Consider the following 461,373-nt stretch of genomic DNA (forward strand, 5'->3'; position numbering starts at 1 on the left):
ATCAGAACCGTATGATGATGAACCAAACCAGTACGGGGAAGCAATGTACAGTCAAGAAGCACTGATAGAAATTGTAAATGATGTTAGAGACCATGGGATGCCAATTGCAGTACATACAATTGGTGATAGGGCTTTGGAAAATGTCCTTAATGTCCTGGACCGTTTCCAAACTTCTAACTATCGGGATCGGTTAATCCATGTATCCGTCCTACGGGAGGATTTGGTTAAGCGCTTAGCGTCCCGTAGCCGAATTGCAGACATCCAGCCAAGATTTCTCGTGGGAGACTATCCATGGGTAATAGAAAGACTCGGTGAGAAGCGGGAACAATATTTATATGCATGGAAAACGCTGCTTTCATCGGGTGTTTTATGTGCGGGAGGATCCGATGCACCGGTGGAACCCGTCGATCCACTGCTTGGAATTCACGCAGCTGTAACGCGAAGTGCTCCCGGTCAAACACACGAAGGCTGGAATAAAAAAGAGAAATTATCGATGCTGGAAGCCATTAAGTTGTTTACAATTGGTGGCGCCTACGCCACAAACGAAGAGCACATAAAAGGAACGATAACAAGGGGTAAGTTAGCGGATATGACGGTTTTTTCGAAAAATCTCTTTGAAATGGAAGTCTCGGATGAATTATTACGAACCAATATAAACATGACGATTATTGATGGAGTAATACAATAGAAGTAAAGAAATTTCCAGTACAAAAAAGGATAGATGAAGGCAGGTAAGTAAGGATGAAACTATCCTTTTTCTATAGTATAAATTAAGGACGAATTCGAAATGGATTTCGTCCTCTTATTTTTATTAAAATATCATTAAATTTTACATTTAGTATAAATATAGCAAAAAATGAGTTGACCGAATAAAGAATTAATAATAAAATAAGGAAAATTTTAAATATTGCGTAAACAAAATGAATAAAGTAGTAAGGGATGTTTATTTTTTAGAAAGCGATCAATTACGGAAAGATTCATCAAAGAAAAAGGACCAATAGTTTTCATTATACCTTCTATCAATAAAAGGTTACCCGGTAAAAGTGGGAAGAAATGAGCTTAAGGGAGAGATGGAATAATGTTTATTGAAAGTATTTGTCCTAAATGCGGAGAGATTAATAACGTTGAACATAAAGGAGAAGACATACTTATCGTAACATGTAAGAATCACCATATGTATGACCATATCGTTATCCCTTATTCCAGAACCGGCCGAATTAAGGATGATAAACGTGTAAAGTTAGAGGAAATGATTGTTGAAAAAAAATTTCACCGCATGAGTGATAAATCTACCATTTGTCTTCTGATTTTTGAAAATGGTTATGAAATTGAAGGACGTTCAACGGTTAGAGATATGGCAGATTTCCGATCAGTTATTGGCAAGGATAAAGCATATGAACAAGCATTAAAGAAAGCGATGGTAGCATTAGGCGCATTTTTAGTATAATTTTTAGGACTATCAGAGAAAATTTACTATAATTCATCAAATCCAATCTAGTGGGGAGCAATTCAACAATCTCTATCTTGTTGAATTGTCTCCTCGTTTTGTTTTATTCCTTAATTTAGTTACTCCTCTTTTAAACTCTTACCCAATCCTTTTAGGAAGTGAATGCCGAATCCAATTGCCCGATTGATGTCAGGATCATTATTGTATTGGATTTGGAGGAACAGATTCAAATCAAGGTCTATATTGGTGAATTTCCTTAAAAAAAGGACCGAAATGGTCCTTGGTAAGTTTTATCTTGGTGTTACCGATTTTACAGAAATAGCGGGGGAGTAAGTTGTTATTAGGCAGCCTTCCAAGTGCTTATCAGTTAATAATCCCAGATTAAGAGCCGACTTGATTTTAAGATCGTCCGGCTTTTTTAATACCTGAATAAGATCATTCATTCGTAGTTCCTCTAACCTCTTAATGGTTATTTCTTCATTATATTTTTCCTGTTTTCTCACTTGTCTTTGCAGTTTAAAACCATTGATCGTAATTTCACCTTTATCGTACGATCCAATTAATTTTTCAAAATAATGATGGAAAACATCCTTTAATTCATTCATTTCCAGCTCAATTTCTTTTTTCTTCTTATTAAGTTCGTAATATCTGCTCAACATTTCTCCTGTAATCAAAGAATCATTGTTTTTCAACAAAATCCTCTCCTTTTTACGAACGTATATTCTATTTTATGATGCCTTCAGGAAAATATTACCGATTTATATAAAATAGATTGTGTAATTGCGATTCAGTTAAGACTAGAAAAGATAAATCAAACCTCATCTACAAGTAAGGATGATTTACATTGGATGAACGGAAAATGTGAAAAGCTAAATTGAAGGAGATTCGTGAATGACAAAGCAAGAGGTTATCAAACTATTGGTGTTAATTGAAACAGTTTATTCATTCTGCGTGACGAAAGATGAGACAGTAAGCAATTGGTTTGAATTTTGTTCCGAGTTGGAATACGAAACAGTGATGAAAAAATTCCGAAATCATATTCGGAAAAATCCCTATCCACCAGTTTTTAGAGAACTAGCCGAAAGTATCAATGATAAAAATGAATCTTTTAAAAAATGGTTCATGGTATCTGGTGAGAAAACAGAAAGGATTTACAATAACAGCAAACAATCAGCTTGGATGGATGAGTACTCTCCAAGAAATTCTGCCAGAGAGTGAAAGTTTGTAATAATTTGATAGGGTTAAGTGCAAAAAACGTTTCACCTTTTGTAAATGTTCTGTATAATAATAAAAAACTTGAAGAATTGAGGAAGAAAAGTGATAGGTTTTATTGAAGAACAAATTAAAAAATATCAAGAACAAAATCAAAATAGGGGACGTCTATTAATTAATTGTCCCGATGCCCCTGGTATTGTAGCGGCGGTTTCCCGTTTTTTATATGAACACGGTGCGAATATAATTGAGTCAAGTCAATATTCGACAAATCCTCAGGGAGGAACTTTTTTTATTAGGATTGTTTTTGAATGCCCTGATCTAAGACAAAAGTCAGCTGATATGGAGAGACAGTTTGAAGAAATTGCCCAGTCCTTTTCTATGGAGTGGTCTTTTACTTATGCATATGAAATCAAAAAGACAGCAATCTTTGTATCAAAGGAACTCCATTGTTTACGTGAGCTTTTATGGGAATGGCAAAGCGGCGACTTATTAACCGATGTGGCTTTAATTATCAGTAACCATGAAGATGCTCGAGTGGAAGCTGAAAGATTAGAGATTCCATTCTATTACATACCTGCAACTAAAGATAATCGAATGGAAGCAGAAGAAAAGCATCAGCAGCTCTTAGCAGAGTACGATATCGATTTAATTGTTCTAGCTCGTTATATGCAGATTTTAACGCCAAACTTTGTAAAACAATTTCCGAATCAAATTATTAATATCCATCATTCATTCCTGCCGGCATTCGTGGGAGCGAAACCATATGAGCGCGCTTATCATCGCGGGGTGAAATTAATTGGAGCCACTTCTCATTATGTAACCAACGATCTCGATGAGGGGCCAATTATTGAACAGGATATTCATCGTGTTGACCATCGGGACAATGTGGAGGAATTAAAGAAAATCGGCCGTACCGTTGAGCGGAGCGTTCTTGGCCGGGCTGTAAAATGGCATCTAGAGGATCGAATAATCGTTCATGGAAATAAAACGATTGTATTTTAAAAAGGTTCTTTTCGTAAACTTTGTTGCTTTTGAAGATTAATAAAGTTCATTTACTAAGTTTCTAGGCAATTTTCGCAAATGTTCTTTCGAAAAGATGCCACGAAGCTTCTAATTATACGGGTTGATAAACTTATACGAAAAAACAACTATCTATGCGAAAATAGCCTTTAAAAAAAACTAAAAAACGAAGGAGATCAGTCTCCTTCGTTTTATACTGACTTTTTTCGGGATTGATGCTTAAATTGATAGATCATTTGCTCTGAAATTGCCGAATACCCCGCCGAATTTGGATGGACTCCATCAGGGGATAAGTTTTGCGGTTTGTCACCGTTAATTACCATTGTAGTTTCTACTACGATGGAGGATGAATATTGATCGGCAACCTGATATATTTTTAGATTCCAATTTGGCAGCAATTTATTTGCTATGGAATACAATTGATCGGATGAAGATAATGGATTATACAATTCTAAAAAAACGAGGGTGGCTTTCGGATTTAGTTCTTTTATTCTTGACGAAATTTCTGAAAGACTTTTTGAAAAGCCGGCTTGTACTTGATCAAATGTTTGGAAAACATTATGGAAGTTCCGTCCATTTGCAACCCGAAGAATATCATTGCCGCCAACATTAATCGTTACAATGTCCGCCTTTTTGATTTCCTCATCAAACCTACCTTGTTGAACCAAGGCCCTTAATTCACCGCTTGTAATTCCATTTATTCCTTCATTTTGGAATAGGACTTTTTTATGTGTTTGACCTTCTAATTTGTTTGAAAACTGATGTACCAGATCTTCATTTTGCCCTGCTCCGACCCCGCGAATGACAGAATCCCCTAATGCCAGAAGATCAATTTGTGTTACATTTGAATTTCGAAAAAAATTGATATAAGATACTTTGGCTGTTTCAGTACTTACCTCAACAGTGCGTTTTTTCATTTTATAAATTTGATATTGAGGATAGTAAATCCATACAGAAATTCCAATGGCAATGCTTATTAAACAGATAAAAAGGTATTTAATATGTTTCATATTTCCACTCCTATTAATCTCTTATTATAACAAGCGAAACAAAAGAAATATTTAGGAGTTGATTTCCAATTGGATTAAAGTTATTGTTCAAATTATAAAAAAAGTTGAATTTAATCATTGAAATTCCTATCTAAATAAATTTTTATAAAGGTATTTTAAAAAATTCGAAGAATATTAGTGTATGTATGTGTTAGAAAAAGGATCCATTTCGTCCTTTTTTCTATTTTGCTGCATTAAACGTAGGAATTGAACTAAAATGAAAAAGGAGTGTTGTATTAATGGGAACTTGGGGTACAGGGATTTTTGACGATGATACTACTTTTGATGTTCGAGAGGATTTTATTAAATACCTGGAAGATGGTTTATCAGCCGAGGATGCAACACAAATCATTTTAGAAGAATATATTGATGATTTAAATTTAGAGGAAGATTTGGAAGAAATATCGTTAGTTTTCATCGGGTTGGCTGCCATACAGCTAGAAAAGAATTGCCTCCAGGAACAAGTTCGGACAAATGCAATCGAATTAATTAAGCTTGGAGCGGATCTTGAATTGTGGGAAGAAGCTGAACAAGAAGAATTTGAAGAAAGAATAAACGTTTTGACAGAATTTAAACAAAAGCTGCTTAATCATGAAATGAAGTTAAACTAACAATTATTTTTTGAATGTAGGAGCTGTCGTTAAGGCAGCTTTTTGTTATTAATCATTACAAATCCTTTTATATTTATTTATAAGAAGATTAAAGGAGGTAAGAAACTATGCAAGATTAATTCATGTTAATAAAAAAAGGAGCTTGTTATCAGGCTCCTTTACGAATAAATTATTTTTTTATCTGTTTTAAAATAACACTTTCAATCATTTTCCACGGCATGATTTTTTTTAGAATAAGATTCTTTTTAACTCCCTTACCAATTGGATATCTTAGGTCGGGGCTTTTTGTTTGTGTAGCGATTTGAGCAACCAATTTTGCGACATCCAGAGGATCACCATGTGCTGTTTTTCCGGATTCAATTTCATTTAAGATGGCTGTCATATAGGACCGGTAAGGAGACTCCTGATCAATATTTAAGGAGTCAATGCTCGACCAAATATTTGTTGCATAAGAGCCCGGCTCCACCAACATGACATCAATGCAAAATGGTTTTAGCTCCAACCTTAAGCTTTCGCTGAATCCTTCAAGAGCATATTTTGAGGAAGTATAGGCAGATAAACCGGGGAATCCCATTTGCCCGCTTATACTGCTCATATTGATAATTTTTCCTCTGCCATAACCCCTCATGAATGGTAGTACCATCTGAGTAACGGCAATAACTCCGAAAAAATTGGTCTCAAATTGTGCCCGATATTCCTCAATGGAAAGCTCCTCACAAAAACCTCCGACAGCCAGTCCTGCATTATTGACCAGAACATCGATTGATTTCAATTCAAACAAATATTTTTTTAGGTCATGGATAGATTTTGTTGAAGTGACATCAAGTTGCCGGACATCTATTAATTCCATTAAATTATGTTCCTTTGCCGTCTTAAAGAGGGTTTCAGCTTTATTCACGTTTCTCATTGTGCCGATGACCTGAAAGCCATTCTTTGCCAGTTCAATCGCACACAATAGACCAAAGCCACTAGAGGATCCAGTAACAATTGCCGTTTTTCTGCTCATATTTTTCTCCCTCAAACTCTCGTTTATTATTTTAACTTATTCTTAGAATGCAGCATATTTTCAGATTAATCAAAATGAAAAATACTTAAAAATCGGAAAAAATAATCTAAATAGGGGTAATAGTGTAAAAAAACAGAGACTTACGTTGTCTCTGCTAGTTTTTCAAATAATATACGTTTTCCTTTTTAACCTTACTATCTACCTTAAAAGGTTGTGAATTCGTTTTATATTTTTTTTCGTAATTAACAAACATGGATACATTAACTAAAATACCCACAGCAATTGCTAATTGTATTATTGAAGATCCACCGTAACTGACAAATGGTAACGGCACACCGGCAAGCGGGAGGATACCGGAAACCCCGGAAAGATTAACAAAGGCTTGAATTCCTATCATACTTGAAATACCAATGGCTAGTAAGCTTCCAAATGGGTCCTTGCATCGTGTTGCAATAATAAACCCTCTTAATACGATGAAGGCTAGCAAAATAATGACAAAACCAACACCCCATATTCCTAACTCTTCTGCAATAACAGCCATTATGAAATCAGTATGTGGTTCTGGTAAATAACCTAATTTTTCAATCCCTTTACCTAGGCCCAAGCCATTGATACCACCTGAACCAATTGCTATGTATGAATTTACAAGGTGATAACCAGATGTTTTCGCAGCAGCAAATGGATCCTTTAGGACTGCAAATCGATCCATCCGCTTTGATGTAAAAACTTTATTATGAAAAATAAGAATGATGGGGATTATGACAACTGAACCCATCATAATAAGTTTTAAAATATTTTTAAAACTTATACCTGATGAGAGAATTATGGAACTTGAAAATAATAAAATCAGCTCAACAGTACCAAAGTCAGGTTGACTTGCGATCAATAAACAGACCAGCCCTAAATAGATTAAGGGAGGGAAAGTTCCTTTATTAAATTCATTTATATATGCTTGCTTTTTGGCGTAAACAGCAGATAAATAAATGATGACACAAAGCTTAACAAATTCAGATGGTTCAATACTTAACGGGCCAAGTCTAATCCAACTTTGTGCGCCTCCTGCCACATGGCCGAAGAGAGATAGTGTAAATAAAAGAAACAATGATCCAAAAACCATAATTCCCAGTATTTTATTGTTTTTTAAGGCCTTGTAAGGAAATAAGGCGGTAAGTAGAAATACAAAAAATGCTACAATCAGAAAGAGCTTTTGTTTTTGATAAAAATAATCACTAGAAACGCCGTATCTTTGAATTGCCATAGCCATGCTCGCACTATAGACCATAATTAAACCAAAGACAGCTAAAAAGACCGCAGCAATAGCTAAAGAATAATCATAGGATTTTAGTATTTTTCTATACATAATTTTTTTCCTCTTTTAAAAAATACAATCCCTCATTCAGTCAAAGACGTTGTGAGTCGCTGAAGAAGAGGGATTAATTTTATTTGGTCTATTTTACAAATTTAAATAGAATTGGAAGCTGTTTTTGTTAATGCGGGATAACTACCCAAGCATCCGGCAGATAACGCATTCCAACATCCGTATTGGTCGCAGGTTTTAATTGGAGCGTCCCATCCTTAATCATTGTAGTAGAACCGCCTCCATCCATTGCAATTGCATTAGTTACATTATATTTTTCAAATAAATGAGCCATATCTGACATTGAAGCGCCGCGATGGGTTTTATCCCAATAAAAACGACCATCGGTAATAATCAGTACAATACTTCCATTTTTTTCTTGACCGATAGCTGTTCGTGGTGCCCAGCCCCATGCACCATTAACAGTTGGAGTAACTCGATTTACTCCATTAACGATAAGTTGGGGGCCAAAACTTACAGCATCTTTCACTCCTAAATTTAATAATTGATTGGTCGAATAATTTCCGGTAATAAATTGACCATCTTTTAAAAATCCACCTACAAGTGATGGTACGTTTTTGCCACCCTTTGGAACCGAAAGGATGTTTCCGTTACTTATAACAATTCCTATCATTTCACCACCGGTTCCATTTCCTCTTGGGTCAAAAAATCCTCCTGCGTTTATCCCGGCGATTCCATTATTTTCTTTAATTAAATCAGAAAGAGGTTGACCTTTGTCTGAAAACTTTGTTCCCACAATGTGAACTGTTGTTGGATCGGGAATGACCATTATTTTTGCCGTGTAATTGGGAGCATTTACCGTATCCACTTGGATGTTCTCGGATGAACTTTTCTTAAAAGTAGATTGCTTATCCGGTTGCGCTTTTGCAATCGTTGATTGTATAACTTGCGGATGATTCCTTGCATTATATAATGCATCGATTTCCGATTGTGGTAATAAAAGTCTTAAATATTTTTCGTATTGTGGATGGTAAGTTGAAAATACTGTCCCTAATAGCATTCTACGCATTTGCAGTCCTTGGTTTGTTCCGTATAAAAACCCACCTCCACCTAATACGAGGATTAAACATATTGTAAAAAATACTCGCCAAATACGTTTTAATTTTCGTTTTTGTTTTGGATTTCGGTTTGTGCGCGTAGCACTGACTGAATTTGTTGTTTGTAATTCCATGATGCATCTCCTTTTACATTTGGTAAATGAATTCACCATAAATCCTATTAAACTGACAAGTTTGAATCCATATTCATAACAAAGGGCGAGAGTGGCTTCTATTGAAGCAGTTTCATTGTCCATAGAAGAATGAATGTATAGGCAAAACTATTAAAAAGCCTTTGGCTCGAATAGAGAAAATATATGATTTTATTGACAAAATGTCAACAAAAATGTGGTATTATTCAACATAATTATTTCTCTAGTTAGAAAAATATTGGAAAATTTATAAAATAATTGTGAATTATTGACGTAATGTCAACGGTGATATATATTTTTAGAGAACACTTGCAACAATTAATATAGAGCCATTTACTATAAAAATAGATAAAGAAAGGAAACAAGATTATGCCTGAAGTCAATAAGTTTAGTAGAATTGGTTTGCTACTAAAGGAATTATTGAAGGAGCAGTCTTTATCAATGAGGAAGCTTAGTGAGCTTACTGAAATTGATACAGCTACAATCTCACGGATAATTAACGGTAAACGAAAAGCAAATCCAGAACACTTACAAAAATTTGCTAGATGTCTTGGAGTGCCTATTGCTGATTTATTTGAGGCTGCAGGTTATCCGATCGAACAGAATACTGAAATGCAGCTAACTGATGATTTTCATTCGTCCATCGAAAACATTCAAAAAATACTTGAAAACTCAAATATGTATGACAAAAAATTTTCGATTAAAAGTGTCGAACAACAATTAGAAAATTATAAACAATACGCACAGACAGATGAGGGGAAAGATACTATTTTAAAGGGCTTTGAGGAAAAACTTAAAAAAGTAGGCAGCATAGGCCCATTTATTAACAATTTGAAAGAAATGTTTGTGAAATTTAGTAAGATGAAGGGGACCCCAGTTCAACTCGCCCTTATGGGAAGTGCACTATTATACTTCATTTTACCTGTAGATGTAATTCCGGATTACATTTTTCCAATCGGGTATTTAGATGATGCAATCGCTTTACAGCTTATACTAGGTTCATTAACCGTAAAAGGATGAGTAGAATTTATATAGTATCTTGAGTCAATCACAAAATATGTATTAAGGTGAAAATATGAAATATTTGTTTACCGGCAGCCGGTACCGGAATTGTGTTCCAATATTTTATTGCCATCGCGAGCATGCTATATTTATCTGCAATTGAAAAGGTGGGTTGCTGATTGGATCATTATTTTTCCTGTTAATTGACAGAATTATTATAATCGGGGATACATCAGAGCCCCTTTTTGGGTACATATATTTGCGCCGGATTCGCATTTAGTTTAACAGTCCCAATTTTTTAAAATATCGGGATGGCTGTTGGGATAAGCCTGTTAAAGGAATTTAATTTCACATTTAAAGATATATGGTTAAAACTTAATCACCTAACAAAGCTTTTATTTGTAGAAGGAATGAGAACAATGGATAAAAGGAAGATTTTTTATGTGAAGCCTGAAATTAAAGACGATGCCTCAATTATTCAAGGTTTTGATATTGAAATTAATAAAAATGATGCACAACGCATTGATCGATTAGTGGATAACTACGAAAGCAGCATAATGACTCATCTTGACGAAGAATATGTAAAACGAACAACGAAAGCAGACCGACTTGCAGACAAAATTGCTAAATTCGGCGGTAGTTGGAAATTTATTATTTGGTTTGGAGTATTTCTTACCGTTTGGATAGTCTGGAATACGATTGCGTTTACCAAGCATATTCATTTCGATGAACCACCCTTTATCTTATTGAATTTATGCTTATCCTTTATTGCTGCCTTTCAAGCCCCTGTCATCATGATGAGTCAGAATAGGCAGGCTTCCCGTGATAAACACGAATCCATTATTGATTTTGCAATAAATTATAAAGCTGAACAGGAAATTGATGATATGCAGAGTCACCTTCATCGAATCGAAGGGGAATTAATTCAAATAAAACAACTTTTAACCTCGTTACATCAATGTGGTGTTTTTGAACCGGACGAATCAAAAAAATAAAGCATTCTATAGGAAAAAACGCCCATATTTAAAATTAAAACTTTCAAAATAATGAACACTATGTTATTATCAAACCTAAAGTTACATAATTAAATTCAATAGCTCTACTAGGGGGGTCCGATGGCTCGGACTGAGAAAAGAATGCGTAAAATTCTTTGACCCTTTGAACCTGATCTGGATGATACCAGCGTAGGGAAGTAGTTTCGAAGGCGTCGTCTTAATTTTGTGAACACGCCACTACTTTTTGACGATTAATCAGGTTCTGTGTAAACAGAACCTTTTTTTTATTGTCATTCATTTACACGTTTGTCCGAAAGGCTGCTTGTAATGAACTATGCTGTTACTTTCCTGATCGAAAAATCTACCCATTTTAAGGAGGAAGTTTCATGCAAAAGCAAGCAGAAGTGAACATTGAGTTAAAATCACAATTTACGGGAAGTAAAAAAGTTTATGTTGAGGGATCACGATCAGATATTAAGGTTCCAATGAGAGAAATTGAGTTAAGTCGAACAGAAACTAGTTTTGGAGAAGAAGAAAATGCACCAATCCGGGTCTACGATACAAGCGGCCCATACACAGATTCAAATTACCATATCGATATTAGAAAAGGACTTCCAGCGTTACGGAAGAAATGGATTCTCGAACGTAATGATGTTGAGACGTATGAAGGCAGAGAAATAAAACCTAAAGATAACGGATACCTTGAAGGTGATGAACGTGCAAACCTTGAATGGTTTCCTAATCTTAATAAAACACCTCTACGTGCAAAAGAAGGAAAAAATGTCACGCAAATGCACTATGCTAAAAAAGGCATTATTACTCCTGAAATGGAGTACATCGCGATTCGTGAAAATATCGATCCCGAGATTGTTCGTGACGAGGTTGCCCGAGGCAGAGCAATTATACCGGCAAATATAAACCATCCTGAAAGTGAACCAATGATAATTGGACGCAAATTTCATGTGAAAATTAATGCGAACATTGGGAATTCAGCTGTTACTTCCTCCATTGAGCAAGAGGTTGAAAAGATGACATGGGCAACTCGATGGGGTGCCGATAACATCATGGATTTATCAACTGGGAAAAATATTCATACGACAAGAGAATGGATCATCCGCAATTCCCCTGTTCCGGTTGGAACTGTGCCAATCTATCAGGCACTTGAAAAGGTGAATGGAATTGCCGAGAATTTAACCTGGGAAGTTTATCGTGATACGCTAATTGAACAGGCGGAACAAGGGGTCGATTACTTTACGATACATGCCGGTGTTTTATTACGATATATTCCATTAACAGCCAAACGAACAACGGGAATTGTCTCCAGAGGCGGCTCGATTTTGGCACAATGGTGCTTAGCTCATCATCAAGAGAACTTCCTTTATACTCACTTTGAAGAAATTTGTAAAATTCTGAAGCAATATGATATTTCTGTTTCACTAGGGGATGGATTGCGTCCCGGAAGCATAGCTGATGCCAATGATGAAGCGCAGTTTGCTGAACTTGAAACATTGGGCGAATTAACTGAAATTGCTTGGAAGCATGATGTTCAAGTAATGATCGAAGGTCCCGGGCATGTGCCGATGCATATGATTAAAGAAAACGTTGATAAGCAAATGGAGATTTGCAAAGAAGCACCTTTTTACACATTAGGACCATTAACAACCGATATTGCTCCAGGATATGATCATATTACATCAGCCATTGGTGCTGCAATGATCGGCTGGTTCGGAACAGCTATGCTATGTTATGTTACACCAAAAGAACATTTAGGCCTTCCAAATAAGGATGATGTCCGCGATGGTGTTATTGCCTATAAAATTGCCGCTCATGCAGCTGATTTAGCCAAAGGACACCCAGGTGCACAAGTTCGTGACAATGCCTTATCGAAAGCTCGCTTCGAATTCAGATGGGAGGACCAATTCAATCTCTCATTAGACCCGGAACGGGCAAGAGAATACCATGATGAAACTCTTCCGGCTGAAGGAGCAAAAACTGCTCATTTTTGTTCGATGTGCGGACCAAAGTTTTGTTCAATGAGAATTTCTCATGATATTCGCGGAATGGCAAATGGAGATCAACCAGGTGAGGAATTAGCCATTGAAGAGGGAATGAAACAAAAGGCAGAGGAATTTGTAAATGATGGATCAAAGATTTATCGATAATAGTAATTTCAATGAGATAAAGAAATTAAAGGAAGAAGTAGAAATCTTACATCAGAAGATCCATCACTTACAAAGAAAAATTAACAATATCCAACATCATTGTAAACATATATTTCTAGAATCATCAGGAATGAGGAAATGCCAAAAATGTGGTTTCGGTGAGAGTACTTATTATTGATTATTTAATAAACCCCTAAGTTTAGGGGTTTATTACTTTTTAAGCGGTATATCTATATTTAGGAATATAACTGTTTCCTTTAAATGTCCCATTCTTTCCATTTCTGTTATTTCTACAGTGATAACTGTACTATAACAAATCTAGATAATAGGTAGTATTTTTAAGTATAGATATGGTAAAATTTAATTATATTTAGAAAATTAAAATTTTATCAGGGGTGAATAACAATGAATGTACCATTAGTGCTGCCCGAATTTTTGGATCGAGCCGTAGCATTATACGGAGATAAACAGGCTGTTTTTTGTGATGACAGGGTGTATACATACAGAGAATTAAACAACAGAGTCAATCAGCTTTCAGATGGTCTAAGGAACCTGGGTGTTGTCAAAGGGGATAGAATTGCATATTTGGCGCCGAATACGATTGAAATGCTAGAAGGCTTTTATGGGGTTTTTCAGCTTGGGGCGGTCATGGTGCCTCTGAACGTTCGTTTAACACCACAAGACTACCTGTTTATTTTGAATCACAGTGAATCAAAGGTCCTTTTCGTTGACCAGGATCTTTATCATTTAATTGAGCCAATAAAAAATAAACTTGAAACGGTCGAGCACAGGATTGTTCATTATAAAAATCAGGAAACAAATGAAACCGATTACAACCGTTGGTTAGCAGGAAATTCTACCTCTTCCTTCAAGCGAGCTGACCTTGATGAAAATGACGTTTGCAGTTTGTTATATACGAGCGGCACTACCGGTAATCCAAAGGGTGTCATGCTAACACACCGCAATAATTATCTTCACGCCCTAAGCACTATGCATCACTTGCGCGTCAGCGACCGTGACGTTTACCTCCATGTCCTCCCGATGTTCCATGTAAATGGCTGGGGATCACCTTTTTATTACACAGCGAATGGTTCCACACATATTTGCCTCAAGAAAGCCACACCGGAGTCCATCTTTAATGCAATACAAAAACATAAAGTATCTGTACTTCACATGGCACCAACCATGTTAAATTCACTTTTACAGTTTTATGAAAAGAATAAACCTAAGATCGAACAGGATGTTCGTGTTGTCATAGCAGGCTCAGCGCCACCGCCTGCTTTTGTCAGCAGGGTTGAAAAGGAACTAAGCTGGGAATTTATCCAAGTTTATGGTATGACTGAATCTACTCCTCTCAGCTTGGTTTCTACGATCCGTTCCGAGCTTCAGCACCTTTCACCTGAAGAAAAGTCGAGAATAAAAGCAAAAGCAGGGTACCCAATGATCGGCTGTGATGTGCGAGTCATCAATGAAAAGGGTGATGAAGTGGCACATACCGGAAAAGAAATTGGTGAGGTTGTGACAAGAAGTCATGGAGTTATGATGGGATATTGGAAAAATCCAGAAGCAACGATGGAAGTAATTCGAAACGGCTGGCTGCATACAGGTGACATGGGAACAGTTGACGAATATGGCCATATCGATATTGTTGATCGTAAAAAGGATATTATCATTAGCGGAGGAGAAAACATTTCTTCGATTGAAGTTGAAGGGGCTTTATATGAGCATCCGGCAATACTTGAAGCTGCAGTCATTGCCATTCCGCATGAAAAATGGGGAGAAACACCGCATGCATATGTGGTGTTAAGAGAAAACCAACTGGTAAGCGAAGAGGAAATCATTGCATTCTCCAGAAAGAGATTAGCCCATTTTAAAGCCATCACAGGTGTCACGTTCGTCGAGGAGCTTCCAAAAACAGCATCAGGGAAAATTCAAAAAGTTCACCTTCGGGATGAATACTGGGATGCCCAAGGGAAGTCCGATCGATTTGTAAATTAAAATTCAAAAAAATAAAAAGCTGGTTTGAGCCAGCTTTTTATTTTTATAGATACGATGTATAAATTTTTGACTTTGAGAATTGTCTAGCTTCGGCGCCTTAGGGACTAGTGTACTTCGCTAAAAGGGCGTTTTCGGTTTTCTTATATAATGCTATTTTTGACCGAATTGCTATCACATAAATCTGCATCTAATACGTAGGAGATAGGAATAATGATCGGTACGATATCACCGTTTTGTTCCCCAAAACCTTGGTTTCGTTTATAGGAAATAAACTGGTCAATCCATTGGTTTGGACCAAAATTCATTAATGAAGAATGATCGAGAACATTAAGCTTTAAACCCAAAAAATTAACCACCATTGGTGCGAACATCATACTAACCCCCTCGAATAAAAATTGGAATCAACACGATTCAAGTCGATATGATTAAATAATACTGTTTTTTGCCGAATTGCTATCCGTCACATCCGGATCAACAACCCATGAAATCGGAATGTAAATTGGCGAGATATCGCCATTTTGCTCGCCGACTCCTTGATTCCTTTTATAACTAAGAAATTGGTCTAAATATTGATTAGGGCCAAAATTAAGATTCGAGGTATTATCAATTGTATTTACTTTAAAACCCAGAAGGTTGATTGCATATGCTCCCACTAGCAAATAAATCACTCCTATAGTGTTTTTTAATCTTATAATGGTATTTTAATCAGACCGTTCAATGTTACTGGATCGGATAATTTAATTGCTATCAGTTATATAACATAATGCTACATAAAGATAGCTAAATGCTAGTAGTTTGATAAAATCTAATTATTATACGAAAGGGTGTCTTTTTTCGAAGAGCTGTCAATGTTATCGTCATCGAAAATAATTGAAATGGGAAGAACTGCACCAGTAAAATCAGCCATTTGTTGGCCAAAGCCTTGATTCTTTTTACCGGCAACCCGAATACCTACTGAAAAATTAGAACCAAACGATACTGCACTCCCATGATCAGGACTGTTGACCTTAATGCCGCCAATATTAACAACTGTTGGGATAAAAAACATGTTTATTTCTCCCTTCTTAATCCCTAAAACACAATCTAATGCAATTCTTTTATATTCCTAAAGTTTATTCGTTTAATCAAGAAAAATGAGCGAATTTATATAATGCCGACATGAAAACTTGGAACAATTGGAAATTTTTTATTTTTTCGTTTAAATCTGCTAAAGTGAAATGTAGGAAATAATTGATTAAGTGACTGTGGGGTCAGGAAGGAAAAATGATTGATTATTAAGGGGATCACTCGATTAGATTTTTATGAACCAAGGTATAAACAATGTTGGAAAATTATTTTCTATCAGAAGAACAAATTAAATTTACCTCACATCCTTTAGATGCAATCACGAAATGTGAGGATGAGGATGATCCTATTCCAATTATGATTTTTCATAATGATGTGCCTGCAGGCTTTTTCGTTCTTCATGGATGGAATGGAGTACAGGAATACAGCGATAATGAAAGAGCCCTTCTGTTGCGGGCATATTCCATTGATTCTAAATACCAAGGAAAGGGAATAGCTAAAGAGTCGTTAAGATTATTACCATCCTTTATTTCTGAGCATTTCATTAATAAAAATGAAATCATATTAGCAGTAAACCATAAGAATTTTGTGGCACAGCACGTATATACAACTTGCGGATTCGTAGATAAAGGAATTCGTACTATGGGATCTAAAGGTGAATTGTTCATCATGCATTTGAATCTTTAATATGAAAATTTATTTCAGTATAAGTTTAATGGATAATTTACAAACTATAAGTTATGAAAAAATGGGGATGGTGTATAGGTATGATTAAACTTTTTACTGACATCGATTTAGATGGTCTCGGCTGCGGGGTCATTGCAAAATTAGCCTTTGGAGAGAACGCTAGTGTGGATTATTGTTCATATCGGATTTTAAACCAAAGAGTAGAGGCGTTTATTGAAAACCCGGATCACGTTCAGGATGAAATGTATATAACTGATCTTGCAGTGAATGATTCTGTTGAAAAAAAATTAGACAAGCGTTTTCGTGATGGAAAACACGTAAGGATGCTCGACCATCATGTAACAGCATTGCATTTTAATGATTATAAATGGGCTTTAGTCAAGCCTGAATATGATACTGGCAAGAAGTCCTGTGCAACCTCATTATTTTATGATTATATTACTGAACATAAAATGATGGAGCGGAGTAAAGGGCTTGAGGAATTCGTTGATTTGGTTCGCCAATACGATACATGGGAGTGGCAGGAAAATAATAATGTCACATCAAAACGACTAAACGATCTATTCTATATTTTAGGGCGAGAAAAATTTGAAGAAGAAATGTTAAAAAGATTGGCTTCGAATCAGGAATCATTTTCATTATCGGAAATGGAAAACCTCATCCTTGATATTGAAGAGACTAAAATCGATCGATATATTCATTCAAAAAACAGGCAGTTAGTCCAAACGTTTGTGGATGACTTTTGTGTAGGAATTGTTCATGCCGAACAATATTTATCAGAGCTTGGCAATGCTTTGAATCAACTGAATCCCCATTTGGACATGATTGCCCTTTTAAATGTAGGCAGCAAAAAAATGGGGTTTCGAACGATACATGATGATATCGATGTTTCTGCTTATGCAAAAAAGTATGGAGGAGGAGGACATCCAAAAGCATCGGGATGCGGATTGACAGAGGAAGCATTTAAAAAATATGTCATTAATGTCTTTGAAATCCCTCCATTGAAACCGGAACCTGACCGTAATGAATTGAATATAAAAGGGGCAGGCTACGGAACCTCCTTTCAAAACGGCAAAGGGGAGATTTCTTTTATTTATCCTGAGACAGATGGAAAGTATGTTATTATCCATAGTGGAAAAAAACTGACACAGCTTTTTCCTTCGTTTGACGAAGCAGAACTGTATCTCAAAAGAAATTACGCCTCATGGCTCCGTTATGATCAGGATTGTATTAAGGAGCTTGCCAGTTCTAATAATATGCCGATCGAGGATATTAAGAAAAATTATCCGGATTTGATGACCGGGATTCTTAATGAAGTGTAAAAAGGATGTTTCTTCAAAAATAAAAAACAGAGAATCGAAACAAGTTATGAATAGAGAGGTTTGACAAGACTATTTTTCTTTAATAAAGATGATGGTAAGCTACAACAATTTTTTTATTTTACATATAATAAACAAGGGAGCAGGCATATTTCTTACTGCCTTCTTCCTTTTTATAAAAATAATCCATATCGTCCATTCTTTTTTGTTGACTTTTCAAACTGTAAGCAATAAAATTACAGTAATCTTCTTGAGGAGGTGATTGCAGTGAATAGTGAATTTACAATAGCCGTTCATAGTTTAGTTTATTTAGCTTACTTACCGGAACATATGGCAAGCAGCGATACGATTGCTGCAAATGTTTCAACAAATCCGGCTAGGATTCGTAAGATCATGAGCTGCTTACGAAAAAAAGGGCTGGTTAAGACGAAAGAGGGAATCGGCGGAGGCTATATTCTGGACTGTAATCCTCAAGAGACAACTTTAGCAGATATTTACCGTACAATATCACATGGAACTTTAAAACCAAATTGGTGTACAGGTGATCCCGAACATAAATGTGTGGTATCGTCTAATACCCAGGTGGTAATGGATGAAATATTCCATGAAGCAGAATTGTATTTTGAAAAATATTTAGAAAAAATAACTATTAGTTCTGTTTTAGAAAAAATTAAATTATGTCCCTAACACGGATTTAATTTTTTCACTCTATTCATACTGTAATTTTTTTAATTACAGATAAAACAAGAAATAGACTGCAGGTTCTTTTTTTGTATTAAACTGTAACTATTTTGATAACATTTTTGGAGGTGTTCTTAGAATGAGTAATAATTATAGATTTGTAAATGGAGATTGGGTTCAGGGAAGATCCAGAGAGGGTGAATTAATTCACGGCTATGTTGAAACCGTTGACTCGACAAAAGAAATTGTGAAAGTAAACGTGGTTGAAAGTGACAATGAAAAAGCTATTGGAAAATCACTATGGCTTCCAAAGAAATGGACTGAGAAATTACCGGATTTAACAGTAATTAGTGAAAGTCAGCTTTTATCATTAATCGATTTAGCATTAGTAACAAACGATGAACAATGGTTTATGGAGTTGACTGACAAATTAATATCGGCTAAGAAACAACCTGAAGTTAAGAAGAAAAAACAGAAATTTTTAGTTAGGGGAAATCGAATTGGGAACTCAAATTAAACGGGAAACCAATAAATAAGTTTTAGGAGGAAAATAAAATGGCAATTTCACATGTAACTGATCAAACTTTTTCGGCAAATATCAACGAAGGGCTCGTATTAGTAGATTTTTGGGCACCATGGTGTGGACCGTGTAAAATGATCACACCTGTGTTGGAGGAAATCGATAGCGAAATTGGAAATAAAGTAAAAATAATTAAGCTTGATACAGATGAAAACCCGGAAACAACAAGTGGCTACGGAGTGATGAGTATTCCGACATTGATTCTTTTCAAAAACGGGGAACCGGTGGAGAAGGTTATTGGTTATCAACCTAAAGATGCCCTAACAGACTTAATTTCCAAGCACATGTCATTGTAATTCTAAATTTGCTACCGCTAACTAAATTTAATGTTTTAATTTGATAATCTATACTGATCTTATGTAAATGGAAAATGAAGGAGGATATAAAAATGAACAACAAATATGCACCGTTGTTTGAAAAATTTTCCTTTTCAAAGGGAATTCAATTAAAAAATAGAATAGTGATGGCACCAATGACAAATTTTTCATCCAATGCAGATGGTACTGTTTCTGATGCAGAACTGAAATATTATATGCGACGTTCAAGTGGTGTCGGAATGGTCATTACTGCATGTACATTTGTAACAGTAAACGGTAAAGGTTTCCATGGTGAATTTGCCGGAGACCGGGATGAAATGGTACCTAGTTTACGACAATTGGCAACAGCAATTAAAGCTCAAGGTGCTAAGGCTATCTTGCAAATTTTCCATGGCGGCCGCCAAGTCCCACCGGAATTAGTGCCCAATGGAGATGTGGTCAGCGCGAGTGCCGTTCCAGCTGAAGGACCTGGAAAGCCAGTCCCACGGGAGTTAACTGAAGCCGAAATCGAATCAATTATCCGCGATTTTGGGGAAACAACTCGCCGAGCGATTGAGGCGGGGTACGACGGTGTGGAAATTCATGGTGCGAATGGCTATTTGATTCAGCAATTCTTTTCCCCTCATTCCAACCGCAGGGAAGACCGTTGGGGCGGCAGTCTAGAAAGACGAATGGCGTTTCCGCTAGCTGTTGTAGATGAGGTAAAGAGGGTAGCTGAAGCACATTCGAACGTTCCGTTCCTTGTTGGATATCGTTTTTCCCCGGAGGAGCCTGAAACTCCCGGTATCACTATGGCAGACACATTGGTGTTAATAGACGCATTAGTTGAAAAAAATCTTGATTATCTGCATGTTTCACTACAAGATTTCTGGTCAACGCCAAGAAGGGGAGTAGAGGATTCCCGTCCACGAATTGAAATTATCCAGGAACGAGTTGGGAATCATGTGCCTGTCATCGGCGTTGGTTCGATTTATACTGCTGATGAAGCAGTTAACGCCCTTCAAACTGGAGTGCCGCTGGTTGCATTAGCACGTGAGCTTATCATCGATCCTGACTGGGTACAAAAAGTGGAGCAAGGCAGAGAAGACCAAATCGTAACTAAAATTGATAAAAATAAACAAACAGAGCTTGTCGTTCCAGATCCGCTCTGGCAAGCCATCATAAATCGTCCGGGGTGGTTTCCTGGTATTGAATAATTTTTGAAAAGGGTATTCAAAGAAGCATATGGTTTTCATTTTTGAAAACCTGCGCATTTTTTAAAGGCTATGTTAAAGCGCATTGTTGATTTGCTCACTATGTTGATTGGGGCGGAATTCAACAGGCAAGTTTAACAGAGCCTTTTTAAAAAAAAGAGACCTGGAAATTTCCAGGTCTAAAAAATATATTTTAAAAGGGGTTCATTCATGTAGCTTATTATAAAGCACGTACCTTAACAAATTCTTAAATTCTTCTTTGCACTTGATAGGATTGCAAGCTTATCGCTAATAATGCCAATTTCAACTTTGTGACGAAAAAAACATCTCCATTTGCTTCACTTATTCCCAAAATAGCAGGTTACTTCTTTTTTATCTATTATAGATGGGCTGCTGCCTACGCCATTTTCCTTCATTAACATAGTCTAGACTGAAACCTATACAAAGGAGAGATCAGAGATATGTTTCATGGAGGATTTGGAGGTATGGGAGGTTTCCCAGGCCAAGGTGGATTTGGAGGCATGGGTGGATTCCCTGGCGGCATGACCGGTATGGGTGGATTTCCCGGCGGCATGACCGGTATGGGTGGATTTCCCGGCGGCATGAGCGGCATGGGTGGATTCCCCGGCGGCATGAGCGGCATGGGTGGATTTCCCGGCGGCATGAGCGGCATGGGTGGATTTCCCGGCGGCATGAGCGGCATGGGTGGATTTCCCGGCGGCATGAGCGGCATGGGTGGATTTCCCGGCGGCATGAGCGGCATGGGTGGATTTCCCGGCGGCATGAGCGGCATGGGTGGATTCCCTGGCGGCATGAGCGGCATGGGTGGATTCCCTGGCGGCATGAGCGGCATGGGTGGATTCCCTGGCGGCATGAGCGGCATGGGTGGATTCCCCGGTGGCATGACTGGCATGGGTGGATTTCCCGGCGGCATGAGCGGCATGGGTGGATTCCCCGGCCAAAGTGGTATGACCGGTATGGGTGGATTCCCCGGCCAAAGTGGTATGACCGGTATGGGTGGATTCCCCGGCCAAAGTGGTATGGCCGGTATGGGTGGATTCCCGGGTCAAGCTGGAATGACAAGCACGGGTGGATCCCCTGGGCAAAGCGGCATGACAGGTATGAGTGGATTCCCAGGTATGTAAAGGCATAGAAGGGTATCCTGTTTGTCATTTATTGGGACAGTAAGACTTTAGCAAATTCAAAATTATATATATAGGTTATTATTTGTATAAGTGTGGATTAAATTTTAATAAAATAGAACTTCGGGATTTATTTAATCACGGAGTTTTTTGTATTGTTATGAATTACTAAACAAGAAAAAGAAAGTGGCGGCAACCACTTTCTAAAGAAGGAAAATTCACGGGTTAATACAACATATGAAGCGGCTTGTACGTGCGTATAGTGAACTTGTCCCGAGTAGAAAAAATTTTTTCATAATTACGCAAAATTATTTAGTAAGAAATGGGGAGACCCAGCCACGATAAACGTGTTAACAAATCTTTTCGATGATTTCGATTGTGTTGTTCTTTGGCGAGTTGACGAGTGAGGAGACCTTGTATGCTTCCATTTGTTTTTCATCAAATGGATGTAAAAGTTGATTTAGAAAACTTGTATCAGAAATGGATGGATCTAACCATTTTTTCTCATCTTCTTTCTTCAAAATGGCAGGCATTCGATCATGAATGTCTTTCATCAATTCATTAAATTTTGTTGTAATAACAGAGCAAGAATAGACTGAGTTTCCTTCAGGGGATTTCCAATTTCCCCATATTCCTGCCATGGCAAAGAGTTCATCTGTTTTAAGTTTAATCCGCATTGGTGTTTTCGTTTTATCATCTTCTCGTTTCCATTCAAAAAAACTATCAGCGACGATTATGCAGCGTTTCTTTTCGAATGCTTGTCGAAAGCTTGGTTTTTCGGATAAGGTTTCGGCCCGTGCATTGATCATTTTATAGCCAATCGACATGTCTTTTGCCCACGGAGGAATAAATCCCCATTTTAAAAAGCCCATTCGATTTGCTCGCCCGTCATTAATTACTGCTAAAACAGAATGTGATGGAGCAATATTATAGCTTGGGGAAAAATTCTCTTCATCCAGGAAGGATTGTATATCAAAACGGTCCATAATTTGCTCGATAGAAGCAGTTAATGTAAATCGGCCGCACATAAAAAAACACCACTCCCAATAACTTTATATATATGTCAATTGTAAAGGATACTATCAATAGAGTACAATAATATATGAACATAATAAACTTATGTTTGACATTCAAGAACTTCATTAATTGAATGTCCACTTATTCAAAATAATTGTATAAATCCAGGATTTATTGATTGCCATAAAAACTTGCTTTATGCGGTCAATAGTCTTCAATACTCATTATTCCCTTAGTACTATAGATTTAATTTTCGCTTTAGCACTTTAAACTATTGAAAGAAAATTTAGAAAATGGTAATATAAAGATGTTTAAATTCTTCTGAGTTTAGACCTCCTAAAGTGAAAGCTTAGCTTAGACCACTAAGCTTTCTTTGAACCTTTGACTCTATAGATCAAAGGTTATTTTTTTGTCTATTTGTACATTTTCCTCTGTTAAAACGATTAATTTTCTTATCCATTAATTCGCTTGTCCAACCCCAAAAAACATTGCGAAAAAGTGAAATTTTATGATAGAAAAATAATAAGGGGAATAGGTCGATTTGGAGGAAATGATAATGAAGCTTATAACCATTGATCAATGGGACGAAGAAAATTGGCAAAAGGCAAGCCCTGTTTATCAACAAGCTTTTGGGGAAAAGGGGGCAAAACCGGAAAAAATCATTCGTAATATGTTTAGGAAGCGAATTTGTTTTCTTCATTTGGCGAAAATCGGTGAACAAGTAATAGGAATGGCTTTGACAGGCAAACTGAAAGGCTCTAGTGCCGTTATAATTGATTATCTGGCTGTCCACAAAGATTGGCGTAATAAAGGCCTCGGTCTAAAAATTATCGACTTATTAAAAGACTGGGCAGGTATAGAAGGGAACTTTGACAGCTTGATCATTGAAGTAGAATCAGACAAGCTACCGGAAAATTCAGCTAGAATTCTTTTTTGGGAAAAATGCGGGTTTACATTAACGGATTACATTCATCAATACATTTGGGTCCCGGAACCTTATCAAGCCATGTATTTAAAGCTTCACCCTAATGCCTCATTGCCAATGGATGGTAAGGTATTGTTTAAATACATAGGGGAATTTCACAAGGCATCCCATCAGGCATATTTTGGTGACACATAATTTGGTGACAGGCACCGTTCGTGGACAATCCTATCATATTGTCCACGTGGAGAAGACAGGGGATTATTCTACTCTCAGTCTTTTTTCATATTTAAACTTAATTTCTCCTTTTATTCTAAGAATCTTTTCTTCCAAACCTGTGAAGGGAGCATACAGCTCTCTTTTTTTCCAAACCATTTGTATCGATTCGCAGCAATTACATCATAAAGGAAGTCCCTGATAAAAGGAGGGATGATACAGAAAATGGATAACAACTTCCAGGGACCTTTTAGGTTTCTGCAAACACGTAAAGCCGCATCTGATTTAATGAAAATCCTTTCATTTTCAATCAAAACAAAACTGTTTATCTCATTATTAAAGTCATACTTTTTTAAGAGTGATTTCGCAGTTTCACCTTGGAGAGAAGCAAATTTAAATAGACCATTTGGATCTCTTTTTAAAATAAATTGCACGCTTTGGTTGCAAAAATTACATATGCCATCAAATAAAATAATTCGTTCCATGTATTCACCAACTTAATCGTCGATATGATTTTAGCATAGCATAAATTATCGTAATGTTCATCCATACGCCACCAACTATGTTAAAATTAACTATTATGTAATATATCGCCAGTAGGTGTGGAGATATCTGATAGTGTTTAGTATTCTACTACCCTACCAAACAGAGATTAGCTAGTTTTCACTTTCTGCATAACGTCCACTGCACGCGGACAAAATGAGTTATCTGTCCACAAAGGGTGCCTGTCACCTTCATGGGAATAAATGGAATACTTCGGGTATTGTCTGTTTTGATCGATATAGCATTTCTGATACTGTTATACATTTATAGCCGCTCTTGTTAAAATATTGAAGTATATTTTCTAGTGCTTTAACTGTTTGTGAGCGGTCTCCACCGGAATCATGGAGAAGGATTATATCTCCCGGTCTCGCATTTGAAATGACTTGGTTCGTTATATTATTAATTCCTGGTTTGCTCCAGTCTTTTGTATCTTGGTGCCAAGACCACATAATGACACGATAGTCATTATTTATAGCCGTATTAACAATAATATCATTATAGAATCCCCCGACAGGTCGGAAAAGTGTTGGCTTATATCCTGTAATTCGTTGGATAACATTTGAACTATGGTCTAATTCATCCTTAAATTCCTCTTCATTTATATTTTTATTGTAATTATGAGTATAAGAGTGAGCCGCTACTTCGTGGCCTTCTTTTACTTCTCGTTTTATGATAGCAGGGCATTTTTCGGCTTGTTTCCCAACAACAAAAAAGGTTGCTTTTGCATGATATTTAGCTAATATGTCTAATATTTCGGTAGTATAAAGTTCATTTGGACCATCATCAAATGTAATTGCCACTATTTTTTCTTTTGTTCTGGTTTCCCAAATCACGTTTCCTGTTTTTTCGTACTCAGCTCGATTTCCTGAGAGAGCTTGAACAGGTTGAAAGGAACACAAACACCAAATTATAGAGACAAAAGTGGTGAAAAAAGATTTTCTCATGGCAACTACTCCTAAAAAGAAATGTATTCTCTACACACACTGGAACCAAATACTTAGGTTTAAAATATCCAAGAAATTCAACCATTTATAAGATAAGTATTTCTCAAACGATTGAAAATATAACCATGCCCAAAAACCGTCAAAATAGTATAAGAAGAAAGTGGTGGAAATCATGTGGAAAAAATATTTAACTAAGCTCCTAAATGTTAAATACCCAATTATTCAAGCTCCTATGGCTGGCGGACCCACGTCAACTGCGCTAGTTGCGGCTGTTTCTAATGCCGGAGGACTCGGAATGATAGGAGCAGGTTATATGACCCCCGTTCAAATACGGGAGCAAATAAGAGACGTTAAACAAATGACGAATCATGCATTTGGTATTAATTTATTTGTTCCCGTAAAATACTCCCTTGACGAAAAAAAGTTGACGGCTGCAAAAACCTTTTTGGAGCCGATCATGGAAGAATTAAGTGTAGACAGACCCACTGTCCTTCCTAATTATGAACAGGATCTGAAAGTTTTCTATCAACAGATAAATGTAATACTTGAAGAAAAAGTACCGGTTTGTACGTTTACCTTTGGTATTCCTTCACCCGAAATCATAACCAAATTAAAGGAAAATAAAATTACACCTATCGGTACCGCGACAACCGTACAGGAAGCAATCTTGAATGAACAAGCCGGGATGGAAGCAGTCGTAGTACAAGGTGCAGAAGCCGGTGGACATCGTGGAACATTTTATGGTGATGCCGAGCAAAGTTTAATTGGGTTGATGTCCTTTGTTCCCCAAGCGGCCGACTGTATTAGGATTCCAATCATTGCCGCAGGAGGAATAATGGACGGAAGGGGAGTAATGGCAGTAAAATGTCTCGGCGCATCAGGTGTACAAATGGGAACAGCTTTTCTGGTTTGTGAAGAAAGCGGCGCTAATCCAACACATAAAAACGAAATTTTCAAAGCAACAGAAGAACAAGTCATATTGACAAGATCGTTTTCAGGTAAAATGGCGAGGGGCATTAAGAATTCTTTTATAGAAAAAATGAAAGTGAATGAGGAAGAAGTCCCTGATTATCCAATACAAAATGAATTAACAAAAGGGATAAGAAAAGCTTCAGCAACGAAAGGCAATCCGGCATACCTATCACTTTGGGCAGGTCAGAGCCCGAGATTGGCCAAAAATCAGACTGTACAAGAACTTATGAATAAAATAAAAAACGAGACAGAAAAAATTCGGGAAAAAGAGTTACTTTAAAATAAAACCCAAAAATGTTAAAGTTTAACAGTAACGAAAAAAAATTACGGTTGTTAGTACAAATTTCTTTTTCCGTATGGATAAAGTTAAAGCTGGTTCAAAGGTATCGAACCTAGAACCAGCTTTTTTAATAAATTAATAACTTAATTGAAAAAACCAGCATGAACTGGATTATGGTAAAGACAGCAGTTTGACAATTTTTTGCCAAGGAGAAAAAACAAGTGCATGGCAACCTGGGGAGGGAACAATTCTTGAAAAATCAATTGATAAAAAAAGCAGCTTATTTGCTTTTTTTGTTTTGTCATTCCGCTATGTGCGATCATCTATGAAAAATTAAATCATCATACTCAAAATGCTCTAGATATTTCTACGTCACTTGACCACACTATTCCTTTCCTACCCGTTTTCATTATTCCATATGGACTTTGGTATGAATATTTATTTTTTTATTTAGTAAACTTTTGTTTTAAGGATACAAAAATATATCTTAAAACATTATCGATCATTGTGGTGGGGGAAATTATTTGCTTCAGACGACCGTTCCGAGACCAACAGTTGCAGCTGACCGGCTTTAAAACAAATTTGTCCTTATGGTGTATGCCTATGATCGGCCATATAATTGTTTTCCGAGTATTCATGTTTTAACGTGCTGTGCCTTAATGCTTGGCTCTCTTCAAATTAAAAACAAACATCTAGCTATTACGTTATGTACCCATATCGGAGGGGGCTTAGTCATCATTTCTACCCTATTTGTAAAGCAGCACGTTATTTTTGATGTGATGGGATCTCTTTTATTAGTTACCTTGCTATATGGAATTTGGTTTGAAGTTATATCATTTCGTATTCCAAATAAATCCAAAACTATGTATCTTGGAAATGATTGATATCTATAAGTATTGAGGGCGGACAGCAAACGTTCCCTTTTTTGTATTGGGGCATGGCCGAGCTTACTTTTCATAAAAAGAGTGCCGTTAGACACTCTGATGGTGGTGAAGCTTGTTTACTTAGTAAGCAAACAATTATTAATAGTATTTATGTCATGTGAACGGTTTTTATATGCTGAAGATTTATATACACCGGATTTTCTTTTGCTCCGATTAATTCAACGAAATTGTTCTTAATTCCTTGAATTTTCCCAAACATTTTTTCATTCTCACCGATATTAAAAACGATCAATTCACCGGTTAATTTTTCAATTTGGACTTCAAATGACCTTGCAAATGTTATGTTAGTGGGATTGACTGGTAAATTAGAGTTGCTTAATCCGTACGGCCTTTGATTGTTTGTGTAGGGTATTAACCATTTAAGGTGGTTTAGGGAAATAAACATCGTCTTATAAATAGGGGAGTAAAAAACAAAGTAATTATTCATAATGCTAATAATATACCCATGTAATGCTTGTTTATTTGTTACAAAAATCTCAGTAAAAATACCTTTGGCAGAGGTAAGGGTTTTCCTGAGGGAAATTTCTTCATTATGATTATAAATTGGTGTCGGCTCGTTCGTAATAATAATCTCATCAATTTCATCTTGTTTTAAGAATTCCCAGTTTTGTATATGGATTGTTGGAATGTATAGATAATCATAGCCATTGAAAATGACCCATAAATCACTGCCAATGTCAATTAATATTCCACTTAAATACTTCTTACCTGCAATCTCCAGTTTAATATATTTTCCGAGATGTTCTTTTAAATTCATTTAATCACATCCTTTCCTGACGATTCCAATTTACAAAAAAGAGAAGGGGAGAGTTGATCTCTTATTATAAAAAAATCAATAGTAAAAGTTGTTGTTTACCCAACTCATCTTTGTAAAAAGTTTTTAGGATGTTAATAGGCTCTGTGAAATTGCTATTATTTGAGATATAATTCATGATTATTATCAATAATTCATTGTTTTTTCATTTAAAATAGCGATTTATTTCGTCTATTTGGATTTGGCCATCCTGAAAAGATAGACGATTTTTCAATTTCACGAGAAGCTACTGGCTCACCTGCAAAACGGAAAGCTCTTGTTGGTTGTTCCTTTTGTCTTGCATCTTCTTTTTGATTTTGAGGGACGGTCTTTTTATCACTTGCTTGTTGCACTGGTGCGGCAGTTGGTTTAATATCCTTTATTTTATTAACTGGATTAATTACCTCTTGTTTTTGAGATACTTTAACATCTTTTGTTCCTTTATTTTCCTTCACTTGGTTTTTTTGTTTTTCCCCGACTTGTCGTGAGGTACTATTTTCGATTACAGTTGTTTGTTTACGGTAAATATCCTTTTGTTTTTCAATTTTCTTGCTATGCTGTTGGGATTCATTCGCATTTTGCTTTTTCATTTCATTAATACTTTTTTGAGGAGCAGCTTCTTTTAGTTTTTCTTTTCCTTCTCTGATGGATTGGGACCAAACTTTTGTTTGTTTATCATTATCATTGTTAATGACTTTGATTGAAGCCTCCACAATTTCATCTTTTTCATTTTTAATCACTTTGATCGAAGTTTTAGAAATTTCATCTTTTTTGTTTTTAACCTCATTGGTCGGAGCTTCAGAAATTTCATCGGTTTCGTTTTTAACCACATTGATCGGAGCTTCATAAATTTCATTGGTTTCGTTTTTAACCACATTGATCGGAGCTTCATAAATTTCATTGGTTTCGTTTTTAACCACATTGTTCGAAGCTTCATAAATTTCACCGGTTTCGTTTTTAACCACATTGTTCGAAGCTTCATAAATTTCATCGGTTTCGTTTTTAACTACATTGTTCGAAGCTTCATAAATTTCATCGGTTTCGTTTTTCATCACTTGTTTATCAGAAAGATAATCCTCTCCAACTTCATTATTGACTGTTTCAATTAAAGTCTCCGGGTATCTATATGCTTCACTCAGCACTTGTGTTGAAGCAGCCTCTTGTTTTTCGTCATCCTTACTTTCTTCTTCATTTTCTTTTTCTTTGATATACCCTTTTAAAATATTGGAAATATGGGTAAGTTTGATTAAAATTCTTTCTTCCCCATTAATTAATGTGGCAAAATCTTCATCGACTTCACTTAAAACCCCATTAAATTTTTGTTTATTTAAACATAAAATGGTTACCCAAGATTGTTTAAATGAGTTTAATACCTCTACTAAGCTTTGAGTTTTTAAGAAACTGGAGGTTGTTCCCTCCCCCTGAAACTGCTTCGTATTCTTTGTGATGGCTTGAATTTGATCAATGCTATAATAAAAAATGTAATTATTTTCATTTTCGAGAATAATATGATCAGCCTCTACACCAATTAATTTGCCTTTATATTCTTCTTCACCTACATATAGATTTACGATATATCCTTTTAATAAATCTAATGTAGTTGCGAATTTATTTAATCCCATTAGTAATCCTCCTTTAGGGATAATGTTGTCGCTTCTCCTTCGAGAAGCGACAAGTAATTATTTTTCCTTATTTTGCATATTGATTATTTTCCATTTGAACAACTCGTTGACGAGTGGCTTGCTTATCATTTTGTGACATTTTTTCTTGAGAACCTTGGTTTTTGTCTTCAGATTTTTCATCATTAGCCTTTTCAATCTTTAATCCATAGCTAATATTGCGAATGTGGAACATGGATAGACGAACGATTTCTTCTTTATTAATCAATGAAACAAAATTTTTATTGACATCGCTGAGGACACCTTCTAATTTCTCCGGACCTCCACGATTAATTTTGACCCATTGAAATTTTAGGGAATCTAACAGACTCTCGAAATTAGTAGCTGTTTTATACTGGAAATCTTCAGGAATTTCAATATTAAATTCCAACTGTTCCTTGGCATTCTCCGTCACACTTTTTATATGATGAATGTTATAGTAAACGACCCCATCATCTTCAGTGAGAAGGATTAGATGATCTTCATGAACATCCATTAACTTTCCAATCCTTGATTCAGGACCTCCCCGATCTATTTTAATTATTTTACCAACCAAAGACTTCATAATATCTTTATCCATAAAACCCATTTCCTCCTTTTATTTAAATAAACATTTACACTGCATCTATATGTATCATGGTGTGATGTTGTACTAATAAAGTAGCCTTTTTTCTTAGTTAATTAGAAAAATAGGCAAAAAACGAGCATAGGATTTATCCATATACTCGTTTTATTAAAGGAGTTTGTTCAATTGTTGGTTGAGATAAGCGTTTCTTTTTTGAATAAACTTTATAATGACTGCTTTTTCTTTTTCAAATACTTCTTCACTTGATTTTAAATAAGGATCTAGACTGATATAAGGGGTTAATGATTGGAATAGCTCATCAATTATTGGCTCTTGGACTGAGACGGTAAATTCATCTTTCAAAGTATTCGAAAGTATCTCCAAATAAATCTTTTTGAAATTTGAAAAATTAAGGAGTCTACCGGTAAGGGTGTTATATCCGGTAATTGGAATGAAATCGTACTCAAGCGGTCGGCCATGAAGGTCTCTTCCCCATGTTCCGTCATAATCCCAAGGCGAAATTTCAATTAAATTTGTTGCTCCATTTTGGTAAAGAGCGTAATTATGGATAAATCCATCAAAATTCTGGGTACATACTACACCAGTAAGCCACCTGAAATATTGACCAATATCAAGAACTTGAACTATTTCTTTTTCAAACTCCTCATTGCTAAGGGAATTGATCATGGCGATTAAAATTTCTATTTGTGATAGAAATTTTTTATCACCATATTTTAATGTGTACCCCTCAGTTAAACGGGTTTTAACTTTGTTTTCCGGGGTTAATAATGAGAAATTTGCGTGATAATTAGTGGCATATATTATTGGGCCATTTGGTAAGTTTCTCTTTTGAAGAAGGTATTGATCAAATGATTCAAGCTCTAAGTATGTCCCTTTACATACTCCATTGATATAAAGCAGGACATGTTTTGAGTGTGGGGAAATTACACCAATTGAATCAAAAAAGTCAAGCGAAAGCTTATTCCGAATTAGCGATACATCTGCATATTCTGCATTTAAATGAATTTCATGTGCTCCATTTACAGTAGAAGGTTTTTTAAAAACAATCGTATACGATTTCTTTTTATGATCTCTAATTACATTTCCCCTTAAGGCTAAGGCAATTGAATAGCGATTTTCATCAATCTTTAAGACAGCTGGCACATGGTCTTCAAACCAGTTATCTTTCTCCAATTTTTTAAGTAATTTTGGATTAATAATAATCTCATATTTTTGCAATTTGGATACCCCTAAACAGATTTTTTTTAAATTTTATGCGCACGGGTCAATTAATGTGCAATTTCTATAGATTAAGGGTAATTTTCTAAAAATATATATTTGTCTATGTCAAGGTACACGAATTTACCATAACTTAGTATAGAAAAAAATAATTATGAAAGTGGTGTAAAAATGGTGAAAAGGATCGACATAGATGGTTTGCTTTTTGAAGCGCAGCAAAATGGTCTAATGGCATTTATGGATAATAATCCTGTTGATAAAGTTTGCGCTCAAAGAAGAGGCAGCCGAGGGTCTCATGGTTCTCGGGGATCTAGAGGTAGTCGCGGTTCCCGTGGTTCTCGGGGATCTAGAGGTAGTCGCGGTCGTCACACAAGTATCAGCCCAGGATCCAGAGGCAGCCGTGGTTCTCGTGGTTCGAGAGGCAGCAGAGGCAGCCGTGGTTCTCGCGGTTCCAGAGGCAGCCGCGGCTCCCATGGTTCGAGAGGCAGCAGAGGCAGCCGTGGTTCTCGCGGTTCCAGAGGCAGTCGCGGTTCCCGTGGATCTAGAGGCAGCCGTGGTTCTCGCGGTTCCAGAGGCAGTCGCGGTTCCCGTGGATCTAGAGGGCGCGGTTCTCGCGGTTCCAGAGGCAGTCGCGGTTCCCGTGGATCTAGAGGCAGCCGCGGTTCTCGCGGTTCCAGAGGCAGTCGCGGTTCCCGTGGATCTAGAGGGCGTGGTTCTCGCGGTTCCAGAGGCAGTCGCGGTTCCCGTGGATCTAGAGGGCGCGGTTCTCGCGGTTCCAGAGGCAGTCGCGGTTCCCGTGGATCTAGAGGCCGTGGTTCCCGCGGTTCCAGAGGCAGTCGCGGTTCCCGTGGATCTAGAGGGCGCGGTTCCCGCGGTTCCAGAGGCAGTCGCGGTTCCCGTGGATCTAGAGGCAGTCGTGGTTCCCGTGGATCTAGAGGCAGCCGTGGTTCCCGTGGATCTAGAGGCAGCCGTGGTTCCCGTGGATCTAGAGGCAGCCGTGGTTCCCGTGGATCTAGAGGGCGCGGTTCCCGCGGTTCCAGAGGCAGTCGCGGTTCCCGTGGATCTAGAGGCAGCCGCGGTTCCCGCGGTTCCAGAGGCAGTCGCGGTTCCCGTGGATCTAGAGGGCGTGGTTCCCGCGGTTCCAGAGGCAGTCGCGGTTCCCGTGGATCTAGGGGCCGTGGTTCTCGCGGTTCCCGTGGATCTAGAGGCAGCCGCGGTTCTCGCGGTTCCAGAGGCAGCCGCGGTTCCCGTGGACGCAGGTAGAATAAATCTATAAATACTCAACCTTTAGGATAAGTGCAGGACAAAAAACCGAAACTTTTAAGTTTCGGTTTTTTGTTTTGGGTTGCTGGATATTATCCATTTTGAAATTGTGGAAATTCTACATTTCTTCATTTTTTACATAATCCCCCTAATAAATTAAACTGAATATTCGTCACATACGGTACATTAACCTATTAATTTCAATAAATGATACCCGCCTAGATCCAAAATCATAGGTATTAATCTATTAAATATTTTTAAACATTTTATAGATATTTGCTGATTTATTAAGATACGGGATACTCGTTTAGTTCAAGCTTTATTTTGAAAACGTATGATAAAGCAAAGGACAAGAGGGCAGTAAAAACCGAAACTTGAAACATATATGTATTCTTAGAAGGGAGTAAATTAATTTATATGTATCAACTATCGACGGTAATCATCACCATCTTTGCATTTGTTCTAACGATGATCATGATCTTTATCCGTCCAAAAAATATGAATGAGGCAATTCCTGCTGCAATAGGTGCCATTCTCGTTTTTTTAAGTGGTAGCGTATCGACTGGGGATATAGTAGATATTAGTTCAAAAGTAACGGGAGCTGCCATAACGATCATAGCCACAATCGTAATGGCTATTGTACTGGAAAGCTTTGGGTTTTTCAGTTGGACTGCAGCTCTTATGTTGAAATTATCAAAAGGGTCAGGTATTCGTTTATTTTGGTATACACTATTACTCTGCTTTTTAATGACACTCTTCTTTAACAATGATGGAAGTATTTTGATTACAACTCCGATATTAATTTTAATATTAAATAATTTAGGGTTGAAGAAGCGTCAAAAGATTCCGTATCTTTTAAGTGGAGCCTTAGTCGCAACTGCATCAAGTGCCCCCATTGGTGTTAGCAACATCGTTAATCTAATTGCTTTAAAAATTATTGGGATGGACCTTTATCTCCAAACTGAAATGATGTTTGTGCCTGGGGTGATTGGGTTATTATTTTTATCCCTATTACTATATCGTGTGTTTAAAAAGGATATTCCAAAAGAAATCCACTTCCATTCCTACTCTATTCCACTACAAAAAAGCCGGCCATACCACCCGCTACGGAAAGATTCCGAAAATTTATTTGATCAACAAAAAAAACTTATGATTTACATGCTCATCTTTGTATTTATGGTGAGGGTCAGCCTATTTATCGCATCATTTATAGGTGTTTCAGTATCATTGGTTGCTGTACTAGGCTCAATTATCCTATTAATATGGAGATGGATTTACCTAAAGAAAAATCCAAAAGATGTAGTCACGAAAATTCCATGGCACATTCTAATTTTTGCTTTCAGTATGTATGTCATCATTTTTGGCTTACACAATATAGGCTTAACCAAATTTTTATTAATCCATCTTAGAGCATTGGTACATGATAGTTTGTTCCATGCTAGCTTAACAATGGGAATTATAACTGCAATGATGGCCAACATATTCAATAACCACCCGGCATTAATGGTTTCTACCTTAACTTTAACAGAAATGGGCTTAAGTCCGCTTTTGTTAAAAACAGTATACTTATCAAATATCATTGGCAGTGATATTGGTTCACTCATACTTCCCATCGGAACACTTGCAACCTTAATATGGATGCACATCCTTAAGAAAAATAACATTAAAATTACTTGGGCGGAATATTTAAAGGTTACAATTATCGTAATTCCGTTGACGCTGATTTTTACCTTACTCTGCTTATACCTATGGCTCTTGCTTGTATTTGTCTAAAACTAAAAAATGACGGACGCTCCCAATTGTATGAGGGGCCTTTTATTAAACCGGTAATATTCATTACTTTATGGTTTGATCAATATTAAGAAATGTATTTTTAATTGAAAATATAAAACCGGAAATCCTATTACTGCATATTTTGATTAATAACAAAAAGAAATTCGCCATGTGAACCTTTGTCAAAAAGGTGGAAAGGGGATATGCTGTGATGGATAACAATAAATATGATACAATGCTCAATCAATATTTAGAAGAAGCAACACAATTAATAACAACCTATGATAATACTAAAGAAAGTATCATAGTGAAATATGAAGTTATGAAAAAGGTTTTTAATGAGGTTGAGGAACGATTTAAACGTATTCATGAAGGTTTTATTGCCGGGAAAGTTGCACAAAGTGCTTATGATAAAGTGAAAAAAGACCACAAACTGGCGAATGAATCGGTAAAAGAACTTGGTAAAAAGGTTGAAGAACTTGATCAATACATGTATGCAAAGTTTAATGGGGCCTTTGGAGAGCTCAACAATATAAAACAAAATTACATTGAGGAAGTTAATACGGAAATAAATAAATTAAAATTACAGTTAATGAATGCAAAATATGAATTTATGAATGCTAAATATGAATTTATGAATGCTAAATATGAATTTCTAATTAACTTGACACAAATTCGAAATGCATATCAGAAGCTTAGTAGTGAAGAATACCAGCTTCAGGAGTTAAGTAGGGAATTAGGACTGCAATGGAGCATTGATGTTCCAGATGCCTTTCAAGTATTATCTTCAGTTGTCATGGAGGAAGGCGGAGTTGCTATAACTAGCCAGGAGATATATGAAGCTCTGTACTCCGGACAAATATCTGCAGAATTAGAGAAAGAGATAAATGAAGCAAAAGAACAAGGATTCCTTTAAAATGGAAATTCATTTAAAAGATATTTTGTTTTTATGCAAACTTTCTTTTTTCATTATCATCAATAAAGGGGGATGAAAATGGAGAAACGATTAGCTGAAATCAATCAAAGAGTTAAAAAAGAACATAAAGATTTAGTGAAATTTGTTAAACACGTTTTTGACGCGTTGGATCAAAAAGCAAATGAGCACCGTAGATTGGCTGCTTCCAATGCATTGGCAGGAATAAAAATTAATGGACATGAAGAAAAAATTTATTATGATACAATTACGGAAACAAAAAAACTATTATTAGATGTGTTGGAAAAAACCACTAAAGATTTTGAACATCTTGGAGATAAAAGCTGGGATAAATTTTACAAGGATGGGGTTAAGGAATAATCAGTGAAGATATAAAGATAAAATGTTCAGTAGGGAAGTCGATGCTAAGCAAACGACTTTCTTTTTTTTATGCTTGGTTCTAAACATACTACTTGAGATTATTTAAATAATTCTGCAGATCTAATTAAATTAATGATTTTAAAATAAATCATTGCCATTTCTTCAGGGGAATGGCTCATATCATTTTCTAACCATTGCTCAATAATGCCAAAATTTAAAGATGTTCCAATGGCAGGCAAATATTCTTGTGCAATTGAAACATTCTGAAGAATATTAACTGGATTCTTAACCAATTTTTCATAAATATTATTTCTTATTAAATCTTTCATTTTCTTGGGAAAGGCGGGATCTCCTTTTGGACCTAATAATACTTTAAGGATTCTTCCATGCCCTTTTAGATACTCAAAAATTTGCACTACTATTGGGTAAGGAGCGTTTTGAGAGAAATATTTCATTGCCTCAAAAGGATTTAGTTGAAGGATAATTTGCAGGAATCCATGAAGAATATCTCCTTGAAGCTTTTCCATTAAGTCATATTTATCCCGATAATGAAGATAGAATGTTCCTCGATTAATCCCTGCTTTTGCTGTTAAATCTCTAATTGTAATTCCATCAAACCCTTTTTCTTCAATCAACTCAATTAGCGCATCATTTATTAATTTTCGAGTCTGAAGGACCTTCTGATCATGAACAGTTTTAATCATATTACTTTCTCCTCGTCCCAAAATTAAAAAGCCCCTACACATTAAAAAATCAACACTTTTCATATTATTGTTGATTGTAATATCTACACTAGCATTGTAATCTAAACTTATTACAACGGTCAACACAGTGTTCATTTTATAAAGATGTACACTCAAAGGAGGTTTTTTAGATGAATCCTACCATTAAAGTCGAGCAAGTAAGTAAAAGCTTTGGTAAAAAAATAGTTTTGAATAATGTAAACCTAACAATACCAAAAGGCCAATTATTCGGGTTAATTGGGCCGTCAGGAGCAGGAAAGACCACTCTGGTAAAAATGATTGTTGGCATGGATAAAGCTGATACCGGAACTATTCATGTGTTAAATGAAATGATGCCAAACCTAGCGTTACTCCAGGATATTGGTTATATGGCTCAATCAGATGCCTTGTATGTAGAACTGACAGGTGAAGAGAATCTTAAATTTTTTGCGTCTCTTTACAAACTAAAAAAGGAAGAACAAAAAAGACGTATAGCATACGCTGCAAACTTGGTGAACTTGACTCCTGAATTAAAGAAACGGGTATCCGCATATTCAGGAGGAATGAAACGGCGGCTATCACTTGCGATTGCGTTAATTCAAAATCCTAAAATTCTTATTTTAGATGAACCGACCGTAGGAATTGATCCTGAATTGAAGCTGTCAATTTGGAATGAATTATTACGGTTGAAAAACGAAGAGGATAAAACGATTATTGTGACCACACATGTTATGGACGAAGCTGAAAGATGCGATTTTGTTGCAATGGTTCGGGATGGCCGTATTTTAACAAGTGGGTCCCCAAAAGAATTAAAGGCTTTATTTCATACCGATAATTTTGATGAGGTATTCTTAAAAGCGGGGGTGAAGCAATCATGAGAACCTTCGCATTAATTAAAAGAATTTGTCGGCAAATGCTCCGTGATAAAAGAACATTAGCCTTGTTATTTGTTGCTCCATTATTAATATTAACCCTTATGTACTTTTTGTTTAACGGTAATACAGTTGAACCAAAAATAGGTTTAGTAAACATTGACAATAGTATTAATAAAGTATTAAAGGATTCCAAGGTAAACGTTATCCTTTATGATAAAGTGACGGATAAAACGGTTGTAAATGATGACCTCGATGGCTTGCTGCAAGTAGAAAATGGAAAAATAAAATTAACACTCCAAAATGACGATCCATCTAAAGCTAAAGAACTGCAAATTAAGGTAAACCAAGCGGTTGCTTCCCAGGTTCAAGCCAACCTATTGAAAAAAATCGCTGCCCCGGTAAATATAACGAAAAATAGTATTGAAACAAATTATGTATATGGTAATAAAGATACTGTCTTTTTTGATGTATTGAGTCCCATTTTAGTTGGATATTTTGTCTTCTTTTTTGTATTTATCATTTCCGGGATTGGTTTATTACGAGAGCGAACAACAGGAACGTTAGAACGGTTATTGTCTACTCCTATTCGAAGAACAGAAATTGTAACGGCGTATTTGATAGGTTACGGAATATTTGCCGTGACTCAGACGATTATCGTCGTGATATATTCAATAAATGTATTAGACTTGGTACTTATGGGTTCCATTTGGAATGTGATCTTAATCAATTTACTGCTGGCTTTAGTCGCTCTATCATTAGGAATTCTGTTATCAACTTTTGCGGCTTCTGAATTTCAAATGATGCAATTTATCCCTATCGCAGTCATTCCACAGGTGTTTTTTGCAGGGATTTTCCCACTTGAAGGGATGGCTAATTGGCTGCAGGCTTTTGCAAAAATCATGCCAATGTACTATGCGGGTGACGCATTACGGGGCGTCATGTATAAAGGTTTTAGTTTAAGCGAAATAAGCGGAGATATCTTTGCTTTAATTATTTTTGCAGCCATTTTTATTATCCTTAATATCTTTGCCTTGAAAAAATATCGAAAATTATAATCTTAAAAGACATAACCCCTCAGGTTGTGTCTTTTCTATATTTTTGGGAAAACTTATAAAGTATATTTTCCTACCAATGAAGGGAGTGAAATTTATGAATTTATTATCATATACGGAAATTTTTTTAGGATACATAAAGGAGTATTTACTCTTAAGGATGGTCCTCATGGCTTTGTCGTTATTGACCATTTCCATTATTATCAATCGAACAGTGGACTGGTTCTTTAAAAAGTCACATTTTTTGGAAAAAGAAGTGGAACAAACAATCCAAGGTGTCATTCGGTCGGCATTAAAATATACAACGGCTACGATTCTTATTATTTATCTAATAGGTCAATTCATTAATATAAAGGGCATTCTTGCAGGCGCAGGGATTGTCGGTGTTATTGTCGGTCTTGCGGCACAACAAGTATTAAAAGATATTTTATTAGGGTTGGTCAGATTATCGGATCATGAGTTCCGGGTCGGTAACTTTATCACTTTCAATGGGACCAGTTCCGGGACAATCGAGGAAATCGGCATTCGCTTTATGCAAATTCGCGAATGGTCGGGAAAACTCCTGACGATTCCACACGGGGAAGTTAGGACCATCCAAAATTTTAACAAAGGTAGAATGCGTGTAATCGAACGGATTACTGTAAGCTATCGGGAGGACCCACATAGAATGAAAGAATTGTTAGAGGCAGTATGTACTGTTTGTAATGAAAAATACGGTCAAAGTTTATTAAGACTGGAAGACGGGACACCTGAACAAGACTTTCGATATATTGGCATAACGGACTTAAATCCAAACTTAAAATATGTTGGTTACGAGCTTTGTATTGTTGGATTAGTTAAACCGGAATACTATTTTGAGACTTCGCGCAACGTTAGGTACCAAATAATGACTATATTCCATGAAAATCAAGTACATATGCCTGCGGCGAATTTGTTCTTTCATACAGAGACCGGGAATTTTCAACGTTCGAAAATTTAAAAACATGGATAGTAGGATTACTAGTCAAGGAAGGGCATCAAATAAGTGAAAAATTAAATTAGTATCAGTTAATTTATAATAGTATCATCAAATTTCCATATTATTGTTAAAAGGGTAGTCCATTTTATAAAATGGCTTTTCAAGGGGACTATAAGTAAAAAGCCGGCAAGGAAGTGATGAAATGTCTGATACAGATATGTCAAAATACGAGAAGAAAATTGTTGTTCGTAACACACGGATGGAAGACATTGATGAAATAATTGCTTTAGGGAGAAAATGCTTTCCTAACATGGAGTCTTGGAAGCGGGAACAATTGGTAAGTCACATTCGTATTTTCGCTGAAGGTCAGTTTTGTGTGGAATATGAGGGTAAAATTGTGGGTTCATGCTCGAGTCTAATTGTTAATTTTGATGAATATGAAGATCAGCACACTTGGAATACAATTACTGACAACGGGTATATCACCAATCACGACCCTGATGGATTTAATCTATATGGAATTGAAGTGATGGTGGAACCAGAATACCGCAGGATGAAACTCGGGCACCGTCTTTACGAGGCGCGTAAGGAACTGGCCCGTGAGTTAAACCTTCAAAGCATTATCATTGGAGGAAGGATTCCGAATTACCACAAATACAAAGCGGAAATGACAGCTCGTGAATATGTTACAGCAGTTGAAAAGCACAGTATTTATGACCCGGTGTTGTCGTTCCAACTCCTTCAAGGGTTTACCATTAAACGGATTAATACAAGGTACCTCCCTGATGACAAAGCATCAGATTCTTTTGCGACCCTGATGGAATGGAATAACATTGATTATCGTCCGAAGTCGCGGCGTGTCTATCGTGCATCATTCCCTGTGAGGATTTGCGCCATCCAATATATGATGAAAAAAATTGATTGCTTCACAGAGTTTACTCGCCAGGTCGAGTACTATGTAGATATCGCTGCAGATTTCGGTTCAGATTTTGCAGTATTTCCTGAGTTATTTACTACCCAATTGATGTCATTTCTAGAAGAAAAACGGCCGGACCGGGCAGTCCGTCTTCTAGCAACCTTTACAGACCAGTATATAGAACTGTTTACAGAACTGGCTGTACGTTATAATGTCAATATCGTCGGTGGATCACATTTTGAGGAAGAGAACGGGGATATATACAATGTCGCATATCTATTCCGTCGTGACGGTACGATTGAAAAACAGTCTAAGCTTCATATTACGCCAAATGAACGAAAGTGGTGGGGGATTTCAGAAGGGAATGCCTTTAATGTGTTTGATACAGATTGCGGAAAAATTGCAATTCTAATATGTTATGACATTGAGTTTCCGGAACTAGCCCGGATTGCCGTTGATAAAGGTGCAAATATGATTTTTGTCCCATTCTGTACTGAAGATCGACAAGGATATTTAAGAGTTCGTTATTGTGCACAGGCGCGGGCGATTGAGAACCAAGTATATACCTGTATTGCAGGCACTGTGGGCAACTTGACACATGTAGAGAACATGGATATTCAATACGCACAGTCAGGTATTTTCAGCCCCTCAGATTTTGAGTTTGCAAGAGATGGGATTGTTGGGGAATGTGATGCTAATGTTGACACAGTTGTCGTTGGTGATGTTGACCTTGAGAAGATAAGGCGTACACGAAAATCCGGTTCGGTCCGCCAATTACAGGATCGCCGACATGATTTATACCGAATTGAATTGAAAGACCTGAAAACCGGTATATGAAAACGATTAACTACTATAGATGAAAAAAGACGGCACAGACCGTCTTTTTATTCTATCTCCTTAGCCAGTGCCCGACCTGCCTGCCTTCCTGTGAAAAGGCATCCCCCGACAAAGGTTCCTTCCAATGAGCGATAGCCATGAACTCCACCGCCGCCAAATCCTGAAACTTCACCCGCAGCATAGAGACCCGGTACAGGGCTTCCGGAAAACTTGAGGACCCTTCCGGACAAATCAGTTTGCAGTCCGCCCAGTGTCTTCCGGCTGACAATATTTAATCGGACTGCAATTAATGGTCCGTTTTTTGGATCGAGAATTTTATGAGGCGGGGCGACTCTTATAAGTTTGTCACCAAGATATTTACGAGCACCACGCAATGCAGTGATTTGTAGGTCTTTGGTAAATTGATTATCCATTTCCCGATCTCTTGCTTGAATTTGTCTCTCAATGTCAGCAATGTTTAGTAAATTGTCACCAGTAAGCTTATTCATACCTGCAACCAGTTCAGGAAGTGTTTTCGCGATAACAAAATCCTCACCTTTGTCCATAAATGCTTTTACCGGTGCAGTAGGTCCGGGGAGAACTCGAGATAGGACTTTTCTAATACTCTTGCCTGTTAAATCAGGATTTTGCTCAGATCCCGATAAGGCAAACTCCTTCTCAATGATTTTCTGTGTTAAAATAAACCACGAATAATCGTACCCCGTAGCTTGTATGGCTTCAAGAGTACCTAAAGTGTCAAATCCGGGGAAATTCGGTGCAGGAAAACGCTGTCCTTTTGCATCTAACCAAAGGGAAGAAGGACCTGGGAGAATTCTGATCCCGTGATTTGGCCAGACTGGGTCCCAGTTTTTTATGCCTTCCGTATAATGCCACATCCGATCTCGATTGACAATTCGACCTCCTGCTTTCTCCGTAATGGCTAGCATACGTCCATCCACATGCTCAGGCACACCTGATATCATCTTTTTTGGTGGCTTGCCGAGCCGAGTGGGCCAATTTTTCCTAATTAATTCGTGGTTGCCGCCGATCCCGCCACTGGTAACCATTACCGCTTTCGAGTGAAACACAAAATCTCCAATCATTTCACGTGAACTTGCTTCCCCACGCAAAGAAGAGCTTGGAACAAGAATATCACCCCGTACTCCTATAACGGCACCATTATCTGTTATTAATTCATTAACACGGTGACGGGGGCGATAATTAACAAGTCCCTTTGGAATGGCTTTCCGTACTCTATCTTCAAAAGGTTTTATAATACCGGGGCCGGTACCCCATACGATATGAAACCTTGGCACTGAGTTGCCATGGCCTTCAGCAAGATAGCCTCCACGCTCTGCCCAGCCCACCACAGGGAAAAAGCGTACACCCATTGCATAAAGCCATTCCCGCTTTTCTCCTGCTGCGAAGTCAACGTAGGCCTCAGCCCATTTCTTACCCCAGTAATCTTCATCATCTTCTCGATCGAAGCCAGCCGCACCTAACCAGTCTTGCCAGGCAAGTTCCCGGGAATCCTTAATACCCATTCGCCGCTGTTCTGGAGAATCAACAAGAAATAGTCCGCCAAAGGACCACCATGCCTGACCGCCGAGATTGGATTCAGGTTCTTGATCTAAAAGCAGAACTTTCTTACCGGCATCTGCGAGTTCTGCAGTTGCAACTAGGCCAGCTAGTCCCGCCCCAACAACAATCACATCAAAATTCAAATTTCTTTCCTCCTTTGTTTAAAAAGACCTCCTATTATTATTTGCAATTTTACAAAAATTTCGCCCATTATTACTACAATTAATATTACTTCCTTACTTATCACTAAATCACAGTTTGTTTTATTTTTTAGAATAGTAGGGAAGTGGGGGTTTGTCTCTAACAAAAAATTTCTTTTCGAATACTATTATTATAAAAGGCAGGTGAGTTAAATGTACTTGGTTGGTTTTTATTCGCCAAAAGCAAAATCAGGTGTAACTGAATTGTGTTTGTCGATTTATTATTGGCTTAAAATGAACACAACCTTATCTGCTGCCTATATTTCCTATGGGACGTTAGAAAAAGAAGAGATTTCAGATGAAATCATTCATGAATTCTCCAAATTATCATTAACAGAGCAAAAACGAAAGGTTAAAAAGTTAAAGAAAGAATACGATATTATCATCTACGATGCATCCAGTCAGCTTTCTGAAGGGGTATTAAAACTATTACCAATAGTTGACAGGTTGTTTGTGATTGGTGAAGAACATAAAGATTTTGCTGTAAAACTCCAAGAAATCATTCAGTTTGACAAAATTTTTGATAAAAGCGTAAAAAATTTTATTACCCATTTACAAGGTAATAAAACGTTTATTATCCGTGAAAAAAAAGAGGATCATGTAATTGGCTTTAATTATTCAAAAAAAGAAACAACTGATATTGGGCAAATGATTTATACAGACTATGTAACACATTATTTAAATGAAAAATTTATTGAAAAAAATGTAAGAGTGTATAAGAAAGTTAAACAAATTCCTAAGGATGAGTTGTTTCAAGGCTTATATGATTTAGGTATTGATTTTGAAAAAGCGATGCTATTTCATAAATATGTTATTTTGCGAGAAATATTAGGACAGAAATCAAATGATGCAGTAGAATCCCTTTTTCCAATATTAATTAATTCCTCATACGAAGAACTTTTAGAAAAGTTTCAAAATGAATTATTTTTTATTACAAAACTTAAAATATAATCAATTCCATCTCCTGAATAATAGGCAAGAATCTATTCCTCTTTGAATATGGACACATACACTATTTTGCAACTAGATGAGGAGGAGATTAGAATGGAAGGACAATTCCTAAGAAATATTGATGCTTACACTGATTTTGACTATTCCTATGGGGAAGACAGTTACTACTCTGGGGAGGACTTTCACCATGGTCACAGCGGTTATTATCCCGGTTATGGCTATCACCATGGTCACGGCGGCTATTACCCTGATCATGGCTATCACCATGGTCACGGCGGTTATTATCCCGGTTATGGCTATCATCATGGTCACGGCGGTTATTATCCCGGTTATGGCTACCATCACGGACATAGCGGTTATTATCCCGGTTATGGCTACTATCACGGACATATGTAAAATACCTTCATTAAACAAAAGCTGCCTTGGCAGCTTTTGTTTATTTAATCTACAATCAAGCTTGTGAGATTTAATTTGTTAAACATTTTACGATAGAATGTAATTGAATAAAAATGGTAAAATTTAATAATATTCAATGGAGGAAGGAGAACAAAATGGAAATAGGTAAAATATTAAACAAAACAAGAATCTACATATCCATACTGATTTTACTCGTCCTTGTTATCGGTTCAAAGGTTTATTTTATTGAGCATGCAAATGGACAAGGGGTCAAAAATTTGAATCTCAAATATGGTGAAAACGCTAAGCAAACATTAGATCTTTATGCTCCGAATGTTAAAAGCGGTGAAAAGCTGCCTGTGATTATATATGTACATGGCGGGGGATGGTCGGGAGGAGATAAAGATAACGTTGCAGAAAAGCCGTCCTTTTTTACAAATAAAGGGTATGTATTTGTTTCTCTCAATTATCGTCTTTCGCCAAAAGTAACCTATGAAGAAATGGCAAAGGATGTTTCTTTAGCTGTTAAATGGATTTATGACAGCGCGGGCGAGTATCATATCGATAACAACAAAATCAATCTGATGGGGCATTCTGCAGGCGGGCATTTAGTGATGCTTATCGGAATTAATCCTAAGTATTTAAACATTGTCGGTCTATCACAAAAATCGTTGAATTCCATCGTCAACCTGGATGGCCCTCTTGATTTGACAGACTTTATCCAAAGATTTAATACCTACAAAAAAGTTTTTGGAAATGATCAGAAGATCTGGGCTGAAGCATCCCCTATTAGCTATGCAGCTAATAAAAATCTTCCTCCCATGTTCATAGTTACCCGACGGAAAGATTCCATTTCCACATTTATTCAAACTACAACAAATGTTGGAAATACTGTCGATTTTTTTGAAGGTAAGGCTCTTTCTCATAGCGGAGTTACAAAATTTCTTGGAGCAGCCAATTCATCAGAGGAAGCAAAGAATATGACAAATGAGATAGTAACGTTTCTGAAAAAATATAATCGGTGATGGATTCTAAGAAAAAAATGACCATCTGCTCTTTTACTTTAATACTGTAAGGTTTTGAGTTATCACTGTAAAAAAAGTTGAAGTTTTTTTGTATTTATTTAAATCAACTTTCAAAAAGTCAACAAATCGTTGACTTTTTCTTTTTCCAAGGTAAATTTGTATCATGTTTGGATTTTTCGCAAGAAATAGGTACAATTTATGACATGGAAGATTTTCCGACAAAATGATAATGATTGGGGAAAGGGACAATGATTGCAAAGACAGAAGAGGATTTTAATGGTTTGAAGGAAATTGGCAAAATTGTTGCAGCCATTAGAGATGAATTGGTAGAAAGAACGGTTCCCGGAATAACGACTAAAGAGCTTGATGATATAGCCGGAAAGCTTTTTGAGAAGGCGGGAGCAATTTCAGCTCCAAAGGGGGAATACGATTTTCCCGGATATACATGTATTAGTGTTAATGAAGAAGTGGCACATGGCATTCCGGGTCATCGGGTTATTGAAGAAGGGGACCTGGTTAATATAGATGTTTCAGGCTCCAAGAACGGTTATTTCGCTGATACAGGAATTTCGTTTGTAGTAGGCGAAGGAAATGAATTATTAACTAAAATATGCGACGTTGCTAAAGAGGCATTTGAAGCAGGACTTAAGAAAGCTAAACCCGGTTCCAAAATAAGCGGTATGGGGAAAGCAGTATTCCAAACGGCAAGACAGCATGGATTAACGGTTATCAAAAACCTTACAGGGCATGGGATTGGACAAAAAATCCACGAGGCACCTGAGTATATTTTTAATTATTACGAGCCTTCTTACGATAAATTGCTAAGGGAAGGGATGGTTATCGCTTTCGAGCCATTTATCTCCACCCGTGAAGAGGAAGTATTTGAACTGGAGGATGGTTGGACCTTTGTTACAGAAAACAGCTATGTTGCTCAGTTCGAACATACAATAATCATAACTAAAAATGGGCCGATAATTTTAACACTTTAATTATGTTTATAAGCAGTGAATTTTATTGTAAATCTACTGCTTTCAAACATTGAAACTTCATTTACTTATCGTATCATAGTAGACTCAAGAAAAGATTGATAGCCTTGGTTATCAATCTTTTTAATTTACATTAACTTTACAAGAAACCGATTGAATTTAAACTAAAAGTGATATATTTTATCATTCAACACCTTCCAACTCAAGATTTTCGATTAAAGGAATTAGAAGAGCAAGGATTACACATTTCCTGCTGCGAATAAGCATCCAAGGGGATTAGAAAAGAATGAATAAAAAGTTAATAAGTGAATTTTTGGGAACTTATTTTTTAGTCTTTGCCGGGACGGGTGCAGTAGTAATAGATGAAATTACTAAAAGCTTAACCCATGTAGGGATCGCCCTTACATTTGGCCTTGTCGTAATGGCATTAATTTTCACTTTTGGTCACCTCTCCGGAGCACACTTTAACCCGGCTGTTACCATTGGATTTTTAATCCATGGTGACATTAACAAAAAGGAATCAGTGTATTATATTGTTATTCAAATCATGGCAGGTATTGCAGCGAGTGCGACGTTGTTCTGTTTATTTGGAAACGTTGCATCATTAGGGGCTACTTTACCAAGAGGTTCATGGTCACAATCATTTGTATTGGAATTTATCCTAACGTTTTTCCTGATGATGGTTATTTTCGGTTCTGCGGTTCATGGAAAAGCTGTAAAATCCTTCGCAGGAATTGCTATCGGTGCAACAGTAGGGTTAGAAGCCATGTTTGCAGGTCCAATCTGTGGTGCTTCGATGAATCCCGCAAGATCCATAGGCCCGGCCATCGTATCAGGTGCAACTCAATATTTATGGGTGTATATTGCCGCAACAATTTTAGGAGCAAGCTGTGCAGCATTGATTTATAAATTACTACACGAAAAAGAAAGGTGAATATATCATGTCTAAAAAAAGGATCTATTTCTTATGTACGGGTAACTCATGCCGCAGCCAAATGGCAGAGGGCTGGGCAAAAAAGCATTTAAGCGATGAATGGATCGTCCAAAGCGCCGGTTTAGAAGCACATGGACTTAACCCAAATGCGGTTAAAGCGATGAGGGAAGCTGGCATTGATATATCAAAACAAACCTCAGATGTTATTGACCCTGAAATTTTAAATAATGCAGATTTAGTTGTTACATTATGTGGACATGCAGCAGATCACTGCCCGGTTACACCACCACATGTGAAACGTGTCCACTGGGGATTTGACGATCCGGCGAAAGCAGAGGGAAATGAAGAAGAAAAATGGGCATTCTTCCAGCGTGTCCGTGACGAAATAGGCGATCGCATAAAACATTTTGCTGAAACGAGTCAATAAGGTAAAAACAGCCAAGATATCTATTTTCCGTGGCTGTTTTTTTATTTAATTGCTTTATATTAATCAAATGTTAATTGATATATTAATCAAAAAAATTGATTTTTAAACGAAAAAAATTAGCTACGGGTTGGCTTGACTGACATATTTTAAAAGGTATGTGAATAAAAATTTAGTATCACTCAATTAAAATTAAATTGATAGGATGGTATGATATTGAATTCAGAAGAAGTGCTGTACAAAGGAAACCTTTACACCATTATTTATAAATATACTTCAGGCTATTGTGAATTAAGAGAAGTGGAAAACAAATTAAATGTGGTATTAGTTCATGAATCAGAAGTTCATTGGGTCCATGAAAGGCCGTTAACAAGGTAGGGGAATCGTCTATGTTTCTATTCATCATAAAATAAGAATCTAGTTCTAGCAACTATCGTAAAGGCACCTTCATAAAGGAGGTGCCTTTTATTTTTGTATACACTTAGTTTATTAACCGTATAGCATGTTTTATATAAATGGAATATCTCATAGTATAAAAAATATGATGAATATAGATTAAACAAAACATGGAGGTGTTCTTGATGTTAAATAAAAAAATGGTTGGTCCTCTCTTACTTGCGGGGATGCTCACTACAAGTGTGTTAGCCGGATGTGCCACTAGTTCTTCTTCATCTAAGCCCCAGTCACCTACGCAACAGACGATCAAAGTGGCTGCTGACACAACTTTTCCTCCATTCGAATCCGAAAAGGATGGGAAAGTTCAAGGGTTTGACATTGACATGATTAACGCTATTGCTAAGCAGGAAAATCTTAAAGTAGAGCTTTCGACCATGCAGTTTACCGGACTTATTCCGGCTCTTCAAGCTCAGTCGGTGGATGTGGCTGTTGCAGGAATCACGATTAAGAAAAGCCGATTAAATGCAGTCGATTTCTCCAATGCTTACTATAAATCGGGTCTATCGGTTCTAACAAAAACCAATTCCCTGATTCAAAGTATAGATGATCTCAAGACCAAACTCGTAGCAACAAAAAAAGGAACGTCATCTGTCGATTTGTTGAAATCTAAAGGGATTCCGGAAAAAAATATTAAACAATTTGATAATATCAATGATGCATACAGTTCACTGGCAAGCGGGGGGGCCGATGCTGTTGTTTTTGATAACCCAGTCAATTTGGATTATGCCAACAGCAATAAAGATGTCCATGTAGTCGGAGGTTTGTTAACTGGCGAGTATTATGGAATTGCTGTAGTTAAGAATAATCCGGAATTGCTGAAAAAAATCAATGATGGGTTGAAAATAATCAAAGCAAATGGAGAATATAAGAAGCTGTTTGACCATTACTTTGGCGGGGATCAAAGCGGAGCGATTCAGGAAGAGCTTGCCCCGGCTAGTGTTGCCTTGGATGATTCCAAAAAATAAACATCAGGCGTAGCTCTCTTTGCTACGCCTTTGTTTTCATAAGGGGGGATTTCACTTGAACTCTTGGAGTATTATGGTACATGCCTTTCCTCAATTACTACATGGTTTAGGGCGTACCGTTGAATTTTCACTTGTCGCTATTTTTCTTGCAAGCCTCATTGGACTAATTGCCGCGTTGTGTAAACTTTCCCGTTTTCCATTGTTAAGAGGATTAAGTTGGCTATATGTTGAGGTGTTCCGCGGAACCCCTCTGTTAGTTCAACTCCTTTTTATCGCCTTGGGTTTACCTACGATTATTCCATTAAATAAATGGTTTGGAGCAGACGTGTACCCCTTTATCGCGGCTGGAATCGGATTAGCCTTAAACGAAGGAGCATATATTACAGAAATTATTCGTGCCGGAATTCTGGGTGTGGACCGAGGTCAAAGCGAAGCCGCTCATAGCATAGGGATGACTCGAATGCAGACGATGGTCTATATAATATTACCGCAAGCCTTTAAACGAATGATTCCTCCTTTGGTCAACCAATTTGCACAAACAATTAAGGATACGTCGCTGTTAGCTCCTATTGCAATCGTCGAACTCCTATACACAGGCCAAATCATCATAGCTGAAAACTTTGAAGGTTTTCAAATTTATGGAGAAGTCGCGATTTTATACCTCGTCATCATTTTCACTCTTACTCGCATAGCAGGTTATCTGGAGAGGAGGCTGCAAATTGATAAGCGTTGAACATTTGAAAAAATCCTTTGGTTCATTGGATGTATTAAAAGATATCAATGTTCAGATTCATCTAAAAGAAGTAGTTGTGGTTATCGGTCCCTCCGGAAGTGGCAAAAGCACTTTTCTTCGGTGCTTAAATGGGTTAGAGAAAGCAACGGGTGGGACGATTTCGATTTTTGGCACAGAAATCACCAATCCGAAGACAAATATCCATCAACTTTGTCAAAAAGTCGGCATGGTATTTCAACGATTCAACCTGTTTCAGCATTTAACTGTCCTTGAAAATATTACGATTGGAACCCGGAAAGTCCTAAAGATGTCTAAGGAAGATAGCGAAGTGCTGGCACGGCAGCTACTTCAAAAAGTGGGATTATCTCAAAAAGAAAGCAGCTATCCCGATGAATTGTCAGGAGGTCAACAACAACGGGTCGCCATCGCTCGCGCCCTGGCGATGAAACCGGAGGTCATGTTGTTTGATGAACCGACGTCAGCTCTTGATCCTGAAATGGTAGGCGAAGTGTTGAAAGTGATGAAAGATTTGGCAAAAGAAGGAATGACCATGATTGTAGTTACGCATGAAATGGGATTTGCGAAAGAAGTGGGAGATCGAGTGTTATTTATGGACGAGGGTACGATTATCGAAGAAGGCAAACCAGAGGACATATTTTATTACCCTAAGAATGAGAGGACCAAAAGTTTTCTGAGCAAAATTTTACATTAATTAAGGCTATTTTCGCATAGATTGTTGTTTTTCGTATAAGTTTATCAACCGGTATAATTAGAAGCTTCGTGGCATCTTTTCGTAAGAACATTTGCGAAAATTGCCTAGAACCTAGTAAATGAACTTTATTAAGTTTCTAAAGCAACAAAGTTTACGAAAAGAGCCTTAATTAAATAGCCACTTAATCACAAAAAGGACAATCTCCTACTTTGCAGGGTATTGTCCTCAGGCTGTCGAAAAACCCTCGGCAGCCTCTTATTTTATTCAATTACTTTAACAATTCACCGCGTTAATTTGTTATAATATTATTAGTATATTGGTTTTAACATATCTGTTGATTGGCGCTCCAGGCACTTCGCTTTCCGCGGGCGTGCAGGGAAGCCTCCTCGTCGCTTCGCTCCTGCGGGGTCTCCCCTGCCCCGTACTCCCGCAGGAGTCTTCGTGCCTTCCGCGCCAATCAACGAGTGTTTTCAATAAAGACCTTCAGTTCAACTAATAAATAAAAAAATAAGTGGAGAATTCAATGTTTAAGCCAAAAGAGTCTAGCCAAAGTGAATATGAATTTGTTTCTATTGATGAATTGGTACCTGATGGCCATCTTCTTCGTTTGATTGATAAATATATTAATTTTTCGTTTCTTCTTGAAAAGGTCCGTCCTTATTACAGCGATGATAATGGGCGCCCTACGATCCTCTTATTCTTTTTAAAATGATGTTTATTGGTTATATTTACGGCATTCGTTCTGAACGTCAACTAGAAAGGGAAATTAGAACAAACGTTGCTACCGCTGGTTTTAGGTCTAAAATTCAAGGATCCAGTACCTCATCACTCTACGATTAGCCGGAATCGTCAACACCGTTTTAAGGATACAAATATTTTTCAGGAGATTTTTGATGAGATTGTTCTTCTTGCAATGAATCACAAGATGGTGGTCGGTCGTGTTTTATTTACGGATTTAACTCATTTAAAGGCAAATGCAAATAAAAATAAGTATACAAAACAAGAAGTGGAAGCGGATACTCGAGAATATTTTGAAGACTTAAACAAGGCAATAGAAGAGGATAGAATTAAACACGGAAAAAAGCCATTAAAAGAAAAAAGATTGCAATACACTAAGCAAGGTTAGAAAAAGTGTGTTGCAATACTTTAGGTTGATTTGCCTTCCTGTTGATTGGAGCGGAGGGCACTCGACTCCTGAGGGATAGAGAGGTCACTGGAGACCCCGCAGGCGCCAAAAGCGCCGAGGAGGCTCCAGGACCTCCCCGCGGAAAGCGAGTGCCCGGAGCGGAAATCAACAGGCACATTAGCAGGGAGAATCAATAAATTTGGTATTTAGATTCTGACAAAATAAAAAATTGCAGAGAAAAATACCCTTTCTCGACAATCTGAGGAGAATCTCCTACTTTGTAGGGTATTGTCCTTTTTTGTGAATGAAAACAAATAGTGAAAGCAAAAAAAAATTATAGTGCTGATCGAAAATGTTTGATTGGCTATTTTCACCTATATTCCTCCTGTCATTGAATAATATTGAACATAAATTATTTTATAAATATAAGAGGATAATGTTAATTAAATTAGGCAATTGTATTATTATCAAAAATAAATCCTTTGGGAAGGATGTTTTTTATATGGAGAAAAAAATGTTAAACGGCCTTTTTGTTTTGTGCCTTGCTTCCTTGCCCTTTTTATTTAAGGGATCAAAAATGAGAGAAAATCTAGTTATTTTCTTCTCAAAAGGTGTTTTGGCAACACTAGTAGACGCTTATGTTGTTGGTTCCAAAAGAGTCGAATATCCTGCCCGTCCTTTTCCTAAAATTTTCAAAACAAACATTATTTATGACATGTTGTTTTTTCCGCTATTAAGTGTCCTCTGGGTTAAACAAACCTATAATGATAATTTAGGAAAAATTCTGTTGAAAAGTTTGACATGGAGTATCCCCATGAGTGTCGGTCAATGGTATTTTGAAAAAAATTCCAGATTATTCAGATGGAAAAAATGGTCGCCATTCCATACTTTTGGAAGTGTAAGTTTTACTTTATTTACGATAAGAGGATTTATTGCATTGTTAAAAAGATTGGATAAACTCAAGAATGCATAGGTATAGTAAAATAATCAGATAAAAAAAGACTCTCCAAGGGTAAAAGATAATGTAAAAATTTTGTAATACAATGTCAGAATTAGTTGCATTTTGCGCTTTCCCAGAAAATAGAGTATATTTTTATTATTCTGATTATTTTGATAGAAGTCTATTAGAAAGTGTTTATTAAAGGTTTTTTTCGCATCAATTGTTTTTTTCGTACATAGATTAAACCACGTTTTTATCTATTGTTTTGTGCTTTTTTCCTCATTATTATGTTTTTTAAAATCAGAAATTTCATGAAAGCCCTAACAAGGGCTTTTTTCTTTTCCATTTTTTGTACATGTGTCCAAACCCCGGCACAAAACCAATCATAATTTATCTAAAAGAAAAAGAAAGAAAGTAGGAAGAAGTCATTGGTGGAGAATATTAACGAACAGAAACCGAATGGAGAAACTGACCGGTTCTCAAGATTTATGTTTGGAAACAATAAGCACAGAGAAACCTACAAAGAAGGCGTAAATAATTCACAAAAATTGCCCGATCAAAAAGAACAATCATCCTTCGATAACAGATCGAATCGGACCGATGATTGGTTTCTGGGCTTTAGGAGAAAAGAACCTGCGACCAGCACTCAAATCACTCAAAATCAGATAGAAAACCTTCTTAATAATGTAGATTTTGAATTGCTTATGGAAACTATCGATATGCTTGTTACTTCATCGAAACAATTAAAACCACTATTTAAAGAACTCACCCCTCTATTGGATCGATTTAGTAAAAAGTTTAAATCCAAAGAAAATGAATAGATGCTAATTTTATATGTATCTATTAAATTCCTCTCTTTTAAGAGTGTCGATGTAGAGAAGATAAATAAGTAGTAAACAACATTCTAATATACCTCAACGTTAAATAGGCACTCGAATCAGTAACAACCACCTAAAAGGAATCATAATTTGTTGAAGAGAGTACACGTCATATCTGTTGATTTCAATGACAAAGAACTGAAAAATCACCTTCATTCCACTCTCTTTTCAGGTGTCAGTTTAACCTGATGATTAAATACAAAGGGGAGGAAAAAATGCAGAATTTTCAAAATGATATCCAAACACTGGGAATGGGTAATTTCCAAGTTGGTGAGTTTATTCCAATGGATCCTCAAAGCCAAGATCCGCGCCAGTTTGGCGGTATGCGTTGCGGTGGCGGTATGATGTGCGGCGGTATGCGTTGCGGCGGTATGATGTGCGGCGGTATGCGTTGTGGTGGCTTTCATCGCTGCGGGGGCTTTCATTGTGGAGGTTTCCGTTGTTTTAGCTGCTTCAGTTGTTTCAGCTGTTTCAGCTGTTCAAACTGTTGGGGCGGTTGGTAATCGCAAAAAATATGGTCATTTTATAAAAAAGAAGTGCCCGTGCATCACCTTCCGCTGGGGCACTTCTTTTTTGTTTAATCATATTGGACAAATAAAAGTACATAAACTGATAGTGCATAATTAGGAACGATTCGAAATAAGGAGGAGCTGAATGACAAAACTGAACTCAACCTCACGTCTCAAGGTGAAAAGGGATACATTTTATCTGCCTGATCCTCAAGGTGGTGTGTATTTTAGAAATAACGTAAGCTCATTCCGTTTGGAAGGCGGTACAATCTATCAGTGGATTGAAAAACTGATGCCGATGTTCAATGGGGAGCAAACATTGGGAGATTTGACAAAGGGATTAACGGCCCCTTATCGGAACAGGGTATATGAGATTGGAGAATTGTTGTACAAGAATGGCTTTGTTCGCGATACAAGTCAAGATAATCCGCACCAATTAAAAGCAATCGTTCTTGAAAAGTATGCTTCGCAAGTTGAATTTATCGAGAATTTTACGGATTCCGGTGCATACCGCTTTCAAGAATACCGTCAGTCTAAAGTTCTTGCTGTCGGATCCGGCACCTTCATGGTTTCCTTGGCTTCTGCATTAATCGAATCAGGGCTTCCCAAATTCCATTTCATGATCACAGATTCACTTCCTACAAATCGCCTCCGGATTAATGATCTGGTGAAGAATGCCAACAAGGCTGACTCCGAGGTGGAGGTAAAGGAGGTTCCATTTGTAAGAGAGAAGGGCAGAAGTTTTTGGAAGGAAGCTTTACAGCCCTATGATTGGATACTTTATGTCTCCCAGGATGGAAATGTAAAAGAACTTAGGGATTTAAATCTGGTTTGTAAAGAGGATAGAAAGGTATTTCTTCCCGCCATATGTTTAGACCAAGTGGGGCTTGCAGGTCCATTAGTTCATCCGGAATCAGATGGATGCTGGGACTCTGCTTGGCGCCGTATCCATCAATCCGCGTTGCAAGCAGATCGTCCGCTGCAAACTTTCTCTTCAACAGCGGGATCAATCCTGGCGAATGTCACGGTATTCGAATTTTTCAAGAGGGCTGCAGGAATTGCAGGTTCAAATCAGAGTAATCAAATTTACCTACTTGATCTTGAAACACTTGAAGGTGACTGGATTTCCTTTATAACACATCCATTGGTTACGGATAAAAGTGTTTCACCTAAACTGGTGGAGGACCTTGATGTAATTCTTAAGCAAGAAAGGAGTAAAAAGGAACCTTCGGATAATCTCTTGGAATATTTTAGTCTATTAACTTCAGATATAACAGGGATTTTCCATACCTGGGAGGAACGAAACTTGAAACAGCTTCCTCTTTCGCAATGCTATGTTCAAGCAGTAAATCCAGTGTCAGAGGGACCGGCAGATCTTCTGCAGGAGATTGTCTGTTCGGGTTTTACACATGAGGAGGCAAAAAGGGAAGCCGGACTGACTGGTATTGAAATGTATGTTTCACAAATGATCAGGGGACTCAGAGATCAGAAAAGCAAAGCCGGTGTGAACATACCGGGAGGATTTATCGGAATCGGTGCAGGGGAAACAATCGAAGAAGCTGTTTGTCGGGGCTTACAAGCCATTTTAGAGGAGGAATTGAGAAACAGAAAGATCGATCACCTAAATACTATTTTTCGTGTACAACCGGGAAAGATAGAAGATCAACGCTGCAGATATTATTTAAATGCTCTGACTACCTTAAATGGTGCACCGGCAATCGGTTTTGAAAATGAAATTCTTGGCTTTCCCGTGATATGGGTAAGGTCGCATGGCCGTCGGTACACTAGCACAGGTTTAAATACAACCTTAGCCTTACGGAGAGTATTGCAACAAGCAATTGTGGATACTCAGAGCCAGGTGAAATCCATAATGAGGCAAGAGATGGAGTCAGCGGTTTTTCTTGAAAAAAAGGAATCCCAACTCGAAATCCCCTCTTGTAACGATATGACACAATTGGAGCTTTTACAATCTTCCATCCAGGTCTTGAATCAAAACAAAAGACGACTAGCAGTCTACGATCTTGCGTTCGAACCTTTTTTAAAACAGGAACTGGCAGGGGTGGTTGGTGTGCAGTTACGTGAGGGGGAATCGTAATGGCTGCCCATATTCTAATTGACGGAGAGGGTTTATTAGCGGATTATGTTTATGATCAATTGTCCGGCAACTATCTCGTAAAGCGTCAAAGCATTTTAGAAGAGGTTCCCGAAGAAACTGAATTAGCTCTGGTACTGCACGATGCCTGGCATCCATCGGTGCATCAAAAAGCGGAAGAAAGGTTCAGGGCCGCAGGTATCCCGTGGCTACGAGGTTTCGTTTCGTTTGGGGAGGGATTCATTGGTCCATTTGTACGCCCCGATACACCTGGATGTTCTCGTTGTGCTGACATACGGCGAATGATCGCAGGCCCCGATCGTCAAGAGATGTGGGAACTTCAGTTGAGAATGGCAGAAAGTGCAGGGATACAGCGCGATGCATGGGCAACACGAACAGGACTATTGCAGATGGCATTGTTGATAAGTAACGAAGTGCAGAAGGTCCTTCAAGGAGAACGGGCCTACTTAGAAGAAAGAGTGTTCATAACGAATCTGAGAACCTTTACGAACTCCAGTCACTTTTTCTTGCCTGATCCTTTGTGTTGGGCATGCAGTCCATTACCAGATGACACTTCGGAATCAGCTCAAATTAAGTTAGAATCTAGTCCTAAAATAAATGGTTCCGGTTATCGCTGCCGTTCGATGGATGAATTAAAAACAGTGCTGGTCAAAGATTATTTGGATTATCGTACAGGGGTCATGAACGGGAAATTGCAGGATTTTACGCTGCCGTTTGCTGATGTTTTAATAAACATGCCGCTGTTTGGAGCAGACGAGGGAGTGGCAGGAAGGTCTAATTCGTATGAAATGAGCGAGCTAACGGCCATTTTGGAAGGTTTGGAGCGATACTGCGGGATCGAGCCACGGGGCAAAAGGCGGGTGGTTCGTGATAGTTATCGCAATTTGAAGAATATGGCACTTCATCCTGCCAGTGTAGGTTTTCATGAAAAGGAACAATATGCAAAGCCTAATTTTCCATTTAAGCCCTTTCATCCTGATGACCCAATGAATTGGGTCTGGGGCTATTCGTTTTTACAAGAACGTCCAATTCTGGTTCCGGAGTTACTCGCCTATTACAGTTTGGGCTACGAAGAGGGCTTTGTTTATGAAACCTCCAACGGATGTGCATTAGGGGGAAGGTTAGAGGAGGCTATATTCCATGCCATCATGGAGGTCGTCGAGCGAGATTCATTCTTGTTAACCTGGTATGCCAGGCTCCCCCTTCCGCGTCTTGACATTCATTCTGCTAACGATAAAGAATTGCAGCTAATGGTCGACCGTATCCGTGAGGTAGCGGGATATGACCTCTATTTTTACAATTCGACGATGGAACATGAGATTCCAAGCATATGGGCCGTAGCCAAAAACACAAGATCCAATAGAGTAAACCTCATTTGTGCAGCAGGAGCAAATCCCGATCCTGTTAGGGCAGTAAAAAGTTCGATTTACGAGCTTGCAGGAATGATGTATAGGCATGAAGAAAAATTGGAGAAAAACCGACAGAAATACGAAAGGATGTTACACGATCCTTTCGCAGTACAGACCATGGAGGACCATGGCATGCTGTACGGTCTGCCCGAAGCGGAGGAACGCCTGAAATTTTTACTTGATGATCATCGTCCGTTACAGTCGTTTGATAAGGAATTCAAACAGCCGCCGAATACGAAAGACTTGAAGGATGATCTCCAGGAAATTCTTCAGAAGTTTCGTAGGTTAAACCTCGAGGTTATTGTCGTGGATCAGTCAACACCTATAACAAAACGGAACGGATTATTTTGTGTAAAGGTATTGATTCCGGGAATGCTGCCGATGACATTTGGGCATCACCTTACCCGTGTGAGGGGGCTGGAGAGGGTACTCACGGTACCGATGAAACTTGGATTTAGGAAGCAGCCAATATTGTTTGAGCAGCTTAATCCGCATCCCCATCCGTTTCCATAATTGAATAGTAGGAGGCAGAAGGTTGAAGTTAGAAACATTTCTACACAATCTGCATTTTGACACGGATAAAATCTTTCCGCCTGATTGGCAAGTGGATTGGGAAGATGCACCACTTGCCTATAAACTGTATCGTGACCTGCCGGAGATTTCGCTTCCTGCAGATGTACCGTTAACATTCAAAGGACGGGAAGCTCAAGGTAAACCCACCCTGGAAGAACTAGGTCATTTCCTATGGTATGTATATGGCCTTACTCAATACTCTCAATCCGCTTATCCCGTAGGGACCACGGAAAAAACAGTGAGCTTTGCGCAGTCTTTACGGCGATTTGTTCCTTCCGGCGGGGCTTTGTATCCTAATGAATTATACGTGTATTTAAAACTGGAGGACTTATCAGAGGGAATTTACCATTACGATGTGGCACATCACCGCCTTATATTGCTGCGAGAAGGAAATTACGACTCCTACTTATCTAGAAGTCTTGGAAATGGTTGTGATATTTCAGACTGTTTTGCTGCCGTTTTTGTCTCAACAATGTTTTGGAAAAATTTCTATAAATACAATAATTTTTCCTACCGTCTTCAAGGACTTGATACAGGTGTATTAATTGGGCAATCAGTGGAATTAGCGAACCGTATGGGGTTTTCCTCAAGGATTTGCTTCCAATTTCTTGATCGCTCGATTAATCATTTGCTTGGCCTATCTGAACAAGATGAAAGTGTATATGCGGTTATCCCCTTATCAATTAATCAATCGATCTATTGTGTTGACAATGATCATAATCAAGAAGAAATTGTTTCTGCGACTGAATTGTGCCGGGAAGTACCATTGTTGAAGCATGTTTATTATAACCGATCAAAGAGAGTCATTGATTATCCGCTGCTAAGAACACTTAATGAAGCATCGATGTTTGAAACAACTCAGTCATTTGTGAAGTTAAAGAGAGATAATAGTGTGGATGGGCCCTTAGGCATGGAAACGATTATGCTCCCATATACAGAATGCTTAACGTATGATCTTGCAGCCGTTTGCAGAAAGCGGTATTCACCTGATTTCGATTTTATGATAGGAAAAGTAAGTCATAAACATATATCCACATTGTTAAAAGAGACATTTTCCTTCCCGTATCAGAATGACCTTGAGGACACATATGGGAATGTTGAGCCCCGTGTTTCTTTGTACGGCAGTTTTTATAACGTGGAGGGGGTTCCAAATGGTGCTTATTCTTATGACAGAAGTGCTCATGCACTGCGGAGAATAACCCAGGGGGATTACCGGCAGTTTTTACAATATGGATTAACAATGAACAATGTGAATCTGTTGCAAGTTCCTCTCTGCCTGCATGTCATTGGCGACAGAGATCACCTCAAAGAGAAATTGGGTTACAGAGGATATCGCATTCAACAGATGGAAGCAGGCATTCTCGTTCAACGACTGCTCTTGGTGACGTGTGCCTTAGGGATGGGGGGGCATCCACTGCTTGGATTCGATGCGAATCAATGTGATGAACTTTACAGGTTCGATTCAAAAGAAAAAACCAGCTTGATCCAAGTCCCGGTCGGTCCATACCGTCCCCGAGCCTGGTTAAAAGGGGCTTTGCTTAGCTAGGCGAGACAAGAGGCTGGAAGTCCATGTCTCTATAGTAAGATATCGAGCGATAGAAGGGGGTAAAAATAATCTGAAAGACTAAATGGAATTCACGAATAGTAAAGATTGATAACTTTTTACTTCAGAGGTATAACTAATATAAAGCAAGGCAAAGCACCCGAAATTTTACTAAGGAAATTTCGGGTACTTTTTTATTGTTAGGAAATTATAAAATAATTTGGTATGGATAACTTGAAAAAGTTAACTGAATCCAGCTCCAGCGCCCAGCGGCTAGTGGACTTCGCTCTTCTCCCTACGATAAGTCAACATCGGATCGCTATCGCTCTCCGTGTTTCCTTTATCTCAGTCGAAGCGCTCCAGTCCATACGCCGCTAACTGGGCGCTTGCGCCTTTTGTTCTTGGAAAAGAAAGATTTAATTCTGCCTTAGAGAACCTATTATTCCTAGATTGTTAGGAAATCATCCTATATTCTGTTAGGAGGTAGGAAGGAGTGAATAGATGGAAGAAAAGAAAGTAACGTGGTTAGAGCTCTTTTATGATTTGCTAATTGTGGCAGCTGTTACGACTGTGACCCGTATTTTACTACATGTAGAAGAAGGGTATATTCCTTTAGAATATTTGTTGAAGTTTGTTTTAATTTTTATCCCTATTTGGTGGGCATGGGTTGGACAAACTATGTTTTATAATCGATTTGGCCAAGACTTATTGTATCAACGTATATTTACGATTCTGCAAATGTTTTTTGTTCTTATTATGACTGCCAGCTTATCTGTTGATTTTGATCGTTACTATCTCCCATTTTTTATTGGCTATATCGGATTAAGGATACTGACCGCGATCCAATATCTTGTTGCCGGGCGTTCAGAAGAAGGTTATCGAAGAAAAACAGCTCATTATTTGGGTACGCGTTTTTGGATCGGTGTTATTCTCTCATCTTTCTCTCTCTTTTTTGATTCGTGGATCAGATATGCAGTTTTATATGCAGGTATTTTTGTCGATATTCTTGTGCCAATTTTCGGGCGAAAGTATTTGGTAAAAGCTCCGACAAATACAGCTCATTTATTAGAACGATTTGCCTTATTGACATTAATCTTGTTTGGAGAATCTGTTGTCAGCATTCTTTCTGTATTACAACCACAAAAAGGCGATTGGGAGCTAATATTATTTTCAATCATTTCATTTGTCCTTATCATATCGATGTGGTGGCAGTATTTCGATAATATGGAAAAGAAGGTAGACAAATTAATCCAAACAGCCGGACAAACGATTATTTACGGCCATCTGTTTATTTTAATGTCTTTGAGTATGATCGCAGCATCGATTAAACTGTTGTGTTTACATGAGGTACATTATTCATTTATTCGTTATTTTGTTTTTGGTTCTGTCTTGCTCTATTTCCTTGCAACTACTTTAGTTTTCCACCAATATAGACATGAGCACCATCGGTTGAAAATCTATCATTTGGGATTATTTTTAGGTATTTTATCAGTCTTTTTTATTATTAATTTAATTATGGTTGTTTCAAACATTGTTATTATGGGTGAATTAACCCTGTTTTTTATCATTTATGCTAAATTAACAACCACTTAATTTGCTACTTAGGGCAGATTGTGGTTGTATGACAACAACGAAGATGGACGTAAATAGATTATTTTTCTAAAGTATCATGGAAATTAATTAAAGATTAAACTGTAAGTCTTTCCGTCAATAAATTAGTTCATTCAGATTTCTGTTGAATAGAATTATGTAAAAAAAGGGTAGATTGGTATTATTAATTAGCCTGTAAAAACAAAATATAGTGAGGCGATTTATGATGATTCAACCAATATTAAAACAAGAAGAAGAATGTCCGGCATGTAACGGCGAAGGGGAGATTTGGTTTAACACAATAATAGGTGCTGACAGCAAGCCTTGCAATACTTGCAACGGAACGGGTAAGTTGTAAAGATAACTTCAAGTAATGAAAAATATTTCTTGAAATAAAGCGATTTAAGAAAAACAAAAATGAGACAATTATTTGTGATAAACTTAAAAATGATTTATTAAACGTCTACATTAAATTTTCAGATTCAAAATGATAATTATAAAAATAAGCCCTTTGTGATATTCTAAAAAAATCACAAAGGGCTTGTCTTTAGAAAATGCCTACTTCTCTTGCTGCTTCAATACTGTTCCTAGCAAACTCAAAAGGATCCCCAACATTCTCCCAATGCATATACATTAACCGTGGTTCTTCAAAAAGCCAATGGTTATGGACAGCTGTAACCGTAATTCCCCTTCTTCGTAATGCTGATAGGAAAGGATTAATTTCTCTTTGAAGGATAACGGTTTCACCTAGATTAAGAGTTTTTCCATTTATATTGTTTTCAAACGAAAGGGCAAATGGAAGGGCTAGTGGGGAACGGGTACGGCGACCTAAAATAGTTGCTTTAATATTTCGAAGGCGCTGAACAACGCAGACAGGGGTTGCTGTGATAACAATGCCACCGATAATATCAGCTAGTCGTTGGCAGGTTGATGTATTGGTTACATCAACATTTGGATTGTTTCGATTTGAACTTCTTAAGAAATTTTGATTTCCCAAGTTATCAAATTCTCTTCTGCTCACTTAAAATCATCTCCTTGTCCATTTTCTCACTAAACAGTTTATTCATAAATTTTAGACAGGACTAGGCATATTACCAAGGACTAAAACGTTTTTTGTAGAATATTTGTTATACATAATGATTAATGTCATTGCGAAAAACTTGTCCCAAAAGCCCCACTTTTTTCCTTTATTAAATGGTTAGCAATGGTATAGTTAAAAATAATTTTATAGTCATTTATATTATTAGATTAGGAAAGGAAGTTGTGAAATTTTGACTAATTATATTTGTGAGACTTGTGGAGTTCAGTATGAAAGTTCAATTGAAGTACCGGAACAATGTACCATCTGCACAGAAGAGAGACAATATGTAAATCCAAATGGGCAGTCCTGGACAACATTAGAAAAAATGAAAAAAGGCGGGTACAAAAATACCATTAATTTAGAAGAAAAAGGCTTATATAGTATAAAAACAACTCCGGACTTTGGAATTGGTCAAACTGCCTATCTTATCAAAAGTGAAGGCTTTCATTTATTATGGGACTGTTTAACTTACATTGACGAGAAGACGATTAAAGAGATCAATGAATTGGGAGGAATTAACGCCATTGCATTATCACACCCTCATTATTATTCCAGCCAAGTTGAATGGGCTGAAGTGTTCAATGTGCCAATTTATATCCACGAAGATGATAAAGAGTGGGTTATGAGACCAAGTGATAAAATTGTTTTTTGGTCAAATGAATCCCTTGAATTACAAAAGGACGTTGTTCTTCATCGTTTAGGAGGGCATTTTAAAGGTGGGGCTGTTTTAGAATGCAATGATGTAAATGAGAAAAAAGGAATTTTGCTAACAGGTGATATTATCCAAGTTGTAGCCGACACTCAATGGGTTAGCTTTATGTATAGTTATCCAAATCTTATCCCGCTGCCTGCATCAAAAGTACAAGAGATTGCAGATATCGTAAAAGAATTGAGGTTTGATCGTTTGTATAATGCTTTTCATCGCATCGTAAAAAAAGATGCAAAAATGGCTGTACAGAAGTCAGCAATAAGGTATATTGAAGCATTAAATGGAACATTGTTTACTACATAGAGAAACCATTTCAAATGCATGAATGGACCTATTTAAATTAAATAAAACTTTATTTTTTGGCGCTGTTAAAGCTCATTGTTGATTTAACTCACTCTGTTGATTGGAGCGAAAGGCGCGAGACTCCTGCGGGAAAAGCAGGTCAAGGGAGACCCCGCAGGCTTAATGCTTGAGGAGGCTTCCGACCGCCCGCGGAAAGCGAGCGCCTGGAGCGGAAATCAACAGGCAAGTTTAACAGAGCCTATTTTTAAAAAGTAAGGGGGATAATACCTAACTTTAAATCCCCCTTAACTTAATTTCCCATAAAAGTTTCCCTTGACTAAAAAACTTTATATTATACAATTTTAATAAGCAACAATTCAATGCTCCTTCATATAATTAAATTACGAGGGTAAGAGATTTTTTTTACTCAAAAAGTTTCCTTAATACAAAATATTTAGCACGTACCAATAATGAGGTGATACTAAAATGAGCGAAAATGTAAAAGAACTGCCTATGGCAGTTGAAGAGGGTTGGAGAAATAAACGAACACAGCCTTCCTTACCAGAAGTTTATAGAAGTATTCGTATTCCAAAGGCGGGTTCGTGGGTAAAAAAATTCTTAGCTTTTGCCGGACCGGGCTACTTAGTTGCCGTTGGCTATATGGATCCGGGTAATTGGGCAACAGATATTGCAGGTGGCTCGTTATTTGGATACACTTTACTTTCCGTTATTTTATTGTCTAATTTAATGGCCATCCTACTTCAAGCACTTGCCGGTAAATTGGGAATTGTTACGGGAAGAGATTTAGCTCAAGCCTGCCGTGAACATTATAATAAACCAGTCGCAATGAGTTTATGGATTTTATGTGAATTAGCGATAGCTGCATGTGACTTAGCAGAAGTAATCGGGTCGGCAATTGCTTTAAATCTATTGTTTGGAATCCCTTTGATTTATGGTGTTATCATTACAGCTTTAGATGTACTAGTGGTACTGCTTTTACAAAATAAAGGTTTTCGTTATATTGAAACGCTGGTTATTGTTCTAATTGTTACAATTGGAGGTTGTTTTGCAACTGAAATCTTTCTTTCTAAGCCTGATGTAGGTGGGATTTTAAAAGGGTTTGTACCGAGTACAACGATTATTAGTAACCCAACAATGCTTTATATTGCGATCGGTATTTTAGGTGCAACGGTCATGCCTCATAACCTGTACCTTCACTCTTCCATTGTTCAAACTAGAAAGTATCAACAAACAAGTTTGGGAAAACGTCAGGCGATTAAATACGCAACATGGGATTCAACCATTGCCCTATTTTTTGCCCTATTTATCAATGCCGCAATCCTGATCGTTTCGTCTGCTACATTCCATCAAGCAGGAATGACAGGGGTTGCAGAAATTAATGATGCTTATCAATTACTTACTCCACTTCTAGGAACTACGCTAGGAAGCATCTTGTTTGGCGTTGCCTTACTTGCTTCCGGTCAAAACTCAACATTAACAGGAACATTGGCAGGTCAAATAGTGATGGAAGGCTTTTTAAATATCCGTATTCCTGCTTGGCTAAGAAGACTTATTACACGACTAATTGCCATTGTACCTGCTGTTATTGTAACGGCTCTTTATGGCGAAAATGGAACGGCTCAACTACTCATATTAAGTCAGGTGATACTATCTTTACAGCTTTCATTTGCAGTAGTGCCGCTTATTAAATTTACGAGCGATAAAAAGAAAATGGGTGAGTTCGTTAATCCCTTATGGCTTAAAATTTTGGCTTGGATTGTAGCGTTTATTATTATAAGTTTAAATATATATTTACTATTTCGAACGTTTTTCGGTTAGGCGGGTTAATAAGGTATAGGTCAATCCTATGCCTTTTTGTTTTTATTGATTTGAATTTCAAAATTAAATAAGTTTTGGAAAAACTTCCCTATGCTCGTTTCATTTTTAACTTTTGTCTTGCATACTAATAGGGAGGAGATGCGGAAAAAAAGGAGAAAATGAAAATGCTGGTTTTTTTCAAAGTGTTCTTCATAAATCTTGTGAGTGACATTGATAACATGCTTATCTTAGGAACCATTTTACGGGAATATTCTTATCTGAAGTTAACTTTTCCTGCAGTCATAGTTCTAACCTTTACAAGAACCGTTTATATCGTTTTAATTAATGGCCTTTCAAATGTCCCAATGCTTCATTTATTGATGGGGATCATTTTATTTTTTATTGCCTTTAAACTCGTAAGAAGGTCAACAAGAGAGGAATATCTTAGACCTTCAAATTACTCTCCAAAATTAAAAGCAAAGGCTTTATTAATACTTGCGGCAACAGATTTTCTAATATGTTTAGACAGTGTGATTATCATTTCGGGAATTTCTCAAAATGTTAAAGCCATAACATTGGGAATTTTCTTCAGTCTTTTAATCTCGCTTCTTTTTCTGCCCCTTATTGTAAGGCTAGCGGTAAACTATTTCTGGATTAATATCATTGCGGGAGGCTTTATAGCTCAACATGCTGTCGTTGGTATATTAAACGATCCAATGGTTTCTAACTGGATCTACACCATTAATAAAAGTCTCCCTGAAGCTAATATTGTAAACATTGTAGCTAACGGGACCATCATCATTTTTGTCGTGATAGGGTTATATTCATATATCAAGCACCATCGCATTTATAGATAATTTTCGATGATGGTTTAATTTTTGGTTTGGAAACCTTAATTGGAAAACTTATTGAAGTTCTTCAAAAATAACGCAATTCAATACCGTATTGAAGAATATTTTAAAATAAATGCGAAGAAGTAGGTAATGGTCCAGCCCTTTTTCATTTACTAAACATATTAAAAATATAAAAGATCTAATGTAATAAGGGGAGTTACCAAGTGGAACTTGATAAAATAATGGGAGTAGATGAAGCATCTGAACTATGGAAATTATCACCGGGATTCATTAAGGATCTCTGTGAAGAAGGTAAGATCAAATGCAGAAAGATTGGAGAAACCTGGATTATTGATAAAGAACAACCTAATCCATCACGTGAAGCAGACGAGAGCGAAGTGATTAAGCAAAAATATTTGGAATTCGTCCAGTCATACCTTTCTGAAGAGCCAGAAACAGAAAAAACAGAATTGCTTCCTAATTTATGGATTGTAACCAACAAGAACCACAATTTTTATGCAACAATCGAGTGTAAATATAGAATAATTGATAGTATAACCTTGGATAAAGTGTGCTTTGCAGCTGTAACTCAGCTCGATAATGAAGGTGTTGAAATAGATAAAGTCAATTACTTATTAAAAATTAAAGAGGATGATCTAAAGGAAAACATTTTCAACCTTACTGATGAACAGTATGAAATGTTTATCGAAACTCATAACTTCCATATGCAATCAATGAATACTGCAGATAAAAAGAAATATGCATTAGAAAACGTGAAAAAGGTCGAATGGGATTATCAAGAAGATTGTATAAAGGTTTCCTATGATGATAAATGGTGGTATTACGATCAAAGCTGCAGCTGGTACTGACCAAAATAGCGATTACTACAAATGAATCTGCATCCTATAAATAACTTGATAAAGCACTCGAAATTTCACTTAGGAAATTTCGGGTGCTTTTATAGTTTTCAAGTACATAACGGATTTTACGGAAGGATATAAAACATTTATGGTAAAATTATAAAATGAAGTCGGAATTTTAGATTCTTAAGGACTCAGGAATGAAAGAAAACAAGGAGTGGAGCGGACATTGGGGAAGGTTAACCCTGAAAATTTAAACGCGTTGGTAGAGAAATATCCGTTAGTTAAAAAGCTTGCTTCATTAGAAGAACTTTTTTGGCTTAATCCTCATATGGATAAATTCGAAAGAGGAATAGAAAAAGCCACCATTACTGAAAAAGATGTTCTGGATGCAGAGGAAAGATTAAAGCGGTTTGGACCATATATCGCCAAGGCTTTCCCTGAAACAAACACCACGAATGGGATTATCGAATCTCCCTTGGTAAGAATTTCTTCGATGAAAAAACATTTGGAACAGCAAGTACAACAACCGATATTAGGTGATTTATTATTAAAGTGTGATAGCCATCTTCCAATCTCAGGTTCTATAAAGGCAAGGGGAGGAATCTACGAAATACTTAAACACGCAGAAAAGTTAGCAATTCAACACCAATTGTTATCCCTTCATGATGACTATTCGATTTTCACAAGTGATCGGTTTCAAGATTTTTTCTCAAACTATTCCATCGCAGTAGGGTCAACAGGAAATTTAGGGCTTAGTATTGGTATTATCAGTTCAAAATTAGGTTTTCAGGTAACCGTTCATATGTCGGCTGATGCAAAGCAATGGAAAAAAGACCTGCTTCGGAGCAAAAATGTCCAAGTAATAGAATATGAGGCCGATTACAGTAAAGCCGTGGAGGAGGGTCGAAAACAAGCCGCGGCAGATTCTAACTGTTATTTCGTAGATGATGAAAATTCTCACGATCTTTTTCTAGGGTACGCTGTAGCAGCGTACCGGTTGAAAAAACAATTAGAAGAGCTTGGTATTATCATAGATGAAAATCATCCGTTATTTGTTTATCTTCCATGCGGGGTTGGGGGCGGTCCAGGAGGAGTTGCTTTTGGCTTAAAATTAATATTTAAGGACCATGTTCACTGTTTTTTTGCAGAACCTACTCATTCTCCATGTATGCTGCTCGGATTAATGACCGGATTTCATGACCAAATTTCAGTTCAGGATGTAGGGATCGATAATCTAACGGATGCAGATGGACTTGCCGTTGGCCGGCCATCGGGATTTGTCGGGAAAACGATTGAGCCATTTTTAAGCGGAAGTTACACTGTAGGTGATGGACAATTGTATCAGCACTTGAAAGCATTGGTGGATACAGAGGGGATTCTGTTAGAACCTTCCGCATTAGCCGGTATGATTGGTCCAATTAAACTATTGAAAGAGGGGGCCGATTATTTATTGAGGCATGATTTAACTAAAAAAATGAAAAATGCTACGCAGATTGTTTGGGGCACTGGCGGCAGCATGGTACCTCAAGAAATCATGGCGAAATATTATCAAAAGGGATCTGAGTTTGAAAAGAATTCCTATTGAGAATGAATAACTTTTAAAAATAATGTTCACTGAAATTTCCAAGGGCTATTTTCTAATGCCAACTAAGGATTAATAATATAAAAGTGCTTTCCGTTTGGAAAGCACTTAGATTGTCAAGAAAGGGTATTTTTCTCTGCAATTTTTTATTTTGTCAGAATCTAAATACCAAATTTATTGATTCTCCCTGCTAATGTGCCTGTTGAAACTGATATACTAATAATATTATAGCAAGTTAACGCGGTGGATTGTTAAAGTAATTGAATAAAATAAGAGGCTGCCGAGGGTTTTTCGACAGCCTGAGTGCTTTCCGTTTGGAAAGCACTTTTATATTATTAAATTCTGTGAGTTTAGACAGGACTAATCTTATTTTCGAGGATAAAAAACCCTTATATTTTAGAACGCTAATTTTATATTATCTTAAAAGTAATATCTAAAAACTTGCTTGAGTATCATCGCTATTTTCCTGTATTAAACGTTTTGCAATGGTATATCCGATTAGGTAGGCAGAGGCGGAGGTGTTGCCATCAACAGTAAAGGGTATGATTTGTGCATCCGCAACAACTAAATTATTGACTCCATATACCCTTCCATAACGATCCACTACGCCCCCCTTATTTAAAGGAGCCATTCGAAGTGAACTTTGTTGATGGTGATTATGACCGAAATTCTCCTTAATAAAGTTTTCAAGTTGATCCCATTATCAATTGTTTCCATTGTTGGATTGATAAGCTGATACCGTGGATCAATTTTTGAAAGCTTTACCGCAATATTTTTAATATAAGTCTTATATATCTCTTTAATTGATTCCAGGTCATAGCTATTATCAAGAAATCCTTCGTTCGCAAGCACAATTTTCAAGGGATCATTACTTTGAATTTTGATTGATCCGCGACTTTTAGGTTGAAAAAATAAAATAGCAATATTTAATTTTTCCTCTGAAACAATACCAACAAGTTGAACAGCACGGTGTTGATCAAGATTCCCAGTCAGAGGATGAGGTAAAAAGGCCCCCCCTGAATAAAGAGAATATGGGTCGTTTTGAAGCTCAGGAAGATGCCTTTGATTAACAGTAAATGTAGCAGTATTTAACGTATGATTCGTTAAATATTTGCCTACATTTGGATTATCAAAAACGACTGGAATACCGACCCGGCTTAGGTCTTTTGAAGAACCGATTCCAGATAACATTAAAAGATGGGCGCTGTTTATGCCTGCTGAAATAATTACTTTTTTTCGGGCAAATGCTTTTACTTTTTTCCCTTCTTTAAGAAATTCAAGACCAATCGCGATTTTTCCCTTAAATAAGATGCGAAGAGCAGTTGATTTATAAACAACCCTTAATTTTCGGCCATTTACCCCAATTCCATCGGGAGTCACAATGTCTGAAGACAAAAAGGCAGTGGAAGAACTTTCACGCTCACCATTCGGTTTTTGAAATAATTGCCATCGCGTAAAGGGACCAAGGGGAGTTCTGGGGTCATTATAATCAAGTATTTGATTAAAACCTGTTGCGTGTTCCATAGCTGAAACCAATTTTTTCGTCATACTGGGTGGATTGTTAGGAGCTTGTCTGATGTTTAGGCGACCACTGAAGCCATGAATTTCCGGATTATTCGTTTTGCCATGATAATTCTCTAACTGTTTAAAGTTATGAATCGCTTGTTCAGGTGACCACATTGATCCTAAAAGCCTTTCCCATTCTTTTAAAACAGCAGGTGTAGGTCTAACATACTGTTCTCCGTTGATGGAAGATCCCCCTCCGGAAAGCCGACCTGTTGTCCATTCAAAGGTTCTTTCATCTACACCTGGTTGTGGGATGCCTTCTCCTTGCCAAAAATATTCCGGGAAAAATTTTTCTTCTAGTTCAGGAGCAAATCTGGAATCTCTAATCGGCTTATCCTTGTCATTATTTTCCCCTGCTTCTAATACCAGAACTGAAGTTTTATTATCATCTGTCAGTGTCTTAGAAATAACTGCACCGGCAGGTCCAGTCCCTACAACAATATAATCAAAGAGATTTTTTGACTGACTTATATCCATTTTCATTCCCTTTTATTCAATTTATTTATCTTATGAAAAAAAGAAGGGGGATAAGTGGGTGAAGATAACAGATGTTAACAAAATCATATAATTATCAACCAACTCAGGTAATGAATTAAAAATCAATTAAAGTCATTATAAAATTATTGACATTAAATAATATTTAATGATAAAATGATTAATTTTGTTAAATTAGAAGTTATGTGGTACAATTAGGAAGGTTTAAAATTCGGAGGTGATTTAGTTGTTTCAAGTTGGTGATTACATTGTTTATCCAATGCAGGGTGCCGGAGTCATTGAAGCGATAGAAGAAAAAGAAATTCTTGGTGAGAAACAACAGTATTATGTAATAAAAATGCCAATCAGTAAAATGCAAGTAATGATTCCTATTAGTAAAGTAAAAAAATCACGGATTCGCTTAGTAACCGATATGCTTACACTTGAAAACGCATTGCACATTTTTCGTCATGGACAAACTGATACAACCCTTTCAATGAAAGAAAGATACAAGATAAATACGGAAAAATTAAGAACGGGTAATATTCAAGATGGAGCTGAAGTTGTACGTGATTTAATGCGTATAAACAAAAATAAAGCATTAAATTCTTCTGAAAAGCAAATGCTGGAGAGTGCTCGGAGAATTTTCATCAGTGAACTCGGTTTAATTAGAGGGATTACTGAAAATCAGGCAACAGATTTTTTAAACAACAAGGTCGGCTAAGTGCTTAATTTCAAAGTTGACCTCAGCACGAAAGACCACCGTGCGTTTTTTAAGTATTAATAACTTCCTAAAACATATTTCATCATGGACCTCTTTATTTCCTCACATTATTAGAATATTTTTAATTACTCTCGTACAATTCTTTTTTACAGTAATGAAACAAAAACACTACTATATTTTTAATATTATGGTCTTTGATTTAAATGTACCTTATGTAACTAATCACTTTTCGAAGTATTTTTTTACTGGAATATAAACGGTGTCAGGCACGTTTTAATGGATAACAAGGTGTCAGACACCGTTAATTGGTTCGGATTATTTTCAAAACTATAAAATATTCCGCTTAAAAAAGGCGAGTTCAATTGCCTGAAAGTCCTTCTTATCGCAAGGTTCTTTTTGGAACTAAGTATAATTTTGTATCCTTTTTCTTACTCTCCGTATCAGTAACTTCATCCATTAAGCTAATAGACATTCCAAACATTAAAGTAATTAAAGAAGCAATGACAACACCTATACCGGTCGCGGTATAAAAATAACCTCCATTGGTAGCGCTTACAAAAAAACTTGAAACAAAAATAATGATACCAATACCTACCCCATAAATGGACGCTTTAAAAATTTTTAAATATTTATAATGCATTGTCATCATCTCCTTTACTGAATATTCTATCAATTGTCACAAAATTGTCAAACTTTTTTTGAAAGATAAATCTGACAAATCAAATTATTTGCAAATTAAAATTTTTCAAAAGAGTAAGGGATTTTTATAAGTGGAACTAAAAAAATCCTAAACTTTGAATTTAGGATTTTTTTAACTGCTTTGAAAGCATATAATACTTTGAATTCCAACAAGCAAGGACAATATTGAAACATGTACTAGAACTGCTCCCAAACTCAAATGAGTATATATCAAAAGAGCACCACTTAATCCTTGAAGGAGAATGAAGATAAAACCAATTAAACTGAAGCGATAGATGTCCGGCCGAACATGGCGATATTTTTTGGCCATCCGAATTAATAAGAATAAAAGAACGATTAAACCGAGTGCAAACAAACGATGGATGACGTCGACCCAAAAGGCATTACCGACAGATGAAAGGTGTTCAGCTGGTAATGGAAAACCGCGAAAGGCTTCACCCGATCCCGATTTGGCAACATATCCTCCAAAATAAATGGCGGCATATAAAAATACAAAAGTAAACCAAGAAAAAAATCTAAAAGAAGAAGGCATTTTTTCCAAATGGTGAATGTCTCTTTCTTCGAGATAAATAACATATGCAATATTGACTACAGCCGAAAACGATATAAGGGCAATGCCTAGATGTGCCGCGAGAAGCATTGGAGAAAGTGAAATCATTACTGTCAAGGCACCTAGAGTTGATTCCCCAAGGATTCCTAAAATGGCAAAGAGAACTAGCCATTTAATCTTCCGAGATCTATAGCGGAACCAAGCAACTGCCGATACAATGAATAATAAAATACTCGCTAATCCAACAACCACTCGGTGAGTGTATTCAATAACAGAATGATAGTCGGAAAAGGTAGGAAAGAGTCTTCCGTTACACAGAGGATACCCATGCCCACACCCCATGGCAGAATGGGTCATCGTATCAACAAAACCTATAATGTTCACTAAAAAAAGTGTTGCAGCCGCAATAAAAGAGAGCCAAAAATATCGCATCATCCCGCCTCCTAAAAGATTCCGATTACCATGGTCGAAAACATGGCTAAAATATAGAATATGGAGCAAATAAACGTTCGTTTTGCCCAGATAAATTGATGGTCTTCCTCTTTCCGCATTTTCCATGTGCAATAAAGAAGAAAGCTATTAAAAATGATGGCACCAGCGAGATAAAAATAATTAAAGTTCCCATAGGCAAACAGAACTAAGGAACAAATAAATAAAAGAACCATATATACTAGACTTTGAATTTTGGTTGAACCTGGGCCTTTTACCACCGGCATCATCGGAATCCCAGCTTTAGTGTATTCTTCGTTTTTATATAAAGCAAGCGCCCAAGAATGGGGAGGAGTCCATAGGAAGACAATCAAAAACATTAACCAAGCCGTGATGTTTAGACTCCCTGTTACGGAAGCCCAGCCAATCAAAATAGGAAACGCTCCAGCTCCGCCACCAATGACAATATTTTGAGGTGTGCGGCGTTTTAACCACATCGTGTATACAACAGCGTAATAGAAGTAGCCTGCGGCATTTAAAAAAGCTGTGAGAGGGTTCACAAAGATAAACGCAACAACCACAGATATAATACCTAAAAATATACCGAAGCGAAAAACAGATGAGGGAGCGATCAACCCAGCAGGAATGGGACGTTTAGCGGTCCGTTCCATCATTACGTCAATATCCCGATCAAACCACATATTTATTGCTGCTGAACCACCTGCGGAAGAAGAAGCACTTAAAAGCATAGCAAATATGACAGAAATTGTAGGAACACCTCTTTGTGCAACCAATGCGGCACAAAGCGAAGTAAAAGTTAGCATGACCAATATTTTTGGTTTCGTTACCTCTATATATGTAGAAATAACCTGAGTAAACTGATGCAATCGAGAGGGTGATTCCTGTCGAATTTCATTTAAAACTGACACAGAGCTCTCACTCCTTTTTATTTAGCTCAAGCGCCCAGCGACTGAGTTACTTCGCTGGGCGCTTGCACTTTTGTTTGTATAATCAAAAATTTATCTTTGAACTTCAATAACGGTCTAGCTCCTACGCCCAGCGGCTAGAGTACTTCGCATTATAACCACATTAATAATAGTAAAAAGCTATACAAATATATCAAAAGTAATAAAATTTGAGAATGGTATTTTTGATAAATTAGATAAATGTCACAAAAAGTTCATTTTTGAATGTAAGATAATTCCTTTCAAGTAAAAGATTTGTTTTAAATACAGAAAATTCTATTTTCTAAATACATTAATAATAGTTTTTTTAAGGTAAACTTGCAGGTATCTTGTAAAACAAAAATAGGTCTCCTCATTTAGGAAGACCTAGCAACATATCCATCTTGTTTTAAAGTTTTAAAAGATTTCACTTTTTCTTCAGCGGCTCGTGCTCCTCGGACATTTCCATTCCATAAGCTAGCCTATCAAGAGCTGCACTGCTATTTCGGCTTTCTTCCAGTTTGGAACCAAGAAGTAATCGGTGAACGAAATATTCCCCAACTGTTATCAACACCGCAGAGATAATACTTCCCCAGGCGATTTGTAAATAGTTGTGGAGTAGTACACTGCCAAAAATCCAAACAACCATATAAGATAGAAGAAAATCAGCAATAAGGGCATTCTTATTTCCAATCCGTGATAGCAAAATCCTGTCTCCCGCAAGATAAGAGACAACGGTCAACAATACACTGAACAAAACAATATCCGTCCAGGTAGCATTGAAAAATAGGTCAAGACCTACTGTATATGCAACTAAACAAATTGCAAATTTCATAAATAAAGCCAAAATTTTGTTCATTGTTCCTACCTCCTCACCCTTCATTTTAGACAATACTAAATTAATCCATTCATCTACCGAATTTAAATAAATAGAAAAGGAGAACTCAGTTATGAAAGAAATGCAACCAGGATTAAGTAAAAGGGAATATCCTCATTAATATCGCTAAAAGATGGCTTAAAAGTCCCCATTAAACATAACCATCACCAATCGGTATATCTCTTAAAAATCAACATAAAAAAGGCCTTCCCAAAAGGGGAAAGACCTGTGTGGATATTCCATTACATATTTTCTTTAGCCTTCACAATATAGGTTTCCTGAGTTACATTACCTTTTCGTTTTAGTTTATTCCAACCAACAGTTACTCCCTTTATTGCCGAGAACATGGATTTTATCACGACATAAGTCATAAGCTGCTTGTACAATATTCGTTGGAGAAATAAGGAACCCAACGGTTTAGGACTTTCATTCTCCAATCGAAACGCATATAAAGAAGTAACGAAATCCAGCAAGTAAAACAGGATAAATCCAATGGCTGCTTTTGCAGGGTGCGCGCCAAAAAGGGCCATAATGAACAATATATCCGCAATTGGGGATATTGTTTGATAAATATATTGGAAAAGCCACATGTTTGGAAGACCGATATATCCTAATGAGTTATGTTTTTTATTAAATAAAGCCTCCCGATGTTTCCATAAGCATTGTAAAGTACCATAAACCCATCGGTAACGCTGTTTTGCCAGACTTTTGATATCTTCCGGCACTTCTGTAAAGGCATAAGCCTTTTCTTCAAATTCAATCTTTTTTCCCTGTCGTAATAGAGTAAGAGTAATATCAGTATCCTCTGCCAGTGTATCCTCTTTAAAATATCCTGCTTCTTCAACCGCTATCTTTCTCCATGCACCGATCGCACCCGGTACAACCGTAATGCAATTGAGAGCGGCAAAGGCCCTTCTCTCCAGGTTAAAGCCTGTGACATATTCGATATGCTGCCAGTTTGTAAGGAGGTTCCCCTTATTGCCGACCTTAACATTACCTGAAACAGCAGCCACATTTTCATTTTTAAAATGGTTGACAAGCAGTGAGATGGCATTTTCAGCAATGAGTGTATCAGCGTCAAGAGCCACCACGATTTCGCCTTTTGCTTCTTGAAAACCAAGATTAACAGCGGAAGATTTTCCCCCATTCGTTTTTTTAATTAATCTGACGAGAGGATGATTTGCATAAACTTCTTGAACAACACTAGAAGTATTGTCCTTGGATCCATCGTCGACAATCAGCACCTCAAAAGCAGGGTAATCGCTGGATAATATAGAATCAATCGTTTTGCAAATTACTTTTTCCTCGTTATAGGCAGCAATCACGACACTTACAAAAGGAGTAAAGCCAGGATCAATCCGGGTCGCTTTGTACCTCTTTACCTGCTTCCTGGAAAGGAAAACGAAAATAGCCAGGCGTAAGATTCCTAAAAGGATAGCTGAGTAGAACAGGATACTTAATCCTAAACGCCATCCTTGTATCACCTTAAATACCGCCTTGTCATAGACCAAATAAGGGCTTGAAGCAGGAGGCATAATTTGACTATCACTTTTTCCTAAAAGACTCGCAATAGTGGTAAATGTGTAGCCGCGCTTTTTAAGTTCTTTAATTATCATTGGTAAGGCCTTTACAGTGTTGGAGCGATCACCACCGGCATCGTGCAGCAAAATCACATTTCCTTTTGGAAGCTGGTCGATTACCCGTTTTACAATTTCACTACTAGAAGGTCTTTGCCAATCGTTCGTGTCAATTAATTCACCCACCATGGTATAACCCATTTCCTGTGCCCGTAAAACAGGCAGCAGTTCGCTCCTTGTGCTCGGTTCTGCATCGGCCACATAGGGCGGGCGGAAAAGGTTCATCGAATGACCCGTAATTTCCTCAAAAAGTCTTTGATTGGCATTTAGCTCCATTTTCGTTTGAAATGGTGTGGTGGATGCAACATCAGGGTGGGTAAAGGTATGGCTGCCAATTTCATGGCCTTCCTTATACATCCTGTTAATCAGTTCCGGATGCAGCTCAGCATTCTCTCCAACGATAAAGAATGCCCCTTTTATATGATTCTTGTCCAAAATGTCCAATAATTGCGGCGTATAGGTCGGATCCGGTCCATCATCAAAGGAAAGGACAACCTCTTTCGTTTTGGGTTTACCGTAACGAACTACCTCAAAAGGCTTTGGTAATGCATTATAGGTTTCCTCTTGAATCATGCCATGTGAATCGGTTTTAATCGTTCTTTTACCATTTTCTGATTGAGAAACAATTTTTAAAATCTCTCCAGCACCCGTATAGTGAACAGGTTCAGGACTGACCAAGGTTTTAAGGGCATTCGATGGATTTTGTATATCCTTTGGTTTATTAATGAAATTCCAGATAGAAGGATCTTCAGAACCGAGACGCCAAACCGCTATTCCTTTTGAACCACTATCAGCCGCTTGCTTCATTTGGTTATAAAAGGAAGCAGCATCTAAATACCAGACAATATGGTTCTCTCCATTTTTTTTGTAGCGTAAATAAGGGTTGCCTGCTTGATTATTCCACTGAATTAGAAGGTTCGTACCAATTCCCAGATCCATGATATCCCCGAACGTCATCATATCTGCAGGCTGATTGGACTTTTCTTCCCAGTCGTAACCGTAGCTCCCCAAACTCACAATCAATTTTTGGGAAGGAATAGGGAGCTGGTTTAAGCTCTCTTTTACCCAATCAGATGGTGCAACAGGTCCAGGTTTACTCATGGAGTTGTGCTGATCGTATAACATGACAATCATTCGATCAACGTCAGCTGATAAAGAAGCATAGTTATAACTAGTGTTGTTTGGCGGGACATCCATTGTTACCATGAGACCCTGTTGATGAAATTGCTTTGATACCTTAGACATAAATTCTGTTAAATGAGCTTTGTCACTTTGATTGATTTCTTCAAAATCTATATTGATACCGGCAAAGTCATTTGTTCTCACATAAGCCAACAAATTTTTAATAAAAAGATCTTCAGCTCCGGGAGTAGTTAATAACCGGTGAAGAATTTCTTTATCCCATTTATTACTAATAAAATTATTTACTAATGGGAGAACCTTAATATGATGTGCTTGTCCTTCTGCGGCAATAGACGAATCAGTACTGGTTTTAAGGCTAAGACCGGGAGTAAGCTGCAGCCACTCCGGGATTATGGTTGTTATAGAATTGATATTTTTTTTAAAAGAAGTTTTGCTGTTTTCATCCCAATTGACGTAAAAACCATAAACTTCTTGTTTGCTCACCATTTGCTTCTTATTCACTAGGTAATTATTTTTTTGAATAAGAGGGGAAGGATTCGTTTTTTGAAGCTGTGAAGCAAGCTGTTCTTCACTGAAACTTTGATTAATCGGTTCAATCCCGCTCGTTGCTGCTTGTTTTTTCAATTGGAAGTCAGGAAACAACGGGTCAGTATTAAGGCTTTCGATAAAAATAACTGAAACTAAAACCATTAATATAGTAAAGCCTACACTCATTCGTTTAATAATCGACCAGCGTCTTTTTGCAGGATCAAGAAAAACATGTTCTTGATTTTTCACCCTTTTTTTCAGCCCTAAATTGTAAAACCAATGGAAGAAAAAAAAGCAGACAAGACCAATCAAGCCTCCCAGAATCCCTGTTATGATGGATTGTGAAAGTTGTATTTTATGTTTTAAGGTAGCGAATAACCAGTCATTAATTCTATTCGGTGTTAAAAAGGAACCCTCCAATACACGTAAATTTAGGAAAGGTAAATGACGAATGATCGGAATAAAGATGGGAATCAACGTTCCAAGGAATAAAGCAACAATATTAAGACGAAACAAGAGTGAAAAAGCAATCATTAATGGAATTCTTGCACTATATAAAGGCAGGAACCCCAGGAAAAAACCAACTGTACTCGCAACCGCACCTCCAATTCCAGTGACAGGTGAAAACAATGATCTAACAATCCACCTAAAAATTCTATTCACAATGACCCTCCTTACATTTTGGTGACAGGCACCGCTTGTGGACAGTATATCCAGAATGTCCGCATCCAGCGGACAGATTTTTCGACAAAATATGACTAATAATAAAAGGTTAGGTAGTCATTTTAGGATTTTGGGGGTAGGCTGAAAATGTTTATTTATTTTTTATTGGTATTGGAGCATATTTTTGGTTTAAAAAAGTGACCAATCATAATACCCCCATAAACCATTTAGGGTTGGACGAATTCTTTTGATGCGAGTGCGCACAAAAAGATAAGAGGGGAAAAACATGAATAAACTAACTAAAGGAGCCCTTGCCATGGTGTTAGTGGGATCCGTTACGTTTTCTGTCACCAACGCCTTGTTAGCCGATCATTCTTCTAAACGATTAGCGCAAGCAAATGGTTTAACCATTTCCGGAGACCACAAAAAAGTAGATAACAGCAACCAAGCAGAAAAAACGGTGAAAGATCAAACACCGACAACGAATGTAAAAGACGTGCAAAGCACGCCTTCTCATAATATTGCTCCTCCTGTAGCAGTTTTAATAAATGAAAAAAAGAGTGATAAAGTTATAGCCGTGATTCAAACGAATACGACGAAAATTAGTGCTACGTCAACGACTACCATTAAAACCGCACCTGTTACTAACACTTCGACCAATTCGAATATCACCGCCACGGGAACGACTAGTATGAAATCAGCTGCCACGACTGCACCGTCTACGAATTCGAATACCATTGCAACGGGGACGACTAGCACAAAACCAGCTACCACAACTGCAACAACGACCTCAACAACAACCGCGACAACCAACCACGGTAAACAAGTTTCTCAAGCCGCAAAAGAAAAAGCTGCGAGCCATCAGAATAAAAAAGTAAACAACTGAAAGAAAAAACTAATTCTTTGAAAAAGGATCGCCAAAAGAAGGCGATCTTTTTTTAAATAAATCGAAAGGGGGTTTCATTGATACGGTTGACTTCATTTCACCTATAAGATGCACCTGGTCCTTCAGAAAATTTCTCTCAACAACAATTTTTTTGTTTTAGCAAAATGGGAAATTTATTGAATATTTTACGCTTTTGAGAAAGACGATAGCGTCTTCGTAAAGAAATTTTTAATCCCTGAATAACATTTTGGGTAAGGTTATATACTTCTTAAATTTACTACCAATAAGTATAATGGGTTTGAAATAACAATAGAAAATGGTGATGTTATGTTAACCCATATTATTATAGGAGTCATTTTTGGTATTATCATTTGGAAACTCTTGAAAATAACCTTTAAATCAATACTTTGGCTTTTGCTTATTGGCATTGTGGTCGCGCTGGTTTTTCCAAAGATGTTGTTTTTTGTCGGTGGAATTGGTTTCTTAGTTATAAGTGCTCTAGGTGCACTATTAGTTCTAAGTATTGTAGGACTATTCTTCTTTGAAAATTAGTTACTTTTATAGGATTTAATTTCACCGATTTTTTTCAACTTACCATTAATTATCGAGGAACAATCATCTTTCATAAGTTATATCCATTAAAAAGACACTAGCATATTAAGTGTCTTTTCTGTTTTTTAGGGTAAACTTTATGGGGAGTACCGGCAGATACATAATGGATTTAATCCGGCTTTCAAAATTTACAAAATAATTACGATATTTATCATAACGTGCTCATAAATAAGAAAAGAACACCACTTATGAATAAATTTATTTGGAGATTTCCTGTTTTTTAAAAGATTTTAGTACACGTGAAGGTGGAAGATAAATGAAATGCCCGCATTGTGTTTATTCCAACCCTGAAGAGGTAAAGTTTTGCTTAAATTGTGGCCATAAATTTTTTCGTGATAACATCCATCAGGAACCAAACAGCCTATTTTACGAGTTTGCACATTTTGTCGATATGGTTCCGAGGCACGAACGTTCAGTTGAACCTAAATTTCGAAATATATTCTCGCGAGTGTTCCGGAGGCATAGTGATCTTGAAGCTGAAAGGCTTTTTATCGTAGGTACAGCGCTTACCACGCCTAAAATCGAGGAAGTTAAGGAAACGTGGCCGAAACCTTGGCTTTTTGCGAGGATATTCCTCATCGCTTCAATCGCATACTTAGGATTGTACTTGGGTGTAATTTTGTTCGGAAATATAAACTTTATACCGGGTCTTATCATAGTTGGAGCCTTTGCCGTTCCATTTACGACTCTGATTTTCTTCTGGGAAATGAACGCCCCTCAGAATATTGCTATTTACAAAATCGTTTATGTGGTACTTATCGGAGGGATTCTCTCAATTTTAGTGGCTTTGGTGTTTTATGATATCCTTAGAAATAACATTAATCCAATCACGATTGGGATCGTTGAAGAACTTGCAAAAGTAATAACAGTAGTCTATTTCGTGCGAAGCCTTAAATATAGGTATGTCCTGAATGGGCTTTTGTTGGGCGCCGCAGTAGGAGCCGGTTTCGCAGCCTTTGAAACCGCAGGCTATGCTTTAAGGGCACTCCTTTCCGGTAGCTTCCACTCGCTTTTATTTACAATCCTGTTGCGCAGTATTTTCGCTCCCGGCGGACATGTCGCTTGGGCGGCTTTGACAGGGGCCGCAATCTGCATGGTACAAAGGGACAAGAAATTTGAGATAAATTTGATACTAAAACCTAAATTCGCCCGTATATTTGTACTTGTCGTTTTCATGCATGCCCTATGGGATTCACCCTTACAAGGTATTTTTCCAGTAGGCCAAATCTTTCTGATGGCCGCTTCTTGGATTTTGGTATTTCGAATGATCCGTAGCGGATTAAAGGAAATCGCGGATAAGAAATGGGAATTGGCCTTATATCATTAAGAGTCAACAACACTTAGAAAATTAGTTCAAAGCTCCCGTTTAAAGTGAACATGGGGCTAATGTTGGGACTATACCATTTTAGTTAAGATAAGGTTAAAATTTTCTTCTAGTATCGTGATTTAATAAAGCAATCATATACACGCTTAAAGGATGAAATCGTATTGATTTCATCCTTTAAATTTATTAATTTTTTATGCTTTTATCTTATTCACAATTTATTTACATAGTAACAAAACTTAAGCCCCCATAAGAAATAGGCACCTAAATCAGTGACAGTGACCTAATTTGAATCATACTTTGTTGAAGAGAGTTCTTTAGGTTACCTGGTGGTTATAGCTATCTAGACCAAAACATGACCTTAGTTATTCTCTGTTTATATATCAGTTTTCATTTTTAAAATCAAAGGGGAGGTACGTATGCAAGGTTTTCAAAATGAATTGCAAATGTTGGGTATGGATAATTACCATGTGGGTGAGGTAATTCCAATGGATCCTCAAAGCCAGCTATATCAACAAGATGCTCGGCGTTGCGGCGGATTTCGTTGCGGAGGGTTTGGTTGCGGCGGATTCCGATGTGGAGGTTTCCGATGCGGAGGTTTCCGTTGTGGTGGTTGTTTCGGCTGTTTTAGCTGCTTTAGCTGCTTTGGATGTGCCGGCTGTTTTGGAGGATTTGGATTTGGAAGTTGTTTCGGAATTGGTATCGGTTTTATATAAAAGAAAATGCTCCAGTAGAAGTGCCAAACGGGCACTTCTTTTTTAGTTATACCATAATGGACAAATAAAAAATACATAAAATGATAGTGCAAAAATAATAAAGAATTTTGGAATAAGGAGGAGCCGAATGACGAAACTGACCTCGTCCTCACGGGTAAAAGTAAAAAGGGATACATTTTTTCTCCCGAATTAATCAAAGCAAATTAAACTATTGAATTAATCCTTATAATAAAAAAGCTGTCGGAATTCCGACAGCTTTTTTAATGATCACTATAATCCCAATATCTTAACGTATCTGTTTTCGAAGTAGGTACGCTTTTTGTTACATTTCCATCTTTGTCCATATAAATCTCATATTCTTGGTATGTTTCAACGATATAACCATCCATTCTTTCACGTTTTTTTAATTTTTCCACTAACTGAGGCACGTCTGTTGGCGGGGATGTATCAACAGGCTGAGCTACAGCCGGCTCACTTACTGCTGCTGAATAGGAATAATCAATATTTATAATTGAGTAAGGCGAATCCAAATAGGCTACTAAGGCTATTGTGAATAAAAGGAATAAACCCATTGTGAAGGTTTTCGTTTTCATGATTACCTGCTCCTTATTTCAATAATACCTACGTAACCCATTTTATGCATGTCCTTAAAACATATGACATTAAGATTAATGCTGGATATTTGTTGATTTGCTTGTTTTTACCTTAGGGCGATAAATTTGAAATAGGATAAATGCCAAAATCGAGATAATGGAACCTGATAGATAGGGAAGGCCAATCGCCAAAGAAAATAACCATCCCCCTAATGGCGGTCCAATGATTCTCCCTAACGAATCAAACGAAGACAGCACTCCTGTTGCACTGCCGTGACCTGCAGTGGAAGTTTTGGTAATCAAGGATGAAACACTTGGGCGGATTACACCATTACCAATTCCAAAAATTGTTAAATAAATGGCTACGGTTGTAAAACTATCAACAAGCAGGATTAAGCCGAATCCGATGGCCGATACGATGATTCCTCCTTGGATGACCGAACTTTCTCCATATTTCTTCGTTAATCTGCCTACTAAACCACCTTGAACCATTGCCCCTGCAAACCCCATAATCATGAAAATATATCCAAGCTGAGTGGAATCCAAACCTGCTTTTTGGGATGCAAAATACGCAAATGTTGCTTCCAATCCTGAAAGGGACAAGGAAATTAATAATTGAACAAAAAATAGAACGGATCCCGTACCTGTAAACGCCTGCCACATAGGCTGCTTTTTCGCTTTGTGCTTTTTCATCGAACACTCTTTCAATAACAGAAATACTAATATCAACGTAATAACGGAAGAACCACTTGCAAGATAAAAGGGCATACTTAAGCTGATTTTTGAAAAAATACCGCCAATCGCCGGACCGAAAACAAAACCAAGTCCAATTGCCGCGCCGATGATTCCCATTCCTTTCCCGCGGTTTTCTTCTGTTGTAATATCTGCCACATACGCCATCACTGCGGGCATATTTGCTGAAGAAAGAAGCCCACCGAAAAATCTCGCTGCAAAAAGCATCCATAACTGTGTTGAGATAGCTTGGATAAAAAAAGAAATCGCCAATCCTGTTATTCCAATCAGCATAACGGGCTTTCGTCCAATCCGATCGGATAACCTTCCCCACATAGGAGCAAATATCAACTGCATGAACGAATATACTGCCATTAACAGTCCAAGTTCGGTAGGGCTTGCCCCAACTTGTTCTGCATAAAAGGGAAGAACGGGAATGATAATTCCGAATCCTACCATCACCAAAAACATTACTAAAAATAGTATTAACAAAGCACTTTTTGTTTTCAACGCCATTTCACTCCTTAAAGGATATGAATCAGTTCAATCTGGATATTGTATATTCGTATCACAAACCTCATGTTATTTTTTTCCTTAAAGTCCATTATACAAGTGAATTTTTATAAATGGAAAATTATAAAAGATATAGGGAAAAAATAACAATTATACCGATGGAGAAATAGTAGTCAGAAAAGTTCAGCAGCCTTATGATTTGAACAAAAAGCCAAGCTGATACAGAATTATAGCAAAATGCTAGTTGAAAGATATAAAAATATAGCAATATTATATCAAGCAGCAGCATAACTCTAGTGTTATTTTCTCTAGGAAATGCAAATTTTAGGATTAAAAATGAATCATTAAATAAAAAGAACACATCTTCTAAAAAGAAGTGTGTTCTCAGATTGTCGAGAAAGGGTATTTTTCTCTGCAATTTTTTATTTTGTCAGAATCTAAATACAAAATTTATTGATTCTCCCTGCTAAAGTGCCTGTTGATTTCCGCTCCGGGCACTCGCTTTCCGCGGGGAGGTCCTGGAGCCTCCTCGGCGCTTTGGCGCCTGTGGGGTCTCCAGTGACCTCTCTATCCCGCAGGAGTACCCTTCGCTCCAATCAACAGGAGGCAAATTAACTTAAAATATTGCAACACACTTTTTCTAACCTAAGTGTGTTGCAATCTTTTTTATATTTTGGCAGACTGCAGTAAGAAGAGCATGTTCACTTGCATTCTTCAATCCCCGTAACCGGCAGTAGCGAAGCCCGTGCAGCTCTTTTGAGTCTGCGAAGCTTCGCTCAATTTTTCCTTTCTAAATTTATAAAGCATTTTTCCCGATTTAGATAAGCGATTTAACCTTACCTTTTCCTTGTACTCCTCCCATACATGGCGTGTTACATTGTGATAGTAGGGCGTCCACTATCATCGCTGTAATAAGGACGGACCTTTTCAAGAAGAAACGAAAAATCAATATATTTATCAATCAAACGAAGAAGATGGTTATCAGGTACCAATTCATCAATAGATACAAATTCATATTCACTTTGGCTAGACTCTTTTGGCTTATACATTGCTATCATCACATATTTTTATTAGTTGAGTTGAAGGTCTTTATTTAAAACACTCTGTTGATTGGAGCGGAAGGCACGAAGACTCCTGCGGGAGTACGGGGCAGGGGAGACCCCGCAGGAGCGAAGCGACGAGGAGGCTTCCCGGCACGCCCGCAAAAAGCGAAGTGCCTGGAGCGCCAATCAACAGACATGTTGAAACCGATATACTAATAATATTATAATAAATTAACGCGGTGAATCGTTAAAGTAATTGAATAAAATAATTGGCTGCCGAGGGTTTTTCGACAGCCTGAGAACACATCTTCTAAAAAGAAGTGTGTTCTTTTTCTATTTCGCGGCTTTTCTCGTACTTTCCGATGCAAAGTCGGCAAGAATGACAAGAATTATATAGCAAAGTAATAGCAGGGTGATATCTGTATATTGAAAATAACTCATGCTCAGCTTAAACTGCATGCCCAGACCGCCGGCACCAACAAAACCGACAACAATGGTGGTTCTCATGATGACTTCCCAGCGATAAAGAATATAGGTAAGAAATCTAGGCATAACTGTAGGAAGGATTCCGTAAAAAAGCGTCTGTCCTTTGGTAGCACCTGCAGTGGCTAAATTTCGGATCGGACGCGGGTCCATGTTTTCAATAACCTCAGCCCAAAGCTTACCAAGTATTCCGAAGTTATGGAGGGCAAGGGCTATCGCACCCGGCAGAAGACCAGGTTTAAAGATAAAAATAATTATCATTGCCCAAACTAATTCCGGAACCGAACGGGAAAAAATATAAAGGATACGGACGATGCCAAAAAGAACCCAATTATACCACTTCTTCGACAAAGTCAAATTGCCATTGGCAATATTTCTTGCTGCAGGAATGACTGTAATAAATGCAGCAATCACAGCAAAACCAATGGCCATAATACTCATTTCTAATGTTTCCAGTGTTAACTTCATTGCAGAAGACCAGCTGCTTGCATCAAGGAAGGCAGGATGTTTTTCGTTTACACCGAACATTCCGTAAAAAAACTTTTTCGCATAGGCAAGATTTCGATCAGAAAGTAATGAAACTAAATTGGCGTTCTCCCTCGTAGTGATATAAACCCATGAACAAGTAATTAGAAGAATTGCAAAGAGAGAAGAGTACCACCCGGACCTAAGTATCTTCCTTCTATTTTGGTCTGACATGCCTTTTCGGACCAAATTACTCCATATGTCCACAAATAGTACCAGTCCAATGAGAAAAAATACAAAGGACCAAACTTGATCATATTTCAAGTCAGCGAGGGATAATTGTATTTGGTAACCAAGGCCGCCGAGTCCAACAAAACTCATAATCGCGGAAGAACGGATTGCACACTCAAATCGGTACATTGTATAACTGACCATGTCGGCACGAACTAACGGAAAGTATCCATAGAAAAGAATTTGCAGGCGGGATGCTCCAGCTGATTTTAATGCTTCGATCGGTTGTTTCGATACATCATTCAACATATCCGCAAATATCCGTCCGAGGATCCCGCCATACGGAATGGCAATAGCGAGGATAGCCGCGTATGGGGATAATCCAACAGCAGCTACAAACAGCCAAGCCCAAACGAGCTCATGTATGGAGCGGGTAAATCCCAATACTCCTCTAAAAAAAACTTTAGAGATTAAATACGTAGTTTTGCTTGATGTTAATGTTCCAGAAGCCAGTATCCCAACAACAAAAGCATAAATTATTGCCAGTGACATTCCGGCAACCGCATATGCCAATGTTATCCATACAGATTGAAAGCCAAGAATCAATAGCTCCCGAGACAAATCAGGATGGAGGATGCCTTTTATAATTTGCAGCATTGTCGGTATTCCACCGGCATGAAATAGGCTCATGTTCCATTTGATTGGAAATAAACTCCAAACGAAAACAGCCATTAACAGCAAAGTCAGTACGAATCGTTTCGGCAATGTAAAAAACGGCAAACTGTTTTTCATCCTATTTCTGCTCCTTTAGCTGATAGAGCTCGGCAAGGAGCGCGTCTGTTACTTTCTCGGTTGGCAAATCAAAGAACAGTTCTCCATTTTTCAGAGAGATGATTCTCGTAAAATATTGGCGGGCACACTCCACGGAATGCAGACTTGCAATCAATGTTTGTTTTTCCTCGGTAACAATTTGTGTCAACATCGCCAGGACATCATTGGCTCTGGCAGGGTCAAGTGACGCAACCGGTTCATCTGCTAAGATAATTTCAGGTGCTTGAACCATTAACCGTGCCATCGCAACACGTTGTTGCTCACCGCCGGATAGGTTCGATGTAAGCTCATATGATTTTTCTGACAGTCCAACCCTTTCAAGTGCTTGGATCGCTAATGCTTTGTCTTGAGGGATGAGCAAAGAAAGGAGTGATTTCAAAAATCCCCAGTCAGCCAATTTTCCCGCTAACACATTATGAATAACCGCAAGCGGTCCGATTAAATCAAATTGCTGGCGGATAACGCCAACTTTTTTTGCAAATGCTTTGCCTTTTTTATAATTTTCCACGGGCTTCCCGTCAATTAAAAGGGCACCTTTATGGAGAGGAACCAACCCGGCAATCGTATTTAACAACGTGGTTTTGCCGGCACCGCTTGGTCCAATCAATGCAACGAGTTCCCCTTGTTTAATGGTAAAAGAAAGGGAAGATAGGGCTATCTTCCGCTCATACTGTTTCGTTATTCTGTTTGCTTCAATCATCGTCTTTGAAGACATCTTTACTACACCTACTACTTAATAATCTTTAATTCTTTTGCAACCTTTTGGATCTTATCATAATTTGAATTTTTTGTTTCGACAAACTTATCTGTTTGGAAAAAGTCAGTAATCTCTTTTTGTTGTGTTGTGATGGAAAGAAGGGCATCTTTTACTTTTTTCTTTGTTCCTTTACCAAATACATCTTCAACATTGCTATTAATTGTCCAGTTATAATCATAAAAAGCAGGAGTAGTATAGAAGACTCTTACTTTATTCGTATCTACTTTTCCATCCTTAACAGCTGCCTGCCAGACTGCCTCATTTAATGCCCCTGCTTTAAATGCTCCTGATTCAACAAGTTTGTAGGTTGTATCATGAGAACCGGAAAAATTCGGCTTGCCGTCAAAATCCTTATTGGCATCAATACCTGCTTCCATTAAATAATAACGGGGCATTAAATGTCCGGAAGTAGAGCTTTCGCTGCCAAAGGTAAATGATTTTCCTTTTAAATCTGTCAATTTGTTAATATCAGAAGATTTTTGGGTAATAAATACAGAATGGAACTGGGCATCACGTGGTCTTTGTACGATTGAATCGGCATCAGGAACAAGGGCTCTAGCTTGTACGCTTGTTAAACCGCCAAACCAGGCAAGATGAATTTCTCCGCGTTGAAATGCTGTTACGAGTGCAGCATAATCAACTGAAGGAACGAATTCAACCTTCATGCCTGTTTTTTCACTTAGATATTTTGCGACCGCTCCCATACCTTTACCTAGGTCTGCTGCGTTCTGGTCAGGAATTGCGCCAATTTTAAATACTTCTTTCGTAGTTGTTTCTTTTTTTGCATTATGTGCTTTATTATCCTTTTGTCCGCATGCTGCTAAGGCAAATACGAGAACAACAAGCATAATCACAGAAAACCATTTTTTTATCACGAACTACACCTCATTTTTTTTTGATTACTGAATTATCTTACAAGATTCGTGCTTATTTTCAACGAACTTAACAATTTTAACATAATTTTTAATGAAATTTTTGCTTAAAAGCTCTAAAACTTAACATTTCCTTTAACAAAGGCTATTTTCGCATAGATTGTTGTTTTTCGTATAAGTTTATCAACACGTATACTTAGAAGCTTCGTGGCATCTTTTCGTAAGAACATTTGCGAAAATTGCCTAGAAACTTAGTAAATGAACTTTATTAAGCTTCAAAAGCAACAAAGTTTACGAAAAGAGCCTTAACAAACAACAAAAACCCTGCCAAAAGGCAGGGAATGTTTTATAAAAATTTTAAACTGTTTGCTGTGACCATTCTTCCACATTCCAAACCTTTGTTACCCAATCTTCATAAAAATCTGGTTCGTGACAGACGAGGACAACAGTACCTTTGTACTCTTTTAATGCCCGTTTTAATTCTTCTTTTGCCGTGATATCAAGATGGTTTGTCGGCTCATCGAATAAAATCCAGTTGCTTTCATTCATCATTAGCTTACAAAGACGAACTTTTGCTTGTTCGCCACCGCTAAGCTGGTTCATCGGACGAGAGATGTGCTCGTTTTTTAAACCGCAGCGGGCAAGTGCCGCACGGACTTGATGCTGATCCATGGAAGGGAAGGCATTCCAAACATCATCAATCGGTGTAATTCCTCCAGCTTTAACTTCTTGTTCAAAATATGATGGGAAGAGGAAGTCACCGCGTTCCACTTTTCCTTTCAAAGGATCAATTTTACCAAGCATGGTCTTAAGAAGGGTTGATTTCCCAACACCGTTGCAGCCAATGATCGCCACTTTTTCGCCGCGTTCGATGGTTACATTCATTTTTGGTAAAAGTGCATGCGAATAACCAATTTCTAAATCCTTCGCTTCAAACACATAACGGCTGCTGCTGCGGGATTCTTTAAAGCCGAAGGTTGGCTTCATTGCGGTTTCAGGGCGGTCAATCCGTTCGATTCGATCCAGTTGCTTTTGACGGCTCTTCGCACGACCGGTCGTGGAGTAACGCGCTTTATTCTTTGCAATAAAGTCTTCTTGTTTTTTGATGAATTCCTGTTGCTTTTCATATGCGTTAATATGTTGATTCTTATTAATTTCCGCTAATTCAAGGAACTTTTCATAGCTGGCTGTGTAGCGTGTTAGTTTTGAAAATTCCAATTGAAAAATAACATTGGATACCGGGTTCATAAATTCAGTATCATGGCTGATCAAAATAAACGCATATGGATATTCTTTTAAATAAGAAGTCAACCAGCGAATATGCTCAACATCCAAATAGTTGGTCGGCTCGTCAAGTAATAGTACTTTCGGTTGTTCTAAAAGCAGTTTAGCTAGAAGGACCTTTGTTCGCTGTCCGCCGCTAAGTGCTGAAACATCACGGTCAAGACCGATCGCATCAAGTCCTAATCCTCTTGCAGCTTCTTCAATCTTAATATCTAAAGAATAGAAGCCGCCTGCATCAAGTGCGTCTTGAATTTCACCCATTTTTTCTAAAAGAACTTCCAGTTCTTCAGGTGAAGCATCCGCCATTTTTGCGGTTATTTCATTCAATTCTCTTTCTTTTTCAAAAAGAGGAAGGAAGGCATCACGTAACACATCACGCATTGTTTTACCCTGTGTTAGGACGGTATGCTGATCCAAATAGCCATAATGGACACCGGGTGTCCATTCTACACGTCCGCTGTCGTGAATCAATTGACCTGTAATAATATTCATTAAAGTGGACTTACCAACGCCATTTGCACCGACGAGCCCAACATGATCTTCAGCTAATAAACGAAAGGAAACATCTTTAAATAAAGTACGATCTCCAAATGTATGAGATAAATTATCGACAGTAAGTAAGCTCATTATTTCGTAATCCTCGCTTTGTTCAAGAATCAATACATTACTACATGATACTAAATTTTCGAGGATTCGACTAGATTTTTAATAAGAATATTAATTGGAAATATCGTTTTGTACTGTTTTTCCTTTGTAAAATAATTTATCCAATTGAATTGGGTTTTCTTTAGCAGTCATTTCCTTAGCCTCAATTTTATAAATTGCCGTTCTGCTGCCAAGAGAAGAACGGTATTTGTCAACATGCGACTTCGACAGTGATGTATCGTAATACCCTGGCACATATTTATCCAGCATTTTTTGCATAACTTGAACTGCCTCATCGAGATTATTCACTATTTCTGCCTCACCAAAAATCATTACACTCATATAGGCCGTATCCGTTTTAGCCGGGACGGGGTTCGTTATTGTTCCATGATCTTCACTAACCGTAAAACAGGCATTTGCGTTTTCTTCAATGATCCTTACTTTCTTTCCTTCAGATGCACCGTGAAAATAAATGGCGTTATTCATCCAAACAAAATTAAGAGGAATGACATAGGGCAGGGAACCACTGGATAGCCCTACAAATCCTGTTTTCGCTGTTTGTAAAAATTCATTGATCTTTGATTGATCGGTACATGCTAATTTTTGTTGTCTGATTGGTAACATAAAACTATCTCCCTTCAAAATGAAATGTTACACTTATTTTAAGAATCAATTGCCCTTATTAAAAGTGACAGAATTGGATAATTTCACAGGGACAGATGGGAGCATTTTGTGGAACTAACACCTTTTATCAAAAAAGATGGAGTCATTCCGATTTATTTGCAGTTATATCATTTTTTTCGTGAAGAAATTGAAAATCATAGATTAAAAGAAGGCACAAAACTACCTTCAATAAGACAACTTTCCCAAAGCTTGAATGTAAGTAGAAATACTGTCGAATCCGCTTTTCAACAGCTGGTGGCTGAAGGGTATATAGAAAGTAAAGTAAAAAGTGGATTATTTGTTTTGAAGGTAGAGGATTTTCATATAGATCAAAACAACGTTAATAAGGAGAGCCCTATAATAACAAGAAGTTCAAATCATCGAAACGGTATTGATTTTCAATATGGTGATATCGAACTTGATCGTTTTCCTCAAAAAGTATGGAAAAAATGTTTGGTTGATGCGATGGAAAATCCTGATCATGAGGTATTTTCATATGGAGATAAGAAAGGCCATTTTGGTCTAAGAAGTGAAATTGCCGGATATCTTCAACAAGCAAGGGGGGTTCGCTGTAATCCTGACCAAATCGTGCTTTGTGCAGGAACCCAAACAGCGATTGGCTTGATTTGTCAGTTACTCGCCTTACCAAATAAAAAAGTAGCAATGGAGAATCCGGGATACGATGGTGTCCGTTTTGTTTTTGAAAGTTATCAATGCCAACTAGTCCCCATTTCGCTTGAAGCGGATGGGATCAACATTGATGAGTTGGAATGCAGCTCTGCAAAATGTGCGTATGTAACCCCATCCCACCAGTTTCCAATGGGAATGATTCTGCCGATCCAAAAACGGCTAAAATTGCTGCACTGGGCAAGTAGAAATCAAAAATACATCATTGAAGATGATTATGATGGGGAGTTTCGTTATCAAGGTCAGCCGATTCCATCATTAAAATCGCTGGATGCCCATGATAATGTTATTTATTTAGGCACGTTTTCCAAGGCGTTTCTTCCTGCCGCAAGAGTTAGTTATATGGTATTACCGGAGCTGTTGGCCGAGCGCCATCAAGCAGAATTATCCTTTTATAATCAAACGGTTTCACCACTGATTCAAGAGGCATTGTTTCGCTTTATGAAAGAAGGTTATTTTGGAAGGCATATCCGGAAAATGAGGAAAATCTATCAGGGGAAACAAAGGGCGTTACTGGAGGCGATCGAATTATTTTTGGGTGACCGCGTAAGGGTAATCGGACAAAAGGCGGGACTCCATATCCTTGTTGAAATTAAAGGGATTGATTTGAGAGAATTGATGGGACAAGCAGAAAAATTGGGTGTGAAAATTTATTTAACGGATAAGTACTGGATGAATAAATCTCCAGGGTCTACTCAGCCAATAATTCTTGGATATGGCGGGCTAAAGGAAAATGATATTCATTTAGGAATAGAGAAATTAGCTCATGCAATTGATGAATGCAGAGGAATTCCAGTTTCCTTAAATGAATAGGAATCAGAGTTTAATTTTTTAAAAGTCCACAAAATTGATTCTTCTCCATATTAGTTAAGATGCTTGAACAAGCATCAAGCCTGTACATATTATAGTAGAAACACTTGTAAAGGAGGAGAATTTTTGGCGGTTAAGCATGATGGAATTACTATTGGTACGATTTCCGGCGGTATTGTAAACTTTGGTGGGGCGGTATGTATTTCGCCAATTTCAGTTACGAAATCAACTTCAGGTTCTGGCGGGGATAATACGGCTGCTCAAGTCACAACGACAAGTTCCAGTTTGAATACCATTAACCAACAAAGTGTGAAAGATTTAATCGAATTAATAAGACGGAGCTTGGAATAGCTCCGTCTTTTTCATGAAATCTTATGAAACTTTTTTAGCTTTGAGATCAAGTTTGAATTTGCTCGCTTAATGTAGCACTAAAACCAGGCAGATTTATTTACGGGCATTTCCATATTTTGTGCATCATAATTTAACCATCATTTCAGTATACTCTAACATTTAATAAAGGAGGGCTAGTTGAAAGTGTGTGTCTTTTATGCAAAGGGAAATTGCAAAGAACAGTACGGCTATATCCAACTAATCAACTGGAAATAAAAGCATGATTTTTATATAAGTTATTTCCATTTATACAATATACTTCCATTTAATTGGATTTATGCTTATCAAAATTATTTTGAAACTGTGCTATAAAGATACCCGGGTTAACTGCTATGCACTAACCATGTGTGGGCCTTTAAAGATAAAAAAACTAATCATCATCTTTCAAAATTACAATCATTGAACGCTTCTATCATAACGTTTTCTTAAGAATATTCGTTTGAAGTCCTAATTCGAAAAATGGATTGAAAATAATTTATTTCTATCTCCGGAGGAATCTTATATGCTTCAACACATGGGAGAACGTATTCGCATCCTACGAACACAAAAAGGTATCGGATTAAATGTATTTGCCGCACAACTTAATATTTCAGCTTCCTATTTAAGTAATTTAGAGACAGGGAAAACAGATACGATTCAGCTTTCTCTTCTTGAAAAACTTCAGGATGAGCTTTCACTTCTTCCTATTGAGAACTTCCATTTCTATGACCAGGAACTGGATATTCGCCTTCAACAAGCAGTAATAAAATTAAAAGAACTGGAAAAATCACATCCTGATGTAATCCAATATTTGCTTACTATATTAGAACATGGTCTAGAGTTTTTCCAAAATAAAAAATAATCCTAGTAAATTTCATATCGTTTTATTAAATTTAAAAAGGATTATCACCTATTATTGTAGAATTCTGAAAAGTAACAATATTAGTTAGGAGTGAAGAAGGTTGAAAATTAAGGTTGTAATGGATAGTGGAAAAGAATACGTTGTATGTGAAAAAAATTATTCATTAAATGACTTCACTCGTTCTTTTTTTAATGATTTAGCAACTGGTGCAAAAGTAATGAAAAATAATTTTGTTTATTTAGATGGTGATGAAAAAATTGTGGTTAATCCTACACATATTTCATCTATAGAAGTAATTGAAAAGTAAAAGAAAGAAAAGCATCCGGATGTTTGAGTGCTTTTTATTGTAACCAAAGACAGTTGTAAGATATTTATACATTGAGAAACGGGAAAGATATTTTTAGTTTTGAATCCTTGCATACCTTCATAAAATTTATTGGAGGTGTTTATATTGGAAAAGAAAGTAAGTGAAATCGAGTGTCTTGTATGCAATGGAATTCATTTTCGAAAAGGGTATCTTGAAGCGGAATATGAAAAATATGATGAGGTTTTTAAATTTAATGAAAATGCTGGAGCAGATATAAAATTCTATTTGGAATCTGAAGAGGAAAATCCATTACAAAAAATTCCGGAACAATCCAATCTCTATTTTTATATGTGTGAAGAATGCGGCTTTATCATGAATTTTAATAAGGAAAAACGAGTGGAAAGTAAAAAAGAAGAACGGGTAAGAAAGCAAAAAGAAAAAATGTATGATTGGACTAAATTTAAAAAATAATAACTTGGCGTTTAGCACTCAAACAAAATGAGTGTTTTTCTTTTTGTATAGAAAGAGGGGGAGGGGATTTACATATGAAGGAAAAACAAGGACTCCCTTTTCGGGAGTCCGATACATGTATTAACAGCAACGGTTAAATGCGGACTTTACTTAGGTCTACTCATCACGGTCCGTGGCGCGATCACTGGTATCATCAGCACCTTCGCCTACCTTGTTGCCCATTGCACCGCCGGCAATAGCACCTGCAACTGTGCCAAGTGGACCCAAAACTGAACCCACTGCAGCACCCGCAACAGCACCGACTCCTGTTCCCACAGCTTCACCGGCGTCTCTACGATCAACATTGCGTTCGTTGTTATCAGTCATCCATCTCACTCCCTAGTTATTATGGACAGCGCTTATGTATTGCCAGCACAGTCCCATAATCTATTTTGCCCAATAGAGACAGATTTACGCTTAGTGATTAAAATGAATAGGCTCGATACTCTTCCACCTATTAATTCGTTTAAATATCTACATGAAAATGAAAGGACTTCCATTAAAAAATTGGAAGTCCAAATCTGTAGCAATTTTCTAAGGGGGTCACTTAGGAAATTTAATTATAATTTTTAAAATTAATACCGAAAAGAGGAAAAAGTACCATATTACACCATTTTTCCAAATTAAATAAAAGGCACTGATAAGGTGCCTTTTAGAAGCAAGTCGTTGGAAGGACTTATTTAATTCTATATTATGTCAGTGTTTTAATTTATGTTGCTTGGTTCAATAAAAAAGTGCAAGGCAAAGATATAATTCTATTTAAACAACACTCTGACTGTTAGTGTGCCCTTTTTGTTTGGAAGAATAAAAATGATACCCCTTATAAGGGGTTAAGAAAAAATTAATGTTTATTATTCGAGGGAAGTCCATAAAATTTAGTGAACAACCACTAATGAAAGGAAGGATGAGAAATGTCAGAACAAACAAATGACGAGCAAAACGATGTATTAAAAAATGATATCAAAACAGAAATTAAAGCTGAATTAAAAGCTGAATTAGCCCGGGAATTGGCTTCTGTTCTTCGCAAGAAACTTTACAGAAGGATTCTTTATCCAGTCATTACATTTATTGCCGGACTTGGAATCGGATTGTGTGCAAGTCATATCGGACACCATGGCAGTGTATATGAGCATTATTATGGGTATGGTGTCCATCATTATGACAGTGAAAATCATAGCGAAAAACAACAAGACCAAAAAAGCAAACGATAATGAAGATTGAGAAACTACGAGATTAATATAAATCGATTTTTTTAACCGTTAAGAAATTTTTAATTCCGTTATCGGCAGAACTTAATTTTTCTTTAATGTACCCTTTTGGATCGTTTGTATCAATATTTCCTTCTAACTGTTGTTCAATCATATTGCATAGCATACATGAGATTCTGCAAAACTGATCAATAACATTAAGCAATTGAAGTTCAGTTAAACCTGCGTTTGATGTAGTTTCCCAATGTGTGGCTTGATAAAAAATGTGATTAATTTTTGATGTTAATTCTGAAATGTCATCAACGGTAAATTTATCTTTTAGGTTAGCCATATCACAAGATACCTCCTAAGAATATTTACAGTTTAAGCTTATCAGTTGGTATGGTGAATATGGAATACATTGGTAGGATTCTTAACAAGGACTTAAAGGTAATTTAACAATCTTGAGAGGAGTGAAAAACCAATTAAAATATATCTTTTCATGTAAATGATTAAATTGAACCAAGATTAAGAAAATTTTAAGAAAAGCTTAATATAAAAGATTAGCAATAAACCCTTTGAAGTCTTATAATTATTATGTTTTTGAAAAAAGACTTGACGGGTGATATTTTATGTTTAAAGATAAAAACAATTTTTTTATAATCCTTGGATTAATAATAACTATTATTATTTGCTCAGGTACTAATTTATCAAAAGTAAATTCTGAAAATAATCCTATTCATTTATTAGAGTTTCATAAAATAGAATTATTTACAGATTTTAAAACGGAATCCTCCATATTCTCCAGTCAAAGTGGAGAAGCAACAGTTAGTGACTGGGACAGATTATTGGATAAATTTAGATATTGATAGTTAAGTAATCAAGAGCAGTCCTTTCGGCGATTACTCTTTTATTTATTGTAAAAATAATTTAATGATATAATCCTTCTTAGGAACGTTTGTTTGTATTGTGCTTGTCCTTGGGAGGTGCTTTAATGGATCGTAACGATTAAAGAAGAGTGACTGTTTGTCTTCTCCTGCCAAATTAAATTTTAATAAGCACTTGTCCAAACACTTTTACTTTGAGTGCATATGTTAATACTACCTCCGTGCCAGTAACATTGATAAGTCACGTTTGAAGAGACGTTTGCATATAATGCGGACGTTCTTTTATTTTTAGCAATATTTATAAGTAAATTGCTGATTTTATTAAAACTATGATGATTGTCCAATCGATTCTTGTCCTAAGAAATATATATAAATAGAGGAAAGTATTCTTTCTTTAGTAATTCCGATAGGTGGTGGTAAATATGTGCTGGGGATATGGAGGCTACGGAGGCTACGGCTACGGATTTGGCGGCGGTTCTACATTTGTTTTAATCGTTGTATTGTTCATCCTATTAATCATTGTTGGTACTTCTATTATCTAATTAGTTGTACGGAAAAAGGGGCAGATTAAGTTGATCTGTCCCTTTTGTGTGTAAACTGTCTGAAATCCTAATTCTATTTAGACAACACTCTGATTGTTAGTATGCGATTCCGTTTGATTTTGCTCTGTTGGCTTTAAAACGTTAAAGATAATATTTAAGAAAATGGCGGTTAAGCTTCCAGCTACAATGCCGTTATTGGTTAGAATCTTAATGCTTTCCGGAAGATGATCGAACAAATTGGGTACAGCAGTTACTCCAAGTCCCATACCAACTGAACAAGCAATAATTAATAAATTTTCCTGTGAAGCAAATTCTACTTTACTTAGCATTTTGATGCCGTACGCAATAACCATGCCGAACATAGCAACCATTGCACCACCAAGAACAGGTGTTGGAATAACAGTGGTCAATGCACCGATTTTAGGAATAAATCCAAGGGCCACAAGAATCCCGCCCATGGTATAGATCACATTCTTATCTTTTACACCTGAGAGCTGGACGAGTCCAACATTTTGAGAATATGTGGTATACGGAAAAGAATTAAACAAAGAACCGAGAATACTAGCAAGACCTTCTGCACGATAGCCTTTAGCTAAATCTTTTTCCGTTAGTTTTTTTCCTGTGATATCACTTAGAGCAAAATAAACACCTGTTGACTCCACAAGACTAACAATTGCTACAAGTGTCATTGTAATAATAGGCGTTAATGAAAAAGAAGGTGTGCCAAAATAAAAAGGTCTAACCATATGGAACCATGATGCATCAGTTACAGCTGTAAAATTCACCTTGCCCATTAAAGAAGCAACAATTGTACCCGCAACTAATCCTAAAAGAATCGAAATTGAACGAATAAATCCATTTGTAAAACGATAAAGAAGAAGGATAAAAAGCAAGGTTCCGAATGCTAAGCTAATATTTGAAATGCTGCCGAAGTCAGGGCTTCCTTGTCCTCCGGCGATGTTATTCATCGCAACAGGGATAAGTGTAATACCGATAATTGTAACAACTGATCCAGTAACCACAGGAGGGAAGAACTTAATCAATTTACCGAAAAATTGGGAAATAAGGATAACAACTAGACCTGAGATAAGAATTGAACCGTAAATGGCTGAGACTCCATATTGTCCGCCGATGGCAATCATCGGGCCGACAGCGGTAAAGGTGCAGCCTAGGACAATTGGCAACCCGATTCCAAAGAAGCGGTTCTGCCAAACCTGTAAAATCGTTGCGATTCCACACATTAAAATATCGATGGACACTAAATAAGTTAATTGTTGACCGGGAAATTTAAGTGCTCCGCCAACAATTAAAGGTACAATTACCGCACCTGCATACATGGCTAACACATGCTGAATTCCTAAAGAGGCTACTTTAATAGGATTCCGTTTCATTAAATTAATTCCTCCACTTTTTCATTGATAAATATGACTGCACCATTGGATAGGGATTCAATTCTTGCTAAGGATTCAAGTCTTAAACCAAGGTCTTTCAATTTCTGCGCACCTGGCTGGAAGGACTTTTCAATCACAATGCCAATCCCTGCTACCTTTGCATTTGCCTGTTGTACCAAATCCACTAAACCAAGTGCCGCCTCGCCATTAGCAAGAAAATCATCGATAATGAGGATCTTATCGTTTTCATCTAAATATTTTTTTGAAATGGAAATGTCGTTTGTCTCTTTTTTGGTATATGAATGGACGGTTGTTGTGAGTAAGCTTTCGTAAAGGGTTAACGATTTTCTCTTTCTTGCAAAAATTACCGGAACATTCATATGCAAACCGGCCATTACAGCGGGAGCAATTCCTGAAGATTCAATCGTGACGATTTTTGTAATTTCTTCAGAGGCAAATAATTTGGCAAACTCTTTACCAATCTCAAGCATTAGCTCAGGATCAATTTGGTGATTCAAAAATGAATCCACTTTTAAAACATCCTTTGAAATGACCTTACCATCCTTCTTGATTTTTTCCTCTAGTAATCTCATGTTTGTATTTCCCCCTTATAAAAGTAAAAAGCCCAAAGACATTCCTCACGTCAAAAATTGAGTGAGGTAATGACCTTTGGGCTTTTTTGTCCGAAAGGAATAAAAAGAAGTACGCCGGAAAAATGCAGCGTTATTCTCATTACCCACTCATAGTCAGATTGTTTACGGCAATCCGGTAGAAACTTGCAGGCCATATCCCTGCGATTATATGAGTGAAACCTTATGAATTTATTCACATTATAGCATGGTAAAAAGGGAATTCAACCCTTTTTTCATAAAAAAACGAATAATAATTTAAAAAATTTTTATATCGTTCGTGTTTTGGAAGCGTTTGAAAAGAATAGATTATTTGCGATTACTCAAAGATTGAATAACCATTCAGTTTAAGGTACTATTAAAGTGAAGTTCTTGTTCAGAAAATTCTAAAATAAGGGTGAGCTAAATGAAAAAAACGATTCCTGATCACTGGTGGAATCAATTGAAACTACCTGTGATTTCGGCGCCAATGTTCTTAGTTTCCGGTCCGGAGTTAGTAAAAAATTGTTGCTTAAATGGAGTAATCGGTTCATTTCCAGCCCCAAATGCCCGGCCAATTGAAGTACTTGACAGTTGGATGGGGCAATTAAATGAAGAGCTAGAAGCTGCCCGTTCAAAAGAACCAAATCAAAAAATAGCTCCTTGGGCAATGAATATGGTAGTTCATAGCTCTTACAGCCGCCTTCAGAACGAACTTGATTTGATCCAAAAGCATAAGCCGCAGCTCGTAATCACTTCATTAGGCAGTCCGAAACAAGTGGTAGAGATTGTTCATCAATATGGCGGTCTGGTCTTTTCCGATGTTAGCGATTTAAAATTTGCAAAGAAAGCTGCGGAAGCAGGAGTTGATGGCTTAATTTTAGTTGCCAGCGGTGCCGGTGGTCACGCAGGACAAATTAATGGCTTCGCTTTTGTCGATATGGTACGCACTTTCTGGGATGGCATTATTATACTTGCCGGCGCAATTTCAACAGGGAAAGGCATTTTAGCCGCCCAAGCAGCCGGTGCCGACCTTGCCTATATGGGTACAAGATTCATAGTTGCAACGGAAAGTATGGCTCATGACGACTATCGCAAAATGCTAGTAGAGGCCACACAGGAGGATATCATTCTTACGGATGCATTCTCCGGTGTAAAAGCAAATATGCTGAAGCCGAGTATCATCAATGCCGGTCTTGATCCGGATCAATTGGTGAAGAAAGACAAAGTAGATTTTGATCAAATGCAAAGGGGAGCTAGGACAAAAGCATGGCGCGATATTTGGTCCGCCGGTCATGGCGTCGGAGCTATTGATAGAATTGAAACAACAGCTGAAATTGTTGCCCGTTTAGAAATTGAGTACCGGGAAGCTTTACAATCTATTAATAGTAAAGCGGATAAGTTAAATTTGTTAAAAGTTAATTAAGCATTTGTATAACATGAAGTAGACAGGCATATATTTTTGAAAAGGCTTCCAATGTGAAGTAAGTTCGGAAAAAGCTCTTATTACTTCGGTTGCTCATTTAAACGGACATGTTACCGGAGTTATTGCCAACCAGCCAAACCTCACGGCTGAAGGGAATATAGAAAAATTTATACAAAAAACCTATCCAATGTCAGGATAGGTTTTTTATTTACTCTTCTTTTTAACAATATTGACAACCTTATAACCAGGCTTTAATTTTACCTTTTTTGTTCCATTGTTTGTTTCCACTTTATATAAAGTGAATTTGCGAGGTTGATGCTCAAGCAAATCGATTTTTTTTATCGTTTCTTTACGAAAATGCTTATAGATTTTACGCTCTTGTTTTTCCTTTTTCTCTCCATATAAAAAATCGTAAGCGAAAATAAACAAGTATACAAAAACGCCGCCTATAATGACCGTATATAACAGGGAATACAAAAATGACACGGTGCGACATCCTTTCTATTAATCCGATTAGTAATGAATCTATTATACCGTCTTTTTCCTTTTTGATAAGTTATTCTATTTTTGAAATTTTTCTGATAATACACCACGAAATCAATTTGAAAATATCCTTATTTTAATTTGGTTATTCTAATAAAGGCAGAAAAAATTTTTTCAACTTATGTCCTCTAGGTATGAACAATTTTCAAAAAATGTGATAAAGTATAATACAGAAATCCTTTTGAAATGGTAATTAACAAGGATTTATATGTCCGCTCACAACGGACAATTGTTTTCTAGATAGTGACACATTGAGGTTCACGATAAATGAGGGGGAATTGGATTTGTCTAGTCATATTTTAGAGCAATTTTTAAATGAAAACCTTGATACACTTAAAAGTAAAGGTCTTTATAATGTCATTGACCCGCTTGAAAGCCCGAATGGTCCTATGATCACCATTAATGGAAAAGAATTGGTCAATCTTTCTTCCAACAATTATCTAGGATTAGCAACCGATGAACGATTGAAAAAAGCTGCTACAGAAGCGATTGAAAAGTATGGCGTTGGCGCAGGTGCTGTTCGTACCATCAATGGAACATTAAAACTCCATGTTGAATTAGAAGAAAAATTAGCTGAATTTAAGCATACTGAAGCAGCTATTGCTTACCAATCCGGCTTTAATTGTAATATGGCGGCAATTTCCGCTGTTATGGACAAAAATGATGCCATTTTATCGGACGAATTAAACCATGCATCGATCATCGATGGCTGCCGCCTTTCAAAAGCAAAAATTATCCGAGTAAATCATTCCGATATGGAAGATCTACGTGCAAAAGCTAAAGAAGCTAAGGAATCCGGTCAATATAATAAAATCATGGTGATTACCGACGGTGTGTTCTCAATGGATGGGGACGTTGCTTTATTACCGGAGATCGTAAAAATTGCTGAGGAATTCGATCTGATTACATATGTAGACGATGCCCATGGCTCAGGGGTTCTCGGCGATGGTGCAGGGACTGTTAAGCATTTTGGTCTATCCGATAAAATTGATTTCCAAATTGGTACCTTATCAAAGGCTATTGGTGTTGTTGGCGGTTATGTTGCCGGGAAAAAGAACTTAATTGACTGGTTGAAAGTTCGCAGCCGTCCGTTCTTATTTTCCACTTCTCTTACACCTGCAGACGTAGCAGCAAGTAAAAAATCAATTGAAATTTTAATGGAAAGCACGGAACTTAACCAAAAACTCTGGGAAAATGGCAATTACCTTAAAAAGGGCTTAAAAGAATTAGGCTTCAATATTGGTAACAGTGAAACACCAATCACTCCTTGTATTATTGGTGACGAAACCCTAACACAAAAATTTAGCAAACGTTTAAATGAAGAAGGCGTTTATGCAAAGGCAATTGTTTTCCCGACTGTTCCACAAGGTACCGGGCGCGTACGCAATATGCCAACAGCTGCCCATACAAAAGAGATGCTGGATAAAGCCATTTCTATATACGAAAAAGTCGGCAAGGAAATGGGCATTATCTAAGAATAGAAAAAAGCAAACATGTAGAGGACGGAGAAGAAATGAAACGGATTTTAATTACTGGAGCATTGGGGCAAATTGGATCTGAACTAACAATGAAATTGCGGGAAACGTACGGTTCTGATAATGTCATTGCAACTGATATTAAAATGAATGATAGTGATGCAGCAACAAGCGGCCCTTTTGAAATTGTTAATGTTACTGATGTAAAAAATATGATAGAAGTCGCAAAAAAATATAAGGTTGATACAGTAATGCATTTAGCTGCATTGTTATCAGCAACTGCGGAGGCAAAGCCCGTTTTTGCCTGGAATTTAAATATGGGCGGTTTGATGAATGCGCTTGAAACCGCAAGAGAGCTTAATGCCCAATTTTTCACGCCAAGCTCCATCGGTGCTTTTGGGCCAACAACACCAAAAGATCATACACCACAGGATACGATTATGCGTCCAACCACTATGTACGGAGTAAATAAGGTAGCAGGCGAGTTATTATCCGATTACTATTTCCAAAAGTTTGGTGTCGACACACGCGGCTTACGTTTCCCGGGGTTAATTTCATACGTAGCTCTTCCAGGTGGCGGAACAACGGACTATGCAGTAGAAATCTACTATGAAGCAGTTAAAAATGGCAAATATACCTCCTATATTGATAAAGGCACTTACATGGACATGATGTATATGCCTGATGCTTTGAATGCAATCGTTGATCTAATGGAAGCAGACCCGGCTAAATTAATTCACAGGAATGCTTTCAATGTAACAGCAATGAGCTTTGATCCGGAAGAAATTGCTGCCGAAATCGCCAAGCAAATTCCAGGCTTTGAAATGACTTACGATGTGGACCCTGTCCGCCAGCAAATTGCTGATAGCTGGCCAAATTCAATTGATGCTACTGCAGCAAAAGAAGAGTGGGGCTTTAAAACAGAGTATACTCTAGCTAAAATGACGAAGGACATGATTAAAAAATTACAGCATAAACTATAAGTGAGTGAATCCCGGACCGGAATTGGGTTCGGGAATTTTTTATCTTTTAGGAAACTATAAAATAATTTGGTTTGGATAACTTGAAAAAGTATCTGAATCCAGCTCCAGCGCCTTTTGTTCTTCCGGATTTTTTAAGTGCAGCGCCCACTTAATTGCAATTTGTCGATATCTCGGTTGAAATTAGTTGATATCCGTTTGAAATTTGTTGATATAGTTAAAAAATTGGGGATTTCCCTTTCAAATTTGTAGATATATAAAAGTAAAGATCAAAAACAAGGGGTGATACAATGGATTCTCCTGCAGGAATGTCTAAAAAAAGCTTATTTAGATTGAATCCTGTTATTCTTGTACTGGGGTTTGTCAGTTTGTTTACAGACCTTTCAAGTAATATGATCATTCCGATTCTGCCACTCTATCTAACGACAGTTTTACATGTATCAGTGGGCTCAATCGGTATCATTGAAGGTATAGCAGAGAGTACAGCTAGCATTTTAAAATTATTTTCCGGCTGGATCACGGACCGCCTTGGGAAATATAAACTTCTTATGTTAATTGGCTACGGTCTTTCCAATTTAACAAAGCCATTTTTCGCATTAAGTGCTTCTTGGAGCCAAGTTCTAATCATTCGTTTTTCCGACAGATTTGGTAAAGGAATAAGGACCTCACCCCGTGATGTACTTGTTGCAAATTCCACATCGAAAGAGGAACGCGGCAAAGCCTTTGGGTTTCGCCGGGCCATGGATGCCCTTGGTGCAGCTCTTGGTCCACTAACTGCTTTTGGAATACTTGCGGTTTACCAAGGAAATTACCGGCTTGTTTTTTGGTTGTCAGTGGTTCCAGGGGTCCTTGCTGTTTTGCTCATCATCTTTTTTTTAAAAGAAAAGAATCGAAGCGAAACTATCCTTCAGGCAAGCCTTCCGAAACTCGGCTTTAAAAATTTAAATCGCCGCTTTATTTTATTTTCAGTAATAGCTACTCTGTTTACAATCGGCAATTTTTCTGACGCCTTTTTAGCTTTAAGGGCACAGAACATTGGGATGGGCCCCGCTCTTATTCCACTTGCATTTTTTGCACTTAATCTAAGCAGCAGTCTCTTTTCGATGCCTATCGGGGTGTTATCAGATCGGATTGGCCGCCGTCCTGTCCTCATTTCAGGATTTTTTATTTTTGCAGCCATTTATTTTGGATTCGGAATTACCAACACCATCTCATGGATGTGGGTTTTATTTGTTTTATATGGCCTTTATTATGCTTTTACAGAAGGGATTCAAAAAGCTTATATTGCTGATATTGTCGATGAGAGGCAAAGGGGAATCGCAATGGGAACCTTCAATGCCATGACTGGGCTGGCGGCATTGCCGGCGAGCATTTTAGCAGGATTATTATGGCAGACATACGGCCCATTAGCAGCATTTAGTACCAGCAGTGTGATTGCAGTCATCGCCGCATTATTAATGATCATCTTGAGAGTTTAGTGTGATTTTTAAACTAAGGCTATTTTCGCAAAGATTGTTGTTTTTCGTATAAGTTTATCAACCCGTATAATTAAAAGCTTCGTGGCATCTTTTCGTATGAACATTTGCGAAAATTGCCTGGAAACTTAGTAAATGAACTTTATTAAGCTTCAAAAGCAACAAAGTTTACGAAAAGAGCCTAAACTAAAAAAACAGCGAAGGAACCATGCTTCGCTGTTATCTATTTACATAAATAAGCTTATCTTTTTTTACCGTTACCAATCCAATAATCGATGCATGGACTAATCCACTGCTTTTGAGTTCATCAATACATTTGTTCGCATCCTCTTCACTTAAAGAAACAAGAAGACCACCTGAGGTAATAGCATCACATAGGACTAGTTGTTCTTCAGGAAGGATATCCTCGTAACTGACATCATCACTTAACCATGTATGATTGGATTTTGATCCCCCTGGAACAACGCCGCTTCTTGCTAATTCGATGGCTCCTTCAAGGTAAGGTACTTGTGAGAACGATATTTCAAAACTAACATTACTGCCACGTGCCATTTCACTGCTATGGCCTAAAAGTCCAAAGCCGGTAACGTCCGTAACCGCATGAGGGTCAAAGCCCGTTAAAATCTCTGCAGCTGTTTTATTCAGCATAGCCATTGTTTCTGTTACGATTTGTTCCTGCTGCGATGTTACGGCGTTTCTTTTTATCCCGGTCGTCAAAATGCCGACCCCGATTGGCTTTGTCAACACAAGAACATCACCCGGCATAGCACCAACATTTTTCCAAACCTTTTTTGGGTGTACAATACCCGTGACAGAAAGGCCGAACTTTGGTTCTTGATCATCAATTGAATGACCACCGACTGTAATCGCACCGGCTTCTTTCACTTTATCTGCGGCACCGCGGAGTATGTCAGAAAGCATGTCAGCACCAAGCTTTTTAATCGGGTAACCGACAATGTTCATTACGGTTTTAGGTACACCGCCCATTGCGTAAACGTCACTTAAGGCATTTGCTGCCGCAATTTGTCCAAACATATATGGATCATCCACGATAGGTGTGAAATAATCTAACGTCTGTATTAGCGCTATAGAGTCAGTAAGGCGATACACACCGGCATCATCAGATGTTTCATGACCAACCAGCAATTCCGGTACAGGGTCTTGTTTTGGTAATAAGCGCAAAACTTGCGCCAGGTCCTCAGGACCGATCTTGCAGCCTCAACCAGCTTTAGTTGATAAAGAGGTTAGGCGAATTTTTTCTTGTTCACTCATCAGGTCCACCTCCATTTTTTTAGTATAACTCTTTCATTTTAAAACCGCACTAATAGAGGCGGAACATTTGCGGAAGAATAGGGAATGTTTTAAAATTAATTTGCTTTAACACTATAGATAGATTGTTTTTAGGAGGTCAAAAAATGAAAAAATACCATGTGAATGTCGAATTTTGCATGCAATGAAACTATGCACCGAAAGCCGCGAGTTTCGCGGAAGAACTGTTTAACCATTTTTTCCGAAACATTGAAAAAATGGAACTAATCCCTAGTTCCGGTGGAGCTTTTGAAGTAACCGTCAATGGGGTAAAGATTTACTCGAAACTGGATACAGGTATTTTTCCTGATACTGATGAAATAATTAAAAAAATGGAGTCCATTTAAAAAGAAGCCTCATTTCTGTAAAAGAAATGAGGTGTTTTATTGTCAATAATAAAATTATGTAAACTCTATATAAAAAAATTAAGTCTTGTAAAGACTTAAGGAAGGGCAATATATCGATTTTTTCCGGATTCCAATTCTGTCTTTGAAATTTGAACCTCTAAAATCCCATTTGTAAATACTGCAGTAACTTTCTGTTTATTGATCTGAAAAGGGAAGTCAATTACACGACTGCGTTTTTGATTTTTGGGAGAGGAATGTTTTAAAGCTGAAATAATTAGCCTTTTGTCTTCTATAAAAACCGTAATTTCCGATGATTCAAAATCACTTAAAATGGCTTCGACAATCCATTCCTTCTCCGTCTCGTACAAATCGATTCGAAATTGGGTCTGGTCAAAGTATGAAGTCAGTGGGTCAAGGAAATAATTCTTTAGCCACATTTCTACCTGGTCATAATCAACATAATGCTCATCCTTCTTAGGCTTCATTTTCAACCCTCCCTTGCTTGTTTATTTTATTCAAACAGTTTGAAAACGTGAAAAATGATATAATGGGACAAGATAGAATATAAAGGAGTTTTTATGGTGAAAGAATGGCTGCGCTCAATTCCGGCTGTCCATGAACTGCAAAATCATGGCAAGTTTATCACTCTCCTTGAAGAGAGTCACCTGGATATTACCCAATTAACCAAACTGTTAAAAGAAGTAATAGATCAGATAAGAAATTCAATCATAACCGATAACTGGTCAGGTGCCAGACCAGGAACAAACCTGTTTATGGAAGATGTATTTGGAATACTTGAGGGCAAGATGCAGCAGCAATTTTCCTATACATTGGAAAAAGTAATCAATGCGACCGGCACTATTTTACATACAAATCTGGGAAGGGCAAGATTAAGCGATCATGCGATTGAGCATGTTGTTGAAACCGCTCGCAATTATTCAAATCTTGAATACAATCTCCTAGAAGGTGAACGCGGCTCTAGACACAGCCATGTAGAAGCACTCCTTAAAGAAATAACGGGTGCAGAAGCCGCTATGGTGGTAAACAATAATGCTGCAGCTGTTTATCTTGTTTTAAGAGCACTCGCTGAAAATAAAGAAGTTATCGTTTCAAGAGGACAGCTTGTTGAAATCGGTGGTTCTTTTCGCATTTCGTCCATCATGGAGGAGAGCGGTGCAAAACTAGTGGAAGTAGGGACAACGAATAAGACCCACCTTTATGATTATGAAAAAGCAGTGACTTCTGAAACGGCAATTGTTATGAAGGTACATACAAGTAATTTTAAAGTTGTTGGTTTTACGAAGACAGTAGAGACATCAGATTTAGTTACTTTTACCAAAGGGTTGAAAGATGTTATTTTTTATGAAGACCTTGGAAGCGGCGCACTGTTTGACTTTAGAAAACATGGTATTGGGGATGAACCGGTTGTAAAAGAGGTAATTGAGATGGGTGTGGATCTTGTTACCTTTAGTGGAGATAAGCTTCTTGGCGGTCCACAGGCTGGAATTATCGCTGGAAAAAAAGAAATCATTGATCGCTTAAAAAAACATCAGCTAGCCAGAGTTGTTCGGGTTGATAAAATGACCTTAGCGGCCCTTGAGGGAACATTAATTGATTATGCAAAGGGAGAAAAAGGGCTTCGAAATATCCCGACAATTCGTGATCTTCTTGTTTCTGTTAATGAAATAGACGATAGATCCCAATTTTTTGTTACAAACTTATTACAACAGACAAGAAATTATCAGTCAAAAATCTTGCGGTCTACAAGTCAGGTAGGTGGCGGAACAATGCCGGATGTCGAGTTGCCAACGATGGTTGTTGCGTTAAAACATCGGACTTTGACTGCTGAACAACTTGGAAGAAAGCTGCGAACAGGTTCCAAACCTGCAATAATTGCCCGGATCCAAAAAGATGAAGTTCTTATTGATTTAAGGACGGTTTCAACAGAAGAAGAACAGTTATTGATTGAAGCATTGGTTAAGGTAAAGGCTGACTTATAAGAGTCAGCCTTTTTTTATAAGAATATGCCGGTATAACGGTACTTCATACCTTGAGGATAAGCTCGCGGGATAAATTATAAATCTCGCGGGATTATGAGAAAATTCTGCGGGGTTATGCCTGAATTTCTCGGTAATTATGATGAAATCCCCGAAATAAACCAGAAGTACTTTTCTACTTACATATCATGGTGCGAATTATGTTTTGCGCGGGTATGCTGGCGATTCTTCACCTTGTGAGACCCGCTCATTGGTTCCGGCTGACCTGATTGCTTCGGAGCATTTTTACGCATATCTTTCCCATCGTTTTTGTTCATTTTCATCCCTCCTAATGGATAGGATGCAGCGTTGCTGTATATTTATGTACTGAATATTTTCTGCAATTTAAGTGCAATTTAAGTTGTAACAAAATGAAGGAGTGAGATTAGAGACATGCAAAAATATCCTTATCATAAGGACAAACAACAGGCTTTCCAAGCAGCACAGCAAGGATATGAAAATGCCCAAGGGCTTTTTTTTGACATTGTCAGCGATAGCGCCAGTTATGGCCATCAGTTGAAGCATTTAAAGGATGAAGTGAATGAAGCCTACCAGCAAATTGCAAATGCAATGGAAGTAGCATCAGAACATCAAAAGGCTCAATTAGAGCGCTTTCAGCAGGATTTGCAAGGTATGGTTTCTGAAGTAAACCATACCGAATAAAAACTTCAAACCATAGATAAAAAGCGGGGAGAACCCGCTTTTTTTATTGTCTAGCTCCAGTGCTCAGCGGCTAGTGTACTTCGCTAAACGGGCGCTTCCGTTTTCTTATTGATTTTTCTTCCGTTTTTTGTTGTTCATTCTTTCTTTAACTGTTAACGGTTCATTCGCCATTTCTTCATTAAAGCCGGCGCCCATTCCTTGGGCTTTGGCTGCATTTGCACCTGGTATCACATGGTTTGCTTTTTGTTTCGACAATCCATTCACCTCCTAATACAGTTAATATTTCCTCTTTAGCTTGAAAAATGACAAAGAAAAGTTTTTTTGACATAATAATAAGGAAAACAACGAATTCCCACTAATGAAATTGATGTAAGGCACTCATGTATTTTCAAAATATTTCGAACAATTTCTATTAAAAACATAAGTAAAACTTATCATTCACAATAACTTTCTTGTTATTTACTTATGTTGAAGGTTGTATTAATATTGGAATTGTGAGAAAAGTAAGAGTGGATGGGAATATTCAAACTTTTCGACTTTTCATTTATTTTGGTTAATTATGACGAATGAGGGGGTTTTTACACATGGTAAAAAATGATGTATTTAATGCACATTCTTCGTTTGATGTAAACGGCAAACGCTACCATTATTATCGTTTAAATGCACTTGAAGAGGCTGGTATTGGTAAAGTTTCTAAACTGCCATACTCTGTAAAAGTATTACTTGAATCCGTACTTCGCCAATTAGATGGCCGTGTAATCACAAAAGAGCATGTTGAAAACTTAGCAAAATGGGGAACTGATGAGCTTAAAGAAGTTGATGTACCATTCAAGCCATCTCGTGTAATCCTACAAGACTTTACAGGTGTTCCGGCAGTTGTTGACCTTGCTTCATTAAGAAAAGCAATGGCTGACCTCGGCGGGGATCCGGATAAAATCAATCCCGAGAAAACAGTAGACCTTGTTATCGACCACTCTGTACAGGTTGATGCTTATGGAACTGCTGATTCCTTAAGAGTCAACATGGATTTAGAATTTGAACGAAATGCTGAACGTTATCAGTTTTTGAGCTGGGCTCAAAAATCATTTAATAATTACCGTGCAGTACCGCCTGCAACAGGTATTGTTCATCAAGTTAACCTTGAGTACTTGGCAGATGTGGTTTACGTTGCTGAAAATGCTGACGGTGAACTTGAAGCATATCCTGATACATTAGTAGGTACCGACTCACATACAACTATGATCAACGGTCTTGGCGTACTTGGCTGGGGTGTAGGCGGTATCGAGGCAGAAGCTGGAATGCTTGGACAGCCATCATACTTCCCGGTTCCTGAGGTTGTTGGGGTTAAATTAACAGGTGAGCTTCCAAACGGTGCAACTGCAACAGACCTGGCTTTAAAAGTAACGCAAGTTCTTCGCGGCCAAGGTGTTGTTGGTAAATTCGTTGAATTCTTCGGCCCTGGTGTATCTGTTCTTCCACTTGCAGACCGTGCAACGATTGCAAACATGGCTCCTGAATATGGAGCAACTTGCGGATTCTTCCCGATTGATGGTGAATCAATTGAGTACATGCGTTTAACAGGCCGTGATGAAGAGCATATCAAGGTAGTTGAACAGTATTGCAAAGAAAACGGCTTATTCTTCGATCCTTCATTTGAGCCTGTTTATACTAATGTAGTAGAAATCGACTTATCTGTAATTGAGGCAAATCTTTCCGGTCCTAAACGTCCACAGGATTTGATTCCTCTTTCAAAAATGAAACAAGAATTCGTTAAAGCTGTTTCTGCTCCACAAGGAAACCAAGGCTTTGGCTTACAGGCTGACGAACTTGAAAAGTCCGCAACAGTTAAATTCAAAAACGGCGACGAAACTGCGATTAAAACTGGTGCGGTTGCAATTGCCTCTATCACAAGCTGTACGAACACTTCTAACCCATATGTTCTAGTGGGTGCCGGACTTGTTGCGAAAAAAGCTGTTGAATTAGGAATGGAAGTTCCGAAATTCGTTAAAACTTCTTTAGCACCTGGTTCAAAAGTAGTTACCGGATACCTTCGTGATTCAGGGTTGCTTCCATACCTTGAACAAATCGGCTTTAACCTTGTTGGCTACGGCTGTACAACATGTATCGGGAACTCCGGTCCATTAAAAGAAGAAATTGAAAAAACAATTGCGGAAAATGACCTATTAGTTACATCTGTTCTTTCAGGTAACCGTAACTTTGAAGGCCGTATCCATCCGCTTGTAAAAGCAAACTACCTTGCTTCACCGCCATTAGTTGTGGCATATGCACTTGCCGGAACTGTGAACATTGATTTCGCTAACGAAGCAATCGGTAAAGATAAAGATGGTAATGATGTATTCTTCAAGGATATTTGGCCATCAACTGCCGAAGTAAATGATGTTGTTAAACGTACTGTTACACCTGAACTATTCCGTAGAGAATATGAGAACGTGTTCGGTGACAATGAACGTTGGAACGAAATCAAAACAAGCAATGAGCCATTATATACTTGGGATGAAGATTCCACTTATATTGCAAATCCACCGTTCTTTGAGGGCTTATCACCGGAACCGGGTGAAGTTGAACCTATAACAGGACTACGTGTAGTTGGTAAGTTTGGAGACTCTGTAACAACAGACCATATTTCTCCAGCAGGAGCAATCGGTAAAAATACTCCGGCCGGAAAATACCTATTAGAAAAAGGCGTTCAGCCTCGTGACTTTAACTCTTACGGCTCCCGCCGCGGTAACCACGAAGTCATGATGCGCGGAACTTTTGCAAACATTCGTATTCGCAACCAAATCGCACCTGGTACAGAAGGCGGCTTCACTACTTATTGGCCAACAGGCGAAGTAACGTCAATCTACGATGCTTGCATGAAGTACAAAGAAAACGGCACTGGCCTCATTGTACTTGCCGGTAAAGATTACGGAATGGGCTCTTCACGTGACTGGGCTGCTAAAGGAACGAACCTTTTAGGCATTAAAACAGTTCTTGCTGAAAGCTTTGAACGTATCCACCGTTCAAACCTTGTATTAATGGGTGTTCTCCCACTTCAATTCAAAGAAGGCGAAAATGCTGAAACACTTGGTTTAACTGGTAAGGAAACAATTGATGTTCAAGTCGATGAAAATGTAAAACCACGTGACTTGCTAAAAGTTACAGCTACTGCTGAAGACGGTAGCAAGAAAGAATTTGAAGTTCTTGTTCGTTTCGACTCTGAAGTTGAAATTGATTACTATCGTCACGGCGGTATTCTTCAAATGGTATTACGTGAAAAATTACAAGCGTAATCTTTATATTGAAAAACACCATGCGGATTTGCATGGTGTTTTTTTGAAAATAATTGACAATCTAAGCTTGTTTTCAATAAAATAGAATTAATAAACGAAAAGGAATGATAAAAAGGCATGAAGTTATAATCTTATTTTTCATCTCATTATTCGAATTATCGAAAATAATGAACCTGAAGAATAGGATTCGTCTGTCCTTTTTATGTCCTGATCGTATAAACCATTTCCAAACCTATATAGGTTTATTTGTTGACCAAATTAAATGGTGATCATTACATATTACTCTCTTCAGGTTCGTTTGAAGGGGGTTTTTTTATGCCAAATAATCAAACTGTATTAAAAGTAAAAGGGTTAGAAAAGAGCTTTGATTTAAAAAAAATATTAACAAACGTCCAATTTGAGATAAAAAATGGCGAAAGGATCGGCCTTGTCGGCTATAATGGCACAGGTAAAACCACACTTGCCAATTTACTATTTGGCAAGTTCAACCCTGATAAGGGAATCATTGAAAAAGGAACTAATTGTAAAATTGGCTACTTAACACAATCGATCGATTATGAATTCAATCAATTCCAGGAGTCACTGACTAGTGAAAATGATTTGTTGAAGCACGCAAGACAGCTCGGTCTTAATAAAGTTTTCAAATGGGATGATGTACGATTAAACCATTTAAGCGGAGGTGAAAAATTAAAGCTGGCACTTTCAATGGTGTGGGCGACTAAACCTGATTTTTTAATCCTAGACGAACCAACGAACCATTTAGATATGCAGGGACTCACTTGGCTCATTTCTGAGTTGGATAAATTCCAAGGCCCTGTTCTTATTATTTCACACGACCGACATTTCTTAGATAAAACCGTAACGCGTATATTTGAATTGGAAAATGGGAAAATCAATTTTTTTAATGGAAATTATAGTGACTATCAGTCAGAGAAACTGAAAAGATCAGCAAATCAGTTTCATCAATATGAAGTACAGCAAAAACAAAAAGAAAAAATAGAAATGCAAATGGAACAATTAAAGACTTGGTCTGAGAAAGCCCATCGCGATTCCACAAAAAAGGGAAGCGGTCCATCAAAAAGACAAAATGGATTTAAGGAATATCATCGCGTAAAGGCCAAAAAGCTAGATAACCAAGTAAAATCTAAAATGAAAAGGCTGCAGTCTGAGCTCGAAAAAAATAAAGTTGAAAAACCCACTGAAGATGTGAAAGTACAATTTCAGTTTGATAGCCATGGGAAAAGAGGAAAACGTGTCATTGAAGCAAATAAGCTTGCTAAATCCTTTGGTGACAGGATTCTTTTTCATCGATCACAATTTTATATTAATCACGGTGAACATATCGGATTGTTAGGTGAAAACGGCTGTGGAAAAAGTACGTTAATTAAGATGATTCTCGGCAAAGAGGTAGTTACAGAGGGAGAACTTTGGAAGAGTGAATCGATGAAGATTGCTTACTTAAGCCAGGATGTTCTAGATCTTCCCAAAGAGAAAAGTGCGATTGAAGCTTTAAATTTAACGGATAACCAAGAAATTTTCCATGCAAGAACACTACTTGCCAATCTTGGTTTAAAAGAACAGCTTATTACAAACCCGATAGGGACACTAAGCCTTGGAGAAAGAACAAGAATAAAGCTAGTTGATATGTTAATGAAGGAATATGACGTTCTCATTTTAGACGAACCGACCAATCATCTTGATTTACCCAGCAGGGAACAGCTAGAGCGTACATTATGCGAATTTACTGGCACGCTGATTACTGTTTCACATGACTATTATTTTGTAAATAAACTTTGCGATCGTTTGTTAGTGTTTGAAAATCAAACCATTAAACGTTTCGAAATGACTCCTGAAGAATACTTTAACAAAGATAATAAGACTGAAAATCTTATAAAAGAGGAATTAATGGTCATTGAAAATAAAATTGCCACAGTCCTTGGTGAACTTTCATTAATCGATAAGAAGGACAGTAAATATCAACAGCTTGATAAGGAATTTCATGAGCTACTATTAGAAAAGAGAAAGCTTATGGGTTAAAACAAGAAGAGAGTAGAATATCGCTCAATAAGATCCATCAACTAGGCTAGGACGGTAACCATAAGAGCTCCATGATGACCGTTTTCCCTAAAACTAGACTAGGACGGTAACCATAAGAGCTCCATGATGACCGTTTTCCCTAAAACTAGACTAGGACGGTAACCATAAGAGCTCCATGATGACCGTTTTCCTTAAAACTAGACTAGGACGGTAACCATAAGAGCTCCATGATGACCGTTTTCCCTAAAACTAGGCTAGGACGGTAACCATAGAAGCTCCATGATGACCGTTTTCGTAAAACTAGGCTAGGACGGTAACTTAATTTTTCTAAACGAAAAGAGAAAAACCTAAGGATTTTTCTCCTCTCTTCATGTTTAGCTATAACAGCTTAAGAAGTTCGGTTTCCCTCTTCAGCAAACCTGATTTCCATTCGTCCTCAGCCATTAAGCTTTTAGGAGGATTCAAAAAATTAAAAGTATTGCATATGCCATGAATATTGTTAAAATTACAATGGTAGAATGTGAAAAATAACGAAAACAATATACTTGTTCTGATAGAGGAGATGAACCCAAAATGACCACATCATTTATGCAATCCGTTTCATACGAAAACGGGATCTTAAAAATATTAGATCAAACTAAAATTCCAAATGTAACCGAATTCCTTGAAATCACCAAAATTGAAGATGCTTGGGATGCCATTAAACAATTAAAGGTTCGCGGTGCACCGGCAATTGGTATTGCGGCCGCCTATGGATTGCTGCTTGGAATCAAAAATGGACCTGAATCTTCATTTGAAGATTTTTATCCGGTATTTAAAAAGCAATCAGACTATTTAGCGACTTCCCGCCCGACCGCAGTAAATTTATTTTGGGCACTGAAGCGGATGGATAATCGAGTGTTGAGAGATAAAGAACTTTCGGTCTCAAAACTTAAAGAAGCACTCGAAAATGAAGCACACTTAATTCGTAGTGAAGATGAAGAAGTATGCCGAACAATAGGTGAACATGCACTCACGTTATTAAAAGATGGCATGGGAATTCTTACGCATTGTAATGCGGGAGGTATCGCTACTGCTCGTTATGGTACCGCATTAGCACCTCTTTATTTAGCGAAGGAAAAGGGATGGGATATCAAAGTATTTGCTGATGAAACGCGACCGCTTTTGCAAGGAGCCCGATTGACTGCATGGGAACTGATGCAGTCAGGTATTGATGTTACCCTTATCACTGATAATATGGCTGCCATGGTCATGCAAAAGGGATGGGTACAAGCAGTAATTGTCGGCTGTGATCGCGTGGCAGCAAATGGAGATGTGGCCAATAAAATCGGAACATACGGTGTCGCCCTGCTCGCCAAAGCCCATAATATTCCTTTTTATGTTGCAGCACCGATGTCGACCATTGATTTAGAAACCAAAACGGGTGCTGATATTCCCATCGAGGAAAGAGAGGCAGCTGAAATTACCGAAGGATTTGGAAAAAGAACGGCCCCTGAAGGTGTGAAAGTATTTAACCCTGCATTCGATGTTACACCACATGAGTACATTACCGCTATTATTACAGAAAAGGGTATACTATCAGGTAATTTCCAGGAAGAGCTTCCTAAACTTTTTAAATAATAGGGATGGAAAGCGGAGTGGCTATGACTACTGAAATCAATTTAAAAAAACAATTATGTGAAATTGGTAAACGAATTTATGATAAAGGGTTAGTCGCTGCCAATGATGGCAATCTGTCAATTCGGCTTAAGGAAAATGAATTTTTAATTACGCCAACCGGTGTAAGCAAGGGGTTTATGACCCCCGAGATGATTTTGAAGGTAGATGCGCATGGCAATGTACTGGAAGGGGAATGGAAGCCAACCTCTGAAATGAAAATGCATCTGTTAGTTTATAGGGAGCGTCCGGATATCCAAGCAGTTGTTCATGTTCATCCTCCATATGCAACAGCCTTTGCGATAGCAGGAATTCCATTAGATCAAGCCATTATGCCGGAGTCAGTCGTTTTTTTAGGAACGATTCCGGTTGCAGAATATGGGACACCGTCAACTGAAGAAATTCCCGATGCCGTAAAAAAATATGTTCTTGACCATCAGGGGGTCCTATTAGAAAATCATGGCGCCTTAACATGGGGCAAAAGTCTTGAACATGCCTTTTATTTAATGGAATCATTAGAATTTAATGCAAAAATCAATTGGATTGCCAAACAAATTAATGGAGACAGAGAGCTTTCCCAAAGGAAGGTTGCTGAACTGAAAACCATTAAAACAAAAATGGGCATCAGCGGTGCTTCACCATTGGGGGTTGAAACGCTAGAAGGAATCCACTCTAAGAAAAAGACCCCTACATTAGAACGGTCTTTATCCGAAAAAGATATAAACAATATAGTCGAGAGGGTCACAAAGAATATTCTTGATGCTTTGAATAACAGGAGTTAAAAGCAAGCGGAACAGCTTGCTTTTTTCCTATTTTGAAAGAACTGTTCCAGAAATGTTCACATTATTGGCTTACACAAGCTTTATTTTAACTGACTTTATAGTGTAAAATCAATATAGCACAAAATGAATGAAAGAGGGTTCAGTGTATGGTAAAAAAAGTTATTGCTGCTGTTGTATTAATAACCCTACTTACTGTAGCAATTGTACAGGCAATGGATAAAAAGGCGGAACCCCGGAATGCATCCAGCCAAGTAACATCCAAAACAGAAAGTCTTCAAATCGGGTCAAAGGCACCTGATTTTGAATTAAAAACATTGACTGGTGAAACGGTAAAGCTTTCTTCTTTAAAAGGTAAAAAAGTCATGCTAAACTTCTGGGCAACATGGTGTCCTCCTTGTAAAGCGGAAATGCCTGCGATGGAGCAATTTTCCAAACAAATCGGAAAAGATGTCGTTATTCTAGCTGTTAATATTGATCCACAACTAGATGTCAAAGGATTTGTAGATAAAAATGGAATCACTTTTCCCGTACTTCTCGATACGGATGATAAGGTAAATGAAATGTATCAAATCATTTCTATTCCAACCACTTATTTTATTGACAGTAATGGGATTATTCAAAATAAATATACGGGTGCTATGCAGCATGCTGTAATGAAGCAGTTTACCGAAAATCTTAAATAAGCAAAAAGATGTTGGCTTTGGCCAATATCTTTTTTTATTTATAAAAAATCCAAAATTGAAATACGATTAAATTTTCAAAAAGTTGTAATAATTGCAACCGTTTGCGGGCATAATAACTGTTACAATAGGTACTAAGGAAGGTGATACGAATGAGAAAACCTAGAAAACGTTCCTTTGCAGAACTTGTATCAGAAAATAAAAGTCAACTACTGAAAGATCGAGCTGCAATGGAAAAAATTGAAGAACGCTTAGAAGAAAAACGCCTTGGTAAAGCTGAGTAGTAATCACATTGATTACCATTCATGATCTTCTCAAATTTGGACAAAATGTAAATAAGGAGGGATCATGACATGGGAAATCCAAAAAAAGATAGTAAACACTTTGCACCAAACCATATAGGAACTCAACCGCGTGGATTTGGAGGAAATAAAGGTAAATCAATGCAGGATACTTCCGGAAAGCAAGCACAAGTAATACAAACTAAAGGTGAATAATATTATGACTGTTAAAGACCTGTAGGCTTAGTGCCGCGGGTCTTTTTTGTTTGAAAAAAACATCCTTTTTTTTGTGATATTTTTGCTTCTTCGTAACAAACTATATCTGTATCATCAAGATCTTATGGAGGTATTACAATGGAATATAACAACAAACCAAAACCAGATGACCGTAGTGATAATGTAGAAAAATTGCAGTCCATGATTCAAAACACGGAAGAAAATATTCGAAAAGCAGAAGAATCGCTTCAGTTTACGGACAGTGAACAGCAGCGGCAGCAAATTGAAGCGAAAAATGAACGGAGAGAGGAAAGTTTAAATTCCTTCCGTTCAGAGGTTCAAGACGAAGCCCATGCAAACCGAAATCGAACCGAATAGAATTAAAAGACCTGTTTCTTTGAGACAGGTCTTTTCAATTGTTCTTGCAAAACCTCTTATTTAGTCAGTTTACGTTTGGTGTGGTAAGATAAAAAGGAAATTTTGATAAAGAAGTGATTATTATGAATCAACAAATTGTATTAAACAATCAATTAATTAACTGGGAAAAAGAACTGCACGAAAAAGGATTTATTACAGATGAAAATACATTAATTAATGCTTTATCTTTCGAAACCAATCCTGTGATTTTATCACAATTACTCGTATTAGCTGCATATTCACGGATTGGACAAAAAAAAGGGGATTCTTTAGCACAGGTTTGGATGGAAAAAGCAATTGAACTTGATCCCTCGAACAAAAAAGCAAAAGAATTCTTGATACAGGATGATTGGAAGAAGAAGCAGGACATACTCGGCATTTTAACGTTTCCATCGATAAGAGAAACGGATAATCGTACAGCAAAGAAGAAAATTGCCGAACAATACATAGAAATTTGTCAAACTTTTTTAGCGGATGCTGACGATCATTTACATGATTTATCGGCTATTTTGGATCAAGTATCTCCATCAGTAAATAACGACCTTTATGCTCAAATTAAAAGGCTTACTGACCTTCTTGCTTCTGCTATCGAGACAACGGTTAACCTTTTAAAAGCAGCAGAGGAATATGAACAGTCCATTACAGGCGTTTTCCATACCTCTACCTATTACGAAGATTTAAAAAACCATTTGACCAGTTTAGAAAAAATAAAACTGGAATGGCAGCAGCTTTTTCAAAAAGAAGAGGCGGTGGAAAAAACAACAGAAAATGCTCTTGATCAATTGAATGAAATGATCGGAATGGATTTGGTTAAGAAGCGGGTAAATGATTTTTACCGATTCTTAAAATACCAAAAACAGCGGAAAGAGCTGGGCTTTCATATCAAAGATGAACTGAGCTTAAATATGATTTTAACGGGTAATCCAGGAACCGGGAAAACAACCATTGCCCGGTTATTAGCAAAAATCTATCACGAGCTTGGGGTGCTGCCCCGTGCCGAAGTGGTTGAGACAGATCGCTCCCAATTAATTGGTGCGTTTGTCGGACAAACGGAAGAAAACGTTCGCGCAATCGTCGAACGCTCAATTGGCGGGGTTTTATTTATTGATGAAGCTTATAGTCTTAAGCGAGAGGGTCAAACAGGGAATGATTACGGACAAACTGCAATCGATACACTTGTTTCGCTAATGACAGGGAAAGAGTACGGTGGAAAATTTGCCGTTATAATGGCTGGGTATCCGGAAGAAATGCGCTCCTTTATTAATGCAAATCCGGGATTAAGAAGCCGTTTTCCTCAGTCAAATTTTATTCATTTACCGAACTATTCAAATGAAGAGTTAATCCTGATTGCAGAACAAATAGCAGCAGGGAATGATTATATCCTGACTAATGAGGCTAAAATCGAGCTGAACCATCGACTTGATCAAGAAAGAGTGGACGATTCCTTTGGAAACGCCAGAACTGCTCGGAATCTTGTAATGGATGCCATTTTTAAAAAAGGCTCATGTATACGGGTAAAAGACCAAGACATTTTGCAATTTACCTTATTAAATAAAATTGACTTCGTTATTGAAAAAAAAGAAAAAAACGATTCGGCAAACGAACAACTTAACCGTTTAATCGGACTTGATTCAATAAAAGAAGAAATGAAGTCGCTTGCTTCGTTCGTCACCATGCAGCAATTTCGAAGAAAAAAAGGACTTCCAACTGTTCCAATTCAGTTACATGCTGTTTTTACAGGAAACCCTGGTACAGGAAAAACGACGGTCGCTAAAATTTATGCCGAGCTGCTTCGGGAATGCGGTATCTTGAAAAGAGGCCATTTAATTGTGGCAAGCAGGGCCGATTTTGTAGCGGGATATGTAGGGCAAACCGCAGGAAAGACAAAGAAAAAGATTAGAGAGGCACTAGGAGGTGTCCTTTTTATTGATGAAGCCTACTCGCTTCTCGGACAAACCTCCGGTGATTTTGGAAAAGAGGTCATAGATACCCTCGTCGATGAGATGACAAAACATAATGAAAACCTGGTTGTGGTTTTAGCCGGGTATCCGGAAGAGATGGACAATCTTTTAGAAAGCAATCCAGGTCTTCGATCGCGATTTAAGAAATTTTTTCTTTTCCCTGATTATTCGTCAGAGGAGCTACTTTCCATTATGGATACATATGCACAAAGCTATCAATATGAATTAACAGAAGCTGCAAGCAATTTATTGCTGCGAACAATGAAAGAATTCGTGTTCAATGGGAATGGCCGATTTGCCACTAATCTGGTCGATGAAATGATTCAAGCACAAGCAATGAGGTTAATGACGGGTGAAGAAACAGACGATCTAGTTGAAAAGTCAAGTTTTATTGAAGAAGAAGATGTCAATAAAGCTTTAAAAAAACTGAAATAACCTACCACAAAAATGGGCTTTGAAAGGAAAAGTTGAAAATGGATAATTTATTTGTTTCAATTCGCGAAATTCAGCTTTATTATGCAGATACGGATATGATGGGTGTTATCTATCATGCGAATTACTTAAAGTACTTTGAGCTGGGCAGAAGCGGTCTGATTGAGGACATTGGGTATTCGTATGTTGCTATGGAAGAGGCAGGATACTATGCACCGGTTTACGATGTTCAGGTTACCTATAAAAAACCTTTACGTTATGGGGATAAGGCCTTTGTAAAAACTTGGATTGATTACAGCGATGGTATTAAGACCATTTATGCCTATTCTGTTGAAAATGGTGATAGAGATATATGTGTGGTAGGATCAACAACACATATCATTGTAAGGAAGGATAACTTTAAACCTGCTGCCTTTAAGAAAGTTTTCCCCGAGTGGTTTTTAAAGTACGAAGAAATTAAGAAAAAATAGTGATGCGGAGTGGTTTGGTTGGCATTTGGAATAAAAAAAAGCGAACTAATCGCCTGGAAACAGAAGATTGATCGTGGAGAAATTGCCTTTTTAACCCATTATTGGCTGGATGACAGATTTCCAGGCTCTAAAACGGTAACGAAAGTAGGATGTAATGATCTTGATAAACTAGCTGAGTGGGGCAAAAAATATGGATTAAAAAAAGAATGGATTCACATCAGACGAGATGGATACTCCCATTTCGATCTTATCGGAGATAGACAAAAAGACATTCTGGTGAAGGAAGGTCTTTTTGGCCATATTTTGGATACTTGATGTAGCTTTCAAATGGAGGTTAGTGTATTTTAAAGCTTGGAATCATTGGATTGGGTGATATTGCGTAGAAGGTCTATTTTCCCGGTATTAGCAGTATGAACGACATGGAATTACACCTATTTACAAGAAACGAAGAAAAACTTGAAGAAATTAGCCAAAGGTACCGATTTTCTAATATCCATTCAAGTTTAAAATTATTGATTAAAATACCTTTCCATCCGTATCTCACTAGAAATTCTTTACTCACACATGAAATATATGAAAAAATTGTTCGCGACTTAGAAAAAATATAATAAAAGCACACTGGGAAGTTTGTTCCGAGTGTGCTTTTTTAGATATTTGAACTCTGAAGTGTTCCATTAGCTTATACGTTTTTTTGATAATGGAAAACAGGTTCCTCGTATTCCGGCTGTAATTCAATGACTAGGTCATGTTCATCAAAGTACCATGCATCTTTTTCTTCAATATAAAAGGTAATACCGTCCTGTTCTGTTTTAACACTTAAATCAATAGGATCTTCATTGGTGATTCCGAGTGAAAAACCACTCTGTACCGTGCTGCAGCCACCATAACGAACAAAGAAACGAACAAAATCTCCGTTTACTAGACCAAGTTCATTTTTATACCAATCTGCTGCCTCATTAGTAATTTTAATATTCATGTGAATCTCCTTTCTTAGAGGTCTATATTTTTATTATATAAGAAGAATCTATCTTAATCGAGTGTTTCAACTTTATTATTTTTAATATAGCCCCGAATTAACGAAGCCATTGAAACATATGATCTTGAATTTCTTTGAATTTTGCACCTGGATTTGGAAGACCAAACGCACCGGCATTTTCTAATGGAACAACCCGGTAATTTTTAAACTTTTGACTCGAAACATACGTTGGATAAAAAGCAGGATTTGATAATTCTACCGAATCGCCTTTTTCCGATATATGCTTAGTGATGTCAACCGTTGCTAAGCCACCGATATCTTTATCGTCATTGGTTTGACCTGAAATAAAATTGCCTAATGAATAGACGACGAAAGTCTTCCTGCCATCCTTCGATTTAATCCATTCCATCGGCTCCAGAACGTGCGGATGAGATCCAAAAATGACGTCAACCCCTTCACCGGCAAGAAAGTTAGCTAAGTCTTTTTGATCATTATTCGGAATTCGTTGGTATTCAACACCCCAATGAATGCTCATAACAACCACATCAGCCTCTTTTTTGGCCCTATGGATTTCTTCTTTCATTCGATCAAGATTTATCAGATTTACAAGAAAATCTTTTCCATTTGGAATAGGGATCCCATTGGTCCCATACGTGTAGGAAAGAAAGGCAATTTTAATTCCATTTTTATCAATGATTCTTAATCGTTGCCTATCTTTTTCATCTGTAAAACTACCAACATGCGGCAAGCCAATTTTATTCAGATAGGAACTTTCGGAATCAATCCCTATTTCACCTCTATCCAATGAATGATTATTAGCTGTTGATACGATATCAACTCCCGAATGTACGAGAGCATCCGCGACTTCGTGGGGACTGTTAAACTTAGGATAAGTGGAAAGCCCCAGTTCGATTCCTCCCAGAAGACTTTCTTGGTTGGCTGTGAGAATATCCGGTTTTTGCAAAAGACTTTTCACATTTTCAAAAATTGGATCAAAATTAAACTGTTTACCATTAAATGCATCTTGATATACAACATCATGTATAAGCACATCTCCAATAGCACCAATCGTGATTTTTTCAGTTAAACCTCTTCCCATGTCAGATTGTTGTCTTAACGCATGCAGCTTCATTGGAGGGAAGGTCTCTAATACCTCTTTATTTTGTTGCTGTTGAATGAAAAGAGAAACCGCTAAGGCAATGCAAACCATAATAATTAATAATGACGGAATGATAACTTTTTTTTTCATACCTTCTCCTAACTATTAACGATAGTGAAACAAATACTTTTTTAGGATACTAAAAATAGTATAATATATTAATGTGTGATTTTTTCGATTTTTTCAAGCTTTTTTTAACCGGGAGGAAATAAATGTTTAAGATAACAGGCAGTGTGCACAAATTACTACAGGAATCAGTTAATAAGCTAAAACATACAGAAGATGAGGAGCTTTACTTACGATTGAGCATGGGGATTGGCTGAGGGGGGCAAAAGTTAAATCTGTCTCTGGAAGAGCGGACTATAAAAGGTGACCTAATTTTTGAGTTTGAAGAACTTAAAATAATTATCCACGAAAGAGATTTTGTCTATTTTGACCACACTAATCTTGATTATGTCAAAGATGTAGCAGGAAGAGGGTATTTTCGATTACTTAAAATATAAAGCGGCTGACTTTGGTCAGCCGCTTTTTTCCATATTTTCAGATTAATCTTCCATCGCTTCAAAAAAATCAATTAATTCATCAAAATTATGTGTTATTTTAATTGGCTGAAATACATTTTGTTCACTTATTTCACAAGAAAAAAATTCAATTACAAAGTCATTTTCTTGGGTTTTCTCGGAAACTAGGGTTGAAAAAATGTAATCTTGTTGAGGACTTAACATTTGAACCGCTCCTTTATAAGCTGGCTTTTATACTTTTATTGTAATAGAAAAATAGATGAATGAACGATGGTGAAATTGAATATTTCATGAATAAAAAATGGCTATAAAGAACCGTAGCGGTCCTTTATAGCCATTTAATTTTAGGTTCAGTTTTATTAATAATTCTTTTAATGTTGGCACGATGTCGATAGATCACAAATGCTGCCATAAAAGAAACCACAATCAATAAGGGGATGTCCCCAATGAAAATTGCATAAATAACAGCGCATATCCCTGCAAGCATGGAGGAGAGAGAAACAAATTTTGTTATGTATAAACTAATAAAAAAGACTAAAAGAACAGTTAAAAACATTAAGGGAGCATAATACAAAACCACACCGCCTGAGGTTGCAACCGCCTTACCACCGCGGAAACCGGCAAAAATTGGGTAAGTATGTCCTAAAACAGCAAACACTCCGACAATCAATGGGTTAATATCCAAATGAAAAAAATGGGTTAGAGATGCTGCAAGGGTCCCCTTTAAAATGTCGGCCATTGTTACGGCTAAACCAGCCTTGATACCAAGAACACGGAAGGTATTGGTTCCACCTAAATTGCCGCTACCATGCTGTCGTATGTCTGTGTTGTAAAAAACTTTTCCAATAATTAATCCGGAAGGGATCGAACCTAGCAAATATGCGAGGATCATGACTAAAATAATTTGAACCATTAATGATTTCTCCTTCTATAAAAAGATCCAGTCCTTTTATTTTACCATGTATTTACGAAAACACCATCTTTGCTTTTCGATAGAAGCCAAGTTAATCATTTCCCTAGACATTATGAATACAGTTCCAACCATAACAAAAAAATAGACCAGTGCCGGTCTATTTTTTTGTTTCAAAAGTTCGAACAATAAAAGGCTATTTTATTACAAAAATATGGAGAATTTTCAAATCATATGATAATTCATTGAATGAGTATTTTTGTAACTCTATAATTTAGGTAACGATTTTTTAGGGGGCTTGTGAGCTATGGAAAAACTGAATAAAAATGAAGAAAGCTATCGGGCTCTTGCAGAAAAGTATGAGGCAGTGATTTGCATTTTAGAAAAAAGAATACAGGAAGAGATGGCCAAAAATAAGCAAAAAGACCAAATCTTAATTAAACAATCAAAGCTTGCTGCTATGGGAGAAATGATTGCAACTATTGGTCACCAATGGCGCCAGCCGCTTACGAGTTTATCTATTTTAATACAAGATGTGAAAGAAACCTCTGAATTCGGAGAGATTAACAATCAATATATTGACCGATTTACTAGGGAATGTATGATTCAAATTAATCATATGTCAAATACCATCAATGATTTTCGGAAATTTTACCGCCCCAATAAAGAAAGGACTTCCTTTCCCCTAGCTGAATCGATTGAAGATGCCCTTTCAATCTTCTCTTCAAGCTTAAAAAACCATGATATCCAAGTGGAGTTTGAATACAGGGGGAGGCAAATGGCTTATGGTTTTCCAAATGAATATAGCCAGGTAGTTCTAAATATTCTAACCAATGCCAGAGATGCTTTTGTTAACCGTGAGATTAAAAATCGAAAAATACGAATCAAAATCACTGAAACAGAAGAGTATATAATTGCAGAATTTATCGATAATGCGGGTGGAATTGAAAAAGAAATCATCAACATGGTTTTTGACCCTTACTTTACAACAAGAGCTCATGGAACAGGGCTTGGGCTTTATATGACCAAAATGATTTTAGAAAATATGAACGGTCGTGTCAAGGTGGATAATACGGATGATGGTGCAAGTTTCAGTCTATTTGTTCCGAAAGCGACCTCAGTAATTATACCGGAACTTGCATCTGCTTTATAGGATATTACAATAAAAGCTTAGCTGCGTCCCAGCCCTTTCATATTCGAAGAGGTTTCATTATGTTTTTTTAGAAGAAAAAGGTAAAATAAAGAAAAATCTTTAAGGAGTGAATAGTATGGGCTTCGAAAATCCAAGCCGTGAAGAAATTGGAGCTATTTTAAAAAAAGCAAAAAAAATAGCCGTTGTTGGTTTAAGTGATAAACCTACCCGCACTTCCTATCAAGTAACCGAAGTAATGAAAAAAGCGGGCTATGAAATTATACCTGTTAATCCTACTGTAGATGAGGTGCTCGGTGTAAAAGCAGTTAAGTCTCTGAAGGATATTAAGGGTCATGTCGATATTGTAAATGTTTTCCGCCGTTCAGAGGAATTGTTTGATGTTGCCAAAGAGTTTGCTCAAATTGATGCCGATGTATTTTGGGCACAGCTTGGACTTTTCAATGAAGAAGCATATGAATTTCTAAAAGATAAGGGCTATACGGTTGTGATGGACCGCTGTATTAAAGTTGAACATGCTTTAACAAAATAGAAAAAACAAAAAACTGCCGAAATAAAATAAGGCAGTTTTTTCGTTTTTTTACCAATTCTAGATGATAAATTTTATTACAAAAATATGTTGTTTCGAAGAACGTATTTGCCAAATCGAAATAAATCGCTACAATTAAGCATAGACGCGTAAAGAACATGTGGTAAAATAGTAACGACAAACATTTGTTCTAATTAAAAATTCTTAAAGGATTATCGAATCTTTTAAACGAAAGATTTATGAACTATTTTTTTAAGCAATCAGAAGGATGTTTTCTTTTTGTAAGGAATGAAAGGGGTATTTTAGTGGCAAGAAATCAGCAAGCCTTTGATTATAATGATGATGCCATACAGGTGCTTGAAGGTCTTGAGGCCGTTCGAAAGCGTCCGGGAATGTATATTGGCAGTACCGATTCACGCGGTCTGCACCATCTTGTATATGAGATTGTGGACAATGCGGTTGATGAAGCCCTTGGCGGTTTTGGAGATCACATTATTGTTCGCATACACAAAGATAATTCCATTAGCGTCGTTGATAGAGGACGCGGAATGCCAACAGGAATGCATAAAATGGGGAAACCAACTCCTGAAGTTATTTTAACTGTTCTCCATGCGGGTGGAAAATTTGGCCAAGGCGGCTATAAAACCAGCGGCGGTTTACACGGAGTCGGTGCATCTGTTGTAAATGCATTGTCTGAATTGTTAACTGTTACCATCAAGCGAGATGGGTTCGTCTATGAACAACGCTTTGAAAATGGCGGCAAACCGGTTACAACTTTAGAAAAAATCGGCAAAACGAATCAAACAGGAACAACCATACATTTTAAGCCGGATCCAACCATTTTTTCGACTACTACTTATAATTTTGAAACATTATGTGAGAGGTTAAGAGAATCAGCATTCTTGTTAAAAGGATTAAAAATCGAGATTATCGATGACCGGAATGATTTTCATGAAGTCTTTCATTATGAAAATGGGATTGAAGCTTTTGTTGAGTATTTAAACGAAGAAAAAGACGTCCTCCACCCAGTTGTCAGCTTTGAAGGAACACAAAACAGCATCGAAGTGGAGTTTGCTTTCCAATTTAATGATGGTTATTCGGAAAATGTTCTATCCTTCGTCAATAATGTTCGGACAAAGGATGGCGGAACACATGAAGCCGGATCGAAAACAGCAATGACAAGAGTATTCAATGATTATGCCCGAAAGGTTTCTTTGTTAAAAGAAAAAGACAAAAACCTTGATGGTGCAGATATTCGCGAAGGCCTATCCGCAATCATTTCCGTTAGAATTCCTGAAGAACTGCTACAATTTGAAGGACAAACAAAGGGTAAATTAGGAACAAGCGAAGCCCGATCTGCAGTAGATGCAGTTGTTTCAGAACATCTTTCCTATTTCCTCGAAGAAAACCCTGATATTAGCTCCTTGCTTATAAAAAAATCGATTAAAGCCTATCAAGCCCGTGAAGCGGCAAGAAAAGCCCGTGAAGATGCCAGAAGCGGGAAAAAACGCAAACGTTCAGAGGCTGTATTATCAGGTAAGCTGACACCGGCACAATCACGTAATCCTCAAAAAAATGAGCTTTATTTGGTTGAGGGTGATTCCGCGGGAGGATCGGCAAAACAAGGACGTGACCGCCGATTTCAGGCTGTTCTTCCTTTACGGGGTAAAGTTATTAATACTGAAAAAGCTAAATTGGCCGATATCTTTAAAAATGAAGAAATCAATACGATTATTCATGCTATCGGTGCCGGTGTAGGTGCAGATTTTAATGTGGAAGATATTAATTACGATAAAATTATCATTATGACAGATGCCGATACGGACGGAGCACATATTCAAGTTTTATTGCTAACCTTCTTTTACCGTTATATGAAGCCGCTTATTGAAGCAGGTAAAGTATTTATCGCCCTTCCGCCTTTATATAAAGTGAGTAAAGGAACAGGGAAAAAAGAAGTGATAGAGTATGCCTGGAATGAGGATGAGCTTCAGGATGCGTTGAAAAAGGTTGGCAGAGGCTATATTATTCAACGTTATAAAGGTCTTGGTGAAATGAATGCCGACCAGCTTTGGGATACAACAATGGATCCGGAGACCAGGACACTCATCCGAGTAAAAATTGATGATATTGCTAGAGCAGAACGCCGTGTCACAACGCTTATGGGCGACAAGGTAGAACCGCGCCGTAAATGGATTGAAGGTAATGTAGCATTTGGTTTAGAAGAAGAAGACACCATTCTGGAAAATGAAAATATAACGATCGTTGAGGAGGACATTGAAGAATGAGTGCAAGTGAAAAATTCCGTGACTTACCTCTTGAAGATGTACTTGGCGATCGGTTTGGCAGATACAGTAAGTACATTATTCAAGAACGTGCTTTGCCGGATGCACGTGATGGCTTAAAACCCGTGCAACGAAGAATTCTGTTCGCAATGCACGTGGAAGGCAATACCTACGATAAAGGTTTCCGTAAATCAGCGAAAACAGTCGGGAACGTAATCGGTAACTACCACCCACATGGTGATTCCTCCGTTTATGAAGCAATGGTACGGATGAGCCAGGACTGGAAAGTTAGAAATGTCTTGGTCCAAATGCATGGAAACAACGGCAGTGTCGATGGTGACCCTCCTGCAGCGATGCGTTATACCGAGGCTCGGCTTTCAGCAATTGCTGCTGAACTCTTACGTGATATTGAAAAACAAACCGTTGAATTTATCCCAAACTTTGATGATACCTCAAAAGAACCAACCGTCTTACCGGCCATGTTTCCAAACCTGCTGGTGAACGGCTCTACAGGGATTTCTGCGGGTTATGCAACTGAAATTCCTCCACATCATCTTGGAGAAGTCATTGACGGCGTGATCATGAGAATGGATCAGCCTGATGTTTCTGTTGATGAGCTGATGACAATTATTAAAGGGCCTGATTTCCCGACAGGAGGCATCATTCAAGGTTTAGATGGGATTAAGAAAGCCTATGAAACTGGTAAGGGGAAAATCATTGTCCGCGGAAAAGCAGAGATTGAAGAAATTCGCGGCGGTAAGCAGCAAATTGTTGTGACAGAGATTCCATATGAAGTCAATAAAGCAAATCTCGTCAAAAAAATGGATGAGTTCCGCCTCGACAGAAAAGTAGAGGGTATTTCTGAAATTCGTGATGAAACAGACCGTACTGGTCTCCGTATTGTCATTGAATTAAAAAAAGATGCCGATGCTGAAGGTGTTTTAAACTTTTTATATAAAAATAGTGATCTTCAAGTTACCTATAATTTTAATATGGTCGCCATCCATAAAAAGCGGCCAAAATTAATGGGGCTCAGAGAATTACTTGACGCCTATATTGAACATCAAAAAGAAGTCGTCACAAGAAGAACACAATTTGAACTGAATAAGGCAAAAGAACGGCAGCATATTGTTGAAGGATTAATGAAGGCTTTATCAATCCTCGATGAAGTGATTGCCACCATCCGTGCTTCAAAGGATAAACGTGATGCGAAGGACAACTTAATTGCAAAATATGGTTTTACAGAACTACAGGCTGAAGCAATTGTCTCTTTACAGCTTTACCGCTTAACAAACACAGACATTACCGCGTTAAGAAATGAAGCGGAAGAATTAGCGAAAAAAATCGAAGAATTTACCGGCATTTTAGCAAGTGAGAAAAAACTATTCTCCGTTATCAAAAAAGAATTAAAAGACGTGAAAAAACGCTTTGCCGATGAGCGCCGTTCCAAAATTGAAGCAGAAATCGAAGAGATTAAAATTAATCTTGAAGTCATGGTCCCTAGTGAAGACGTAATTGTCACAGTTACTAAACAAGGTTATGTAAAACGTACAAGCGGGCGATCGTATGCAGCTTCAAACGGGCAAGATTTTGCAATGAAGGATTCAGATCGTCTGTTAGAACAGCTCGATTTGAATACAAAAGACGTTTTACTTCTATTCACTAATAAAGGTAATTACTTATTCTGCCCAGTCCATGAACTTCCTGATATTCGTTGGAAAGATCTTGGTCAACATATCGCCAATATCATTCCAATTGAACGTGACGAAGAAATCATCCAAGCCATTCCAGTAAAAGATTTTGAGACAGAAGCCTTCATCGTTTTTATCACAAAAAATGGAATGGTCAAGAAAACAGAATTAAAACAATACAAAGCGCAGCGATACTCTAAACCACTTGTCGGTATTAATTTGAAGGATGATGATCAGGTCATTGATGTTCATCTTACAGATGGGTCAAAGGAAGTTTTCCTCATTACGCAATTCGGTTATGCATTATGGTTCCATGAAGAGGAAATTAGTATCGTGGGTGTACGTGCTGCCGGTGTAAAAGGAATTAACTTAAAAGATGGGGACACGGTGGTAGGCGGCAAAATCCTTACCCCTGAAAGCGATCAAACCATTGTTATTTCTACACAGCGCGGGGCCGTGAAGCGAATGAAATTGAAAGAATTTGAGAAAACTTCACGTGCGAAGCGTGGGGTTGTTATCCTACGCGAACTTAAAGCAAATCCTCATCGCGTAATGGGCTTTGTTGTTGCCCATAATCAAGACATTATTTTTATTCAGACAGAAAAAGGACACATTGAATCGATAAAAGCGGAAGAAATTCGTTTTAGTGACCGCTACTCAAATGGATCCTTTATCTTGGATGAAGGGGATCATGGTAAAGTTACAACTGTTTGGAAAGTAGAAGCAGAGGAAAAACCTGTAGAATAATATTTGAGTTGAGGTTGACTTCATTAAGTCAACCTTTTTTTTCATTTTTTTTCCTAAATTGGGCATGATAGAAACTATCAGATTTTGGAGGGGATCATGATGAAAAAAGAGATATTAATAATTGCTGCTTCGTTCTTTCTCACATTACTTTCTACGATAACAGGTGTTTATGCAATTGAGGAAAAATCCAAAACACTCACCATTATAAAAAAAGAAACAGACATTACGGGTGATGGACAAAATGAGATTATCTCTCTAAAGGGTGTTCCCTATCAGGATAAAGATTCTTTTTTGAAAAAGATTTATATTGATATATCCGCTTCCAACGGTAAAACGTTTCATTTTCCTTTGGAGAGTGGTTCGAAAGCTTCACTCCAGCTGGTTGATCTAAACCATGACGGCGTAAAAGATATATTTGCCAATGTCCTAACAGGAGGAAGCGGTAAAATTACCATTAACTATGTATACTCTCTTAAGGATTTTATCCTTACCAATTTGACTGTTCCTGAACCCTTAGAAGTGGAAAGTCGATATGTTGATGGCTATAAGGCAACAATAAATTTAACGGAAACAGGGAAAACGTATATGTTTGACTTAATGGATCGAAAAAAATATTATGAAAAGCTCGGCGTTTACCATTATGGAAAATTAAATGAACCGACTGAATTAACAGTGAATCCGTACAGCACCTTAATACCTGTTCACATCAAAGGGGAAGAAATGGGGTTAAAAGGGATCCAAAAAATAACTGGAATTGCAAACGCTGATACGATTGCCTATGTTGAAACCTTTTGGTCTAACGATAACGGCAAGTGGACACTAGTGAATGCGGATGTACAAAAAGAAGCGGCACAAAAATAGGCTTGGATATGCAGATTCCGCTGCTTATTGAGAACTTTATTTAAATTCTTAAACACAGGATTTCCTGTGTTTATTTGTTTTTCTACTCTTAAAAAACCTCTTTGAACAAACTTTTCTCTTTACATATTCAAAATTGACGGATAAAAAAATGGGTAATATACTTAGGTATGTAAATATATTAGTAACCTAACTATTTGTATTAGAAATGAAAATCGAGGTGGTAAAAATGGCTGATTTGGAGAGTGCCACAGCTCAAAAACTTTTAAAAGCGTTTATGCAATTCAGAAAGACGGGATGGCATGAAAAGAAAATAGCCGGTTATAATCCGAGCGAATTTAAGGTTCTTGTGACGATTAAGCATGGAACAGAGGAAAAAAGCGATATGAAGATTTCTGAAATTAGTCAAAAATTGCATGTGACTCCACCAACTGTGACGCAAATCATAAATGTCCTAGAAAAAGATGGTTTGGTTGAACGTTCGACCGATACAGAAGACAGACGTGCTGTTAAAATTAAACTCACGCAAGCGGGTATGGCAGTCACAGAACAAGCAAAAAAGGCGTTTTCTGAAACCTTTTCAGGATTAATTGATTATTTGGGGGAAGAAGAAAGTGAACAGCTGGCTAATTTATTATTTAAAGTTCAGCACTATTTTAATCAACTGAGTAACCATTAAGAATGGAGTTGAAGAAACTTGATTAAATTAAGCAAATTTTTAAAGCCCTTTGGATTATCGATTGTGGTTGTTCTCGTCCTTGTCCTTTTGCAATCCTTATCTGAACTTTATTTACCAACGTTAATGTCAGATATCGTCGATAAAGGTGTAGTCACTGGTGATACCCATTATATTTGGAAAATTGGCGGTTTTATGCTGTTAGTTGCAGCAGTTGGAATGGTGTGCTCCATCACTGCTAGTTTCTTTTCAGCAAAAGTTGCTTCCGGTTTCGGAAAATCGCTTCGAACTAAAATTTTTTCACATGTTGGTGATTTTTCCCTACAAGAATTCGATAAGATCGGAACAGCATCACTCATAACACGAACCACTAATGATATTACTCAAGTACAGCAAGTATTAGTAATGATGCTAAGAATGATGGCGATGGCCCCAATGATGTGTATCGGCGGGATTATTATGGCTTTCTCTAAAGATGCGAAGCTAACGTTAGTTCTTGCAGTTGCTATCCCCATTTTAATATTAGCAATTGTTATTATTGCAAGAAGCGGGATCCCTCTTTTCAAAGTAATTCAAATCAAACTTGACAATCTGAATCGTGTCTTAAGGGAGAATTTAACGGGCATTCGCGTTATTCGCTCTTTTAATAGGGTGGAACATGAGAAAAAACGCTTTAATGAAGCAAATTTTGATTTAACTTCAACTGCTATTAAGGTAAATAAAATCATGGCCGCAATGATGCCAATCATGATGGTCGTCCTTAATCTTACAACGGTAGCGATAATTTGGTTTGGCGGAATTCGAATTAGCAACGGTCACATGCAGGTGGGTGATATGATGGCATTTATTCAATATGCTATGCAAATCATGTTCTCGTTCATCATGTTGTCAATGATGTTCGTCATGATCCCGCGTGCTTCCGTTTCCGGGGTAAGAATTAACGAAGTACTTGAAACAACAGCGGATATTAAGAATCCGGCTGTATCTGCCAAAGGGGAAGGTAAAAAAGGGCTAGTCGAATTTCAAAATGTTACTTTTAGCTACCCAGGTGCTGAGATGCCGGCGATTTCAAATATCTCTTTCTCGATGAAACCGGGGGAAGTGACAGCCATTATTGGCGGAACGGGCTCGGGGAAATCTACGCTAATTAATTTAATCCCGCGTTTTTATGATGTTGATAGTGGCAAAGTTCTTGTTGACGGTGTCGATGTTCGGGTAATGACACAAGAGAGCTTACGAGAAAAAATTGGCTTCGTGCCGCAAATGGCGGTTCTTTTTACCGGAACGATTTCAGAAAATATTCGCTTTGGGAAAGAAAATGCAACCGACGATGAAATACTACATGCTGCAAAAATTGCGCAAGCATCTGAATTTATTTTAAACATGCCGGATGGATTTGATGCAGTTATTGCTCAAGGGGGAACAAATGTTTCGGGCGGACAAAAGCAGCGTTTATCGATTGCGAGAGCCCTTGTCAGAAGGCCGGAAATCTATATTTTTGATGACAGCTTTTCCGCTTTGGATTTTAAAACTGATGCCAAGCTCCGTGCTGCTTTAAAAGAAGAAACTCTTGATTCGACCGTATTAATAGTGGCACAACGGGTAAGCACAATAATGGATGCTGACCAAATCATTGTCTTGGACAATGGAGAAATTGCCGGTATCGGTAAACATCGTGAACTTATGGAAACAAGTGCGGTATATCGTGAAATTGTGATGTCACAGCTTTCAGAGGAGGAAATCGCATGAGCAAAGAGTCCAATAGTTTTAGACAAGGACCGGAACAAAGAAGACCGGGAGGTCCAGGTGGTGGATTCGGTTTTGGTGGCGGAGGCATGATGCCTGTCCAAAAAGCAAAAGATTTTAAAGGAACGTTAAAAAGATTAATTAGCTACTTAAAACCTCATTCATTACAACTATTAGCTGTTTTATTAACTGCAATTATCAGTACCGTGTTCTCCATAGTCAGCCCTAAGATTATGGGGAAAGCTACAACCAAGCTATTTGAAGGATTAATGTTGAAGTTTAAAGGTGTACCAGGTGCAAAAATCGACTTCGATTATATCGGGCAGATAATCCTACTTTTAATCGGACTCTATATATTAAGTGCAATCTTTGCCTATATCCAACAATATATAATGGCAGGGGTAGCGCAAAAAACGGTATTCAATTTGCGCAAAGAAGTGGATGAAAAACTTAACCGTTTACCTCTAAAATATTTTGATTCCCGTACGCATGGGGAAATCCTTAGTCGTGCCGTGAACGATGTTGATAATATTAGCACTACTTTGCAGCAAAGCATGACTCAGCTTATCACTTCGGTCGTTACGATTATCGGCGTTATCATCATGATGCTTTCAATTAGTCCATTAATGACCCTTATTGTAGTGGTGACTCTGCCGTTAAGCTTTGTAGCTACTGCAAGTATTGCCAAAAAATCGCAACAATTTTTTAAAGGACAACAAAAGGCTCTAGGCCAATTAAACGGACATGTGGAAGAAATGTATACAGGTCACAAAGTTGTTAAGGTTTTTGGACATGAGAGGAAATCAATCGAACAATTTGAAAAAATCAACGAGACCCTTTATCAATCAGGTTGGAAAGCACAATTCGTCTCTGGATTGATCATGCCGTTAATGTCGTTTGTTAATAATATTGGCTATGTGCTCGTATCGGTAGCAGGTGGTATACTCGTTACCAAAAGGTCTATTGAAATAGGGGATATTCAAGCCTTTATTCAATATGCTAGACAATTTGCTCAGCCAATTACACAAACAGCGATGATTGCAAATGTAATCCAATCCACAATAGCTAGTGCAGAACGTGTGTTTGAGATTTTAGACGAATTAGAGGAAGTTCCCGAGGCCGTTAATGCAAAAGAGATTCCTAATCCAAACGGTGAAGTAATGTTCAAACATGTTTCCTTCGGTTATGAGGAAAAAGAAATGTTAATTGAGGACATGAATATTGATGTAAAACCAGGTCAGACCGTTGCCATCGTTGGACCGACGGGAGCCGGAAAGACGACGCTCATTAATTTATTGATGCGCTTTTATGAAATCAACTCGGGGACGATTTTTATCGACGGGATTGATATTCGGGATTTAAAACGGGAGCACTTACGTAATTTATTCGGAATGGTCCTACAGGATACATGGCTATTTAATAGCACAATTCGCAACAATATTGCTTATGGAAAAGAAGGATCTACAGAAGCGGAAATCATCGAAGCGGCTCAAGCAGCAAATGCAGATCACTTTATTCGAACACTTCCGGATGGGTATGATACAATTCTAAATGAAGAAGCTTCTAATATTTCGCAAGGTCAAAAGCAATTATTAACGATTGCTAGGGCTATTCTTGCTGACCCGGCCATCCTTATCCTTGATGAAGCAACGAGCAGTGTTGATACACGTACGGAAGTGCAAATACAGAAAGCAATGAAACATTTAATGCATGGCCGCACGAGCTTTATCATTGCACACCGGCTTTCCACCATTCGTGATGCAGATTTGATCCTCGTTATGAATAATGGAAGTGTAATTGAAAAAGGAAATCATATTGAACTTCTTGAAAAAGGCGGATTTTACGCTGATTTATATAACAGTCAGTTTGCTGGTCGGGACCAGGTTAAAGATGCAGGTTAATGAATGATGGTTAGGCGTTCGGAAAGTCTTCAGGCTTTCTGAACGCTTTTTTTAAAACCTTTTGATCGGGACATTCTATCTTTGAAATCTGTTTTCAATAAAAATCCTACCAAGTAGGGGTAGTACCAGCGAAGCTGTCACCACCCGCAATAAGGAAATGTCAAGATTACAGTATGTTGTTAAAGTTTAATACTTTCACACGCATTCCCCCGTCCTGTTTTGGATGGAGGTAACATAAAGTTGTTAACGTTAAAACTACGCCTTAGTACACTACATATAAGCCTCCTTTAATGGAATTTGACATGGATATCTTTTTTGTAAATGTAACGATTTATTTGTAATTAAGTAGCCCCTTAAATTCAATATCATTTTAAATGAAAATTCTTCAGTGGACTCATAACCACAAAAGCAACTGACCATTCTTATCTACTTCAAATGTATAGCAAAGCCTGGGATTCGTTTTCAATCAGCCAATACTAATGTAGCTGAAACCCTTTAAATCCCCTTATTTTAGTTTACCAAATTTCAGATTTAACCGGTTAGCTGTAATTACTTTAAGCAAATCAATAGAAAACAGGGTTACCATGAACGGTGGTTTATAGTTAAAATTGAGGTGAAACGAATGACTCAGTAACATCCGGAAAAAAGATGGAATCTAAATATTGACAAGGGGTACCATAATAAAGTACTTGATTATATTGTAGATAGATGGATTCGAATTTGATAAAGATGGAGGAATCCAACAACTGAGGAAAACACCCGAAAAATTTGCGGCCACCATAAAAGATGGCTGTTAAGGCAAGTTTAGCTTCACGTTCGAAAATCAAGAAGCGTTTTTTAGAGGAATGTTCATCAAATTCTTCTCCACTTATGTGAAATAATCCATTGATTGAACTATAGACTTGTTGGATTGCTTCTTCACCGGCTTTCGTCCATCTGCTTTTATCATAGATATAACCGTCATTATCCAATGGTGTTTGAAATTGATCAAGCCCTGTCGTACCGGATATGAATGAGTTTTCATCATGATCTAGTCCAATATTAACAACATGCTTAATGACAAAAGGGGTTCCAAACTGAATCAATGCACTGGGATGATCTAAAGCCCCATCCAAAACATAAATGGGGACTCTCAGGTAAATAGACTCTCCTCATCACGCCATAACAATGCGTCGAATTTCCCTTGGTCATAATCAAAATTACTGCAAAAACTACATCCATGAGAATGAAAGATATCTCGAACTGCCCCAAAGTACGCTCTTTTTCCTTCAATTTCTGTTTGTAATTGAATCATCTTTACTTCACTCCTGTATAAAAGGTCAGATACTATTCTTAATCAGAAAAAGAATAAAATACCCAGTTTTCAATGAGGAATTGGAAAATGTTATTTTCGCTATTTTTATATGCTTCGAATAACTTCAGGGAAGTAACAAATCCTAATGAGCAAAGGAGGTGCTTATATTGTCAAACCAGCAACGTACTAATGGCGAGAAACAAAGAGGGCAACCGGGGTCAGGATCGAAGTACCATGAGGTTCATGCAGGAAAGGTTACCGGTTACGGACAACCTGATACAAACAATGAAAGGCTTACAAATATAGCGGATAAGCCTTCAATATAATTTATTATTTCGCGCCCTTAGCGGCGTTTTTTCTGTTATAAAAATAAGGACATTTAAAGGATAGTGAAAGGAATGGAAGTAAATTCTGACTATACCTCCTATAATCCAGGAGATGTTGTCTACGTCTTTTATCGAAATCCGCATACACAGGACGTTGCAAATGTTCAAGAAGCGGCAGTTGTGAATAATCCGGAGAATCCTGGTGAATTGGCGATATTTCTGTATGAAACATATTATCCTCTAACAAATGAAATGGCTGTTTACGCAAGTGAGGATGATGCGTTGCAGGCCTATGAACAGTATTTTGGATATGAATAGAATGGAGATTATCACATGAATAAACCATTTACGCCACAGCTCGTTTACTTTGAACCAGCTGCATTGGAATATCCACTTGGTAAGAAACTGAAGGACAAATTTGAAAAAATGGATGTGGAAATACGCTACACCACTTCACATAACCAAGTCAGAAACCTACCGGGTGATACTGATTTTAAAAGGTATAGGATTGCAAAATCTACATTAGTGGTTGGGGTAAGAAAAACACTTAAGTTTGATACATCTAAGCCTTCGGCAGAATATGCAATTCCTTTTGCAACAGGATGTATGGGTCATTGCCATTATTGTTATTTGCAAACGACAATGGGGTCAAAGCCTTACATTCGTACATATGTAAATGTGGAAGATATTTTAGATACTGCTGATCGGTATATGGAAGAACGAGCACCGGAAATCACACGATTTGAAGCATCTTGTACATCTGACATTGTTGGACTCGATCATCTTACACATACATTAAAGCGAGCTATTGAGCATTTTGGGAAATCGGAGTATGGCAAGCTGCGTTTTGTGACAAAGTTTCATTATGTTGATCATTTACTGGATGCTAAACATAATGGAAAAACAAGATTTCGTTTTAGTGTCAACTCAGATTATGTGATAAAAAATTTCGAGCCTGGCACCTCTTCATTAGCGAAACGGATTGAGGCAGCAGGAAAAGTAGCAAGAGCCGGATACCCATTAGGGTTCATCGTGGCACCTATCTACCTTCATGAAGGATGGGAGAATGGATACTATCATTTGTTTGAACGGCTAGATGCCGAGTTACCGAAGGATGCAAGGGACGATATTACTTTTGAATTTATTCAACATAGGTTCACTAAACCTGCAAAGAAAGTGATTGAAAAGAACTACCCAATGACTAAATTAGAGCTGGATGAGTCATCGAGAAGATATAAATGGGGAAAATATGGCATTGGCAAATATATTTATCAAAAGGAAGAAGAAGAGGATATAAAAAGTCACCTTTATTCTTATATGGAAAAGTTTTTTCCAAATGCTAAATTGGAATACTTCACCTAACAATCATATTAATTTATGTTAAGACACAAGCGTTTCCGAAATGTTGGCGGTATCCCCTAATAAAAACAGCTTCGAGGGAAGTAATCAGTAAAGAAATGTTACAAAAGAATAGGCTCGGAAGACATTCGAAGAGAAATTAATGAAGGCCTCAATGTTGTAGAGAATTGGAACTCCGCCAACGGCTTTATTTTTTACGGAAAAGGTGGAGAAATTTCAACAAATAGATTGGAAGACCAAGAGGTTGCCGTTCTTTCACTGCATTTATTACATTGTCTCGTGTTTATTAATACATTAATGATTCAATCTGTTTTATCGGAAAAGAAGTGGCTGGATATGATGACACCTGAAGATTTGAGAGCGTTAAGTCCCCTTATCTATAGCCATGTAAATCCCAATGGCATCTTTAAATTGGATATGATGGAACGAATTCCAATCGAAGAAAGGTAATCAGAAATAGGGAACCCTTTACATTTTTAATTTTCTTCTTTATTGAGGGTAGTAACAGCTGCTGGTACTACCCCAAGTCATGCTGATTTAAAATGAGTCCCAGCAGTATCATCAGCGGGGAATTGGATTTTGATTGGATTTTGACCGGATTTTTCCAAAAAAGTGAAGAGAGGTTCTGCAAATAGCTGCAAGAAAAAAATCCTAAAACATCGCTTAATTTGCAGCGAAAGTATTAAAAAAAGGAACTATCAAACATAATAATGTTATGTAAACTAATCAGGTTAAGAAATTGTAAAATCAGGAACAAACAGCAAAATAATTTGGTTATTGACCATAAAATACAATTAAAAACAAATAATCAAAAACCCGACGCAAAAACTGCTGTAAAGTGATTTAATGATTTTGGAATTCTCTAATCCATAATTGATCAAATCCAACTGGCATCACCAAAATGAAAGAACATCAAATATTAACTAAACAACTTTAGTTATAATAACTCAAAATTTAAATTCTGTCTCATTATCTTAAGTATACTTGCCTAATGAGACAGTTTTAGTTTCCCGGCGTTTAACTTCCTAGAATTTATATTATGTTAACTGAGAAAAAATCCAAGCGTACCAATAACTTATCCCCTCAAGTTCATATAATATTTAATATTTTAATATAATTATTCGTTCCGTTCCGATAACTTCTATGGACGTCTCAATAAGTTCCATGTACGTCCCATAATTTACGGGTACGTCCTCATAAATGAAATTTTGGAGGTCTTTAACGGATGAATTTTACTGAAGCAGCCGATGATTTTCTCATGTATTTGGAAGTGGAAAAAAATTACTCAAAAAACACGCTTCTATTTATTACCTAAAAATCAAAAAATCCTCTGTAAAAAAACACCAGCGACTCAACCGTACTGATGTTTTTTTGACATTTTATTAAAGTAATTTTCCTAAATAATACGGCATTTGACATCGCCACCAAACCCAATCATGCGAAACATCTTCGCCCCACTCATCAAACCATGCTTGAATTTGTTTTTCTTCAAAGGCTTCTTTTAATGTAAAGTATGAAGGCAGCCCATCCTGTTCCCAATCACCCAGCCCGGTACAAATAATGATATCTGCTGAACGATATCGATCAATAAACCAGCCGTTATTTTGATTCCATATGTAATCACTCGGTGAATTTTCGTATACAAGAGGATCATTTCCGTAATCCCCAAGAAAGAAACGCACATCGTAAACACCGCTAAGTGCAACGGTTGTTTGGAAGACATCCGGATGTCTCAAGAAAAAGTTCAACGCATGATATGCCCCCATACTACACCCCGTTGTCATCATTGGATCAAACCAACCTGTTTTATGTTTAATAAATGGAATAGCTTCTGAAATCACATAACGGTTATATGCATCATGAGCTAATGCACGGTCATGCGCCGGTTTTGAGTCGTGCAGCCAACTTTCGCTATCTATACTAGCCAAAGTAAAAAACTGAACTTTTCCGGATTCAATAAAGTCATGACACACATCAATCATTCCAAAATCATAGTATTCAAAATGCGTCCCTCCAGATGAAGGAAAAACTAAGATTGGCATGCCACTGTGTCCATATCTGTTCAACGGCATTTCACGCCCTAATTCGCCACTCCAATGGTTTAAATGTTCTATATGCATAGAAAAATCTCCTATCCCTATACGTTTACAATGCTGCAATTTTTTCGTTCATGTACAAAACGGATAATGTCATCGACTTCTTCCTGCGAATCTGCATTAATCGCATAAAATTGATTTCCTTGGAGTTCCGCAAACGCATCTGGCATGCGCTGTTCAAACTTCACACGGTCGCCAAATCGTTCATAAATAGCATTCGTATCATGTTTATACTCATACGCATCACGCTGTGTTACACCAACACAAAACTGGTTTTCGGCATCGGACTCCTTAAATTCTCCTCCTGTCACAAGAGAAGCATATTGAGCAAATAAATCAATGGAGTACGCGAAATTGTACATATCAATCGTGTATCCGCCAGCCAAGCGGTTATTATATTCAAGTGCAACATAATCCCCATCTTCTAATTTAAAAAACTCAATATGGAAAAAGCGTTCTTTCATGCCAAAAACTTTCACAATCGCCTTTCCATAAGTTTCGAGCTTTGGATCAATTTCTTTTTGAATCACATAAGCTAAATCCAACTGACCCTTAACGAGTTCCAGAGTCGGCACATTATATGTAAAGCTTGTTTGGAAAACAATGTTCCCTTTCTGATCCACTAAACCATCAAATGTACAAAGCACGCCTCCTTCGACATATGGTTCTAAGAAGTACACTTGTGCTTCTCCCCATTCTTCTTCAAAATGACGTACAGCCTCTTCTGAACTTAATTTAAAGGTTGCAGCTGATCCCACTCCATTATCTGGTTTAGCGATAACTGGCAGTCCTAATTCATCAATGGTTTTAGATAACTCCTTTTTAGTTTTAACGATTCTTCCATCTACAACAGGCACATCTGCTTTTTTAAACAGCTTCTTCATTTCAGATTTATATTTAACTTTTTTCAAGTCATTCGTTTTATTGCCGTACACGTTAAATTGCTCACGCAACTGCGCATCAAGTTCTAACCAGTATTCGTTATTGGATTCAATGCGCTCAATTGGACCATGTTTATAAAATAAAAATGCAACAGCACGTTTCACTTCATCTACATCTTCTAAATTATTCACACGATAATATTCTGTTAAAGCGTTTTGTAATTCGGAACTTAATTGGTCATATGGCTCTTCGCCAATTCCTAAAACATTGACACCTGCGTCTTTTAAACGATGAGCAAATGACTGAAAATTACCTGGATAATATGGTGATATCAAAATATAATTCATAAAAAAGCTCCTTTCTCAAAATCAAAAAATTCATTATTTTCACAACTAAGGTACAATTATTTCAATTTAAAATCAATCTAAACTTCCAAAAATATCTAAAAAAGTGATAGATTCCTCCCATGATCTAATTCAGTCAAATATAATTATTCAGTTCATTCAAGACCACTTCTCACTTAAGAAACGTAAACATTCTGGCAGGTGTTTTGCCCAAGCTTTTTCATCATGTTTTTCATCCGCAAAAATATTTAAACGAATGCTATCAATTGGAATAGAGCCTTTTATCAGTTGTTTATAATACTTAAGCGAGCAATCGATATATGCCTGCTTCATATTACCATACATCAATTGTCGATCGGCATCATCGCCTTCCTGAGTCCCAACTTGAATGTACACGCGTTGTTCAGGATCCAACTCTTCTCTAGCAATATAACTGTCAAAGGCTTTATTTGTAATCCAATTGGCTAAAGAAAAAATGCCTAAACCACCAATTTGATTTTTATATTCAATACCCATAAAAGCCGAAATATTTCCTCCAAGTGAACTGCCAATCATCGCTGTATGATATTTATCCGATTTAGTTCGGTAATGCTTATCGATAAACGGCTTCACGACAGTCATGACAAACTTAGCAAACTCCACGCCTCTTCCGCCTAGTTCATTATCTTCAGGAAGTGGGCTTTCAGTAATTTTCCAAGGCGTATATTCATTAATTCGATCTTGTTTAGCGTTATCTATCCCAACAACAATCATCTTCGGTAAAAAGGGGTTTAGTTTAATTGCCGGAATAACTTTCCATGAATACCCGCTATAAGCTTCACTACTGTAGAAAACATTTTGTCCATCATGCATATAGACAACTGGATAATTTTTAGCCTCATCTTTATCATAATTTTTTGGCAATAAAACACGCACTCGACGTTTTTCATTTTTATAAGACATATGTAATTGATGTGTTTCTAGTTTTAAATAAAAATAGGATTGATTCATTTTACCTTCCTCGCTACTTTGATATTACATTAAATATTGGAAGTTCTACTTTAGAAAAATCCAACTGCTGAAGTTCTTCTAATGAATAAGTGTTTGATAAATATAAATCCCACTGGGCAGATATATCTTCAATAACTTTATATACCTCGCTGTTATAAAAATTATAATCATCCATATATTTCATATAATATTTATCACACCAATTACAAATTTGTTGATGTGAAAATTTGTTACTGCTATTTACTACACCCAACAATAATTCAACTAAATTTCTTTATTTAACTCTAAGTCAATCTCAATAAACTTTGATTCTGACCAACTGCCTACATATTTGTTCTTGCCCACCAGTTACCACCTCGGTCTGTAAATGCAATTTGTAATTAATTCAACATAAATAAATTAGATTCCTTCTTCAACAAACTTTTGCTTCTTCGAAAATGTATTCTGACATATTAACACCTACTAAGAAAATTTCTTAACAAGACGACTCAGTATTTAAATTCGCTTTATTAAAGAGAAATCCTTCTTGCACTAAACTCCCACGTTAGGACAATAAGAAAAAAAGACCGCCGCAGCGATCATCACCTTTAGCTAAGGCACCCGTTTGTTGAATAAGGAATTTTATTCGTGACTTAAACTTTCAAGTTTTGCAATTGCCCTTTTGTCAGTATTTCTAATCCAAATTACTTCGTGATTAACAAATACTATAGGCGATTGTAATCGCAGTTTTCCAAACTAATTATTCTTATAATCGAAAGCATCTTTAAAAATAGACAAAAGATTGAGTAACTTATGCCCTTTAATTAAGTCACGTTTAGCTTCTTCTAACATACGAGCCATTCCTTCTTTGTCTTCGCCTTCAGGGTCAAAAGTAAACGGTTTTCCAGTATGTGGGCGTTTGAATGTAAACTTCTCACCTGTATCACAAGACTCAAATGCCTTAGTAAAAAAGGATACACGCCACTCCGCACTTTCTACATCTTCTAAGGCAAAGTTATATTGTTCTTGAAGGAATAGAACAAACTCTAAGAACTTCTCATTAGATAACCCTCTAAAGATTCCTATCAAAGAATCACGTTTAGTCATATAAACTCACCACCGAAGAGGCTATAACCCACCCAGGTTTCCAGTAAAGCGTATCCAAATGATATACATCGATATTTAGGTATTCTCCAAGCCTTCTGGCAAAAGTGGATTTTCCGATACCAGCGGACACTCCAATAACCAATATACGTTTCATCGATACGCCATCCCTCTAAGATTAATGATGAAAGTGTTGCTTTTACATTCCATTCTTTTGCTCTCTGGAATCCAATGTTAATCGCTTCTTTTAGCGTTATTTCACCATCTGAAGCAATTGCTTCATGACCAATCAAATTTACAAAAACTAAAAAAATAACTAACAAACAAGAGATTTTTTTTAAAATACTCAAAATTACCACCATCCCATCAATAAATAAGCACATTAATCCTATGATTAATGTGCCTAATAGGATGGAGTAAATACTTCGTTATACCCATTTAGATTCCAATATAACAAACAAAGTACTCCTTTTATTTAGAGAATCCTTCTTCAAGTAAACTCCCGTTAGCCATCCATGAAGCGCAAAATCAGCGCTTCACCACAGAGAATGAAAATGGTAAGGAAGTGTCAATACTGATACTGACCTTAATCCAGTCAACCAATTCATAGACTTATTAATTAACGCTCTCCTCTTTTTTTTAACGATTGAGCAGGGTCTTCTTAAGTATTGTCATTTTACTAATCTTGAGGAAACTTATTTTCATGGTAGTGGAACAAGAAAAAGAGCCGCAGCTACGACTCTTTGATTCACTCAAGCCTTCGTTGAATAAGAAAGCTAATTTTCGTGTATTATCAACCCAGTATTATTTACTTTTTCAAAATTGTAAATTGTCTCTCCAAAAGGTGGACCCTTAATCAATTATCAGTGCTTTTCTCAGTTAAGCACTCTTCTTCCGGCTTAATGTTAACCTGTTTCCACTCTTCATTGATTACTTTCCGAAATTGAGCAATTTTTACATCAGTTCCATTCGTCAATGTAACAAAAATAACACAATAATCAGCTCCGTCAGTACCATTAAAATAAATATTTTTAAAGTATCCATTTTTCACAGTTGGGTAAATTTGTTGTATCAATTTGCACCATCCCCCATATTTCACTTCTACGACAGCTTCCCCGTCATGGTCCCAACCATGATATGGTGCACATAAAAAATCCTCTTCAAATTTACTCAAATCTGAAATTCGATAACCCTCTTTTTCATAAACAAGCTGGATAAATCCATAGGAATAACCAAAATACTCAGCTCGCTTACCTTTAAACCCCTCAATCGTTTCAATTTCATAAAAAAACTTTAATCCTTTTTTTCCATCAGGTACGTGAAAAAGCTTTATTAAACTCGTATGCCCTATCCCAGCAAACGAATTAAAATATTCATCATAGCTTAATTTATTTTGATACTCTTTAGACAGAAAGTTATAAGCAATTGGAAATGGAGTACGTGCCTGACCAACCGTACCGCAACTCCTCCCTCCCATATTTTCAGCTTCACGCAGGACGCTAAAATAGTTATGAAGGGTATTTTCGGGGGTTCTAGTCAATTCAGAAGGTAATTTGATTTGGTCAGGAGGCTTTTCAGAAAAAAGTGAATAGAACTCCCAACCGAATCTTAAATTTAAAGCTTTCAAGCAAGATGGACGAAAATATTTTTGATGAATAGAAGTTATGTCCATCTGGTTCCGTTTTTGCATATTCATCACCCTGATTCCAGTTTATGGGTGTTTTAAGGATAGGTGAAAGACCTGTATTTCCTTCGCATATTGTCTTTTTCCATCTCTTTAGTTTAGTTTGTTTAGCGGAGTTAAACCTTGTATAGACATTGTTATTCCATTTACAAACCTTGTTTACAGGATTTCAAACTGCGGCAGCTCCCGATTACGTGTCATATTATTGTTCATCCATCAATACGATGGACTTAGCTTAAATGCTGTTATTTAATATTCGACTTCAAATAAAAATAACCGTTCTTAAAGTAAACTGCTTACGTTAGCTTAAGTACAATCCTTCATAATCTCCTCGATAAATACCCAATTTTAAAAATGATCCTCCGCAATATGGCCCTTTAATGGAATTTAATAACTAGAATTTTTGAACATCATTTTTTGTAAATGTAACGATTTTATTTGTAATTAAACATTTTGGAAATCGTCATCAGTTTAAATTGTTTCGTAAACTTCTATATGAATGATATAACGATTACAGCATGCAGCATTTCCTGTATTTCGTTAAAATTTATATTATACGAATAATTGAAAACTTCTTTAACTACTTTTATATGGAGCCCTTATAATTTGCAAAGAATGTGTTTCGGCAATCGAGAATTTATTTTAGTATAAATTGTACATAGGTTTTTATTTCAATTATTCAATCAAAGTACAGTTATGTGGAATTTACACGAGACCCAAAGAAAGACAGAATCAATTCGTGATCCTGCCCTTCTTTTCTACTTATTAATAGACGATATGAACACTTCCATCTTCCATTTTCTTGATAGCTGCCCATGAATTTGATGGCATCCGTCATAATTCCTTTTGACTAGATTTCTTTCTTGCCAGCTTCAAATACTTTGCGGTCTAAAATTAAGTAGTAAAAATAACAAATTTGATCATCAATCATTTCATAGGAAGTTAATATGAAACTATAACCGAAATTTTTCTTTAAACCATTCTCTCGCTTCTTTGTGATCGTTGAAAAAAGGAAGTTTTGATTCTTTTTCACGAGTGAAATGTTTTTATATTCTCATTAAAGAACTGTTATAGATTAAATAATCTCGATACCTAATTCCATATACTTATTTAAATTATGACTTAGTGGACCGTCTTCCGTAATTAAGTAATCAAGTTCTGAAACTGGACCAACCAAGTAATTGGAAATGGTATTAAGTTTACTTCTTGTTACCAGGGTTGCGATTTTATTTGAACTTTTAATCATCTGACGTTTAACATGAGACTCTTCTATATGAGGGATGCTGATTCCAAAGTCAGGGTGTAGTGAATAAACTCCTAAAAAACAGAGATCTGCTCTAATATTTTTAAGCACTTCAATGACTTCAAATCCTACAGTCACAAAAGATTCCTTGAAGAAGGTTCCGCCTAGAAGGATAATATCTGTATTTGGATGTTTTGATAATGCCAAACTAATAGATGGACTATTCGTAATAATGGTCCCTTTAAACTCGATAGGAATTTCTTGAGTCAGAAAAAGATTTGTAGTACTTCCATCTAATAAAAGAACTTGTCCATCTTTAATAAGCTTCACAGCTTTTAAAGCCAATTCTTTTTTTGCATCTATATTTTCTTCCGTTCTTTCAGAAAAGGTTAAAGCGCTTGCAGAAGCGGGAAATGCCCCACCGTGTACTCTTTTGAGAAGACCCAATGAATCCATTTCTCTTAAATCTCTTCTGATTGTATCCTCGGAAACATCCCATTTCATGCTTAATTCTTTAGCAACGACTTTCCCTTCTTTTTCAAGTATTTGTAAAATTTTGCTTTGTCGTTCTTTTCTTAGCATAACAATGATCAGCCTCCGTGTTTTTGCATGTTTATTCTTAATTATATTATTTTTACTTGAATTCGCCAATTTTTAAGAAAAATTTTGCAATATTCTTCTTGTTTTTTCTTGTTTATAAAGATAAAATATTCTCAAATACGGAAAAACTCGCTTTAAGATGCAAAAACAAGAAATTCTTCGAGGCAAGAAACCTAAAACTGACATTTTGTACTAATTTAAACATTACATGAATAAAGAGGAGGAAAAAAAGATGAAACAAAGTATTGAAACACTAGCTGTAAATACGATTCGCACCTTATCAATTGACGCGATCAATAGTGCTAATTCCGGTCATCCTGGCCTTCCTATGGGGGCTGCTCCAATGGCATATGCACTCTGGGCGCATCATCTAAATCATAATTCTGCAAATGCAAAATGGTTTAATCGAGATCGATTCATTCTTTCTGCCGGACATGGCTCTAGTTTGTTGTATAGTTTACTTCATTTAGCTGGGTACAATGTATCTTTAGAAGATTTGAAAAAATTTCGAAAGCTTAATAGCAAAACACCTGGTCATCCGGAATTTGGTCACACAGAAGGTGTTGAAGCTACAACTGGGCCTTTAGGGCAAGGAATTGCAAATGCAGTAGGAATGGCAATGGCTGAAGCCCATTTAGATGCAAAATTTAATCGGGATGGATACCCTGTAATTGATCATTATACATTTGCTTTGGTTGGCGATGGAGATTTAATGGAAGGCATTTCTTATGAGGCCATGTCTATGGCCGGTCATATGAAACTAGGAAAATTAATTGCTTTATATGACTCAAATGATATTTCTTTGGACGGTGCATTAAACCTTTCATTTTCAGAGGACATTCAAAAACGAACCGAATCTGCTCATTGGCAATATTTACGAGTAGAAGATGGAAATGATGTAGCAGAAATCTCAAAAGCTATTACATTAGCAAAACAAAATACAAACCAACCAACCTTGATCGAAATTAAAACCACTATCGGTTATGGTAGTCCTAAAGTTGCAGGAACAAACAAGGCACATGGAAATCCCCTTGGGGCAGAAGAAGCTCGTGCAACAAAACAGGTATATGGCTGGCATTATGAAGAGGATTTCTTCGTACCGGAAGAAGTTAAAGACCATTTTGAAGAGCTAAAACAAAGAGGCATTGGTCAAGAACAACAATGGAATTCATTATTCCAATCTTATCAAAAGGCATATCCTGAATTAGCGAAGGAACTGGAAGATGCCATATTGGGGGAAGTTCTAATCAATGCGGAAAACATTCTGACATTTGAGACAGGTAAAACAATTTCAACTCGTGTAGCCAGCGGAGAAGCCATTAACCATTTTGTCAAATCAGTTCCTTCTATTTTTGGAGGAAGTGCGGATCTTTCTCACTCGACAATGACAGATATGAAGGAAGACGCAGCTTTCGCAGTAGATTCATTTAGTGGACGAAATATCTACTTTGGTGTTCGAGAACACGCAATGGGAGCAGCTGGCAATGGTTTAGCTCTTCATGGCGGGGTAAAGCCTTTTGTTAGTACATTCTTTGTTTTCAATGATTATCTCAGACCGTCCATTCGCCTGGCCGCCTTGCAAAAGCTTCCAGTCACTTATGTATTTACTCATGATTCGATCGCGGTTGGTGAAGATGGTCCAACCCATGAGCCGATTGAACAGCTAGCTTCTCTTCGTGCGATCCCAGGGCTCACCGTGATTCGCCCATCAGATGCAAACGAAACGGCAAGTGCTTGGGCTTATGCACTAAAACAAACCGATGGACCTGTTGCCTTGGTGCTGAGCCGTCAAAACTTGCCTGTGTTCCAAGAAACAAAAGCAAATATAGATAAACTTTCTAAAGGAGCATACGTGTTAACACAGACAGATGAAAAGCCTGGTGTTATTTTGATCGCTACAGGCTCAGAAGTGTCTTTGGCTGTTAAAGCAAAAGCCGAGCTGGAAAAAGAGCATGTTTCTGTTCGTGTTGTTGCCATGCCAAGCTGGGAACTGTTCGATCGCCAGCCGAAAGAGTACAAAGAGCTTGTTCTGCCTGCTTCTGTTACGGAGCGTGTGGCACTGGAAATGGGTATCTCCCTTGGCTGGGACCGCTTCGTCGGACCAGAAGGGAAAATAGTATCTATTGAAACATTCGGTGCTTCAGGAACAGGGGATGAAGTAATGGAGCTATTCGGATTTTCCACAGAAAATGTTGTTCGAACTGCAAAAAGCCTACTACAATCTTAAAATGGAGGAAATATACGATGAAATTATTTATTGATACTGCAAATCTTGTTGATATTAAAAAGGCATATAAAATCGGCGTTTTATCTGGTGTTACAACGAATCCTTCCTTAGTTGCGAAAGAAGGCGTAAAATTCGAAGACCGAATTGCAGAAATCTGCCAGGCAGTTCCACGGGTAGAATCTGTTTCCGCTGAAGTAACTCCAGATGCCATTACAGCTGATGAAATGATTGCTCAAGCTGAAGAGCTTATTAAAATTAACGGTGGAGATGAAAAAATTACAATCAAGCTTCCGATGACTTTAGATGGTTTAGAGGCTTGCCGTTATCTTGCCGATAAAGGTGTTAAAACAAACGTCACACTTATTTTTACAGTAAACCAAGCACTATTGGCAGCCCGTGCAGGTGCAACTTATGTATCTCCATTTTTAGGTCGCTTAGATGATATTTCCGAAGACGGAGTCCAATTAGTATCAAAAGTAGCTGAATTGTTCAGTATTCATAATTTCGAGACACAAATTATTGCAGCATCTGTTCGTCATCCGGATCATGTAACCCGTGTAGCAATGGCAGGTGCTCATATTGCAACGATTCCGTTTTCAGTCATTGAGCAAATTTCTAAACATCCACTTACTAATCAAGGAATCGAAAAATTTGCTGCTGATTGGGAAAATACTCTAAAAAACTAAGTTAAACAAAAACACGACAGGAGACCCTCCCCTGTCGTGTTTTTAATTCCTTATCAGTTTTTAAGATTTGCAATTGCCGCTCTTTCCATTGCAAGCCCTTTAGTATAACGTTTCATAAATTACTCAAAGCCTTCTACATCCTTAGAATCAGGGGACATAGTCTCACCAACTTTTTCTGCAAATACCTTCTGACTTAGATACGCTACATCTGTTGCCGTCACAAAATGATCTGGCTTTATATGTAAATCATTCATAAAAATAAGGATACCATTCTGATAGGAAATAATTGTTTTTGGGGACTTGTCCTGTTTTTCAAGACTGGTAATATATTCTACTAGCACTCTTTCCATCTCTTAACTTATATGACGAGTTTTATGTCTAAAAATCATATTAAATCTGTTACTTGCAGAAATATTTGATATGAATTGGCATTAATATTTGAGGCCATATTTGAAGTGATAAATGAAATAACTAGGTCAAGGAGCTGACACTATGAAACCCCCAATAGACTGTACCAATGCAGAGCACATACAAAAAAGCCTCTTCCACTTTATGAAGAAGGCTTTGGAGTGAACTCTATGATTAATTTGAGTTAGCTGGAATAACAGGCAAGATTACATGTGAAGGATATTGCGCATTATGTAAAATCGTTTGTCTTGCTTTAACAGTCTGTTTGCTATCAATCAATGACTTCCCGGTATTTGGATTCGGCAAAAAGTGAGGAAAGCTGCTGGATGAAATTTCGAGCGTGATCTGATGCCCTGGCAAAAACACGTTGCTTGTTGCCCAAAGATCAATTCCATATTCGACGATTTCTCCATCCAAATCTTTTTCATGCTGATAGTCATTCCGATAACTTGCATTCACAATTCCTTCTGCCAAAATGATCGCTTTCCCATCGGGATTGGTATCAACAAGTTTGGCTGTAAAATCCGTATCCCTGGCATCAGAGGAGGCCCACAGCTTTACCCTCACAGGTCCCGTCACTTCGACGGCTTCGGTTAATGGCTGTGTTGAATAAACCAGCACATCTTCTCTTTCTTCGATTGTCCGTTGATCAAACGGACCCATTGTTAACGGTCCTGCAAACAAAGTCCTACCGCCTTTTGTCGGCACAGGGTTTTGTGGGTCATATATAAAGGTATCCGCTTCCTCATTATTAGGATAATGGATGGAAAGATGACCATCGCCAAATTTCGTATTTGCTTTTCCGTTGCTGTGCAAATAAAAATTTGTAAATATCGTCCGTTCAAGGGGCCATTCCCATTCATCACGCCATTCATTAATCCCCATCACGAAAACTTTGACAGGCGGTTCTGTTTCTAAACCGGTGGCCAATCCTTTTAACCAATGATTAAACCAGCGTATATGGAGATCTGTGATGTTTTCCTCTAAATCAATCCAATCTCCTGATGCATGCACGCCAAAAGAGCATTCGCCCTGTACAGAAGAAAAATAGCCATGTCCCCATGGACCGACAAGCAGCTTTTGATGATTATCAGTGTGCACGTTTGCTTTCGCCATTTCCAGATAATTTGTTAATGTCGGACCAATAAAACAATCATACCAGCCGCCTATATGAAATGCCGGCAGCTGTAAATCTTCATATTTGTCCACGATACTTGATTCCCGCCAGTAGGCCTCATCATCAATAGGATAGGACAACTCCTCAAAAAAATAAGCGGCAATATCCAGTTCCATTAAAGGTGGCCACTGATTGATTGGGGCAAAATGGTATAGTTCTTCTATTTTATTAAGATGATTTGCAAGTTTTCGCAATACGTCTGTTCTTTCTTTCGGATTTTCATATTTTCGCTTCAATAGATTAGGCGCAATGGATTCGAGTGTCCAGGTTTCAGTAAAACCAGGCTGGTATACTCCATTACGAAATCCCGCACCATTCCGTTGGTCATTCAACGTCATGGCTGGAAAAATTGCAGCTAAATGGGGCGGCTTTTTTGTTGCGGCTAAAAGCTGTGTGTATCCATAATAAGACATGCCGAACATTCCTACTTTTCCCGTTGAGTACGGGAGTGTGGCCGCCCACTCAATCGTATCGTAACCATCTTCCGCTTCCTGTCTGAATGATCGGAAATCCCCTTCTGACTGAAATCTTCCCCGCACATCTTGTATAATGACAACAAAACCGTTTTCAACAAGTTGATTGGTATCTAAATAACGATGAGAATAATGGGGCAAATCTTTACTATATGGAAGCCTGGTTAACAGAATGGGAAATACCCCCTTCTCATGAGGACGATAAACATCTGAATAAAGAATGACGCCGTCCCTCATCTCGCAAGGCACATTTTTTTCAACAACAATCCGAAATTGCTTCATTTTAACACCACATTTTCTGCTTAATTTATTTTCAACTCTTGTTTTAGAATTCAAAAAATACTATCCCACGATCACAGACTACATGGGATAGTATGATGTTCTTATTACAATTTGGCTACCAACCTTTTGTGAATTAATTAAGAAAGAAAGATAAGGCACTCAGGTTAATGATTGACAATTTTTGCGGCATGGATGTTCTCAATTTCTTGAAGTTCACCTGTCGCAGTCAATTTTGCCTTCATCGCGTAGTAGTAGATGACGGCTGGTAAGATTAAGGCAACGGACCATGAAATGTCTGCGTGACCGAGTGTCTTTGAAATGGGGCCTTCATATATGCCCTCTACATTCATGAAGGGTATTTGTGCAACGATGCTGATAAGGTATGCGCCAATACAAGTCCAGTTGAATTTTCCGTATTTGCCGTTCACATCAAAAATATCTTTAATACTATAATTTCCACGACGAAGCAGGTAGTAATCGACTAGGTTGATTGCACTCCACGGCACCATGATGTATTGAAGCAATAACATGAAATCATTCATGATGGTCACAAGGTTGCCTTGACCAACGATGCCAAGGATTGTTGCAATAATCGTGCAAATCGCCATGATGCCAAACCGTTTGGTTGGTGTCACTTTTATTTTCGTGAACGGTTCAATTGACGTAACTGTCGCCATGAAGGCGCAGTAGAGATTCAACACGTTAACGCCAAGGATCCCTAGCACGATGACGATATAGATGATCGGTGCCAAACTGTGACCGACCATGTTTGCAAGAAATCCAGTCGGATCGCTCCCGAATTTGGAGGAAGATGCGATAAGGATGACGCCTAGTGCCATTGTCCAGCCTGTCCCGAGAACACCACCAGCATATGTCCAGCCAAACGTTGCCCGTGGCGAGGTGTTGCGTGGTAAGTACCGAGAGTAATCGGCGACGTATGGTGCGTATGTCAGGAGCCAAGTGGTGCAAACACTTAGTGCCATCAAAAACGGCCCAACTTTAAAACTTGAAACCGCCCAACTATGTGCCGGCAATGGAAGTCGAAGGGCTTCAACCGTGATCACGATGAAAACGATTGCAAAAACAACCGCAAAATATTTCTCAATTTTATGGATGAGGTCATACCCATAGGTGGTGACAATCAAAGTGACACCGTTAAGTACGACCATTGCAAGCCATACGGGAATTGAAGGGAAAGCGCTATGGATGGCCTGTGCACCTAGTAAACCACTGTAGTATACAGATCCGATGTACATGATCATGACGAGAATCAATGGCAAGATAGCGCCGATGACACCAAATTGTGCTCTGCTTTGAATCATTTGAGGTATGCCAAGCTTTGGGCCTTGGGCAGAGTGTGTCGCCATAAACAAACCGCCAATCAAGTTGCCGAGAATCACCGCAGTGAGTGCCCAGAATACGTTCAGACCAAGTGATATGGTAACAGCTCCGGTAATAACCGGTGTAAGCTGCATGTTACCACTAAACCAGATATTAAATAGATCCCGTGCTTTGCCATGCCGTTCCGAATCTGGGATATAATCAATACTACGTTGTTCTACTTTCACTTGCTTTTCCTCCTTTGATTTTGAAATTTCAGATTTTAACGTTTAGATTGTATCCTTTAATTGTCAAGCTTCCTCATTATCTGATAATTCATCTTGGAAAAGTCCCCCTTCTTTTAATTGAACAACCAAAAAGAAGGGGATAAATCGATAATTGGTGTTATATTTTTCTTCCAAAAAAAGAACATTAAGCCTTTACTGACGAAAGCGATTGAATAATCTTAACAGCACGATCCCCGACTTCGGAAGTGGTGGCTTTTCCCTTCATATCAGGTGTTAAAATCCTTCCTTCCACAAGCAGTTCCTCGATTGCCTCCAGCACGAGTTTCCCGTAATGTTCATATCCTAAAAAGTCGAGAAGCTGGCTGGCAGACCAAATCGCCGCCAAAGGATTGGCCAGGCCTTTTCCCGAAATATCAGGGGCAGATCCGTGAATCGGTTCAAACATCGACGGATATTTTTTTTCCGGATTGATATTGGCCCCCGCCGCAAGCCCAATCCCCCCGGCCAAGGCCGCACCTAAATCGGTTAAAATATCCCCAAATAAATTTGAAGTAACCACGACTTCAAATCGCTGCGGATTGGTAATCATTAACATCGCTGCTGCATCTACGAGGTAAGATGTTGTTTTCACATCCGCGTACTCCCTGCTCACATTAGCAAAGATTTGATCCCAGAAAACCATTGAATAGTTCAAGGCGTTTCCTTTACTGATGCTCGTTAGAGATTTACCTTCCCTTTTAGCCGTTTCAAACGCATAGCGGATGACCCGTTCCGTTCCTTTTCGGGAAAAGACACCTGTTTGCAGGACAACTTCGTTCTCCTGACCTTTAAATAACCAATCTCCAGCACCTGCATATTCACCTTCACTATTTTCACGGATAAACAGCATGTCCACATCTTCCCTTTTCACGTCTTTCAAGGGACACGCGGCGCCTTTCACTAACTTAATCGGACGAATATTAATATATTGGTCAAAACTTTTTCTGATTTTTAAAAGTAAATCCCATAATGAGATATGGTCCGGTACGCCGGGATAACCGACAGCCCCTAGTAAAATGGCATCGAAGTTTTTTAATTTTTCAATTCCATCTTCATCCATCATTACGCCATGCTTGGTGTAATACTCACAGCCCCATGGGAAATAGGTGTATTCAAACTGGAGAGAAGAATCCAATTCTGAGATTTTATTTAGAACTTTGATTCCCTCTTGTAGTACTTCAGGGCCGATCCCGTCACCAGGAATCACCGCAATTTTATAAATGCTCATTACATTTCGCCTCTGTTCCATACAACAAGTTTTAATTCTGTCATTTCTTCTACTGCATATTTTATCCCTTCACGGCCAGTTCCGCTCTCTTTTACACCGCCGTAAGGCATATGATCAACGCGAAATGTTGGAATATCATTAATCATAACAGCCCCAACTTCAAGCACTTCACTCGCGTATAAGGCTTTATCGATATTTTTCGTATAAATACCGGCTTGCAGTCCGTATCTTGAATTATTTACATATCCAATCGCTTCTTCTACAGAACTTACTTTATTGATAATTACGATAGGAGCAAATACTTCTTGGCAGGATACTTTTAACAATGGATCGACATTAACGATCACTGTTGGTTCTAAAATTCCATCCGTTAATTTTCCTCCTGCTACAACAGCTGCTTCGTTTTGTTTTGCTTCTTCAATCCAGCTTAACGCACGTTCGGTTTCCTTTTCCGATATTAAAGAAGAAATATATGTGTCAGGTGATAATGGGTCTCCCACCTTTAACTGCTTCGCCGCAGCTACAAACTTCTCAACAAATAGATCGTACACCTCTTCGTGGGCATAAATGCGCTGCAAGGAAATACATACTTGTCCTTGATTTGAAAAAGCACCTAAAATACAACGGTCAATTACTTGATCAATATTCGTACCTTTATCTAAAATCACTGCAGCATTTGATCCAAGCTCTAAGGTGGTTTTCTTTAAACCAGCTTTATTCCGTATCCCAATCCCGACAGCTGGACTTCCAGTAAACGTAATCATTTGCACACGATCATCTTTTATCATTGCCTCTCCTACAACCGAGCCTGATCCTGTCACAACATTTAATACACCATCCGGCAGGCCTGCTTCTTTGAAAAGCTCTGCAATAAATAAAGCAGATAACGGGGTTTGCGAAGCAGGTTTTAATACGATTGAATTACCTGAGGCGATTGCAGGCCCTACCTTATGTGCAACTAGATTCATAGGAAAGTTGAACGGCGTAATCGCCCCTATCACCCCAATTGGCTTACGGACGGTATAACCAATTCTTCCGACCCCGCCTGGCGCTGCATCAAGAGGAATCGTTTCACCGTGGATTCTTTTTGCTTCTTCTGCAGCAAATTTATAGGTTTCGATCGTTCTCGAAACTTCACCTTTCGCAAATGAAATCGGCTTGGCTGACTCTCGTGCGATGACTTCTGCCGCTTGGTCAGCCCTTTCTTTCAATAATTCTACCACTTTTTCTAAAATTGCAGAGCGCTCAAATGATGGCATTTTAGAAATCACCTGAAATGCTTCCTGTGCTGAACGAATAGCTTCTTTCGTCAATTTTTCATCCGCCACTGCAATCTCAGCAATTGCTTCCCCTTTGTATGGAGAGTAAAGAGTTGAATAGGTTAAAGTCTCAACATCTCGACCATTAATAAATAAATGTTTTTTCTCTACAACACCTACATTTGTCATCGACCTAACGCCTCCAATACCATTTCGTGGAATTGAGCAATTGCTTTTTCAGATTTTGAATATACCCCTTTGTTAAAGGCACGGGAACGGAACCCAATTTGCTCTAATTCTACTAATTCAACATCTTCTTGCCTTACTTGTTCAGCAAATGTCACTAAATCTTTTTCTTCTTGTGATAAATTTTCATCCCTAAAATAATAGGTGTAAACTCCTAATGTTGTTTCATGATCAATAGGGATCATTTGAATCGTCGCCATATTTCCCGGCCCTGGATAAATCGTTACCATTAAGTTTGGCCATAACCAATAGAATTCTCCACCCTGCATCTCTGCTTCATTTAAATCGGTAGTCCCCATTGTTTTATCAGGTTTTACAACCGATCCTTGAACAGAATAATTTTCACAGGTAACGATTTGATAATTTTTCATATCCAAAGTGGCAACAAAGCTAGGATGTGCCACATGACAGTGATCACACTCTAAATAGTTATCAATGAACGCTTTCCAGTTCGCCTTAATGACGCGTGTTTTCTGATTAACTCTTTTCAGCTCTCCTAAAAAAGGAAACTTTCCTAATCGATCAAAGAAATCACCGTATGTCTCACTTAAAGACTTGCAATCATCATCAAGGTTAACAAAAATTAATGATTCTAAAATTTCCATTCTGACAGGTCTTAAACAGCGGTCGCTGACACAGGAGGCATCTTCCCCAGTAAAGTTAGGTGCTTTATTTAAATCTCCATTTAAATGGAATGTCCAGCCATGGTAGCCACATTGAAGAATTTTCTTTTGACCTGATTCATTTTTCTCCAGTTTTGTCGCACGGTGCGGACATACATTATAAAACGCCCGAATCACTTCGTCCATTCCACGAGTGATGATAATGGGTTCACCCGCTACATCTATAGTAAAAAATTGTCCTGGTTTTTCTAACTGACTTACATGACCAACAACTTGCCAAGATTTCGCGAAAATATCCTTCATTTCTTGCTCATAAACTTTCGGATCTGTATATAAATCATAAGTTAATGTTCTTTCAAATGTTCGATTTGTTTTATTTTCCACTTCATTATAAGCCATTTTTATTTCCTCCTAAATTTTCTTCAATGTTTTTAATCAATGATTCACTTATCTCGTTCAACATTTGCTTTCTCTGTGAACATCATCTCCCCCTTCAATAAGGTCATACTTTCCATTTAATAATTGAGTCAAAAACAATTCACCTCATAAATTCCTAAATTTAAAGTGATAATAGTAAAAAATTATGCGTTTACAAGGTATTGAAAATTTTGTTTAATAAATTCAACGAGATCTCTCGTGTCTGACTACCGACACTCACTTTTAATTAATGCAATTATTGTGCCAAAATTAAAAATTATGAAATTTCCTTTAAAACCGGTGATTGTCATTTAAAATTTGTTCAATTTTCGTTCAATTTTGAGTTGATATCAACTCACGTGAATTAAAATCAACTCAAATTTGCAGGGGGGCAGTTTCAAATGGTTTCCGAAACACAAAGTCCGTTAGAAATTACAGTAGAAACATTAAAAAAAATTCTTGATTATTCATCGGATGAAATTTTTGTCCTCGACGCACAACAGCGTGTCATTTTTGTTAATAGCATCTGTGAAAAACACTACGGGTTAAAACCGGAAGATGTAGTGGGAAAATATAACTCAGACCTATTTGAAAAAGGCTATTGGAAGCCCTCGATTGTACCAATCGTGTTTAAAGAAAAAAAAACAGTCACCATCAAGCAGACCACATATCTTGGAGCAGAGTTATTAACGACAGCAGTCCCGATTTTAAATTGTAAAAATGAAATAGAATTTGTTGTGACTACCTCACAAGAACTGCAAAACTATAAAAGTATTACATCCGAAAAAGAAAAAGAATTACCTTCTGACAACCATAACAGTGCAACACCGATTACAAATTGTGAAAAAATGAAGAACATCTTAAAGGTTTGCGAAAAAACCGCCAAGGTCGATTCAACTATTTTAATCCAAGGAGAATCGGGAACAGGAAAAGGAGTATTAGCTCATTACATCCATCAAATTAGTAAGCGAAGTGACGAAACGTTTTTAAAAATTAACTGTGCGGCCTTACCTGGGGATTTACTTGAATCGGAGCTTTTTGGATATATGGAAGGTGCCTTTACGGGAGCAAGTAAACATGGAAAAAAGGGATTGCTTGAAATTGCCGACCAAGGCACATTATTCCTAGATGAAATTGGCGAATTGCCTTTATCACTTCAAGCAAAGCTGCTGCAAGTCATTCAAGAAAAACAGTTTCTTTCGGTTGGTGGACACGAATTGAAAAAAGTAGATGTCCGTATTATCGCAGCAACAAACCGTGATTTGGTTGAAATGGTGCGAAATAATCAGTTTCGTGAAGACTTATTTTACCGCCTGAACATTATTGATATCCAACTGCCTGCGCTAAGGGAACGCAGGGAAGATATCATTCCGCTAACCTATAATTTTTTATATAAATTTAATAAAAAATATGAAATGAATAAAATTATCTCTCAAGAATGCCTCAACTTATTTTACTGGTATTCATGGCCCGGGAACATCCGTCAGCTTGAAAATGTCATGGAGAGACTTGTCGTCACCTGTGATTCAATCATCCAGCAAGGTGACTTACCTGATTTAATCTTAAAAAATATTAAACCGCAAACTCAGTACGCCCTCCCTTCTGAACTTGATCATGCGATTGAACATGTGAAGAAAATGCTGGTGATCCAGTCCTATAAAAAACATAAAAGCTCGAGAAAGGTTTCTATGGATTTAAATATAAGTCAAACGAGGGCAGTCAAACTAATCAACCAGTATTGCGGAGATTTAGAGGAATCAAAAAGGCCTATTCCTGATATTATCCCCTTTAAGTAAACAGTGTAAAAAGACCATGATTTCGACTGTCTAGTCTTTAACAGAGAGATGTGACCATCCTCAATTTTAACTAGAAACATTTCGCATAACTATTCTGCTTCGATAGTTGAATAATCTCTCCGTTTCAATTTCGTGGATCAAGTCAATAATTCCTCTAAAAAGATTTTAGGGAGAGATGTATTACCGAAAGGTATCCCCATCGAGTGAGTATTGCTCAAATGAGACACATTATAAAACGGATTTCAAATCGAGCACAGATTAATAAAACGATACATCCACACCAACTATGGCATAGCTATGCCACTCACTTATTGAATAATGGTGCTCCTCTTGAAGTGATTCAGAGTTTATTTGGTCATGAAAAAAATGAGACGACTAGGATTTATGTACAGTTAAGTGGCAGTCTAAGGCAAGAACTGTATCGAAAGTATTTTTAAAATGATTATCGACTACGACAAAAAGCAACGCAAAGGCGTTGCTTTTCTAATGCTCTTGCACCCGTTTGTTTAAGTACATTCTTTCACAATCAAATTGTCTATATATGATTTAATATCTTGTTTACTCTTTAAAGTAATAACTACATTTTGGGGGTCTAAGGCTAGAAAGGACTGAAATCGTTTATTCATTTTATTTTTTCGAGGATAGTAGGTAGTATATATAAACTTAATGAAATCCCAATCTAATTTTTCCTTACATCCCTCTCCCATATCAGGACGTGTTTTCCCGATGTTCCTTAGCCACCTTTTAACTACACGAAATAAACAAACATAGAGTGGTAGTTCCAAATAGATTATTGTATCTGCATGTTTTGCACGAAATTCAAAAGTATTACTATAATTTCCTTCAATTATCCATTCACCTTTTTTTACAATATCCTGCTGTGCTTCTGAAAACTCTTCTAAGGTTGCTTCCACCCAGTTTGGCTTCCAATATAAAGAATCTAAATGATAAACATTTATATTTAGGGCTTTCCCTAATTTTTGTGCAAAAGTTGACTTCCCTACACCTGCCGAAACTCCAATTACCATAATTCGTTTCATCTTATGCCACCTTCTTTTACCAGACTTCGTAATCTATGACGATAAAATATATGTTTACTTTGTTAAACTAACCTGCTCGTTAATTCAATAAGTTCAACAAAAATAAGCGTTAATCCTTCTTGGATCAACGCACCCCGTTACTTTAAGTGTAATGTTTTACAATCATACTTAAAAAAGAAAATCGGACTATCTCTTTAAGGTTGCAACATAAAAACTTTGCACTGCAACTAAAATTATAAATACTGATAAGATAAAGAAAGAAAAAGTGCTATTTTGCGCATTAACTTTTATAGCTTTGGATTAATGATTGATCAAATTAATGATAGTAACCTTGATAAACGAACAAAAAGCGACCGATTCGAAGATGAGGGATTACTATGGAATTAAATACCATTTAAACAATATTTGATACGCTTTAAAGACTTTGAAAATCACCTTATCAATAGGGTGTTGCTTATTGATAAAAAATAGACTGAACGGTAATAACCGATCCGCCCATAAATATTATCTTACTTCAGTAAAGCCTCCTTCAATGGAGGAACATGACTGGCGTTTTTAAACAGCTTTATAGTTAATCAATACTACAGACTCAATTTCACAGCTAATACGATAAAAATGGTTTTAGTCCCTGTTTAATATTAAAAAATAATCGTTGAAAGCCTATTGATATATCCATCTTAAAGACTTATGTTTGTTTACGGACTTTATTACGGATAGTCTTCAATTATTTTTCATGTGTGTTAATTAATTTTATAAGGATACGGATAAACATCACCACTGAACAACCGCACTTAATCTAAATCAATATGGTCAATATTCCGAATAGCTAACACAACAATACCAAGAGCAATTAATGCAAATGAAAGCGGAATATAAATAATACTGGCTAATGAGAAATTCGGACCAATTGATTGGCATGTCACACTAACGATTAAAAGGGAAGAAATTATCGTTGCTGGTGTCGAATATTTTCTCATTCCAAAATATAGCGGTACGAGTGCTGCCACTGCAGTTGTCAGGCTAAACATGATGATTTTTATGATCGCCTCCAAAACATCGCTTGAAGTTAGACTTATTGAAGAAGTCAAATGAAATATTTTATTCAATCCAATAAAACCACTAATCATCACTGTATGTGAAATTGTCATTGCAATGAATGTCATCCAAACGATCAGAATCAATTTTGCACTCAGGATTTTTTTACGATTGATTGGATAGGAAAACATGATGAGGATCGTTCGATTCTTAAACTCTTGAATAATCATTTTTGAAATAAGTACAGCGGCAAATACGATAAAAACACCTCTAACACATGCTCCACTTATCGTAAAAATTCCTGTCACATCTTTAAACATTTCGGTACCTTCACTTCTTTCAACGACAGGAATGATACATAAAAAACTCAAAATGATTATATTTGCAAGAATAGCACCTTTGACGAACCAACCTAATTTAAACTTTTTTGATTCGAGTCTTATTAAATGAAACAATATGATCGCCTCCTTGACTTTTAAAATATTACTCCGTCCACTATTCGCTTCGTCCGAAAATTAACTTACGATCTGGTCTAACTCAACTTTTTTTATAAAATACTCTTCCAATGTTGTTCGTTTTCTATCAATAAACTCAATATCGATATCTTCCAATATTAATGTCTTAGAAATGGTCGATTGAGGTACTTCTATGGCATAGATGCGAATAGTTTGATCATCGACCACTTTAAAGTTATTAATACCTAATTTATCATGCAGCACCATAGCCGCTTTTCTTTGATTGCTGGTTACCAATTCTATGTACTCTGTATTTCTCGCTTTTATCGCAGCCATTGAAGCCTCTTCAATCAGTTTTCCGCCTTTAATAACACCGATTGTGTCTGCAATCTGCTCAATTTCACCAATGATGTGGCTAGAAATTAAAAGAGTCATACCGTATTCATGATTAAGCATTTTGAATAACTTTCTCATAGCCTTAATCCCGGCCGGATCCAGTCCATTAATGGGCTCATCTAGAATCAAGAATTCCGGCTTTGTGATAATCGCTCTGGCAACACAAAGACGCTGTCTCATCCCTAGTGAAAAGTCATTTGGTAGCTTATTCTCAACATTTTCAAGCCCCACCCGCTCCAAGGCCTCACGAATTGCCTGCTTGCTACGGTATCCCATATAAGCACAATGCAGTTCTAAATTTTCCATTGTAGTCATTTTCTCATAGAAAATGGGATATTCGATCATACTGCCTATTCTCTTCAAGTAATCGAAAGAATTATGTTTGAGAGGTTCTCCGAAAATGGTGATCTCGCCATGTGAAGGCTTAATCATATTGGTTAGCAACTTCATAATTGTTGACTTACCTGCACCATTCGGTCCAAGAAATCCGTAAATCTCACCTTGTTTAATGTTCATTGATACATGGGACACAACATCATGCCCTTGGAAAGTTTTTGTTAAATTTCTTGTCTGTACAACATAGTCCATGATGACCCTCCTCGTTTTCTAATTGTTTTCATTCTAGCAAGCGACCCTTGCTTTTTTCTGTCTTAATTCTTACAAAAATCTTAAGAAAACAGTGAGCTACTTATTGAGACGTTTCAATGAAAATGTAAATAACGTTTTTTCAAATGGAATGGATTGTATTGAAATGTCTCCTTGCATTTCTTCAACCAGTCTTTTTGTAATGGTTAGACCCAGACCACTTCCCTGGAAGGCTTTATTTCTCGATTCTTCAAGTGTGAACATACGTTCAAATACACGCTCCTGTTCGGTTTCATTAATTCCTTTTCCTTTATCGGAAACTTCGACATAGACCCTCGTTTCATCATAAATTACCTTTAAACCGATCATCTTACCATCAGCACCATACCGAAGACCATTTGAAATCAAGTTATATAATACACGGTTTATTGCTTCTTCATTACCAAGAGCAAAAACGGGCTTTTCTGGTATCTCAATGACCACATCTAACCCTTTGATTTGGATCCATTCATAGAACAAAAGAATATTATTTTTACAGATCTCAGTTAAATTAACTTTTTCAAGAGGAATATCCGTATCACCGGATTCTAACTTAGTCAAGTCAAAAAATGTATTCATTAACGTAATAAGTTCTAATGTTTTACTATGTACTTGTTTTAGCAAACGCACTCTTTCTTGTTCATCAATTTTAGGTTGATTTTGAAGCATTTCAATATATCCTGCGATCACTGTAAGCGGCGTTTTAAGATCATGAGAGACATTCGCCAACATCCGTTTCATCGAGGCTTTCATTTTTTTATAGTGACGTACATTTTCTTGATAGTCATCGACAATTTGATTAAAATGATCTAACATTTCAATGAGTTGCTTATCATCAGTTACGATTAGAATTCGCTCACTTGATTGTGAGGCTTTGATCTGTTTTAGTTTATCTGCTATATAAGTAAGATTCTTTTTTCTTCTATTATTTGATTGATATTGATAGATTATACAAATAAGAAGGACAATTATGATACAGCTTAATATAGTAATCATTTAAAATTCTCCCAACTTGTAGCCGATCCCCCATATTGTTTTGATATAGGATGGTTTCGATGGAGTATCCTCGATTTTTTCTCTCAGTCGACTCATGTGAACGTTTATAATATTTTCATCACCATAGTAATCTTCGCCCCAGACAGAACGATAAATCTGTTCTTTTGTAAAAACCTTCTTTTGGTTTTCAAAAAACAAACAAAGAATCTTCCATTCCTTTGATGTTAGGTTAATCTGAATGCCATTCTTTGTCGCACTAAGATTCTCTGTATCCAATTCAATCTCATGTACTTTGATTATTGATGTATTTCGTTCTATTTGAGTAACTATGTACTGTGTGGATCTTCTTATGGCCGCTTTCACTCTTGCCGTAAGTTCAACCATTGAAAATGGTTTAGTGATATAATCATCTGCTCCTAGACCAAGTCCTAATGCTTTATCCACTTCGCTATCTTTTGCTGAGATAATAATTACGGGAATGTAACTCCTAGTCCGCACCATTTGAAGAAAGTTCATACCATTTAACTTTGGCAACATTAAGTCTAACAAAACCAGATCGTAATGATCATGCTTAAATGCATTCACTGCTTCCTCGCCATCAAAAACACATTTAACATTATAGGCCTCATTATTTAAATATGTTTTTACCATATTACTAATATCCGGATCATCTTCGACAAGTAAAATAGTTTTCTGCATCATAAACAACGCCTCCCCTATAAACCTTTTATATAATTGATTCTTTAACCCACCTTTGGAAGCTTAAGTATTGTAGGTATTTCACCTTTAGATCAAAACTGATCACCTAAATATCAGCTGCAAACTACTTAGATTCCTCATCAAATTGTCCTTCATTTGACAGCCACGTTTTTTTTGAACCTACCCCTTTAGTGCAATAAGAAAAGCTGCCAAAATGACAGCTTGATCTGCAACTCTAGCAGCCTATAAAGGAATAATTCTGTAGTTTCTATTGGCTAGTTTGGTTTAATAAACAAAAAGCTGATAACCCACCATTTATTTCATTTAGTTAAAGTAGAAACATGACAATATTCTTAAAATAACCTGAAGCATCAACAAAATATTACGGTTGTTCTAATAATGCATATCATCTTTCTATAATATCGCCGATTGCAGAACAAACAAAATATACTACGATTGATTTATTTTCTACAACACTATTACACACCTAACATTATTTATTTAATACTTCCGCAAAAGCTCGAACAGGAAAGGTTCCAAATCCCTTAATTTTAGGAGAGATGGCATAAAATAAGAAGTCCTTATTTGAGAGCCCCTTTAAATTACACAAGTGTTCAACAATTAGTATTTCTTGTCTTAGTAAAACCGTATGTACGGGGCGAGCTTTTCCTGACGTGTCGTCTATATTTACAGAATCAATTCCAACTAATGCAGCTTGTTTATTTGCTAAATATTTGGCTGCTTTTTCGGTTAAATAGGGATGGTTTTCAAAATACTGATTTGTATTCCAATATTTGTCCCAACCTGTATGAATTAAAACAGCTTTTCCTTCAATATCAAGATCATTAAATAATTCTTCATCAATTTCTTTGTTGTTTTCATCAACATGAACAATAATTCCTTCTAAACCAGCCATTTTATCAATGGTCATTTCTGAAAGATCTTTCCCATCAGGATATCTATGGAATGGAACATCAACATAAGTTCCTGTATTAGAGACCATTTCTATTTTTCCAATTTGAAATTCTGTACCTTTTTCATAATGTTTTCGAGATTCTTCCCGACTTAGATAATCACAGATTATTGGAGCAGGTAACCCTTTATAAGTTATAAGACCATCTTCTATAGTATGACTTAAATCAATAAAAGCTTTATTCCTCATATTATATTTCCACACTCCCTTTTCACTATTATTCAAAAATGGTACAAGGAAATTTTAACATATTACCCAATTTTTCTTTGTATTAAAATAAATGTATAAAGTATACATTCTAGATAGGACCGGAAGTTCCCCATACAAAACCCCTCAGGCTACAATAAGTTCTTCTGGCATAATTTATTGTTTTTTGCACAGATTTAAACATTTTAATAAATTAATCCTGAGAGTCCTAAAACATACTGTTTATATAAGCAGGGTTTATGGCAACCTCTTATTCAATTATATCGCCGAATACATAAAGAAGGACGCTTTCTTGTTAAGAAAATGTGCCCTTTAATGGGATAACTAAAATAGGTTTAGTCCTAAAATCGCTCATAGCTTGTTGAACTAACGTACCAGTTATCACAATAAGGAAAAATAATTTTAAAGGAATTTGAGATGATGTAATAAGTGAGTTTTTCCATTCCATTCGATTATACATTGCTCTATACCGAAAACTACCGTTTCTGGCTTCGAGGTTTGATTATGGTCCAATTCTTAACTTCAGGCTTATGGCGTAGGGAAGTAAACTGTAGGTTTTTTTAAAACTTCCCAAAATTGTGAACATGTTTAAGCAAACGTTATGTTCTTAATAATCAACACAATAGATAATATTAAACAGATCGTTGCAGGAATGATCATTACAATTGATTGATGGGCTCGAAAAATATGAGAATGTATGGCTCCTAACATGAGAAGTACAAATAATGCACTTGATCCAACAGTTAAGTAGCTAATCCAGATACCACTAATCATACCTATTGCTCCAATAATTTCAATCAATCCAATTACAGACATGAACCATAATGGATATTGATAATGCCGCCAATGTTCAACCTGAAACGGCATACGTAAAAGTTTTATGAATCCTCCTACTAAAATAAATACCGCTAAAATTACTTGTATGACAATAGTTATCATATATATCTTTACTCCTTTTATTGATATTATTTAGGGGAATTCTGTCCAATGATTATATAGATATATATTCCATATAATATTCTATCATTAATAAAATCATTATGAAGTTAAAATTTCACCTAACCTGCTCCTTTAGCTCAATAAAAAAAGGCTGACTAAGCGACATTTCCTTCTTGAATTCAAGCACCAGTCAGTTTAAGTAAAACTCTTCACAAATATCTGGAAGGAAGTTGCATGTTTGAACTTCAAGTTTAGGCAGTGGATGCCCTATGTAAGGTATTCTGCCATCTTCAAGGAATGACATTGTGATAACCTCCACTTGAATTTGCTCTATATTATTCTACATAGACATATTTGTATATTGTCCTGCGATCATTTTCCATTTTCGAACCCGCTGCGAGGGCCACCCCTGTATTAGTTTAGGCTCCAATTTTTGATTATTGGTTTTGTTTTTATAATGGCACTTGAAATCCAGGATCGTTTCCAGTCTTTTATATCTAAGAATCGATGTATCTAAAAGTTGTAAGTTTTGTACACTACGAAAATATAAGTTTTTTTCTTTCTTGTTTTCCATCTAAAAGTTAGTCTATAAAAAATGTACAGAAAGTTATATATATTTTAGACGGGAATGAGCAAAGTTGAGTGAACTTGTTGGATATGCAAAGGTAAGTACCTTAGATCAGGATTATTCCTTACAAGTTGAACAGTTAGAAAAGTATAGATGCACTAAGATTTTTCACGAAAAGAAAAGTGGTAAGAACACTGGCAGGCCCGAACAAAGCCATGGAGTATTATGAGCAGGAGACAAATTAGTCGTTTATAAGATTGACCGTTTGGCCAGATCAACAAGAGACTTACATAATATTGTTCATGAATTACAAGAGAAAAACATCGGCGTTGTATTCATCAAGGAACAGATCGACTTTTCAACTCCGGCTGGAAAGCTCATGTTTACTATGCTGGGGGCTATTGCTGAATTCGAGCACGATCTCATCAATGAACGGGCGAAAGCACAAGGGAAAACTTAGGAAGAAAAGGACAGGACACAAAGGAAATCAAAAGGGCATTAAAGCTGTTTGCAGAACGAGAGAAAAATGGATTAAGCGTAAATGACATTTCTAAACAAAAAGGCGTGCTACGTTCAACCATATACGCAAAAGCGAAGGGGGCAAAATAATGGCAGTAGACGATCACGCAATAAACAGTTTAAAGGTTTGGTTTGATATTGAATATGAGGAACTAAAAAAGGTATGGAAGAGCAATGAATACGAAAAGCTTTCTGATTGTCCATCCTTTAAAACAGCCTATACCTATCGAGAAGCTTTAAATGTTTTAATTAAAGGTCCTAAATATGTGGATGAAACACAGTTAAAAAGAATGATTGAAGAGGAATTGGAGATTGAAGAGCATTGGGAGAATCGGAAGTAAAACAAATGTGTGCTTACTAAGCAAAGTGGTTTCCCCAAACGGAAATGAAGCAGCTTCCAGGTGGCGAGTATGGTAATTGGTATTGTAAAAGTGTTTTCCAGAAGTGTTGAGAGAACATTGGAAATTGCCTTGGAATCGAAAATAGGAGGGGCACAAAATGAAATGTGAATTTAAGGATAGCTCCCCTCACCTCTCCAGAAATGAGCCCGAATATGGATGATCTTATTGATAATTGACTTTACCTATTGCTTGTGGGGTCATTTTCATAATCCGTTTTTTTTACCTATACTTATATAAGGTTTTGCACTCTTTTTTTGTTTGCACTAGCTTGCCTTTCTTGTCTGCTCCTCTCCCTGTTCCACCTTTTCCTTTAGCTTTACTCATAAAATCACCCCATTATTATTCTAGGTTGAGTTACCTATATGGTTAGTTTTAGTCATTTTACTGGGTTATTAACCAAGCATATTGCAATAAATAACATCCTTAAGGTCACCCATACAATTGTGTAGAAACAATAAACTATATCGACTTCACGGAATTTCCTTTTTCACTAAACTGGCTTAATAAGGCATAAATGAACTAATAAAGAGTGACCATTAGAAGTCAATCTATCTAAAAAAATTAGGAGATTCCCTTATTGTGTGCTACACTTTGCTTACCATTTGATTTACTGTTTTCATATTCCCTACTCATTTATGAGTGGGGTTTTTTGTTTTTTAAGAAAAATAAAAAACAGACTCTAATATAAGGGCCTGTTTAAAGGATTCTATAATTAAGCTTTGTGCACGTTAGTTGCTTGAGGTCCACGTTGACCCTTTTCAACTTCAAAAGTCACTTCTTGACCTTCTTCTAATGTTTTGTACCCTTCGCCTTGAATCGCTGAGAAATGAACGAAAACGTCTTCTCCACCTTCACGTTCGATGAATCCGAAGCCTTTTTCGCCGTTAAACCATTTTACTTTACCTTTTTCCATTTTTGTTGCCTCCTAGTGTGTAAATACACACAATGTATTACTATCCTTGCTCTCAGTGATCATCAAGACGAAAAGTTGAAACTTATAATCCTTTACACCGAACAAAAATAATTCAATATTTATAATAACATTTTTTGTAAGTATTTGCAAGGAACCCTAATTCTTTAACTATAGCACCCGTTCGTGGAACAAGAAAAAGGGATCACCGTAGCGGTCACTTCTTTAACTTTTGCACCCGATTGTTTAAGTGAAATCATTCACAAAAAAAGATAAATAAAAAGCACTGAAGCAGTGCTTTAATTTGCCAGCTTATTATATCCTCTGTCTCCATAAGGTTGCAATTTCTCCATCCAAAGCTTTTCCATTTGCTTAAGATGCCAGCGTTTGTCTATATCTTCCTCAACTTCCTTCTTCTCTAGTACCTCGTAGACGAATGCATCTGCCCCTAATTGACTCCAATCTTTTTGCAACTGGGAATTTGCGAATCTCCCCGTTTCAAGTTGCATTTTCAGTGTTAGCCACTTGTTTTTTAAGTTAGGACAGCTATCAACATAAATTTTTCCGTTAACTTTGTTTTTTATTTGATATATGCCCATATAGGTCTTAATTTGCTTAAATTCCTCTTTTAATTCTTTACGCCTGCTCTTATCCACCGTTCTCTCTCCCTTCGGGGTCTATTGCTTAATATCCCATCTCTTTTAAGATTCTTGATAGAACACGCAATCGTTCACCAATAAGCTCATCATCATCACTTATTTTCTATGCATCACATTAAGGTCTTTTCAAGATAAATCTTGGTGGAGGTCCATAATCCTGTTCAGCTTCAAAAAAAGCAAGTTTTCCTTGAATACAAGAAACGATTGACGGCATTCCGTATCCAACAGCTTTTTCTAATGCGGTTAATAAGGGAAGCTCTTTCCCATCAATTTCTTCACTATCCGATATTGAGTAACAAGACTCTCCAGCACCGTGATTTTTCAATATTTCAGCTATTTTTTCAAAGTTAGAATTAGGTTTAGGAATCTCAATCATATATTCATTACGAAGAGTGTCATAGTAATGGTGACATAATCCTCTTAATGCGTTCCATCGTTTTTTCGGTGAAGATAATTCAAATAATACCCTTTGTTGAATCTTTTTATTAGAGAAAGATTTAATAATAATCTCTTCAATTTCTTTATTCATCCCAACCCCTCCCATAACTAACTTAATTTTACCATAAAACACCATATATTCAGGGTATTCTTGTTGAACTAAACTCCATTTAGTTCAATAAGAAAAGCTGCCAAATGGCAGCCAGATCTTCAACTCTTGCACCCGATAGTTTAATACAACACTTCACAATCAGGGGCGGAGAAAAAATCGAAATTTTCTATTGAGAAGCCACTCCCATTAATAACTAATAAACAAAAACACCTTAAATCCATCTAAGGTGTTTTTGTTTATTACTGTTCTTCCATTAAACTCGAATAATATACATCAATAGGACGTAGCCAATTGTTTCGTGCGATGCTGGAAGCAGTCTCTTTATCCTGAGATTCAAAGGCTTGAAGAATAGCTTCATGTTCTTTAACTGAATCAATCGTAAGAATAATGGACTTATGGAAAAAGAGTCTACGTACATGAGCCTGAAGCATAGAGATTGTGTTGCTGATATATGGATTCTGTGCCAATTCAACAATAACTTTATGGAAATGTTCATCCAACTTTAATGCTGAATAGTAATTACCTTCCTTAACAGCTTGGGCAAATTCAGTGTTAATATGACGTAATGAATCGATGTTCGGCTGTTCAATAACAGGTGTCGCAAGTTCGGCGGATAAAGCCTGTAATACTGCTAATGGGGGTAAAATTTTAGATATATCTTCTTTATTTACCGCTGTAACTTGTGTAGACACTCCGGGATGCATTTCCACAAAACCCTGAACATTAAGTAATTGCAAAGCTTCCCGAATTGGAGTTCGACTTACTCCCAATGCTTCTGCCAGTTCAGCATCATTCAATTTTTCTTCGGGTTGAAGAGTACCATCAATTATCCACTCTTGTATTTGTTTAAATGCCCGTTCTTTTGCAGATAATCGATTTGGAGTTGAGAAATCTCTAGGTATTGGCATTATCGTTCACCTTTACATATTAAATCTTATTTATTGTAGTATATTCAATTGTTAGGCGTAATGCAATATATTGCATTTATGCCAAAAAGGCGTTATTATCGTTATGTGTAATATATTGCATATATATATAAGGGAGGTATCTATGGAAAACTTATTTATGTACATCTTAATAACATCGATGATGGTTATGTTACCAGGGGTAGATACTATTTTAGTAACGAAAAATACATTATCTCATGGAACAAGAGCAGGTCAGTTTACTATACTTGGTATTGCAGCAGGTCTTACAATTTGGACAATTGTAGCAGTGCTTGGTCTTGCAGCGATTGTTGCCAAATCCATAGTGATATTTACTTTAATTAAATACATGGGAGCAGCTTATCTAATCTTCCTTGGGATTAAATCTTTTAAGGCTAAGGATACTTTCTCGTTTGAAATGAATAGCTTAGAAGATAAAGTTAAATCGAGGAACTCATCCATTGGTCAATTTAAGAAATGTTTTTTACAAGGGTTTTTAAGTGATGCCCTTAATCCAAAAACGGTTGTTGTTTATATGACACTAATGCCCCAATTTATTAATACACACCAAAACGTATTAATACAGCTGGTCATATTAGGGATTATTCTTATTTTTGAAGCAATATTGTGGTTTTTAATCGTTGTCCATATTTTGAAATTCATTCGTGCTTGGTTTAAGAAACCAAAAGTCCAGAATATCTTTAATAAAGTAACAGGAATTATGTTAGTTTCACTTGCATTTAAACTTGGCTTAGAGAAGAGATAGTATTATAAGTTGCATACGATATTAAAGGCAGCCCTCTAGGGTTGCCTTTAGTGTTTTTCAATTAACAACCTGCCCTTTAGTCGATAAAGCTTTATATACTAGTCCGGCATCTTTGTGAAGGCCCGCACTATGGCCTACAATTTCCCGATTATAAAGATCGACAAATAAACATATGTAATGCCAACGATTTTCGACTCTTACGTATGTTAAATCACATAATACAACTGTTAATTCATTTTGTTGATCAAATTCCCTATTCAACACATTTTTAACTTTAGATTCATTACATTTATCCACATGAGGCTTAAACTGAGCAACTGTATATTTCGATACTAGCCCATTCTCTTTTATAATTCTGCCGATACGGCGTCTAGATGCAACCATACCTAGTTTTTTTAACTCATGTTTAATTTTACGAGTGCCATAGTTCTGGCGGTTTTTATGAAATATTCCGATGATGGCAGTCGTAAGTTCATCCTCTGATTTGGATTGCTCTTTTGCTTTATAATAATAGGTACTTCTCGGGAATTGTAGGACGTCGCACATTGCTGATATCGAGTATTTGTTTCGATTATTATTGATCACATTTACTTTCGTCTTATTATCAACGCTGCTTGTATAAAATATCATTCTCCATCAATAAACGTTGGTTTTCTTTACGAAGTTTAATCAGCTCTGCTTCTTCTCGTGTTCTATTATCCTTCTCTTTAAATGAACCTGATAGTTGACTTTGTTTCACCCATTTATCTAATTCGGAAGGGGTTAGACCGTATTCGCTAATAATGTCTTTTCTAGGCTTACCATTTTCAAATAGCTTGACCATTTGAGCTTTAAATTCTTGTGTAAATGTCCTTCTAGCCTTTGTCATATTGGCGCTCCTCCATAACTGAATAAGATATAGTAGACTTCCAAATTTTAGTGGGCAACCACCGCAACTTGACAAAGAGCCTCTACGGGCATGCATTCCCAGCCAAGAAACCAGATGGTGAAGACATCTGGCTTGCCAACCAGGCTAGCATACCCGCCTCTCCAAGTAAAATTGCTTGTATGGATCTCTCATGTTAGTAAGCAATATACCCTAACTGAGTTGTTAGTCTACTTGACCTTACTTTATTTGTCAGTTAAGTGTAGCCGATTCAGTTGTCTCCACACGTTCCACTTGGTTGCTAAGTAATTCTTTGATTTCCCCCTAGTGTAACTAAGGTGGCAATAGTATAGTGGACCACCACGTTTTATCCCTTTTCACAATTTTGGAGTATACCCTAAATTAAAAGCCAAGTTGCCCGTAATGCCCCGCAATTAGCAGATTATCGCTATCGAGCATGAAGGAGCTAAAAGTCGTAAAGGCGCTGATAAATCCCGTTCCGATGCCTAAAATCAGCTTTTCGTGCACATTTTTCGTCACCAAAAAATGCTTAATCAAAAACGTAAACAAATAACAGCCAACCAAATTAATCAACAGTGTCGAAAGCGGAAACGTCCCAACTTTCGGCAGATAAGTATTGATTTCTAGCGCGAAAGTCCGCCCAAAATCCCAATAATAAGACAATAATAACGTTCATTTCTGAACCCTTCTAAAAAATTTTAGCGGATCAAATGCCGCAATAACACAAAATGAAAAACAAGCAACGGCAACAAAATCGTCCCAGCTCCGACCAGCAGTCGATCCAGCCATTTCGTCCCCACAAGTGGACTGAACAGCGCGTAGATCAGTAAGCCCACAGCGCCACCTGCAGTGTTCGTCAGCAAGTCTGTAATGTCACTTGCGCCAATCCCGAAAATGTACTGAAGCGTCTCTGCAGTAAGGCTCGAAAGGAAAATTAACAACAATTTTTTTCCAAAAGACCACTTCTTTACCACCATGTCCAAAAGCAAACCAAACGGCACGAAAACCAAGAGATTCAGGACAATTTCGCCTCGACCGCTCGATGCTGCAAAAGGCACCAGATTGAGACTGCGCGAATGCACCTCTAGAAATAGCGTGCGATAAATGTGAAATTTGAACAACACCAGCCACGTCAAAACGAGCAAATAAGCAGTAAATAAGAATTTAGACCATGTTTTCATCTTTTTTCTCAACTTTCAAGTTTTTTTAGTTTTGTCAGTGCTGACAGCCTCTTGTTTTAAACAAAATTCATGGCTTTCAAATTTGACAGGCTTTGTCAGCACTGACAAAAACGTGTTCCTACTTTTCCCGTTTAAAATCCAAGTCCACCTCGAACAAATCGCCGGTAATCCGAATTTCAAACTCCGCATTCATCAGCTCAACGAGGCTTTTTGCGATGTACAGCCCAAGCCCGCTGCCCTCGGTCTGGCGCGCTTTATCTCCGCGGATAAACTGCTCCGTGAGCTGCGCACCTGTCAGTTCTATCGGTGTTTTTGACGTGTTCACAAATTGTAATTTTGCGCTGTCAGAGCTGGCAGAAAGTGTGGCAAACACGCGCGTCCCTATCAGCGTGTATTTCAGTGCATTGCCGAGCAGATTTTCAAGCACGCGGTAGAGATGCTCCACGTCGGCTTGGATATTCACGGCTTCATCAGGCTGGCGATAGACTAACGTCAGATTTTTTGCGGTGAAATCTTCGTCAAATTCGCCCAAGATTTGACCGAGCATTTCGGTGAGATTGACCGTTTGCAAATGCATAGAAACATTGCCCGTCCCAACTTTTGAAGCTTCCAATAGGTCTGCAATTAAGCGTTTCAGGCGCAAGGATTTTTTCTCCAAAATCCCGACATAATCTGAAAATTGCTCCTGCTCAATCGGTAAATTTTTAAGCAAATCGACATAGTTGATGATAGATGTGTCCCATTTTAAGGATTCACTTCAGCAAGGTTGGTGTTTTTTTTGTGATCCAGCAATTTCATTTAATAGGCACATTGCACATCACTAGATGAATAAGTTAAGACCGGCGTCTTCTGTGTAACTCAAGTATGTTGCAACGCCTGCAAAATCTATTCCTTCAATCAATTCTTCTTTTTTGATTCCCATCACATCCATGCTCATTGTACATGCGACAAGTTTCACGCCTGCTTTTTGGGCGGTTCGAATCAAAGATTTTAGTGTATCGACGTTTTTCTTTTCCATAACGCTTTTCATCATTTTAGTTCCCATACCACCCATATTCATTTTAGAAAGTGGTAGTTCGCTAGGCCCCTTTGGCATCATCATCCCAAACATTCTCTCCATAGAGTCCTTTTCCACACGCGGCGCATCTTCTCTGCGGAGAATATTCAATCCCCAAAATGTGAAGAACATCGTTACCTTCTTTCCCATTGCTGCAGCACCATTCGCGATGATAAAAGATGCCATCGCTTTATCTAAATCTCCGCTGAAAACAACCATGGTAGCTCCGTTTTTTGTTTCAGAAGCAGCTGATCTTACAGCGTAACTATTTGCATTTCCTTTTTGGATTACAGCTTTTACCACTTTGTTTTCAAAGGAAGAAGAAACTAGTGTATGTCCTGTACGTTTGCTCCAGGCTTCTATATCGCTGGCAAAGCCGGGATCAGAAGCAGATACCTCCAGTATATCCCCCTCATTCAACTTCTCCAGTTGTTCTTTCACTCGCAGAATGGGCCCCGGGCATTGCAGGCCACAAGCATCCACCGTTACCGTTTTTACTGAATCCATATTCTCTGCCTCCTTCACAGCATAGGTTTCTTTATCTTCTGATAGGCGATGTTCTGGCTGGCTGTTTTCCTGCACCGCTTTATATGTCTTATATCCGCCATCTAAATTCTTTACATGAAATCCGTGTTGTTTCAAAATCCGGGCTGCCAAATAACCGCGCAATCCGACTTGGCAGGATACAAATATCGTTTTGTCTTTCGGCAATTCGTTTAGGTGCTTCCTTACATCGTTTAATGGGATATTGAAGGAACCTGGAATATACCCCATTTCTCTTTCAACCGGTTCTCGAACATCGATGAGAAGTCCCCCATTTTGTACAAGTGTATCAATCTCATGCCATTGCACTGTCTCTACCATACCGTCGATGATGTTAGATGCCACATAACCCGCCATATTTACAGGGTCTTTCGCAGATGAATAGGGAGGAGCATAGGAAAGTTCTAGATCCGGTAAATCATGCACTGTCATTTTCCCTTTTATGGCAGTCGCTATCACATCAATTCGTTTATCCGCGCCATCGGTTCCGATTGCCTGCGCACCATATATCATTCCGTTTGTTGGATGGAACAATAATTTAAGAGAAATTGGAGCTGCGCCAGGATAATATCCCGCATGAGAGTTAGGATGGATATGGATTGATTCATATGGCAATTCTAGCCGCTTCAATGTCTTTTCGTTATTCCCTGTAGCAGCTACTGTTAGGTCAAACACTTTGGCTATAGATGTCCCCATGGTGCCGTTATAACGAACGTCCATTCCTGCTATATGATCTGCAGCCAAACGTCCTTGACGGTTTGCAGGCCATGCAAGAGGGATCATTGTAGGATTTCCATTCACAAAATCCACCACTTCAATCGCATCCCCGATTGCATATATAGAAGGATCTTCTGTTTGAAGTGTTGGTTCGACTTTAATCGTGTTCTTTACCCCAAGCGCTAAACCAGCTTCTTTTACCAATATGCTTTCCGGAGCAACCCCGATAGAGAAAATGATCATGTCAGCATCCAGAATATCACCGCTATTCAACACGACTTTTTTTCCGTTGTTTTCAAAGGCTTTTACCCCATCCTCTAAAATAAGACGTACTCCCTTTTCCTTTAGATGACTATGCAACATAGTTGCCATCTCATAATCTACAGGAGCCATAATTTGATTTCCTGCCTCTACCAAAGACACATGGATACCAAGTTCCCATAAATTTTCTGCCATCTCAACGCCTATGAATCCTCCGCCGATAACAACTGCTTGATGCACCTTGTTTGACTCAACGTAGCTTTTGATTTTATCTGTATCCGGAATATTGCGTAACGTAAATAAGTTGTCAGCATTTTGGATTCCAGGAATCTCTGGTTTTATCGGTTTTGCTCCAGGAGATAAAATTAAAACATCATAAGTTTCTTCATATACTTCTCCAGTCTGCACGTTTCTCACTGTAATCGTCTTATTGCTGCGATTTATTTTTGTCACTTCACTAAAGTTGCGAATATCCATATTGAACCGATTTGACATTCCCTCTACAGTTTGCAGCAATAACTTTTCGCGTGAGTCAATACTTCCGCCAATGTAATAAGGCAATCCGCAGTTGGCAAAGGAAATAAATTCTCCTCTTTCAAACATGACAATCTCAACGTTTTCATCCAATCGGCGTAATCTGGCAGCTGCTGTTGCTCCCCCTGCAACTCCTCCAACAATAACAACCTTTTTGCTTTTCCCCATTTTAAGCACATCCTTCTCCTCTAGTTTAAAAAATCCGAATTAATAATGTTATTGAATTGACACTTGAACGCATAAATCTTATATGCGCCTTTTCTACATATCGATGTTTTTATATAACTCTTAAGTTGTTCGTGTAAATCAGCAAAAGCCTTCTTATTTACCCCATGGGGTATATTACATCGTAAAAAAAGCCTTTTTGCTGTAAATTACCTGCTTTTCACTAACAGCTCAACAGCTTCTTTCACAAGGTCCCTATCACCGTATTTCCCTGTTTCTATCTGATCACGTAAACATTGTTCCAGATTCTCCGCTACAATTAGACCTATAGTGCGGTCGATCGCTGAACGTGATGCGGACAACTGGGTTACAACTTCCCTACAATCTTTATCCTCTTCCAACATACGGAGTACACCGCGGATTTGACCTTCAATCCGTTTCAATCTATTTTTTGTCCCTTGCGTATATTCCAACCTTAACTCCTCCTTATTAATAAGACTATGCCGTCCTTTTTTTCATTTAAACTATGGACAAAGCTCATCTATCTATACCTATATGGGTATACATATCTTACACTTAATATATACCATCAGGGGTATTAAAACAATTGTTTAGATTTGGAAGTTTGCTTTTGAAGAAGCTTGGATGTTGCATAAAAAAATTGGTGTTTTTTTCAAACTCTAACTCAATTAAATGGCCCTTAACATAAAGAAAGAGTACAATTCTTGTTGCAGAATCGCGCCCGATTACTAAAGATCAGAACTACAAAATTGTTATAAGAAATAGGATTAGTCCTTCTTCAACAAACGCCTCCTATAGCCAACCATGAAGCGTAAAAACCGGCGCTTCACCACAGAGAATGAAAATGAATTGTTATAGTCAATACTGATTCGACGGCTGGGCCAGGTACAGTTTTGTAAAAGTTTGTATTGCGTTCCTCATAGGATAAAGTTAAAATTCCCAATCCAAATCGTTCAGATTCTCACAGCAATTCTTTTACCAATTTAACTCCAATTCCTAGTTTTTGATGCTCCGGATGAACGATAATATCTTCTATATATCCGTGTTCCAAACCCATACCGCAAACATACCCAAATACTATAAGTGTATTATTCTCATTCCTGACCCCAGCCCAGAAATTACAACGTTCAAACGAAACAGGATAATCTTTATCACGTCTTCCCCATCCCACAATCTCTCTTATATCTGGTACCTCGTTACCGGATATTGAAAGGTTTATTAGAGCTTTATAATCCATGTATATCTTCCTTTTCCTTCTAATCTTTTTTAATTTATTTATTATTTCAATGCGATAAAGTCCTATTCCTTCTTCAACTTAACTGCCATTAGACACTAAACAATTTGTAATTATCATGATAAACTAATATCGGAATTCGATAACAAAATACGAAAAAAGGAGAGTAATATAGAGGAACGTGTCCTAAGAAAGTTGTTTCTTGGATTTATTCACATCCATATCCTGTATCACGCAAAGATAGAACCTATTATGGTATGTGGATGTTGGAGGAACTTGCGGAGCATAGTTACAACATGAGTGCTGGTACACTGTGTCCCATGGTACATAACATGGAAAAGGAAGATCTTTTACATAGAGAAGTTCGACTTGTGGAAGGTAAAGTTAGAAAATATTACACCACAGCATCGCTCGGAGCAAAATCCTTGATGAAGCTAGAAAAAGGCATACGAACTGTTCAAAGAGATTAAAGATTAGGAGGGGAAGTTAGTTTGAGTCGCATTCTGGAGGTTTTAAAGGTTTCGACCCGTTTAGGACTCACATCATTTGGAGGTCCAATTGCTCACTTAGGATATTTTCATGAGGAATATGTGAAGCGGCGAAAATGGCTAGATGAAAAAAATTATGCTGATTTAGTCGCACTTTGTCAGTTCCTCCCTGGACCAGCAAGCAGTCAAGTCGGTATTGCCATTGGTATTCAAAGAGCTGGATTGATTGGTGGACTAATGGCATGGCTTGGATTTACGCTTCCCTCTGCCTTTGCACTCATGGTCTTTGCTAGGGTTCTTCAAGGAAATATCCTACATGCGGGTTGGTTACACGGGTTGATGATTGTAGCTGTGGCTGTTGTGGCTCAAGCGGTCTGGGGGATGGCAAGTAAGCTTGCAACAGGGAAAATGCGTGGTACAATTGCAATAATTTCTGCTGTCGCGACTCTATTGGTTCCTACATCAATGGTTCAAGTGCTCATAATTATTGTATCAGGGCTCATTGGATGGAGATTCTTCAAAAAAAATGCTGCACAGGAAATCCAACCGATGCAAATACCAATCAGCAGAAAAACAGGCATTACCTTTCTCACGTTATTTTTTGTCTTTCTGGGTGTTCTACCTCTCTTAAGGCTTGGTATTCATAATCAGGGGCTCGCAATGTTTGATAGTTTCTATCGTGCAGGAGCATTAGTTTTTGGTGGCGGTCACGTAGTTCTGCCGTTGCTACAGCGAGTTGTGGTACCAACAGGATGGATGACAAATGCACAATTCCTAGCTGGTTATGGAGCTGCACAAGCGGTTCCAGGTCCTTTGTTCACCTTTTCCTCCTACCTTGGTTTTGTATCAAATCCGTACCCTAACGGGATAATCGGAAGTATACTTGCACTGATTGCTATTTTCCTACCTGCATTTTTTCTTGTTGCAGGTGCACTCCCATTCTGGAATATCCTTCGTTCTCGTCCAGGATTCCAATCAGCACTTTCTGGGATTAATGCATCTGTTGTTGGGATATTGATTGCTGCTTTGTACAATCCTGTTTGGACGAGTTCCATTAAAACGCCTTATGACTTTTGCCTAGCAATTATTGCTTTTGCTTTACTCATGATTTGGAAGCTTCCACCTTGGATTGTTGTAATTATATCAGCACTCGGTGGAATCGTCATATCCGTTTTTACTTAGTAGAATAACGTCATCGATGGTGGATTTGTTTTTTGGGTAAAACAATGCTACCTATTCACGCATATAAAATCTGAACCACGGGTAAAAACTCTGTGGTTTTTTATCAATTTCAATAAATTACCATTTGAACATAACCTGCCACTTTAGTTGAAGAAAGAAAAGAAGAATCGCTGCAGAAATCCCATCCTGAAGTAAAGCACTCCGTTGAACAAACTCCTTTAGTCTATTGAATTATATCATCGTGAAATGCAATTAAAACATCTCAACTTGCAAAATAACCATAAACTCCACCACCTTCCTATTGAAGTCATTTATTTAAAAACTGTATTAACCTATTTATATTAAAAAAGTAACTAAATTACCTGAAAATCATACTTTATAATAAAAACTATTTGAAAGAAGTGTGACAATTGACTCAATATATTCATACTGGTAAACATCCAGGACATCCTGGAGCTTGTATTGCACATTATAACCACGTTACTTTTAGCCACTCTGTCCATCATCACTCTAACCATCACAATCCCAATCACAATCATATAATGCCAAGTTTTCAGCATCCATTTACAGTTCATGGTTATTATGGGAATCCTTCTTGGGGACAAGCAGGTGCTTCCTTTCCTTCTTTATATTAAAATTTATATGAGCTGTTTGAGTACAAAGTTTTTTTAACAATCAGACAGCTCTTTTCTTTCATTTTTTCACACTCATACATATCGTAAAATAATCGAATATGCAACTTTGATAGGGTGCTGTAATTCCTTTTTTTCCATTAATAAGCTTCCATATCATAATAAAAAAAACCACCAATTTGTTAAATGGATTATTTATGTATTGTTCTTTATCTAACCTGCCACGTTAGTGGAACAACAAACAGGCTCTACTTCTCTTTGAAGTAAAGCCCCCTTTCGTAAAGAAGGTATTAATTAGAATTCTATTATTCCGCCGCTAAAGCCTGTGCTTTAGTTAAATGAACCGTACCAAATGGATGTTGTGGAGGAGCATATATAGAATAAAGTTTTAAAGGGGTATTACCTGTATTGGTTACATTATGCCAGGTGCCAGCAGGTATCATAATGGCAAAATCATCATAAACTTTGTGAACAAAGTTTAAATTATCTTTTCTCTTGCCCATTTGCACAACCCCTTGCCCTTGTTCAATCCGTAAGAATTGGTCAACGTTAGGGTGAATTTCTAAACCGATGTCTTCACCAACAGTAAGACTCATCAATGTAACTTGCAAATGATTTCCTGTCCACAAAGCTGTACGATAGGTATTGTTATGCCTCGCAGCCTCATTAATATTGACTACAAATGGTTTCCGCCCATAATCTTTTACCTTATTTCTTGCGTCATCATAAATATTCCAGTAATCAGGCTGTCTTATATAATTATTATACATTGGGACATTAGCACAATAAACATTAGGTTGATATGGGTATGGATACATCCAAGGGGTATAGTACATCTTATTCAATCCCTTCACAGATTTATACAAATTATCTTATGCACTATTTTATGGGAATGTACTTATGTGCAGGGCGAACTTAGCCCAAAACAGTTGGTCAATTTAATGGAACTATTGAACAAAAGTTAAACACACTCTTCAACTCCACGTCAGTTTAAGTTCGACCATTCACAACCTCACCTGTATTTTGACATAAATATCCAGTTTTCTTTTAAATTACAACGAACCGACAGGTATTCCACATCAAAAAACGGCAGCTTTAAACTGGATGGAATCTTTCGGCATTCACACGGACCAAGAGCATTTAGCAATCGTTTACGGTGCCCAAAATGCATTGGCAATTACCTTAGCGGTTTTGTTTGAGCCTGGCAATAGGATTGCAACCGACGTTTACACGTATTCAAATTTTATCGAGTTGGCAAAAATGTTCCATATTCAGTTAGTCCCTATTCTTGGAGACCAGTTTGGGATGTTGCCAGACGCACTTGAAAAGCAGTGCAGCCAAATAAATATTCACGGTATTTTCCTCATGCCCTCCTGCTGTAATCCTACTACCGTTATGATTCCGGATTTTCGAAAGCAAGAATTAGCGGAGGTCATTCATAAGCATCGTTTAATATTGATTGAGGAAGATATACATGCATTTTTGACGGCAGGTATGATCTCCGATTACCAGCAGCCAATGTTCAATTTACTTCCGGAACAGAGCGTTTATATTTGTGGCACCTCTAAGTCAATATGTTCCGGATTAAGAGTTGCCTATATGGTTTAAGGGGATGCATTACGTGAAAAAATTTTGCAGGCTATCTTTAACATCAATGTAAAAACCTCTTCCTTTGTTGCAGAGGTTATCACAGAGCTTATCTTATCAGGGAAGGCTCATGAAATTGTTTCTCAAAAAAAACAGCTTGCACAGTCTGCGAATGATATTTATTCGGAATATTTTCCTTTAAGTAAGAATGTTGGACATCCTTTTAGTTTTTATCGTTGGCTTCCAATTCTAGGACATAACGATGCATTACAGTTGGACACGGATTTGAAAAGGCATGGCATTCGGGTTTTTCATTCTGATCGTTTTCTAAGCGGACAAACCACCCCTGATAAGTATTTGCGAATTGCACTTGCTTCTACAAACTCATTAGATGAGTTGAAAATAGGATTAAAAATATTAAAACAGTATCTCAATTAATCCCGAAAAAATAAAAAGCTTGATTCTTCAAGCTTTTTATTTTGGGAAATTTTGTCGCTACAGACTGATGTTAGCGAACGTTTTCTTTCATTACAGGAATGCTACCTGTTAGCACAATAACAAAAAGGCTGCCTTTTTACAGCAGCCGGATCTTTTACATAATAATTAATTTTAAAGAAACAGGACTTTTTCAATGAAAATCTCCTTTTCTTATTCACTAATTTTAAGAGAGGTGTTTTCATAACAGTTTAATTATACAATCCTTTCTAAAAGTTCCCCTACTTTTTCTGCCATTTCCAGCGGTGGATAAGGCATGCCATTTTTTAGCCACCATTCCACTACACCAACGTAAGCATTTGCAACAAATTCAACAACTACATCTTGGTTTTGACCGAGATTTTTGCCTTTTGTTATATCCACGTCTTTTTTGAATTCTTCGATATTATGTTGAACAAACCGGCTGCGAAAATAAGGAGCTCCTTCACTCGCCAACATCGTCGAAAAAAATAAATAATTACTTTCAAGATATTCCATGCAGTGTACAGTCGATTCAATCCAATCCATTTCAGCTTCCAACTCACAAAAATTAGCCATGTTATGGATATGTTCTTCCATGATCTTATCCAACAGATCAAATTTATCCAAGTAATGAAGATAAACAGTTGCACGGTTAATATTTGCCCTGTCAGAAATATCCTGAATGGTAATGCTATCGAAATTTTTCTCAGACATCAATTCAAGGAATGCTTTTTTTATTGCTTCTTGAGTTCTAGCAACCCTTCTATCTACTTTTGTCATGTTAAAAACACCCTACTTTCTTAAAATAATCAACAATTTTTATCGATTTGATGTGTAAACAACAAACCCGATTAAATTAACGAGTTTCATGTCTTGTTTTGTTTATAGTTATATTATAAATTATTTACAGATGTCGAGTAAACATCAAATGTAATTTATATTTACCATGAAGGGGTGTTATTTAATATGTCAAACTATATTTTTGAGTTAAGCGATAAGGTAACAAGAAAATCAGTTTCATATAATACCAGGTTTGGAATCAAAATTGCGGCAGATCTCTACTTGCCAAAAGACTTTGATGCGTCAAAGAAGTACGCAGCCGTTATTTTAGGTGCGCCCTATGGCGGTGTTAAAGAGCAGGGTTCCGGTATCTATGCTCAAAACATGGCAGAGCGTGGTTTTGTGGCTCTTGCATTTGACCCATCGTTCAACGGATACAGTAGCGGAGAGCCACGTCACCTTTCTTCGCCTGATTTATTCGTTGAAGATTTCAGCGCAGCCGTTGATTATGTAGGTACGCGTCCATTTGTAGATAGGAATCAAATTGGTGCAATTGGTTTATGCGGTAGCGGTAGTTTTGCGATCAGTGCAGCGCAGGTTGACAGGCGCATCAAAGCTGTCGCCACGGTCAGCATGTACGATATATCGCGGGCTCAACGCAACGGCTTTAAGGACTCGTTAACCGAAGAAGATCGCAACAGAATACTCGATGCAATTGCCGAGCAACGCTACGCGGAGTTTGATGGCAACCCTCCAGCGCTGACTGATCGTGGAGCACCTATTGGATTTGATCATAAAACAGACCCTATCGGTCGCGAGTTTGGCGAGTTCTATTCTACACCTCGCGGGTACCACCCAAACTCAATTACTCAATTTACCGTGACAAGCAGCATGTCATTTATGAACTTCCCTCTGCTTACGCACATTAAATCGATTTCGCCGCGACCAATTTTGTTCATCATGGGCGAGCACGCTCACTCACGATACTTTAGTGAAGATGCTTACGAATTGGCGGCAGAACCAAAAGAGCTGTACATCGTTCCAAATGCAGGACACGTTGATTTATACGACAAGACGGATGTGATTCCATTCGACAAGTTAGAAGCATTCTTTACCGAGAATTTGAAGTAACAATCGCTTCAAAGTAAAAGTAAGGAACAGTAAGTGAAAGCTTTGGTGGATCCAGCAAAGTCAGAATTTGGCAGGGTTGATGTAATTTTCTTAAATGCTGGTATTATGCCAAATTCACCACTTTCAGCATTGAAAGTTGATGAATGGAATAGCATGATTGATATTTATATCAAAGGTGTGTTAAATGGGATTGCTGCCGTACTACCCACCTTTATAGAACAAAAATCAGGACATGTGATAACAACTTCTTCGGTTGCTGGTCTTAAATCTTATCCTGGTGTTGGGGTCTACGGTGCAACTAAATGGGCTGTCCGTGAATTAATGGAAGTTTTGCGTATGGAATCAGCACAAGAAGGTTCTAATATCCGTACAGCAACTCTTTATCCGGCTGCAATTAATACAGAGTTGCTTGAATCAATTACAGATCCAGATACTTTAACAGGTGCAACAACACTTTATGAACAACACGGAATCACACCAGATAGAATTGCAAATGTTGTGGATTTCGCAATTGATTCTATCTACTTTCATTATTCGTCCTACAAGCTAATAGCTATAAATTCTAAAATAAAAAATGCCCCTAGCATGTATGGTGGCATTTTTTACTAATGTCAATTTCGTGATAATCTCGTTTATCTATGCAATGTACGATGTCGCGCCTGAAAAAGAGCGTGGAGAAAGCTGGTGCCTGATTACACATAAATAAAGATAGGAGTTGTTTTTTTTGGCTAAACGAAATAATTTATTGATTTTCATATTGACCATAGGAGTTTTCGGCATCTTAAATACCGAAATGGGGGTTATTGGGTTATTGCCTTCCATTGCTGATCACTTTAATGTCAGCATATCAAAAGCAGGATGGCTGGTGAGTCTTTTTGCTCTTACTATTGCTGTATCTGGACCAACGATGCCGTTATTGTTTTCCAGGATAAATCGTAAGAAGGTCATGTTACTTGTATTAGGAGTTTTCGTTTTGTGTAACATTGTATCCATATTTACATCTAACTTTACCATTCTATTAATTTCCCGTATCATTCCAGCCTTTTTTCATCCCATTTATTGTTCTTTGGCATTTACAGTAGCTGCTTCCTCAGTAAATAAAGAAGAAGCTCCAAAAGCTGTTTCTAAAGTATTTATAGGAGTATCTGCTGGTATGGTAGCCGGTGTACCGATCGCAAGTTTTATTGAAAGTGCCGTTTCGTATGAAATGGCGATGGCATTCTTTGCTATTGTTAATTCTATTGTATTCATTGCTACATTGATTTTTGTACCATCTATGCCTGTTGAAGTAAGACTTTCTTATGGTACACAACTTTCCGTATTAAAAAAACCCGTTATATGGATTTCCATCGTGACGGTCATTTTATTAAACTCAGCTATATTTGGGGTTTATAGTTATCTTGCTGAATATCTGAAAACAGTAACGAATATGTCTCAGAATACAATAAGTTTAACGTTATTCATCTTCGGTGGAGCCAATATTATTGGAAACATTGTCGCAGGAAAGTTACTTACTCATAGTGCCACAAAATCTGTCGTATCTTTTCCTTTATTATTGGGTGCTGTTTACATCATTTTATACTTCACAGGACAGTTTACCGTACCTATGGCAAGTATTACTTTCATTTGGGGAATATTGGCTGGGGGAATAATGGCAAATATTAATCAATATTTGATTGCGTCTTCAGCTCCCGAAGCGCCTGATTTTACCAATGGATTATTTATATCATCCTGTAACGTAGGAACAACATTGGGTGCAGCTGTAGGCGGGTTATTTATATCAGAAATGGGTACACAATACGTCGTATTGGTCGGAATCCTATCATTGTTACTAAGTTTGGTAACTATTTTACTTAGAAACTACTTGTTTACTCCTACACAACAACTTTCTAGATAAGGAATAAATTCAAATATGTAATTATTTTTATATTCAAATTCCTATCAGCTCAGAAATATCGCATCTCGAAGATGCCGTTGGTGCTCTATCGATTCAGTTAACACTTGAAGAAATTGCGTTGCTAGAAGAGCCGTATGTACCACACCGAATAGTTGGTCATAATTAATTTTATTAGTAAATATACGAACTGAGTCCAGTAATAGATATGGACTCAGTTTATTTAATTTCTTTTAGAAACGTTTGTTAAATTATTCAAAATTCCTATCTAACAATGCCCCTGTTTGTTCTGCCATAACACGAGCCGGTAAAGGCTTTCCATTCTTGAACCACCATTCCACTGCACCTACGATCGCTGAAGCAAAAAATTGAAGAATAACATCATCATTTAATCCCTGATTTTTTCTTTCGGTTGTATCCACTTCAGGCTTATACTCTTGGATTACTAACTCAAGAAACCGATGACGAAAATAAGGGGCACCTTTACTCGCTAACATCGTTGAAAAGAATAAATAATTACGCTCAAAGTATTCGAACCAGACATAATTACCTTCTTGAAAAGTCATCTCAGATGCCGATTGGCAAAGTTCCCGGAGATTGTTTATATGTTCTTCAATCATCTTATCCAATAGATCATATTTATCCGTGTAATGAAGATAGATGGTTCCTCGATTAACATCTGCTCTGTCAGCAATATCCTGAATGGTAATGTCATCAAAACTTTTTTCGGACATTAGTTCAGTTACTGCTTTTTTAATAGCTACTTGGCTTTTGGCTATTCTTCTATCTAATTTAGACATTTTAATTCACCAATCTTTCTAAAGATAATCAACAATTTTAATTGATTTGTTGAGTAATCAACGAATTGCGTTGTTTTAACCATTGAATGAATCCTGTATCTTTTTATAATTATAAACAGATGTTGATTAATCAATCAATATTCATTATTGAAGCTGGAGGTTTAAGTATGAACCGTGTTGAAAAGAGCAAGGAAAAGCACAAACAGCTATTTGGCATTGGGGTACCTGCCTCATATATTACGGATCCCGATTTTCAGGACATTCTGAGTCGCTTCATTTTTGGGGAAGTTTTCTATCAAGGTAATTTGGATGACAAGCAACGTGAACTTATCACCATTGTAGTGCTTACTACCAATCAGACTCTGCCTCAACTTAAGGCACATGTTGGTGCCGCATTGAACGTTGGACTGACACCATTAGAAATCAAAGAGGCAGTTTACCAATGTGCTCCGTATATTGGATTTCCCAGAACACTGAATGCCATCACAGAGATAAATGAGGTTTTCAAGTCCAAGAATATTACGTTACCGATTGAAAGCCAAAAGCAGGTTGAAGAAGATAATCGTTTTGAAAAGGGCCTTGCAGGACAAGTAGAGATTTTCGGTGAAGTCATTGCAAAAATGCGGGAGGGTGCCCCATCAAATCAAAAGCATATACAGGATTATCTTTCCGCTTTTTGTTTTGGAGACTTCTATACCCGTGGCGGACTGGATTTGAAAACACGGGAAATGTTGACACTCTGCATCATAAGTGCGTTGGGCGGTGCTGAAGGCCAAGTCAAGGCACATGTACAAGGAAACTTAAATGTGGGCAATGACAAGGAAACAATGATTACCGTGATCACTCATTGTCTTCCTTATATGGGCTTTCCAAGAACACTGAACGCATTAAATTGCGTAAATGAAGTTATTCCTGAAAATTAAGAAAGGGTGTTATTAACTAATGTATGTAGTCATTAATAAAGCCAGTCACTACAACCAAAAGCCGATTTTCCGTTTTGGAAAATCAGCTTTTCTTCAATTAAAGGTGAACTGCTTTTTCTAAATCTAAAATTTTAACATTTTTGACTTTGAATTAAGCCTAGAGGAAAGAAAGCCTGTTCTTTTTACATAGGCCCCTGAAACAGTTAAACTGCCGGTAACGTGAAACAAGCTTACAGCTAACTTTAAGCCAAAAACTGATAGAGACTTCTTATCTAAACAAATTTTCCTTCAGCCTCAAACGTTAAAAAAGAAGGGTGTAAACATACTACATCCTTCTTAACCTTCTTCATCACGAGTTTGTAAGTCTTACTTCCATTTACCAGTTAATACCTCTGTTCGATCCGTTGCAGGTGAAGGTGTCCTTGATAAATTGGTAATCTCTGCGTACATTTCTTCTGCCATTTTAAAATCGGCAGCAGCTAAGGAATCTTCCAACTGGTTTATATTTCGTGCACCAATAATTGGGGCAGTAACAGCGGGATTCGCTTTTACCCAAGCAACTGCTAAAGTTGCAGGTTTCACATTATGTTCTTGTGCATATTTAGTAAACTGTTCGGCCGTGATAAAATCTTCATTGGTACCGTAACGGTCACCATAGCGGGCATTCTGTACAAGGCGGCCCTGCTCAGGACGTTTATTCACTCCATATTTTCCTGAAAGGAGTCCAGCACCAAGTGGGCTGTAAGTAATGACTCCAATTTGTTCGGAAGCGGCCATTGGTAAAATTTCAACCTCTGCTTGGCGTTTAACAAGGTTATACATAGGTTGGATCAATTCAAAACGAGTAAGTTGCTCTTTTGCAGAAATTCCTAAAGCTTTTGTGAATTGCCATGCTGCCCAATTGCTTACTGCTGGGTAAAGAATCTTTCCTTGACGCTGTAAGTCATCGAGTGTCCGTAGTGTTTCCTCCATTGGAGTTTGGTCATCAAAATCATGGACGAAATAAAAATCAATATAATCCGTCTTTAAGCGACGTAGGCTATTTTCAATACCTTGTATCATATGTTTTCGGGACAAACCTCTAGCATTCACATCTGCACCCGTGTTCCAGAACACTTTTGACGTTAAAACGATTTCGTCTCTTTCATGTGCGATACACTCTCCTAGTATTTCCTCAGAACGCCCATAAACATCGGCGGTATCGAAGAAGTTGATACCAGCTTCCCGACAACGTTTATACATGGCTTTAGATGTTTCTTCGTCAGCGTCTCCGCCAAAAGACATTGCACCAAAACATAAATTTGAAACTTGAATTCCTGTTTTTCCTACTGTACGATATTCCATAATGTACCTCCATAATTTATTCGTTCTTTTGTTAAATGAAGACTAATCACGTTTTGTTACATACCTCATCCATAGCCCGCCATCGTCCAGTTTTTCTATGTCCTTTAAGAAGAAATTGACTGGTTGTGTTTTTTTAAAATAAGAACTTGTTTCAAATAGCGTCACAGAGTTAGATGCACCATCTGCAATTGGGACTAAAACCATGCTCAACTCATCAATTAATCCTTCATTCAAAAAGGAGCCATTTAAAAAGCCCCCACCTTCTAGCATTAATTCATCGATTGAAAATAGATTTTTTAGCTTTTCCACTACGACAGTAAAATTTAATCGTTCTTTTCCACCGAAAATATAAGATATACCTATTTTTTTCAGATGAGTTAAGTAAGCATCAGATACTTGCTCTGAAAGTACCTCTACTATATGGTCCTTCGTTCTATTATCGTTCCATTTTGAAATATAATTTTTTGTCCATCCTAGTTTTCCAGAAGGGTCTACTGCTATGACGTAACTTTTAGCATCCTTATTTGCTACATAATCAATTCTAGGGATAGTCGGGATGTTATCTTGTTTTAAATCTAATTTATGTCCGAAAGTAAAGTGTTCCTCCATGGTAATCCTGCCGCACATCCATGCTTTACATCCGTAACGTCCATGAATTTTTTCGTATTCGTCTGTAAAATAAGCTGCTCGTTCTACTTTCAAATAATCTCCAATGATTTTCCCATCCAATGAAGTTAGCATGTGACAAATTATATATGGTCTTTCCAATGTTATTACCCCTTTAATCCATAAAGTGACAAAGCACCTTTGATATGTACATCAATCATCTGATCCCATTCATCAACTTTCTTTTTAATAAGTGAAATCTCCAACTGAAGGTTCACAGGCTGATGGTGCATCTTCTTTAGATAATCTCTTTGGCAGATTACTAATTTTTTCGGTTCCTGCATAATCTTTGAAAGTTTATGTTAATGGAAGTAATGTTAAAAAATCCCTGCTTGTTGGATTATCATACATTTTTACCATTACTTCCTTGTTGTTAAAAGTCAATTTTATTCTGACATCATTTGTATTTCTACACACAGTACCACACTCCATTAAATGGCTTTCTCGTACTTTGCGACTTTACTATTAAGACTAATTGAGACCGCAGCAATAATAACAGCAATTGCAACTGATGCAGCCCCAATCCAACTGACCGCTAATACCGATGTGCTTTTTACGGCAATACCCCCAATTCCAGCCGCCGCAGCTATGCCTAATTGTATGAAGGAGCCATATAAGCTAAGCATGATTCCTGTAGCTTCTGGAGCAAGCCAAACCAGGTTATACTGTAAACCCGGGCCAGACGACCATGCCGAGAAGGACCATAGCATAAGCAATGGAATTGCTACAAAGGTTGATCTGGCAATAGTGGCTAACAACACTAGAGCTATAACGTGGACAACCAAACCGCCGACAAGAGTTCGGGGGTTACCAATCCGATCCGTCATGAATCCACCGAACTTGGATCCTATTAAGGTAGCAACGCCGAAGGCAAACAGGGCACCACTCACTTCACGTCCGCTCATGGATGTAACGGTTAGCAGGAAAGGAGCAATATACGAATACATCACCCCATATCCTAACTGCCAAAAAAACGTTACACCAAGACCCATTAAGATTTTCGGATTCTTTAAATAAGAGAGCTGCTTCCCCAGAGGTACGACTGCTTCGTTATTTACGGCAGGAATTGTTCGCATGATAAAGAAGATTGCTAGTAAACTAAGAACACCGATCCCCACGAAGATAAGCTTCCATTCGTATGCTGTGGCTACAACACGACCAATTGGTACACCGATGATGATGGCGGCACTAAACCCAATTATAATTGTGCCAATTGCCCCTGCTTGTTTTTCGGGCGACGCTAATTTTGCTGCGGCAGTTTTGGCAGCAATGGCAAAAACTCCACTTCCTAGAGCAAGTATGATGCGAGAGACAATAAGTAAACCGAATCCTGGAAGGGTGATAGTCATAACGCTACCGAGCACCATTAAAACAAGCGAAAGCATTAACAACTTACGCTGATTCATTTTTGTTGTCGCCATTACCACAAGTGGAGAACCGATCGCATTAGCAAGAGCAAATACGGTGATTAGTTGTCCTGCCACCGATACCGTAACATTATTCGAGGCAGCAACTTTATCCAAAATACCTGCAATAACGTACTCAGATGTACTAACCATGAAAGTAATCAAAGCCAGCATGTAAATTTTCCAAGCATTTCTCATGATTTTTACGATTCACCCCTTAACAGACTTAAATGTTGACCTCAACTCCACCATTTCCTACGTGTAATAATTCAAAATGATGTCTCTTTTAAACTATTTTTTCAATTTTAACTGTAAAATCGCTATTCATACTTGCAAGTTTTTCTACTCCAGATTCGATTTTACCTAATTTGATCAATCCTTTTGAAAACCTATGATTTCCATAAAATACAGTGATATTCCCCCATTGGGAAAAATAAGCAAAATCTCCAACTGAAGGATCCCTGCCAGATCTTGCGTCTTTAGTAGATAATCCTTTTTCTAGGACACTAATTTTTTCTAAACTTACATAATATTTAAATTATTCCGATTTTTAGATTCATCATTAGTAACTACTTGTTTAGCATTGGAATTAGAATTGTCTAGTTGGTACTGATAACTACCAGTGTGATCAGCTCACATTGCTTATCATCCAGATTACCTTGATAAAAAACTTCCCCGGAAATGAAGCGACTCAGGATGTCCTGAAAATCCGGATCAATAGAATATGTCGCAGGTACTCCATCGCCAAATAGCTGTTTGTATTTTTCCTTGCTCTTTTCAACACGGTCCATAATTAAACCTCCTGCTTGAATTTCCGAAGATGTTAAATTAAATCCCTATAAAAAATCAATATTGATTGATTAATCAACATCTGTTTATAATTATAAATAGATGTATTTTCATTTCAATCGTTAAATCAACGCAATTCGTTGATTACTCAACAAATAAATAAAAATTGTTGATTATCTTTAAGAAAGTCTGGTGATGAAACAATGCCGAAAGTAGATAGAAGAGTACTCAAAACTCAGGGAGCGATAAAACAAGCATTTCTTGAACTTATGAGTGAAAAAAATTTTGATAACATTACCATTCAGGATATTTCTGACAGGGCAAATGTGAACCGAAGTACTGTATATCTTCATTACCTGGATAAATACGATCTACTAGATAAGATGATAGAAGAACATATAAACGAGCTTAAGGAAACAAGTGAATGGGCATGTCAAGAGGAATGGATAGATGCGATCCAGATCTTTTTCGAATACTTTGAGAATAATTATTTATTCTTTTCGACGATGTTATCGAGCAAAGAAGCAGCCCCTTCTTTTCGTAGTAAGTTCCTAGAGTATGTTATCGAAGGGTACAAGGACGAGTTGCACAAAACAATCGGAAAAAATGAAGGTCTAAGCGAAGATGTTATTATTAAATTTGCTGCAAATGCTTACGTAGGGGTTTTGGAATCATGGTTAAAGGATGGAATGCCTTGTCCTCCTAAGTCAATAGCAAAAGAGTTGGGGATTTTGCTAGAGAGGATTTTATAGTATCTCTAAAAATGCCATTTAGATAAAATTAATCAAGTAAAAAGGCCAGGTAGCATACCTGGCCAATTTTTGATACATAAATTTCTCACCTAGAAAGTTGTTGTGTAGGAGTAAACTTGTAGTTCCTTAGTAAAATAGAGTCACGTTTTCCGTTAAAAATATTGACCTAAACTAAGGGACCAACTACGGGGTGCGGTACATATGGTTCCTCAAGTGATGTTTTTTCTTCTGGTGTTAACTTGATTGAAAGTGCTGGTACTGCATCCTCAAGATGTAATTTTTTTGTAGCTCCAATAATAGGTGCTGTTACCGGTTCCTTTTGCAGCAACCAAGCGAGTGCAATTTGGGCGCGGGGTACACCGCGCTTTTCGGCAATTGTAGCAACCTGCTTCGCGATTAATCTGTCCGTAACAGCAGTAGCATCATATTTAGACTTCTGCACTTGGTCGGTTTCGGAACGATGCGTTGTTTCAGCCCAATCACGCGTCAATCTTCCTGATGCTAGCGGACTATACGGAATCACACCAATTTTTTCTTCCTTACATAACGGCAGCATTTCCCGTTCCTCTTCACGATACAAAAGGTTTAAATGATTTTGCATCGATACAAACCGGGTCCACCCATTTTTTTCGGCAACATGATTTGCTTTTAGGAACTGCCATGCAAACATTGCAGACGCACCAATGTATCTTACCTTGCCAGCTTTCACAACATCATGTAATGCTTCCATTGTCTCTTCGATAGGAGTATTATTATCCCAACGGTGAATTTGGTATAGATCAACATAATCTGTTCCGAGGCGCTTAAGACTCTTGTCAATTTCACTCATAATATGCTTTCGTGAAAGACCTTTACCATTTGGACCTTCATGCATAGGGAAATAAACCTTCGTTGCGATGACAATTTCATCCCGATTGGCAAAATCCTTTAGAGCCCGCCCAACAATTTCTTCGCTTGTTCCGTCTGAATACACATTTGCTGTGTCAAAAAAATTGATGCCTAACTTAAGGGCTTTCATAATAATTGGACGACTGCGCTCTTCATCAATAACCCATGGATGGACCCATCGGTCTGCGACACCAAAACCCATACAGCCAAGGCAAAGCCGAGATACATCCAATCCTGTATTTCCAAGTTTTACATATTCCATTTGATTGTCCTCGCTTTCTTAAATTACATAATTAACTATTTCCTATTATAAACAGAACAAAAACACTCTCAATTGTTAAAATAACGCAATTTGTGTATTACTGAACAGAAAGATTAAAATTGTTCATTATCTTTAAAAGTTGTAAGGGTCAACCAATTTAAGTGAAACATCAGCCACCGCATCTTCAATATGAGATATTTCAGTCGTACCGACAACTGGAGCTGCTACTGGTTCCTTCTGGAGCAATCATTCAAGTGCGATTTAAAGGGTGAAGTCAATTTTACAAAAGGAAAAAATCACGGAATAAATGAAGAGGTTATTCTTCGATTTATTGCGGGGGCTTATGTAGAGATTGTGGAATGGTGGTTCACAAATGAAATGTCCTAATCCGCCTCAAGTCATGGCGAAACAAGTGGGTATTTTGATTGAGAGGATTGTATAAAAGAAGCTAGGTAGTATATCTAGCTTCTTTTATTATCAATTATTAAAAGCATTAAGAAGCACTTAAAACGTTTCCTTTCCTCTTTTTTCTTTCTTTATTCAAACTAACACCTACCAATCCTGTCAAAGAAAATAGAGCAGGGAGTACCCCGACTGCCCTTTTTATATAAGGAAATCAGGGTTTTTGCTTTTAAAAAGCTATTGTTCAACCCCTCTTTGCTAAAATTACTTTTATTTCAACCCCATATATGTCGCTCCTCTCTTTGTAACTTTAAAAAAAACAATATATTAATGGTATAAAAAATATTTAAAAAAATAATATAAATAGAGAATTACAGCTAAATTGGCCAATCCTGGTTCGACTAGTTTACTGATCTTACGGAACATTTGGAACGCGTCAACATTAAAAACTGTCAATTTAACTACATTTTAAAAAAAATGCTAAACGTAGAAATAAATTTTGGTGGATTTTATTAGGCAATACGTTTAGTTTTTATAAATTTAGTGAATAATGAGGATAAAATTTACGAAAATATCTTAAAAACCACATCCTATTGTGGTTTTTAGTCTACTCTCAGGAAAAAAGTTTTTTATATAGGCTGTTTTCGTAAACATTGTTGTTAATTACTCACAATAGAGTCATGTTAAAAATTACACTTTAGTATTGATTCAAAACTATTTATCAGCGATTTTAAGAGTTTTATCAGCAAATCAAAAAAGCAACAATCTTTGAGAAGTGAGAATTTATATAAGAATGACTGATAAGAAAGTATAGGAGGTTTTATGCATGTCTTTAAATCAAGTTCTACAAAAACACATAATTTTTCACCAATATAAAAATTGGTATGTGTTGGATGATGAATTTTATTGGGACATTAAAACATTATCCAATACTGTTTTTAAATACTTAGACTCAAATTTTACTATTCCGGTTATTTTTTGTTCTATTAGTCAAGCGAATAAAATCATTCATGACTTAGGTGATGAAGAAGATGAATATTTACGATTCGCATCAGGTATTTATTGGAGAGAATTAGAGATTATCTTTATTTTTCGCTTTAATGAATATATCCCATTAATTGAGACTCTTTTTCATGAATTTCGTCATGTAATGCAAGACTCCAATCCTGATTTTAGACATCATTTCGAATCTGATAAAAAATTACCATATCTAGAACGAATTACTGAAATTGATGCCTTTCAATTTGCAAAAGAAAAAACAAAAGAATATCTAACATCCGGATCATATAAATACGTTGACTTATGATCATTTCAAAAAACGAACAATCCTCTCATGGAAGATTAATCCTTTTCTTGTTGTTACCCTGGCTAATTCATATTTTTTATAGGTGTCCCGACGAAAATCAATTTTGAATTCAGCTATAATCATTTTATACTCCCTATTAGGGAGGTTTTTTATTTTACGTTGTGAAAGTGCCCCTGTTAGTACAATATTTTATACAAATGACATATTCGTAATAATGATGTAATATAATTTATCAATCACATTGAAAGGGGGAGGAACCAATGGATAATCGGATTTTCTTATTCCTTGCTACGATTTTATCTGGTTTTGCACTTATTAAAGTTCCTTTAGCTGATTCTTTTCTTGAAAGCGTTTCACCGGTTACTAATATTCTTGGCATACTAACTGTCCTAGTCTTTTCACTCGTTTTAATTTATAAGGGAGTAAAAAGTTTGTTCAGTAAATGAAAAGGATAAATAAGGAAAGCACTCTATATGGGTGCTTTTTTTATTTTCAAAAAAATTGGTTTTGTGAAAGCTGATATTCCTGAAACCGTCTTGTTATTATGGTCAATACAGTACCGGCAAACACTAAACCCGTTAATTCCTAAGAATTCCTTGTTAGAATTAAATTAGAAAATATTTTTGTTACTTCATTGTGATACACAAGCTGAAAAGAATGTACATTTTCATATTTTTATATGTAAACTCTCTATCTAGCGTTTTAAATGTAAACAATGTTAGACCATTATTACTTATTGACGTTAGCACAAAAAGAAAAAGGGATAGCCGAAGCAACCCTTTTTTCAACTTTACAAAAAAGTGTCTTTTTTAATACCAACACTTTTATTCTTTTTATTTAACGCTTACCATTGTGCTGGTACTATTTCCAAGAATTGTTGTTGGATTCACACCGTTCCATTTCTGTACTTTATTGTATTCTACCAACTCAGGTGTTAGAGATTTTGATAATGCCTCATTCGCTGCAGCTTCGCCCTCCGCTTTAATCTTGGCTGCTTGTGCATCTGCTTGAGCATTTAGGATTTTGGTCTGATTATCAATCTTCGCTTTTTCTTGATCCGCTTGTGCCTTTTTGACGTTTAATTCGGAAGTGGCAAGTGATTGCTGGGACTGCTCCATTCCTTTTGGAGAACCTACATGGGTGAACCCAAAGGTACCGATTTCAATCCCTATTTTACCTAGTTCCGTTCCTAAGTCTTTGTTGATAAGTGCTGTCACATCTGCTTGTCCTGCACCCTTTATATCATTCCAAGTATATTTGTGGGTAATTTTGTTGACCACATTTTTCATAGTGGGTTTCACGATCGAATCTGAGATATATTGAATGTCTTTTCCTCCAACTGCCTGGTAAAGCGCGGTGGCATTTTTGGTGTTAATTTTCCATGTAAGAGAAGTATTGACAGGCAGTTCCTGTTGGTCACTTGTACCCACGGACCATTGCTGATTATCGTTTCCACCTTCCTTTGGATTATCCGAAAGGACTAGCGACTGCATATAAGTAGGATACTCTTGGACGGCAACCCCCCAGCCAACCCAATGGATTCCTTGGTTTAGTTCTGTGACTTCTCCATCCATGTGCTTAACAATCCCTACATTTCCGACGCTAATCCATGAGATTCCTGTAAAACTTGCAACTAATACTAAAAGCAGCACTACCGCAAAGATAAATGCCCCAAGCTTAAATTTTGTTATTTTCATGTTCCTCATTCCCCTTATCATTTTCCTTTTTGATTTTTTCACTTGTTTTTTCTACTTTGTTTCCAATTTTATAAAATAGTTTCCAAGAAAGACAGAATACAATTACCGCGAGAATAACCGCCATTACCACAAGCTGAAAAACAATTTCAACCAATTTCATCCCCCATTTCTCTCTAAATAGGCATAATAAAAAGACCTACTTTTTTAGCTCAGGCTGCTAATTTGCTGATAAACAAAAAAGCACCCTGAATTAGGTGGTCATAGCCCCCCCCCGCTTTAGCCGACGAAGTTAGCTGACGGGTAGGATGGCGAAAGAGCAGCTCTCATCCCTTCTGATTATCCAGAATTAACCCCAAAAAATTGGTTCCTCCGCTCCTGAGTTTCCTCAGGATTAAGCCGATCTATTAAATTACTAATTTATGAAGTAATTGTAATCCTGTGTATCTAACTTGTAAAAGGCTAAACTTGGTTAAATCTACTCTTAATCTAAGATATTTCCAAATAAATCCTTGATTTTATCTTATTTTCTAACCCATACTCATTTTTTTATTCTTTATTGAACATTAAAAAAGGTACTATTACCTCTTGCACCATTAAGGACCAGTTTTAAATAGTAGTTCAATATCTACTCTAAAATTTATCCAATTAGTGCCTTTTTTGAGCCTCTTTTTGTGTTTTTTATAAACAAAGGTCAAGCTTACGCATACCATAATGTTGAACAACCATTGACAGGGGGTGAATTTCTATGAGTCATCATTGTCATTGCAATTGTCATGGTCACTGTAATTGTCATGGTCACTGTAGCATTTTTGGAATTTTCCTTGGATTTTTAACAGGTGTAATATGGTTGCTACTATCATTATTCGGAATAATTTCCAAATTCTTTGGATTAATCGGCCTGGGGGACCTTGGTAATATATTAAACATTTTTATTGCGTTAATTGGCTTTCTCGCTTTCTTTTTCTTTGGATTATGTATATTCAAAAAAGTGTGGCGCTATTGTAAGTAGGTAAATGTTAATGGATAATTTAGTATTGACAGCAACTATTTTGTTGAGGAATCAAATAGTTACTATACTTGCCGACAGTCTCTTTATTAGAGGCTGTTTTTTAGGCTTATTAACTTGATTAGTTGAAGTATTTGATATTTCGCTTCTTAAAATAACCTTTTCAATGACCAATAGTACACAAAACAACACATATTCCTAGGAAAAAATACGAAAGAAAAATCCATAACTATTGGTATTAATTAATAAAGCTAGGCCTCCATCCAATCCTATTTAGGTGAACGCTCATAGTCTACTGTGACTATAAGTGAAAGGATGATATTTATGTATCACTACATAATTATTTATCACTACAATCCGTGGAATAGACCGATAGCAGTCCCAATAATTCCTCCACCACCAATACCTCCTGTTATCAACCGGAATTTGTTGGATGGATTATGGTACACAGCGCGCTAAGTAGTATTGCAGTCGAGGACATACGCAAAATTAAAATTCTTTTCGTATGGTAAGGTGTAAATGCGTCTGTGCAATCTCTTTTTTTCTATAGGCTTTAATAAACAATTTGATATTTTCTTCAAAAAACTCGCCGTAACCCACTTTTCAGCTTAATGCAACGTGCTTCGACTTGTTTAGTACCTAAAATAATAATGGAACCAATTTTCATTTATTCAAATGTTCGCCAGATATTGGCAATACTTTTATATTTTACGTTCCGAATTAGGTTGTTATAATGGTGGTTATGAAATAGTTAGGAGGATGCCGCAATGACCACATTTGAAAAGTTAAAGCCTATTATTGCAGACCAACTGGGTGTCAAAATGGAGAATATCAAACCGGAAGCATCATTCAAAGATGACTTCGAAGCTGATTCGCTTGATATGGTGAACCTGACGATGGAAATTGAAGATGAATTCGCGATCGAAATTAGTGACAAAGTTGCAGCGACGCTTCAAACTGTCGGTGATGTCGTAAACTATATTGAAAACCGTTAACAAATAGGGAAGGCGGATAGCCCAATGTAGGCGGACACTTGAACACGGGTGAACGTATCACAGAAGGAATCCGCTAATCCGTATAACAGAAATGCTCTTTTGACCGCAGCAATCCCGTCCTCAATTAAAGCCCCCAGTTAAACAAGGAAGTAACATTAGTTGAAAAGTTTTATCGGCATAAATACTCACTAACTGATTTGTTTTTTTTGTTTATATTACCAAAAAAAATAGATTTATTAATTCAACTGCTAAAATCCCAATTCCCATCGCTTTAAACATATAAATATTATCTGAATTGATGGATAAGTTACCTTTCCTCAAATAGGCGAACAAACCACCGATTAAAGAAGCAACTAAAAGCCATAACAAGTTTTTTATTCTTTTCAAAAAATACGTTTTCATTTACTTTCTCCTCGCTTCTGCTAAAGCCCCCACCTTTAAATTTGGAATAAAAAATACAAATTACATAATTTTACATAAAGAGTGGACAAGGGGAGATGTAATTTGCTGAAATTATTATTAATTGCATTCTTAATACTTTTAATAATTACCTTACTCTTCATAATATGGTTAAAAAATAAGCGACAGGTTATTCAAACTTTCTCAATCCCAAATTTTATGGGACATAGTTCTTATGAATTTGATGAAGAACAAAATGAAAAAAAGAAATCTTTAATAGAAACAATTAATGATTTCTTCAATGATAATGACGATGAGGTTATTGATGACGGGAATGGAGACATAGGTGATGGTGGTGATGACGATGGAGAATAGGAAACAATCAAGACAAATTATTAAAATACTAATTATAGAAAATCCTGTACTATATGATAAATAGTTTATTATCGTTACAGGATTTTTTTATAGAACTAACGCTACCTGATCGTTCAAGAAGAACTAGCTTAATTAATCAAAAGCCAGTTATGACTGGGAGCTTTTGTCCTGCCCGATTAAATCCGCATTCGGACTATCATAAGCAATTTTCTACTTGTCCTATCCGAATAAGCCTTAGATTCGCTTTGTAAATATCTGCATTATGTTCAAATACTCGGTTACATTGATACCTTAAATCACGCCAAATTCACATCCTGTCCAATAATTTTTTTTAGCCTTTAGAATTACACTGTGAATTCCTATGCGAAAATGGCACAAAAGCGTATAGAAACCTTACGATAACAACAAAAGATCACACGATATTTCCTATGTGAAAATGCCGTGTGATTCTCCTTGTGATTTTAATGTTTGCACATCTGATGTGAAACCGTTACAAATTGTGTTTTTTTTTACCAACTATATGCACTAGGACATTCTTTCGGCTCATAATAACAATGCTGTTTATATTGCCCTGCAATTGGTTGATCGTACCATGTTGGTGGACATGGAGCATGGGGATTAAAATACCATAAAGAATGTTTAGCCGGGAAATTCCTCCAGTAATCCAAATTTTGTTTTGCTAATCTTTTCTCTGCACTTCTCGGAGCTTGGTAAAACACATTACCCTTTTGAACAGCTTCAAAAGAATAATTTCCTCCTTGTACTTGAAAAATTACTTGTGGAATTGTCCTTAGTCCTTTAAAGTCTAAACAATCTGCTTTTAGACGATTAACTATTACATTCCCTACAAGCAACATTCCCATTTTTCCTTCACCTTCAGCTTCTGCTCTCAACATCCTTGCCATCAGACCAACATCCGATGATCTATATTTTGCTCTCGGCACACTTTTCACCTCCGATTTAAATGTATGATAAAAAGCATCCATTATGTTAACGGGTTCTGTTTTGAAGTGAAAAATGTTAATCAACAGGAAAAATCACAATATTGCTACAAAAGGTGTTGTTCACTAACTGCTCACTTGCCTTCTTTAATCCCCCTAATCGTCAATAGTGAAGCCCAAGCGGCACTTTTGAATCTGCGAAGCTTTGCTCAATTTTTTCCTTTCTGAATTTATAATGCATTCTTCCTGATTTAGAAAGCCTTTTTAATCTTCCTTTTTCCTTATGCTCTACCCGGGACATGACGTGTCACTACTTTTACTTTATTTTTGGACCGTATTTGATATATATTTTAACAAATTAACGCGGTGAATTACTGAATAAAATAAGCGAAATAAAAGGCTGTCGAGTGTTTCTCGACAGCCTGAGGACATCCTATTTTCCTTTTTATGAAGCTGGTTCAACTTTTGTTGCTTTATAGCTTGAGCCATCCCATTGGAGATACACACGATATTTTTGCGAGCCTTTTGCTTTTGCTGATACAGTCCCGACTGAGCCGCCTGGGTTGCTTTTGTCACTCCCTAAAAACCATACAGTCATATTGCTTTGATCTATTCCAGCAGCAGAAGAGATTGTCTGTAGCATCTCCTGCCAATCTTGAGAACTTGAATCATAGCTTGTAACATGCTGCTGACCGGTTTGTGCCGGTGTTTCCGGTGCTGGTGATGTTGTGGAACTTGACTGCAGGCTACCCGAAGAAGATGAGGATGAATTGCCTGCTGATACTGTACCACTATTCGTTTGATCATTTTGAGTTTGATCTTGGGACGATAAGTTGTCATTTGTTTGATTACTTGTTGAACTCTTTTTCGCAGCTGTATTATCCTTCTTTATGTTGTGGACCGATTGTTTTTCGGCTGAGGCTTGAACACTTTTTTGGGATGCTGCATTATTATCTCCCGACGAAAAAATCGAATACGAAACAAATGCAATAAGTATAAGTACGATTACAATTGATCCGTTTAAAATGAAATTGGTTTTTTTTCTTTTTACTCTGGACGTTGCACGTGAATTGCCTTGAAAATTATTCAAAATAACCACTCTCCCAAAACTGAGGCTGTCAACATTCTACCATGTGTGTTGAAAAACTTGAAGTATTTTATCACAATATTCCACATTTTGGTACCTTATCTCTATTTACGATACCTTTCATAAAGCATTTTAACCATTTCGGAAAACAACTGATAAGCCCCTTTTTCATTGCCAGTTACACCCTTATTAACCGTAACTAGTGCATATTTGAGTTGATGGTAAGAAAAGTAGCCGGCAAACCATTTATTATGCAGCTGCTGCCGCTGCCCATTTATTCCAATTTCCTTTTTAAACTAAAGAAGCAGTTATATACAGTATCATCCTAAAAAGATTGATAGAATGCACCTTTTATCTTTGTTTACATGTAAGCATAGATAAGTGGTTAAGGACTTGACTTGGAGCCTCTGTGGGTACGATTTGTCTTGAAGGATGAAGCCAAGGTTTCATCAGGCAAACAAGCCTATTAAGGTATGAAATAATTATTGGAATAGCGTGTGATTTTAGATGCAAAAAAAATCAAGCAATAAATGGTATAATAGATATTCATAAAGGCAGAGGAGGAATTTATATGAATCTAATAGAAACCATCCTTATTTCAGTTATTGGAATTATGGCAGCGATAGGAATTAGAGTGAATTTGGAATAAACAGCAAAAGACCGCTGAATTGCTGTCTTTTGAATGGAGAGACAAAGTACGTTTTTGTATATCAATCACTATGTCAAACTAAGTGTCATTTTGGCTTTAAATTTGAGAAAAGCACCTCAAAACGGAACCCTCTACTCAATGAGAAGGGGGTTTTTGCTTCAATTCCAGTTATGTCCATTTGAATAAGGAAACGAAGGGGCACTATTCGAGAAACACGCCCGATAGTTTAAGTGTAATTCTTCACTAAGTATGTTTAAAATGTTCTTTCTTTTTAGGTCTGATTTGCTTTATGTTCTAATTTAGAAATAGCTTTCAAAACCACATCTCTATTTTTAGAAGATTTCATCCAAAAAGGCAATCTGCTTTCCACACTTAGATAATAAGTTCTATTTTCTCTTAGTTCAGCTTCAACGTAATTTTTTTTATATACTCTAAATGTTCGAGGTTATATGCCCATAATGTATGACCACAACAGGCTAATTGCAAATATAAAGGATAGCCAAAATACCAATCAAATGCACCTCCTATATTTATGTAGCCCTCTTTCCACTTACTCCCGTACGAAATTAATGATTTGTTAAAGCAGTTATTTTTTGGTACAAATTCTTTGGTCATTCCACAGTGTAACCAGAGACACCTATTTGTAATTCCTATTCTATAAGGGGATTGTTCTCTCAATGAAATAATCTTTGTTTTACGCTTACAATTGGGACAAACCACCAGAAATTCATCACCGAAACTTTCTAACATTCTATGCTGATTTTTAAAATTGTTTTTTCATTTAATATGACACACACCTTAACTGTGATATAGATATTTTAATAATTCTTCACCAATAATATTAATTTCTTCTTGAACCTGACCTTTAGTCGAACAAGAAAAAAGGATCGCCGTCGTCGCAATCCTCATTGAACGAATGTTTCCTTATTCTTTTTAATAGTACACACATATTGCTTAAAATAAGCCGGTTAATTTGATAGATGAAAATACTCTTTAATTTGAGCTATTAAATTTATTATTGATTTCATAATGAACTTTACAGAATTGATTCAGTAGATTATCTAAATCTTGACTGCATTTGATTGTTTTAGAGTGGGGGAATCCGTATTGCTTAGAAACATTAAAAAGTTCCTTTCTCTTGTTCTCAATGTCTTGCAAAACCTGCTTTATCAGTGAATTCTTACTCATAAATATCCCTTTCATATAAAAATATCTTAAAGTCAGTTGAATTCCGCCATCTTCCACGTTTTGCTCACTCATTTTTTTTAGTCTCTTTTATTTTGTTGTTTCCATCTCACTAAGGAGTCAATAAGTTCATGTAGAAACGCGTGGCAAGCATATGCATTTGCAACTCGTTCAAATTCTCTTTCATTTAGTCTATCAAGCTCATTCTCTACTTGTTTAAAATTTTTAATTGATAATTGTAATATTTGAATGAAATCCTGTATGATAGTCCTCCACCTACCAATTGTTTAAAATTTAATAAAATTTTCCAAAGGTAATTTTTTCACGTTTTAATGCCGAATCCTGTAACAATACAGGAGCAATATTTGAGCTCTACTCCACCAGTATTAACCAGTTCCAGCTTTTATAAAAAATGGAGAAGGCAATCGCTGATCCAATTGCTTCTCCATAGGGAACATCCGTAAAACCGATTACCATTTGTTCAACATAAAAATCTCTTCTACAGATTGAAATTCCCAAGACGAAACTAAATCTACGTTCAATTTCAGATAGAAAACTACATACTTATTCTTGCAATATCAAAACTTTGTTACATCGACCGGTTTGGTTCCAGTTGATTGGCAATATTGTTGGTACATTTCCAAGGCACTCAGCCAGTTTAGAATAAAAAGGGTGTTACCATTATCATCCAAAAATTGTAAAGCTCCATCCAAAATATTTAAAGCAACAACGTCTTCATTTTTGCCATCTTTGTTGACCATGATTGGTCTGTGAATGGATCCGGCAGGTTCATAAATCACATCCCCTGGCCCTGCAATCCAATCTTCACCCTCATATGTCCAATATCCTTGTATGGTATGGACCAATACTGTTCCATGATGAGCGTGATTAGGCATAACTGTATCTGCAGTTGCCTTTAATAATGCAATAAATTGTCCTGTGATTGGATTAGCCTTGAGTAATTTAATTTCGTTCCCTCTACAAATGGAACCCAAGGCAAAGAATCAGGGTTAATATAACTGGTTTCCAATGGCTGTGATAAAAGTTGAACAGTATTCATTTGAAATCCCACCTTTATTTTTTGGCCGAGTAATTTTCTTGGACTTGTCTCTATCATAAACATGAGTTCTTACTAATTTCTTACTAACACATCGAAAGAAGTTTCAAAACTAATTAAAATATCAATTTCTTTTATAATAAATAGTGACAGAATATCGTAGAGTGCTATGTCTGACGGTGTATTTTTTATCGAAATATCATTTTTTTCATCTAATAACTTCAACAAAAAAGGCGTTAATCCTTCCTGGAATAACGCACCCTTAAGTCGAGCATTTTTTTATTTATTTTTTTAACTTAAAAAGGGGTAGTACCAGCGAAACTGACACTAGATGTAATTAAATGGGGAATTATTGACCTCGTTATATCCCTGCTGGGCATCGGTGATTTCAAGCTTTGAATAGACCTCCAAGGACTTGCGGCCATGCCCCTGCCCGCTCCTTCCAACCAACTCCGCGTCACGTCATGGTTCTGTCCCAATAAGGTCGATGAAATTCACCGGCCTTTTTTTAAACGAACGACGAACCGCGGGCTCGGTGTCAGTCTTCGATTGCTTGGTAGACCATGGTCCAGAAGTCGTGGATAAGCCGCGTTGAATCCGGAGTGGACGCCCCGACCTGGGTGAGCAGGATTCCGGTGAGCCGTTTGTCCGGGTCAGCGTACGTCGCGGTGCCGCTTCCCCCGTCCCAGCCGAACTGGCCGATGGACGCGTAGTCACCACGGTAGGTGCGCACCGCCATCCCGAAGCCCCAGCCGCCGTGCTGCCCTTGGCCGAATGACACATGGACGTTGTTGCGGGCCATGGCGTTTCGGGCGGCTTGTTGCTCGGGAGTGAGGCGGTTAGTGGTCATCAGCTGGACGGCGGGCCGGGATAGGATCCGTTCGGTTCCGTGCATCCCGTGATTCAGCAGCATCCGGAAATAGGCGTGGTAGTCGTCGACGGTGGAGACCAGACCGCCGCCGCCGCCCTGGAACGCCGGAGGCTGGCTGTGGCGTCCCCCCTTGGCCTCGTCCCACACTATGAACTCTCCGGTCTGCGGGTCGGGGGCGTAGAGGGTTGGCAGCCGGTCGATCTTGTCGGCGGGCACGTGGAAACCGGTGTCCTTCATGCCCAAGGGGTCGAAGATGCGTTCGCGCAGGAACGTCTCAAACGACTGGCCCGTGACCCTGGCGACGAGCACGCCGAGTAGATCGTTGCTGATGTGGTACTGCCAGCGCTCTCCGGGATGGTGCATCAGCGGAAGCGCGCCAAGGCGGCGCATCCACTCATCCGGCTCGGGCACCGGCTCCGGTAGATTGGGCGTGAGCCCCTGCTCGAAGATCGCATTCATGATCGGAGTGCCCAGCGACGTCATATCCATGCCGAGCCCGAACGTGGAGGTCAGCAGGTCCCGTACGGTGATCGGCCGTCGCGCCGGCACGGTATCGTCCAACGGGCCGTCGATCCGCTTCAGCACCCGCCGGTCGGCGAGTTCCGGCAGCCACTGCTCTACCAGGTCATCCAGCCGCAGCCTGCACTCGTCGAGCAGGACCATCACCGCCGCAATCGTAACCGGCTTGGACGTCGAGGCCATCCGGAAGATCGTGTCTCGGCGCATCGGCGCACCACCGTCATGGCGCATCGTCCCGATCGCTTCGACGTGCATCTCATCGTACCGGCTGACCAGGGCGACGAGCCCAGGAATCTTCCCGGACTCGACATGCCGTGCCAGCACGTCGCGCATTCTGCGCAGCCCAGTTTCGGAGAAGCCGCTGTTGCTTTGTACCGTTGTAATTTTTTTCATTTGGTTTCCCTCTCTTTACTTTTTTATCAGCCCTATGGATATGTCCTGCGCTTAGAATAGAGCCAATTGTTCATCGGACGTTTATTCTCGGTTTCATCAAATTCAAAGTCACCTTTATTCAGTAAGTAATCTTCTTTGACAACCGTTGTCTTGCCCGCACCATTGGAGCCGAGCAGGGTGAAAATACTGTCCTTATCCATTTAAGCTCCCACCTTCACATTACCTAATTATGTATATTCTGTAAGTAAATACATATTCCTTCTTCAACTCTTGCCCCTTTAGCCATCCATGAAGCGCAAAAATCAACGCTTCACCACAGAGAATGAAAATGGTCACGAACCGTCAATACTGATTCTACGGCTGGAAGAGGAAGGTCGCTGAACTATGGTGCGTGAGAGCCCATCCTTTAGTCTGACTCCACCGACCACGGTGCACCACTGACTGTCGCTCCCTTACGGGAAGCACACATGGTAGATTAATCCTATTCTGGTTGTTGCACCAGCCTCTAATCATAATGATCGCCGTAGAAAGGATGTTTTCAATGGATGTAGTCATTGAAAGAGCATGCGGTATGGATGTCCATAAGGACAATATTACTGCCTGTATTTTGACACCTGAAGGAAAGGAGATTCAAACGTTCTCTACTAAAACTGTATTTCTATTACAGTTGGTTGACTGGATTAAACATCATAATTGTACCCATGTCGCCATGGAGAGCACGAGTGTTTATTGGAAGCCGATTGTGAATTTACTTGAAGCTGAGGATATTGAGTTTTTAGTTGTGAATGCCCAACATATGAAGGCAGTTCCAGGACGCAAAACGGATGTAAAGGATGCAGAATGGATTGCCAAGCTTCTTCGGCACGGGCTGCTCAAAGCAAGTTATATTCCAGATAGAAATCAACGTGAACTGCGTGAGCTAGTTCGCTATCGTCGAAGTATAATCGAAGAGCGAGCCAGGCAACATAACCGAATCCAAAAGGTGTTAGAAGGAGCGAACATTAAATTGGGATCTGTTGTTTCAGATGTTTTGGGTGTTTCGGCTCGGGATATGCTTGATGCCATTGCCGATGGTGAGGAGGATCCTGAAAAACTAGCAAACTTTGCCCGGCGCACTATGAAAAAGAAGAAAGAAGAACTGGAACTCGCCCTAAAAGGCTATATCAATTCACATCAACGCCTTATGTTAAAAACCATTTTAGGTCATATTGATTTTCTGACTGAGCAAATCGAGATGCTGGATAAGGAAGTTTCCGACAGAGTCAGCTCTCATCAAGAAGATGTGGCACGATTGGATTCCATTCCTGGTATAGCAACCAGAATGGCCGAACAAATCCTATCTGAAAGTGGGACTGATGTGAAGAAACAATTCCCCACTGCAGCTCATATGTGTTCTTGGGCAGGATTAGTTCCTGGGCAAAATGAAAGTGCTGGAAAAAGAAAATCAGCCAAAACTAAAAAAGGAAATAAGTATTTAAGATCGGGGTTAACCGAAGCAGCTCATTCAGTAAGGGGATCCAAAAACTATCTTGGTGCACTGTATAGGCGTACAGCATCCCGAAAGGGTAAAAAACGTGCTGGAATTGTAGTCGCTCACGCAATGTTACGTATCTCTTATTATCTATTAACCCGAAAAGAAATGTATGTAGACTTAGGTGAAGACTACTTTGATAAGCAGAGACAACAATCAATTGTTCGGCATTCATTAAGACGACTTGAAAGTTTAGGATACATCGTTACGCTGGAAGAACCTAAAGCCTCTTAATCCAGTTCACTTAATTACCATAGATCTATGAAATTGGCGCTCTCCCCTTTTTTAAAAAACGAATGAGCTGCGTCTTCTTTAGTATTGCCATTTTCTCAAAGTTACAGAAGTTTATTTTCATGGTAGACACTCATGTCGCTTTCGCGACACCATCAAATGAATGAAAATGTTTTTATACTAGTCTAGTTCCCTCTCCTCCTGTCAATCCTGTTAATACGGCTGGCGAAGGAAGGTCGTTAAACTATGGTGCTTTTGAGCCCGCATGGTAGACTGATTCATTACGACCAGGTGCACCACAAATTGTTGCTCTCTGTTGAGAAGCACGCAGGATAGATTAATCTTATATGGTTGTTGCACCAGCCCTAATTTACTTCAGCCTAGGAAGGGTTTTTATAATGGATGTTGTATATAATCGCTGTTGTGGACTTGATGTCCACAAAAAAAGTATTACTGCTTGCGCAATTACACAAAAAGGGAAAGAAATCGAAACCTTCGGCACTATGACACATGATCTTTTCGAATTGGTAGATTGGATTAAAAGTAAACGATGTACTCACGTTGCGATGGAAAGTACAGGCGTATATTGGAAACCCATTTACAATCTATTAGAACTAGAGGAAATACAACCGATGGTTGTAAATGCTGCTCATATTAAGGCTGTACCAGGTCGTAAAACCGATGTTAAAGATGCAGAATGGATTGCGAAATTGCTACGCCATGGTCTACTTCAACACAGTTATATTCCTAATCGAGAGCAAAGAGAGTTGCGTGAGTTAGTTCGATACAGACGAAGTCTCATTGAAGAAAGGGCTAGGGAGATTAGTAGAATCCAAAAGGTGTTAGAAGGTGCCAATATCAAACTTTCTTCGGTTGCGACTGACATTATGGGTGTATCAGGTCGAGCAATAATTGAAGCGATTATTAATGGTGTCAATAATCCAGAGACGTTATCAAACTTAGCTAAAGCAAGATTGAAGAAAAAAAAGGATGATTTAGAACGTGCTTTAGTAGGATCCGTTGGACCCCATCAAAAAATGATGTTAAAAACCCAACTTTCACACATTGATTTTATGGATCAACAAATTGAATTGTTGAGCGAAGAAGTAACGAAACGAATGCAACCTTATGAAGAAGATATTGAACTACTTGATTCTATTCCTGGAATAGGTCGAGGCACGCTGAACAGCTCATGGCTGAGATTGGTATTGGCATAGATATTTCAAAGCAATTTCCTTCAGCTCCTCATTTATGTTCATGGGCTGGAATGGTTCCAGGTAACAATGAAAGTGCTGGAAAAAAAGTCTGGAAAAACGAGAAAAGGAAATAAAAAATTACGAGCAGCACTTGTTGAAGCAGCACATTCAGCTGCAAGGACAAAAAATACCTATCTTTCATCCCAATACCAACGTTTATCAGCAAGAGTTGGGAAAAAACGGGCAGCAGTTGCGGTTGGACATACCATTTTAACCATTGCTTATCACATGTTAAACAAAAGAGTTCCATATATTGAGTTGGGAGCGGATTACTTCGACAGACGAAAGAAAGAAATCGTGATTAAACAATCAATAAGGCGATTAGAGACTCTTGGCTGTAAGGTTACAATTGAAGCTATTGCGTAATTATAGTTGAAAAATATAGTTAGTTACCCCATCCAGATCTTTTAAAAAAATTGGATTTTACTGGGGTCTAGTTTCCTATTGTCTAAAACACTCTTTTCCCATTTTTTATTTTCAGGATAGGATAGTTCAATAAGAAAAGGCTGCCGGAAGCAGCCCCGTACCTGAACTCTAGCGTCATACTTTAAGAAGATCCTTTGACTAGTTTTTTTGTAGTTATTAGTTTTAAAAAACATGGAAAAAAGAACCTATAGATTATAAAGTAAACAGGTAACCCATACCATGTTTCCCAGTTTTTATTTTTCATGTATCCAACTTTAACTAAGCCTAATTCTAAGAAAAAAGACAATAACGTAAAGACTAATGCAAAAATCCATCTTTTTTGAGAGTTATAAAAATTAACATAAATTACCGATATACAAGCAGGAACAAAGCTAAGTAAAAAGGAATCGCTAAGCTCGGTAGTATTACTCTTTGCAAGGTCAAATAAATCAAATATAGACCCTGCTATAGAATCAGCAATCCAAGTCAAATGTCCAGCTACACCAAGAGTAATGAATATCCCTGCCCATGTTAGATTTTTTTTAGGCATAAATATCACAATTAATATTGAAATAAGGAATAACATCCAAACATACCATTCACCTTGATACTTCATAAATTCCATAGAAAAATCACCTTATCCCATTTGCCCCAAATAAATTTTATTTCATCATAATTATCTTTTGTATATTGGTTTTAAAATATTCCCAGTCCTTATTGAACTCCCTCAGTTTAATACGATTTTCTCCCGAATACTCGCTTATTCGCAGGATTTCATAACCATTGATATAAGAATAACAAATAAATGGAATGAGATCAGATTATTATGGCTACGTGAAGGCATAATTAAATAGAGGAGTAATGTTCAACTCCACAATTTACCATATAATGTACTTGCTCCACGCCGCCCCTGGAGGCTTTCCCTCCCATGTCTCAACGGGTCATTTGCCCTATCATTCCTTCGTCATGCCTTTCCAAGGGGTGGAGGCCAGTTATGCTAACCTGATGGGTCGGTGCCCTTTTGTTCAATCTGGTACTCCGTACATATTTGAAATCCTACGAATAAGCCTACATTCGGTCAATATAGATAGTCTGCAATATTAATAAGTTCGAGGGGAAAAATCTTCAATTCTGTAATTTATTAGGCCGCCATCTGTGATAATGGTTTGACCTTATCTGGACAATAGGATTCATTTCGTCTAGATATACCTACAAAAATTCTAGCCAGCTTGCCAATTAACTTCATTATTGATTTCATTTTCTTCATCTTTTTTATCTTAACATTATAAGAATGTAATGCTTGAAATTCTGGGTTATTCATCACAAGGCTAACGTTGCTAAGTAAAGGAATCGTCGCAGTCTTGATCTTCCACGTTTAGAAATGACAATTTGGCCTTTCCACTTTCCTGAACTTGCCTCAGCTAGATGCAAACCTGCATGCCTTAGTAGAGAATTACCGTGGGAGAAACCACTTAAATCTCCTGCCTCACCTAATATGCCCGCCAAAGATATTTCACTAATTCCTTTGATGGTAAACAATTTCTTGGCAAAAGGGATTTCAATTAATGCTTCGGTAACCAGTTGCTCAACTCTTTCGAGTTGTGTTACTGCTAAATCATATTCCTCTAATAACTGCTCTAAATGGAATTTATAAGCATCAAGTGCGGCTTAGTACCCACAGATTTCTTAGCTAATTGAAGAAGTAATAGGCCCTTTTTTAATCCAGGCTGTCTCTTCATTATAGATTTCCAACCTGCAATAACCTCATGAGGCTGCATAGTCTCTAAGTCCATTGGGGAAGGAAATAAACGGAGGGTTGCTATCGCCCCCTTAGCCTTAATATCTTTGAACACCTGTCGGAGTTCAGGAAAAACAATATCTACCCAACGATTTAATTGATTGATCGAACTAACAAGACGTTTAACTACTACATCACGGTTAGACATTAGAACCCTAAGTTTTTCGAATGGTTCTGATGTGTACCTAACCTCTGAGTAGTAACCGTTCTTCACCATATCAGCTATAACTAAAGCATCCTTTTTATCGCTTTTTGACTGGGTATTATCACGGTTTTCTTTATTCCTTTTTACTAAATGAGGGTTTACTGTTACAACCTCAATATCTTGTTTAGAAAGCAATTTTGAAAGATTGATCCAGTAGTGTCCAGTTGGCTCCATCCCAACAATAGCTTCATCTAGGTTGTTTAATCTTTGAAGATTTTTAATCCATTTTAGGAAACTAGCAAATCCTTCTTCATTATTTTTGAGTGTAAGTGGATCGCCAACTACAATTCCACGGAAATTTACGGCTCTGGCCACGTGAAATTGTTGGGCAATATCCACACCAACAACAAGATGTTTAACGGAAATTCTTTCTATCAGTTGATTTTGTTTGGTTTGCATTTTAAACTTCATAGTAGGGTTCCTCCTAAAGTTGTGAGTTAGAGTGGTGTCTATACTCATATCTTACTGAGGAGCCCTATTTTTTTCAAAGTCGAAAAATAACGATCTACAGGAATGCTAACGTACCAGTTATCACAATAAGGAAAAATAATTTTAAAGGAATTTGAGATGATGTAATAAGTGAGTTTTTCCATTCCATTCGATTATACATTGCTCTATACCGAAAACTACCGTTTCTGGCTTCGAGGTTTGATTATGGTCCAATTCTTAACTTCAGGCTTATGGCGTAGGGAAGTAAACTGTAGGTTTTTTTTAAACTTCCCAAAATTGTGAACATGTTTAAGCAAACGTTATGTTCTTAATAATCAATACAATAGATAATATTAAACAGATCGTCGCAGGAATGATCATTACAATTGATTGATGGGCTCGAAAAAATATGAGAATGTATGGCTCCTAACATGAGAAGTACAAATAATGCACTTGATCCAACAGTTAAGTAGCTAATCCAGATACCACTAATCATACCTATTGCTCCAATAATTTCAAACAATCCAATTACAGACATGAACCATAATGGATATTGATAATGCCGCCAATGTTCAACCTGAAACGGCATACGTAAAAGTTTTATGAATCCTCCTACTAAAATAAATACCGCTAAAATTACTTGTATGACAATAGTTATCATATATATCTTTACTCCTTTTATTGATATTATTTAGGGAAATTCTGTCCAATGATTATATGGATATATATTCCATGTAATATTCTATCATTAATAAAATCATTATGAAGTTAAAATTTCACCTAACCTGCTGCTCCTTTAGCTCCATAAAAAAAGGCTGCCTAAGCGACATTTCCTTCTTGAATTCAAGCACCCGTTAGTTTAAGTGAAATTCTTCACAAAATATCTGGAAGGAAGTTGCATAATTCCTAAATAATATCAAATAAGCCCTTTCTGTTTATATGCAGAAGGACTTGAATATGGATTATAATTGATTCTATTTTCCTATTAATCCATCACGATCGGTTGCCATAGGGGGCTGTTCCATCCAGCCATTTTTTATCATGATATTCGCTCCATCCTCAGAATACAATTGAACCTCTAAGGATAGCCTGTTATGCATTGAAGTAAGATCCCCTCTGGGACTTTGACTGACAGCTGTACCATAATATCCAATACTCATGGAAATCAAACCAGATGTAACGTACATCATGAGTTTTTCAGAAAATGTTTGTGTGGTACTGTTTGTTATTTCGGCATCCCACCCCATCGGTACAGGGAGTTTACTTTCCTCTAACTTCCCTCTAAATAATTTAATGTGTTTATTTCCAATTTCTAAATCTTGTAAAAAGAATTGTTTTACATCCTTATCGTGCAACTTGGCCAAATCCAGTAAGAAGAGCTACTCCGAGAGCATTTCTTTGCAGATTCGCAAATAAATTATCGACTTCCGCAGCAACTAACGGTCTATTTTTCTCCAAAAACATCTAATATAAACCATTGCTTTTTCACAAATTCAACCTTATCTAAATTAGGCAGGTTCGGAGATCTAATAAACAATCCTTTGGATAATAATAATTCCGTTGAACGTTTATTTAATTCCATTGTTTCCGTAAGGCAGTTTATGTAATAAGTTTTTATGTGATTTAGATAACTATAGAGCATATTCAATAATAGGTTTAATTTCATCATCCTCCGCTTTTTCTAAGAAATATGTGAGGACACAGTTGCTTGAACTATCATTTAAGTATTGCACCCAAAGCTGAGCAATCTCACCCGCAGTTAACCTTATCTGGGTTTCCTTTTCCTCCACAAGTTACCTCCAAAATAGAAATACTATAAATACCATCCCCATAAATTACTTCTATTATGTATTGGTTGGTTAATGCTCTGAAAACAATGAGCTCAGCAATAGCTAAATCAATGTTGTCCATACGATAAGACTTATAATGATATGAACCGTTGCATGGGCAATCATGGCCACTTCTAACCCTTTTTTCCAGAAAAGCCAACCAAATAGAACACCAGCTATTCCATTTAAAATAATCATACGAACAAAAACAACAAGTGTAAGAGGAGCCAGAAGTACTGTGGTGCCCAAATGCCCCATCGCAAACAAAAGCGAAGTGAGTAAGATAGAAATCCAAATGACTCCTAGTGAAGGTTGACTTTTGTCTCGCTGAAATAAACGCCACCCTATCCAGATAAATAGGGACATTAACCCCCATCGAAGTAAGATTTCTTCTACGATTCCACCATAAAAAATACCACCTAAAGTGTTTAATAAGCTGCGAGAGTCTGCATCAAGCTTTAAGCTATCTGGTAACCATGGTTGAAAAGCTAATTCAAGCAAATAATGAATGCATCCAAGCAGAAGTCCATAACCCATCCCCTTTAAAATATTGGGCTTGAGAGAAGACCAGAAAGGATTATTCTCTGCTACTCTCTGAACAATATAAGACTTCAAACCCACCCTGGGAGCTAGTAAATTTCCAACAATAATTGCAATGATTAAAAGAAAAAGTGGGGACATCAATGAGACAATGGCCAAAATCAATGGAGGTAAATCAGGTACATTTGGAATATCCTGCAATTGCACTTCTATGATAGAAATGACAGAAGGTATCATTGTAAACAAACCAAATATGCCTAATACTAAAAAAATAATGAATGACTGCCAAAAATAACGAGCTTTCATGATATTATCTCCTTCTTTTTTAATTCAATTGAAATTGAAATTGATTAAAAATCATAAGTCCAACCACTAAAACTAATAAACCTACAATAGTTACGAACAATTGTGCAAACAACATACTTCTTCGTGATAACCAAACTGCTCCTATGTTAAAGGTACTGTGTACAAAAAGGATAGAGAAGGTTAATGACGGTGAGTAAGCTATTATCAGAGTAGCGCCAATATGAAATAAGCTAGCAAAAAGCCGTTCAGAAAGACCCCAAAAAGGGCTTAAACGAGAAGTTCCTTGAGACTCTAATATCCTTTTTACTTCGAGGGATTTTTCATCATTTTTACGAAAAATTTTAACTAGTATTAGACCGTTTATGATGGTATACAACACCTCGATTGCAGCCCATCCTTGCCCAATCGATAGAGCCCAAGAGAAAGAGGTGCCAGTAAGCAAAAGAAGTACTAGGCGAACACCTTCTTCAAGAGGCCCTGAAGATAGGCCAACTAGAAGCATAGCAGACTTTTTTGATAGATTTTGTACTAATAAACTTATAGGTCCTCTCAACATTAGCGCAACAATCCACCCAAGGGCCCCTAGGCCAAATGCTATCCAAATAAAATCAGCTCCAAGTTTTTTTTGAAAGAAAAACCATATAAGAAGTGGAACAACGAGATATAAAGGAATGGAAAAGTAAAACATACGCGCTTCTTTCCGATGAAAATCCGACGATACTTCATTTTCATTCTGAACAAGTTGGTTCATAAAAGCAGATCTCCTTTTGAATAGATGCAATTATTTTGGGTCAGGAATGATAATTGTTGAGAGAGTCCGGCGACGACGTTCATCAGTAGGAGCATTTTTTGCAACCTCTAAAATGACCGAGGCCATTTTTTTAGTAAACACTGAAAATTCCTCATCACTTAAAAATAATGGTACCTGACGATAGCCTACTCCATCAGCCTCCAAATCTAATTCCTCTTGTTGGAGATATCGATCAAAACTTGATTGAATAGTGGCTAAAAAAGCTAAGAAATACTGCATATGATCCTCTTTCTTTGAGTCAGTTAGATCTTTTGCCGATAAGCTAGCTCCATTCTCTACCATAGTAAATACTTTTTCTTTTGTTCCACGCACTTGTCGCTCCTCGACAACCTTAATAATCCCTCCCTCAAGTAGTTTATTTAACTGTCGATATAACGTAGCCTGTGGAATATCAGGTAACAACTCCATGATCTGCTGTGTAGTGATATGGTTCTTACCTATTATTGTTTGGACAATACGAAAACGAACGGGATGAAGTAATAAATCTGCTTTTGTATTTTTCATAATTAACATCCTTATATTATCATTCTTAATAATGATAATATAATTAAAAATTACCTATGTCAATAGTATGGCAAGTTAAATACTAAATTTGTTGTTAAAAAGCAGATCACATTTCCAGCTTCTATCCCCACTGCTGATGTAGCCTGTAGATAAATAGGTGTTATCAATTAAAATACGTCCTTTATCAGAACGTATTTTAATTGATAACAAAATTCTACCTACCAAAGAAAAAATGGGTGACTAGTAGAATTATTATCAAAATGAAAAATACAACATTTAACACAAAGCAATTTGGTTCTTTACCCATTTTTATATTTATCACCTCATTTATAGGTTGATATAGTATATGGAAAAAAGTTTATATCCGTATGGACAAACATAAGAAAATAAAAAAAGCGTCCTAAAGACGCTAAAAAATTTGTGGTGTAAAAAGGATATAAAATTAGGATTATATTATTTTATGAACATGATTTTGATAGATAAATCTATCTTTTTCTCAAAACGAATTAAGAGATAAAATTCGCAGGATTTTTATAAAATTTGCAGGTGTAACTCACTTTTAATACCAAAAGGAGTGGTTTACACCCACGCTTTTTTAATAGATTAGTTTAAAATAGGCATTGATTGAGAACCAATCTAATCTTCGTACGTTATTGGAATCTATCCCAAGAAGCCTGCTGCAGCAAACCTTTGTTCAATGCAAGTTACCCACTATTTTAAGATTATAAAACTTTTGGTCAGCCTTTTTCCTCTAATTTATTTCACCAATTTTAATATCGTTTTAAAATGTGGATGGTCTGCTGTTTGCAGTAGCTCATATAAAATCATTTCTGTGCTTGTTGGTAATATACCAAGTGCCTGCATTTTTGTTAATCCGATATCCCTATTCACCTTTGTGCGTGAAGAAACCGCATCAGCAACGACCTCAACTTCAACTCCCTGCTCCTTTAGCTGTCTAGCAGTTTGATAGACACAAATATGAGTTTCAATTCCTGTAAGGATAAATTGCGTACGACCACTTGCTTTTACAGCCTCTTTAAATGCCTCATCATTGTATGCACTAAATGCCTTTTTGGCAATCGGCTGACCTTGCATATGCTGGGAAATTTCCAGTGATGTTCCTCCTAAAAGACTTGGAATCTGTTCAAGCCATAGAACAGGTACTTCTAGTGCCTTCATTGCTTGTACGAGCTTTGCAATATTTTGAATCAATGCTTCACTCTCATCAACAATTTTCGCTAACTTCCCCTGTACATCTATAACAACAAGACAAGCATTTTCTACTGTAAACATATAAACCCCCTTTATTAGTATTTAAAGTTAATTATTCGTATTTTTCTATGATATATATACAAACATAAAGTTAATCATCTTTCCTAACATAACATAAACATCATCATTATTCATTTTATCGAATTTATTTCCTTTCATTAAAAGCACCTCTTTTTTTATAATGCCCCCAATATTGAATATAATATTTATTTTTAACTGCTCCTTTAGTTGAATAAGAAAAGCCAACAAGAATAGCAGCTGATTGTTCAACTCAAGCACCAATTCTTTACGAATTAATGTTGGATTAGATAGGAAACATACTTTCGTTATAAAACGACCAAGGAGTTAAATCCCAGTAGATATTTTCTAAAGGAGTCGTTTAAAGTCATGAAAAAAATATTATCAATTTTCGTTGTAACAATTCTTTTGATACCCATAATGATATTTTCCGCTAAACATGTTAATGGGGAGAGTAAAGAACTCGTCTATATTCAAGTAAATTTATGGTCAAACGAACTTCGCGTAATAAAGAATAACAAAATCTATGCACTTATACCATTTCCCCAGGGACTGATAAATCCCCTACTCCTATCGGAACCTTTAAAATAATGAAAAAAAGCTGATCATGGGGAGGTGGATTTGGTTCAAGATGGTTAGGATTAAATGTTCCTTGGGGACAATATGGTATTCACGGAACAAATAAACCCATGCTTATAGGAAAAAATGTAAGCCATGGATGTATTCGCATGCGTAACAAAGATGTAGAAGCATTGTTTGAAATGATACCAGAAGGAACTACTGTTTATATTAAAGGTCCAATAACAGGAAAAGGTAAAGGAGTATTTGAATATTTGTCAGTGGGATCAAAGGGTAACTTAGTACAGCTTGTTCAAGAGAGATTAAAATTCACAGGGCTGTATAATGGAAAAGTAGATGGAATTTACGGATTAAACACTGAAATTGCAGTAAAAAAATTGCGAAAAAATAATCACTTGTCTGTAACTGGTGTTGTAAGTGAGTATGAATATAGATTGTTAGGATTATTGGAATGAAATATAATTGGAGTGCTAGTTTCCCAGATATTGTTAACCTAACCTTTAGCTCAATAATAAAAAGAGCTGCCGAAGCAACCCATTGTCAAACCTTTGCACACGTTAGCTGATAAGAAGAAATCAATTACTTTTCAAGTATGCTATTCCTGTTATGCTTATTTGGATGGAACATAAATGATTGGATAATAATTGCAATCCTTTTTTATTGTGATTTTTCACTAGTTCTAATACATTTCCCTTTAATGAATCAGTTTATAAATCAATCCATCTACCATATTCCGATACCCATTCCAATAGTTCTTCCTGTAATTTATCTGATATAGGGAACTCCTCTAAATCAAGATTCCAGCCACATTCGTTGCACCAAATAGGTCAGCCATAAAATCCGCTTCTAGTTTAAATGAATTAGTAAATTCGCATTTACAAACATCTTTTAACATCAAAAAGTCATCTTCCAAAAATACAATTTCCCCCAACAGGTTATTTAACTGTCCAGTTTGTGAAAAAGCGACTACTCTTATTGAACAATCGCACCCGTTACTTTAAGTACAGTATTTCACAATCTATATCTTCAAATTGAATTTATATTAAGTCAATTCACTTTAATTTTGTTTTTGAAAAACACCTTTATTTGAATTCAAGATACCATTTAGAAGATTTTTGAAACCTTTTATAAACATCATCTATCCATCCTGTACTTTGTTCTCTCTCCAAATGATTATTGGTTAAAATCCAATTAATAATCTCAATTAATTCTTCTTCTGAAAGTTTTCCCTGAATCGTTGCCATCTTGTCTAGCCACGACTTTTTAGGAGAACCACCCACAGCGTTATCTAACCAATTAATGCAATCTTTTTTTAATTCAAATGTATTAAAGTTTTTAACGTCACTTAAGATGTAATTTATAGCTTGGTAACACCCTTGATTGTTCACTACTTTATAATTACAAAGGTAAATTATAATATCCAAATTATCTGGTTTTATAACTGCTATAATTTTTTTGAAATCTTTTATGTTATGGTGAAACCCTCTTAGAGCATTTAATTCTAGAAGATATTTAAGGACTTTATTACGCATTAGAGAATCAGCCTTAATAAAAAATTTGCTTTGTTTTTCCATTTTCCAAATATAATCAAAGATGTCGGAGTTAGGACTAACTGATGTTCCTTTCAAATATGCCAAAAAAGATAAAAACTCTATCGGTTGAAATAAGGAGTTTGAAGTAAATACCTCATCAATATAACTTTTTATCTTCATATTTGAAGCATTTGTAACTGATGAAAATACACCTCCCCACATTAAGTCATACGTCTTAATAATACGACCTAAAAGGTATTTTGAAGTATTTCCATCTATATTACATATTATCTTTTTTAGGGACTTGTACACGATTTTAAATTCATCAATTTGTTCGTTCTCCATATCCATTTTTATATTAAGTTCAACCCAAGATTTCACCCAGTTATCAATAACGTCACGATTTACTTTTTCAAGTTCAAGGCTAGTAGCAAATTCGTATGCTTGTTCAATTTCCTTTTCCAAGTAACTTTTCAAGTCAATAAAAGACATATATTCACCTTCAAACTATTACTTTTTTATAATATAAAAATTCCCTATTTCTCTATCCTGCCCCGTCATTTGAATAAGAAAAATCGATCCTTTTTTATTGAAGAATCGCACCCGTTAGTTGAATAAGAAAAAAATTATACCAGTTGTTAATTTTCCATACATTTATCCCAATTAAAAGGCTTTAGTTGATACCTAACTGATTGCTTTTCATTTTCCGACATTACAACCCAAACTTTACCCATTTTATGCAATTCCTTTAGTACATTGTTTCCATCGATTCTTTTATAAAGGAAATATCCCTTTGTGCCTTCTAAACCATTTTCTAAGAATAATCTCCTTGAACCAATACTTGAGCCTACAAAAAAATGTTGTAATGATATTTTGTCAGAATGCTCGTCAAGGTTATCCCCTACTTTTAAATTTAAGTCATCGTGCGTAAATTCTTGATAACCTGATAAATCTAGATTATAGCTCTTAACAATATTCTTTAACACTTTTTTATCGAGCTCTTTACTCTTCTTTTCAAATTCTTGTATACATACACTTTTAGAAGGCTTTACTTTTCCTTTTGAATTGGCAAATACAGTTACGTTGTTTGTTCCAAAAATCATGATACTGAAAATAAGCAATAAAGAGAAAACCTTTTGGTTCATTTTTACTTCTCCCTAAAATAATATTTAAGGGTATTTTACCCGAAGCATTTACAACTATCCTTATTCAAGTAACCTGCCCCTTTAGTTTAAGTGAAGCACTTCACAAATAATCTTGGATAAGTAAATTACCGTAACAAAAACGACCGTTTTTGTTACGGTAGTTTAGCGATAAACTTTTGTTATTAACTGTTTTATGATAATAAAGTTAAAAACTCCAATCATCCTATTCCACAATTGTGCCAGATTGTTGAATAGGGGTTTACAAGAATAGCAAAATACCCTTCGAATAATAAGCCTTTGAGAGAGGCGATGGTTAGCTGAACATGATACAATGAATTTGAAAACCTTGTTAAAAAAAGACAAAATTACTAATTTAAGGAGGGGGTGGAATGTTTACATCAGTAAATGATTTCTTAAACGAATGGAAACAAGAAGCAGCTGTTACCCAAAAAGTGCTGGATGTGCTGACGGATGAATCGTTGAATCAGGAGGTTTCTCCAGGATTATACAGCATTGGAAGCCTGGCTTGGCACATTACTGGAGCAGCTTACTACTTTCCTTCACAGGTTGGATTAAAATTTGAGATTCCTGATCTTCAAAAAGAAGCACCGACATCAGCTGCTGAAATCAGCGAGACCTACAAAACAGTAAGTCAGCGGTTAACACAAGCATTTTCTGAACAGGTTTCAGAGGAAAAAATGAACAAAATGGTGAATTTATTTGGAATGGACATGCCAGTTCAAGCTGTTTTCCGTCTGCTAATTCAACATCAGGCTCATCATCGCGGACAATTGACTGTCCTTATGAGACAAGCCGACTTGAAAGTTCCTGGCGTATATGGTCCTAGCAAAGAAGAATGGGAAGCAATGAATGCTCAAAAGAGCTGATATCGTTGATATAAAAAAAGCCGGGGCCTGCCGGTTTTTTGTACAATAATTTCCACAGGAGGTAATAAAAAATGGCATTCACATCCAAAAATATCTTTATCAATTTATCAGTAAAAGACGTGAACAAGTCCACCAATTTTTTTAAGGAGCTAGGTTTTGAGTTCAACCCACAATTCTCCGATGAGACCACATCTTGTATGATCATCAGTGACAACATCTTTGCTATGATAATGATTGAAGAACGTTTCAAAGGATTTAGTAAGAAGGAAATTGTGGATACTACTACTTCTGCCGAAGCAATTCTCAGCTTTTCAGCTGAAAGTCGGGATCAAGTGGATGAGATAGTAAATAAGGCATTGTCATCTGGTGGTAAATCTTTTAGTGAGCCTCAAGATCATGGATTTATGTATATATGGGGGTTTCAGGATTTAGACGGTCATTTATGGGAAGTTGCTTATATAGATGAAAGTGCAATTAATCAAGAATAAACTTTAAGGTTTAAAGTCCAATCAAGTTTAATATTCTAAGGGATGATGCCTTAAAAGGTATCATCTTTTTATTTATTTTTTATCAGATTAGAATATGTGAAGTAATCCAAAACAGGATGGGGGTATGCATGTTAGAAGTATTAAACTTAAATATTGTAATCTTGACATTTCCTTATTGCGGGTGGTGACAGCTTCGCTGGTACTACCCCACTTTAGTGCAATAAGAAAAGCTACCAAAATGACAACTTGATCTGCAACTCTTGCACCCGTTACTTTAAGTGTAATGTTTCACAATCCTAATAAAAAAAGAAATTCGGACTATCTCTTTAAGGTTGCAACATAAAAACTTTGCACTGCAACTAAAATTATAAATACTAATAAGATAAAGAAAGAAATTGACCTCACTTTCTTTTTTAAAATATATTGTTCTATTCCATTTAAAAACATAGATATTGCAAGAATAATTCCTATAAATCCAGAGTAGAAAAAATTCACGGGATATGTCGTAAAAGAAAAAAATACGATAATTAACATTGGGATTGCCAATATTAACTGGGTAATTACAATAGGCTTTACTCTGTTCTTAAAAAAACGGTCACTTAATTTCATATCAGTAGTCTCCAATAAGTAAAAAATTTTAATAATTCCTCTTTATAGAGAATCTTATCATGAACTGTAACTGTAATCTTCATGAAAAATTCCCCAAAGGTTATTACACTAAACTGCCCCTTTAGCACAATAAGAAAACGGGACCGCCGCAGCCATCCCATCCTTAACATAAGCACCCTTTACTTTAAGTGAAATTGTTCACAAGGCATCTTATACTTCACACACCTATTCCTGCGAGGTACATTTTGATTTACAAAAAGTTACTTTACTTATTTTTCGGTGATTTTAGTAATAATAAACTTGACCTTTTCCAGTAATTGTATTAGAATTTTCAACAATAATAATTCACATATCTATTTAAGCAATGAAAAGGACATGAATCATTCTTCGTTTTTTCTTATCAGAGAACAGGGTCATTGGCTGAGAGCCCTGAAGAATAAAGGAATGGTTTACCACCTTGGAGCTATTATAGGGAAAATCAAAGTATCTATAATCGGTAAATCCGTTATCTTTTTGAGCATAAAGCATGCTTGGCAGTATGTTTTATGGAATTAGGGTGGCACCACGACCGCACTCGTCCCTTTTGTTGGGATGGGTGCGTTTTTTATTTTATACAAATTTATATTTAAGCGTTGAAAAGGACATGAATCATTCTTTGTTTTTTCTTATCAGAGAACAGGGTCATTGGCTGAAAGCCCTGAAGAAAAGTGAATGGTTTACCACCTTGGAGCTATTATGGGGAAAATCAAAGTATCTATAATCGGTAAATCCGTTATCTTTTTGAGCATAAGCATGCTTGGCAGTATGTTTTATGGAATTAGGGTGGCACCACGACCGCACTCGTCCCTTTTGTTGGGATGGGTGCGTTTTTTATTTTATACAAATTTATATTTAAGCGTTGAAAAGGACATGAATCATTCTTCGTTTTTTCTTATCAGAGAACAGGGTCATTGGCTGAAAGCCCTGAAGAAAAGTGAATGGTTTACCACCTTGGAGCTATTATGGGGAAAATCAAAGTATCTATAATCGGTAAATCCGTTATCTTTTTGAGCATAAAGCATGCTTGGCAGTATGTTTTATGGAATTAGGGTGGCACCACGACCGCACTCGTCCCTTTTGTTGGGATGGGTGCGGTCTTTTTTTATACAAATTAAAATCAGGAGGAATTAAAATGTCTAATCAATTGGAAGCCGAAAAAAGAAATCATAGAAAGTTAGGTCAAGAATTAGAACTGTTCACTTCATTAGAGGAGGCTCCAGGAATGCCCTTTTTCTTACCAAATGGAATGGTGATTCGCAATGAACTTGAAAATCTATGGAGAAAAAAACACAAAATGGCAGGGTATCAGGAAATTAAAACACCCATTATGATGAAACAGGAACTATGGGAACAATCCGGTCATTGGGATCATTATCATGAAAATATGTACTTCTCCAATGTGGATGAACAAAATTATGCGATTAAGCCAATGAATTGTCCTGGTGCTATATTAATTTTCAACAGTAAACGAAGAAGTTATCGAGAATTACCTATCCGTTTTGCAGAGCTTGGTTTAGTTCACAGGCATGAACTTTCTGGTTCTTTAAATGGACTTTTAAGAGTTCGTTCCTTTACGCAAGACGATGCACATCTATTTGTTCGAGTCGATCAGATTGAATCAGAAATTGATAAAGTTCTTGAGTTAGTTGATGAGTTTTACTCTCACTTTGGTTTTGACTATAAGGTAGAGCTTTCTACTCGACCAGAAGAATATATGGGTTCAGAAGAAATCTGGGATAAGGCTGAATTAGCGTTGGAATCTGTTTTGAAGAATAAAGGGGTTAACTACCAGATTAATCCTGGCGATGGGGCTTTTTATGGTCCGAAAATTGACTTTCATATTTTAGATTCACTCGGAAGAAGCTGGCAATGTGGTACTGTCCAATTGGATTTTCAAATGCCACAAAAGTTTAATTGTGCCTATGTAGGTGAAGATAATAAACTTCATCTTCCTGTTATGATTCATAGAGCCATATTTGGTTCAGTCGAGCGTTTTATGGCAATTTTAATTGAACATTTTGCTGGGGAATTCCCCCTATGGCTGTCACCTGTTCAAGCAAAAATTATACCTATTTCGGAATCACATGTTATTTATGCAAATGAAGTGAAATCGCAGATGCAAGCAGCAGGAATTCGTGTAGAAGTCGATTACAGGTCTGAGAAGATGGGATTGAAGATTAGAGAGGCTGAAACACAAAAGATTCCTTACATGCTTGTTATCGGGGATAAAGAAATAGAAAATCAATCCTTGGCATTAAGAAAGCGAAAAAAAGGAAACATTGGAGTTATGAGTATACAAGAAATTATTGAACGTTTCATTAATGAAATTAACCTAAGTAGATAATTACATTAAAAAAGCCCAAAAGGATTAAATTCCTTTTGGGCTCTCCTTTAAAATCTATCCTTGTTGAACTGACCGTTAAAGAGCAATCAAATTACTCTTCTGTTAATACTCTATCACCTTTATTGGTAGGTTGAGAAATTACCAAAAATTCAACATCCTTATTTGAGTCATTAATCATTTGGTGTGGTGTTAAAGGTGCTATTTCAACTCCCTCTTGAGGGTTCAAAATTACACGTTCACCATTGACTTCTAACGTGGCAGTGCCAGATAAAACAAAGAAAAATTGACGCGCTTGGTTGTGAAAATGCCTTACTTCTGAAGTGTTAACCGGCATCCGTTCGTGAATGACACTTAATTCTTTATTTTTTACTAGATGCCATCCATCACAAATATCTCCCCATATGTAATGTTCTGCGTTTTGTTTACTTATCTTCATACAAAATAACTCCTCTTGTTCTTTTTAATAAATTTTAAATCTCCAGGATATTTAGTACAATTAAATAACCTTATTGAATTAAACTCCACGTTAGCACAAGAAAAAAGCCACCAAGAATGGCAGCTGGATTTTCAACTCTCGCACCCGTTAGCTTAATAACTTTGATTTTGCGACTTGTCTTATGTAGTCCGTACCCCAAATACCTAAAGTAGGATATTTCCCCCATTCCTCTTTTGTTATAGGTCTTATTTCTTCCAACCCTTGCATTAATTTACAATATTCAGGTTGATAGCCTGTTTGTGAACGAAAATAATTAGGTTCAATAAAGTCTAATTCCAATGGACGGTACCCCATTAGCATTCCGTCTAACCCAGTTTCGTAAATTCAATTAATGTGTGCTACTCCTTGAATTAAAGTCTTCGTTCCTGCAATTGCTTTTGAAGTAGGAGGTACATTGTCTGACCAGTCCATCAAACCTGCGAGGAAAGTTTTTGTTGGATCTGCCATATATTTTCCAGTTACTTGAACAACTCTTCCACAAGCAAACTTGCCATTAAGTAAAGGAATTGCCCAAAATTGTCCAGGTATCAATTTTTTATTTGTCTTTGGTTTAAAAGGATATTTAATTCCCATATTTTTACTTCAATATCTATTTTTATTACATTATGTCACGCTTCTTCTTCAACAAACCTGCTTCGTTAGTGGAAGAACGTGTTTTTATATTTCATCACAAAAGCTAACGTCTATTTCAGAACATTGTTCTATTTCGTTATCATAAAAGATATATCCTAATCCTGAAAAAAACTTGTTACTTTTAACCTTGGCAATAACTGTCAATATATCCCCATTGTTAATCTTCTTGTTTGAAATTATTGTCTCAAAATTCTCCCCTATATCATCAACAATGTAATCAAATCCATATGTGCCTTTTACTTTCACATTTTTAGGGTTTTGATAAATTTCTAAAATCATATTTCACACCACCAAATAAATCTTGATTATTGAACTATCCTGCATCCGTTACTTGAATAAGAAAAAGGCTTTACCCCTTCTTGAAGTAAAGCACCCGTTGAGGAAGAAATTGGGAGAGATTAAATCATTTCTTTTCTAAACGTGGTATTTCTATTCCGAACACCGATGCTGCTCTTCTGACTTTCGCTCTATAACTACCAAACTCAGAGGTGTTGTGTAGATTCAAAAAAACTTCCTTTGACTTATTTAGATTCCCTGAATCAGCAAGTAAAGCAGCATAAGCAAAGTTACTTAATATCTCGTGATTTTTTTTCCTTTCGGACATTACACAATTTAAATCTTGGTACTTATGGAAAAACGGCAATATATAAAGTTCAATATGATGGTCTATTTCTAGCATTAATTGTTCCACCGATGTTTGGTGGTTTAAAACATACCAGGGATCTGTTCTTAAGCCTCTTAATTCTGAAATTCTTTTTCTAATAGCACAATCCACTTCTTTAGGGAAAGAGGGAGAGGGTTTATTCCAATCCAGTTCATAGGAAAGTGGGATGAATATTCCTGCGTTAAGGGTAAATTCAACATTCTCTTTTGTATTCCATTTATCTGATTGAACCTCTAAACACCATCCTAATCGATTCAGCGGTTTATAAAAATTTTTACCCTGTTTTTTAAATCCTTCGAGCTTTAATTTCTTATGAATAACTCCTGTAACTATTTCTTTTAACACTTCCTGCATTATCATCTTCTTGAAATCACCTTTTTCAATAAACTCTTATACAATTTTTTCTCTCCTGCAACGTTAAATAAGAAAAAACTGCTGTAAATGGCAGCAGTAATATCTTTAACTATTGCAACACGTTAGTTGAAGAACATCTCATCAATATCAAGTAATTGAAGAATGTCTCTCTCCAATGACAAAGCATCAAAATCTTTTTTTGCTTTCTTTCCCAATGACCTCACACAATCAATTATATTTTTAATTACCAATAATTTCTGTGTATTACTGTCACTATTGATAAATTTTTCGTAATCAATTCTTAGTCTATAATCCGCATCTTTTTCTTTCCTCTTGAATAGCTTTCTTTCCTTAAAAAAACCTGCTTCCTCAAGTTCTGGAGTTACAATGATTGGAATGACACTAATACTGGTTAATTCACTTCCATAATCTTTATTTCTTAGGGGTTTAAGCTTTTCTTCAATATCATTGCGAATCTCACGATATATTTCATCAATATCACCTTGAATTTCTCCACTCATAAAAATATCCATTTTTAACACCTCAAAAGTTTGTTAATTAAACATTTCTTTATTGGGTTTACTGAATCCTTCTTCCACTAACCTCCCTCTATATAGAAAGGAAAATCTCACGATTTCTCTTGTTTTCTCCAAATTTCGTAGTAGTTTGTTTTAAAGTCCATTTGAATATTGGAATTATAGTGTACTAAAGGATAATTTTGGGGACAAAGTGAAAAAGAAACTTATAGTTAACCAAACCAACCTTATCCAAAAGTTGGATAACTAGATAAAGTATGGTCGCACTGGTAGATCTCCACATTTCTCATGGAGGTCAACCCTCCCATTTCTCACAGAGTCCAAGCTCCAAAATTCCTTCGTCCAACCTTTCCATGAGGTGGATGTCAGTCATGCTGCCAGACAGGGTCCTTGCCCGTATTTTAGTTGATTTACTGACTAATCCGTGCTTCAAATGTCTAAAACAATAAAACTACTACTTAATGAATTTCACTAAAAGAAATTTAAGCTGCTATCTGTAATTCCGCCATATGAGGAATGTCCCTTAACATACGTTCTTCACTAAATTCACACTGCTTTTTACCGATGGTAAACAGAATTCGTATAAGCTTGTTACATATTGCAATCAACGATTGCATCTTTTTTAATGGATTATTTGGGCGTTTTGTAAAATACTCATGTAATGCTTTAAAAGCTTTATTTTTAGCGACCAAAGGCATTGCCACCCGAAAGAGGAGTGCTCTTAAAGTCTTCCTTCCTCTCTTGGTAATTTTGGTTTGTCCTTTGTGCTTTCCAGATGTATTTTCCTTCAGGCTCAGCCCAGCCAATTTGATAATCTGTCTAGGGTGGGTGTAGTTGCCTAAGTCTCCAACCTCCGCATAAAAGCCTGCAACCGTGTCTTTCCCTATTCCCTTAATCGCCAACATTTGTTCAACACCAGGAATTTGTTCAAGAAGTTTATCTATTTTAGATTCCAGTTCTTCGAACTTTTCCTTTATAAGCTCATATTTGTCTATTAACGTGCTTAGCTCTAATTTAGCCATACCCGAACCTTCACGAATGCCGATAGAATCAGTGGCAACCTGCTTTAGTTCTTTTATTCTACCGATTCCAACTGCACGTTTAACAGCTTTTCGAAGATGTATTAATATTTCTTGTTCCGAAAGGTTCACTAACTCATGAGGCAATAAATTTAGTTTTAATAATTGGATCGCCGACTTACCTTCCCAATCTTTAAATACCGTAAGGAATTCTGGAAAGTAGCGGTCTATCCAATTATGGACTTGCCCCTGAACTGCTTGAAGATCAACAGCTAGGAGATTACGTATTTTTCGAGCCACTCGAAGTTCTGCATAAACTCCATGCGGAATATTCGGTTCAGCATATCTCCCGTCTTTGACCAACTGTGCAATAACTCTTGCATCCTTTACATCATTTTTCGTTGGAGAATTATCATCCAGCTCTTTACTCTTCTTTACATGCATAGGATTTACAACTACAAATTTAATATTTTTTTCTTTAAGAAAGTGAGCTAAATTAAGCCAATAGTGACCTGTCGGCTCCATTCCTACAATCACTTTTTCCATTTTGTTTTGATCCATTAAATTTTTAATCCATTCTATGAAACAGTTAAAGCTAGAATTTGAATTTTCAAAGTAATAGGGTGCCGAAAATTCTAAACCTCTAAAGTCTTGAGCTCTTGCCACATGCTTGTATTTAGCAATATCAACACCTATAATTAATGTTTGAGAAGTAATTTGAGCAATCTTTTCATTTTGGTTATAATTCATTTAAATAGCCTCCTGGTAATTTGTTTGTGTCCTTTTTGCCGCCAAGCTTTGGACACTCATATCTTACCAAGGGGCTTTTTTATATTCAAACCTCATATTTCTTCATTACAGGAATGCTGCCATTTAGTTGAATAAAGAAAAAGCCGCCAGTAATAATGGCAGCTGATTGTTTAACTCAAGCACCCGTTAGCTGAATATACAAAGGTGTATTTCACTGCTCGTTGTAGAATAGCATTATTCCTCATCTACAAAGTCAATCATCACTCCAACAACCTTTTTTGAAATGTTATATTTTACTTTCACCTCGTACATTCCGTCACCATAACCAGACATTGAAACCGCACCATCTGAGACAACTCCCCTCTGTGCATCTGAAGCAACTACCTCATCAAACTGGATGGCTTCGTTTCTACCAAATGTTTTAAAATCAAAAATTCCTGCTTGTGCAGAGTCAACCCCAATCTGTTTATCGCAAACATGCCATTTTCCACTTGGTTTCTTTTCCCCATAAAATACATATAAGTTTTTAACAACTTCATCAGGAGTATAAGAAATGGAAGCTGTCCAGTTACCATTTTTCACATTTAAAAGTACGATTTGCAATTCAGCTTCTTCATCCACTTTATAGTACGGGTCAGTAACAATTAGCTTTCCACTTTCAACCATAAAAGTGCCAAGTATATTAGGCTTATTAGTATTCACTTTCGGCACATGCCAATCAATAAATTCACTTAATGATAAAGACGCATATTTGCCTAACCCAGTTTTGTCATTCCAAGTATAAATTAGTTCCTGCATAAATCTTTTCCTAATTCGATAGCAAAGTTTGTCACCACTCATTTTTTCACCAATACAAACCAAATCACTCGGTAGATTTTTGGGTCTGTTCTGATTTTGTTTTACTATATCAATTGTTAATGCCGATTGTTCATTAGTTTGAATAGGGAACAAAGTCCAATCGCCAAATTTTGCTCCATTCGTTTCTAAAAAAAGTTCCTTGTATTCATCTGGAAAAATAGCACCAAGTGCTTTTTCTGTTCTTTTCAATTCAACTAACGACACGCCAGCCACTTTCGAACTTGGATTAATCATGTTTATTACTTTCTTCATCTCTTCCTCCATGTTACTAACGGATTACTTTGTCATACTACATTTAAATTAACTATGAATTTTTTCGATATTTATTATAAAAAACCCTCTATTTATTCAATAAAATAAAGGATTTCTTCTTCAACTAAGCTGCCCCGTTACTTGAAAAAGAAAAAAGCGATTGCTCTTATTGAACAATCGCACCCGTTACTTTAAGTACATTCCTTTACAATCTTGCTTATTTCTTTTTTCGCCTAAAAAGAGAAAAAGCTACCATTATTAATCCAATTATTATAGCTGGCGTTGCATTCAAAAAATCAACTCCAATCGTCTCTTTAAATGTCAGATGATTTTTGAGTAAAGTACCTGTTCGTAATAATGAAAAATCACAATTGACCAAAAATGCTAAGAATCAGAATTAATAAGTAAAAAATTCCTATAAATATTACACATCCAACAACAAAGTTATTTCGCTTTTTAATTGGATTAAAATGTTCTTTTAAATCCTTGATTGGGTGTTCTTCTTTTTTCAAAGTATCTGAACTTGCAGAACGTACAAATCCTAAGATAGCAAAAATGAAACCAATTGTCCCTAAAGTAATGCTACTTATAGTATGAGTTAGACGCAAAATAATGGCTACCAACGCTATTAATGGTACTAGAACAAGAAAAAAATATTCTTTTATTTTCATTATGTATCACCAAATTTTTTATAAATTTTAACAAACATTAGTCTAGTGAATAATTGAATTTTACATTACCAAATGGTTTTTACAACTGGAAATTGAACCCTTAATTTAAATTGCTTATTGAACAATCCTGCCACGCTACTTCAATAAAAAAAGCCGCCGAGAATGGCAGCTGATCTTTATCTCTTGCACCCGTTAGTTGAACAAGAACGCTTCTTTTCTACCAATAATTTTACTCCAACATTTAAAATAACAATTACTTACTGTAAAATGTTCTTACTAAGACTCACAAAAAGGTGGCTACTTACAATGAGTTCAGTTAAAAGTGAATTTAAATTCCATGAAAATTTAAATTGTATTGAGATTGAAGAAAATAGATTAGATGAATATGTAGAATATATAAATAATAATAGAATCGACAAAATATTGATAAGTTCTGAATTATACCGCTTGAATCATGTGAACTTTTTAAAGGATTGTCCATCTCTTGAGCATGTTCATTTTCTTTATACAAGAATCAGTGATTTTTCTGGGTTATACCATTTAAGCAATTTAAAGTATCTGTATGCTGACGAGCCAGAAGGAATTTTAGACGTTTCTTATTTTAAGAATCTGGAGGATTTACAGGTAAACGACTCAAAATTTTTGGTCGGAGTTGACAAATGCTATAATCTAAAAAAACTTTATTTAACAAAATATAAACCTAAAACCAAGAACCTAATTGAACTGAGTGAGCTAACCTCTTTAGAAGAAATAATTTTATGTTTGCCTAATATTGTATCATTAAACGGGATAAAGCATTTACAAAAATTAAACTACCTTGAACTATATAGAGCATCAAAGCTTGAAAGTATTGAAGAACTAGATGGCATTAAGAATTGTCTTATTGATTTAAGGTTTGAAACCTGTAAAAAAATACAAAACCCTGATGCAGTATCTTGTCTTCAAAAACTAGAAACCCTAAAGTTTATTAATTGTGGTGAAATCGATAATATTCGTTTTATTATGCAAATGCCAAATTTAAAGCAATTTATGTTTAGAGACACTAACATTGTAGACGGAGACCTTTCACCTTGTATAGGACTCGAATACTCTGGTTTTTTTGATAAAAAACATTATAGTCATACTTTTAAAGAATTAAATGATGAAAAGTATTGGTAATCGGAGCTTAGATTTCTCTAGCTCCTTTTTTTGTCAGAAAAGTAATGCCTTTATTCCACTAAATGCCACGTTAGTTGAAGAAGAAAATAAAATCTTTATTTTATAAATAAAAAAGAGAGCCTTAGCTCTCCAACAATCGGTTAACTTTCTGAATCTCCCCTTCAAATAACCTCATGTCCAACTCGTAATCATCATGACCATCAAATGAATCCAACATATCTTTTTCTTGATGTAATGTTATCAAATACTGCTCCAATGAAAACCCACCACTTTGGATTGTATTTTCAAACACAACTTTAAATCTGCTCATTTATTTCACCTCGACAGATAGTATTTCCAATACAATAAATGAAATTCGTATTTTATTACCAAATATAAAAAGGACCATTTAGGTCCTTATGGCTTCTTCAACTAAAGCACACGTTAGTTCAAGAAGGAAGTTAGTTTCTTTTCCTATTTAATAGCTTTTTGACTTCTTTCTCTATGGTTACAATTAAAGCAACCTTACTTAAGTTTGAAATATTATCTCCATATCGAAAATCATCTATCATTTCACTAATGTTGTACCATTCTTCTAGACCATCGCAATTATCAAGTTCACGAACTATTTCATAAATCTTATAAGCTAAATCAATTGCACTATTTTCTTCTTCAAGTATCCTTTTTGCTAACTTCTGAATGTAATATTCAGCACACTCTTCAAAAGTAGGTTCTTGCATTTTTAATTCCCTTAACGCCCTTTTAAAATAATCTTCTACCTCAAAAATATTGAGTGGTTCACTTAGAGATGAAAGTATGTTCAAAGAAAACGAATCAAAATTATTTTCCAACATCTTTAACGCCCAATTTATATAATCAATAGGGTCAACTTCATCTTGATGTATTTTATAAAACAAAATTGGAGTTTCCATATTTTCATCTCTTTCTTAACTATCATTAATAAGAAGCTAATAGTCCTCATCGTTCCTGTTAAATATTTCGGCAGTTAGAATCAACAATCCTTCTTCAAGTAACCTGCCTGCCACTTTAGCACAATAAAAAACAGGAAAGCAGCAGCCATCCCGTTATCACGAATCATTTTTCTTTCTTTTTATATTTATTACTTTGTAATGCAAGGAAAAGCCAAATTAGAACGAGAGTAGTTACATTAGTAGTTTTATACTCAATGAGGTGCCCAATAATCACAGAAACAATATCTGTACCTACGTTTACTAAAATCGATAGGATAACCATAAGTAGAATTAAGTGAAGAAACAACTTGGCAAACCTAATATTTGAATTTTTTAGGAAGAAGTTAGCCATAAAAACCTCCAAACACAACGAAGATATAAACAATTTTACTATAATAGCCTGTTCTTACATATGGAAATATAAGACTTTATTATCCCCGTACTTCTTAAAAAACCTGCCCCTTTAGTGCAATAAGAAAAGCTGCCAAAATGACAGCTTTATATGCAACTCTTGCACCCGTTAGCTTAATAAGAATTTGTACTTACCGAGTAAAATGTTCTTTAAAAATCTGTTTAAAATAAGGCTTAAAATCAATTTCAATCATTTGTTGAGAGTCCTCATTAACAACTGTTAATAGCACGCTTGAATGATCTTTCTTATCTGCTGTAATTTCAAATTTATCAACCCGTTTTAGGTCCAAAAGTGATAACAATCTATTTGAAGCACGCTGAGTTACTTGTATTTTCACTTCACCATAAGAGGGAGAAAGTGTAACAATAAAATCTTCTTCTCCATTAGAAAATCGGTATGTTGCTTTATTATAATAAAATGGCAAGTCTTTCGAAGTGCTATCTAATAACGTTGGTTCACATTCAAATAACGAAAGAAAGTCGTTTTCTTCTGGAAATATAGCCATTTTCCCATCACCTTTTTTATCACTATTTTAACAGGTTCTTGTTCAACAAAAATGACAGTTTGATCTGCAACTCTTGCACCCGTTAGTTGAGTAAGGACTTTTTTCTATATCTACTCACAAAAGCTAACATCAATTTCAGAACATTGTTCTATTTCATAATCATAAAAGATATATCCAAATCCTGAAATAAACTTTTTACTTTTTACCTTTGCAATAACTGTCAATATATCACCAGTGTTAATCTTTTTGTTAGAGATTATTGCTTCAAAATTCTCACCTATATCATCAACAATGTAATCAAAACGATAAGTACCATTTACTTTTACATTTTTGGGGTTTTGATATATTTCTACAATCATATTTCAAACCACCTAATAAATATCTTTACGTTTTGGTTATTAAACTATTCTCCCTCTATATAGAAAGGAAAATCTCACGATTTCTCTTGTTTTCTCCAAATTTCGTAGTAGTTTGTTTTAAAGTCCATTTGAATATTGGAATTATAGTGTACTAAAGGATAATTTTGGGGACAAAGTGAAAAAGAAACTTATAGTTAACCAAACCAACCTTATCCAAAAGTTGGATAACTAGATAAAGTATGGTCGCACTGGTAGATCTCCACATTTCTCATGGAGGTCAACCCTCCCATTTCTCACAGAGTCCAAGCTCCAAAATTCCTTCGTCCAACCTTTCCATGAGGTGGATGTCAGTCATGCTGCCAGACAGGGTCCTTGCCCGTATTTTAGTTGATTTACTGACTAATCCGTGCTTCAAATGTCTAAAACAATAAAACTACTACTTAATGAATTTCACTAAAAGAAATTTAAGCTGCTATCTGTAATTCCGCCATATGAGGAATGTCCCTTAACATACGTTCTTCACTAAATTCACACTGCTTTTTACCGATGGTAAACAGAATTCGTATAAGCTTGTTACATATTGCAATCAACGATTGCATCTTTTTTAATGGATTATTTGGGCGTTTTGTAAAATACTCATGTAATGCTTTAAAAGCTTTATTTTTAGCGACCAAAGGCATTGCCACCCGAAAGAGGAGTGCTCTTAAAGTCTTCCTTCCTCTCTTGGTAATTTTGGTTTGTCCTTTGTGCTTTCCAGATGTATTTTCCTTCAGGCTCAGCCCAGCCAATTTGATAATCTGTCTAGGGTGGGTGTAGTTGCCTAAGTCTCCAACCTCCGCATAAAAGCCTGCAACCGTGTCTTTCCCTATTCCCTTAATCGCCAACATTTGTTCAACACCAGGAATTTGTTCAAGAAGTTTATCTATTTTAGATTCCAGTTCTTCGAACTTTTCCTTTATAAGCTCATATTTGTCTATTAACGTGCTTAGCTCTAATTTAGCCATACCCGAACCTTCACGAATGCCGATAGAATCAGTGGCAACCTGCTTTAGTTCTTTTATTCTACCGATTCCAACTGCACGTTTAACAGCTTTTCGAAGATGTATTAATATTTCTTGTTCCGAAAGGTTCACTAACTCATGAGGCAATAAATTTAGTTTTAATAATTGGATCGCCGACTTACCTTCCCAATCTTTAAATACCGTAAGGAATTCTGGAAAGTAGCGGTCTATCCAATTATGGACTTGCCCCTGAACTGCTTGAAGATCAACAGCTAGGAGATTACGTATTTTTCGAGCCACTCGAAGTTCTGCATAAACTCCATGCGGAATATTCGGTTCAGCATATCTCCCGTCTTTGACCAACTGTGCAATAACTCTTGCATCCTTTACATCATTTTTCGTTGGAGAATTATCATCCAGCTCTTTACTCTTCTTTACATGCATAGGATTTACAACTACAAATTTAATATTTTTTTCTTTAAGAAAGTGAGCTAAATTAAGCCAATAGTGACCTGTCGGCTCCATTCCTACAATCACTTTTTCCATTTTGTTTTGATCCATTAAATTTTTAATCCATTCTATGAAACAGTTAAAGCTAGAATTTGAATTTTCAAAGTAATAGGGTGCCGAAAATTCTAAACCTCTAAAGTCTTGAGCTCTTGCCACATGCTTGTATTTAGCAATATCAACACCTATAATTAATGTTTGAGAAGTAATTTGAGCAATCTTTTCATTTTGGTTATAATTCATTTAAATAGCCTCCTGGTAATTTGTTTGTGTCCTTTTTGCCGCCAAGCTTTGGACACTCATATCTTACCAAGGGGCTTTTTTATATTCAAACCTCATATTTCTTCATTACAGGAATGCTGCCAGTTAATTCAACAAGAAAATGACCGCCGCAGCGATCATCATCTTTAACAAAAGCACTCGTTTGTTGAAGATGACTAAATCAAATAATGTGTTTCTTGTACAGAAATCACTTCAACTTCCGAACAGTAAAAATTGAGTGTGCTATTTTCATAATCGGTTACTTCATAATTCTTATTTTCCCAACCTAAATCTCTAATATCGTGAATATCAAGGTATATTTGGTGAAATCGACCACCACTCTCAAAGTTAATACTCTCAGGATTAGAAAAGCGAAATCGGGTAATATATTGTTTTCCGTAACCTCAATAATAAAATCAATATCCAGTGAGGAAGTACCTTCTAAAAATTCACTTTTAAAACTTAAAAAGAATCCAACAATAAACTTTATATCTTGAAGCGTAAAATCTTTCGCTTGTTCCATTATAAGTTCAATATTTTTAATCAATTTAATCACCTCGCACAAGCAATTACTTTATAATTCCACGAAGAAACCGCTTTTCCTTCTTCAGCTAAACTGCTTCGTTTGTTGAATAAGAAATGGGATTGCCGCAGCAACCCCACTGTTAAACTCAAGCACCACGTTCAACAAGATATTATCAATGAATAAGTTTTATCATTCAGTCCTTCTTTTTAAGAATTAAGACAATTAATAAAAAAAGTACCGGCCATGGTAATGCCCCAACAAATATATTATCATCTAGAATGTAAATGCCATTGGCACGAAGAATTGAACGAATAACAATAGAAAAAATCATAGCAATAAATACAGAAATCATGGTTTTTTTTAAGGTCATAAAGTTAGCCCCCCGATATTTAAGTAAAGCAGCCGTTCAATAAGGGATTATGGTTTTTGCTTTGTTTTTCTAAATAACAAATAAGTAAATAACGGCATTGCTATGACCATGAATTCATCATTTTTCATGAACAAACGATACAATCCATATCCCCAAAGTAAAACAAGAAAAATAATATCATATATAATAACGGATTTTTTATATTTCATTTGGATTTCTTTTCCCCCTTAATAAACCTGCCACGTTTGTTGAATAAGAAATGGGATTGTCGCAGCAACCCCACTGTTAAACTCAAGCACCCGTTTGTTGAAGAAGGAATAATTATTTTTCGGCTAATGGTTTCCAATTTATATCTCTTGCTTCTTCCATAGTAGGTTTTCTTACATTTTTTATAAATCTTTCTTCAACTGCCCCGAACTTCAAAAAATTCTTTTGACTATCTCTTAATGATAAGTCATTTGCACCACCCCAAAAATCAACATCTTTTGCTTGAACATAATCATCGTGCCAAAAACATACTTTACATATAATGTCTGTCCCAGGAGGTTCCTCATCTAAAGTCTTATAACCGCAACAAGGGCAGGGATACTTTTTCATTTATCTTCACCTCTTCAATACTAATCGTTAATTAATATTATCATAGCTTTTTCACAGAACTGCTTCCGTTTGCACAATAAGAAAAAGCTGTCGTAACGACAGCCCTGTTCTTCAACTCTTGCACCCAGTTAGTGCAATAAGACATTTCCTTTAGTTATTAATCAATTTAACTAAATACGGTTCTAATGCAATAAAATGTGGCATCCAGCAGTCTGAATTTTCTGTTCCAATTTCGTGGTTATTGATGCAAACCCTGTTTATACCATCTAAGCCGTCATAACCACAACAACCATTTAGTCTGCTTTCATCTGGGTGATAGTTTGAATTAATTAAATCCTTTAGATTTATAATAATGGTCCCTTTTGTTCCAATATCTTCTTCACCTTCATCAACTATAAAAAATCCTTCAGGGATATAAGCTTCACCATCATTATTGTTAAGTAATGATAAGTCATCCAATTCCGTAACTGGTTTTGAAATTTCTACATTACACTTTTGGCAAATTATCTTCATCAATAAGGACACCCCGATAACTAGACATTTAATTTAAATATAACACAATTCCAAATGTTCCTTGTTTAACTAATCTGAAACGTTACTTCAATAAGAAAAATGCGTCTCCACTTATTGTAGAAACGCACCCGGTAGCTGAATAAGGTTACTGTATTTTTATTGCTTTAGAAATACAAGTTATTTCGTCTCCAGACTGCAACAATATTTCAGTTCTTATCTGTTTATCTGAGTGCTTTTTAAATTCAATTGAATAAACAGAATGGCTTCTTCCCCACGGTTCAACCATTGGAACGTGAAATTTAGATGCTTCAATAAAGAACAACCAAATTTCTTTTGGGTTAGCATCTTGAGTTCCTACTTTTATTAAGTGTATTAGTATTTCTTTATTCTTATAATTAACGACTATATTTTGAAGTACATCATCGTGAAAATTTAGGTTTTTTAATTCCTCAAAATTAGTTATTGAATAAATTTCCACTTGGCCCCCCCTTTATTTATCAATTTCCATTATAAAAATGATAGCACATTTTACCATTTCCTTCTTCAACTAACCTGCCCTTTAGTTGAAGTAGAAAAAAGACCGCCGCAGCGATCTTCATCTTCAACTCTTGCTACCCGTTAGCTGAATAAGGCAATATCATTTTTCCTTATTACTAAAACGATAAATCCAACCATCCTCCGTGTGCAATTCACCTGTGAGTCCGTCACTTATCTCGGCAATGTTTTCTTTTTTGTTTCCGTCATATACCATAAGTTCCAATGCTTCATCTTGTTCTAATGTCCACAATAAATGGTGTAGTGTGGTATCAACAATTTTAGGCACAATCTTCCTTATCAGTTCTTTTTCGTTATCAGATAATGAATTATAATTTCTTTCGCTTTCTTCATCTTTCATTTTTCCATCAATAATTCTTTCCCAGTCGTCAATAGCTTCATCACGCACTTTGTTCATTAAAATTTCGCCAAAAAAATCAAGGCTTTTTTCGCCCATTAAAATCGTCCCTTTCTAACCTCTTAATACCTTAAATTATAACATTCCTTGTTAAACTATCCTGACCATTAGTGGAACAAGAAAAAAAAGCCACAGCAGCGACTCTTTTGTTTAACTCAAGCACCCGTTAACCCGTTAGTTGAAGAACAAATTTGATATTAATTCTTTTAAAATATGTAAAAATAATACAAAAAAATAACAATTACCCAAATTAATATCATCAGTAACGAATTATAAAGTTTCTTTTTATCCCCTGTTTTAATTGAGAGGATTGAACGAAAAATCCCTATGAAAATTCCAATAATAGCCATAAGTAACAACATCGTTTACCGCCTAATTCTTTCATTTTGAAATAACATTCTTTAACTCTTGCACCCGATAGTTTAAGTGCAATATTTCACAATCTTGATTTAGAAATAAGAAAAATGGCGACTCTCTTCTTGATAAATTAAATTTTCATTTGCTAACCATTTCTGTTTTAAAAAGTTTAATTTTTTTTACTTTTTCTTGGCGTTTTTTTGAGCTTTTCATTTCTATTTTTGTTTGCCTTGAACATCCAAGAAATAATATCAACAAATCTCTCAATTACATATTCAAATGCCGACATGGTATTTACCTCCGTGCTGGTTTTATGGTTTTTTTACACGAACATTATCAAAATACCCCAAAAATGTAAATAATTCCATTTTACTTATTATTTTTAAACAGTTGAAGAACAGAAAAATAGGAATAGCCATAGCCATTCCGTCTTAAACATAAGCACCCTTTACTTTAAGTGTAATACTTCACAATCTACTTCGTAAGCCATTTAGCCATTTTTACTCTTTCTTCTAAATATACGGTATACCTGTCAAAAAAAAATCAAAGTTAAAAATAAGATTGGATAACACAATGCAGAATACCACAATTTCCAGCCATTATAATAAAAAGTCTTGTTCCATATGAAAAGGAGTTCAAATATCAACGAAAATAAAGTCCATATACAAGTATATAAACACTGTTAAGCTGTATTAATACCTTACCTGAAGGGCAAGTTAATTCAAAAAAAGGAAAAATTTATGATAGGTCTAATTACCGCAATAATCATTTTTAATTTCATTGCATTTAAAACCAATAAAAGACTCACCACTAATCAAATATATCACATTTGGACATTTACAGTTGCATTTCAGGTGCTTTTTGATGTTTTCGTTGATGCCAAATATCTTGGATATTGGTATTTCACAAAAGATATTGATTGGGCATCACTTCCTGCTTATATTGTGTTGATACCACCAGTAAATATGATGTTTTTAAATTGGTATCCATTTAGAACTAAATTAATAAAACAAACTTTTTACCTTATCATTTGGGTAATAGGGATTTTACTTTATGAAATGATTACTACACTCCCTAAACCATGGGGTTACTTCCATTATGGTTGGTGGAAGTTGCGTTACTCTGCTATTATTGACCCGATACTTTTTCTATTCTTATTAGGATATTACAAATTGATTTGTAAGGCAGAAAAGAAGCTGAAGCTTGGTTAATACTATAAAAAAGGACTGTCCCATTATCTTGGGGGAATCCTTACGTTGTTTAGTCACCGCTACACTTGGCAGGAAATATTATTTTGATAAATATTAAAGGGAGGCTATGAATTTTAGAAGCCTCTTTATTTATGTAGATAACGGGTCCTTATTCAATTAAACTGCCCGTTCGTTAAGTACAATCGTTCACAATCAGGCTCTAAAATGAAAAAAGAGCGCATTTCCTTGTTCCAGGATAGCGCCCGATAATGGAATAACGAAATATTTAAAAACAGCTTACATTGTCTCATCTTCTTCAGCTAAGCTCTCTAGCTTAACAATCTTACAGGAACTTAGAGTCCCTTGTCTCCTATAGGTCGTATCCTGATATGTTTAACCCCAGCTAGTCAATGACCTTCCACATTACCCGTCTGCGATATCAGAGTTATGCGATATTAGCAAAATAAACTATTATCTACTGATAAATTTTTTCACCTTTTTCAAGCATCATTATGAATTGTTGAATTCGTTTCATTCGAGTTTCTTGTTTCTTGGCACTCTTGATTCTAAACAATATTGCATATCGATTCCGGCTATCAAGAGTTTCAAAAAATGCTTTTGCTATAGAATTCTTAATAAGTTCATTTTCAAAATCCTCTGGTACGGTGGCACTGCTCTGCGGCTCATAAGCCCTATCCCATTGTCCGTTTTGTTTAGCAATTTCAATTGCCTTCATTCCTGAAGGCTTCATTCTACCATTTTTGATAAAAAGTTCTGCTTTTTCTTTATTCACTTTTGACCAGATGCTCTTAGCGCCTCGTGGTGTAAATCGTTGAAGCCAAGTCTTTTCATCAAAGGTTTCCTTCTGGCTATCAATCCATCCGTAACATAAAGCACTCTCTAACGCTTCTTCATAGGATAAAGAAACTACTCCAGATTTCTTTTTCGCAATTTGCAGCCTATACCCGATGAAATTTCATGATTTTTCTCAAGCCAATTCTCCCATGATTCTTGGTCTTCAAAGAACTGAATAGAGTATTCACTCGAATTTTTTACCACTTCATTCACCTCCTGAGTTGTTTCATTTATTCAACCCAATTCGAACTCCATGCCAATGATTAGAGTATTCTACAACGGAAAGTTCAATACCTCTATTCCTTATTCAACTGACCCTAAACTCGAAATAGACGCGATCATTTTTAGATAATCGCGCCCGAATGCGGAATATCGTTATTGAAGTATAGCACCCGTTAGCCATCCATGAAGCGCAAAATCAGTGCTTCACCACAGAGAATGAAAATGGTAAGGAAGTGTCAATACTGATACTGACCTTAATCCAGTCAACCAATTCATAGACTTATTAATTAACGCTCTCCTCTTTTTTTTACGATTGAGCAGGGTCTTCTTAAGTATTGTCATTTTACTAATCTTGAGGAAACTTATTTTCATGGTAGACACTCATGCCGCTTTCGCGGCACCATCAAATGAATGAAAATGTTTTTATGCTAGTCTAGTTCCCTCTCCTCCTGTCAATCCTGTTAATATGGCTAGCGAAGGAAGGTCGATCAACTATGGTGCTTTTGAGCCCGCATGGTAGACTGATTCACTACGACCAGGTGCACCACAAATTGTTGCTCTCTGTTGAGAAGCACGCAGGATAGATTAATCTTATATGGTTGTTGCACCAGCCTTAATTTACTTCAGCCTAGGAAGGATTTTTATAATGGATGTTGTATATAATCGCTGTTGTGGACTTGATGTCCACAAAAAAAGTATTACTGCTTGTGCAATTACACAAAAAGGAAAAGAAATCGAAACCTTCGGTACTATGACACATGATCTTTTCAAATTGGTAGATTGGATTAAAGGTAAACGTTGTACTCACGTTGCGATGGAAAGTACAGGCGTATATTGGAAACCCATTTACAATCTATTAGAACTAGAGGAAATAAAACCGATGGTTGTAAATGCTGCTCATATTAAAGCTGTACCTGGTCGTAAAACCGATGTTAAAGATGCAGAATGGATTGCGAAATTGCTGCGCCACGGTCTACTTCAACACAGTTATATTCCTAATCGAGAGCAAAGAGAGTTGCGTGAGTTAGTTCGATACAGACGAAGTCTCATTGAAGAAAGGGCTAGGGAGATTAGTAGAATCCAAAAGGTGTTAGAAGGTGCCAATATCAAACTTTCTTCGGTTGCGACTGACATTATGGGTGTATCAGGTCGAGCAATAATTGAAGCGATTATTAATGGTGTCAACAATCCAGAGACGTTATCAAGCTTAGCTAAAGCAAGATTGAAGAAAAAAAAGGATGATTTAGAACGTGCTTTAATTGGATCCGTTGGACCCCATCAAAAAATGATGTTAAAAACTCAACTTTCACACATTGACTTTATGGACCAACAGATTGAAAGGTTAAGCGAAGAAGTCAAACAACGTATGCAACCTTATGAAGAAGATATTGAACTACTTGATTCTATTCCTGGAATAGGTCGAGGTCACGCTGAACAGCTCTTGGCTGAGATTGGTATTGGCATGGATATTTCAAAACAATTTCCTTCAGCTCCGCATTTATGTTCGTGGGCTGGAATGGTTCCAGGTAACAATGAAAGTGCTGGGAAAAAAATCCCGGAAAAACGAGAAAAGGTAATAAAAAATTAAGAGCAGCACTTGTTGAAGCAGCACATTCAGCAGCAAAGACAAAAAACACCTATCTTTCATCCCAATACCACCGTTTATCAGCAAGAGTTGGGAAAAAACGGGCAGCAGTTGCGGTTGGACATACCATTTTAACCATTGCTTATCACATGTTAAACAAAAGAGTACCCTATGTAGAGTTGGGCGCAGATTACTTTGACAGACGAAAGAAAGAAATCGTGATTAAACAATCAATAAGGCGATTAGAGAATCTTGGCTGTAAGGTTACAATTGAAGCTATTGCGTAATTATAGTTAAAAAAATATAGTTAGTTACCCCTCCCAGATCTTTAAAAAAATTGGATTTTACTGGGGGCTAGTTTCCTAAAAACACGCTTTTACCATATTTTATTTTCAGGATAGTGTAAGTACAATATTTCACAAACTAATTTTGAAATTTAGAAATCTTTATCGAATATTTGAATAAATTCAATGTTATCAAAGAAGATTGTACAACCTTCAAGCGTTCTGGTTGCCAAAAAGCTATTTGGAAACCTATCCCATTTTGATGCAGTGCCTTCTAAAAACTTTCTTAATTGTTCATCTGTTGGTTCGGTTCCGCTAATTTCTATTTGAAAGCTATCATCAAATTTCCAATAAGGTTCAAAATTTGTCACCGTAAATTTTAAATTTAATGTTTCTGCCAAACTTAATAAATTTTTTAAGCAGCCCTCAGCTTCTTTTCTCGTCCCAGCTTGAATAAAAGTTCTTATTAACAAATTTTTAGCCCCTTAAAAAGATTTTTATCGTTAGCATAGAACTATTTTTCTATGAGCCCATTTAGTGAATGAATAGCTTAGATTAGTGTTAGAATTAATGACTCAGTCCTTTCGAGAGGACACATATTTAATTTAACAACCTACCTTTTCCATATTTGTACGAAAAAAGGCATGATTCTTAAGATAGAGCCATGCCTTTTTGCAATCTTTATTAAAATGTGTTCTTAATAGTAATTTGATCCAGAGAAAGACGGCCGGACGGTCTTGCCGGCGATGCAGCAAGGCCAACGGTGATTAGCATCACGGGTACATAACGGGCAGGAACATTAAACGCTTCTACAAATTTGACCGCGTCATAACCACCCATCGGACAAGTATCGTAACCCATTGCTTTCGCAGCAATCATAAGTTGCATAGAAGCCAAGGAGCCATTACGGATCGCTTCATCCCGTGCAACTTGCGGATATTGGTATGCTCCATTAATTTGATTAACTAAAGTGTCCATCACTTCTTTTGACATAAATCCGCCTTCTACAGCAGGACCAAAAACAAGTTCTGCATTTTTGTTCGCTTCAAGATCACCCAAAACAGCGATCACGACGGAGCTTTCCACGATTTGCTTTTGTCCGTAAGCAATTGGAAGCAGTCTTTCTTTCTGGGCTTGATCTTCGATAACAAGGAACTTCCAGTGCTGAAGGTTCCAAGAAGATGGCGTTTCGGAAGCGGATTTCAGCAATTGCTCAAGATCCTCTTTCGGCATTCGGTGGCTGACTTTATATTGTTTCACAGCACGACGGTCGCTCAACACTTTTAAAACTTCTGATTGTACAGTTTGTTGAATCATTACAGATTTCCTCCGATATAAAAATGGATTCAGTATAGTTTGTTACAGAGTTGAGAGAGTAAACAGTCGATTGTTTGGAAAATGCCTCCATCATAAACTGCAACCCAATCAGTAACCATTAACTGTAATCATAAATGTTATAGTTATAAGTGTCAAACTTCTTTCTCAAACTGTCGGAATATGTCGGATAATTGCAGTGGCGTATGAATGTGCACAGTTTGACCCGCTTCCAGCTCTCCTTCGGTAAACAAAGCTTTCTAAGTAGCATCCTACCACCCTTGATCGAGGCTGCATCCTCCAATGTGTGTACCTTATTGATAAAAAAAGGCTGAACGGTCAATCAGCTGTGACCGTCTAGTTAAATAACACAGTTTTTGCTCATTTAAGTGAAACACTTAAATGGAAATTAGATTAAAACTAATGTCCTTTGACATGGAGCCTTTACGAACATGATTCTCTCATAAAATGAAGTCAAACTGTTTTTAGCAAACAAAAAGGCAGTATGTTTTATGAATATAAAAAGAGCCTAAATAACAAGTAGTGTATAAAAACTTGCATAATTGAGGCTCTTTTTAATTTATTATTTGTTTCAGTAAAGCACCCGTTACTTGAATAAGAACGTTATAATTTCTCAAGAGAAAATACTAAATCAGTAAAGTCAGTTTCAAAACCATAATCATTACATTTATAAATTAAAATACCATCGTTCTGTTCATCAATTAACATACCCGATGTATATCCTTGTGACTGGCTTCCATTGCCCTTATCCCAAATATTATAAACGCTTAAATTACCGTCTGTACTAAAGCATTTACAAATTACTTCTCTCGGTGCAGTATCTTCCCAAAGCGTGACACTCGGAATTATTTCATCACTTAATTCTGGGATTACAATTCCTTCGTCTGTACGCAGCCATAATCCTTGTCTATGTTGCGAACTTTTGCTAATAAATTTTACTCTTATTAGTTGCCCATCCTTGATATTTTGTACATCCCAAAGGACTACATTATTCAAACCTTTTTCAGCAAATGCATCATTATATAATTTCTTTTGTCCTATTTCCATAATTACCTCTATTTTATCTTTTTACAATAAATATATCATCTATGCTTATTCAACTATACTGCCAATCACTTGAATAAGAAAAAGGCTTTACTCCTGTTGAAGTAAAGCACCCGTTAGTGAAACAAACTCCATATAATTGCAAAACCAATAAGTACAGCCCCAAGGGACAATATTAAACCGAAACTAATAAAACTAGTGGGGCTAGACAAACCAGATGAAAAATCAAGGATTTCCAGAATTAAAAAAAAGAATTTTTTTAATGGGTTAGATTCATCTTTCTTGAACTCTTTATAGGCATGCCTAATAAGAATTACAGAAGAAACCAGACCTATTAAAATGAGAATGATACCAACTAACACTAACATAAACAATCTTCCCCTTCGTTCTCTTTTCTTCGATTAACCAGCACTTTAGTTAAATAATTATAATGAAAAAGGACTGCCGAAAGCCCGTTGATTGTGAAACTAAAGCACCCGTTAGCTTAAGTACAATTCTTCACAATCTTCCTTTTAGGTTCTACGTCAGGAAGTCGGATGGGACCTCCGTGTGAAGATTATTTGTCCAGGACAGATACAATATGAGTTGGGAACCAATATAACCAATTCTGATTTGGATAAAAATATGTTTTGCTATCAAAGTTTTATGTCACCTAATGCAATTGCTCGTGCAATCGCGTTTTTTATTGAGCAGCCAAGCAACGTGGATGTTAGTGAGATGATTGTAAGACCAGCAGGTGGATTTTAAAGTAAGTATGATGCTTCAGAACTAATAATGTATTGATAGTTAGTGTAAATAAAATACGATTTAACTAACAGAACACGATAGTTAAGAATCGTTATATTACAACGGGGTAGCAAAGGTGTACAAAAATACCTATATTGAAATCAAATAATACTGTAAAAGAGAGCTGTCTTAGACTGGAATACATTATATTTGCTACACTTAAGGTAATTGATCCTCTGAAGTTGTAAAATTGATATCTGCGGTTTTTTAAGTGATGACAAACTAAAATCTAAGATGCAGCATTCTCATACCAACTCAAAACTATTTTCTTTATTTTTCAAAATATTTTTAACTGCAAAAATACCTATCCACCGTAGCGAACAGGTCAGTTAAAATTACACAGATAAAGTGAATGTGTTTGTTCTTACCAAATGGTCTAAATATTCGATTGGTATAAATATGATTGAATTCAGATCTGATTTTGCTGAAATACCGTTTTCGAATTTACCGGTGATCTCAATGACTTTGGCACCATTTAAAATAGGCTTGTCGTTATCTTTAGCGTACACAAATTTTTGACCTACTTTATACAAATTTTTCACCTCTATTTAATAATTTAGTAAGAAAACAAGCATATAAATATCTTCAACGTTCATTGAACAAACTAACTTCAATCATAAAAAATAAAGCAGATGTAACCTACTGATCAAACCAGAGTTTGTCTTATGTTTAATTATGACATAAAAAAAGAACCTTGGATATCCCAGTCTCTTTTGTGTTTTATAATATATATCTTTTTTATTGTTTACATCAATATACTTTTTCATCTGGAAATTGATCATTAATGCTTGCATTCGAGATTTAATAGCATTGTCTCTTGCACTAATTGGAGGAACCATATCGCAGGGGGGAATTCAAGTTCCTATCTTCGGCTTTATGCTTGGTAGTTTCCTGGGTTCGATAGTAGTAGGTAACTTTGCATATGAAACAAGCAAGAATCCTGGCTTGGGTTAGATTAGGGTGGTTTCATTGGTGGACACCAATGGATTTTCTTTATTTTTATTTCCCTAACTGCGACTTCTAATAAACGTTTTGTTGATAAATTAAAAGCCCAAATGGATGTTGGTGGGTTTATCAACTTTCCAAAAGATTTCCATTGCTTCCGGGATAAAGATTCTTATTTAATAGCGCACCCGTTACTTGAATAAGAATTGTAAAAAGACCATAAGAAAAATGTTTTAAAACATTAAATCAATGTGAGAAGTTTTTCCTTTCTTTGAAGGATAGATTCCTAAAGAATCTGAAATTATTTGCGTTGAACGGTAGAGCAATTCAGATACTGTTACACATTTATAACCATTTTTGTCTAAAAAACCTAAAATGGTATCTAATGCTTTAACAGTAGAACAAGTTTGAGTATATTCACTACCATGCCAATCATGAAATAAGATGATATTGCCTGGCTTTACTCCTTTTTTTATATAACTGCAAATTTGACTTGCTGGAGGATCTGCCCAATCACGAGAATCTTGATCCCATGACCATAATACGACCTCTTTCCCATTTTTTATAGCTGTATTAATGATTACATCATTATGAAAACCTCCCACGGGACGATAGAGAGATGGCTTTAAACCTGTGAATTTCTTAATAATTTTATCTGTTTCTTTTAATTCAGATGAAAGTTTTGCGGAGGTAATATTCCCATAAATATGGTGGAAAGTATGATTGGCAATTTCATGTCCTTCTTTCACTTCTCTTTTTAAAAGATCTGGAAATCTGACCACTTTATTACCAGCTACAAAAAAGGTAGCTTTAGCATCATGTTTTGCTAATATATCGAGAATTTGTGGTGTGAAAACAGGGTGAGGCCCATCATCAAAAGTAAGGGCAACTAACTTTTCCTTTGTGTTTACTTCCCAAATAACACGCCCTGTTTTTTCATATGCTTCTCGACTTTTAGTGGATGCATTCGAATTTACTTGAAAACAGAATAAAGTAATCAATAAAATAACGGTAATAAACAAAATTTTTTCATTGAATACGCTCCTCTTTTATGATGTACTTATTTTTTGAAGTTTCATTAAAAATATTTATTGGAAACAGGTTATGCAATGGCTGCAGGATCAAGTTTTACAGTACGGAACTATTGTGTTTATTGAAGGAAACTGCCACGTACTTGAAGAAGAAAAAGCATTACCGTTTTCCAGTAATGCTCCTGTTAATTAATAAATGTGGTAAATCCCACTAATAATTATTAGAGAAAAAATTGCTACCCAAAATAATATAGGTACAATATGCCATATTACTTTGAACAAAGGTAATTCCTCATTTCTTTGGTTGTTACGCTATAGTTATTAGGAAAGATATTAAGTATTATTCTCTTTCCTTTGTTCAACTAACTCCCACTTTAGTTCAATAAGAAAAAGGCTGTCGAAACAGCCTTTTTTTATAAATAGTCAAATTTTACAAAAAATAAATTTTTGATGGTTTTGGCTATTGTAAATGGAGTAATTCTGAAACACTTACAAACTGAAATCCTTGTTGTTTAAGGGAAGGAAGAATCGATTTTAGAGCTTGAATGGTTTGACTTCGGTCCCCACCGCCATCATGGAAAAGTACAATATCCCCATTTCTTGCATGGCGAATAATATGATCAGCTATTACTTGTGCTCCTGGTAACGAATAATCTTTTGTATCCTGGTGATAAGACCAAAGTACAACTTTATATCCAAGCTGTTTCGCTTCTTGTAGTAAGGATGTGTCTATATATCCACCAGGTGGTCGAAATAACTTAAGATGATTGGGCTGATATTTTTGGATAATTTTATCAGCTTTAATAATGTCTAAGCCCATATATTGAACTCCAGCTTTATTTTCATACTGGTGTGTCATCGAATGATTACCTAATTCATGACCAGCTTGCACTACTTGTTGGACAATTTTCGGATATTGCTCCATTCTGTATCCAATTTCAAAAAAGGTAGCATGTGCCCATATTGCTTTAAGAGTTCAAGCACTTGTGGTGTATATTTAGGATTAGGTCCATCATCAAACGTTAAAGCGATTACCTTTTTCGATGTATGAACTTCCCAAACTACTTGTCCGGTTGGTTCAATTTCATTTCTCCTTATCATTTCAGCAGAGGCATTGATATAGGTAATAAAACAGGAACAGATAAGTGTAACTAGCAAACATACTCCTTTCATAACCTTATATGCCTCCATTTCTTTATCATGTTATATTAATTTACTCGATTAATCGAGGTTATATGTGGTAATTGGCATAGTGCAGTTAAAACCCATTAAAAACCCTAATTTGCATATATTAACCACTTGCATGATTTCCTTATTCAAGTATCCTGCCATTTAGTTCAATAAGAAAAGCTGCCAAATGACAGCCTGATCTGCAACTATTGCACCCGTTTGTTTAAGTACAATCTTTCACAAAGTTAAAGAAAAAAGCCGAATTCCTCGTGGAAAATCGGCTTTTTATATACACTAATTCAATTATAAATTATTATACCATTCATCATCGACTGGATCTAACCATTCAGTTTCACCTGGTGTCATTGCTAAGTGAACAAAAAAACTGTCTTTTGTGGCACCATGCCAATGTTTTACTTTCGGCGAAATGTTGACCACATCACCCGTTTTAAGTAGTTGAGCTGGTTTACCCTCTTCTTGATACCAACCTTCACCACCAGTAACTAACAAAACTTGTCCAACTTTGTGTGAGTGCCAGTTATTGCGGGCTCCTGGAGCAAAGGTAACATTCCCGATTGATGTATTGAGTGGCGTTGGATCGGTAAACACCATTTGTAAGTAAGCATCGCCGATAAAGTTTGCTTCAACTTTTTGCCCCAATGGAAAGATTGTGCTATTACTCAATTGTTCATTTTTCATTTTTTTCCTACTTTCTTATATTTTTTGGCCCAAATCCTTATTATTTCTGTTTTTATTTACTGGTTGCTATAGCTTTTATTGGATACCAATTGTCTCCATGCTTCTCAAAATGCATTTCCATATTCATACTCCAAGTGTTTCTGAAACCATAAATTCTAGCATCAATTTTTGTATGACAAATGAGAATAGCGGTATTACCATCTATTGTGATTGTTGTTTTTTGGGGCATGGTTTTGAAGTATTTCATTTGTTCATTTTCTATTTGTTCAAGCCATTCCTGCTTAGATTGAGGATAACCAGTCATGTGTACTAATACATAATCGTCATCAAGGATGTTATCCAATACTATAGTGTCTTTATTAACCATTGCTTCATCAATTCTTTGATAAACTGCTAGAATTTTTTGTTTATCTTCACTCATTTTTTTTACTCTCAACCCTCCTCATAAGGGATTTTAATCCCGTTTCGTTACATACTTGATCCATAAACCACCATCGTCTAGTTTTTCTATATCCTTTAAAAAGAAATTTACTGGTTGTGTATTATTTAGATAAGAACTTGTTTCAAATAGCGTCACAGAATTAGATGCACCATCTGCAATTGGAACTAAGACGAGGCTCAATTCATCAATTAACCCTTCATTTAAAAAAGAGCCGTTTAGAAATCCTCCGCCCTCTAACATTAACTTATCGATGGAAAATAACTTTTTTAGCTTTTCTACTACTAGACTAAAGTTTAATCGTTCTTTTCCGCCGAAAATATAAGAAATACCTATCTTTTTCAGATGAGCCAAGTATGCATCGGATACTTGCTTTGTAAGGACTTCTACTATGTGGTCCTCCGTTCTGTGCTCATTCCATGGTGCTAGTGAATTTTCTGTCCATCCTAATTTCCCAGTTGGATCTACTGCTGTGACATATGTTTTAGCATCTTTATTTGCTACGTAATCAATTCTAGGGATTGTTTCTATGTTTTCTTGTTCAAAATCTAATTTATTTCCGAAAGTAAAGTGTTCCTCCATGGTAACCCTGCCACACATCCATGCTTTACATCCGTACCATCCATGAATTTTTTCGTATTCGTCTGTAAAATATGCTGCTCGTTCCACTTTCAAGTAATCACCAATGATTTTTCCGTCCAATGAAGTTAGCATGTGACAGATTATATATGGTCTTTCCAATGTCATTACCCCTTCTTCAGCTTTCCAACTTTTCTAATTAGGCAGCATTTTGAGATTCCTTTCATTATTCTGCTGGTTTTAGTGGTCCGTAAAAATAGGAAGCCGTCGCTCCACCAGCAATAAGGAAATCAGCCCCTGTGATGAAAGCTCCCTGCGGCATCATCAGCAGCTCAGCCACATTTGCAACCTCATCAGCTGTTCCTGGTCGTCGGGCAGGGCACTTGGCAAACATATTCTTATAGAACTCTCCTCTTGGACCATTGAACTCGTCTATAGCGAGTGGCGTTACGATAATCCCAGGAGAAATGGAATTGATACGAGCGTCTTTTTCTCCCCAGCGTATAGATTCAAACATAACACGCTTTACATTGCACCGTTTCGCCATTTGATAAGCGTGCAACGTATCCTTGATATTTTCTGGCCGAAGGATTTCCAAACTAAGGAGTTCTTCAGTTGGTGTCGTTGCTAGTTGTTCATCAATTTCAACTCCCAATTGAGGCATTCTATGTCCAGACTGACTAGATATTGTTACTCCAACTCCTCCAGGAGCTATAACCTTTCCTACTTCCTCCAGCAATACTGCAGTTCCGTACAAATCCACCTTCAAAATGGTTTCAATAGGTGCCTGACTAGGTGACACGCCAGCTGCATTGATAAGAGCAGTGATTTCCCCATACTTCTGACCTTCTGTAATTAAATTTAAAATAGATTCTCTGGAAGAAATGTCCGTTTCCACAGGTACCACATCAAATCCCGCTTCTTTCATAATTTTTGCAATAGCCTTGGCATTATCTAGGTTCTTATCACCAACAATAATTTTCTTACCAAAACCGATTCTTCTAGCTATCGCCATGCCAATCTGTCCAGCACCAGTCCAAAGTACAACTTCTTTCATTGTATGTCCTCCTTACTTTTATTCTAGTTACTTTATAATGGTCTTACCGTTCCTGTGAGGTTGGACGGATAATCATTTCATTAATCGCTACATCAGCTGGCTGTTCAATAGCAAAAGCAATGGCTCGGGCTATTGAATCAGAATCAATCGCACCTTCATAAATTTTATCGATAACTGGTTTCAGGTCCATATCTGTGATTGAATTTGTTAATTCAGTCGCAACTGCTCCTGGTGAGATAATGGTGGAACGAATATTATTTGCAGCTTCTTCTTTACGAAGGCCTACCGAAATTGCACGTACAGCATGCTTCGTTCCAGCATAGACAGTACTCCCAGCTCCTACAGCGTGTCCTGCTACAGAAGAAACGTTAATAATATGACCTGATTTTTGTTCCCTCATCGTGGGAAGAACTGCAGCAATCCCATAAAGCACTCCCTTGATATTTACATCTATCATCTTGTTCCAATCATCCACTTTTTTCTTATAAAGAAATGAATGTGGCATGACTCCTGCATTGTTTATTAACACATCAATTTTCCCAAACTCTTTAAGTGCCAATTCGGCCAGTTCTTCCATTTGTTCATGAGAAGTCACATCGGTTACTTTATAGATTGTTTGCCCGCCATTATTTTGAATCTCTTCTTGCAATTTATTTAATCTATCTTCACGACGAGCTGCTAAAACCAATTTCGCACCTTAGATGCAAGTTCCTTTGCAGTAGCCTCGCCAATCCCACTAGAAGCACCCGTGAATATGACAACTTTTTCTTGAATATTAGACATACCAAGACAATCCTTTCTTTAATACAAAGTGTTTACCTTTATCATTCCGAAGGTAATTTACTTTGATGCTAGTATAAAAAATTAATATTGATACATAATTGAACATCTGTCTATAATTATAAACAGATATAAGATGCCTACAATTGTTAATTCAACGCAATTTGTTTAGTTTTGAACAAATCAATTAAAATTGTTCATTATCTTTTAAGAAAGTTTGGTGAACCTTAAAATGCCTAAAGTAGATAGAAGAATAGCCAAAAGCCAAGAAGCCATAAAAAAAGCCTTGATTGAGCTAATGGCTGAAAAAAATTTCGATGACATTACCATTCAGGACATTTCCGATCAAGCAAATGTTAGCCGAGGAACCATCTATCTTCATTACGTGGATAAGTTTGATCTGCTGGATAAGCTGATTGAAGAACATATTAACGAAATGGGAGAAATCTGCGAAGCAACCTCCGCTGCAGAATATAAAGATGCAAATCTGCCTTGGTTCGAATACCTTGAAAGTCACTTTTTATTCTTTTCAACGATGTTAAAGAGTAAGGGAGCTCCTTCTTTTCGTAGTCAGTTCCGTGAGTTTCTCGTCGAAGAGTTCAAGGATGAAGTCAATACATCACAAGGAAAGAACCATGAATTAAATGAAGATGTTCTTCTTCAATTTATTGTCACTTCATATGTTGGAATTGTGGAATGGTGGATCACGAATGGGATGCCTTATCCACCTGAAGTCATGGCCGAACAAGTGGGGATTTTGCTAGAGAGGAATCTATAATAAATTTTATACAATGAAGAATAAAAAACTTTACAAAAAAGGCTAGGAAATGTGAATACCTAGCCTTTTTCTAATACTTTTCATTTACACTGAGAGCAATTAATCCAACTTCATTCCTTCAGATGAAGACACAGTTTTGCCGTTTTTAATGAGTACTAAGTTAATGAAAACGGACAACAAACTGGTTGCAAAAATAATGATTCCTAGTGGTAGGGCAGAATATTCACCAGCTATGCCAACTAGTGGCGAAGTAATGGATCCTAATAAAAATGGCATAATCCCTAACAGTGCCGAAGCACTCCCTGCAATGTGCCCTTGCGATTCTATTGCTAATGTAAAAGAAATCGGACCTACAATTCCTAAAGATACATTGGAAAAGAAAAGTGAGATAACTAGTGCCACTAACGGTCCGTGAGACAAAACCACAATAAGAACTAAAAGACTAAAAATAAAAGAAGATGACAGTCCAATCAGAAAAATATTATGCGGAGTCATCCTTCCTGCTAGTCGTTTTACTAACTGAGCTCCTAACATTAAACTAATTCCATTCAAAGCGAATAGTAGTGAAAATATTTGAGGGGAAACACCGTAAATCTTTTGATAAATAAAAGGACTTCCTGAAATGTAAGCAAAACAGCCAGCAAATAAAAAGCCAGATGCAAGACCATAACCCATGAATTTTCTATCTTGAATCAAGGTTTTATAGTTTTTCAATAACTCTTTAAAATTACTTGAGACACGCTGCTCTTCTGGTAATGTTTCTTTCACTTTCCAGATTGTCATGGTGGTTAAGTATATTCCTACAATCCCTGTAAGGATAAACACACCGACCCATGAAGTGAAAGAAATGACGGCACTTCCTGCAAGTGGTGAAAGTAATGGGGTAACACTGGTAATCGTCGTAAGAAGTGCAAAAAACTTAGTTAATTCAACTCCATTATATAAATCACGAATAATCGCACGGGCTATAACAAGTCCTGCTGATGCTGAAAATCCTTGTACGAAACGTAAACCAATAAAAATTTCTACATTCGGGGAAGAAGCACAGCCGAAAGAAGAAATAAGAAATAGAATCATAGAAAATAGCAAAGGTTTGCGTCGACCGTGAACATCACTTAAAGGACCTATTACAATCTGCCCTAAGCTTAATCCCAATAAGGCAGATGTTAAACTTGCTTGTACCATGGATGCGTTTGTTTCAAAAAACCTCATAATTTGGGGGAATGATGAAAGATACATGTCAACAGTGAATGGCCCTAATGCACAAAAAACAGCTAACAGTAAGGCAAATCTTAGAGGATTTTTATTAATCTTATTATCCATTTATCAATATCTCCTTCTTTAGTAATCTTTGAGATCTCCACATTTTTCATGCACATTGATGGAACATCTTTATTCCAAGTAATAAGCTGCCATTTGTTAGGCAGCTTATTTTAATTTCCTTTTTATATTTAAATATTACTGATTTAATTCCCGTCTTTCATTCCATACAAAATTGGATGTTCTTTTAGCAATCAACCATTGCCCGTTTTCATAAACGTATTCATCCTTATAAGAAACTGCCGAAGAATTATTTATTTTTTTTCCATTTTCGGAACTAATAAGGTCTACTCGACAATAGAGAGTTCCTTCCGCTTTATTCCCGTTTATCGACACCACATGTTGACCATTACTGTGATAAACGGTTTCGAAATTTGCAAGGAAAGCTTCAAAAGCATTTCCTATTTCTTGGGTCCCCTTTAAACTTGAAGTTAACTTTCCGTTTACATAAGATTCTACAGTTGCATCTTTAGTAAAAAGTTCTGTTTGCTTCCAGACTTCTTTCACGTCCGCCAATATTGAGAAATTATCAACAAGTTCTCTAAGGGCTCTTACGTTTTCTAATTCTTCAATTCGCTTCTCTAAATTTGCTTGTGTCATGTTTCTTCCTCCTTAATTTATAGGCATTTGCCTATTTTCATTTGGTTTTGTTTTAGTAAAAGAATTAAATATCATATTTAATGTTATTGAGCATCTTTGCTCGGTCAATATCGTTGACTGTATGGTACAAGCCTTTTTTCGTATCTATCGTAGCAATCGTCTTCATATCCTCACTGCTTAATTCAAAGTCAAAGATATTGAAGTTCTCGATGATTCGTTCCTTTCGAATAGACTTGGGAATTGCCACGACTCCTCTTTGTGTCAACCAACGTAAAATTACTTGAGCAACCGTTTTATTATGCTTTTCAGCAAGGGACACTAGAATCTCATTCTGGAAAATGTTATTTTTGGCTTCAGCAAGAGGTCCCCAGGACTCTATTTGAACATTGTACTCTTTCATCAATTCAGCACTTTCGATTTGCTGGAAGAAAGGATGGACTTCAACCTGATTTACAGCAGGAACAACTTCATTATTTATCATTAAATCTAATAGACGATCCATCTGGAAGTTGCTAACTCCGATTGCTCTAATTTTCCCCTCACGGTACAATTCCTCCATAGCACGCCAAGAACCATATACATCGTTATACGGTTGATGAATTAAATACAAATCCAAATAATCTAATTGGAGTCTTTGCAGTGATTTTGCGAATGCCTTCTTAGTGTTTTCATAACCAGCATCTTGAATCCAAAGTTTTGTAGTAACAAATATCTCTTCTCTTGGAATGCCACTTCGTTTGATTGCTCTACCGACCGCTTCTTCATTTTGATAAGCAGCGGCCGTATCAATCAGACGATAACCAGCCATAAGTGCGTCGTAAACCGCTTGTTCACATTCTTTTGCATCTTTAATTTGAAAAACACCAAAGCCAAGTATTGGCATTTCAACACCATTGTTTAAAATTACCTTTTGCATGTGTATTCCTCCCCCGACATTTGTTTTTATTTACTCGTTGCTTTTGAAGAATTTACTGGATACCAATTGTCTCCACGTTTCTCAAAATGCATTTCAACTCTCATACTCCAAGTGTTTCTAGTGCCATAAATTCTAGCATCAATTTTTGTTTCACGAATGAGAATAGCTGTATTACCATCTACTGTGATTGTTGTTTTTTGAGGCATGGTTTTGTAGTATCGCATTTCTTTATTCTCTATTTGTTTAAGCCATTCTTGTTTACTTTGTTGATAACCGCTCATGTGCACAAATTTATAATCGTCATCGAAGATGTTATCTAATGCTTTAGTATCTTTATTAACCATTGCATCATCAATCCGTTGATAAACTGCTAGGATTTTTTGTTTATCATCACTCATATTGGTACTTACAACCTCCTTTTCATAATACGTAGCCCTTTAAAATATTCGCATTGATGTAGTTATTCACATCTGTGTATAATATAAAATGAAAATGAATTGCATTCAATTGTCAAATAATCAAGTTTCGTGAATTAATGCACAAATTTACGCAAATTGTTCATTAACTTTAAAGAAATTTGATTCTTTTATAGCATGAAGTTTTTTTCTTTTTATATTTCAAATTCCTTTTGGCGTTAATAGTCAATTCAACATGATTCGTGAATTAATACACGAATTCAAAGAAACTGTGTAATATTAAAAAAACCTGGAGGACAACAAGATGACTAAAGTGGATAGAAGAATAGCCAAATCTCAAGAAGCAATAAAAAATGCTCTTATTGAACTAATGAATGAGAAACACTTCGACCAAATTACGCTCCAAGATATTGCAGATAAGGCCAATGTGAGCAGGAGAACAATCTACCTTCACTACATGGATAAATTCGATCTGCTTGATAAACTTATCGAAGAACACATTAACAAACTGGAAGAAATGTTCGAAGAGTTGTCTGATATGGACATTATCATTGCAGGACAGGAAATATTTGAATATTTTGAAGAAAATTATTTATTCTTTTCAACGATGTTGGTAGGCGGAGGAGCCAATAATTTTCGTGCCCAATACCTTGAGTTTTCAGTCGAACTATTAAAGCGTGAGGTGAATACAGAAGAAGGCAAAAATAAGGGATTAAGTGAAGAAATAATTCGTCGATTTGTCGCAGCTGCTTACGTAGAAGTTGTGGAATGGTGGTTTAAGAATGAAATGCCTTATCCGCCTCGTGTTATGGCTGAACAAGTGGGTTTACTGGTAGAAAGAATTTTATAATTTTCTCCTTCTGTCTTAGCCGTCAACATATGTTAATATGAACATAAAACCCCCGATTTTCCGTATAAGGAAATCGGGGGTTTGTTTGTTGCATAATAGTATTAATGTTCAAATTTAAAGCTACTGAGCCCTTTCACCATTTCTGGGTCTCTATGCGAAAAGAACAAGCTTTCTTTAGTATCTAATTTAGCAATCGTCTCCATATCCTCATGGCTTAATTCAAAGTCAAAAATATTGAAGTTTTCGATAATTCTTTCCTTATGAACCGACTTCGGAATCACAACGATTTCTCTTTGGGTTAACCAACGTAAGACTACCTGAGCAACGGATTTATTATACCATTAAAGATTTTAATAAGCATGAACCTAAAATGGATGTAGCAACTACAAAAACGATGGATCAATCTAAAAATAATAATTTAGAAAATAATATCCAGCCAAATAATGGTAAAAATCCAACAAAAAAAAATATCAGGGAAAGTTCCTCTTCAGATAATATTTTGCCTGATAGTGATAAGAGGGCTCTGAGTGAAGAAGACATTGCTACTCTTACAAAAGGGCAGCTGCGTTTAGCTAGAAATGAAATCTACGCACGTCATGGGTATGTATTTAAATCTGCGGGTTTGCAAAAATATTTTTCAAGTAAATCATGGTATGTTGCAGACCCTTCCTATAATAGCTCTTTAAATGAAATAGAAAAAGAGAATTTAAAGCTCTTAAAGGCGAGAGAGGATCGTCTTTAATGGGCATCTTTTTTTAAAGATTTGGCTCTATCTTTTTTCATCCTTTAGATGTTTTAATCGTATTAGTTTATTTTACCGGGGGTGAAAGAAAAGGACTGCCAGCTAGAGCGAAAAAACATTCAAAAATCTAATCATCGAGAAAAAACTTCAATTTGTGATAATAAGATTCCTGTTAAAAAAAGGAAATGCCATCACAACTCATAACAGCAAAGCCTAAAAGGAAATTGCCCGTTATCTAGATGAGGTGGTGCCAGCAATACACGGAAACATTAGATAAGGCATATTTTGTAGACACACATAGAAATAAACACATCTTCTCAATAATCACAAGGTCTTTTGTTTATTGTTTCCCTTCATATCCATGAATACTGCTTTTGTAGTGTCTAATAATGGAACCTCATTGGAAGAAAATTTCTTTAATACTCTAAACGATTTGAAAATACCTACATAATAGATTCTAAGATCCTTCTGATTTCTCACAATAGTTATTAAAATATATGACGAAATATATGTCATATTATTTAATATACTATTTCTTATCATATTGGATATCAACAATTTTATTGATCCAATCATCAATATTATTAAATTATACATTTAAATATATTGGCTACTGAAAAAAATTTACTTTATCGTTGGCTTAAGCCAAATTGTTATTCGGTCACAGGATAAGCGGAAATTATCTGTCTACTTCTTGTAATTTTTAGATAATTTACGTACAACGAATTTAAATGATTAGCTATACATAAAAGAAAAAGTAATTTCGTTAAAATGCGTATCTCAGACATCCTAAAATAAGGAATGATTACGTTTTAACATATTGGTTGAAATATATTTTAAAAACATTATCAATAGTTTTGGGAAGGAGAAGACATGTCCTCGTACTGTTCATGAGATATTTATCTATTTAAGAGGTCTCAGAGATTTCAGCGGGTACCCTTCTTGAAATCACATCAGGAAAGACAAAAAAAGAAAATCATTTATCTTTAAATCAAGAGGTGATTGCTTCTTTATTAAACTGCTTATTACATTCTGCATCCTCACATTTTTTTCTCACTTATCAAATTGTTTAAAATCAAAAAACAAATAAGTTTATAAATTATATTTCTCCTCTTCGATACCTTCCTTATACTATCAATACATCAATTGAATAAGAAAAAGACTTTACAGGATGCCCTTCCAAGGGATCAGCTTTGTACTCTATTTTGTTATATGCTCTGTTATTAAATGAATGGAATTGTATTAGAAATAAAACTTAATTTCGTTTGAGAGCGAATCTCAGACATTACCAACACTTCAATTTCTTACAACTGTTCTTTTTGAATATATTTTAAATAAAATCCGGAAGGCAGAATATAGATAGAACAAATATTCTGTGTTAAAATAAAAGTAAAGATAAGTAGGTGTTATCTTTACTATACATAACATAATTATTTTAAACTAATCCTTAGGAGGTCAAAAAAGTGAATTACTTGACTCTTCTTAATCAGAATGTGACGGATGAACAATACTTAGCATATTTACAGGATCACCTTAAAGACCGACAGTTACTTGACAAAAATAGAAACCTAACTCTTGAAAATAGATCCGAACAGGATTTTCTGGAATTGTTTTTTCTCGAGAAAGTATTTCCACAAGATAAGCGGCTTTCTCCACATACGGTTAAAGCCTATCGTTCAGATGCCAAAACGCTGCTTACTTTTTTAACCCATCACTCCCTTTCTTTTCGGGATATTGGTTTTCCGGAAGTAAAAACTTATAACAAATTTATTAAAGAAAAATATGCGACTAAATCTGCCATACGGAAATTGGAGTTTTTCAGAAGGCTATTGGACTTTGGCTATGAGACACAATTTTATAAAGCTCACCTTTCCACTTGGATTTCCAAACCGGTATCTAAAAAAGGACACTATATAATAGAAGAAACTCGTCACGAAGAGGAACAAACCCGAGTGCAAGTGAGGGAATTGAATCAAAAGGATGCGGAATTTCTTATTTCCTTCTTTCCTAAAATTGTGAAAGCAGCAAGGAATCGCGAACAATTGGAGAAGAGAAATTTGCTAATTGGCTATTTACTCTATACCACTGGGCTACGGGCAAGTGAACTTTTGAGTTTAAATTGGGGTAGTTTTCGTTACAATCGTAAAGGTTTTTTATTTGCAGATGTGATTGGAAAAGGAAATAAGCCGAGGTCGATCCCTATAAGGGAAGAAACCAAAAATATTCTATTTAGCTATCGAAAAAGTATGGGCGAATCAGTTGAGATAAACATAGAAGATACGAGCCCCCTTTTTTTTGCTATATATAATAAAAATGTTCCTATTGTAAATAAAAAACGATTAACATACCCTGCCTTATATAAAATTGTAAAAGAAGCGGTTCATCTGGCAGGAAAAAATTTAAAAGTAACTCCTCACTGGTTCCGTCATACATTTGTCACTCTTCTACTAGAGAATGATGTTCCCCTTGCGGTTGTTAAAGATTGGGCAGGCCATTCGGATATATCCACAACGAATATTTACTTAGAACGAGTCAACCAAGATAATTCCTACCTTCATTTAAATAAAGTTAACTTGTTTTAATCGACTGGTTATTTATATAAGGCCATTATTTGTTGTTTAAACCTCCTTCAATTGAAAATATTGTGATTTTGACCTCTAAATGGTAGGAAGTGCGATAAAAGTTTATTGCCATTTTTTAAATTTATTATTGATTTATAGCTTGTATTCATTTAAGATAGTGTGTTATTCCTTAGTTGCTGGTTTTCAACAATTTTCAATTTATTAGGGTACATTTGTACCCCTTTACTTAAATAATGGTATTTCCTTTTGGTTTATCTTCTTTTTAATAAATAAATGGAGATGAAAAAGATGCCTTATGGATTTATAAGACATATAGAGGACAAAGGATACAGTTCAGAGACAGTAAAAAGTTATGAGAAAGTTGTTTATCAATTTTTTAAGTATTTAGTAAAATCTTATCCTTTTAATAAAGAACCTTTTCAAATTTCTCCAATTGACATTAGAAATTACTTGGAAGAACAACTTGAAAGGGATAAAAGCATTTCAACGGTTAACAAAGAATTAGCAATCATAAAGACATTTTTCAATTACCTTTGGGAGATTAACAAAGTACACATTGATCCAACTGTAAAAATTAAACGTTTTAAAGTGATAAAAGAGCTTAAAATAGTCATTACGTATGATGAAATGCTTTCAATTTTGGAGAAGGTGTTATCCAACCAAGATTATTCTAAATTGAGAAAAGCTGTATTCCTTTTATCGGTTAAGGGATTAAAGACAGCAGATTTTCGTTTTAAAAAGGAAGATGTTTTAGATGTTTTCGAAGAAAATTCTATTACCATTCAACTTAAGAGTCGTTCTATTTCTTTACGAGGTAAAGAAGCCGCATGCTTTCGAGAGCACTATCGTGAAACGATTATGTATAGTGAAAGTGAATATGTTTTTACCACTACACCACATAGTGATCAATGTGAAGGACCCATTCAGGTAATGTCTATTCTTAACCATTTAAGAGCGATAACTTCAGATTATCTAGGGGAAGACTCTCCAGGATTGACTCTAATATCAATACGTAGAGCGATGGCCCTAAATCTTTATTTAAAAAAATATTCCCTACAAGAAATTGCTAAGGAAATGGGGGTAGAGGAAATTACAGCTTCTAATTATTTAAAGCACATTATACAAGGAAACATTGGGTCAGAATCCTAATATTAAGTGGTTCATAGAGTATAATTAAATAGTGTTTAGAATGTATTTTCAATATTTTTATAAACAAATTCATTATTTAATTCATATTTCCCTTTATTTTGTGTGTTGGAGATTTGCATTGTAACGCATTTATCTTTCTCTTTGCGTATAACCATTCATCTAATTTCGTTGTAGAATAATTATTTGAAAATTCAGAGCGTAGATATGCAAATATTAGCCTTATCTTTTAAAAAAACAATTACTCATTAGAGATCCTTGACGTTAACCTTATACTCTACCGTCGAACTTAGCTATTTATTAATGCTTATTTAATACCAATGATGATATAGAAAACAATTATAAAGATAAATTATATCATAAGAAATATGATATAAAATCATATGACATATATGTTGATATATGTTTTAATGTTATTATTAAAATATTGAGTAGAAAAAGTCAGTCCCCACGTGTCAAAGCTGTACGTACATATAAGGAAAACAACGTTTAGTAAAAATCCGTCACAAATACTAAAAGTCTCGAAATTATCCTGATTATAATTTATTTTCTATTTTTATAGTCAAATCTTATTAATTTAAACTGCCATTTTGTTGAATAAACAAACAGCTGGCTAAGGTAGCCAGACTGTTCAAGTAATGCGCCCTATTGCGGAAGACTTCCTTATTATTATTTTGCGAATTCCTTTTCAGGCAACCCCAATATGTCTGTATTTTTAGGTATATGGCCAAGTAAACGTAGCATAGTTACAATTTGCCCTTTATGATGTGATTCATGAGTAATTGAATGGATTAGTAATTGATGTGGCGTTTTTCTTATAAACCCACTACCTGCTCTCCAAGAAGGCTCTTTTTCGATAAACTCATCAAATTTGTTTTTGAATTGTTCAAATACACTCTCTACATATTCATCAGCTTGTTTATAATAGCGTTGAATATCATCTACCTTCATATTATTAATTACTTCCTTCGTTAATAATGGAGATGATGTTTCTGATAGCACAAAAGAACCTAACCATGCATGATAGCAACCTGCCACATGGACTAAAGAATCTCTAATGCTCTGAAAACCAAATTCAAACTCTTTAGTAAATTCATCTTCATTCAATTCTCTACACTGATCTAATAAAATTTGACGTGTTTGTTTTACCCATTCATATTCTATCTTTTCCATAGCATCCTCCCACCCCTTAGATATAAAGGAAAATTTTTCTTTTTACTATACACCAATTTACTTTATCATTACACCTAATTTGTTTTTTATTGAGCAACCCTAAAGGTTATTAACACGCCTTTAAAAACCCTTTCTACTTTAGCAAAATATTCATCATCCGTTATGAGACAATCTGGCCCTTTCATGCAAAAAAGGGCGCTATTCCTTATTCCGGATATGCGCCCTTAAATTGAATAAGACATATAAAAAAGTAATTACATTTCAAAAAAGTTTTGTCTTTCGACTTTACTCACTCGGAGGGCGAAATTTTGGTACCAAATTGATTTCCCTTTTTCTTGTGCTACTTTATGAGCAGCGTTTTCTTTCCACTTCTTAATGGATTCTAAAGAATCCCAGTAGGAAATGGTAATTCCTAATCTTTCATCACGAGCACTTTCCACCCCTAAAAACCCCTTTTGCTTAGATGCTAACTCAACCATTTTATCCGCCATTTCCCCATAACCGTTGTCACCTTCAGTACGCTGTGAAGAAAATATCACTGCATAATAAGGTGGTTCGGGAGTTTTTGCATAACCACTCATATTTCGTTACCCCCCAATTTATTTAATTCAGTAAATTTTCACTTTTACACTTTAAATTATATTAAAGGATTTTTCATATTCTTTTTTTCACTAACCTGCCATTTAACTGATTAAAGACCAAGATAAATGGACTGCTCAAACAGTCAATCGTTGTTCAATTTTTGCGCCCATTGTGTAAGAAAAAGTGATGAAAATGCTTAGTTATTATTAAATAAATCTTCTTCAAACTTTTTATAGGCATCTTCTATTCCCATAATAACGTTTTTAATCTTCATATGCCCTTCTGTATATACAGGATGATCTCTTAATTCTTCCCACATATAATGATACTTTTGAACATTATTTGTTTCACAAAAAATAATATCTGTGTAATCTTTTCCAGGTAAGGCTTCTGCATCAAAGAAACGCACCTGTACTTCAGGGTATTTTAAGATAACTTCTTTTAGCTCATTAGCCCTTTTTCCTCTTTCTTCACGAGTCATGGCAAGCCAAGATGGATAAAACTCCACTAAAACGATAAAAACATAATTCATTCTTATTCACCTCCATAACTAATTTCACCTTCTATATACAGTCTAATAAAAGCTATAGCTTTCTTCCATTAAATGGCTCAATACATAAAGAACGAGCACAATTCTTGTTACAGAAATGCGCCCGATTGCAGAATAAGAGCTCATATCCAAAACCACTTTATTTCAAAGATATAAAATAAAAAAAGAACAGTGATGTATTAGGACCACTGTTCTTCATTTATTGAGTAAATTTTCCCGGGTTTCACTGAAAACCGGGATCGCTTTTATTATTCTAGTGCCTCGACAACTTGAGAATCAAGAGTCATTGTCGTAAACCAGTTTGGATACAACGGTACAGGACGTGTCAATTTCTCCAGCACCTCGATTTCTTCCGATGTCAGGTTCAGCTCGACAGCGGTTAAATTGGCTTCTAATTGGGAAGCTTTGCTCGAACCTACAAGCACGCTATTTACATTAGTCTGTGCCAGTAGCCAAGCGAGTGACACTTGTGCCGGAGTTGCGCCATGATCTTGTGCGAATTCTCGAATCTTATCCAAGATTGTAAAGCCCCATTCCTTGTCATGCGGAAGGAAATCAAATCCGCTCAGCCGATTATTCGGATCATTCAGATTATTGCGGGTATACTTACCGCTTAAGAAACCGCCAGCTAGAGGACTCCACACCGTTAATCCAACATTGTTGTTTTTCATGAAAGGAATTGTATCGTGCTCAATATCCCGACCAACTAATGAATAGTACATTTGCCCATTAATAAAGGTGGCCCACCCGCGTTCACGTTGCATCTGAAGAGCTTGAGCAGCCATCCAAGCTGGCCAGTTAGAATAGCCGAGATATCGAACTTTGCCTTGCCGAACCAGATCATTAAGCGCCTCAAAAACTTTATTAAACTTTTCTTGTAGCTCCAACTTATCTTTAATAACTTGTAATTTTTTAAGAATTAGATCAGAAGCTTCAATCTTCTGTTAAGATTTTAACTTTTCATCGTAAGGCGAGTCATACTTTATCCAACTTATTCCGTTTTTTTTTAATATCTCTTAATGCATCTAGCTTCCCTTTAATATACACTCTCTTATGATCTGTATTTTCTTCTAATAAAACATTCATATAGTAATCTTTCATTGCAGCAATGTAGTCTGATAATTCTTCTAACTTTTCCTCAGCGTTCATTGTCCTTTCCTCCTTACTGTTTTACAAACAACATACTCATTTTCGTTTCAGTTAAATTGATCCAGCAGAAAACAAGGTTAAAATAGATCATACAGGTTTAGTTGGCCTAGTCACAGGGTTGCTGTTATGTACCGCAAAGTAGCAGATAAGTAAAGAGATGATATGAGGAAACAGGAGCAAATTGAATGCTCCTTAAGTTGTTCCTAGGGTCCGTTTTTGAATAGATCTTTATAAAGAGCTTTGTGAAATACCAGTGCCTTTCTATAATTTCTTTTACATCGTTGCTATCGAAGGAAGTATAACATTCCAATTTGTAATGTTACTTCAATGAGATGTGTCACATTTCCATTTTTTAATGCATGCGGTTGAAGATATTTGGATAGCTTCCGAATATTGGTGTTTTCCCCTTCTTTACTACTCAAGCACTTTGTTTGTACACTTCCTCAACGGAATAGTTACGACCCGTCCGAGCAACTTTGTTCCACCCTTCTTTATTGACGAAATAAGCTGCACTTCCAACCAAGATATAAAATAAATTGATAAAACGGAAGATAAATAAATCTAAGAAAATCGTACCGATAATGGCGAATAAATTTCGTTTTGAATATCCGAATCCATACTGATTCGAAATAATTAAGCTAATGAGAATATAAAACATGTTAACTACAAGTGATCCGATTACATAAAACTGAATCACTTGCCAGGAGATTTCAGGGATAAAAACCATCAAGCTTATCAGAAAAAATCCTGTGAAATACGAAGCGACGACACCGACTAAAAAAGAATCGACTAAGAAGAAAAAGGAAATGCGATTGGTAACCATACTCTTGATGAATGTCATGAAATACAAGACAAAGCAATCCATGAACGCTTTTTGCCAGCGTATTCGTTGATTGTATAAATCTTTCCATGATTCAGGAACTTCGGTAAAACAAATTGCTTCAGGTACAAATAAAACGCGCGTTCCTTTATGGTTCATGGCATATTGCTGCACCTTTAATGTGACATCAATATCTTCTCCAATTGTTTGTCGATATCCGCCAACCTCTAATAATACATTTCGTTTGAAGGCTCCAAAGGCTCCTGAAATAATCGACAAGGCATTGGATTTGGCTAATGACGCTTTTAAAATGTAAAATCCTCGCAAGTATTCTAAAATCTGAAAGCGTACAATTTGTTTCATATTGCGAAGTGATGGCACAAAACCATTTCGAGTTTGTTCAAGTCCTTGTAAAATATGGACATTCCCCCCTGCAGCAATCACAGAGGAATCATCAAAAACTTGATTTAAAATAGATAAGGCTTTTGCATCTAAAACGCTATCTGCGTCTAATGTAATTACAATGTCATTTGTGGCATATGTTATTCCTGCATTTAAACTATCGGCTTTTCCACCATTTTCTTTATCAATCACTAGCACATTCTTATATTGACTAGAAAGATAAATTTGTCGAATGGGCATGAAGTCTAAAGCGTAAGCAGGCTTTTTTAATTCTTGTGGAATTAATTGCAGCTCTCTGATTAATGCTTTCATGGTCTCATCAGTAGAACCATCGTTGATGAAAATCAGTTCATAGTTATGATAATGAAGTTGCTTCATTCCTTGAATGGTAGTAGACAAAATGGAAGCTTCATTGTAACAAGGAATCAAAATACTCATTCCAACTTCTTTGTCAGGTGTTACTTTCAAATAACTAGGGGTTTTCTTTGAAGCTTTTAAAGCATTGAAAGTATGAAACAACGGAAATAGTATACATAACATAAATAAAATGAACGAAACTGTATACAAATTTTATACCCCATTTTTTAATTTTTGGTTTATCTTGTTGCGATTGGATAACGAATTCAATTTATTAAAAAAATCATATTGATTCGTGACAAAATAAAAAAAGCAATTATAATTGCTTTAAGAATGTGAATGCTCTTTCCTTCACGCATAACTTGCTTACATTCAATTGAACAGCAGGTTATCTTTAAAAGAATTAATTAGCGCGGTAAATATATAAAGAAAATGCCGATATTTTATCGACATTTTCTTTCACCCTGAATTTTGCTTTACGGTATCCGGGACAATCTTAACGTGAAAAATTATTTGTTGTTATTGCCAACTGTTAATTGTCCTTGCTCAAGGATGCTGTTTGGTACAACAGATGTTTTTGATCCTTGAATATTAAGCAAAAAGCTTGGCGCAAAAGTAGATTGATGGTCTGTATAGAAACCTCTATTCGTCATATAACTTGTGATTACCACATTATTACCTTCAGCTTGCGGTACAGCAAAGTGAGAGTAAGTAAATGTATGGTCTGCAGGATCAAGATTCATGTTCAATACAAGTCCGGTTCCATTTAACGGTTTGAATGGACCATTTAAGGAATCGGCTACGAAACCTAACATGTAAACATCTTTGTCACCAATGCCATCAATCGTCATTTTGGATCCTCTTGAATCCGTGAATAGATACCATTTATTATTCATTTTAAATATATTGGCACGTTCGATTTCATCTGTTACGGTGTTTGATGCAATTAAGGGTTTCATAACACTTTTCACTGTATAGTCATCGTTTAATTCAACAATGCCCAATGCACCATTCGCTAAAGAAGCAATTTGTTTTTTAGGACTTTGTAACAGATTATTTTTTTCATTTTGGAAGAAGACGTCACTTCCGCCATAATATGCTTTATTATTGAAAGATTGATCGCCTTGATAACCATCTGAAGTCCCAGTATTGGCTTCAAAGACAAGATATTTATGACCATTATCTTCAACATAGTGAGGGTCTCTTAAAGTATGGTTATCCCCTGAATTCCATTTACCTTCATCGATAAATTGCTGAATATTTTGATAAAGTGTACCGTCTCCGCCATCAAAGACAGATTTTTGATCTGATACTCCATCAACTTTAAGTGTAGCTGCATCTGTCTGAGATAAATTGGCTTGAGCAGTTGTTATAATTTGGTTACCGGCACCGGTTCCGCCATCTTCAGGAGTACCTGAGTAATCTGTGTAAAATAAACGGACTTGGCCATCTTTGGTTAAAGTAGCAGAACCTGACCACTCCTGTGTTTGATATTTAAGATACGGGTCATTGGGAACAAATTTATCACTATCTTTAAATACTCTTCCGGCATTTTTCCAGCTATTAATCGATGTATCACCGACCTTTTGATAGAATAAATAAATGGAAGTATCATTACTGTTTTTTGGGTCACCTGCTAAAGCGAAAACGATATGATATCCTTTATAATTTGCCGCAGTACCATCAGCGTTTTGCAGTGGCCAGCTATCCCATACATCTAAATCTATTAAGTTTCCTGACTTATCATACCCTTTTGCCGAAGCAATGTTTTGTATTTTTGATGCATCAAATTGAGGCACTTTAAATTGAGGACTGTTTTGTTGTCCCGGGATTTTTAGCATGTTATCTCGTGTGATATGAGAAATTCCATAGTTGTCATTGTAATTCTGACTGTTGTTTTCTGCAGCAAAAGTTGTAATTCCCCCACCTATTAGAAATGCTGTGGTTAAAGTTAACGCTGTTGTTTGTTTTAAAACCTTTTTTAAATTTATTTTTTTGTTATTCATACATTCTTTCCCCTCTTTTTCTACAATTTACTAATGCTTGAATTTTGAAATATTTATCTGTTGATTTAGCGTTTAATAAAACAAAATAAGGTTTCGCTAAAATTAGAACCGGTTCCAACAAAGATTACTTTGATAAGCCGTTTCCGTCAAACAGGTAAAATGTACTGATTTTAATCACATTTACGGTAATAGGTATATTAAACCAGGATAATAGCCGCGCTTCGTTCTTTTTCATTTACATTTTTAGATTTTTAACATTAGGAGATAACATTCTTTTAAGTCTCTAGTTTATTATCAAAGTTTAAAAGAATCCTAATCCGGCATTGAGGAACATATGTATGCCCTTTCCTAATTAAAATATTTATTTCTATCTGGAAACCTTTACATAAAATATGTATCAAAGTATTTTAAAACAACGTTATAAAAGTCAATTTTTTTCTTGTAAAATTATTTTTTAAAAATATAGTTCAAAAGAATGTTAATAAAAAATGAAAAATACTCCCTTCTTCATACTAAAATCTCCAAAATTGTTAAATGGATTTATTTGCAGAGGGAGGAACTTTTAAGTTATTTTCCCCAAAAATTAACTTTTATTCTATAATAATAGAAGAAATTTTAAATCCAAACTTAATCTTTTACTGAGTTTTTTTGAGGAATTTTTCCCCATATCTTTTAGGTTATGGGCAAAGCAATAAGATCCCCATTCGTTGTATTTTTGGATAACCTCCTAAAAGGAAAATGGTTGAACCCCTAATTGTATTTAATCTGGGTGGATTAAGTATAGGTATATACTATATCCGTAGTCACAATAATAAAAGTAGGCATTTTTTTATGCCTTTCTGAACAAGAATCAAATGAATCACTTATTGTTTGACGTGTGACAATGTTCTTCTAGGAAACCGGGGATGGTTGCCGAAAATGATATTAGTATTTCTGATGAGATTGAACAACAGGCAGAAAGGCTTGAATGGGGTACCACCACATGCCCATCAAGCTAAGACAAATCATTACCCCCATAACGAAAAAAACGCTATTCTTTCTGTAATATCATGGAAAGGATGGTGTTTTTTATGTGTAGCGAGGTTTTAAATGAATTGACTTTGTTTTCTCAGGAATTGCAACGATCTTTGTCCCCACAATCTCTGCAACAGCTGGCTAGAAAAGTGGGCTTTGTTCAAAGGACAAGTAAGTATCAAGCTAAAGATTTAATAGCGTTATGCGTGTGGCTAAGTCAAAAAGTAGCGAGCACTTCCTTGACTCAGTTATGTAGTTCTTTAGAATCTTCAACGGGTGTCTTGATCAGTCCTGAAGGACTCAACCAACGATTTAATCCATCGGCTGTTAGGCTTCTACAACATGTATTCACTTCCTTGCTTACTCAAAAGCTATATACCTCTCAGGCTATACCTCATCGTTATGTTGCTCAGTTTCAACGTATACGAATCTTGGATTCTACTACCTTTCAACTTCCAGATATGTTTGCCTCAACTTATCAAGGATCTGGAGGGAGTAGTCATACAGCTGGCGTAAAGATTCAATTAGAATATGATCTTCTCAGTGGTCAATTCATGCATGTTCACTCGGGACCAGGTAAACAAAATGATCGAACCTACGGTTCTACTTGCTTACAAACCGTACAAACTGGTGATTTATGCATACGTGATTTAGGTTACTTTGACCTGAAAGATCTCCATCAAATGGATGAGAATGGAGCTTATTATATCTCTCGCTTAAAATTAAACAATCGGATTTATTTAAGGAATCCTGAACCGGAATACTTTAAAAACGGAACAATCAAAAAGCAAACTGAATATATTCAACTGGATTTAGAAGAGATCATGAGTCAATTAAAACCGGGGCAAACCTTTGAAATCACTGACGTTTACATTGGCCAGTATCAAAAGTTGACGGCTCGAGTTATTTTCCACCGACTGACCGAAGAACAAACCCGAAAACGATGGAAAAATCAAGCGTTAAAGGAGAAAAAGAAAGGGATTGTCATGAAGGAACGGAGTAAACGATTGAGTGCGATGAATGTATACATCACCAATGCACCACCCAAAGATGTTCCAACGGAACACGTTCACGATCTTTACTCATTACGTTGGCAAATCGAATTACTCTTTAAAACATGGAAATCCTTCTTTGAAATCGATCATTGTAAAGAGATCAAAAAAGAGCGATTAGAATGTCATCTCTATGGTCAACTAATTGCTATCCTCCTTTGTTCATCTACCATGTTTCAAATGCGGCAGCTACTCCTCACCAAGAAAAAACAAGAAATTAGCGAATATAAAACCATTTATATCATCAAAGATTATTTTTTATTACTGTTTCAATCGATACAAAAAAGCACCCAAGAGCTATCAAAGGTCCTGTTTCGCCTGTTTGCCCTCCTACAGAAAAACGGGCGAAAGTCTCATCGATACGAGAAAAAGACAGTCTTTGATATTTTGGGTGTTGTCTATCAGTATACCATGGGTCAAAAGAAAGCAGCATAATTTAAAAAAATAGCCTGTTCCAGGCTTATTTTGGCATGTCTCTCTTTAGAAGTATAGACATCACTTTACAGAAACGTCTCTATTCTACGCATTTATTAATATTAGCTTGATGGGCATGGGGTACCACCAGCAAAACGCGAATTTACAACGTTAAGGAAATTCCAAAATAAAAAGCCCAATTTCTACAGCATTAAAATTGAGAAATTGGACTTTTTTCGTTACTCCAGAAAAGCGCCCGATTGTTGAAGATCCAAGGCTGTTGAAGCTGGCTGGCACTTATTGAAGTCTAGCACCCGTTAGTATAAGTAGAATAATTCACAAACTTTCAATATGGCAATGAATAAGTAATCATTTGATTAAACGTTATCAAAGTAAATTTAGTATTGGGGAAAGGATTTGTAACAATATTTGTTTTAAAGATAGTGCCATTGAATGAGTAGAAAAATCATTTTTATTCAAAGGCTGGACAGATAAAACTGCAATATTCCCGTCCGTGTAATACCAATCTCCGCCACCATTGAATCCAAAAAGGTTAGGTTGATCAAACGATACAACAAGTGTAGATTTCATAAATGGTTTTAAATCTTGGACAACCCTTTTTCTCTCTTCGTCCACAGAAGGTGAAATATGATGAGTGGGCAGATGCGACCTACCACTAAGTTCAATCCCGTGATCATAGGTAGCTGAACCCAACCACACTTCCTCATCATTGATTGTTGAATGGGTTTTCCAAAGTCGAATGTGGTCTCTAATTTGTACGCTATTGGTTGGTTTTTCAAAAGCTAAATCTTGCTTTCGATGATATAGGTAAAGGTTACTTACAGGAGCAGTGGGATACGGTAAATTACCCAAAGAAGCTACCGCTATTTTTACACTCGTTTTATCAGTTATTGGATCTGGGATCTTCCACCCAGCTTCTTTAAAATATTTGTTGATTTTCTGTTTAGACCCCAAAATGAGGACATTAATTGGATCACCAGGTTTTCCAGATTTGGTTGTAGTCTTTAAAGGATAGTCCATTTTTGATAATAATGGACTCTTCCCAAACGGATAAAATTGTATAAAAAGAGTAACTCCAACACAAAAAACTAAGATAATTACCACAGACAAAGATAGCCGTATGAGATATTTACGAAATACCTTATTTGAACGTGTCATTCTAATTAATTACACCCTTGACAACTAAAATAAATGACCCCATCACTCATACTTCCTTTCGTTAAATGATTCAAGGTTTTATAACCTAACACATAATAAATTTTAACACAGTATATTGCATAAATAACCACACTCTTCCACTAAACTGCCATTGAGGAAGCAAATTAAAAAAGAGTTGCGTCAGCAACCCCTTGTTTAACTCTTGCACCCGTTACTTTAAGTGAAATAATTCACAATGAGCATTAATGATGTAATAACTAATCATCCATTGAGCTTCGCTTATTAAAGTCCAATTTGTTATAAAAGGAGCGTAGGGACAAGCGAACGATTGTTCCTAAAATGGAAATTCCTAATACTAAAACATACTCTTAAATCTGAGAACAACTTTTGGAGGTCCATCGTTTACATACTGCATGTATTAAGGAAGCCAATTATTAGAACAATAGGAATCACTCGCCAATTATGGTGGGTTTTTTCACGTTTTTTACGAAGTTTTCAATAAGAAAATAAGAGGAATTAAACGATAAGGTGTGGTTTATTATGAAAACTAAGCTAGTCGTGATACCCCTTCTTTTTTTATTGATTAGCGGATGTTCCAATAAAGAAAATATCACATCAAACAATATTGATAATGTACCCATAAAGGATATGTCAACATCTCCAAATAATGATTATGCTTTTAAAAATTACTTAGTCAATAAATATAAAAATCAAACACCTAAACTTTGGGGTGAAGAGGTCCCTGGTGTATATAGACATGAAGAAACAAATAATAAGGTTATCGCCTTAACCTTTGATGCATGCGGAGGTCCGAAAGGAAGCGGTTATGATAAGGAGTTAATTAATTATTTACGACAAATGAAAATCCCAGCTACCTTTTTTATCAATAGCCGATGGATCGATGCAAACTATTGGACATTTTGGGCATTAAACCGAATACCACAATTTGAAATTGAAAACCATGGCTACCTTCATAAACCACTTTCTGTAAATGGTAAATCTGCATGGGGTATTAAAGGAACCCAAAATGTTGGTGAGGTTGTAGATGAAGTCCTGCTTAATCATCGGAAGCTGCAACAATTAACCGGCAAAACTCCAAAATTTTTTCGATCAGGAACCGCTTATTATGATGAAGTTGCAGTAAAGATTTTAGATGAAATTGGCGAAAGACCTGTAGGCTATAGTGTTTTAGGTGATGCAGGAGCAACATACAATCGGGAGCAAGTGAAGAATGCCCTCCTATCTGCTAAGCCGGGATCCATTGTCATCATGCATATGAATCATCCTGAAGGGCAAACCTTTGAAGGCGTAAAAGATGCCATCCCTTTACTTATACAACGCGGATACCGTTTTGTAAAATTAACAGAATTTCCTTTACAATAACTTGTCTACTTTTTATAATTCGTTTTAGCTAAGTAGGTTTTTTATTGTATGAAGAGTTGGAACATCATTGAAATGGAACATCATTGAGGTCTAGAACGATTGAAAGCTAACGAGACTCAAATCCCGACCCAAGTGAAGATTATTCACCTGGGTCTTTTCTCGATTGTCGCATTGTTTCATTGCAAAAAGGACAGACGACTTCCACTTCTTCATCTTCTTTTAAATCAAAATGAAACTCTTCCACCACATATTCAGGAACCTCGTCTTCTTTACCGCAATCTAAACACTTAAAAATCAACATTTTTATTTCTTCATTTAAACCAAATGGATCGTCCCTATCTAACCGCATTTAAACGTCAATTAACTTTAATTCTCCAGTAAGAATTAGAACACCTTTTTTAACTAACCTGCCATATTTCAACTTATTTCTCATAATCAGAGTCCTTTGTATTTTCTATTCACCTATGAACTGTTGTTTTATTTTCACTTACTTTTAACTTTCTTCTGGTGGACAAACTTCATTTTAACTATCTGCGTAAATCGTCCTCGGTTGGGCAAAATATGTTCTGGGATGTGCTGTCAATGAATTAGCGCTTCCCAAAACAAAACTAGGGAGTGAGATGGATGACTGACAATAATGAACGCAATCGTGATGATAACAACGCTGGTGAAGCTGTAGGAACTAGCGCCGGTGCTGTTGCGGGTGCTGCTGTGGGTTCTGTTCTTGGTCCCATTGGTACCGTTGCAGGTGCTATTGCTGGTGGAGCGATGGGAAATAAGGCGGGCGATAGTGTCGATGCTGCTAACAGTCGTACCACGAACCGAGACGAGTAGAATTTCAATAATCAAACGAAAGAGGGACTTTTAAATGACAGTTGGAACACAGGTAAAACAAGCTTTAGCAGGTTTAAAAAGTGCTTAGGCAAGCTTTGAATCTTTTGCGTTAGCTACCGAAAATCAAAATGCAAAACAGCTTTATCAACAAGCCGCGCAGCAAACAAAATCCGTGCTTGACAGCCTTGAACCTCGTCTTCAAGAAATTCAAGGTGAAGAACCTCAGTACAATCAGTAAAAAATTATAACCGTTATTCTTAAATATGATAAACCATCCCAGAAATAATTTATCGCGATCAGAATATGATATTTTATGAAAAAATCTAGTCCATTTTCCTGAACCATCCTTTATAGGGTGGTTTTGTACAATCTGGTCCATTTCATTAAGAAGAGTGCATTTCTTGTTCTAGAAATGCGCCCGATTGCTGAATATGGAAAATGTGAAAAAGCTGTATATTGTTTTCTCATCTTTAAAGCAACAAAATTGAAAATTACGATGGAAGCAAAAAATAAGACCATACATAGATTCCCCAATTTAAATGGTATAATTACATCTTAGTTTAGACTACAAATAGGGAAATAATTCTTTATGCTTTTTTTCTTCTTATTGAAGTAAACGCACCCGTTTGTTGAAGAAGAAAATTTGTTGTTTTATCAACTATTATGTTTTTCAAACCTACGTATATCAAAGGACTTCTATCTAACTTAAAGTAGTAAAAGCATTTCTTTTGGACAGCTTGTCAGCCACTAAATAAATTGCAATATAAATCGGAAAAGAGTAGAAATATTTCCAAAAAACAGGGTCATAAATATCCATTAAACGAAAAAAAGGTTCTGCTACTAATGATGCAAAAAGAGCAAAAAATACTGCCTTATAAGAAGGGTTTATTTTTGGTTTTACTTGAATTAAAATCATGATAGAAACAGGCAATAAGCAGAGATCAAACGGTAAATAAGCAGGGATAACTGGAAACATCGGATATATGTAATGCCACGCTTTTAACTGCATACCGATTGCGTCAAAGCTAACTGAAACAAGCATAATAAACAAACCTGAATAAAAAAGTCGATCAGTACTATTGCGTCTTCTTATTAAGAACCAAACTATCCAACTTAATAATGATAAACCTATTCCAAACCACCAACGCCAAGAAAACAGTACCTCTTCTTGCCATATTTTAAACCTTGTTTCATAACCTTGATTGATTAAATTTATTCCTTTATACATTTCGTAATGTAATCTATCCAAAAACATCACCCATAATAAAAAGATGATTATAAAATTCCCTATTATTATTAAACTAAACCACTTTAGTGCAATAAAAAAAGCTGCCATAATGAGAGACTGATCTTCAACTCTTGCACCCGTTAGGTTAAGTACAATATTTCACAATCTTGCATAAAAACTATTACTAAAAGTTTTATTTTGTGTAAATATTCTAAATATGTAAAAAAGCTTACTCAAAGAGTAAGCTTAACCGCTATAAATACTATCACAAAATCCAGGTTTTGGTTCATAAAAACAATGTTCTTTAAATTGACCAGATTGAGGTTGACCATACCATGTTGGAGGGCATGGAGCATGTGGATTAAAATACCAAAGAGCAAATTTCGCTGGGGGGTCTCTCCAATAATCCAAATTCTGTTTTGCTAATCTTCTTTCAGAAGTTCTTGCTCTTTGATAAAATACATTCCCTTTTTGAACTGCTTCAAAGGAAAAATTTCCTCCTTGTACTTGAAAAATAACTTGGTTAATTGTTCTTAAACCTTTAAAGTCTGTACAATTTGCTACAAGACGATTCACAATTACATTTCCAACATATAACATTCCCTGTTTTCCTTCACCTTCGGCTTCTGCTCTCATCATCCTTGCCATTAAGTCAACGTCTGAACTTCGGTAACTTACTCTAGGCATTTTTCCACCCCCAAAATATAGTATGAAAAAAAGGCTACATTCATGTGATTGTTTATATATAAGAATGCTTAGTTTTTAAGTAAAATGAAAACTATTGCATTCTTTTTATACCTTTATTCAACTATACTCCCTCAATAAAGAAAGCGAAATCTCCCGATTTCTCCGTTTTTCTTAGATTTTCATAGTGGTTTACATTGGGTTAATCGCTTAATAGTAGGGTGTAAATTACTGAAAAGGATAAATCTGGACCCTTTGAGAAAAAAGACTTATAGCCCACTAACCAATAACTTACAGAAATTGGTGGATGAGTTAAAATATGATCGCACTGGTGGATGTCCACATTTCTCATGGAGGTCAACCCTCCCATGCCTCACAGAGTCTTCGCTCTCAAATTCCTTCGTCCAACCTTTCCATGAGGTGGATGTCAGCCATGCTGCCCCACAGGGTCCTTTGCCCGTAATTTAGTTGCTTTGCCGACTAATCCGTGCTTCAAATATACCCAAAGCTATAAAACTCGTCGTAGCTACTATTGAATCAAATCTAAAACAGAATCAAGCGACCATTTCTACCTTCTTTGATACTGACAAATGAGGAATATCCTTTAACATCTTTTCTTCACTAAATTCAAATTGCTTTTTACCTATGCTAAAGAAAATACGGATCAGTTTATTACATAAAGCAATAATAGACTGCATTTTCTTTAATGGATTATCAGAACGTTGTGTATAGTAAGCGTGTAATGCTTTAAAAGCTGAATTTTTTGCGACTAGAATCATACAAACTCTAAACAACAGAGCCCTTAGTTTCTTCCGGCCCCTCTTTGTAATTGTCGTTTTTCCTTTGTGCTTACCGGATGTATTTTCTTTTAAACTTAAGCCAGCCAGCTTAATAATTTGTCGGGGATGAAAATAATCATTTAGATCACCTACTTCCGCAAAGAAACCGGCGACCGTATCCCTTCCAACCCCTTTAATGGCCAACATTTGTGGTACACCTGGTATTTCATCAAGTAAAATATCTATTTTTGCATCTAATTCTTCGAATTTAATCTGGATTAATTCATATTTATCAAGTAATGTTTTCAGCTCCAATTTAGCCATATCAGAGCCCTGCCGAAGTCCGATGGACTTACTGGCTGCTTGCTTTAACTCTCGAATCTTATTAAGCCCCACACTCCGGGTAACGGCTTTTCTCAGGTGGGTGAGCAGTTCTTGTTCAGAAAAATTTATTATTTCATGCGGTAAGGCATATAGTTTCAAGAATTGTATTGCCGTCTTGCCTTCCCACTTCTTAAAGACTGTAAGAAATTCTGGAAAGTACCGATCAATCCAGTTATGAACTTGGCCTTGAACCGTCTGGAGGTCATCCGTTAAAAGATCACGTATTTTCTTAGCCACCCGGAGTTCGGCATAAACTCCTTGTGGTATTGTAGGTTCGGCGTATCTTCCGTCTTTGACCAGCTGGGCAATTACTTTGGCATCTTTCACATCATTTTTAGTTGGTGAATTATCATCAAGTTCCTTGCTTTTCTTAACGTGCAAGGGATTTACCACTACAAACTTAATCTCATTTTCTTTCAAAATGTGAGCCAGGTTGAACCAATAATGGCCTGTCGGCTCCATCCCAACCACCACTTTATCCATGCATTGTTCTTTCTTTGTTTCTGAAATCCACTTAAGAAAATGACAGAATCCGTCTTTTGTGTTTTCAAAATAACAAGGGGATCCGAACTCAATTCCTCTAAAGTCCTGGGCACGTGCCACATGCTTGAATTTAGCGATGTCGACTCCTATAATAAGTGTTTGAGAAGTAATTTGAGCAATTTTCTTATTTTGGTTATAATTCATTTTAGGCCTCCTGGTATTTGAGTGTTGTCCTTTTCGCTGGCCAGCTTCGGGACTCTCTCATTCTACCAAGAGGTTATTTTTTTGTTCAAACTCCATTTTCCTTCATTACAGGAATGCTGCTTCGTTAGCTGAACAAGCAAAAAGACCGCCGCAGCGATCTCAACTTTAACTATTGCACCCGTTAGTTGAGTAAAGTCATTATTAAAAGTTAAATTCGCTAATCAATTACCATTTTTCTTATATTTGCTTACTGCTTTTATTTCTAGCTGGCTTATCCATTTATAAAATCCTAATAATATCAATAGAAGTATCGGGTCTACGATTGCCGAGTACCCAAGCGTCCACCATCCATTATGAAAGTATCCCCAAGGATTCGGTAATTTAGCTATTGCTTCGTAAATTACTATTGATAATACAAAAGTTACAAGGTACGCAAATTGTTTAGTAATTTTCTTTTTAAAAGGAAACCAATTTAAAAAAATTATATTAACTGGTGGGACTAATAGTAAATGTGGAATAATTCCTTGCCAATCAATGGCTTTAGTAAAATACCAGTAACCGTGATATTTATAATCAACAATAACATCAAATATTATCTGAAACGCAACGGTAAATGTCCAAATTTGTATAATTTTATTACCTGATAGGTTCTTATTTGTCTTAAAGGCGATAAAATTATAAACGATAATTGCTATAATAAGTCCTATCACGTAATCACCTCTATTTTATATAATTACCATTTTTTTGAGGGATACGCTTATTATTCGGTAATTACAAAATTCAACGTAAAAATAATATTTCTTCAACTAAACTGCATCCTTTAGTTCAATAAAAAAGAAGGCTGCCGCAGCAACCCTTTGTTCCACTAAAGAATTACTATAAACCATTAAAAAACCTGTATTGATTTATAAATCGATGCAGGTTTTTTAATAATGTTTATTGTCAATTTGATTTCCTATTATTTTTTTCTTCCGTTAGAATATATTTTATAAAGGACTTTTTTTTTGAAAATATTCCAAAAAATTTTGTAAAAATATTTAACTCAGACGAAAGGTGATGATATGTTTTTCATTCTTACATTTCCAAACCCAATTTTGTTTCAAAAAGCAATGAATGTTGAACACATTTATAGTGTAACTCCACTTTTGAATGAAATGAAAACGTTCGTGGAAAATTCGCCACATGTATTAGGAATTTCATTACCGCAAGTCGGCGTATCAAAACGGGCTTTTGTTGCTCGATTTACAACAGGAACAGAAATTTTAATCAATCCAAGTTTTGATATACTTGATCCAACACCCAACTCATTACCATCTGGCGAAGGATGTATCTCTCTCCCAGGGATTATAGGGATTGTTCAGCGCTACCTCATGATAAGGATTTCCTATTTATCAATCTTTGGTGAAAGGATATTCCGTGAGATGGGAGGTATGGATTCGATTATATTCCAGCATGAATTTGATCATTTGGAAGGAATTCTTTTTACAAGCAAAACTTTGCAGGCATTTTAAAAAGGCAACGGATTTTGGGGCTGTTGACAAAAATAATAGGATTTTCTAAAACCTGAATAGAATTTTTTCTATACAGGTTTTTTATTGGGGGAATTTTTTATGATGGGTCGTAAAGATGAATATCAAAGTAAACTTGAATTTATTGATTTAAATGTGTTTGTTCCTTCAAATCATATTCTTCGTCAAATTAATGAAAAAATAGATTTCTGCCACGGTAGTGGAACAAGAAAAAATGCTGCCGCAGCAACCTGGTCTTATTCAATTCTAGCTACCCGTTAGTTGAACAAGAAAAAGAGTCGCCGCTACGACTCTTGGTTAAACTCAAGCCCCCTTTCGAATCAGTTACTTCCTTATAGTTGGGTTCTATTTAAATTATCGATGGGCATAGTAAAAATGAGGTGAATAATGAAAATCCCCTAAATTTTCACAAGTTATTCTTTAAGCCGATACGTTCACGAATGACATTCGTTTTATGATAAGTATTAAAACAGGTGCTTTCGTCTAAATGAAGACTGCACCTGTTTTCATTAGGATGGATTTTTATCGGCTACTATTTGTTTAGATAATCTTTTATCTATAACTCCAACAAGGAAAATAAGAAATAATGCTAAACAAATATAGTAAATTTGGTCCCACCACACGAGACTATGAAGAATTCCAATCTTTTCAAGAACTTGATTCACAGTATAAATAAATAAACCTGTTAAAATATATTTGATCCATTTCGGTTTCCAATTGATTTTAATCATAAGACAATAAAAAAGACTTACGCATAAATAGTAAATTGCTGAGAATGCAATGGAATCTTTCCCTACATTCCCAAACCATCTAGGGCGATAAAATCTATTCAAGAAAAAGAGCATCGGAAGAATATGGGCACTTGCAGATATGGAACCCGTGATTAAATAGAGCATCAAATTGTGTTTGAATCCCCTTGAAGGGTGTAAAATCCATTTATAGAAAATCTTAGCTAAAGCAAAATATAAAGGGAGACCCAATCCCGTATATGCTAATTTCCACCAGTGCTGTGTATAGATATGAAGCTTTAAAAATAACCATTCAATCCCTACAAAGAATCCAGAAAAAAAGATGATCCAAAGCCAATTTAAGTGGAAAGTTGCTATCAAGGTTGCTGTGACCGGTAAAGATAATGCGTTTGAGAAAAACGCTCCCAATTCACTGTCATAAAATGAATTACGCTTGATAATATTGGGGTTATAATCATAGCTTCCTAAGAAATTAAATATAGTGGTCTCGATGATATAACCAAATCCAACCATTGTTAAATAAAGAAACAGGGATCGAGTGTTTCTTTTTTTTAATAAAATAAAACAAAACAGTATCGTGCTTGAAATGAGTAATGCAAAAAACCAATAACTACTATGCACACGGTTCACTCCGGTACTAAAAGAATTCCTAAAGTTTATCCTCTTAATTTTTTTATTATTAGAGATTCTCTAATTTCTATACTTCATATTGATTCATTACGGTGAAACGTATCATAAATACGGTACATTAAAAATCATTTTTGTTGGCGGTACCTCGTAAAAAGGTGGCTTCCCCATCCCCATCTTAAGAGACGAAGTTAATGTTACCGTAGGCAAAAATAAAGGATTAAACGAAGATATCATTATTCGATTTGTTTCCGCTGCATACGTTGAACTGGTGGAATGGTGGCTTAAAGAAGGAATACCTTATCCGCCACGCGTTATGGCAGAGCAAGTCGGAGAATTAGTAGAGAGAATATTATAATTACTAAAAAATATTAAAGCGCGGAAGTTCAACAGCCAGGTATGAACATGGCTGTTTTGTTCGCAGCAATAAATAATAAACTTTGTTCAAATCATTCAATATAATGGGTACTTAATTGATTTAGTATTTACACAATTTTAGAAATGCCTTTAATTTAGTTTGGTGACACCAGACAAATATAAAAAAAACGATTTTACTAACAAAGAAAGAATACTTTTTTCTTAATATTGTGAAGAAATACACTTAAACTAAACTGCTTCGTTAGCTTAAGTACATTTCTTCACAATCTTTTCTCTATTTTAACATAAATATCCATTTCTGTTTTTACAAAAAAAGTACCACAAACGAACGTTTTAGGGAAAAACTTTCCCCATCTATAATTCACATGCTTTTTTTTGTTTTCTAATACCTAAACCCTTCCCTTTATCATCTTCCCTTAAATTGACAGTTAAATAAAGGAGACACAGCAAACTCCATATTTTACCATATGTTGAACGTTCTCCACGCCGCCCCCTAGAGGCTTCCCCTCCTATGTCTCAACGGGTCAATTGCCCTTTTGTTCAATAAATCTGGTAATCCGTACATATTTGAAATCCTCCGAAATTTGTGAGATTTTAATTCAAGAAGAAAAGCTATCTAACGACCGCTTCTCAACCAATAAGCCTAAAGCTTATATACAAGTATGTACCTTATTGGACCTTTTGGCATCAAAAGGTAGTTTTATCTTCAGTCTAAAAGGTTATATTAATTTTAGTCCTAAATACGAACAATATGCTATTACGATTTTAAGAACGTACTACAACTTTTATATGCCATATAAAGCTTATGGAAAATTGGCTACACCGGTACAAAGAATTGGAATTATAGATAAAATCTTTGTTTGGAAAGATCTCATCTATTTTAGATAATTAAAACCTTACTTTAACATCATATAAAAAACTCGTCAAAAGACGAGTTTTTTTGTGTTTTTAATGCACCAAATCAATTGTCTTATAACACTGTAATTTGAGAAAGGCACCCCAAATCGGAACCCTTTACCAAAATTGAATCAGCTTTTTTGATTATTATTCCTTTTTTTTAGAAAGACACCGATCACATTCCATTAAATAGGATTCAGCTTGTTCCTCCAAATGCTGACCACATTCCGGACATTCCTTTTTAGGCAGATTACGAAAAAATTCAACTGGACTCATTAACATAATACCACTCCTTTTTTAATACAGTTTATTTTTAATCAACCTGTTGTAGAACAGTATAAACAAAAAAAAGTAAATTGTATAGCCTTTTTTAAAAAATTTTGATTTTTTTAAGTCTACCCAAAGTGAGATTGAATTTATCCATAAATTAGTTAAAGTAGCATCATAATTCATAGAGGAAAAGGATATTGAGGTTCTATATAACAAATCATATTTGAGCCAGAACCCTTTTTTACAGATAACGAAGAATTATTTGTGAAAAATCTTACTAAATGGTTGAAAAAAGGTCTTGAATCATTTGCATTGGTTTTGCAGCTTTGGATAGAAAAGAACAAGGATAGCAAACACCCGTCCCGTTGTGACCATAAAGATAAAGACTACTTTCTCTTTTTTTTGATTCGGTTCATCCTAGGCCACCCAATTAAAATATTTTTGTGCGCTTCCCACTCCTGTTCTCTTCACGTTAGAATGAATATGAAAGGTCACTCCAACTTCAGTAAAGATGTCGTTCATCTATCCTTTGCTTTATTCCACTTTTTCTGCTATTTTTGCTCAAAGTCTTCTGCAAATCCAAAAATATCTACTATCACTTCTTTTTGAACTTCATTAAGCGTTTTTTGTAAACGTTGTTCAATTCCCTTTTCTACTACTTTTTCCAGCTGTTGACTTGTTTACCACTTCATACTCAGATATGGCATCTTTTTTTGTTTAAAAAATCTCGCCAAATATATTTTTTTCATTTTTAAATAAATTTTGATTGTAGTAGCGAGAAGCTCTGTAATGAAATGAATGGGCAATTGTATTAGAAAAGAAAATTAATTTCGTCTGAGAGCGAATCTCAGACAGTACCCACACTTTAATTTTATAATATGTTTTTTGTATTTTTTAATCAAAGACTTGGCGGAAGAACATAGATAGAACAAGCATTCTTCTTTACTTTACATAATATAATTATTTATAAAAAATCCTTAGGAGGTCAATAATGAATTACTTGACTCTTCTTCAAAATATGAATGGTGAACAGTACTTAGTCCATTTACAGGAGAATCTAAAAGCTCGCCATCTACTTGACGAAAATCGGAACCTCACACTTGAAAATAGTTCCGAACAGGATTTTCTTGAAATGTTTTTTTTAGAGAAATTGTTTCCTCAAGATAAAAAACTTTCTTCCCCCACTATTAAAGCCTACCGATCGGATGCGAAAACGCTGCTTACTTTTCTGACGTACCATTCCCTTTCCTTTCGGAATATCGGTTTCCCAGAAGTAAAGGCTTATAACCAATTTATTAATGAAAAGTATGCAGCTAAATCTTCAATACGAAAATTGGAGTTTTTCAGAAGGTTATTGGACTTTGGTTATGAAACGCAATTTTACAAAGCACACCTTTCCACTTGGATCTCCAAACCGGTGTCTAAAAAAGGACACTATATAATAGAAGAAACTCGTCATGAAGAAGCACAAACTCGTGTGCAAGTCAGGGAATTGAATCAAAGAGAAGCTGAATTTCTTATTTCCTTCTTTCCTAAAATAGTAAGGGCAACACGAAATCGAGAACAATTGGAGAAGAGGAATTTGCTGATTGGATACCTCCTCTATACTACAGGCCTTCGAGCAAATGAGCTTTTGAGCTTGAATTGGGGAAGTTTTCGATATAACCGTAAAGGATTTTTATTTGTAGATGTCATTGGAAAAGGGAATAAACCTCGATCAATTCCTATAAGGGCTGAAACCAAAGATATTTTATTTAGGTATCGAAAAAGTATGGGAGAAACCATTGAAATAAATATGCAGGATACTAGCCCTCTCTTTTACGCTTTATACAATAAAAATGAGCCCATAGTTAATAAAAAACGGTTGTCCTACCCTGCCCTGTATAAAATTGTGAAAGAAGCTGTACAACTTGCAGGAAAAAATTTAAGCGTAACCCCTCACTGGTTCCGTCATACATTTGTTACTCTTTTGCTTGAGAGCGACGTTCCTCTCGCGGTCGTTAAGGATTGGGCTGGCCATTCGGATATTTCTACAACCAATATATACCTAGAACGCATCAACCAAGATAACTCATATATTTATTTAAATAAAGTTAACTTGTTTTAAAGGCTAATTTTATAAAAATATGCAGCACAGGGGTAATATCCTTTTGTCTTCATCTCACTATTTGCAACAGCAATCTTCAAAAACAGCTTGTGAAAAGTAATCCAATGAAATTGATCTATTTATAAAAGTAATCTCTAATACATTATTAAAAAAGTCTCGAAAATAATATTTCGAGATCTTTTAGATTTGAATTCCTGCGGATTACAGACTTACTATGCATTTTCAGAGTATATAAAAACCCTTAAAAAATATATTTTAATATATATGATGAAATATACTTTAAATATATGTTATTTTTAATATTAATAACATTATAATCATTGATTTTAAATATATATTTGTTTTATAAGAGTCCTTTTTTGCTAGTGTCCTGATGTACCCTCCTTTTTACCTAAATCAATTATTTTTAAGAAGCTTTCCATTTTTCCTCCATAAACATGTTTCTTGGTTGAATTTTTCGACAATTATCACAGGATAAAATTAGTTGGGTGATTGTACATCAAGGAAAAGATAATTTCGTTTAAATTCAAATTCCCAACACACTAAAAATTGGTAATCACAAATTATTCAAGATGGTCTTGCATTGTTTTTATAACGTAACCCTGCTTGCAGGTAACGATCAACCATCTCCCTGGTTTTATGGCCAGTTTGTTTCATAATCGCTATTTCTGTCATTCCCATCATGGCAGCGCTTGTAGATAGTCCACTTCTTAAACTATGTGCCGCAAAGTCGTTTACATCCATACCCAGTTCCCCGATATATTTCTTTATTATGAGTGCTACGGATTTATCACTTAACCTTTCCTTGATATTTCCATGTCGATCAATTGAACGAAACAACGCTCCAGTAGTGATTTTACTTATTTTAATCCATTCTTTAGTTGCTTTAATTGGACAAAATTCATTGTACGTATAAACAACACCTTTTATAAGATCATCATTTTTCGTTTTAGTTTCACGAACCCTTACGTCCATCCCAAGGTCGTTAATTTCTAAATCTTCTATATTAATAGCCACCAGTTCTGAACGTCGGCTCGCCAGGGCAAAACCCAAAAAAAGAATGGCTTTATCACGTACACCAATTAGAGTCGAGGTGTCAATCTTATCGATTAAGGCCGGAAGGACCTGTAGCATCAATGCTTTTTTCGGTTCTTGCCGAGTACCGATTTCTCTTTTAATTCCTTCCAATAAGGCTTGAACTCCAACTTGTTTGGAAGGTGGAAGATGATGTTTGTATTTATGCGCCATATTAATAGAAGAAACTCGTCTTCGAATGGTTGAATATTTATGTGTCGTTGCTAATTCCGATAAATAAAGGCAGATCGTGCCAGCAGATGCCGGTAACGGATCCCGACCATTCAACTCACACCACTCTGTGAAATGCTTCCAGTCCGAGGCGTAACTTCTTTGGGTGTTCTTACTTTTGGAGTTTTGGATGTAGAATTTTATTTTTTCCAGTTTTTCTTTATCAATCTGAAGAAATTTCCCACTTTCAGTTAACATAATATCGAACCTCCTTAACGGCTGGTTTTTCCGGTTTTAAGTTCCGATAACTATATATTATCGGAACTAAGAGTTTGCGTAAACAAAATAGTGTAAAATCCATAATTAAATTCACAGACTAGCAGTGAATCATTTTAAAGGTAACATCTAATGACCACTTTAATTAATAGTCCAGGACTATAATGAAATTTAAAAATAAAGCAAATATTTATAAAAGAAACTCGTCACGAAGAAGAACAAATACGTTTGCACGTCAGGGAATTGAATTTTAGGTATGCTGAAATTCTTATCTACCATAGAGGAAAATTCAGCCTCTAATTATTTAAAATACATTACACAAAGTACTCTAGGGCAAAATTAATAATTTAATAAAAAAAGGTAAAAGTCCTAATATAAAATTTTTCCCAATGTTTTTAAGATGGTTGCGAATTGAAACATAAAATTCCCTTAATTTAGGATGTCTGAGATTTTCATTCTAACGCATTTATCTTTTCTTTTACGTATAACCTTTCATCTAATTTCGTTGTATATTAATTAACGGGAAATTCTGATAATTTGAACATAAATATTAGTCTTATCTTTTATAAAGATCAAGTACTCGTTAAAGATGCTTTCCTCTATCTTTTTAACACTACAGGTGAACATTAATAATAAAAATTATACTTAATAATAATGATGATATAGAAAACAATAATAAATAAATCATATATATATATGTTAAAAAATAATATGCTATATATGCTTAAATATATAGCATATTATTTTAATTGGTGCTCACGAATTGTCTTCTCAATAAGATGAAATTTCTCGGATGATGTTAATACCGTTTTTTCTTCAGAGCCTGCCTTTCCAACTCTTTGAGCTTTTTAAAAATTTCTTTTGCAAGAAATAAAAAAGCCGAATACAAGACACTTTTTATGGTTCTGGTGCAAAGATAAAATAAAAGAGAATAAAGCGCATATATTCTTAGCGAATCGTATCTTAATCTGTAAGCCCAAACAATTGATGGATGAATTCTTTTTGAATTTGGATAGACTGATCCCGTAAATCAATCTGTTCTTTTTTGATCATATGCATGGCTTCTACTCCCGAAAGAATGGATATAGCTGTATCAAAAGACTTGAACCCTAACATAGGAAGGACTCGTCTCTTGATTAACCGATGATCCTGTTCCACGATGTTGTTAAGATATTTCACTTGCCTTATTTGGATGCCTTCTGGCATCTTTTTTTCTTTTTTTAACTCCTCAACTGCTACTGGATAAGCTGGATTCTTATCTACAGTAATGACACGAGGAGTGGATACATGCGAAAAAGCCAAGGCTTTTTTGAAAAAGCGCTTGGCTGATTTGGAATTTTTATTTTTACTTAAGCAAAAATCAATGGTATTCCCTTCTGAATCGACCGCACGATACAAATACATCCATTGTCCTTTTACTTTTATGTAAGTTTCATCTACTCTCTCACGAGTCATTGGTCTGCTTAAGATGACGCCGGATTCTCTTATCCAACTCAGGACCATATTGATGGACCCAACGCATAATCGTTGTGTGAGCTATCGACAGGCCTCGCTCTTCCCAGCACTTCCACACCGCCTCGTACAGCGAAGGCACAAGAAGTCTCCGTAAACCCTGATGAGAGATGAATTAAAAACAGTAAATAGAATAAGTAGAAAAAACCAACGTTTTTCCCGGGATTGTGCCTAGAATATGTACACTGTACTGGATAAGCGTCTCCTTCGGATAGAGCCTGCTCAATTGATATATAATACAAAGAATTAGAAAACCTGTTAGGGAAGCCCAAATCGGCGACAGCCACATTATTCCGGTCCGCTGCTTTCGCTGTAATGGCTCCGGTTGCGATTATAGCCGTATACGTAATCATTCCCATCTGGAAGGCTGAAATTTTCCCTTTCTCCAGCATCTATTCACCCCATTCCATTTTTCTGTTATTATTCCACGAAATATTTAGAAAAAACTCTAAATCAACAAAATGCTGTATATGTTATGGATTTATAGGCGTAGGATTTTTTTCTTTCCGATTCTTTTTCCGTATGCTTGCGATGAGTAGCAGCACTATCGGGATGAACGTAAAAATAGATGATTCCAAAAAAGGAATGATGGTTTCAATAAATTTGGACAGTTCCTGCATGTTGGGAGATGCCCATATGCCGAATAAAATCATCAATAAACCGATTGGAAATACAAGGGGGCGGTAATCAGATAGATGTAACCATTGGGCCGTTCCCAGAACAAGCACATAATAAAATATTGAAAGTTTAATGAACACTCCCATCACCCAAATCACGATCACGACTGACTCAAGATGTTCAAAAAAAGTAGCGACGCTAATGTATCGGAAAGCAGTAAACACCGGATGGGTATAAGTGGTTACTGATTCTCCAAACAACAAAAGGTTAACGATATTGATATAAATCATAGCTAACATACTGAAAAACACCGAAATCATACTCCATTTCCTTCCTTTTTCACGATCTGTCAAAAAAGGGAGCAGCATGGAGGTAAGAAAAACTTGGCCGAACCAAAGCGATGGCTGAATTGCTCCTCTGATCGAAGGTGTTATACCATGCTCCATGATAGGAAACATATTCTCCAGCTTTAAGTCAGGAAGGAGCAGTAAAAATAGTACCAGTGTCAGCAACATATAGATTGGAACGAATATTTGGGCGGCTCTTCCCAGCACATCCACACCGCCTCGTACTGCGAAGGCACAAATAAGAACCATGCTTCCAATGACTACGATCATCGGGGTTTTGGGGAGAAAAGAAGTCATAATGAAATCTGCATATTCCCTGTCAATCAAGCTGGAAACATACAGGAAATAAAACAAGAAGACAAATCCCAGTGCTTTTCCTATAATCCGCCCCGCAATGTGCCGGCTGTATTGAATGATAGTTTCATTTGGGTACATTTTATGTAACTGATATACAACAAACGCTGTAAAAAATCCATTAAAGGACGCCCAAATTGGCGAAATCCACATATCACGAAGGGCATGCTTGCCTGTTACAGTCGGAATGGTAAGAATAGCGGTTGATATCATCGGTGGTAATATAAGAAATGCCATCTGGAATGCAGAAATTTTACCTTTTTCAATCATTTCCTTTTTACCTCATTCTATTTTCTTTTATTATCCCGAAGAAATATTTTGAAAACACTCTTAAATCGGCAAAATACTTTGTATGTGTTATTACTTTATAAGCGTATGATTTCTTTTTCTTATCCGCTTCTTTTTTCGCACAATAGCGGTAATTAGTAGTACCATGGGAATGAACGTCATAATAGATGGTATATAAAAAGGATCAATCGTGCCTAAAAATTGGCCCATTTCCTGTACATTGGGAGCTGCCCATATACCGAATAGTATCACAATAAAACCAAGTGGAAATACAATGGAGCGGTAGTCAGACAAATGCAGCCATTGGGCCGTTCCTAGAACAAGTGCATAATAGAACACGGAAAGTTTGATGAACAACCCCAGCACCCAAATAGTGATCACGACTGACTCAAGATGTTCAAAAAAAGTAGCAACGCTCATGTATCGGAAAGCCATAAACACTGGATAGGTATAAGTGGTTACTGATTCTCCAAATAAGAGAAGGCCAACTATATTGCCAAGAATTAGGGCTACCATAGCGACAGCCACTGAGATCATCCCCCATTTCCTCCCTTTTTCACGATCTGTTACAAAAGGAAGCAGCATAGAGATAAGAGAGACTTCACTGAACCAAGCCTGGGGTACAGCTGATCCAAGGATTGAGGGCATCATACCGTGCCCCATAATCGGAAACATATTCGTTAGTTCTAAGTCAGGCAGGAGCAGAATGAACAGGAACGGTGGAAGCATAAATATCGGAACTAACAGTTGGGCGGCTCTTCCCAATACTTCCACACCGCCTCGTACAGCAAAGGTACAGACTAGAACCATGCTACCGATGATTACGATCATCGGGGTTTTAGGAAAAAAAGAAGTAATAATGAACTCTGCATACTGCCTAGCTATTAGGCCACATGCATGCAATAAAAAGAATAGATAGACAAACCCAACGATTTTTCCTGGAATCTGGCCGATAATATGTCCACTGTATTGGATAATCGATTCCTTCGGGTAGTGCTTATGTAATTGATACACGATAAACACGGTAAAAAATCCAGTGAGGGCACCCCAAATTGGCGAAATCCACATATCACGTTCTGCGTACCTGCCCGTAATGGCTGGAACGACTAGAACGGCGGTTGCGATAATCGTTGGTACAATCATAAGCGTCATCTGAAATGCAGAAATTTTCCCTTTTTCGATCATTTTCTTTTCTCCTTCTTTTTGTTTATTGCCTATGATCCTATTTTTTCTCAAGCATCTTACCAAGCGGTTTGAAAAGTTTTTCAATCAGCTGTGTAGGACCTGGCATGTCCGGAAAGAAAAGAAGGAGGATAGCAAGAAGCCACCCCATTGCCGTTATGGTTACAAAGGTTGCTTTCTCCTTTTTCTGATTTTGATTCATTTTTGGCCATTCATATAATGTGATAATAACCACAACTACAGTTATTGCTAAAACAGTCCATATCATTTCTTTTCTACCTCATTTTCCGGAACACCCGCCGGTGTGGTAGTCAAACCAGGGCGTCTTATACGCGTTTTAATAGCTATTTTTACGTCCACCTGCGGAAGGACCTTATCCCAATGATCTTTGACTTTCTCCCATTCTTTAGGGTATTTACGGTGAAACGCATCTCCAAAACCGAACGCATCAATATTCATCTCTTTCTTCACTTGTTTTAGGGATAGGTTCATGCGTTGTTTGATGTCTTTTTCTAAGTCTTTTTCTATCCTCTTCACAATGTTTGGGCTCATAATGTCAAGATTGCTCCCATTTTGTACAATCGTACCTTCCGATTTTACCTTCACTAGGATCTTCCACTTTTCATTCTTGATGGAAGGGATGAGCTTCGTCTCTTCACGAATGGGATCTAACGATATCGTTTCTCCTTTTTTGGGTTTTACCGTCACCGCAGTCACTTCGACTTCATTGCGTAACCACAACAGTCCTCTGGTTACTTTGATATCAATTTGCCCGACCATTTTATCTTTCTTAAAAATAGTAGTCCCGACGATATCAGCTATCGTTTCTTGTTCGTTTCCAGTCAATGGTGGTAACTTTTTAATCAAAGGCAGGAATGCCGCCTCTGCATCACCTGTTAACATTTGTTCAAAATCTTTCACTGTAATACGCGTACCAACACGCATATCAGCCAGCTTTCGGAGAGCATCTCCCACGTATAGCTCTAAAGGTGGCTGTAATTCTAGAATATTTGCTGCTTTCCCAACACTAACAAACAAATCAGCACGTTCCCGAGGTTCTGGGTGGCGAAGTAAAAAGTCAATTTGCTCATGAATACCTCCTGCTTTTGCGAGCTTCTCCCCGAAAATGTACGCTTTACAGTGCCCCCAAAAGATTTTACGCGGAAATTCTGTCTGAAGCTTTGATGCAGCATCTGCCATATTTTCTCCTATCGCCGATCTCACCAAGACCTGAGGGCCTCCTCCTCCACCTCCCCCCGCTCCCTGCCGCCCGCTGCTCACAGCCCGAGGAATCAAAATTTGAATTGTAAGCCTAATGTTTTTCCCTTTTTCTTTGTCAATGGCAGCCCCTAATACCAGCGCCGTATCTTGCACTTCCCTTCTGTCCCAGCAACCGGTAAGCAGGAAACTAACCGATAACAAGAGAAGGACGAGGAACAACTTTGTAATGTTTTGAGACTGAAAGAGTTTCATCCATACTCACATCCTTCTCGTTTTATCTTTGCTCTACGATTCGCCTCCTTTGCCCGGATTCGGTTTTTGCCCGGGGGCCTGTCGATATGGATTAAATTCACCAGTTAAATGGGGGCGTTTATTCAACATCCACCACGGTCCTCGAATCAAGGTATCTTTTAATTCATGCCCTTTCATCGGAGCGATTGGAGAAAGGTATGGCACCCCAAAAGATCGCAACCCACATAAGTGAATGACGATGGCTATTACTCCAAGCATAATCCCAAGCAAGCCCAGGGATCCAGCAAGCAGGATAATCGGAAAGCGAAGCATTCGCAATGAAATCCCTTGCGTATAGTGCGGGACCATAAAAGATGAAACTCCTGTAATCGCAACAATAATGACCATCGGAGCGGAAACAAGTCCAGCTTGAACGGCTGCTTGACCAATGACTAAAGCGCCGACAATACTAACAGCAGCCCCGACCTGTTTTGGAAGCCGAACCCCTGCTTCCCGCAGGGCTTCAAAGGTTATTTCCATCATTAATGCTTCCACCAGCGCCGGAAAAGGGACAGTTTCCCGTGAAGATGCTACACTAATCAGCAAGGCTGTCGGCACCATCTCCATATGGTAGGTAAGAACAGCTACATAGAGAGAAGGCAAAAGAAGAGACATCACCATAAACACGAAGCGCAGTAAGCGGATGGCTGAACTAATTAGGTAACGCTGATAATAGTCTTCCGGTGACTGAAGTAAGGAAAAAAAACTAATCGGTGCAATTAAGACAAACGGTGTACCGTCTACTAAAATTACCACACGCCCCTCCAGGAGATCCGCAGCTGCTACATCCGGCCTCTCTGTATTGATGAGTTGAGGAAAAGGTGAATAGGGATTGTCTTCAATCAGTTCCTCGATATACCCACTCTCCAATACACTGTCAATGTCGATACGCTGCAACCTGTTTTCGACTTCCTCAATGAGGGTTTGATCAGCAAGTCCTTTCATGTAAGCAATGACAACATGAGTATCAGTATAGCGCCCAATTTTCATCGATTTCATTTTGAGGTCAGGACTTTTGATTTTACGTCGGAGTAGGGAGGTATTGACTGCCAAAGTTTCTACAAAACCTTCCCGTGGCCCACGCACGACACTCTCAGCCTGTGGTTCTTCAATCGATCGTTTTTCCCATTTGCATAGCCCCAAAGCAAGTCCGACCATTTCTTGTTGTACTAAAAGCACGGGGAACCCGATAGAGATATACTCTTTACACTCTGCGAACGTTTTGACCTCTTTCATTTTTGAAATATGTATCTTTTTCTCTAACAATTCACGCGGACTACGAACCCTGCCTTCTGTTTCTGTTACAAGTGGGGCAAGTACATTATCATCAACCTCTTCAAGATTAGATAATCCGTCTATAAATATAAGAACGGCTCTTGTTCGTCCACCAATCAAAAATGTCCGAAAGACTACATCCATGCAATCGTCATACATGGAGTGAAGCACCTGTAAGTTTTCATCTAAGTCTGGAGAAAGCTGTACTTGTTCCATGGTACCCTGTTGTTGTGTATGAAATTGTTTTTGCTGATGGAACCTTTTTCGATTTTTTCGAAAAAACATGGACAGCGCCTTCCTTTTGTTCAATGTGTTATGGAAAATCGTGGTGAAACTTATCTTTATCTTGTGATATATCTAGTAAATTAATCCTATTTAATTGGAAGTTTATTCAACCTTTTCAATATAACGTTGATTTTATGTTTTCTTGTGTACATGAGGAGAACTGCTTTATCTGTTTTTCTATCCATTGTTTCACCTTATATAATCGTTGATCAAACGCCATTTGATACAATCCTGTCATTCGATAGATGGTAAAATGTTTTCGAAACAATCGTTGAAGGTCTTCTTGATATGAAGAAAACCCTATTTTTTGAAAAAGGAACCATTCCATCGCCCACATCACATTTTCTTTATTTTTCCAAAAATTCATAGGGACAGTTGAGAATTCCCTTGTTTGAAATTGATTCGGATAGTTAGCTTGTATCACTTGATAAGGAGAATCCTCAAATATATCAAAAACGCTAGCAAGCCCATTCTGTTTAAAAAAATGATGGTTGATTTTCAGAGGAATTTCTTGAAAAGGAATGTTATATTATTCTTCAATGACTTAACGTACGGCTTCTATCGCTCTTTTCCCTCCCTCTTCCCCCTGCCAGTAACCATACGAAACCTGTTTAAATTCTAAAGGGTGAAATGTTTCAGGATACGCGTTTTGAACCGAAAAAGTTCCATCCATGCATCTGAGCCGGAAAACGTAATCGATAATCCCATAATGTTTTTGCGGTAACGTAATGAGGAATTTGTTTGTAGGGATACCTAAATACTCTTCATCAAGTAACGTGTGATGTAGGCCAAGTATTTCTTTCCTTGATCCCCTACAAAAAAATGGTTAGGAAATCGAGTTCTTTTCCCCTCTAATATGTCTCGATACAGTTGAATCACCTTTTCCTTTTCTGTCACATATAAGTCCCCCTTACTAGTTAACATGTTTATATTTTCCAATTTCATATGATTCATACCAATTAATTCCCGTACAAATAAAGCCTGATACCAATAGTGAAGAACCTAAAAAGGATACAGAGGGGGCAATTGAAACTTCAATACCGTCCTTAAAAGTACATCCTAAACAGAAATATTTGGACGTATTGGAACAAAATCTATAAAGGTATACCTCTATGGACGCACTTTCGATAATACGATATTAATTAATACAATTTATAGTAAAATAAATAATCTCATCTTGTCTTTGTCCTTATATTATTAACTAGACTTGAGTAGATCTAGATTAAAGAACAAACTGTAAATTCACCAAGATAACGTCCTGGATTTGATCCATCATATCCGATTGAAACAGGTAGTTGGCAATACTGTACGTATTACAGTAGATGCGACAATGACCGCTTGAAAATACTTCTATTCTATATAACCCTATCAAAAACCATGGTTTTTGGGGCCAAATAAAAAAGAGGTATAAATTCACCTCTTTTGTGTGCTTTTTTCTATCAAAACTTATCGCAAAATCATACCATCATAAACGGATGTTTTTGACTGTTTATAATCGGTATTATGGTATATAAATGTAAAACCGACTTTTTTCCCTTGCATTTAGGGTTTTATATATTTCTTCTTCAACTAAAGCGCCCGATTGTTGAAGATTAATGCCTAAATCTTATTCGAGATAATCATCCTTTAGTTGAAAAACCTTACTTAAACACCAATCTTCTTACTTCTTCTTTCTAACAAAATCGTATCACGCCACATTCCATCCATTTGACCAATTCGTTCCCGCCTTCCAACTTCTCGAAATTCATACTTTTTATGTAAATTTAGACTTGGAACATTTTCAGGGAATATTCCAGATTGCAGCGTCCAGTAACCGTTCTGTTCACTGGATTCAATTAAAACTTTTAACAGTTTACTTCCGATTCCTTTTCCTTTACTGCTTTGACTAACATAAATACTTACTTCGGCAACACCAGCATATACACTTCGACTTGAGACAGGGCTTAACGCAGCCCATCCTAAAATACTATCTTCTAATCGGGCAACAATACGGCAGTCCATATTATGATTCTTATCCCACTCTTCCCAAGAAGGAGCCTCTTTCTGAAAGGTCGCATTTCCAGTAGTAATACCTTCTAAATAAATTTCCCGTACCCTCTCCCAATCTTCAACGAGCATTTTATCAATTAGTATTGAATTTACCAAAAGACCACCAACTTTATCTTTTTGTAATGTCTTATTATAAAAACTTAATTACTTTACTTCAAGTAATGCTACCAGTTAGTACAGTAATGTCAGAAAACCCGGAACTACATAATTACTCTTTTACACGGTACCAGTATTGATAACTTTCTTGAAACCCTAATTTTGAATAGAGTTTTAATGCAGGTCCGTTGTTCAGCATCACTTGGAGATAAGCATATTCCGCACCGTTTTCTTTTCCCCATTTCAGTAAGTTCAGCATTAACTGCTCTCCAAACCCACGGTTTCTATAATGCACATCCGTAACAATGTCGAAAATTCCCAAGTAACCTCTCTCTAAAACCCCTAACCCACATGCAACGACAGTCTCATTATCATAAAGCGAAATGAAGCATGTTTTTGGAAGAATCAATGAAAGCATTTGCTTCATAGTTGCTTTATTTGTTTCTTTTTGATTGTTGAGTTTACAGAACTGATTTAGCCATTCGTCATTTAATCTCTCGTCTATTTTAACCGTATGTATTAATGGCTCCCTTATCTTCGATAACAACAATAATTGAACGCTTGTATGGTCAATTGCAATGTAGCCATGACCTTCTAGAACTATGTCCAACGTTTCTGGATATACGGACTCTGACATTTTAAAAACAGGTTTCAAGTTTCGAGTGTCAAAAATATTCTCGCAGTAATGAATTTTCTTATCTAGGTCCTCTGTTGACTTATAAATCGGATTGACCGAATTGGCACGCTTCGTATAACCATTGGAAAATCTTATCAACCAACCGTCATAAAGCATTGTCTGTAATGCAGTCCAGGCGTTAAGCGATAACTCTTCAATATTATGAATCATTTCTTATCCCCTCTTTTTTCAGATGAATATAAACAAAATTGTATTTTTATTCAATAGGGTTATGAATATATTTTTAGCTAAATTGCTCTCGTTAATTGAATAATTTATAGTTCGATTACTTACGAATAATTCCTTCTCTTATTCAAGAATATGGCCCGATTGTTGAATACAAATAGCCTATGCTCCCGATGGTATAGGCTATTTTTTTACGAGTTTCTTCTATTATATATTTGTACTTTTCAATTTAATGTCGTATTGCTTAACTAACTTAGATCATCTTCTTAATTAAAATTTCGGCATAGCTTCCACAGCATCCGCCAAGTCACTATGGGAATCTTTTAATATCGTGACTTAAATACGGTTTTTTTCTTCTTATTAAGATGTAACTTCTACCTGTTGTAGTGACGATTCGTTTTAAAAATGGTAGTAGTAAATCTGTGTAAGCTAGATTTTCCCCTCCAGATATAATCCGCAGAAAAAACAATTAGCACATAAAGTCAGAGGAACATCCCGCCCGCTACAGTTTCAAATATATTGGTAGGATATACTGATAAACATAGATTTCAACTTAAGCAGCTTATCGGGGGCAATAATAGTATGGGGGAGTAAAAAAAGAAAAAATTCTTCCGGTCTTATACCCTAAATATTTACAAATAAACTTTCACAGGAATTTGGTTCATTGAAAAATTTTTAAGCCAGTTGAATTCATTTCAACAACTTGCCATTGGAAATGGTAACTTACAATTTCTAATAAATAATACTAATATGTTATTAATTTTGTTTATTCTTTTCCAAACGATTTTTAGATTCAATGGATGTTGCCTCTTTTCTGGTATCGTGATGAGAATTTTGTAGTTTTTCTATAATTTCTTGTTTCCACAACTGATCATTTATACTTTTTGCATAAAGATACAAATCTAAATAATCATTTATCCACATTTTTACCTCAATATAGTTCATAAAAATGCCCCTTTCAGATACTCTTTTTTTAAGCCCATTTAATGACTAAATGTACTTTCCAAAAGTCCGCCTTTTTTTCATTCACGTTTTTCTATATATCCATTGTATTGACCCAAAGTCATCATGTGGATGACTTTGTGAAAGAAATTTTCTATATTCATTTTTCAGTTCTTTTAGTGTTAATTCATTCAAAAATGTCTTATCAACTTTCTTATATCCATTAAAAGCAATTAGTTTATCCACTAATATCTTCCGCCTAGCTTCAACACCTTTCCGATAATCCATTCCCACCAGAATCTCACCTTTTTCTTAATTTATTTACATGAATGCCTTCTAAAACAAAGAGGCTCCCTATTTAGGATTACAAATCATCCTAAATAAAGAGCCTCTAGTAGACCAGCCGGCATTTACTGAATATTCTAAGTAATTATCCATATTATAAAACACATTAATCCTATAAATCAAGTAGGAATTTGAAAAAATAAAATAAACGAGACTATATTGTTTCTTTTAAGGACTCAATAAGTGTATTAACTGGCCGTTTTAATCCGAGATTCTCCCTTAATGTGTTGCCTGTATATTCTTTACGGAACAATCCGCGTTGTTGTAGTACTGGAATAACCAAATTAACGAAATCCTCCAGACTCCCAGGCAAATAAGGGGGGCATGACATTGAATTTGTCCGCTGCTCCATTTTCAAACCATTCTTGCATTTGATCCGCAATTTGTTCAGGTGTACCCTTGATCTCCCGATGTCCGCGGGCATCAGCTATCCGTTGATACAACTTGCGAATCGCCAATCCCTCACGATCTGCAAGATCCTTTTATAATTGGAAACGACTTTTCCCACCATTTATCTGATTCAATTCAGGCAAATCAGGGAGTGGTCCATCCACCGGATATCCTGATAAATCAACACTTATCATGCCAGACAAAATAGATATCCCCGCTTCTTCCGGTATAAGATCCTCAAGCTGCATCTTATTTTCTTCTGCTTCTTCCTCCGTTCTTCCAATAACAGGGAAAATTCCAGGCATAATTTTCAGTTCCTCTGGTGAGCGACCGTATTTCCCCATTCTTCCTTTTACATCGGCATAAAATACTTGTGCCTCTTCTCAAGGGTTTGCCAAGCTGTAAAAATAACCTCTGCAGTCCGCGCTGCAAGCTCCTTCCCTGCATAGGAAGAACCAATCTGAATATAATGTATTGGGTTCAGCTGCACAGATAGCCACTTTGTAAGATGTAAATTTATACTGTTCAAAGTGATACATTATAGCAGTCATCAAAAGCAATGCTTCTGGTAAAACCTAATCCCAGCAGGTAACTATTAAGGGATTTGTTTTATTTTGGAAGGTGAATGGCAGCCTTTCCTTTTTTTGTGCGACCAATTCGGTTTTCGCTCATTTATCCATGTTTATTCCTGCATGTTTATTATTCTCTGAAAATTATTGACTATTAAATTGAAGTTTGCTACTATAATCTTACTAATTCGATCGGATTACATAAAATTAACCTACCAGGCAACTGGAGGCTCCTATATCGTTAATGAGATTAAAAACCTGCCAGGCAGCTGGAGGCTATCTCATTAATGAGGGAGCCTTTTTTATTTATAAGGAGGAGGGAATTTGCAAGATAAATTTTTTCAAAAAAGTAGGAATTTGAAAGTCAAAGGTATTTCGTTGGTAACTATTGCGATTATATTCATCATTTGGTTCACTGTTTCAAATTTAGATCGGGTAGATCCTTTTTTTATCCCTAAACCGCAAGCGGTTTGGTCCGCATTTATTATTTTAATAACAGAGGGGTATAAAGGAATTCCTTTACTAACTCATTTTTCCAGTAGTATGTATCGGCTGTTCACAGCCCTGTTGTTTGCTTTTATAACAGCGGTACCGTTAGGACTATTATGTGGAAATTCAAAAGTTATTCGCTCTATTTTCGATCCGATCATTGAATTTTACAGGCCCCTTCCTCCACTTGCTTATTATGCATTGTTGGTTTTATGGCTTGGTATTGGTTGAGCCAACTCCCCCTTATTTGCTGAAGTATTACAGCCAGCTAGTAGCAAGAATGGTAAAGATAGTGCTAACATTGGTTTTATTATATTTCTTTTCACTTTATTCCCCCCTATTTTAGTGGACAGTCAGAGTCTCTTTATTGTTGAACCATTCACTGAAATGTTCACAGGGTATGTACCAGGAGCTGTTCTAGTACCAACTTTCCATGACCATGTGATGGTAGTTGTTGTCTTTGGTTATAAGCTTTCGTTCGATGATACCCTTTGTTTGAAGTTGAAGAAGAGCTTACGTAGGAAATTCCTGTCCCTGGTATTCCCACACTGGTTGTCCTCCATCCTCTGCAGTTGATTGTATACCTCATACCCCTTCCACCGAAAGAAATGCTTGAGCTATTACTACCAACATTTAATCGCACCCCTGGGGCAATCTTAAAGCTTTTCCGATACCGAAATCCACTATTGAATCCCCCTCTTTTATCCTATAATCTATTATGTTACCGATTGCCATTTGCTGTCAATTGGGTGAAATAATAGGAGGAAAGAATTATAAAAGGTTGAGAGGATGAAACAAAAAGCCTTAAGGCTTATAACAACTGGATTAAGTGATCCTCAGTCATCTGTTGTTTCAGCTCATCCTTGATGAACAAATGCAAACTCATCAAACAAAGACTTAGGTTTAATCAATCATGGGTCCTAGAACTCTTTATCAGAGGACAATAACATGCAACAATTTGAACAACAATTTTTTCTTTAATTCAGGATGCCAGAAATTTACATTCTAACGCATTTATCTTTTCTTTCATGTAATCTAATTTCCTTGTAGATTAATTATCTGAAAATCAAAGTGTCGGTATGCTAAAATGATCCTTATCTTTTAAAAAGATAAATCAAACGTTAAAGATGCTTTCCGCTTACCTTAAAACTCTACCGTCAAACTTCTATTTTTATATAATTTATATTTAATAGAGATGACAACATAGAATACAATAATAAAGATGTCATATATGATAAGACATATAAAATGTAAAAATATGGTATATATGTTGAAATATAATATAAAGTTATTATTAAAATATTAAGATAATAATGATAGTTCCATTTTTATAAGACGAAGGTATTTTTTTATATTATGGGCTAAAGTTTTAATAACAAAAGCCCCCTTAATTAGTATTAAGAGAGCTAAGAGCAGACAATTTTAATGATAAATCCCACACTTTATTGTATTAGAGCCCAAAATGGTTTTTCGGAAAACTGACTGAATACCACAATGAGATCCACTAAGGATAAAGGTTACCAAAGGCCGATTATCAGCAGAAAACCTCGTTGTTATGAACTTTGATAGCAGAACTTATGGGGAATCGAACCCATAAGACCTGTAACGTAGACTACGGATAGGAAAAAGAACATACTTTTTTTAGATGCAAGATCATGAGGTATGCACCCGTTCAGTTGAAAAAGAATTTGTGTATAAACCTTCTAATAGATTATTCTAGAAGAGGAATCAGCGGAATGATCAGTGCATTTAATCATTGTATGATAGCTTTATATAAAAATAACAAATGGCTCTAGTCCTTTTAACCAACCTTGGACTGGGACCCAACCTGTTTTCAGATCCAAAAAAGCAAAAAAGCTGCATCTAAACCACCTAGGAAATGGATAATTCTTTTATTTTACCAATCCAATCCTTGAAGTCTCCAAAGTCACTTGAATCTAATCCAAAATACTTCTTTATTAAGCGGACAGATTCTCTCTCTTGATCATGAAAAACTCCATCTGAAAAGATCAGTTGAAAGATTTCAGTCAAGACAATATTTTGGGAGCGTTCATTTTTGAAAATCCTTAAAATATCATCGATGGCGAGACCCTTTATTTTATAATCCTCAAGATCCATTTCTTTTTGATACTTGTTAAGTATTGAACTTTCGTAAATAGATAAATTCCCGTCAATTTCGGAAATCAGTGCAGCTAGTTCAAGAAACGCAATTTTCTCCTCTGGCTGAAGTTCTGCTAGGAACAATACCTCTCAACTCCTTTAATCATTATTATATTTATACGAACAATGTATGATTAAGTTTCATATTATCGGAAACTAGGGTGGCGAAAAGTGCTTAGCAGATAAATATAGTTAAAAATAGAGCTTTCAAAGCCTCTTACTTAACGAGGAATGAAAGTTCATTTTTATTTAGGAGCCTTTATTTCTTTTAACCGAGGTATTTCATCAATTCGCCTTCATACTACCTAACTATCATTATCTAGCTCCATTTCAATCTCTCAAAGCCTTTTATCCTTCCTATCAAGTTTTTCTTTTAAACCCTCTTTTTAAGAGACTGATTCTCGAACCCTTTCAAAATACATATTATAAATACATCAAAATTCAATATTCAATAGGTTAAATGATACAAAAAGCTATGTTTCGAATTTTATGTAGGGGCACCTTTATTTTACTCCCCCAGTATACATTTTTATTTCATGTTAAATTCCACATTGAATAAGAATCTCCTTCTTCAAGTAATGGAGGTTAGTTGAAGAATAATTTGTTCCACAACTCTTGGGTTGTGACACCTGCATTTTCCTGACGGTATCCCAAAGAAAAACAATATGTAGAATGTTATACGTACTAATAGCCAATTTGTATGTAACTTATTTTTCATAAAGGAACATACCATACGATCAAAAGACAAGTTTAGTATTTTAAGGGAAACCGAATGTAACATAATATCCATTATGTTACTTTCGTTTTTTTCAATTGAACACACAAAAAAAGCTGCATACGCAGCTGATACTTTTTAAACTGTAACACACCGTTTGTTCAATTAAATTTTCTCCATACACCACCTGAACATGGGGTAAAACCACAAGTTTGATAAAAGTTTGTATGTTTATGCTCAAAAGTCAGAGTAACAATTTAAATGTTGTTCTGAAGCAAAAGGCTCTATAGCAAGAAACAAAGACCTATTCAGTAATTTGATTAGGTCTTTGTTTTTAATTGTTATTTTGATAAAAAGAGAATCGATTAGTATTAGACAATACTTTCTATGATTAATAATCATTTCTAACCTGGATGGATGCTATAAATCTTTCCTTTTCAGAAAAGGATAAATTAACGAGTAAACTATCCGGAACGAACTGATGATAGTCTTGCAAATATACTGCAACAGCATCAATAACGTCCTGTTCATTTTATCGCACTGTGCGTCCATAGACTAAAGCGGAAGCAGTAAAACCAAAAGAAGGATTAAACTCTAGGTCCACTTCTACTTGTTCAGGTCTTACGTTTTCCCTCTTGCGGTGAATACACAAACACTATCGATAAGATCTTGTTCATTAAATAGTAATTCCATGGCGTTCTCCTTAATATCTTCTTCTGGTGAAGATCATTTTAATTACCCAAATGATGATTACAATAACAAGTATATCAACGAGAAACCCCAAAAAGGAAAAACCGTATGAACCACTATATCCATTTGCTCCATAATAATTTCCTCCAAATGGATGGAACATATGACCCAAAAATGCTCCAGCTCCAAAAGCCGCAGCATGGGTCAAAAAGCTTTTTGTTCGTGAAGGCTGCGACTGGTTATATGTTGTATGAAATTGAGAATTTGATGGTGTTTTTGTGACACTGCTAGATGGAGATTTATATCCAGAATGATACGTTCCGCTAGAAAGAGTACTGCTAGAATGAGAACTAAACGACGAACTATGACCTCCGCTAAATCCTTTTGCTTCAGCAAAGCTTGGCAAAACGAATGCAAACATAATCAATAAAACCAAAATCAATTTTTTCATAATCAAAACTCCTTTCTATAAGAGAGAGTTATTACTATTATACTTTATCCATTGATTGAAGTAATTGAAAATGAAGGTAGTTTTTCGTATATTCCTTAGTAAATGAAATTTGACCTTTAAAAAATAGGCTCTGTTAAACAATTATGTTGGTATTTGAACAAAACGAACTAATGTTCTATAATAATATAATATTATAATGACAAAAGTGAGTGGTTTCGAATGGCATTAACGAACATTATAAAGGAGATTCAAAAACTCAGCACCGCAGACCAACAACGTTTAAAAGAGTTTTTTATCAAATCTCTTGCGTCAATACTGCAAGTGAACCGATTTTTAAAGAGGTATCCGAGCAGAAACATAAAGATGGATACACTTGCACTCACTGCCTATAATACTAGAAAATCAAGACTAGTTAAATGCATCATTGTCAGGTTTTTGGGGTAGTACCAGCGAAACTGTCACTACCCACAATAAGGAAATGTCAAGATTATAATAAGTTATTTAAGTTTAATGCTTCTAACATGCATACCCCCGTCCTGTTTTGGATGGGGGTAAAATAAAGTTGTTAAATTTTTATAAAGGATGCTTTAGCAATAAAGTCGTTTAAAAATCTAAGTTTTATTCCACAATCGTGCCCGATTGCGGAATATGAAAGCATATTTATTTTTCTGCCAATTTTACAATATCGTAGTTATTCCATAGATGAAATAAAAAGGGCTCTTTCAACAAAGAATGTACTTCTACAGCAAGGCAAAAACTCAGTCATCCAAACGCTTGTCACATAAAATGGAGAGAATAATTCCTTGTTCATGATCTTGTTTTTAAAACAAAGATAACGATTTATGAACGTTTAAATCACAAAAGTAGTAAACCTATCTATGCACGGAATAAGATAATTCGGCGGTTTCCTAGAAAGGATGCATGTATCTTGTCTTTTCCTAACATCCCCAATATTACACCCACTATTTCTATTACGACTGCACAGACGATTATAAAAAAAGAGCACAATTCTTATTGAAGAATTGCGCCCGATTGCTGAAGATTGTTAAGATTATTTTTTCCTCCATTGGCATTTTGGTCTCCTCGAATCGATTAACGGGTGGTGATAAGAACGTGTCTTAAGGTGTTCTTTTCCATCAAGGTTAGACGGTTTTCCTTGGAAAGAACTGTCTAAAAGGAAGCATCAATCCCAGGAGAGATATAACAATGAAAACAACTTGATGGATATGATCCTTCCCTGGCGGAAGTCCGCCCACCAAATGTAATGTCCAGAAGATGGGGTAATACCAGAGGGTAAGCCACGCCCATCTTTCTTTTCTTCTGTACAACGTAAGAGTGATCACGGTACCAAAAAACCCCATTCCTGTCGTAGCAACGCCAAGCGCTCGCAGCAATCCCAAATCAAAAGGACCTATAATCCGTGGATACGTGACAACTAATATTCCAAAGCTCAGGATCCCAACTCCGGTAAAAAGAAGGAACATCCAGCTGATTCTTAGAAGCATAGTCTGCTCTTTGAATTTTGCCAAATCCGAACACCCTTTGCTCGTTTACTAGGATTTACTATACTAATTCGCAATGAAAGGGGTATATCCCTGTTTCGTCAGACAGACTCCAAGCCCTTTATTATGGTTAACATTTTTAGTTCTTTAATTTTTAACATTGTCGCTAATAGAGTCTACTACGTCTAATTACCTTTTAATCTTTTTAGTCCTTTTTACCTTATTTCACGAAACTGCCATTTAACTGATTAAAGACCAAGAAAAAGTGGACTGCTGAAACAGTCAATCGTTGTTCAATTTTTGCGCCCATTGTGTAAGAAAGAGTGATGAAAATGCTTAGTTATTATTAAATAAATCTTCTTCAAACTTTTTATAGGCTTCTTCTATTCCCATAATAACGTTTTTAATCTTCATATGCCCTTCTGTATATACAGGATGATCTCTTAATTCTTCCCACATATAATGATACTTTTGAACATTATTTGTTTCACAAAAAATAATATCTGTGTAATCTTTTCCAGGTAAGGCTTCTGCATCAAAGAAACGCACCTGTACTTCAGGGTATTTTAAGATAACTTCTTTTAGCTCATTAGCCCTTTTTCCTCTTTCTTCACGAGTCATGGCAAGCCAAGATGGATAAAACTCCACTAAAACGATAAAAACATAATTCATTCTTATTCACCTCCATAACTAATTTCACCTTCTATATACAGTCTAATAAAAGCTATAGCTTTCTTCCATTAAATGGCTCAACACATAAAGAACGAGCACAATTCTTGTTACAGAATTGCGCCCGATTGCAGAATAAGAGCTCATATCCAAAACCACTTTATTTCAAAGATATAAAATAAAAAAAGAACAGTGATGTATTAAGACCACTGTTCTTCATTTATTGAGTAAATTTTCCCGGGTTTCACTGAAAACCGGGATCGCTTTTATTATTCTAGTGCCTCGACAACTTGAGAATCAAGAGTCATTGTCGTAAACCAGTTTGGATACAACGGTACAGGACGTGTCAATTTCTCCAGCACCTCGATTTCTTCCGATGTCAGGTTCAGCTCGACAGCGGTTAAATTGGCTTCTAATTGGGAAGCTTTGCTCGAACCTACAAGCACGCTATTTACATTAGTCTGTGCCAGTAGCCAAGCGAGTGACACTTGTGCTGGAGTTGCGCCATGATCTTGTGCGAATTCTCGAATCTTATCCAAGATTGTAAAGCCCCATTCCTTGTCATGCGGAAGGAAATCAAATCCGCTCAGCCGATTATTCGGATCATTCAGATTATTGCGGGTATACTTACCGCTTAAGAAACCGCCAGCTAGAGGACTCCACACCGTTAATCCAACATTGTTGTTTTTCATGAAAGGAATTGTATCGTGCTCAATATCCCGACCAACTAATGAATAGTACATTTGCCCATTAATAAAGGTGGCCCACCCGCGTTCACGTTGCATCTGAAGAGCTTGAGCAGCCATCCAAGCTGGCCAGTTAGAATAGCCGAGATATCGAACTTTGCCTTGCCGAACCAGATCATTAAGCGCCTCAAGCGTCTCTTCGAGCGGGGTGAACGGATCGGTCTTATGGACAATATAAAGATCTATATAATCGGTATTTAATCGAGCTAGGCTCGCTTCGCACGCAGTGAATAAATGTTTACGGGATAGTCCAGTTTGGACAAGGCCTGAACCCACCCTATTACCAGCTTTAGTGGCAATGATAATTTCTTTTCTGCGAGTCCCCAGCAACCGACCCAATATTTCTTCACTTTGCCCATCTGCGTAAGCGTCCGCTGTATCGAAGAAATTGATGCCAGCATCCAGCGCTTTGTCTACTAGCTCCTTGGCTTGACCTTCCCCGACTTTGTATACACTTGGAATATTCCCTGATCCAAAAGTCATCGCCCCAAACGCAAGTTTCGATACAATCAATCCAGATTTCCCCAATCGGACATACTTCATATTTTGCTCAGCCTCCTCATAATGATTGGTAACATAATTTCAAATTCTTCATTTTAAAAAGAATCTTTGTACTAATTCTGCAAAAATAGTGGTAGTACCTTCTAAATATTTACATTTTTCAACTTCTCAACAATCTTGCCCTTAACATAAAGAAAGAGCACAATTCTACTGCAGAATTGCGCCCGATTGCTGAAGATCTTAATATAAAAAAATCAATACTTCACCACTATTTCTTATTGTGCTCCCTTTAGCTGAATAAGTAAAATTTATATGTTAGCCCCTATTTTAATAAAATTAAATTAGTGTTGCCTGCGGCTAACCATTTTAGTCAGTTCCGCCTCAAGTCGATCAAAGTTCTGTTCATTGGCTTCGTAACAAAAACTTCTCATTTTTTCGCATTCATTAACTGATTTGAAGAGCATTTGCCATATAAGTTCGGTTTTGCCTTCTTTCTCACCAAATGTAATGGTTAATAAAAATTCATGTATTGTCTCCAGATGGTGGATAACAATCTTTTCAGGTTCCATTATTTCTGAAAAGACGGATTTATTCTCATAATCTACACCATTGGGTCCATGCATAATGAAACGCCAAATACCGTTCGGTCGCATATCGAACTCATGAAAAGTATTAGTAAATCCCTCGGGTCCCCACCATTTTACCAAATGATTTGGGTCACTAAATGCTTTGAAAATGATTTCACGTGGCACATTGAAGATACGTATGTTGACAATCTCACGATCAGAGATTGGCTCAGGAGAGTTAATAATCTTCGATACCCCAGAGGATACTCTTAACTCTTGATTATTTTTCAACTGTTCACCAAGCTGATCCAGCAAAATACTTGTCCCGTGCTCACGAACTGCAGCTGTATCATGGCCGTCTAGGAATGCGCCTTGCTCGGTAAAAATCAGGTGTGTTCCTTCATCAATTTGTTTAAACTCGACCGTTGCTACAGAAACGGAAATCCGCGTTTCATCGAGATCCATGGTGTAAGAATAGACAATACGGTGGTCAGGAATGATCTCCTGATAGTGAGCCTTAAATGTGTAAACAGGACCTCCTGGAGGGCCGCCATGATTTATCTCTTGTCCACCCACTCGAAAATCAAACTCTTCCGCCTCAGTGAACCATTTTGCTTTAAGCTCTGGGTCCGCCCATTCAGCGAATACCACTTCAGGTGTGAAATTATACACCTTTTCAATAACAAAGGTATCGTGTGTTGCAAAGTGTTTTTTCATTTTCACTTCCTCCTTTTTTGGTGAGACGGATGATTAGAAAGGAATTCGCCAAGTCGATCAAATTGGCGCTCCATATTCTTTTGGCGCCCGTAAAAATAATTTTCATGACTTTTTTTCATCATTCCAATTGAATTTGTAAAATCTTGAACCGTTAATGTCTCTTTCGTTTGCAAAATTTCAGATACATTTTGCAAATCTTTTAACAGCTTCTGTTGAACTCTAATATTTTCTCTTAAACGTTCTATTTGAAGAGTCACCACTTCAATAGGGTTATACGTATCGTCGGCCAGGATCGATTTAATTTCCTCGAGCGTTAACCCTAAATCTTTTAGACTAAGAATTTGCTGCAATCGCGAAAGATCTTTTGCGTTATATAGGCGATATCCTGCTTCTGAATAGTCTGATGGTGAGAATAGTTCAATTTGGTCATAGTAGCGCAAGGTCCGAATCGTTAAACCTGTTAACTTTGCAAGTTCTCCTGTCTTCCATTTCTTCTTACCTGAAACTAAAATAACCATCCCCTTATTTTTGCGCGAATTTTTACCGGTATCTTCACTATAAACCGTTACGTCACGTAAGAGTCAAGGGAAAATAAATTTTTTTGAATCATGAGAAAATCTATATCCTGCCTCGTTAACTTAAGTGTAACTTTTCACAAACAATGTTTACTGTTCATGATTCCGCAACATTCTGGCCCTTTAAATAAATAAAGAGCGCAATTCTTATGCCGGAATTGCGCCCGATTGGGGAAGATTCATTAGGATGGAGAAGCATCCACTAAAGTTAGATCCGCCTTCAGTCAGTATAAATTTCTGTCCTGACAGATTTGTTACCGCCAGATGTTATAGATTTTTACTAATCAAATAAGAAGAGCCTACTTTTGTAAAACAGGTCTGCTCTCCTTGTTTTTGATAGAGCTTTATTGCGAAATATATTTTAGTTTACTATTTGCGGATTTACTGTTCTTCAAAAATAACTTCTTTCAATGGTTTTCTGGTGCTCGGAATCTCACGATCCTGCAAATTCGCATCGAGGGTTTCTTTTTCGCCACGATAGCCAATAGTAATAACCGCATGGAGATCAAAATCATGTTGAACATTTAGCAAGCTACGGGCTTTTTCTTTATCGAATCCCCCAATTGCATGTGTGCTAAGTCCCAGTAAAGTAGCCTGAATGGCTAAGTGACCCCAAGCTGTGCCTGCATCAAACGTATGTGCACCATTTGGATCACCATTTTCTCTCTTTTTACTTGATGCTATTAGGACAAGAACAGGAGCCTTTTCTGCCCAAGCTCGATTGAAAGGATTTAAGAATTCATGAAAGGTTTTCAATTGTGCTTCTGTTTTAGCTACAATAAAGCGCCAAGGCTGATCATTGAAGGATGAAGGAGCCCAATGTGCTGCTTCAAGAACACTATACAAATCTTCATCGGAAATCTTTCTGTCGGTATAGGCACGAGGGGACCAACGATTTAAAAATAAGGGATTAACAGAATGCTCAGCTTTACGATATTCTTTAACCTCACTTGTTAGCTGCTCAACAGGATTAACATTTAAACTCATTATATATACCTCATTTCCTATAGAAATAATTTCATTTATGATCATAACATATTCTGAGTTAATTTTATAAATTTGGGGAATCATTAATCAATAAGTAGTATATGGGGTACCGTCAGGAAAATGCGGTAATCTTTACTATGAAAATCAGTAGTATTTAAAGTATTCTAAGAAGAAAAGTTAAGTGGAAAATTACCTTGAATACTTGATATCTGAATTCAGTAAACAAAGTATTCAACGTATTCAATGTAGTGATGTCTTGTCAATGAGAAGACATCGAATATCCATGCTTTGGTAAACCGTACAATTTTATGCATGTCCGGGTAGAACTAAGGCATTTACTACTTATAGAGAACGCCTTAAGGCGTTGTTTTAGTTGCCTTCAGTCTACAAATGATTGTAGAATTTAAAGCTGCGTGGTTCGTTATCAAGACAATTACGTCGTGTTTATGTCTTCAATGTAAAATCCTTATTAAATCAAGTTTTTTTTCTCTTTGGTATAGATAAGCGCGTATTTACAACGTTCAGGAAATTCCAAATTAAAAAGCCCAATTTCTCTGCAAATTAGAATAGAGAAAATGGGCTTTTCCGTTACTTTATTAAAGCGCCCTATAATGGAACAACTTCTAATAGCCTAGTTTAGTGAACAACACATTATTCATATGGTTGAAATTCAATTGATTTTGCTTGATACATTTTGTCTCGATATTCATAGACAATCACAATTTCCCCAATATAGTGTGGAGGAGAAACCTGACCCGCAATCCTGGCAACAAGCTGATTGTTTTCTACTGCATACTTAACAATGCTGCCAAAACCTACTTCATCAAATACGTTTTCAGGCTTAATATTTACTGAACCTATATCTACACGATGATGCTTGTCTTTAATAGTTACTATAGCTTCCTTAGGAGTTAAGGTAGTCTGGACATTTTTTGCAATGATTGCTAACGGATTATCAACAAGTACCCCAATCAATCCACCATCATATCTATAAACATAAACTTCTTCATCTCTAGCACCCGTACCATAACCTTTGTTTAAGATTATGATTAATTCTTTCTTTTCATCTTTATTGATGTCTTCGTAATATATTTGTGGGGCGTAAGAAGGGTTAGTAACGTTCATCCAAAAGGGTCTTGAGTAAAGTTCTCCTTTAAAATGAATTTTGAAGTCTTGATATAACCCATCCATTTTCTTAGCATACAAGGATATATTCTCTTTACTTGACTTTGCAACAATATTATAACCTTTAATTGTTGCCCCTGCTTTATTAGTGGCAATAACAAAAAGAAATGCCATTATTATAATAATGTATCTTTTCATTAGTTCAACACCTCATTTTAGTGTTCCCTAAGATGCAGGAGGGTATTGGTCCAGAGCAGAGCTTTTCTTCTAATTGTTCCCATTTATCTCGGTTCATGGACAATCCCCTTTTTTAAAAAAATGAGATAAAACTGTTACCAAATTGTTCCTTGCAATTAACTAAACTGTAAACAAGCAATGATATATTAAATGCGTTTACTTGAACTGTACCTAGCAGTTCCAAACATAATTTCCCTTTAGCACGATAACATGAAGCCCGGTCAGAACAGCCGGGCTTCCACCTATTTAAATATAGGGGTAGCGTCAGGAAATATGGTTTTACAACGTTAAGCGAAATTCCAATATTAAAAAACCCAATTCCTCACAAAAATTGAGAAATTGGGCTTTTTTCGTTACTCCATAAACGCGCCCGATTGCGGAATAAGAAAAACTATTAATTCAACGTATGTACATTTACATTAAATGTAGTTAAAAAGAAAATAATAACAATAATGGACAATCCCCATGCTAATAATGGATGCTTATGATGAATAGGGAGCATAGTAAAAAGAATGATGTCAAGCAAAAATGACCACCACATGTTCCAACCATTAAAGTGTTCTATTAGCCCGAACACATGAAGACCAAGAAGCTCCGCAAGAACATATATAATCGCCCAAAATATAATAAAAGAAATTTGTTTGATTTTCTTCTTAGGAAAGTGAAACAAATATATAATAACCGTTGCAGGATATACCGTTATCATAATCCATAAATTTACTAATGTATGATTAGGGAAAATCCAATATTTGTTATAGCTCCACATTGGGTGATTATACGTTAACACGTTATAAAGTAAATCTCCCATAATCAAGAATAGAATAGTTGGATAGTATTTTCTTAAATTTCTCCAGTCTCCAAATCTCCATCCTATAAATAAAAACATTATCCCGAAAGCAACAATCATTTTGACCAAGATCCTTCCAATTTTGTATATACGCACTTATTAAAATGCGTTATTCAACTAAGAATAAATTATACAAAATTGTAAACGGTTACCATTTGATTTTAACAAAAATGTAATAATATAATTTTCACCAATTAGAAACAGCGTCAGGAAAATACAAAAAATTACAACGTTAAGGATATTACAGTATTAAAAGTCCCAATCTCTCAGTGTGACAAATAAGAAATTAGGATTTATTTACTCAACAATGGCACCCGATTGTGGAAGATTATTGCTTAAATCCTATTAAGTCAAGCCCCCTTTCCTTAAATCCATTACTTCACATATTCTAATCTGATAAAAAATAAATAAAAAGATGATACCTTTTAAGGCATCATCCCTTAGAATATTAAACTTGATTCGACTTTAAACCTTAAAGTTTATTCTTGATTAATTGCACTTTCATCCATATAAGCAACTTCCCATAAATGACCGTCTAAATCCTGAAATCCCCATATATACATAAATCCATGATCTTGAGGCTCACTAAAAGATTTACCACCAGATGACAATGCCTTATTTACTATCTCATCCACTTGATCCCGACTTTCAGCTGAAAAGCTGAGAATTGCTTCGGCAGAAGTAGTAGTATCCACAATTTCCTTCTTACTAAATCCTTTGAAACGTTCTTCAATCATTATCATAGCAAAGATGTTGTCACTGATGATCATACAAGATGTGGTCTCATCGGAGAATTGTGGGTTGAACTCAAAACCTAGCTCCTTGAAAAAATTGGTGGACTTGTTCACGTCTTTTACTGATAAATTGATAAAGATATTTTTGGATGTGAATGCCATTTTTTATTACCTCCTGTGGAAATTATTGTACAAAAAACCGGCAGGCGCCGGCTTTTTTTATATCAACGATATCAGCTCTTTTGAGCATTCATTGCTTCCCATTCTTCTTTGCTAGGACCATATACGCCAGGAACTTTCAAGTCGGCTTGTCTCATAAGGACAGACAATTGTCCGCGATGATGAGCCTGATGTTGAATTAGCAGACGGAAAACAGCTTGAACTGGCATGTCCATTCCAAATACATTGACCATTTTGTTCATTTTTTCATCTGAAACCTGTTCAGAAAATGCTTGTGTTAACCGCTGACTTACTGTTTTGTAGGTCTCGCTGATTTCAGCAGCTGATGTCGGTGCCTCTTTTTGAAGATCAGGAATCTCAAATTTTAATCCAACCTGTGAAGGAAAGTAGTAAGCTGCTCCAGTAATGTGCCAAGCCAAGCTTCCAATGCTGTATAATCCTGGAGAAACGACCTGATTCAACGATTCATCCGTAAGCACATCCAGCACTTTTTGGGTAACAGCTGCTTCTTGTTTCCATTCGTTTAAGAAATCATTTACTGATGTAAACATTCCATCCCCTCCTTAAATTAGTAATTTTGTCTTTTTTTAACAAGGTTTTCAAATTCATTGTATCATGTTCAGCTAACCATCGCCTCTCTCAAAGGCTTATTATTCGAAGGGTATTTTGCTATTCTTGTAAACCCTTATTCAACAATCTGGCCCGATTGTTGAATAACACTTGGTAGTTAATTTGGATGTTTATGTTAAAAAATGGAGATTGTGAAGGGATGTACTTAAAGTAACGGAGGAGTTGAGGAAAAAACATAATAGACTTTAATTATAGAAATCCTTTTTTACTTAATTCGATTAAGATGTCTAGGTTTATCTAATCTCAAACCTCTTTTTTTGCTTTCATTTAATAAAAATTCAATACAGTAATTACCTAGTTTTTGTTCAACCGCTTTTCTATAAAATCGACCAATATAACTAGAAAAAAGCGGGGCGACCCGCTTCTTTTTTCTCCCAACTTTTCCCTATATTAAAGATTAAAAACGAATCATTACTTTTTATTACATTCGACTCTTTATATGAATCTTCTACATAATATTACAAATATATTACATTTTTCATAGTTTCGTTCTTTTTAGTCAATTTCAATTTAAACTATTATTAAGCCCAAATAATTTTAGGCAAGAAAAGGTGATTATGTTATGAAAAGGAAAACATTAAAATATTCGGTATCGGTTGCCGTTTTAACCGCTATGATACAAGCAACCCCTACTTTTGCAAGTCCAATAGATTCACCCGTTACACAAGGACAAATTAATGCCATAAAAGGACAAATCAATGCGACACAAGGACAAATTGATATCCTTGAAACAAAGACTCAACAATTAGACAACCAAATTATCATCGGAATGGATAAAAGCCAAAAACTAATCGATGGTATTAAAGCACAACAAGGACAAATTGAAGGAACAAAGGCTGAAATTGAAAAAGCCAAAAAAGACTTAGAAACTCGCAAACAGTTCTATTCTTCACGAATAAGAAGTATTCAGGAACAAGGACAACCGCCCATTATCACTTACTCGGAACTTTTGCTTTCGTCAAAAGACATATCCGAGTTTTTAACTCGCTCTACTGCTATTATGGAAATTCTTCAAAGTGATTCAGACATAATGACTACTTTAAATGAAAAAGAACAAACGTTAAAAGACGCAGAGCAACAATTACATAACGAATTAGACAAGTTAAAAAAGAATCAGGATGAATTAGCTTCTGAACAAAAAAAGATTGAAGCAGATAAACAAGAAGTTGAAAAAGAATTGGCAGATTCGAAAAACACTTTACAGCAACAACAGGGTCAATTGACTCAACAACAAGCACAGCAATTGGCTCAACAACAAGCAGAGCAACTAGCACAACAATTGGCTCAACAACAAGCAGAGCAACTAGCACAACAATTGGCTCAACAAAAGGCACAGCAACAAGTACAACAACAGGCTCAACAACAAGCACAGCAACAAGCACAAAAGCAGGCACAACAACAGGTTCAACAAAAGGTTCAACAAAAGGTTCAACAACAAGCTCAACAATCTTCAGGAAATAGTTCATCAGGAAATAGCACGTCAACTTCATCGATTGACAGTAACACTGCATCTTTTTCAACATCTGCTAGTGCAAGTCAGGTTATTGCGTATGCTGAACAGTTTTTAGGTGTTCCATACGTTTGGGGTGGTACAAGCCCTAGCGGATTTGATTGCTCGGGGTTAATGCAATATGTATTCCTACATTCTGCAGGAATACAGCTTCCAAGGCTGGCACAAGACCAACAAAATGTTGGAACAAGAATTTCTCCCTACGATGTACAAGCAGGAGATTTAGTATTTATGGGTGACCCTGCTTACCATGTCGGTATGTACATTGGAAATGGGCAATGGATAGAAGCCCCTGAAACGGGAGAAGTGGTCAAGATTGCGAATTATAATCCTGCACATTTTTCAAGTGCCTCAAGAATATTGCGTTAGGGGTAATCAATTTTTTTGTAGGGCAAAATCAAATAGAGAAAGACCAAGCACAGAAATTTCAAAAAATACATGAGGGAAATCTAAATTTATTTGAGTGATGGTACGGTAATGAAGATGATGAGAGATGTTAGTATATTAAGGGTAAGGTGCTATCTCCTTACTTTTACTTTTCCTTCCGATTCTTTCCTAGGTGAAAAGAGTACTGATATGAACGAAACTGTCAAGGCCCCCCTACAAGATCTTCAACAATCGCGCCCGATTGTTGAATGCGATAACTGGAGTTTTTAACTTTATTATCATAAAACAGTTAATATCAAAAATTAATCTCTACTTTTTATAAAGTAGACTTTTCTATGCAATTATCGTAACAAAAACGTTCGTTTTTCAAAGGCCCGTTAGTTGCCTTGATTACAACTTCGATTTTTAACTATTTTTCCAGAACTAATTTTTTAAATATGAAAGCAGTTTGTCAGCAGGGGCAAGAGGTCCAAATGATTTCATCTTAATGTGATTACTAATGGATGAACTTCTTGACAATATTTGAACTGAAAGATAAGATTAATGTAACAGAACCCCACACGCCTCTTAACAATGCGGACCAAGTGGGGTCATTTTATTTCAAGGAGAAAATTAAATTGGAATCCGAAAATAATCACCCCAATATGAAGCCTCCTACTACTTTTAAAGAACAAGTAGCATTATATAAAAGTAGAAAATCGCACGTTGAGAATTCTGAAAATGCAGAAAAGACTTTACAAAGAATAAATTATTATCGTTTATCTGCTTATGGCCTCACTTTTAAAGATCATTTTAATAAAGATGAATTTATTAGTGGTTCATCGTTTAATCAAATGCTTTCGTTATATGAATTTGACAGACGGCTTAGACTGCTCCTTATGGGTGTATTAGAGACCATTGAAATAGCCTTCCGAACACATATCTCCTATGAAATAGCACATAAATATGGGCCACTTGGCTATAAAGATAAAGAAAATTTCAAAGATGAAAAGTTTCACCAGGAATCTCTAAATGAACTGGAATCATTGATTAGTAAAAGTCGCAAAGGCGAATTGTTTATCGAACACCATTTTCAAAAGTATGGTGGTAAAATTCCAGTATGGGCAGCAATAGAAGTTACTTCTTTTGGATTCCTTTCTAAGTTTTATCGGAATCTTAAAGAGGATGTTAAAAGGAAAATAGCTAAAACTTATTATAATGTACCGTATTTTTATTTAGAAAGTTGGCTTCAAACATTATCAAATGTCCGAAATGTTTGTCCCATTATGGTCGGTTGTACAACAAAAAACTTACGTTTAAACCTCGATTATTTAAAGAAGAAGTAAATCAATTTGATAATTGGCATATTTTTGCTGCCATTTATATTACTCAAAGATTGTTAACCAAAACTGAAGGAACCAGATTTATTACCGACCTAGAAGCACTTATTTTGGAATATGAAGACTGCATAGATTTTTCTCATATTGGTTTAACTTCCAATTGGATAGAACTATTATCTAAATTAAATAGTAAAAAAATATAGAGATTTAGCAAACTCTCTATTCAGTTTATTGACAAAAGGCATTCCGAATTAGCCTATTCAGGTGTCTTTTATCTTTTTATACTCTATTTTTCTTTTAAGCCGACCTCTCCGAGGTCGTTTTTTATACCATTTCTGGCCTACACCATGTCCAGTTGGCTATTTTCCTTAAGGATTGTCCATCGCATACTATGCTCCGTTTTTGATTTAATATATAGATAACCAGAATTGATGATTCCTAGAATCTCTGTAGCTAATAAAATTCCCTCTACCACATTTATATGATGAATAATCCACCCCATTGTTTGAGTTGCATATGGATTTGATGGCCCTGTAGATGCAAAAACTGGAACAGGAATACCAACTAATAATAAAGCCCTAAATAGCTAATTTTTTTCATTTACATCGCTACTTATAAAAAAGGTAAATATTCTGTTCTTTTTATACTTTAAAAGAGTCAAATTAGAAGTAAAAAAAGAGGTAGTTCCTCTTTTAAGATAGAAAGTTATGTATTCTTTTGATATTAATATTAATCAATTTTTTATTATATTTTATTGATTAAGTCCCGAAAAGTACTTATAGAGACTTTTTCACTGCCAAGTATATAATAAGATATTTGATATGTTTAACCAGCAACAGGGTCCTCAAAGTTTCAATGGACTTCACAATTTGAACTTTGGGAATCCTATTGTAAATCTATAAAAATTAGACTTCTACCCATTAAAACAGTCAAATTACATAAAGATTAATATTTCCTATTAATAAAGAAATAAAAGCCTGTAAACAATAATAGTTGTTTACAAGCTATTGTGAAAAGCCATCTTAAAATTATTATCTATTCTAATTTTCAAAAGGTCGGTTTTTCTTCAAACACTTTAGGTGTATATGTCCTATTCTTTTTCATCGTTAAAATAATTCCCTGTGTATTTATATACCGCAGCTACCTCCAATGTTAAGCTCAAGCCCTCGCTAGTTTAACAAGAATTATATCCAATCTAAAGTTAAATAATTGATGAGCGATTAGGGTTACATAAGAATTCAGGACCCATATCTTACTCCATCCATAAATCAATAAAACAACTAAAGTTTTCATTTTTTTGAATAAATTCTTTTTCAGATGGATGAATTGGTAATAACCATAATAACTCTGTCTTTTGCTTTTCAAAAAAATCCAGCAATCGAGTTGAATCGGCAGCTTCAATTATGGGAGGACATACTAAAAGAGTGTTCATTCTGAAAGCAGAAACAGGTTCAGAATTAGAAGTCGTATGTCCATAATCATATGGAATATCTTCGATAAAAGGGTATTGTGTTAGCCCCACCATTACATCTAGTATTTCCTTATTTTTCTCCTCATTTAACCATATTAGTTCTACTTTTATACCATTAACCATTGTTTTGCTCGACATTCCCAAAGTGATATAGGTCCAGACAGGTCTTTCATTCTGTGGTGGGAATTGCAAAACATAAAAACCATTCTTTTTTGTCTGGATTTTCTCCGGCTGCACCTGTTGTATTGTTTCTCCAAACCAATTACATTCATAAATCTTATCTGGTTGTCCAAAGCTTTCAATATAGTAACCTAATGTTGTTTGTGGATCATATTTTTTTAAACGTCCCCAAAAGACCATATAAGCTTCCCTTTCCTACGATACTTAGTAAATATTATATCTTAAAAAAGCCCCTATTTCTTGTTCAACTAACCTGCTTCGTTAGTTCAAGTGAAACATTTCACAAAGTACTTTCCGCTAGTCGTTTTTTAGGTTTTATAAAATAAGTTAAATGATTGTGGAATAACTCTGGTCAAAACCAACATTTACCATTTTGATGAAAAACATTGGCAAAAACATAATAATACCACAATAAATAATAATGTCACTAATAACAGTTTTTTGTTTTAATTTTCTCCATTCCAACTCCATCAATTTAATCACTTTTACCACCTCCATGGATTTGATCATAAAAATAGTCTTCCAATGTGCTTGAATGTTTTTGTATTTCTTCTATATCAATATCATGAAGAATTAATACTTTTGAAATCTCACTTTGAGATAGGGTTAAATCATAAATCCGAATTCTCTTGTCTTGTACAATCTTCATATTGAAAATATGGAGTTCATGTTGGAGATTCCTCATAAAATAAAGTACTATTAAATTAATATTGTTTTTCAAAAATTTATCATGTTGCTACCAAGTGGCTCGTTTTTTGGTAAAAACCCATCATACAGTTTTGTGAAATTTAGATCAGAGGAAGAATTAAGAGTAATTTAAAATTATTATTCCCACAGATCTATTAGAAGGAGGATATTATGAGCGAAAATATTAAAACTTATGGAGCTGAAGGTATCAAAATATCTTGGAAACCCAATATTTGCAAACATGCAGCAGAATGTGTAAAGGGATTGCCAAGTGTATTCAATACCCAGAAAAGTCCTTGGGTATCACCACAGAATGCAACAGCTAAAAAAATCATGGAAGTGATTGATCGTTGTCCAAGCAGAGCACTTACTTATGAGCAAAAATAAACAGAACTAAAAAAGTTAGGAGAATGAGGAAATGACTGAAATTAAAATGGGCAAGAATGAATTCTATATTGAGGAATCTAATGAAATTATTGCAAGAATTCAATTTATCCCAAGCGGAAAAGATGTAAATGGAAGAAATTTAATTATTGTAAACCATACAGTTGTATATGAGGGACATAATGGTCGTGGATTAGCCAAAGAATTAGTAAACAAGATAGCTGAATATGCAAGAGATGAAAACTTATATATTATTCCTGTATGTCCTTACGCAAAAAGTGTTCTTGAAAGTAAGGAAGAGTATCAAGGTGTACTAGCAAATTGATGCCATTTTATTATATATGCGTTGAATCAACTACACTTAACTGGACAAAAAAATAAGGTCAAGCTTAGACTAATCACTAAATCAGGGCATACTGCTAATTAGTATAAGAGATCCAGTGAAGAAGCTACGATAACGAGACAACCATTTTTTTAAAATGCCTAGAGATTAAATAAAAACACCGACATTCAAATCGGTGTTTTTATTGATTTATTTATAATTGGACATTAAACAATTGTCTTAACCTACTGGTGCCTTCGTATACCATTGCAGCATCCCAAAAACGCATCTTTCCTTGATAGCCGTGCAGATAATAAGAGTACTCAATAAACTCCTCATTAACTCTAACAGGATCTGCTACTTTTATTCTTAATTCCTTCATTTTTGATTTTAAATCAACCAATTGCCTTCGTAATTCCTTTAATTTGGACTCAATTAAATGCTGATATGCTTCGGGAATTTTAAATTTCAATGTTAAAGCTGCTTGATAGTCGTTTTCAAGAATTTGAATGAGATAGGTCGTGTAAATGTAATTCAAAAAGTGTTTTCAAGAAGTATTGAGAGAACATTGGAAATTGCCTTGGAATCGAAAAAAGGAGGGGCCACAATATAATTTAGGCCCTCGATTGAGGGCTAATTTTTTCTTTAACCCCCTAAGGAGCATAGATTATCTTAATCTTACTCCACTAAAGCACCATTTTGCTTAAGTACATTTTTTCACAATCTAAATCATTTATTTTATAAATTATTGGTAGCATGTCTGAGGCATACAAAGAAACTAATGGTCTAGTGCCATAAATTATCATTTGATAAATTAACGTAATTGTAATAACGATTTTATTACCATGCACTAATCAAGCTCCTAAAAATATTCAAAGAATGGAATCAAGCAAAGGGTGGATTCTACCGGATTTTATTTAAATTATTAATGTTTTTTTTGGGGGGTGCCAATCATAGGTGAACCCTATTTTTCTATTCTTCTTAAACTAAAGATGAAGGACCATTAAATACCTGGAACTTCGGGTGAGTTCAAGCTGAGAATGCTATTAAAACAATAATACATTAACGAGAATAGGTGTTAAAACTGCCCATACAATAATTTTAAAAATTGTTTTTTTATCAATTTTCATCAAAATGTACCCTTTTTTTTGTTTCGACAAAAGGATGCATTTTCCTTCCTATTTAAAAAGCACCCTCGAAAGGATGCTAAAAATTTATTAATCCTAATTCAAATAATTTTTGTTTTGGAATACAAATAACTTCATTTTTATCAGATACTTTCACAAATACATTTTCTATTCCTAAACTATTAATTATTTTCCCTTCAATTTCTCTCATGATATCAGGGTCTAATTCAGATATTTTATCCCCAATTCTCCATTTATCAATAGTTCGTATATGCTCAAGCATAACAACTGAATCATCTTCAAGATTATATTTATGTTTATCTAAATAAACATGTGTTGGAAATCCTTTTTTCTTAAACTTTGATGTTATTATTGCTACAATCACTGTACTGGAATATTTATTCCCAATATCATTTTGAATTACTAATGATGGCCTGTACCCTAATTGTTCATGACCAATTCCCGGAGAAAACTCCGTCCAATAAATCTCACCACGTTTTATGTCATTCAACTTTCTTCCTCTCCCTTCATTTACTCACATCGACAAAAGGAGATAATTTCCTTCCATGTAGAGTTTTCAATGAATGTTGTCATTGATATGTTGATATTAATCTCTAAAAATCAATCTAAAATTTATATTGGTCTAATCTCATTTTTATATATATAATAAAAACAAGAAAACAAAGAAAGCGTTTACATAGTGTAGCCACATCGCTACTTATCATATAAAAGGGATGATTTAAGATGAGCCGAATGGAAAGAGATTTCAAAGTAAAGCATTTATTAGAAAAACAAAAATTCAATGAGAAAGAAATTGCCGTGATGACAGATTCACAGATTGAATATTATCACTGGCTCTATTTTGAAGATTCTGTTTATGATTATATGTAAGTAGATTAACTAACAAAAATCTCTAAAACCTCTGTTGAAGTATTGTCTTCATTTTTGATGGGGGTTTTTCGTTGTCAAAATACCGAAATATCGAATTATTTCCTTTTTCCTATTCTCTCTAAGGAGTACCACCAGCAAAACGCGAATTTACAACGTTAAGGAAATACCAAAAATAAAAAGGCCAATTCTCATTAAAATTGAGAAATTGGCCTTTTTCATTAACTACATAAAAGCGCCCTTTAATGGAATAACTAAAATATGTCTCAATCCTAAAATCACTTAATTGTTCTTTCACTAACGCACCCTATAGTTTAAGTACAAAACTTCACAATCTTAATAGTCCAGAGCAGATATTCTCTTTTTATTATGGTCTTGGAATTCTTAACAGTTTGTTGCCTAATAACATTTCTCAATTATTTTTTCTTAATAAATTCTTTCCAAGATGATATAACAACTGGTATTCCGAATATAAACACAGTTGCTAAGCCAATAATCTTTATAAAAACAATAATATGTTAATAATTTCTCTGAAAAAATCAATTATAGCAAAAGGGATTAGTTCTAAATCGGGTTATTTGAAGAGCTTACTATAAATTCAGAAGTTGATGTAGATATTGAAAAAAGTAACCAACCAGCTAATGCAGCTATGTTTTAACTTATCTTCAATACTTATTTGAGATTGAGAAGTTAAATCAAGAACCGACTCAAACTGGGCTTCCTTCACAACAAATCCGCATTTTCCTGCCCATCTTTTAGATTCAGGATTGTTTTCATTTACGATTGTCTGTATCCCCTTAGGTTTGGCATCTATTACTGAATTCCAAAGAACCGATTCGATAATTCTGCCAAACCCTTGCCTCTGATATTGCACATCTACAAAGATTTTTTCAAAAAGGAAACCTAGGGGAATGTTGAAGGTACTCTGCAACAAAAAATACTTGAATCAATTTAAATATGTAAAAAAATCCAGCTAAAATTTACTGGATTTTTTTGTCTATATTTTAATTCGTATTATCTGTTCCTTCGGCATAATCCCAAGTTACATAATTTAATTCAATTTCTCTACCTTGAATTGCACTTACATCTGCTGTCATTGTAAACTTTTGACCAATTCCAATATGTTCAGTATAAACCATAGTTGATTTAGCAATTTTAACTCCATTTTTATCATAAATAAAATAATCAATATATAAATCCTTTAATGCTTTACCACTGGTATTTATCATTGTATAACTTTTTTTGAAGGTTGTTTCATTTTTTATTACATCAATTTTTGCATTATTAACCATATCCCAAAGTTTATCTCCAAATTCCATATCTTCTACTTTTTGTTTAATTTCTGCTATTTCTTTTTTTTGTGCTTTTATTTCTGCTTTTGCTTTTACTTCTTTTATTGCTTTTTCTTCTAAGCTTGAAGCTAATTTGTGATTTTTAATTCCTAATTTGTGAATTTTAATTCCTTGATAAATCCCAATACTTAACAGAAAAATTGAAATAATAACAAGTATAATACTAAAAATATTCTTTTTCAAAAATCATTCCCCTTTTTAATATTTTAAATATTCTGATAATAACATTTAAAATTAATGTTTGAAGGTCTCTAAATTTATGGGTTTAATATTAAATTGATTTATTATTTGCAATACACACGGCGAATCTTCTTTCATAACCATATCACGAATTACCATTTCCATAGCATTCCCCCATACTTTTAAGATTTAACTTATTATTATTTGTAATGGAAAGACAAAAGACCTATTTAATCCAATAAATTTGCTAATAACCCTTTCTGGAATTAAAAAATATTTCATTTAATTAACAACTTATTGTTAAACTAAACTCCCTCAATAAAGAAAGCGAAATCTCCCGATTTCTCCGTTTTTCTTAGATTTTCATAGTGGTTTACATTGGGTTAATCGCTTAATAGTAGGGTGTAAATTACTGAAAAGGATAAATCTGGACCCTTTGAGAAAAAAGACTTATAGCCCACTAACCAATAACTTACAGAAATTGGTGGATGAGTTAAAATATGATCGCACTGGTGGATGTCCACATTTCTCATGGAGGTCAACCCTCCCATGCCTCACAGAGTCTTCGCTCTCAAATTCCTTCGTCCAACCTTTCCATGAGGTGGATGTCAGCCATGCTGCCCCACAGGGTCCTTTGCCCGTAATTTAGTTGCTTTGCCGACTAATCCGTGCTTCAAATATACCCAAAGCTATAAAACTCGTCGTAGCTACTATTGAATCAAATCTAAAACAGAATCAAGCGACCATTTCTACCTTCTTTGATACTGACAAATGAGGAATATCCTTTAACATCTTTTCTTCACTAAATTCAAATTGCTTTTTACCTATGCTAAAGAAAATACGGATCAGTTTATTACATAAAGCAATAATAGACTGCATTTTCTTTAATGGATTATCAGAACGTTGTGTATAGTAAGCGTGTAATGCTTTAAAAGCTGAATTTTTTGCGACTAGAATCATACAAACTCTAAACAACAGAGCCCTTAGTTTCTTCCGGCCCCTCTTTGTAATTGTCGTTTTTCCTTTGTGCTTACCGGATGTATTTTCTTTTAAACTTAAGCCAGCCAGCTTAATAATTTGTCGGGGATGAAAATAATCATTTAGATCACCTACTTCCGCAAAGAAACCGGCGACCGTATCCCTTCCAACCCCTTTAATGGCCAACATTTGTGGTACACCTGGTATTTCATCAAGTAAAATATCTATTTTTGCATCTAATTCTTCGAATTTAATCTGGATTAATTCATATTTATCAAGTAATGTTTTCAGCTCCAATTTAGCCATATCAGAGCCCTGCCGAAGTCCGATGGACTTACTGGCTGCTTGCTTTAACTCTCGAATCTTATTAAGCCCCACACTCCGGGTAACGGCTTTTCTCAGGTGGGTGAGCAGTTCTTGTTCAGAAAAATTTATTATTTCATGCGGTAAGGCATATAGTTTCAAGAATTGTATTGCCGTCTTGCCTTCCCACTTCTTAAAGACTGTAAGAAATTCTGGAAAGTACCGATCAATCCAGTTATGAACTTGGCCTTGAACCGTCTGGAGGTCATCCGTTAAAAGATCACGTATTTTCTTAGCCACCCGGAGTTCGGCATAAACTCCTTGTGGTATTGTAGGTTCGGCGTATCTTCCGTCTTTGACCAGCTGGGCAATTACTTTGGCATCTTTCACATCATTTTTAGTTGGTGAATTATCATCAAGTTCCTTGCTTTTCTTAACGTGCAAGGGATTTACCACTACAAACTTAATCTCATTTTCTTTCAAAATGTGAGCCAGGTTGAACCAATAATGGCCTGTCGGCTCCATCCCAACCACCACTTTATCCATGCATTGTTCTTTCTTTGTTTCTGAAATCCACTTAAGAAAATGACAGAATCCGTCTTTTGTGTTTTCAAAATAACAAGGGGATCCGAACTCAATTCCTCTAAAGTCCTGGGCACGTGCCACATGCTTGAATTTAGCGATGTCGACTCCTATAATAAGTGTTTGAGAAGTAATTTGAGCAATTCTCTTATTTTGGTTATAATTCATTTTAGGCCTCCTGGTATTTGAGTGTTGTCCTTTTCGCTGGCCAGCTTCGGGACTCTCTCATTCTACCAAGAGGTTATTTTTTTGTTCAAACTCCATTTTCCTTCATTACAGGAATGCTGCCCCTTTAGCTGAATAAGAAAAAGCCACCAAATTGGCAGCTTAATGTTTAACTCTTGCACCCGTTAGTTCAAGAAGGTGTCATAATAAATTCTTCTTCATAACGATCATATTCTCATTTATTGAGTAGTCATTTTTTAGATAAAACGCTTCCGCAAGCCCTCCATTTGCAGTTAATAAATAAAGACTCTGAATATCTCTTTTCTTTAGTTCATCTTCTAAACAAAGAAGCAGTTTTGAACCATAACCTTTGCCTTGAATTTGATTATTTACACAGAGTTCAGCCAAATAAAAAGTTAATCCTGTATACGATTTTTTACTATTTCCTGCAATGAATCCAATTAAATTGCCATTATCGTATAATAAAAAGCTAAGGAATTTAGGTGTATTTAGTAAATCAGTGAGTCTTTCTTTAGCAGTTTGATATGTCCAAGTTTCATTCCAAGGTTCACTATTAAAAACGTTAATATAGAGTTCAATACATTGTTCCATTTTATCAATTGTAATTGGTACTATTGTTTCTGCCACAATTAAACGCCCCTTTTAGAATCTCTCCTTCATAATTCTAGAAATCATTATGAAATCCTTCCTTATTGCTTCTTACACTAACCTGCCCCGTTAGAATTCCTGTAGAAAGCTAATTATCAACTTTGAAAAAAATTAGGTCCCTCAGTAAGATATGAGTATAGACACCACTCTAACTCAAAACCTTAAGGAGGAACCCTAATATGAAGTTTAAGATGCAAGACAAACAAAATCAACTAATTGAAAGAATTTCAGATAAACACCTTGTGGTCGGTGTGGATATCGCCCAAGAATTACACGTAGCTAGAGCTGTAAATTTCCGTGGAATAATCATAGGTGATCCTCTTACATTTGAAAATAACGAAGAGGGATTTGTTAGATTACTACAATGGATTAACCAGTTAAAAACCTTAAAAGGATTTACTTCTACAATAATCGGCATGGAACCTACAGGACATTACTGGCTTAATCTATCAAAATGGCTATATGACCAAGATATTGAGGCAGTAACTGTTAACCCACATCTCGTAAAAAAGAATAAGGAAAACCGAGATAATAGCCGTTCGAAAAGTGACAAAAAAGATGCTCTTGTTATCGCTGATATGGTCAAGAATGGTTACTATTCCTTTATTCGTCCACTTCAGAGGTCTTTGAAAAACTAAGAGTTTTAATGTCTAACCGTGACATGACGGTTAAACGACTTGTCAGTGCGGTCAATCAAATCAACCGTTGGGTCGATATTGTTTTCCCCGAGCTTCGGCAGGTATTTAAAGATGTTAAAGGCAAAGGGGCAATGGCAACTCTACGATTATTCCCTACACCACTTGAACTTCGTTCAATGAAGGCAACAGATATCGTTGTAGGGTGGAAAAACCAAATGAAGAGACAACCAGGGTTAAGAAAAGCACAATTCTTAATTGAATTAGCTATGCATTCAGTCGGAACTCGACAAGCACATGGTGCTTATAAACTACACCTGGAACAATTGATTGAAGAGTTTGATTTAGCAACCACTCAACTCGAGCGAGTTGAAAAGGAAGTCACGGAAGTCCTTAAACAAATACCTTTCGCAAGAAAGTTACTTGCAATTAAAGGGATTAGCGAAATTGCCCTCGCTGGCATTTTAGGGGAATCAGGAGATCTAAGTGGATTTGCACACGGCAATTCATTATTGCGTCATGCTGGGTTGCACCTTGCAGAGGCTAGTTCAGGTAAATGGAAAGGTCAAATTGTCCTCTCCAAACGTGGAAGATCTCGTTTACGGCGCTTCTTGTATCTAGCGACTATGAGTCTTGTCATGAACAACCCTGATTTTAAAGAGCTACACGCTAATAATGTTAAAGTTAAAAAGATGAAGAAAATGAAATCAATTATGAAACTAATTCATAAACTCGCAAGAGTATTAGTAGGAATGGCTAGAAAGAATGATTACTATCGTCCTGAGAAGGTACAACCTATAATTTCAATAGCTGCCTAATATTATATTGATAAAAAAATAAGTTCTTTAAGTTTAATGCCTTTCGAGTATTGGCTTATTCGTAGGATTTCAAAGAAAGTACGAGTACCGGATTTGTTGAGCAAAAGGGCTCAGACCCATTCCGTTAGAAAGACCGGCCTCTACCACTTGGATAGGTGTAACGAAGGAATGAGAGGGTATTGACCCGTTGAGACATGGGAGTGAAAACCTCCAGGGGTAGCGTGGAGAATACGTACATTATATGGAAAATATTGGAGTCGTTAATACCTCCTTTATTTAAGTACGCCTTCATGTGCCAAAATAATCTAAACTCATTCAATCAATCCCCTACTATTCTTTCAAGTGATTTGAAATCCTGCGAATAAGTGAGTATTCGAGAGAAAATCGTATCTAACTGAGGGAGCTCAATAAATAATGACTGCCCTTTTATGGCAGCCAATTGTTTAAGGAAAGCACCCGTTTGTTTAAGTGTAATTCTTCACAACCAACACCATTGTATTGATGAAATTAATTATGCATATCAAAAAATTTTTATTTAGGTTTACAAAACGATACACATTTCTAGAGGGGTAATTATTTGTTCCAATATGCTTTTGCTTCCTCCTCAAGAACTTTTAATCTTTTATAATAATCAGGAAACTCGTTAAGATGAGCCAATGCAATTTTCCCAGTAATTAGAGGGTCATCCCCAGTAACATTAGTTTGGCTTGATTGTTTTCCGTGTTCAAGTTCAGTATTTACTCCCATCCAAAACTCATCTAAATTAAACTTACTTTTAGTAAAGTCAATACCTAAAAGTAAAGCTATTGCTGCTGCTTCCTCTTTAGAAAAGCTACTTCTGACCCTATTTAAACTATTCGATGCAATATTATTAGTTGTAAACCTAGTTGGATATTTGTTAAGTAAATTTCTATTTGATAAATGAGTAAAATCCATACAATAGTTAGAACAATTAATGAAGTGATTCATATACGGAAAATAATTATAGTAGTACACATAATTCACTCCTAAAACAGTAGTTACCAATAACATATGTTAATTACTGGTTTATGAGCAAGTAATCCTAAAAACTAAACAAACAATGAATTCACAAAAAATACGACTTGGCTTATTAAACTAAACTGCCTTAGTGGAACAAGAAAAAGAGCCGCAGCTACGACTCTTTGTTAAACTCAAGCACCCGTTAGCTTAACAAGGTATGTATAGATTATTTTTCAACTTTAATGTATGTTCATTCGAATATAGGACGCATAAAGCTTCTCTCATAACTTAAAATACATTTAGTCTCTTCTGCAAATTTATATGCTTCTTGACATTCTGCATCCAATGCCATTTTTACTCGGTACTCTTCATATGCTGCTAAACTTGGGAAAGTGAATAATGCATAAGCAATATTATTAGCACCCTCATGTGGAAGGAAATAACCCTGATGTGTACCGCCTAATTTATTAACTAATCGAATCCACATCTTACCGTATTCCTCGAACTCATTTAATTTATATGGGTCAATAACATATTTCAAATAGCATGTAACCATTTTAATCCCCCAAAAAAATCTATTTTTTTCCATCATAACATATAATTCGACTAACCTGCCCCGTTAGCAGTTTATTCTGCCTTCTCGAATTGAATGTGCCAGCTTTCCATGACTTTCCCGGCCGGGCTGATCTCTGAAACAAGCCTGTGCTTCACCGGCGTGCTGGCCGTCCATATGATCGGTCAGTACCTGTTCGGTCCCGGATGGGTTGATGGACAGAAGCATTAGCTGAAATATTTGCCGAATTAGCCATCAGTGCGCCTCCTCGATCATCCATCCTGCAAGATCGGACGGACCGGACGGCTTCTTATTGTTGGCGGAGCCGTCGCGTGGACGAAGCATGCCACCGACGAGACGAAGTCCCTGTTTCCTCGTCATGAATCGTCCGATCTGCGTACCTATATAATTCTGTGTACCCGGAACGACATACAGCTTCCCGTCCTTCAATGCCCGAAGCGCAACTTCCACGACTCGCTCCGGTGTGTCTTTCTTTCCGACGGCGGCTTCTTCCGTGCCTACGACGTTGAAGAAGCCGGTGTCCGTCGCTCCGGGACAAAGCGTGAGAAATTGGACGCCACTGTTGCGGTTTTCCCACCACAAGGCTTGGGTAAACGACAAGACGAAGGCTTTCGTTGCTCCGTATACGGCCATATAGGGAAGGGGCTGAAATCCGGCGGTCGATGCGACATTGATAACGGCCCCGGAGTTTCTACACAACATATCCGGCAAGAACAAGTGCGTCATATCTACAACAGCGGCAACATTGAGCATGACTTCCTCATGCTGGCGCACGCCTGACACTTGTTCAAACAAACCGTGCGTGGCAAAGCCTGCGTTGTTGACCAGCAGTTCGATCTCTAAATTCAGAAGTTGACATTGCCGATATAACTCGCCTGGCGCGCCCTCTTTGCCAAGATCGGTAGGAATCACCTCGACCTTGACGCCGTGCTTCTTTCTAAGCTCCGATGCCAGGTTCTCCAGCTTGTTTTTCGATCGGGCTACGAGTACAAGGTCGCCACCCTCTTTGGCCAATTGTCGGGCGAATTGCTCTCCGATGCCGGATGAAGCTCCCGTGACAAGCGCCCAATTTCCTTTTATGTTCATTGTGCAACTCTCCTATCTAATTTTTTATAATTAGGAAACAGTGTTACTTTGTCCTTAAAAATAATTCCTGACTCTCATAAGAGTCAAGAATTGTGATGTGTTCCGGTAACAATGTTTCTAATTGAAATCATTGTAACTAAGCTTTTTAAGAAAGTCAACATCGTTTTTTGAATCGTTGGTTTTTGGCATCCCTCGCAACATTGACAACGGTCCGACAATTATATTAAAATTCCTGTTAAGAGCTGGAAACATTGTTTCTTATCAAAAATGTATTAATTGAGGGTGATAGCGATGACAGACCAAAATAATTCCTTCGATGCAAATACGCAAAAGTTGGAAACGTATCAGGAAGCTCGCTTGAAAAATATTGAAAATCTTCGAAAGCTCGTCGTCGATGCTGCGGCAATGATTTTGTACGATGAGGGTCCTGAAGCTGTGACGGTGCGTAAAGTTGCGCAGAAGATGAATTGCTCTACCAAAATCATATACAACCTGTTTGTCAATAAAGATGGACTGGCTCAGCAGCTTTATCTCGACGGCTGCAAGCTTCTCGCCAACGAATTCGAAGGAACGCCGCGCGCTGACGATCCGATGCAGCAGCTGTTTAATTTAGGCGAAACCTTCTGGCAATTCGGACAGCGTTACTCCGGTTATTACAAGCTGATGTTCGGAGGAGCCTTCGCGGATTTCAAACCAGACGAGGAGAGCATACACGGCACCGTAACAGCTATGCGGCAATTGTTGACGGTAATTGGTAATGCGCAAGAGCAGGGACTGATTACCGGTCAGTATGACACGGAAACCGTCGTCCGTATCTTCTGGGCGTCGCTCCACGGTGTTATCCATCTTTACATGTGCGGACATTTTGGAGATGTGCAGTCCGCACATGCCGTTTACAAGCAAACGTTGTCTTTGGTTGTCGGTTCGTTATTTTCGAGTTGAGGCTTCTGGAGAGGAAAAAAAGCACCTTATGGTGTCTTTTCTTTATTTTTTTAAAACGTCGCAACTTTATTTCAAAACGACACGAGGGTATTTTTTTAATACAAGCAACCTTGATAAATGAATAAATAGAAAGGGCATGTTTTGAAAAAGATTAATCAAAACATGCCCTTATACTATTTAATTGGATTATTCTTTTATAAAAAAGATTGAACATTTTTATGTTCCTTAATGAACTAACGCACCCGTTGAACAACACATTATTCATATGGTTGAAATTCAATTGATTTTGCTTGATACATTTTGTCACGATATTCATACACAATAACAATTTCACCAACAAAACTTGCAGGAGATATTTGTCCACTGACTCTCACGATCAGTTGATTGTCTTCTACTTCGTATTTAGTAATACTGCCAAAGGCTATATCATTAAATAAGTTTGTAGGTTTTATTTCTAAAGGGGTTATATCGACGGTGTATACCTTGTCACCAACACTGACTTCGGCTTTTCAGTCGATAACTTTGTTTTTACGTTTTTATATATTATTGCAATAGGATTATCAACAAGTACCTCGCCAAATTGATTATAATCTGTATCAAAAACATAAACATCTTCTAATGCAACACCTGTACCATAACCTTTGTTTAAAATTATGATTAATTCTTTCTTTTCATCTCTGTTGATGTCTTCGCAGATAATTTTTGGAGCATAAGTAGGGTTATTAGCAACACTTATCCAAAAAGGTCTTGAGTAACTTGTCCCCTTGAAATCAAGTTTGAAATTATAATATAAACCATTCATTTCTTTAGCATATAAGGTTATATTCTCTTTACTTGACTTTGCAACAATATTATATCCTACAATTACTGCTCCTGCTTTATTAGGGACAATAACAAGCAGAAATGCCATTATAAAAATAATGTATATTTTCATTAGTTCACACCTCATTTTAGTGTTCCCTAAGATGTTTTCTTATTCAACTAAACTGCCACGTTAGTGCAATAAGAAAGGGATCGCCGCAGCCATCCCAATCTTTAACTATTGCACCCGTTACTTGAAGTGAAATCCTTCACATTTTTTATAAAGGTTGTTATTTTAATATAAAAATAAATTTAATCCTTTTAGTTTAAACAGTTTGGTTGTTTAATCTCTCAAGCTCCTCTTCAATCCTTACTGGGTCAATTCGTTCAAACAATGGTTCCACTTTTGACAAACGCTGCGATTTAACCAAAAATGCTCTCCATCCAGTTGCTGTTGTGTTTATCATCTCCTTGACTTTTCCGCTTGAAAAAGGAAGGAACGGAGTAAGGATATGGGCTAAATTCGCAATTAGATAAACGCAATCCGCCAGAGTTTGTTTGCAAGACTCGGTATCATCCTTTACTTGTTTCCAAGGTTGTTGTTCATCAAAGTATTTGTTCGAAAATCTAACAAGTTCAAATACTTTTTCCAGTCCTTGTTTGAAGACAGCAGTTTCAATGCAACTACCTACTTCGTTGTATAAGTGATTAACTTTATCCTGAATATTCGAAGTTATGTCCTTTTCAGGAATAACACCATCAAATGACTTTTCAATAAATTTTAAAGTCCGATTAACTAAATTTCCATAAGCCCCCAATAACTCACTATTATGGCTATAAATGAACTCTTTCCAAGAAAAATCAGCATCTCGGTTCTCTGGTGCATTGATTGTTAAAAAATATCGGATGGAATCTGGTTCGTACCTTTCTAAAATATCTGGGACCCAAACAGCCCAATTTTTACTTGTAGATAATTTTTTCTTTTCTAAGGTCAAATACTCGTTTGATACAATATGCGTTGGAAGTGGCTCTTTTTCAAGACCAGCAAGAATTCCTGCCCAAATAATCGAATGGAATGGGATATTATCTTTCCCGTGAACGTAAAAAGATTTAGCTGAAGAACTCCAGAACGTTGAATCATCATTATTTGTCTCCTTCGCCCAGAGCTTACTTGCTGTGTAGTATCCTGAGACAGCCTCAATCCAAACATAGATTTTTTTATCTTCATATCCAGGAACAGGAACACTTACCCCAATAGGCAAATCTCTCGAAACTGCCCTATCTTGCAAACCTTCCTTTAAGTACCGTTTCGTTAGAGAAATGGCATTTTCCCTCCACAGATTTTTGTCTTCAGCTTCCTGTGTATAGTTTTCCAAAAATTTTTGGAATGAGCTTAAGGAAAAGTAAAAATGCTCTGTGAACCTTGTAGTAGGTTCGTTTCCGCATATTTTACATTTTCTATCAAGTAATTCAAGTGGTTCTAACACGCTTGAACAAGCATCGCATTGGTCTCCACGAGCATTTGCACCACAATGAGGACAAATACCCTCAACATAACGATCAGGTAAAAATTGCTGATCATGTTCACAATACGTTTGTTCGATTTCCTTTTTATAGATGTATCCTTTTTCAAGCAACTCTAAAAATATCTCTTGAACGATTTTATGGTGATGTGGCATATCCGTTCTTGTATATGTATCGTATGTGAATCCTAATCTAGAAAAACAATTTGCAAATTCCTGGTGATAACGGTCCGCAATCTCTTTTGGCGATACACCCTCTTGTTTTGCCCGAATCGTAATAGGTGTTCCATTACAATCACTTCCTGAAACATATAAAACTTTTTCACCTGTTAAACGATAATATCTTGCAAGAATGTCCCCAGGTAATAAACTTGAAATATGCCCTAAATGTAATGAGCCGTTAGCGTAAGCCCATGCTCCTCCAATAAAAATACTCATAGATAATACCTCCTAATATTAAAATTAATTTTAAAAACAAAAAACCCCGCCCTAACTGTAATAGTTAAGGACGAGGTTTGAATTCCACGTGATACCACCTTATTTCGCAAATGGTTCACACCATCTGCCTCAGCAAGTACGGAGTTAAAATTGATACTCTTATACTGTGACATTGATAACGAGTGCCAAAACTCGTCGTATCCTACTAATACAAAAAGTACGTTCAGTACGAAGCTCAGAGACCATTGTTCAAATGAATGTTTTTGCTTCTTTTCAGCTACCGAAGCTCTCTGGTGAAAAACAATATCATTTTACTTTTTCTCTTCATTGCTTTTGTTTCATAATTACCAATAGTTTATTCAATATTTTTCCTGAAGTCAACATTAATATTTCAAAATATTTTTATTTTAGAAAATACTTTGGGATGCTCCTTAAACTAATCTGCCCAGTTACTTCAATAAGAAAAAGCATTACCGTTGTTCCAGTAATGCACCCGTTACTTTAAGTACAATTCTTCACAATCTCCTTCGTTAATGGGCGATGCTTTTTATAGCATCACACCGATAATAAAAAATTTTGTTGTTATTCTTTAGAATTAATAACTTTCGCCAACCCTAACGCTAAATTCCGTGTGAGTATATCTGAAACTAATTTTTCATCCTTCAGCTGACAATTAATAATTAGTATAACTTCTCCATGTTTTTCATTCCGTACCAGTTTAATTTGCTTTTTTTTATTCTTCCATTTATACAATATTATTTCGATTACTAAACCAATAATAATGCCGCTGACTGCACCAATTAGTCCCCAGTATATAGGTCCCCATTCTAATTCAAATCCCTTGCTGGCTAAAATAGTTGATAATACAACTGCTAAAGCAAAACCCTTATCTAAAAACGAACGACCGTCAGAATGATTAAGGGAGTCAATGATTGAAGCTCTAACATTTACTTTCTTTAATGGAACTGCAAAAATATCCGTTATGCCATTCTCCTGTAACTCTGTTATCCCAAGCTCAAGATACTTTGTATGTTCAAAGGTCGCAAAAATTTGCATTTATTCCACCAGTCCTCCCTTATGAATGTGGAAATTCGAAGGCTGGAAATTTTCCTCTAAAAAGCGTGCTTGTTCTTTTGCAAACAATTTATTTAGTTCAATAGTATCTGTATAAGATTGATACAATGTGAAGAAATAAAAAGACGGTATAAATAGCAACCATTGCATATTTAATACTTGTGTGGATTTTTGTATATCTCCCTGTATTAAATAAATTATTGCTTCAGCGAAGTGCGAGTAAAATACAAAGATAGCTGCCCAAAAAAGTGTAAAAAAACTTGCTAAGATTCTTTGTTGATAAAATTGACCTAGACTTGGAATGAAAATTGCCCAAATAAGAGCTAGGATAGGATTTCTCTTATCCAGATAATTAACACCCGCTGCGTTCATAGCATATTTCTTGATGGGAGAGTTGGCACTTTCGCTAAGTTTATACTCTTTGTTCAAATCAACTGCTCCACGGTAACTGTCCCATATACCGAATAAATATATAGGTATATATAAAAGCAATAATCTGGTATTTAATATACCTTTAGCTGATGGTATATCGCCTATAAAAGAATACACCATAGCAGCGTTTAGATTTGAATATGAATTAATACAAATTTCCCAAATAATTAGACCAGTACCACGAAAAAAATGTCCTAGTAGAATATGACCAAGTCCAGGGAAAGCTACTGACCACCAGGCAATTATTGAAGGTTTTCTTAAATGAAGTATGGTTGTATCAAAAATTCCTAAAACGTTTCTAGGAAGACTTTCTCTTCTCATAACCCTACTCATATAAAATGCTCCTTTGATCCAAGTTTGTAATTTCTGTGTACAGGTTAAATTCAGTTATATAATCCTTTTTCCTTAATCTCTCCAAAAAATTTTTTAAATAAAAATAATATCAATAATTAAGTTTTCTTTCTTATGATAACCTGCCAGTTTGCTCAACAACAAAAAGGAACCGTGGCATCGGTCCTCAATCTTAACCGTACACTTAAAAAATTTAAAATTAATTCGAATATAATGTTTTGTTCATATTTTGTTAATCAGTTTTATCTAAAATAGAATTACTAGGACAAAGCAAAAGCCTAATCAACCCCCCTTTTAAATAAAAGTGCCAGGTACCTTCCACCAAAGGGTATGCCTGGCACTTTTTGTATTATCTCTGTCAGAAGTAATACCTAAATCATAGAGAACAACTATTTTGATTTATTAGCACAAAAACGGTTCGCCGTTTTGTTCCCGTTGTTGAACTAACCGCCCCCATTACTTTAAGTATATTTATTCACAAACTTATCAGTGTAAGCAAACTATTTTCAAATGGAAAAAGATTCATGTATTTTCTTACAATGGAGAAAACTTAGACCGTTGGCTAAGCCAATATGCACTCATAAAAAGAAGAAACTGAATTGGGACCGAATAACTATAACGCCAGGCATTCGGCTCATAAATGCCCAGACAGTCAAAAAATGGCTCTCCAATATAGGAAGTTAAAAGAGCGAAAAATATCGCTTTTAACCACGGATTTATTTTTGGGAAGAATTGTAGGAGAATCATTACCGATACAGGCATTAGCGTGACATCCCACGGGAAATAGGTAGGAAGTGTTGGGATTACATGAAACCGATAATGCCAAATGCCTATTTGGTCTCCTAAAATATCAAGTAGGGTTGAAATTGCCATAACATAAAAGCCCACGTACATCATTCGATCTGTACTTTGTTTTTTTCTAATAAGAAACCAGATAATCCACGGGATGATTGAGAGGGCAACTCCAAGCCACCATAAGCCAGAAAAAAGAACATATTCCTGCCAAATTTCTATCTTTTGGTCAATTAATTCTTCAGTCTTATAAAAATTTTTATCCTGCATCGAGATGAGACTTTCTTTACTTGCCAAATTATCACCCGCTTCAATCCAAGAGAATTCCTTATAGGTTTAGATACATTATAAAAAATATACATTAAATTAGCCGTAAGGTTGAGAAATAGCTACAATATCCCTATTAGGATCGCCACAGCAATCCTCATACTTCAACTATTGCACCCTTTAGCCATCCATGAAGCGCAAAAATCAACGCTTCACCACAGAGAATGAAAATGGTCACGAACCGTCAATACTGATTCTACGGCTGGGAGAGGAAGGTCGCTGAACTATGGTGCGTGAGAGCCCATCCTTTAGTCTGACTCCACCGACCACGGTGCACCACTGACTGTCGCTCCCTTACGGGAAGCACACATGGTAGATTAATCCTATTCTGGTTGTTGCACCAGCCTCTAATCATAATGATCGCCGTAGAAAGGATGTTTTCAATGGATGTAGTCATTGAAAGAGCATGCGGTATGGATGTCCATAAGGACAATATTACTGCCTGTATTTTGACACCTGAAGGAAAGGAGATTCAAACGTTCTCTACTAAAACTGTATTTCTATTACAGTTGGTTGACTGGATTAAACATCATAATTGTACCCATGTCGACATGGAGAGCACGAGTGTTTATTGGAAGCCGATTGTGAATTTACTTGAAGCTGAGGATATTGAGTTTTTAGTTGTGAATGCCCAACATATGAAGGCAGTTCCAGGACGCAAAACGGATGTAAAGGATGCAGAATGGATTGCCAAGCTTCTTCGGCACGGGCTGCTCAAAGCAAGTTATATTCCAGATAGAAATCAACGTGAACTGCGTGAGCTAGTTCGCTATCGTCGAAGTATAATCGAAGAGCGAGCCAGGCAACATAACCGAATCCAAAAGGTGTTAGAAGGAGCGAACATTAAATTGGGATCTGTTGTTTCAGATGTTTTGGGTGTTTCGGCTCGGGATATGCTTGATGCCATTGCCGATGGTGAGGAGGATCCTGAAAAACTAGCAAACTTTGCCCGGCGCACTATGAAAAAGAAGAAAGAAGAACTGGAACTCGCCCTAAAAGGCTATATCAATTCACATCAACGCCTTATGTTAAAAACCATTTTAGGTCATATTGATTTTCTGACTGAGCAAATCGAGATGCTGGATAAGGAAGTTTCCGACAGAGTCAGCTCTCATCAAGAAGATGTGGCACGATTGGATTCCATTCCTGGTATAGCAACCAGAATGGCCGAACAAATCCTATCTGAAAGTGGGACTGATGTGAAGAAACAATTCCCCACTGCAGCTCATATGTGTTCTTGGGCAGGATTAGTTCCTGGGCAAAATGAAAGTGCTGGAAAAAGAAAATCAGCCAAAACTAAAAAAGGAAATAAGTATTTAAGATCGGGGTTAACCGAAGCAGCTCATTCAGTAAGGGGATCCAAAAACTATCTTGGTGCACTGTATAGGCGTACAGCATCCCGAAAGGGTAAAAAACGTGCTGGAATTGTAGTCGCTCACGCAATGTTACGTATCTCTTATTATCTATTAACCCGAAAAGAAATGTATGTAGACTTAGGTGAAGACTACTTTGATAAGCAGAGACAACAATCAATTGTTCGGCATTCATTAAGACGACTTGAAAGTTTAGGATACATCGTTACGCTGGAAGAACCTAAAGCCTCTTAATCCAGTTCACTTAATTACCATAGATCTATGAAATTGGCGCTCTCCCCTTTTTTAAAAAACGAATGAGCTGCGTCTTCTTTAGTATTGCCATTTTCTCAAAGTTACAGAAGTTTATTTTCATGGTAGTTGAAGAAGAAATTCAGATGTTATTCTTACTAACTATTTGGATGACGGTCATGAGCAATTCGTGGCTTTTCCATCCATTCGTATTTTGCGGGACCACAAATTATGGAAGAAATTCTGTCTTTTCATATGAGACCCATAGTGCAGCACCATCAAATGAATGGTTTTATCAAACTAAACTTACTCATTAGCGTAAAAGTTAATGGAAAAGCACTTGTGAAAAATTTCGAACACAAGTGCTTAGGACTTTTTATTCTTTAATTATTGCCTTTCGTTCTTCCATCTGAGGCGGTTCTTCCATCCATCCATTCTTAATCATTATCTTTGCACCTTTATGGGCATATTCGAAAATATCTTTCGTGAAAACAGTCATTTTTGCTGCCAAGTCATTCCGTAAACTAAAAGCAGTTCCTACGGCATTGCCCCCCATAGAAAAACTGCAAAGCATACTGGTACAATACATCATGAGCTTATCAGAAAACGGAGCAACTGTTGAACGCGTCGCATTTCCGCCCGAAGAAGCAGGTACTTGAATACCATCTTCGATAAATGTTTCACTCATCTCTTTAATAATACTTTTGGAGAGTTCTACTCCTTCTGCAAAAAATTTCTTTACTTCAGAATTATTGGCACATTGGGCAAAACCAGTAATCATTTGTAACCCAATAAAATTTACTTCGATTCCATGGTAAACATAAGCAACTTCTATTGTATTTAATGTTCTTTTGTTACCTATTTTAGTAAATGGATTCATTCCAGCTAAATAGTCTGTGTTTTTTACAAATTCAGTCGATTTGGGCATAGAAACATAAGGAGAGCGAGCAATCATCCCTTTTTCTATCAAATACTGTGTGCAAGCATTGTAATATGCTTGGGTAATGGCGGTAAGTTCTTTGAAAAGCATGACAATATCTTCACGATATGTCATATTTATATTTAGCGTATGTAATCCCATACTAATTTCTTTTAGCAAGCGAACAAACATGATGTCAAAACCATTATCATATAGCTTTGGAACATCTTTATTTACATCTTCAGAAGTAAACCCGATTGGGATTACAGCCCCTTCACTTTTGAAAATGTTTGTAATTTTGCCAACATAAATGTCTATTTCAGTGTATAAATCAGTCATGATTTTTTTTGCTTTTTCGTCGTCAGCTTTTTCAATAAAGTATTCTAACATTCGCAAAATCATCGTTTTCTCTTGGTATGTAAGCCATAGAACACCAAGCTCGGATGAAGTTATAGCAGGTCTCTCAGGCATAATGCATTCCTCCTACTGTTTTTCTTCTTTATTTTGCTCTAAAAATAATACAATATCCTAAAAAAATTTCCGTATTTTACCTCGTTAATGAATGATAGAAAATAATATTTTTTCCTTTAGCTAGAATATTTCAATTCTGTATTAAGGAAACTAAACTTATCTGAAAAATTAGATGAAGAAAATTGATAGAAGTGAATACTAATGATGACAAAAGATGAGCTTGAGAAAATCCTTTGGAGTATTGCTTTGCCTGGGTTTGCCCAAATTCTGAACGGGAAATTTCTCAAGGGATTACTTCTAATTGGATTAGAAATATTGATTAATGTTCAATCCAATTTTAATAATGTAATTATTCTGAGCTTTCATTGGGAAATTGAAAAAGCCATTGAACAAACGAATTATCAATGGTTGATGTTTTATCCTTGTCTTTATTTTTTTGCGATTTGGGATGCTTACAGTGATGCAAACGGTAAAAAGGCAGCATTAGCGTTTCTTCCGTTTGTGTTTTCAGCTTATTTAGTTACAGTAGGGCTTATTTACTCAGCAACATTTGAAGTAAACGGAATGTTACTCGGACCTATGTGGTTACCAATGTTGTCATTACCCATCGGAATACTGATTGGGATTTTTTTGAGATATATGCTTTTGCAATTTATATATGGTGCCGAGGAAACTTAGGTACACTAGCTCAAAGAAATTAGTGAGTCTTCAATAAAAATAAACGCCACTGGAACCCTTTGGCGTTTATTTTTATTGAATTAACCTGCCCCGTTAGCTGAATAAGATTTAGGCTATTTCGTCAAACGCATCTATAATTTAAATGACAAATTTGTGAATTTGGCGAAAAACTCTTTTTATTTTCAGTTTTAATTGATATAATTCCTATTATTAAGGTAGGAATAGTAGGTGTTTTTTATAATGTCTTTGTATGAAAGATTACCAAGTGATTTTTTAATTGAATTTTATAATGAAGTAAAGAAAATGATTTCAAAAGGTTTAGTTTCTAAACATATGTACTATGAGTTAGGATTAATGATTGCAGTTGCATCAAATAGAGGGATACTATTGGACAAGCCAAATGATTTTGAACAAAACATTGTCCACGAATTATTACTGGAATTAAGTAACTATAATACTCTGCCGTCATTGGATAAATAGTTAATCGTAAGGGTCCTCCATTAAACCAATATAAAAAGCCACTGATTTTATTAGTGGCTTTCTTCAACTATCGCACCCGTTACTTTAAGTACATTTCTTCACAAACTTTTATCTTAAAAGAAAAAGTTGCCTTTAGAACGATTTCTCGTCCCACAACTTTTGCTTTATCCACATTTAATTTTTCATTTCTGTGAGCTAACGATGGATGTGACCACTTTTGTTTAGTCTGCTTGCTCCCCAAACTTCTTTCCGAACGCTTCCATCAGATCAATAATAGGAATGAATTCTTTCCCTTTTGAGGTTAATGAATACTCTACACGAGGAGGAACCTCTGGATAAACATTGCGATTAATTAAGCCATCTCTTTCTAGTTCTCGAAGTTGCTTTGTAAGAGAACCTTGTGAAATATCCCATAAAAAAGCTTTGATTTCACTATAACGACGTTCTTTGGACTTTAAAAACCAAAGAATGAGATATTTCCAACGCCCTGAGAGTATGTTTTGGGTATAGGCAATGCCATAAACTTCTCTTTGTTCCTTTATACACTCTTTGTCAAATCCATCCTTACATATCCTAGACACCTTTTCACCTGCTTTCTACTGTTAAGTACAAAAAAATGTACTACGTCAATTTTTATTGCCTACTTCAAAAAGATGAGAAATCATTTTATTCTAGTATATGTAACAGAAATACTCAATACGTTTTTAATAACTAATGAGTATATGTTTACCGTTTGATAAACATATGATTGTGTAACTTTAAACAGAATAATTCTTTTATATACAAATTCTTTAGGAGGAACAATAATGAGATTTGGAATTATAGGTGCAGGACCAATTGGGTCAATTATTTCTAAAAAATTAGTTAAGATTGGATATGATGTCAAAATTGCAGATGCACGAGGAATTGAACGTTTGGAAGGAAAAGAGTTTGCTGGAACACCCGTGCGTGTAGAGGATGCAATTAAAAATATTGAAGTTCTTATAATATCTCTCCCTATAAAAGCACTGCCCAGCATTCGGGACATTATCAATCAAGTCGGGGAGGAAGTAATCATTGTAGATACTTCAAATTATTATCCTTATAGAGACGGCAAAATTGAAGAAATCGAGAACGGGATGGTTGAAAGTGTTTGGGTTTCAAATCAATTAGGCAGACCTATCATTAAATCTTTCAACAACTTATTAGCCTATACTTTAGAAAATGAAGGAACATCCGAGGTTTCTAATGGACGAATTGCGATGGCAGTTGCTGGTAATGACCCATCACAAAAACAAGTAGTCATGGACGTAGTAAACGAGCTAGGCTTCGACGCAGTAGATAGTGGTTCTTTAAGTGACTCTTGGAGACAACAGCCAGGAACTCCTGCTTACTGCACAGAGCTAACAAAAGATGAGCTCATGAAAGCGTTGAAAAAGGCAAATAAAGAAAAAGCACCATTACTACGGGACAAAGTGATGGAAAGGTTCGCAGAGCTCCTTGCTGAAAAAAAAGAAGTTGAAATTTCACATAAAGATATTGTGAATTTAAACAGAGAAATATACAATTCATAAAACAAAAGGTGCACTCGTTAGAGGCACCTGTTTGTATATCAATATATCCCCATAAAGTTGTAAAGGTATGTCTTACCTTTTGCAGCCAAACAATCCTAAATAATGTTAGTAATTCTGAGAGCTTACAAAGGTCCTTCCAGGACGATCTCAATTTTTTCAAAAAACAGAATCTAAGTATGTTTGTGTTTAAAATCCCTCTACCACTAAACTGCTTCTTTAGTTCAATAACGATTAATGAAAAAAGGACTGCCGAAACAGTCCATTTGTTGTTGAATTAAAGCACCCGTTACTTCAATAAGGATTTTGTTGCTTGCTTTATCCAATCTTTTATATCCTCTTCATTGTGTAAATACGAAGTGGGCGAATCTAATATATCTATACCACTAATTATTTTTAACAAATCCCAAACAATTTCGTCATTAATAGTGGGGGCATCAGCCATCACGTAGTACGAAGCCCAATCAGATACTTCTTCCCTTGTCATTTCGCCATTTAGAACGGATTTCAATCTATCTATTATATCGCTTACAGTTGGTTGATTCATTTTACATCCACCCGACTTTCCTTAACTAAAGCACCCGTTACCGTAAGTACATTTCTTCACAAATTCTTAAGACAGGTTAGGAGTTATTAATTAAAGGTAATAATTGACTGGAAATAATACTTTCAACATTGATTCCATCTTCATTAATACCATCCGTCCAATCAAAAACTTCCACAAAGCCAACCTTAGACCACTTTCTTATTAAATCGTCAAAATTTATAGCCACTAATAGACCGTGAACATTTGGACCCCCATCAACTACATCGTGTTCAAGAAAAATGATGGTTTCATTTCTCTTATCGATACAAAAGGCATCTCCATTACGAAAGGTTATAATGGGTATCCAAAAACTCCAATCATTCACTAAAGCTTCCCAACCCTCGTCTAAGCAATCGTTTAATCGTGTTCTGCCATCATCAACCATTTCTTTCATATCAATATATAACTCTACTATTTGAAAAGGAGAAATTAAATTTATACCACCGTATTTGCATTCTTCGCCAAGAGGAAACTCTCTATCACTAAGTATTTCCCAGTAGAATTGAAGGGAAGAGGATTGATTTAAAAAAAATTGACGCAGAGTGTCGGGAAATCTAAAAGACAATTTTGTTTCAACATTTAACAAAGATTCTTCGCTAATTGGGTCGTCGATTTTAATTTCCGAAATTTTTACAGATTGAAGATCGTATAGCTTTTGAATCACTGAGTCGATCACTTTTCTTAATTCCATTAAGGTATGTCTCCTGATATTTATTATTTGGTAAAATATTTTGTTCTTTAATTCAACAAAAAGAAGCACTTCCACTTCTTGGAGAAACGCACCCGATAGTTTAAGTGCAATTGTTCACAATTTCTTTTACATTTAAAATGACTCCAAATATAGGGTTAACTCTTGAATATAAATTTTTTTAGCAACAATCCTAATGTAATACCAAAAATGATGGCACTGAAAATATGAGAATAATAATCATTGATGGGTCTAATATCGATATACTTACCTTCTATTAATGATGTGAAAAATAGTTCACATACTAACCAGGCAAATAAACTGCCCACGGTCGTTTTTATAACTAAATGGCATGAACCAAACTTTTCAAATATAAAGTAAAGTAAGACTGCATAAACACTGCTAACTAAAAAATCTACAATTAATCCTATGATAAATACAGGTCTGTTAAATGTAATAATAAGACTTGCTAATTCATAAATACCAAACTTTCCAAAGCCAAAATGTGCAAATATCCTCGAAGCAATCTCTCCTGGTATTGTTGAAAGTACACCTAATATACCTATTCTTAACATCCTATCTTGGATCATATCATCATTCCTTAATCTTAATTAATTATTTCAATTCTGCGTATCCATTTATAATAAACCAACAAAATTAATAGCAAAACAGGGTCAAGTATTACTGAATAAATAAATTTCCACCAATCGTAGTGAAAGAATTCCCAAGGTTGTTGTAATGTTAATATTTCATATGCCGAAATAAAAATAACCCAAATAACGATATAACAAAATTTACTTAACCAAGCCTGATTGAAGGGAAACCAGTTTAAAAATATAACACATACAGGTGGAATTAGTACCGTATACACCAATACATTAGTCCAATCAATTCCTTTCCAAAAATACCAATACCCATTTGTTTTTTCATCGATAAAAATATCAAAGATAATTTGTAATATCATTGTAAATGTCCAAATGTGAACAATTTGATTTTTAGTAAGTTGTTTTCTCATCTTTAAAGCAACAAAATTGTAAATTACGGTGGAAGCAACAAAATAAGACCATACATAGATTCCCCAATTTAAATGGTATAATTACATCTTAGTTTAGACTACAAATAGGGAAATAATTCTTTATGCTTTTTTTCTTCTTATTGAAGTAAACTGCTACCGTTAATACAACAAAAAAAGGATCGTCGCAGCAACCCATCTTCAACTCTTGCCTCTGTTAGCGTAAGAACAAAATATGACAAACTATTGTGAACTAAAGCTGTTTATTTATTATTAATCTTCATCTTTATTTCTTTGTTCCGACCAATCCCAATAGGCATCATAAACCTCATCGTGGAGAAATCCCTCGTTCTCTTCTTCTTCTTCTTCATTAGGCTCGCTAAGTGTTAATCCAAGCCAAGTATCATCAAACTCAACAACTTCTGGGTCTCTTACAGCGTCCAATAAGGAAAAAGCATCGTGAAATGCCCCAAGAATAGTATCTCTAACTGTTTTTTCAATAGCTGATAAGGCTACATCATCAAATTTATATTTTTTTAATGCAGCTACTTCTACTTCGCTCAATTTAAACTCATCCCATACAACGTTATCTTCGGATGGGCTCACTAAATGATTTCGTATCTCTTCTGAACTATTTTTAATTATCTCGTGTAGTTCAATTAAAAATATTTTTCTTGGGTCCATTGTCGACTACAACCTCCGTTTGTTTGAGCTTTTTAAGTATTCTTCGCCATTGTATAACTATAATCCTTCTTGAAGTAAAGCACCCGATAGTTTAAGAAGAAATCTTTAACGTTGGAGATCTAAATTATTTAAAGTCCCTTTCAATATTTATCTGATTTTCTCCGCCAACTCTAAAATAATTCCCTCTGGACCACGAACGTAGCATAACTTATAACTTTCTTCATATTGCTGTATCTCACTAAAGATTTCCGTTCCCTTCTTTTTCAATTTTGCAACAATAGCTTCAATATCTTCAACAGCAAAGCAAATATGTCGGATACCCAGCGTATTTGCAAAAGGTTGTTGAATATCTTTTTCATCTGACGGCGTATAAAATTTGACTAGCTCTATCCATGCCTGACCATCTGGCATCCCCAATCCTACACATGCCGTTTTAACATCAGTAAGCCCAACTATTCTGTCCAACTGTTCTCCATCCAATTCCCATTCCGCTTGCACTTCAAGTCCTAAATCAAGAAAAAACGCTTTAGCCTCTGAAAGATCATTTACGTTTATACTCACATGATCTATTCTATTGATCTTCAAATCTCATACCTCCTATGTTCCTGTTATTTTCAATACCTGTATTCGTGTAAGGTTTGTTTGAAATTCTAATTCGCTTAAAACGGGAAAATATCCTTCTTCAACAAATCTCCCCCCGTTACTTCAATAAGAAAAAAAGACCGCCATAGCGATCATTAGCTTTACATACGTATTTCGTTACATTTTAACTAAGGCTTCCCGATAACAGGAAAAGCAGCTAAAATATCATCCAATTCTTTTATTAACTCATTTAAAAACGATTGGTCTGATTCAAATTCAAATTTAAGAACAGCCCCATAACCCGCAGGATAGCACGTTTCAGCAGTCCACATAATTTTACCTAATTTGTCCATTTCACAATCAAATTGTAAATAACCATCTAAATTTTTTAAGCACGCTTTTCCTTTTAAAAGTTTACTCATTATTTTTATCTGATTAGTAAAGTCCCTTATTTCATCTGTTCTTAAATCTGCGTTAAAATTAACAAGGAAACCTGGGATTTTGATATTTACTTTAGATGTTACCCAATTACGATCCCAATAATCTGAACTATTAGGATAATTTCGATACAATACATCGATTTCTATTTTTGTTTCCTCTCCCAAAAGATGAAACTTCAACATAATCACCTCAGTTATTTAGGTTTGGGTGGATGGTCAACTCAGCACCAATTAGATGAATAAGAATCACTTAACAACTGCCGAATGTAGAGCACGTATTGCATCAACAGCGTGACTGCCCCAATGTATTTCAAAACCAAATTTCCATTCCCAAATAGCCTCTAAATGATCATATTTCTCGAATAAAAGTATCCCTTTTTTAACATCTTTATAAATATCTAATATGTCATCAGATAAACTTGCCCCTACAGGTTCCTCTAAGTCGTAAGGATTGAAAACCTCCCAATAATGATCGTATTGACCAATATTAATTTGTGGTGTAAGAACGTCAATGTCTGTTACTCCATCCTGTTCTATCTCAACATCGGGCAAGTGTAGAGCTTTCGAATATAAATCTAATAGTGAAAGAAGAAGAATCTTTAATTTCTTATTGTCGAAGTTCTCAATTAGGCTGCAATATGAGACAGCGGATTGATAAAACTCGTTTATTCCTTGATTTGTCATTTTATCTCCACCTGTTTTTTTCTATTTTATTTCTACAAATTTTAAACCAACGCCTCTTTATTCAACAAAAAAAAAGTGCCACCGAAACAACCCATCTTTTACATAAGCATCCCATTATATTTTTATTAATCCTCGTCATTTAAAAACAACTCTTCTAAGTACCTTTCCTTTCTATTTAGAAATCCCTTTGTTATTTGATAATGTTCTGTGTCTTCATATCTGACGCTTTCAATTACATTGGAATCAAAACTAAAGATCTTTGCGTTTGGATACCCCAGCAAAATAGGCGAATGTGTGGCGATGATAAATTGAGAACTTCCACTACTCACCAATTGATAAATAACCCTCATAAATGCTAATAGGCGAGCTGGCGATAATGCTGCCTCGGGTTCATCTAATATATAAATACCCTTATCCGAAAAACGATTAAAAAATAATGATAAAAAGGATTCTCCGTGAGACTGGTGGTGAAATGACCTGCCTCCATATCCTTGATATTTAAAAGTCGGATCTTCCTTGGCTAGTTGGTCCAAATGAGAAGCAAAATGATAAAAACTTTCAGCCCTTAAAAAGAAGCCTTGACTGATTTTTGGTAACCAAGACAAACGAATGTAATTTCCTAAATCAGCGTGGGATGAATCTACGTCATATATATTGTTTCTTCCTCCACCTGCGGTATTAAACCCACACTTGTCCGCAATAGCCTCAAGCAAAGTAGATTTTCCAGAACCATTTTCCCCTACAAAAAATGTTACTTCACTATCTAAGTCCAATGTATCCATTCCTCTTATAGCAGGAACAGTGAATGGGTACGTATTAAAATCGTTAACTTCTTCTCTCAAAAGAGCAATTCTACGTAAAAACAACATTAGTTACACTCCTGCTTTTTTATTTATATTATAAGGGAATTGTGAGATTTTGAGATAATTCTTATTGAAGTAATCTGCCCAAATAGTTGAAAAGTCTATTCCGTTTCAATTTCGAGAAACAAGTCTATAATTCCTCTAAAAAGAAAATTTTAGGGAGAGAAGTAAATTGTTATTATCAAAAGCATGGGATATGTATGAATCGGATAAACGCATAGAAGGATTTTCGCCACAAACATTAAAAGCATATAAACTCCAAGCCACATTACTTATTAGATATTTTAAAGATGTTAAACTTGATACAATTTCCACTGGTCAACTTAAAGAATACCTTGCAAAGTCAAGCGAAACCTTAAAACCTTCAAGTTTAGCTCACCGAATACGTTTTATGAAATCATTTTTTCGCTGGTCACATGAGGAAGCTCATATTTCAAAAAATTCCGCCGCCAAAATAAAGGAACCTAAAGCAGGAAAACGAATTCCAAAATTTTTAACAGAATTTGAAATCGAACATTTACGGGAAGCATGCTCCACCCCAATGGAAAAGTCTTTGTTTGAATTCATGTTTTCCACTGGATGTCGTATTGGGGAAATTGTTTCTTTAGAAAAAAATCGTATTAATTGGTCAAACCGATCCGCCATTGTAAGAGGGAAAGGGGATAAAGAAAGGGAAGTTTATTTTAATATCCGCTGCGAAATATGGCTTAAACGATACCTCGATCACCGCCTGGATGCAGACCCAGCCATTTTTGTTACCGAAAGGTATCCCCATCGAATGAGTATTGCTCAAATGAGATACATAATAAAACGTATTTCAAACCGAGCACAGATTAATAAAACGATTCATCCACACCAACTAAGGCATAGCTATGCCACTCACTTATTGAATAATGGTGCCCCTCTTGAAGTGATTCAGAGTTTATTAGGTCATGAAAAAAGTGAGACGACTAGGATTATGCACAGTTAAGTGGCAGTTTAAGGCAAGAACTATACCGTAAGTATTTTTGATAATGATTAACGACAACGACAAAAAGCAACGCAATAGGCGTTGCTCTTCTTATGCTCTTGCACCCTATAGTTTAAGTACATTTCTTCACAAAGCAAGATACAAATAGATGTCGTTTAAATGCGCAGTATCGTTGTACTATGCAGCAAATCACTTTGTTTTGTTAGATATTCTTCTTAAACATAAGCCCCCTTTCGCTAAGGTGAAAAATACATAGGCATTATACACATGTTTAAAATGGCAGCATACATTAATAAGGAATAATAAGAGAGGTGTGAATGTTATCGTGGGAAGTTTTTATTTTAGACAAACTGGTCCTAATTTTATTACACAACCACAACCTTATTACTTTAATCCATTTTATACATCCCAACCTAATCATAATATTGGTCCTAACTCACCTTTATCGCAGAATCCTACTTACCCAGTCTATCCTTATGTTCCAACTCAGTTTAACCCAAATATTGTTCGAAGCCCATCATTATCGCCAAGTCAAACTTACCAAACCTCTCCTTATGATCCAAATCCGGGTCCTCATCAAAATTGGATTTATACACCAAGCAATACTTATTTTTTCCTGGGAGACCAAAACGCCAGCTACTACATTTTTCCGTATGAGGTTGATCCCAAAACCGAAATTGTGATAAGAGGGCGATATCCCTATGCAAGATATTTTACCTATAATATAGCTAGTATTCCATCTCATCGTTTAGTTAATGCAGTAGTGGGGCGTGAGTTAATTCCTGATCCAGGAAGTACGAACCCCTTTTTGCCTGGTGCTAATTGGGATGCAACAAACCGCAACTATACCTTGAAAATCCGTTTTACTGCCCCTCCAGAGGGATCTAATCATTTTGTTCCTGGAGCGGGTAATAATGTGATTTACGCGGGAACTTTTGAAAATGGGGAACCAAATAGATTTGGGATGATTATATTAAGAATTTACGTTCCGAGTATAGGCTATGATAAAACAGGAGGTGTCGATCTTCCCTTTATCACTTATTGTCCAGCAAAAAATGATAAAGGACCTCGAAGCCATTGCAAGTTTGAAAGTAGTAGTCTTTTTTCTGCAGCATTTCAAAACACAAACCAGCAGAACAACAATGAACAGAATCAGATGGATTTTGATGACTATATTAATTTAAATTATTTTGCCAATAGTAATAAAAAAAATAACATAAAGATGGATTTTAGACAGAGTTTCGATTTAACTTGGAAGCGATTTGCACCAGGATTTCTTCAACCTGAAGGCAATACGGTCTATACCATTTCCAATCTAATTGACAGGGACCCTGGTAAGTTGTTGTTTATTCGCTGGAAAGCTCCTACGTTCCCGGATACGTATCATAATTTCGGAATCGTAGGCGATGAAGATATGCAATATTGGAGTATGAGTTTTATAACACCAATTGGTCTATTGGGACTCTATACAATCTCAGATTATCAGGCAATTATTGATAAAAAGGGTTATGTAAATCTTGTTATAAGCTTTGGAGCCCCACGTCCATCATCTGTCACCTCCGAAAATGGATTTACTTGGGTTGACGCTAGCCAACTTCCTTTAGTCCCTCTTTTCCTTTTTTACAGAAATAATCAAATATCCCAGAACTTTCTGCATCATACAGCGGCGGATGTTCCTAAAAACGAAATAGTTACACCTCAAGACATGGGAAAATATTATCCATCCGGTAAATATGTAGATACTATGTATTTTGAACAGATATAATAAAGAGTGTTGGCACAAGCTATGCCAGCACTCTTTTTAGTTACTAATTTTATTTTCCAGTATAGAACTTTATTTTTTAGTATACGACTTTATTTTTCACGAACATTATAATTGTTTTATTATTGCTTTGGTAATTTCTCACCTTCATACTCATTTTTTTCTTACCTTCAATGGTACCTGTTTGGTTGTTAATGGTCCCAATATTCTTGGAAATTTGCTGCTAAACGTTGCCTTTTTTAAATAAAACCTCCGTTTGCTATCACCGACTTAAGAGTAGCCATTATATACATTCAGAATAGTCATATTCCAAATTTTTTATATACAAGGCTTTCTAGGAGTACCGAAAACTCTCCAAAGGAGTGGTCCTAGAATTTGAGATTTATCTACAAAAAATTCAACAAAGTGAAAATCAATTAAAATCAAATCCTTGTCATTTTCAAGCTCTGCTCCAGCGCCACCTGACAAAACAAAATCGATGCCTTTTCCAGTAGTAACCGTCCCATTGCTGTCTTTCATAATATATTGTTCGTCATATGCATGGACATGGCTAACCAGAACTTTTTTTACGTGGTGCTGCTGAATTAAGTCAAAAAATCTTTGACTGTCAGGTGTATTTACTGGAAACCCATCCAGACCTGTCCACCTACCAACTTCAGGTTCTGCATGCATAGCTACAACAGTGTTTCGGGGATTATTTTGCAAATGTTTCTGTAAAATAAAGAGTTCTTGGTCCGTAAATCCATATTTTTGTGGACCTGTTAGACTTAATACATTATTCACTGCTATGCATCGAAAATTTTCATTAGGGATATTAATCACCCAATGCACCTCTCCGATGATGGACTTGAAATTTTCAAGGTTGATTGGATTAGAATTTGGTACATCATGATTTCCAACACAAACAAATACTGGTATGTCTCGTGCAATTTTTTCGACCACGCGGACAAAGTCCTGCAAGTAGGAAATCTCACCTGTAAAAACAGTGTCCCCACCATGAACAATAAACAACGGGTCTAATTCAACCGCCTGTTTTAAAACCAGTTCAAATTCCCCACTCATGGTAAAACATCCATCTTTTTTCCCCAACCCTCTGCTGTCCCCCAGGAATACAAAGTTAAATTTATCTTTAAACCTTTGGCGCTGAATTCTTTTTTTCAATAGTTGCATCGAACGTTCATGAAGTGTCATAGACATCTTCTTCACTCCATATATGAAGATATAACTCAACAAGTTATTCTGTATATATGTATGAGGGCGTGATCTGTAAGGCTTGGACAAATTAACTTTATTTAAGTGATCCTACAAGATTTTTCTTAATCTTCTTCCACAATATTTTCTTTTAATTGACGAGAGCTCGATAGTTAGGGCTTTATCCAGGATATGGCTACATGCAGCTCGCCAGTAGCCTTTTCTTGTGTTTGCTCATTCCCATGCCTTCTTTGACCATTTCTTGAGCCAATAAAGTCGTGTACGAACCCTTTTCCAACGTTCCCAAGTTACCATGCGCATGCGTCCTCAAGTCCATTTTGTCCAATTTTAACAGACCACTATTCTTTAACTTTGTGAAGAAATGCACTTAAACTAAACTCCCTCAATAAAGAAAGCGAAATCTCCCGATTTCTCCGTTTTTCTTAGATTTTCATAGTGGTTTACATTGGGTTAATCGCTTAATAGTAGGGTGTAAATTACTGAAAAGGATAAATCTGGACCCTTTGAGAAAAAAGACTTATAGCCCACTAACCAATAACTTACAGTAATTGGTGGATGAGTTAAAATATGATCGCACTGGTGGATGTCCACATTTCCTCCCATGCCTCACAGAGTCTTCGCTCTCAAATTCCTTCGTCCAACCTTTCCATGAGGTGGATGTCAGCCATGCTGCCCCACAGGGTCCTTTGCCCGTAATTTAGTTGCTTTGCCGACTAATCCGTGCTTCAAATATACCCAAAGCTATAAAACTCGTCGTAGCTACTATTGAATCAAATCTAAAACAGAATCAAGCGACCATTTCTACCTTCTTTGATACTGACAAATGAGGAATATCCTTTAACATCTTTTCTTCACTAAATTCAAATTGCTTTTTACCTATGCTAAAGAAAATACGGATCAGTTTATTACATAAAGCAATAATAGACTGCATTTTCTTTAATGGATTATCAGAACGTTGTGTATAGTAAGCGTGTAATGCTTTAAAAGCTGAATTTTTTGCGACTAGAATCATACAAACTCTAAACAACAGAGCCCTTAGTTTCTTCCGGCCCCTCTTTGTAATTGTCGTTTTTCCTTTGTGCTTACCGGATGTATTTTCTTTTAAACTTAAGCCAGCCAGCTTAATAATTTGTCGGGGATGAAAATAATCATTTAGATCACCTACTTCCGCAAAGAAACCGGCGACCGTATCCCTTCCAACCCCTTTAATGGCCAACATTTGTGGTACACCTGGTATTTCATCAAGTAAAATATCTATTTTTGCATCTAATTCTTCGAATTTAATCTGGATTAATTCATATTTATCAAGTAATGTTTTCAGCTCCAATTTAGCCATATCAGAGCCCTGCCGAAGTCCGATGGACTTACTGGCTGCTTGCTTTAACTCTCGAATCTTATTAAGCCCCACACTCCGGGTATCGGCTTTTCTCAGGTGGGTGAGCAGTTCTTGTTCAGAAAAATTTATTATTTCATGCGGTAAGGCATATAGTTTCAAGAATTGTATTGCCGTCTTGCCTTCCCACTTCTTAAAGACTGTAAGAAATTCTGGAAAGTACCGATCAATCCAGTTATGAACTTGGCCTTGAACCGTCTGGAGGTCATCCGTTAAAAGATCACGTATTTTCTTAGCCACCCGGAGTTCGGCATAAACTCCTTGTGGTATTGTAGGTTCGGCGTATCTTCCGTCTTTGACCAGCTGGGCAATTACTTTGGCATCTTTCACATCATTTTTAGTTGGTGAATTATCATCAAGTTCCTTGCTTTTCTTAACGTGCAAGGGATTTACCACTACGAACTTAATCTCATTTTCTTTCAAAATGTGAGCCAGGTTGAACCAATAATGGCCTGTCGGCTCCATCCCAACCACCACTTTATCCATGCATTGTTCTTTCTTTGTTTCTGAAATCCACTTAAGAAAATGACAGAATCCGTCTTTTGTGTTTTCAAAATAACAAGGGGATCCGAACTCAATTCCTCTAAAGTCCTGGGCACGTGCCACATGCTTGAATTTAGCGATGTCGACTCCTATAATAAGTGTTTGAGAAGTAATTTGAGCAATTTTCTTATTTTGGTTATAATTCATTTTAGGCCTCCTGGTATTTGAGTGTTGTCCTTTTCGCTGGCCAGCTTCGGGACTCTCTCATTCTACCAAGAGGTTATTTTTTTGTTCAAACTCCATTTTCCTTCATTACAGGAATGCTGCCCCGTTAGCTTAATAAGAATAAGGAAAAAACACCCACTGAATCGTATTTAAACAATATGATTCAGTGGGTGTTTTTCTATTTGAAAACCCCTCAGATTTAAGAGAAAGGGGTTTGTTTACCGATATTAAAAAAGAAGTAGTGTTAGTCCTGATTTTTATATTCATTTCGCTTTTCTATCCGCTTTTCAATTTGTTCTATTGCTTGCTTAACATTAATTATTTCCTTTTTGTTTTCTTTCATTAGTTCTTCAAGTGATTAAGTATTGCGACGCATACTAACACAACTTTCTTGTAGCTCTATGATGGAATTACTTAGTAAAGGTGAATTTTAAAAAATAAAACCTCCTTTAAAGATTACAACAATTTTTATTCTATTTCAACTCAGTGTATAGGAAAGGTTGAAAACCTAATTCAACATAGTTTATAAGGAGGGGAATAGCGACAAATACACTGACGGTGGTTTACAGTCTGATATGCTTTCAAACCTATCCGTCACGGAACTGCCTCGAACTAAACGCGTACGTTCGATTATTAAACCTAGTGCATAGTTAAATTAACAGGTTTACTTGTGAGTTGCATCACAGGTTGAAGAAGTACATTATGTCGCAATATATCCCTCGTGTTCAAGGTATCCATAAACGTTGATATAACAACATTTGTAAGCATTTATGGAGATTTGTATTTAATATTGTGCATTAAAATTTGCCCTTAAAAAGGCTTTTTTTCTTTATCCCAAAGTGTAAAAATATTTTTCAGCTAACTTGCATAAATTAATATTTAGGGACTCCCTCCTTCCTCGTTGAAATACATCCGTAGTTCGAACAATCATCTACGGATATATTTTTAAAAAACAACGTGAAATTAGCCCAATCAATAAAAACTGAAGGTGCATAATATTTTAGTGGGTATTAGTCAATATCTGAACCTCTATGAATCTCTATTGAACCGCACTTGTGGCGGTTTTTTCAAGCATAAAAAAGCACCCAAATTATGAGTGCTTTTTCCGTAATTCTTCTAACATTTTCTCTTCTTTGATAAAGTTCTTCATTTGCTGATTAACCCACTTGAAAATTGCGTAATAAACATTTCTTGTTCAACTAAACTGCCTTTTGATAAATAACGATAAATGAAAAAGGACTGCCGAAACAGTCCATTTGTTGTGAAACTAAAGCACCCTATAATTTAATAAGCTTTTGAATTAAGCCAATGGATTTTGAATTAATTTTAAGCAAACTATTTGCTTGGAATTAAGTTTAAACGCCAATTATTACATCGCATAAAACTCCCTGGAGGGTATTCGAATTCGCATTCAGAGATAAGTTGGAAGTCAATCTTCCGACAAATTGCATTTGAAGCAGGATTATCAATTGAAGGGAAAGCGTGAATGTATTTATATTTGTTCTCGGCAGATGCTTCTTCTATTGCTAACTTCACTGCAATTGTAGCTATTCCTTTCCCTTGATAAGAGGGTAGGATGCTCCATCCAGTTTCGTATACACTTTCATCGTTCCAAGTAGTTTGCCAGTAACCAACAGAACCGACTGGTTCTAACTCTGGTAACAATATAATGCTGAACATACATCCCCTACTACCAAGCTCAAGATATCGTTTGTGTCGTTTCAAAATCTGCTCTTTACTCTCTGGACCTCCAAGATGCTGCATCATCTCTGGAGCGTTTATACGAAAAAGTAAGTCAAGGTCCTTATCTTCCCAATGCTTAATCTGAATGATTTGGTTGCTACGTTCTAAAATCTTTTTCATCCCCTCACATTTTCTTTATTTACTCTTTCTTTATTGAAAACTAAATTCCTTTATTTAATGATACAAATTGTTCAACTAACCTCCCTCTATATAGAAAGGAAAATCTCACGATTTCTCTTGTTTTCTCCAAATTTCGTAGTAGTTTGTTTTAAAGTCCATTTGAATATTGGAATTATAGTGTACTAAAGGATAATTTTGGGGACAAAGTGAAAAAGAAACTTATAGTTAACCAAACCAACCTTATCCAAAAGTTGGATAACTAGATAAAGTATGGTCGCACTGGTAGATCTCCACATTTCTCATGGAGGTCAACCCTCCCATTTCTCACAGAGTCCAGGCTCCAAAATTCCTTCGTCCAACCTTTCCATGAGGTGGATGTCAGTCATGCTGCCAGACAGGGTCCTTGCCCGTATTTTAGTTGATTTACTGACTAATCCGTGCTTCAAATGTCTAAAACAATAAAACTACTACTTAATGAATTTCACTAAAAGAAATTTAAGCTGCTATCTGTAATTCCGCCATATGAGGAATGTCCCTTAACATACGTTCTTCACTAAATTCACACTGCTTTTTACCGATGGTAAACAGAATTCGTATAAGCTTGTTACATATTGCAATCAACGATTGCATCTTTTTTAATGGATTATTTGGGCGTTTTGTAAAATACTCATGTAATGCTTTAAAAGCTTTATTTTTAGCGACCAAAGGCATTGCCACCCGAAAGAGGAGTGCTCTTAAAGTCTTCCTTCCTCTCTTGGTAATTTTGGTTTGTCCTTTGTGCTTTCCAGATGTATTTTCCTTCAGGCTCAGCCCAGCCAATTTGATAATCTGTCTAGGGTGGGTGTAGTTGCCTAAGTCTCCAACCTCCGCATAAAAGCCTGCAACCGTGTCTTTCCCTATTCCCTTAATCGCCAACATTTGTTCAACACCAGGAATTTGTTCAAGAAGTTTATCTATTTTAGATTCCAGTTCTTCGAACTTTTCCTTTATAAGCTCATATTTGTCTATTAACGTGCTTAGCTCTAATTTAGCCATACCCGAACCTTCACGAATGCCGATAGAATCAGTGGCAACCTGCTTTAGTTCTTTTATTCTACCGATTCCAACTGCACGTTTAACAGCTTTTCGAAGATGTATTAATATTTCTTGTTCCGAAAGGTTCACTAACTCATGAGGCAATAAATTTAGTTTTAATAATTGGATCGCCGACTTACCTTCCCAATCTTTAAATACCGTAAGGAATTCTGGAAAGTAGCGGTCTATCCAATTATGGACTTGCCCCTGAACTGCTTGAAGATCAACAGCTAGGAGATTACGTATTTTTCGAGCCACTCGAAGTTCTGCATAAACTCCATGCGGAATATTCGGTTCAGCATATCTCCCGTCTTTGACCAACTGTGCAATAACTCTTGCATCCTTTACATCATTTTTCGTTGGAGAATTATCATCCAGCTCTTTACTCTTCTTTACATGCATAGGATTTACAACTACAAATTTAATATTTTTTTCTTTAAGAAAGTGAGCTAAATTAAGCCAATAGTGACCTGTCGGCTCCATTCCTACAATCACTTTTTCCATTTTGTTTTGATCCATTAAATTTTTAATCCATTCTATGAAACAGTTAAAGCTAGAATTTGAATTTTCAAAGTAATAGGGTGCCGAAAATTCTAAACCTCTAAAGTCTTGAGCTCTTGCCACATGCTTGTATTTAGCAATATCAACACCTATAATTAATGTTTGAGAAGTAATTTGAGCAATCTTTTCATTTTGGTTATAATTCATTTAAATAGCCTCCTGGTAATTTGTTTGTGTCCTTTTTGCCGCCAAGCTTTGGACACTCATATCTTACCAAGGGGCTTTTTTATATTCAAACCTCATATTTCTTCATTACAGGAATGCTGCCAGTTAGTCGAAAAAGAAAAAGGCTGCCGCAACAGCCCAACCTTACTTTCTGGGACTCAAACTCACCAAAAGGCATCGTCTTTTATTAAAGCAATGCCCCCATTGGTTACCTGAAGTAAGGCTAGCAGGTAAATTCATCAGTAATAATTCTAGGACGATGTTTACGGATGAATTAGGAGCTGGACGAGAATAATAAAAAGCAAAAAAGAAAAAGGCTGATTTGAATGTTCAATATTCTAGTGACAGTAATAGATGTTTTTGTAGCTTGGCGTTGGGGTGATTGGCGTAACTGGACGAAATATCAAGCAACCATTTTATATACGATTGTATTTGATTTACTATATAACTTTCTTACATACAACCACTCTCTATGGAAGTACGAGCCTACAACACTATTCCCAAACCACACTACAATGAGCTTGTTGGTAATGTTTGTTGCTTATCCAAGCGTATTGCTCGTTTATTTAGGGCGTTATCCCTTTGGTTGGATTAAACAGATTCTTTGGATCGGCTTCTGGGTGTTCTTATGGTCTGCACTCGAGTTTGTAAGTCTAAGTCTAGGGCAATTTTCTTACTATAATGGATGGAACTTTATGTGGTCTGTATTATTTGATATTACATTCTTTTCTATGGCACGCCTCCACTACAAAAAGCCATTATTATGTTTTGCCCTATCTGTAGTAGCACCAGTGATATTGTTGTGGCTGTTCAAAGTACCAATCAGTAATATGAAATAAACACCTAATCTATTAGTTCTGACATTTCCATTGTCTCTATTCAAACATTACTGCCTCTTATCATATAAGAAAAATGAGGTTCCCTTACAATTCCTTTGTTTAACTCTTCCACCTTTTATTGCAACAAGTACTTTTTCTTATAATGCATAGTATCTTCGAAATGCGTAAGATACTTAATTCATAATTTTCCAAATGTTGGTTACAAATAAGATGATTACTTTGATAAAGGGGTCTACTTTATTTTTCTAGGATTGAAGAAAAAACTTGGAATAATCTTTTTTATTGCTATTTAAGCTGGTTTACTCACCACCATTTACAGTACTTTTTTATTATGTTTACAAAATTGACAAAAAAGTTAATAAGCTAAATAATCGCTAGATAGATAATTCCTAGCTTTTTTTATTTGTTGCACTGTTGTTGACAAGGAATTTTCATTCTTCTTCTTTCACTAACCTGCTTCGTTACTTCAATAAGAAAAAGCATTACGGTTGTTCCAGTAATGCACCTGTTAGTTGAACAGGGTCGATTCAAACAAGGTGCTACCAATTAAAGGCAACACCTTTTCCCTTTACTTATGTTCGTAATCTAATACTTCTACCTTAAAGCCATGACTACATCCAATCTTAGGACTATCACAAGATGGAGATACCCTTACTTTAACCAAGTCTTCTGCATATTCAAATGGATTATTGTTACTGTCGGGAACTTGAATTCTTAAGGAAATATCATAAGAATGATTGTTGTTATAAACAATATTAACAATCCTCCGTTGCTGCCAGCCAAAACCAGAAGCTTCTTTTCCTCCATACTCTTTTATTATCCTTTTATCAATAACTGGAAATATAATATCTCGGACAATATCTTCTGGTGTAACATACCAGTCTTCTGCATACGGTTTAATTTCCTTTGGCTCTGGAGGTTTAGCATTAACCAAGTTATCTGTGGCAAACATTAATAAAAATATTAAGAGGACAATCATTTTCTTCACGATGCTCACTCCAATAAATTTTTACAGATAGATTTTGCATCTTCAATTAATATTATCCACCACAACCAACCCACATCTCCAAACTAAGCTGTTTCGCATGTTCAAATGAGCATTAATAAACCAATTTAATGTTCAACTAACCTGCTTCTTTAGTTAAATAACGATAATGAAAAAGGACTGCCGAAACAGTCCATTTGTTGTGAAACTAAAGCACCCATTTAGTTGAAGAGTATTTGTGTTCATTTTTTTACTATGTAATGTAATTCAACAAATTGATTAAAGGCTCTAGTACCTTTTAGAGAAAGGTCTAGCTGATAATCTCCTACTTTAAATAAAGGAATTCCCTCTCCGATGATAGTTGGTGCAACTGTCAAAATCAGTTCATCGACTAATTTTTCTTTTAAAAACGTATGTAATAAGTCTCCACCGCCAACTATCCAAATATTTTTTCCTTCTTCTTTTTTCAAGTTATGAGTAAAGTTAACAATGTCTTCACTTACAAATTTAACATCGTTCGTATCGTCTAATTGTGACCTAGAAAAAACGTAACAATCTTTATTTTGATACGGGAATTGACCTTTTTCGTGTTTCATTATCCAATCATATGTTCTTTTGCCAATTAAGATTGTGTCTATCGTTTCAAAAAATTCCGAATAGCCATTATCTCCTTCACCCTCAACCTTAAATAACCAATCTAAAGAGTCTCCTTTTGTTGCGATATACCCATCCAAGCTTTGAGCAATAAACAATACTATCTTCCGTTGGTTCTTCATCATACGCCTCCTATTTATAATCAATATAAGAATATATGTTCCCTAATATTTTAACAAAGATGCTATCTTTATTGAATTAACCTGCCACTTTAGCTTAAGAGGGCTTTAATAAAAGTTAATATAAGTATAAAACTTCCCACGCCGGTATAGAGGTAGCCCATTTCCTTGGGTTGGTTTCTAAATTTAGAAATTTCCCAACCATTAAGAATAAATAAAACTGACATTAATGTAAAAACTAATGGGAGTAAATTTGTACTAATGAAAAAGCTGAATATTGAAATGATAAAACAAACTACTGCAATAAAAAGACGTAACCAAAATAGTCTTTTAAACTTCATAATCCTCTCTCCTTTATTTTCTTTAAATAGGACAAAAGGTTTACAATCGAAAATCCTTATATTTGAATCTGTAACTATTTTATCATTTATTATATTTTTCAATATACATTTTATTTCAAATTATTAACATTTCCTTTTTTCACTAACCTGCTTACGTTAGTTTAAGTGAAAATCTTCACAATCTCTTCCTTCTTTCCAATTTTTCTTTAAAAGTGATGTTAAACAATCTGGCCCGATTCTTGAGTAAAGTACTGCATATTCTTCTCGTACTACGAATCAACTAAATGTACTATTTCAGCTAAAATTTCTCCTAATTATAAATTCCCTAAATGTAAAATATTAGTGAAAATATTCATCTACCTTTATAATAAAATTATATTAATGCAAAGGGGTTGTGCCTTATGATGAAAACGAGGAAACTAGGAAATAGTGATTTAGTTGTTTCTTCTATATGGTTTAGGTTTGATGGGAATGTCAGGGAGTTATGGTCAAACGGATGACGAACAGTCTATTAAAACCATACATCGTGCTCTGGAATTAGGCATTACGTTACTTGATACCGCCGATATTTATGGCAATGGTCATAATGAGGAATTGCTTGGGAAAGCTCTCAAAGGCCGTAGGAGTCAAGCGATCATTGCTACAAAGTTTGCTTTCCTTCCTAATTTTGAAGGAATTAATGGTCATCCAGATTATGTAAAGAAAGCAGTGGATGAAAGCCTTCGTCGATTAGGGATTGAATATATTGATCTGTATTACCAACATCGGGTAGATCCGAATGTTCCCATTGAAGAAACAGTAGGAGCAATGGCTGATCTAGTTCAAGCAGGAAAAGTTCGTTATCTTGGCCTTTCAGAAGCCTCTGCATCTGACATTCGTCGTGCACATACGGTACATCCCATATCAGCTTTGCAAACCGAATATTCCCTTTGGAGTCGGGAAATCGAAGATGAAATACTGCCAACTGTAAGGGAATTGGGAATTACTCATGTAGCCTACAGTCCACTAAGCAGGGGATTTATATCTGGTGAACTTCGCAAATTTGAAGATCTGGAAGAGAATGATGTACGTAGGTATATTTCACGTTTCCAAAAGGAGAACTTCCAAAAAAATGTGGACCTTGTGGACAAAATTAAAGAAATCGCGGAAGAAAAGAGCTGTACTCCTTCCCAATTGGCATTAGCATGGACGATGGAAAAAGGCGCTTTGCCAATACCGGGAACCAAACGGATCAAATATTTGGAGGAGAATGCAGCTTCTGTTAATGTTGAACTAACACCTGATGATTTAGCTCGTATAGAATCTGTTAGTCCAAAAAATGTAGCACATGGTGGTCGTCATATTGACAGCGAAAAATTTCGGAGACATTTGAAGAAGGCGAATGACTAATGATGTAATGACCACATTAGATAGATAGGGTCAACGTGTATACATCGTTTTTAATTGAGGTTTCTTAAGTAACCAATAAAAATAGCCTAAAAAAGCTCCCCTTTCATAATGGGGTAGAGGTATGGTACTGATTTAAAAAATGAGGGGCCATATAGGAAATATATCTATTGTTCTGCTTTTGGACTTAACTGGGTTAAAATAGCTGTCCCTTAGCTGTCAAAAACGTCCAAGGGACTTTTACTGATATAAAACTTTAGAGAGGGAATCGACGAGCATTGAAAATCTGTTTTCCTTCATGAACACTTCAGATCTGGTTTAAATACAATTCTAACTTCTCAATACCTTTAACATAAATATCCAATTCCTTTAAAAAGAGTTCTTTCACAATCGGGCCCGTTTGTTGAAGATAACAAAGACTTAACCAACTAATCCTCACAAAGCTAGATTCAGTGCGTAAAAATATTTCTTTCCATTGATAAATAGCCTTTATTCCTGGTGAGTAAAGGCTATTTTGACGAGTTTCTTCTATTATATATTGGTACTTTTCAATTTAATTTCGTATTCCTTAATTAATTTATAAAAAGTTGTCTTTTTAACACCTGTTTCTTTCATCGCTTTCACAGCCGTCATTTCTCCTGATTTCCATCGATGATAAGCTTGTTTAAATTCTTCCGTAATAATAGATTTCGGCCTGCCTAAAGCTACACCGTTTTTCAAAGCCACATCTATACCTTCACGCTGTCTTTTTCGAATTCGATTGCGTTCGTCTTCTGCCATCCAAGAAAGAATTTGTAGAATCAGATCGGCAATAAAAGTACCTGGACTATCTTTAAATTGCGTGGTATCCAATAAGGGCATATCTAATACCACAATGTCGGCCTGGATGTTTTTCGTAATGTCATTCCACTCCTGTAAAATCTCTTCTTTGTTTCGTCCAAAGCGATCGAGAGAATGAATAAAGAGAACGTCCCCTTTTCGTAAAATACGCTTGAGTAATTGATATTGAACTCGTTTAACATAAATGTGTGTTAAAAACAGAGAACGTTTATAAATTAATTTTTATGTTTTACGGACGTGAAAAATGGCTGTTTTTGATCAAAAAAAAACCGTTCGGAAAAGTGTACTTTTTTGAACAGGATATTCTTATTGCATAAATATCTGAATTGCCATATAAGCTAATTCACCTGCAATATGAAAACGACCATCCATGAGACTTATTAAAATTTCTGTCCGAGACGAGTTGGCTAAAAGAAAGGCTATTTCGGTAATATGAGGGTTCTCGTCCATAGTTCATTCACTCCTTAAATTCCATATTTCGATGATACTTGATATGATTATGTCTTACAATAAACTTATACAGGAATGAAAAGTGGTGAAAGTTACTTGGAAAAGGAGAGATACTTTATGAGTGACCTAAATCGATCTATAAAATTCCATACATTTCAGCAGCTTCATAGCCAATCAACTACTTTTGTACTGCCAAATGCTTGGGATGTCAGTAGTGCCAGAATTTTTCAAGAAAGTGGATTTAAAGCGATTGGTACAACCAGTGCAGGTATGGCAATTTCGTTAGGATATTCAGATGGTGAAAACCTTCCATTTGAAAAATTGGTGGAGGCTCTTAAAATGATTGTCAATTCTGTGAATGTTCCTATAAGCGCCGATATTGAAGCTGGCTATGGAACGTCTATTGAAGAAGTCGTAGAAAACGTTAGACAGATTATTTTAACTGGAGCAGTTGGAATTAACCTTGAAGATGGGACAGGAAATCCGGAGGATCCGATTTTTGATGTTTCATTACAAGCCGAAAAAATAACTGCAATCAAAGAACTGTCTCAATCGTTGAATATGCCTTTATTTATCAATGCACGTACTGATCTGTATTGGCTAAATATTGGTGACTCTGTGTTTCGGCTTCAGTCTGCCATTAATCGGGCAAAAGCTTATCAAAAAGCAGGGGCAGACTGTATTTTTATTCCTGGTGTAAAAAATATTGATACCATTGAAAAGCTGAGACAGGAAATTTCTTGTCCAATTAACTTGTTAACTGGGTCAGATACGCCTTCTCTGAATCAGCTTTCTGAAACTGGAATTGAGAGAGTTAGCTGTGGGTCTGCACCTTTTAGAGCCACGATAACATTATTAAGAAAAATTAGTGAAGATATTATCAATCATGGAAATTTTCAGCGAATGATTGACAATGTTATCACTTATAAGGATGTGGCTGAATTGATAAAGCCAAGCACAGATATGTAAAAGAAAAATAAAAAGTTAGCAGAATGGATATTTTTAGATTAGGGATCTAACCACATGCCCATCAAATTTAAAATTTCTTAAACTCCCAAATCGAAGAAAAAATCCTTGCATAGCATTTAAAGCTTATTTTTTAGGCACAATCCTTATTCTTAAGCTGTCGAGATGCGACGTTCTCTTATTTAGCAAAGTAACAAACCCTCAGTACTAAGAAGCCGATGTTGTACATAGGTATCTTCTTACCATCAGTAAAATAATATCAGGCTGATAATGCTTCCTTTTTTTATAAATTGGTTTTTCATACTGATCACACACCTTTTTTAGAATAGTAGCATCAACATGTCGAAAATTTATAGATTACTTGCAAATTTGTTGAAGTTTTTTATACCAGAACAAACAAAGCCACATTGCATATGCAATGTGGCTTTGTTTGCTTAATCTTCAAGCTTCAAGAGATATTACTAGCCAATAATACAAAAGAACTAAGTATGTGAAAATGTGTAATATATTCAATCAGTTCCACTAGTTACTTCATTATTAACTTGTTGATTTTTTTGAAATAATGTCGTTTTAATTCCAATTAGAGATACTATGACCGTAAGAAGGCCAGCTAAAATGAATATTACTTCTACATTTACATATTCTGCAAATATACCTGATAGCATTCCACCGAAAGGTAAAGCTAAAAAAGCTAACATGCGCGTTGAGCTAATAACACGTCCAAGTAAAGCAGATGGAACTACTTCTTGTCGTAAAGTAAACCAATTAATTGCTAATAAAGTAACTGAACCTACAATTATTATTCTACATGCTACTAATATTATTAACAGTCCTTGAGACATTGTTAATGCTGTTTGCCCTAACCCTATTAAGATTCCAGCTAAAATGATTACATTCCCTCTAGGTAATTTGTTTAACTTATTGGCGAAATAAATTGCCAAAAATGATCCTAGTGTCTGTAAAGAAAATACTATTCCTATATATTGAGAAGATAGATTTAACGTATCTTTTAGGTAAAACATGAATAAAGATTCCATTGCTCCATATCCTAAATTAACTAAAAATATAAAAATAGTACCTATTAATATTTTTTTAGTCTTAACAACGTAATTAATACCTTCTTTAATAGAAACAATAATTGATGTATTGACGTTATTTTTATTTTGATATTTATTAGCTATAAAACCAATAAACATCGCTGAAAAAAAATAAGTGACAAAATTAAGATATAAAAGGTTATATGTTCCAATTACAGCTATTAAAATACCCGCTATAGATGGCCCTATAAACATAGTTATAGTTTCAGATAATTTTAATAAAGAATTTCCTTGAATTAGGTTTTTTCCTTGCATGGTTTCTGGAACTATAGATTCAAAGCTAGGATGATAAAATGCACTAACAGAAGATAGTAAGAATGCTATAACATAAATAACCCAAACTTCTAAATGATTCATTAGTGCTGAGATAGGAATAACAATAACTAAAATCGCCGAGATAATATCTCCTATCAGTAAGATGTTCTTTTTGCTGATTCTATCTGCAAATGCTCCTCCTATCAAACTAAATAAAACTTGAGGAGTTATTTCTAACACAAAAGTAAAAGCCATTAAACTTGGTGATTTTGTTAGTTCATAAACTAATAAAGGTAATGCAACTTGAAAAAAAGAAGTGCCCAATTTACTAGTTGTAGCACTAAGAAATAAAAATAAAAAGTCTTTGTTTCTTAATACTTGATAAGATTTCATACTTACCCCTTTTTATAATATATTTATTGAGTTAATGTAACAGGTATTGAATTACAAACCGGGCATTTTTCTTGTCTTTCCCATTCTGAAATAGAATATGTTTGATATGTCGAAAAGTTTAATTCCATCATCTTACCTAATGACTTTGGTTCACTAATACCAGTAACTAATCCTAAAAATTCATTAACAATAGCTCCAGCTAACATAGCTACATTAGGACTAATTGCGGCATTATTTCTCTGGAAGTTTACATGATTCATACTATTAAGTTGATCGTCAATAGCTGCATCACTGTCTATTACAGTCTGTTTATGGCATTCTACACAACCAGTTTCCCCAGGTATTATAGAATAAAAACGCCCCCTTGTATTTAATACTCCACCAGAAACTAAAGGTTTTCTTAACTTAACAACAGCCTCATTTACCCAGTCTTGAATATACAATGTTGGTTTATCAGCTACACAGATGACATATTCACTATTTTGAATATGGTTCATTACATCTTCTGAACATTCTATCCGTTTGTTTGTAATATTTAGGTTTACATTAGGATTAAACTTTGAAATTCTCTTTTTAGCAAGTTCCGTCTTTAATTCATTGATGTTCTCTTCAGAATATAACAACTGTCGATTAAAATTACTTAACTCTAAAGTATCAAAATCTAATGCATTTATGTTATGAAATCCTAATGCTGCTAGATGGTATAGTATCTGGCTACCTAAACCTCCAATACCTAATAACGCAATATTAGTATTCATAATTTTTTCTTGAATCTCAAACTTACTTTCTTCTAAAGATGTAAAAAGTGAAAAAAAGTTTAAATTTGCCTTATATCGTTCTTTCTCATATTCACCCATTACTTTAGGACTGATAGAGCTGTCTTCTAAATATTTTTCTTCATCTAATGATTTAATGGCTTGACGTACTTCTTGAGAAGTAATATTTGGATATTTTAGTATTACTTTCTCGGTAATATCATCAATAGTATTTTCCCCATCGATTAACGAAATTAAATACTTAATACTACCATTAGGATCTTCAATGATTCCTGCCACTCCATCCTCTTCACCTATATGTATTTCATTATTTACAAAAAACACAGGGATTGTTTCTTTAAATTTAGGTTTGATCATTAAAAACCCTCCTTTTTTACAATTTACTTAAATAGGGAACTATCTGACGATAGTTCCCTATTCTAAACTCTCAAAGTTTAAACATTTATCAATTTTTAACCTGGGAAGCTATATAAAACTGCAGCTTTTTTGCTAATTTTTTGAACTTTAACTGTCATGTTTAACACCCCCGTTTATGTAATATTAGATTAATAATTATTAACCTGGGAAACTGTATAAAACTGCAGCTTTTTTACTAGTTTTTTGAACTTTAACAATCATACTTAACACCTCCAATCCTTTTAGATAGTTTTCATAATATTACCAATAAGACAAAAATTCAATAAAATTATTATAATTTATGGTAAAACAGGGAAAAAATACTAAATATCGAAACGATTTATGGGTAAGATTAACTCATCTTTATGTCATAAGACCTTATTAGCAAAAATGAGTGGATTTTGTTTTAATTTATACAAAAATATTTATTGTGAAATGAAACATTTGTTCCAACCACCCTCTTATAAAACGAATATTTGTCAATATATCCAAATAAAAGAACGAGAACCTTTGCATTTTATTCAAAGACTCTAGTAAACTTAAATTATATGGTTGAATAGGAGGAGGAAATATAATTGAACACTATTGATTTCTTAGTATTAAACCTAAAAGAAACTAGAAGACGTAGTATCACTGTATGGCAAGTAATTCCTAGTGACAAATTAAATTGGAAACCAGATGAGAAGGCTATGACATGTTTAGAAATGGTTCGTCACGTATTAGAATCTGAGTATTATTATTATCTAGCTATTGAAAATAGGGGAAGTGTGAAGGATTTCCATTCTCCATTTGAAAAAAGACCGTATATATCAATTGAAGATGAATTAGATTTTGCAGAGATTTATCACAAACAATTTTTACGAACCGTTCATTCCTTTTCTAATGGAGATCTTAATACAATTAAAATTAATCGCTCTGATGTAGGGTATATTCGTTCATTAGGAGATATGTTAATGCGTATCGCATATCATGAAGCAGTGCATACAGGGCAACTCTTAGATTATTTAAGAACAATGGAAGTTGATCGCCCTAATATTTGGGATTAATACTAAACTTCCTGTTATAGATAGTTACCAACGATGAGACGTTTGTATACATTGCAGACGCTCTTTCTATTTTTAGAAATTGTTTAAGCAAATAGCTGATTTTGCCCTAACACTATGATGATTGTCCAATCGAACCTTGTCTAAAAAAATATTATAAATAGAGAGTGTGTTCTCTTCGGATAATCTAATAGGTGGTGATAAATATGGGCTTTGGATATGGATTTGGATGCGGCGGTTATGGATATGGTGGTGGCTTCTATGGTGGCAGTGTTTTTGTATTAATCGTGGTATTGTTCATTCTTCTTATCATTGTAGGAACTTCTTTTATAGGCTAATAAATCGTACGGCACAAAAGGCAGGTTTAGTTAATCTGTCCTATTGTTATTTATTTATTCCCTTGCTTAATTCACTTTAAATCAGCACTTGTCCACTCAATTTTATTTTTAGGTCATATGTTATTACTACACCAGCATCCAACCTTTATAGATTTCACCTCCACGAGACGTTTGCATAATTGCAAACGTTTCTTTGCGTTTTTGGGCAAATCGTTGATTTTGTCCTATATTATGATGAACTTTTATCTGTCCGTCTTTCCGATATGAGACATAAACTTATCATATTGATATCGAAAAGATTTCTTTCAAAACACTTCACATAGGTTCTTTAATTAGTATACTTACTTTTTCTGTTTCCTCCACAATCTGGCCCTTTTCTGGAACAATTTTATTGACATTATACATCTCTAATTTTTGGATTTTGGTTTTATTTTCCATAGAGGCCCCTGAAATATTGGATCGTTTCCGTACCCCTTGAAGTCATCGGAAGGTCCAATTTAAAAGGAAAAGAAATTTAGGCAAAATAAAAAGAAGACATCTGAAAAATGTCTTCATTTATCAAAAGAATATGAAATTTTCACCCTATCTCTTTGGAAGTCATTTTCTCGACCTCTCTCCAATGTCGACCATACATTTGTGCATGCCCTATGGTTAGAAACGAATTATCATACGGCTGATAACGGTCCGTTGAAGGCTCTAGCATTCGAACAAGGAAAGCTGGGTGCCTTCTTTTTTCGAAATTCAATGGAAACTATCTACTATACGCTTTTCCCACAATTCTAACTAGAAATACTATTTGTCCAAACTTCAATTTGTTCCTAAACTAGTCTCTTACATAAACGTAAGAAGCGTTTCTTTGAATAAGTTTATATTCCCTACTGGGTATCTACTTACATACCTTCTACTTATCAAGGTGAACGCCAACCTACTTATTCAAGAAAATATATAAAATGATCGTGCAGAGCTGAAAGGGGGATAAAACTGTAAATTCGTTCTAAATAAAGCGAAAACCACCCTGCACGATTAAGCGGGGTGGTTTCCAGGGGCAGCCTCCTTTATCTACAGCTGCATGTCATGGTTGATGCCTTGATCCTTTTGGTTTTTGTCTTTCATCCGGCTGTAAATATTAGCGAGAACGGAACCGGATAGATTATGCCAGACGCTGAAAATAGCACTTGGTACAGCCGCTAAAGGCGAGAAATGGGCGGTGGCGATAGCCACTCCCAAACCAGAATTCTGCATGCCAACTTCCATCGATACAGCCTTCTGTTTTGCCAGGTCCATTCCACATAAACGAGCAAAGAAAAATCCAAGCAAAAATCCAAGCAGATTATGAAGGATCACGACTCCAAAAATAAGCAGACCTGTTTGCGCAATTTTGGCTGCGCTACCCGCTACGACAGCCGATACGATTAACACAATGGCAATAACTGAAACGAGTGGTAAGGCTTTTGCACTAGCCCTTGCCTGCTTTCCAAAAAGCTTTTTAATGATAAAGCCAACTACTAATGGAATAATGATTACTTGTGCAATCGAAAGGAATAAGGACAAAACGCTTATATTGACCCACTTGCTTGCAAACAGCAGAATGAGCAGCGGTGTGACAATCGGTGCAAGAATCGTCGAAACAGAAGCAATCGCAACTGCCAGCGCCACATTTCCTCTTGCTAGAAATACCATGACATTGGAAGCTGTTCCGCTTGGGCAGCATCCTACTAAAATTACGCCGACTGCTACATCCTTAGGTAAATGCAGTCCGACAGCCAGTAAAAAGGCGATCAGAGGCATGATGATAAAGTGACCGATGACCCCAAGCGACACTTCTTTTGGTCTTCTGAGCACTTCTTTAAAATCCGATAACTCGAGTGTCAGGCCCATTCCAAACATAACAATCCCTAATAGAGGAACAATATAGCCTCCCAACCACTTAAAGTGATCAGGCGAAAGATAAGCAATAACCGCAAAGATCAAAACCCATAACGTAAATGTTTTCCCAGCAAAGTTGCTGATTTTCTCGATAATCCTCAAAATAAAACCCCCAAATAAAACTAATTATTCAATTTTCTAACATATTAATTTATTTTAATAGAATAAATTAAATATTTTTAAAAATCAATATGATCTTTCAAGACGATGTCACACTCCGAATAAACTTGGGAGACTTTATCCCTACTAGTGCCTATATATCAATTGTATATATTTGTTATCTCTGAATGATGATTCCACCTTAATCAAGGCTCTTCAGGTCAATCGGCCTCGCCATTCCGTAGGAGGGTGTATAAAAGGTATATAAGGTGAAAGGTCTATGAGTGTATTTATATCGCGCATTTGATTCCGAAGGTAGTACCTTTGATTATTTTCTAAAAAAATTAAGGGATCAAAAGGCTGTAAAGCGTTTCTTAAAGAAAGCTTTGCGGTCTTTTTATTTTTCTCAACATTTAATATGTAAATATGCTTTTGTTAATTTTAAATTTGATATATCACTGAAATTAAAGATAACTTATACAATTAGATATAAGATAAAATTAACATATATATTAAAGTATATATCAAAAAATAACATTAATATTGGGAATAAGAATACATGCAAGTCATAATAGTCGAGGTATTTATCACACAACATTTAAAAAAAGTTATATTGCCCCCTTCCCTGTCAAGGAAGGACAGCAGTATTTTTAAGTGTTAGTCTGTCCGTAAAACTAAAACCCTGCTTAAATCTGAGTTTTATATTATAAAGTATCATTATATTCTGTTAATTATTAAAGGCTAAAGTTACCTTTAGCCCTCCAAGACTCTCTACGAGCGAATGGCTAGTTCTTACTCGACGGGAATCCCACCCGCTATATGATACTACCTAAGCTCGGCCGCACAAGCACCTTCACTTTTGTTGCACATGATCGTTGTTTACAATCCCGCTTGTCTGTCATATTTCAACATTTTTCTCATAATCATAAAGTAATCTTTCATAAACTCTTCAACATGTTTTGTTTCAAATTGATGCGTCAATCTGACGCCTTTTTTTTGTTATAAAAGCATCCATTATAATTCTAAAATAGTTACTTTCCCTTAACGGTAGATTTTATTAAATTTCAAAAATTGTATTTTATTTCCCAATTTGAACAATTTAAATAATAAAGAGCAAGGCTCGACACCCTTCATATAGAAATTTCACAATTTTGCCTTGCTCTTTTTATTAATCAAGGCATAAAATGGATTAAATCATCTTCAAACAACATGCTTCTAAAAGACACCTAATCAGTGTCTTTTAATTCGTAAAGAACTAAGGTGTGATATTATCTATTTTTCCTCTTTAAAATTTCTAAGTGACCCCCTTAGAATAATTACTACATGCATCGGACTCCCAAAAGGGAGTCCTTTGTATTTTCTATTCACCTATGAACTGTTGTTTTCTTTTCACTTACTTTTAACATTCTTCTGGTGTACAACTCATTTTAACTCTCTGCGTAAATCGTCCTCGGTTGGGCAAAATATGTTATGGGAATGTGGAGTCATGAATTACCGCTTCCCATAACAATCCAAAGAGTGAGATCGATGACTGATAACAAAGAAACTAATCGTGCTGATAACAACGCTAGTGAGGCTGTAGGAACCGGAGTCGGTGCTGTTGCGGGTGCTGCCGTGGGTCCAGTTGGCACAGTTGCTGGTGCCATTGATGAAGGTGCAGTGGGCAACAAAGTGGGCGAAGTGCTAATGTTGCCATCAATAACGCCACAAACCGAGAAAAGTAGATTTTCAATAATCAAACGAAAGAGGGACTTTTAATATACCCTTTAACCCTTAGTTACGCTAGAACGCGGTACCAAGGGTTGAGTGTTGAATAGGATTTTTTGCGATTCACCAAGATCCTTTACGATAATTTCCCCGCACCTAAATTCTCTATGTTCGAACCCTCATACGAGGATTCTTCCATTCTTTCCATTGAATCATTCTCAATCAATGCTTAGATGTAAAAAAATGATATGGGCAATTTTTACCCATATCATATTAATAATTCGGATTACATATTCTCATATATCTTTAGATAAGGCTATACTATATTTTCTTCTTTTAAATTTGTAATCTGTTTATCTACATTTTTAAATTTAAAGATGGAAATCGCGACCAACACAGCTAAAACAACGAGACAAGTAATAATACTTACTCGATTCTGTTCATTTAGCACAAATATGACGGAAATAATACATAACGTAACTACTGTAAAAGCTGTTACATATGGGAACCCCCATAATTTAAAGCTCGGATCTTTTGGATAGGAATTACGAAGTTTTAACTGTGCTAAACAAATGCTGATCCATACCAATGATACGACAAACCCAGGAACCGCCATTAATAACATAAATACCTTATCCTGTGCAATAAATGCAATCATAGAACCTCCGATTAATACAACTGCAGTTAACATTAAACTATACAATGGAACACCGTTTTTTGATACATAAGAGAAAGACTTTGGAGCTTCCCCTTCCACCGATAAAGAATGCAGCATCCGCGTACAACCATATATACCAGAGTTAGCTGCTGATAAGACAGCTGTAATTAAAATAAAATTCATAATGTGAGCTGATCCTTGCAAGCCGGCCATCGATAACACCTGGACAAACGGACTTGCCTGGTGGCTAAGTTCATTCCAAGGAATTAAACCGCAGATTACAAGAATTGGCAGCGTGTAAAACAAAATAATTCTCCAAATAAAACTTTTAATAACCTTGGGTAAAATACGTTCTGCACCTTTTACTTCCGGTACTGTTAGTCCAATTAGTTCAGAACCTCCATAAGAAAACATAACAATTAAAAGCGCTGTAAATATCGACATCCACCCATTTGGGAAAAACCCTCCATGATGAGTAAAATTTTGCAGATAGTTGGATTCATGGCTTGGGATGAAACCAAATAATATACTAGCTCCTAAGACGATAAATACCATAATCATTGCGATTTTAATGCCGGCGAACCAAAATTCAAATTCCCCATAATTTTTAACATTCATCATGTTAATTCCAATGACTAAAGCTGCACAGCCTAAACTTAATTCCCATAGCGGAATGGATGGAAACCAATATTGCAAGAAGCTTCCCGCAACGACTACCTCAATGACACTTACCGCCAACCACATGAAACAATACATCCAGCCCATAACAAAGGAGGCGCGCTTGCCGAATGCTTTCTGAACAAATCCCTTCATGTTTGTGTTCGGATAGACGATTGCCATTTCAGCAATAGCTCCCATAACAACAAGAAGCAATAGCCCTGCAAACACATAAGAAAAGATAACCCCCGGTCCTGCTAATGATACGGTTTCAGCACTTCCTTTAAAAATCCCGGTACCTATTGCTCCTCCCATTGCCATCAAACTTATATGTCGAGGCAACAACTTCTTTTGCAGTGGTGCAGATTTCATTACTTATTCCTCCTAAACTCTATTAATAAATACACAAGATTTTCGAGATCAAAATGAACTTTCCCTGGGCTACCTGTGCAATAACGAACATTGCCCACCTGGAAAATTCCTCTAATCCTGAACATACACATTTACTGATGCTCTTTTTTTATGGCTTTTTTCGTAAAAATTGTTGCTTTTTCAAGTATCTAATCTGTCGTATTTGCGAGGAAACGAGGTTTAGTTTCAGATCCAAATGATTTACTTACGAAAATAACCATAGGGAGTCATTCACCAATTTCTTTATAAGTGTGCTACTTACAAAATTCGATTTTCTTTTTTGGATGTTCTGGGGCAATAAGTCTGCAAGGGATTTAATTTTTGTAATTGATTCCAAGGTATTAATAATAGCATAAAGTAGGCAGCAGATTGCACAAAGCGGAAGTTAGAGCAGAAACAATCTGCTGCTTAATATTAAAAACTGAATAGCAGGTATTTACATAAACATACTTTTATATCATGAATTAGAAATGGTCATGTATTTGAATTACGTTGATTTATATATTACTATGTTAGTTCAATAGGCCATAACTTTGGGTTTTCAATCAATTGTTTAAATCGATTAGTAAAGGCAACGGCTGTAGCACCGTCTGCAACACGGTGGTCAAACGCCATCGACATTGTCATTATGGAGCGAATAGCAATCTCATCGTTTTCCATAACAACAGGCATTTTCTTCGTCTTATGAAACGCAATTAACCCGGTTTCCGGATGATTAATAATCGGAGTTGCGCCGATGCTTCCTAAAGGACCAACGTTGCTGATTGTAAATGTGCTGCCTCTCATATCAGTCGGTGTTAATTTGTCCTCTTGCGCTTTTTTAGTTAACTCTTTAAGTTTTTCATGAATTTGGCGAACGGACAATTTATCAGCATGATGAATGACAGGCACAATTAGGCCGTCTTCTGTATCAGTAGCTATTCCAATGTTATATTCTTTTTCTAGCCGAATCACTTCGTTTTCTTCATCAAGTTTCGCGTTGAATACAGGGAATTGTTTTAATGCCACCACGATCGCTTTAATAAAGAAGGCAACAGCCGAAACATTAATATTCATTTCTTTTAAATCATTTCGATATGTAAGCAGCTCGGTTAAATCCGCCTCTTCAAAATGTGTCACATGAGGAATCGTATATAGTGATTGGGCCATTTTCTTCGCAATTTGCTTGCGGCGTCCTCTAAAAGGAATCACTACTGCTTCTTCATTTGTTTCTTTTACATTCTGTACCTTCTGCTTTTGAATCTCTTGTTTTGGTTCTGTTTTTTCTTCGGTCACTTCAACGGAAACCGCTTTCATTTCTTCAGAAGACTGGAACTTATCTCGTTTTTTAACAAAGTTATATAAATCTTCTACTGTGATGCGCCCAAATGCGCCTGTACCTGTTACTTCGTTAATATCTACACGAAACTCGCGCGCTATTTTTCTCGTATAAGGCGCAGCAATGATGAATCTTTTTTCACCTTTTTCTTCAACTGGAGCTGTTTGCTGCGGTTGTATTGTTAAGGCCTCGGACTTTTTAGGAGCGGCTTCTTCGAGATTCATTTCCATTGCTGCTTCTACCAATTTTCCCGCTTCTGTTTCCAGCACAAGGAGCGTAGTACCGACGGATACCGTGGTACCACTATCAACAATAATGTTCTTAACTTTTCCTGAGGCTGGAGAAGGAAGCTCCGCCACCATTTTATCTGTTTGTACTTCTACAAGAGGCTGGTCCACCTTAACCGCATCCCCCACCTTGACGAAATAATGAATAATTTCTCCCTCTGTCATTCCTTCACCGATATCATGAAGTTTTACTTCAACCAATGTTTTCCCCTCCTAGAAATGAACAACTTTTTCGATTGCCTTTAATACTCGCTGAGGTGTTGGTAAATAATGTTCTTCCAGTGCAAACAATGGAACCGGAACATCAAAACCAGTTACACGCTCAATCGGAGCTTTCATGTACAGAAATGATGTATCATTAATAATCGAAACAATATCATTACCAACTCCGCCTGTTTCATGGGCTTCATGAACAATAACAGCACGTCCTGTTTTTTGAAAGGATTCTGCAATGATGTCCTTATCAATTGGATAAAGGGTACGTAAATCAATGACATCACATGTTATGCCGTTTTTTTCAGCCTGTTCAGCTGCTTTCATTGCTACTGGTACCATCGCTCCCCAAGCGATAACCGTAACGTCATCTCCGTCTTTGAGCCTTTTCCCTTTTCCGATTTCTACCAGGTATTTGCCTTCCGGGACCTCTTCACGGTTGGCACGGTAGATTCTCATGGACTCTAAAAATAAGACTGGATCCGGATCTTCAATTGCTGCGATTAGCAGACCTTTTGCATCATAAGCAGAAGACGGGCATACAACTTTAATTCCGGGCATATGAGTGAACAATGCTTCCACACTGTCTGAGTGAACTTCCGGAGCACTGATGCCTGCACCGTATGGAGCGCGTATAACCATTGGAACTGTGTAGGTCCCCATCGTACGCATACGAATGCGTGATACGTGTGTCATGATCTGCTCATACGCAGGATAGATAAATCCAAAAAACTGCATTTCCGCTACAGGTTTGAATCCATTGACCGCCATTCCGATAGAAGCTCCGATAATCCCTGCTTCACTCAGCGGCGTATCAATAACACGATCTTCCCCAAATTGTTCTTGCAAGCCCTCTGTAGCCCGGAATACTCCCCCGTTTTTACCGATATCTTCTCCAAGCAAAAGGACTTGCTCATCCTCTTTTAACATCGTACGCAACCCATCTGTTACAGCCTGGACAAGTGTTAGCTGATTCGTTTTTGCGTTATGATTTTCTAACGGTCTCTCCATAGTTACAATCATCAAGATTCCCTCCCGATTAATTGAAGATATTGTTCTTTTTGTTTGGCAATGGTCCAGGTCGGCTTTTCAAATACATAATCGAATAAATCATTGACATTCGGTTTTGGAAAGCTCTCCATGTCTTTTACCGCCTGTTCCACTTCGCTTGCGGTTTCTTCTTTGATTTTTGTCACCCATTCTTCGTCCCATAAGCCGTTTGACTTCATATAGCGCTCCACTCGAAGAAGAGGATCCCGAAATTCCCGAATTGTGTCGCTGTCTGACTGATTGCGATATTTAGTCGGGTCATCCGCCGTCGTATGGGCACCATATCTCCATGTTATTGCTTCAATTAAAGTTGGGCCTTCTCCTTTACGAGCGCGGTCAAGCCTTTCCTTTGTTTGAAAATACACGGCAAATATATCGTTTCCATCAACACGGACACCTGGCATATCATAGGCGAGTGCTTTTTGTGCAATCGTTTCGGAATTCATTTGCTTTTCAATCGGCACAGAAATGGCGAACCCGTTATTTTGATTAAAGAAGATAACAGGAGCTTGAAACACACTGGCAAAGTTCAACCCTTCATGGAAATCGCCCTCTGAAGTGGCTCCATCGCCAAAATAAGCAATCGCTGCATTTTTCGTTCCCTTTCTTTTTTCCGCCATCGCAGCCCCTGCGGCATGCGGGATTTGAGTAGCAATTGGAACTGCAGGAGGAAATATCTTTTTCCCCTTTTCAGGAACACATCCCTCAACACGGCCTTTCCAATATAAATACGTACGATCCATGCTGGCACCAAATGTTAAAGTGGCACCGTGGTCACGATACGTTGGGAACACCCAGTCATCTTTTTGAAGAGCCAGTGCACTTCCGACTTGAGAAGCTTCCTGACCCTCAAACGGTGCGTATGTCCCAAGTCTTCCTTGACGCTGCAAACTAATAGCTTTTCGATCAAAGGTACGAATGCGCACCATATTATAGTAGAATTTTTTGACAAGTTCTTCTGTTATTACATCCTTGTACTGTTCATTTATTAATTGTCCGCTTTCATCGACGATTTGAAATATTGGAAATTTTGAAGTCATTTCATCACCTCATTAGTAGAAATTTCATTATTATTTACGAATATCCCATTTAGGACGCTTTGTATGTGTGAAAAAGCTATTTTGCTTTTTGCGGTCTTCCATACGTTTTTCACAAAGACGGTTAGCCGCTTGAAGTGTCGTGATATCATCTAGCCCTGCTTGTCTGTACACTTCCAATAACGATGTGTAAATAGATCTTGTTTTCGTTAACACTCGCTCTTTATTGTAGCTGTATAGTTCATCTGCTACTTGAATTAAACCTCCAGCATTTACGATGTAATCGGGAGCATATAAAATTCCTTTTTGTTTCAGAACTTCTCCGTGTTTTTCCAAAAGAAGTTGATTGTTAGCTGATCCAACCACTGCTTTTACTTTTAACTGTTCGATTGTTTCATCGTTAATAATTCCGCCGAAAGCACATGGAACAAATACATCCGCATCTGCAGAATACACCTCATCTTTACTTATATGGCGTGCGATGCTTCCTAATTGTTTCGCACGTACTTGAATGTCCTTAAGTGCATCTTCATTAATATCGCTTACATATAAATCGGCGCCAGCTTCAAGCAATTGTTCTGCTACTTTGTAACCTACTTTCCCAAGACCTTGGATTATGTATGTTTTACCAGAAAGATCTTCTGTACCAAAAACGACTTTATTCGTTGCTTTTAAGCCATAAATGACTCCTAGAGCAGTCGGAACAGATGAATCACCGCCCCCTCCGTACGCTTCAGGGATTCCTACGATGCAGTTCGTTTCTTTTGAAGCATGGATGAAATCATCAGTTGAAGTCCCCATATCAGTGCCTGTATAAAAACGGCCGTTTAAAGAATCGACAAACTGACCGAAGGCTCTAAACAAAGCCGGTGTTTTATCCGTTGCTGGATCACCGATGATCACCGCTTTTCCTCCTCCGAAGTCTACATCGGCAGCTGCACATTTATATGTCATCCCTTTTGATAATCGTAATACATCTTCCAATGCTTCATCCATCGTACGATACGGGCGCATTCGGCAGCCTCCCAATGCAGGGCCGAGTGTTGTATTGTGGATGGCGATAATTGCTTTTAGACCTGTTGACGGGTCATTGCAAAATACGATTTGCTCATGTTCATGCATTTTTTCAATAACTGTTTCCGTTGTTTGTGGAGCTTGTTTCATCACATTCATCTACTTTTCCCCCATTATCACTATGAATATATTAGAAAACGCTTACAAAAAAAGAGAAAAAACAAAGTCTTTCTACTGTTAATGGATCGACTGACGAAGTTTCTTTTCGATTTCCCTTTTCGGTAAAATGACTTGTTTGACTTCTCCCACTCCAATGACCATCTCTTCGTTTCGCGACTCCACTTTGGTAACGATTACATTATTTTGAATGTTCGATACAGTAGCAGTAACAGTTACGATTGAACCTTCTGCGGTCGGTGCGACATGTTTGACGGATACGGCTCCACCGATTCCTTCTTCCTCTTCCTCTAAATACGGTAAAATAATTTTCCTGGATGCCCATTCCATATGATAAACCATGGAAACTGTTGAATAAGCTGGATGGACGACTTTCCCCTCAAACCGGGCAAACATTTCAGGTGTTACCACTATCATTACAGCTGCAGTATCTCCCACTTGCATCCCACTTTTCATTTCCTTCCTCCTTTGAAAAGATAAAAAAAGATAGTAATAAAGTTTTCATATAAATTCATAATGTGCCAGTTATCTTAATCTTTGTTTGTCAACATGATCTTTCTCTTATTTAATTATTGGGAAAATTTTGTCTGCATTAATAATGATAAGGTATAATTAAATCTATTAATATATCAAATTGCATAAATTTCAAGCACTAAGCATTATATTTTGCATAAGTTTTTTGTGTTTTAACTTCATTTTAAAAGGAGAGCATTATATGGATCAATTAGATATTCGTCTTCTTGAAATTCTTCAAATGGACGGACGTATTTCAATAAGTGATTTATCGAAGAAATTATCCCTTAGTCGTCCCAGTATTACGGAGCGTTTAAAACGTCTGCAAGAGAAGGGGATTATAGAAGGATTCAATGCACGTGTATCTCCCAAAGCAATTGGACTGGATGTAATTGTTTATATTCAGGTAAGTGAAATCAAGATATTTTCTTATGTAGAATTCGAGAAATGGATTATGGGAGACCCAGATATCATCGAGTGTCATCGGTTAACCGGTTCTGTTAGCTATTTGCTTAAGGCTGCGGTTACCGGGATGGATCATCTAAGTAAACTTATAGATCGGTTAACCCCTTATGGAAATCTTAATACATCTATTGTTTTATCATCACCGGTCTCTTTTCGTTGCATTACTCCCCATGCCATTAAAGAAAAATAAAAGTAAAGACGCGCTAAAAGAGTTTAAAATAATATATTTATCCAAGCACAATAAATTTAATTTTATCGATTGTTTTCACCGGAAGTTTCGAAACATGAATAGCAGCCAAAGCTTTTTAAATTAGCTCTTGGCTGCTTTTTTTCCTTAGATTTACCGGAATAAAAATCAATGGAATTCTCTTTTGAAACAACGCCACAGTATAAACAGTAACAACCACTTAAATTTTGCGCTCTTTAAAATTGGTGAGGTTCGTCCAAAACAGCAAAGAATGAATGTTGTTTCTCCTTCATCCCTTAAAGTCATCGCAAGGACCAATTTAAAAGAAAAAGAAATTTAGGCAAAATAAAAGAAGACACCTGAAAACATCTTCTTTTATCAAAAGAATATGAAATTTTTACCCTATCTCTTTGGAAGTCATTTTCTCGACATCACTCCAATGTCGACCATATATTTGTGCATGCCGTTTGGTTAGAAACGAATTATCATACGGCTTAAAGACAATAAACGTACCTGCTCCTCGATTTTCTTTCTCCATCAACTGGCAGGTCATGAATGTTTTCAGTGTGATCCAGTGCATCAAAGTCTTGACGGCAATCTCGGATAATTTTCTGTTTGGAACCCGAACTATAACAACCTTTCCTTCTTCCATCCATTTTTCAAAATTCAATTCTGGGATCGGAGGCTGACCCGAAAATATCAAACAGATTATCATCACCAAAGAATTCATCCAATCTGTTGATAATGCTATCTACCTTATTCCCTAGATCAGCATTGGTTCCCCATTTTTCAAGTTCTCCAGCTAACCGTAATTGCCCTTCTGCTTTTAATTCATGGATACGAATTTCACAGAATTCCTCATCTTCAATCATCATTTTCGTTAAAAATAAACTTCCACCACTTGCTTTTGCAGCTTCACGCAGATATTTTCGGCTCCTGGCCATGTTTTCCAGGTCACCGAAAATGCTGATCATTTCGCTTGCAAAACGGTTGCTTCCGTCTTTACCTAATTTTTTTACAACTTCACTTAGATCAAGGGGAATCCGATATTCGCTTGTTAAATCAAGATCAATGATTTTTTCCGGTGGAAGACTATCCCGGATTCCATCTGCCATCCCTCGATGACCACTCTCACAAATGGCATCAGGGACGATAAAACTAAGGTTATGATGTAAGCAGCCTTCTACGACGAAATTTTTAACGACTGTGCCTTTTCCTTTTCTCATGGATCCCTGATAGATGTACCCTTTAAATAGCTCATCCGGGTTGTCGGTTGGAATTAAAATCGGGATTTGTTCTCCTTTGTCTTCTGCATGACCAATCAAAAATCCACCTTTGGTGAAGACTTTCGGAATCGTAACCTCGACATTGCGATTTGTTTCCAGCTCTTCAGAAAATTCCCGTTGAACATCTGCTGTTGGAAGCTGCGTAAGTTTGCTCATTTCATAATGAGAGAAGATATTCGCGTCTAAATCGCTTTTGCTATAGGGTCGGAGAGTGAATGAATTGATTTCTTTTAGGCTTTCGATTTGTTCTTTCTTCGTTAGAGGATTGGCTTGTAAGGAGTTATTATCAGATAATTGGTCGTATGCAGTCACTAGGGCGCGTTTAGTCATTTCTCTTCGAACTTCATTTTCTGAATGAACAGCAATCCGGATATGCGTTTAAGGCGTTGCTTTTCTAATGCTCTTGCACCCGTTAGCTGAAGAAGTAAACCTTATAATTGGGTCTTTGCAAGATTAATTAATCGGTTTTCAATAGTCTCCAATTATTCCAAGTGGGTTAGGGATTTTCTTGAAGTCTTCTTCACGGATTTCTTCGTAATCTCCAATTTCTAAATTACTATTCCCGACACTTTTAAAGAACTTACCCATAAATTTTATTGCATATTCTATATTGCCTATCTCGGTAGTATTCATTATTTGTTCAGAGTAATTACCAACCGACTTCCAACGGTAATTAAGTAAAGAAGCAAGACCAGAGTTAGCAATAAATTTCAAAATATTTATGCTTTATTTGTTCGTATATATTTGTTACGCTTAATGATTCATTGGTAAACGTGTTAAGATCGGCTAACTATTGATATGGCTAATCCCATAATGGTGTGCTTACCCTAACTGGCGTTTAAATGCTTTACTGGCGAAGAAGTAAGCGATGACCATGATGCCGACGCACCAGGCAAGCGCGAACCAGATATCGTTGCCAACAGCCCCTTCATATAAGAGGGCACGAATCGCATTCACGATTGAAGTCACGGGCTGGTTCTCAGCGAACGCACGGACAATTTTAGGCATGGTTTCGGTGGGGACAAAGGCCGAACTGATAAAAGGCAGGAAAATCAGCGGGTACGAGTAGGCTGTTGCCCCTTCCATAGACCCCGCTGTCAATCCGGGAATGACCGCCAGCCATGTCAGCGCCAGCGTAAACAGCCCTAGTATCCCAGCTACCGCGAGCCAATCCAGGATATCAGCGCTGGAACGGAAGCCCATCAAGAGCGCGACGAGGATAACCACCACGACAGTAAGCGCATTGGAAACAAGCGAGGTCAACACGTGAGCCCACAATACCGACGAGCGCTTGATGGGCATGGTAATGAAACGCGCCATCAGCCCGCTCTTTACATCCGTAAACAGCCGCACGGAAGTGTAAGCGACGCCGGATGCGATAGCCATCAGCAAGATTCCCGGCAATAAATAATTGACGTAGTTGTCCGTGCCTGTCTCTATGGCGCCGCCAAATACGTAGACAAACAGCAGCATCATCATAATCGGCATAATCGCCACCGTGATAATCGTATCAGGGCTGCGCATGATGTTGCGCATTAAACGCCCTAGTAATACCCCTGTTTTGCTTTTCATTTACATCTCCTCCTTTTTGCCGATGATCGCGAGGAAAATTTCCTCCAATGTCGGCTGCTTCTCGATGTACTCCACTTTCGCTGGCGGGAACATCTCTTTGAGTTCGGTAAGGGTACCGGTGGTGATGATTTTTCCGCCATGCAGGATGGCGATACGGTCCGCCAGTTGTTCGGCTTCCTCCAGGTACTGGGTCGTCAGCAAGATGGTCGTGCCGCCGCCAGCAAGCTCCTTGACGGTATCCCAGACTTCAATCCGGGCTTCGGGGTCAAGCCCTGTCGTCGGTTCGTCGAGAAAAATGACTGCTGGCGTCCCGCTCAGGCTCATGGCGATGTCAAGCCGGCGCTTCATCCCGCCGGAATATTTGTCCGCCCGGCGGTTGGCCGCATCGGTCAGGCTGAATCTTGCAAGCAGATTGTCGGCGACTTGAGCGGGATTGGAAACTCCCCGTAACTTGGCGATCATCATCAGGTTTTCCCGCCCGGTGAGCATGCCGTCTAAAGCTGCGAACTGTCCTGTCAGGCTGATGCTCTGGCGAACATGATCCGGTTGACGCTGGACGTCAAAGCCGCAAATCCCTACTTCGCCGTCATCGGGCTTCATCAGCGTCGAGAGGATGTTGACCATCGTCGTCTTGCCCGCTCCATTTGAGCCCAGCAGTGCGAAAATTTCGCCACGCCGCACCTCAAAATCCACCCCCTTTAAGACTTCCTTGTCTTTAAAGGATTTTTTTAACCCTTTTACAGAAATCGCTGCATTGCTCATACTTTTTTCCTCCTTATAAAAAGCGCAGCAAGGCGCTAAATTGCCTATACTTCTCTACTCAGTCTGACTGATATTCTGTATTACTTACTACCTGGTTAAAAATATAACTGAATAGTGAAGGTGACACATTACATTTGTAACCAGCTATTCAGTAGGAATTATCTATTGAATTTACTTTTTTCCCAATCGCTTCATGATACTCTGATTCAAATCTTCACGAAACTTGTCGACATAGATTTTAGCGTTTGCCACTAGTTCATCGGCAAAGGAAGCCAAGTCGTTCCCAGAGACGGTTTGCGTCGTTAGTGTCGATGCTAGGCGAAAATCCACTAGGATTTCTCCGTTAGCCACGACCAATCGTATCGTTCAACTTCGTGCGATATTTGTCCCTCCAAGTTTTCTCATCCTTCACTAGATCGTCGCAGAAAGCGGCCACGTCCTCGCCGGTGAGGTCGGTGACTTTCTTGCCTTCCGCTGCACCTTCCTCGAGGAGGTCGAGAATGCCGCCAAAGATACGGCTGCAGTCCTTCCAGTCTGAGGGACCACCAGCTGTCCACATATATTTTTGGATAGCTTTGTAAGCGTTGCGGTACTCACTTGGAAGTGCCTTCGCACGCGCCTCCATCGCCTTCCATTCCCGCTTGTCATCCAGACTTCCGATAATTTTTTCAAAAATATTCATTTTACTTCTCTCCTTTTGATTTTATTAGTTTTTAGTTCGTTAATTTTGCTTGAGACAAAATCCCACTTTTTCCAAAAAATTTCAAGTTGTTCTTGACCTGCTACGTTGAGTGTGTAAAATTTTCTCGGCGGTCCTATAGTGGATGGCTTTTTCTCGATGTCCACCAGATTATTTTTCTCAAGCCGCATGGTAATCGTATAAACTGTGCCTTCAACCACATCAGTGAAGCCAAGTTCTCGCAGCTGTTGCGTGATTTCATAGCCGTAAGTTTCTCCACGGCTGATGATCTCAAGTACACAACCCTCAAGCACCCCTTTCAGCATTTCTGTGATATTTTCCAAATTCTTTCCTCCATTTGTATTTCACTTATTTTTTTCCATACACTGTATCACAGGTATTTTGTGTTACTGATATTTAGTAATACTGACTACTAGTATATAGTATTACCAAATAGCATCATTTGTCAATAAAACTTTTCGACAAGAAGGCACGTTATTACGGGCTTCATAGGCCTAGTCACAGGGTTACTGCTCTAGTCCGTCAGATAAGATCAGTATTTTCAACAAACTGAATGTAACTTAATAGAGGTTTTGTTACATTGGGGGTACCACTATATTAAAAAAACTTTTATATCAATTATTTTATTCGTCTATTTTTTGTCGTTTCAGCATGTCCCCATTTTTCATAGAATATAGTACCAAATTTGAAAGGGGTGAAATAATATGTCAGTACCCGTTGTAACAATTTCAGATAGTACTATTCAAATTACTGGAGACCAAGACATTCCAGGAGGAGCAACAAAGACTATTTTTAGAACCAAAAGATGAGGGGAAAACAGTATCATTAACGATAACAAATACTGGACCTTCAGGTACTTTTTTGTTGGTTACTTTAGAACAAGAAAAGGCAAACTTAATGAACAAGTAGAAGCAGGCGATACAATAAGTATTCCTAAGGGTAAAGCAATTGAAATAGAGATTAAAAACAGTGGAACATTTGTAGGGTCAGTTCACTACACACTTGTCTATTCACTTCCAACTCCTCCAAAAAAGTCCTAACCTTTGATGGCTTAATGTTGATGGAACAATTTGGCATACATATCCATCTTCTTTCCTCGTTTTCTACATCATAGCCGATAGAATGATTTCATGAATATAACCAAAACTTTTATACGAATTACTAATGTATCAAAATACATAAAGAGTAACATTCCGGGCTTCTTCAGAAGCAGAAAACGTTGATTTATCCACGCTGTATAAAATCCTGCATAAACAATAAAAATAAGAATGACCACTAAAAAAAAAGCGAATCCCTTTTGCCCCAAGGGATTCGTTTTTTTATGCTTCGTCTTCCAACTTCCGAAAGGTTGTTTTATGTAAATTAGGTTTGTATAGATATACAATAAAGTGATTTGTTAACTAAAAATAAAATAAAGTTTACATATATAAGAGATATTCCTATAATTAATTATTAAAGAGAGAGGATTTAAAAGGGGGAGTATCTGCTTGTTAGAGAAATTAGAAAAAGGATCCGTTGTATTATATGAAGGAAAACTATATAAAATAATGTACATATATAGCTCAGGTTACTGTGAAATTGTAAACCAGGACTCAAAAAAGGTCGAACTAGTTAACTTAAAAGAATTACAAACTTTTAATCAAACAATAGCATAAGAATGTGAAAACAATATACTGCCTCAAAGGAATTTTATGTCAACCTGATTGAAAAAAGCGCACAAAACAACAGTAAGCGACCTCGATCATCCACTTAGGAATCACAAGGTCGCTTACACTATTTCTTCATTCATTATCTTTTACAAACCCTTTCAGCTTATTTTAACAGGAGATTAACGCTCGATTTAGAAAAAAAGGTTTACATTGGAAAAGTGTGATCTCTTGGAAAAACGTAATCGTGTTAATACCCAGCGTATGTATAACACGCTTTCGCCTAACTCACTTCATTGGAATCACCTTCTTTCTTCTGGTCTAATCTGTTATCTCCTTTCTTTGTATTGTGGGATTGCTTGTCATTATCATACATAATAATCTCTTTATTGTAAATATTCTAAAAATTCAATTTTATATTTATTTTCGGTGTTTTTCTCTTTCTTTCTCTCTTTTTCTTCAAATTTCACATATTTTAAAAAAACTTTGTAAAATTAAGAAAGACAATGCTAATAAAATATAATGCCTATTATGTTATAAAACCCTTGGATTTCTCGTTAAATCCAAGGGTTTTTACCTCTTATAATGTATATTATGCTACATTCGGATCCGCTAAAAATGGCGTTTTAATAGGCTTCTTTAGCATGCTACTTTTCTATCACTTGCTAGTTTTATAACAAAGATTATTTCATACATAGTAATTTAGGTTGTTAGCTTGATGGGGATGTGGCGGTACCCCTATAAGTACATCCAATGCTCCTGTCACTTTTATTCAACAGGAACAAAATAATGGTTTTTACGATAAACCAATGCTTCCATTGAAGCTAAAAGTTCGCCTTCACTTTCCACTCGAATTTTATACCATGCCGTACGATTATTGCGTTTCTCTTCTACAGCTATGGCCTTTAAACGTGATCCGTTTCGGCCTGGAGCCATAAAATTAATATTTGTTGATAATCCGACAGAAGTTTTTCCATAGGAATTACTGGCTGCTGCAAAGACATAATCAGCTAAAGAAAAGATGATTGCTCCATGGACAGTACCATGTGAGTTTAACATATGATCCTTTATATCTAATTCCGCAGTTGCAGTACCTTCTCCCATCTCAATTAATTTCATACCAAGAAATTGGGCAAAAGGCTCTTGTTCGAACTTATCAAAGATTTCCTTGTAATACCTTTGATGGACTCCCTGTTCAGTCATATTTGATTTCATGTCGAACCCTCCTGCTTTTTATTAAGATGTGAAAGCTTCAAAATCTTTTGTCGATCTACTCATTTGTATTTTGGCTTCCTCAATCATACTGTCCAACAGCTCTTTCACACTGGGAACACACGAAATCAATCCTGCTACCTGCCCACTATTAATAAATCCATTTTCTAGGTCCCCTAAAACAGCTCCCATTACGTGCTGCTTTTCAGAAGTCATCTCATTATATTCATCTAAAGTCATCCCGCGGCCTTCTATTTTAAGCAGTTTCTGCGCGTATGGGGTCTTAAACACCCTTCGAACACGCCCGACAGAACGCCCGACAATAACCGTATCGGTATCACTTGCATGAATCAAATTTTGTTTATATGTGTCATGAAATGGGGCTTCCTTTGTAGCAATCAGGCGTGTACCTATTTGTACACCACTGGCTCCCAGCATCAATGCGGCTGCCAGCCCTTTTCCATCACCAACTCCCCCTGCAGCAATCACCGGCACTTTTACTCTCTTTACAATTTGTGGAATGAGCGTGAAAGTGGTAAGTTCGAGGCTGGAATTAATCCCTGCTGCCTCAAATCCTTCTGCCACCAATAGATCAGCCCCTGCTTCTTCTGCTTTTATGGCATGTTTTACAGAAGCTATTACTGCAATCACTGTTATACCATGTTCATGAAGCATCGGAATAAGGGGAGCAGGATTCCCCGCAGATAATGATACGATCGGAATCTTATATTTTATAACAAGATTGATCATACCCGTTAAAAAAGGTGTTACATTAATAGGAATGTTTATAGCAAATGGCTTGTTGGTTCTCTTTTTAGTTTCTAGAATAATTTTCTCTACTTCATCCGGTGTCATGGTACCACATCCAACCGTTCCCAAGCCTCCAGCTTCTGATACAGCCGCTGTAAGAGCCGCATTGCTGATGTTTCCCATACCTCCCTGAATAATGGGATATTTAATATGTAATTGTTTAGATACATGTTTCATTTTTTCGCCTCCCCTTATAAATAATGTTATAATAGAATTAAAATAAAAACAATTATGAAAATGAAAAGGGGGATTTAAATGCTTATTTCTCACAAAGGAAATCAGCCTCGTATTCACGAGACTGTTTTTATCGCACCTGGTGCCTTTTTAATTGGGGATGTAACAGTAGGAAAGAACTCGACCATTTGGTTTAATGCTGTTCTGCGCGCAGATGAAGGCGCTATCACAATTGGAGAAAGATGCAGCATTCAAGATAACTCTACTGTCCACTTATACGAAGGCTGCCCGGTTGTTATTAAAGATGAGGTGACAGTAGGCCACAATGTTATCCTGCATGGTTGTGAAATTGGAAAACGATCAATTATTGGAATGGGCTCCACTATTTTAGACGGGGTCGAAATCGGTGAAGAATGTATCATAGGCGCCAATACACTTATTCCTTCCGGAAAGAAGATTCCTCCTCGTTCTCTCGTTATGGGATCCCCTGGTAAAGTAGTACGGGAAATCAACGACAAAGACTTGGATCTAATTCAACTTTCCATTGATACTTACGTACAGAAAGGATATGAATTTAAAGATATCATTAGTAAATAAAAAGATTCCTAGGAGCATATCTCCTAGGAATTTTCACTGATTAAAGGATGGTCGGAAGCATTATAGGATTGGTCTTTATTCCGCAGATCATTATCTTCCTGAAAGACGTCCTCAAAGAAACGATTAGCCGGCTCAGCTAACATTTTGTAATATTGATTGAATAACAAAGCCGCATGATTGCCGCTCCAGCGTGAAGGCAGCAACTCTTTCGGCAATCCGGGATCGATGAATAAAAATTTCCGATACTCATGGACGATAATGGTTCTTTCCACAAAACATTCCGCATCGGTCATCTCTCCTCTTTGCATAATGCTTTGATTTACGATATATTTCTGGCTGTAAATCGAGATAAATTGCTCGTACTTTTCTTTAATATCCGTTAATGACCAGCTTTTCTCTACAAGTGATTGACTTTCTTTTGGGCCCTTATATTCCGATAGAAAGAAATCGACATATGGCTTAATATCGTACTTGTCGATTAGGAGTTCAACTTCCTTTTCTAAGTTGTTAGGAGATATCCAGCAGCCGCTAGTAAAACTTCCAAAACCGCTCCAATGCAACTCTTTTCTAAATTCATCACGAATTTGTCTCTTTTCTTCCGGAATGGTGTACATTAAAATTCTCCACTTTCCATCCCATTCATGTGGATTCAATTTAAAAATTCTTCGGGCCGCCTCTTCCATGCGATTGACACCGCGGGTGGTCAGGAAATAATAGCTTTTATTTCCTTTTTTCTCTGACTGAATCCACCCTTGTTTCAGCATTCGCGAAACAGCTACACGAACAGCCTGTTCGTTATGCCCAAACTCTTTTAACAGACGTATTAGACTTCCAATCCAAATTTTATTCCCATAATGACGTATATAATCGCCATAAATAGTAAAAATCATTGATTGCGTGTTGGTGCTCATTGATATCTCACTCTTTCTTTTTACACAGCCCGTTAATGTTTTACTGTGAAGCACTAAGGAACTTATTACTATCATATCTGATATTTCTTAATTTTTGCATCACTATTTCCCCGTAAAATTAGGAGTCCTACGCTCACTAAAAGCCCTTAAAGCCTCTAGACGGTCTTCTGTAGGTATCGTTAACTCATAGGCCTTTGACTCGATAGCTAGGCCGGTTTGCAAATCTGCGTTCATTCCTTGATTAATAGCATACTTCGCTTGCCTTAAAGCAACAGGGCCATTGTTCATCATTTCTGTCGCAAACTGTTCACAAGACCTCATTAACTCTTCTTTCTTTACAACTCTTGTAAGTATTCCCCATTCATAAGCTATTGTAGTAGAGATCTTTCTTGCTGTAAAAATTAGTTCTTTAGCTTTTGCTTCACCAATTAGTCGCGGTAAGCGCTGCGTACCGCCTGCCCCCGGAATTATGGCCCAGCTTGTCTCTGTAAGGCCCAACATCGCTTCCTCTACAGCAACAGAAAAATCACATGCCAGCATGAGCTCAAAACCTCCACCAAATGCATAACCGTTTACCGCTGCAATCGTTGGCTGTGGAAGTGAGGCAATACTGTTAAATACATCTCGTATCGCCTTTACGTTTCTTCTTACTTGAGTTTCTGTTAGAGTTTTACGTTCTTTTAAATCAGCACCTGCACTAAAAGCTTTCTCACCCGCGCCTGTAAAAATTACTACTCTCACTTCCGGGTCTAATTCAATAGAATCTATCACTTCCTGCAGCTGCTTTAATGTTTCAAAATCGAAACAATTTAATACATCAGGCCGATTGATTGTTACATACGCTATATTATTTTCTATTTTATATAAAATACGGGACACTTTCTACACTCCTTTTTATGAATAAGAAACCCTTACCCGGCATTTTGCCAAATAAGGGCATTCATTTTATTCTTTTACGTTTTCTACAATGGCTGCTATACCTTGACCAACACCAATACACATGGTAGCTAGGCCATATTGAACATTACGCTTTTTCATTTCGTAAATCAAGGTCGTTAAAATCCGCGCCCCGCTCGCTCCCAGCGGATGCCCAAACGCAATAGCTCCCCCATTAACGTTTACTTTCTCTTGATCCAATTCTAATTGACGAATACACTCCAATGATTGGGAAGCAAACGCTTCATTTAACTCGATTAACCCGATATCTTCCACTGTCAAATTCGCTCGTTGCAATGCTTTTCTTGTGGCAAAAATCGGTCCAAGTCCCATTATGGCAGGCTCTAATCCAGCCGTTGCTCCAACTACATATTTCACAAGAGGCTTCAATCCTAATTCCTTTGCTTTTTCGGAACTCATAATTAATAATACTGAAGCTCCATCGTTGACGCCTGAAGCATTACCCGCTGTAACAGTACCACCCTCAAAAAGAGGTTTTAACTTTCCTAACTTTTCTAACGTTGTATCTGGACGCGGGTGCTCATCAGTATCTACAACAATTTCATTTCCCTTGCGGTCTTTATATACGACCGGCACAATCTCTTCTGCAAAACGATTCTCTTCAATCGCTTTTTTAGCCTTCTGCTGGCTCTCAAAGGAAAACTGATCCTGATCGTTGCGTGAAACGTTAAAGCGCTGTGCCACGTTTTCAGCAGTTTGAGGCATAGAATCTACTCCATACATTTCCTCTAATTTCTTATTAGTGAAGCGCCAGCCGATCGTTGTATCCTGCAGTTCCATGGTGCCGCGTGGGAATTCCTTATCAGGTTTGGCCATAACAAAAGGCGCACGTGTCATACTTTCAGTACCACCTGCGATATAAATATCACCTTCGCCGATCGCAATGGCTCTGGCTGCATACATCACAGCATCCAGTCCGGACCCGCATAATCGGTTGATCGTTGTACCTGCGACACTAACAGGGAGACCTGCTAATAAGGTGGACATTCTTGCCACGTTACGATTATCTTCACCAGCCTGGTTAGCATTGCCTAAAATTACTTCTTCAATTTGATCTACAGGAAGATTCGGGTTGCGATCCACAAGTGCCTTTATGACGACCGCTCCTAAATCATCGGGGCGTACATTTTTTAAAGTTCCCATATACCGGCCTATCGGTGTTCGAACAGCATCTACAATGACAACTTCTCTCATTTTTTAACCGCCTCTTTTTCTTTGTTAGTATAATCATATACTCCTTTGCCTGACTTACGTCCTAAACGCCCTGCCTTTACATATTGCTCTAATAATGGAGCAGGACGATATTTTTCACCTAGCTTTTCATGTAAATACTTTAAGTTATTTAAACGTGCATCCAATCCGACGAGATCAACAAGTTCAAATGGTCCCATTGGATAATTAAGCCCTAATTTAATCGCTTTATCTATATCCTCTGGCGAACCCAGTCCTTCTTGCAGCATATAAAAAGCTTCGTTACCGACTAATGCGCTAATGCGGCTTGTTACAAACCCTGGAAATTCATTAATCAAAACCGTTTCTTTCCCCATTTGTTCCGCAACTTCCTTAATAACTTGCGCTGTTTCATCACTTGTTTCCAAACCAAGAACGATTTCAACAAGCGGCATTTTATGTACAGGGTTAAAAAAATGCATCGCAATTGTTTTTTCCGGGCGTTTTGCGTACGCCGCAATTTCCGTCGGACTCATAGTTGAAGTATTTGTAGCAAAGTAACAATGCTCGGGTGCATATTCCTCAAGTATTTCAAAAACTTGCTTTTTAATCTCTGCTTTCTCAGGAACAGCCTCAATCACCAAGTCTGCTCCACTCGCTGCTTCTTGTAAATTAGTAGAATAGTAAAGGTTATTTTTCGAAGATTCTACTGTTTCGGCAGATATTTTACCGCGTGTCAATCCTTTTTCAAAGATACTGTTAATTTCCTTGCGGGCATTTTCTAAAGCCGATTCAGTCACATCGACTAATGTAACATCGTATCCTCCAACAGCTCCTACGTATGCAATGCCTCTTCCCATTACACCTGAACCTACTACCACAAGATTATTTATCATGGATCTTCTCCCCTTTTTCACTTATGCAAATAAGTACGAATAAAACTCATAAGGAGCTGTACTCGTACTCATCATTGAATTACATTACAAGCCAAATGGATTTAATGGACGGCTGCCATAGTAAGAAATGATACTTTTTGTTTCAGTATATAAATCAAGTGTTTCAATGCAAAGTTCACGGCCATAGCCAGATTGTTTATAGCCGCCAAATGGTGTACCAGGGAACGCCGAGAACGGGCAGTTTACCATCACAATACCCGCTTGGATTTGATTAGCAATACGAGTAGCACGAGCTCCATCTTTCGTCCACACAGCGGAACCTAATCCAAATTCAGTATTATTCGCAAGCTTAACCGCTTCTTTTTCATCTTTAAACTTCATAATGACAACAACCGGACCAAAGATTTCTTCATTGACTACTTTCATGTCATGGTTAACATTTGCGATGACGGTTGGTTCATACCAGAAGCCATTTTCAAATCCTTCTATCTTTGCTGGTTTACCGCCGGCTAAGATGTCAGCGCCATCCTCAATGGCAGATTTCACGTAGCTGTCAATCACATCCAATTGGTTTTGATCAATAATAGCACCAACGTGTGTTTCTTTATCAAAAGGATTTCCTAATTTTAATTTCTTTGTTTTTTCAACAAATTTGCTTACAAATTCTTCATAAATATCTTCATGCACATATAAGCGGGAACGCGCCTCACAAGACTGACCTGTGTTATAAAAAATACCGAATAAAGAACCATCCACTGCCGCATCAAGATCAGCATCGTCAAACACGATGTTAGGAGATTTACCGCCCAGTTCTAACGTTACACGCTTTAATGTTTGAGATGCTTTTTCCATGATATTTTTCCCGATTGGAGTAGAACCGGTGAAAGCTACTTTATCTACTTGCTTATGTTCTACCAAGTAGTTTCCAACTTCTGAACCTGAACCTGGAACAATGTTTACCACACCTTCAGGTACTCCTGCTTCAAGGCAGATTTCTCCAAGAATGATAGCTGTAAGCGGTGTTAATGTAGCAGGTTTTACAACAACTGAGCATCCTGTAGCAATAGCAGGAGCGATTTTCCATGCAGCCATCATTAATGGGTAATTCCATGGAATAATTTGCGCACAAACTCCTACCGGTTCTTTCTCTGTATAGTTATGGAATTGACCTGGAACCGGGTTTACATCCCCGCGGTGGCCTACAATTGCACCTGCATAAAATTCAAAGTCTTCAATCGCCTGCATCACTTGACCTTGTGCTGCATGAAGAGATTTTCCTGTATCCAAAATCTCCAATTCTACTAATTCATTGAACCTAGAGCGCATAATAGAAGCAATCTTATTTAATACACGAGATCGCTTATTAATTGGTTGCTTTTTCCATTTGCCGTGATCAAATGCATTACGGGCAGCTTGAATCGCTTTTTCTGTATCTTCTTTTGTCGCTTTTGCCACTTCAGCAATTACTTCACCAGTAGCAGGATTATATGTTTTGAATGTAATACCGTTACTGCTTTCTACTTTTTCTCCATTGATGATTAGATGATAGTATTCACGTTTCATTGAAAGTTTTTCTGTTTTGACTTCTTGAACTGTTGACATGTATCCCACTCCTTTATTTTCCTGTAAAAGTTGGTTTTCTTTTCTCTAAAAAAGAAGTTACGCCTTCTCTGTGGTCTGATGTTAATCCTGCAATACGCTGACCTTCCGCTTCTCTTTCAAGAAATGATTCAAAAGGAAGGTCGTTGGCTAGAGTTAAATAACGTTTAATTAAACCGATTGCTTTTGTCGGCATGTTAGCCAGATGTACAGCAAATTTTTCGATTTCTGTTTCCCATGATTCAAATGAAATCACTTTCGTCACTAGCCCCATTTGGAGAGCTTGCTCGGCTGAAACCTTATCCCCTAAAATAGAAATCTCTGCTGCTTTTGCATGACCGACCACTTTAGGAAGAAAGTAAAGGTTGCCTGAGTCCGGAATTAACCCCACATGAATAAAAGCGTTTACAAAACTGGCTTTTTCTGAGGCTAATCTAAAGTCACAAGCGAGTGCCAGGCTAAATCCAGCCCCTGCCGCTACACCATTTACTGCAGCTATAATCGGTTTTTCGCATTTCATAATTTGTTTCATCATCGGTCCGTAATGAGCTCTAAGAACATGTCCATGATCCATGTCCTCATTAACTTCCGATAAATCCTGACCAGAACAAAAAGCACGGCCCTCTCCAGTAATCACAATACAGCGAACATTTTCATCAAAAGAAGCCTCTTTTACCGCTTCTTTAATTTCACGATTCATCTGAGCGATAAAAGCGTTTAGCTTGTCGGGCCTATTTAATCGCAGCCACGCTACGCCATCTTGAACATTGTAACGAATGGTTTCAAACATTTTTTCTAAAGCCCCCTTATCTTCCTTTGAACTCTGGTTTCCTTCTTTCCATGAAAGCCTGCATTCCTTCTTTTTGATCTTCTGAAGAAAACAGCAGATAAAAATTCTTGCGCTCGTATTGCATTCCTTCATATAAAGAATAATCCACTGCTTTATTCACTGAATCTTTAATGAAGCGCAGAGATAAAGGAGGTTGTTTAGCCAACTTTTGAGCAAACTTCATTGCTTCTTCCATTAACAATTCATGGGAGACAATCCGATTGACGATTCCTTGCTCCTGTGCTTTTTCAACTGGAATTCTGTCTCCGGTCCACAGCCATTCCAATGCTTTTGTTCTTCCAACGAGCTTCGTCAGGCGCTGTGTTCCGCCCGCTCCCGGCATAACCCCGATGTTTACTTCAGGAAATGAAAATTCAGTGCCGCTTGCTGCAATTAAAATATCGCAGCATAGTGCTAACTCAAATCCTCCGCCAAATACAAACCCTTTTACAGCACCTATAATAGGCTTTTTGATCGATGAGAGTCGATCCCAATCCGCAAACTGATTTAATAATTCCAGATGAATCGAATCATCATTGGCCATTTCGTCAATATCAGCACCGGCTGAAAAAGCGTTGCCTCTTCCGGTAACCAATATCGTGATTATTTGGTCCTGTTTATCAAATGATTCCATCGCTTCTACAATTTCTCTTACCATTGTGCGATTTAACGCATTGTATTGCTTAGGTCGGTTTAACTCAATTAATCCTACCCCATCTACAACAGAAGTTTCGATGAATTGGAAGTTACTCATTTTACTTCTTCACCAATCATTAATGTTACAAGCTCACCAGCAAAGCCCATTAAATCTTTACCGGACGCTTTGCCCTCTGCAGAACGCATGCCTTGTTTAAGAGCCTCATGGTCGTCGTAAAACATTTCACACATTATGTAATACTCTCCCTCTCCACCCATTGGAGATCCAATAATTTTTGTTACTTCCATTTTGCGAAGGCCGGGAATTTTTTCTGTAATTGGGCCATGCACATTGAAGTAATGCTCATCAAACGCCTCTTTATTTTCAGGATGCTTATATAATGCAATCATTTTTACCATGTTTTTATCCTCACTTTACATTAGATTTGAAATAGGTTTCATTGCTTCAAAGGGATTTTTGCAGCTTTTACAGTACAAGATGCTTCTGCATGCTGTCGGTCCGAAAATATTTTCCATTGTCACATAAGCAGAACCGCAGTACGGACAGTCAATATGCCAAGATCCGTCTTCCTTCATATGCTTTGGAGGAGGGGCTATGCCAAATGCTTTTAAACCTTGCAGTCCGTTTTCTTTAATGCGATCAGATGTCCATGGCGGGGATTGAATAAACTCGACCGAAACTTCTGCTACATCAGGATGTTCCTTTACGGCCCGAATGATATTATTTCTGATAATCTCTAAAGCCGGACATCCCAAAAATGTGGGCAAGATTTTAATAGATACATGATGATTCTTGACTGTAACTGCTTCTACCATCCCTAAATCAATAATACTTACCGTATCAATCTCGGGATCTTTCACATCCTCTAATAGTAGTAACACTTCTTCCTGTGTTAACTGCAAGGGTGCTATCATTGTTCACACCTCTTTTTCTAATTGATTACCAAGTAGCAGCAGGATCAAGGTTGTATACTTCCGCCAGGGTTGAAAGAGCATCATGTAATTCTTCCGTGTGTTCTCCAATTCTCCCGTCTTGGATTTGAGACCTTGCTTTTCTAGGAATCTCTAAACCTAGTGATTCCATTACAGGAGACAAAGCAGCAACCCATTTGTCTTCTAAAACGCTTTTTTCTTCCATTAAGCCAAACTGAATTATTTGCTGTACATGTGCCCCTTGAGAGAATACATCTCCGAAATCGTTCATTACTTTGTCAATTGCTTGGAGCATCCGTTGCTTTGCTTCTTCCGTTGTACTTAAAAGCTGTACAAACCAAGTTTTCCAATGAAGAAGATGATAATACAATTCCATATTAATTTTAACGGCAACTTCTGCGAGCGGTCTGTACGTACTTTGTTTTAAAGAATCCATTTTGACTTTCTTAGCCTGTACATAGAAGTAATTTCGTACTACCGCATAGGCCCAATCATACTTCGCATCTTCCATATAGCGTCCAGGGCCGTTAACACGTTCTACTAAAATACTGTTCTTTCTTTCATGAGCTGGACGGCTATGAGCTAAATCATCTCCTTTACCCAATCCTAAATCTTCTAAAAGGTTATAGAACATCGCTGCATGCCCCATGCTGTCCTGGCTAATGGAAGAGGAAGCCACATCCTCTTCAATATGCGGAGCAAGCCCCAGCCATTCGGAACCGCGGTATGCAAATAGGAAATCATCATCTGCCAGCTGCAGCAACAGCTCAACCAATGCTTCTTTATATTCCGGGCTTAACGTTTTTGCCGGTTCACTCATTTGCTTTTTCCTCCTGCCCATGACAAAATTTCTTTCTCATCCAGCATTTGCTGTTCATAATGACGCCATTTTTTCTTTAAATAGCCGTACCCTTTTGTTGTACGGTACTCTTTATTATCCAAGCGGTTTAACGTTTGTTTCTCCTCAGGTGCAAGCGCCCGTATATCTAACCGGTTCACAACCCAAATGTCTGCAACCGGTTCACGTCGCATGAAATTCTCTTGCGCCATGATCATGGCCATATCCGCATTCGGAGCGAGCAGACTGAACTGATGCTGAAACGAAGAGCTAGGTGTACGCTTGCTAAACACCTCATACTCTTGATAAAATGTTGTATTGTTATTTTCCATTTTTTAGTTCCCCCCTTCTTTTCATCTTATCGCTGCACTTAACGCTTCTCGAACCCATGCATTATTTTCATAAGATTTTCTCCGAAGGTTTAGGCGGGCTTGAGAACGCGGACCTTGGTTTTTAATAATTTTTTTGAACTCATTCCAATCCGGTTGCCTATACACCCATTGCTGTTGCTCCTCATCATAACGGAGAGTAGGATCCGGGATTGTTAGCCCGAGTGATAAGATACGAGGAATATATTTACTAAAGAAGTCCTGACGCAGTTCTTCATTTGTTTTCGGGCGAATTTTGTACTTAATGGTAACGTCTTGTTTAGATGTACCCATCGTATCGCTGCTGGCAGGACCAAAGAACATAAGCAAGGCATCCCACCAACGATTTAAAGCATCTTGAATCATCGCTTTTTGCTCTTCTGTCCCTTCAGTCAAGGCCATTATAATCGCTTCACCATGCTGGGCATGGAACACTTCTTCGGCACAAATGCGATGTAGTGCTCTTGCATATGGTCCATAAGAAGCATTTAGCATGTTGGTTTGTGTAATAATAGCTGCACCGTCCACAAGCCAACCAATTAACCCTGCATCTCCCCACGTTTTTGTTTCCATATGAAACACATTATGAAACTTAAGATCACCTTTAAATAAGTCTTCCATCAAATCGCCTCTGTTTTTCCCGTAAGGCTTTAACAAATCCTCTGCTACACGGAGCAATATTTGACCGTGTCCCATTTCATCCTGTACTTTTGCCATAATACCCAGTTTCCGGTGAAGGGAAGGAGCTTTCGGTACCCACTCTTTTTCTGGAAGCGCACCCATTATTTCACTAATGCCGTGCATGGAAATTAGCTTAATAAGAGCTGTTCTATATTCTTCGGGCATCCAATCATCTGCTTCGATTTTCTCACCCTCTTCGATACGTTGCATAAACCGTTCTAACTTTTCTGCCTCGGTTAATGGTTCCGTGAGATTAGACATTGTCTATCCCCTCCCTCTCTTTATAACACTTTTATAACGATATTATAAAATACTGTTATATTAAAAATCAAATATATTCTAAAAATTATATTTTGTTAGATTGTTGCAAATGCCCCTCTTTCGTCAAAAATCCTGATTGCTTTCCCTTCGGACCTAGGAATACTTCTTGGAGACAACACTTTTACCTTCATGCTTACTAGACAGTTATTTTTCATAGAGTGTTGGACTTTTTTCATTATGAAATGTATATCCTCATGCTCCATGTTGCCGTTCACCAATTGATGAACTTCCTCATTTATTTCAACATGCAATTCAACAACATCCAATGAACCGTCACGACGTAGCCGAACTTGATAATGTGGTGCAATCTCTTCGATTTGAATTAAGTAATGCTCAATCTCAGACGGGAACACGTTTACTCCCCGTATAATGAGCATGTCATCGATACGTCCCTTCACACGTGACATTCTTGTCGTTGTCCTGCCGCATTTACATGTCTCTCTGGTAATAGAAGAAATATCACCTGTGCGATAACGGATAACTGGGAATGCTTCTTTCGTTAAGCTAGTAAACACCAATTCACCTTCTTCACCATCGGCTACTGGTTCAAGTGTTTTCGGATTAATTACTTCCACGATAAAATGATCATCTGCAATATGCAATCCATCTTGAGCTTCGTGACACTCCATGGATACCCCAGGCCCCATGACTTCACTCAACCCATATATATCACAGGCTTTAATATCAAACTTGTCTTCTAGCACCTTACGCATTTCTTCGGACCAAGGCTCCGCGCCAAAAATACCGAACTTTACAGAGCTGTTTCTCGGATTTTTACCCATCGCTTCCAATTCTTCAGCCACTTTTAATATATATGAAGGTGTTCCCGCAATTACGGTTGGCTTAAAGTCTTCAATGATGGTAATTTGACGGTCTGTATTTCCTCCTGAGATAGGAACAGTCGCCATGCCAAGTCTTTCCCCTCCATAATGAAGACCTAAGCCACCTGTAAATAATCCATATCCGTAAGCATTGTGGAATACCCCACCGGGCTCTCCTCCTGCAAGGGCAATTGCACGTGCAACCATATCGGCCCAATTTTCAATGTCATTCTTCGTATAGCCAACAACAGTCGGTTTTCCACTTGTACCGGAAGAGGCATGGATACGAATTACCTCTTTCATTTCAGCTGCAAATAGATTGAACGGATAGTTGTCACGCAGATCGGTTTTCTTCGTAAATGGCAAATTACGTATGTCTTCTAAAGACTGAATATCCGCCACTTTTATATCAAGTTCATTAAACTTTTCTTGATAAAAAGGTACTTTAGTATAGACTCGGCCTAATGTTTCCTTTAAGCGGTCGAGTTGTAGCGCTTTCATTTTCTCTCGCGAATACGTTTCAACCTCATGAATTATCATTGCTCCATCTCCTTTGTTAGATTCAATCCATGTTAAACGCTTACAAAAATATCTTCGTAAAATCATTTATAACTAAATATTGTTTATAGTGTGATATTTGTTACACTTTATATTTCTAACGTATCACATATCAAAACTGTTGTAAATATATTCAGATATTTCATTTATTTTTTTAAAACCTATGTATATTATTTAATTAATATAGTTAAATTGTCATTTTTTATCTAAAACAATAGCAAACTATGAAAAACTTATTTTCTTCAAATAATAAATCGAACCATTTACTGGCCTTAACAATGTACACTTATCTGTTTTATTAACCCGGTTTTAGTATAAATATTGAATTTCTAATCATTAATGTGGATATAAAATGATGAGCGTGAACAAATATAACACAATGATTGTTTTTTATAACATTTCGTTATGTTAGAAAATCAGAATAATTGAAAAAAATAATTATCAATGTTTAATTTTTGGTTCTTTCTTTCATCCTATAGGAGTATTTTTATACCGCTTAAAAGGGGAGTAAAAAGACCAAGAAGAACTTTCCACATCTGACTGCGGCTCCTAACCGTTCGAAGCCATACTTGGACAGTCGACTTGTTTTTTTATAAGAACCAAGTTCATCGTTAAGTCCCTTAAAGATTGGCCGTCGGATTGGAAAAGTAGTCCAACAAAACACGTCCGGTTGGGTCAGCCACAGCTTTGAAAACGTTACTATACCAGTGGGGATTGAAAAATAAGACCCCAGTTTAGTACCGAGATCACCTTCTAGCATCATTGGCTCTTTGTTTAAACTGTCCATATTTTAGGTTACAGTTCAAAATAGGTGGTATTTTCAATGCAATCATGCTACATAGTTTGTGTCGTTAGTAAAAAATCTAGCTGTTTCATAATTGATCCCCATCTCTAAATCTTGAAAATGTCCAAGTCATTTAAGACAACCTTAATGTTTTATTCATACTTTGTTCATTTTTAGAGGTTAAGATTAACACATGAAATGGACATGATCTTTTTCATAACCCCCTTTTAAATATAAATTTTTTATCCGGCATTCCGCTGGATATTTTTTTGTACATTTTCGGTCAAAATGCGACTTTCCCTTACTAATCTGCTTCATTAGCTGAATAAAGAAAAGGACCTATGACGGTCCGAACTTATTGTATTAATAACTCTCGTTTTTCTTGTTAAAAATTAAATACACGTTCTTATTTATTTACCGGTGCATGCTGGTCCACACCTTGTATATGGTGTCGATGATTAAACTGTCCATATTTTAGGTTACAGTTCAAACTTTGGAGTCCCCTTTTTTTATTAAGCAATTCTTTCTCAATACTTTCAAAGCTGGACTGTTCCAGGGATCAGGCCAATTTTTTTACTGCTGATCATAATGGCCAAGCCTAATATAGTTGGACAATGGGGATTGAAGAAGAACACGATTTTAAAGTGGATTTAGTAAACCATAAATATTCTTTTAAAGAGATTGTCTTTATCACTAGAGGACACACAATTAAAAAATTTAATGCCATTCGCTTCTTATAGAGAAACGAATGGCATTTTTTAGTTCCTATCAAAACAGAATTAAGATTGAAGAAAAGTACGTTAACTTTTTAATAATATATTTTGTTGTTACATATATAATTTAATACAATAATAACATGAACAACAAAATTAAAGATAAGTTATATAATGATAAATAAGACAAAAATAACATATATATTAAAATATGTTTTATCAATAATAATAATGGTATAAAAGGCATATGCACAAAATGGGGTACCACCAGCAAAACGCGAATTTACAATGTTAAGGAAATTCCAAAATAAAAAGCCCAATTTCTCAGCATTAAAATTGAGAAATTGGACTTTTTTCGTTACTCCAGAAAAGCGCCCTTTAATGGAATAAGTAAAATATGGAATCAGTCCTAAGATCACTCAATTATCAATTCTGCTTATACTAACGGTTAGTTGAACAAGCACCGATCTACATTTGACTATCATCTTCGAACTATTACATAGCAAAATATGTAAAAAAACGTTACTTTCGAACCTATTTTAAAAATTTTCGTCAAAACTATATCAATTGTTACAAAATTATTACATAATTGTAACATAAAAACTAAAAAGTAATTTACTTTCCTCTTTCAATTAATAATAGAAAGGAAAATTAATGTGAAGGAATTTACAGTTTGCTATACATTTGATAATGATATAGTAACCGAAAAAATGATAAAAGAATTAGATGTTAAAAAAGAAGATGTTGAACAAGAAGTATTTGAAAAGATGGATCGTAACAAATACTTTATTGTGAACAATGAACAAGGTAATTTTATGATAAATTCATATTTAGTACGTTATGTACGGATAGTTAGTGAAAAGATATTAGTCAAATAGCAATATCGAGGAAAAACCGTTCTTAACTTCAGAACTAATAATGTATTGATAGTTTGTGTGTAAATAAAATACGATTTAACTAACAGAACACGATAGTTAAGAATCGTTATATCACAACGGGGTAGCAAAGGTGTACAAAAATACCTATCCACCGTAGCGAACAGGTCAGTTTAACATTACACAGATAAAGTGAATGTGTGTGTTCTTACCAAATGGTCTAAATATTCGATTGGTATAAATATGGTTGAATTCAGATCTGATTTTGCCGAAAAACCGTTTTCGAATCTACCAGTGATCTCAATGACTTTGGCACCATTTAAAATAGGCTTGTCGTTATCTTTAGCGTACACAAATTTTTGACCTACTTTATACAAATTTTTCACCTCTATTTAATGATTTAGTAAGAAACAAGCATATAAATATCTTCACATTATGAATAAACTAGCAGGAACTTCAATCATAAAAAATAAAACAGATGTAACCTTCTGATTAAACTAGAGTTTGTCTTATGTTTAATTATGACATAAAAAAAGAACCTTGGATATCCCACTCTAGCCTTTGACTAGGGCTTTTTTATTGTGACACCCCCAAAACTAGAGACCATAGTTTATCTGAATGCTCTGTTATCCCCCTTATAGCCTGTTCAATCAAATCGCTCTCACACAAATATTATCCCTCCTTAAATTCCTTACTATTTATTACCACAATTGTATCAATAGGTTCATTTTCATTAAAAAGCTTGGCAAAAAATTGCCAAGCTATTTCACTTTTATTAATTTTCACACCTTTATTTTACCATGTCTTGTTCCACTATCTGGCCCGATACACAAAAAAAGGCGCAATCCTTGCTACGGATAAGCGCCCGATTGTGGAAGATCATTGTTTAAATCTTGTTCAAGATAAACACCCTGTTAGCTCAATAAAAAAACGCTGCCGCAGCAACGCCTTAAGACGATTCTTATTGAAGTAAATTTAGATATTTAGTCTTTACAAAAAAGACACCTTGTCCATTTTGTTGTTGTAAAAAACCAAATGGAATTGGTGATTCCTCCACCATTTTTTGGTCTTCTGCTGTTACAGTTATAGTAGCATCCCTTTTGGAAACAATCGGTACGAAACCTTTTTTGGTTTAGTTAGTGGTGTAAAATTAATTATTAAGTAAACCCAAATTTAGCCAATATTTATAAAATTATCTATGGACAAAATTGAAGTGAGAGATTACAACTGTAATACCCAAATGTGATTACAAACGTAATATTAAGGAGGGATAAAAAAGTATGAATGACCTGCCTAAAATTTCGGAAGCAGAGTTAGAGGTTATGAAAATCTTGTGGACTAGATCGCCTCTAACAGCAAATAAAGTTATTCAAGAACTTGAGAAACAGACAAATTGGAAACCCAAAACCGTTCGAACATTACTTAACAGACTGGTTCAGAAAGAGGCTATCGCAATTCAACAAGAGGAAGGTAAAGTCTATGCATACTATCCGATTGTCTTACGGGACGCATAACTACAAGTAGAAACAAAATCCTTCTTACAGCGTCTATACGGCGGCGCATTCAAACCGTTGTTGGTGAATTTTTTGCGGGAAAAAAATTGTCCCGTGAGGAAATTGATGAGCTGAAACGGATTCTTGATGATCAGGATACCAGCAAATGAAAGGAAACATGATGATGATTAACATATACAATTATCTTCAGCTTTTTTTTCATTGGGTGATTGAGACATCTCTTGTGTGTAGCGTGTTAGTGGGATTGATTTTGCTCATCAAGATAATAATTCAGGGCAAGTTACCTGCAAGGTGGCATTATATCCTATGGCTAACGCTATTGTTTAGATTGATGCTGCCACCGCTGCCTGAAGGTTGGTACAACAAACATAATGTCCTACATACAAATCATCTAACTGCTATTTTTACACAGCCAATACCGATTCATCAAGAATTTATCAATTCCTCAGCTTCATCCCAAGTTGTTGCGCATGAAGTTTCGATACAAAAAAAGGAGCCGATAACCCATTCTTTTTCGTTTGATCAAATTGCTTTATTTGTTTGGCTGCAAGGAGCAATTTTTATTGGTTTGTTGACAGTGATTGCAAATGCACGGGTGTATCTCTACATTAAACGTCAGCCACTTGTTTTGGATTCAAAAGTCAACGATGTTTTTGAATATTGTAAAAAAAGGATGTCTGTCAAAACGCGCATTCCCTTAGTCGTATCTGGGAAACTTTCAAGTCCCACCGTTTTGGGGCTTATCCGACCACGTATTTTATTGTCTCAAACCCAAATTGAGATATTAACGGATCATCAATTAAAGTTTATTTTCTATCACGAGCTTGCCCATATGAAGCGGAAAGATGTTGTTGTGAATTGTGTAATGAATGGACTACTGATCCTACATTGGTTTAATCCTATCCTTTGGTTTGCTTATTCTCGCATGCGTCAGGACCAAGAAATTGGATGTGATGCGCTCGCTCTTTCTTATGTTGATGCAGGACAAAAAGTGGAATATGGTCACACGATTATTCAATTATTAGACGTATTTGCAAAACAGCATCCGATTTCTAGTGTAGCTAACATGGCTGGAGGAAAACGGGCAATTAAAAGGAGAATTCTTATGATTAAAAAATTCCAAAAAAAATCGTATCGATGGTCTGTATTAGGAGTAGCTTCTGTTATTGCGCTTTCGGCATTTTCATTTGCGTATGTTAGCAATTTTTCAAATAACAAGCAGGATTTGAAGGTGGAGGCAGCTACAACTACCAAACAAGTAGCCACTCAACCAGTACATAAAGTAAGCCAAACTGAACTAGATAAAGCAGCAAAAGACTTTTATGAAATTGAGAGTAATGTGAAGGGTGATGACATCTTTTACTACGGAATGATAACGATGGCTCTTCAGAAGTTAGAGTTCAAGGGAGAAGAAAACTACAGTATCCCAAATACTCCTGATAGTATCAAAAGAATCCAGTTTGATCGTGCTAACCTTCAATATTTGAAAAACAAGGCAGTTGAACTAAAAGCATCCGAACCTTATCCAAGCATCTTAGATAAATGGTTAAAAGGAGACTTTTCTAATTTCAATGGTGATTTTCTGACAATTAGGAACCTAAAAGGTGCAGTACCACCGAGTGAAAGTCCAGTATTGAAAGTAAGAACTGCTGAAGAGGAACAGAAATACATCGAGCACTTCTTTGGCGACGAGGGATTACAAATTAATAAAAGAGATTGGCAATAACCATACAGATAGGCTCTGGGTCCTCCCAGGGCTTATTTTGTGCCTTCATATCATAAAATCAATATTGTATTAATCAAATAACAAAAAAAGAACCTTATCGGTCCTGAACATTTTTTAAACAAACGCACCCGTTACTTTAAGTGCGATATTTCACAATATTAATGATTTCATGCGCAATCTTTATTAATTTGGGGAAGTGTTATATATTTTCCTCTTTTTTTACTTTGTTCTACTACTACCCATTTAAATGTTCCTAGTTTTAATTTTAGAAGTACATTTGTTCCATCTGTTTCTTTATAAAATAAATAACCCGTTATAGAATTATTCCATTTTTCGCTATAATTATCACCTATTATCAATAAATGTCTTTCCCCAATTGAAGTTCCACTAAATAACTCAATCAATGAATTTAAATGAGAGTCATCCTTTCCAATTGGGACCTTCATTTTAATTAAATCAAGATATTTATAATTAAAGCCTTCGCCCGTTTCCACTAGGCCTTTTATTTCTGGAAAACTTGACAAAATATCTTCTTGAACTTTTTTGTTTAAAAGTTCCCTACAATTATCAAGTGCTTCTGAATTAGCCAAAACATTGTGAGAATGAAAAGATAATAAAATTATCATTACAGAAGATAACAATATTCTAAGCATTTGGACACACCTTTTCACTTTACTTATTGTTATCTTTCCAATTTCTTATTGAATTAAACTGCCGTTTAAGTGAAAACCTTCACAATCTTCACTCTATATTTCAACATAAATATCCAATTTTATTGAAAACGTTCCTAAACAATCTGGCCCTATACATAAAGAAAGAGCACAATTCTTGTTGCAGAATCGCGCCCTTTTGTTGAATAAAGTAAGGTTGAATAGTGTGGCTTTCGCGACTGGTCTAGACATGAAAAATCTTCTTCTCTTTTTTCAGTATTTTTCGCAGTATTAGATAACATAAAAATCCAAGAGGGCCGAACATTACGATAAGGAATAAGATAATTGATTGGACCGGAATGGGTAAATATCGGTGTTCCATGTTATCTTTAAAAACATAATGGCCGATAGTCTGATCGAAACAAAGTATATGAAGCCAGACAAGTATATCGAAGTTCGGTTGGGACAACAATTTAGTGACACCTTCAACAGAACCAAAATTATGAACGAATCCAAAGCCAGATCCTGCAATCGTTATGATTATTCCAATAACATAAAGTGCGGCAAGATAGATAGGAAAAACAGCTATATTCGCTAGAAATCGTGTAACTCGCCACTTCGGAACCACTATTAAGACAAGCCAAAATGGCATAACTATGCTTGCAAGAGAAAATAACTTTTCATACATCTTTAAAATCCCCTCCTTAATAAGATAATTGGTTAGTCACTATGCGATGATGTATCGAGAATCACCGTCTTCGGCCAAAAAAGATTAAATACAGCTGTAACAACTGATGCAAACCAGATAAACAGCATAATGCCAGAAAGGATAGGAAGTGCTGTCCATTCAAAAACGGAACGTCCTAAGACTGTTTGTACACTAATCATCAGGATAGAAATAGTCCAAGCTAAACTCCCAAAATGGATGAGCCGTCTCGCTTGCTTGTTTTCAATACGTGCCTTCTCGGATAACCATCCTAACAACGGTAATGCCTGCAAAGCATGAAAACTAAGACCATGAAGAACAATTAGGTTTCCTGAATCCCCTGTATATCGACTTCGCAGAGCGATCATCCATAATCCAGAGGCAAAGGCAAACATGATGGATAGAAATGCATACCGGATGCCTAGAACTACAAGCGGACGTTCATTCGTCTGTCTTTTGCGATAAAACGAGATGCCAATCAGCACAACTACAATGATGATTAATAGCGAATCAAGCCCGAATAATGCACCAGCAATTGAATCGGCTATGTTAGAACCAGCTTTTGAAAATCGTGGATTAATCCCGCGAAATTGCTGAATTGTTTCGATTGCATAGGCATAGAGTATTGCAGGGATAAAAAACCAACGAGCAGCAGCACGTTTGCGTAGACTTAGACCCGATATTGGTAAAATGGCTGCTATGGACAAAAGAAACAATGCGATTGCTGCGTCAAAGGAAAACGCACGATCTAATTTTCCTTCTGGTAAAACCACATTCCCAAATATTCCGATATAAAGAGCAACCCCAATTGCAAGCACAAACCCGAGTAAACTAATCATTACGAGCAGCTTTTCTCCTCTAAATAGCTTCAAATCCGAATTGTCAACCTTTCCATTACTCGCTTTCATCAATAAATCATTCCTTTCTCTCGTTTTTAAGTGGAACTAGACAACGAATTTTATTTATCAATAAATAAATAAAATTAGAATAAAAGAGGCAGCTTTTCTACTGCCTTGTTTCGTTTTCATAGTTTGAATGGTTACTTTGATTTAAAACAGATTAATTGTGGTAAATCTAAAACTTCTGAGACAGTAATTAAGAGACCTGTTCCGATAAATTGTGAAGCTGCTTCTTCAGCGTTCAAAATTCCTGCTGATTTAAACTTCACGACAATAGCTTCATATATGATTTGAAACTGCTCTCTCACATAATCCCGAATCACTGGTTCAGAAATGGCATGAGCTTGCATGACCATAATAATCTCATCTCTATGGACTTCCATGATTTGAATAAAAGCGTGTCCCATCGTCTCCATTAATCGATCAGGAGGTGCTTCAACTTGGGTGAAGGTTTCATATATTCGATTCATTGCCCTGTCATTAACTGCTTTAAAAAGTTCTTCTTTATTTTTAAAAAAGTGAAACACATACGGTTGTGTAACTCCTACGGCTTTAGCCACCATAGCTGTAGTTGTTTTATAATATCCAAGTTCCGCAAATAGTCCTACGGCTTTATCGATGATTTGTTCTTTGCGATCTTCACGGCCAGCCAATACTTCCCTCTCCTTATTATTTATTGATAAATAAATAATAGATCAATATGGAAAAAGAATCAAGAGTTATTTGTTTTATGAATCAATGTCATATAAACAGATAGCTAACTAAAGCAATCACCTTATTGGTAGTTTCTGAGTTAAGCAATTATTTTGTTCTGTGTCTACTTCTTGTGTGGTTGGTAAATGGTTAATTTATTCAACTATTTGGCCCGATTGCGGAACAAAAATAAAAGAGCTTTCTTCAGCTTTTCTGACGTTCAATAAAAGTCGCCCCATAAACGTCCGTTTATGGGCATTACCATAACTTAATTAGCAAGCATCCTATTCATGATAATTGGCAGTACCAAAACTCATTCCCTAAAACAAAGTAATAATTTTACTACCAATCATCGTTTTTAGTACTAAATATAAGGAGCAGACAAGGTAGATCCAGAGCAGGATAGGAATTTTATGTAAATGATCTGACGGACTACAGCAGCAACCCTGTGATTGGGCCTAAAAGAAACTCTTCACCAAATAAAAAAGAAGACCATCAATAAAATGATCTTCTTACTAAAGTAAGTTTAACATTGAGATTGCATTTACTTTCCGCATTCAGTATTCGCAACTGCTTAACCATGATTTGAACAAGGTCATGGCATTAAGCATTTATGTTTAAATAGAGTCTTTAATCATTAGATTGTAATGATTGGTCTAAACTCATATAACGATATTCCATCAGACTTTTTAAAACAGATATTTGCTGTAATAAACGCTCTCCCTCATTAGTTTCTAGAACCATTTTTCTCTCGAGTTCTTTATCCACCAATCTCTTTACTGATAAAACATCTGACCCTTTTAGTAGAACATCTTCTTTTGAATTAAACTTTTCATGGGCGACAAGTTGCATACCGTAGGAATTATATAATAAAGTGTATCCAGCAATACCAGTTGTTGATTGATAAGCCTTGGAAAATCCTCCATCAATAACAATCATCTTTCCGTTTGCTTTAATTGGATTCTCTCCTTTAATTTCTTAACGGGCGTATGACCATTTATGATATGACCTTCATCAGGATTAAGATTAAATTCTGCTAAAATTTTACGGCAGATTTCCTCTTTTTCACGTAAATGGTAGTATGGGTTTTTACTCTCCTTATGGGTTTCTTTGTCCTTAATGAAATACCTTTCAAAGGTCGTCATTGCTCTTTTCCCAAATAATGATGAATATTCTCCTGTCCATAAATACCAGACTATATCTGTCGCGAGATCATCTGTCTCTTCAGGATGTGCAAAAGCATGTCGTAAATAATGTTCAAAAATATCAAGTAAATCACGACCTGCATAGGTATGATTTTCAATAACCATTTTTTCCATATTTCCTTTTTCATCAACTGGAATGCAGCCATGTATTAATAAGTTCCCATTATATTTCAAATAAAGACTGCCTTTCTTCATAAGAAAATTCATATGTCTGGCCAACTTTTCCGAATGCTGGACAAAAAACAATAGTCTGTCCATAACTTGCTCTTCTTCCTCTAATAATTCACCAGGTTGTTCTGGATTAATGGTTGCAAAGCAAGTATTTTCTAGTGGGTAAGTTTTCCCATTAATTGTTATTTCGTTTTTGTCATAATTAATTTTCTCAAGCAAAAGCCTTTCTGACATATTAAAATACGGGCGTCTCTTTATGATCGGCATTTCAAGCTTAAACTGAATCATTGCAATCGCTTGATGCATTTTTGTAATTTGTAAAAGTTCATGATCAGATTGTTTTTTATCCGAATGGTTCTTGGGTCTAAATGCTGGATTGTCCTCATAGTACTTATCCGCAAGATTAAGAAGTGGTATAAGATTTATTCCATACACATCTTCAATAATATTTAAATTGTTGTATCGAGCACAGATACGAATAATATTAGCTAGACAAACCTTTGATCCAGCAAAGGCACCGATCCATAGGACATCATGATTTCCCCATTGAATATCAACAGAATGATAATTAATTAGAGTATCCATAATTTTATCAGGTTCAGGTCCACGATCATAAATATCACCCACGACATGAAGATGGTCAACAACCAACCTCTGAGTCGTATACGCAAGACCTGTAATGAGCTTATCTGCCTGACCAAGAGAAATAATTTGCTGGACAATTTTTGTATAATATTGTTTCTTATTTGTGGATTCATCCGTTTTGTATAGTAGCTCTTCTATAATATAAACAAACTGTTCAGGCAATGCTTTACGTAATTTTGAGCGTGTATATTTAGAAGAGGCATAAGAAATAAGCTTAATCATATGGTCGGTGATTTTTGTGTACCATTGGTGTAATTCATGTTTATTGCCAAACTTATCTCTAATTAACTTTAATTTTTCTTCAGGATAATAAACTAATATCACAAATTCATTAAGTTCTGTATCAGATAGTTCATCTTGAAAAAGTTCTTTTATTTTCTCTTTTACTCTACCCGAACCATTTCTTAACACATGTTGAAAAGCTTGATACTCCCCGTGTAAATCACTGCCAAAATGCTCTGTCCCTTTTGGCAGATTGAGGATGGCTTCAAGATTAATAATCTTAGTTACCACTTTTTCTTCACTATCATATTTATGAGCCAGTAAATCTAAATATTTTGTGTTCAAATTTATGGTATCTCCTTTTAAATTTCATCATTTATTTTTATCTTGAAGTGTGTGATTAATACTTACATGATAACAGAAAACTTAATCTAATTTCGCTACTGCAATTCCCTCAGCTTGCCTTGTTTTAATTTCTTCACGTTCCTTTTCAGCGAATGCAGTCAATAAAGTAAGTATGATTTTTTGGATAGCTTGCTTCATAATGTCATACTGTTCATGGTTCTGGTGCAAAATCCTCAAACATTATGCAATTAATCTCCATACTGATACTACTACTCTTAAAAAAGGGGCATATTCATGGGATGGAACAAATACGATTGGATATTGTTCCCCTAAGTGTTTCTTTACCTCTTGAAATAGTTACAATCCTTTTTCATTGTATTTTTCCACTATCTTTAATCCATTTTCTTTTAATGAATCGGTTTCTAAATCAATCCAATTACCATATTGCGACACCCATTCCAATAGTTTTTCACGTAATTTATCTGATATTGGGAAATCCTCTATTTCAAGATTCCAGCCACATACATTACACCAAATAGGGTCAGCCATAAAATCCGCTTCTAGTTTAAATAAATTAGTAAATTCGCATTTACAAACATCTTTTAACATCAAAAAGTCAACTCCCGAAAATATTTCTCCAACAAGTTATTCAGTCTAACCTGGTTCTTTAGCTAAAGAAAAAAAGCAGCCGTTTGTTCGTAACGGGTTCGGTTTTAAGGTAGAAAAAATTAAAAAGTAAACTAAAAGGGATGCCAATTCGCATAATAATTGGCATCCTTATTTTTATTGGTATATCAATGATTTAGTTATTTTAGCACATTAAATTGCACGGTAATTTATATAGCAATTCACAGCAGTCTGCTGGCTAGTAGACACTCGCTAATTGATATGTTAAAACCATTGCGAAATTGGTATACTAATGCAATTGAATAAATTTAAGTAAAATTGACTATGACGTTCAATGGTACTGGTCAGTTATGTTTTCATCAATATCCATCATTAATTTTGAGAGTAGTACAATTTGCCCTGCGTGATAACCATAGTGTGCCCCGACCTGTATAAGCAAACGGCTAATTACTCTTACATCATATGTTTCATCTTCCGAAGCGTTAAGTCGATGCATCCTATTCCAATCATTAAGTTCATATCGTATTACTACTTCCCTTTTTAAATCAACTTCTGACAAGTTTGATAATATCAAAGTTGATTCAGCCCGTGTTCTTAGAAGCAAATTTATCAATTCATCTCTGGTCATACCTCCTTCGGTATTAAATTCCCCTTCAGAGCGTTTTCTAATAAATGGTTTATTACCGATTGCACTTGCGAAATTTTGATATTCGTTTCCTGCTAAATGTAAGCAAAGATTCCCGACACTGTTTGTGGATACCTTCAATCTTTTCCAAATCATTTCATCATCGAGATGAGTCAAACTCTTAATGATGCGGTGAAGTTGCTTATCCATATCCTCTAGCACGTTACTTATTAGTTCTAGCATAACTTTACACCTCTTTTCTCTATATTTATTTTATACTATTGAAAAACTCCTTCTTGAACTATCCTGAACCCTTAGTTTAATTGTAAACCTTCACTAACTCCTTAATTTTAGATTAACATAAAATCCCATAAATCATTCGGAAAATTCACGCAAAAAACAAAAAACGCACAGTGAACTAAACTCTGTACGTTTTCGAGTGTGAATTTACTTGGACTTCAATTGCTAATTATGATGCAAAATAGTGTGCGAATTCGGTTTTTCTACTCCAAAACCGAACCCGTTAGTTTGTTCGCAACCACTCTTTAAGTAGTCGAGTAGAATGGAGCCTTTCTACCTTACGGTAGATTGTACTCCACCCCCTCACAGAACCGTGCTTGCACTATTGTCTGGATAGAATTCAGGCGCGCGCACCAATTAAAGTCACGTTTCCTGAAGCCCCCTTGCGATCCCGGACAGTCGGATTTCCCGAGTCCGGTTCTGACCTTGGATTTCTACTAAATGAGCCTTCCCTAATTATCCTAGGATTAAATGGCGACACCCATATTCCCCCATCAATAACAAGGTTTACTACATTATTAGCCAAATTTGGGACAAATAACTGTTATTAATAAGGCTCTGTGTCCTATATCACAATCCCTTGGCATCCAAGTGCCCAGAGGTCCTTTGCTCAACTTTGGTGTTACCATTGTTGAAATATGTTTCTACATATTTAGAAAAGCATTACCTTTTCCTCTTAGCTACTACGACCTCATCCGTCAGCCCTAAATCCTCCTGTCAATTTCGGTGGTACCTTATATGAAGGGTTTTTGCTGGTTGTTGTCGTCCCAGCTGGAAGTAGGACCTTCCCGTCGTTATCTCTGAAAATCTTTCCCTAGATGCTAGAGCCCATATCCCGGCTTCCCCTATAGTGCATATAACCGTTTCTTCCTATAGGGCTTCGGCCTTCCCCAGTGCACCAATGGGTCGGCGAATGCAACATTCCCTTCAACAGCTTCTGAAGGGGGAGCCATTTCGAGACTGCAGTATTCGTTAAATCCTTCTGGCCTCTAGGTTTGCTTGCCGTACTGACTGTTCCTACCTTATATTCTCCGAGTAATATAGGCAGCTACGGCTTTTACGTCCGAGCAGAACGTGATTTGTTACCTCCTCACGCATCGGATATGCTAGTTGTCCGAATCGGTCAATTGACAACAGGAGACTTTCACTCCATAAGATTTTCAGCCTTGACGGCTCCTCCAGTAATCATTCACAGAATGTAGCTGATCTCTTTTCTTAAATCATATATATTAACCTTAACCCTGGGTGAAGGTAGTGGATATTTATTAAGAAAGAGTCTGAATTTATCCCAGGTAAATGATTTCCTTTGACTTCTTCTATTGAGCCATTTAAACAGTAAGTACCCGATTTTGTCTCTAAAGTTGTTTACATTTGGAGTATTATCTGTGATGCAGTAATAGTTGTAGTAACCTATAAGTGAACGTTTGAATCTATCCATAATTATATGAATATCTTTATTTCTATTTTTCTTTAACCATTCTTTGGATTCTTTGAGTTTACCTTGGACTTTCTTCCTGCTTGATTTCCGTTTTACCCGAAAGTTTTCTTGTTTACTTTTCCCACAATAGTGTGTAAAACCAAGGAAATCAAAGGTTTCAGGTTTACTATTCCCCTTCTGTTTTGCACCTTTATCCGCAAATTTTCCAAAGGAAATAATTTTCGTTTTATCTTCAGCTATTTCTAAGTTAAACTTCTTCAGTCTCAATTTTAATGATTGAAAGAAATCTAGAGCCTCACTCTTATACTGAAAACAACAAACAAGGCAAGTAGACCACTGGAACCTCCCCAGTAGCCCCTCTCAGAACCGGACGTGAACCTCTCAGCTCATCCGGCTCCCATTATTCAGCCGTAGGCTTAATACCCATTTCCCAATGTTTAAAGAGCTTGGGATTCTGATTTGCAATTCTACCTAAGAAATATTCTGCTCTTTTCTTATGACGAGCCAACCTTTTGTATTTCTTCCTCGCCCACATTATTAAGGCTTTGTTAATATGCCTTACATTTCGGATTTGTAGAACTTGCCATAGAAGTTAATCCAGCCTATGATTTTTGAGTTAAACATATTTGATAGGTCCGTAAGGTCCTTTTCCGCTTTCAGCTGAAGTTTCCAGTCCCTTACTTTTTGCCGAATTGATTTCTTTGCTTTGTTACTAATGGCGGGTGTAAAGTTTACAAAATGTTTTCCCCATCTGTTCTTTGACAGCCTTGGTCTGAACGTGTATCCTAGAAAATCAAATGCGATGTTTTCATGCTTCTCTTTCCTATCTGCATCCTGACAGTATACAATTCTTGTTTTTGTTGGATGTAGTTCAAGTTTACAGTCGTTCATTCTCTTGTTTAGAGATTTAAGCAGACCCTCTGCTTCAACTTCTGTCTTGCAATGGATGACTGCGTCATCTGCATATCTTGCGAACGGATTGTTTGGGTGTTTAATAGACATCCATTTATCAAATGTGTAATGTAGAAATACATTTGCCAAAACTGGACTTATGACCCCACCTTGCGGTGTACCAGATGTACGTTCCTTTATTCCATCTTTCATTTGAAAAGGTGCCTTCAACCATCTCTTGATGTATAACTTTACCCAATTAATTTGAGTATGCTTTTCAACTGCTCTCATTAGTAAGTCATGATCAATATTATCGAATAAGCCTTTAATATCGAACTCAAGAACCCAATTATATCTCCAACATCTTTTACGAGTAATCTCTATTGCTTGGATGGCACTTTTCTTAGGTCTATATCCATAAGAATCTTCATGAAAGAAGGGTTCTACTGATGGCTCGAAGTACAATTTCACAACCATCTGTGCAATTCTATCCGTTACTGTCGGGATTCCTAGTGTTCTAGTACCCCCAGCTTTCTTTGGTATATCCACTGCCTTAACTGCTGGTGGAAAATAACTTCCTGATGACATCCTATTCCATAGCTTATAGAGATTATCCTTTAGGTTCATTTCGAATTCCGCTATTGACTCTTCATCAATTCCTGCTGACCCCTTATTTGCTTTTACTCTAAGAAAGGCTTCATAGACTGCCTTTTTAGATATATGATACGGCTTTGTTTTATTCATGAGTTCCTCCCACTTTAATGGTTGACCTGTAAATAAAACTGAATAACATAACCCCTTTGCTCCATCTCCGTTAGGAGGTTTCATAGCTACTACGAGTTATTCCGCCCCTATACATGGCATTGGTACTCTGATTCTTGTGGGGCTTCCACTTGAAATCTCTCCCTTGGCATCCATGTCGTAGGTTCCCACGTTCCACACCCAAGCCTACATTAAGTTCACGCCGCCTTTATACCGGTCACCGAACGGACAGTTAACAGGTTTCCTCCGAACTTATCCTGAGTTAACGACTCCCTCTCAGTTTTGATGACACCTCTACGCTTTCGATACTTCTTCAGCGGTTCAATGGTTTTCGTCTCCTTAATATGTACCTGACAGAGTATCGCTCTGCCTTTTCCCTAACGCTCAATACCATAGCTTTTGACTATAGCACCTTAGGGTGGTTTGCAATCTCTACCTGTATAGCGATTGCGAGAGGCCTACTCTCATCTTGAGTGCAGCACAGCTTACTGGATGTGCCTTCAGGCACACTTCGCTTGCTTTCGTGGCACACAATCATCTGCGTATCTCACTATATATGCTTGTCCTTTGCACTGTTTTCTGACCCTTTTTCTCAAACCAAAGGTCGAGGACATAATGCAGATATACATTGGCTAATATCGGAGATATTACTCCACCTTGCGGTGTCCCAGTATCTGTTTTGTACTTCTTACCTTCCTCCATATATCCACCTTTAAGAAACCTACCAATTATTCTTAATAAGTTAGGGTCAGCGATTCGCAGGTTTAAGAACTTCATCATCCATAAGTGGTCAACGTTGTCAAAGAAACCCTTAATATCTACATCTACTACATAATTTACTGACCTCTTTTCAATATAATAGTTCAGTATTTTCAGAGCATCGTGGCAGTTACGATTTGGACGGAATCCAAAAGAGCAGTCTAGAAAATCATTTTCATAGACAGTATTTAATATCTTTGTAATGCCTCTTTGAACAATCTTATCTTCGTGTTCCGGTATTCCCAGTGGTCTTTTCTTGTTTGAATTGAGCTTTGGAATATACATTCTCCTTACTGGAACAGGGCGATAACTTTTGCTTTTAAGCCTACTTACTAAATCTTCTATATTCTCTTTTAGATTTTCACTGTATTGTTCTTTAGTTGTACCGTTAATCCCAGTTGCCTTCTTATTGGGTAGCTCAATATGACTTTGAGCGAGTGAATGCTCATTTAGTAAATGTGCAAGAGATGTAAATTTCATTTTAGGGTCAGCTTTTGCTAATTCTGCTATCCTTAGTAGTTTTGTTTCCATTTATTATTCCTACCTCTGTGTGTAGTAAATGTGTCCCCTAATAAGGGTGATCACTGGTAGCAGCCTTTCCTCCATCGGCATTACCCAACTTCATTGGTACTACGCTGCTATCCGACTCCCTACATCGGCATTTGGTTTCCTTGCTTTGTATCGCTTGTAGACCATACTCTTCTAAAAAAAAAAGAAAAGACCGGTAGGGTCTCCCGAGTTGCCGTATCATATCAATGTGTAACGTGCCAAGGTCTCTGACTCCAGAGAGGTTTTACCCTTCTTGCCAATTACGAAAGATAAAATGTTGCTTTCTGCTGTGCTTAAAGCATCAGCCCTCTCGAATTACTAACCTTATGGAGCTCAATCCCTTCAACCATTTGGCTTTCGGCCCGCAACCTATCTGTCTACGCTTAAAGACTAAAGTTACCTATAGTCCTCCAAGACTCGCTACGAGTGAATGGCTAGTTCTTTCTCGGCGGGAATCCCACCCGCTATATGATACGACCTATGCTCGGCCGCACAAGCACCCGTTAGCCATCCATGAAGCGCAAAAACCCAGCGCTTCACCACAGAGAATGAAAATGGGTTGGAACCGTCAATACTGATTCTACGGCTGGGAGAGGAAGGTCGATCAACTATGGTGCGTTAGAGCCCATCCGTTAGTCTGACTCCACCGACCACGGTGCACCACTGACTGTCGCTCCCTTACGGGAAGCACACATGGTAGATTAATCCTATTCTGGTTGCTGCACCAGCCTCTAATTATAACGATTGCCGTAGAAAGGATGATTTCAATGGATGTAGTCATTGAAAGAGCATGCGGTATGGATGTCCATAAGGACAATATTACTGCCTGTATTATGACACCAGAAGAAAGGAGATTCAAACGTTTTCTACAAAGACTGTTTTTCTATTACAGTTGGTCGACTGGATTAAACAGCATAATTGTACCCATGTTGCCATGGAAAGTACGAGTGTATATTGGAAGCCAATTGTTAATTTGCTTGAGGCTGAAGATATTGAGTTTTTGGTTGTGAATGCTCAACACATGAAGACAGTTCCAGGACGCAAAACGGATGTAAAGGATGCAGAATGGATTGCCAAGCTTCTTCGGCACGGGCTGCTCAAAGCAAGTTATATTCCAGATAGAAATCAACGTGAACTGCGTGAGCTAGTTCGCTATCGTCGAAGTATAATCGAAGAGCGAGCCAGGCAACATAACCGAATCCAAAAGGTGTTAGAAGGAACGAACATTAAATTGGGATCTGTTGTTTCAGATGTTTTGGGTGTTTCGGCTCGGGATATGCTTGATGCCATTGCCGATGGTGAGGAGGATCCTGAAAAACTAGCAAACTTTGCCCGGCGCACTATGAAAAAGAAGAAAGAAGAACTGGAACTTGCCCTAAAAGGCTATATCAATTCACATCAACGCCTCATGTTAAAAACTATTTTAGGTCATATTGATTTTTTGACTGAGCAAATCGAGATGCTTGATAAGGAAGTTGCGGACAGAGTCAGCTCTCATCAAGAAGATGTATCACGATTGGATTCGATTCCTGGTATAGCGACCAGAATGGCTGAGCAAATCCTATCTGAAATTGGAACTGATGTGAAGAAACAATTCCCCACTGCAGCTCATATGTGTTCCTGGGCAGGATTGGTTCCTGGGCAAAATGAAAGTGCTGGAAAAAGAAAATCAGCCAAAACTAAAAAAGGAAATAAGTATTTAAGATCGGCGTTAACTGAAGCAGCTCATTCAGTAAGAGGATCCAAAAACTATCTCGGTGCACTGTATAGGCGTACAGCATCCCGAAAGGGTAAGAAACGTGCTGGTATTGTAGTCGCTCACGCAATGTTACGTATCTCTTATTATCTATTAACCCGAAAAGAAATGTATGTAGACTTAGGTGAAGACTACTTTGATAAGCAGAGACAACAATCAATTGTTCGGCATTCACTAAGACGACTCGAAAGTTTAGGATACATCGCTACGCTGGAAGAACCTAAAGCCTCTTAATCCAGTTCACTTAATTACCATAGATCAATGAAATTGGCGCTCTCCCCCTTTTTTAAAAAACGAATGAGCTGCGTCTTCTTTAGTATTGCCATTTTCCAAAAGTTACAGAAGTTTATTTTCAGGATAGTTGAACAAGGTCTACTTATTTTTTTCTTTTATCCATATATTTTTGGATAAAATAAAGAACTAAAACAGATGTAGCAACTAATACAACAAAGCCAATAATATTGATTGTGAAACCGTGTCTATGAAAAGTTATAGCATTTAAAATATTAGTATTAAACAGGTAACCAATAAAATAGTAAACACCGATGATTACAATTAAAACAAGTATTTTTAACCACTTATTATTTTTAGAAAACATAACATAAATTAGAATTACGATTATTCCGATAAAGGGAAAAATCCATTCAAATAAATCCATAACTGTTTTCACATCCAAATACTTATTTTTTACCAGCCATATTAAACTATGCTGCCCGTTTGTTCAATAAGAAGTTAAATAAAAAGTGCGTTAATCCTAATTGGATCAACGCACCCGTTATATACATTTAGCGTGACGCTTTTGGCGGTTGGCACACGTCACATTTACGTTGGTTATTATTTTTAAATTTCGTAAATGTTTTTTCAAAGTTGCTACCACATGCACATTTAAACAGTAACTTTTGAGAAAAACCTTGGTATTCCGTCGTTAGCAACTTACTTTCCGAATTGTTCTCAACAAATTCTTTAATTTTACCAATCGTCCATCGTTTATTCATTCTCTTACACCCCCATTTTTTATCGCTAGTCGGAGGCTTTTCTTGGCATCCGTTCAATTATGAGTAAAATCGTAATTATCCTAAGTTCCTCATTATAACATGAGCAGGTACAAAATTAAACAAATGGAAGGTATCTTATTAAACTAAACTTCGTTAGTTTAAGTATAATCCTTCACAATCTTTAGATCATTAGACCTTTGCGATTTAGCCCTTTTAATACTTAACTCTCTACAAATGACTTAATCCGAAGATATACCGTTATGTTAGGTACCTATATTTCACACACCTTATTAGATATGACTCCTCTTGAAAATAAAAAGCCTTCTGTAAGAAGGCGTTAGTTTGTGATGGTGAATCAAAGGATATACTGTTACCTTTTTCCTGCACTTATTTTTTGGTTTCGAACCTCTTAACTTTCTTATTTATTTACCTTCTAGGTGGCCAAGGTTTAGGTGGTTTTTTGGAGGTGCTGCTGGTCTCTGTTATCAAACTGTTCTTTTCTATTAACTAAACTGTAAACAAGCCATGATATAGTATAGCTGTATCCCTAGTAGAAGACCGGCTCCTTATTAATAGGAAAGCCGGGCTTTTTTAAACGGTCAGACAGAACAGCACCCCTACTGATGACCTTTACTAGATGCCAATTTGAATAGTAAAGGAAAATATCAATAGAAAGAGGAATATGTAAAATGGATTTTTGCACAAATTGTGGTGAAAAGTTAAATGAATCTAGTCGATTCTGTAATAATTGCGATTCAATGGTGGCACTAGCTAAGAAAAACATTACCTCGGCTCCAAAAACGCGCATTGAAAAAAGGAAAGTTCGTTCGAAAACAATAGTATTAAGGAATAAGAGATTAGTGGTAGGGGTTGGATCAATTATTGGTTTGTTGTTCGTTTTAAGTGTTGCTTACTTAATCATTAAAGATTTTAATAAGCATGAACCTAAAACAGATGTAGCTGCTACAAAAACGATGGATCAATCTAAAAATAATATCGATCCAAATAATGGTAAAAATTCAACAGAAAAAAATATCAGGGAAAGTTCAAATCTTTCCTCTTCAGATAATATTTTGCCTGATAGTGATAAGAGGGTTCTGAGTGAAGAAGACATTGCTACTCTTACAAAAGGGCAACTGCATTTAGCTAGAAATGAGATCTACGCACGTCATGGGTATGTATTTAAATCGGCGGATTTGCAAAAATATTTTTCAAGTAAATCATGGTATAATGCAGACCCTTCCTATAATAGCTCTTTAAATGAAGTAGAAAAAGAGAATGTAAAGCTCATAAAGGCGAGAGAGGATCGTCTTTAAAGGGCACCTTTTAATCTTAGGAATCGCAAATCGCGGTTCCGTTTTTGCGTTGGAGATAAGGTCTTTTGTTCAACTATTCTGCCCGTTAGCTTAACAAGAAAAAAGGATCGCCGCAGCAATCCACCGTTCTTTAACTCTTGCACCCGTTAGCCATCCATGAAGCGCAAAATCAGTGCTTCACCACAGAGAATGAAAATGGTAAGGAAGTGTCAATACTGATACTGACCTTAATCCAGTCAACCAATTCATAGACTTATTAATTAACGCTCTCCTCTTTTTTTTTTACGATTGAGCAGGGTCTTCTTAAGTATTGTCATTTTACTAATCTTGAGGAAACTTATTTTCATGGTAGCTGAAGAAGAAAAACGACCCTTCGTTATTGAAGAATCGTACGCTTTAGTTGAATTAGATTTTTCTACATTCTAATTTAGTAAAATTGAGAAGAGTTTCCTTCTCCACGAATCATATCCGTAATTGCAACATAAATGTTTGGTGGATATTCTGCTATTCTATGAGTAAGGTAAAGATACCACTCCAAACCATAAGTTAAATAAACCCGAACAGGCAACCCCTTGTCTTTAAGTTGTTTACAAAGTTCAGGACGAATTCCGTATAACATTTCTGCTTCCACATATGGATTTTGTAAATAACCACGCTCCATAATCTGTTTATAGATAGCTTCATCGTGAGAAGCAATTGAAACCTGATGACCAGCTTTAACACATAAATCCACTAATTCTAAATAACGTTGGTCCAACTCATCTGAGCGAGGGATACAAATATCTGATGGTTCTTGATATGCTCCTTTAACAATACGAATTGCCCCAGAATAATTAAGCAATTCATCAAGGTCATCTAGTGTTCGATGTAGTTGGGCTTGTAGTGTAACCCCAACGTTAGGATATTCGGCAACAACTCTTTTGTATATAGAAAGTATCTGATCCGTTTTAGCCGATTCCTCCATACTAATCATAAGAGAAAGATTATAGGATTGTGCTTCTTTTGCCATTTCTAATAAGTTTTGATAGGCAAGTTCAAAATCAACGGATAAACCTATATGAGATAAATCAAAAGAAATACGAGAACTTATTCCACGATACCCACATTCCTTCATCAACGCTATAAACTCATCTTTAGCACGAACGCACTCCTCTTTGTTTATAGTATTCTCCCCGATAAATTCTAGCGAAATGCGGTAACCCTTATTGATAAGTAAATCACCAATTGATAATCCCTCTTCTCTTGATTCACCTGTTACAAATCTTTTAGCAGCACTTTGAAATAACGGATAAAGTTCAGAAGATTGCTGAATATACTCCTTTATTTCTAAATTGCGAGCAACGGATTTTAAAGCATCTGCAAATTGTTTTTCAATCGATAGAAGTTCCAATCATATCCCTCGTTTCATTTGAATTTCCATAGTAATTATAATCCAAATAATGGTTTCCTAGTAGAATTTTGTACTATAAATTTCAATTCAATTGAACTGCCCCAATAGTTCAATAAGCTTAAAAAAGTCTAGCAGCTATAACTTGAAGTGTTTCAGCAGTTCACTGAAGAACAAAAGAAAATGAGCGACTAAATTAGGCCACTCTTCATTAATCAATTTTTAACCAATGGTTGTAGATCATTTAACCTCACTTTAAAGAAGACTCGATAAACTGTATCATTTCCTTGATAAGTAACTGTATTAGAAACATAGTCTGCCTTGAATAACCTTTGCCGACTGTCTAGAAGATAACAAAATTGATTCATTTCATCTTGAAAAGAATTTAAAATAGAATAAATCATTTCAATATTTTCATACTCCACTTCTCTAAGAACTTCTTGGGTGTAGGCATTACAAAATTGCAAAATGTACAAAAACAGCACCTCCTAAATTAATTACATACAAATCATAACTAATTTAGAAAATGTTGTATTAATATAATTATGAAAAAAAAGTGACATTTTGCAACTCCTCTCTAAAAAATAAAAAGAAGGATTTATGAGATTTTCTTGAACTATCGCACCCGTTAGCCATCCATGAAGCGCAAAAACCCAGCGCTTCACCACAGAGAATGAAAATGGGTTGGAACCGTCAATACTGATTCTACGGCTGGGAGAGGAAGGTCGCTGAACTATGGTGCGTGAGAGCCCATCCTTTAGTCTGACTCCACCGACCACGGTGCACCACTGACTGTCGCTCCCTTACGGGAAGCACACATGGTAGATTAATCCTATTCTGGTTGTTGCACCAGCCTCTAATCATAATGATCGCCGTAGAAAGGATGTTTTCAATGGATGTAGTCATTGAAAGAGCATGCGGTATGGATGTCCATAAGGACAATATTACTGCCTGTATTTTGACACCTGAAGGAAAGGAGATTCAAACGTTCTCTACTAAAACTGTATTTCTATTACAGTTGGTTGACTGGATTAAACATCATAATTGTACCCATGTCGCCATGGAGAGCACGAGTGTTTATTGGAAGCCGATTGTGAATTTACTTGAAGCTGAGGATATTGAGTTTTTAGTTGTGAATGCCCAACATATGAAGGCAGTTCCAGGACGCAAAACGGATGTAAAGGATGCAGAATGGATTGCCAAGCTTCTTCGGCACGGGCTGCTCAAAGCAAGTTATATTCCAGATAGAAATCAACGTGAACTGCGTGAGCTAGTTCGCTATCGTCGAAGTATAATCGAAGAGCGAGCCAGGCAACATAACCGAATCCAAAAGGTGTTAGAAGGAACGAACATTAAATTGGGATCTGTTGTTTCAGATGTTTTGGGTGTTTCGGCTCGGGATATGCTTGATGCCATTGCCGATGGTGAGGAGGATCCTGAAAAACTAGCAAACTTTGCCCGGCGCACTATGAAAAAGAAGAAAGAAGAACTGGAACTCGCCCTAAAAGGCTATATCAATTCACATCAACGCCTTATGTTAAAAACCATTTTAGGTCATATTGATTTTCTGACTGAGCAAATCGAGATGCTGGATAAGGAAGTTTCCGACAGAGTCAGCTCTCATCAAGAAGATGTGGCACGATTGGATTCCATTCCTGGTATAGCAACCAGAATGGCCGAACAAATCCTATCTGAAATTGGGACTGATGTGAAGAAACAATTCCCCACTGCAGCTCATATGTGTTCTTGGGCAGGATTAGTTCCTGGGCAAAATGAAAGTGCTGGAAAAAGAAAATCAGCCAAAACTAAAAAAGGAAATAAGTATTTAAGATCGGGGTTAACCGAAGCAGCTCATTCAGTAAGGGGATTCAAAAACTATCTTGGTGCACTGTATAGGCGTACAGCATCCCGAAAGGGTAAAAAACGTGCTGGAATTGTAGTCGCTCACGCAATGTTACGTATCTCTTATTATCTATTAACCCGAAAAGAAATGTATGTAGACTTAGGTGAAGACTACTTTGATAAGCAGAGACAACAATCAATTGTTCGGCATTCATTAAGACGACTTGAAAGTTTAGGATACATCGTTACGCTGGAAGAACCTAAAGCCTCTTAATCCAGTTCACTTAATTACCATAGATCTATGAAATTGGCGCTCTCCCCTTTTTTAAAAAACGAATGAGCTGCGTCTTCTTTAATATTGCCATTTTCTCAAAGTTACAGAAGTTTATTTTCATGGTAGACTCTCATGCCGCGTTGCGGCACCATCAAATGAATGAAAATGGTTCTTAATCCCGTCTAGTTTTCATTATACCTGTCAATCCTTTTTATAGGCTGGCGAAGGAAGGTCGTTCAACTATGGTGCCTCGAGCCCGCATGGTAGACTGATTTTTAACGACCAGGTGCACCACAAATTGTCGCTCCCTCACGGGAAGCACGCAGGATAGATTAATCTTATATGGTTGTTGCACCAGCCTTAATTTACTTCAGCCCGTAGGAAGGAAAATAAAAATGGATGTTGTTAATGAACGGTGTTGTGGATTAGATATTCACAAAAAGAACATTACGGCTTGTGCCATTACTTCAAAAGGAAAGGAAATTCAAACATTTGGTACGATGACGCACGATCTGATTAAATTAATAGATTGGATTAAAAGTAAATCTTGTTCTCACGCTGCTATGGAAAGTACCGGTGTTTATTGGAAACTAATACAACCTTCTTGAATTAGAAGACATTCAACCATTGGTTGTCAACGCCGCTCACATCAAGGCTGTCCCAGGACGCAAAACCGATGTTAAAGATGCTGAATGGATCGAAAAATTTCTTCGTCACGGTCTTCTTCTACACAGTTATATTCCAAATCGAGATCAAAGAGAATTACTAGAACTTGTTCGATTCCGTCGAAGTCTTATTGAAGAAAGATCAAGAGAAATAAGTAGAATGCAGAAAGTGTTGGTAGGTGCTAATATCAAACTTTCCTCTGTTGCAACAGACATTATGGGTGTGTCCGGACGATCAATGATTGAGGGACTCATCAATGGAATCCATGATCCACAAGTATTAGCTAGAATGGCAAAAAGAAGCATGAAAAAGAAAAAGGATGATTTGGAACGTGCCTTATTCGGATCCCTCGGACTTCATCAAAAGATGATGTTAAAAACTCAGCTTTCACATATCGACTTTTTGGATCAACAAATCATAATGTTAAGTGAAGAAGTCTAGCAACGTATGCAACCTTATGAAGAAGATATTGAACTACTTGATTCTATTCCTGGAATAGGTCGAGGTCACGCTGAACAGCTCATGGCTGAGATTGGTATTGGCATAGATATTTCAAAGCAATTTCCTTCAGCTCCTCATTTATGTTCATGGGCTGGAATGGTTCCAGGTAACAATGAAAGTGCTGGAAAAACGAGAAAAGGAAATAAAAAATTACGAGCAGCACTTGTTGAAGCAGCACATTCAGCTGCAAGGACAAAAAATACCTATCTTTCATCCCAATACCAACGTTTATCAGCAAGAGTTGGGAAAAAACGGGCAGCAGTTGCGGTTGGACATACCATTTTAACCATTGCTTATCACATGTTAAACAAAAGAGTTCCATATATTGAGTTGGGAGCGGATTACTTCGACAGACGAAAGAAAGAAATCGTGATTAAACAATCAATAAGGCGATTAGAGACTCTTGGCTGTAAGGTTACAATTGAAGCTATTGCGTAATTATAGTTGAAAAATATAGTTAGTTACCCCATCCAGATCTTTTAAAAAAATTGGATTTTACTGGGGTCTAGTTTCCTATTGTCTAAAACACTCTTTTCCCATTTTTTATTTTCAGGATAGTTTAAGTGAAACACTTCTCAAATAGTCTTGGATCAGTATTCTTACTCTTACTCTTACTGTTTCCTCCACAATCTGGACTGATTGCTGAACAAGATCCTACACAAACTAGTTCACATAAGCGATGTTATCGGCATATAAAAAAGGATCTTCGATTAAAGATCCTTTTATAATGTGTCTATAAAGATTATTTAAACTTTTCCACACTTTGAACATTTACCCCTGGTTTGCTTTTGATAATTCCAAGTAGCTCCAGTAATCGCTATCCCCAGCAATAACCATCCTCCATATACCATAGATACTAACAAACCTGTGTCATCGAAATTCATTGGCCCATCGGCAAGACCTACTACCTCCATAAGAGATCCCAATATTGCCAAAAATCCCATTGAAACTGTCATGGATGCAGCAACCCAACCTCCGGTGATTAGAATGAATCGAGGAACTTTTTTCCCAGCAATAAATGGTACCCAGCTAGGAAAAATACGCCCCCATTTTTGTACAAGAGCAAGACAAAGTAGTGCACAAACGCCAAATACTATTATTTCTCCATAAGCAGAATGTTGATTGAAATTTTGGCCACCTCCTAGGGTTCCACCGAAGGACCAATAAAGTTTCAATAATGGATATGGAAAAGTTAGTACAAATGCAGCATAGCCGAACCATTTATGGTCAGGTTTGATTTTCACCGAAGGACCTTGACCACATACAATACATGCCCCTCGGGATATACGTTGAAAAGAGATGGTCGCTGTAGCAAGCAGTATGGCAGCTATGAGGCTAATCGTTCTGGTTGCGAACCCTGGCCAATCTACGACAGGTGGCAAGCCTGGTATTCCAAGTACAGCAGCTGTTCGAAAAGTGTCAAACACAATACCGCCTGAAGACCAGACTAATAAAAAACAAGTTCCCCATGTGCTAATTAGCAAAAGAATACGTGGCATTAAACTTTCACGCTGCCAGTAAATAGATAGTGCCATTGTAATCATTCCCAAGATTGAAGCAAATACCGTAATTTCTACTGGAGCAAATCCTATTGTGTAATCCGGTGCTTCAGGATAAAAGGATTTCAATATAATTGAGAATAGTGTGATAGAACACGCTCCAATTGCAGTCCACGCTTTAATATTCGAATTAATCATTAATGAAACACCTCATTTTATCTTTCAAGACTGTTATCAATCTTTTGCTTTTACCAAATTCCTTTACTTCTAAGTTAAAGTTTATATAAACATATCATTTGTTAACATAGTCTCAGGAAGTAATTTCCAATACAACTGTGGTCTTATTGACTTTAATAACTATTAGTAATGAGTAGAAGGACGGGGACCACATTGGATGGCTACCGTTCTCTTTTTATTCTATGTATACTTTATACAAAGTTAGTTTACATAATTGCAATTTTAGGAAGAAAGACAAAGAGCCAAACCCATAAGTATCAAGGGTTTGGCTTTTTTGCTTAGTTACTGTTGTATCTTTAAAACTTATCAAGACCTAAATCGTAAAAAGTCATAAAAAATAAAGGGTGATACATATTAGTCATGTATAATATGTACCACCTTTTTACTTCTTGTTCCACAATCGCGCCCGATTGTTGAAGATCAGAACTACAAAATCGTTATTAGAATAGATTATGTCTTCTTCAACTAACGCACCCGTTAGCTTAACAACCACGGAACATTCATTTGAAATTCAAACTGAATTACTGGTCTAGGGAATTCAGTTGGTACTAATGCTAAATCTTTATTAAACCCTATCTCAATATCATTATGACCTAGAGAAGAAAACTGTTCCCCTTCCTCGGTTGGTATCCATAAATCAGGTCCATTGATTATCCTGCCAACAATATGATAAAAGCCTCCATATAGGCCTAGTCACAGGGTTGCTGTCATAGACCGCAAAGTAGCAGATAAATGGAGAGATGATAGGGAACACAGGAGCAAAGTGCATGTACTCTTGGGGTACGGAACCGATTTGAAGGATGAGGTCCTGCCACCTATTAAAAAACGTGATTTAGAGTTTGCAAAGAACGTAATAAAAATACTTGAAAATCATTTTAATATTCTTTATTCCGATGAAGAAACCTATGAATTTGCTCTTCTTCTCGCTTCTCGGGCCACTTCAATTGATTATAAATTAATCGATCATTCAAATCTGATCGATTATGTTGGAAAAGAAAATTTAGATCTGGTTAAAGAGCTGATTAAATACATGAAAATGTTTTATTATATTCAGCTCGATGAACAGGACTTTTTTATTAGATTTGTTTTACATTTACGAAACCTTTTAGTTCGAGCACGCAATAATTATTTCAGTAAAAACCCACTCAAAGATGGCATTAAAACTGCTTGCCCTTTAATTTATGACATTTCCGTTTCACTGGCCAAGGTCATCAAGCAAAAGACAGAAGTAACGATTAACGATGATGAAATTGCTTATATAGCCTTCCATTTAGGCAGCGCAATTGGATCTCATAAAATATTTAGCACTAAAATTACAGCGGTTATTTTTTGCCCAAATTATTACGATATTAATTTGCGATTAGCCGATTCTATAAACAGACACTTTTCTTCAGATATCCTAATTACAAATATTTTGACGGATGAAAGCGAATTAAAAAAATTTCTCCCGTTGATTTCATCATTTCAACTTTACCAATTGCTGAGTTATTAAATATCCCAATCGTGCAAATTGGACTTTTTCTAAATGGAATAGACATAAATTCTATCCGTGAAAAAATGGTCCAAATCAAAATCCAAAAGAAGCAAAGGCATTTTGAAGAAAATCTAAGAAAACTTATCGTTCCAGAGCTTTTTGAAATTAATAATGATATAAAAAATGAGGTTGATGCCATTCATCATATGGTGAAAAAACTTGAGGCTCAACATTATGTTTGGGAAAACTTTGAGGCGGAAATTTTGGAAAGAGAAAAAATGTCTTCAACAGCATTCAACTTATTTGCCATTCCTCATTCTATGGAAATGCATGCTAAAAAAACTGGTTTAAGTGTATTAATCAGTGAAAACGATATTGTTTGGAGCAACAAGCCCATTCAATTAGTTATTATGTTATGTTTCAAAGCCAATGAACGACAAATTTTCAATGAAATTTTTGATCCTATTACCATAATATTGAGTGATATCAATAATATAAATAAACTGATCAAGTGTAGAGAATATAATGAATTTATTGAAACGATGGTTTCAATGTATAATTGGAAATGCCATCCGGAAAATGTGCAATTTTAATTTTTGAAGAAATTTACCTTGAATTTCAATTACTATTTTTACCTACAAAAAACACTTACAAATGCTGTTTTAACAGCATTTGTGAGTGTTTTATCGTTAGATAGACCATTTTCTTCATCATTTCAACCAACCTGGTGCCCACCAGTTCCATTTTCCCATCATTTTCATTAAAGATGGAACTAATACCATCCTTATTACAGTAGCATCAATGAAAATCGCTGCTGCAATACCGATCCCTAATTGTTTAATCCCTATTACATCTCCGAATGCAAACGGCAATGTAACGGATATCATAATGGCAGCAGCTGAATTTATAATCCTGCTAATAGAGGATAGTCCTACCAGTACTGCTTGATTATTATCTCGTGTTTTTTTGTATTCTTCAAAGATCCTCGATACCAGGAATACCCCGTAATCCATACTGATCCCAAACACTATTCCGAAAATAAATACAGGAATCATGATCGCAATCTTGTTCGGCTCAATTCCAAAATTCCCCTCCTTAAATACCCATACTAGGATACCGAACGATGCTCCTAGACTTAAGAGATTCATAACAATCGTTTTTAACGGAACGAGAACGGATCGGAATGCAATAAACAAGACTACATAATTGGAAACGATAATAAAGAAGAGCACGTACTTGATGTTTTGAAATACATCATCAAAAACCTCTTGTTGGTATTTTGGTTCGCCTCCCAACATGAAAGGTATAGTTGAGAGTTCTCCTTCCTGCTCCCAATGTCTGAGCCAACTCATAACGTTATAAGATGAAGGCTCACCCTTTACTGTAACATGTATGAGTATTTTATTTCCCTTAACAAAATGTTGAAGGAAGGGTTTGTATTTCGCTTTTAATATTGGTTTTTGAAATATGGAGGCCAGCTGCTCGGGCGGCATTCGCAGGTTCGAAAAAACAGAATCCACTTTTTGTACTTCAGGATCGGATTCTAATCTTTGAATTAGTGCATAAGCGTTCAACCAATCATCTTTTTTCAAGCTATCTGTTTTCCCATGCGCTACGATATAAACCTCTGAATTAGTTGGAGAAACAAAATGAGTCTGATAGGTCTCGAAAGCGAGTCTAGAATTATAGTCTTTCGGTAAGGATGTTGCATCTGGAATAACCAATTCCATTTTGTTCAAAGGCAGGATACAAATGCTTATGAGGAAGGCAGCCAATAAACCCAAATGAACTGGTCTTCTCATAACGTAAAGTGATATGACGGACCAAAAATTCCATTTTTTGAGTCTATAAAATGACTTGTTTTCTGCTAATATTACAGGCCTCAATACATACAAAAGTGCCGGAACCAATGTTAAACTTAACAGTACGGAAACTGTTAACACCATCATAGCTCCTAAAGTAATGGTAAAAAACATAGGTAAAGGAATAAATAAAATCCCCATTAATCCCAAAAGGACGCTGAGTGCTGAAAATAAAACAGCTCTACCAGCTGTCTCCATCGTTATAACCAGTGCTTTTTCAGCAGGCTTTCTTTCTAATTCTTCACGAAACCGACTAACTAGCATTAAAGCAAAATCAATACTAAGAGCAAGTCCCACCATCGGAATCACATTCAATACAAAATTGGACCATTCGACCTCGGTGTTCATCCAGTACATGATTCCCATGGTACCTGTAACACCGATCACCCCAATAATAATGGGAATCATAGCGGAAATAGCTCCTCCAAAAGCCAGCCATAGTATGATAAAAGCAGCTATAATTCCTATCCGTTCTGCTTTTATTAAATCAGTTTGGCTCGCTCGATTCACATCAGTTTGGACGACAGATTTTCCTGTCAATTTCACCGAGATTTCTGTATTCATTGGCAGACGTCTTTGGATTTCATCAAGTACAGGCGTCATCTCGTAGGTTTTTTGTTTAAAAGCCAACAGAGCATAAGCGAAATTCCCATTGGTCATCCCCTCTCTTTGGAGCGGTGATACCATTTGGATTAGTCCGTCGATTCCTTTTAATTGAAATAATGTTTTCTGAATAAACCATCGAAAATTTTCATCGGATACAGATTCTTTTTTTTCAAAAACGAGAATGACGGGATCCTCGGGAATGTGGAAGTCAGTTGACATGGTGTGCTGAACAATGGTACTTTCACCATCCGGTATTAAGCCGTGATCCTTTAGAACAGTAGGTAGCTTTGGGGCAGAAAATCCGAAAATGATAAAAAATAATAACCAAATTAGGATGATTACTTTTGGATATTTAATGGAGATATTGGCAAGCTTACGAAGGTTCATGACTATGCTCCTTTTCTTTATTTACCGAAGAACACCCTTCACGAAAGGTATGTGAAGGGTGTTGCCAAATGAGTTGGGATGCTAACTACAAGTTGCTTTCTTTTAACCTGGTTGCTTGAACCAATCTATCTACCAAACCTGGTGTGAGATGCGCTGTCCCTAATAATAGCCGGGGCATAGCAGGTACATCCAATAGCCATTGGAGAAGTCTTCCCCATTTTAAGGGACCCTTGAATTCCCGCTGAATAGAATGTGAATACTCATCCTTCCACTTATCAAATGTTAGGTCTCCTGACAAATAACCGTCTGCCAAAGGTGCACACAATTGGGCCGAGCGTAGAGCCATCGACATCCCGTCCCCGCAGAGTGGCGGAAGCATGAGTGAGGCGTCTCCTACATGGGGAATCATCTCCCATGCAAGTGGTTTACGGTTTAGAACTACCGGAGCAATAGCAGCCTGTGAACTTGAGATTGGAACGGCATTCGATAGCTTTTGATACAACTTCGAGTTCCTGCGGCAAGCAGAATCAATTAGTCCTAAAACCGTCTTTTCATTGTGCCGGAAATCGTTCCTTTTCAACAATGCCGCAACATTGATCAATCCGTCTTCGATTGGGGCAATACCCAAATATCCGCCATCAAAAAAATAAAGCTCTACAATCGGCTCCATTTCAGTTACCTTAAAATGGGATTTCACGCCGATATACGTGTTTTTTTCAGTTCTATTCGGTTTAAACCCGGGGAGCCCTGAGCGAGCATTAGCACCCCATGCTGCGATAACGGCCCGCGCATAATAGGTTTTTCTCTCCCCACTATGTTTTGTCTCAATTCTGAATCCACTTTGATGGGGAGTCACAGATTCAACCGTAGTAGAGGTCTTTACATGGACACCGGATCTAAGCGCCGCGCTGTGCAGAGTGGAATCCAGTGAATATCGGCTTATCCCAATTGCATTATCAGGTAAAGGGATTTCTAAAGGATCGCCATAATTGAAAATTAGCCTTATCTTATTGATCATACTTGGCTGTAAAGCTTCCACATCATCAAGCAGACCAAAATGTCTCAACATACTACGAGATTCAGGGGAAAAAAATTCTCCACAGACTTTATGTCTCGGGAATTGCTTACGGTCGATTAAAACAGCCTCCCACCCCCGGTCTGCTAAAGATTTGGCCAAGCTGCTGCCAGCAATCCCAGCTCCAAGTACCGCTACATCTTGGATACGATTCATTACAATCAACTCCGAAAATATGGATTAGATCTTGTGTTTCCCGATTATCACTACATATCGAAACAAAGGTCTCCAGGAATAGAACATGTTTAATTCCCCCAATGCTTTTTCGAGATTCTTCCAATCCTCCAAACGAAACCCTTTTGCCACAGACAACGGTGCGTCATTTAAGATATATTGGTTATTAGAGATTATTCTTGATGTCAGCCACACCGCGGTCCAAGGAATCCAATGCCGATGGATGTCATTGACCACTATGCCGATCCTCGAAGCCTTTAACATCCTTACGATTACTTTTTGAAGATCATCTGCAGCAAAGTGATGAACAAACTGCGTTCCCGTTACCAAATCCGCACAGTTTTTAGAAAGCTCAAATAAATCGCTTCGGATTACCTCTACCCGCGGTTCATTGTGAAAAAATTGCCTTGCCTCTTCACAGGCTTCTTCTGTGATATCTACTAAAGTGATCTTTAAATCAATCTGGTTCTTATCCGCCCATTTCAGAATGCGCCGATTCACATCTCCGGAGCCTGATCCAATATCCAGGATTGATAAATGCCTTGGCTTGTTCGCTTCGTTCCATAATCGTTGTACGCCATAAAGTGTTGGGGCGGAGGCGCCAAAAATCCGATTAATGATACGAAGATGTTGCAATGCCTTCTGAAGCTCTATTCCTCCTTTTGAAAAATCATCCATCATCTCTGGTTCGATCGCACGTTCCTTAAACCCTCTAAACATGATCGTGAACGTACTGCTGTGCTTGTAAAGTAACGGATGGGAGATAGGTGATCTGGATCATCTCACAGGTAATACCCGGCCCAAATGCTAAGGCTAAACCGCTGGCTGACTTAGAATGAAGAGCTTGTAACTCTTGTCTCATTTCATTGAGCACAAATAGTATGGTAGCAGAAGACATATTTCCAAAATTGCGCAACACGTTACGGCTAGGTCTGGTCTGTTCTTCCGTAAGTTCGAATATTTCTTCTAACTTGTCGATAATCCCTTTACCTCCGGGATGTATAGCCCAAATATCAGGCTTTTGATCATCACGTAATAGGTGTTTTACCTGTTCCGGAACAAATTGGCCAATCAGTTTAGGAATATTCGGTGACAGATAAAGATCAAAACCATAATCGCCTACTTCCCACACCATATCCCCTGCAGCGTCTTGCAGGAGAACGGAATGCTCCTTTCCTAATTGAAAAATCGCAGTATGCTCAGCTCCTGCAGAACCTACAATACATGCAGAAGCTCCATCCCCAAAAAAGCTGGTTCCATATAAAGCCTCACGTTGGGTAGACGGTTGAATGTGAAGCGTACATAATTCCACACACACGATTAATACTTTTGAGGTAGGATTATTCGACACGATTTGCCGTGACATACAAACAGCTTTTAAGCCCGCTGCGCATCCGATAAAGTTAAGCGGAATCCGATTAATCGTTTCAGCTAGTCCCAAACCTTTGACCAATTCTGTATCCAATCCCGGAAGAAACTGTCCTGTACAACTAACCGTGATTAAATGCGTTATGTCAGACACATCCACTTTCGCATCTTCAAGTGCCTTTCTCGCAACGTTCAATCCAAGCGGTACAGACGCTTTTTTATAGATCTCCATTCGTTCAGCGGTTGAAGGAAATCGTCGATTGGAATTTTGTGAAAAATAACGGCAATCTTCGGCGGATTCCAACAGATTCGGTTCACACGTGTACCGAGTTGCCACTCCGCATTGCTTAAATATTCTTTTTGCCCATCGCATAGAGTCCGGGTACTCTTTTAATGCTTCAGCCAATCTTTGTGAAGTATCTGTTTGATCTAAACAAAATTCTGGTACAGCCGTTCCTATTCCCAGTATCGCAATCAATTGATCCGTTCGATTCATACACCATTCATCCCCTTGTCCAATTAGTAGATTAATTAATCCAACTCTTTACTTAACATTTCTATTAGATTTTTCAAGTAAATATGATATGAAGTTGTGGACAAGGGAAAAAACAGCTTTTTATTGGCAACCTTTTGGGTATTTTGTTACATAGTCTTACTAAAAAATCAAAAAGGCAGGTTCTATACAGAACCCGCCCCTCGTGCAAAAGGCAAAACTTCTACTCCCATTTCAACAAAATCTAATGCTTTGCAATGATTCCAGCAATAATGATGACAATAATGGCACCAATCAGTGCTGGCACTAACGAAAAGCCCTCTACCATAGGACCCCATGTCCCAAAATTTGGCGGGATTACCTGAGAAAGAACCCAGCTACGGTGGCACGCACCGCACGAACAGTTTTAAAGACTCCCCGTACTAATTATGTATTTTTGTAATTTGCTACATTAGGAAGAAACCCAACCAAATAAACTTCAAATGAGTTTATCACTAATATTTTTCTATTTATATCACTAGTATCTTTGCCAAATTCACTAATATTAATTATATCGTACTTTTTTTATAACTCAGTAATCATACATTTTGTGTGAGTCCCAAAGATTCCATTTTCTAACTTACTTTCAATTACATACCCTTTTCCACCTATCAATATCTCTTGGTTTTCTTTTCATAACTTGATTAAATATATATTCCTTATAATCATCATGAACTTTTATTGGAACCAATTGTGCCCATGGGTATCGGTCAGAACTTTCATTGCTTGAAAAATTTCTGATACAAGACCTGATTTTTGAAAATATGCTTCTATAGGTAAATCATCTGCTTCATCATATAAGGCACCTTCATTTGTTGTAACACAATACCTAACTGAATTATTTATAATATGCCTAACCAATGAAATACTTCCTCCTTTCCAGCCAACTTCTAGAATCATTTCAACTTTTGATTTTATTATAAAAAGATTATTCACTTCTTCTAAGACATTGCCAATCTTTTTATCATTAATTACTAGGTCTGCTATTGGATCTAAAGGTGTTTTTTCGCCATTCACAATCACCACCTTTGCTCCATTTCGTTTTGCTAAAGTTGGAAAATAATTCGCTGGTGAAACTTGTAACGAAGAGCCAAGAACAATAAATAAATCGGCTTTTATTGTCTCTTCCTCAGCCATTGCTATAGCCTCTTCTGATAGTGACTCTCCAAAAAGAATAACAGATGGTCTTATAAATCCTCCACAGTTACAATGTGTTTGATTTTCTAAGAAAAGTTGATTGTCATATATTTTTCCACAGGTATTACAATGACAATGGCTGAGTGTGCCATGAAGCTCAGAAACTTTCAAATTTCCAGAATGAAAGCCATCTGTATTTTGGGTGATAATAGCCTGGATAATTCCTTTCTTTTCCCATTCTATATTTTCGAACCATGCTCATGTCAGAATGACCCAGTATTTTTTGTAAAGAAAATGGATCACCGCCATTCATAGTATAGAATAGTGCACCTGTATGTCTAAAAGTGTGAGGCGATACTCTTTTATTAGAGATACCAGCCATTTCACCTAATTCTGTTAGCCTTCTCCTCCATGTATTACTAAGAATTCTTCTACCGTCATAGGAAACAAATAAGAATTCGCTACCGAAATCGTCTGACTCCCTCATGTATTCTTCGAGAAGTTTAATTGTTTTTGTTGATATTGGAACACTCCTACTACGCTTTGTCTTGGTTTCATGCGGTTCAAGTTTGATGTACCCACTCTTTAAATCCACGTTACTTCTCCTCATATTAAGGAGTTCCAATATACCGACCATAGTATCCAATAAGACATAGATCATAACTTTATCACGGAATCCTACGAATCTTGAATCATCAACTTGGTTTAATAACGCTTTTATTTCTGCTGGTGTAAAAGATTGTATTTCATCTTCGGGAGTTTTAATTGGCTTAAATTTTTCGTGTATAGGTATTTTAATCCATTCTTCTTGATAACAGTGTCTTAAGAAAGCACGATTTGTTCTGATACGTACATTAACAGTAGTGGGTTTTAAACCTTGGTCATTAAGCATATAGCCAATATAATTTCGAAACAATTCAACAGTAACTTCTTCATTAGGAACATCTCCTCCCAAGTAATCATTGAGATAATGAAAATGTTCATAATAGCCTTGGATTGTAGGCTTTGCCAAACCCTCAGTTTGTTTGAAGGCCATAAATCGCTCAAACATTTCAAACAGAGTCATCTTTTGTTCAGTTTGTTTAAAGCAGTTATTACTATGTGAAGTTCTCGAACCTTTACGTTGGGTTTTCCTATCCGTTTGCATAAAAAAATCCACCCTTCATACAAATTTGGTGGATTTGACACACTAGTACACCTATAGTCAGTCGCACTAGAACTAAGTAATTTTCAGAAAAAATACTGGTGACTTTTTAACTCCAACTCACTGTTCAAACAGCCAGAAAAACAGAGCTTAAAAACAGTCGGAAGTCCTTGATATCACTGGGTTTATTTGGCGGGACTGCGTGGGAATCGAACCCACCAGACCTGGCACGCAGGTCTCAAGCAGTTTTGAAGTTTGCTGACACCTGTTTTTCTAGTACCTTAATGTGCCCTAAAGTATTGATAAATCAAGCTTTCTTGCTTCCTAATGTTTTCTTGTGATTTGTAATTTTAAAAATTTGGGCACCGAGCATGGCACCTTTAAACACTTAAATATTAATTGGATTGATGTTGAGTCAGCCTAAAATTCAATAGGAGAATTTTAACACAGCTCTTTTCAATTTGCTAAAATTGAAAATGTACTTAAAGTTACGTGTACCTGTTTGTTGAACAATTGGGTTGCTGTGGCAGCCCTTTTTCTTATTGAACTAACTAGCAGGAGTTGAACAAGAAAAAAATAAACTTCCATATGACTGAATTTTCAGTGAAATTATATATAATATAAACAAGGGGGTGTCTAATGAAACAAATATCTTTGTTTTTATTGATAGTTGGCATCATACTTACTATTTTTGGGCTTATTCCTTTTATTTTCGGTTATCCGTACAGTAATTCTTCAAATTCTGGTCCCACAAATTTTTGGGAACTTATTGTAATGATTTCATATGAGATAAAAGGATGGATTTTGCTTGCTGGGATTTTAATATCCTTGTTTTCTTTATTGCTCCATAAAAGAATGGCAATATTTAAATAAGCAACTTATAAATTGCTACCGCCCCTTTTGGGCGATTAAATTGAGTTATCTTAAAGGTAATTTATGATGTGATTACTTTTATTTCTCTTAAATCCAAAAAAAGTGGGTGACTTTATGGAGAACATCGTATGGATAAATGGTAATTATGAGGAAGATATTCGTATTTTTGATTCGAAAAGACAAGCGGAGGAATGGGCAGATGCTTTACTTCCCGATTTCGGTCCATATTTAATTAGTAAGTTGAATGTTGGCTATGCGTCTCCTGATGAAAAGGTAATCAAATATTTAGAATACATTTTACCTAAATGGCCTAATCACAGGGTTGCTGTTCTAGACCGCAAAGTAGATTTTAATACGTGTGTATTTGGCAATTAAAAAATCCTGTTTATGGCAGCGTAAAAAGAGCTAAAATACGCAAATATTGCATAAAAACTTGCATATTTTAGGCTCTTTAATTTTATTTCTTATTGTGTTAAAGCACCCGTTAGCTCAATAAAGGGCTGCTCTATATCTCCCACACGATGCCGAGTTCTTCAAACGATATTCTGCTTTCGTTAAGACCATCTTCATCGTCTGATTCGATCATTCTAATTTCACTCTCAGTCAAAATAATGTCACCATTAGGGTTACTTATTTTTCTTTCATAGATCGAGCGAAGCAGATTTATTTGAGATTTGGACATTTCGTAATCCTCTCTCAATTCATTTATTGCTGTTTCAATATCCGAAGCTTGCCTTTCAATTAGGAAACCTCCGTTTTCTATAAAGTCCTCAAAGTTATCGTTTGAATAGGTCCCATTATTATCTCCCCAAAAAGCAGTAGTAACGACTGGGACCGTCTTCCCATCAATTTCATCTAACAAATATTGAAGAGTTTCGTTAATTGCAACATCATTTACTTCTTCGGGTACATCTTTAAAGTAATCAAGTGCAACTATATGTTCGGATACTCGCTCACTATAATCATTTCGAAAAGCACCGATCACATAGTTGGGATGAAAGGTTATTGTTCCACGAGCACCTGAACTATCTTGTACATTATAATTATTGTCATCCCAGGAATGTTCATTTGACAATTCAGGATAGTGTGCCACCATAATTGCGTGGGCTATTGAAGTAAGTATGCTGCCTTCCCAAAGCTGATGTCTTTCCCAGTTTAGCTTTTTCATAAATTTAATTCCCTTCATTTAACTTTTCGATTTTACCCTTATTATTTTCGACCAAAAATTACTATTAACCTTCTTCAAGTAACCTCCCTCTATATAGAAAGGAAAATCTCACGATTTCTCTTGTTTTCTCCAAATTTCGTAGTAGTTTGTTTTAAAGTCCATTTGAATATTGGAATTATAGTGTACTAAAGGATAATTTTGGGGACAAAGTGAAAAAGAAACTTATAGTTAACCAAACCAACCTTATCCAAAAGTTGGATAACTAGATAAAGTATGGTCGCACTGGTAGATCTCCACATTTCTCATGGAGGTCAACCCTCCCATTTCTCACAGAGTCCAAGCTCCAAAATTCCTTCGTCCAACCTTTCCATGAGGTGGATGTCAGTCATGCTGCCAGACAGGGTCCTTGCCCGTATTTTAGTTGATTTACTGACTAATCCGTGCTTCAAATGTCTAAAACAATAAAACTACTACTTAATGAATTTCACTAAAAGAAATTTAAGCTGCTATCTGTAATTCCGCCATATGAGGAATGTCCCTTAACATACGTTCTTCACTAAATTCACACTGCTTTTTACCGATGGTAAACAGAATTCGTATAAGCTTGTTACATATTGCAATCAACGATTGCATCTTTTTTAATGGATTATTTGGGCGTTTTGTAAAATACTCATGTAATGCTTTAAAAGCTTTATTTTTAGCGACCAAAGGCATTGCCACCCGAAAGAGGAGTGCTCTTAAAGTCTTCCTTCCTCTCTTGGTAATTTTGGTTTGTCCTTTGTGCTTTCCAGATGTATTTTCCTTCAGGCTCAGCCCAGCCAATTTGATAATCTGTCTAGGGTGGGTGTAGTTGCCTAAGTCTCCAACCTCCGCATAAAAGCCTGCAACCGTGTCTTTCCCTATTCCCTTAATCGCCAACATTTGTTCAACACCAGGAATTTGTTCAAGAAGTTTATCTATTTTAGATTCCAGTTCTTCGAACTTTTCCTTTATAAGCTCATATTTGTCTATTAACGTGCTTAGCTCTAATTTAGCCATACCCGAACCTTCACGAATGCCGATAGAATCAGTGGCAACCTGCTTTAGTTCTTTTATTCTACCGATTCCAACTGCACGTTTAACAGCTTTTCGAAGATGTATTAATATTTCTTGTTCCGAAAGGTTCACTAACTCATGAGGCAATAAATTTAGTTTTAATAATTGGATCGCCGACTTACCTTCCCAATCTTTAAATACCGTAAGGAATTCTGGAAAGTAGCGGTCTATCCAATTATGGACTTGCCCCTGAACTGCTTGAAGATCAACAGCTAGGAGATTACGTATTTTTCGAGCCACTCGAAGTTCTGCATAAACTCCATGCGGAATATTCGGTTCAGCATATCTCCCGTCTTTGACCAACTGTGCAATAACTCTTGCATCCTTTACATCATTTTTCGTTGGAGAATTATCATCCAGCTCTTTACTCTTCTTTACATGCATAGGATTTACAACTACAAATTTAATATTTTTTTCTTTAAGAAAGTGAGCTAAATTAAGCCAATAGTGACCTGTCGGCTCCATTCCTACAATCACTTTTTCCATTTTGTTTTGATCCATTAAATTTTTAATCCATTCTATGAAACAGTTAAAGCTAGAATTTGAATTTTCAAAGTAATAGGGTGCCGAAAATTCTAAACCTCTAAAGTCTTGAGCTCTTGCCACATGCTTGTATTTAGCAATATCAACACCTATAATTAATGTTTGAGAAGTAATTTGAGCAATCTTTTCATTTTGGTTATAATTCATTTAAATAGCCTCCTGGTAATTTGTTTGTGTCCTTTTTGCCGCCAAGCTTTGGACACTCATATCTTACCAAGGGGCTTTTTTATATTCAAACCTCATATTTCTTCATTACAGGAATGCTGCCAATTAGTACAATAAGAAAAAGGCTGCCGCAGCAGCCGATTTGTTGTGAAATTAAAGGATTTGTTAGTTGAAGAAAGAAGTTTATAAAACTTGAAAAGCCTGAAAATCTTTAGCTACAACATAAGAATCTCCAAAAATAAATATTTTATATAGTGTACTTTCTTTGGTAGGAAATTCAATAATGGATGTTTTATAACCATTACCTGACAGTACCTTTTCATACACCTTAATTAAATTAACTGGTCCTTTACAAAATAACCCATCTCCTTGGTTTAATAAATGCCTTAAATCTACATTGTGATAATTGATATTTAAATAAGTTTCAAGAGGTAATTGACCGTTCACAATGTTTGAATGAGTTAAAAACAATTCCCCGATAACTTGGTTAATATCTTTACAATGCCCCTTAAAAAACAAATCCGCTGAGTTATTGTTGTACTCCCATAGAAAAACGTGATTATCTAATACTTCAAATTCCTCAAAGTAATTTATATTTAATTTATGGTCTCTAAAATCAGTGCAGGTAACTTTCCATACGTGTAGTTTTTCATCTTCATCTTCATATGTTGCTTGAATAGTTAGTATTAGTTCATCCTCATTAATTTGTATTCCATCTAAACTTAGATATACATCACCTGAAAATTTGCCTTCGTGTAAAAACTTTGAAATTTTAGATAACATAAATTCTTTCACCACCAGATTTCAACTGTTAAGTCTAATTTAAATTATATATTCAAGGGATAATTGGTGGAATCCTTATTGAACTAACCTGCCACTTTACTTCAATAAGAAAAAGGGACCGCCACAGCGATTCCCCGTCTTTAACTCTTGCAGCCGTTAACAAGGTATGTATAGATTATTTTTCAACTTTAATGTATGTTCATTCGAATATAGGACGCATAAAGCTTCTCTCATAACTTAAAATACATTTAGTCTCTTCTGCAAATTTATATGCTTCTTGACATTCTGCATCCAATGCCATTTTTACTCGGTACTCTTCATATGTTGCTAAACTTGGGAAAGTGAATAATGCATAAGCAATATTATTAGCACCCTCATGTGGAAGGAAATAACCCTGATGTGTACCGCCTAATTTATTAACTAATCGAATCCACATCTTACCGTATTCCTCGAACTCATTTAATTTATAAGGGTCAATAACATATTTCAGATAGCATGTAACCATTTTAATCCCCCCAAAAAAATCTATTTTTTTCCATCATAACATATAATTCGACTAGTCGAGTAGAAGGGAGCCTTTCTACCTTGCGGTAAATTGTACTCCTCCCCCCTCACAGAACCGTGCTTGCACTATTGTCTGGATAGAATTCAGGCGCGCGCACCAATTAAAGTCACGTTTCCTGAAGCCCCCTTGCGATCCCGGACGGTCGGATTTCCCGAGGCCGGTTCTGACCTTGGATTTCTACTAAATGAGCCTTCCCTAATTATCCTAGGATTAAATGGCGACACCCATATTCCCCCATCAATAACAAGGTTTACTACATTATTAGCCAAATTTGGGACAAATAACTGTTATTAATAAGGCTCTGTGTCCTATATCACAATCCCTTGGCATCCAAGTGCCCAGAGGTCCTTTGCTCAACTTTGGTGTTACCATTGTTGAAATATGTTTCTACATATTTAGAAAAGCATTACCTTTTCCTCTTAGCTACTACGACCTCATCCGTCAGCCTTAAATCCTCCTGTCAATTTCGGTGGTACCTTATATGAAGGGTCTTTGCTGGTTGTTGTCGTCCCAGCTGGAAGTAGGACCTTCCCGTCGTTATCTCTGAAAATCTTTCCCTAGATGCTAGAGCCCATATCCCGGCTTCCCCTATAGTGCATATAACCGTTTCTTCCTATAGGGCTTCGGCCTTCCCCAGTGCACCAATGGGTCGGCGAATGCAACATTCCCTTCAACAGCTTCTGAAGGGGGAGCCATTTCGAGACTGCAGTATTCGTTAAATCCTTCTGGCCTCTAGGTTTGCTTGCCGTACTGACTGTTCCTACCTTATATTCTCCGAGTAATATAGGCAGCTACGGCTTTTACGTCCGAGCAGAACGTGATTTGTTACCTCCTCACGCATCGGATATGCTAGTTGTCCGAATCGGTCAATTGACAACAGGAGACTTTCACTCCATAAGATTTTCAGCCTTGACGGCTGCTCCAATGCACACGGCTCCTCCTAGTTATCGTTTACAGAATGTAGCTAATCTCTTTTCTTAGATTCAGATTTTGCTAATTCAGCTATCCTTAGTAGTTTTGTCTCCATTTATTATTTCTACCTCAGTGTGTAGTAAATGTGTCCCTAGTAAGGGTGATAAACTGGTAGCTAGCCTTTCCTCCATCGGCATTACCCAACTTCATTGGTACTACGCTGCTATCCGACTCCCTAGCATCGGCATTTGGTTTCCTTGCTTGTTATCGCTTGTAGACCATACTCTTCTATAATAGAAAAGACCGGTAGGGTCTCCCGAGTTGCCATATCATATCAATGTATAACGTGCCAAGGTCTCGGACTCCAGAGAGGTTTTATCGTTCTTGCCTTTAACGAAAGATAAAATGTAGCTTTCTGCTGTGCTTAAGGCATCAGCCCTCTCGATTTACTAACATTATGGAGCTCAATCCCTTCAACCATTTGGCTTTCGGCCCGGTACCTAACTGTCTACGCTTAAAGACTAAAGTTACCTTTAGTCCTCCAAGACTCGCTACGAGCGAATGGCTAGTTCTTACTCGACGGGAATCCCACCCGCTATATGATACGACCTAGGCTCGGCCGCACAAGCACCCGTTAGTTCTATAAGCAACCTCGATAAGTTAAAAAAACAAACACTTTCTACCTAAGGAAAGGTTTGTTAGATAAGACTAATTATTTTAATTTAAGTACTATTTTTCCTTTTGCTCTTCCCGCCTCTGCATACTCCAATGCTTTTTGGGCATCTTCGAAAATAAAAACTTTATCAAGTGTAGGCTTAATCACTTCTGACTCTAACATTTTTGTTAAAATTTTCAACTGCTCTCCACTATGCTTCATAAAAAGAAACGTGTATTGGACATTATGTTTTTTTTCTAGCTTCGTAAGTTTATAACTTGCAATTGAAAATAAGGTTATTTTAAATGAGCTAAATCCATTTTCTTTAGCAAAGCGACCATTCGGGATTCCAGATATAGAAACAATCTTTCCTCCTTTTTTTAATGTTACAAATGATCTCTCTAACGTCGCCCCCCCAATGGTATCAAGAACTGCGTTGTAGTCACGAATCGAATGTTCGAACTTTTCTGTCTTGTAATTAATAACTTCGTCAGCGCCAAGAGATTTTACTAAATCACTACCATCACTAGCTGTAGTTGCGACAAAAGCACCCATATGTTTTGCAAGTTGGATAGCAAATGTTCCTACTCCCCCTGATCCTGCATGTATTAATATTTTATGTCCTTTTTCAATTCGCAGAATATCATGTAAAGCTTGGTAGGATGTCAATCCGACTAGAGGGATGGAGGCGGCTTCTTCAAAACTTAAATTTTTAGGTTTTAATGCAATATCTTCTTGGTTAACAGAGAGATATTCAGTAAAAGTTCCCATTTTATTTGCTCTAGGTCGACCATATACCTCATCACCGACTTTAAACTTCGTGACACTAGTACCTACTTCAACAATTTTTCCAGAAAAATCATTTCCTAAAATTAACGGCATCTTGTATTTCAATAATAATTTTAATTCACCTTTTCGAATTTTTGTATCAAGAGGATTTATACTTGCCGCATATATCTCAACTAAGACCTCGTCATTATTTATTTTGGGCATAGGGAAGTCTAAAAAATTTGGTTTTTTACCGTAGTTTTCAATTGCTAAAGCTTTCATTACAATCCTCCACATTTTTATTTAACGCACATGTATCTTTTCATAACGAACATAAGAAAAAAGATTATGAATATCCCTAGATGGGATATTCATATTAAATAAACTATTTTAAGAAAGGATAATCTGTATAACCTTCTTTTCCTCCTGCATAGAGCGTGTTTTTATCAGGTTCGTTTAGGGGAGCACCTGATTGAATCCGTTCTACAAAGTCTGGATTAGCTAGTACCCAAGTGCCTACTGTGACAACATCTGCAAGATTATTATCTACATCAGACGAAAGTTGATCTAGAGGACGACCTGGACGGTTAACAAGAAGTGATTGATCCCAAAGTTGACGCACATCTTTTAGGAATTGCTCGTTTCCAAAGTGCATTAAATGCAGATATGCAAGGTTAAGCTTATTTAATTCACTTATTAAATAGCGATACATCTCAAGGCTATTTTCCCCCTCATCAATGCCTTGCAGTGTTCCTTGAGGAGAAAAACGGATGCCTGTTCTTTCTGCTCCTATTTCATCAACAACTGCTTTAGCTACTTCAATAGCGAATCGAGAACGACCCTCAATCGTACCACCGTATGCATCTTGACGATGATTGGAGTTTTCACTAAGGAATTGTTGGATCAGATAACCATTCGCTCCGTGAATTTCAACTCCGTCTGCACCAGCTTCAATTGCTGAACGTGCTGCTAAACGAAACTCATTGATAACATCTTTTATCTCAAGCTCACTCAATTCTCTTGGTGTTGGAATTTCTTTCATTCCTTCTGCCGTGAAAATTTCTACACCAGGTGCAATAGCTGACGGTGCAACTGCTTGGCGGTGGTGAGGTGTGTTATCAGGGTGTGATACACGTCCCACATGCATAAGCTGAACAAAAATATGACCGCCTTCACTATGAACTTTAGAAGTTACTTTTTTCCACCCTTTAATATGATTTTCTGTATAAATACCAGGTGTATTAGTGTAACCTTGCCCATCATCTGAAGGTTGGGTTCCTTCGCTTATAATTAAACCTACTGAAGCACGCTGACCATAGTACTCTGCTACTAAATCGCTCGGTGTACCATCTGGTAAAGCTCTACTTCTAGTCATCGGAGCCATACCTATACGATTTTTTAAGTCAATGTTTCCGATACGAACTTTTTCAAATAATCTGCTCATATGAATACTCCTTTTTAATAAGAATTAGAATCAAGAAATGAATTTACGTGTTCTGCAAATAGTTCTGGAAATTGAAACAGATGCCCGTGACCAGAATCAGGATATATAATCAGCTGTGCTTTGGGTAATTTCTCTGTTAAGATATAACTGTTTTTAGTCGGTACCATCACATCATTAACACCATTAGTAACAAGTACAGGGTGTTTGATGTTTTGTAACCATTCATAATCATGATTAGATTTTTGTTTAGCCCATTTTGCAATGGCTTGTAATTGTGCCTCTTTTACTTGTTCTGAACTGTTTACTTTTTTCTGATTAAAAATTCTTTGTAGTGAAGCCATTCCTGCAGATTTACTTGTTTCGGTTTGTTCGTAGAAAAAGAACATAAAATCATTTATTCCATCTTCTTCCGTTCCGCCGTGACGATTCATTCTTTCAAAAATCTCTGGATTTGGATTAATACCAGATTCAGGCGAAGTACCTGCCATAATAATTTTTCTTACTAAATCTCCTTCTTGTAAAGCTAGCTCTTGTGCAACCATGCCACCAATGGAAAAACCAAGAATGTCAACTTGTTCTAATCCAAGAGTTTTTATAAATGTTGCTGTATCTTTTGCCATATCAGCAATTGTAGTAGGCGTTAGTCCATCGGTCTCACCAACCCCTTTATTGTCAAATAAGATTACTGGGCGTGTATTTGCAATAGGTTCAAGCATGTTTGGATCCCAGTTTTCCATCGTTCCTCTAAAGTGAACAAGAAATACTACTGGTATACCATCTTGTGTACCAAATTTTCTATATGCGTAACGAGTTCCATCTGCTTCAATAAATTCTGATTCTGTTGGTATTTTAAAGTTTGTCATTTTTGTGTTCCTCCTTAGAAATTAAAAAACGATTTTATAAGTATGCATTATGATGGTTTGTTTCATGCTGATTTTAGAATGAGCGTTCTAAAAAGGGTAAAAAAAGAAAGCTAGTCCAACACTGAAAGTGCTAGAGTGATGATGCCTTCTAATTCTTTTTTATTGTAATTAGTTTTTATTAGTACTCTTATACCTACCAAATTGTTGTGTAAGAAACGAGATGTGTTATCAGAATCGATTTCTTTTGATAGCTCTCCACTAGTTTGGCCCCGTTTTATAAGGTTATTAAACATATCTTCAGTACGGTTAAACATTTTTGTAACTATGCGTCCAATTTCTTTGTCCAACAAAGATAATTCAATGGCTGCATTTACTGTTAGACAACCTTTTGGGTATTGTTCAATGGAATTCAGTATGAAAATAAAAACATCACGTATCGCCTGTTTAATGGATGAAGTGCTACTAATTATGCTTTCCATCTCATTGACGATGAGCTCTTCATAGTGATTAAGGGAAGCTAAGAACAATGAACGCTTGTCACCAAATGTGTCATATATACTCCTGCGGTGTATCCCCATATGATCCACCAAATCTTGCATGGATGTTTTTTCATAACCCTGTTCCCAGAAAAGCTCCATTGCTTTTCTTAATACTGCTTTTTCGTCAAACTCTTTACTTCTAGCCATTTTATTTCTCCTTAAAAAAATCCATGAACCAATACTAACAAAAACAAACGTCATAATCTATTATAGAATGAACGTTCTAAAATAAACACATGAATTTCAAACCATGATTAAATAATACCCTTTTTAGAACGATTAGTAAAGAATCATAACTAACCAATAATTCCCAACACATTTGCTACATATCACAATGTTATCCATTAACGTTCACTTAGGGGTACCGCCAAACATTTCTTCTATTAGTTTGGTTTCTTCAGGATTGTTTTCTTCCACTATTTCAATTAATGGATCAAACTCTTCTACAGATGCACTCATACCAAATAAACAAGAAACAGCAATTAGAAAAAACCATCTGAGCCCTTACTCAACCAAACTCCCCTTTAGTTGCATAAGAACCTGAAAGAAGAAGAGAAAAATTAAGACAAGAAGAATTAAAAGGAAATCCTTCTAGCAGCTTTCACGGTGGAGGTCTTGCTGATTTAGTTGGTAGCTTAGGTTGGAATGTACGGGAATTCTTATTCTTGTAATCATAATCGGCTTTATTTTTGTATCACTCTTCTGTTTCTTTATCTTCCCCCATTTGAACACCCCCTAATTAAGCAACCAGTCCTTTTAAATTTTACCACAAACAACCATTATCCTTGTTGAACTATCCTGCCGCGTTACTTCAATAAGAAAAGCTGCCGTAAAGATGGCTGATCTTTAACTCTTGCACCCGATAGTTGAATAAGGTTAATCAATAATACTCACTGTTCTCTTCTCAGCTGAAAACTTCTGTGCTTTTCACATAACCACAAATGCAAATTTTACCATCTTCTTTAACAAAAGGGATTCTTATTTTTTGCAACATCGCTACAAATTCATTTGTAAAATCAATTATTTCAGGTTCAATGAGGCTACCTCGATGATTTACATATCTTGGTCTGACTCTTATCCATTCAACTTTATAAAACGGACGTAGACCCTGATTCCACTGTTCATTCCACTCACCCCAATACCACACATCATCTTCAAAGTTTTCTGGAAAAGGGGTATCTTCTAAGACATACTTAACTTGAAATAAAGGAGGAAATTGTAAAGTAGCCTTAATAGTCTTTTGCAGTAATTCCCATTTTATATTGTTCATTATCGAAGATAATTGTTTTTTATTTATAATCGCTTGAACTTTTTGCTTTAAATCGTCCATATAACCCTCCAAAATCTTTATAAAAATGGGTATATATAATAAATATTCAATATAAAAATGCCCTATCCTTCTTCAACTCCTGCCCCGCTAGTTGAATAGTCTCACCAGTTTCAATTTCGAGAATCAAGTCAATAATTCCTCTAAAAAAGAAATTTTAGGGAGAGATGTATTTTGTTATTGTCAAAGGCTTGGGAAACGTATGAATCGGATAAAAGAATTGAAGGGTTCTCATCACAAACATTAAAAGCATATAAACTACAAGCCACATTACTTATTCGATATTTAAAGGATGTTAAAGTTGATACCATATCCACTGTTCAACTAAAAGAATACCTGGCAAAGTCGAGCGAAACCCTAAAACCTTCAAGTTTATCTCACCGAATACGTTTTATGAAATCATTTTTTCGTTGGTCACATGAGGAAGGACATGTTTCAAAAAATCCTGCTGCTAAAATAAAGGAACCTAAAGCAGGGAAACGAATTCCTAAGTTTTTAACAGAAATTGAACATTTACGTGAAGCGTGTACTAGCCCATTGGAAAAGGCATTGTTTGAATTCATGTTTTCTACTGGATGCCGCATAGGAGAAATTGTTACATTACAAAGGAGTCGAATAAATTGGTTAAACCGTTCCGCCATTGTAAGGGGAAAAGGAGATAAAGAAAGAGAAGTTTATTTTAATATCCGCTGCGAAATTTGGCTTAAACGATACCTTGAACAACGCCAGGATGACGATGCAGCCATTTTTGTCACCGAACGGTATCCTCATCGAATGAATATTGCCCAAATGAGATACATCATTAAGCGGATTTCAAAAAGGGCAGGCATTAATAAAACGATACATCCACACCAGCTGAGGCACAGCTATGCTACTCTCATGTTAAATAATGGTGCCCCTCTTGAAGTCATTCAGAGTTTACTAGGTCATGAAAAAAGTGAGACTACGAGGATATATGCACAGTTAAGTGGGAGTTTAAGGCAAGAGCTTTATAGGAAGTATTTTTAAAAAGGGACGTAAGAAAAGCAATGCCGAAAAACATTGCTTTTCTTTTATTCTTGCACCCGTTAATGTAAGTACAACTTTTACCAATTGTTTTTGTAAGTGGGACGGGGAAACTCCATGGTTGTTACACAATTTTTTATTAACACCGTACTCTAATAATAAGATAAATTATAAGGAGGTAAGTACATGATTAACGTTTTATTTGTATGCCTGGGGAATATTTGCCGTTCACCGATGGCAGAAGCTTTGTTTCGTGACTTAGTCAAAAAAGAAAATTTGAATAAAAAAATCGCAGTTGATTCCGCAGCAACCAGTTCATGGCAAATCGGCTTCCCTCCGCACGAAGGAACTCTTGATATTCTAAAGAAATACAATATCTCTTCTGATGGGCTTGTTGGACGCCAACTAAAGAAAGAAGACTTTTGGAAGTTCGACTATATTATCGGTATGGACGAAACTAACATAAAAAATATTTACAGAATAATCGGCAAGCCTAATCATCCAAAGATCATTAGGCTACTCGACCTGACCAAAAACAGGAAAGATGTCCCCGATCCATTTTACACAGGTGATTTTGATGAAACCTATCGTCTTGTTTCAGCTGGCTGCAGGGCATTATTCAAGAAAATACGCAGCGAACAAAACTTCTAACAACAAGGCATCCATCTTAATCCGACAATCAAAACAGTTTCTATTTCACTGAACCCATTTTTTGAAATTGTAAAATCCGGTTACTAAACAAAATTTCAACACAACACCTGCTTCGTGCCGAATATTGTTGTGAATGTTCAAGTGTTGCGATCATTATAACGTTAGTAGTCACTGGTATCGGAGCTATGATTCTGTCGAAATTGAGTGATGTCCTCCTTTCCGATTTCGGAGATTAAGATGTTAGATACTGAACCGTTAGACGAATAAGAAAAAAGGATGGCAGCTACAATCCTCCCTAAACTTAAGCACCCGTTAGTTAAACAAGCACATTCTCTTATACTTCATATTTTCCTCGAAGTGTGACGTTAAGCATTCTTTTCATAACTTAAGAAATTTATTGAATATACACTCCTAAAAAAACAAATATTAGCTTCATACTTTTAGAAGGAGCTGCAATGAACAATATGATAAATAAAATTGTATTATGGACTATTCTTATTGCTCCTTGGTTCTCTTTATTTTTTCTAAAGAAGGACGATATAAAGCGATTTATGCCTGTATCTATTTTTGCGTCTTTTTTAATGCTTCTTTATAATGTTATAGCTTACAATCAAAAGCATTGGATTGTAAAAGTCACAATAATACCATGGTTCAAACATTTTTTTATGCCTGGGATTTTAGGAGCTTTTTTGATAATAACTCTTTGGATTTTTTATTATACATATAGGAAATTTTGGGTGTATTTAATAACAAATGTAATATTAGACTTTATGTTTGCGATTTTCCCCATTCATTATTTGTTTCAAGATAAATTAAAAATTTACCAACTAATAAACATTACTCCTTGGGGCAGATTTGTTCTCTTTGTCTCTTTATCGATAATTATTTATGGTTATCACAGATGGCAAGAAACGATTTATAATAAAAATATCTAATAAAATATCTATTTGTTAATGGAAAAGGTTTTTAAAATATCAAAGCAATTTCTTTGATATTTTTTGCGTTTACTATTCCATTTTTTTGTGTCGCTTTTTTTGTCAAATGCGAAATAATTGAGAGATGGATTTTCATCTTTCTTGTTCCACTAACCCCTTTAGTTTAAGTGAAAAGTATCACAAACAATTCCTTGTTGTGAAGAATATATAAAAATTTAAATTAATATTAATAATAATTTTAGTGTTAATAATAAAATCATTATTAATATAAACATATACATATATGTATTAAAAAGAAAAGACCGCTCGGACAGCGATCTTACATCAAGAAGTTTAGAAATTATCATGTGCTTTCTTTATCTATCTTTTCAAACTTAAAGTACATATTACAACTCTTATCATAAAGAATTAGTTCATCATCTCCCAGTGAACTAAAAACAGTTTTATCATGATTTAAAGAATATAATAGAATAGGTTTGGCTGCATTGAATATTACCTGACAAAAGTATTCATACATGTTTCTTTTTTAAATAAGTCCGATAGATATAAAGCAAAAAACAAGTAAAAAAATAACATAACATAATATAATACTTATTTTGAGCATAAAAGAGATGGAGCTCAGACCTTCCTAATAAAAAAGTGTATACTAAAAAACTTAGAAACAGTTGTAATTGAAAATCAAAGTAAATCCTTTCATCTCAAACGTTTTTCTTATTCACCTAAAAATTTTACAATCAGAATCCTTAAACCGACCATTATTAATAATAACTTTTGGTGCAATTATCGAAAAGGTTAAACTGAATGTTAGTAGCACTCCGTTAACGAACCATCGACCAAATTCCCCATTTAAGGTTTTGGCATTTAAAAAACATGAAAGTATGAAACCAGAAACTAAATATAGGATACAAAACGTCATATATTTCCGTCATACCCATCATAGCTGCACTTGTAGAAAGTCCACTTCTCAAACTATGTGCTGCAAAGTCGTTTACTTCCATACCCAGCTTTCCGATGTATTTCTTTATAATAAGTGCTATGGATTTATAACTTAAACGTTCTTTGATATTTCCATGCCGATCAATCGAACGAAACAAGGCCCCAGAATCTTGGACAGCCGAAAAAAGGCATTGATTTAATCGTCGTTACCGACTCTGAAAGCATTTTGGGTATTGGGGACCAAGGGGAAGGCTGTATTAATATTGCGATTGGTAAACTTGCCGTATACACAGCGGCAGCTGGTATTGATCCAAGCCGTGTTCTGCCAGTCGTGCTGGATGTTGGTACGTACAATCAGACTTTTATTGCCGATCCTATCTATATTGGCAACAAATTCGTCTAAAGCAGAAGGCGCCCGCCGATATAGGAATAAAGGGTTACCATGATATTGTACATTCTCCCTTTTATGGAATTTCTGCTTGGTAACCACAATTTTCTCTACCAAAAGAGCTAGGTTCATTTTATCCATTAACCTGGCTCCTTTTTGTTGAAAATGTATAGTTTAAAATTCCTCAATCCTAAAACCCTAACATCATCCCGATGAAGCATGGGATTTCATTCGAATTTCGTAGATGCTGAAGACTTTTCCATATAAATAAGTAAAACTGAATTGTAAACCGGAAGCTATGTAAAAAGGCAGGGCCAGTGAACCCAATCCAAAAAGATAGCCGGTGAAATACGGTCCAATCGAAATGGGCAGCCTTATTGAAAAGATATTGATGCTTGATGCGAAACCACGGCGCATGTCACGAGTCAAACTCACACTCAACGCTTGCTGTGCGCCTTGTGTACCTCTGTTTAAAGCCGTTCGAATGATATACAAGACAGAAACAAGTGTATATGACGATAGTAAGGGCATCAAAATCAAAAGCAGGCTTGCAATGAAACGAACTAGCACAATGGACCTTATTGTCCCGTGTTTGTGGGATAATCTTGCTTGTAAAACCGAGGTAACACCCGTCGCAAAAAAAGTGACAGCCAATGTGCCTCCAATCTGTATACTGCTTACTCCGAATTTAGCCGAAAACCAATAAGACATCATCGGTCCCGTAAGCCCAATGGCAATCCCGTTAAGGATGTTAATCGCAGCCAGCTTTAAGACCGCAGAATTTTCTTCGCGCAGGATTCTCTTTTCCTGATTCCCTGACTTCTCTTTTATATATCCTGGTTGTTTATCAATCTTTCCTTCCCGAATGGTTAAAATGATTGACGCGGTAACAAGCGATAAAACGAAGATAAAGAAGAATATAGGGCGATAGGATGAGACTCCCGGAAGGTTATGATTCCATAAGGCCGTGATCCCCGCCAGCACGGCACCCGCCGCCATTCCGAAAAAGCTAAGAGCATTATTCAGACTGTATACCTTTCCCCTCTCTATTTTTGGGATAAAGGCCGCCAGCCAAGACTGCTCCGCCGGGGCACACAGACTGGGAGAACCGGCGTCCGCTTTCCCAAAACCTGAAAGTGTGATTGCAATAAATAATAAAATAGTATCTGTAGATAAAATCCCAATCAACGCACATCCAGCTGTTAATAGTTCAGAAAAAAGGATAAAGGGTTTTCTCCCCAATCGATCGCTATAAATACCTATGACGGGGGCTAGTCCCACACCAAGCAAACCTCCGGCAGCAAGCACACTTCCAATCGCCGCCGTGCTCCAACCCAGTGCAGCGAGGTATAGAGACAAATCAACAACCAGCATGCCTTGTCCAATACTTCGTATGGCATTGACCAGCATTAGTTTTCTGGCAGCCGGATGAATTTTTTCGGCTCCTTCATCATCTTTCTTACCAAACATAAACTTCAACTTTATCACTTCTTTTCTATTTTTCTTACATGCAATTTTAATAAATATGGGTGATATCGGTAATCCGTGGGTTATTGTTACTCTACTTAAAAGAGTTCCAAATCATCCTGTCATTTATTCACAGCCATTACGGTTACCTATAAAGGAAACATCACAATGTGTGTGCATAATGTCTTTAGAAAACACAAATGCGGATACAGCAAAAGATGTTTAAAATGGTGGTGTTGGAAGCAAAATAATGCGAAAGGAGATGGACTGCCCGATTAAAAACGAGGATAGTTTATTAGTAAGGGAAGGAAACGACATGGTTAAGCAATCAAACAAATGGAAGGAATTCATACAAAATCTAAAACAAAATATCTATATCCTGTATCTGGCATACCGTCATCCGAAAACACCATGGTATGCTAAAGTATTTTCACTTTTAATAGTTGCCTATGCATTAAGCCCGATTGATTTTATCCCAGATGTAATTCCCGTATTAGGTTATTTGGACGAAGTAATTCTGCTCCCCTTGGGGATTTTAGGAGCGTTCACTCTAATACCGAATCATGTATTGCAAGAATGTCGGTTGACAGCAAGCCAAGCCCCTAAAAGGTTGCGGAAAAATTGGACTGCGGCGATTATCATCCTTCTCATTTGGATTAGTCTCGCGACATCGATTCTTTTCAAATGGGTTATTTGAAAAGAATCGATAAAAAAGGTGCCAAAGGTTATGTATGGGTCTCCCCATAGCACCAAATTTTCATTGCTTATTTTTTTATCTGCCTTTTTGATACGGGTTTTTCTGTAAGAGCCTTCGATAGATCATTGGTGATGATTGTATCATGGGGTTGCTATTGGCCTCTTGTATAGCCTTTTCAATCAGATGATGTTTTGGCGCCCATTGGCAGACTGGATCCGTCGCATATGCATCCCCAGTTAATGCAAAAGCCTGACAACGGCAGCCACCACCGTCCTGG

At 36.6% G+C, this 461,373-nt stretch carries 438 protein-coding genes, 39 pseudogenes, 3 riboswitches and 4 other annotated features (2 of these 484 cut by a window edge); of the genes and pseudogenes, 179 read left to right on the forward strand and 298 right to left on the reverse strand.

Features of this window, described 5'->3' with window-relative positions:
- Window positions 1-688: the 3' portion of an amidohydrolase gene (locus tag AC3ANV_RS12375; RefSeq protein ID WP_488313875.1), read on the forward strand. It extends 902 nt beyond the left edge of the window; only the last 688 of its 1,590 coding nucleotides appear in the window; its start codon lies beyond the left edge, outside the window; it ends in the stop codon at window positions 686-688.
- Between the two features lie 390 nt (window positions 689-1,078).
- Window positions 1,079-1,447 carry a Gp49 family protein gene (locus AC3ANV_RS12380; protein WP_488313876.1) on the forward strand — a complete coding sequence of 123 codons (369 nt, stop codon included), beginning with the start codon at window positions 1,079-1,081 and terminating at the stop codon, window positions 1,445-1,447.
- Window positions 1,448-1,566: 119 nt separating this feature from the next.
- Here the strand turns inward: AC3ANV_RS12380 and AC3ANV_RS12385 are convergent.
- Together AC3ANV_RS12385 and AC3ANV_RS12390 are read right to left on the reverse strand one after the other, a co-directional pair.
- Window positions 1,567-1,647: pseudogene (locus tag AC3ANV_RS12385) on the reverse strand (DUF1641 domain-containing protein); the annotation flags it as partial.
- A gap of 90 nt (window positions 1,648-1,737) precedes the next feature.
- On the reverse strand, window positions 1,738-2,139 hold the full coding sequence (locus tag AC3ANV_RS12390; protein WP_488313877.1) for a hypothetical protein: 402 nt from the start codon (window positions 2,137-2,139) through the stop codon (window positions 1,738-1,740).
- A gap of 199 nt (window positions 2,140-2,338) precedes the next feature.
- On the opposite strand from AC3ANV_RS12390, the gene AC3ANV_RS12395 reads away from it, so the two are divergent.
- Both AC3ANV_RS12395 and purU read left to right on the forward strand, forming a co-directional pair.
- Window positions 2,339-2,665 carry a replicative helicase loader/inhibitor gene (locus tag AC3ANV_RS12395; protein ID WP_488313878.1) on the forward strand — a complete coding sequence of 109 codons (327 nt, stop codon included), beginning with the start codon at window positions 2,339-2,341 and terminating at the stop codon, window positions 2,663-2,665.
- 99 nt (window positions 2,666-2,764) lie between these two features.
- Window positions 2,765-3,664, forward strand: coding sequence for a formyltetrahydrofolate deformylase (gene purU / locus AC3ANV_RS12400; RefSeq protein WP_488313879.1), 900 nt, complete (start codon window positions 2,765-2,767; stop codon window positions 3,662-3,664).
- A gap of 209 nt (window positions 3,665-3,873) precedes the next feature.
- Here purU and AC3ANV_RS12405 read toward each other — a convergent pair whose 3' ends face one another.
- On the reverse strand, window positions 3,874-4,692 hold the full coding sequence (locus tag AC3ANV_RS12405; protein ID WP_488313880.1) for a GDSL-type esterase/lipase family protein: 819 nt from the start codon (window positions 4,690-4,692) through the stop codon (window positions 3,874-3,876).
- Between the two features lie 278 nt (window positions 4,693-4,970).
- Between AC3ANV_RS12405 and AC3ANV_RS12410 the strand changes: the two genes are divergently transcribed.
- Window positions 4,971-5,342, forward strand: a complete 372-nt coding sequence (locus AC3ANV_RS12410; protein ID WP_488313881.1) for a MarR family transcriptional regulator — start codon at window positions 4,971-4,973, stop codon at window positions 5,340-5,342.
- 169 nt (window positions 5,343-5,511) lie between these two features.
- Here AC3ANV_RS12410 and AC3ANV_RS12415 read toward each other — a convergent pair whose 3' ends face one another.
- The 3 genes from AC3ANV_RS12415 to AC3ANV_RS12425 all read right to left on the reverse strand — a co-directional run bounded on the left by AC3ANV_RS12415 (window position 5,512) and on the right by AC3ANV_RS12425 (window position 8,897).
- On the reverse strand, window positions 5,512-6,348 hold the full coding sequence (locus tag AC3ANV_RS12415; RefSeq protein ID WP_488313882.1) for an SDR family oxidoreductase: 837 nt from the start codon (window positions 6,346-6,348) through the stop codon (window positions 5,512-5,514).
- Window positions 6,349-6,502: 154 nt separating this feature from the next.
- Complete coding sequence (locus AC3ANV_RS12420; protein ID WP_488313883.1) at window positions 6,503-7,708, reverse strand: FtsW/RodA/SpoVE family cell cycle protein; 1,206 nt, start codon at window positions 7,706-7,708, stop codon at window positions 6,503-6,505.
- 127 nt (window positions 7,709-7,835) lie between these two features.
- Window positions 7,836-8,897, reverse strand: a complete 1,062-nt coding sequence (locus AC3ANV_RS12425; protein WP_488313884.1) for a phosphodiester glycosidase family protein — start codon at window positions 8,895-8,897, stop codon at window positions 7,836-7,838.
- 387 nt (window positions 8,898-9,284) lie between these two features.
- Here AC3ANV_RS12425 and AC3ANV_RS12430 point away from each other — a divergent pair, with 387 nt between their 5' ends.
- The 4 genes from AC3ANV_RS12430 to AC3ANV_RS12445 all read left to right on the forward strand — a co-directional run bounded on the left by AC3ANV_RS12430 (window position 9,285) and on the right by AC3ANV_RS12445 (window position 15,072).
- The gene (locus AC3ANV_RS12430) at window positions 9,285-9,935 is read left to right on the forward strand and encodes a helix-turn-helix domain-containing protein (protein WP_488313885.1); all 651 of its coding nucleotides are present in this window, start codon (window positions 9,285-9,287) and stop codon (window positions 9,933-9,935) included.
- Between the two features lie 401 nt (window positions 9,936-10,336).
- Window positions 10,337-10,912: a DUF1003 domain-containing protein gene (locus AC3ANV_RS12435; protein WP_488313886.1), complete on the forward strand. Its 576-nt coding sequence runs from the start codon at window positions 10,337-10,339 to the stop codon at window positions 10,910-10,912.
- A gap of 99 nt (window positions 10,913-11,011) precedes the next feature.
- A riboswitch (TPP riboswitch) is annotated at window positions 11,012-11,125 on the forward strand.
- Between the two features lie 173 nt (window positions 11,126-11,298).
- Window positions 11,299-13,074 (forward strand): phosphomethylpyrimidine synthase ThiC, encoded by a 1,776-nt coding sequence (gene thiC, locus AC3ANV_RS12440; RefSeq protein WP_488313887.1) that lies wholly within the window; start codon window positions 11,299-11,301, stop codon window positions 13,072-13,074.
- A gap of 405 nt (window positions 13,075-13,479) precedes the next feature.
- Window positions 13,480-15,072 (forward strand): long-chain-fatty-acid--CoA ligase, encoded by a 1,593-nt coding sequence (locus AC3ANV_RS12445; protein ID WP_488313888.1) that lies wholly within the window; start codon window positions 13,480-13,482, stop codon window positions 15,070-15,072.
- 140 nt (window positions 15,073-15,212) lie between these two features.
- Here the strand turns inward: AC3ANV_RS12445 and AC3ANV_RS12450 are convergent, their stop codons facing one another.
- The 3 genes from AC3ANV_RS12450 to AC3ANV_RS12460 all read right to left on the reverse strand — a co-directional run bounded on the left by AC3ANV_RS12450 (window position 15,213) and on the right by AC3ANV_RS12460 (window position 16,120).
- The gene (locus AC3ANV_RS12450; RefSeq protein WP_488313889.1) at window positions 15,213-15,446 is read right to left on the reverse strand and encodes a hypothetical protein; all 234 of its coding nucleotides are present in this window, start codon (window positions 15,444-15,446) and stop codon (window positions 15,213-15,215) included.
- 51 nt (window positions 15,447-15,497) lie between these two features.
- Window positions 15,498-15,731 (reverse strand): hypothetical protein, encoded by a 234-nt coding sequence (locus AC3ANV_RS12455; RefSeq protein ID WP_488313890.1) that lies wholly within the window; start codon window positions 15,729-15,731, stop codon window positions 15,498-15,500.
- A gap of 146 nt (window positions 15,732-15,877) precedes the next feature.
- Window positions 15,878-16,120 (reverse strand): hypothetical protein, encoded by a 243-nt coding sequence (locus AC3ANV_RS12460; RefSeq protein WP_488313891.1) that lies wholly within the window; start codon window positions 16,118-16,120, stop codon window positions 15,878-15,880.
- Between the two features lie 272 nt (window positions 16,121-16,392).
- On the opposite strand from AC3ANV_RS12460, the gene AC3ANV_RS12465 reads away from it, so the two are divergent.
- The 7 genes from AC3ANV_RS12465 (at window position 16,393) to AC3ANV_RS12495 (ending at window position 22,059) form a co-directional block, all read left to right on the forward strand.
- Window positions 16,393-16,824, forward strand: a complete 432-nt coding sequence (locus AC3ANV_RS12465) for a GNAT family N-acetyltransferase (RefSeq protein ID WP_488313892.1) — start codon at window positions 16,393-16,395, stop codon at window positions 16,822-16,824.
- A gap of 80 nt (window positions 16,825-16,904) precedes the next feature.
- Window positions 16,905-18,146 carry a DHH family phosphoesterase gene (locus tag AC3ANV_RS12470; RefSeq protein WP_488313893.1) on the forward strand — a complete coding sequence of 414 codons (1,242 nt, stop codon included), beginning with the start codon at window positions 16,905-16,907 and terminating at the stop codon, window positions 18,144-18,146.
- A 264-nt stretch (window positions 18,147-18,410) separates the two neighbouring features.
- The gene (locus tag AC3ANV_RS12475; protein ID WP_488313894.1) at window positions 18,411-18,830 is read left to right on the forward strand and encodes an RrF2 family transcriptional regulator; all 420 of its coding nucleotides are present in this window, start codon (window positions 18,411-18,413) and stop codon (window positions 18,828-18,830) included.
- A 133-nt stretch (window positions 18,831-18,963) separates the two neighbouring features.
- Window positions 18,964-19,341, forward strand: a complete 378-nt coding sequence (locus AC3ANV_RS12480) for an IDEAL domain-containing protein (RefSeq protein ID WP_488313895.1) — start codon at window positions 18,964-18,966, stop codon at window positions 19,339-19,341.
- 38 nt (window positions 19,342-19,379) lie between these two features.
- The gene (gene trxA, locus AC3ANV_RS12485; protein ID WP_488313896.1) at window positions 19,380-19,700 is read left to right on the forward strand and encodes a thioredoxin; all 321 of its coding nucleotides are present in this window, start codon (window positions 19,380-19,382) and stop codon (window positions 19,698-19,700) included.
- Window positions 19,701-19,792: 92 nt separating this feature from the next.
- On the forward strand, window positions 19,793-20,917 hold the full coding sequence (locus tag AC3ANV_RS12490) for an NADH-dependent flavin oxidoreductase (protein ID WP_488313897.1): 1,125 nt from the start codon (window positions 19,793-19,795) through the stop codon (window positions 20,915-20,917).
- A gap of 482 nt (window positions 20,918-21,399) precedes the next feature.
- Window positions 21,400-22,059, forward strand: coding sequence for a hypothetical protein (locus AC3ANV_RS12495; protein WP_488313898.1), 660 nt, complete (start codon window positions 21,400-21,402; stop codon window positions 22,057-22,059).
- A 347-nt stretch (window positions 22,060-22,406) separates the two neighbouring features.
- Here AC3ANV_RS12495 and AC3ANV_RS12500 read toward each other — a convergent pair whose 3' ends face one another.
- A complete protein-coding gene (locus tag AC3ANV_RS12500; protein WP_488313899.1) occupies window positions 22,407-23,084 on the reverse strand; it encodes an SOS response-associated peptidase in 678 nt (225 codons plus the stop codon).
- A 545-nt stretch (window positions 23,085-23,629) separates the two neighbouring features.
- Between AC3ANV_RS12500 and AC3ANV_RS12505 the strand changes: the two genes are divergently transcribed.
- The gene (locus AC3ANV_RS12505; protein ID WP_488313900.1) at window positions 23,630-24,193 is read left to right on the forward strand and encodes a GNAT family N-acetyltransferase; all 564 of its coding nucleotides are present in this window, start codon (window positions 23,630-23,632) and stop codon (window positions 24,191-24,193) included.
- Between the two features lie 110 nt (window positions 24,194-24,303).
- Here AC3ANV_RS12505 and AC3ANV_RS12510 read toward each other — a convergent pair whose 3' ends face one another.
- Together AC3ANV_RS12510 and AC3ANV_RS12515 are read right to left on the reverse strand one after the other, a co-directional pair.
- Window positions 24,304-24,696 (reverse strand): thiol-disulfide oxidoreductase DCC family protein, encoded by a 393-nt coding sequence (locus tag AC3ANV_RS12510; protein WP_488313901.1) that lies wholly within the window; start codon window positions 24,694-24,696, stop codon window positions 24,304-24,306.
- 249 nt (window positions 24,697-24,945) lie between these two features.
- Window positions 24,946-25,698, reverse strand: coding sequence for a polysaccharide deacetylase family protein (locus tag AC3ANV_RS12515; RefSeq protein WP_488313902.1), 753 nt, complete (start codon window positions 25,696-25,698; stop codon window positions 24,946-24,948).
- Window positions 25,699-25,870: 172 nt separating this feature from the next.
- Between AC3ANV_RS12515 and AC3ANV_RS12520 the strand changes: the two genes are divergently transcribed.
- Window positions 25,871-26,950 (forward strand): NAD(P)H-dependent flavin oxidoreductase, encoded by a 1,080-nt coding sequence (locus AC3ANV_RS12520; protein ID WP_488313903.1) that lies wholly within the window; start codon window positions 25,871-25,873, stop codon window positions 26,948-26,950.
- Window positions 26,951-27,982: 1,032 nt separating this feature from the next.
- Here the strand turns inward: AC3ANV_RS12520 and AC3ANV_RS12525 are convergent.
- The 4 genes from AC3ANV_RS12525 to AC3ANV_RS12540 form a co-directional block, all read right to left on the reverse strand.
- The gene (locus AC3ANV_RS12525) at window positions 27,983-28,651 is read right to left on the reverse strand and encodes a DUF2642 domain-containing protein (RefSeq protein WP_488313904.1); all 669 of its coding nucleotides are present in this window, start codon (window positions 28,649-28,651) and stop codon (window positions 27,983-27,985) included.
- Between the two features lie 206 nt (window positions 28,652-28,857).
- A complete protein-coding gene (locus tag AC3ANV_RS12530; protein WP_488313905.1) occupies window positions 28,858-30,309 on the reverse strand; it encodes a hypothetical protein in 1,452 nt (483 codons plus the stop codon).
- A gap of 67 nt (window positions 30,310-30,376) precedes the next feature.
- Window positions 30,377-30,925 carry a hypothetical protein gene (locus AC3ANV_RS12535; RefSeq protein ID WP_488313906.1) on the reverse strand — a complete coding sequence of 183 codons (549 nt, stop codon included), beginning with the start codon at window positions 30,923-30,925 and terminating at the stop codon, window positions 30,377-30,379.
- Between the two features lie 153 nt (window positions 30,926-31,078).
- Entirely contained in the window at window positions 31,079-32,149 is a 1,071-nt protein-coding gene (locus AC3ANV_RS12540; RefSeq protein WP_488313907.1) for a CotH kinase family protein, read from the reverse strand.
- Window positions 32,150-32,402: 253 nt separating this feature from the next.
- On the opposite strand from AC3ANV_RS12540, the gene AC3ANV_RS12545 reads away from it, so the two are divergent.
- The 4 genes from AC3ANV_RS12545 (at window position 32,403) to AC3ANV_RS12560 (ending at window position 36,479) form a co-directional block, all read left to right on the forward strand.
- The gene (locus tag AC3ANV_RS12545; protein WP_488313908.1) at window positions 32,403-33,425 is read left to right on the forward strand and encodes a hypothetical protein; all 1,023 of its coding nucleotides are present in this window, start codon (window positions 32,403-32,405) and stop codon (window positions 33,423-33,425) included.
- A gap of 404 nt (window positions 33,426-33,829) precedes the next feature.
- Complete coding sequence (locus AC3ANV_RS12550; RefSeq protein ID WP_488313909.1) at window positions 33,830-35,185, forward strand: arsenic transporter; 1,356 nt, start codon at window positions 33,830-33,832, stop codon at window positions 35,183-35,185.
- A gap of 211 nt (window positions 35,186-35,396) precedes the next feature.
- Window positions 35,397-36,101 carry a hypothetical protein gene (locus AC3ANV_RS12555; protein WP_488313910.1) on the forward strand — a complete coding sequence of 235 codons (705 nt, stop codon included), beginning with the start codon at window positions 35,397-35,399 and terminating at the stop codon, window positions 36,099-36,101.
- 78 nt (window positions 36,102-36,179) lie between these two features.
- Complete coding sequence (locus AC3ANV_RS12560; RefSeq protein WP_488313911.1) at window positions 36,180-36,479, forward strand: hypothetical protein; 300 nt, start codon at window positions 36,180-36,182, stop codon at window positions 36,477-36,479.
- A gap of 98 nt (window positions 36,480-36,577) precedes the next feature.
- Here the strand turns inward: AC3ANV_RS12560 and AC3ANV_RS12565 are convergent, their stop codons facing one another.
- Window positions 36,578-37,183, reverse strand: a complete 606-nt coding sequence (locus AC3ANV_RS12565; protein ID WP_488313912.1) for a TetR/AcrR family transcriptional regulator — start codon at window positions 37,181-37,183, stop codon at window positions 36,578-36,580.
- 170 nt (window positions 37,184-37,353) lie between these two features.
- Between AC3ANV_RS12565 and AC3ANV_RS12570 the strand changes: the two genes are divergently transcribed.
- The 4 genes from AC3ANV_RS12570 (at window position 37,354) to AC3ANV_RS12585 (ending at window position 41,839) form a co-directional block, all read left to right on the forward strand.
- Window positions 37,354-38,079 carry an ABC transporter ATP-binding protein gene (locus AC3ANV_RS12570; RefSeq protein ID WP_488313913.1) on the forward strand — a complete coding sequence of 242 codons (726 nt, stop codon included), beginning with the start codon at window positions 37,354-37,356 and terminating at the stop codon, window positions 38,077-38,079.
- Window positions 38,076-39,131 carry an ABC transporter permease gene (locus AC3ANV_RS12575; RefSeq protein ID WP_488313914.1) on the forward strand — a complete coding sequence of 352 codons (1,056 nt, stop codon included), beginning with the start codon at window positions 38,076-38,078 and terminating at the stop codon, window positions 39,129-39,131. The genes AC3ANV_RS12570 and AC3ANV_RS12575 overlap by 4 nt, the downstream gene beginning before the upstream one ends.
- Window positions 39,132-39,225: 94 nt before the next feature.
- Complete coding sequence (locus AC3ANV_RS12580) at window positions 39,226-40,107, forward strand: mechanosensitive ion channel family protein (protein WP_488313915.1); 882 nt, start codon at window positions 39,226-39,228, stop codon at window positions 40,105-40,107.
- 181 nt (window positions 40,108-40,288) lie between these two features.
- Window positions 40,289-41,839 (forward strand): GNAT family N-acetyltransferase, encoded by a 1,551-nt coding sequence (locus tag AC3ANV_RS12585; protein ID WP_488313916.1) that lies wholly within the window; start codon window positions 40,289-40,291, stop codon window positions 41,837-41,839.
- Window positions 41,840-41,886: 47 nt separating this feature from the next.
- Here the strand turns inward: AC3ANV_RS12585 and AC3ANV_RS12590 are convergent, their stop codons facing one another.
- Window positions 41,887-43,542, reverse strand: coding sequence for an FAD-binding dehydrogenase (locus tag AC3ANV_RS12590; RefSeq protein ID WP_488313917.1), 1,656 nt, complete (start codon window positions 43,540-43,542; stop codon window positions 41,887-41,889).
- A gap of 216 nt (window positions 43,543-43,758) precedes the next feature.
- Between AC3ANV_RS12590 and AC3ANV_RS12595 the strand changes: the two genes are divergently transcribed.
- From AC3ANV_RS12595 to AC3ANV_RS12690, 20 genes and pseudogenes are all read left to right on the forward strand, one after another.
- Complete coding sequence (locus tag AC3ANV_RS12595) at window positions 43,759-44,550, forward strand: hypothetical protein (RefSeq protein WP_488313918.1); 792 nt, start codon at window positions 43,759-43,761, stop codon at window positions 44,548-44,550.
- Window positions 44,551-44,643: 93 nt separating this feature from the next.
- Entirely contained in the window at window positions 44,644-44,946 is a 303-nt protein-coding gene (locus AC3ANV_RS12600) for a hypothetical protein (RefSeq protein ID WP_488313919.1), read from the forward strand.
- 155 nt (window positions 44,947-45,101) lie between these two features.
- Window positions 45,102-45,971, forward strand: a complete 870-nt coding sequence (locus tag AC3ANV_RS12605) for an alpha/beta hydrolase (RefSeq protein ID WP_488313920.1) — start codon at window positions 45,102-45,104, stop codon at window positions 45,969-45,971.
- A 248-nt stretch (window positions 45,972-46,219) separates the two neighbouring features.
- A complete protein-coding gene (gene map, locus AC3ANV_RS12610; RefSeq protein WP_488313921.1) occupies window positions 46,220-46,960 on the forward strand; it encodes a type I methionyl aminopeptidase in 741 nt (246 codons plus the stop codon).
- A gap of 283 nt (window positions 46,961-47,243) precedes the next feature.
- Complete coding sequence (locus tag AC3ANV_RS12615) at window positions 47,244-47,891, forward strand: MIP/aquaporin family protein (protein WP_488313922.1); 648 nt, start codon at window positions 47,244-47,246, stop codon at window positions 47,889-47,891.
- A 7-nt stretch (window positions 47,892-47,898) separates the two neighbouring features.
- Window positions 47,899-48,318 (forward strand): arsenate reductase (thioredoxin), encoded by a 420-nt coding sequence (gene arsC / locus AC3ANV_RS12620; RefSeq protein ID WP_488313923.1) that lies wholly within the window; start codon window positions 47,899-47,901, stop codon window positions 48,316-48,318.
- Window positions 48,319-48,531: 213 nt separating this feature from the next.
- Window positions 48,532-48,693, forward strand: coding sequence for a hypothetical protein (locus tag AC3ANV_RS12625; RefSeq protein WP_488313924.1), 162 nt, complete (start codon window positions 48,532-48,534; stop codon window positions 48,691-48,693).
- A 203-nt stretch (window positions 48,694-48,896) separates the two neighbouring features.
- Entirely contained in the window at window positions 48,897-49,736 is an 840-nt protein-coding gene (locus tag AC3ANV_RS12630) for a basic amino acid ABC transporter substrate-binding protein (protein WP_488313925.1), read from the forward strand.
- A gap of 55 nt (window positions 49,737-49,791) precedes the next feature.
- Complete coding sequence (locus AC3ANV_RS12635) at window positions 49,792-50,469, forward strand: amino acid ABC transporter permease (protein ID WP_488313926.1); 678 nt, start codon at window positions 49,792-49,794, stop codon at window positions 50,467-50,469.
- Window positions 50,456-51,181: an amino acid ABC transporter ATP-binding protein gene (locus AC3ANV_RS12640; protein ID WP_488313927.1), complete on the forward strand. Its 726-nt coding sequence runs from the start codon at window positions 50,456-50,458 to the stop codon at window positions 51,179-51,181. Before AC3ANV_RS12635 ends, AC3ANV_RS12640 begins: the two co-directional genes overlap by 14 nt.
- A gap of 523 nt (window positions 51,182-51,704) precedes the next feature.
- Window positions 51,705-52,280, forward strand: a pseudogene (locus AC3ANV_RS12645) (transposase); the annotation flags it as partial.
- Window positions 52,281-52,809: 529 nt separating this feature from the next.
- Window positions 52,810-53,280, forward strand: a complete 471-nt coding sequence (locus AC3ANV_RS12650) for a CBO0543 family protein (protein ID WP_488313928.1) — start codon at window positions 52,810-52,812, stop codon at window positions 53,278-53,280.
- Between the two features lie 398 nt (window positions 53,281-53,678).
- Complete coding sequence (locus AC3ANV_RS12655) at window positions 53,679-54,068, forward strand: hypothetical protein (protein WP_488313929.1); 390 nt, start codon at window positions 53,679-53,681, stop codon at window positions 54,066-54,068.
- Between the two features lie 308 nt (window positions 54,069-54,376).
- Window positions 54,377-54,628, forward strand: a complete 252-nt coding sequence (locus AC3ANV_RS12660) for a heterocycloanthracin/sonorensin family bacteriocin (RefSeq protein ID WP_488314202.1) — start codon at window positions 54,377-54,379, stop codon at window positions 54,626-54,628.
- Window positions 54,552-54,752 (forward strand): hypothetical protein, encoded by a 201-nt coding sequence (locus tag AC3ANV_RS12665; RefSeq protein WP_488314363.1) that lies wholly within the window; start codon window positions 54,552-54,554, stop codon window positions 54,750-54,752. Before AC3ANV_RS12660 ends, AC3ANV_RS12665 begins: the two co-directional genes overlap by 77 nt.
- Window positions 54,753-54,779: 27 nt before the next feature.
- Window positions 54,780-56,729 carry a putative thiazole-containing bacteriocin maturation protein gene (locus AC3ANV_RS12670; protein ID WP_488313930.1) on the forward strand — a complete coding sequence of 650 codons (1,950 nt, stop codon included), beginning with the start codon at window positions 54,780-54,782 and terminating at the stop codon, window positions 56,727-56,729.
- The gene (locus tag AC3ANV_RS12675) at window positions 56,729-58,669 is read left to right on the forward strand and encodes a TOMM precursor leader peptide-binding protein (RefSeq protein WP_488313931.1); all 1,941 of its coding nucleotides are present in this window, start codon (window positions 56,729-56,731) and stop codon (window positions 58,667-58,669) included. Before AC3ANV_RS12670 ends, AC3ANV_RS12675 begins: the two co-directional genes overlap by 1 nt.
- Before the next feature lie 22 nt (window positions 58,670-58,691).
- Window positions 58,692-60,275 (forward strand): SagB family peptide dehydrogenase, encoded by a 1,584-nt coding sequence (locus AC3ANV_RS12680; RefSeq protein WP_488313932.1) that lies wholly within the window; start codon window positions 58,692-58,694, stop codon window positions 60,273-60,275.
- Between the two features lie 498 nt (window positions 60,276-60,773).
- Window positions 60,774-61,865, forward strand: coding sequence for a low temperature requirement protein A (locus AC3ANV_RS12685; RefSeq protein WP_488313933.1), 1,092 nt, complete (start codon window positions 60,774-60,776; stop codon window positions 61,863-61,865).
- A 220-nt stretch (window positions 61,866-62,085) separates the two neighbouring features.
- A complete protein-coding gene (locus AC3ANV_RS12690; RefSeq protein WP_488313934.1) occupies window positions 62,086-62,220 on the forward strand; it encodes a hypothetical protein in 135 nt (44 codons plus the stop codon).
- Window positions 62,221-62,409: 189 nt separating this feature from the next.
- Here AC3ANV_RS12690 and AC3ANV_RS12695 read toward each other — a convergent pair whose 3' ends face one another.
- Complete coding sequence (locus AC3ANV_RS12695; RefSeq protein WP_488313935.1) at window positions 62,410-62,883, reverse strand: DUF1259 domain-containing protein; 474 nt, start codon at window positions 62,881-62,883, stop codon at window positions 62,410-62,412.
- Between the two features lie 250 nt (window positions 62,884-63,133).
- On the opposite strand from AC3ANV_RS12695, the gene AC3ANV_RS12700 reads away from it, so the two are divergent.
- The 5 genes from AC3ANV_RS12700 (at window position 63,134) to dsdA (ending at window position 69,033) form a co-directional block, all read left to right on the forward strand.
- On the forward strand, window positions 63,134-63,955 hold the full coding sequence (locus AC3ANV_RS12700; RefSeq protein WP_488313936.1) for an MBL fold metallo-hydrolase: 822 nt from the start codon (window positions 63,134-63,136) through the stop codon (window positions 63,953-63,955).
- Window positions 63,956-64,420: 465 nt separating this feature from the next.
- The gene (locus tag AC3ANV_RS12705) at window positions 64,421-65,773 is read left to right on the forward strand and encodes an Nramp family divalent metal transporter (RefSeq protein WP_488313937.1); all 1,353 of its coding nucleotides are present in this window, start codon (window positions 64,421-64,423) and stop codon (window positions 65,771-65,773) included.
- 164 nt (window positions 65,774-65,937) lie between these two features.
- Complete coding sequence (locus AC3ANV_RS12710) at window positions 65,938-66,609, forward strand: TerC family protein (protein ID WP_488313938.1); 672 nt, start codon at window positions 65,938-65,940, stop codon at window positions 66,607-66,609.
- A gap of 200 nt (window positions 66,610-66,809) precedes the next feature.
- Complete coding sequence (locus AC3ANV_RS12715; protein WP_488313939.1) at window positions 66,810-67,454, forward strand: helix-turn-helix domain-containing protein; 645 nt, start codon at window positions 66,810-66,812, stop codon at window positions 67,452-67,454.
- 220 nt (window positions 67,455-67,674) lie between these two features.
- A complete protein-coding gene (gene dsdA, locus AC3ANV_RS12720) occupies window positions 67,675-69,033 on the forward strand; it encodes a D-serine ammonia-lyase (protein WP_488313940.1) in 1,359 nt (452 codons plus the stop codon).
- Window positions 69,034-69,463: 430 nt separating this feature from the next.
- Here dsdA and AC3ANV_RS12725 read toward each other — a convergent pair.
- A pseudogene (locus AC3ANV_RS12725) lies at window positions 69,464-71,073 on the reverse strand (GMC family oxidoreductase).
- Between the two features lie 277 nt (window positions 71,074-71,350).
- On the opposite strand from AC3ANV_RS12725, the gene AC3ANV_RS12730 reads away from it, so the two are divergent.
- Entirely contained in the window at window positions 71,351-71,794 is a 444-nt protein-coding gene (locus AC3ANV_RS12730) for a CarD family transcriptional regulator (protein WP_488314203.1), read from the forward strand.
- Window positions 71,795-72,173: 379 nt separating this feature from the next.
- On the opposite strand, the gene AC3ANV_RS12735 is transcribed toward AC3ANV_RS12730, so the two are convergent.
- The 5 genes from AC3ANV_RS12735 to AC3ANV_RS12755 form a co-directional block, all read right to left on the reverse strand.
- Window positions 72,174-72,434 carry a hypothetical protein gene (locus AC3ANV_RS12735; protein ID WP_488313941.1) on the reverse strand — a complete coding sequence of 87 codons (261 nt, stop codon included), beginning with the start codon at window positions 72,432-72,434 and terminating at the stop codon, window positions 72,174-72,176.
- A gap of 171 nt (window positions 72,435-72,605) precedes the next feature.
- Window positions 72,606-73,478 (reverse strand): COX15/CtaA family protein, encoded by an 873-nt coding sequence (locus AC3ANV_RS12740; RefSeq protein WP_488313942.1) that lies wholly within the window; start codon window positions 73,476-73,478, stop codon window positions 72,606-72,608.
- 8 nt (window positions 73,479-73,486) lie between these two features.
- A complete protein-coding gene (locus AC3ANV_RS12745; protein WP_488313943.1) occupies window positions 73,487-74,401 on the reverse strand; it encodes a heme o synthase in 915 nt (304 codons plus the stop codon).
- 442 nt (window positions 74,402-74,843) lie between these two features.
- The gene (locus tag AC3ANV_RS12750; RefSeq protein WP_488313944.1) at window positions 74,844-75,275 is read right to left on the reverse strand and encodes a YndM family protein; all 432 of its coding nucleotides are present in this window, start codon (window positions 75,273-75,275) and stop codon (window positions 74,844-74,846) included.
- A gap of 260 nt (window positions 75,276-75,535) precedes the next feature.
- Window positions 75,536-79,264 (reverse strand): DUF2062 domain-containing protein, encoded by a 3,729-nt coding sequence (locus AC3ANV_RS12755; protein ID WP_488313945.1) that lies wholly within the window; start codon window positions 79,262-79,264, stop codon window positions 75,536-75,538.
- 286 nt (window positions 79,265-79,550) lie between these two features.
- Between AC3ANV_RS12755 and AC3ANV_RS12760 the strand changes: the two genes are divergently transcribed.
- From AC3ANV_RS12760 to AC3ANV_RS12775, 4 genes are all read left to right on the forward strand, one after another.
- Window positions 79,551-80,150 (forward strand): hypothetical protein, encoded by a 600-nt coding sequence (locus AC3ANV_RS12760; RefSeq protein ID WP_488313946.1) that lies wholly within the window; start codon window positions 79,551-79,553, stop codon window positions 80,148-80,150.
- Window positions 80,151-80,477: 327 nt separating this feature from the next.
- Window positions 80,478-80,702 carry a hypothetical protein gene (locus AC3ANV_RS12765; RefSeq protein ID WP_488313947.1) on the forward strand — a complete coding sequence of 75 codons (225 nt, stop codon included), beginning with the start codon at window positions 80,478-80,480 and terminating at the stop codon, window positions 80,700-80,702.
- Between the two features lie 316 nt (window positions 80,703-81,018).
- A complete protein-coding gene (locus AC3ANV_RS12770; protein ID WP_488313948.1) occupies window positions 81,019-82,089 on the forward strand; it encodes a PrsW family glutamic-type intramembrane protease in 1,071 nt (356 codons plus the stop codon).
- Between the two features lie 452 nt (window positions 82,090-82,541).
- Entirely contained in the window at window positions 82,542-82,802 is a 261-nt protein-coding gene (locus AC3ANV_RS12775; RefSeq protein WP_488314204.1) for a heterocycloanthracin/sonorensin family bacteriocin, read from the forward strand.
- 260 nt (window positions 82,803-83,062) lie between these two features.
- Here AC3ANV_RS12775 and AC3ANV_RS12780 read toward each other — a convergent pair whose 3' ends face one another.
- The 9 genes and pseudogenes from AC3ANV_RS12780 to AC3ANV_RS12820 form a co-directional block, all read right to left on the reverse strand.
- Window positions 83,063-83,395: a hypothetical protein gene (locus AC3ANV_RS12780; protein ID WP_488313949.1), complete on the reverse strand. Its 333-nt coding sequence runs from the start codon at window positions 83,393-83,395 to the stop codon at window positions 83,063-83,065.
- A gap of 75 nt (window positions 83,396-83,470) precedes the next feature.
- Complete coding sequence (locus AC3ANV_RS12785) at window positions 83,471-84,637, reverse strand: MFS transporter (protein ID WP_488313950.1); 1,167 nt, start codon at window positions 84,635-84,637, stop codon at window positions 83,471-83,473.
- Between the two features lie 643 nt (window positions 84,638-85,280).
- Window positions 85,281-85,516 (reverse strand): annotated as a pseudogene (locus AC3ANV_RS12790) (transposase); the annotation flags it as partial.
- Window positions 85,513-85,698, reverse strand: coding sequence for a transposase (locus tag AC3ANV_RS12795; protein WP_488313951.1), 186 nt, complete (start codon window positions 85,696-85,698; stop codon window positions 85,513-85,515). The gene AC3ANV_RS12795 and the pseudogene AC3ANV_RS12790, both read right to left, overlap by 4 nt.
- 318 nt (window positions 85,699-86,016) lie before the next feature.
- Window positions 86,017-87,654: a PhnE/PtxC family ABC transporter permease gene (locus tag AC3ANV_RS12800; RefSeq protein WP_488313952.1), complete on the reverse strand. Its 1,638-nt coding sequence runs from the start codon at window positions 87,652-87,654 to the stop codon at window positions 86,017-86,019.
- A 1-nt stretch (window position 87,655) separates the two neighbouring features.
- Window positions 87,656-88,408: a phosphonate ABC transporter ATP-binding protein gene (locus tag AC3ANV_RS12805; RefSeq protein WP_488313953.1), complete on the reverse strand. Its 753-nt coding sequence runs from the start codon at window positions 88,406-88,408 to the stop codon at window positions 87,656-87,658.
- Between the two features lie 14 nt (window positions 88,409-88,422).
- Window positions 88,423-89,322 (reverse strand): putative selenate ABC transporter substrate-binding protein, encoded by a 900-nt coding sequence (locus tag AC3ANV_RS12810; protein WP_488314205.1) that lies wholly within the window; start codon window positions 89,320-89,322, stop codon window positions 88,423-88,425.
- 357 nt (window positions 89,323-89,679) lie between these two features.
- A complete protein-coding gene (abc-f, locus tag AC3ANV_RS12815; RefSeq protein WP_488313954.1) occupies window positions 89,680-91,233 on the reverse strand; it encodes a ribosomal protection-like ABC-F family protein in 1,554 nt (517 codons plus the stop codon).
- A 90-nt stretch (window positions 91,234-91,323) separates the two neighbouring features.
- The gene (locus AC3ANV_RS12820) at window positions 91,324-91,875 is read right to left on the reverse strand and encodes a pyridoxamine 5'-phosphate oxidase family protein (protein ID WP_488313955.1); all 552 of its coding nucleotides are present in this window, start codon (window positions 91,873-91,875) and stop codon (window positions 91,324-91,326) included.
- Window positions 91,876-91,983: 108 nt separating this feature from the next.
- Here AC3ANV_RS12820 and pdxR point away from each other — a divergent pair, with 108 nt between their 5' ends.
- From pdxR to AC3ANV_RS12845, 5 genes are all read left to right on the forward strand, one after another.
- Complete coding sequence (pdxR, locus tag AC3ANV_RS12825) at window positions 91,984-93,414, forward strand: MocR-like pyridoxine biosynthesis transcription factor PdxR (RefSeq protein WP_488313956.1); 1,431 nt, start codon at window positions 91,984-91,986, stop codon at window positions 93,412-93,414.
- 123 nt (window positions 93,415-93,537) lie between these two features.
- Window positions 93,538-93,762: a spore germination protein gene (locus AC3ANV_RS12830; RefSeq protein ID WP_488313957.1), complete on the forward strand. Its 225-nt coding sequence runs from the start codon at window positions 93,538-93,540 to the stop codon at window positions 93,760-93,762.
- A 541-nt stretch (window positions 93,763-94,303) separates the two neighbouring features.
- Entirely contained in the window at window positions 94,304-94,642 is a 339-nt protein-coding gene (locus AC3ANV_RS12835) for a helix-turn-helix domain-containing protein (RefSeq protein ID WP_488313958.1), read from the forward strand.
- Between the two features lie 100 nt (window positions 94,643-94,742).
- Window positions 94,743-94,949, forward strand: coding sequence for a hypothetical protein (locus AC3ANV_RS12840; RefSeq protein WP_488313959.1), 207 nt, complete (start codon window positions 94,743-94,745; stop codon window positions 94,947-94,949).
- A 144-nt stretch (window positions 94,950-95,093) separates the two neighbouring features.
- Entirely contained in the window at window positions 95,094-95,420 is a 327-nt protein-coding gene (locus tag AC3ANV_RS12845; RefSeq protein WP_488313960.1) for a hypothetical protein, read from the forward strand.
- Window positions 95,421-95,576: 156 nt separating this feature from the next.
- Here the strand turns inward: AC3ANV_RS12845 and AC3ANV_RS12850 are convergent, their stop codons facing one another.
- On the reverse strand, window positions 95,577-95,786 hold the full coding sequence (locus AC3ANV_RS12850) for a glycine zipper domain-containing protein (RefSeq protein WP_488313961.1): 210 nt from the start codon (window positions 95,784-95,786) through the stop codon (window positions 95,577-95,579).
- A gap of 584 nt (window positions 95,787-96,370) precedes the next feature.
- Between AC3ANV_RS12850 and AC3ANV_RS12855 the strand changes: the two genes are divergently transcribed.
- Complete coding sequence (locus AC3ANV_RS12855) at window positions 96,371-96,670, forward strand: hypothetical protein (protein ID WP_488313962.1); 300 nt, start codon at window positions 96,371-96,373, stop codon at window positions 96,668-96,670.
- 22 nt (window positions 96,671-96,692) lie between these two features.
- On the opposite strand, the gene AC3ANV_RS12860 is transcribed toward AC3ANV_RS12855, so the two are convergent.
- Complete coding sequence (locus AC3ANV_RS12860) at window positions 96,693-96,998, reverse strand: hypothetical protein (protein WP_488313963.1); 306 nt, start codon at window positions 96,996-96,998, stop codon at window positions 96,693-96,695.
- 280 nt (window positions 96,999-97,278) lie between these two features.
- On the opposite strand from AC3ANV_RS12860, the gene AC3ANV_RS12865 reads away from it, so the two are divergent.
- Complete coding sequence (locus AC3ANV_RS12865; RefSeq protein WP_488313964.1) at window positions 97,279-97,515, forward strand: hypothetical protein; 237 nt, start codon at window positions 97,279-97,281, stop codon at window positions 97,513-97,515.
- A 440-nt stretch (window positions 97,516-97,955) separates the two neighbouring features.
- Entirely contained in the window at window positions 97,956-98,075 is a 120-nt protein-coding gene (locus AC3ANV_RS12870) for a YjcZ family sporulation protein (RefSeq protein ID WP_488313965.1), read from the forward strand.
- A 77-nt stretch (window positions 98,076-98,152) separates the two neighbouring features.
- Here AC3ANV_RS12870 and AC3ANV_RS12875 read toward each other — a convergent pair whose 3' ends face one another.
- Both AC3ANV_RS12875 and AC3ANV_RS12880 read right to left on the reverse strand, forming a co-directional pair.
- On the reverse strand, window positions 98,153-99,466 hold the full coding sequence (locus AC3ANV_RS12875) for a nucleobase:cation symporter-2 family protein (protein ID WP_488313966.1): 1,314 nt from the start codon (window positions 99,464-99,466) through the stop codon (window positions 98,153-98,155).
- Window positions 99,466-100,059 (reverse strand): xanthine phosphoribosyltransferase, encoded by a 594-nt coding sequence (locus AC3ANV_RS12880; protein WP_488313967.1) that lies wholly within the window; start codon window positions 100,057-100,059, stop codon window positions 99,466-99,468. Before AC3ANV_RS12880 ends, AC3ANV_RS12875 begins: the two co-directional genes overlap by 1 nt.
- Window positions 100,060-100,189: 130 nt before the next feature.
- Window positions 100,190-100,291, reverse strand: a riboswitch (purine riboswitch).
- A 210-nt stretch (window positions 100,292-100,501) separates the two neighbouring features.
- Here AC3ANV_RS12880 and AC3ANV_RS12885 point away from each other — a divergent pair.
- Entirely contained in the window at window positions 100,502-101,500 is a 999-nt protein-coding gene (locus AC3ANV_RS12885) for an NAD(P)H-dependent flavin oxidoreductase (protein WP_488313968.1), read from the forward strand.
- A gap of 204 nt (window positions 101,501-101,704) precedes the next feature.
- Here AC3ANV_RS12885 and AC3ANV_RS12890 read toward each other — a convergent pair whose 3' ends face one another.
- Window positions 101,705-101,986, reverse strand: a complete 282-nt coding sequence (locus tag AC3ANV_RS12890; protein ID WP_488313969.1) for a hypothetical protein — start codon at window positions 101,984-101,986, stop codon at window positions 101,705-101,707.
- 341 nt (window positions 101,987-102,327) lie between these two features.
- Here AC3ANV_RS12890 and AC3ANV_RS12895 point away from each other — a divergent pair, with 341 nt between their 5' ends.
- From AC3ANV_RS12895 to AC3ANV_RS12905, 3 genes are all read left to right on the forward strand, one after another.
- Window positions 102,328-103,518: a glycine C-acetyltransferase gene (locus AC3ANV_RS12895; protein WP_488313970.1), complete on the forward strand. Its 1,191-nt coding sequence runs from the start codon at window positions 102,328-102,330 to the stop codon at window positions 103,516-103,518.
- Between the two features lie 38 nt (window positions 103,519-103,556).
- On the forward strand, window positions 103,557-104,501 hold the full coding sequence (locus tag AC3ANV_RS12900; protein WP_488313971.1) for an L-threonine 3-dehydrogenase: 945 nt from the start codon (window positions 103,557-103,559) through the stop codon (window positions 104,499-104,501).
- 287 nt (window positions 104,502-104,788) lie between these two features.
- Entirely contained in the window at window positions 104,789-105,976 is a 1,188-nt protein-coding gene (locus AC3ANV_RS12905) for an MFS transporter (protein ID WP_488313972.1), read from the forward strand.
- A gap of 216 nt (window positions 105,977-106,192) precedes the next feature.
- Here AC3ANV_RS12905 and selD read toward each other — a convergent pair whose 3' ends face one another.
- Complete coding sequence (gene selD / locus AC3ANV_RS12910) at window positions 106,193-107,245, reverse strand: selenide, water dikinase SelD (protein WP_488313973.1); 1,053 nt, start codon at window positions 107,243-107,245, stop codon at window positions 106,193-106,195.
- A 143-nt stretch (window positions 107,246-107,388) separates the two neighbouring features.
- Here selD and AC3ANV_RS12915 point away from each other — a divergent pair, with 143 nt between their 5' ends.
- A complete protein-coding gene (locus tag AC3ANV_RS12915) occupies window positions 107,389-107,628 on the forward strand; it encodes an Rdx family protein (RefSeq protein WP_488313974.1) in 240 nt (79 codons plus the stop codon).
- A gap of 95 nt (window positions 107,629-107,723) precedes the next feature.
- Here AC3ANV_RS12915 and AC3ANV_RS12920 read toward each other — a convergent pair whose 3' ends face one another.
- The gene (locus AC3ANV_RS12920) at window positions 107,724-108,113 is read right to left on the reverse strand and encodes an Hsp20/alpha crystallin family protein (RefSeq protein WP_488313975.1); all 390 of its coding nucleotides are present in this window, start codon (window positions 108,111-108,113) and stop codon (window positions 107,724-107,726) included.
- A gap of 96 nt (window positions 108,114-108,209) precedes the next feature.
- Between AC3ANV_RS12920 and selA the strand changes: the two genes are divergently transcribed.
- Window positions 108,210-109,628, forward strand: a complete 1,419-nt coding sequence (gene selA, locus AC3ANV_RS12925) for an L-seryl-tRNA(Sec) selenium transferase (protein WP_488314206.1) — start codon at window positions 108,210-108,212, stop codon at window positions 109,626-109,628.
- 176 nt (window positions 109,629-109,804) lie between these two features.
- Here the strand turns inward: selA and AC3ANV_RS12930 are convergent, their stop codons facing one another.
- A complete protein-coding gene (locus AC3ANV_RS12930) occupies window positions 109,805-109,942 on the reverse strand; it encodes a small acid-soluble spore protein P (RefSeq protein WP_307409505.1) in 138 nt (45 codons plus the stop codon).
- 115 nt (window positions 109,943-110,057) lie between these two features.
- Between AC3ANV_RS12930 and AC3ANV_RS12935 the strand changes: the two genes are divergently transcribed.
- Window positions 110,058-110,327: a hypothetical protein gene (locus AC3ANV_RS12935; RefSeq protein ID WP_488313976.1), complete on the forward strand. Its 270-nt coding sequence runs from the start codon at window positions 110,058-110,060 to the stop codon at window positions 110,325-110,327.
- A 105-nt stretch (window positions 110,328-110,432) separates the two neighbouring features.
- Here AC3ANV_RS12935 and sspO read toward each other — a convergent pair whose 3' ends face one another.
- Window positions 110,433-110,582 (reverse strand): small acid-soluble spore protein SspO, encoded by a 150-nt coding sequence (gene sspO, locus AC3ANV_RS12940; RefSeq protein ID WP_488313977.1) that lies wholly within the window; start codon window positions 110,580-110,582, stop codon window positions 110,433-110,435.
- 329 nt (window positions 110,583-110,911) lie between these two features.
- Between sspO and acnA the strand changes: the two genes are divergently transcribed.
- From acnA to AC3ANV_RS12995, 11 genes are all read left to right on the forward strand, one after another.
- Window positions 110,912-113,620: an aconitate hydratase AcnA gene (gene acnA, locus AC3ANV_RS12945; protein WP_488313978.1), complete on the forward strand. Its 2,709-nt coding sequence runs from the start codon at window positions 110,912-110,914 to the stop codon at window positions 113,618-113,620.
- Between the two features lie 315 nt (window positions 113,621-113,935).
- Complete coding sequence (abc-f, locus tag AC3ANV_RS12950) at window positions 113,936-115,657, forward strand: ribosomal protection-like ABC-F family protein (RefSeq protein ID WP_488313979.1); 1,722 nt, start codon at window positions 113,936-113,938, stop codon at window positions 115,655-115,657.
- 573 nt (window positions 115,658-116,230) lie between these two features.
- The gene (gene mtnA / locus AC3ANV_RS12955; protein WP_488313980.1) at window positions 116,231-117,277 is read left to right on the forward strand and encodes an S-methyl-5-thioribose-1-phosphate isomerase; all 1,047 of its coding nucleotides are present in this window, start codon (window positions 116,231-116,233) and stop codon (window positions 117,275-117,277) included.
- Window positions 117,278-117,300: 23 nt separating this feature from the next.
- Complete coding sequence (locus tag AC3ANV_RS12960; RefSeq protein ID WP_488314207.1) at window positions 117,301-118,095, forward strand: class II aldolase/adducin family protein; 795 nt, start codon at window positions 117,301-117,303, stop codon at window positions 118,093-118,095.
- A 146-nt stretch (window positions 118,096-118,241) separates the two neighbouring features.
- On the forward strand, window positions 118,242-118,778 hold the full coding sequence (locus tag AC3ANV_RS12965; protein ID WP_488313981.1) for a redoxin domain-containing protein: 537 nt from the start codon (window positions 118,242-118,244) through the stop codon (window positions 118,776-118,778).
- Between the two features lie 149 nt (window positions 118,779-118,927).
- Window positions 118,928-119,059 carry an FbpB family small basic protein gene (locus AC3ANV_RS12970; protein ID WP_488313982.1) on the forward strand — a complete coding sequence of 44 codons (132 nt, stop codon included), beginning with the start codon at window positions 118,928-118,930 and terminating at the stop codon, window positions 119,057-119,059.
- 69 nt (window positions 119,060-119,128) lie between these two features.
- Entirely contained in the window at window positions 119,129-119,272 is a 144-nt protein-coding gene (locus AC3ANV_RS12975) for an acid-soluble spore protein N (RefSeq protein ID WP_488313983.1), read from the forward strand.
- Window positions 119,273-119,410: 138 nt separating this feature from the next.
- Window positions 119,411-119,650: a small acid-soluble spore protein Tlp gene (tlp, locus tag AC3ANV_RS12980; protein WP_488313984.1), complete on the forward strand. Its 240-nt coding sequence runs from the start codon at window positions 119,411-119,413 to the stop codon at window positions 119,648-119,650.
- Window positions 119,651-119,772: 122 nt separating this feature from the next.
- A complete protein-coding gene (locus AC3ANV_RS12985; RefSeq protein ID WP_488313985.1) occupies window positions 119,773-122,085 on the forward strand; it encodes an AAA family ATPase in 2,313 nt (770 codons plus the stop codon).
- A gap of 38 nt (window positions 122,086-122,123) precedes the next feature.
- Window positions 122,124-122,552 carry an acyl-CoA thioesterase gene (locus AC3ANV_RS12990; RefSeq protein WP_488313986.1) on the forward strand — a complete coding sequence of 143 codons (429 nt, stop codon included), beginning with the start codon at window positions 122,124-122,126 and terminating at the stop codon, window positions 122,550-122,552.
- An 18-nt stretch (window positions 122,553-122,570) separates the two neighbouring features.
- Window positions 122,571-122,867, forward strand: a complete 297-nt coding sequence (locus tag AC3ANV_RS12995) for a hypothetical protein (protein ID WP_488313987.1) — start codon at window positions 122,571-122,573, stop codon at window positions 122,865-122,867.
- A gap of 364 nt (window positions 122,868-123,231) precedes the next feature.
- Here AC3ANV_RS12995 and AC3ANV_RS13000 read toward each other — a convergent pair whose 3' ends face one another.
- The 4 genes from AC3ANV_RS13000 to plsY form a co-directional block, all read right to left on the reverse strand.
- Window positions 123,232-123,528, reverse strand: coding sequence for a HesB/YadR/YfhF family protein (locus tag AC3ANV_RS13000; protein ID WP_488313988.1), 297 nt, complete (start codon window positions 123,526-123,528; stop codon window positions 123,232-123,234).
- 97 nt (window positions 123,529-123,625) lie between these two features.
- Window positions 123,626-124,777 carry a CapA family protein gene (locus AC3ANV_RS13005; RefSeq protein WP_488313989.1) on the reverse strand — a complete coding sequence of 384 codons (1,152 nt, stop codon included), beginning with the start codon at window positions 124,775-124,777 and terminating at the stop codon, window positions 123,626-123,628.
- A gap of 455 nt (window positions 124,778-125,232) precedes the next feature.
- Window positions 125,233-125,412 carry a hypothetical protein gene (locus AC3ANV_RS13010; RefSeq protein WP_488313990.1) on the reverse strand — a complete coding sequence of 60 codons (180 nt, stop codon included), beginning with the start codon at window positions 125,410-125,412 and terminating at the stop codon, window positions 125,233-125,235.
- A gap of 124 nt (window positions 125,413-125,536) precedes the next feature.
- The gene (plsY, locus tag AC3ANV_RS13015; protein WP_488313991.1) at window positions 125,537-126,121 is read right to left on the reverse strand and encodes a glycerol-3-phosphate 1-O-acyltransferase PlsY; all 585 of its coding nucleotides are present in this window, start codon (window positions 126,119-126,121) and stop codon (window positions 125,537-125,539) included.
- A gap of 304 nt (window positions 126,122-126,425) precedes the next feature.
- Between plsY and AC3ANV_RS13020 the strand changes: the two genes are divergently transcribed.
- From AC3ANV_RS13020 to AC3ANV_RS13055, 8 genes are all read left to right on the forward strand, one after another.
- Entirely contained in the window at window positions 126,426-127,271 is an 846-nt protein-coding gene (locus tag AC3ANV_RS13020; protein ID WP_488313992.1) for a sensor histidine kinase, read from the forward strand.
- Window positions 127,272-127,386: 115 nt separating this feature from the next.
- Complete coding sequence (locus AC3ANV_RS13025; RefSeq protein ID WP_488313993.1) at window positions 127,387-127,800, forward strand: CoA-binding protein; 414 nt, start codon at window positions 127,387-127,389, stop codon at window positions 127,798-127,800.
- 302 nt (window positions 127,801-128,102) lie between these two features.
- A complete protein-coding gene (parE, locus tag AC3ANV_RS13030; RefSeq protein ID WP_488313994.1) occupies window positions 128,103-130,082 on the forward strand; it encodes a DNA topoisomerase IV subunit B in 1,980 nt (659 codons plus the stop codon).
- Window positions 130,079-132,517: a DNA topoisomerase IV subunit A gene (gene parC, locus AC3ANV_RS13035; protein ID WP_488313995.1), complete on the forward strand. Its 2,439-nt coding sequence runs from the start codon at window positions 130,079-130,081 to the stop codon at window positions 132,515-132,517. The genes parE and parC overlap by 4 nt, the downstream gene beginning before the upstream one ends.
- A gap of 96 nt (window positions 132,518-132,613) precedes the next feature.
- Window positions 132,614-133,378 (forward strand): hypothetical protein, encoded by a 765-nt coding sequence (locus AC3ANV_RS13040; RefSeq protein ID WP_488313996.1) that lies wholly within the window; start codon window positions 132,614-132,616, stop codon window positions 133,376-133,378.
- Between the two features lie 226 nt (window positions 133,379-133,604).
- Entirely contained in the window at window positions 133,605-134,054 is a 450-nt protein-coding gene (locus AC3ANV_RS13045; RefSeq protein WP_488313997.1) for a MarR family winged helix-turn-helix transcriptional regulator, read from the forward strand.
- A gap of 18 nt (window positions 134,055-134,072) precedes the next feature.
- The gene (locus tag AC3ANV_RS13050) at window positions 134,073-135,800 is read left to right on the forward strand and encodes an ABC transporter ATP-binding protein (RefSeq protein ID WP_488313998.1); all 1,728 of its coding nucleotides are present in this window, start codon (window positions 134,073-134,075) and stop codon (window positions 135,798-135,800) included.
- Window positions 135,797-137,698 (forward strand): ABC transporter ATP-binding protein, encoded by a 1,902-nt coding sequence (locus tag AC3ANV_RS13055; RefSeq protein ID WP_488313999.1) that lies wholly within the window; start codon window positions 135,797-135,799, stop codon window positions 137,696-137,698. Before AC3ANV_RS13050 ends, AC3ANV_RS13055 begins: the two co-directional genes overlap by 4 nt.
- A 602-nt stretch (window positions 137,699-138,300) precedes the next feature.
- Here the strand turns inward: AC3ANV_RS13055 and AC3ANV_RS13060 are convergent.
- Together AC3ANV_RS13060 and AC3ANV_RS13065 are read right to left on the reverse strand one after the other, a co-directional pair.
- Window positions 138,301-138,813 (reverse strand): staygreen family protein, encoded by a 513-nt coding sequence (locus tag AC3ANV_RS13060; RefSeq protein ID WP_488314000.1) that lies wholly within the window; start codon window positions 138,811-138,813, stop codon window positions 138,301-138,303.
- Window positions 138,814-138,830: 17 nt separating this feature from the next.
- On the reverse strand, window positions 138,831-138,992 hold the full coding sequence (locus AC3ANV_RS13065) for a YugN family protein (RefSeq protein ID WP_488314001.1): 162 nt from the start codon (window positions 138,990-138,992) through the stop codon (window positions 138,831-138,833).
- A gap of 167 nt (window positions 138,993-139,159) precedes the next feature.
- On the opposite strand from AC3ANV_RS13065, the gene AC3ANV_RS13070 reads away from it, so the two are divergent.
- From AC3ANV_RS13070 to AC3ANV_RS13085, 4 genes and pseudogenes are all read left to right on the forward strand, one after another.
- Entirely contained in the window at window positions 139,160-139,318 is a 159-nt protein-coding gene (locus AC3ANV_RS13070; RefSeq protein WP_488314002.1) for a hypothetical protein, read from the forward strand.
- A 72-nt stretch (window positions 139,319-139,390) separates the two neighbouring features.
- The gene (locus AC3ANV_RS13075) at window positions 139,391-139,636 is read left to right on the forward strand and encodes a transcriptional regulator SplA domain-containing protein (RefSeq protein WP_488314003.1); all 246 of its coding nucleotides are present in this window, start codon (window positions 139,391-139,393) and stop codon (window positions 139,634-139,636) included.
- 15 nt (window positions 139,637-139,651) lie between these two features.
- Window positions 139,652-140,680, forward strand: coding sequence for a spore photoproduct lyase (gene splB / locus AC3ANV_RS13080; RefSeq protein WP_488314004.1), 1,029 nt, complete (start codon window positions 139,652-139,654; stop codon window positions 140,678-140,680).
- A gap of 123 nt (window positions 140,681-140,803) precedes the next feature.
- Window positions 140,804-141,127 (forward strand): annotated as a pseudogene (locus AC3ANV_RS13085) (Tn3 family transposase); the annotation flags it as partial.
- 932 nt (window positions 141,128-142,059) lie between these two features.
- Here the strand turns inward: AC3ANV_RS13085 and AC3ANV_RS13090 are convergent.
- The 7 genes and pseudogenes from AC3ANV_RS13090 to AC3ANV_RS13120 form a co-directional block, all read right to left on the reverse strand.
- Window positions 142,060-142,797, reverse strand: coding sequence for an esterase family protein (locus tag AC3ANV_RS13090; RefSeq protein ID WP_488314005.1), 738 nt, complete (start codon window positions 142,795-142,797; stop codon window positions 142,060-142,062).
- A 17-nt stretch (window positions 142,798-142,814) separates the two neighbouring features.
- The gene (locus AC3ANV_RS13095) at window positions 142,815-144,002 is read right to left on the reverse strand and encodes an ATP-grasp domain-containing protein (protein ID WP_488314006.1); all 1,188 of its coding nucleotides are present in this window, start codon (window positions 144,000-144,002) and stop codon (window positions 142,815-142,817) included.
- A 156-nt stretch (window positions 144,003-144,158) separates the two neighbouring features.
- On the reverse strand, window positions 144,159-144,989 hold the full coding sequence (locus tag AC3ANV_RS13100; RefSeq protein WP_488314007.1) for an alpha/beta hydrolase: 831 nt from the start codon (window positions 144,987-144,989) through the stop codon (window positions 144,159-144,161).
- Between the two features lie 735 nt (window positions 144,990-145,724).
- Window positions 145,725-146,075, reverse strand: coding sequence for a hypothetical protein (locus tag AC3ANV_RS13105; RefSeq protein WP_488314008.1), 351 nt, complete (start codon window positions 146,073-146,075; stop codon window positions 145,725-145,727).
- Between the two features lie 25 nt (window positions 146,076-146,100).
- A pseudogene (locus AC3ANV_RS13110) lies at window positions 146,101-146,229 on the reverse strand (P-loop NTPase family protein); the annotation flags it as partial.
- Window positions 146,230-146,928: 699 nt separating this feature from the next.
- Window positions 146,929-147,762 (reverse strand): hypothetical protein, encoded by an 834-nt coding sequence (locus AC3ANV_RS13115; protein WP_488314009.1) that lies wholly within the window; start codon window positions 147,760-147,762, stop codon window positions 146,929-146,931.
- A gap of 1,069 nt (window positions 147,763-148,831) precedes the next feature.
- On the reverse strand, window positions 148,832-149,581 hold the full coding sequence (locus AC3ANV_RS13120; protein ID WP_488314010.1) for a DeoR/GlpR family DNA-binding transcription regulator: 750 nt from the start codon (window positions 149,579-149,581) through the stop codon (window positions 148,832-148,834).
- 250 nt (window positions 149,582-149,831) lie between these two features.
- Here AC3ANV_RS13120 and tkt point away from each other — a divergent pair, with 250 nt between their 5' ends.
- Entirely contained in the window at window positions 149,832-151,826 is a 1,995-nt protein-coding gene (tkt, locus tag AC3ANV_RS13125) for a transketolase (RefSeq protein WP_488314011.1), read from the forward strand.
- A 17-nt stretch (window positions 151,827-151,843) separates the two neighbouring features.
- Window positions 151,844-152,512 (forward strand): fructose-6-phosphate aldolase, encoded by a 669-nt coding sequence (fsa, locus tag AC3ANV_RS13130; protein ID WP_488314012.1) that lies wholly within the window; start codon window positions 151,844-151,846, stop codon window positions 152,510-152,512.
- Window positions 152,513-152,631: 119 nt separating this feature from the next.
- Here the strand turns inward: fsa and AC3ANV_RS13135 are convergent, their stop codons facing one another.
- The 6 genes from AC3ANV_RS13135 to AC3ANV_RS13160 form a co-directional block, all read right to left on the reverse strand.
- Window positions 152,632-152,853: a hypothetical protein gene (locus tag AC3ANV_RS13135; protein WP_488314013.1), complete on the reverse strand. Its 222-nt coding sequence runs from the start codon at window positions 152,851-152,853 to the stop codon at window positions 152,632-152,634.
- 241 nt (window positions 152,854-153,094) lie between these two features.
- Window positions 153,095-154,906 carry a CocE/NonD family hydrolase gene (locus AC3ANV_RS13140; RefSeq protein ID WP_488314014.1) on the reverse strand — a complete coding sequence of 604 codons (1,812 nt, stop codon included), beginning with the start codon at window positions 154,904-154,906 and terminating at the stop codon, window positions 153,095-153,097.
- A gap of 110 nt (window positions 154,907-155,016) precedes the next feature.
- Window positions 155,017-156,420, reverse strand: a complete 1,404-nt coding sequence (locus tag AC3ANV_RS13145) for a purine-cytosine permease family protein (RefSeq protein ID WP_488314015.1) — start codon at window positions 156,418-156,420, stop codon at window positions 155,017-155,019.
- Between the two features lie 184 nt (window positions 156,421-156,604).
- The gene (locus AC3ANV_RS13150) at window positions 156,605-157,687 is read right to left on the reverse strand and encodes a tartrate dehydrogenase (RefSeq protein ID WP_488314016.1); all 1,083 of its coding nucleotides are present in this window, start codon (window positions 157,685-157,687) and stop codon (window positions 156,605-156,607) included.
- Window positions 157,687-159,135: an aldehyde dehydrogenase family protein gene (locus AC3ANV_RS13155; RefSeq protein WP_488314017.1), complete on the reverse strand. Its 1,449-nt coding sequence runs from the start codon at window positions 159,133-159,135 to the stop codon at window positions 157,687-157,689. The genes AC3ANV_RS13150 and AC3ANV_RS13155 overlap by 1 nt, the downstream gene beginning before the upstream one ends.
- Window positions 159,132-160,214, reverse strand: coding sequence for an aromatic ring-hydroxylating oxygenase subunit alpha (locus AC3ANV_RS13160; RefSeq protein ID WP_488314018.1), 1,083 nt, complete (start codon window positions 160,212-160,214; stop codon window positions 159,132-159,134). The genes AC3ANV_RS13155 and AC3ANV_RS13160 overlap by 4 nt, the downstream gene beginning before the upstream one ends.
- A gap of 419 nt (window positions 160,215-160,633) precedes the next feature.
- Here AC3ANV_RS13160 and AC3ANV_RS13165 point away from each other — a divergent pair, with 419 nt between their 5' ends.
- Together AC3ANV_RS13165 and AC3ANV_RS13170 are read left to right on the forward strand one after the other, a co-directional pair.
- Window positions 160,634-162,028, forward strand: coding sequence for a sigma-54 interaction domain-containing protein (locus AC3ANV_RS13165; protein WP_488314019.1), 1,395 nt, complete (start codon window positions 160,634-160,636; stop codon window positions 162,026-162,028).
- A gap of 179 nt (window positions 162,029-162,207) precedes the next feature.
- Window positions 162,208-162,465 (forward strand): annotated as a pseudogene (locus AC3ANV_RS13170) (tyrosine-type recombinase/integrase); the annotation flags it as partial.
- A gap of 69 nt (window positions 162,466-162,534) precedes the next feature.
- Here the strand turns inward: AC3ANV_RS13170 and AC3ANV_RS13175 are convergent.
- The 7 genes from AC3ANV_RS13175 to AC3ANV_RS13205 form a co-directional block, all read right to left on the reverse strand.
- A complete protein-coding gene (locus AC3ANV_RS13175) occupies window positions 162,535-163,068 on the reverse strand; it encodes a P-loop NTPase family protein (RefSeq protein WP_488314020.1) in 534 nt (177 codons plus the stop codon).
- 791 nt (window positions 163,069-163,859) lie between these two features.
- On the reverse strand, window positions 163,860-164,558 hold the full coding sequence (locus AC3ANV_RS13180; RefSeq protein ID WP_488314021.1) for an ABC transporter permease: 699 nt from the start codon (window positions 164,556-164,558) through the stop codon (window positions 163,860-163,862).
- A gap of 60 nt (window positions 164,559-164,618) precedes the next feature.
- The gene (locus tag AC3ANV_RS13185; protein WP_488314022.1) at window positions 164,619-165,542 is read right to left on the reverse strand and encodes an ABC transporter ATP-binding protein; all 924 of its coding nucleotides are present in this window, start codon (window positions 165,540-165,542) and stop codon (window positions 164,619-164,621) included.
- 96 nt (window positions 165,543-165,638) lie between these two features.
- A complete protein-coding gene (locus tag AC3ANV_RS13190) occupies window positions 165,639-166,574 on the reverse strand; it encodes a sensor histidine kinase (protein ID WP_488314023.1) in 936 nt (311 codons plus the stop codon).
- Window positions 166,575-167,273 (reverse strand): response regulator transcription factor, encoded by a 699-nt coding sequence (locus AC3ANV_RS13195; RefSeq protein WP_488314208.1) that lies wholly within the window; start codon window positions 167,271-167,273, stop codon window positions 166,575-166,577.
- Window positions 167,274-167,766: 493 nt separating this feature from the next.
- Window positions 167,767-168,435, reverse strand: coding sequence for a cyclase family protein (locus AC3ANV_RS13200; RefSeq protein WP_488314024.1), 669 nt, complete (start codon window positions 168,433-168,435; stop codon window positions 167,767-167,769).
- Window positions 168,436-169,041: 606 nt separating this feature from the next.
- Entirely contained in the window at window positions 169,042-169,392 is a 351-nt protein-coding gene (locus AC3ANV_RS13205; RefSeq protein WP_488314025.1) for a DoxX family protein, read from the reverse strand.
- A gap of 638 nt (window positions 169,393-170,030) precedes the next feature.
- Between AC3ANV_RS13205 and AC3ANV_RS13210 the strand changes: the two are divergent.
- Together AC3ANV_RS13210 and AC3ANV_RS13215 are read left to right on the forward strand one after the other, a co-directional pair.
- Window positions 170,031-170,420, forward strand: a pseudogene (locus AC3ANV_RS13210) (recombinase family protein).
- A 148-nt stretch (window positions 170,421-170,568) separates the two neighbouring features.
- Complete coding sequence (locus AC3ANV_RS13215; protein ID WP_488314026.1) at window positions 170,569-170,820, forward strand: hypothetical protein; 252 nt, start codon at window positions 170,569-170,571, stop codon at window positions 170,818-170,820.
- Between the two features lie 772 nt (window positions 170,821-171,592).
- On the opposite strand, the gene AC3ANV_RS13220 is transcribed toward AC3ANV_RS13215, so the two are convergent.
- The 4 genes from AC3ANV_RS13220 to AC3ANV_RS13235 form a co-directional block, all read right to left on the reverse strand.
- Window positions 171,593-171,793, reverse strand: coding sequence for a cold-shock protein (locus AC3ANV_RS13220; RefSeq protein WP_154709163.1), 201 nt, complete (start codon window positions 171,791-171,793; stop codon window positions 171,593-171,595).
- A gap of 296 nt (window positions 171,794-172,089) precedes the next feature.
- Window positions 172,090-172,446, reverse strand: a complete 357-nt coding sequence (locus AC3ANV_RS13225) for a GIY-YIG nuclease family protein (RefSeq protein WP_488314027.1) — start codon at window positions 172,444-172,446, stop codon at window positions 172,090-172,092.
- 118 nt (window positions 172,447-172,564) lie between these two features.
- The gene (locus AC3ANV_RS13230) at window positions 172,565-172,978 is read right to left on the reverse strand and encodes a hypothetical protein (protein WP_488314028.1); all 414 of its coding nucleotides are present in this window, start codon (window positions 172,976-172,978) and stop codon (window positions 172,565-172,567) included.
- Between the two features lie 260 nt (window positions 172,979-173,238).
- Window positions 173,239-173,907, reverse strand: coding sequence for a GntR family transcriptional regulator (locus tag AC3ANV_RS13235; protein ID WP_488314029.1), 669 nt, complete (start codon window positions 173,905-173,907; stop codon window positions 173,239-173,241).
- A 142-nt stretch (window positions 173,908-174,049) separates the two neighbouring features.
- Here AC3ANV_RS13235 and AC3ANV_RS13240 point away from each other — a divergent pair, with 142 nt between their 5' ends.
- Complete coding sequence (locus tag AC3ANV_RS13240) at window positions 174,050-174,691, forward strand: LysE family translocator (protein ID WP_488314030.1); 642 nt, start codon at window positions 174,050-174,052, stop codon at window positions 174,689-174,691.
- A gap of 78 nt (window positions 174,692-174,769) precedes the next feature.
- On the opposite strand, the pseudogene AC3ANV_RS13245 reads toward AC3ANV_RS13240, so the two are convergent.
- The 7 genes and pseudogenes from AC3ANV_RS13245 to AC3ANV_RS13275 form a co-directional block, all read right to left on the reverse strand.
- A pseudogene (locus AC3ANV_RS13245) lies at window positions 174,770-175,559 on the reverse strand (IS3 family transposase); the annotation flags it as partial.
- A gap of 399 nt (window positions 175,560-175,958) precedes the next feature.
- Complete coding sequence (locus tag AC3ANV_RS13250) at window positions 175,959-176,240, reverse strand: fluoride efflux transporter FluC (RefSeq protein WP_488314031.1); 282 nt, start codon at window positions 176,238-176,240, stop codon at window positions 175,959-175,961.
- Window positions 176,241-176,275: 35 nt separating this feature from the next.
- The gene (locus AC3ANV_RS13255; protein WP_488314032.1) at window positions 176,276-176,758 is read right to left on the reverse strand and encodes a VanZ family protein; all 483 of its coding nucleotides are present in this window, start codon (window positions 176,756-176,758) and stop codon (window positions 176,276-176,278) included.
- 118 nt (window positions 176,759-176,876) lie between these two features.
- Window positions 176,877-177,401: a sensor histidine kinase gene (locus AC3ANV_RS13260; RefSeq protein ID WP_488314033.1), complete on the reverse strand. Its 525-nt coding sequence runs from the start codon at window positions 177,399-177,401 to the stop codon at window positions 176,877-176,879.
- Between the two features lie 177 nt (window positions 177,402-177,578).
- On the reverse strand, window positions 177,579-180,038 hold the full coding sequence (locus AC3ANV_RS13265) for a CoA-disulfide reductase (protein ID WP_488314034.1): 2,460 nt from the start codon (window positions 180,036-180,038) through the stop codon (window positions 177,579-177,581).
- A 206-nt stretch (window positions 180,039-180,244) separates the two neighbouring features.
- On the reverse strand, window positions 180,245-180,508 hold the full coding sequence (locus AC3ANV_RS13270; RefSeq protein ID WP_488314035.1) for a metal-sensitive transcriptional regulator: 264 nt from the start codon (window positions 180,506-180,508) through the stop codon (window positions 180,245-180,247).
- A gap of 509 nt (window positions 180,509-181,017) precedes the next feature.
- A complete protein-coding gene (locus AC3ANV_RS13275) occupies window positions 181,018-181,293 on the reverse strand; it encodes a GNAT family N-acetyltransferase (protein ID WP_488314036.1) in 276 nt (91 codons plus the stop codon).
- Between the two features lie 168 nt (window positions 181,294-181,461).
- Between AC3ANV_RS13275 and AC3ANV_RS13280 the strand changes: the two are divergent.
- Both AC3ANV_RS13280 and AC3ANV_RS13285 read left to right on the forward strand, forming a co-directional pair.
- Window positions 181,462-181,767, forward strand: a pseudogene (locus AC3ANV_RS13280) (helix-turn-helix transcriptional regulator).
- Window positions 181,768-181,781: 14 nt separating this feature from the next.
- Entirely contained in the window at window positions 181,782-182,960 is a 1,179-nt protein-coding gene (locus AC3ANV_RS13285; RefSeq protein WP_488314037.1) for a chromate transporter, read from the forward strand.
- A gap of 937 nt (window positions 182,961-183,897) precedes the next feature.
- On the opposite strand, the gene AC3ANV_RS13290 is transcribed toward AC3ANV_RS13285, so the two are convergent.
- Window positions 183,898-184,428, reverse strand: coding sequence for a cupin domain-containing protein (locus AC3ANV_RS13290; protein WP_488314038.1), 531 nt, complete (start codon window positions 184,426-184,428; stop codon window positions 183,898-183,900).
- A 208-nt stretch (window positions 184,429-184,636) separates the two neighbouring features.
- Between AC3ANV_RS13290 and AC3ANV_RS13295 the strand changes: the two are divergent.
- Window positions 184,637-185,617, forward strand: a pseudogene (locus tag AC3ANV_RS13295) (aminotransferase-like domain-containing protein); the annotation flags it as partial.
- Window positions 185,618-185,869: 252 nt separating this feature from the next.
- Here the strand turns inward: AC3ANV_RS13295 and AC3ANV_RS13300 are convergent.
- Window positions 185,870-186,415: a TetR-like C-terminal domain-containing protein gene (locus AC3ANV_RS13300; protein ID WP_488314039.1), complete on the reverse strand. Its 546-nt coding sequence runs from the start codon at window positions 186,413-186,415 to the stop codon at window positions 185,870-185,872.
- A gap of 186 nt (window positions 186,416-186,601) precedes the next feature.
- On the opposite strand from AC3ANV_RS13300, the gene AC3ANV_RS13305 reads away from it, so the two are divergent.
- The 4 genes and pseudogenes from AC3ANV_RS13305 to AC3ANV_RS13320 all read left to right on the forward strand — a co-directional run.
- On the forward strand, window positions 186,602-187,546 hold the full coding sequence (locus AC3ANV_RS13305; RefSeq protein ID WP_488314040.1) for an alpha/beta hydrolase: 945 nt from the start codon (window positions 186,602-186,604) through the stop codon (window positions 187,544-187,546).
- 33 nt (window positions 187,547-187,579) lie between these two features.
- Complete coding sequence (locus AC3ANV_RS13310; protein WP_488314041.1) at window positions 187,580-188,155, forward strand: SDR family oxidoreductase; 576 nt, start codon at window positions 187,580-187,582, stop codon at window positions 188,153-188,155.
- A gap of 115 nt (window positions 188,156-188,270) precedes the next feature.
- Window positions 188,271-189,443 (forward strand): MFS transporter, encoded by a 1,173-nt coding sequence (locus AC3ANV_RS13315; RefSeq protein WP_488314042.1) that lies wholly within the window; start codon window positions 188,271-188,273, stop codon window positions 189,441-189,443.
- Between the two features lie 46 nt (window positions 189,444-189,489).
- A pseudogene (locus tag AC3ANV_RS13320) lies at window positions 189,490-189,609 on the forward strand (aldo/keto reductase); the annotation flags it as partial.
- Window positions 189,610-189,691: 82 nt separating this feature from the next.
- Here the strand turns inward: AC3ANV_RS13320 and AC3ANV_RS13325 are convergent.
- Window positions 189,692-190,240 carry a TetR/AcrR family transcriptional regulator gene (locus tag AC3ANV_RS13325; RefSeq protein ID WP_488314043.1) on the reverse strand — a complete coding sequence of 183 codons (549 nt, stop codon included), beginning with the start codon at window positions 190,238-190,240 and terminating at the stop codon, window positions 189,692-189,694.
- Window positions 190,241-190,407: 167 nt separating this feature from the next.
- Between AC3ANV_RS13325 and AC3ANV_RS13330 the strand changes: the two genes are divergently transcribed.
- The gene (locus tag AC3ANV_RS13330) at window positions 190,408-191,163 is read left to right on the forward strand and encodes a carboxymuconolactone decarboxylase family protein (RefSeq protein ID WP_488314044.1); all 756 of its coding nucleotides are present in this window, start codon (window positions 190,408-190,410) and stop codon (window positions 191,161-191,163) included.
- 366 nt (window positions 191,164-191,529) lie between these two features.
- On the opposite strand, the gene AC3ANV_RS13335 is transcribed toward AC3ANV_RS13330, so the two are convergent.
- The 6 genes and pseudogenes from AC3ANV_RS13335 to AC3ANV_RS13360 form a co-directional block, all read right to left on the reverse strand.
- Window positions 191,530-192,507 (reverse strand): aldo/keto reductase, encoded by a 978-nt coding sequence (locus AC3ANV_RS13335; RefSeq protein ID WP_488314045.1) that lies wholly within the window; start codon window positions 192,505-192,507, stop codon window positions 191,530-191,532.
- 42 nt (window positions 192,508-192,549) lie between these two features.
- On the reverse strand, window positions 192,550-193,275 hold the full coding sequence (locus AC3ANV_RS13340) for a dihydrofolate reductase family protein (protein WP_488314046.1): 726 nt from the start codon (window positions 193,273-193,275) through the stop codon (window positions 192,550-192,552).
- Window positions 193,276-193,359: 84 nt separating this feature from the next.
- A pseudogene (locus AC3ANV_RS13345) lies at window positions 193,360-193,605 on the reverse strand (cyclophilin-like fold protein).
- Window positions 193,605-194,777, reverse strand: coding sequence for an MFS transporter (locus tag AC3ANV_RS13350; RefSeq protein WP_488314047.1), 1,173 nt, complete (start codon window positions 194,775-194,777; stop codon window positions 193,605-193,607). The pseudogene AC3ANV_RS13345 and the gene AC3ANV_RS13350 overlap by 1 nt, the downstream one beginning before the upstream one ends.
- Window positions 194,778-194,865: 88 nt before the next feature.
- A complete protein-coding gene (locus AC3ANV_RS13355) occupies window positions 194,866-195,090 on the reverse strand; it encodes a cyclophilin-like fold protein (protein ID WP_488314209.1) in 225 nt (74 codons plus the stop codon).
- Window positions 195,091-195,178: 88 nt separating this feature from the next.
- A complete protein-coding gene (locus AC3ANV_RS13360) occupies window positions 195,179-195,370 on the reverse strand; it encodes a hypothetical protein (RefSeq protein ID WP_488314048.1) in 192 nt (63 codons plus the stop codon).
- A gap of 201 nt (window positions 195,371-195,571) precedes the next feature.
- On the opposite strand from AC3ANV_RS13360, the gene AC3ANV_RS13365 reads away from it, so the two are divergent.
- The gene (locus AC3ANV_RS13365) at window positions 195,572-196,120 is read left to right on the forward strand and encodes a TetR/AcrR family transcriptional regulator (protein WP_488314049.1); all 549 of its coding nucleotides are present in this window, start codon (window positions 195,572-195,574) and stop codon (window positions 196,118-196,120) included.
- A 166-nt stretch (window positions 196,121-196,286) separates the two neighbouring features.
- On the opposite strand, the gene AC3ANV_RS13370 is transcribed toward AC3ANV_RS13365, so the two are convergent.
- Window positions 196,287-197,270 (reverse strand): aldo/keto reductase, encoded by a 984-nt coding sequence (locus AC3ANV_RS13370; RefSeq protein ID WP_488314050.1) that lies wholly within the window; start codon window positions 197,268-197,270, stop codon window positions 196,287-196,289.
- A 1,228-nt stretch (window positions 197,271-198,498) separates the two neighbouring features.
- On the opposite strand from AC3ANV_RS13370, the gene AC3ANV_RS13375 reads away from it, so the two are divergent.
- Together AC3ANV_RS13375 and AC3ANV_RS13380 are read left to right on the forward strand one after the other, a co-directional pair.
- Window positions 198,499-198,978, forward strand: a complete 480-nt coding sequence (locus tag AC3ANV_RS13375; protein ID WP_488314051.1) for a DUF3920 family protein — start codon at window positions 198,499-198,501, stop codon at window positions 198,976-198,978.
- Between the two features lie 260 nt (window positions 198,979-199,238).
- Complete coding sequence (locus AC3ANV_RS13380; RefSeq protein WP_488314052.1) at window positions 199,239-199,424, forward strand: hypothetical protein; 186 nt, start codon at window positions 199,239-199,241, stop codon at window positions 199,422-199,424.
- Window positions 199,425-199,811: 387 nt separating this feature from the next.
- On the opposite strand, the gene AC3ANV_RS13385 is transcribed toward AC3ANV_RS13380, so the two are convergent.
- Window positions 199,812-200,675, reverse strand: coding sequence for an SPFH domain-containing protein (locus AC3ANV_RS13385; RefSeq protein ID WP_488314053.1), 864 nt, complete (start codon window positions 200,673-200,675; stop codon window positions 199,812-199,814).
- Complete coding sequence (locus tag AC3ANV_RS13390; RefSeq protein WP_488314054.1) at window positions 200,656-200,835, reverse strand: hypothetical protein; 180 nt, start codon at window positions 200,833-200,835, stop codon at window positions 200,656-200,658. The genes AC3ANV_RS13385 and AC3ANV_RS13390 overlap by 20 nt, the downstream gene beginning before the upstream one ends.
- 103 nt (window positions 200,836-200,938) lie before the next feature.
- A riboswitch (cyclic di-AMP (ydaO/yuaA leader) is annotated at window positions 200,939-201,083 on the reverse strand.
- A gap of 1,365 nt (window positions 201,084-202,448) precedes the next feature.
- Here AC3ANV_RS13390 and acpP point away from each other — a divergent pair.
- Complete coding sequence (acpP, locus tag AC3ANV_RS13395; RefSeq protein WP_488314055.1) at window positions 202,449-202,676, forward strand: acyl carrier protein; 228 nt, start codon at window positions 202,449-202,451, stop codon at window positions 202,674-202,676.
- 210 nt (window positions 202,677-202,886) lie between these two features.
- On the opposite strand, the gene AC3ANV_RS13400 is transcribed toward acpP, so the two are convergent.
- A complete protein-coding gene (locus AC3ANV_RS13400; protein ID WP_488314056.1) occupies window positions 202,887-203,078 on the reverse strand; it encodes a hypothetical protein in 192 nt (63 codons plus the stop codon).
- Window positions 203,079-203,180: 102 nt separating this feature from the next.
- Here AC3ANV_RS13400 and AC3ANV_RS13405 point away from each other — a divergent pair, with 102 nt between their 5' ends.
- Window positions 203,181-203,450, forward strand: coding sequence for a hypothetical protein (locus tag AC3ANV_RS13405; protein WP_488314057.1), 270 nt, complete (start codon window positions 203,181-203,183; stop codon window positions 203,448-203,450).
- Window positions 203,451-203,959: 509 nt separating this feature from the next.
- Here the strand turns inward: AC3ANV_RS13405 and AC3ANV_RS13410 are convergent.
- From AC3ANV_RS13410 to AC3ANV_RS13445, 8 genes and pseudogenes are all read right to left on the reverse strand, one after another.
- Entirely contained in the window at window positions 203,960-204,394 is a 435-nt protein-coding gene (locus AC3ANV_RS13410; protein WP_488314058.1) for a cell wall hydrolase, read from the reverse strand.
- 76 nt (window positions 204,395-204,470) lie between these two features.
- Window positions 204,471-204,726, reverse strand: a pseudogene (locus AC3ANV_RS13415) (transposase); the annotation flags it as partial.
- A 110-nt stretch (window positions 204,727-204,836) separates the two neighbouring features.
- Window positions 204,837-205,481, reverse strand: a complete 645-nt coding sequence (locus tag AC3ANV_RS13420) for a YrrS family protein (RefSeq protein ID WP_488314059.1) — start codon at window positions 205,479-205,481, stop codon at window positions 204,837-204,839.
- A 1,639-nt stretch (window positions 205,482-207,120) separates the two neighbouring features.
- Entirely contained in the window at window positions 207,121-207,387 is a 267-nt protein-coding gene (locus tag AC3ANV_RS13425) for a Spo0E family sporulation regulatory protein-aspartic acid phosphatase (RefSeq protein WP_488314060.1), read from the reverse strand.
- 503 nt (window positions 207,388-207,890) lie between these two features.
- Window positions 207,891-208,280, reverse strand: coding sequence for a 2,4'-dihydroxyacetophenone dioxygenase family protein (locus AC3ANV_RS13430; RefSeq protein WP_488314210.1), 390 nt, complete (start codon window positions 208,278-208,280; stop codon window positions 207,891-207,893).
- Complete coding sequence (locus AC3ANV_RS13435) at window positions 208,229-208,372, reverse strand: hypothetical protein (protein WP_488314364.1); 144 nt, start codon at window positions 208,370-208,372, stop codon at window positions 208,229-208,231. Before AC3ANV_RS13435 ends, AC3ANV_RS13430 begins: the two co-directional genes overlap by 52 nt.
- Window positions 208,373-208,907: 535 nt before the next feature.
- On the reverse strand, window positions 208,908-210,152 hold the full coding sequence (locus tag AC3ANV_RS13440; protein WP_488314061.1) for a serine hydrolase domain-containing protein: 1,245 nt from the start codon (window positions 210,150-210,152) through the stop codon (window positions 208,908-208,910).
- 32 nt (window positions 210,153-210,184) lie between these two features.
- Window positions 210,185-210,352, reverse strand: coding sequence for a hypothetical protein (locus tag AC3ANV_RS13445; RefSeq protein ID WP_488314062.1), 168 nt, complete (start codon window positions 210,350-210,352; stop codon window positions 210,185-210,187).
- 341 nt (window positions 210,353-210,693) lie between these two features.
- On the opposite strand from AC3ANV_RS13445, the gene AC3ANV_RS13450 reads away from it, so the two are divergent.
- Both AC3ANV_RS13450 and AC3ANV_RS13455 read left to right on the forward strand, forming a co-directional pair.
- On the forward strand, window positions 210,694-211,917 hold the full coding sequence (locus AC3ANV_RS13450) for an IS110 family RNA-guided transposase (protein ID WP_488314063.1): 1,224 nt from the start codon (window positions 210,694-210,696) through the stop codon (window positions 211,915-211,917).
- 395 nt (window positions 211,918-212,312) lie between these two features.
- Window positions 212,313-213,536 (forward strand): annotated as a pseudogene (locus tag AC3ANV_RS13455) (IS110 family RNA-guided transposase).
- Between the two features lie 181 nt (window positions 213,537-213,717).
- Here AC3ANV_RS13455 and AC3ANV_RS13460 read toward each other — a convergent pair.
- From AC3ANV_RS13460 to AC3ANV_RS13500, 9 genes and pseudogenes are all read right to left on the reverse strand, one after another.
- Window positions 213,718-214,200, reverse strand: coding sequence for a hypothetical protein (locus tag AC3ANV_RS13460; RefSeq protein WP_488314064.1), 483 nt, complete (start codon window positions 214,198-214,200; stop codon window positions 213,718-213,720).
- 516 nt (window positions 214,201-214,716) lie between these two features.
- Window positions 214,717-215,989, reverse strand: a pseudogene (locus AC3ANV_RS13465) (IS110 family RNA-guided transposase).
- A 327-nt stretch (window positions 215,990-216,316) separates the two neighbouring features.
- Window positions 216,317-216,668, reverse strand: a pseudogene (locus tag AC3ANV_RS13470) (DoxX family protein).
- 313 nt (window positions 216,669-216,981) lie between these two features.
- Window positions 216,982-217,362, reverse strand: coding sequence for a DUF3231 family protein (locus AC3ANV_RS13475; protein ID WP_488314065.1), 381 nt, complete (start codon window positions 217,360-217,362; stop codon window positions 216,982-216,984).
- Window positions 217,363-217,638: 276 nt separating this feature from the next.
- Window positions 217,639-217,797 carry a DUF3231 family protein gene (locus AC3ANV_RS13480; RefSeq protein ID WP_488314066.1) on the reverse strand — a complete coding sequence of 53 codons (159 nt, stop codon included), beginning with the start codon at window positions 217,795-217,797 and terminating at the stop codon, window positions 217,639-217,641.
- Between the two features lie 102 nt (window positions 217,798-217,899).
- The gene (locus AC3ANV_RS13485; protein ID WP_488314067.1) at window positions 217,900-218,682 is read right to left on the reverse strand and encodes a CPBP family intramembrane glutamic endopeptidase; all 783 of its coding nucleotides are present in this window, start codon (window positions 218,680-218,682) and stop codon (window positions 217,900-217,902) included.
- Between the two features lie 19 nt (window positions 218,683-218,701).
- Window positions 218,702-219,433 (reverse strand): hypothetical protein, encoded by a 732-nt coding sequence (locus AC3ANV_RS13490; RefSeq protein ID WP_488314068.1) that lies wholly within the window; start codon window positions 219,431-219,433, stop codon window positions 218,702-218,704.
- Between the two features lie 30 nt (window positions 219,434-219,463).
- Window positions 219,464-219,997, reverse strand: coding sequence for a helix-turn-helix domain-containing protein (locus tag AC3ANV_RS13495; protein ID WP_488314069.1), 534 nt, complete (start codon window positions 219,995-219,997; stop codon window positions 219,464-219,466).
- A gap of 756 nt (window positions 219,998-220,753) precedes the next feature.
- On the reverse strand, window positions 220,754-221,290 hold the full coding sequence (locus tag AC3ANV_RS13500; RefSeq protein WP_488314070.1) for an isochorismatase family protein: 537 nt from the start codon (window positions 221,288-221,290) through the stop codon (window positions 220,754-220,756).
- A gap of 686 nt (window positions 221,291-221,976) precedes the next feature.
- Between AC3ANV_RS13500 and AC3ANV_RS13505 the strand changes: the two genes are divergently transcribed.
- Window positions 221,977-222,321 (forward strand): L,D-transpeptidase family protein, encoded by a 345-nt coding sequence (locus AC3ANV_RS13505; RefSeq protein ID WP_488314071.1) that lies wholly within the window; start codon window positions 221,977-221,979, stop codon window positions 222,319-222,321.
- Between the two features lie 252 nt (window positions 222,322-222,573).
- Here the strand turns inward: AC3ANV_RS13505 and AC3ANV_RS13510 are convergent, their stop codons facing one another.
- The 3 genes from AC3ANV_RS13510 to AC3ANV_RS13520 all read right to left on the reverse strand — a co-directional run bounded on the left by AC3ANV_RS13510 (window position 222,574) and on the right by AC3ANV_RS13520 (window position 224,543).
- Window positions 222,574-222,690: a hypothetical protein gene (locus AC3ANV_RS13510; RefSeq protein ID WP_488314211.1), complete on the reverse strand. Its 117-nt coding sequence runs from the start codon at window positions 222,688-222,690 to the stop codon at window positions 222,574-222,576.
- A gap of 258 nt (window positions 222,691-222,948) precedes the next feature.
- Window positions 222,949-223,890: a hypothetical protein gene (locus AC3ANV_RS13515; protein ID WP_488314072.1), complete on the reverse strand. Its 942-nt coding sequence runs from the start codon at window positions 223,888-223,890 to the stop codon at window positions 222,949-222,951.
- A gap of 146 nt (window positions 223,891-224,036) precedes the next feature.
- Window positions 224,037-224,543, reverse strand: a complete 507-nt coding sequence (locus AC3ANV_RS13520) for a hypothetical protein (RefSeq protein ID WP_488314073.1) — start codon at window positions 224,541-224,543, stop codon at window positions 224,037-224,039.
- Between the two features lie 389 nt (window positions 224,544-224,932).
- On the opposite strand from AC3ANV_RS13520, the gene AC3ANV_RS13525 reads away from it, so the two are divergent.
- Together AC3ANV_RS13525 and AC3ANV_RS13530 are read left to right on the forward strand one after the other, a co-directional pair.
- Entirely contained in the window at window positions 224,933-225,430 is a 498-nt protein-coding gene (locus tag AC3ANV_RS13525; protein ID WP_488314074.1) for a DinB family protein, read from the forward strand.
- Between the two features lie 71 nt (window positions 225,431-225,501).
- On the forward strand, window positions 225,502-225,918 hold the full coding sequence (locus AC3ANV_RS13530; RefSeq protein ID WP_488314075.1) for a VOC family protein: 417 nt from the start codon (window positions 225,502-225,504) through the stop codon (window positions 225,916-225,918).
- A 318-nt stretch (window positions 225,919-226,236) separates the two neighbouring features.
- On the opposite strand, the gene AC3ANV_RS13535 is transcribed toward AC3ANV_RS13530, so the two are convergent.
- A complete protein-coding gene (locus tag AC3ANV_RS13535; protein WP_488314076.1) occupies window positions 226,237-226,527 on the reverse strand; it encodes a hypothetical protein in 291 nt (96 codons plus the stop codon).
- A 355-nt stretch (window positions 226,528-226,882) separates the two neighbouring features.
- Window positions 226,883-227,112, forward strand: a binding site (T-box leader).
- Window positions 227,113-227,150: 38 nt separating this feature from the next.
- Window positions 227,151-227,378: a binding site (T-box leader), on the forward strand.
- A 38-nt stretch (window positions 227,379-227,416) separates the two neighbouring features.
- Window positions 227,417-227,645: a binding site (T-box leader), on the forward strand.
- A gap of 53 nt (window positions 227,646-227,698) precedes the next feature.
- Here AC3ANV_RS13535 and thrS point away from each other — a divergent pair.
- Entirely contained in the window at window positions 227,699-228,910 is a 1,212-nt protein-coding gene (gene thrS / locus AC3ANV_RS13540; RefSeq protein WP_488314077.1) for a threonine--tRNA ligase, read from the forward strand.
- A 91-nt stretch (window positions 228,911-229,001) separates the two neighbouring features.
- Here thrS and AC3ANV_RS13545 read toward each other — a convergent pair whose 3' ends face one another.
- From AC3ANV_RS13545 to AC3ANV_RS13585, 9 genes are all read right to left on the reverse strand, one after another.
- On the reverse strand, window positions 229,002-229,346 hold the full coding sequence (locus tag AC3ANV_RS13545; protein ID WP_488314078.1) for a cupin domain-containing protein: 345 nt from the start codon (window positions 229,344-229,346) through the stop codon (window positions 229,002-229,004).
- Between the two features lie 147 nt (window positions 229,347-229,493).
- A complete protein-coding gene (locus tag AC3ANV_RS13550; protein ID WP_488314079.1) occupies window positions 229,494-229,685 on the reverse strand; it encodes a hypothetical protein in 192 nt (63 codons plus the stop codon).
- A 45-nt stretch (window positions 229,686-229,730) separates the two neighbouring features.
- A complete protein-coding gene (locus tag AC3ANV_RS13555) occupies window positions 229,731-229,979 on the reverse strand; it encodes an Imm26 family immunity protein (RefSeq protein WP_488314080.1) in 249 nt (82 codons plus the stop codon).
- Between the two features lie 84 nt (window positions 229,980-230,063).
- On the reverse strand, window positions 230,064-230,318 hold the full coding sequence (locus AC3ANV_RS13560) for a hypothetical protein (protein WP_488314081.1): 255 nt from the start codon (window positions 230,316-230,318) through the stop codon (window positions 230,064-230,066).
- Window positions 230,319-230,442: 124 nt separating this feature from the next.
- A complete protein-coding gene (locus AC3ANV_RS13565; RefSeq protein ID WP_488314082.1) occupies window positions 230,443-231,063 on the reverse strand; it encodes a DUF4304 domain-containing protein in 621 nt (206 codons plus the stop codon).
- 116 nt (window positions 231,064-231,179) lie between these two features.
- Window positions 231,180-231,590: an Imm44 family immunity protein gene (locus tag AC3ANV_RS13570; RefSeq protein ID WP_488314083.1), complete on the reverse strand. Its 411-nt coding sequence runs from the start codon at window positions 231,588-231,590 to the stop codon at window positions 231,180-231,182.
- A gap of 485 nt (window positions 231,591-232,075) precedes the next feature.
- On the reverse strand, window positions 232,076-233,362 hold the full coding sequence (locus AC3ANV_RS13575; protein ID WP_307414353.1) for an IS110 family RNA-guided transposase: 1,287 nt from the start codon (window positions 233,360-233,362) through the stop codon (window positions 232,076-232,078).
- Window positions 233,363-233,596: 234 nt separating this feature from the next.
- On the reverse strand, window positions 233,597-234,472 hold the full coding sequence (locus AC3ANV_RS13580; RefSeq protein ID WP_488314084.1) for an SMI1/KNR4 family protein: 876 nt from the start codon (window positions 234,470-234,472) through the stop codon (window positions 233,597-233,599).
- Between the two features lie 365 nt (window positions 234,473-234,837).
- Window positions 234,838-235,143, reverse strand: coding sequence for a hypothetical protein (locus AC3ANV_RS13585; RefSeq protein ID WP_488314085.1), 306 nt, complete (start codon window positions 235,141-235,143; stop codon window positions 234,838-234,840).
- 306 nt (window positions 235,144-235,449) lie between these two features.
- Here AC3ANV_RS13585 and AC3ANV_RS13590 point away from each other — a divergent pair, with 306 nt between their 5' ends.
- Window positions 235,450-236,301, forward strand: a complete 852-nt coding sequence (locus tag AC3ANV_RS13590; RefSeq protein ID WP_488314086.1) for a leucine-rich repeat domain-containing protein — start codon at window positions 235,450-235,452, stop codon at window positions 236,299-236,301.
- Between the two features lie 121 nt (window positions 236,302-236,422).
- Here AC3ANV_RS13590 and AC3ANV_RS13595 read toward each other — a convergent pair whose 3' ends face one another.
- The 12 genes from AC3ANV_RS13595 to AC3ANV_RS13650 form a co-directional block, all read right to left on the reverse strand.
- Complete coding sequence (locus tag AC3ANV_RS13595; protein WP_088087141.1) at window positions 236,423-236,611, reverse strand: hypothetical protein; 189 nt, start codon at window positions 236,609-236,611, stop codon at window positions 236,423-236,425.
- Between the two features lie 130 nt (window positions 236,612-236,741).
- Complete coding sequence (locus tag AC3ANV_RS13600; protein WP_488314087.1) at window positions 236,742-237,212, reverse strand: hypothetical protein; 471 nt, start codon at window positions 237,210-237,212, stop codon at window positions 236,742-236,744.
- A 581-nt stretch (window positions 237,213-237,793) separates the two neighbouring features.
- The gene (locus AC3ANV_RS13605; protein ID WP_488314088.1) at window positions 237,794-238,168 is read right to left on the reverse strand and encodes a hypothetical protein; all 375 of its coding nucleotides are present in this window, start codon (window positions 238,166-238,168) and stop codon (window positions 237,794-237,796) included.
- 110 nt (window positions 238,169-238,278) lie between these two features.
- On the reverse strand, window positions 238,279-238,527 hold the full coding sequence (locus AC3ANV_RS13610; RefSeq protein ID WP_488314089.1) for a hypothetical protein: 249 nt from the start codon (window positions 238,525-238,527) through the stop codon (window positions 238,279-238,281).
- Between the two features lie 464 nt (window positions 238,528-238,991).
- Window positions 238,992-240,278 carry an IS110 family RNA-guided transposase gene (locus AC3ANV_RS13615; RefSeq protein ID WP_307414353.1) on the reverse strand — a complete coding sequence of 429 codons (1,287 nt, stop codon included), beginning with the start codon at window positions 240,276-240,278 and terminating at the stop codon, window positions 238,992-238,994.
- Window positions 240,279-240,472: 194 nt separating this feature from the next.
- Window positions 240,473-240,682: a hypothetical protein gene (locus tag AC3ANV_RS13620; RefSeq protein ID WP_488314212.1), complete on the reverse strand. Its 210-nt coding sequence runs from the start codon at window positions 240,680-240,682 to the stop codon at window positions 240,473-240,475.
- Window positions 240,583-240,843, reverse strand: a complete 261-nt coding sequence (locus AC3ANV_RS13625; protein ID WP_488314090.1) for a hypothetical protein — start codon at window positions 240,841-240,843, stop codon at window positions 240,583-240,585. Before AC3ANV_RS13625 ends, AC3ANV_RS13620 begins: the two co-directional genes overlap by 100 nt.
- A gap of 172 nt (window positions 240,844-241,015) precedes the next feature.
- On the reverse strand, window positions 241,016-241,192 hold the full coding sequence (locus AC3ANV_RS13630) for a hypothetical protein (protein ID WP_488314091.1): 177 nt from the start codon (window positions 241,190-241,192) through the stop codon (window positions 241,016-241,018).
- A 321-nt stretch (window positions 241,193-241,513) separates the two neighbouring features.
- The gene (locus AC3ANV_RS13635; RefSeq protein WP_488314092.1) at window positions 241,514-241,789 is read right to left on the reverse strand and encodes a CPCC family cysteine-rich protein; all 276 of its coding nucleotides are present in this window, start codon (window positions 241,787-241,789) and stop codon (window positions 241,514-241,516) included.
- A 150-nt stretch (window positions 241,790-241,939) separates the two neighbouring features.
- On the reverse strand, window positions 241,940-242,302 hold the full coding sequence (locus tag AC3ANV_RS13640) for a hypothetical protein (protein ID WP_488314213.1): 363 nt from the start codon (window positions 242,300-242,302) through the stop codon (window positions 241,940-241,942).
- A 145-nt stretch (window positions 242,303-242,447) separates the two neighbouring features.
- Window positions 242,448-242,780 carry a hypothetical protein gene (locus AC3ANV_RS13645; protein WP_488314093.1) on the reverse strand — a complete coding sequence of 111 codons (333 nt, stop codon included), beginning with the start codon at window positions 242,778-242,780 and terminating at the stop codon, window positions 242,448-242,450.
- 159 nt (window positions 242,781-242,939) lie between these two features.
- Window positions 242,940-243,293, reverse strand: a complete 354-nt coding sequence (locus AC3ANV_RS13650) for an epimerase (RefSeq protein ID WP_488314094.1) — start codon at window positions 243,291-243,293, stop codon at window positions 242,940-242,942.
- A gap of 1,058 nt (window positions 243,294-244,351) precedes the next feature.
- Between AC3ANV_RS13650 and AC3ANV_RS13655 the strand changes: the two genes are divergently transcribed.
- The gene (locus AC3ANV_RS13655; RefSeq protein ID WP_488314095.1) at window positions 244,352-244,822 is read left to right on the forward strand and encodes a hypothetical protein; all 471 of its coding nucleotides are present in this window, start codon (window positions 244,352-244,354) and stop codon (window positions 244,820-244,822) included.
- 454 nt (window positions 244,823-245,276) lie between these two features.
- On the opposite strand, the gene AC3ANV_RS13660 is transcribed toward AC3ANV_RS13655, so the two are convergent.
- The gene (locus AC3ANV_RS13660) at window positions 245,277-245,771 is read right to left on the reverse strand and encodes a YdeI/OmpD-associated family protein (RefSeq protein ID WP_488314214.1); all 495 of its coding nucleotides are present in this window, start codon (window positions 245,769-245,771) and stop codon (window positions 245,277-245,279) included.
- Window positions 245,729-245,860, reverse strand: coding sequence for a hypothetical protein (locus tag AC3ANV_RS13665; protein ID WP_488314096.1), 132 nt, complete (start codon window positions 245,858-245,860; stop codon window positions 245,729-245,731). The genes AC3ANV_RS13660 and AC3ANV_RS13665 overlap by 43 nt, the downstream gene beginning before the upstream one ends.
- 664 nt (window positions 245,861-246,524) lie before the next feature.
- Between AC3ANV_RS13665 and AC3ANV_RS13670 the strand changes: the two are divergent.
- Window positions 246,525-247,750, forward strand: a pseudogene (locus AC3ANV_RS13670) (IS110 family RNA-guided transposase).
- 149 nt (window positions 247,751-247,899) lie between these two features.
- Here the strand turns inward: AC3ANV_RS13670 and AC3ANV_RS13675 are convergent.
- The 11 genes and pseudogenes from AC3ANV_RS13675 to AC3ANV_RS13725 all read right to left on the reverse strand — a co-directional run bounded on the left by AC3ANV_RS13675 (window position 247,900) and on the right by AC3ANV_RS13725 (window position 257,615).
- Window positions 247,900-248,220, reverse strand: a complete 321-nt coding sequence (locus AC3ANV_RS13675) for a hypothetical protein (RefSeq protein WP_488314097.1) — start codon at window positions 248,218-248,220, stop codon at window positions 247,900-247,902.
- Window positions 248,221-248,431: 211 nt separating this feature from the next.
- Complete coding sequence (locus tag AC3ANV_RS13680; protein ID WP_488314215.1) at window positions 248,432-249,061, reverse strand: nitroreductase family protein; 630 nt, start codon at window positions 249,059-249,061, stop codon at window positions 248,432-248,434.
- Between the two features lie 624 nt (window positions 249,062-249,685).
- On the reverse strand, window positions 249,686-250,129 hold the full coding sequence (locus AC3ANV_RS13685; protein WP_488314098.1) for a hypothetical protein: 444 nt from the start codon (window positions 250,127-250,129) through the stop codon (window positions 249,686-249,688).
- 113 nt (window positions 250,130-250,242) lie between these two features.
- A complete protein-coding gene (locus AC3ANV_RS13690; protein WP_488314099.1) occupies window positions 250,243-250,494 on the reverse strand; it encodes a hypothetical protein in 252 nt (83 codons plus the stop codon).
- A gap of 1,596 nt (window positions 250,495-252,090) precedes the next feature.
- Window positions 252,091-252,879: a polysaccharide deacetylase family protein gene (locus tag AC3ANV_RS13695; protein ID WP_488314100.1), complete on the reverse strand. Its 789-nt coding sequence runs from the start codon at window positions 252,877-252,879 to the stop codon at window positions 252,091-252,093.
- 469 nt (window positions 252,880-253,348) lie between these two features.
- Window positions 253,349-254,061: pseudogene (locus AC3ANV_RS13700) on the reverse strand (polysaccharide deacetylase family protein).
- A 300-nt stretch (window positions 254,062-254,361) separates the two neighbouring features.
- A complete protein-coding gene (locus tag AC3ANV_RS13705) occupies window positions 254,362-254,757 on the reverse strand; it encodes a cupin domain-containing protein (RefSeq protein WP_488314101.1) in 396 nt (131 codons plus the stop codon).
- Window positions 254,758-254,809: 52 nt separating this feature from the next.
- A complete protein-coding gene (locus AC3ANV_RS13710; protein WP_488314102.1) occupies window positions 254,810-255,178 on the reverse strand; it encodes a nuclear transport factor 2 family protein in 369 nt (122 codons plus the stop codon).
- Window positions 255,179-255,211: 33 nt separating this feature from the next.
- Window positions 255,212-255,937 carry a dihydrofolate reductase family protein gene (locus AC3ANV_RS13715; RefSeq protein WP_488314103.1) on the reverse strand — a complete coding sequence of 242 codons (726 nt, stop codon included), beginning with the start codon at window positions 255,935-255,937 and terminating at the stop codon, window positions 255,212-255,214.
- Window positions 255,938-256,001: 64 nt separating this feature from the next.
- On the reverse strand, window positions 256,002-256,832 hold the full coding sequence (locus AC3ANV_RS13720; protein WP_488309336.1) for an SDR family oxidoreductase: 831 nt from the start codon (window positions 256,830-256,832) through the stop codon (window positions 256,002-256,004).
- Window positions 256,833-256,875: 43 nt separating this feature from the next.
- A pseudogene (locus AC3ANV_RS13725) lies at window positions 256,876-257,615 on the reverse strand (SDR family oxidoreductase).
- 229 nt (window positions 257,616-257,844) lie between these two features.
- On the opposite strand from AC3ANV_RS13725, the gene AC3ANV_RS13730 reads away from it, so the two are divergent.
- Complete coding sequence (locus tag AC3ANV_RS13730; RefSeq protein WP_488309337.1) at window positions 257,845-258,390, forward strand: TetR/AcrR family transcriptional regulator; 546 nt, start codon at window positions 257,845-257,847, stop codon at window positions 258,388-258,390.
- Between the two features lie 99 nt (window positions 258,391-258,489).
- Here AC3ANV_RS13730 and AC3ANV_RS13735 read toward each other — a convergent pair whose 3' ends face one another.
- The 4 genes from AC3ANV_RS13735 to AC3ANV_RS13750 form a co-directional block, all read right to left on the reverse strand.
- A complete protein-coding gene (locus AC3ANV_RS13735; RefSeq protein WP_488309338.1) occupies window positions 258,490-259,713 on the reverse strand; it encodes a multidrug effflux MFS transporter in 1,224 nt (407 codons plus the stop codon).
- Window positions 259,714-259,848: 135 nt separating this feature from the next.
- Window positions 259,849-260,310: a nuclear transport factor 2 family protein gene (locus AC3ANV_RS13740; protein WP_488309339.1), complete on the reverse strand. Its 462-nt coding sequence runs from the start codon at window positions 260,308-260,310 to the stop codon at window positions 259,849-259,851.
- A 64-nt stretch (window positions 260,311-260,374) separates the two neighbouring features.
- Window positions 260,375-261,226: an aldo/keto reductase gene (locus tag AC3ANV_RS13745; RefSeq protein ID WP_488309340.1), complete on the reverse strand. Its 852-nt coding sequence runs from the start codon at window positions 261,224-261,226 to the stop codon at window positions 260,375-260,377.
- Between the two features lie 26 nt (window positions 261,227-261,252).
- Window positions 261,253-261,624, reverse strand: a complete 372-nt coding sequence (locus AC3ANV_RS13750) for a nuclear transport factor 2 family protein (RefSeq protein ID WP_488309341.1) — start codon at window positions 261,622-261,624, stop codon at window positions 261,253-261,255.
- A 322-nt stretch (window positions 261,625-261,946) separates the two neighbouring features.
- Between AC3ANV_RS13750 and AC3ANV_RS13755 the strand changes: the two genes are divergently transcribed.
- On the forward strand, window positions 261,947-262,492 hold the full coding sequence (locus tag AC3ANV_RS13755; protein ID WP_488309342.1) for a TetR/AcrR family transcriptional regulator: 546 nt from the start codon (window positions 261,947-261,949) through the stop codon (window positions 262,490-262,492).
- Between the two features lie 101 nt (window positions 262,493-262,593).
- Here AC3ANV_RS13755 and AC3ANV_RS13760 read toward each other — a convergent pair.
- Window positions 262,594-262,830: pseudogene (locus tag AC3ANV_RS13760) on the reverse strand (aldo/keto reductase); the annotation flags it as partial.
- Between the two features lie 32 nt (window positions 262,831-262,862).
- On the opposite strand from AC3ANV_RS13760, the gene AC3ANV_RS13765 reads away from it, so the two are divergent.
- From AC3ANV_RS13765 to AC3ANV_RS13775, 3 genes are all read left to right on the forward strand, one after another.
- On the forward strand, window positions 262,863-263,234 hold the full coding sequence (locus AC3ANV_RS13765; protein ID WP_488309343.1) for a YARHG domain-containing protein: 372 nt from the start codon (window positions 262,863-262,865) through the stop codon (window positions 263,232-263,234).
- Window positions 263,235-264,697: 1,463 nt separating this feature from the next.
- On the forward strand, window positions 264,698-265,816 hold the full coding sequence (locus tag AC3ANV_RS13770) for a tyrosine-type recombinase/integrase (protein ID WP_488309344.1): 1,119 nt from the start codon (window positions 264,698-264,700) through the stop codon (window positions 265,814-265,816).
- A 288-nt stretch (window positions 265,817-266,104) separates the two neighbouring features.
- Window positions 266,105-266,965, forward strand: coding sequence for a tyrosine-type recombinase/integrase (locus AC3ANV_RS13775; protein ID WP_488309345.1), 861 nt, complete (start codon window positions 266,105-266,107; stop codon window positions 266,963-266,965).
- A 666-nt stretch (window positions 266,966-267,631) separates the two neighbouring features.
- Here AC3ANV_RS13775 and AC3ANV_RS13780 read toward each other — a convergent pair.
- From AC3ANV_RS13780 to AC3ANV_RS13810, 7 genes are all read right to left on the reverse strand, one after another.
- On the reverse strand, window positions 267,632-268,135 hold the full coding sequence (locus tag AC3ANV_RS13780; RefSeq protein ID WP_488309346.1) for a DinB family protein: 504 nt from the start codon (window positions 268,133-268,135) through the stop codon (window positions 267,632-267,634).
- A 254-nt stretch (window positions 268,136-268,389) separates the two neighbouring features.
- Window positions 268,390-268,716: an antibiotic biosynthesis monooxygenase family protein gene (locus AC3ANV_RS13785; RefSeq protein WP_488309347.1), complete on the reverse strand. Its 327-nt coding sequence runs from the start codon at window positions 268,714-268,716 to the stop codon at window positions 268,390-268,392.
- Between the two features lie 197 nt (window positions 268,717-268,913).
- Window positions 268,914-269,249, reverse strand: a complete 336-nt coding sequence (locus tag AC3ANV_RS13790; RefSeq protein WP_488309348.1) for a darcynin family protein — start codon at window positions 269,247-269,249, stop codon at window positions 268,914-268,916.
- Window positions 269,250-269,515: 266 nt separating this feature from the next.
- Window positions 269,516-270,154: an aldo/keto reductase gene (locus AC3ANV_RS13795; protein ID WP_488309349.1), complete on the reverse strand. Its 639-nt coding sequence runs from the start codon at window positions 270,152-270,154 to the stop codon at window positions 269,516-269,518.
- Between the two features lie 88 nt (window positions 270,155-270,242).
- On the reverse strand, window positions 270,243-270,416 hold the full coding sequence (locus AC3ANV_RS13800) for a hypothetical protein (protein ID WP_488309350.1): 174 nt from the start codon (window positions 270,414-270,416) through the stop codon (window positions 270,243-270,245).
- 418 nt (window positions 270,417-270,834) lie between these two features.
- The gene (locus AC3ANV_RS13805; RefSeq protein WP_488309351.1) at window positions 270,835-272,205 is read right to left on the reverse strand and encodes a glycosyltransferase family 2 protein; all 1,371 of its coding nucleotides are present in this window, start codon (window positions 272,203-272,205) and stop codon (window positions 270,835-270,837) included.
- 299 nt (window positions 272,206-272,504) lie between these two features.
- Window positions 272,505-273,986, reverse strand: a complete 1,482-nt coding sequence (locus tag AC3ANV_RS13810; RefSeq protein WP_488314216.1) for a glycoside hydrolase family 68 protein — start codon at window positions 273,984-273,986, stop codon at window positions 272,505-272,507.
- A 1,085-nt stretch (window positions 273,987-275,071) separates the two neighbouring features.
- On the opposite strand from AC3ANV_RS13810, the gene AC3ANV_RS13815 reads away from it, so the two are divergent.
- Entirely contained in the window at window positions 275,072-276,502 is a 1,431-nt protein-coding gene (locus AC3ANV_RS13815) for an IS4 family transposase (RefSeq protein WP_488309352.1), read from the forward strand.
- Between the two features lie 366 nt (window positions 276,503-276,868).
- Here AC3ANV_RS13815 and AC3ANV_RS13820 read toward each other — a convergent pair whose 3' ends face one another.
- The gene (locus AC3ANV_RS13820) at window positions 276,869-277,660 is read right to left on the reverse strand and encodes an LssY C-terminal domain-containing protein (protein ID WP_488309353.1); all 792 of its coding nucleotides are present in this window, start codon (window positions 277,658-277,660) and stop codon (window positions 276,869-276,871) included.
- A gap of 540 nt (window positions 277,661-278,200) precedes the next feature.
- Between AC3ANV_RS13820 and AC3ANV_RS13825 the strand changes: the two genes are divergently transcribed.
- Complete coding sequence (locus AC3ANV_RS13825) at window positions 278,201-279,043, forward strand: polysaccharide deacetylase family protein (protein WP_488309354.1); 843 nt, start codon at window positions 278,201-278,203, stop codon at window positions 279,041-279,043.
- Between the two features lie 139 nt (window positions 279,044-279,182).
- Here the strand turns inward: AC3ANV_RS13825 and AC3ANV_RS13830 are convergent, their stop codons facing one another.
- Entirely contained in the window at window positions 279,183-279,392 is a 210-nt protein-coding gene (locus AC3ANV_RS13830) for a hypothetical protein (RefSeq protein WP_488309355.1), read from the reverse strand.
- A 275-nt stretch (window positions 279,393-279,667) separates the two neighbouring features.
- Here AC3ANV_RS13830 and AC3ANV_RS13835 point away from each other — a divergent pair, with 275 nt between their 5' ends.
- Together AC3ANV_RS13835 and AC3ANV_RS13840 are read left to right on the forward strand one after the other, a co-directional pair.
- Window positions 279,668-279,877 carry a hypothetical protein gene (locus tag AC3ANV_RS13835; RefSeq protein ID WP_488314217.1) on the forward strand — a complete coding sequence of 70 codons (210 nt, stop codon included), beginning with the start codon at window positions 279,668-279,670 and terminating at the stop codon, window positions 279,875-279,877.
- A gap of 34 nt (window positions 279,878-279,911) precedes the next feature.
- Window positions 279,912-280,115: pseudogene (locus AC3ANV_RS13840) on the forward strand (DUF1657 domain-containing protein).
- Window positions 280,116-280,577: 462 nt separating this feature from the next.
- Here the strand turns inward: AC3ANV_RS13840 and AC3ANV_RS13845 are convergent.
- The 4 genes from AC3ANV_RS13845 to AC3ANV_RS13860 all read right to left on the reverse strand — a co-directional run bounded on the left by AC3ANV_RS13845 (window position 280,578) and on the right by AC3ANV_RS13860 (window position 284,349).
- Complete coding sequence (locus AC3ANV_RS13845) at window positions 280,578-281,126, reverse strand: CBO0543 family protein (RefSeq protein ID WP_488309356.1); 549 nt, start codon at window positions 281,124-281,126, stop codon at window positions 280,578-280,580.
- Between the two features lie 225 nt (window positions 281,127-281,351).
- On the reverse strand, window positions 281,352-281,792 hold the full coding sequence (locus AC3ANV_RS13850) for a cell wall hydrolase (protein ID WP_488309357.1): 441 nt from the start codon (window positions 281,790-281,792) through the stop codon (window positions 281,352-281,354).
- 551 nt (window positions 281,793-282,343) lie between these two features.
- The gene (locus tag AC3ANV_RS13855) at window positions 282,344-283,639 is read right to left on the reverse strand and encodes an IS110 family RNA-guided transposase (protein WP_488309358.1); all 1,296 of its coding nucleotides are present in this window, start codon (window positions 283,637-283,639) and stop codon (window positions 282,344-282,346) included.
- 221 nt (window positions 283,640-283,860) lie between these two features.
- Window positions 283,861-284,349: a hypothetical protein gene (locus AC3ANV_RS13860; protein ID WP_488309359.1), complete on the reverse strand. Its 489-nt coding sequence runs from the start codon at window positions 284,347-284,349 to the stop codon at window positions 283,861-283,863.
- 351 nt (window positions 284,350-284,700) lie between these two features.
- Between AC3ANV_RS13860 and AC3ANV_RS13865 the strand changes: the two genes are divergently transcribed.
- Complete coding sequence (locus AC3ANV_RS13865) at window positions 284,701-285,150, forward strand: peptide deformylase (RefSeq protein ID WP_488309360.1); 450 nt, start codon at window positions 284,701-284,703, stop codon at window positions 285,148-285,150.
- Between the two features lie 99 nt (window positions 285,151-285,249).
- Window positions 285,250-285,429 carry a hypothetical protein gene (locus tag AC3ANV_RS13870; protein ID WP_488309361.1) on the forward strand — a complete coding sequence of 60 codons (180 nt, stop codon included), beginning with the start codon at window positions 285,250-285,252 and terminating at the stop codon, window positions 285,427-285,429.
- 248 nt (window positions 285,430-285,677) lie between these two features.
- Here the strand turns inward: AC3ANV_RS13870 and AC3ANV_RS13875 are convergent, their stop codons facing one another.
- Entirely contained in the window at window positions 285,678-286,538 is an 861-nt protein-coding gene (locus AC3ANV_RS13875; RefSeq protein WP_488309362.1) for a hypothetical protein, read from the reverse strand.
- A gap of 277 nt (window positions 286,539-286,815) precedes the next feature.
- Between AC3ANV_RS13875 and AC3ANV_RS13880 the strand changes: the two genes are divergently transcribed.
- On the forward strand, window positions 286,816-286,902 hold the full coding sequence (locus AC3ANV_RS13880; RefSeq protein WP_488314218.1) for a TetR-like C-terminal domain-containing protein: 87 nt from the start codon (window positions 286,816-286,818) through the stop codon (window positions 286,900-286,902).
- Between the two features lie 587 nt (window positions 286,903-287,489).
- Window positions 287,490-287,570: pseudogene (locus tag AC3ANV_RS13885) on the forward strand (DUF3895 domain-containing protein); the annotation flags it as partial.
- A gap of 396 nt (window positions 287,571-287,966) precedes the next feature.
- Here the strand turns inward: AC3ANV_RS13885 and yhfH are convergent.
- Both yhfH and AC3ANV_RS13895 read right to left on the reverse strand, forming a co-directional pair.
- Window positions 287,967-288,101, reverse strand: a complete 135-nt coding sequence (yhfH, locus tag AC3ANV_RS13890; RefSeq protein WP_488309363.1) for a protein YhfH — start codon at window positions 288,099-288,101, stop codon at window positions 287,967-287,969.
- A gap of 539 nt (window positions 288,102-288,640) precedes the next feature.
- Window positions 288,641-288,757, reverse strand: coding sequence for a hypothetical protein (locus AC3ANV_RS13895; RefSeq protein ID WP_488314219.1), 117 nt, complete (start codon window positions 288,755-288,757; stop codon window positions 288,641-288,643).
- A gap of 323 nt (window positions 288,758-289,080) precedes the next feature.
- Between AC3ANV_RS13895 and AC3ANV_RS13900 the strand changes: the two genes are divergently transcribed.
- Window positions 289,081-290,196 (forward strand): tyrosine-type recombinase/integrase, encoded by a 1,116-nt coding sequence (locus AC3ANV_RS13900; protein WP_488309364.1) that lies wholly within the window; start codon window positions 289,081-289,083, stop codon window positions 290,194-290,196.
- A gap of 567 nt (window positions 290,197-290,763) precedes the next feature.
- Here AC3ANV_RS13900 and AC3ANV_RS13905 read toward each other — a convergent pair.
- From AC3ANV_RS13905 to AC3ANV_RS13975, 15 genes and pseudogenes are all read right to left on the reverse strand, one after another.
- Window positions 290,764-291,699 carry a site-specific integrase gene (locus AC3ANV_RS13905; RefSeq protein WP_488309365.1) on the reverse strand — a complete coding sequence of 312 codons (936 nt, stop codon included), beginning with the start codon at window positions 291,697-291,699 and terminating at the stop codon, window positions 290,764-290,766.
- Window positions 291,700-292,680: 981 nt separating this feature from the next.
- A pseudogene (locus AC3ANV_RS13910) lies at window positions 292,681-293,275 on the reverse strand (IS6 family transposase); the annotation flags it as partial.
- Entirely contained in the window at window positions 293,211-293,621 is a 411-nt protein-coding gene (locus AC3ANV_RS13915) for a hypothetical protein (RefSeq protein ID WP_488314359.1), read from the reverse strand. The pseudogene AC3ANV_RS13910 and the gene AC3ANV_RS13915, both read right to left, overlap by 65 nt.
- Before the next feature lie 81 nt (window positions 293,622-293,702).
- Entirely contained in the window at window positions 293,703-294,818 is a 1,116-nt protein-coding gene (locus tag AC3ANV_RS13920) for a GerAB/ArcD/ProY family transporter (RefSeq protein WP_488309366.1), read from the reverse strand.
- A gap of 90 nt (window positions 294,819-294,908) precedes the next feature.
- Window positions 294,909-296,021, reverse strand: a complete 1,113-nt coding sequence (locus tag AC3ANV_RS13925) for a GerAB/ArcD/ProY family transporter (protein ID WP_488309367.1) — start codon at window positions 296,019-296,021, stop codon at window positions 294,909-294,911.
- 37 nt (window positions 296,022-296,058) lie between these two features.
- Complete coding sequence (locus AC3ANV_RS13930) at window positions 296,059-296,286, reverse strand: hypothetical protein (RefSeq protein ID WP_488309368.1); 228 nt, start codon at window positions 296,284-296,286, stop codon at window positions 296,059-296,061.
- On the reverse strand, window positions 296,283-297,491 hold the full coding sequence (locus tag AC3ANV_RS13935; RefSeq protein ID WP_488309369.1) for a Ger(x)C family spore germination protein: 1,209 nt from the start codon (window positions 297,489-297,491) through the stop codon (window positions 296,283-296,285). The genes AC3ANV_RS13930 and AC3ANV_RS13935 overlap by 4 nt, the downstream gene beginning before the upstream one ends.
- A 33-nt stretch (window positions 297,492-297,524) precedes the next feature.
- Window positions 297,525-299,090 carry a spore germination protein gene (locus AC3ANV_RS13940; RefSeq protein ID WP_488309370.1) on the reverse strand — a complete coding sequence of 522 codons (1,566 nt, stop codon included), beginning with the start codon at window positions 299,088-299,090 and terminating at the stop codon, window positions 297,525-297,527.
- Window positions 299,091-299,205: 115 nt separating this feature from the next.
- Window positions 299,206-299,514, reverse strand: coding sequence for a hypothetical protein (locus AC3ANV_RS13945; RefSeq protein WP_488309371.1), 309 nt, complete (start codon window positions 299,512-299,514; stop codon window positions 299,206-299,208).
- 329 nt (window positions 299,515-299,843) lie between these two features.
- A complete protein-coding gene (locus AC3ANV_RS13950; protein WP_488309372.1) occupies window positions 299,844-300,044 on the reverse strand; it encodes a DUF4046 domain-containing protein in 201 nt (66 codons plus the stop codon).
- Window positions 300,045-300,734: 690 nt separating this feature from the next.
- The gene (locus tag AC3ANV_RS13955) at window positions 300,735-301,208 is read right to left on the reverse strand and encodes a GNAT family N-acetyltransferase (protein WP_488314220.1); all 474 of its coding nucleotides are present in this window, start codon (window positions 301,206-301,208) and stop codon (window positions 300,735-300,737) included.
- Window positions 301,209-301,347: 139 nt separating this feature from the next.
- Window positions 301,348-302,082 (reverse strand): GNAT family N-acetyltransferase, encoded by a 735-nt coding sequence (locus AC3ANV_RS13960; protein ID WP_488309373.1) that lies wholly within the window; start codon window positions 302,080-302,082, stop codon window positions 301,348-301,350.
- A gap of 771 nt (window positions 302,083-302,853) precedes the next feature.
- Window positions 302,854-303,042 (reverse strand): hypothetical protein, encoded by a 189-nt coding sequence (locus AC3ANV_RS13965; RefSeq protein ID WP_488309374.1) that lies wholly within the window; start codon window positions 303,040-303,042, stop codon window positions 302,854-302,856.
- Between the two features lie 81 nt (window positions 303,043-303,123).
- Window positions 303,124-303,327 (reverse strand): Fur-regulated basic protein FbpA, encoded by a 204-nt coding sequence (locus AC3ANV_RS13970; protein WP_488314221.1) that lies wholly within the window; start codon window positions 303,325-303,327, stop codon window positions 303,124-303,126.
- A 211-nt stretch (window positions 303,328-303,538) separates the two neighbouring features.
- Window positions 303,539-304,255: pseudogene (locus AC3ANV_RS13975) on the reverse strand (LLM class flavin-dependent oxidoreductase); the annotation flags it as partial.
- Between the two features lie 412 nt (window positions 304,256-304,667).
- Between AC3ANV_RS13975 and AC3ANV_RS13980 the strand changes: the two are divergent.
- Window positions 304,668-305,063, forward strand: a complete 396-nt coding sequence (locus AC3ANV_RS13980; RefSeq protein ID WP_488309375.1) for an ABC transporter permease — start codon at window positions 304,668-304,670, stop codon at window positions 305,061-305,063.
- Between the two features lie 160 nt (window positions 305,064-305,223).
- Here the strand turns inward: AC3ANV_RS13980 and AC3ANV_RS13985 are convergent, their stop codons facing one another.
- The 5 genes from AC3ANV_RS13985 to AC3ANV_RS14005 form a co-directional block, all read right to left on the reverse strand.
- Entirely contained in the window at window positions 305,224-305,475 is a 252-nt protein-coding gene (locus AC3ANV_RS13985; protein WP_488309376.1) for a DUF4236 domain-containing protein, read from the reverse strand.
- Window positions 305,476-306,704: 1,229 nt separating this feature from the next.
- Complete coding sequence (locus AC3ANV_RS13990) at window positions 306,705-307,076, reverse strand: hypothetical protein (protein ID WP_488309377.1); 372 nt, start codon at window positions 307,074-307,076, stop codon at window positions 306,705-306,707.
- A gap of 1,022 nt (window positions 307,077-308,098) precedes the next feature.
- Window positions 308,099-308,203, reverse strand: a complete 105-nt coding sequence (locus AC3ANV_RS13995) for a hypothetical protein (RefSeq protein ID WP_488309378.1) — start codon at window positions 308,201-308,203, stop codon at window positions 308,099-308,101.
- Window positions 308,204-308,239: 36 nt separating this feature from the next.
- Window positions 308,240-308,311 (reverse strand): hypothetical protein, encoded by a 72-nt coding sequence (locus AC3ANV_RS14000; RefSeq protein WP_488314222.1) that lies wholly within the window; start codon window positions 308,309-308,311, stop codon window positions 308,240-308,242.
- Window positions 308,312-308,410: 99 nt separating this feature from the next.
- On the reverse strand, window positions 308,411-308,848 hold the full coding sequence (locus AC3ANV_RS14005) for a hypothetical protein (RefSeq protein WP_488309379.1): 438 nt from the start codon (window positions 308,846-308,848) through the stop codon (window positions 308,411-308,413).
- A gap of 219 nt (window positions 308,849-309,067) precedes the next feature.
- Here AC3ANV_RS14005 and AC3ANV_RS14010 point away from each other — a divergent pair.
- Window positions 309,068-309,234: pseudogene (locus tag AC3ANV_RS14010) on the forward strand (IS1595 family transposase); the annotation flags it as partial.
- A 756-nt stretch (window positions 309,235-309,990) separates the two neighbouring features.
- Here the strand turns inward: AC3ANV_RS14010 and AC3ANV_RS14015 are convergent.
- The 10 genes from AC3ANV_RS14015 to AC3ANV_RS14060 form a co-directional block, all read right to left on the reverse strand.
- A complete protein-coding gene (locus AC3ANV_RS14015; RefSeq protein WP_488309380.1) occupies window positions 309,991-310,377 on the reverse strand; it encodes a hypothetical protein in 387 nt (128 codons plus the stop codon).
- 309 nt (window positions 310,378-310,686) lie between these two features.
- Window positions 310,687-311,022, reverse strand: coding sequence for a darcynin family protein (locus tag AC3ANV_RS14020; protein WP_488309381.1), 336 nt, complete (start codon window positions 311,020-311,022; stop codon window positions 310,687-310,689).
- Between the two features lie 266 nt (window positions 311,023-311,288).
- Window positions 311,289-312,308 (reverse strand): aldo/keto reductase, encoded by a 1,020-nt coding sequence (locus AC3ANV_RS14025; protein WP_488309382.1) that lies wholly within the window; start codon window positions 312,306-312,308, stop codon window positions 311,289-311,291.
- Between the two features lie 299 nt (window positions 312,309-312,607).
- Window positions 312,608-313,549 carry an SRPBCC family protein gene (locus AC3ANV_RS14030; protein WP_488309383.1) on the reverse strand — a complete coding sequence of 314 codons (942 nt, stop codon included), beginning with the start codon at window positions 313,547-313,549 and terminating at the stop codon, window positions 312,608-312,610.
- A gap of 2 nt (window positions 313,550-313,551) precedes the next feature.
- Window positions 313,552-314,067, reverse strand: coding sequence for a MerR family transcriptional regulator (locus tag AC3ANV_RS14035; RefSeq protein WP_488309384.1), 516 nt, complete (start codon window positions 314,065-314,067; stop codon window positions 313,552-313,554).
- Window positions 314,068-314,505: 438 nt separating this feature from the next.
- Window positions 314,506-315,111 carry a nitroreductase family protein gene (locus AC3ANV_RS14040; protein WP_488309385.1) on the reverse strand — a complete coding sequence of 202 codons (606 nt, stop codon included), beginning with the start codon at window positions 315,109-315,111 and terminating at the stop codon, window positions 314,506-314,508.
- A 651-nt stretch (window positions 315,112-315,762) separates the two neighbouring features.
- Entirely contained in the window at window positions 315,763-316,434 is a 672-nt protein-coding gene (locus AC3ANV_RS14045; protein ID WP_488309386.1) for a hypothetical protein, read from the reverse strand.
- 433 nt (window positions 316,435-316,867) lie between these two features.
- Window positions 316,868-317,380, reverse strand: coding sequence for a CBO0543 family protein (locus AC3ANV_RS14050; RefSeq protein WP_488309387.1), 513 nt, complete (start codon window positions 317,378-317,380; stop codon window positions 316,868-316,870).
- Window positions 317,381-317,799: 419 nt separating this feature from the next.
- Window positions 317,800-318,216, reverse strand: a complete 417-nt coding sequence (locus tag AC3ANV_RS14055; RefSeq protein ID WP_310200481.1) for a VOC family protein — start codon at window positions 318,214-318,216, stop codon at window positions 317,800-317,802.
- Between the two features lie 71 nt (window positions 318,217-318,287).
- Window positions 318,288-318,785: a DinB family protein gene (locus AC3ANV_RS14060; RefSeq protein ID WP_488309388.1), complete on the reverse strand. Its 498-nt coding sequence runs from the start codon at window positions 318,783-318,785 to the stop codon at window positions 318,288-318,290.
- Between the two features lie 641 nt (window positions 318,786-319,426).
- Here AC3ANV_RS14060 and AC3ANV_RS14065 point away from each other — a divergent pair.
- Together AC3ANV_RS14065 and AC3ANV_RS14070 are read left to right on the forward strand one after the other, a co-directional pair.
- A complete protein-coding gene (locus AC3ANV_RS14065; RefSeq protein WP_488309389.1) occupies window positions 319,427-320,743 on the forward strand; it encodes a C40 family peptidase in 1,317 nt (438 codons plus the stop codon).
- A 635-nt stretch (window positions 320,744-321,378) separates the two neighbouring features.
- On the forward strand, window positions 321,379-322,086 hold the full coding sequence (locus AC3ANV_RS14070; protein ID WP_488309390.1) for an Abi family protein: 708 nt from the start codon (window positions 321,379-321,381) through the stop codon (window positions 322,084-322,086).
- 1,246 nt (window positions 322,087-323,332) lie between these two features.
- On the opposite strand, the gene AC3ANV_RS14075 is transcribed toward AC3ANV_RS14070, so the two are convergent.
- On the reverse strand, window positions 323,333-323,911 hold the full coding sequence (locus AC3ANV_RS14075) for a suppressor of fused domain protein (protein WP_488309391.1): 579 nt from the start codon (window positions 323,909-323,911) through the stop codon (window positions 323,333-323,335).
- Window positions 323,912-324,058: 147 nt separating this feature from the next.
- Window positions 324,059-324,241 (reverse strand): hypothetical protein, encoded by a 183-nt coding sequence (locus tag AC3ANV_RS14080; RefSeq protein ID WP_488309392.1) that lies wholly within the window; start codon window positions 324,239-324,241, stop codon window positions 324,059-324,061.
- A gap of 348 nt (window positions 324,242-324,589) precedes the next feature.
- Between AC3ANV_RS14080 and AC3ANV_RS14085 the strand changes: the two genes are divergently transcribed.
- Entirely contained in the window at window positions 324,590-324,805 is a 216-nt protein-coding gene (locus AC3ANV_RS14085; RefSeq protein WP_307413562.1) for a (4Fe-4S)-binding protein, read from the forward strand.
- 31 nt (window positions 324,806-324,836) lie between these two features.
- Window positions 324,837-325,127: a GNAT family N-acetyltransferase gene (locus AC3ANV_RS14090; RefSeq protein WP_488309393.1), complete on the forward strand. Its 291-nt coding sequence runs from the start codon at window positions 324,837-324,839 to the stop codon at window positions 325,125-325,127.
- 211 nt (window positions 325,128-325,338) lie between these two features.
- Here the strand turns inward: AC3ANV_RS14090 and AC3ANV_RS14095 are convergent, their stop codons facing one another.
- Together AC3ANV_RS14095 and AC3ANV_RS14100 are read right to left on the reverse strand one after the other, a co-directional pair.
- Window positions 325,339-325,662, reverse strand: coding sequence for a YhjD family protein (locus AC3ANV_RS14095; protein WP_488309394.1), 324 nt, complete (start codon window positions 325,660-325,662; stop codon window positions 325,339-325,341).
- Between the two features lie 758 nt (window positions 325,663-326,420).
- Window positions 326,421-326,762: pseudogene (locus AC3ANV_RS14100) on the reverse strand (type II toxin-antitoxin system PemK/MazF family toxin); the annotation flags it as partial.
- A gap of 233 nt (window positions 326,763-326,995) precedes the next feature.
- Here AC3ANV_RS14100 and AC3ANV_RS14105 point away from each other — a divergent pair.
- A complete protein-coding gene (locus AC3ANV_RS14105; RefSeq protein ID WP_488309395.1) occupies window positions 326,996-327,142 on the forward strand; it encodes a BH0509 family protein in 147 nt (48 codons plus the stop codon).
- A gap of 118 nt (window positions 327,143-327,260) precedes the next feature.
- Here the strand turns inward: AC3ANV_RS14105 and AC3ANV_RS14110 are convergent, their stop codons facing one another.
- The 4 genes from AC3ANV_RS14110 to AC3ANV_RS14125 form a co-directional block, all read right to left on the reverse strand.
- Window positions 327,261-327,437 (reverse strand): hypothetical protein, encoded by a 177-nt coding sequence (locus AC3ANV_RS14110; RefSeq protein ID WP_488309396.1) that lies wholly within the window; start codon window positions 327,435-327,437, stop codon window positions 327,261-327,263.
- A gap of 706 nt (window positions 327,438-328,143) precedes the next feature.
- A complete protein-coding gene (locus AC3ANV_RS14115) occupies window positions 328,144-328,674 on the reverse strand; it encodes a hypothetical protein (protein WP_488309397.1) in 531 nt (176 codons plus the stop codon).
- Window positions 328,675-329,406: 732 nt separating this feature from the next.
- Window positions 329,407-330,702: an IS110 family RNA-guided transposase gene (locus AC3ANV_RS14120; RefSeq protein WP_488309398.1), complete on the reverse strand. Its 1,296-nt coding sequence runs from the start codon at window positions 330,700-330,702 to the stop codon at window positions 329,407-329,409.
- Between the two features lie 198 nt (window positions 330,703-330,900).
- Window positions 330,901-331,347, reverse strand: coding sequence for a GNAT family N-acetyltransferase (locus tag AC3ANV_RS14125; protein WP_488309399.1), 447 nt, complete (start codon window positions 331,345-331,347; stop codon window positions 330,901-330,903).
- 200 nt (window positions 331,348-331,547) lie between these two features.
- Between AC3ANV_RS14125 and AC3ANV_RS14130 the strand changes: the two are divergent.
- Window positions 331,548-332,821, forward strand: a pseudogene (locus AC3ANV_RS14130) (IS110 family RNA-guided transposase).
- 573 nt (window positions 332,822-333,394) lie between these two features.
- Here AC3ANV_RS14130 and AC3ANV_RS14135 read toward each other — a convergent pair.
- The 3 genes from AC3ANV_RS14135 to AC3ANV_RS14145 all read right to left on the reverse strand — a co-directional run bounded on the left by AC3ANV_RS14135 (window position 333,395) and on the right by AC3ANV_RS14145 (window position 335,462).
- The gene (locus AC3ANV_RS14135) at window positions 333,395-333,817 is read right to left on the reverse strand and encodes a DUF5661 family protein (protein ID WP_488309400.1); all 423 of its coding nucleotides are present in this window, start codon (window positions 333,815-333,817) and stop codon (window positions 333,395-333,397) included.
- Window positions 333,818-334,052: 235 nt separating this feature from the next.
- Window positions 334,053-334,358, reverse strand: a complete 306-nt coding sequence (locus AC3ANV_RS14140; protein WP_057277240.1) for an NIPSNAP family protein — start codon at window positions 334,356-334,358, stop codon at window positions 334,053-334,055.
- 252 nt (window positions 334,359-334,610) lie between these two features.
- Window positions 334,611-335,462: an SDR family NAD(P)-dependent oxidoreductase gene (locus tag AC3ANV_RS14145; protein WP_488309401.1), complete on the reverse strand. Its 852-nt coding sequence runs from the start codon at window positions 335,460-335,462 to the stop codon at window positions 334,611-334,613.
- 291 nt (window positions 335,463-335,753) lie between these two features.
- Between AC3ANV_RS14145 and AC3ANV_RS14150 the strand changes: the two genes are divergently transcribed.
- Window positions 335,754-336,404 carry a TetR/AcrR family transcriptional regulator gene (locus tag AC3ANV_RS14150; protein ID WP_488309402.1) on the forward strand — a complete coding sequence of 217 codons (651 nt, stop codon included), beginning with the start codon at window positions 335,754-335,756 and terminating at the stop codon, window positions 336,402-336,404.
- A 463-nt stretch (window positions 336,405-336,867) separates the two neighbouring features.
- Here the strand turns inward: AC3ANV_RS14150 and AC3ANV_RS14155 are convergent, their stop codons facing one another.
- The 5 genes from AC3ANV_RS14155 to AC3ANV_RS14175 all read right to left on the reverse strand — a co-directional run bounded on the left by AC3ANV_RS14155 (window position 336,868) and on the right by AC3ANV_RS14175 (window position 342,112).
- Window positions 336,868-337,338, reverse strand: coding sequence for a hypothetical protein (locus AC3ANV_RS14155; RefSeq protein ID WP_488309403.1), 471 nt, complete (start codon window positions 337,336-337,338; stop codon window positions 336,868-336,870).
- A 193-nt stretch (window positions 337,339-337,531) separates the two neighbouring features.
- A complete protein-coding gene (gene metG, locus AC3ANV_RS14160; RefSeq protein ID WP_488309404.1) occupies window positions 337,532-339,166 on the reverse strand; it encodes a methionine--tRNA ligase in 1,635 nt (544 codons plus the stop codon).
- A 63-nt stretch (window positions 339,167-339,229) separates the two neighbouring features.
- Window positions 339,230-339,503 (reverse strand) — a binding site (T-box leader).
- A 245-nt stretch (window positions 339,504-339,748) separates the two neighbouring features.
- Window positions 339,749-340,222: a hypothetical protein gene (locus AC3ANV_RS14165; RefSeq protein WP_488309405.1), complete on the reverse strand. Its 474-nt coding sequence runs from the start codon at window positions 340,220-340,222 to the stop codon at window positions 339,749-339,751.
- The gene (locus tag AC3ANV_RS14170) at window positions 340,223-341,005 is read right to left on the reverse strand and encodes a hypothetical protein (RefSeq protein ID WP_488309406.1); all 783 of its coding nucleotides are present in this window, start codon (window positions 341,003-341,005) and stop codon (window positions 340,223-340,225) included.
- 552 nt (window positions 341,006-341,557) lie between these two features.
- Window positions 341,558-342,112 (reverse strand): CBO0543 family protein, encoded by a 555-nt coding sequence (locus tag AC3ANV_RS14175; RefSeq protein ID WP_488309407.1) that lies wholly within the window; start codon window positions 342,110-342,112, stop codon window positions 341,558-341,560.
- Window positions 342,113-342,525: 413 nt separating this feature from the next.
- Between AC3ANV_RS14175 and AC3ANV_RS14180 the strand changes: the two genes are divergently transcribed.
- Together AC3ANV_RS14180 and AC3ANV_RS14185 are read left to right on the forward strand one after the other, a co-directional pair.
- Window positions 342,526-343,749, forward strand: coding sequence for an IS110 family RNA-guided transposase (locus tag AC3ANV_RS14180; protein ID WP_488309408.1), 1,224 nt, complete (start codon window positions 342,526-342,528; stop codon window positions 343,747-343,749).
- Between the two features lie 119 nt (window positions 343,750-343,868).
- Complete coding sequence (locus AC3ANV_RS14185; protein ID WP_488309409.1) at window positions 343,869-344,063, forward strand: hypothetical protein; 195 nt, start codon at window positions 343,869-343,871, stop codon at window positions 344,061-344,063.
- A gap of 59 nt (window positions 344,064-344,122) precedes the next feature.
- On the opposite strand, the gene AC3ANV_RS14190 is transcribed toward AC3ANV_RS14185, so the two are convergent.
- Entirely contained in the window at window positions 344,123-345,136 is a 1,014-nt protein-coding gene (locus AC3ANV_RS14190) for a DUF3231 family protein (RefSeq protein ID WP_488309410.1), read from the reverse strand.
- A 204-nt stretch (window positions 345,137-345,340) separates the two neighbouring features.
- On the opposite strand from AC3ANV_RS14190, the gene AC3ANV_RS14195 reads away from it, so the two are divergent.
- Together AC3ANV_RS14195 and AC3ANV_RS14200 are read left to right on the forward strand one after the other, a co-directional pair.
- Window positions 345,341-345,814: a hypothetical protein gene (locus tag AC3ANV_RS14195; RefSeq protein WP_488314223.1), complete on the forward strand. Its 474-nt coding sequence runs from the start codon at window positions 345,341-345,343 to the stop codon at window positions 345,812-345,814.
- A gap of 240 nt (window positions 345,815-346,054) precedes the next feature.
- Window positions 346,055-346,294 carry a hypothetical protein gene (locus AC3ANV_RS14200; protein ID WP_488309411.1) on the forward strand — a complete coding sequence of 80 codons (240 nt, stop codon included), beginning with the start codon at window positions 346,055-346,057 and terminating at the stop codon, window positions 346,292-346,294.
- Window positions 346,295-346,515: 221 nt separating this feature from the next.
- On the opposite strand, the gene AC3ANV_RS14205 is transcribed toward AC3ANV_RS14200, so the two are convergent.
- Window positions 346,516-346,875, reverse strand: coding sequence for a winged helix-turn-helix transcriptional regulator (locus tag AC3ANV_RS14205; protein ID WP_488309412.1), 360 nt, complete (start codon window positions 346,873-346,875; stop codon window positions 346,516-346,518).
- Between the two features lie 225 nt (window positions 346,876-347,100).
- Here AC3ANV_RS14205 and AC3ANV_RS14210 point away from each other — a divergent pair, with 225 nt between their 5' ends.
- On the forward strand, window positions 347,101-347,847 hold the full coding sequence (locus tag AC3ANV_RS14210; RefSeq protein ID WP_488309413.1) for an NADPH-dependent F420 reductase: 747 nt from the start codon (window positions 347,101-347,103) through the stop codon (window positions 347,845-347,847).
- A 286-nt stretch (window positions 347,848-348,133) separates the two neighbouring features.
- On the opposite strand, the gene AC3ANV_RS14215 is transcribed toward AC3ANV_RS14210, so the two are convergent.
- The 9 genes from AC3ANV_RS14215 to AC3ANV_RS14255 form a co-directional block, all read right to left on the reverse strand.
- Window positions 348,134-348,391 (reverse strand): DNA-binding protein, encoded by a 258-nt coding sequence (locus AC3ANV_RS14215; RefSeq protein ID WP_488309414.1) that lies wholly within the window; start codon window positions 348,389-348,391, stop codon window positions 348,134-348,136.
- Window positions 348,392-348,467: 76 nt separating this feature from the next.
- Window positions 348,468-349,121 carry an SMI1/KNR4 family protein gene (locus AC3ANV_RS14220; RefSeq protein WP_488309415.1) on the reverse strand — a complete coding sequence of 218 codons (654 nt, stop codon included), beginning with the start codon at window positions 349,119-349,121 and terminating at the stop codon, window positions 348,468-348,470.
- A gap of 155 nt (window positions 349,122-349,276) precedes the next feature.
- On the reverse strand, window positions 349,277-349,708 hold the full coding sequence (locus tag AC3ANV_RS14225) for a hypothetical protein (RefSeq protein WP_488309416.1): 432 nt from the start codon (window positions 349,706-349,708) through the stop codon (window positions 349,277-349,279).
- A gap of 17 nt (window positions 349,709-349,725) precedes the next feature.
- The gene (locus tag AC3ANV_RS14230; RefSeq protein WP_488309417.1) at window positions 349,726-350,133 is read right to left on the reverse strand and encodes a CBO0543 family protein; all 408 of its coding nucleotides are present in this window, start codon (window positions 350,131-350,133) and stop codon (window positions 349,726-349,728) included.
- Between the two features lie 270 nt (window positions 350,134-350,403).
- Entirely contained in the window at window positions 350,404-350,814 is a 411-nt protein-coding gene (locus AC3ANV_RS14235) for a hypothetical protein (RefSeq protein WP_488309418.1), read from the reverse strand.
- Window positions 350,815-350,961: 147 nt separating this feature from the next.
- Window positions 350,962-351,399 carry a VOC family protein gene (locus tag AC3ANV_RS14240; RefSeq protein WP_488309419.1) on the reverse strand — a complete coding sequence of 146 codons (438 nt, stop codon included), beginning with the start codon at window positions 351,397-351,399 and terminating at the stop codon, window positions 350,962-350,964.
- A gap of 185 nt (window positions 351,400-351,584) precedes the next feature.
- A complete protein-coding gene (locus tag AC3ANV_RS14245) occupies window positions 351,585-352,001 on the reverse strand; it encodes a WapI family immunity protein (RefSeq protein WP_488309420.1) in 417 nt (138 codons plus the stop codon).
- Between the two features lie 81 nt (window positions 352,002-352,082).
- The gene (locus tag AC3ANV_RS14250; protein ID WP_488309421.1) at window positions 352,083-352,520 is read right to left on the reverse strand and encodes a DUF5063 domain-containing protein; all 438 of its coding nucleotides are present in this window, start codon (window positions 352,518-352,520) and stop codon (window positions 352,083-352,085) included.
- A 125-nt stretch (window positions 352,521-352,645) separates the two neighbouring features.
- Window positions 352,646-353,386 (reverse strand): AAA family ATPase, encoded by a 741-nt coding sequence (locus AC3ANV_RS14255; protein ID WP_488314224.1) that lies wholly within the window; start codon window positions 353,384-353,386, stop codon window positions 352,646-352,648.
- 169 nt (window positions 353,387-353,555) lie between these two features.
- Between AC3ANV_RS14255 and AC3ANV_RS14260 the strand changes: the two are divergent.
- Together AC3ANV_RS14260 and AC3ANV_RS14265 are read left to right on the forward strand one after the other, a co-directional pair.
- Window positions 353,556-354,394 (forward strand): annotated as a pseudogene (locus tag AC3ANV_RS14260) (tyrosine-type recombinase/integrase).
- 284 nt (window positions 354,395-354,678) lie between these two features.
- Window positions 354,679-356,118 (forward strand): hypothetical protein, encoded by a 1,440-nt coding sequence (locus tag AC3ANV_RS14265; RefSeq protein ID WP_488309422.1) that lies wholly within the window; start codon window positions 354,679-354,681, stop codon window positions 356,116-356,118.
- A gap of 315 nt (window positions 356,119-356,433) precedes the next feature.
- Here the strand turns inward: AC3ANV_RS14265 and AC3ANV_RS14270 are convergent, their stop codons facing one another.
- The 5 genes from AC3ANV_RS14270 to AC3ANV_RS14290 form a co-directional block, all read right to left on the reverse strand.
- Entirely contained in the window at window positions 356,434-357,204 is a 771-nt protein-coding gene (locus AC3ANV_RS14270) for a metallophosphoesterase family protein (RefSeq protein WP_488309423.1), read from the reverse strand.
- Window positions 357,205-358,114: 910 nt separating this feature from the next.
- Window positions 358,115-359,410 (reverse strand): IS110 family RNA-guided transposase, encoded by a 1,296-nt coding sequence (locus AC3ANV_RS14275; RefSeq protein WP_488309424.1) that lies wholly within the window; start codon window positions 359,408-359,410, stop codon window positions 358,115-358,117.
- A 262-nt stretch (window positions 359,411-359,672) separates the two neighbouring features.
- A complete protein-coding gene (locus tag AC3ANV_RS14280) occupies window positions 359,673-359,771 on the reverse strand; it encodes an FbpB family small basic protein (RefSeq protein ID WP_488309425.1) in 99 nt (32 codons plus the stop codon).
- A 992-nt stretch (window positions 359,772-360,763) separates the two neighbouring features.
- On the reverse strand, window positions 360,764-361,291 hold the full coding sequence (locus tag AC3ANV_RS14285) for a GNAT family N-acetyltransferase (protein WP_488309426.1): 528 nt from the start codon (window positions 361,289-361,291) through the stop codon (window positions 360,764-360,766).
- A gap of 495 nt (window positions 361,292-361,786) precedes the next feature.
- A complete protein-coding gene (locus tag AC3ANV_RS14290; protein WP_307414353.1) occupies window positions 361,787-363,073 on the reverse strand; it encodes an IS110 family RNA-guided transposase in 1,287 nt (428 codons plus the stop codon).
- Window positions 363,074-363,417: 344 nt separating this feature from the next.
- On the opposite strand from AC3ANV_RS14290, the gene AC3ANV_RS14295 reads away from it, so the two are divergent.
- Window positions 363,418-363,930 carry a CBO0543 family protein gene (locus AC3ANV_RS14295; RefSeq protein WP_307413608.1) on the forward strand — a complete coding sequence of 171 codons (513 nt, stop codon included), beginning with the start codon at window positions 363,418-363,420 and terminating at the stop codon, window positions 363,928-363,930.
- Between the two features lie 568 nt (window positions 363,931-364,498).
- On the opposite strand, the gene AC3ANV_RS14300 is transcribed toward AC3ANV_RS14295, so the two are convergent.
- Both AC3ANV_RS14300 and AC3ANV_RS14305 read right to left on the reverse strand, forming a co-directional pair.
- Window positions 364,499-364,909 carry a hypothetical protein gene (locus tag AC3ANV_RS14300; RefSeq protein WP_488314225.1) on the reverse strand — a complete coding sequence of 137 codons (411 nt, stop codon included), beginning with the start codon at window positions 364,907-364,909 and terminating at the stop codon, window positions 364,499-364,501.
- Window positions 364,910-365,157: 248 nt separating this feature from the next.
- Window positions 365,158-365,691, reverse strand: coding sequence for a dihydrofolate reductase family protein (locus tag AC3ANV_RS14305; protein ID WP_488314226.1), 534 nt, complete (start codon window positions 365,689-365,691; stop codon window positions 365,158-365,160).
- A gap of 742 nt (window positions 365,692-366,433) precedes the next feature.
- On the opposite strand from AC3ANV_RS14305, the pseudogene AC3ANV_RS14310 reads away from it, so the two are divergent.
- A pseudogene (locus AC3ANV_RS14310) lies at window positions 366,434-367,418 on the forward strand (aldo/keto reductase).
- Between the two features lie 528 nt (window positions 367,419-367,946).
- Here AC3ANV_RS14310 and AC3ANV_RS14315 read toward each other — a convergent pair.
- Both AC3ANV_RS14315 and AC3ANV_RS14320 read right to left on the reverse strand, forming a co-directional pair.
- A complete protein-coding gene (locus AC3ANV_RS14315) occupies window positions 367,947-368,471 on the reverse strand; it encodes a recombinase family protein (protein ID WP_488314227.1) in 525 nt (174 codons plus the stop codon).
- Between the two features lie 90 nt (window positions 368,472-368,561).
- On the reverse strand, window positions 368,562-368,705 hold the full coding sequence (locus AC3ANV_RS14320; RefSeq protein WP_488309427.1) for a hypothetical protein: 144 nt from the start codon (window positions 368,703-368,705) through the stop codon (window positions 368,562-368,564).
- Between the two features lie 117 nt (window positions 368,706-368,822).
- Between AC3ANV_RS14320 and AC3ANV_RS14325 the strand changes: the two genes are divergently transcribed.
- A complete protein-coding gene (locus tag AC3ANV_RS14325) occupies window positions 368,823-369,674 on the forward strand; it encodes an isocitrate lyase/PEP mutase family protein (protein WP_488309428.1) in 852 nt (283 codons plus the stop codon).
- A 506-nt stretch (window positions 369,675-370,180) separates the two neighbouring features.
- On the opposite strand, the gene AC3ANV_RS14330 is transcribed toward AC3ANV_RS14325, so the two are convergent.
- Complete coding sequence (locus AC3ANV_RS14330; RefSeq protein ID WP_488309429.1) at window positions 370,181-371,416, reverse strand: MFS transporter; 1,236 nt, start codon at window positions 371,414-371,416, stop codon at window positions 370,181-370,183.
- Between the two features lie 23 nt (window positions 371,417-371,439).
- The gene (locus AC3ANV_RS14335; RefSeq protein WP_488309430.1) at window positions 371,440-372,549 is read right to left on the reverse strand and encodes a HesA/MoeB/ThiF family protein; all 1,110 of its coding nucleotides are present in this window, start codon (window positions 372,547-372,549) and stop codon (window positions 371,440-371,442) included.
- Window positions 372,550-373,163: 614 nt separating this feature from the next.
- Here AC3ANV_RS14335 and AC3ANV_RS14340 point away from each other — a divergent pair.
- Together AC3ANV_RS14340 and AC3ANV_RS14345 are read left to right on the forward strand one after the other, a co-directional pair.
- Complete coding sequence (locus tag AC3ANV_RS14340) at window positions 373,164-373,634, forward strand: DinB family protein (protein WP_488309431.1); 471 nt, start codon at window positions 373,164-373,166, stop codon at window positions 373,632-373,634.
- A 203-nt stretch (window positions 373,635-373,837) separates the two neighbouring features.
- Window positions 373,838-373,969 carry a YjcZ family sporulation protein gene (locus AC3ANV_RS14345; protein ID WP_488309432.1) on the forward strand — a complete coding sequence of 44 codons (132 nt, stop codon included), beginning with the start codon at window positions 373,838-373,840 and terminating at the stop codon, window positions 373,967-373,969.
- Window positions 373,970-375,028: 1,059 nt separating this feature from the next.
- Here AC3ANV_RS14345 and AC3ANV_RS14350 read toward each other — a convergent pair.
- Window positions 375,029-375,997, reverse strand: a complete 969-nt coding sequence (locus AC3ANV_RS14350; protein ID WP_488309433.1) for a bile acid:sodium symporter family protein — start codon at window positions 375,995-375,997, stop codon at window positions 375,029-375,031.
- A gap of 281 nt (window positions 375,998-376,278) precedes the next feature.
- Here AC3ANV_RS14350 and AC3ANV_RS14355 point away from each other — a divergent pair.
- Window positions 376,279-376,404: pseudogene (locus tag AC3ANV_RS14355) on the forward strand (DDE-type integrase/transposase/recombinase); the annotation flags it as partial.
- Between the two features lie 1,060 nt (window positions 376,405-377,464).
- Window positions 377,465-377,752 (forward strand): hypothetical protein, encoded by a 288-nt coding sequence (locus AC3ANV_RS14360; protein ID WP_488309434.1) that lies wholly within the window; start codon window positions 377,465-377,467, stop codon window positions 377,750-377,752.
- Between the two features lie 265 nt (window positions 377,753-378,017).
- Here the strand turns inward: AC3ANV_RS14360 and AC3ANV_RS14365 are convergent, their stop codons facing one another.
- The 6 genes from AC3ANV_RS14365 to AC3ANV_RS14390 all read right to left on the reverse strand — a co-directional run bounded on the left by AC3ANV_RS14365 (window position 378,018) and on the right by AC3ANV_RS14390 (window position 384,979).
- The gene (locus AC3ANV_RS14365; protein ID WP_488309435.1) at window positions 378,018-379,388 is read right to left on the reverse strand and encodes an amino acid permease; all 1,371 of its coding nucleotides are present in this window, start codon (window positions 379,386-379,388) and stop codon (window positions 378,018-378,020) included.
- Window positions 379,389-379,934: 546 nt separating this feature from the next.
- Entirely contained in the window at window positions 379,935-381,233 is a 1,299-nt protein-coding gene (locus tag AC3ANV_RS14370) for a dihydrolipoamide acetyltransferase family protein (RefSeq protein WP_488309436.1), read from the reverse strand.
- A gap of 12 nt (window positions 381,234-381,245) precedes the next feature.
- Complete coding sequence (locus AC3ANV_RS14375; RefSeq protein ID WP_488309437.1) at window positions 381,246-382,268, reverse strand: alpha-ketoacid dehydrogenase subunit beta; 1,023 nt, start codon at window positions 382,266-382,268, stop codon at window positions 381,246-381,248.
- Window positions 382,268-383,335 (reverse strand): pyruvate dehydrogenase (acetyl-transferring) E1 component subunit alpha, encoded by a 1,068-nt coding sequence (gene pdhA / locus AC3ANV_RS14380; protein ID WP_488309438.1) that lies wholly within the window; start codon window positions 383,333-383,335, stop codon window positions 382,268-382,270. Before pdhA ends, AC3ANV_RS14375 begins: the two co-directional genes overlap by 1 nt.
- Window positions 383,336-383,365: 30 nt before the next feature.
- Window positions 383,366-384,505, reverse strand: coding sequence for a Leu/Phe/Val dehydrogenase (locus AC3ANV_RS14385; protein ID WP_488309439.1), 1,140 nt, complete (start codon window positions 384,503-384,505; stop codon window positions 383,366-383,368).
- A 78-nt stretch (window positions 384,506-384,583) separates the two neighbouring features.
- Window positions 384,584-384,979 (reverse strand): thioesterase family protein, encoded by a 396-nt coding sequence (locus tag AC3ANV_RS14390; protein WP_488309440.1) that lies wholly within the window; start codon window positions 384,977-384,979, stop codon window positions 384,584-384,586.
- 259 nt (window positions 384,980-385,238) lie between these two features.
- Here AC3ANV_RS14390 and AC3ANV_RS14395 point away from each other — a divergent pair, with 259 nt between their 5' ends.
- Window positions 385,239-385,691, forward strand: coding sequence for an Lrp/AsnC family transcriptional regulator (locus tag AC3ANV_RS14395; RefSeq protein WP_488309441.1), 453 nt, complete (start codon window positions 385,239-385,241; stop codon window positions 385,689-385,691).
- A gap of 656 nt (window positions 385,692-386,347) precedes the next feature.
- Here AC3ANV_RS14395 and AC3ANV_RS14400 read toward each other — a convergent pair.
- The 8 genes and pseudogenes from AC3ANV_RS14400 to AC3ANV_RS14435 form a co-directional block, all read right to left on the reverse strand.
- Complete coding sequence (locus AC3ANV_RS14400) at window positions 386,348-387,304, reverse strand: hypothetical protein (RefSeq protein WP_488309442.1); 957 nt, start codon at window positions 387,302-387,304, stop codon at window positions 386,348-386,350.
- A 138-nt stretch (window positions 387,305-387,442) separates the two neighbouring features.
- On the reverse strand, window positions 387,443-387,688 hold the full coding sequence (locus tag AC3ANV_RS14405) for a hypothetical protein (protein ID WP_488309443.1): 246 nt from the start codon (window positions 387,686-387,688) through the stop codon (window positions 387,443-387,445).
- Between the two features lie 108 nt (window positions 387,689-387,796).
- On the reverse strand, window positions 387,797-388,546 hold the full coding sequence (locus tag AC3ANV_RS14410) for an ABC transporter permease (protein ID WP_488309444.1): 750 nt from the start codon (window positions 388,544-388,546) through the stop codon (window positions 387,797-387,799).
- The gene (locus tag AC3ANV_RS14415) at window positions 388,547-389,308 is read right to left on the reverse strand and encodes an ABC transporter ATP-binding protein (protein ID WP_488309445.1); all 762 of its coding nucleotides are present in this window, start codon (window positions 389,306-389,308) and stop codon (window positions 388,547-388,549) included.
- 171 nt (window positions 389,309-389,479) lie between these two features.
- Window positions 389,480-389,990, reverse strand: a pseudogene (locus AC3ANV_RS14420) (DUF1048 domain-containing protein).
- Window positions 389,987-390,331 (reverse strand): PadR family transcriptional regulator, encoded by a 345-nt coding sequence (locus AC3ANV_RS14425; RefSeq protein WP_488309446.1) that lies wholly within the window; start codon window positions 390,329-390,331, stop codon window positions 389,987-389,989. The pseudogene AC3ANV_RS14420 and the gene AC3ANV_RS14425 overlap by 4 nt, the downstream one beginning before the upstream one ends.
- Window positions 390,332-392,422: 2,091 nt before the next feature.
- Window positions 392,423-392,869 carry a PaaI family thioesterase gene (locus AC3ANV_RS14430; RefSeq protein ID WP_488309447.1) on the reverse strand — a complete coding sequence of 149 codons (447 nt, stop codon included), beginning with the start codon at window positions 392,867-392,869 and terminating at the stop codon, window positions 392,423-392,425.
- Window positions 392,870-392,890: 21 nt separating this feature from the next.
- Window positions 392,891-393,853 (reverse strand): NAD(P)H-dependent flavin oxidoreductase, encoded by a 963-nt coding sequence (locus AC3ANV_RS14435; protein WP_488309448.1) that lies wholly within the window; start codon window positions 393,851-393,853, stop codon window positions 392,891-392,893.
- A 78-nt stretch (window positions 393,854-393,931) separates the two neighbouring features.
- Here AC3ANV_RS14435 and AC3ANV_RS14440 point away from each other — a divergent pair, with 78 nt between their 5' ends.
- Window positions 393,932-394,447 carry a gamma carbonic anhydrase family protein gene (locus AC3ANV_RS14440; RefSeq protein ID WP_488309449.1) on the forward strand — a complete coding sequence of 172 codons (516 nt, stop codon included), beginning with the start codon at window positions 393,932-393,934 and terminating at the stop codon, window positions 394,445-394,447.
- A 23-nt stretch (window positions 394,448-394,470) separates the two neighbouring features.
- Here the strand turns inward: AC3ANV_RS14440 and paaX are convergent, their stop codons facing one another.
- The 13 genes from paaX to AC3ANV_RS14505 form a co-directional block, all read right to left on the reverse strand.
- Window positions 394,471-395,358 carry a phenylacetic acid degradation operon negative regulatory protein PaaX gene (paaX, locus tag AC3ANV_RS14445; RefSeq protein WP_488309450.1) on the reverse strand — a complete coding sequence of 296 codons (888 nt, stop codon included), beginning with the start codon at window positions 395,356-395,358 and terminating at the stop codon, window positions 394,471-394,473.
- 102 nt (window positions 395,359-395,460) lie between these two features.
- Window positions 395,461-396,237 carry an enoyl-CoA hydratase-related protein gene (locus AC3ANV_RS14450; protein WP_488309451.1) on the reverse strand — a complete coding sequence of 259 codons (777 nt, stop codon included), beginning with the start codon at window positions 396,235-396,237 and terminating at the stop codon, window positions 395,461-395,463.
- 66 nt (window positions 396,238-396,303) lie between these two features.
- Window positions 396,304-397,509, reverse strand: a complete 1,206-nt coding sequence (locus AC3ANV_RS14455) for an acetyl-CoA C-acyltransferase (protein WP_488309452.1) — start codon at window positions 397,507-397,509, stop codon at window positions 396,304-396,306.
- Entirely contained in the window at window positions 397,506-398,381 is an 876-nt protein-coding gene (locus tag AC3ANV_RS14460; protein WP_488309453.1) for a 3-hydroxyacyl-CoA dehydrogenase, read from the reverse strand. Before AC3ANV_RS14460 ends, AC3ANV_RS14455 begins: the two co-directional genes overlap by 4 nt.
- A gap of 84 nt (window positions 398,382-398,465) precedes the next feature.
- On the reverse strand, window positions 398,466-399,983 hold the full coding sequence (locus AC3ANV_RS14465) for an aldehyde dehydrogenase family protein (protein WP_488309454.1): 1,518 nt from the start codon (window positions 399,981-399,983) through the stop codon (window positions 398,466-398,468).
- A 13-nt stretch (window positions 399,984-399,996) separates the two neighbouring features.
- On the reverse strand, window positions 399,997-400,770 hold the full coding sequence (locus AC3ANV_RS14470; RefSeq protein WP_488309455.1) for an enoyl-CoA hydratase-related protein: 774 nt from the start codon (window positions 400,768-400,770) through the stop codon (window positions 399,997-399,999).
- A gap of 16 nt (window positions 400,771-400,786) precedes the next feature.
- Window positions 400,787-401,563 (reverse strand): enoyl-CoA hydratase/isomerase family protein, encoded by a 777-nt coding sequence (locus AC3ANV_RS14475; protein WP_488309456.1) that lies wholly within the window; start codon window positions 401,561-401,563, stop codon window positions 400,787-400,789.
- Entirely contained in the window at window positions 401,560-401,865 is a 306-nt protein-coding gene (locus tag AC3ANV_RS14480; protein WP_488309457.1) for an EthD family reductase, read from the reverse strand. Before AC3ANV_RS14480 ends, AC3ANV_RS14475 begins: the two co-directional genes overlap by 4 nt.
- 15 nt (window positions 401,866-401,880) lie before the next feature.
- Window positions 401,881-402,381, reverse strand: coding sequence for a 1,2-phenylacetyl-CoA epoxidase subunit PaaD (gene paaD / locus AC3ANV_RS14485; RefSeq protein ID WP_488309458.1), 501 nt, complete (start codon window positions 402,379-402,381; stop codon window positions 401,881-401,883).
- A gap of 25 nt (window positions 402,382-402,406) precedes the next feature.
- A complete protein-coding gene (gene paaC / locus AC3ANV_RS14490; RefSeq protein ID WP_488309459.1) occupies window positions 402,407-403,219 on the reverse strand; it encodes a 1,2-phenylacetyl-CoA epoxidase subunit PaaC in 813 nt (270 codons plus the stop codon).
- Window positions 403,216-403,569 (reverse strand): 1,2-phenylacetyl-CoA epoxidase subunit PaaB, encoded by a 354-nt coding sequence (gene paaB / locus AC3ANV_RS14495; protein WP_488309460.1) that lies wholly within the window; start codon window positions 403,567-403,569, stop codon window positions 403,216-403,218. The genes paaC and paaB overlap by 4 nt, the downstream gene beginning before the upstream one ends.
- 21 nt (window positions 403,570-403,590) lie before the next feature.
- Complete coding sequence (paaA, locus tag AC3ANV_RS14500) at window positions 403,591-404,547, reverse strand: 1,2-phenylacetyl-CoA epoxidase subunit PaaA (protein ID WP_488309461.1); 957 nt, start codon at window positions 404,545-404,547, stop codon at window positions 403,591-403,593.
- Between the two features lie 95 nt (window positions 404,548-404,642).
- Complete coding sequence (locus AC3ANV_RS14505) at window positions 404,643-405,968, reverse strand: phenylacetate--CoA ligase family protein (RefSeq protein ID WP_488309462.1); 1,326 nt, start codon at window positions 405,966-405,968, stop codon at window positions 404,643-404,645.
- Between the two features lie 2,171 nt (window positions 405,969-408,139).
- On the opposite strand from AC3ANV_RS14505, the gene AC3ANV_RS14510 reads away from it, so the two are divergent.
- From AC3ANV_RS14510 to AC3ANV_RS14520, 3 genes and pseudogenes are all read left to right on the forward strand, one after another.
- Entirely contained in the window at window positions 408,140-408,361 is a 222-nt protein-coding gene (locus AC3ANV_RS14510) for a hypothetical protein (RefSeq protein WP_488309463.1), read from the forward strand.
- A 1,277-nt stretch (window positions 408,362-409,638) separates the two neighbouring features.
- Window positions 409,639-410,021, forward strand: a pseudogene (locus tag AC3ANV_RS14515) (BlaI/MecI/CopY family transcriptional regulator).
- Window positions 410,018-411,598: a M56 family metallopeptidase gene (locus AC3ANV_RS14520; protein ID WP_488309464.1), complete on the forward strand. Its 1,581-nt coding sequence runs from the start codon at window positions 410,018-410,020 to the stop codon at window positions 411,596-411,598. Before AC3ANV_RS14515 ends, AC3ANV_RS14520 begins: the two are co-directional and overlap by 4 nt.
- Before the next feature lie 167 nt (window positions 411,599-411,765).
- Here the strand turns inward: AC3ANV_RS14520 and AC3ANV_RS14525 are convergent, their stop codons facing one another.
- From AC3ANV_RS14525 to AC3ANV_RS14575, 11 genes and pseudogenes are all read right to left on the reverse strand, one after another.
- A complete protein-coding gene (locus AC3ANV_RS14525; protein ID WP_488309465.1) occupies window positions 411,766-412,251 on the reverse strand; it encodes a hypothetical protein in 486 nt (161 codons plus the stop codon).
- A 241-nt stretch (window positions 412,252-412,492) separates the two neighbouring features.
- Window positions 412,493-412,936 (reverse strand): ABA4-like family protein, encoded by a 444-nt coding sequence (locus AC3ANV_RS14530; protein WP_488309466.1) that lies wholly within the window; start codon window positions 412,934-412,936, stop codon window positions 412,493-412,495.
- 32 nt (window positions 412,937-412,968) lie between these two features.
- The gene (locus AC3ANV_RS14535; protein ID WP_488309467.1) at window positions 412,969-413,862 is read right to left on the reverse strand and encodes a hypothetical protein; all 894 of its coding nucleotides are present in this window, start codon (window positions 413,860-413,862) and stop codon (window positions 412,969-412,971) included.
- A 131-nt stretch (window positions 413,863-413,993) separates the two neighbouring features.
- Complete coding sequence (locus tag AC3ANV_RS14540; RefSeq protein WP_488309468.1) at window positions 413,994-414,506, reverse strand: TetR/AcrR family transcriptional regulator; 513 nt, start codon at window positions 414,504-414,506, stop codon at window positions 413,994-413,996.
- A gap of 670 nt (window positions 414,507-415,176) precedes the next feature.
- Window positions 415,177-417,134, reverse strand: a pseudogene (locus AC3ANV_RS14545) (fructose-1,6-bisphosphatase).
- Between the two features lie 90 nt (window positions 417,135-417,224).
- Window positions 417,225-417,338: pseudogene (locus AC3ANV_RS14550) on the reverse strand (recombinase family protein); the annotation flags it as partial.
- 153 nt (window positions 417,339-417,491) lie between these two features.
- On the reverse strand, window positions 417,492-417,743 hold the full coding sequence (locus tag AC3ANV_RS14555; RefSeq protein WP_488314228.1) for a hypothetical protein: 252 nt from the start codon (window positions 417,741-417,743) through the stop codon (window positions 417,492-417,494).
- Between the two features lie 349 nt (window positions 417,744-418,092).
- Window positions 418,093-418,629: a DinB family protein gene (locus tag AC3ANV_RS14560; RefSeq protein ID WP_488309469.1), complete on the reverse strand. Its 537-nt coding sequence runs from the start codon at window positions 418,627-418,629 to the stop codon at window positions 418,093-418,095.
- 1,246 nt (window positions 418,630-419,875) lie between these two features.
- Window positions 419,876-420,391, reverse strand: a complete 516-nt coding sequence (locus tag AC3ANV_RS14565; RefSeq protein ID WP_488309470.1) for a group II intron maturase-specific domain-containing protein — start codon at window positions 420,389-420,391, stop codon at window positions 419,876-419,878.
- Between the two features lie 291 nt (window positions 420,392-420,682).
- The gene (ltrA, locus tag AC3ANV_RS14570; RefSeq protein WP_488309471.1) at window positions 420,683-421,759 is read right to left on the reverse strand and encodes a group II intron reverse transcriptase/maturase; all 1,077 of its coding nucleotides are present in this window, start codon (window positions 421,757-421,759) and stop codon (window positions 420,683-420,685) included.
- Window positions 421,760-422,311: 552 nt separating this feature from the next.
- Window positions 422,312-423,067, reverse strand: a complete 756-nt coding sequence (locus tag AC3ANV_RS14575; RefSeq protein ID WP_488309472.1) for a reverse transcriptase domain-containing protein — start codon at window positions 423,065-423,067, stop codon at window positions 422,312-422,314.
- A gap of 785 nt (window positions 423,068-423,852) precedes the next feature.
- Here AC3ANV_RS14575 and AC3ANV_RS14580 point away from each other — a divergent pair.
- Window positions 423,853-425,075: pseudogene (locus tag AC3ANV_RS14580) on the forward strand (IS110 family RNA-guided transposase).
- A gap of 142 nt (window positions 425,076-425,217) precedes the next feature.
- Here the strand turns inward: AC3ANV_RS14580 and AC3ANV_RS14585 are convergent.
- On the reverse strand, window positions 425,218-425,499 hold the full coding sequence (locus AC3ANV_RS14585; protein WP_488309473.1) for a hypothetical protein: 282 nt from the start codon (window positions 425,497-425,499) through the stop codon (window positions 425,218-425,220).
- Window positions 425,500-425,626: 127 nt separating this feature from the next.
- Window positions 425,627-425,836, reverse strand: a complete 210-nt coding sequence (locus AC3ANV_RS14590) for a hypothetical protein (RefSeq protein ID WP_488309474.1) — start codon at window positions 425,834-425,836, stop codon at window positions 425,627-425,629.
- A 689-nt stretch (window positions 425,837-426,525) separates the two neighbouring features.
- Between AC3ANV_RS14590 and AC3ANV_RS14595 the strand changes: the two genes are divergently transcribed.
- On the forward strand, window positions 426,526-427,152 hold the full coding sequence (locus AC3ANV_RS14595) for a YARHG domain-containing protein (RefSeq protein WP_488309475.1): 627 nt from the start codon (window positions 426,526-426,528) through the stop codon (window positions 427,150-427,152).
- A gap of 427 nt (window positions 427,153-427,579) precedes the next feature.
- Here AC3ANV_RS14595 and AC3ANV_RS14600 read toward each other — a convergent pair whose 3' ends face one another.
- Complete coding sequence (locus tag AC3ANV_RS14600) at window positions 427,580-428,542, reverse strand: proline dehydrogenase family protein (protein WP_488309476.1); 963 nt, start codon at window positions 428,540-428,542, stop codon at window positions 427,580-427,582.
- Window positions 428,543-428,754: 212 nt separating this feature from the next.
- The gene (locus AC3ANV_RS14605; RefSeq protein ID WP_488309477.1) at window positions 428,755-429,015 is read right to left on the reverse strand and encodes a hypothetical protein; all 261 of its coding nucleotides are present in this window, start codon (window positions 429,013-429,015) and stop codon (window positions 428,755-428,757) included.
- A 416-nt stretch (window positions 429,016-429,431) separates the two neighbouring features.
- On the opposite strand from AC3ANV_RS14605, the gene AC3ANV_RS14610 reads away from it, so the two are divergent.
- Both AC3ANV_RS14610 and AC3ANV_RS14615 read left to right on the forward strand, forming a co-directional pair.
- Window positions 429,432-430,655, forward strand: a complete 1,224-nt coding sequence (locus tag AC3ANV_RS14610) for an IS110 family RNA-guided transposase (protein ID WP_488309478.1) — start codon at window positions 429,432-429,434, stop codon at window positions 430,653-430,655.
- 395 nt (window positions 430,656-431,050) lie between these two features.
- Window positions 431,051-432,260, forward strand: a pseudogene (locus tag AC3ANV_RS14615) (IS110 family RNA-guided transposase).
- Between the two features lie 308 nt (window positions 432,261-432,568).
- Here the strand turns inward: AC3ANV_RS14615 and AC3ANV_RS14620 are convergent.
- Window positions 432,569-433,519, reverse strand: coding sequence for a hypothetical protein (locus AC3ANV_RS14620; RefSeq protein ID WP_488309479.1), 951 nt, complete (start codon window positions 433,517-433,519; stop codon window positions 432,569-432,571).
- Between the two features lie 802 nt (window positions 433,520-434,321).
- Between AC3ANV_RS14620 and AC3ANV_RS14625 the strand changes: the two genes are divergently transcribed.
- Together AC3ANV_RS14625 and AC3ANV_RS14630 are read left to right on the forward strand one after the other, a co-directional pair.
- On the forward strand, window positions 434,322-435,050 hold the full coding sequence (locus AC3ANV_RS14625) for a PRD domain-containing protein (protein ID WP_488309480.1): 729 nt from the start codon (window positions 434,322-434,324) through the stop codon (window positions 435,048-435,050).
- Window positions 435,051-435,061: 11 nt separating this feature from the next.
- Complete coding sequence (locus tag AC3ANV_RS14630) at window positions 435,062-435,625, forward strand: PTS sugar transporter subunit IIA (RefSeq protein ID WP_307413771.1); 564 nt, start codon at window positions 435,062-435,064, stop codon at window positions 435,623-435,625.
- Between the two features lie 117 nt (window positions 435,626-435,742).
- On the opposite strand, the gene AC3ANV_RS14635 is transcribed toward AC3ANV_RS14630, so the two are convergent.
- The 6 genes from AC3ANV_RS14635 to AC3ANV_RS14660 form a co-directional block, all read right to left on the reverse strand.
- Window positions 435,743-437,887 carry an MMPL family transporter gene (locus tag AC3ANV_RS14635; protein WP_488309481.1) on the reverse strand — a complete coding sequence of 715 codons (2,145 nt, stop codon included), beginning with the start codon at window positions 437,885-437,887 and terminating at the stop codon, window positions 435,743-435,745.
- Between the two features lie 85 nt (window positions 437,888-437,972).
- Entirely contained in the window at window positions 437,973-439,118 is a 1,146-nt protein-coding gene (locus AC3ANV_RS14640; RefSeq protein WP_488309482.1) for an NAD(P)/FAD-dependent oxidoreductase, read from the reverse strand.
- A gap of 24 nt (window positions 439,119-439,142) precedes the next feature.
- Complete coding sequence (locus AC3ANV_RS14645; protein WP_307413764.1) at window positions 439,143-439,856, reverse strand: methyltransferase domain-containing protein; 714 nt, start codon at window positions 439,854-439,856, stop codon at window positions 439,143-439,145.
- Window positions 439,849-441,000, reverse strand: a complete 1,152-nt coding sequence (locus AC3ANV_RS14650) for a type III polyketide synthase (protein ID WP_307413762.1) — start codon at window positions 440,998-441,000, stop codon at window positions 439,849-439,851. Before AC3ANV_RS14650 ends, AC3ANV_RS14645 begins: the two co-directional genes overlap by 8 nt.
- A 714-nt stretch (window positions 441,001-441,714) precedes the next feature.
- On the reverse strand, window positions 441,715-442,416 hold the full coding sequence (locus AC3ANV_RS14655; protein ID WP_488314229.1) for a Sir2 family NAD-dependent protein deacetylase: 702 nt from the start codon (window positions 442,414-442,416) through the stop codon (window positions 441,715-441,717).
- Window positions 442,331-443,320, reverse strand: a complete 990-nt coding sequence (locus AC3ANV_RS14660) for a tyrosine-type recombinase/integrase (RefSeq protein WP_488309483.1) — start codon at window positions 443,318-443,320, stop codon at window positions 442,331-442,333. Before AC3ANV_RS14660 ends, AC3ANV_RS14655 begins: the two co-directional genes overlap by 86 nt.
- Window positions 443,321-443,956: 636 nt before the next feature.
- Here AC3ANV_RS14660 and AC3ANV_RS14665 point away from each other — a divergent pair.
- Both AC3ANV_RS14665 and AC3ANV_RS14670 read left to right on the forward strand, forming a co-directional pair.
- On the forward strand, window positions 443,957-444,190 hold the full coding sequence (locus AC3ANV_RS14665; protein WP_307413758.1) for a hypothetical protein: 234 nt from the start codon (window positions 443,957-443,959) through the stop codon (window positions 444,188-444,190).
- A gap of 114 nt (window positions 444,191-444,304) precedes the next feature.
- Window positions 444,305-444,565, forward strand: coding sequence for a hypothetical protein (locus tag AC3ANV_RS14670; protein ID WP_307413757.1), 261 nt, complete (start codon window positions 444,305-444,307; stop codon window positions 444,563-444,565).
- A 130-nt stretch (window positions 444,566-444,695) separates the two neighbouring features.
- Here AC3ANV_RS14670 and AC3ANV_RS14675 read toward each other — a convergent pair whose 3' ends face one another.
- From AC3ANV_RS14675 to AC3ANV_RS14710, 8 genes are all read right to left on the reverse strand, one after another.
- Entirely contained in the window at window positions 444,696-445,358 is a 663-nt protein-coding gene (locus AC3ANV_RS14675) for a hypothetical protein (protein WP_488309484.1), read from the reverse strand.
- 498 nt (window positions 445,359-445,856) lie between these two features.
- Window positions 445,857-447,143: an IS110 family RNA-guided transposase gene (locus tag AC3ANV_RS14680; protein WP_307414353.1), complete on the reverse strand. Its 1,287-nt coding sequence runs from the start codon at window positions 447,141-447,143 to the stop codon at window positions 445,857-445,859.
- A gap of 201 nt (window positions 447,144-447,344) precedes the next feature.
- On the reverse strand, window positions 447,345-447,944 hold the full coding sequence (locus tag AC3ANV_RS14685) for a hypothetical protein (RefSeq protein ID WP_488309485.1): 600 nt from the start codon (window positions 447,942-447,944) through the stop codon (window positions 447,345-447,347).
- 199 nt (window positions 447,945-448,143) lie between these two features.
- Window positions 448,144-448,449, reverse strand: coding sequence for an NIPSNAP family protein (locus tag AC3ANV_RS14690; RefSeq protein ID WP_488309486.1), 306 nt, complete (start codon window positions 448,447-448,449; stop codon window positions 448,144-448,146).
- 1,684 nt (window positions 448,450-450,133) lie between these two features.
- Window positions 450,134-451,126 carry an NADP-dependent oxidoreductase gene (locus AC3ANV_RS14695; RefSeq protein WP_488309487.1) on the reverse strand — a complete coding sequence of 331 codons (993 nt, stop codon included), beginning with the start codon at window positions 451,124-451,126 and terminating at the stop codon, window positions 450,134-450,136.
- A 103-nt stretch (window positions 451,127-451,229) separates the two neighbouring features.
- A complete protein-coding gene (locus tag AC3ANV_RS14700; protein WP_028401896.1) occupies window positions 451,230-452,288 on the reverse strand; it encodes an alkene reductase in 1,059 nt (352 codons plus the stop codon).
- Between the two features lie 14 nt (window positions 452,289-452,302).
- A complete protein-coding gene (locus AC3ANV_RS14705) occupies window positions 452,303-453,151 on the reverse strand; it encodes an alpha/beta fold hydrolase (protein WP_084006895.1) in 849 nt (282 codons plus the stop codon).
- Window positions 453,152-453,261: 110 nt separating this feature from the next.
- Window positions 453,262-453,837 carry a TetR/AcrR family transcriptional regulator gene (locus AC3ANV_RS14710; RefSeq protein WP_133340118.1) on the reverse strand — a complete coding sequence of 192 codons (576 nt, stop codon included), beginning with the start codon at window positions 453,835-453,837 and terminating at the stop codon, window positions 453,262-453,264.
- Window positions 453,838-454,280: 443 nt separating this feature from the next.
- Between AC3ANV_RS14710 and AC3ANV_RS14715 the strand changes: the two are divergent.
- Window positions 454,281-454,361 (forward strand): annotated as a pseudogene (locus tag AC3ANV_RS14715) (DUF6366 family protein); the annotation flags it as partial.
- A 233-nt stretch (window positions 454,362-454,594) separates the two neighbouring features.
- Here the strand turns inward: AC3ANV_RS14715 and AC3ANV_RS14720 are convergent.
- Window positions 454,595-455,020 carry a DUF6678 family protein gene (locus AC3ANV_RS14720; protein ID WP_488309488.1) on the reverse strand — a complete coding sequence of 142 codons (426 nt, stop codon included), beginning with the start codon at window positions 455,018-455,020 and terminating at the stop codon, window positions 454,595-454,597.
- 171 nt (window positions 455,021-455,191) lie between these two features.
- Between AC3ANV_RS14720 and AC3ANV_RS14725 the strand changes: the two genes are divergently transcribed.
- The 4 genes and pseudogenes from AC3ANV_RS14725 to AC3ANV_RS14740 all read left to right on the forward strand — a co-directional run.
- Entirely contained in the window at window positions 455,192-456,025 is an 834-nt protein-coding gene (locus AC3ANV_RS14725; protein WP_488309489.1) for a tyrosine-type recombinase/integrase, read from the forward strand.
- A 183-nt stretch (window positions 456,026-456,208) separates the two neighbouring features.
- Window positions 456,209-456,673, forward strand: a complete 465-nt coding sequence (locus AC3ANV_RS14730) for a low molecular weight protein-tyrosine-phosphatase (protein ID WP_488309490.1) — start codon at window positions 456,209-456,211, stop codon at window positions 456,671-456,673.
- Between the two features lie 455 nt (window positions 456,674-457,128).
- The gene (locus AC3ANV_RS14735) at window positions 457,129-457,608 is read left to right on the forward strand and encodes a hypothetical protein (RefSeq protein WP_488309491.1); all 480 of its coding nucleotides are present in this window, start codon (window positions 457,129-457,131) and stop codon (window positions 457,606-457,608) included.
- A 1,123-nt stretch (window positions 457,609-458,731) separates the two neighbouring features.
- Window positions 458,732-458,938, forward strand: a pseudogene (locus tag AC3ANV_RS14740) (NAD-dependent malic enzyme); the annotation flags it as partial.
- Window positions 458,939-459,136: 198 nt separating this feature from the next.
- Here AC3ANV_RS14740 and AC3ANV_RS14745 read toward each other — a convergent pair.
- Window positions 459,137-460,402: an MFS transporter gene (locus AC3ANV_RS14745; protein WP_488314230.1), complete on the reverse strand. Its 1,266-nt coding sequence runs from the start codon at window positions 460,400-460,402 to the stop codon at window positions 459,137-459,139.
- A gap of 247 nt (window positions 460,403-460,649) precedes the next feature.
- On the opposite strand from AC3ANV_RS14745, the gene AC3ANV_RS14750 reads away from it, so the two are divergent.
- Window positions 460,650-461,096, forward strand: a complete 447-nt coding sequence (locus AC3ANV_RS14750) for a YkvA family protein (protein ID WP_488309492.1) — start codon at window positions 460,650-460,652, stop codon at window positions 461,094-461,096.
- Between the two features lie 75 nt (window positions 461,097-461,171).
- On the opposite strand, the gene pqqE is transcribed toward AC3ANV_RS14750, so the two are convergent.
- Window positions 461,172-461,373: the end of a pyrroloquinoline quinone biosynthesis protein PqqE gene (gene pqqE, locus AC3ANV_RS14755; RefSeq protein ID WP_488309493.1), read on the reverse strand. The gene runs 941 nt beyond the window's last position; the window shows 202 of its 1,143 coding nt (coding positions 942-1,143); the start codon falls outside the window, past its right edge; it ends in the stop codon at window positions 461,172-461,174.

Source organism: Neobacillus sp. DFD-2R, from assembly GCF_057747865.1.

Coding starts and splice junctions, on each gene's coding strand:
- AC3ANV_RS12380 (WP_488313876.1), top strand. CDS start 1,079: ATGTTTATTGAAAGTATTTGTCCTAAATGCGGAGAGATTAATAACGTT.
- AC3ANV_RS12395 (WP_488313878.1), top strand. CDS start 2,339: ATGACAAAGCAAGAGGTTATCAAACTATTGGTGTTAATTGAAACAGTT.
- AC3ANV_RS12405 (WP_488313880.1), bottom strand. CDS start 4,692: ATGAAACATATTAAATACCTTTTTATCTGTTTAATAAGCATTGCCATT.
- AC3ANV_RS12410 (WP_488313881.1), top strand. CDS start 4,971: ATGGGAACTTGGGGTACAGGGATTTTTGACGATGATACTACTTTTGAT.
- AC3ANV_RS12415 (WP_488313882.1), bottom strand. CDS start 6,348: ATGAGCAGAAAAACGGCAATTGTTACTGGATCCTCTAGTGGCTTTGGT.
- AC3ANV_RS12420 (WP_488313883.1), bottom strand. CDS start 7,708: ATGTATAGAAAAATACTAAAATCCTATGATTATTCTTTAGCTATTGCT.
- AC3ANV_RS12425 (WP_488313884.1), bottom strand. CDS start 8,897: ATGGAATTACAAACAACAAATTCAGTCAGTGCTACGCGCACAAACCGA.
- AC3ANV_RS12430 (WP_488313885.1), top strand. CDS start 9,285: ATGCCTGAAGTCAATAAGTTTAGTAGAATTGGTTTGCTACTAAAGGAA.
- AC3ANV_RS12435 (WP_488313886.1), top strand. CDS start 10,337: ATGGATAAAAGGAAGATTTTTTATGTGAAGCCTGAAATTAAAGACGAT.
- thiC (WP_488313887.1), top strand. CDS start 11,299: ATGCAAAAGCAAGCAGAAGTGAACATTGAGTTAAAATCACAATTTACG.
- AC3ANV_RS12445 (WP_488313888.1), top strand. CDS start 13,480: ATGAATGTACCATTAGTGCTGCCCGAATTTTTGGATCGAGCCGTAGCA.
- AC3ANV_RS12450 (WP_488313889.1), bottom strand. CDS start 15,446: ATGATGTTCGCACCAATGGTGGTTAATTTTTTGGGTTTAAAGCTTAAT.
- AC3ANV_RS12460 (WP_488313891.1), bottom strand. CDS start 16,120: ATGTTTTTTATCCCAACAGTTGTTAATATTGGCGGCATTAAGGTCAAC.
- AC3ANV_RS12465 (WP_488313892.1), top strand. CDS start 16,393: ATGTTGGAAAATTATTTTCTATCAGAAGAACAAATTAAATTTACCTCA.
- AC3ANV_RS12470 (WP_488313893.1), top strand. CDS start 16,905: ATGATTAAACTTTTTACTGACATCGATTTAGATGGTCTCGGCTGCGGG.
- AC3ANV_RS12480 (WP_488313895.1), top strand. CDS start 18,964: ATGAGTAATAATTATAGATTTGTAAATGGAGATTGGGTTCAGGGAAGA.
- trxA (WP_488313896.1), top strand. CDS start 19,380: ATGGCAATTTCACATGTAACTGATCAAACTTTTTCGGCAAATATCAAC.
- AC3ANV_RS12490 (WP_488313897.1), top strand. CDS start 19,793: ATGAACAACAAATATGCACCGTTGTTTGAAAAATTTTCCTTTTCAAAG.
- AC3ANV_RS12495 (WP_488313898.1), top strand. CDS start 21,400: ATGGGAGGTTTCCCAGGCCAAGGTGGATTTGGAGGCATGGGTGGATTC.
- AC3ANV_RS12500 (WP_488313899.1), bottom strand. CDS start 23,084: ATGTGCGGCCGATTTACATTAACTGCTTCTATCGAGCAAATTATGGAC.
- AC3ANV_RS12505 (WP_488313900.1), top strand. CDS start 23,630: ATGAAGCTTATAACCATTGATCAATGGGACGAAGAAAATTGGCAAAAG.
- AC3ANV_RS12510 (WP_488313901.1), bottom strand. CDS start 24,696: ATGGAACGAATTATTTTATTTGATGGCATATGTAATTTTTGCAACCAA.
- AC3ANV_RS12515 (WP_488313902.1), bottom strand. CDS start 25,698: ATGAGAAAATCTTTTTTCACCACTTTTGTCTCTATAATTTGGTGTTTG.
- AC3ANV_RS12520 (WP_488313903.1), top strand. CDS start 25,871: ATGTGGAAAAAATATTTAACTAAGCTCCTAAATGTTAAATACCCAATT.
- AC3ANV_RS12525 (WP_488313904.1), bottom strand. CDS start 28,651: ATGAATTTAAAAGAACATCTCGGAAAATATATTAAACTGGAGATTGCA.
- AC3ANV_RS12530 (WP_488313905.1), bottom strand. CDS start 30,309: ATGGGATTAAATAAATTCGCAACTACATTAGATTTATTAAAAGGATAT.
- AC3ANV_RS12535 (WP_488313906.1), bottom strand. CDS start 30,925: ATGGATAAAGATATTATGAAGTCTTTGGTTGGTAAAATAATTAAAATA.
- AC3ANV_RS12550 (WP_488313909.1), top strand. CDS start 33,830: ATGTATCAACTATCGACGGTAATCATCACCATCTTTGCATTTGTTCTA.
- AC3ANV_RS12555 (WP_488313910.1), top strand. CDS start 35,397: ATGGATAACAATAAATATGATACAATGCTCAATCAATATTTAGAAGAA.
- AC3ANV_RS12560 (WP_488313911.1), top strand. CDS start 36,180: ATGGAGAAACGATTAGCTGAAATCAATCAAAGAGTTAAAAAAGAACAT.
- AC3ANV_RS12565 (WP_488313912.1), bottom strand. CDS start 37,183: ATGATTAAAACTGTTCATGATCAGAAGGTCCTTCAGACTCGAAAATTA.
- AC3ANV_RS12570 (WP_488313913.1), top strand. CDS start 37,354: ATGAATCCTACCATTAAAGTCGAGCAAGTAAGTAAAAGCTTTGGTAAA.
- AC3ANV_RS12575 (WP_488313914.1), top strand. CDS start 38,076: ATGAGAACCTTCGCATTAATTAAAAGAATTTGTCGGCAAATGCTCCGT.
- AC3ANV_RS12580 (WP_488313915.1), top strand. CDS start 39,226: ATGAATTTATTATCATATACGGAAATTTTTTTAGGATACATAAAGGAG.
- AC3ANV_RS12585 (WP_488313916.1), top strand. CDS start 40,289: ATGTCTGATACAGATATGTCAAAATACGAGAAGAAAATTGTTGTTCGT.
- AC3ANV_RS12600 (WP_488313919.1), top strand. CDS start 44,644: ATGGAAGGACAATTCCTAAGAAATATTGATGCTTACACTGATTTTGAC.
- AC3ANV_RS12605 (WP_488313920.1), top strand. CDS start 45,102: ATGGAAATAGGTAAAATATTAAACAAAACAAGAATCTACATATCCATA.
- map (WP_488313921.1), top strand. CDS start 46,220: ATGATTGCAAAGACAGAAGAGGATTTTAATGGTTTGAAGGAAATTGGC.
- AC3ANV_RS12615 (WP_488313922.1), top strand. CDS start 47,244: ATGAATAAAAAGTTAATAAGTGAATTTTTGGGAACTTATTTTTTAGTC.
- arsC (WP_488313923.1), top strand. CDS start 47,899: ATGTCTAAAAAAAGGATCTATTTCTTATGTACGGGTAACTCATGCCGC.
- AC3ANV_RS12630 (WP_488313925.1), top strand. CDS start 48,897: ATGTTAAATAAAAAAATGGTTGGTCCTCTCTTACTTGCGGGGATGCTC.
- AC3ANV_RS12650 (WP_488313928.1), top strand. CDS start 52,810: ATGGAGAAAAAAATGTTAAACGGCCTTTTTGTTTTGTGCCTTGCTTCC.
- AC3ANV_RS12660 (WP_488314202.1), top strand. CDS start 54,377: ATGGGTAATTTCCAAGTTGGTGAGTTTATTCCAATGGATCCTCAAAGC.
- AC3ANV_RS12670 (WP_488313930.1), top strand. CDS start 54,780: ATGACAAAACTGAACTCAACCTCACGTCTCAAGGTGAAAAGGGATACA.
- AC3ANV_RS12675 (WP_488313931.1), top strand. CDS start 56,729: ATGGCTGCCCATATTCTAATTGACGGAGAGGGTTTATTAGCGGATTAT.
- AC3ANV_RS12685 (WP_488313933.1), top strand. CDS start 60,774: ATGGAAGAAAAGAAAGTAACGTGGTTAGAGCTCTTTTATGATTTGCTA.
- AC3ANV_RS12690 (WP_488313934.1), top strand. CDS start 62,086: ATGATGATTCAACCAATATTAAAACAAGAAGAAGAATGTCCGGCATGT.
- AC3ANV_RS12705 (WP_488313937.1), top strand. CDS start 64,421: ATGAGCGAAAATGTAAAAGAACTGCCTATGGCAGTTGAAGAGGGTTGG.
- AC3ANV_RS12710 (WP_488313938.1), top strand. CDS start 65,938: ATGCTGGTTTTTTTCAAAGTGTTCTTCATAAATCTTGTGAGTGACATT.
- AC3ANV_RS12730 (WP_488314203.1), top strand. CDS start 71,351: ATGCAGGGTGCCGGAGTCATTGAAGCGATAGAAGAAAAAGAAATTCTT.
- AC3ANV_RS12735 (WP_488313941.1), bottom strand. CDS start 72,434: ATGCATTATAAATATTTAAAAATTTTTAAAGCGTCCATTTATGGGGTA.
- AC3ANV_RS12740 (WP_488313942.1), bottom strand. CDS start 73,478: ATGATGCGATATTTTTGGCTCTCTTTTATTGCGGCTGCAACACTTTTT.
- AC3ANV_RS12750 (WP_488313944.1), bottom strand. CDS start 75,275: ATGAACAAAATTTTGGCTTTATTTATGAAATTTGCAATTTGTTTAGTT.
- AC3ANV_RS12760 (WP_488313946.1), top strand. CDS start 79,551: ATGAATAAACTAACTAAAGGAGCCCTTGCCATGGTGTTAGTGGGATCC.
- AC3ANV_RS12765 (WP_488313947.1), top strand. CDS start 80,478: ATGTTAACCCATATTATTATAGGAGTCATTTTTGGTATTATCATTTGG.
- AC3ANV_RS12770 (WP_488313948.1), top strand. CDS start 81,019: ATGAAATGCCCGCATTGTGTTTATTCCAACCCTGAAGAGGTAAAGTTT.
- AC3ANV_RS12775 (WP_488314204.1), top strand. CDS start 82,542: ATGGATAATTACCATGTGGGTGAGGTAATTCCAATGGATCCTCAAAGC.
- AC3ANV_RS12780 (WP_488313949.1), bottom strand. CDS start 83,395: ATGAAAACGAAAACCTTCACAATGGGTTTATTCCTTTTATTCACAATA.
- AC3ANV_RS12795 (WP_488313951.1), bottom strand. CDS start 85,698: ATGATAGCAATGTATAAGCCAAAAGAGTCTAGCCAAAGTGAATATGAA.
- AC3ANV_RS12800 (WP_488313952.1), bottom strand. CDS start 87,654: ATGAAAAACAGTTTGCCGTTTTTTACATTGCCGAAACGATTCGTACTG.
- AC3ANV_RS12805 (WP_488313953.1), bottom strand. CDS start 88,408: ATGTCTTCAAAGACGATGATTGAAGCAAACAGAATAACGAAACAGTAT.
- abc-f (WP_488313954.1), bottom strand. CDS start 91,233: ATGAGCTTACTTACTGTCGATAATTTATCTCATACATTTGGAGATCGT.
- AC3ANV_RS12820 (WP_488313955.1), bottom strand. CDS start 91,875: ATGTTACCAATCAGACAACAAAAATTAGCATGTACCGATCAATCAAAG.
- AC3ANV_RS12835 (WP_488313958.1), top strand. CDS start 94,304: ATGCTTCAACACATGGGAGAACGTATTCGCATCCTACGAACACAAAAA.
- AC3ANV_RS12850 (WP_488313961.1), bottom strand. CDS start 95,786: ATGACTGATAACAACGAACGCAATGTTGATCGTAGAGACGCCGGTGAA.
- AC3ANV_RS12855 (WP_488313962.1), top strand. CDS start 96,371: ATGTCAGAACAAACAAATGACGAGCAAAACGATGTATTAAAAAATGAT.
- AC3ANV_RS12860 (WP_488313963.1), bottom strand. CDS start 96,998: ATGGCTAACCTAAAAGATAAATTTACCGTTGATGACATTTCAGAATTA.
- AC3ANV_RS12865 (WP_488313964.1), top strand. CDS start 97,279: ATGTTTAAAGATAAAAACAATTTTTTTATAATCCTTGGATTAATAATA.
- AC3ANV_RS12870 (WP_488313965.1), top strand. CDS start 97,956: ATGTGCTGGGGATATGGAGGCTACGGAGGCTACGGCTACGGATTTGGC.
- AC3ANV_RS12875 (WP_488313966.1), bottom strand. CDS start 99,466: ATGAAACGGAATCCTATTAAAGTAGCCTCTTTAGGAATTCAGCATGTG.
- AC3ANV_RS12880 (WP_488313967.1), bottom strand. CDS start 100,059: ATGAGATTACTAGAGGAAAAAATCAAGAAGGATGGTAAGGTCATTTCA.
- AC3ANV_RS12885 (WP_488313968.1), top strand. CDS start 100,502: ATGAAAAAAACGATTCCTGATCACTGGTGGAATCAATTGAAACTACCT.
- AC3ANV_RS12900 (WP_488313971.1), top strand. CDS start 103,557: ATGAAACGGATTTTAATTACTGGAGCATTGGGGCAAATTGGATCTGAA.
- AC3ANV_RS12905 (WP_488313972.1), top strand. CDS start 104,789: ATGGATTCTCCTGCAGGAATGTCTAAAAAAAGCTTATTTAGATTGAAT.
- AC3ANV_RS12920 (WP_488313975.1), bottom strand. CDS start 108,113: ATGAAGCCTAAGAAGGATGAGCATTATGTTGATTATGACCAGGTAGAA.
- AC3ANV_RS12930 (WP_307409505.1), bottom strand. CDS start 109,942: ATGAACAAAAACGATGGGAAAGATATGCGTAAAAATGCTCCGAAGCAA.
- AC3ANV_RS12935 (WP_488313976.1), top strand. CDS start 110,058: ATGCAAAAATATCCTTATCATAAGGACAAACAACAGGCTTTCCAAGCA.
- acnA (WP_488313978.1), top strand. CDS start 110,912: ATGGTAAAAAATGATGTATTTAATGCACATTCTTCGTTTGATGTAAAC.
- abc-f (WP_488313979.1), top strand. CDS start 113,936: ATGCCAAATAATCAAACTGTATTAAAAGTAAAAGGGTTAGAAAAGAGC.
- mtnA (WP_488313980.1), top strand. CDS start 116,231: ATGACCACATCATTTATGCAATCCGTTTCATACGAAAACGGGATCTTA.
- AC3ANV_RS12960 (WP_488314207.1), top strand. CDS start 117,301: ATGACTACTGAAATCAATTTAAAAAAACAATTATGTGAAATTGGTAAA.
- AC3ANV_RS12965 (WP_488313981.1), top strand. CDS start 118,242: ATGGTAAAAAAAGTTATTGCTGCTGTTGTATTAATAACCCTACTTACT.
- AC3ANV_RS12970 (WP_488313982.1), top strand. CDS start 118,928: ATGAGAAAACCTAGAAAACGTTCCTTTGCAGAACTTGTATCAGAAAAT.
- AC3ANV_RS12975 (WP_488313983.1), top strand. CDS start 119,129: ATGGGAAATCCAAAAAAAGATAGTAAACACTTTGCACCAAACCATATA.
- tlp (WP_488313984.1), top strand. CDS start 119,411: ATGGAATATAACAACAAACCAAAACCAGATGACCGTAGTGATAATGTA.
- AC3ANV_RS12985 (WP_488313985.1), top strand. CDS start 119,773: ATGAATCAACAAATTGTATTAAACAATCAATTAATTAACTGGGAAAAA.
- AC3ANV_RS12990 (WP_488313986.1), top strand. CDS start 122,124: ATGGATAATTTATTTGTTTCAATTCGCGAAATTCAGCTTTATTATGCA.
- AC3ANV_RS13000 (WP_488313988.1), bottom strand. CDS start 123,528: ATGAATATTAAAATTACTAATGAGGCAGCAGATTGGTATAAAAATGAA.
- AC3ANV_RS13005 (WP_488313989.1), bottom strand. CDS start 124,777: ATGAAAAAAAAAGTTATCATTCCGTCATTATTAATTATTATGGTTTGC.
- AC3ANV_RS13010 (WP_488313990.1), bottom strand. CDS start 125,412: ATGTTAAGTCCTCAACAAGATTACATTTTTTCAACCCTAGTTTCCGAG.
- plsY (WP_488313991.1), bottom strand. CDS start 126,121: ATGGTTCAAATTATTTTAGTCATGATCCTCGCATATTTGCTAGGTTCG.
- AC3ANV_RS13020 (WP_488313992.1), top strand. CDS start 126,426: ATGGAAAAACTGAATAAAAATGAAGAAAGCTATCGGGCTCTTGCAGAA.
- AC3ANV_RS13025 (WP_488313993.1), top strand. CDS start 127,387: ATGGGCTTCGAAAATCCAAGCCGTGAAGAAATTGGAGCTATTTTAAAA.
- parC (WP_488313995.1), top strand. CDS start 130,079: ATGAGTGCAAGTGAAAAATTCCGTGACTTACCTCTTGAAGATGTACTT.
- AC3ANV_RS13040 (WP_488313996.1), top strand. CDS start 132,614: ATGATGAAAAAAGAGATATTAATAATTGCTGCTTCGTTCTTTCTCACA.
- AC3ANV_RS13045 (WP_488313997.1), top strand. CDS start 133,605: ATGGCTGATTTGGAGAGTGCCACAGCTCAAAAACTTTTAAAAGCGTTT.
- AC3ANV_RS13055 (WP_488313999.1), top strand. CDS start 135,797: ATGAGCAAAGAGTCCAATAGTTTTAGACAAGGACCGGAACAAAGAAGA.
- AC3ANV_RS13065 (WP_488314001.1), bottom strand. CDS start 138,992: ATGATTCAATTACAAACAGAAATTGAAGGAAAAAGAGCGTACTTTGGG.
- AC3ANV_RS13075 (WP_488314003.1), top strand. CDS start 139,391: ATGGAAGTAAATTCTGACTATACCTCCTATAATCCAGGAGATGTTGTC.
- splB (WP_488314004.1), top strand. CDS start 139,652: ATGAATAAACCATTTACGCCACAGCTCGTTTACTTTGAACCAGCTGCA.
- AC3ANV_RS13090 (WP_488314005.1), bottom strand. CDS start 142,797: ATGCATATAGAACATTTAAACCATTGGAGTGGCGAATTAGGGCGTGAA.
- AC3ANV_RS13095 (WP_488314006.1), bottom strand. CDS start 144,002: ATGAATTATATTTTGATATCACCATATTATCCAGGTAATTTTCAGTCA.
- AC3ANV_RS13100 (WP_488314007.1), bottom strand. CDS start 144,989: ATGAATCAATCCTATTTTTATTTAAAACTAGAAACACATCAATTACAT.
- AC3ANV_RS13105 (WP_488314008.1), bottom strand. CDS start 146,075: ATGACTAAACGTGATTCTTTGATAGGAATCTTTAGAGGGTTATCTAAT.
- AC3ANV_RS13115 (WP_488314009.1), bottom strand. CDS start 147,762: ATGCAAAAACGGAACCAGATGGACATAACTTCTATTCATCAAAAATAT.
- AC3ANV_RS13120 (WP_488314010.1), bottom strand. CDS start 149,581: ATGCTAAGAAAAGAACGACAAAGCAAAATTTTACAAATACTTGAAAAA.
- tkt (WP_488314011.1), top strand. CDS start 149,832: ATGAAACAAAGTATTGAAACACTAGCTGTAAATACGATTCGCACCTTA.
- fsa (WP_488314012.1), top strand. CDS start 151,844: ATGAAATTATTTATTGATACTGCAAATCTTGTTGATATTAAAAAGGCA.
- AC3ANV_RS13150 (WP_488314016.1), bottom strand. CDS start 157,687: ATGAGCATTTATAAAATTGCGGTGATTCCTGGTGACGGGATCGGCCCT.
- AC3ANV_RS13155 (WP_488314017.1), bottom strand. CDS start 159,135: ATGACAAATGTAGGTGTTGTAGAGAAAAAACATTTATTTATTAATGGT.
- AC3ANV_RS13160 (WP_488314018.1), bottom strand. CDS start 160,214: ATGGCTTATAATGAAGTGGAAAATAAAACAAATCGAACATTTGAAAGA.
- AC3ANV_RS13165 (WP_488314019.1), top strand. CDS start 160,634: ATGGTTTCCGAAACACAAAGTCCGTTAGAAATTACAGTAGAAACATTA.
- AC3ANV_RS13175 (WP_488314020.1), bottom strand. CDS start 163,068: ATGAAACGAATTATGGTAATTGGAGTTTCGGCAGGTGTAGGGAAGTCA.
- AC3ANV_RS13185 (WP_488314022.1), bottom strand. CDS start 165,542: ATGGACTATGTTGTACAGACAAGAAATTTAACAAAAACTTTCCAAGGG.
- AC3ANV_RS13190 (WP_488314023.1), bottom strand. CDS start 166,574: ATGATTACTATATTAAGCTGTATCATAATTGTCCTTCTTATTTGTATA.
- AC3ANV_RS13195 (WP_488314208.1), bottom strand. CDS start 167,273: ATGCAGAAAACTATTTTACTTGTCGAAGATGATCCGGATATTAGTAAT.
- AC3ANV_RS13200 (WP_488314024.1), bottom strand. CDS start 168,435: ATGAGGAATAAAGCTTTTATTGATTTAAGTCATACTATAGAAGATGGT.
- AC3ANV_RS13205 (WP_488314025.1), bottom strand. CDS start 169,392: ATGATAACTATTGTCATACAAGTAATTTTAGCGGTATTTATTTTAGTA.
- AC3ANV_RS13215 (WP_488314026.1), top strand. CDS start 170,569: ATGGCAGTAGACGATCACGCAATAAACAGTTTAAAGGTTTGGTTTGAT.
- AC3ANV_RS13220 (WP_154709163.1), bottom strand. CDS start 171,793: ATGGAAAAAGGTAAAGTAAAATGGTTTAACGGCGAAAAAGGCTTCGGA.
- AC3ANV_RS13230 (WP_488314028.1), bottom strand. CDS start 172,978: ATGAATAAAGAAATTGAAGAGATTATTATTAAATCTTTCTCTAATAAA.
- AC3ANV_RS13235 (WP_488314029.1), bottom strand. CDS start 173,907: ATGCCAATACCTAGAGATTTCTCAACTCCAAATCGATTATCTGCAAAA.
- AC3ANV_RS13240 (WP_488314030.1), top strand. CDS start 174,050: ATGGAAAACTTATTTATGTACATCTTAATAACATCGATGATGGTTATG.
- AC3ANV_RS13255 (WP_488314032.1), bottom strand. CDS start 176,758: ATGAAAACATGGTCTAAATTCTTATTTACTGCTTATTTGCTCGTTTTG.
- AC3ANV_RS13265 (WP_488314034.1), bottom strand. CDS start 180,038: ATGGGGAAAAGCAAAAAGGTTGTTATTGTTGGAGGAGTTGCAGGGGGA.
- AC3ANV_RS13275 (WP_488314036.1), bottom strand. CDS start 181,293: ATGGATTATAAAGCTCTAATAAACCTTTCAATATCCGGTAACGAGGTA.
- AC3ANV_RS13290 (WP_488314038.1), bottom strand. CDS start 184,428: ATGTACTATACCCCTTGGATGTATCCATACCCATATCAACCTAATGTT.
- AC3ANV_RS13300 (WP_488314039.1), bottom strand. CDS start 186,415: ATGACAAAAGTAGATAGAAGGGTTGCTAGAACTCAAGAAGCAATAAAA.
- AC3ANV_RS13305 (WP_488314040.1), top strand. CDS start 186,602: ATGTCAAACTATATTTTTGAGTTAAGCGATAAGGTAACAAGAAAATCA.
- AC3ANV_RS13325 (WP_488314043.1), bottom strand. CDS start 190,240: ATGTCTAAATTAGATAGAAGAATAGCCAAAAGCCAAGTAGCTATTAAA.
- AC3ANV_RS13330 (WP_488314044.1), top strand. CDS start 190,408: ATGAACCGTGTTGAAAAGAGCAAGGAAAAGCACAAACAGCTATTTGGC.
- AC3ANV_RS13335 (WP_488314045.1), bottom strand. CDS start 192,507: ATGGAATATCGTACAGTAGGAAAAACAGGAATTCAAGTTTCAAATTTA.
- AC3ANV_RS13350 (WP_488314047.1), bottom strand. CDS start 194,777: ATGAGAAATGCTTGGAAAATTTACATGCTGGCTTTGATTACTTTCATG.
- AC3ANV_RS13360 (WP_488314048.1), bottom strand. CDS start 195,370: ATGGACCGTGTTGAAAAGAGCAAGGAAAAATACAAACAGCTATTTGGC.
- AC3ANV_RS13365 (WP_488314049.1), top strand. CDS start 195,572: ATGCCGAAAGTAGATAGAAGAGTACTCAAAACTCAGGGAGCGATAAAA.
- AC3ANV_RS13370 (WP_488314050.1), bottom strand. CDS start 197,270: ATGGAATATGTAAAACTTGGAAATACAGGATTGGATGTATCTCGGCTT.
- AC3ANV_RS13375 (WP_488314051.1), top strand. CDS start 198,499: ATGTCTTTAAATCAAGTTCTACAAAAACACATAATTTTTCACCAATAT.
- AC3ANV_RS13380 (WP_488314052.1), top strand. CDS start 199,239: ATGGATAATCGGATTTTCTTATTCCTTGCTACGATTTTATCTGGTTTT.
- AC3ANV_RS13385 (WP_488314053.1), bottom strand. CDS start 200,675: ATGAAAATAACAAAATTTAAGCTTGGGGCATTTATCTTTGCGGTAGTG.
- AC3ANV_RS13390 (WP_488314054.1), bottom strand. CDS start 200,835: ATGAAATTGGTTGAAATTGTTTTTCAGCTTGTGGTAATGGCGGTTATT.
- acpP (WP_488314055.1), top strand. CDS start 202,449: ATGACCACATTTGAAAAGTTAAAGCCTATTATTGCAGACCAACTGGGT.
- AC3ANV_RS13400 (WP_488314056.1), bottom strand. CDS start 203,078: ATGAAAACGTATTTTTTGAAAAGAATAAAAAACTTGTTATGGCTTTTA.
- AC3ANV_RS13425 (WP_488314060.1), bottom strand. CDS start 207,387: ATGAGTGAGCAAAACGTGGAAGATGGCGGAATTCAACTGACTTTAAGA.
- AC3ANV_RS13435 (WP_488314364.1), bottom strand. CDS start 208,372: ATGAATACTGTTCAACTTTTATCACAGCCATTGGAAACCAGTTATATT.
- AC3ANV_RS13440 (WP_488314061.1), bottom strand. CDS start 210,152: ATGAAAAAAATTACAACGGTACAAAGCAACAGCGGCTTCTCCGAAACT.
- AC3ANV_RS13445 (WP_488314062.1), bottom strand. CDS start 210,352: ATGGATAAGGACAGTATTTTCACCCTGCTCGGCTCCAATGGTGCGGGC.
- AC3ANV_RS13450 (WP_488314063.1), top strand. CDS start 210,694: ATGGATGTAGTCATTGAAAGAGCATGCGGTATGGATGTCCATAAGGAC.
- AC3ANV_RS13460 (WP_488314064.1), bottom strand. CDS start 214,200: ATGGAATTTATGAAGTATCAAGGTGAATGGTATGTTTGGATGTTATTC.
- AC3ANV_RS13485 (WP_488314067.1), bottom strand. CDS start 218,682: ATGAAAGCTCGTTATTTTTGGCAGTCATTCATTATTTTTTTAGTATTA.
- AC3ANV_RS13490 (WP_488314068.1), bottom strand. CDS start 219,433: ATGAACCAACTTGTTCAGAATGAAAATGAAGTATCGTCGGATTTTCAT.
- AC3ANV_RS13495 (WP_488314069.1), bottom strand. CDS start 219,997: ATGAAAAATACAAAAGCAGATTTATTACTTCATCCCGTTCGTTTTCGT.
- AC3ANV_RS13500 (WP_488314070.1), bottom strand. CDS start 221,290: ATGTTTACAGTAGAAAATGCTTGTCTTGTTGTTATAGATGTACAGGGG.
- AC3ANV_RS13505 (WP_488314071.1), top strand. CDS start 221,977: ATGCTTATAGGAAAAAATGTAAGCCATGGATGTATTCGCATGCGTAAC.
- AC3ANV_RS13515 (WP_488314072.1), bottom strand. CDS start 223,890: ATGTCTTTTATTGACTTGAAAAGTTACTTGGAAAAGGAAATTGAACAA.
- AC3ANV_RS13520 (WP_488314073.1), bottom strand. CDS start 224,543: ATGAACCAAAAGGTTTTCTCTTTATTGCTTATTTTCAGTATCATGATT.
- AC3ANV_RS13525 (WP_488314074.1), top strand. CDS start 224,933: ATGTTTACATCAGTAAATGATTTCTTAAACGAATGGAAACAAGAAGCA.
- AC3ANV_RS13530 (WP_488314075.1), top strand. CDS start 225,502: ATGGCATTCACATCCAAAAATATCTTTATCAATTTATCAGTAAAAGAC.
- AC3ANV_RS13535 (WP_488314076.1), bottom strand. CDS start 226,527: ATGAAATTAAGTGACCGTTTTTTTAAGAACAGAGTAAAGCCTATTGTA.
- thrS (WP_488314077.1), top strand. CDS start 227,699: ATGTCTAATCAATTGGAAGCCGAAAAAAGAAATCATAGAAAGTTAGGT.
- AC3ANV_RS13545 (WP_488314078.1), bottom strand. CDS start 229,346: ATGAAGATAAGTAAACAAAACGCAGAACATTACATATGGGGAGATATT.
- AC3ANV_RS13555 (WP_488314080.1), bottom strand. CDS start 229,979: ATGGGAATTAAATATCCTTTTAAACCAAAGACAAATAAAAAATTGATA.
- AC3ANV_RS13560 (WP_488314081.1), bottom strand. CDS start 230,318: ATGATTTTAGAAATTTATCAAAACCCTAAAAATGTGAAAGTAAAAGGC.
- AC3ANV_RS13565 (WP_488314082.1), bottom strand. CDS start 231,063: ATGATAATGCAGGAAGTGTTAAAAGAAATAGTTACAGGAGTTATTCAT.
- AC3ANV_RS13570 (WP_488314083.1), bottom strand. CDS start 231,590: ATGGATATTTTTATGAGTGGAGAAATTCAAGGTGATATTGATGAAATA.
- AC3ANV_RS13575 (WP_307414353.1), bottom strand. CDS start 233,362: ATGAATTATAACCAAAATGAAAAGATTGCTCAAATTACTTCTCAAACA.
- AC3ANV_RS13580 (WP_488314084.1), bottom strand. CDS start 234,472: ATGAAGAAAGTAATAAACATGATTAATCCAAGTTCGAAAGTGGCTGGC.
- AC3ANV_RS13585 (WP_488314085.1), bottom strand. CDS start 235,143: ATGAAAATAAAAGAATATTTTTTTCTTGTTCTAGTACCATTAATAGCG.
- AC3ANV_RS13590 (WP_488314086.1), top strand. CDS start 235,450: ATGAGTTCAGTTAAAAGTGAATTTAAATTCCATGAAAATTTAAATTGT.
- AC3ANV_RS13595 (WP_088087141.1), bottom strand. CDS start 236,611: ATGAGCAGATTTAAAGTTGTGTTTGAAAATACAATCCAAAGTGGTGGG.
- AC3ANV_RS13600 (WP_488314087.1), bottom strand. CDS start 237,212: ATGGAAACTCCAATTTTGTTTTATAAAATACATCAAGATGAAGTTGAC.
- AC3ANV_RS13605 (WP_488314088.1), bottom strand. CDS start 238,168: ATGGCTATATTTCCAGAAGAAAACGACTTTCTTTCGTTATTTGAATGT.
- AC3ANV_RS13610 (WP_488314089.1), bottom strand. CDS start 238,527: ATGATTGTAGAAATATATCAAAACCCCAAAAATGTAAAAGTAAATGGT.
- AC3ANV_RS13615 (WP_307414353.1), bottom strand. CDS start 240,278: ATGAATTATAACCAAAATGAAAAGATTGCTCAAATTACTTCTCAAACA.
- AC3ANV_RS13630 (WP_488314091.1), bottom strand. CDS start 241,192: ATGACCTTAAAAAAAACCATGATTTCTGTATTTATTGCTATGATTTTT.
- AC3ANV_RS13635 (WP_488314092.1), bottom strand. CDS start 241,789: ATGAAAAAGTATCCCTGCCCTTGTTGCGGTTATAAGACTTTAGATGAG.
- AC3ANV_RS13640 (WP_488314213.1), bottom strand. CDS start 242,302: ATGAAGATAATTTGCCAAAAGTGTAATGTAGAAATTTCAAAACCAGTT.
- AC3ANV_RS13650 (WP_488314094.1), bottom strand. CDS start 243,293: ATGGGCGAAAAAAGCCTTGATTTTTTTGGCGAAATTTTAATGAACAAA.
- AC3ANV_RS13655 (WP_488314095.1), top strand. CDS start 244,352: ATGATAGGTCTAATTACCGCAATAATCATTTTTAATTTCATTGCATTT.
- AC3ANV_RS13685 (WP_488314098.1), bottom strand. CDS start 250,129: ATGGAAATAGGACAAAAGAAATTATATAATGATGCATTTGCTGAAAAA.
- AC3ANV_RS13690 (WP_488314099.1), bottom strand. CDS start 250,494: ATGTTAGTGTTAGTTGGTATCATTCTCATTTTAATAGGTCTGGTTTCT.
- AC3ANV_RS13705 (WP_488314101.1), bottom strand. CDS start 254,757: ATGAAAAATGAACAATTGAGTAATAGCACAATCTTTCCATTGGGGCAA.
- AC3ANV_RS13710 (WP_488314102.1), bottom strand. CDS start 255,178: ATGAGTGAAGATAAACAAAAAATTCTAGCAGTTTATCAAAGAATTGAT.
- AC3ANV_RS13720 (WP_488309336.1), bottom strand. CDS start 256,832: ATGAAAGAAGTTGTACTTTGGACTGGTGCTGGACAGATTGGCATGGCG.
- AC3ANV_RS13730 (WP_488309337.1), top strand. CDS start 257,845: ATGCCTAAAGTAGATAGAAGAATAGCCAAAAGCCAAGAAGCCATAAAA.
- AC3ANV_RS13735 (WP_488309338.1), bottom strand. CDS start 259,713: ATGGATAATAAGATTAATAAAAATCCTCTAAGATTTGCCTTACTGTTA.
- AC3ANV_RS13740 (WP_488309339.1), bottom strand. CDS start 260,310: ATGACACAAGCAAATTTAGAGAAGCGAATTGAAGAATTAGAAAACGTA.
- AC3ANV_RS13745 (WP_488309340.1), bottom strand. CDS start 261,226: ATGCAAAAGGTAATTTTAAACAATGGTGTTGAAATGCCAATACTTGGC.
- AC3ANV_RS13750 (WP_488309341.1), bottom strand. CDS start 261,624: ATGAGTGATGATAAACAAAAAATCCTAGCAGTTTATCAACGGATTGAT.
- AC3ANV_RS13755 (WP_488309342.1), top strand. CDS start 261,947: ATGACTAAAGTGGATAGAAGAATAGCCAAATCTCAAGAAGCAATAAAA.
- AC3ANV_RS13765 (WP_488309343.1), top strand. CDS start 262,863: ATGGATGTAGCAACTACAAAAACGATGGATCAATCTAAAAATAATAAT.
- AC3ANV_RS13775 (WP_488309345.1), top strand. CDS start 266,105: ATGCCTTATGGATTTATAAGACATATAGAGGACAAAGGATACAGTTCA.
- AC3ANV_RS13780 (WP_488309346.1), bottom strand. CDS start 268,135: ATGGAAAAGATAGAATATGAATGGGTAAAACAAACACGTCAAATTTTA.
- AC3ANV_RS13785 (WP_488309347.1), bottom strand. CDS start 268,716: ATGAGTGGTTATGCAAAAACTCCCGAACCACCTTATTATGCAGTGATA.
- AC3ANV_RS13790 (WP_488309348.1), bottom strand. CDS start 269,249: ATGAATTATGTTTTTATCGTTTTAGTGGAGTTTTATCCATCTTGGCTT.
- AC3ANV_RS13800 (WP_488309350.1), bottom strand. CDS start 270,416: ATGAACGCTGAGGAAAAGTTAGAAGAATTATCAGACTACATTGCTGCA.
- AC3ANV_RS13815 (WP_488309352.1), top strand. CDS start 275,072: ATGTGTAGCGAGGTTTTAAATGAATTGACTTTGTTTTCTCAGGAATTG.
- AC3ANV_RS13820 (WP_488309353.1), bottom strand. CDS start 277,660: ATGACACGTTCAAATAAGGTATTTCGTAAATATCTCATACGGCTATCT.
- AC3ANV_RS13825 (WP_488309354.1), top strand. CDS start 278,201: ATGAAAACTAAGCTAGTCGTGATACCCCTTCTTTTTTTATTGATTAGC.
- AC3ANV_RS13830 (WP_488309355.1), bottom strand. CDS start 279,392: ATGCGGTTAGATAGGGACGATCCATTTGGTTTAAATGAAGAAATAAAA.
- AC3ANV_RS13835 (WP_488314217.1), top strand. CDS start 279,668: ATGACTGACAATAATGAACGCAATCGTGATGATAACAACGCTGGTGAA.
- AC3ANV_RS13850 (WP_488309357.1), bottom strand. CDS start 281,792: ATGCCTAGAGTAAGTTACCGAAGTTCAGACGTTGACTTAATGGCAAGG.
- AC3ANV_RS13855 (WP_488309358.1), bottom strand. CDS start 283,639: ATGAATTATAACCAAAATAAGAAAATTGCTCAAATTACTTCTCAAACA.
- AC3ANV_RS13865 (WP_488309360.1), top strand. CDS start 284,701: ATGTTTTTCATTCTTACATTTCCAAACCCAATTTTGTTTCAAAAAGCA.
- AC3ANV_RS13870 (WP_488309361.1), top strand. CDS start 285,250: ATGATGGGTCGTAAAGATGAATATCAAAGTAAACTTGAATTTATTGAT.
- yhfH (WP_488309363.1), bottom strand. CDS start 288,101: ATGTTAATGAGTCCAGTTGAATTTTTTCGTAATCTGCCTAAAAAGGAA.
- AC3ANV_RS13900 (WP_488309364.1), top strand. CDS start 289,081: ATGAATTACTTGACTCTTCTTCAAAATATGAATGGTGAACAGTACTTA.
- AC3ANV_RS13905 (WP_488309365.1), bottom strand. CDS start 291,699: ATGTTAACTGAAAGTGGGAAATTTCTTCAGATTGATAAAGAAAAACTG.
- AC3ANV_RS13915 (WP_488314359.1), bottom strand. CDS start 293,621: ATGCTGGAGAAAGGGAAAATTTCAGCCTTCCAGATGGGAATGATTACG.
- AC3ANV_RS13920 (WP_488309366.1), bottom strand. CDS start 294,818: ATGATTGAAAAAGGTAAAATTTCTGCATTCCAGATGGCATTTCTTATA.
- AC3ANV_RS13925 (WP_488309367.1), bottom strand. CDS start 296,021: ATGATCGAAAAAGGGAAAATTTCTGCATTTCAGATGACGCTTATGATT.
- AC3ANV_RS13930 (WP_488309368.1), bottom strand. CDS start 296,286: ATGATATGGACTGTTTTAGCAATAACTGTAGTTGTGGTTATTATCACA.
- AC3ANV_RS13935 (WP_488309369.1), bottom strand. CDS start 297,491: ATGAAACTCTTTCAGTCTCAAAACATTACAAAGTTGTTCCTCGTCCTT.
- AC3ANV_RS13940 (WP_488309370.1), bottom strand. CDS start 299,090: ATGTTTTTTCGAAAAAATCGAAAAAGGTTCCATCAGCAAAAACAATTT.
- AC3ANV_RS13950 (WP_488309372.1), bottom strand. CDS start 300,044: ATGAATCATATGAAATTGGAAAATATAAACATGTTAACTAGTAAGGGG.
- AC3ANV_RS13955 (WP_488314220.1), bottom strand. CDS start 301,208: ATGCTCGTTGAAGATTGGGAGAGGGTACGGGAAATTTATTTAGAAGGT.
- AC3ANV_RS13960 (WP_488309373.1), bottom strand. CDS start 302,082: ATGATTCATAATATTGAAGAGTTATCGCTTAACGCCTGGACTGCATTA.
- AC3ANV_RS13965 (WP_488309374.1), bottom strand. CDS start 303,042: ATGAACTATATTGAGGTAAAAATGTGGATAAATGATTATTTAGATTTG.
- AC3ANV_RS13970 (WP_488314221.1), bottom strand. CDS start 303,327: ATGGATTATCGGAAAGGTGTTGAAGCTAGGCGGAAGATATTAGTGGAT.
- AC3ANV_RS14005 (WP_488309379.1), bottom strand. CDS start 308,848: ATGAAAAAATTGATTTTGGTTTTATTGATTATGTTTGCATTCGTTTTG.
- AC3ANV_RS14020 (WP_488309381.1), bottom strand. CDS start 311,022: ATGAATTATGTTTTTATCGTTTTAGTGGAGTTTTATCCATCTTGGCTT.
- AC3ANV_RS14025 (WP_488309382.1), bottom strand. CDS start 312,308: ATGAAGTATGTCCGATTGGGGAAATCTGGATTGATTGTATCGAAACTT.
- AC3ANV_RS14030 (WP_488309383.1), bottom strand. CDS start 313,549: ATGAAAAAACACTTTGCAACACACGATACCTTTGTTATTGAAAAGGTG.
- AC3ANV_RS14035 (WP_488309384.1), bottom strand. CDS start 314,067: ATGGTTATTTTAGTTTCAGGTAAGAAGAAATGGAAGACAGGAGAACTT.
- AC3ANV_RS14040 (WP_488309385.1), bottom strand. CDS start 315,111: ATGAGTTTAAATGTTAATCCTGTTGAGCAGCTAACAAGTGAGGTTAAA.
- AC3ANV_RS14045 (WP_488309386.1), bottom strand. CDS start 316,434: ATGAAAAGATACATTATTATAATAATGGCATTTCTTTTTGTTATTGCC.
- AC3ANV_RS14050 (WP_488309387.1), bottom strand. CDS start 317,380: ATGATTGTTGCTTTCGGGATAATGTTTTTATTTATAGGATGGAGATTT.
- AC3ANV_RS14055 (WP_310200481.1), bottom strand. CDS start 318,216: ATGGCATTCACATCCAAAAATATCTTTATCAATTTATCAGTAAAAGAC.
- AC3ANV_RS14060 (WP_488309388.1), bottom strand. CDS start 318,785: ATGTTTACATCAGTAAATGATTTCTTAAACGAATGGAAACAAGAAGCA.
- AC3ANV_RS14065 (WP_488309389.1), top strand. CDS start 319,427: ATGAAAAGGAAAACATTAAAATATTCGGTATCGGTTGCCGTTTTAACC.
- AC3ANV_RS14075 (WP_488309391.1), bottom strand. CDS start 323,911: ATGGTCTTTTGGGGACGTTTAAAAAAATATGATCCACAAACAACATTA.
- AC3ANV_RS14080 (WP_488309392.1), bottom strand. CDS start 324,241: ATGATCAAATCCATGGAGGTGGTAAAAGTGATTAAATTGATGGAGTTG.
- AC3ANV_RS14085 (WP_307413562.1), top strand. CDS start 324,590: ATGAGCGAAAATATTAAAACTTATGGAGCTGAAGGTATCAAAATATCT.
- AC3ANV_RS14090 (WP_488309393.1), top strand. CDS start 324,837: ATGACTGAAATTAAAATGGGCAAGAATGAATTCTATATTGAGGAATCT.
- AC3ANV_RS14105 (WP_488309395.1), top strand. CDS start 326,996: ATGAGCCGAATGGAAAGAGATTTCAAAGTAAAGCATTTATTAGAAAAA.
- AC3ANV_RS14120 (WP_488309398.1), bottom strand. CDS start 330,702: ATGAATTATAACCAAAATAAGAGAATTGCTCAAATTACTTCTCAAACA.
- AC3ANV_RS14140 (WP_057277240.1), bottom strand. CDS start 334,358: ATGGTTACATGCTATTTGAAATATGTTATTGACCCATATAAATTAAAT.
- AC3ANV_RS14145 (WP_488309401.1), bottom strand. CDS start 335,462: ATGAACATAAAAGGAAATTGGGCGCTTGTCACGGGAGCTTCATCCGGC.
- AC3ANV_RS14150 (WP_488309402.1), top strand. CDS start 335,754: ATGACAGACCAAAATAATTCCTTCGATGCAAATACGCAAAAGTTGGAA.
- AC3ANV_RS14155 (WP_488309403.1), bottom strand. CDS start 337,338: ATGAAAATATACATTATTTTTATAATGGCATTTCTGCTTGTTATTGTC.
- metG (WP_488309404.1), bottom strand. CDS start 339,166: ATGAGTATTTTTATTGGAGGAGCATGGGCTTACGCTAACGGCTCATTA.
- AC3ANV_RS14165 (WP_488309405.1), bottom strand. CDS start 340,222: ATGCAAATTTTTGCGACCTTTGAACATACAAAGTATCTTGAGCTTGGG.
- AC3ANV_RS14170 (WP_488309406.1), bottom strand. CDS start 341,005: ATGAGTAGGGTTATGAGAAGAGAAAGTCTTCCTAGAAACGTTTTAGGA.
- AC3ANV_RS14180 (WP_488309408.1), top strand. CDS start 342,526: ATGGATGTAGTCATTGAAAGAGCATGCGGTATGGATGTCCATAAGGAC.
- AC3ANV_RS14185 (WP_488309409.1), top strand. CDS start 343,869: ATGGTAGTTGAAGAAGAAATTCAGATGTTATTCTTACTAACTATTTGG.
- AC3ANV_RS14190 (WP_488309410.1), bottom strand. CDS start 345,136: ATGCCTGAGAGACCTGCTATAACTTCATCCGAGCTTGGTGTTCTATGG.
- AC3ANV_RS14195 (WP_488314223.1), top strand. CDS start 345,341: ATGACAAAAGATGAGCTTGAGAAAATCCTTTGGAGTATTGCTTTGCCT.
- AC3ANV_RS14200 (WP_488309411.1), top strand. CDS start 346,055: ATGTCTTTGTATGAAAGATTACCAAGTGATTTTTTAATTGAATTTTAT.
- AC3ANV_RS14210 (WP_488309413.1), top strand. CDS start 347,101: ATGAGATTTGGAATTATAGGTGCAGGACCAATTGGGTCAATTATTTCT.
- AC3ANV_RS14215 (WP_488309414.1), bottom strand. CDS start 348,391: ATGAATCAACCAACTGTAAGCGATATAATAGATAGATTGAAATCCGTT.
- AC3ANV_RS14220 (WP_488309415.1), bottom strand. CDS start 349,121: ATGGAATTAAGAAAAGTGATCGACTCAGTGATTCAAAAGCTATACGAT.
- AC3ANV_RS14225 (WP_488309416.1), bottom strand. CDS start 349,708: ATGATCCAAGATAGGATGTTAAGAATAGGTATATTAGGTGTACTTTCA.
- AC3ANV_RS14230 (WP_488309417.1), bottom strand. CDS start 350,133: ATGAGAAAACAACTTACTAAAAATCAAATTGTTCACATTTGGACATTT.
- AC3ANV_RS14235 (WP_488309418.1), bottom strand. CDS start 350,814: ATGGACCCAAGAAAAATATTTTTAATTGAACTACACGAGATAATTAAA.
- AC3ANV_RS14250 (WP_488309421.1), bottom strand. CDS start 352,520: ATGACAAATCAAGGAATAAACGAGTTTTATCAATCCGCTGTCTCATAT.
- AC3ANV_RS14275 (WP_488309424.1), bottom strand. CDS start 359,410: ATGAATTATAACCAAAATAAGAAAATTGCTCAAATTACTTCTCAAACA.
- AC3ANV_RS14280 (WP_488309425.1), bottom strand. CDS start 359,771: ATGAAAGAAAACAAAAAGGAAATAATTAATGTTAAGCAAGCAATAGAA.
- AC3ANV_RS14285 (WP_488309426.1), bottom strand. CDS start 361,291: ATGAAAAAGATTTTAGAACGTAGCAACCAAATCATTCAGATTAAGCAT.
- AC3ANV_RS14290 (WP_307414353.1), bottom strand. CDS start 363,073: ATGAATTATAACCAAAATGAAAAGATTGCTCAAATTACTTCTCAAACA.
- AC3ANV_RS14295 (WP_307413608.1), top strand. CDS start 363,418: ATGTTCAATATTCTAGTGACAGTAATAGATGTTTTTGTAGCTTGGCGT.
- AC3ANV_RS14300 (WP_488314225.1), bottom strand. CDS start 364,909: ATGATTGTCCTCTTAATATTTTTATTAATGTTTGCCACAGATAACTTG.
- AC3ANV_RS14305 (WP_488314226.1), bottom strand. CDS start 365,691: ATGAAGAACCAACGGAAGATAGTATTGTTTATTGCTCAAAGCTTGGAT.
- AC3ANV_RS14320 (WP_488309427.1), bottom strand. CDS start 368,705: ATGGACGAGAACCCTCATATTACCGAAATAGCCTTTCTTTTAGCCAAC.
- AC3ANV_RS14325 (WP_488309428.1), top strand. CDS start 368,823: ATGAGTGACCTAAATCGATCTATAAAATTCCATACATTTCAGCAGCTT.
- AC3ANV_RS14330 (WP_488309429.1), bottom strand. CDS start 371,416: ATGAAATCTTATCAAGTATTAAGAAACAAAGACTTTTTATTTTTATTT.
- AC3ANV_RS14335 (WP_488309430.1), bottom strand. CDS start 372,549: ATGATCAAACCTAAATTTAAAGAAACAATCCCTGTGTTTTTTGTAAAT.
- AC3ANV_RS14345 (WP_488309432.1), top strand. CDS start 373,838: ATGGGCTTTGGATATGGATTTGGATGCGGCGGTTATGGATATGGTGGT.
- AC3ANV_RS14360 (WP_488309434.1), top strand. CDS start 377,465: ATGGGAATGTGGAGTCATGAATTACCGCTTCCCATAACAATCCAAAGA.
- AC3ANV_RS14365 (WP_488309435.1), bottom strand. CDS start 379,388: ATGAAATCTGCACCACTGCAAAAGAAGTTGTTGCCTCGACATATAAGT.
- AC3ANV_RS14375 (WP_488309437.1), bottom strand. CDS start 382,268: ATGATTGTAACTATGGAGAGACCGTTAGAAAATCATAACGCAAAAACG.
- pdhA (WP_488309438.1), bottom strand. CDS start 383,335: ATGACTTCAAAATTTCCAATATTTCAAATCGTCGATGAAAGCGGACAA.
- AC3ANV_RS14385 (WP_488309439.1), bottom strand. CDS start 384,505: ATGAATGTGATGAAACAAGCTCCACAAACAACGGAAACAGTTATTGAA.
- AC3ANV_RS14390 (WP_488309440.1), bottom strand. CDS start 384,979: ATGAAAAGTGGGATGCAAGTGGGAGATACTGCAGCTGTAATGATAGTG.
- AC3ANV_RS14395 (WP_488309441.1), top strand. CDS start 385,239: ATGGATCAATTAGATATTCGTCTTCTTGAAATTCTTCAAATGGACGGA.
- AC3ANV_RS14400 (WP_488309442.1), bottom strand. CDS start 387,304: ATGACTAAACGCGCCCTAGTGACTGCATACGACCAATTATCTGATAAT.
- AC3ANV_RS14410 (WP_488309444.1), bottom strand. CDS start 388,546: ATGAAAAGCAAAACAGGGGTATTACTAGGGCGTTTAATGCGCAACATC.
- AC3ANV_RS14415 (WP_488309445.1), bottom strand. CDS start 389,308: ATGAGCAATGCAGCGATTTCTGTAAAAGGGTTAAAAAAATCCTTTAAA.
- AC3ANV_RS14430 (WP_488309447.1), bottom strand. CDS start 392,869: ATGAAATCAAATATGACTGAACAGGGAGTCCATCAAAGGTATTACAAG.
- AC3ANV_RS14435 (WP_488309448.1), bottom strand. CDS start 393,853: ATGAAACATGTATCTAAACAATTACATATTAAATATCCCATTATTCAG.
- AC3ANV_RS14440 (WP_488309449.1), top strand. CDS start 393,932: ATGCTTATTTCTCACAAAGGAAATCAGCCTCGTATTCACGAGACTGTT.
- paaX (WP_488309450.1), bottom strand. CDS start 395,358: ATGAGCACCAACACGCAATCAATGATTTTTACTATTTATGGCGATTAT.
- AC3ANV_RS14455 (WP_488309452.1), bottom strand. CDS start 397,509: ATGAGAGAAGTTGTCATTGTAGATGCTGTTCGAACACCGATAGGCCGG.
- AC3ANV_RS14460 (WP_488309453.1), bottom strand. CDS start 398,381: ATGATAAATAATCTTGTGGTAGTAGGTTCAGGTGTAATGGGAAGAGGC.
- AC3ANV_RS14465 (WP_488309454.1), bottom strand. CDS start 399,983: ATGTCAACAGTTCAAGAAGTCAAAACAGAAAAACTTTCAATGAAACGT.
- AC3ANV_RS14470 (WP_488309455.1), bottom strand. CDS start 400,770: ATGTTTGAAACCATTCGTTACAATGTTCAAGATGGCGTAGCGTGGCTG.
- AC3ANV_RS14475 (WP_488309456.1), bottom strand. CDS start 401,563: ATGAGTAACTTCCAATTCATCGAAACTTCTGTTGTAGATGGGGTAGGA.
- AC3ANV_RS14480 (WP_488309457.1), bottom strand. CDS start 401,865: ATGGTAAAAATGATTGCATTATATAAGCATCCTGAAAATAAAGAGGCG.
- paaD (WP_488309458.1), bottom strand. CDS start 402,381: ATGATAGCACCCTTGCAGTTAACACAGGAAGAAGTGTTACTACTATTA.
- paaC (WP_488309459.1), bottom strand. CDS start 403,219: ATGAGTGAACCGGCAAAAACGTTAAGCCCGGAATATAAAGAAGCATTG.
- paaB (WP_488309460.1), bottom strand. CDS start 403,569: ATGGAAAATAACAATACAACATTTTATCAAGAGTATGAGGTGTTTAGC.
- paaA (WP_488309461.1), bottom strand. CDS start 404,547: ATGTCTAATCTCACGGAACCATTAACCGAGGCAGAAAAGTTAGAACGG.
- AC3ANV_RS14505 (WP_488309462.1), bottom strand. CDS start 405,968: ATGATAATTCATGAGGTTGAAACGTATTCGCGAGAGAAAATGAAAGCG.
- AC3ANV_RS14520 (WP_488309464.1), top strand. CDS start 410,018: ATGAAAGGAAACATGATGATGATTAACATATACAATTATCTTCAGCTT.
- AC3ANV_RS14525 (WP_488309465.1), bottom strand. CDS start 412,251: ATGCTTAGAATATTGTTATCTTCTGTAATGATAATTTTATTATCTTTT.
- AC3ANV_RS14530 (WP_488309466.1), bottom strand. CDS start 412,936: ATGTATGAAAAGTTATTTTCTCTTGCAAGCATAGTTATGCCATTTTGG.
- AC3ANV_RS14535 (WP_488309467.1), bottom strand. CDS start 413,862: ATGAAAGCGAGTAATGGAAAGGTTGACAATTCGGATTTGAAGCTATTT.
- AC3ANV_RS14555 (WP_488314228.1), bottom strand. CDS start 417,743: ATGTTAAAAGATGTTTGTAAATGCGAATTTACTAATTTATTTAAACTA.
- AC3ANV_RS14560 (WP_488309469.1), bottom strand. CDS start 418,629: ATGCTAGAACTAATAAGTAACGTGCTAGAGGATATGGATAAGCAACTT.
- ltrA (WP_488309471.1), bottom strand. CDS start 421,759: ATGAATAAAACAAAGCCGTATCATATATCTAAAAAGGCAGTCTATGAA.
- AC3ANV_RS14575 (WP_488309472.1), bottom strand. CDS start 423,067: ATGGAAACAAAACTACTAAGGATAGCAGAATTAGCAAAAGCTGACCCT.
- AC3ANV_RS14585 (WP_488309473.1), bottom strand. CDS start 425,499: ATGGATTTATTTGAATGGATTTTTCCCTTTATCGGAATAATCGTAATT.
- AC3ANV_RS14590 (WP_488309474.1), bottom strand. CDS start 425,836: ATGAATAAACGATGGACGATTGGTAAAATTAAAGAATTTGTTGAGAAC.
- AC3ANV_RS14595 (WP_488309475.1), top strand. CDS start 426,526: ATGGATTTTTGCACAAATTGTGGTGAAAAGTTAAATGAATCTAGTCGA.
- AC3ANV_RS14610 (WP_488309478.1), top strand. CDS start 429,432: ATGGATGTAGTCATTGAAAGAGCATGCGGTATGGATGTCCATAAGGAC.
- AC3ANV_RS14620 (WP_488309479.1), bottom strand. CDS start 433,519: ATGATTAATTCGAATATTAAAGCGTGGACTGCAATTGGAGCGTGTTCT.
- AC3ANV_RS14635 (WP_488309481.1), bottom strand. CDS start 437,887: ATGAACCTTCGTAAGCTTGCCAATATCTCCATTAAATATCCAAAAGTA.
- AC3ANV_RS14640 (WP_488309482.1), bottom strand. CDS start 439,118: ATGAATCGTATCCAAGATGTAGCGGTACTTGGAGCTGGGATTGCTGGC.
- AC3ANV_RS14645 (WP_307413764.1), bottom strand. CDS start 439,856: ATGTTTAGAGGGTTTAAGGAACGTGCGATCGAACCAGAGATGATGGAT.
- AC3ANV_RS14650 (WP_307413762.1), bottom strand. CDS start 441,000: ATGAATCGAACGGATCAATTGATTGCGATACTGGGAATAGGAACGGCT.
- AC3ANV_RS14660 (WP_488309483.1), bottom strand. CDS start 443,320: ATGCAAACGGATAGGAAAACCCAACGTAAAGGTTCGAGAACTTCACAT.
- AC3ANV_RS14665 (WP_307413758.1), top strand. CDS start 443,957: ATGAAACAAATATCTTTGTTTTTATTGATAGTTGGCATCATACTTACT.
- AC3ANV_RS14670 (WP_307413757.1), top strand. CDS start 444,305: ATGGAGAACATCGTATGGATAAATGGTAATTATGAGGAAGATATTCGT.
- AC3ANV_RS14675 (WP_488309484.1), bottom strand. CDS start 445,358: ATGAAAAAGCTAAACTGGGAAAGACATCAGCTTTGGGAAGGCAGCATA.
- AC3ANV_RS14680 (WP_307414353.1), bottom strand. CDS start 447,143: ATGAATTATAACCAAAATGAAAAGATTGCTCAAATTACTTCTCAAACA.
- AC3ANV_RS14685 (WP_488309485.1), bottom strand. CDS start 447,944: ATGTTATCTAAAATTTCAAAGTTTTTACACGAAGGCAAATTTTCAGGT.
- AC3ANV_RS14690 (WP_488309486.1), bottom strand. CDS start 448,449: ATGGTTACATGCTATCTGAAATATGTTATTGACCCTTATAAATTAAAT.
- AC3ANV_RS14695 (WP_488309487.1), bottom strand. CDS start 451,126: ATGAAAGCTTTAGCAATTGAAAACTACGGTAAAAAACCAAATTTTTTA.
- AC3ANV_RS14700 (WP_028401896.1), bottom strand. CDS start 452,288: ATGAGCAGATTATTTGAAAAAGTTCGTATCGGAAACATTGACTTAAAA.
- AC3ANV_RS14705 (WP_084006895.1), bottom strand. CDS start 453,151: ATGACAAACTTTAAAATACCAACAGAATCAGAATTTATTGAAGCAGAT.
- AC3ANV_RS14710 (WP_133340118.1), bottom strand. CDS start 453,837: ATGGCTAGAAGTAAAGAGTTTGACGAAAAAGCAGTATTAAGAAAAGCA.
- AC3ANV_RS14720 (WP_488309488.1), bottom strand. CDS start 455,020: ATGGACGATTTAAAGCAAAAAGTTCAAGCGATTATAAATAAAAAACAA.
- AC3ANV_RS14730 (WP_488309490.1), top strand. CDS start 456,209: ATGATTAACGTTTTATTTGTATGCCTGGGGAATATTTGCCGTTCACCG.
- AC3ANV_RS14735 (WP_488309491.1), top strand. CDS start 457,129: ATGAACAATATGATAAATAAAATTGTATTATGGACTATTCTTATTGCT.
- AC3ANV_RS14745 (WP_488314230.1), bottom strand. CDS start 460,402: ATGTTTGGTAAGAAAGATGATGAAGGAGCCGAAAAAATTCATCCGGCT.
- AC3ANV_RS14750 (WP_488309492.1), top strand. CDS start 460,650: ATGCGAAAGGAGATGGACTGCCCGATTAAAAACGAGGATAGTTTATTA.